Here is a 461,373-nt window from a genome sequence, read left to right on the forward strand (position 1 = left end):
TTTCGTGGAGCGCAAGTGCTGCTTTGGCTCCCAAACGCCGTTCTGAGATTAATTTTTGCAGCCGTGCTTTAGTTGATGAGACGACGGACATTTCCGACATGGAAAACACCCCATTTATCAATATCAACAAAAAAATAAGACCTATATTTGCATAAAAATCTGCCATTTAATTTGTCAAAAATGCATGAATAAAAACGATTAAAACAATGAGTGAATACCCCGGTAAGTCGGCATTACCCCAGTTTACGATACAAGGTACTTCGATCTAAACCCAGTATTCGGGCCGCCTGAATTTTATTGCCGCCGGTTACTGCTAAAACATGGCGAATATAGGCTTGCTGAATGTCCTCTGCTGTCCATCCTTGCATCATTGCCAACTCCAGAAAATTCTTATCGTTGACGGGGATTTTCGACGCTTGCGCCAAATCTTCTAACAAAAGGGTATCATGTTCGGCAAGTACGATAGCCCGTTCCAAGGTGTTGGCAAGTTCCCGGACATTACCCGGCCAATGATAGGCCCTAATCCACCGCAACACCTCCACCGAAATATTGACCGACCCTTGTTTGCCAAGACGCAGGCAAATTGTGTCGATTAATATCTTGGTTAATTCGTCAAGATCTTCCTTGCGTTCTCTTAATGGAGGCACTTCAAGGCTAATGACATTCAGTCGATGATAAAGATCGGAGCGAAACTGTTTGTCGTTGACGCGTTGCTCCAGAGGTTGATGGGTAGCGGCAATCAAGCGGACATTGACCTCGGTTTCTTTGGTGTCGCCCAGCGCACGGACTTTTCCAGTTTCCAATGCTCGCAGCAGTTTAGGCTGGATTTCTAAAGGCAGTTCGGCAATTTCATCAAGAAATAATGTCCCTGAATTGGCTTGCAAAAACAACCCTGGCCTATCTTTTCCGGCATCGGTAAAAGCCCCTTTACGAACACCGAACAATTCACTTTCCACTAAACTGTGTGGTAACGCAGCGCAATTAACGGCGATAAAAGGCCCCAGATTATGTTGACTGTTGTCATGAATCCAATGGGCCACTGCACTTTTGCCGGTGCCGCTTTCGCCGGTCAGGAGTATCGTGGAATTTACTGCTGCCGCCCGTTTTGCCAATCTTATCAAGTGCTGCATGCACGGGCTATGGGTTATAAAAACACTGGTTGCACTATTTTTATCGCCGGCAAAGTCGACTTTTACCGCTGTGCGCCGCATTTGCCGGTCTTCAAGCGCCCGGGTTATTGCAGCGTAAAGTTCTTCGATACGAAAAGGTTTGGTTAGAAAGTCGCAAGCACCTGCGCGCATACCTTGCATCGCCAAATCAATACTACCGAAGGCGGTCATTAGCAATACCAACTGTTCAGGTCGTTTATGGTGTATAGCAGCCATCAATTCCAGGCCGCGCATCCCAGGCATGATTATGTCGGATATCACCAGGTCAAAAGGCTCAATTTTGATGGCCTTCAGCGCCTCAGTACTTTCTGTAAATCCAACGACCGAATAATTAACCTGCCGTAACATATCGATTAGATAATCAACAACGCCGGGATCGTCATCGATCACTAAAAGCCGACCGCTTGCTGCTGTCATAATAATTTTCTCCACGGTAAGTCAATGGTAAATAGACTACCTTTTCCAGATTCCGATTCGGCCATGACGCTGCCGCCCATTTCAGTCACTAACGTTTTGACCACGGCTAAACCGAGACCGGTACCGCCTTGTCGGCCACGCGTAGTGAAATAGTGTTCAAATAGTCGGGATAGATGTTCCGGGGCAATTCCTGTGCCCGTATCGCTTACGGTAAGCCTTAGTGCCGGAATGGTTTGATCAGCATAGATAATCGAAGCCTGGGATAACTCGATGGTTATGGTGCCTGTGTTAACCATGGCGGCTAACGCATTGGTCAGCAAGTTTAAAACGATCTGTTGAATACTGTCCTTGTTGATCGATATTAACGGCAGCGATTCGGGGTGTGCAAAAGTCATGGTGACTCCTTGACGTCGTGCTTCAAAACCCAGCATATCAATAACTTCAGCGCTAGCCGCGATGGCATCACAGCTCATAGGTTCGGTCGAATGACGGGGCGCAAACTCCAGGAGACGCTGGACTATTCGGGTGATACGGTCAGTTTGGTCGACTAAGATGTTAGCAATGCGGCGAACCTCATCATAATCATCGTTGCACTTTGCCAGCGCTCTTGCCCTGCCGTTGACAATTTGCAAGGGTGAGCCAATTTCGTGGGCAAGTTCAGCCGATAACTGACCGATCGAAATCAATTTATCCGCGTCTTGTAATGCCCGTTGCAGTTTCCGCCTATGTTCCGTTTCGACATCCAGTCGGCGGTAAGCCGAAAACAACTCGGCAGTCATCCGGTTAAATTCTTGTGTCACTACAGCAAGTTCATCTTTACCGGATACGGGTAAAGGTTCTGGGGGGGCTGTGCTGTCTCTAAAAGCCCGCATGGCCTGACGGAGTCGTTGTAGGGGCAGAGAAATGTAGACATGGCCTAACAAAAGGCAAAGTAATGAAGTGAATAGAATGAAAGTAATTAAGGACAAAAGAATATAGGTTTTGGTTTTACTTAAGTTTTTATTCATCGTTTGCAGCGATCTCACGATAGCCACATTGCCGCGTAAGGTGCTCGAAATTTCATTAAATGGTAGTGACAGAATGAATAATTGGGGGGCATCGACTGGGTAATAAAACTGTTTCAGTTCACCCTCTTTTGCTGCCTGGTATAAGGTCTGTTCGACTTTTTTCGGCCATATCAGGCTTTCCGCATCCGAACGGATGATATTGCCATTTTGGATATAGATACGGACGTCGACAGAGGGTTTGATACGTTCTAATTGTTGCATGAGTTTTTGCACATCTTCAATCTGATGATCCCGTAAGGCGTTTTCGACTGAAACCAGCAAGCTGTTGGCTAATAAACGCGTTTCTTGTTCTACCGCATCGCGCAAATCCTGCGATTCGGAGCGAATTTGATAGGTTCCATAAATACCAAAAACCGTCAAGCTTAAGGCAAATAAGGATATTGCGAGTTTATAGATAATAGGCATAGTGAGGGATTTTGCACTTAGTTGTCGCAAAATGCAACATTGTGTCAACAGCATTATTTTTACTATTTTAAGTAAGTCTATGAAATATAGTGAAAATTATTAAATAATTATATGGCCTGTTTTTTGCTTATATTTAGTTTATAAGAATTTAACTAGCCTAAGTATTTAACATGAAAATTAGCCAAATACTGTTTATTTCAGTCTGCTTAATCACGGCATCCTGCAGCTCGAAAAAAGAGACTGATCCAGGTATCGATACACATGAAGTAGTCAATCCCATAGTAAAAGAGGCTACCTACAGTAACCAATATGTCGCCAAAATTCAGGCGGTGAAGTACGTAGAGATAAGAAGCAAAATTAAAGGTTACATTGAAAAAATTCATGTGGACGAAGGTCAGGCGGTAAAGGAAGGACAGTTGCTGTTCACGCTTAACTTTTTAGCATTAGAAAAAGAATTGCAAAAAGCCAATGCGGCTTACAAAAGCGCTGTAGCCGATTTGAAGGCGGTCGAAGTTGAATTAAGCAACGTGAAGCTGTTGGTAGCAAAAAATATTGTCTCCAAAACCGAGTTTGAGGTAACAAAAGCAAAAGTAGAGGCATTAAAAGCTGATGTTGACGAGGCTATGGCAAATAAAGAGCAGGTAGCCTTAAATCTTTCATTTTCACAAATAAAAGCACCCTACGACGGCCTTATCAACCGTATTCCGAACAAAGTGGGCAGCTTGATAGCAGAAAGCGATATGTTGACCTCTATTTCCGACAACCGAGAAGTATTTGCCTATTTCAACCTATCAGAAATCGATTACCTCAATTACCTTGCCGACGGAGATCAAGAGACGAAAGTGGTGAGTTTAAAACTCGCCAACAATGTTCTCTATGGTTACCCGGGAAAAATCGAAATGATTGAAAGTGAATTCGACCGCTCAACTGGCAATATCGCTTTCAGGGCAAGGTTTCCCAATCCAGATGCTATTTTAAAACAGGGATCAAACGGTAAGATCATTGTAAAAAAACAGCTTAAAAATGCTTTGCTTATTCCTCAAAAATCAACTTTTGAAATTCAAGACCAGCTGTATGTCTACGTCGTCAATCAAGAGAATACGCTAGAGCAAAGAAATATTATCCCCAAAATGCGGCTGCCAGATTTTTATGTCGTGGAATCCGGTTTGTCTAAAGACGAACAGATACTGTTCGAGGGTGCGGGTAATGTAAAAGAGGGTAACAAAATACATTCTGTTCATGTCGATTTGGCAAAAGCGATGTCATCAAGCAGCAAACATTAAATAGGGACTCATCTACATGACCGCTAAATTTATTCATCGCCCAGTACTGTCCATCGTGATATCGATTTTCATCACCTTGATGGGCTTGTTGTCTTTATTCCAACTCCCTGTCACCCAGTTTCCCGATATTGCCCCGCCCGAAGTCAATGTCACGACAAAGTTTATCGGTGCTAATGCCGAAGCCTGTGTAAAGGCGGTAGTAACGCCGCTTGAGCGGGCGATAAACGGCGTCCCTGGCATGGCCTATATGTCGTCTGTTTCCGGCAACGACGGCACCAGCGTTATACAGATTATTTTTAAAGCGGGAACCGACCCGGAAGTTGCCGCTGTCAACGTTCAAAACAGGGTGGCTTCGGTATTGGATGAACTGCCGGAAGAAGCTATTAAATCGGGAGTCATCGTAGAGAAAGTGCAAAACAGTATGCTTTTGTATGTCAACTTACTCAGTAAGGATTCGACCATAGACGAAAAATTTCTTTATAACTTTACCGACATCAACATCCTGAAAGAGCTGAAAAGAATCGAAGGAGTGGGTTTTGCCGACATTATGGGGGCAAGGGAGTACGCGATGCGTATTTGGTTGAAACCCGATAAATTGGTCATGTACAACATCTCGCCTTCTGAGGTCATTGAAAAATTAAAAGCGCAAAATGTAGAGGCCGCGCCGGGTAAAATTGGTGAAAGCTCAGGTAGAAAGGCGCAGACACTTCAATACATTTTAAAATATACCGGCAAGCACAATACGACAGAAGCCTATGAAAATATCGTACTAAGCAGCAAAGAGAATGGAGAGATTTTGCGGCTAAAGGATGTGGCTGAAGTTGATTTCGATTCACAGGATTATGATGTCCTGTCCAAGGAAAACGGACAGCCCTCGGCTGCCATCATGTTAAAGCAACGTCCGGGCAGCAATGCGAAAGAGGTGATTAATAACATCAAAAAGACCATGGAGGAGATCAAATCAAATTCCTTTCCTCCAGGGATGGACTACAGCTTGAGTTATGACGTTTCCGAGTTTTTGGATGCGTCTATTCATGAGGTTATTAAAACCTTGATGGAAGCATTCGTATTGGTAGCCTTAGTGGTATTTATCTTTTTACAGGATGTCCGCTCAACCATCATACCTATTATCGCGGTACCGGTATCGCTGATTGGTACCTTTTTGTTCATGCAATTAATGGGTTTTTCACTTAACCTCATCACCCTATTTGCTTTGGTACTGGCCATTGGGATTGTCGTCGATAACGCTATCGTGGTCATTGAAGCCGTTCATGCCAAAATGGGGCATTCGGGCATCAGTGCGATGAAAGCCACGGAACAAGCCATGCGTGAGATCAGCGGGGCGATTATTGCGATCACGCTGGTGATGGCGGCCGTTTTTTTACCCGTTGCCTTCATCGATGGACCGACGGGAATTTTTTACCGGCAGTTTTCCCTAACCATGGCGTGTTCTATTGTACTTTCAGGCATCACCGCGCTCACCCTGACGCCAGCCCTGTGCGCGTTGTTTCTCAAAAATAGCCATAACGCCGAACACCATAAAAAATCGGGGCTGCAAAAATTCTTTGCTGGGTTTAATCGTTGGTACGACAAGCTTTCTGACAACTACAAGAAGCTTATCGGTGCGATCGCAAACCGAAGGCTTATCACTTTTGCGATATTGGTCGGATTTTCGGCAGGTGCCGGATTGATAGGGACTTTTGTACCGTCGGGTTTTATTCCTGAAGAAGATCAGGGGACTATATACGCGAATATTACCTCACCCTCAGGCGCGACTCTGGAACGCACCGAAAAAGCGGTCGATGAAGTGCAACGGATTGCATCCACTATAGACGCCGTCAATTCGGTTTCAAGCCTGGCAGGATTCAGCCTACTCTCTGATGGTACCGGCGCTGTTTATGGCATGAATCTGATCAGCTTAAAAAATTGGAATCAAAGGGCGGCCTCTGATAAGGAAATTATCAGTGTTCTTGAAGAAAAAACCAAACACATCAAAGATGCCAGCATAGAATTTTTCACCCCGCCGCCGGTGCCGGGTTACGGCAATTCAAGTGGATTTGAAATGCGCTTGTTAGATAAAACCGGTTCGGACAATCTTGAGCAATTGCAGACAGTGGCTAATGCCTTTGTAGAGGAACTCAACAAGCGGCCCGAAATAGTCAATGCATTCACCACTTTCGATGTCAGTTTTCCGCAGTTTCTACTGCATATTGATAGCGATAAGGCCGCGCAAAAAGGGATCACTGCCGAAAATGCCATGAGTACCCTGCAAACCCTGATGGGCAGTGAATATGCGACTAACTTTATCCGTTTTGGCCAGATGTATAAAGTGATGGTGCAGGCGCTGCCCGAATATCGAGCTCAACCTGACGATCTGATGAAGTTGTCTATCAAAAATGATGCCGGGAAGATGGTTTCCTTTTCTTCTTTTCTTCGTATTGAAAAAGTCTATGGCCCTGAGCAGGTGACACGCTACAACATGTACACCTCAGCCATGGTAAACGGACAGCCTGCCTTAGGGTACAGCAGCGGACAGGCTATTGCTGCCATTAAAGATGTGGCGGCACAAAAATTACCGAAAGGTTTTGGCTACGATTGGGCAGGGTCATCCAGAGATCAGGCGCAGGCAGGGAACCAGGCAATTTATGTGTTCATGATTTGCTTGTTATTCGTTTACTTGCTCCTCGCGGCACAGTATGAAAGTTTTCTGATGCCCATGCCGGTTATCCTTTCGTTGCCCATTGGTATATTCGGCGCCTTGTTTTTACTGTGGATTATGGGCTTGGAAAATAATATCTACGCGCAATTAGCGATGATCATGCTAATAGGCATACTCGGCAAAAACGCCATTCTGATCATTGAATTTGCCACATTACAGCACCGTCTAGGAAAAACGCCGTTTGAAGCCGCTATTGAAGGCGCGGTACTGCGGTTGCGCCCTATATTAATGACCTCATTTGCCTTTATTTCCGGCCTTATTCCGTTAATGTTTGCCTCTGGTGCCGGGGAGATCGGCAACAACACCATCGGCTCGGCAGCAGCAGGGGGAATGATTTTTGGGACCATTTTCGGGGTAATTATCATCCCGGGTCTATATGTGATCTTTGCCACCCTGACAGAAAAGTATCATCGTGGCCCCAAAAAAGAAGAAACGCCATTCACTGAAACTATTTAACGCCTAATGATGACTAGAATTTATTACACCTTTAGCATTGCGTTTTTGCTGATAAGCTTCAGCGGATGCTCGCTCAATACCAACTTGTCTATTCCCGAAAAGGAAATACCGGTAAGCTTCCAAAATCAGAAAGGCAGCACCACCATTGCTAGCATCAAGTGGCGGCAATACTTTAACGATGCGCTGCTGCAAAAATTGATCGATACCGCCATCAGCAACAATATTGACTTACAAATAGCGTTGCAGCGTATTGAAATTTCGCGTTCTAGTGTGAAATTGGCAAACGGTGCGTTGTTGCCGCAAGTCAGTTTGAATGTAGGCGGCAGTGTTCGCAGGTTCGGGCTTTACACTATGGACGGTGCCGGTAACGCGACTACCGAAATCACCCCCGGTCAAAACATTCCCGTCAATTTGCCTGATATCTATTTAGGCTTACAGTCATCCTGGGAAGTTGATATTTGGGGCAAGTTGCGCAACCAGCGCAAGTCGGCCATTTCGCAATACCTGTCAAGCATCGAAGGAACCAATTTCGTCATTTCAAATCTCGTTGCCGATGTTGCGATTTTCTATAATGAATTGCTGGCATTGGATAATGAATTGGACGTTATCAGACAGACCATCCGGAAACAACAGGAGGCGCTGGAAGTCGTTAAACTGCAAAAAGAAGCCGGCCGGGCAAATGCATTAGCCGTGCAACAATTTAACGCACAACTGCTCAATACCCAGGTATTGGAAAGAAATGTATTGCAACAACTGACCGAAACCGAAAACAAAATTAACTTTCTGTTAGGGCGCTATCCGCAACCGATTGAACGGACGAAAAACGTTTTTTTCAAAGAGATTCCGCAACAAATTTCAGCGGGTGTGCCCTCGCAATTGTTGGCAAACCGCCCCGATGTCCGTGCAGCGGAATTTCAGATTGAAGCCAGCAAGTTCGATCTGAAAGCGGCGAAATCCGCATTTTTCCCGAATTTTAACATTACGGCAAGTTTTGGTTTTCAGGCATTTAATCCCGAGTTTTTATTTGTGTCGCCTGCCTCAATTGCCTATTCCGTTATGGGAACTTTAGTTGCACCGCTGATCAATAGGAATGCGTTGAAAGCACAGTTCAACACCGCAAAAGCAAACCAGTTGACCGCAATGTATAACTATCAGAAAACCATTTTGAACGCCTATGTTGAAGTGGCAAATGAACTCTCCAATATTCAGAATTTGCAACAAATTAATGCGCTAAAAAAACAACAAAGCGACGTGTTGAAACAGTCGGTCGACACCTCTAAAGAGCTTTATAAATATGCCAGGGCAAGCTACTTAGAGGTGCTTCTGGCACAACAGAGTGCGCTGCAATCTACTATCGAATTAATCCATGTGACCAAACAACAACGGATATCAACAATAAACATTTACAAAGCATTAGGCGGGGGCTGGAGATAGCCGCAGTACACACGTTGACATCCTTCCCGTTCTTTAAGTCGGGGAGGATGTCAAAAGGAAGTGTGAAAAATCCCCCCCAGTCATATAAAATACGTTATTTGTTTTAGGCTTGCTGATGCGTATCCATTCACTCCCCACTCAACTGATTAACCAGATTGCCGCTGGCGAAGTTGTCGAAAGACCCTCTTCGGTGGTGAAAGAACTGGTTGAAAATTGCTTTGATGCGGGAGCCAGCCAGGTCGTTATCGAGATAGAGCAGGGCGGCTCAAGACTGATAAAAATTAGGGATAACGGCTGCGGCATCGTCAAAGAAGATTTGCCATTAGCCTTGTCCCGCCATGCGACCAGTAAAATTTCCAGCTTAAAAGATTTGGAACAAGTGGTCAGCATGGGCTTTCGCGGTGAGGCTTTGCCCAGCATCAGCTCGGTTTCAAGGCTTACGCTGATTTCACGGATTAGCGATGACGATTGTGCCTGGCGCGTGAATGCCGACGGCACTGAGCAGGATTTCAATCCGCAACCCGATCCGCATCCGCAAGGCACCACCATTGAGGTGCGCGACCTGTTTTACAACACCCCGGCCAGACGCAAATTTTTAAAAACCGAAAAAACCGAATTTGCTCACATAGAAACCTTGATCAAACGCATGGCGCTGAGCCGTTTCGATATTGGATTTAGCCTGTCGCACAATCAAAAGGAAATCCTCACGCTAAAACCGGCGGCAACGGACAGCGAGCAACAGCAACGCATTGCCGGTATTTGCGGATCGGCTTTTATCGAAAATTCGGTAACCATCGATTTTGCAGCATCGGGGCTGCAATTGACCGGTTGGGTTGGCTTGCCGACCTTTTCCCGCAGTCAGCAGGATATGCAGTTTTTCTATGTTAACGGCAGACTGGTCAGGGATAAACTGGTTTCCCATGCCGTTAAACAAGCGTATCAGGATGTATTGTTTCACGGGCGGCATCCGGTTTTCGTGCTGTACCTGACGCTCGATCCGACGCTGGTTGATGTCAATGCCCATCCGGCAAAACTGGAAGTCCGATTCAGGGAAGGCCGTCTGGTGCACGATTTTTTGTTTTCGGCCCTGCATCGGTCATTGGCAAACCTAAGACCGGGACACGGTGCAAGCCGGCATCCGGATTCCGAATCGCCGCCGCAAACACCTTCTGTTTCGGGCGCTATAAACAATGTGGCTTGGGTTGATCCAGTCCCTGAAAGTCCTGGGCAGGACGTGCCCCGACAATCCATATTCAGCTTTGACGCTAAACCGTCATACCGTTCAAGTCCGCCGCAGCAGGCATCACTACCGTTACAGGTAGAAGAAGCCATTCAAGCCTATGCCTCGCTGTATCCTAAACCCGAGCGGATGTTACCCGCAACGCAACCGGAAGCCATGCCGCTAGGCCATGCCATCGCGCATCTGCACAATATCTACATATTGGCCGAAACCCCCAACGGCATCATCCTGGTTGATACCCATGCGGCGCACGAGCGGGTTACCTACGAGCGCCTAAAACAGCAATATCAACAGGGTACAGTGCCCAGTCAGCCCTTATTGCTGCCGATTAAAATAACCGTCAGTGCCGCCGAAGCGGATTTAGCCGATGACGAGCAGGCGTTTTTCAACACCCTGGGTTTTGAGCTTAATCGTTCCGGGCCGGAAACCATCGTGCTGCGTTCAATACCTATTTTATTGGGTAATACCGATATGGAAACCCTGATTCGCGATGTGCTGGCCGACCTGATCGAGCACGGCATGAGTCAACGGATACAGGAAAAGTCCAATGAAATCTTGTCCAAGGTAGCTTGCCATGGCTCGGTACGCGCACACCGCCGCTTGACCATCGATGAAATGAACGCCCTGCTGCGGGATATGGAACAAACCGAAAGAATAGGGCAGTGCAATCACGGCAGACCCACCTGGATAGAATTATCGACCCATGAGCTTGATAAATTCTTTTTGCGTGGGCAATAAGTTCCTATACCGTAGGGGCGATCCGGCCGGTCGCCCACATCAACCAATCCTGAATTATGAAAACTCAACCCAGTCCCCCCGTTATTTTCCTGATGGGGCCTACCGCCTCAGGAAAAACTGCGCTATCGGTACAACTCGCCCAGGCGCTTAACGGCGAAATCATCAGCGTCGATTCAGCCCTGGTATTTAAAGGCATGGATATAGGCACAGCCAAACCCACGATGGATGAACGGGGCGGCATTCCGCACCATTTGATCGACATACTCGATCCCGCAGAAGCCTATTCCACCGGCCAGTTCAGGAAACAGGCGCTGGCGCTAATGGACGACATAACCCGGCGCGGAAAAATCCCGATAGTCGTCGGCGGCACCATGTTGTATTTTAAGGTACTGAACAGCGGTCTTGCCGTATTGCCCGAAGCCGATCCAGCCATTCGGGCCAAACTCGATCAGGACTTGGCGCAACTGGGTAAAGAAGCGCTGCATCAGCGATTGGCCGGGATAGATCCGGAAGCGGCGGCAAGAATCCACCCCAACGACCCGCAACGCGTACAACGCGCGCTGGAAGTTTATGAAATCAGCGGTAAACCGTTAACGTCTTTTTTTACCGCAGCCCAGGCGCAAGACATTCCCTATCAAAAAATAAAGCTGATTATCGCCCCGCAAGACCGAGCCATATTGCACGGCATTATTGCCCTGCGGTTTAAGCAAATGTTGGCGCAGGGTTTTATCGACGAAGTCGCGGCACTGTATCAGCGAGGCGATTTAACCGACAAAATGCCGTCGATCAGAGCCGTCGGTTATCGGCAAGCCTGGTCGTATCTGCAAAGCGAATACGACCTTGACACCCTAACCGAAAAAGCCATTATTGCCACCCGACAACTGGCCAAACGCCAGTTCACCTGGTTGCGCCGCGAAACCGATGCGGCAAATTTCCAGACCGGCCAGAAAGATTTATTAACCAAAGTGTTGGCAGAAATTGATGGTCAGCTGTCGGGAAGCAGTGTGTAATTCTAAGCTGCCTGTGCGGCAGTGAACGTAAACTTCATCAGCTCCAGGCAACCATACCCTTTCTAAGCTGCCTGTGCGGCAGTGAACGGATTACAAAAATGATCGACGCACTAATCAGCTTTCTAAGCTGCCTGTGCGGCAGTGAACGCTTTAGCCTGGTACGCGGCAGCCGAGAAGAATTTCTAAGCTGCCTGTGCGGCAGTGAACGTATTCTTTTATTCCGGTCAATTATTTAACGCTTTCTAAGCTGCCTGTGCGGCAGTGAACGCATTAACGACGGCATAGCAGCATTATCGAGCTTTCTAAGCTGCCTGTGCGGCAGTGAACATTAAGACGCTGAATGAGCACAAAGCGGAAATTTTCTAAGCTGCCTGTGCGGCAGTGAACATGCTAATGAAATTATGCGCAGGGATGGAAGATTTCTAAGCTGCCTGTGCGGCAGTGAACGGCGGCACTATCGAAGTTGACCGTGCTTTAGTTTTCTAAGCTGCCTGTGCGGCAGTGAACAGCATTGAAGCCGAAGCGACACGCAAGGCACATTTCTAAGCTGCCTGTGCGGCAGTGAACTGCCGCTAATGCCGTAGATCTCGCGGTTGGACTTTCTAAGCTGCCTGTGCGGCAGTGAACGATCTCGCCCTCATATGGCAGCGTATGTGTTGTTTCTAAGCTGCCTGTGCGGCAGTGAACCGCCATCGTCGGCAACACGTTCAAATCTACCTTTTCTAAGCTGCCTGTGCGGCAGTGAACGAGGACGGGCAGAGCTGGTGGATAATACCCAATTTCTAAGCTGCCTGTGCGGCAGTGAACAATGTGGAAACCCGATCACGCAGCTATTTTGCTTTCTAAGCTGCCTGTGCGGCAGTGAACGCAAGTGCGGCGCAATTTATCACTAAAAAAACTTTCTAAGCTGCCTGTGCGGCAGTGAACGACTGCGGAAGGTGATGTGTTCGGCAGGATACTTTCTAAGCTGCCTGTGCGGCAGTGAACGGGCTGTCAATGGGTGCCGAGGAATGCGAAGATTTCTAAGCTGCCTGTGCGGCAGTGAACACGGTTTTATACTCGAAACCAGATCACATAGATTTCTAAGCTGCCTGTGCGGCAGTGAACGTTATTGGCCGTGCTGATTGTGAGGATATACATTTCTAAGCTGCCTGTGCGGCAGTGAACTATTAAAACTTGTGGCGGCTGCTCACTGTATCTTTCTAAGCTGCCTGTGCGGCAGTGAACGTACCAGCGGTTTAACTCACGCTGATGATTGATTTCTAAGCTGCCTGTGCGGCAGTGAACCTGGCAAAACTGAGCCTGATCCGTAATATTTTTTTCTAAGCTGCCTGTGCGGCAGTGAACGGTCAACTGACTATGCCACTGTTGCCAACGGATTTCTAAGCTGCCTGTGCGGCAGTGAACTCACCGAAAAAGCCTTCCCGATAGCCGGTACTTTTCTAAGCTGCCTGTGCGGCAGTGAACTGCCGAAAGTTTTGCATTGCGCGTTATAGACTTTTCTAAGCTGCCTGTGCGGCAGTGAACGGATTAAGAAGAATGACATGGAAGCGAGTTATTTTCTAAGCTGCCTGTGCGGCAGTGAACTCAGCCAACCCGCCGCCGCCGCGATAACCACCTTTCTAAGCTGCCTGTGCGGCAGTGAACTCGCCGGTTATGGACAATACCGCTGAGATATTTTTCTAAGCTGCCTGTGCGGCAGTGAACAAGTCCAGTCTATGCAGGTATAAGGCCATGCTTTTCTAAGCTGCCTGTGCGGCAGTGAACCCTGAGCTATAGTGACATACGCCGATACTACATTTCTAAGCTGCCTGTGCGGCAGTGAACTAGTCATGTTGTGGCTCTTAGTATTCTGTTAATTTCTAAGCTGCCTGTGCGGCAGTGAACTCATTGGGTAGAGAATTTGGACAAACATTGGATTTCTAAGCTGCCTGTGCGGCAGTGAACAGTCAGTATCACCACCTATTTAGTTGCCAAGCTTTCTAAGCTGCCTGTGCGGCAGTGAACGGGGCATTGATGCCGAATTTGTCAAATGTATTTTTCTAAGCTGCCTGTGCGGCAGTGAACGAAACCTACTATGACAAGTTTTTTACTGACGCTTTCTAAGCTGCCTGTGCGGCAGTGAACGCGTTTGTTGGTAATGATGGGTTTACGGCCAATTTCTAAGCTGCCTGTGCGGCAGTGAACTAAGTCAGTTTTGCCGACATATTTGTTTTCGTTTTCTAAGCTGCCTGTGCGGCAGTGAACGAAACCTGGAGCCTTTCTTTTAACTGTTCAATTTTCTAAGCTGCCTGTGCGGCAGTGAACGGAGATTGAGCGATTGAAAGTAGGCCACGACATTTCTAAGCTGCCTGTGCGGCAGTGAACACGAAGATAGTGCATTAATTTCGGCATTGAATTTTCTAAGCTGCCTGTGCGGCAGTGAACTAATGGATAGTCATTACGGATTGGATACGCCATTTCTAAGCTGCCTGTGCGGCAGTGAACTAACATTTTCCAGTGACCAGTTTTGATGATTCTTTCTAAGCTGCCTGTGCGGCAGTGAACTTTGGTGGTCGCCGTCGAATCGCGAGATTTTCTTTCTAAGCTGCCTGTGCGGCAGTGAACTTGGGGCAGATGCAACAGGATTGACTATAAATTTTCTAAGCTGCCTGTGCGGCAGTGAACTTTAACATTCGCTTCAAACAAGGCTTGACTCCTTTCTAAGCTGCCTGTGCGGCAGTGAACTTAGCCGGGGCTGTAATTGAAAAACGACAGTATTTCTAAGCTGCCTGTGCGGCAGTGAACAACAACGCAAACGGCTGCAGGTTGATATGTTTTTTCTAAGCTGCCTGTGCGGCAGTGAACTCATTGCCGGGGCCGGGAGTCAGGTCGTTGTTTTTCTAAGCTGCCTGTGCGGCAGTGAACGGAGCAGTTCGCGCAACAACTGCCCACCTAGCTTTCTAAGCTGCCTGTGCGGCAGTGAACGTAGCGAGCGGCATCGCCATGAGCGAGCAGATTTTCTAAGCTGCCTGTGCGGCAGTGAACTCTTACGGATCATGTTTGCATTCATTGCTTTGTTTCTAAGCTGCCTGTGCGGCAGTGAACATCCTCGTCGCGCTATATTTATACGGGGAATCTTTCTAAGCTGCCTGTGCGGCAGTGAACACCGACAATAAGGCGGCTAAAGTCGAAAGAAATTTCTAAGCTGCCTGTGCGGCAGTGAACTGCTTGAAATTATATTGGCACTCGTGGTGTTTTTTCTAAGCTGCCTGTGCGGCAGTGAACAATCAGGAGGTTTTATGGGTGTCTTTTTTAACTTTCTAAGCTGCCTGTGCGGCAGTGAACTAAACATGAGCAGGCATCGCAGGTGCGTGAGCTTTCTAAGCTGCCTGTGCGGCAGTGAACTGAAAAGGCTGCCTATTTAGACTCAATCAACTTTTCTAAGCTGCCTGTGCGGCAGTGAACCGCTTATGTGGGTGGGTAAATAAAATGTCTGTTTTCTAAGCTGCCTGTGCGGCAGTGAACCAGGAGCAGCGAGCGCCGCAGGAACATCAACATTTCTAAGCTGCCTGTGCGGCAGTGAACCCGCTATTCCCACTGACATTAACGCCTATATCTTTCTAAGCTGCCTGTGCGGCAGTGAACCGCCAGCAACGGTTTGTGAGCCGCCGACAATTTTTCTAAGCTGCCTGTGCGGCAGTGAACGCGCCACCAGCACCCGCAGTCGGTGTAATTGTTTTCTAAGCTGCCTGTGCGGCAGTGAACTGGCAACCCAATATAATCTCTGTCTGATGTGGTTTCTAAGCTGCCTGTGCGGCAGTGAACTACCGCTACTTTGGGTGGATAGTTCACCAACATTTCTAAGCTGCCTGTGCGGCAGTGAACAGGACGCGGATATTTTGGCCGATGTATTGATTTTTCTAAGCTGCCTGTGCGGCAGTGAACGAAACAGATTGTGCAGAGAGTTATCGCTCTCATTTCTAAGCTGCCTGTGCGGCAGTGAACAATGAATCACAATCAACGGCGGTTGTCATATCTTTCTAAGCTGCCTGTGCGGCAGTGAACGGCGCCATGATTGTTGATGCCTTTGCGGGTCATTTCTAAGCTGCCTGTGCGGCAGTGAACAGGCATCAGTATGTTCAGATAAGCCATGCTCAATTTCTAAGCTGCCTGTGCGGCAGTGAACTAGGGAAAATAAGAGGGGGTAGAGGGGGTACATTTCTAAGCTGCCTGTGCGGCAGTGAACAAACCTCACGCAAGGTGCGCGTATCCAAAAAATTTCTAAGCTGCCTGTGCGGCAGTGAACTACGCGCATTCCCGGCAGCAGCGCCTTTAGTTTTTCTAAGCTGCCTGTGCGGCAGTGAACCGTCTTTGTCAGACTGTGGCCCGGACATTTTCTTTCTAAGCTGCCTGTGCGGCAGTGAACTAGATGATCAAAAAATATTAGCTGTAATAATGTTTCTAAGCTGCCTGTGCGGCAGTGAACGCAGCAAGAGCTGCAGAACCGTCGACACACGCTTTCTAAGCTGCCTGTGCGGCAGTGAACATTGGCAACAAGGGCCCAGCTTACGCAATAACTTTCTAAGCTGCCTGTGCGGCAGTGAACGTGCGTAAACATGAATCGCTGTGCAACGTGCATTTCTAAGCTGCCTGTGCGGCAGTGAACTCGAATTCGCGCGTCACCGTTGAGTAATTTTTTTTCTAAGCTGCCTGTGCGGCAGTGAACCTTGGGCGTCGGCGAGCCGCACACCATTATCGTTTCTAAGCTGCCTGTGCGGCAGTGAACCATCAATAGATGCTCCGCCAAATTTCAATCTAGTTTCTAAGCTGCCTGTGCGGCAGTGAACATATACTTTTGTCCAAATCCAATTTCATTTCTTTTCTAAGCTGCCTGTGCGGCAGTGAACAAAAGGATGTGATGATCCCCAGTCAAAAGAACTTTCTAAGCTGCCTGTGCGGCAGTGAACTATTAAACCACGCTTTAAAATACCTGTTAGCTTTTCTAAGCTGCCTGTGCGGCAGTGAACGTTTGCATAGCTCGGCTAGTGATTGTAATGGGTTTCTAAGCTGCCTGTGCGGCAGTGAACAAAATAATTGCAGCTTACTTACGCGGCGACTTTTTCTAAGCTGCCTGTGCGGCAGTGAACTGTTTCCACATCCTATCACTGAACCTAACTGATTTCTAAGCTGCCTGTGCGGCAGTGAACGATAACGTGCAGTTGAACATGCGCTATCCAAGTTTCTAAGCTGCCTGTGCGGCAGTGAACATAGTTACGCTTCTTTTGCTCAACGTATGCATTTTCTAAGCTGCCTGTGCGGCAGTGAACTGGGCGCTGCTGCACGGAGTGCTACAGTCGGTTTTCTAAGCTGCCTGTGCGGCAGTGAACTTACGCCGGTGTACATGAAAAGCACTTTGATTTTTCTAAGCTGCCTGTGCGGCAGTGAACTTCAAATAGACCTAATGTATCCATTGCAAAAATTTCTAAGCTGCCTGTGCGGCAGTGAACTTCAGGTAATCCGCTTCTTTGCCCATCATTAATTTCTAAGCTGCCTGTGCGGCAGTGAACTCCGCAGATGCCGGCATAAAAAAAGCGTGATGTTTCTAAGCTGCCTGTGCGGCAGTGAACAGTCCTTTTTCCAGTTGATAGGTAAATACGCCTTTCTAAGCTGCCTGTGCGGCAGTGAACTGGGCCGAAGACAATATGCCGTCCAATTTCGTTTTCTAAGCTGCCTGTGCGGCAGTGAACTTTTATTAAAAAAGTCTTTGTTCCCTGATAATTTTCTAAGCTGCCTGTGCGGCAGTGAACTCAACATTCCCTTGCTTAGCATATAATCATCTTTTCTAAGCTGCCTGTGCGGCAGTGAACTTAAAATAAAACTAACCAAATCCGGTATTACATTTCTAAGCTGCCTGTGCGGCAGTGAACAGCCGCTGCTATCTGTCCAGTCATCGATGCTATTTCTAAGCTGCCTGTGCGGCAGTGAACATAAAAATCAGCTTGACGTTATTGGATGGGATTTTCTAAGCTGCCTGTGCGGCAGTGAACCTCAAGTTTAAAGCTTAAAAATTTAGTTACAACAAATACTTAGCTTAATTTTTCATGTTTTACCAAAAAAACTCAGCCGTTCTGTAACTATATGATTTAGTTATATTTTTAAAGAGCTAAAAAATAAAGGTTAAAACCAAGGAATCGTGGACGTCTTGCTTAAACCAAAAAAGTCAAATTTACCTGTTGTTGCTTCTGCTGTTTTATCTCCAAAAACTAAATATCGACGATGTTTATGCCCATTCGATACGCTTTCTAATTCAAGATAAGGATTATCAAGACCTCGGTTAAACATTTTGGCTTTATATTGCTTTATTTCTTCTGGGGATATTGTTCCTCGGTTCACTAATCGCCTCAGTTTAGCTTCGGTCATATTCGCTTGTATACGTGAGATTGTTCTATAAGTCACACCCTCTGGGATTTCTTTTATTGGTGTTAGTTCACAATACCCAACTAAGCCGCCTAACCATTCTGTATCTTGCAATTCTGATAGTTTGATTTCAGTGCCATGGACACGTAGAACATCACCGAGTAGAACTTTATATTTTGGAAAACTAACACCAATATCAGTCGATTTCAATGAAGATAACGCCTTATGAAGCTTACTATAGACCTTATTAAGCAATACATTTTCGCGCATTTCAGCATCAGGTTTAATTTTTATATCAATATAATGATCCATTAGTCCGCCTTGCTGGGTTTCGTTTCAATATCAGACACATAAGCCAAGCCTTTTTTGCCTAGATAAAAACTGGATACGCCAGCATATTCAATCATGGATTTAATTTCTTTGGCTTTGTCTCGATCTATATCAATTTCAATTTCTAACTGACCACTGGCTTTAGTCATAAAATAAGCAATTTCACCCACACCTTTTACCCGCTCTTTACGAATATAAGGATTTCCCCAAATCTTCTTTTTATCCCCTGTAGTAAAACGGTTCATAAAGTCTTTTTTAGTAAACCCGCGCTTTGATATACCGCTGATTGAGCCGCTTTTGGTTTTAGCGGTGTCAATGTTGTCAAACCTATCTTTGAGACGCTCCAACTGCAAATACAGAGAAGAGCAATAAAACATGATAGGGAAAATATCGCCTTTATTACTCAGATAATTGGCATCAGGGAAGTGTTGATTCAAAACTTGCAAAGCCTGATTAGCCATGCCTTCATTGATAATAGGCTTTTCTTTATCTAAAACTTCCAGTTTTGAAATAATACTAATTGGATCAAGTGGAATGATTTTATCGACTTTATTGTTTTCAACAATAAACTGACAAAGCTCATTAAAATCCAAGGCTAGGACGCCCCAAAATTCAGGTGAATAATCGGATAAAAAAACGGGGTCTTGGACCTTGATAATGCCGGTAAATGAATTTTGATCGGTACTGCCCGTCATGTTTCTGATATAAGTCACTTCATTATCATTAATTCTTGTTGGCTTATCTTTAAATGTAATTAGCGGTTCAAGCTTTTTAAAATAATAACTACCATGTTTTTCTTCATTTCTGGCTTGATATAGCTTTCTTTGGTCGCCAATCAAACGATTTAAAATACCCATTACAGTATCAAGAGATACTTCTCGTTTGATAAAGTTTTCGGTTTTTTGCAAACTGGTCATTGAGCCAATAAATTTACGCCCTTGTTTCGGCAAAGTTTCATTATTACTGCCATCAAGAAATGAATTACGCCAACTGGATTCGTATTCAATAGTGATTTTCATAACAACCTCTATTTTGCGTAAAAATAGGTCGCGTACTCTGATTCTGGCTGCACAGCAATAGAGCCTTCGCTGTGCTTAATCCGCATCATTTTTGGGCTATCATTGTAATCCACTACTATTTCATCTACATACATATAGGATTTGGCTTGGCGTATGGATAATTCAGCAATCATGCTGAGTGCGTATTCAATTAAGGTTTGAATCGCATCATTGTTTAATAAAATCCCCGTTTCACCTTCTTCAAAAATAGTGCCTTTACGCACATAGTTAGTGTGGAAAGTGGCTTTAGGGTTTAACTTCGGATTAAGTGACTGGATAAAAGTTTGTACAGCCGTTGCAACTTCTTCACCTTGCCCTTCTTTAATCACCATTGATGCACGGTCAAATTTTTTATCTAAGGAAATAAATTGTAATTGCTCTACACTAATTGAACCGTAGGAGATGTATTCCGTATCGCCAAAGGTGGTTTTGGAAAAAAATGAGGAGCTATCACGCTCACCTGCCTGACCAAATTGTTCAAAATTACCATTGCCTAATTGGTCAACAAAATCTTCCATTAATAAGGGACTGGTTCGTTTACATTGACTAGAGGGCACAACGTAACCACGTATTAAACCAGTGAATGATGCTAAAACCTGTTGCAGGTTTTTATCGCCCGCATAATGTAAGTCAAACGCTTGGTCTCTAAATAAGTGATGACGAATACAGTTTTGGCTTATATAGAGCGGTGTTTTTTTAAAATCAATATCTGTGGCTTCCTTCTTATATTTATAGCCTGTGCCTTCTTTTTCTTTACCTGTTAAGTTTGTATAACCGCGTAATTTTGGCAAAGTGTGATTATCAACCGTTTTGCCACCATCACCTGTTAAGGTGGTTGGCCCATTCCAATTCACTACGCCATGTCCTAATGCTTTAATTTTGAAGTCTACGCTTTTAATTCCAGTTACTTTTTCCATTATTAGGGTTCCTGTTGATACATTATTTAAAAAATCAGACATCTGAATTATGTTAGAAGTTAGATTATAGCGCTAAAAAATAAAAAAACCACTATGTTCTACATTTAATCATTCACTGTTATTTGCTATTGCGTAAAATATTGCATGACTACTGAAAAAGTAGCTTAGAAAACTATGTTCTAATTTTTTACTGCCGAACAGGCAGTGCATTCTGGTTCCCACGGTTTCCTTGGGAACCAGAATGCAAGAGCATCACTGCCATTAAGCTAAGACATGATATGGTTGTGGGGGCGACTAAAGTCGCCCCCACATTAGCCATTATTTTGTCTAATCCGCTTAATGGCCGTGACGCAGGAGCATCGGAACGACAGTTATTCTTTCGGTTTTAATCTATTTAAAGCAATAGCCCCTATGGCTTGACCATTAATGCCTTTAGCGTAATAAATGGCATACTCGTTTGCTGTATCATTGCACAGAGCTAAATCTTCATCTGTGTAACTCACATAAATAGGCGTTTCAGAATCACGCGCTTCATTCCTAATAATATTGGTCGAGTGTTTTTGCTTGATAGTTTCCCCACTTTTAACCGTCTGTATTTTATGGTCTTTTTGATACATAAAAGCCAATAAGTCATGATCACTTTTTTTATGTTCGCCAAAACTACCTTCTATATCGCGAAGCGGTAAGGTTAAAGCATCATCTGGGTCTGCTGTGTTACAAATATAGTCATTTTCAAATTCCACCTTATCAAAACTATGGATAGTACACACCGCCATTTGTACAAAGCGGGTATCTCCTCGTAAGGATTGTTTTTTAATTTTTACCTTGCCATCTTTGGGTGATTTTTTAGGTGGCATGGAGACAGGATCAAGTAATCGGTAATTGATAACCTTTACGCTCTGATTTAAGGCTTTTTTCAAATCCTCTTCAATGGCTAGTTGATGCGTGTCGTTAGCGTAAAATTGTTCATATAACTGATATATCTGAGCCAGAGTAACGGGCTGATTTTCTGTTAATTCTGCGTTTAAAAATTCTCGCCATGCTTTGGCACTTTGTAAGCTATGCAGACTATCTAAAAACTTCGCACAGGCACTGATCTGTTTGCCACCAACGGCTAAGGATTCAGGAATAGCGGTAATATATTTATTAACGTTTATATTTTTGCCAAACCGATCCAGTCGCCCGAGTCGTTGTAACCAGTTTTCTGCATGGGTAAATTCTGTGATCATTTTGTCGCAAGTGATATTAAGCGAGGCTTGTACAATCGGGCCGCTACGCAAAATATCGTATTGTTGAGTACCTTCTTTATTAAAGCTATCAACAACCGCATTAAACGTTTTTTGTTTGTCTGATTTCTTATATTTTCCATGAAATAACAGTGCATTTTCAGTGCTTTGGTTTTTAATAAAACTTAGTTGCGCGGTAGTAGCTGTATTACTGATAACAAAGGTATTTTTAGTTTGGCTTTGGCTTTGGTATAACGGATTGTTTTCATCTTTATTTTTCTCTTCGAATGTAGGGAATGAAAGTAAATATTGGCTTTGATTGAAGCTTTCAATACCCACAACATAACTCCTTTTTAAACCTAATAAATTTTCAATAAAATAGTAATTCGGTGTCGCGGAGACTAATAAGGCTTTGGCGTTATTGCCTTGTAATTTTTTGCATTCCACTAATTCGGCAAACAGCAAATTAAACGCGGGCATATTGATGTATTCGTGATATTCATCAAATACCACATGCGCATTCATATAATCCACTAAAGTATCTATTTGGCGATGGGTGATTATGGCATTGCTGATTTGATCTATGGTGGTGATGACTATATCACCTGAAAAACTCTGCCCTTCGGGTGTTTCTTCCGGATCATTGCCAAATTGGCGCATTTGTTTGAATTCACCGGTATTAATTTCTATCTTGGCATTGGGTAAATAATCAGGTGCAGCTAAATCATTAAACAAACCTTGGCAGACTTGTACGCGAGGGCAAATCCAAATGATTTTTTTAACGTTTGTTTTTACGGCCCATTCCAAGGCTATTTTAGTTTTACCGCATCCTGCCGGGCCACTGAGCACGCCAACTGAGATGTCTTCATCGGTTAATTCTGTGGCGGCTGTGGCTTGGCGTTGATTTCGTTCGTTATTGGTTGAATCTTTTGCAAACCCTGAAAGGCAGTCTTGAATAGCTCGGCTTAAACCACGCTCTTGTAGCAATTTTTCATCTAATATCGTGTCTAGCGTTTCTTCTTCAATATAGGCGTTTAATGCTTCGCTGCTTAATGCTGAAATAAGCCTGTCGGCTGTGACAAGCGCAGTTCTAGCTAGGTTGTTTTTGGCATTGCATAAGATGCTGTCTCGATAATTTTTTAAGTTATCCGATTCAAAGTAATCTTTGTATTTAGGCAGTTCTGTTTTTTTAAAGCTGTAGGCTTGCTCATCTGTCATGGCATGAATAGAGGCCGATAGTGTGGGAAGTTCTTCAGCAGAGAAATTGTTAGACAGTGTATTGATTGCGGAAATTAATGGGTTAAAGGCGTGCGTTAAATCCCTTAATTGCTCTGCTGTTAAGTTCGTTTCTAATTTGTCATGGATACTATAAAGATTATCCAAATCCTTTTTGCGAATCGGCTTGGCATGATGCCAGTAAATAGTATGCAAAATGCGATCAATATTTTCTGGGTTGATATTGCCTTTGTCTTTCACCAATTGATACAGCAATAAGGAGATTTCATTATGCCTTGGGTGTTTTTCAAACCAGCCATTGCCAGATGTTTTATCAATATGTTGACCTTCATCAGGTAATTCATCTATCAGCTTCTTCTTGGTTTTTTCCAGAATCCAGTTTTGAAAAAGTGGGTCTATTTTACCGACATCATGCAAGCAACCTGCATGAAAAACCGCAACGGCAAGCTTGTCATCATCAACCAGCCGTTTGATCAATTGATAAGCCGTATAGCCAACGGAAAATAAATGCTGATCTAACGCTTGTTTCTTGGTATTTGCATAATAATTTTCAATCTTCACGTTTATTTCATCCATTTTTAGTGCATCTATTTGATTGGTGTAATTCACTGGCACAATGCCTTGGGTGTTAAATTCATTTTTACTGCCAACCACCCATAAAAACTCACTACGGCTACGGCTTCTGATCCAATGACAAGAAACCGCTGTGTTCTTAGTCGCTGTATGGCGTAGTAGTTTTTTAACTGCTTGCAAGCCCTCTTCGGTAATCACAGTTTGCCAGGTTCTACTACCGATGCGGTTGGCAAAAGCGTCGAGTACGCGGCGAGTTCTGTTCAGGGCTTTGTGTTCGCATTGTGCGACGAAGGTGACCATCATAAATCTTTACCTTCTAAACTGGCTTGTTTTACCACTTCAAACATAAAGTCTAGTGCTTTATGTTCAGTGAAGTTTTGTAGGCATTGTTGGCGAAATTCTTGTTCGGTGGCTTGTTCTTTGGCACAGATAAAAGCCCAGGGCAGTATTAAGGTATCTTTGATTAAATCGGCGACATCAAACACTAAAGCACCTCGTCTGGTTTTGCCGTGCATCACGGCAAAACCATGCGGTATGCCTAGCACCCAAAGCGTGGTGGCAGCCAGTCCATAGGCTAAATAGTTACCGTGATTTAAAAAGGCATTAGCATCATCTATGCTGTCATGCTGACGGATAAAGTCTTTTTGTTTGGTGCGATTGGCAGCTATTTTGTAGAGAGATTTGGTAAGCTGTGCTTCGACTAATAGTAAATTAGTGACGTCAGAACAGTCTGCTATTTTTGAGGAAAACAAGTTTAGTGCTTGTTTTATATCGGGGTCTTCTGTGGTGAATCCTTCGTTTTGTAAGTCGCGATCTTTGCCCCATATTTTCTGCATATAGCCCAGCCGTTGTTGTTGAAATTGCTTGGCAACCTTGAGGCGTTTTTCTTGTTCAAACCAAAAAGACATCCAGCCTTGCACATATTCTGTTGGCCGGTATTCACTTTGTGGTGAGAGCCATTCTATTTCGTTGGCGGCTATCAATGGGGTTCCGCCGCCGCCACTAAAACCAATTAACACGCCAGCTGACGCAAGCATTCTCACAGCGGTTTGAGTAATGGATGTGCCTGTTCCTAATAAAATACAGGTGGTATTGGCAATGGGAATATTCCAGTATTGTTTTTCGTTTTGCTCTTCGGTGAGATAGAGTACGCGACCATCTTTTTGCATGACCCGGCATTTTTCCAGGTAAAAAATATTGGCTCGTTTAGAATGCAATATAGCTTTTAAATCTGACAATTGTTCCATTAACCACTTTCCTTATTGTGATTAAAAATTGATAGACACTGCTTTTTAATCTGAGTTTGAAAATCAGAAAGCCGTGGATTCAATTTTTAAGTGTGAAGTTTTCAATTTAATCTGCTCTGCCCGATTCTCGAATCAGTAACCGAATGCCCGGCGTAACATACATCTGGTAAAACAGGTGCAGGTTCTTGTCTGGATCATGCCGTTTCAGGTAAATGTGATTCATGGCTCCCACCAATTTATCCTCTTCTGCCTTACATGGCTGTAAAAAGTCTATCATGTTTGTGCCAAGGAGATGGGTTCTTATAGGCAGTGTGAATAATTACCATTATAGCCAGCTAATTGATTTAAAAAGATTTAAAAATAAATGGTGGTATTGCGAAGGTTTTGGTTTAGAAGTTCTTAATAATGGGTAATTTTCTAATTCTGACAAAGCTGTAATTTTCTTGTCATACGGCTGCTTGGAGTGGACCGTTAGTCTTCTCTACAAACTACAGTTTGGACGCTCTTTACGTATTTTCGTGTTTTTCGTGTCTTTTCTTTCGCGGGTCAATTGATTTTTCTAGGATAATAGATTTCTAAAATTGTTTATGGTGCTATGATTCGACTACAGGTTTTGTTTTAACTATTTATCACTTTCAAGAAAAACCAATGAATTTAACTCTGCAAAAAACAAATGGTTGTACTGTCCTTTTTATTAAGGAAGAAAGGATAGATGCGCATAATTCAGGTGAATTAAAGGAAACTATTTTGCGTCTGATAGAGCAGGGTGAAATTAATATTATTGTCCAGCTGGAACAAGTCCGTTTTATTGATAGCTCCGGTTTGGGCGCGTTACTGTCGGGCCATAAAAATGCAGCGGCCAAGTCGGGCAAGTTGGTTATCACTAACTTGCAGCAACAGGTATTATCGATGTTTGAGTTGACCCGCTTAAACAGGATATTTGAAATCTATGCCGATTTAAATGAAGCTTTTGATAGTGAAACATAGAGGTTATGTATGTGTAATTCGGTTATTCAGGTAGAGGTAATCATTCCGACGCAGACCAAATATCTGGATTTGATCGGAAGTATCGGTGAGCATATCGCGAAAGAATTGGATGATTACTCCGGTGACCGGGAAGCGTTGGCATATCATTTAAATCTGGTGTTAACGGAAGCGACAGTTAACGCGATCAAACATGCAAACTTTGGCAACCCGAAAGACACCGTCAGAGTATCTATTCATATCCATGAAAATGAGCTGAATATCAAGGTGTACGATCACGGTCAGGGCTTTGATCTGGAATCGGTGCCGTTACCGGATTTTGAGCATCCTCAAGAAGGCGGTATGGGTATATTTTTTATCCGTACTTTGATGGATTCGGTTACCTATACCCGGCAGGGCGATTGTAATGTGTTGGAAATTATAAAATATCTGAGTTGACTTTACTGCGCGAATAAATTCGCGCCCACGATAGATTAAATCCATTAACGACGGATGGGGTAGAACACTAAAGGTACGCGCTTTAGGCGATGCATGGAGCGGTTCGAGTGTTTTTTACTGCTGAATAGTGACAGGTGGATAAGCCATTGAGAAGACAAACCCAAAATTGGCCGATTGCCTTACAGCGTATCGCTGAAAGAGCTTTGGGCGCAGCAAGCGGCCGACAACTGTGGCAAAAATACCATGCCGCGTTTTCAGCCGAATATCAGGCGTTGGTTTCGCCGCGTTATGCACTAAAAGATATGCTGAACCTTGAGCGGATCTTAGCGTCACACGAGCAACGCATTAGCCTGCTTAATCCCTGCAAGAGAGTCGATCATTATCGGCTGCATTTTTATGGTCGACAACCCCGTTATCTGGACGAATATATTCCGGTTCTGGAAAACATGCATTTAAGGGTGGTGGATCAGGTGCAGTTTTCGGTTACGGTCGATGGCATTACCTTGTTTATCAAAAGCTTCATCATCAAGGCGGCAAAAAGCCAGTACGCTTCATTCACCCAGTTAAGAAGTCGGATGCTGGAAACCATTCAAGTGATGATGGATGGGAAGGTCGAAAACGATGCGCTGAACAAGCTGTGTGTTCTGACCGGCATGACCTGGCAGGAAATCGATGTACTCAGGGCTTACCGAAATTATTATTTACAACTGGGACACCAAACGACCCGCGCCAGCGTACATCATGCTTTGCTTAATAATCCGCCGGTTGCGCTAGGCTTGTTTAATTACTTTGAACTGCGCTTTAGGCTGAATCCTGATTGGGATGATCCGGCGATCAGGGAAGAGCAGGTTGTATTTCCGCTACGATTGCACTTGCTGGAAAGCATCGACTCGGTTTCCGATATTAATGATGACCGCATTTTGCGTACCCTGTTTAACCTGATTGATGCGACCATGCGCTGTAATTTTCATCTGCGTCGCGGTTTGGCGGACTATTTCATCGCCTTTAAAATTAACAGTCTGGGCATTATCGATATGCCCTCACCCAAGCCGCAAAATGAGATTTATGTTCATGCGGTCGATATGGAAGGCATACATTTACGTAGCGGTAAGATTTCCCGTGGCGGTATCCGTTGGTCGGATCGTCCCGATGATTTCAGAACCGAAATTCTGGGGTTGATGCAAACCCAGGTTAGTAAAAATGCGCTGATTATCCCGACCGGTGCCAAGGGCGGATTTGTTGTTAAAAAGAATGGTTCAAAGTCATCCAGTTTGGCAACGAGGGAGGCAGGCAAAAAAGCCTATCTTACCTTGATACGCGGTTTGCTGGATTTAACCGACAATTATATCGACGACAAGGTTGCCAAGCCGCACAACATTGTCAGTTACGACGATCCCGATCCCTATCTGGTGGTGGCGGCCGATAAAGGCACCGCGCAGTTTTCCGATATTGCCAATGCCATTTCGGCAGAATATCAGTTCTGGCTGGGCGATGCCTTTGCCAGCGGCGGCTCTTATGGTTATGACCATAAAGCGCTGGGTATTACGGCGCGCGGTGCTTGGGAATGTGTAAAACGCCATTTTCGGGAAATGAGCAACGCTTCCGCTGACAGATCTTACCTGCGTCCTGTAGGCAAAGCTTCCGCTCCTACTCACGCCCCTTACCTACGTCCTGTAGGCAAAGACATACAAAACGAAGCCTTTACGGTCGTCGGTATCGGCAGCATGGATGGCGATGTGTTCGGTAACGGCATGTTGTTGTCGCCGTTTATCCGGCTAAAGGCGGCTTTTAGCGGACAGCATATTTTTATCGATCCTAATCCGTCCGATAGCGAGGCTGCTTTTAATGAACGTAAGCGATTATTTGAGTTGCCGGGTTCCAGTTGGAATGATTATGAGCGTACGCTGATTTCAGCAGGCGGCGGTGTTTATCTAAGATCGGCCAAAGATATTCCGCTATCGCCTGAGTTGAAAAAATGGTTAGGCCTACGTTACAAATCGCTGGATGGCGAATCCCTGATTCGTTACTTGCTGATGGCTCCGGTGGAATTATTATGGTTGGGCGGTATCGGCACTTACGTAAAAGCCAGCAGCGAAAGACACGAAGAAGTAGGCGACCGGGCAAATGATAATGTGCGAGTGAATGCAGTCGATCTGGGCGCCAGTGTGGTCGGCGAAGGCGCTAATTTGGGCTTCACCCAAAAAGCGCGTATCGAATACAGTTTGAGGGGAGGGCGCATTAACACCGATGCGGTCGATAATTCGGCGGGCGTCGATACGTCCGATCATGAAGTGAATTTAAAAATCTTTCTGGTCGGTCTGCAAAAGAAAAACCGGATTGCTGATTATCAGCCGTTATTTATCAGTATGACCCAGGATGTTTGCCGGTTGGTGTTGGCCGATAATATAGACCAAAGTCTTTGTTTATCTTTGGAACAATTACGTTGCACAGAAGATTCGGCTGTTTATTTGCAGCTGGCCGAACGTTTGGAAGCAGCCGATTTTTTCGATAGGGCGGTTGTATGCTTTCCGCAAACTAAAGAAGTTATGTCCCGACCCGGACAAATGATAACCCGGCCCGAATTTGCCGTATTGATGGCGGCCAGCAAAATGTACCTGACCCAGTTAATACAGCAGCAATCCGCTTTATTGCAGGAAGAATGCTGTAACTGTTATTTACAGGCTTATTTTCCTGAGTTGGTTAGCAAACAGTATCCAAACTATCTGTCTGCTCACCCCTTGGCCCATGAAATTAAAGCAACCTTGATTAGCAATAAAATCATCAATCAGGCCGGTTGCGGATTTTTAAGTCTGGATGTCGATAGCGCAAATATCCTGGATCATGTCACCTGTTATCTGACCTTCGATCGGGTTTTAGACGGCGACGCATTGCGGCAGACGATTAGTGCGCTTGACAATAACATAGCCGCCGACGAGCAATACCGGCTATTGCTGCAGCTGGAAAATACGCTGGTCGGTTTTTGTCGTTGGGCCTTGATGCAGGGGAGAAAAATTCGACCGAATGAACAGATCATCGATTGCTATAGCCGTCATTTAAAAGACTATGAACAGTATTTTAACAGTGAGTACACCGGGTTTGCCGAACAACTGGCGCAATATCGGCAAGACGGCATTCCCGAGCTGCTGGCGTTACGCCTGGTGTTTATATCCAGTCTCAATGATTTTCCGCTGATTGTTTCATTATCCGCCGAAACCTCGCAGGATTTTGTCGCCACCCTGAAACTGTTCAATGAAATCACCGGTTATCTGGGCTTGGTAGCGATCAATGAACAGTTGGCAAAGATGCCGATGCACGATTACTGGGAGCGAAAAGTACGGAACGAATTGCAAGAAGAGATGAAGCGAGCCACAGGTCGTGTGCTTAAGGCCATCCTGGCAAACAACGTTGAAACTTGTACCGATTACTTCGAACAGCAAGACCAACAACAAAAAATCAACCGGTACCGGCGGATTTATCAGGAAATTAACAACCGATTGCAGGTTAACTTGTTTCCCTATATCGCCCTGACTAAGGAGCTGGAGCATTTAGTTTATGGTGATGTATAAGGCTATTCTTGAAAGTATCAATTGTAAAAACGAAGCTGGCTCCGAATGGGATTGAGCAGGAGTGCAAGCTTTGCTTGCATAACAAGCGAAGCCTGTGCTCCAGGCAACAGATAGACCCTCCTGTTTTAGCTAGATTGTCACCTTAATCATCACACAGACAGGCTCATGAGAATTTTACTGGTTTTATGGTTATGTTTACCCGGCTGGGTTAACGCGGAAATTTATCAATGGCAGAATGCGGACGGCAGCAAGCATTTTTCCGATCGCCAGGGAGGGTGGAAGTGTCGCAATCGGTCGGGAACCGATGCGACCGAGTGTCCGGTTGCCGAGGCAAAAAAACTCGATATAAAACCGGGCCATGATTTTTACCGGGTCAAAACGGTTTACGATGGCGATACCGTAGTGTTGGAGGATGGGCGCAAAATCCGCTTTTTGGGCATCAATACGCCCGAGGTTCAGCATCGGAATAAACCGGCCGATGCGGGCGGCGACGAGGCCAAGCAGTGGTTGATCGATACACTGAAAAACACCAAAGTCCGCCTCGAAATCAACGCGGAAAAAACCGATAAATACGGCAGAACCTTGGCGCATTTGTTCACCGAAACAAAGCAGCATATAAATTTGCAACTGGTCGAGGCGGGTTTGGCTGCGGTCAGTATTTATCCGCCTAATCTGCTTTATGTCAATGAGTTGGTTAAAGCTCAGGATCAGGCCGAGCTTGCCAAGCTGGGTATCTGGGGGCGGCCTGAATATGCCCCGCTACCGGTCAGCCGTCTTACCGAAGCCGGACATCCGGGCTGGACGCGTTTGCTAGGGAAGGTGGTTAATGTGCGTACGACTCGAAAGTCGGTTTATCTGGAGTTTTCCGACGCATTTGAAGCGCGTATCGAGCGCAAATGGCTGGATTTATTTCCCGATGTGAATAGCTATTTGGGAAAAACCGTCGAAGTGCGCGGCTGGCTGAGCAAAAGCAAGGGGCATTTGTCGATGCTGATTCGTCATCCGAGCGCGATTAAGACGAATACCGTATTTTAAATTTTTATTCAAGCGACCACTCCTATAAACTAACGCGCTTTACCATTAACTGAGATTTAAATGACTGCCCCACAAATTGGTTTTATTAGTTTGGGTTGCCCCAAAGCCCTGGTCGATAGCGAAAGAATATTAACCAAGCTGCGTTCAGAGGGTTACACCATTTCGCCGACTTATCAGGACGCCGATTTAGTCGTGGTGAATACCTGCGGCTTTATTGATGCGGCGGTTGAAGAATCGCTGGACAGCATCGGCGAAGCGCTGGCCCAAAACGGCAAGGTCATCGTGACCGGCTGTTTGGGCTCCAGGGAAGATGAAATCAGGGCGCGTCATCCGCAAGTGTTAAAAGTGACCGGCGCTCACGCCCTGGAAGAAGTTGTGGCTGCTGTGCATGAGCATTTGCCGCCTCCACATGATCCGTTTATCAGCCTAGTACCGCCGCAAGGCATCAAACTGACGCCCCGGCATTATGCCTATTTGAAGATTTCCGAAGGCTGCAATCATCGTTGTACCTTCTGTATTATCCCATCAATGCGCGGCGATCTGGTCAGCAGGCCGATTGATGATGTGATGCTGGAAGCCCAACGTCTGGCTAATGCCGGGGTAAAGGAATTGCTGGTGGTGTCGCAAGATACCAGCGCCTATGGCTTGGATTTAAAATATCAAAGCAAGTACTGGAAAGGTCGTTCGGTTAAAACCCGTTTTTACGATTTAGCCGAGGCGCTGGGCGACTTGGGCATCTGGGTCAGGATGCATTATGTGTACCCGTATCCGCATGTGGATGAAGTGATCCCGTTAATGGCCGAGGGCAAAATCTTGCCTTATCTGGACATACCGTTTCAACACGCCAACAGCCGTATTCTTAAATTAATGAAGCGTCCGGCAGCCAGCGAGAATAATCTGGAGCGCATTAAAGCCTGGCGCGAAATCTGTCCCGATATAACTTTGCGCAGCACCTTTATCGTTGGCTTTCCCGGCGAAACCGAGCAGGAATTCGAACAGTTGCTGGATTTTATGAGCGAAGCGCAACTGGACAGAGTCGGCTGCTTTGCTTATTCGCCGGTCAAAGGCGCGGTGGCCAATGACTTGCCCGACCCGGTTCCCGAAGACGTCAAGCAGGAACGCCTGGCGCGATTTATGGCGCATCAGGCAGAAATCAGCGCGGCGCGTTTGCAGCAACGCATAGGCCGAATCGAAACCGTACTGATCGATGAAGTGGTCGAAGAGGGCGCGGTGGCACGAAGCAAAGCCGATGCGCCGGAAATCGACGGGCAGGTGTTTATCGATGGCGCGACGCATCTGAAAGTCGGCGATTTTGTCGATGTCGAGCTGGAAGAAGCCGATGACTATGATTTGTGGGGGCGCTTGGTTTAGGGCTTGCAGGGCGTCGATAATTTAACCGGGGCAGATGCAGCGTTAATACATTGCTTGTTGCATTATATTGAGACTCATAGTTCAGTAAGATGGGTAGAGGAGTAACTGAAACCCATCTTTCGAATAATTTAAATTTCGATTTTCTTAGCCCGTTTTACGCACCCGCATGTTGATATTTATTATGCGGTTTTAAGTAAACATACACATGTCTTTTTTGCTGAGATATTTGTATATTATTGTTAAGTTGAGGATTTTTAGTAACAACGGCTTGTTTATTTAAGAATCGTTGATATAGTCACTACATGGCGGCGTAGTTAGGATGTTACTTTTTGAGTGCAGCCGCTGTTTCCATTAAACCCTTCTAATTTAAGCGAGTGAAAGAGGTTTTTTAAATGAAAAAAATATTATATGTGCTAATACTTTTACTGACATTTCCATCATTTGTTAATGCCAGTTCAGTGGCTGAGAATCCAGCAATAGCGGCCGATTCTATCGTCATCTTTGTGCCGAGCAAGGATCAATCGTTACTAATTACAGACCAAGAACTTATCATCGAAGGAAGTATCGCCAAGGTAGAGAAAGGTGTGGCGCCTAGTTTGATAATAATACCTGCTCATTCGTTTTTGATGCCACTCCAGACTGGAATACCCGAAAGGATGTACCAGACTGGAATACCCGAAAGGATGTATCTGAGGAAACTTACGGATCGGGATGCATATTCGCCTATGCAGCAATACATTCTATCTTTCAAAGAGAGGATGACATCCCCGCCAATTATCTCTGTCAGCATTGTTGATGAATTTGGTTCTGAAATTTTTAGCGCAGGTATCGGTCAGTACTTTCCTACATCGACCTATTATTTCAATGCCACCATCTCGTTTCCGGGAGCGTTTGTGGGAACGCCGTTCAAAGGCGACGTTTATTTTGGTGTTATTCCGCCAGAAAATAACCGGTCATTTACGTGGGTAACGGACGGCGGAGTGAACAGCCTAAAGGAGGGGCTCATACCTATCGCGCGTGATATCGGGATTTCGCAAAATTCCACATTCAGTCTATCCAGTACATTGGGGCAAAGTATTCAATACGCATTCAAAAATACCGAATCGGCTGGTATGTACTCGATTTTTGCACTGCTCGTGGCTTCCGGCGCTGACCCATCAGTCACGCGGAACTGGATTGGTATAAATATGGTGCCGTTAGTGATTGTGCGGAACGATGCGGTGATCCTCTGATATTACAATGCTATAGCAATAATGTTTAGCTATTGTGCCTACCCTCGAAACAGCAAAAAGTAATCAAGTAGAGTAAATATGTTGTTTATGCTCAACATTGTTACGCTGGAGCGGAAGTTCCCGTAATTGGCAAAAAATCCAAGTAGTTCACCTTAACCCAGACAAGATCTAAACAAAAAAGAGGCTTCCAAGGAGGTGATTATTCAGAGCACAAATCAAAGTAAGATTTAGCCGTCGAGGCGACAACTAGATTGACAATCTCCGATGAATGTTATAACGTAACTCTCGATTTCAGCTAAACGGTTTTTGTAATGAATACACCTGTCGAAGTAAGCGCTAATCCTCTCCATTCTTCAGGACACGATCATAAAAAATGTGTCAGCGAGGCATTAGGCACTGCAGAGCATTTGTGCGTAGTACGCGGGGTGCAATTAACGCCGATACGCCATCAAGTGCTGGAATTGATCTGGGAAAATCATAAAGCCGTTAAAGCTTACGAATTATTGGATCGGCTTAAGCCGCAGATGGATGCGGCAAAACCGGCGACGATTTATCGCGCCCTGGATTTTTTGATCGAACAGGGCCTGATTCATCGGGTCGAGAGCCTCAATGCCTTTGTCGGTTGCCGTTGTTCCGCCCATCAGCATGAGCAGTTGCTATTGATCTGCAATAACTGTCAGGAAGTAGAGGAACGCTCAGCACCGGAAGTCATGCAGGCGCTATCTCAGGAAATCAAACAGGCCGATTTCATTGTCCACAGCAAGGCCATCGAAATTCACGGGATATGCGCAAAATGCGCGCAAACCATGGCTGGAGAGCAACACTGATCCTGTTCTTTTTTAAAAGCAGTCAGGCTTACTGATTGTTATGTTATAACATTATTTACGATGCCGCTTTAATTCGGTTGGTAAATGATATTTTTCAGGAAACACGATTAAAAAACTATGAATAAAAAACTCGCTATCATTTTCTTATCGACCGGTGCCTTAGGCACTAACGCCAGTGCGGCTGACAATGATGTCCAGCAACTGGATGAGATGGTTGTTATTAGCTCGGGTATCAAGCATACCACGGCAAAATCAGCCAAACCGGTGACGGTGTTGACTGGCGAGCAGTTGCGCATGAGCGTGGGCACAACCATCGGCGATACGCTAAAGAATGAACTTGGCGTTACCAGTCAATCGTTCGGTTCCGGGGTCGGTACGCCGGTCATTCGTGGGCAAGCCGGGCCCAGGGTGCGGGTCATGCAGAATAGCCTGGGCAATAATGACGTGTCGTCATTAAGCCCGGATCATGCCAATGGGGTTGATCCGATTCTGGCCGAACGGATTGAAGTGTTGCGCGGACCCTCGACGCTGCTGTATGGCAGCGGCGCTATCGGCGGCGTGGTCAACGTGATCGACAACCGGATTCCCGAACAGGTTCCCGACAAGCTGATCGGCGGAGCCGGTGAGCAACGTTATGATTCGGCAACCAATGAAACGTCCAGCGCGCTTAAACTCGAAGGCGGGAAAAACGGTTTTGCTTATCATGTCGATGCTTTTTATCGTGATCAAGGCAATACTCATATTGGCGGAACGGCGATTGATGAAGCGGCCGTCCGCTTACATGATCCCAGCTTTAACAGCCTGCCAGTCGGTGAATTGCAAAATTCATCAGGATTGATTGATAACACCCATGCCCGTTCGCGCGGTGGCTCCGTCGGTTTATCGATGATAGGCGATGCCGGTTTAGCCGGTGCGTCGATCAACAGTCTGGAAAAAAACTACGGTATTCCGCCGGATGGCCATGGCGAAGCGCCGGTAAACGTCGATTTAACGCAAACCAAATATGATTTCAAGGGGCAACTCAATAAGCCGTTCGCTTTTGCCGAAGAAGTTCGGATGAAATTCGGTTATACCGACTATAAGCATGTGGAAATGGAGGGTGGTGTTGCCGGCACCACTTTTTTGAATGAATCGTTTGAAAGTCGCCTCGAACTTGAGCATCAACCTATCGGCGCGATGAAAGGCGTAACTGGTTTTCAATCCCTTAACAGCCAATTTGTAGGTTTAGGCGAAGAAGGTCAAATTATACCGAAATCTAACACTAATTCTTACGGCATTTTTGTCGTGGAGTCTCTCGAAAATGGCCCGGTAACCTATGAATTGGGCGGGCGTGTTGAGTGGCAAACGATTGATCCTGAGGGTTTGGCTAGCGTTTCTCATCTGCCGGTGAGCGGCTCCGCCTCAGCGTTATGGGATATTAACGACCAGCACCAGATGAGTCTGGGCTTTACCCATTCACAACGTGCGCCGCAAGTGCAGGAATTGTTTACTGATGGTTTTCATCATGCGACGCGCAGCTATGAACAAGGCAATGCCAATTTAACCACAGAAACGTCCAATAATATTGACTTGGGCTATCGCTTTAATGCGGCCTGGATGACAGCCGACATTAACCTGTTTCATAACTGGGTGGGCGATTATATTTATCAGCAGCGCTCTTCCGATCAATTATTTAATAAAGATGATGGCGTTTTTCAACGCTCCGGTATGGATTGCGATGAGTGCTTTCCTTTGCTGAACACCCAGCAGGCAGCCGCAATCTTTAAAGGCTTTGAAGCCCAAACCGTGTTTCCGCTGCTACAAAACCGTTACGGCGCGGTCGATCTGACCTTGTTCGGCGACTACACCCGAGGCACCTTTGAACAGGGCGGCAATGTTCCCCGTATGCCGCCGCTACGCTATGGCTTGCAACTAAGCCATGAGAAAAATGACTGGTCAACCAATGCGCGCTTGACCCGTGGTGAGGCGCAAACCCATGCCGGCGAAAATGAGACCAGTACGGCGTCTTATCTATTGCTCAATTTGGGTGCCCAGTACCGCTTAGCGAGCTTTGGCGATTCGGAAATGCTGCTGTTTGCAAAAGGCAAGAACATGCTGAATGAAAATATCCGCAATTCCACCTCGTATCTGCGTAATTTCGCTCCGGAACCAGGACGCAGTGCTGAGTTAGGTATTCGGGTTAGTTACTAATTACAGCGGTTTCAATTTTGATGAGTAACTATTAAAAGGCTATGTCACCATTAAGTAATAAAACAACATTGTCGCTGGGGTGCAGGCTTCGCCTGCATTGGCAAGCACCAAAAGTAGGTGCTTTAGGCGAAGCTTGCACTCCCGTCACACCATAGTTTCAATAGGCATAGTGGTTATTTTAGTAATTAACTGAATTTGAAAATGCTGTAATAGAGCAGTCACTTTGTAGAGAGCCAAGAAAAACTTGAGTATTTGTCGGGCGAATTCATGCATGGCTATTTCTGCCATGCATCTTTCGGGTAAATCAGCCGCTACACAATATTTCATGGGTAATTTTATTTCAGGCACGTTACTTGATATGAAATGTTATGTTATAACATCATAAATTGATCAATCTTCTTTAACACACAATATGCAAACCAAACAACTACCCGTCACGGTTCTGTCAGGATTTTTAGGCGCAGGCAAAACCACGCTACTCAATTACATTCTCGCCAACCGAGAGGGCTTAAAAATAGCCGTGATCGTTAATGACATGAGCGAAATCAACATTGATGCCGCGCTCGTTAAAAATGAGGTTACCCTCAATCGCGCTGAAGAAAAACTGGTGGAAATGAGCAACGGCTGCATCTGCTGCACCTTGCGTGAAGACTTGCTGATAGAAGTCGGGCAGCTAGCTAAAGAAGGGCGTTTTGATTATTTGCTGATTGAATCGACTGGTATCGCAGAGCCTATGCCGATTGCCGAAACCTTTACTTTTCGGGATGAAGATGGCCTGAGTTTGTCGGATATTTCCAGACTGGACACGATGGTGACGGTGGTCGATGCGGTTAACTTCATGCGAGATTACCTCGAAGCGCAATCATTGAAAGACATCAATGCCGAACTGGGCATTGATGATGAACGCAACATTGCCGATTTACTGGTCGAGCAAGTTGAATTCAGCAACGTGATTCTGATTTCTAAAGCCGATTTGGTGTGCATCGACGAACTGGCGAATTTAACAGCCATTCTTAAATCCTTAAATCGCGACGCTGAAATTATCCCGATGATGATGGGGCAAGTGCCTCTACAAAAAATCATCAACACCGGACGCTTCAATTTCGAACAAGCCGAGCAAGCGTCGGGTTGGCTGCAAGAAATACGCGGCAGCCATATTCCGGAAACCGAAGAGTACGGTATTTCGAGCTTTGTGTACGCCGCCCGCAAGCCGTTTCATCCTGAGCGATTTTACGATTATTTGCATCGTGAGGATTGGTATAACGGCACTTTGCTACGTTCCAAAGGCTTTTTCTGGCTGGCCTCGCGGCCCGAGTGGGTAGGTAACTGGTCCCAAGCGGGCGGCACCATGCAACATGGATGTGCTGGCCGTTGGTGGGCGTCGGTGCCGGAAGCAGAGTGGCCGGAAGAATATATCACTGACATTCGCGCTAATTGGCAAGCGCCTTTTGGCGACTGTCGTCAGGAGCTCGTCTTCATCGGCCAAAATATCGACATTGACCAAGCGCGTCAGGAATTGGATCAGTGCTTATTGAGCGATACTGAATTATCTGCCGGTGCAGAGGCATGGCAAACCTACCGGGATAATTTCCCGGCCTGGCTAGTTGATGAACACTCTTGATCACACAGTTCATGCACTGGGAGCGCTGTTGTTGATTAGCTTGGGTGTGTTATCGCTCCGGATTGAGAACAAGCGTTTAAAGCGGATTGTTTCCAATTTATTCGTTTTAGTGCTGGCCGTGTTATTAGCCGATGTATTAATACATCGGCTGCCCAATGCCATTGCCAGTTTCATTTATAGCTCACGCCATAATTTTTTATGTGCCCCAAAACTTTATTAGTTAATGAAAAGCTATGAATCTAACCTTTGAAACTTACGCTGGTGCTATCGGCGCGAGCTTTTTAGTCAGTCTTACTTCAATGAGTGGCATGTTTGCGTTCTGGATTGAGCCGGAACGGCTTAAACGCATCATTCCTTATTTAGTCGCACTGGCAGTGGGGGTATTGTTGGGCGATGCGTTTATTCACCTGATTCCCGATGCGGTCGCCAGGCAAGGCTCAATTTCCACGGTCTGTTTAACGGTATTATTAGGGATGTTGTTATTTTTTGTGCTGGAAAAACTGGTGCGTTGGCGGCATGACCATCATGTCGATGTGCTCGGCCAACAACATGATATTCGCCCGATTGCCAAGATGAATCTGATGGGTGATGCCGTGCATAATTTTGTCGATGGGATTTTGATTGGCGGCAGTTTTTTGGTCGATCCCGTACTGGGCTTTACTACGACGCTGGCAATTATTGCCCATGAAATCCCGCAAGAAATCGGCGATGTCGGTGCACTGATGTATGGCGGTTATTCACCGGAAAAAGCCGTGCTGTACAACTTTTATTGCTCGCTGACGGTGGTGGCAGGTGCTGTTTTTACCCTGTTGTTCAGCCAACTGGCGGAATCGTCGTTAGTTTTCTTGCTGCCGATAGCTGCGGGTGGCTTTATCTATATTGCCGCCACCGACATGATACCGGCGTTGCATGAACATTCCACGATAGCCAATTTGGTGGGACAAACCATTATCTTTGGCTTAGGCATTGGCTTTATGCAGTCAATTATCATGCTGGAACACACTTTACTGAGTCAATGAGGGCCGTCATGGTTGCTACCGAACAATATTTAATAACGCCAGTTTCCCGTGCTTATCATTCTAATAACTTGGCGGATTTAGCCCAGATTTATCACCCCGTCATCAATCTTTGCGTGGTAGAGCGTCAAGTTGATAATGAGTTGAAAAGCTTTGTTGCGCATTTGTTAAAACTTCCCAATCCAATCAGTTTTGTTGAAAGCATTGATTTTGCATCGTTCAATTTCTTTAGCTTGCTACCTCAAACAGGGCATTTACCGGGTTATCGCGCATTTTGCAAAGACGTGGCCAGTTTAACGGCGCTTTATTGTGATTTATTCGAACTGGAGCGGGTTGGTTTGCGTTTGCGCACCTTGGATAACGCCATGTGCCCGAGATTTCATGTTGACTCGGTGACCTGCAGGATGGTTTGCACCTACGGAGATATTGGCACCGAGTGGCTGGAAGAGGCTTATGTCGACCGGCATAAACTGGCTGGCGGGTCAGGCGGTTTAAGTGATGAACTTTCGGGTCTGATTATGGATACGAATGTCATACAAACCATACCGGCCTATGCAATTGGTTTACTTAAAGGGTCCTATTGGGAAGGCAATGAGCAACATGGCGCAGTGCATCGCTCGCCACAATTACCATCAGGCGCGTCAAGACGCTTATTGTTAACGCTCGATTTTGGCTGAGATTCACACCGTAACTTCTCATTTTACGGATTAATTTGCTTGTATTCATTGCCGAAAATAATTCTTTATAACCTCTATACTGGAGAATCCAATGTTTGATTCCAATCGCTCCACACCTGTACCCGTAACCATTTTGACCGGGTTTTTAGGCGCAGGAAAAACCACGCTGTTAAACCGTATTTTGTCCGAGGAACATGGCCAACGCATTGCCGTCATTGAAAATGAATTTGGTGAAGCAGGGATTGATAACGACCTGCTCATTCAGGGTGAAGAGCAGATCGTTGAAATGAACAACGGCTGCATTTGTTGCACGGTGCGCGGTGATCTGGTGCGCATTTTGGGCGAGCTGGCCGAAAAACGCGAAAACGGCTTGCTGCATTTTGAACGGGTCATTATTGAAACCACGGGGCTTGCAGACCCCGCGCCCGTCGCCCAAACGTTTTTTGTGGAACGGGATATTGGTGAGTATTATTTGCTCGATGCGATTATTACCGTCGTCGATGCCAAACATGCCCTTAAACAACTTGATGATAACCATGAGGCGGAAGAGCAGGTAGGCTTTGCCGATCGTTTGTTATTATCCAAAACCGATTTGATCACGCCGGAACAACTGGCCGCCTTGGAAGCGCGATTACGCACCATCAATGCCCGTGCGCCGATTGCCCATGCTCATTTTGGTGAAACCGACATCAGTGAAATTCTCGATATACGTGGCTTTAATCTCAACGCCATTCTGGAAATTGAGCCCGATTTTCTGGACGATGTCAGCCATGAACACGATGCAGGTATCACTTCTTTTGTGTATCGCACCGACCAGGCATTTGATGCGGCAAAAATCATCGGCTTTATGGATGTGATGATCAGGGATTACGGTAACGATTTATTGCGCTATAAAGGTATCGTGCATATCGCAGGCTGTGATCGTAAAGTAATTTACCAAGGCGTACACATGTTATTGGCAGACAGTATTGGCGTACCTTGGGAAGTCAATGAAATTCGCCAGTCGGTGCTGGTCTTTATCGGGCGCAACCTGCCTAAGCAAGAAATACATGATGCATTAGACAGTTGCAGGGTATCAACATGCTAACGCGCTTAACAGGCGGGCGGATTTTTGATCCCGCTCAAGGTTTGAATGGCGCGGTTCAGGATCTGTTTATACGCGGTGGTGTGATTATATCCGCGCCCGATTCAGGTGAAACGATTACCGCTGATTATAATGTCTCCGGCAAAGTCGTTATGGCGGGCGCGATTGATATTCACAGTCACATTGCCGGTGGCAACGTCAATACCGCGCGTTTGTTGTTACCTGAACAACACCGCAACTTTATGGCGCGAAAATTAGGTCATGCCTTTAGTACCGCGCGTTGGTCAACCACGGAAATCGGCTATCGCTATGCGCAGATGGGTTACACCACTGTGGTTGAACCTGCAGTATTGCCCGCCAATGCCCTGGATGCGCATTTACAAATGGCGGATATTCCGATTATTGACACAGCAGGTCTGGCAATTCTCGGTAACGATGATTTTTTACTGCGGCTAATGCGCGGCAGAGCCAGCCAAAACCAAATCAACGATTATGTAGCCTGGACCTTACATGCGACCCGTTGTCTCGGTTTAAAGGTGATTAATGCCGGTGGCGCCAATGCCTTCAAATCGAATGCACGCAGTTTTGATCTGGATGACGTGGTGCCGGATTATGGCGTCAGTTCCCGGCACATTTTGCAAACGCTGCAACGCGCAGCTTGCGAGATTCAACTGCCGCATCCGGTGCATGTGCATTGCAATAACTTGGGCATTCCCGGCAATGTCGATACCGCTATCGCCACCATGGAAGCCGCGCAAGGCTTGCCGATGCACCTGGCGCATATTCAGTTTTATGGTTATGGAGCGGAAGGCGTCCGAGGCTTTTCATCGGCGGCGGCCAAATTGATTGACGGCTTTAACAAGCATCGCAACATCACTATGGATGTCGGTCAGGTGATTTTTGGCCAGACAGTGACCATTTCCGGCGACGTGATTGCCCAGTACAGCCGCCGTCATGACGCTTCGCCCAACAAATGGGTGGTCTGGGATGCCGAATGCGAAGGCAGTGGCGGCGTTGTTCCGTACCGTTATCAGGAAAAAAGTTTTGTGAATAGCCTGCAATGGCTGATTGGCCTGGAAATTTTCTTACTGGCCGAAGACCCGTGGCGCTTGTTTTTTACTACCGATCATCCCAATGGCGGGCCGTTTACGCGCTATCCGTATTTGATCCGGTTGTTGATGGATTATGATTTTCGTCTGGAATGTATGGCCAGGCTAAATCAGGAAGCAGTGTCCATGAGCTTGTTAAAAGACTTGAAAAAAGAGTTTTCGCTCTATGAAATTGCTGTTATGACCCGCACCGCCGCCGCGCGACTATTGGGGCTGCATGATCGCGGGCATTTAATGCCCGGCGCCATTGCCGATATTGCCGTCTACAGCGAGCAAGCCGACAAGGAAGCCATGTTTACGGCGGCTGATTTGTTGTTCAAGAACGGCGAACTGGTGGTTAAACAGGGCGTTATTTGGCAACGCCGTCAGGGGACAACACAAACCATACAAGCGCAGTTTCATCCGCATATCAAACGCGACATTCAAGCCTATTACGACCGCTTTTATAATCTGAGCCTGGATAACTTCAAAGTGGAGGATGTGAGTTTCAGACAAGCCGATAGCGAGCGTTTTGTCAGCCATGATTGCGGACAAGCTTATCTTGCGCCAGGCGCGAGCTTAAAACAACCCCTATAAATAAACCATGAACCATTACAACTTGTCCTCACCCGCTAAAGCCATTGAACGCATACCCGTGTTCATAATCAGCGGGTTTCTGGGCAGCGGCAAAACCACTTTACTCAATCGTTTATTGAGCCATGCGCCCAAATCTGCGGTCATCATCAATGAATTTGGCACTACCCCGATCGATCAACAATTACTGCGCGAGCACCAAGTACCGTTATCAACTTTAGTGGGTGGTTGCTTGTGTTGTCAGGTGATAGGTTCGTTAACACCTTTACTCAAAAATCTACGCATGGCCTGGGATTCCGGCAATAGACCTTTCGAGCGTGTGATCATCGAAACCAGCGGCGTTGCCAATCCTGAACCCGTGCTGGATATTTTGTTAAGAGAACGTTGGCTAGCTAAGCGATATAGCTTGCAAGGTGTTATTACTACCGTTTCAGCGGTCATGGATGAAGCTCATTTTGGCTACTTTCCTGAAGTTCAAGCGCAAATCGCCTGGGCAGACACGGTGGTAATGACGCAAACCGATTTGGCGACAGCCGAACAAATTGAGCGCATCAGTGCGCGCCTGGATCAATTGGCCCCCGCTGCAACCCGATTGACCGCTGTGAAAGGGGCGCTTGATTCCGATGTATTGCTGAATTTTCCCCAGAAATTCAGGCGACTGCGGGATACTGAACGGCCCGATTTACCCGATCACGGTTTTAGCAGCATCACCTTGCAGCTTGAGCATCCGCTACCGTGGGAACGGTTACAAAAAGCGCTGGAATACCTGGTCTCGCACTATCCTAAACAGCTGGTCCGCTTAAAAGGCATGGTTTACACGCCGGAGCAAAACCAACCCTTACTGGTGCAGGGAGCAGCTGGAAGGCTTTATCCGGTAACGTGGCTGCCGACAAGGGTTTCTGATGATGGCATTGGGCGACTGATCATTATTACCCACGGTGAAATAAAAGGCTTAGCGGAAGATCTGATGGTGCAATTGCGCAGTGAATCAGTAGTGGAAACCAAGGCTCAGCGCTGATAGTTTTTTATCGCCTATCAAAGAACAGGCTTGACGAATGCGCGTAATCTTATAGAATACGCGGCTCGAACTGCGGAGCGGTAGTTCAGTTGGTTAGAATACCGGCCTGTCACGCCGGTGGTCACGGGTTCGAGCCCCGTTCGCTCCGCCATCTCCAGGCATGATTTCACTGCCGATAAAAAACAATCCGCCGTAAACTGCCGGCAAGTTTTTGCATCAAGCGTAACTGATTGGCCGCCTTGGTCAGATCATTTATGATTTTATCGTCAAAATTAGCGTTTTTTTGAAATCATCCCGATAGTTATGCTGTAAAATTACTGTTTTTTGATCTTAGCTTTCAGATGACCATCAGGCTACCCGTACCGCGTATCGCATTAACTCCCGGAGAACCCGCCGGCATAGGTCCCGACCTTTGTATTCAGCTTGCACAGCAGGATTTACCCTGCGAAATCATCGTTATAGCCAGTCCGAAATTATTGGCAGAGCGCGCCGCACAGTTAGGTTTGCCGCTACAGATAAAAGAGTTTGACAGCTCTTCGCCTGCTGCGGCCCAGACTGCCGGATGCTTGACGGTATTGCCGGTGGAACTGCCAGAGCCGGTTCAGTGCGGACAATTGAATCCGGCCAATAGCCGTTATGTGTTGAAAACCATCACCAAAGCGACCAGATGCTGCATGGATGCGGTTTTTGATGCGATGGTCACCGGTCCAGTCCACAAGGGTATTATCAACGATGCGGGTCTGCCTTTTAGCGGACATACCGAATTTATTGCCGACATTACCGGCGGACATCCGGTGATGATGCTGGCAACGCCGGGTTTGCGGGTGGCGTTGGTGACGACGCATCTGCCGCTGTCGGAAGTCAGTTCAGCCATTACCCATACCCGCTTACGAGCGGTTATTCGGGTGCTGGATCACGAACTGAGAACACGCTTCGGCATAGATTTTCCTAAAATACTGGTGTGCGGGCTTAATCCGCATGCCGGTGAAAACGGTCATTTGGGCAGGGAAGAAATCGACATTATCGAACCGGTACTTGATACCTTTCGCAAACAGGGCTTGAATCTGCATGGGCCGTTACCGGCTGACACGCTGTTCACCGACAAGTATCTGGCTACGGCGGATGCGGTCTTGGCGATGTATCACGATCAGGGTCTGCCGGTGCTTAAATATATCGGATTCGGGAAAGCTGTCAATATTACGCTGGGGCTACCGGTTATCCGCACTTCGGTTGACCACGGCACGGCGCTGGATCTTGCCGGCAGCGGTAAGGCCGATTTAGGCAGTCTTCAGTTTGCCTTGCAAACTGCATTAACCATGATTACGCAATAAACAAATAAAATGGCACATACTCCGCGCAAGCGCTTCGGTCAGAATTTTCTTCATGACCACAATATTATTTACAATATTATCTCCAGCATTCAGGCTATTCCTGACCAACATTGGGTCGAGATAGGGCCGGGGCAGGGTGCATTGACCGAGCCGTTACTGAACGAAAAAGTGCGGTTGGACGTAGTTGAGCTTGACCGGGATCTGGTGGTTTTGCTCAGGGAGAAGTTCAAGCACTATCCTAAGCTGAAAATTCACAGCGCCGATGCCTTAAAGTTCGATTTTTCGGCGCTGGCTGGTGAGGGGCAAAAACTGCGCATTATTGGCAATTTGCCCTATAACATTTCAACGCCGCTGATGTTCCATTTGCTGGATAACGCTTATTGCATCGAAGATATGCATTTCATGCTGCAAAAGGAAGTGGTTGACCGAATTTGCGCGGCTCCTGGCAGTAAAAAGTACGGCAGGCTTAGCGTCATGATGCAATATTTTTGCGAAACTGAGATGTTATTCGAAGTGCCTCCGGAAAGCTTCGACCCGGCCCCACAGGTAATGTCTGCTATCGTCAGATTGGTGCCGCATCTGCAACCGCCTGTTGTGGTGAATGATATGGCAAAGCTCAATCGGGTGGTCACGCAGGCGTTTTCTCAGCGGCGCAAAACCTTGCGTAATTCGCTGAAAAAACTCATTGCCGAGGAAGAAATTGTCGCCTTGGGAATAAACCCGGTATTAAGGGCCGAAAGCATTACGCTGGCCGAGTTTGCAAGCTTGAGTAATCTGTTGCAAGACTTGTAGTGAGCATCGCGTACTAGGGTTCCCAAGCTCCCGAGACTGTGAAAGTATTCATATTTAGAAAATAACCACGAAGAACACGAAGTTTTTAATACCTTGAATTAATGCTGTTGTTTTCTCCGTGTCCTTCGTGTTCTCTGTGGTAAATAATTTTTTCAGCTCGATCTGGATAATACTTTCACAGTCTCTCTAGCTTGGGAGCCAGCGCCAGTGTTTTTCTTCATATCCTTCGTGGTGAAAATTCTTTTCAAACAGAAAAGCTCTCGCCGCAACCGCAGGTGCCTTTTACATTCGGGTTGTTGAACTGGAAGGCTTCGTTAATGCCTTCCCGGCGATAATCCAACTCTATACCGTCGACAAATTCCAGGTCGTTTGCGGCTACGATGACTTTTACGGCGAAATTTTCAAACACCGCATCGCCTTCATTCAGCGTATCGGCGTAATCAATCGTATAAGCATATCCAGAGCAACCGGATTGCTTTACGCCCAGCTTTAAGCCTAAGCCTTTACCGCGTTTTTCCAGTTGTTTTTTGATTTGCCTAGCGGCACTTTCAGTTAATGAGACAGACATACAACCTCTTTATCTTGTTAAGGAGTTTACTTGTTTAATAAATTCAATGACTTCATTTTCAGTGTTGGCTTTGCCTAAACTGATGCGAATTGCGCTTTTTGCTTGGGCAGGATCAATGCCCATGGCAACCAAAACCGGACTGGCTTCTCTGATGCCGCTGGCGCAGGCTGAGCCGCTAGATACGGCAATGCCTTTTTGATCCAGCTGCATCAGCAGCATTTCACCATCGATACCGTGGATGCCTACCTGCACGGTATTGGGTAATCGTTCTGCCTGCTCTGCAAAAACTGTCAGGCCGGGCATAGCGCTTAAGCCATGTTCCAGCAGTGTCCTGAGTTTTAGCAAATGTGCCTGGCGTTCGGCAAGTTCTAATTTGGCAAGTTCTGCCGCCTTACCAAAACCGACGATAGCGGCGACATTTTCAGTCCCTGCTCTGAGTCCTTGTTCCTGTCCGCCACCTAACAAGATGGGTTTTATGGCTACAGATTTTTCAAAGACTAGCGCGCCGCAGCCTTTTGGTCCGTAGATTTTATGACTGGACAGCGACATCAAATGCGCGCCGAGCCGATTGAAATCGACCGGGATTTTTCCCAGCGCCTGCACGGCATCGGTATGAACCTTGATGCCGTGCGTTTTTAGCTGGTCGGCATAGTGTTCGATATTCTGTATTGCGCCGGTTTCGTTATTGGCCAGCATTATCGAAACCAGACTAGGTTTTAGCGAAATCACTTCGTCGATAGCATCCTGCGGAATCTGTCCGTTTGCATCAACATCAAGTAGGGTCAGCGGATGTCCCATACTTTGCAGATGCAGGGCAGGCTCAATAACTGAAGGATGTTCAGTGGCTGAAACCGCGAGTCCGGCCTGAGGAGCCAGCGTTGCCAAAGCCAGATTGTTGGCTTCGGTGCCGCCGCTGGTAAAAATAATTTGCCCCGGTTGGGCGCCAATCAGAGCTGCAAGCTGTTCACGCGCAGCATCGATAGCGCTACGACAGGCTCTGCCGTGGCGATATAAGCTGGAAGGATTTCCGTAGAATGTTTTCAGGAAAGGCAGCATAGCGTCGAAAACGCGATCATCTATCGGTGTGGTCGCGTTATGATCAAAGTAAATCATTTATATCACCAAGGATGGTGTGTATGCCGCAAGACTGTCGGGAGCAGTCGCGGCGCAAGCATTAGTCGGGATGACGATAAATTTCAATAGTGTGCTGCGCATTGTGATCCTGTCTTTTGGCGACGTCTTGAACCTGATTTTTTTCTAATAGGTCGGCTAAAGAAATATCCTCCAAATAATCTCTAATCTGTTCACCCAATCCCACCCACAGGTCATGTGTTAAACAGGTTTGCTCTTTCTGGCAGTTGGCTTCGCCACCACATTTAGTTGAATCAAGCGATTCATCGACAGCGGTGATAATCTCGGCAATATTAATATCGCTGGTTTTACGACACAGTTTGTAACCGCCGCCAGGGCCGCGGACACCTTTTACCATGCCTGCCCGGCGTAAACGGGCAAACAGTTGTTCCAGATAAGATAAGGAAATGGTTTGACGAGTCGCAATATCCGTCAATGTTACTGGCTTGATTTGACTGTGAAAAGCCAAGTCGAGCATTGCAGTGACCGCATAGCGACCTTTAGTAGTTAAGCGCACAATAGTATCCTCTATAAATACCGTTAAGATATTATTACTATACTTAACCTAGTAAATTAGTCAACTATTATGGCCTTGGCGCTCAGGAGAAAGGTACAAGGAGTAGAGACCAATATTCAAAGTTGGGCGATTCGCAATAAATGCAAACATCCTTGAACCTTGAATCTCTATTCATCCTCAATTTCGCAACCGTTCAGTTTAGGGATTGAGGACTCTTTGTATTGAATACCTGCATCATTAAGCGCTTTTTGTAGGGTTTCTATCTGCTTGTCCATCGCTTGAATATGATCCAGCATGTGATTAATCGCGTAGGCAATGGGATCGGCCACGTCAGTTGTTGCTCCGTAGGCATGAAAACCCATTTTATAGGCAATCTTGTCACGCTCGGCGGTGGCGGCTTTACTGTTAGGATCGACGATGTGAGCGGGGATTCCAACGGCGGTTGCACCCGCCGGTACCGGTTTTAAGACCACCGAGTTTGATCCGATCCGAGCGTTTTCACCAATATCAATAGGCCCTAAAACTTTTGCCCCTGCACCTATCACTACGCCATTATGCAAGGTCGGATGACGCTTGCCTTTATCCCAACTGGTTCCGCCTAAGGTGACGCCATGATACAAGGTGCAGTCGTCGCCGATAACGGCGGTTTCGCCGATCACTACGCCCATGCCGTGATCGATAAAAAAACGCCTGCCGATGATTGCGCCCGGGTGAATTTCAATTCCTGTTAGCCATCGGCCGATATGGGCAATAAACCGTGCCAGCCATCTGAATTCGGCTAGCCAGAAAAAATGACTGAGTCGATGAATTAAAATGGCATGAAATCCGGGGTAAGTCGTCATCACTTCAAAGGCCGTTTGCGCCGCCGGATCGCGGTCAAAGACGCAGGCAATGTCTTCTTTCAGTCGGTTAAACATCGTTACTCCTCTTGTGGCCTTGAGACATTCTCAAGATGCCTCTGAGTATGTCCAGTTCCTTGGTGTTCATTTGCACCCGGTTATAAATCCGGCGCAAACGCCGCATAATGGATTTTGATTTGGCCGGATGCATAAAGCCTATATCGGTTAATGCTTCAGCCATGTGAGCATAGAAAGACTCCATTTGCGTTGCTGTAGCCAAAGGGTCTTCACCTTTATCGCCGACCTGGATTTGTTCTTCGGCGGCTTGCCCGGATGTGACAAATAATTCATAACAAACAACCTGCACGGCGGCAGCAATGTTTAAAGAGCTGTATTCGCTGTTACAGGGAATGCGTAGCAAAAAGTGACACAGATCCAGTTCATGGTTTTTCAGGCCTGAATTTTCCCGGCCGAAAACAATAGCGACGTTGTTGTCAGGTTCATGCACTAACACTTTTTCAGCGCATTCTCTCGGTGACAATTCCGGCCAGCTGATGGTTCGACCTCGGGCGCTAGCGCCAATCACTAACTGGCAATCGGCAATGGCTTCTTGCAAGGTCTGGCAAACAATGGCGCCAGCCAACACATCATCTGCGCCTGAAGCCCTGGAAGTGGCGTCGGCACTGGGAAATGTCTTTGGCGAAACCAGATAAAGGTTGTGCATTTTCATGTTTTTCATGGCACGGGCAACGGCACCTATATTCCCCGGATGCGTTGTTTCGACCAGTACTATTTTTATAGTAGACAGCAAGGCGATGTCCTTAGTTAAAAAAAAGAGCCTAAGTTTAGCAAAATATTTGGTATTATATGGGATTTTCGACCATTGCCCCTTTGCAATCGTCTATGCTTATATAAATCCGCCTATGCAACCCATGTTAAATACTGCCGTCCGTGCCGCAAGAAGCGCCGGCGACTTGATCCTCCGCTCATCAGATAATATCGGTCACCTCAAGGTCGACCAAAAAGGTAAAAACGATTATGCCAGTGAGGTCGATCGTATGGCCGAACGGGAAATCATCAACATTATCAAGACGGCTTATCCCGAGCACAGCATCCTGGCAGAAGAAAGCGGCGAGCATCAGGGTAACGATTTTGTCTGGATTATCGATCCGCTGGACGGCACTACCAACTTTCTGCACGGTTTTCCGCAATACGCTGTTTCCATTGCTCTAAAGCATAAAGGCAAGATTGAAATCGGCGTCGTTTACGACCCGTTACGCGATGAGTTATTCACCGCCAAACGCGGCGGTGGGGCCATGTTAAACAGCCGTCGCCTTCGGGTGACCAATCAGAACAGTTTGAAAGGTGCATTAATCGGCACCGGCTTTCCGTTTAAAACCGATTTGCACATGGATGCTTATTTAAAAATGTTCCGTTCCATAGCCGTTGATTCGGCCGGCATTCGCCGCGCAGGTTCTGCGGCGCTGGATTTGGCCTATGTGGCTGCCGGTCGCTTGGATGGTTTTTGGGAAATAGGCCTGATGGAGTGGGATATGGCCGCAGGTCTTTTATTGATAAAGGAAGCAGGCGGTGTCATTACCGATTTTTCTTTCAATGATAAGTATCTGGAGTCAGGCAACGTGATTGCTGCTAGCCCAAAAATGCATCAGCTCATGTACCAGCTTATCGAGCCGTATGTGACTGATAATTTGAAATAGTTATGTCAAAAAGGGCGACCAGCCAGTCGCCCTACAGTTTTAAAATATCTGCAATGCCAGCATTAGCGCATCTTCGCGGCCGTTTTCCGCCGGATAATAGCCTTTTCTGATGCCGATTTCGTTGAAACCCATGTCCTCATAAAGGGCGATGGCGACGGTATTAGACGGCCTGACTTCAAGGAACATGGTTTCTGCCCGGCCTCTGGCGGTTTCGATAAGGTTTTGCAGCATTTTACGGCCTATCCCTTGCCCCTGTTCGGCAGTCGCCACACAAATATTTAACACATGCGCTTCGCCTACGCTGATCGAAAGTATGCTGTAACCCAGCACCGTATCATTCTCTTCACAGACCCAGCAGCTATAGTTAGCTTTAAAGCAATCCCTGAAAATGTCCTCTCCCCAGGGGGCGTGATAGTTGGCCCTTTCAATGGCCATGACGCCGGGTAAATCGGAGCTGCGCATTTTTCTCAAACGCATTAAATCTTTCCGGCCTACCGAATCGGGAAATATTTTGGCGTAGAATTCTCTATCGGCATCATAAATCATAAAGTCTTTTATTTTTTCTAATGTTCCCCACATGACCTACCTTTGATGGTTTCTAATTATTTGCATCGCGAATTTTAGATCTGCCCAGGCTTTACGCTTGTTCAGTAATGATCTTAATAAGTGCGCCGGGTGATAGGTTACAACAACCGGCGTATCATTTAAAGTGTGTATTTTGCCTCTTAGTTCGGCTATCGACTCATCGGTGTTTAACAAGGCCTGCGCGGCAACATGGCCTAAAGCCAGAATGATTTTCGGTTTGATGAGTGCGTGTTGTCGCAGCAAATAAGTTTTGCAGGTTTCAACTTCGATGGGCTTGGGTTCTCGGTTATCGGGAGGTCTGCACTTGACGACATTGGTTATAAAGACTTGTTCCCGGTCAAGGTCGATGGCTCTTAGCATTTCCGTCAGCAATTGACCCGCCTTGCCGACAAAAGGCAAACCCTGTCGATCTTCGTTTTTCCCGGGCGCTTCGCCGACTATCATCCAGTCGGCGTTTTTATTGCCTGAGCCAAAAACAGTTTGGGTACGAGTGTTACACAAATTACACCGCGTGCATGGAACGACTTCAGCTTGCAAGACTCCCCAGCTGTCGGTCGGTTCAGCGATAATGCTCGGCGCTAGCAGGTTATCGGCTCTGGGCACCCAGACATCAATGCCCATCGCTTCGAGGTATTGCAGGCGTGTTGCGTTATCCAAAACCTTGTTCCTTTCGCCTTAATTCAAACATCCCCTTTTTGAGGATGTCGACGTTGATCGGGGCTGTGCAGCTTATTTAAGGCATTGATGTAAGCCTTAGCAGAGGCGATAACAATGTCGGTATCAGCACCCAAACCGTTAACAATCCTGCCCGCTTTTTCAAGACGAATAGTGACTTCGCCCTGAGCATCGGTGCCGTTGCTGATACTGTTAACCGAATAAAGTTCCAGCGTGGCTTCGGACTGCACCAGTTTTTCTATGGCTTTTAAACTGGCATCTACAGCGCCGCCGCCTTCGGCATTACCGGTGACTTCTTTATTGTCGACACGTAAGGTAACGGTTGCGTTGGGTATTTCGCCGGTTTCCGAACACACTTTGAGGGCGATCAGTTTGACATGCTCATCTTCCGCCTCAAAACCGGCTTCCGAGATCAATGTTTGCAAATCTTCGTCAAAGATTTCGTGCTTTTTATCGGCCAGTTGCTTAAAGCGGGCAAAGGCCTCGTTCAACTCTTCTTCCGAGCCGAACTCAAAGCCCAGTTCGCTGATGCGGCTCTTAAACGCATTCCGGCCAGAATGCTTGCCCAGCACCATGCGGTTAGCCGTCCAGCCGACATCTTCGGCGCGCATGATTTCATAGGTCTCGCGGCTTTTTAATACGCCGTCCTGATGGATGCCCGCCTCATGGGCAAAGGCGTTGGCGCCGACGATCGCTTTGTTGGGCTGTACAGGAAAACCGGTGATTGACGATACCAGCTTTGAGCAGGTCAAAATCTCGCGGGTGTCTATGCCGGTTTGGCAGGTAAATACATCCTTACGGGTACGCACAGCCATGACCACTTCTTCCAAGGAGGCATTGCCGGCGCGCTCGCCCAAGCCGTTAATCGTGCATTCAACCTGCCGTGCGCCGTTCATGACCGCCGACAAGGAATTGGCCACCGCAAGCCCTAGATCATTGTGGCAATGCACCGAAAAAATGGCCTTATCCGAATTGGGGATGCGACGGATCAGGTTCGCAATGGTTGCGCCAAATTGCTGGGGAACGCTGTAACCTACGGTATCCGGGATATTCAGCGTCGTGGCCCCGGCATTAATAACAGCCTCAAGTATCCTACACAAAAAATCTTCATTCGAGCGTCCTGCATCTTCCGGAGAAAATTCGACATCATCGGTATATTGCCGTGCGCGTTTTACCGCTTTGACCGCATATTCGATGACCTGCTCCGGCTGCATCTGCAACTTCATTTGCATATGGATCGGCGAGGTGGCGATGAAGGTATGAATTCGTGGCCGGTTAGCGCCTTTTAGCGCTTCGCCTGCACGATCTATATCTTTGTCCAGCGCTCTGGCCAGTCCGCATACCACGCTGTCTTTTATGATATTGGCTACGGCTTGTACGGCTTCAAAATCGCCGGGACTGGCTGCAGGAAAACCGGCCTCGATCACATCAACCTTTAAACGCTCCAAGGCCTTGGCAATTCTGACTTTTTCCTCGCGAGTCATGGATGCGCCGGGGCTTTGCTCGCCATCGCGCAAGGTTGTGTCGAATATTATTAATTTGTCATTCATAAAAACTCCATCGATGGAGAGCTATCGACGGTTACGTCGATATAGGGAAATAGGGGGTATAAGTATTAAATGGAAATAGATTGATTGCCCATCAGGGCAGGTATCTTAAAGGCAGGTATAGCCACGCACGCAAGGCAGTTCCGGCAGCAAGTGTGCCGGAAAGCGGGATTTGAAATGCAGGGATTATTTGAATAAACATGGTCGTGACTATACGCCAATGGCTGTGCGGCCTCAAGCAGATTTTACGCTTTACGCTCCTGCAGCTTGCGTCTGCGCATGACCAAGGTAATCACCGGGCCTGAAATCGCATAGCCTAAAAACAACAGGAACAACATCGTTTGCGGCTGCGCCATCACAAAAGCGATACTCAGCATCACGGCAATGGCGACAATAAAAGGCACTTTGCCTTTTAAATCGATTTTTTTGAAACTGGAATAGCGGAAATTACTGACCATCAGAAGGCCGGTGCTGATGGTCAACACCAATGCAAAATATTTGAATAGTTCGATGTCGTATTTATACTCCAGGCATATCCAGATGAACCCGGCCAAAATCGCGGCGGCGGCAGGACTGGGGAGTCCCTGGAAATAATTCTTGTCGGCTGTTTGCAGCTGAGTATTAAAGCGCGCCAGTCGTAATGCACCGCCCGCCGTATGGACAAAAGCAGCAAACAGGCCCACTTTACCGAGGCTCGAAAACGCCCATAAATACATCACCAAAGCGGGTGCTGCGCCAAATGAAACCATGTCTGAAAGACTGTCGTATTGAGCGCCGAATTCGCTTTGCGTATGCGTCAACCTCGCCACTCGGCCATCCAGACCGTCCAGAATCATCGCGACAAAAATAGCGATAACAGCGGTTTCGTAGCGCCCGCCCATTGCTGAAGTAATCGCATAGAAACCGGAAAATAGGGCTCCCGTGGTAAACAAATTAGGCAGTAAATAAATTCCACGACGACGAGTTAAGCGTTTTTCTGGAAGCATATTGCAATCAATCCTTAGGTTTTAGGAAGTCAGTAAAAAACATAGCGTCAAATTATACAATGAGCCTGCAAACTGCACCTAGCTTAATCAAAATCAGATCGCCTCTGTTCTTGGTCTACGAATCATTGGAAATCTTCAAAGACAAGTGCAGGTTCAGTATCCATAAAAATTTTTTCGTTAAATTTACTGAGGCAAATGGCATTTAGAGTGACCTCTTCATACAGCCAATAATAAAAGTCGCTTTCGAAGACGCTGTGTCTGTCGGTATATTTGCATTGTACCCATTGATTATTCAATGATCCGATTACGCTAGGCATTTTATCGGCTTGAGTTCGGCCAAAATAGCCAATGACTTTATCGTCTAAATTCAGTTGAAACCGGTCGAATTGAATTTTTCGGTCGGCTAATGGTGCATATTTTAAGCGACCGCCTTGTCTATCATCGCCGTGCCGATCTATGACGCAGTGCTTATTGACAGCATAAACAGCGGGCGGAAAGGTGATGAGGTGTCGGTCTGGAATATGGGCGCGCTCCAAAACATGCGCTGCCGTTCGTTGACTTTTATCCCATTGTTTGATGATTATTTGCAAAACCAACATGGTTATTTTTCCGCGTGTGTTGATGGGGCACCAGGTTAATGGTCATTAATATTTCCTCTGAGTGCTTTAAGCCGGCCTTGTTTGGTTTTGCTGTCCAAGCGTCTCAATTTTGATCCTTTGGTAGGCTGGGTGGCTTTGCGCTTTTTGTGTATTATCGCCACACTTTGAATTAATGCCTGTAGCCGACTGAGGGCGTCTTCTTTGTTCTTTTCCTGGGTGCGATACTGCTGTGCCTTGATCACAATGACGCCTTCTTTTGAAATGCGCTGATCATTTAAAACTAATAGTTTTTCTTTGTAAAACTCGGGTAATGATGACGCATTAATATCAAAGCGTAAATGAACAGCGGTTGAAACTTTATTGACATTCTGCCCGCCAGCTCCCTGTGCATGAATCGCATGAACTTCAATCTCATGGTCCGGGATACTGACTTGGTTGGATATTTGCAACATTGATGTGATGCTCTTTTGTTAATTGGGCGGCGCTGAGCGATTATACGTTATTTGCTTTTGGACTTAGGGGATGGTTATGACCTGTGTGCTCTTGTATCGCCTCCCTTCTGATTTCGGTACTTCCGCTGTTTATGATTTACAATACGCCATAGCTTGAAACACAAACAGATAGCCGTCTTGTTCGACAAGGCGTTATTGTTGCTGAACCTCGCGTACACAGCAGCTGCATGTGATGATTAGCAGTATTTTTGAATAAGACAACCTACCATCGGAGCGATAAAGAATGACTAATCATGTTACTTTGACCCAGTTTATCATCGAACAGCAGCGCGGGTTGCCGGGGGTATCGGGAACGTTTACTTTGTTGCTTAACGATGTGGTTACCGCGTGTAAGAAAATTTCGCATTTGGTCAATCGGGGCAATCTGGTCGGCGTGCTGGGTAGCGCAGAATCCGAGAATGTACAAGGTGAGGTGCAAAAGAAACTGGACATCATTACTAATGACATTATGGTAGAGGCGCTGAACTGGACCGGCCATTTGGCAGGCATGGCATCGGAAGAAATCGATGGCATTATCCCCATTCCCTCGCAGTACCCCAAAGGCAAGTATCTGGCGTTGTTCGATCCGTTAGACGGTTCTTCAAATATTGATGTCAACCTGGCGGTAGGTACCATATTTTCTATATTGCGTTGCCGTGAAGGTGCGGAACCAACGATGGAGGATTTTTTACGCAAGGGTTCAGAGCAGGTTTGCGCCGGTTTTGTGCTTTACGGTCCGTCAACAATGATGGTTTTAACCACCGGACATGGGGTTAACGGCTTTACTCTGGATCAGGATATTGGCGAATTTATCCTGACTCATCCCACTATGACGATTCCTGCTGAGACCAGTGAATTTGCCATCAATATGTCGAACCAGCGGTTTTGGGAACCTCCGGTACAGCGTTATATCGAGGAATGTTTGCGGGGTACGGAAGGTGTGCGCGAAAAAGATTTCAATATGCGCTGGATTGCGTCTATGGTGGCTGAGGTTTACCGGATACTCACGCGTGGCGGGATTTTTATGTACCCGTATGATTTTCGCGATCCGTCAAGAGCCGGAAAACTGCGTCTGATGTACGAGGCCAATCCGATGGCATTTATTGTCGAGCAAGCGGGCGGTGCCTGCTCTACCGGACGCGAGCGTATTCTCGACATGAATCCCACAGGGCTGCATCAGCGGGTTCCGGTTATCTTGGGATCGAAAAACGAGGTCGAACGTATTGTCGGGTATCATTCGGCTAAAGGCTAAAAATCGTCTATCGTTCCACGCTACGGAGACTGTGAAAGTATTCGTATGGTCATCGTTCCCACGCTTCAGCGTTGCTAACAACGGTGCGAAAGACTAAAAAACAGCCGCCCTTGTATGATAAAATTTCGCTTCCTTAATTTCCCCTTTGAGTTTTTCCATGAACAAACCTAAAAAAGTCGCAATTCTTACCGCAGGCGGCTTGGCCCCCTGCTTAAACTCAGCCATCGGCAGCCTTATCGAGCGTTATACTGAAATCGATCCCAGCATCGAAATCATCTGTTATCGTAGCGGCTATAAAGGCCTGCTTCTGGGCGATTTTTATACGGTCACCCCGGAAATTCGTGAAAAATCCGGTCTTTTACATCGTTTTGGCGGTTCGGCGATCGGCAACAGCCGCGTCAAACTGACTAACGTTAAAGACTGCATTAAACGCGGATTAGTACAAGAAGGTCAGGATCCGCAAAAAGTGGCAGCCGACCAACTGGTTAAAGACGGCGTCGATATTCTGCACACGATCGGCGGTGACGATACCAATACCGCTGCCGCAGATCTTGCCGCTTTCCTGGCGAAAAACGACTATGGTCTTACCGTTATCGGTCTGCCTAAAACCGTCGACAATGACATATTTCCGATCAAGCAATCGCTAGGCGCATGGACGGCAGCCGAGCAGGGCGCTAGTTACTTCTGGAATGTGGTTGCCGAAAACAATGCCAATCCGCGTATGCTGATTGTCCATGAAGTGATGGGACGCAGTTGCGGCTGGCTGACTGCCGCTACCGCTGTGGAATACCGTAAACTGCTGGATCGCGCCGAATGGTTGCCTGAGCTGGGTTTGGATCGCGCCACTTATGAAGTGCATGGCGTTTTTATTCCAGAAATGACCGTCGATTTGGCTGCCGAAGCGAAGCGTCTGCGTGCGGTGATGGACAAAGTCGATTGCGTCAATATCTTCGTCTCTGAAGGCGCCGGCGTTGAGTCTATCGTCGCCGAAATGCAAGCCAAGGGACAGGAAGTGCCGCGCGATGCGTTCGGTCACGTCAAGCTTGACGCCGTTAATCCGGGTAAATGGTTCGGCGACCAGTTTGCCGAAATGATCGGTGCGGAAAAAACGCTGGTGCAAAAATCCGGTTATTTTGCCCGTGCATCTGCGGCCAATGTTGAAGACATTCGCTTGATCAAGTCTTGTGCCGATCTCGCCGTCGAGTGCGCGTTCCGTCGCGAGTCCGGCGTTATCGGCCATGATGACGATAAAGGATTTGTCCTGCGTGCGATTGAATTTCCCCGTATCAAAGGCGGCAAGCCTTTTGATTTGAATACAGGCTGGTTTAATCAAACCTTAGCTGAAATCGGTCAGGCTAAAGGTACTAAGGTAGACGTTGGGCATTAAAATAATCGCCGTATAAGCATCAGCTTGCGCTGGTTTCCAATCTGAAGACGCTGTGAAAGTATTTCCACTCCAAGTGGGGCGGTTTTGCAATTCCGTTGTTGACGATTTAATGCCAGCCTGAGCGTACACAGTAGGCATGAAACGTAAACAACGGGGGCCAATATGCCCCGTCCGGTTGTGGCGGCGACTAAAGTCGTCGCCACAACCGGCAATGCGTAACTAAAGTTATCCTTATGATCACCCTTATCCAACGCGTCACTACCGCTACAGTCACCGTCAATAATCAACAGATCGGTAAAATCGATACCGGCATTATGGCATTGGTTGCAGTAGAAAAAGAGGATACTCAAAAAGATGCGCAACGGCTGCTGGAACGTATCCTCAATTATCGTATTTTTGCCGATAGTGATGACCGGATGAATCTGAGTTTGAGGGATATTAACGGCGGTTTGTTGCTGGTTCCTCAATTCACGTTGGCGGCGGATACTCAAACGGGCAATCGACCCAGTTTTATTTCCGCTGCGCCGCCGGAAAAAGGCAAAGAGTTGTTCGACTATTTGCAACAGTTGGCAAAACAACTTTACCCAACAGTTGAATTCGGTCAGTTTGGCGCGGATATGCAGGTTTCGCTGGTCAATAACGGGCCGGTTACCTTTACCTTACGGACTCGCTAACAGTGCAGCAGCGGCTTGGGCCTATCTCATAGGCATCTTAATTCGGCTTTGGTTTACTGAAGCGGTGCGGTCTCGGTATTTGTATCGTCCCCGACGCTGTGCACAATTTCTTGCTCGGTTTTTTTGTTCATAACGATAATGGAAATTCGTCTGTTAATCGGATCCAGTGGTTCGGTGTCGGCATTGTAGGCAACGCTGGACGATAAGCCGATAACCCGTAAGATTTTTTCTTCGGCAAGTCCGCCCTGGGTTAATTCGTATCGAGCGGCATTGGCCCGATCACTGGAAAGCTCCCAATTGGTATATTTTTTTTGGTTGGGCGGGAAAGGCAGGGCATCGGTATGTCCATTAAGGCTGATTCTATTGGGTAATTCGTTAATAGCCGATGCCAGCGCCCTCAAAATTAATTTAATTTGCGGCTCGGTTTCGGCGCTGGCCAGTTTATACATGGGTCTGTTTTTGGCGTCGACAATGAGAATTCGCAAGCCTTCGGAGGTTATTTCCAGTTTAATCTGATCTTTGTACTCGGTTAATTCAGGCGTTAACTCTATTTTATGCTGAATTTTTTCCTTTAAATCTTCGAGTTTTTCCATCTCAATGGCTTCGGCTTTGTGTTCAATGTCCTCAGTCGACATTTCTTTTTCTTCCGCTGTCATGCCTTTGTCGACCTGTCCTTGATCTTGCGAGGTAATATCTGAGCCACCTGCTTGAATAATACTGGTTCGATCGCCGACATCCGCTCCTCGATTTTCTGTGGAGGACGCAAAAGGATCATGAAAGTATTCGGCAATGCCTTTACGTTCCGTTTCAGTGGTTGTGCCCAATAGCCACATCAGTAAAAAAAACGCCATCATGGCGGTAACGAAATCGGCGTAAGCCAATTTCCAGGCGCCTCCATGGTGAACATGGCCGCCTTTCTTTATTTTTTTTATGATGATCGGTTGTTGGTCTGCCATTTTTTAATTAACCTTTATTCGCTCTTAACTGTTCTTCCAATTCCATAAAACTGGGGCGCATGGCGGAAGCAATCATGGTGCGCATATATTCCGCAGTCATGGCCGGCGATACGCCTTTGGCGCAGCACAACAAGCCTTTTTGAGCGCATTTATAGACGTTACCTGCTGCTTCAGTACGTTCTGCCATCACCGCTGAAACCGGACCGATAAAGCCATAGGCCAGTAAAATGCCCAGGAATGTTCCTACCAGAGCTGCTGCGATTAATTTACCCAGCTCTGAGGGTGGAATGCCGACCGATTCCATGGTATGCACAACGCCCATTACCGCCGCGACAATGCCAAAGGCCGGTAAACCATCAGCAACATTTTGGACGGCTTTGACGGGCGCATGGGCTTCTTCATGATGGGTTTCGAGTTCCTGATCCATCAGTTCTTCCAATACGTAGACTTCAACACCGGTAACAATCAAACGAAGATTGTCGCAGATAAACTCCAATAAATGGTGGTCTTGGAGGATTTTTGGCGTAAATACTGAGCTGTTTTTCGGATCGTCGATAATGCTTTCCAGCGACAACAAGCCTTCTTTGCGTGTTTTGTTGGTGATGGCATAAAAACACAGCAGCAGTTCAAGATAATAGTCTTTATTGTATGGGGTACCTTTTAAAGTGGCAGTGGCTTGACTGATGGCTGCTTTTATAACGGGCATTGAATTGCCGCAGACAAAAGCACCGACAGCAGCGCCAATGATGATGATAAACTCAAAGGGTTGAAAAAGAACGCCTGGGTGTCCACCGCCTCCCATAAATCCGCCCATGATTGATATAGAAAGGATTAAATATCCAGCAATAACTAGCATGTGTTCTCTTTAGGTGTTTGGTTTTGTGGGGAAATAAGTATATAGGTTGGACGTAGATCCATACAGGAACATTGCCTAGGCGGTAATCGAACCCACACATTATGCGCTCTATGTTGGGTTACGCTGTCGTTAACCCAACCTACGGGCTGCATGATTATGAATAAGGGGACTCAAATTGAGTTTTTACTTTAATAATCCTGGGTGCTTATTTTAGCTTGAATTTGAATCTCAGGGGTTAATCTTTCACTGCTTTGTTTTTTTCTTGATTAGGAACTGGGTTAAATCATCAGCCGCTACATATAAACACGGAATCAAAATTAGAGTGATTACGGTGGCGAACAAGATACCGAAGCCGATAGGAATAACCATCGGTATCAATATGCGGGCTTGTCGGGAGGTTTCTAAAATCATCGGCATTAAACCGCCGAAAGTCGTTAATGTGGTTAGAACAATAGGCCTGAAACGCTGGATGGCGGCCATTTTAATGATTTCTGCGGCCAAGTGGCTGGTATGCCTTTTAAGATGGCTGGCATGATCAATTAATATGAGTGAATCGTTGATGACGATGCCTGATAGCGCCACGATACCCAATAGGCTGATAATGCTTAAGTCGTAGCCCATCAGCAAGTAGGCGCGCCCCCGCTTGATGTGGACGACTTCGCGTAGCGGTATTTCCCGTGCCGGTATCGATGCTGAGCCGGTAGTCCAGATCAGTAGGTCTTCGATATGGGTTTCTAAAATACGCTCGCCTTCCGGCAATCTGACCATAATCTTGATTTCGTTACGACCACGTTGCTGACGTAAAACTTCCTCGCCGTAAAAGGCGTTATGTACTTGCCTGGCAACATTTTGCGCGGTCAGTCCCAGGCTTTTTCCTTCCGGAAGTAGGGCAATGGGATGGACTCCTCCCACCTATCGGCATCAATGTGCCAGACTGATAAGATTATTGATCTATCAGACAATACGCGGAGGAGTCCGACATGAATATTAAACGAGTAGGTATAGATTTGGCAAAGCAGGTCGAACCGGCGTTTGCAAAACCTTACGATTCCGCTGTGCCTTGAGCACGATAGGGCGATTAGGAGCAAACGCGCGAATAGCCCATTATGGACAGAGTCATTGCGCTCAAATCAAAGGCCGGATATACGTGTGCAGTCGTACCCCAATCCAGAAGTGGTGAAATGCTTGCAAGACGGGAGGAGTCCATATACGACCAGTCGATCACCCTTGCGCAGAGGGTTGAGTTATTTAATTTTCATTCCTAGCGAGGGAAAGCCTTTTTGATGGCGCTAGGCCAGAGGGAGGCGAATACTTGACTTGCGTTTTCAATGGCGCTTTTCACGACCCAATAAGCCAAAGACCAATATTGCGGCAACTACGATGCCCGTTAATATCATATTTTGTCTGGAGGCGCCGAATATATAAGCGATGGCAGCACCCACGCCCATTCCTAGCCCGGTAAAGGCCAAACTACGCATGACTCGGCATAATGAACAATCTTGATGGTAAGATTTCATTGGTTTTTTATCTCGTCGTTGGTTTCAATCGGGTGAAGTTATTTTAAATCATCGGTGCAAATGTTCGGTAGCACCCTTATTTGACAACATGAACCCGAGTATCTTTGTTGCCCAGATTATCCAGCCAACTGATGGTGATTTTATCGCCGACGTTGCCGCCTCTTAGCATAAAAGCAAAAAAGGGGTCTTTGGAAATATTGGCGCCTATTTTGCCGTTAATAATAACGTTTTTATTCAGCTTTACCGTGAGTTCCTGAATAAAATGTGCGGGGATTAATGCATTGGTTTCGGCGTCCCGATTACGACCGTGTTCCATCGGGTGGGCTATCAGCATCCTGATTTGCGTTTTCCCGTCCTTGCGCTTAGTGCGTATTTTGATACTCGACATCTAAATGCTAGCAACCGCCCAGAGTAACGATGACTTTTTCTCCTGCACTATAAAATCCTTCGCTAGTCTCTACGATGACCAGAACCGCAGATGATTCGGCTATTTTTAGGCGGGTCGATACAAAAGGATCAAGGTCTGGCGATAATTCAAATTTGGCGGCCAAGGGTGTCGGGTTTTTTTCGACCAGTATGGCAATGCTTTCAACATCTTTTAGGGTGCTGGTTACCGTAATGGAGACGGCGGCGCCATTGACCGCTATCCTGGGAAGTTGGATGTCGATTTTATCGGATGCGATGATTTCTTGGTCTTTGAATAAACGCTTTAGGGTCTGTTGTAGGCTATGGGTCGATGGCGTATCGGGGAGCAATTTTGCCTTTGCCTCGCATAAAGATAGCAGTCCGCTGGTCGCAATAATCGAATAAGCACTTAAGGCAACAGACTTCTTGATGAATGCTCTGCGGTTGGCAGTCATGATGTATATTATTCCCGGATTTATGTAAAGTATTTAATCGCTAAATAAGGTTTGATAAGCCTTAGCCGATTGTTCCGGTTGATCGTCGAATAGTCCACCGATCACGGCTAATAAATCGGCTCCTGCGGCAAGTAACTGTTTGCCATTTTCCGGCAAAATGCCGCCTATGGCGACGATCGGAATAGTCAGCGCCAGTTTTGCTTGTCGTAGTGTTTCAATATGGGCGGGCGCGGCCAGTGGCTTTGAGTTGGACGGAAAAAATCGCCCGAAAGCCACATAAGTAGCGCCTTGTGTTTGCGCGGCCAGGGCTTGTTCGACAAAGTCATAGCAGGACACGCCGATAATAGCGGCACTGCCCAACTGCTTTTTTGCCTGGGCAATTGCGCCGTCTTCTTTGCCGAGGTGGACACCGTCAGCGCCAACCAGCGCTGCAAGTTCGATGTCATCATTGATCAGCAACGGGACGTTATATTGATGGCAGGCTTTAACCAGTTCACGGGCAAGAAATGGCGCATCAATAGGATTTTTGTCACGGTATTGCACGACGACGGCACCGCCTTTAATTGCCGCCGCTACTTCATTAATAATGGTGTCGCCGGATTTGTTTTCGGTTTGGGTGATTGCGTAAAGCCCGCGAGTAGGGAATTTCATTGCCAGCACCCTTTCTGGCGCTTTGCGTGCAAATCCGCTCCCGGCGGATTTGTCATGCATCTTCATCCATCCAGAAAAATCGATTGGGAATATGCTGGCCTTTGCCCGGTTGGTAAGCGGTATTTAATGAATTCCAGGTGTATTCCTGCGCTTCGATAACGGCTTGCAACGGCTCCAGGCCGTGTGCGATCAATGCGGCAATGCTGGAAGCCAGCGTGCAGCCGGAGCCATGATAGCTGAACGGCAATCTGTCCCAAGTATAGCTTTCCCAGCTGCGCTGGTCATGGAACAGCTGATTACTGACCGACGGCGTAGCTTCATGGCTGCCGGTAATCAGCACATAGTCGCAGCCTTTTTCCAGCAAGGCTAAGCCGCAATCATTAAGGTTGGTCAATCCGGTCAGTTTGCGAGCCTCTTCGCTGTTGGGCGTTAACACGGTAGTGCAGGGCAGTAGCAAGTCGACGAGGGTTGTTATAAGCCGGTCGTTTGACAATTCAGCGCCGCCTCCCGCCGCCAATACCGGATCCAAGATAACCGGAATATGCGGGTGCTGTTTTAATACCGCATGAATGGCGACTGCGGTTTCATGGTGGCCGATCAAGCCGATTTTAAACGCCTTAACCGTCAGGTCGTTCAGTAAGGTGTTGGCCTGACTGATAATCGCATCCGGGCTTTGTGGAATGAGTTTTTTGACATTCCGGGTGTCCTGTTCGGTTAAGGCGGTGATAACGCTGGCGGCGTGACAGCGATGGCTGACCAAAGTCTCAATATCCGCCTGAACCCCGGCGCCTCCGCTGGGGTCATGACCGGAAAATGAAAGTACAACGGGGCGGTTTACGCTCATGTCGGCTACTGAGGATAGTTGTATTGCTGCCGCGGATAGCCTTGCTGTTGCGGGTAACCTTGTTGCTGCGGATAGCCTTGCTGCTGCGGGTAACCTTGCTGTTGCGGGTAACCTTGTTGCTGCGGATAACCTTGTTGCTGAGGATAGCCTTGCTGTTGCGGATAACCTTGCTGTTGTTGTTGCTGCTGCTGCTGCTGTGGCTGTTGTTGAGTAGCACCGGCATTTGTATTGGCGACAATAGCTAACTCTACCCGGCGGTTCTGCGCCCGGTTAGCCTCATTGACATTAGGCACTTTCGGTATTCTTTCGCCCATGCCCTGTTGAGTCAGGCGTGAATAATTGACGCCGTGTTGAGCCAGATAACTTGAAACAGTGGATGCGCGTTGTTCGGACAGCTTTTGATTATAACTGTCCGAGCCGACATCATCGGTATGCCCGGTGACATTGATGGTTGAGTCAGGATATTGATTTAATACCTTGGCGACAGAATCTAAAGCGCCTTGTGCTTCCGGCGTTAAATTTGCCGAATCGAAGGCAAAAGTAACGTTGCTCGGCATGGTCAGATTAAGGGTATTTTCTGCGGTTCTTTGCACCTCGATACCGGTGCCTTGTAACGACTTTTGCAACTCTTGTTCCTGGTGATCCATATAGGCCCCTACCGCTGCGCCAACGAGGCCACCGGCTACAGCACCCAATCCGGCATTTTTCAGGTCGTTGCCACCGAACAGTGTTCCCGCACCTGCGCCGACTGCCGCGCCTAATCCGCCGCCCATAGCTGTTTTGCCGAGACTGGATTGCCCTGTATAGGGATCAGTGACGCAAGCCGTCAAAAGAACCGAACTTATACCTACTATCAATAATTTTTTTTTCATAAGAATATAACCTTGGGTTAGTTTGGGGATTTTAGTGGATTATTTTGACGGCAAAGTCAAAAGCACATTGACATCAGTCCTCTAAAGGAAAGTGTATTTCGTGAGCATTAACAAAGTTATTCTATCAGTCCTTTCATGATTGATGCGATAATTTTTCAGAAAAGCCCCTTCCTTCAGGTCGTAAGTATCTACGCAAGTTTAATAACTTATAAAACAATTAGTTAAATTCGGTTATTCATGATTTCTGGTTAACAGCTGACTGCATTGAGTGTCAAAACTTACCTCGTAAAGGTGATTATCTTTATGAAAAACCGACTATATTCCCCTAACCAACTGATTATAGATATTTAAAGTTATGTAGATACCTATGCCTTCAAGTGGGGGATATAAGGGCGCTTTTGATGCGTTGCTCACGGATTGCAATGGGCGGAGATCGTCCGATTATTGCAGTGCATGCAGCTTTTTTTGTAAGTCTAAGACATCTTGCAAGCGCGGTTCTAACTCATGCTGCAATAAATGCAATAATTGTTTATGCTGTTCAATACAAAATGGCTTTAACTCGCATATCTTATATTTCATGGCGATAGCTTTGCTAAGCTGCTGCTGTTGCATATAGATGAAATGCAATGTTTCATATCCGGCTGTTAAATAGGGATAAGTTTGAATGCCGTCAAGCGCAACCTGTTCCGCCTCGTCATATCGCTTTACAGCAATTAAATTTTTCACATGAATATAGTAATTTATAGGCTTGTACGGATCAGTATCGAGTAGTTTTTTGGTGAAATTAATTATATAGCTATAGTTGGATTTGCTTATGTTATTGCTAATTTCCTGCGCAAAACTGTGCATTCCAGTACTAATATACTCAGGATAATGCTCTTTAAAATGACAGGATATTTTATTAAAAATACTCATTGCTTTTGAATAATTCCTTTTATGAACATAGGCCAAACCAAGATAGGATAATGATAAATAGTCTGTATGGTTGTTTTTTAAAGCGTTCCTGGCATGAATGATAGTTTGATCAAAATCTTCTAAAGCGAAATAATTTTCAGCAAGATTCTGATAAACTTGCGCTCTTTCTTTGTTAGTAGAGCATTTTATTAATGCGCGTTTATTAATAATAAGAGCATCTTGTGCGCCTCTTGCATATCGAGTTATCTCGGCTAACTTAATTAAAATAGTCGCTGAATTATGTTCATAAGTATGCAAATATTGATGATAATACTGCATAGCCTGAGTCAAGTTTCCCTGTTCTTCTAGTTGAGCGATATTAGCCAAATCAAGAACTGGGGAATCGTAGCTGTGAATATCCCTGGTTATAATGATATTGCAGCCGGTTTCAAACCAAGTTCCGAATTTATCAATGACACAAAACCTTAAGACAGCCTCGGCTGATTCGTTTAGTTTATTGACATGATAAAAAGCGCTGCATTTTTGACCCGGATTTAAAGCAATATCAAGGGTTACTTTATTTTCAGCATATAAAATAGCCCTGCCTAAATTGGATAACCAATGATGTGTTATCGATAGTTGTCCCGCAGGCCATAAAATTTGACTGCAATTGGTTATCTCGACCATAAAAATAATTTTTTGGGCGCTTTGCTCATGTAATACAGCCTGAATATGACATTGTTTAGCAAGATCAGGTAGTGGCTCAACCCCCTCGTTTTCCACTATATTTTTAATCCGAGACTCAATACGTTCGGCCACAATCATTGCTGATATATAATATAATTCTGGATAATGTTGACTCTCTATGACATCCAATGTCCAACCGCCAGGATAATATTGTTTTAAAATATCGGATTGATCCAGTCGCGATAATTCGTTAATTAGACCGTTTTCATGAAAAAGTAAAAAAGCAATATTACCTGAATAGGTACAAGGTAAGCTTTGATCGACCATAATCAATAAAGGCACAGACTTTTGTTTTGCCAACAGTCGAGTGGCTATTTCAAAAGCCAATAAACCGCCTGAACAATATCCCCCTAATAAATAGGGACCCGATGGATTTAATTTAAGTATTTCACCGGCATAATAATCCGCTAATGACGAAAAATTATTTTCATTTAATTGAATGATATTGAATCCTGAAATTAAATCATAAAATGGCCTGTTTTTTATATGTGCGCCGAGATACTTTCCTCCATTAACAAAATATAATGGAATACCGGATAAATGCTCATTGTAAGGAAATATCAGCGGATGGTCAGGGTGCTGTTTTTCTTTTTTTCCGTTAGCATAAGTCAATAGACGTTTAAAATCATTATCAGCCATCCCATATTGATTTTTTTGCTGTGATTGAGCTGAGTTTGTTATGGACTGAAGATGAATGGCCTGCTCTTCGATAGTGTAACTTTGCAACAAACCATTAGCCGGAAAAGAGATGGCCAATTCTTTTTCTATGAATACGGTTAACTGGAAAAACAGAAAAGAATAACCGCCCAGATCAAAAAAATTGTCATGCCTGCCAACGGAAGGGATGCGTAGTATCTTTTTCCATATACGAGCCAACTGCCGCTCCAATTTTCCTTGGGGGGCGGTAAAGGTGTCTTCAGACGTTTGCGGCGTTTGTTCCGGTTTGGGTAATGCGTGTCGATCCAGCTTACCGTTCGGCAGTAACGGTATGCTTTCCACGATGATAAAGGCAGATGGCAGCATATAGCTCGGCAACTTCTCTTTGAGAAATTGACGCATGACAGCTGCATCCGGGGGATTATCTTGCATCTCGGGCACCAGATAGGCAGTCAACCGTTGGTCACCCGGCTGATCTTCCCTCATGATAACCGCTGCCCCGGCTATTCCGGAATACTGTAGTAACACCGCTTCAATTTCACCTAACTCGATGCGGTGACCGTGCAGCTTAATCTGCTGGTCAATACGCCCCAAAAATTCGACGGTGCCATCGGGCAGATAACGCGCCAGATCACCGGTTTTATACAAGCGCTCCTGAATGTCATTACTGAAAGGATTGGCAATAAACTTTTCAGCGCTTAATTCAGGGCGGTTAAGATAACCTCGCGCCAAGCCATCGCCACCGATATGCAACTCGCCCGCCATTCCAACGGGAAGCAGTTGCAAGTGTCTGTCCAGTATATAAAATTGGGTATTGGCAATGGGACGCCCAATAGGCGTGACGCCGGTCAAGAAAGTGTTGCCAGATAAACGCTGCGCCGATGACCAGACAGTTGTCTCGGTCGGGCCGTAGAGATTCCATAACGCTTCCGATTTCTTTCGTAAACGTAAGGCCAAATCATGGGGCAGCGCTTCGCCACCGCATAAGATTTTTAGTTGCGGATTGCCTGCCCAACCTGCCGCCAGCAATAAATGCCAAGCCGCCGGTGTGGCCTGCATCAGGGTAATCGAGTTAGTTTGCTGCAATGTTTTTGCTAAACCTGACCAACCCTCGGCAGTAAAAAGATCCTGGCTGATAATGACGGATTTTGCGCCGCAGATCAGCGGCAAATAAATTTCTAATCCGGCTATATCAAAAGACGGCGTGGTAAGACCCAGCAAAACATCTTGCCCATTTATATCAAGTAACTTGGCCATTGCCGTTAAAAAATTGACCATCGAGCGATGATTAATTTGTACGCCTTTGGGTTTTCCGGTGGAACCTGAGGTATAAATAACATACGCCAGGTTGGCAGAATGAAGTTCAATTTCCGGAACAATCGATAGGGTTTCTGGTAACTCGGCGTCCAAATAAATTCGTTGTATTCCGGCATTTAACGTCAAGGCATCGGTGACCGAAGCAAATTTTTTCTGGGTTAACAGCAACGCCGTTTTTGAATCGTCCAGCATAAAAGCCAGACGTTCCAACGGATAAGCCGGATCAAGCGGCAAATAGGCGCCGCCCGCCTTCAATATGGCCAGCAGGCCAATCACCAGGTCAATACTGCGCTCCAGACAAATCGCCACCAGAGTATCCGCTTGCACCCCCCGTGTTCGCAGGTAATGCGCCAAGCGATTGGCTTGGTCATTCAGCGCCTGATAACTCAGTTGCTGGTCTTCAAACACCAGCGCGATGGCATCCGGTGTTGTTGCCGCCTGCTGTTCAAAAAGTTGATGAATACAGCGGTGTTTCGGATAGTCGGTTTGGGTGGCATTCCATGTGACTAATAACTGCTGACGTTCAGCGGTTGTGAGTAGTGGCAATTGGGCAATGGGGGTTTCCGGGGCTTCAACAATGGCTTCCAATAAGGTCTGAAAATGACCTATCAACCGGGTAATGGTCTCGGCATTGAATAAATCGGTGCTGTATTCAATCGTCCCCGTTAAGCCATCGGGATGCTCCTTTAATGACATCAACAGATCAAACTTGGCGGTTGAATGCGGTACAGCAAGCCTGCTGACAGTCAATCCGGGCAATTGCAAGTCTTGGGTAGCGGGTTGCAAAATCAGCATGACCTGAAACAGCGGATGTCGGCTGGCATCTCGCGGCACATTCAATTCAGCCACCAGCTTTTCAAAAGGCAAATCCTGATGGCTGTAAGCGTCCGAGCAGGTTTTGCGTACCCGGCTTAATAGCGCATTAAAACCGGGCGCGCCGGATAAATCAGTTCGTAGTACCAGGGTATTGACAAAAAAACCGATCAGATTTTTAAGTTCCTGCCGGTTACGTCCGGCAATCGCCGTGCCGAGCACAATATCGTCCTGACCGCTGTAACGATGTAACAGTACTTGCAGGGCTGCCGACAAGGTGATGAACAAGGTCACGTGTTGCTGTCGGCTCAGCGTTTTCAAGCGCTGGGTCAATACGGCTGGCAAGTGAATGTCTGCTTGCGCACCCCGATAAGTCAGCTGTTTCGGGCGGGGCTTATCGGTCGGCAATTCCAATACGGCCAAACCGGTCAACTGGGATTTCCAGTAGCTGAGCTGTCTTTCCAGTACCTCGCTCTGTAGCCATTCGCGTTGCCAGACCGCGTAGTCGGCATACTGAATGGGCAGTTCAGGCAATTTAGCAGTTTGTCCTTGGCTAAAAGCCCGATAAAAACTAGCCAATTCTTGCCTGAACACGCCCATGGACCAGCCATCAGAAATACTATGATGCAGGGTGACCATCAGGATATGTTCCTGTTCGGATAATCTGAGCAACAAGGCGCGTATTAATGGGGCTTGTTTAAGATCGAACGGTTTATTGGCTTCTGTCTGGAGTCGGCGTTGGATTTCGCTAGTCCTATTTTCTTGAGGCAATTCTATCAAGGCGCAGGCAAAGGGTATTGACGCCCTGATGACCTGAACCGGTTCGCCGTTTTGTTCGACAAAACAAGTCCGCAGGCTTTCATGGCGAGCGACAATTGCCTTGAGGCTCTGTTGCAAGGCAGGAACATCCAGTTTGCCCTTCAGTTGAACGGCCCAAAAAATATTATAAAGACCGCCGATGCCGAGTAAGCGGTCTAAAAGCCAAAGTCGTTGCTGGGCATAGGAGACGGGGAAAATGTCATCATTTTCAACGGGGTCTTGTAAACAGGGAGTGTGGTTGTGTTCTTGAAGATGGCTCATGTTTTTTATGGATTAATGCTTACGGGGCAATGCTTTGATAGCAAGGCTTACCTGGCGATTTTCTTGTTTTAGCAGAGCTTCCAAGTGTGCCGACAACTCAGCAACGGTGGCGGCTTCAAACAATAGCTGCAGTGGAAAATCGACTTGAAATTGTGTATTAACCTGCGCGATAAATTGCATCGCTAACAAAGAATTCCCGCCTAAGGCTAAAAAATTGTCATCAATGCCGATACTTTCAATATTGAGTAACTCCCGCCACATAGTCAGCAACTTTTCTTGCAGCTGGGTGGCTGGTAATTCATTTTGATTGAATTTAATAGCTTGCGCGGACAATTGCGCTGCAAAGTAGGTCGCCATCTTATGCCGTTTCACCTTGCCGGTAGGGCCTTTGGGCAAATGGTCGCTGATTACAATACGATAAGGCACCTTAAATTCAGCCAATTTTTGCCGAACATAGTGCCGGAGCGCTTCGGCTTCTACTGGGTTTTTTTCAGTTAGGACAACAGCGGCAGCGACATTTTCACCTAAGGTCGCATGAGCTACCGAAAAAGTAACCGCTTCTTTAATGGCAGGATGTGCCAACAGGACTTGGTCAACCTCATAAGGCGATATTTTCTCGCCGCCGCGATTGATGATTTCTTTCATACGACCGGTAATGAATAAATAGCCGTCTTCGTCGAGATAGCCTAAATCCCCGGTACGAAAACCCTGTGCACAAAATGCATCCCGATTAGCGGCATCATTATCACTATAGGCGCCGATGACCGTTGGCCCTTGAACGGCTACTTCGCCCTCAGTCATTGAAGGCAGGCTTTGTCCAAGATCATCAATGACACTGATTTTACAAAGGCCGTAACTGATGCCCACTGAACCTTGTTTGCGAATGCCGGGAGGCATGGGGTTACTGCTAATATGTACCACTTCAGTCATACCGTAAGCTTCAATGAGATAGCCTAAATCCCCGGTACGAAAACCCTGTGCACAAAATGCATCCCGATTAGCGGCATCATTATCACTATAGGCGCCGATGACCGTTGGCCCTTGAACGGCTATTTCGCCCTCAATCATTGAAGGCAGGCTTTGTCCAAGATCATCAATGACACTGATTTTACAATGGCCGTAACTGATGCCCACCGAACCTTGTTTGCGAATGCCGGGAGGCATGGGATTACTGCTAATATGCACTACTTCAGTCATACCGTAAGCTTCAATAACGGGAACTCCCAGGATATTTTCCAGCTCATTGATTAAAGCAAGCGATAACGGCGCTGATGCTGAGCGAATGAAGCGTAATGACGGGTTGGTCTGAAAGCCCGGCGTTTTTTTAACTCGATCTAAAACAGCCAGATGTATCGTCGGTGAGGCGGAATACCAGGTCGGGTCGTAGGCTTGCAAATAAGCGACGAAAGTTTCTGCTCGAAACTCTGAAATATACACACAACAGCCGCCCACTGCCAAGGGCAACAAAACACTCGAAATTAAGCCATGTGTATGAAATAAAGGCAGTGCATTTAAGCAGCAATCCTGCTCGGTGAGTCCCATAAACTCGGCAACACTAAAGCAAGTTTGGCAAATAGCCTGTTGCAGAATAGGAACCAATTTAGCTTTAGCGGTTGAGCCTGATGTATATAACATCAAGGCAATATCGGTAGCACTGGAAAAACCAGAGTTGATAGCAGGCAATCCGGTATCGCCGCGCAATGAAAAACTACCCGCTCCTTGAGAAAACTCTGGAATAAGTTCAATAACCGGTATATTCAAACGTTGTGCAATGAAGATTCTCGTTGCAGAGTTTGAGTTAGCTAAAATAATCAGTGCGTTGGATTTAAGGTCAGATAAATAGCGTTCCAATTCTGCGTCGGTACAAATCGGGTTCAACGGCGCAAATGACGCACAGGAACTCACGGTAAGAAAAGCAACCGCAGCTTCCGGGCTATTAGGCAAAATGGAGGCAATGCGGCTTCCGGAGCCTAAACCCAATAAGTTTAATTGTTCGCGGATATGCTGGGTTAGGGTTAATAAATTCTTATAGGTTAATGGCAGACGCGCTGGCGCTATAATCGCCTCTTTATTAGGTGTACTGGTTGCCCAGTAAGAGAGTAATTGAACTAAACTTTGGGGTTCGGTAGCTGGAAACATGGATGTGTATTTTAAATGTAGGCTGAACAGAGAGGCTGATTATTGAATCACGTATCGGCTGCTTCAAATTTCATATACAAACATATTCATTTGATAATTCGCTTTCCGTTGATAGGTCTTGCAACCTGCAACTGGAATCCTGGGTGAGCAGTTTCAACCGGTTGGCACTGTTCCGTTTTAGCAAGATGGACTTGACCTGTTTATAAGGTGTCCATCGACTTATCTCTGAGTCGTGGAGTCTTGCTAAGACGTTTCGTGCGGCGTTAACATCCGCCTGCAACACCTCCCCGTTTTCTCGGCAATTGCTCCTGCATTGCTCTACCTCCTGCAATCCATGCAGTCGACGATAAAACTTTTCCCCGCTACGTTTCCGGGAAAGGGAGCCATCGCAAGAATCTATTTGTGAAGTGTATGCAGCATTGATGTAAACGACCGTAGAACCTCTACGGCGAGATACATTTTCTATTGCGTGGGCAATAACGCCTTTTGTCCAGGAGGACAATCGGCGGCTCACATTCTTACCGAATTTCTTACCGGCAATCGGTGAGGTTAAATCTTCGGTGACAATCACCGCCGCCTTGTCAATAACCTGATTGACGGCTTCATGCACTATCGTCCTAACACCCGATTGATGTTTAAGGGCTTGTCTGTGTAGTTTCTTGCGCCCCAAGTTATGCGGTGTCACCCAGGGCTTTTTCTTAGCGATATGCTTTAGCTTATTGCGGCGTTGATATTTCAGCTTTAGCCGGTCTGATTCTTTCGTTAAAACAGCGCCAAGGGTTACACCATGATGCACACCGTCTGAATCGGTCAATACCTCGGTGTAGCCTTTATCCACGCCGATTGTTTGGCTACCGCAATCGTTTGTTTTCACGTCTTCGGCAGCGTAATGAATTTCAACCTTATTGTTGCGCAAGATAATGCGCAGATTGCCTTTTGGCGCTACGGTGGTGCTTAACGGGATGGCGATGCGCTTGCCTTTAATCAGGCTGGGAATCTTGATCCAGACGTTTTTATGCAAGACAAAGACGGTGTAATCATCCGACCGGACGATGATTTGGTTATGGGTGTGGTTGTGTCCACGCTTAAAATATTTACACATCGTGCGCGACAAATAACGGTCGTCCAGATATTTATCGGATTTAAGCAATGTATACAGGCGTTTTTGTTCGTCCTTGTCTTGGGTGTGACGACGGATAGACTGTTTTACGTCAAATTTAGCAGCTTCACGACAGGCTTTAACGTCGCCTATTGCGTCGCATAAGGTTTGTTTCCAAGGCGTTGCGCCGACATTGAACTGCCTGCCTTGCTTAAGCCAGTTATCCCGAATGGTTCTGTCCCGTAAACCTATGCCATTAATGGAGCCGAAGCGCTCCCAAACCTCTGAGCGTATGGCACCCAGCCGCTCGGCTTGCTCGACCAGTGCCGCAAATTTGCCTTGATTAAGGTTATCGCTATAGGCTATCTGTGTTATCACTGACTGCGTCCTTTATGATTTTTTTATACCGGCGTAGTCCGTATAACCGACATGAAAAACCATGGATAATCGCCATTAAATCCTGCACCATTTCCGACTCGGGGGACAATGCTTCATTGTTAATGATGACCAGCTTGCAGCCGTGTTGTTCAAGATAATATTCAAACCAGTCCATGCCGAAGCGGGCTAGGCGATCTTTGTGCGCGATGACTAAGGTATGGATTGCCCTGGCCTCAACCAACGACATAAGCCTGACAAACTGTTTGCGCTTTAAGTTTAAGCCACCACCCACTTCAACCACGGTTTCGTCAATCGCAATGCCAGCGGCCACACAAAAATCGGCAACGGCCTTTTGTTGTGATAATAGGTCATCTTTTTGCCCTGGGCTGGACACACGACAATAACTGACGGCTATACGCTTATCGACTTTAACACCCAGAATGTCTGAAAGCTGGTCATGCGTATAGAACCGCCGGTTTGTGGGTGATCGGTGAGCTTTTAAAATACCTTTTCTATCCCATACTTGTAGAGTATGGGTAGATTTAGCTATCAGCTTTGCAAATTCATGTGGTCTGTATGTATTCATATGCTACATAATATAATATGTTTGAATACATTACAAATTACTTAGTAACACCTGGTTCTGGGACAAGCGATGGTGTTATCACTTCTATAACAAAAGGCTGATGAATAGTTTGAGTCTGTTTTATCCATGAGTAGCTACCAGAGGACGCTATCTTAAGCTTTAAAAAGACTTCAAATTCACTTTCAGCGATAACCAAGCAACCAGTGTGAGGTCTTGAATAAGCGCTTAAAAAGTAGAAAACAACCGTCGGGCTGACGGGGATAGTCTGTGAAGTGAGCGATGCAACAATGTCGCCAGCAGCAGAAACCAGTAGGTAATAGCGATATATGCCTGCTCCTGATTTACATCAGGAATCCCCTTCCTTCAGCTGGGGGAGGATGTCACTCTTAATCCTTATCAAATTCATAGTTAAGCTTTATTCTTTGCGATGTGCCGGTCTGCGTTTCAACATTCAGGGTTTTGGTTAGTTTGTGTTTTAACACCAATACGGCTTGTTTATTGAACAGGCCAACTTTAGCACCTACATAGAAATCCGGTGTCAGATATTGGCCTACAGTAGCCAAGGTATCCTGTAGTGTTTTTCCTTCTTTAATTTCAAACTCGTCAACGCCCAATTTATCGGCAATCCAGGATACCTGACCGGCTCCGTAGGATAATGCGGCGCTGGCAACCATATTACCTTCAGCTTTGCTCACTTGATTTAACGCCCTGCCGGTCACTAAATACGCCAGGGCTTCGGCTTCCGGCAAGTCGGGTTCTGAGTAGATACGCGTTTGCGGCGCTTCCAAGGGGCCGGTTAGGCTGAGAATGGCGGTAACGTCCTGGCTTCTTGATACGCGTATGGCTTCAACATCCAGCCAGGGTTTATCGACCGGACCGCTAAACAAGAAGCGTCCTTTACGCACGGTCAGTTCCTGCCCGTAGCGTTTATAACGGGCTTTGTCCATGTCGACGACGCCGTACATGGCGGTTTTTTCTCCGCTTTTGGCGATCTTCAGTTTTCCGGACAGCTTGGTTTCCAGGCCTTGCCCTGAGAAACTAATCTGCTTGCCCAGTTCAACTTCAATGTCGGCATCAATATTGATTGCTGTCGGTTGCTCGGCTTTTTGTTCGCCGATAATCACTTCATCAGGACTCGCTTTTACCGCATTTTCAGGAATTTCCTTTAGCTGCAACACGGCTTTGGGGATTTTCAGTTTGCCGGTCACTTTGCCTTGCCTGTCGGCAAACAGCAGCTTTAATGCCGGCGAAACGACTATTTGCGCTTCGGGCAGTTTGGCGGCGTCAAAGTCGGTCCCGTTCAGCATTATTTCTGCAGCACCACCTTGCAGGTCGGCAAAGCCGTCGAGATTGACAAAGCCTTGCCCCGATTTGGCCGAGCCGCTGAGCTGAATGCGTTCGACTGCTGCAAGCGCTTGAAGTTTTATTTCGCGAATTTCCAGACCCAGTTCAGCGATGTCTGCAGCGCCGCCGCTGAAACCGATTACCCCGTTAGCAATCGGTGTGTCGAGGCTGCCGGTCAATGCTAAATCTGCCTTAAGTTCACCTTTTATATTCGATAACTGCGGAACAAAAGGATTCAGCAGCGAAAACTCAATGATCGAAGCCGTCACTTGACCCGATAGCGTTTGGGTTCCCCCTGTGTCCAGTTGCAGACGGGCGCGCAAATAATCTTGGGCGGCCAGCGCCAAGTTAAGGTCGGCTGAAACAATCTCTCCTTTAATCTGGCCTGACAACGACGACGCACCCAAAGCAATCTTGGTACTGGTTTCCTCAGCCTTTAAGGCAACGGTCGTAGGGGGCATCGTTAATCGGTAATTGCCGATCAACAAGCCCTTTTGCTGCTGCATGTCTGCGTCGGCATTAATAAGGCCTGTTATTTTCATCTGTTCAGGCAGATAGGCTTGCATCAGGCTGGTCGGCAATTCCCTGGCTTTAATGGTAAAGCTAAAATCGCCGTTGGCCGGATAATGCCCCTGCAGGCAAATAATGGCGGCCTGTTGGGTCAGACAGGTTTTCGCCATCGTTGCATCAACGCCGACGGGGCTTTGGGCAATGCGGATAAGCATGTTGCTGCTAAGTTGCCAGCGTCCGAAATCCCTGGAATTCAAATCCAGTTTGAAAAAATCGCCCTGCCATATATCGCCCTGCAAACGGCCAGTAAGCGCAGTTGATACATCGCCATAAGAAGAACGGATGTCGGCGTTAAAGCGATGCTGGTCAACTGTGCCAAAACCGTCGATCAGCAGTTTTTCGATTTGAGTGGCGCCGGTTTTAATGGTGCCGGCAGACAGCTTCATCTTGGAAATCTTTTTGTCGTCGCTCTGATAATCGATGTTGACGGCTAACTGTTCGGCGCGGTGTTCGGCAAAGCGCAGGCGCTTGCCGGTAGCCTGAAATTTTACCGACGGGTTTTGCCATGCGCCTTGCAAATGCCCGTCACCTTGTAAACTGCCGCCTAGACCCGGCCATAACGATTCCAGCTTAGGCGCATCAATCATTAGATCGAGCACAGCTTGTTCCTGACCCAGGGTGCCGTCGACGGCAAATTTATTCGCCCCCGAAACCAGTTTAAAGGCATCGACCTTGAGTTGCCCGTCAGCCAAAAATAGCTTGCCGTTTGCGCTAACCGGGTAGCCTCTTAGCTTGCCGGTCAGTTGGCTAATGTCGGCATCCAGTTGCAATGCTTCGCCTGCCAGTTGTCCTTTAAAATGGGCATTAAAGGTCAGGCTGCCGGGCAGTTCGGGCATCAGGATCGCGGGATTGAAATCTTGACCGGCCGCTTTCAGGTCGAAAACCGTGGCGTCTTTCCACGATATATCGCCGTCGATCTTGAATGCTCCGGCCGTTGATTTGAGCTCCAGTTTTTCAATGGTCAAGGCATCGATGCTGCCTTTGCCATTAAACACCAGCCTAGCTTTGGGCAAATACGGCTGGGTTAAATCCCCGTTTAGCGTAATCCGGTAATCGCTGAGCAATCCGGTCAGCTCGAAATTGCCTTGTTCGCTGCTGACTTGCGGCGCATCGCCTGTCAGCGGCCAGTTCAGTTTTTGCCAATCGCCGCGCAAGTTTACTTTCGGTTCGCCCGACAAATCATCCAGGCGACCTGCCAAGGTTAAGGTAAATGGCGATGTTAATTGGCTATCGAAAGCCAGTTGTTGCAGGTCGCCCTTGATTGTGGTCTTTGCCTGCCACAGGCCGTTGTCTGCTGTGCTAACTTGCCAATCGGCAGTCAAATTCAAGGGAAAGCCTTTGCCCAAACCCATTTGTCCCTGCGCTGTCAGTCCAGCCGGTTCGGCATTGACGGACAGCGAAACGATGTTAAGACGACCTCGTTCGGTAAAGGCCGACAACTGCAGCTCTTCCAGATGTTGCCGATGCTCGCCTTGCTGAAAGCTCAGGTTGGTCACCAGCAGATTTTCAATGGCAATCTGCAACGGCAGAAGCAACTCGGCATTCAAGTCGAATGTTCCGGGATCTGCCTGCGTGGTCTCAGTCAGATTAATGTTGATATCATTGGCTGTCACATCAACAATTTTAACAATCCCCGAGAACAGTTGCGAAGGTTGCCAGGCAAAAGCAAGCCGGTTAATGGCAATGGTTTCGGTATTGCTTTGATAGTGCAGTCCGGTCAAGGTGATACGGTCAAGCAAGCGGCCTTCAATATTTTCAACCGAGACTTGCGTCGGCAAAACGGTTTGCAATAGCCAGCGGCTGCCGCTTGAACTGGACATCAAGCCGAGCAGGCCGGCCGGTATCATCAATACCAGCATCAGGCCGAGCAGAGCCCAGCGTTTTTTCATAGCCTTGCGCCTGCGGCAAAATGGATTTGGAATGACGAATCCGCATCATTCAAAGGTATGGCAAAATCCAGCCGGATCGGGCCGATAGGCGAATACCATCTTACCCCCAATCCCGCACCGGCTTTGATGTCGATATTGTCGGGATTGAACGCGTTGCCGCCGTCGATGAATGCCGCGAGGCCCCAGTCGTCAAGCACAGGGTGCTCGTATTCCGCGCTGACTACGCTTAAGAACTTGCCGCCTACCACGTGGCCCAGCGGGTCTTTCGCGCCCAGTTCCTTATAAGCGTAACCGCGTATGCTGTTCATGCCGCCGGCATAAAATCGGTATGATGATGGTAGCCGGTCGAACTCGTCGACCAGCATTGCGCCTTGCTCGGTTCGGCCGATAAACGTGCCGCCCCAAGGTAAGAGATGCATCCAGACGGCGGCTACGGAACCTTGCGCAAAACTGACATCGGACAGTGGGTTTTTATAACTTCCGGCCAGATTAAGCTCTAGGCGATGACCGCGCGTAGGGCGCATAGCGCTATCGGAAACGGAACGCAACCAGCTGCCGCCAGGTACCAACAAAAGCACTTGGTTGGATGTTTCGCCGATGGTGAAATCTTCGTAGACGGAGTCGATAAAAAGCGTCTGTCTCCAGCCGTTGTCGAAGATATGCTTTAACCGCGCGGAAAGTTTCGCCGATAGCGATTTAAAGGTATCGGTATCTTCTCGCTTGAAGCCTCCGCCGAAACTGAAGAAATCGCTGACTGGATTGTCGAGGGGGACGCTGTATTCGGCATCAGCTGTTGACAGTACCGGAGAGAGGTCGATATTGGCGTTAAAAAAATGGCCCTGTCGATTCACTCGACGGTTGATATAGGTAGCGCTCAACAAAGGCCCGATGTCGGTATCGAAACCCACGCCCAGGCTGTAATGGTGCTTGCTTTTGGGGTGCAGCTTAAGTGACACCGGCACCTGTTGCTGATCGATGTTTTCGGTGTCCGGACGAATGTCTATCATGTCGAAATAACCGCTTTTTGACAGCGTGTTGTGCGACTTAGCGAGTTGCTCGCCGGAATAAAAATCGCCGCTTTTGATGGAAATGAGTTTTTGCACAAAGTCCGGGTTCAAAATGTCCTGATCAACCCTGATATTGCCAAACACCATGCGTTTTCCTGCGTTAAACACCAGCTGGATATGCGCCTTGTTGCTGGCTTTGTCGATTAACAGCTGTTTTTCTGAAAAGCTGCTTTTTAAATAACCTCTTTCCAGCGCCAACGATTGAATCCGGCTTTTCATCTTTTCATAGTGATCGTGACGGAGCGGCTTTCCCTTTGCGGTCAGCAGTTGGTTGCGTAGTTTTTGGAATTCGGGGTCCTCATCGGCATCGCCGGTTATGGAGATAGTGACCTCATCAACGATGACTTGCGGACCGGGATTAATAGCAAAGTCTGCTTGCCAGCATGGGGTGCTGAAAGTCAGCGATTTTGTGATAACGGGATGGTAATAACCCAAAGCCCGTAAAGCCAGCTTTATATCTGTATCGGCTTGGTCGAACAAGTCGCGTATTTTCCATTCTGGCGAGTTGCAATTTTCTTTTACCAACGATAGTAAGAGTTCGACATTTTTTTTAGCTTCGCCGTTAAGCCCTTTAACAGAAACATCGGCAAGCACAACGGGGACCGCCAAACACAGCAAGAGCAGGAAGAGGGTAACTCTGACAGTGACAGAAATCGCTCGCATAATGAGTTCAATGATTTATTCAACAATGCCGGATAAGATAATTAAACTGCATGGTTTCAATGGGTTATGATGTTCACTTGGGGCTCTTGAGGCGACTCCTGTCAAATATCGTCGAGTTCGTTATTATGCAGCCTGCCCGTGCCGTGGGCTTGGTTTTCAGGTGTTCGTCGCCTCAGAATAGTACGGCATATTGTTTGGGCAAGATTCAACTATTGCCAGTGTAACACGGCTTCCGCTCATGTCAGCGCTATTGAGATTTTAAATATTTTATTATTTTATATTGAAAAGTGAAGAGAGTAATATAATTAAAAAGTGAGTTCTTTTAATGAATCTATATAGAAATCTATATGATTTGAAAGTCCTGATCCATGCATTGGAAAAATAATATCTATTTTGTTTTCTTTTATTTTGTCTAATGCATGGTTAAGATAATTATGTGATGGCAAGTAATTATCTTTATGTATTGATGCAATAATTTCTGTTATACAATTTTCATTATTTATTCCTGTAAATTCACCTTTTTGTATGAATAGATCGGAAGAAAATAATATTTTTTGTTCAATCCAGTAAACAACTAGGCTATCCCACTGATGAACATGCTTTGTGTATATAAACTTTAATGAACATCCTTCGAATATAGATATAATCTTGTTATCCTTTACAGGCTTTGCTCGCGCATTAAATATATCGTTTAAACCAAATGTGCAAATAGGATGCGCATATACCTTTACTTTCTGCTTCGACACGTTCAATATTTCGGGTAAGGCTCCCATTTCATCTGCTTCGAAGTGAGGAACTATGACATTGTCTATGTTTTCTGGATTCAATCCCATAGAGGCTATATTTTTTGATAATGCACCAAAATCATTCCTGAAGCCAGTTTCTATTATGGTTATTTTTTCATCTTTAGACACTACTATAAACTGGTTAAATGACAAGCCTATTTTGTCTATAAAAATAGAGTTCACATAAAGGTTTTCTAGCATCTTCACTATTTTTGATGGCATAATTATTATGGAGGGTATGTTGATTATTCATATTTTACTAGAAAAATGTCTAGTCTGTTTTTTTAAATAAACTTTAATAAGGTAGATATTTTTGTCAAATGTGAGTTATTTATTTGTGCTACTTATCATTGTCTTAGTAGCATGTTTTTCTTATGTTCAATAATTTTTTTTAAAAAGATTTCTCCTTTCTCTCCAAAGACTTCTAAATACTTTTTTACAAAAGCATTATTTGTCATTAAAAATGCAATATCAGTTATTGCCATATTTCTTATGGCTAATAAAGCAATTGGACTATCAAGGGGAAAAAAATTATCATTCCATAGCCCCTTTTCTTTACACCCTGGGTAAAACTGACCAATCATTAAGCTTTCTTCTACAAATATTGGCTTTAATTCATTTTGGATGGATTCAATTTTAGAATATTCTTCTTTATTAATATACGGGTAAACATTTATTATTACCTTGTAACTTTCTCCATTAGTCGTTTGTAGTTCTTTAAATAGCTTAATTTGACTTGCTATCTTTTTGATTTCACTTTCTTTATCCAAGCGAATAGACTTTTCTAGTGTAAAGAAAATACTATCCTTATTGATTGCTTCTTTTGTCAGCGGACAAACATTACCAGAACGTCCTAATGATGGATGAGGGTTGCATAAAAATTCAGTTATCCATTCTTTTATGCCTTTCAACTCTTCCGCACTGCTATTCTTCCATGACAGTAATGATATTGAAGGGGCTATTGGAATTGACTTTAACGGATCAATATTTTTTTCTAATGCTGATTCTGGTGAAATCATTGCTTCTCCTTATTAATAATGGGGGGCGCGCACTTCTCCGGTAAGGGAATCTACTTAAGGCTGTATAGAGGCCGGGCATTTGCATACCAAAGTTTTTTTGGCTTGTCTACGGCACGAAATAGAGCACCGTTGGTCAGCCATGTATTTCAGATGAAATACTAAATTAGAAGTTTCTCTGAAATTAATGTAAGAGCGCTCAATATCCAATAACTCCGTTGATGTTTATGAATATTCAACTGTTCTTAACTAAAATAGACCGCTGAACGACTTGTTTTGGCACTAGGAGCGTGCCAACTGTCGTTAGAATGTACAATATTTGGACCTATCCATACAATACGTGTGGTTACCTACTCCTATTTGATTGAAATAGATGTATATTATTAGCTGACATTACGCAGGAAAACTAAAAATCAATAACTTACGAAGTAAAAAAATGACTATAAGTTATTGATAGTGTGTAGTTAGTACGTAACCGCAGTAACAAGTTATGGGCGCTGTCTTATCATTTAAGTCATTCTGACTTAGCAGTCAGCACACCCGATAGCAATGGCGCTTAAATTTTTTGATAAAAAATAAAACCATTTACCATATAAATCAACAGCGATGACCCATTATTTCAGACAGTTGCGACTGACTGTGTCGGTTAAGAAATCGCTAATTAAACACTTTTCTAAAAAAATCAGCTTGTCTTCGTCTGTCTACATAGTAAGACGAAACAAGCTCTGATTCTGGGGTAATATACAAATGCACTTGTCTGATCCATCTAGCGAATTACCAGAGCTGTTTCAAAAACCGGACATGATTAAATTAATGGAACGGCAGCTGGATTACTGGAAGTTACGGCTAGCAGATGCGCCCGCGCTAGAATTGCCCACCGACAAGCCGCGCCCGACGGTACGGCCTTTCCGCAGGGAAACTCGGACATTCAGCTTATCGCCCGGCTTGGTAGAGAAATTGAAAGCCCTGAGTCGGCACGAAGGCGTGCCCTTGTTCATGCCTTTGATGTCGATTTTTCAAGTTCTTTTGCACTGCTACAGCGGCCAGGATGACATTGTGATCGGTACACCGAGCAATGGGCAGAGTCGTTTAGATAAGGAAAGTTTGAACGGATTTTTCGGCAATCCTCTGGTATTGCGTACCAATCTTTCCGGTAATCCGAGTTTCCGTGACTTGCTGACACAGGTGCGAGAAGTCGTGCTTGAGGCTTACGCCAATCAGGATATGCCGTTTGAAAAACTGGTCGAAGCGCTTGATTTGCAAGGCGACTGCAGCCGCAATCCGCTGTTTCAGGTCATGTTCATCTTCCAAAATCTTCCCGATGATACCGCGTCGTTAAACAAAATTACCCCGAATTTTCTACAGGACGATACCGGAACCCTCCCATTCGACCTTATCCTTGAACTATCGGAAACCTTGCATGGCTTGGCAGGTGAGGTGCAGTACGCGGCTGACTTGTTTGAAGCCTCTACTATAGACCGCCTGATCGGCCATTTTCAGACTCTTCTTGGCAGCATCGTCGCTCACCCGGAGGCGCATCTGTCCCAATTTTCCTTGCTGACTGAACCTGAGCGCCGACAATTACTGGTGGAGTGGAATAATACGAGCGTAGCGCTTCCCGACGCTAAATTCATTCATCAATTGTTCGAAGAACAGGTTGAGCGCACGCCTCATGCGGTGGCTATAGTTTGCAAAAATCAACAACTAACCTATGGCGAACTCAACGCCCGCGCCAACCAACTTGCTCATTATTTGCGTCATATCGGTGTTGAGCCGGAAGTGCTGGTCGGAGTCTGTCTTGAAAGATCTATTGACCAGGTGGTTGGTTGGCTCGGCATCCTTAAAGCCGGTGGCGCCTATGTGCCCTTTGATCCTTGTTACCCAAAGGAACTGCTGGCGTTTATGCTTGAAGACAGTGCTCCATTAGCGTTGCTGACTAATAGTCAGTATGAAACACTGTTCGCTGATCTAGCGAAATGCCCGCGTTTGCTTGATTTATCTGCCCAGTGTCCCGTGTGGGCAATATTTCCTGACACTAATCTTGACCCTAAAAGTGCAGGACTCAAGCCTGAAAATCTGGCTTATGTTATCTACACGTCCGGCTCCACCGGAAAGCCTAAAGGAGTCGAAATATTGCATCGAGGTTTACAAAACCTGCTTCCCTGGTATATCAGCGAGGGAACTGATCTTACTTGCGATGATGCAGTTTTGGTGGTGACATCTATGGCTTTTGATGTGACTCAAAAAGTTATTTACGGCCCATTACTTGCTGGCGCCAGACTGGTTTTAGCGAGCGAACCCTTTAATCCGCAAGTCATTGTAAATCTGGTGCTACAAGAGCGCATTAGCATGATGACCCTCACGCCGAGCGGATTTTATACGCTGATCGATGCCAGTAATAACGGAGAACTCAGCAGTCTACGGCGAGTTTTTTTGGGAGGCGAGCCGATGCAGCCATCCAAACTGTTGGAAATGCCGGAACCACGGCCCGAGTTTTTCAACAATTATGGGCCGACTGAGTGCACCATAATAGCTACGTGTTACCGTATGTCTTCTGAGCTTGAACAATATCTCAATCGACCTGTACCCATTGGAAGACCCATTCGGAACGTCCGTATTTACATCTTGGATGGCTATCGGCAACCGGTGCCCATTGGCGTCGCAGGCGAAATTTATATCGGCGGAGTGGCGGTTGGGCGTGGCTACTTAAATCGTCCGGAGTTGACAGCGGAGCGTTTTGTACACGACCCATTTGTCCCAGAAGCCGACGCTCATATGTACAAGACAGGCGACCTAGCTCGATGGTTGGCTGACGGTACCATTGAATTTCTGTTTCGCAACGACTTACAGGTAAAGATCCGGGGCTTCCGCATCGAGTTAAGCGATATTGAGGCGGCATTGCTTCAGCACCCGCAACTACGTGAAGTAGTGGTTGACGTGTACGAGACTGTTCCAGGAGACAAACGGCTTGTTGCTTATATGGTTTCCCGAGGCAGTTCCACCATCACCTCAACTGAAGTGAGGGGCTTTCTTAAGCTAAAATTGCCGGAATTCATGATACCGTCAGCCTATGTGTTTCTCAACGCCCTGCCGCTCACGCCTAATGGCAAGTTGGACCGTAAAGCCCTGCCACTACCTTTGGCGGAAGCAGTATCCAAGGCATGCGCCGCTCCACGCAATGAGATCGAACGCAAACTGATTGTTGTCTGGGAAAATTTACTGGGTGTGAAGAATATTGGCATTCACGATAATTTCTTCGAGTTGGGCGGACATTCCTTGCTGGCGGTTAAAATAGCGATTGAAATTAGCAAACAGTTCAATTTCGACATTCCCTTGGGCGCAATTTACCAATCTCCAACAGTTGAGGAGCTGGGAATAATCATATCGTCTGGTAATCAGCAACCTTCACGGTATTCTCTTGTTTCAATTCAGGCGCAAGGTTCACGGCCACCCTTATTTGCGATTCACACCATTTCTCTGCTGGACTTGCCCCGGTATCTAGGAAAGGATCAACCGCTCTATTTTCTCCGATATGGCATGGCGGCGGAAAACAGTAATCATTCTGTTCGTCTGCCGCTATTAGAAGAGCTGGCTAGCCATTATATTAACGAGCTGCAACTGATACAGCCGCATGGTCCCTACTATTTGATGGGTTTTTCCTTTGGTGGCATTATTGCCTATGAAATGGCTTGTCAATTACGTGCAAATGGATATGAAGTGAACTTTGTGGGCCTGCTAGATACACACCTGACCCATGAAAAGCAATTTTTACCCTATCATCGGAAGATGCATCGGTTGTTTAGCCAAAGTCCACGTCAATTGTTGACGATGGTCAATCATAAAATCACCGATCTGATAACATTTTATAAATATGGCAAGGATTTTTGGCCTCACATTTATACGGGAGCGCCCGATATAGTTTGTCACAATAGTTATCAACCAAAGATATATAAAGGTCGGGTGACGTTATTTCAGGGATTAGAGAGCGATAATGCAATCTCTAGCTATGCTCCTCCAGAACTGGCATGGACACAACATTTGGGCGATAGGCTAGACGTTCAACCTGTTCCCGGAGCACATTTTGATATCTGCAAAGAGCCTCACGTCAAAATTCTGGCTGAAAAATTAATCGCTTGTATGGATAAAGCCATTAACGAAAGAGGTGATCCATTATCTTGAACCGCAGAATTAATGAATCAACGGGGGCAGGTTCAATGCCGGTAAGTTAAGGGCTAACCCTTTTATTTCGCAAAAATATGGCCCGTAGATTCACGTATTTTTTTTAAAAAAGGGCCAGGATAAAACATTGGAAATGTCATTAATTTAGTCTCTATGTAGAAAAATAGTATTAACAACCCTCGTTCAAAGAAAAATGTCGCCTTTCAGAGCCTGCTTTTACACGCACGCACTCAATTTCCCTGCTCTAATGCGGTACCTACAACCTTAAAAAGTACTCAAACCAAGTAGATCTCGATCAGTTTTTTAAGCGTAAAACTGAGTTGAGGAGGCAAATCACTACCGTTTTATGATAAAAACAGGGCAGGCCGGTACTTTCAAGCCTCGTTACTTCAATAGGTTCGCAACAATAAATCGTTAGAGAATCGTGGTGAACGTGCGGGGATAGATTCAACAAGAGCCCGAATATAGGGCTGCAAACATGATTTTTGTTGGTGACATTAATAGTGAAAACTTATCTTGCAATAAACGAGGAGTCCATATAGGGGAATAGTATATAATTCCCGCAAAAAAGATCGCGGAGGATGACACCCCCGATCTGTTTTCAGGGCATGAAAATCACATCCTTTGTTGAAAAAGTTGAGCATCGCGTTACCTTCCCATCTCTTAGCAGTGTTGTCATAACAGTGCAATAATAATCGATACTTTATATGTTCCCGCTATGGAAAAAACGAGTTAAACGATGACCATTATTCAAAATTTGATACGTCACATACGCCTGCTGGAAATTGTCGGTGATTTGATACGGGTGCGGGCAGAAGGCGTGGCTTTTGGCGATATTGCCGTGGTTGAAAATATCGACGGCGAGTGTTCTCTGGCCAAAGTTGTCGATCTTGACCGGGACATTGTCAGTCTGCAGGTGTTCTCCGGCGGCAAAGGTTTGTCGACCGATGCCAAAGTTAATTTCCTCGGCCGTCCGCTGGATGTGGTCTATTCCGATAACATCCTGGGCCGGGTGTTTCGGGGCTCCGGCGAGCCTATCGACGGCGGCCCGGCACTGCCGACCGATCCGCGCATTCCCGTGGGCGGCCCTACGGTGAATCCGGTGATGCGGGTGATGCCGTCGCGGATGATCGAAACCCGGGTGCCGATGATCGATTTGTTCAATTGTCTGGTGGAAAGCCAGAAAATCCCTATTTTTTCCATTGCCGGCGAGCCGTTCAATGAGCTGCTCGCGCGCATCGGTTTTCAGGCCAATGCCGATGTCGTGGTGTTTGGCGGCATGGGTTTGATTTTCGATGACTATCATTTTTTCCGCACCGCCTTTGAGGAACACGGGGTTTTTCACCGCACCGTGATGTTTGTCAATCAGGCTTCCGATCCGCTGGTCGAACGCTTGCTGGTGCCCGATATGGCGCTGGCGGTAGCCGAAAAGATGGCGGTTGAAGACAATAAACGGGTGCTGGTGCTGCTGACCGATATGACCGCTTTTGCCGATGCGATGAAAGAGCTGGGCGTGGCGCAGGAACGCATCCCGGCGGTGCGCGGGCACATGGGCGACTTGTATACGCAACTCGCCTCGCGCTATGAGAAAGCCTGCGATTTCAAGGGCGCGGGTTCGGTGACGATCCTGAGCGTGACTACGATGCCCGGCGATGACGTGACCCATCCGGTGCCGGATAATACCGGCTATATTACCGAGGGGCAGTTCTATCTGCACGATGGTTTTATCGACCCGTTCGGTTCGCTGTCAAGGCTAAAGCAGCATGTCGTCGGCAAAGCCACGCGCGAAGATCACGGGCAGATCATGAACACCATGATCCGTTTTTATTCCGGTGCGGTGGAAGCGAAAAAGAAGCAGGCAATGGCCTTTGAATTATCGCTGTTTGATGAGAAATTGCTCAAATACGGCCATTTATTCCGCGAGCGCTTTATGGATACCCGGGTTTCGCTGCCGGTTATCGAGGCCTTGGATCTGTGCTGGTTGACGCTGGCTGAATGTTTCGAGCCCAAAGAACTGCTGATGAAGCAGAACCTGATTGATACCTATTACCCGAAAGCCGCCTTGAGCAAAGCCGAGCCGCAAGATGCTGCGGACAAGGCCGCGTAAACGGCGATGGCAAAGCTTAAACTGAGCAAGCATGCATTACATGAGCAGCAGGAAAATTTAAAGTTGTACCAGCGGCTATTGCCCTCGCTGGATTTGAAACGGCGGCAGTTGATGATGGAAGCAAAAAAGGCGCAGGACCAATATGCGGCGGCGCAGGCGGCGGTGGAAGCCCTGGAAATTCGTATCGGCGAAGAGTTGCCGATGTTAGCCGACGAGGAGTTTCGTCTGGCCGGTTTGGTGCATTTAAAAAGTTACAGCGTCATTGAACAGAATGTAGTCGGCGTGAAACTGCCGTTTTTGGATAGCATCGAATGTGCCGTTGCCGATTATTCGCGACTGGCCACGCCGCCCTGGGTCGATACCCTGGTGCAACGCTTGAAAGATGCCGTCGAGCAGCGGATACGCGCTGAAATTTCCGGTGAGCGCGTGCGTATTTTGCAAATTGCGGTGCGGCGCATCACCCAGCGGGTCAATCTGTTCGAGAAAATCTTAATCCCGACCGCCAAACAGAATATCCAGAAAATACGCGTTTTTCTGGGCGATGCCGAACGCGCCAGCGTCATCATTTCCAAGCTGGCCAAACACAAACAGCAACAACAACGCGAAGCAGAACTGGTAGCGGAGGCCGCGTTATGAGCATTGTTACCATGCACAAAGTGACGTTTATTGGTATTTCTGCCGATCGTGAGCGTTTATTGACTGATCTTCAGGACATCGGCTGTGTGCAGATTATTTCTCTGGCTTCTCATGATGCAGGGTTTACTGAGACTGCACCCTCGCCCGGCGCGCGTGAGGCGCTGCTGTTTCTGCAGGGATGTCCGCAGCGAAGACGACAGGTTATTGATAAGAAACGTTTTAATGCTGTTAATGTCCAGCGGCAGACATTGGCGGTCAGAAATCGCTTGCGTGATCTGGAAGATGAACGCGATTTTTTACTCAAGCGTATTCAGGATAGCCGTCCCTGGGGCGAGTTTGTGTTGCCGCCGTTGTCGGAAATGGACGAGCAGCGGCTTTGGTTTTACGCGGTTCCGCATAAGGAGCTGTCGAGAATTAAAGCCTCGGCTTCGGTATGGGAAGTTATCCGGCGCGATAACCGGTTCTGTTACGTTATCGTGGTGAGCAAGGATGAGCCTTTGGACATGCCGGTACCGCGCATTCATCTGGGCAGTCGATCCCTGAGTACACTCGAAACCAGGCTTGATGAGGTAGAGTACATTATAGAAGACGTGCAAGCGGAGCGGACTTATTTGACTCGCTGGCTTAATTTGTTTCGTCATGATCTTAATCAGCTTCAAGACCAAGCTGTCTGCGAGAGTGCGGCGACACAAGCCTACACTAACGATGCGGCTTTTGCCTTGCAGGGCTGGGCGCCCGAGGAAAGCTTGGCGACACTTGAAGATTATGCCCAAAAACAGGCGTTTCATTTTGCCGATGAAGCCTCGAAACCTGAAGATAATCCGCCGACGCTGATGCGCAATCCGTCCTGGCTGGCTGCGGGTGAGGATTTGGTGACTTTTTATATGACGCCGGGCTATCGAACCTGGGACCCGTCATCGGTTACGTTTGTTTCCTTTGTGATTTTTTTTGCGATGATCCTGGCCGATGCCGGTTACGCGGTCGTGCTTATGCTGGGCTTAATGGCGCTGTGGAAAAAAATGGGGCGTTCCTATTCGGGGCGTCGCTTCCGCCCGTTATTATTGTCGGTGGTGACGGCCTCGCTGGCTTTTGGCGTCATGGTGGGCAGTTATTTTGGGGTAACGCCTGACGACGCATTTTGGCTGGGCAAACTGCATGTGCTTGAGATCAGCGACACCGATCGGATGATGCTTCTTTCTGTGGTGATTGGCGTTTTTCATATCGTCCTGGCTAATGTGATGGATGCTTATCGCTGTGAACATTGGCAGGACAAACTGCCTTCAATAGGTTGGGCTGGCGTGATTTGCGGCGGCTTTATGTTGGCGATGAGCGGTTCAGCTAGCGCTGCTGGTTGGCATACACCGAGCATAGCCTTAATCGCTATTGGCGCAGTATTGATCGTGGGCTTTACCGCACCCCGCGAAAAACCGCTCGCCCGTTTTGTCCACGGCTTATTGGGGCTGACTAGGTTATCCAGTGCCTTGGGCGATGTGTTGAGCTATCTGCGCCTATTTGCACTAGGTTTGGCTTCAGGATCATTGGCGGTCGAATTTAACAATATGGCTCTCGGCGTTTACGAGGGCTATCCCGGCATTGGCTTATTTTTCGCGTTGTTAATACTGATCCTCGGACATACGGTTAATCTATTGCTCGGCATAATCAGCGGCGTTATTCATGGGTTGCGCTTAAACGTAATCGAGTTTTTCAATTGGGGACTCAAAGAAGAAGGGACCCTGTACAAACCATTTAAAAAAACTGGAGACTAAACGATGGACTCGTTAATTTTGATACTAGGATGGGTGGGGTTATATGCACCTTTAGCGTTAGGTGCGATAGGCAGTATGATTGGCTGTGTTCGTGCCGGTAGTGCCGCCTGCGGCGCTTTATTGGAAGTCGAAAGTGGCTATGGGCGCTATATCGGTGTAGCGGCGATGCCATCCTCGCAAACTATTTACGGCATTGTCGTGACCATGGCCTTGCGCCGCGAGCTGACATTGGAAAATTCTCCCGGTATTTTCGGCCTCGGCTTTTTGGCCGGACTGGCGATGTTGTTTGGCGCTATCGCTCAGGGAGATTCCTGTGCGGCCTCAATCAATGTATCAAAAAGTAAACTGGATATTTTCGGTATATCATTGGCTCCGGCTGCGTTGGTTGAGGGATTTTCCGTCTTCGCTTTTGTTTTTGCTCTGGTACTGGCAGCGGGAATTCCGAAATAACATCAACAAGAGACTATGAACATGACAGATCAAGATCATACTAAAACCGGTGCAGGCGTTCAGGATCTGGTTGACCGTATCCGAGACCAAGGTGTACTCGCTGCGAACGAGAAAGCCGAGCAAATTATAAAAGACGCCGAGGCCAAATCGGCAAAATTGCTTTTAGAGGCCAAGCGCGAAGTGGCGCAACTACGGGAAAGCACCCGTATTGAGATCGAGTCTAATCATGCCGCCGCCTTGGGAGCGCTGAAGCTGTCGGCGCGCGATACCATGCTGCAACTGGAAGCCAAAGTGTCGTCGGCATTCGAGGTTTTTGTGCAACGGCTAGTGACATCAGCCACCACCGATGAGCAATTTATTAAATCCATTGTGCTGGTGTTGGCCGGTCATGTCGAAAAAGAGCTGATCGGCGACAAGGAAGTGCAAATCCTGATTTCCGAGTCGATATTAATGGGTCAGCCCGATCAGAAACTGAACGAACTGTCCAATCAAACCATCATCGGCCTGTGCAGCGAAATGCTGCGTGAAGGCGTTGAGCTGATTCCATCCAGCGAAATCGAAGGCGGCGCCAGTGTGCGTCTGGTTAAAGAAAAGCTGGAGATAGACTTGTCCGACAAGGCTATTTCCAAGCTGCTTTACCAGCGCATTTTGCCCCGATTCAAGGCGATATTCGAAGGCAGAGAATAAGCGTCATGGCCGAGCCTTACATTACGCTGGTTTCCAGTCTTCCTTATCTGCCGCCGTTTGAGCAGGCCGAGCGCTCGCCGATTACGCGCTTGCGCTTGGAACAGCGTCTGCATAATTTGGATGCCGATGACGCCCGGCAATTGGCCGAAGCCGAAGCATTGGTTAGCTGGCGTATGTCGCTGGCCAAACCGAAAACGGATGCTGAGATGGTGTTGCGCAGTCGTGCCGCGATGCAGCACATCAGTCAACCGGCCTTGTGCGAATTCATCGAGTTCAGGATAGATCAGCAAGTGATACTGTCCGGTTTACGCCAGCGCAACGCCGGCGCCGATGCATCGGCTTTAGAACCGATTACCGCTGCTAGCCGTTGGGTGCGTTATATGACGGCGCATTGGGACGATCCGAATTTTAAGCTGGCGGCCATTTATCCGTGGATAGCCCAAGCGCACCGTTATCTCGACAGCAACAATGCCAGTGCTCTTGATAGCCTAATGATGCACGTCATCTGGCAACGGCTCGGTCGTATCACAGAAAACAACCGATTCGGCTTCGAGGCGGTCTTCGCCTTCGTTTTTAAATGGGACATCCTTCAAGCTTGGCTGGCGCGGGATGCAGCGCAGGCGAAGAGCCGATTTCAAGATTTGATTAAAGAGATAAAAAATGACAGCTGAACAACGGGTATTCAGAGCCGCCAAGATAATAGGCGTCAAGGAAAGTCTGGTGCTTATCGAGGTTGACGAAAACACGTCGATCATGAAGAACGAGCTGGGCTATATTTGTGTCGGCGACGAACGGCTTAAAGCCGAGGTTCTTCGCGTGCGGCGGCGTACTGCGGATATGCAGGTATTCGACGACACGCGCGGCGTGCGTGTCGGCGACACTGTCGAACTGACCGGAGAAATGCTTTCTGCAGTATTAGGCCCCGGATTGCTGGGACAGGTTTTTGATGGCCTGCTTAATCCGTTACATGCGTTAGCCGACAAATACGGTTTTTTTCTGCCTCGTGGCGTAACCATTCCGCCGCTCAATCTGGATAAGAAATGGGCGTTTGAACCCTGTGTCGCAGCAGGTGACCGGGTAAAGCCGGGCGGCGTTATCGGCACCGTTCCCGAGGGCGAATTCAGGCATAAAATCATGGTGCCTTTCAATCTGCCGGAAGCGGTCGAAATCACCTGGATTCGGGGCGGCAATCTGGGCGTCGAAGAAGTCGTTGCCCGTTACCGGTCCAGCAAAGGTAAGGAAAAGGAACTGACGATGTCCCAGCGCTGGCCGGTGCGCAAACCGATACCGGAAGCGCTGATCCGCCGCAGTTATGCGGAGCGCCTTTATCCTTCCGAACCGATCACCACCGCAACGCGCATTATCGACACTTTTTTTCCCATTGCCCAGGGCGGTACCGGCTGTGTTCCCGGCCCTTTCGGCGCAGGAAAAACCGTATTGCAAAGCCTTATCGCCCGTTATTCGACGGTTGACATCGTCGTTATCGTTGCCTGCGGCGAACGCGCAGGCGAAGTGGTCGAAACCATTACCGAATATCCGGAAACCAAAGATCCGCGTACCGGCGGCACGTTGATGGACAGAACCGTTATTATCTGCAACACCTCGTCAATGCCGGTCGCGGCGCGCGAAGCTTCGATTTATACCGGCATTACGCTGGGCGAGTATTTTCGGCAGATGGGCTATAACGTGCTGCTGATTGCCGATTCCACCTCGCGCTGGGCGCAGGCTATGCGCGAGACCTCGGGACGCATGGAAGAAATTCCCGGCGAAGAGGGCTTTCCCGCTTATTTGGATTCGTCGATAAAAAACGTCTACGAACGTGCCGGCGTACTCCGTTGCCCGGACGGTTCAATCGGTAGTTTGACCATGATCGGTACCGTCTCCCCAGCAGGCGGCAATTTTGAAGAACCGGTCACGCAATCGACTTTGGGTACGGTAAAAACGTTTCTCGGCTTGTCCTCCGACCGCGCTTACCGGCGATTTTATCCCGCTATCGATCCGCTTATTTCCTGGTCGCGTTATCTTGATCAATTGGGCGATTGGTTCAGCAAAAATATTGACGTGAATTGGGTTGGCAACGTCAAAGCCATGCAAGCCTTGCTTGAACAGGGCGATGGCATTTATCAGATGATGCAGGTTACCGGCGAAGAAGGTATTACCGAGGATGATTTTGTCATTTGGCAAAAATCCTTATTGCTGGACATGGTTTATCTCCAGCAGGATGCTTTCGATGAGGTTGACGCCTGCATGTCCAGGGAGCGGCAACTTGAGAGTTTTCAACTGTTGAAAGGCCTGATCGATGCCAGCTACGACTTCAAGGATAAAGATGCAGCCAGGGACTTCTTTACCGAGTTGACCAGCCTTTACAAAAATTGGAATTACAGCGCGCCGAAGTCGGTTGAATTCGACCGTTACCGCAAGAGCATTGTCGAACTGGCGGCTTTGCACGGTTACCTCGAAACAGTGGACGATTGATCGCTGCTGAGCTCGAGCCAGTTTTATCCCTTACATTCAACTCATAAGTGCAATCGATAATTAGCGGGACTGGATTTGCAACTTCCGTCCCGCACGGGACTGTTTTAAAGTGTTGTGGTGCGCATTACTGGGTATAGCAATAGCGCCGAGATCAATCAGTTTCTTGCTTATTGCTCACCCTGGGCCATTGATTATCATAGCCAATCCGGCCATTATAATAAGACCTAGAAATACAATCACGGCAGTTTTTCTCTGTTCTTCTTCGCGTTGCCGTCGGTGGTGTTTGTTTGTTTTTTTCATTAGTGCACCAATTATCCATTTTGTTCGTAAAACCCCTTCCTTCAGGTGGGGGATGTAAGAATGTTTTTGATTTTTATTTTGCATCCGTGTACGATTTTTCCCGTGCTGATAATTCAGCCTGCCGGAAGGAATATCCGGTACTGCCAGTCGAGGGGACTTTAGACTCCGCATTATGCCGAGCATCGCCCTGTTGAAGCTGGAAGCTCCTTCCTTTAGGTCGGGGTAATTCACAATTTTTATGAATTAAACCATTTTTAGTTGATTATCCAAAGCCGGACGGCGTATGTTACCGCGTCCGGCTGATTTTTCTCAGAGTTTAACGATAGTAGGCTTATCAAACGTTTGATACAGAGGCGCAACTCGGCCCGCTTGTTATAAGTAACATCAGCTGATAATGATGGTTGCTGAGTGCTCATAACGATCACCCGTAATTTCCATCGAGTCCTTTCGGGTAGGGATATTTAAGGTCTCCAGGCCTAGACTGCAGCGGCTACCTGTGGGTAAGGAGCAGTTACCATTGGCTGACGTAAGGCTCTGTGCTAATTCTTAATCCCAATACCTTTGTGCAAAAGGTAAAGGCTAAATAAGGTTAAGGTGACGATAAATCCGCCGGTAATGAGAAAGCTCAGCTGAATATCGATATCGGTCACGCCGATCAATCCGTAACGAAAGGCATTGATCATATACAAAATGGGGTTTCCCATCGAGACAGTCTGCCAAATACCGGGCAGCATATCTACTGAATAGAACACGCCGCCCAGATAGCTTAACGGGGTTAATACAAAGTTTGGAATAATCGAAATATCGTCGAAACTCTCGGCGAGTATCGCATTGATAAAACCGGCCAAAGCGAAGACGGCGGCTGTCAGTACGGCGATAGTCAGGGTAATCGCGATATTATTAATGTTAATATCGGTAAATAGCAGGGATATTAGGGCTACCACAACGCCTACCAGTAATCCGCGAACAATACCGCCGCTGACATAGCCACTCAGAATCATCCAGTTAGGTATCGGGGCAACCAGCAATTCTTCAATATTGTGCTGGAATTTGCTCGAGTAAAATGAAGATACGACGTTGGCGTAAGAGTGGCTGATGACTGACATTAAGATAATGCCGGGGACAATATAGTCCATGTAGCTGGCGCCGCTGATCGTACCGATGCGGTCGCCGATCAGCTTGCCGAAAATCAGGAAATACAGGGCGGTGGTGATGGCTGGGGGCAGCAAGGTTTGCGGCCAGATGCGGATAAAGCGGAATATCTCCTTGGTAACAATGGTTTTTAAAGCAATGCAATAGTTCATCGTTTAACGCCTGTCGGGTTTGAGTCGATCAAATCCATAAATAATTGTTCCAGCCGGTTGGTCTTGTTTTTTAAGCTGGTGACTTCGATATTTTGTGCGGTTAATTGGCTGAATAGCTTGTTAAGGCCGTGCTCTTTAGGTATGGCAACAGCAAGGGTTTTATCTGTTATCAGTTCGATGTGACAGCCTTCAATCACCGGCGCCACAGTAATGGGCCGGGCCAGATCCAGGATAAAATGTTCCACATGCAGTCTCGCCAGCAAGCTCGCCATATCGGAGTTTTCAACAATCCGTCCGTGATTGATAATGGCAATATTGCGGCACAGGCTTTCCGCTTCTTCCAGATAGTGTGTGGTTAAAATGATAGTCGTACCTTGCTGATTGACTTCCTGCATCATGTTCCACATCGAACGGCGTATTTCTATGTCGACACCTGCGGTCGGCTCATCAAGAATCAATAGCTTGGGCGCATGCACTAAAGCGCGGGCAATCATCACCCGACGTTTCATGCCGCCGGACAAACGTCTGGAAACGGTATCGCGCCTGTCCCACAAATCCATTTGTTTAAGGCAGTATTCGGTGCGTTGCAGCGCTAGTTTACGCGGCGTACCGTAATAACCGGCCTGATTGAGTAAAATGTTTTTGACGGTGTCGAATTGATTAAAATTGACTTCTTGAGGAACTAAACCGAGGCAGCTTTTGGCTTTTGCCTGTTCACGACTTAAATCATGGCCGAAGATACTGACTGAGCCGCTGCTGGCATTGACCAGTGAGCTGATAATGCCTATGACCGTTGACTTGCCTGCACCATTAGGCCCCAGCAAGGCAAAAAAATCACCGGCCTCAACCTCAAGATCGATTCCTTTTAAGGCTTCAAAGCCGTTATTATAGGTTTTTTTAAGATTACGCAGGGATAATGCATTCATGTTGAAACTAACACTTAACGGAAGCCTTTAAATAAGTTAAATTACGTATACTGAATTACGAAATAGGTTAAATTACGTATACTGAATTACGCGTCACATCCTGTGTTTGGATGACTAAAACCGTGTAATTTTATCAGATATTGACATGCATCATAGACAAAACTGGATAACTCGTGCCGAATAAACCTCCCGAAATCGTTGCTGCTGTAGACCTGGGCTCTAACAGCTTTCACATGATTGTTTGCAGTTTAACTGAGGGCAATTTACAAATACTCGATCGTCTCAAAGAAATGGTAAGGCTTGCGGCGGGTCTGGATAAAAGGAATTATCTTGATGCCGATACCCAGAAAAGAGCTTTAGACTGCGTGGAACGGTTCGGTCAAAGAATCCGTAACTTTCCGCCGGAAAGCGTGCGTATTGTCGGCACCAGCACTTTGCGGATGGCCAAAAATTCACAACAGTTTTTGGATAAGGCGGAAAAAGCGCTCAATCATCCGATCCATATCATTTCCGGCATAGAAGAAGCTCGCTTAATCTATCAGGGGGTGGCGCACAGTTTGGGCAGCAACGCCAACCTGCGCCTGGTTATGGACATCGGCGGCGGCAGCACTGAATACATCATAGGCTCTGGCGATATGCCCAGAGTAAAGGAAAGCCTGCGCATGGGTTGTGTCTTGGTCAGTAATGCTTTTTTTAAGGAGGGCAAGCTGTCCAAAAACGCATTCACCCAGGCGACTTTATTTGCCGAGCAACGTCTTGAGCCGGTGCAGATACAGTTTCAGCGCAGCAACTGGGATGAAGCCATTGGCGCGTCCGGCAGTTTACGGTCGATTGCCAAGGTTCTTGAGGCTAAAAACTGGAGCAATAATGGTATAACCCGAGAAGGCTTGGAGCTTCTGGTCGCTCATATGAATCAGTGCAATCATGTTGATGAACTGAATTTGCCGGAACTCGACCCTGAGCGTCTGCCGGTATTTCCAGGCGGTGTCGCCATTGTCTACGCTACCTTCAAAAGCTTGGGTATCGAGCAAATGACCGTTTCTGATGGCGCGCTCAGGGAAGGGCTGATTCAGGATTTACTGGGTCGGCTGTATGATCATGATATCCGCTCCGCAACCGTGCAGACTATGGCAGATCGTTATCATACCGACAAAGGTCATGCGACTCGCATTAAACAAACGACCGGCTATATATTGAGCCAATTGGGTGGCGATTTTTTTGGGTCTAATCATGAACACGTTGAGCAATTTTTGAACTGGGCAGCCGACTTGCATGAAATCGGCCATGACATCGCTCTCAGTCAATATCATAAACACAGTGCCTATGTGGTTGAAAACGGCGATTTTGCCGGTTTTTCCAGGCAGGATCAGATTTTATTGTCAACCATTGTAAAGTCGCATCGGCGTAAATTTTCACGCTCTCGTTTCAATGAATTACCATTTCCCTGGAATGTTGATGCGCCTAATTTGACCGTTATTTTACGACTGTCGGTATTGTTGCACCGCAATCGCCAAGAACATGTATTACCCGATTTTAAAATATCATTAATAAAATCAAAAATCCGCTTACAGTTCCCAGACAAGTGGCTGGATCAGGCCGCGTTAACCCGCGCCGATTTAATCCAGGAGGCTGATTATGTAAAGTCTGCCGGTTTCAAATTGGAATTTGCTTAACCGTAAGCTAATGAAAGTTTTAATACGCATTTTGATCTATTGTATTAGTGCTTTATTGCTTGTATGTGTGATGCTGGTTCTTTTTGGCGTAGGCAACAAGCCGGAACTTAAAGTGGGATGGTCGCCTACCCATGACGATTTGGTCAGGGCAAAAAAGATCCTGTATGAAGGTTTTAAAACGAAGCCCGATGAAATCGGTATCATCGAATTAAGCGAAGCCGACCTTAATCTTGCCGGCAATTATTTGTTAAACCGTTACAGTAAAAGTGCGGCTGATTTGGATTTGAAAAACGGTCAGTTGAGGTTCGTGGTTACCATAACTTTGCCCGCAAATAGCTTGGGGCAATATTTGAATATCAGTTTTAGATTAGGCAACGTTAAAGGCAATGATCTTCCGGTCATAACCAAATTTAAAGTCGGAAAGCTATTACTGCCGGCAAAATTGGCGGCTTTTGTTATCGACACCATTATTCAGTATTCATCGTTGAATGACTATTTTATTCTGGCGACTCGTCCTCTCAAGACGGTAACCATTGATGCGGAAAAGCTCTCCATTACGTACTATCCCAATAAGAATACATTGATACAGGCGCGAAACTTTTTGACGCACACTGGCGATAATTCTACGCTGAATATTTATCAGCAGAAGCTAGCCGACATTGTTGCCAAACATGATCCGGAATGGCGTTTATCACTGGCGGAGTTGTTGCGTCCATTGTTTGAACTGGCTTACCAACGCTCGACAATGGAAACCGCCATGGACGAAAACAGGGTCGTTATTTCCACGATCAATGACTATGTTAATAAACAGGAGGCAAAAAAGTTCCTTTCTTCGATTGAAGCTAAGCCCGTGACTGGAAAACAATATACGGCCTTTTTGTATAAACGTATCGATCTGGCGCAACATTTTATAGGATCGGCCGCGCTTACCGCCCTGGTAAGCAAGCAAGCCGCTCAAATTGCAGGTGAAGAAAAAGAATTAAGCGATGCGCGCATCGGCAGTGGCTTCAGTTTTATTGACTTGGCCGCCGATAAGGCAGGGATACGTTTTGGTGAAATGGCAATATCATCACCGGAAAATGCACGAAAAATGCAAAAAGCCATGTCAAAAATTACAGGTTACAGCGATTTTATGCCGGACCCCAAAGACCTACCTGAGCATATGGATGAGGTTGAATTTAAACAGCGTTTTGAGTCGGTAAACAGTCCAGTTTATCTGGAGATTTCAAAGCAGATTGATGATCGTATTTCGGCAATGCCAATTTATAATGCCGAATAAAAATAGGGGCGACCGACCGATCGCCCCTAAATTAACAGCTTAGTTAAAAGTAGAATCTAATGTGCCGGGCAAAACAGGCATTTGCTGTTTAGGGAACTCGCCGGTCAAACCATTCAAAAAGGCCACAATATCAGCAACTTCTTCTTTGGTTAAATCCTTGCCTAATTGCAGTTTTGCCATCAACGTTACCGCTTTATCCAGCGTTTTAACTGAACCATTGTGGAAATAAGGCGCAGTCAAAGCGATGTTACGCAAAGTCGGTACTTTCCACAAATGTTCGTCGGCCTGTTTTTTGCTGACTTCCGCTAAGCCTTTATCCTTGCTGAAATGATATTGCGCTTCCCAGTAACCATTAGGAATGACAGGGAACTTCTGGAACATACCGGGACCGTTAAACGCCGGGCCGCTATGACAAGTGGTACAACCCAATTCCGCCACTTTTTCCATGCCGCGAACCTGTTGTTCCGTTAACGCCGAGTTGTCGCCGGAAACATAACGGTCATAAGGACTGTTAGGCGTAATCAAGGTTCTTTCATAAGCGGCAATCGCTTTAGTTACCGCATCTTTAGTAATGGTATCCGTACCAAAAGCCCGCTCAAAAGGCATCTGATAACCTTCAATCGTTTTTAAACGGGCAACGACCTCATCCCAGTTTTTCATGCCCATTTCAATCGGATTGGTCACGGGACCTGCCGCTTGCTCTTCCAGGCTTGCCGCTCTGCCATCCCAAAATTGAACGGTATTAAACGCAGCATTCCAGACTGTCGGCGCACTACGCCCACCTGTCTGACCGTTCACACCCATAGAATTCGGTCTGTTATCTTCGCCGCCCAGCATGGTGTTATGGCAGGAAGCACAAGAAACCGTACCTGTAGAGGATAAACGAGGATCATGATAGAGCATTTGCCCCAACTCAACTTTAGCAGGCGTTGTCGCATTATCAGCCGGTTCAGGGGCTTCTTTAGGCAATACCTCCCAAGCCGACGCCACCGAAACCGAACTTGCCAACGCCAACGCTGCAACCAGCGAACGAATTTTAAACATACTATCCTCCAAAATATTAGTTATTATTAATGCGGAAAACCTACATAGCCCAGTAACCTTACTGCACATCCGACAGAATTGTAAGATATGCAGCAGATAAGGTACAACCAAATTTCCCCTGCTTGAGTTATCGGTGTGAATTTATAGGTATTTTGATGAAAAAATATCATTTTAGCGACAGGGTATTGACTGAAATAGAGGTTCCGCTTGTCAGGATTAACGATGTCAAAACGGTTTGGGGTATTATTCAAGTTCCACAGCGTAAACACAGGTAACAAAGGGGTTGAGCATGTTAATTAAAACCAAAGCAAACATCTTAAGCAGTGAAGTCACCGACCGGGCGGTTTTTGAATCTCGACGGGAGTTTATTAAAGCGGCTACTGCGTTTTCGGCGGGGTTTTTGTTGCCGAGCCTGGGACAGGCAGAAACGGGGAAATATGCCGATGTGCCCGTCGGGCCTTATTCCGCTAAGTTAGAGGTTACCGATCGTGAGGATGTTATGAGTTATACCAATTACTATGAATTCTCTACCAATAAACAGGATTCGACTGTTTTAGCCCAGGCGTTAAAAATCAAGCCGTGGAGCGTCGAGGTTGTCGGCGAGGTAGAAAAGCCTGGCGTTTACGATCTGGAAGATATTCTAAAAGACAATCCTGTAGAGGAGCGTATTTACCGATTCCGCTGCGTGGAAGCCTGGTCTATGGTGGTGCCGTGGATAGGCTTTCCATTGGGCGACATGTTGAAGCGCTTTAAGCCTACGTCAAAAGCCAAGTTTGTCGAATTTACCACGCTTTATAACCCTGAAATCATGACAGGTCAGCGTTCCGGCGTTTTGGACTGGCCTTATGTGGAAGGCTTGCGTATCGATGAAGCGATGCATCCGTTAGCGATTATGGCTACCGGCATGTATGGCGATGAGTTGCCCAAGCAGAATGGCGCGCCGTTGCGTCTTATTGTGCCGTGGAAATACGGATTCAAGAGTATCAAGGCGATCGTTAAAATACGATTTATGGAACATATGCCGGAAACCGCATGGCATAAAAGCGCACCTAATGAGAATGGTTTTTATGCCAATGTTAATCCTGAAGTATCGCATCCCAGATGGAGTCAACGCCGTGAGCGGGTTTTAGGTAGCAGTATTTTTACCCCGAAGCGTGATACGGAAAAGTTTAACGGCTATGGCGCCGAAGTTGCCGGGCTTTATTCCGGCATGGATCTAAAGCGGTATTTCTGATGTTACCGGGCAGAAAAGGCTAGGTGAGCATAAAAGTAATCATTTTTTCGCTGAGTCTGCTGCCTTTTGGCTTGCTGGTCAATGATGCAATTAACGATCGACTGGGCGCTAATCCCATAGAAACCCTGCATTTCGCCTTTGGCGATTGGGCCTTGCGATTTTTGTGCATAGGTTTGGCGCTGACGCCGATTAAAATAATAACCGGACAGAGCTGGCCAATGCGCTTTAGGCGCATGATAGGCCTGTTCGTTTTCTTTTATGCCAGCCTGCATTTGCTGATTTTTATCGTGCTTGATTTGTCGCTATCTTGGGAGGCATTTAAAGACGAGGTGCCGAAAAGCCCTTACATCCTGATGGGCTTGCTGACTTATGCGTTGCTCATTCCTCTGGCCGTAACTTCAACCAAAAACATGCAGAAAAGATTGGGGAGAAATTGGATAAAACTGCATCGTTTGATTTATATCGCAGGGTTAACAGCTCTGATACATTATTTTTGGTTGGTAAAAGCGGATTATACCGAACCGTTGATTTATGCAGTGGTGATCAGTATTTTATTGGCAATACGGATTATTGTTCATTGCCGAAAGACCCGTAAGCTTTCGCTGCGAGACCTGAGTCGAGTAGTCCTCAGTAGCGATAAAGCCGGTGCTTCCACGGAGCATAGTGTAGTGAAAATACCGGCTTTACGAAATCGCGTCCACGACTGCAGTCGCCGAAAGCATTAGCGGTCGCGTACAATTACCTGTTTGATGGGCAGGCGACAACACACCATCCATGGCGTTCATGCCCATAAAAGCTGGCACAAAAATAGCGACTCTCTGATAACCTTTTAGGTTATGTCAAAAGACGTTAACAATTCATCATGTTGAAGTTCGGTGATTTCAACGTGATCGACTCGGGCGGTTATCGGGCCTTTATGGCACCATTTAATGAATTTTTCAATAGCCAGCTTTTCCGCTTCGGCGATGATTTCAACCCGACCATCAGGGAGATTTTTGGCGCTGCCTTTTATGGCAAAATGTTTGGCCTTATTCTGGGTAAAAAGGCGGAAGTAAACGCCTTGAACTCGACCGGAAACCAGGATTTTAACTTTGCGTATCACTTTTTAATTCTCCAGCAATAATGGATTTTTGGATTGCGGGCAAAATCTTCCGGTATTGTTGCCGCGCTGATGTCTTCTACGATGAAATCAGACAATGCCTGCTTGTCGATTTTAAAGCGTCTGAAGTTGGTCGAAAAGTATAAGACACCTCCCGGCGACAGCAAGGAAATGGCGTTATTAATCAGGTGTACATGGTCGTTTTGTATGTCGAACGCTTCGTCCATCCGTTTGGAATTGGAAAAAGTCGGCGGGTCGAGGAAAATCAAATCGTAGTGTTTACTGGGAAGCTCAGCTTCAGTGGCTAGCCATTCCAGACAATCGGCCTGGATAAATTCATGCGTGCCTTCGTTAGCATTCAGCGCCATGTTCTTTTTTGCCCAGTTGATATAGGTATTGGACATGTCAACAGTGGTCGTCGATGTAGCGCCACCCATTGCCGCATGAACGGTCGCACTGCCGGTATAGGCAAACAGGTTTAAAAAGCTTTTGCCTTTGGCCTGTTGTTGAATCATCAGGCGTATAGGCCGGTGATCGAGGAACAAGCCGGTATCCAGATAATCTTCAAAATTCACCAGTAACTTGCAGCCGCCTTCTTCAATAATGTGAAAACGCCCCTGATCGTCGTGTTTTTCGTATTGATCGGTACTTTTTTGTTTGCGGCGTATTTTCAGGAACACCTGCTCGCTATTGACGCCAAGTACCCGAGGTATTTCGGCCAACAGCCCCGCCAGTCGCTGATCGGCTTTGTGCTGATCGATGCTTTTTGGCGGTTCGTATTCCTGCACATTGATCCAGGTTTGCTCGCCTACAGGGATGTAGGCAAGGGGCGTGAGCTGGGAGCGGCAAGCTTCGCCTTGATAAATATCGACGGCGACCGCGTATTCCGGCAAATCGGCATCATAAACCCGATAGCAGGTGATGTGATTTTGTTTGGCCCATTTGGACAGTTTTTTCAGGTTCTTTTTGAGCCGGTTGGCGAACATCTCGGCAGCGACGGGCTCACTTATATCCCTGTCGGTAAAGCTTACCGCTCCCAGCTCACGCCCCTTGCCTACATCCCTGTAGGCAACACTTACCGTTCCCGAAACACTGGTTTCCTTGTCGGTTCCGGTAGTCTCAGCTTGCGGAGCAGGGCGGGTCTCGGTTGCTTGAGCAATCCGTTGTTCCTGGGCTTTGCTGATCTCGGTCACTTGAGCGATACGCTCTTCCTGCGTTCTGGCCTTAGGGATGAAGAAATTGTTTTCTTCAATATCCAGACGTAATAGCTTGCATTCAAGTGCGCCATTAAACAGGGTAATCGGCTTTTGTGAGCGTATGCCTAAGCGAAAGCCCAGTTCCGGGTTGCTGATGATCATCGCGGCTTTCCAGCCGATAAAATGCGCTTTGAGTGATGCGCCGAATTTTTTGTATAACTCAGCGGTTTCCTGCTCGTCGCCCAAGCGTTCGCCATAAGGCGGATTGCAGATCAACAGCCCGGGTTTCCAGCTTTCGGCGGGTTCCGCGTCTTCAATGTCGCGGCGTTCGACATGGATTTTATGTTGCAGGCCGACATTGGCGATATGCGCTAAAGCGGTGTTGACGGTCTGGCGGTTTTGATCGAAGCCTACGATAACCGGCAGTTTTCCCATACCGATTTTTTTACGTTGTTCGGCTTCAGCACGTAATTTTTTCCAGCATTCGGCATCGTGTTTTTTCCAGCCGGTAAAGCCGAAATAGTCGCGTAACAAACCGGGCGCATAATCGGCGGCGATCATCGCGCCTTCCAACAACAGCGTTCCTGAGCCGCACATCGGATCGATTAATGAGCCCTGTTGTTTGGCGATTTGAGGCCAGCCGCTACGCAGCAGCATCGCCGCCGCTAGGTTTTCCTTCATCGGGGCTTTGATATTGACGTCCCGGTAACCGCGACGATGCAGACTTTCACCGGAAAGATCCAGGCTGAGCTGGGCGGTTTCGCCATTCAAATAAACGTTGATGCGGATACTGGGCTGTTCGGTATTGATGCTGGGGCGGATTTGAAACTTGTCTCGCATCTGGTCGACGATGGCATCCTTAACTTTTAGAGAGCCAAAGTGGGTATTGTTGATTGCTTCTGAGTTTTTCGCGCTGAACGAGACCGCAAAGCTGTCTTCAGGATTGATATGTTCAAACCAGTCGATTTTTTGTATGCCCTTATAAAGGTCTTCCTGGCTTTTTACCTCGAATGAGCTGAGCACCAGTAGGATGCGATTTGCTGTTCTTGACCACAGGCAGGCACGATACGCGGTCTCCAGATTGCCCTGAAAAGCGACCCCGGCCAGAGTGGCCTTGGTATGGGTTATGCCGAGTGCGCGGAGTTCATCGCTAAGGATGGTTTCCATCGCTTTGGGGGTTGTGGCAAATAGTTGGTAAGTGGGCATAAGAGAGTCAGGCGAAAGACGAAAGGCTAAGGACACAAGGTAATTACTTTGAATTTATATGTCCAAAGCCAGCTTTGGACTCCACACATTGGCGTTCAAGGCTGGCTTTGAATCGTTAGAACGGATGAACGGGTACTATTGAGGCTAAGTAGTTTAAAGACAATAAATGCAAAGCAACGGCTTTTTTGCCCTTCGCCTTTAGCCTGCTTTTTTATTGAATCTTGATCAGCTCAACATCAAAGATCAATGCGGCATTCGGACCGATTGCACGGCCTGCGCCTTGCTCGCCATAAGCAAGTTCTGACGGAATATAAAAGCGGTATTTTGCGCCTTCTTTCATTAATTGTACGCCCTCAGTCCATCCTGCTATTACCCGATTTAGCGGGAATGTGGCCGGTTCGCCTCGGCTGTAGGAGCTGTCAAATTCTTCACCATCAAGGGTTGTGCCTTTGTAATGCACGGTAACGTTATCAGTAGCTGAAGGTGAAGTAGCGCCTGTTCCAGGTGTTAATACCTCATATTGCAAGCCGGTTGCTGTCGTTACAATATTGGGTTTTTTAGTATTTTCTGCAAGAAAGGCGGTTCCTGCTGATTTATTTTCTTCAGGGGTGGTGGCATTGGCCATTGAAAACATAGTAAATCCTATAAGAAGAACGGTGACGATTGAAAGAACTTGAGTTTGAATTTTTCTCACGATTTTTGCCCTTTGTTTACGTAAAAAATGATAGTTTACCAAAAAAACCAGCTTTCGCTTTGTAATTCCTTTTCACAGGTACCTAATTGACGCTGAAATAATGTTGCCCGCTTGGCGACTTTGATAGCAACTTGCTGTAACCACGGTTTTTGCAAAAAACTTTTGCGATGAAAGCCGCCATGACCATCATGATAGGCGAGGTATAAATTTTTGGCATCCAGTTTCGATATGCCTAAGCGAGTGTGGCTGATGTTACAATACCAGCCGATAAAATCGCTGGCATCGGCAAAGTCATCACGATCTGCTCCCCAGCTGCCGACTTTGCTTTGATAGCCATCCCAGGTTTCATCTTTGGCTTGGGCGTAGCCATAAGCGCTACTGGCTCTGGGCAGCGGAATAAATCCCAGAAACCAAGGGCGTGGCGGTTGTGCATCGGCAACAAAGCGTGATTCCTGATGCATGATCGCCATTTGAATGTGGATAGGTACCCCCCATTTCTCAAATGAGTTTTTAGCGTCATCATACCAATCGTCTTTTTCTCTGAAAGTGGAGCATATATTGTCACTGTTTTTAGGCGGAATTGCCGTGCAGGCCGCCAAAGAGAGTAACAAGAGCGGGATTATGGACTTTTTCATGTTGAACAGAGTTAAGTAAGATTGAGATGATGTAGGCGATAAAAATAATTTCAATAGAAAAGAAAGCAAAATAACGCAGGCACTATAATTGCTCCTAATAACCTTGTACAGTGTATTTGATCAACAGCATAACACGGATAATCAGAGAGGAAAGTGAGGTGAATTTAGATGTGAATCGGCCCTATAGAAAAAACGTAATGTCGCATGGTTTGATTTACATGGGGGGAGAAGAACGGGAAATTACCATTAAAAATATTTCGTTAACCGGCGTGCTTGCAGAATTAAAGTGTGATCAGGCAAGTAGCGATGTCAAAGAGATTTTTAATATGCTGTCAGCATCGACTACGATAGATTTATATCTTCCGGAAATGCGTTTAGCGGGTGAAGCAGGAGTGGTCAGGGTCGATATGTTCGATGATTATATATTGCTTGGACTGGAATTTAAAAGTGTTGTTTATGACATAGATAATCAGCTGTACAAGAGGAAGGCCTATAGAAAAAACATGACGGCTCCAGGCAAAATTCTGTTGGATGGGAAATATCGAGAGTTTACTGCCGTCAATGTTTCGGTGGACGGATTAATGATTAGTGTTGCTGAATCCATAGCCGTCGAACCGGGACAGATAACGATATTTGAATTTGAGCAGTTGGAGTTGGAAGGTGAGATAAAAGTGATGTGGGTTGAAGGTATCGCTGCTAGCAGAACATTGCTTGGTTTAAAATATGTACACATGGAAAGAACTGCTATTAAGGGGATACCTCGTTTTGCCCGCTAACAAACTGCATAACCTCCTGCCACCAGAGAAGCGCTTGATTTAACGGCAAGCTGTTGTGGCTCGCATCCTTAAATGACCAGAGTTTCTTAGGATGATGTAGCGCCGCGAACAGCATTAAGCTGTGCTTATTGGGGATGATTTCATCTTTCTCGGCCAGTAATATCGCCGTATTTCCCGAGTAATCTTGCAGGTTTTTAATGTTGTCGAATTTGTCTTTGATTAACCATTTGGCAGGGAAAAACCAGTAATGGTGTTGGGCAATATCAGCCATGCTGTTAAACGGCGCGACCAAGACAATGCCTTTAACCGGAACCTGCCCACTCTGCACGATGCCGCAGGCCACGCCGCCGCCGAGTGATTCGCCCCACAGGAAAACAGGCCCGCCAAAATCGTTCAAGGCCTGTTGTGCGGTTTGGATGCCATCGGCAATCAACGCCTGTTCCGATGGCTCGCCGTTTCTGGCGGCATAGCCAGGATATTCGGCCAAAATCACCCGGTAACCTTGGTTTTCCAATGCATCCAGATAATAAGTCCGGTCGGTTGCCGATCCGGCATTGCCGTGAAAAACGATAACCGTACCCTTGCTGGTCATGTTGGGTGTTTTGGCGATCAGTCCCCGATAATTATCCGTTGACGGCCAGAGCTTCAGGTTGGCTTGATCCGCCCGCTGTTGTTGACCTTCAATTGAATAGGTATCGGGGAAATAGATCATTTTTCGTTGAAATAGAAAAACGATCAGCAGGAGCAGTAAGTAGGTTAGCAGAATTGAAAGCATAGGTTTAAATGTTGGCATTTTTGGTTAGCTGGGGCCTTGTGCTCGATCATCCAGCAAATATTTCCGGAGTTGCCTCTCTCCTCGCATAACATAAACGATGTAGACCTTGTCTTGATCGACGCGATATAAAATTCGGCAGGGGCCAACGATGATTTCACGATACGTTGAGCGCTCTAATTCTGGAGGCATACGGCCTGATTCTGGAAACTGCTCAAGACGGTCAACACTGGAAAATACCTGTTTAACCAAGCGGCGTGCTGCATCAGGTTTATCAAGTGCAATGTATTCGGCAATTTCATTCAAGTCTAATAAAGCCGGCTCGGCCCAGATTATTTGAGCCATTTACTCATTTTCTCTTTTGCTTCCGATTGGCTATAGGTGCGATTTTCCAAAATGGCCGTTTCCCCTTTCGCTATACCTTCAAGAAGATGTATACGACTTTGCATAAGCTCATAATCATCGACATCTATCAGGTAGGCCGACGGTTGACCATGTTCGGTTATTAAAACAGGCTCTTTAGATTCATGCAGTTCGGCAAGAATTTTGGTGGCCTGACGTTTTAGGGTGGTAACGAGTTCTATTTTCATAAGAAGTGATACTAAACTATCACTTTAGGTTTTGCAAAAACTTATCTCAGTCAGGTGGTGTATTGCCTAGCGGCGAATCCACCCTACAAGTTATCCACCTTATAGCGTTACAGCGAAAATTTATGAAATCGGTGATAAGGGTCACATAAGCTGATATTTATGTCTTATGCTTACCAGCTTTGCTTGACAACTAAAACGCTTTAATTGCTTAATGCCTCGGCGGTAGGCAATCGGGTTTACCACTAATTTCTTTTCAAATTTGAAAATCCTCACGGAGGGGACATGTTATGAACATACGTAAAAAATATTTCAAAAAGTTGTTTCTGCCAGTACTACTCGGCACTTTGGTGGCCGGGGGCGCAATCGCCTCTGGTCAGACACCGGTATACCTTGGCAACGCTGATACTTTTGCGATTCTGAGCCAAACCGGAATCACCAACGTTTATCGATCCGCTATTGTTGGGGATGTTGGGACGAGCCCCATAACCGGTGCAGCGCTCCTTCTCACCTGCGGGGAAGTGTCGGGGAATATATACACTGTCGACGCAGCTGGTCCTCTCCCCTGCTCGGTGACTAGCCCTAGCTTCCTGAGCTTGGCTGTGGGCGACATGGGATTCGCGTACGATAACGCTGCGGGACGACTTTCACCCGATTTCATTGAACTGGGCGCCGGTGAAATTGGCGGGCTAACCCTCACTCCCGGCCTCTACAAATGGTCTACGAGTCTTCTGATTAGCACGGATGTCACGCTCTCGGGGGGGCCAACCGATGTCTGGATCTTCCAGGTGGCGGGAACGCTGCAGCAGGCCAATGCTACACGGGTGACGCTGGCTGGCGGCGCCCTGGCCAAGAACATCTTTTGGCAGGTCGCTGAAGCTGTGACTCTTGGAACCAATGCACACTTTGAGGGCGTCGTCCTGGGTAAAAAAATGATCGCCGTGAGCACTGGAACATCGGTCAACGGCAGACTGTTGGCACAGACTGCGGTCACTCTTCAGATGAATGCGATTACCGAACCCGCCAATTAAGGACGCATGCCGCTCATGTGGGTTTGACATCTACCCACACCGGTAATATTAAAAGGGTTACAGATTTCGATCTGTAACCCTTTTATTTTACCCTCCGCTTCCTGCCCGTGGAATCAAGGTTCCTGTCAGGGCCGTAGGTTGGGCAGAGCACCGCGAAGCCCAATACGTCAGCCATTGAAAAGGCAATAGCTTTGATTGTTGGGCTTCATTGTGTATTCAGCCCAACCTACGAAAGGCAATGACCGGCAGCTTTTGGCCGGTTTGCTGCCTATCGCTGATAAGTCATATGCTCGGTGTCAAACTCCGGCATATTTCTGCTTATCCCGTCTCAACCAATACTCACTCGCCAATTGCTGAGCCTGTTCCTGCGTCTCAGCTTTGCCCAGCAACTTAAGCGCAATGGCAGCCGTGCCAATAATCGAGGCTTCGGCAAACTCATCTTCAAGCTTTCCCTGCCAAATTAACGCCAGTTGCTCCGGATCAAGAATTTCGGGTTTGACGTGACGGCGTGGAAATAAAGCAGGCCAGTTTTCGTCGGATAATTCGCCGTTGTGCACGCTTTGCACCAGGCATTCCATATCGGGATTGCGTTCGGTCTCGCCGCCTTCGCCTTTTAATACCGCCATATGCGGCTGGTTTAACAGGGCTGCGGCTTGTTGATGTACCGGACGGTAACCGGGATGGAAGATGCCCTGAATGCTGTGTTCCGCATTAAACGGGTTTAACAAGCGCACCAGGGTGTGTACCGGTGAACGCAAACCCAGTATTGGACGCAGCTCGATAATTTCATGCAATTTAGGGCAGAAATATTCCAGCGATAAATAACTGAAATGCTGTTGTTCAAGTTGCCGTTTGGCCTCCTTAATAGAGTTTGCGCATTGAATTCCCAAATAACCCAGCATATTTTCAGTGTACAGTCTGTCGGCCGAATGGCCGCTGGCGCCATGCATAAAAACAGTAATGCCATTTTCAGCTAGCAGCAAAGCCGATAGCAAGAACCAGGGCAAATGACGACGTTTTCCGGCATAAGACGACCAGTCCAGGTCGACTTTTACGGCATTATCGGCAATATCGAATGATTCTCTGGCGGCCAGTGCGAAACCGGCCAATTCTTCCGGAGTTTCTTCCTTGACACGCATCAGCATCAGGAATGCGCCCAGCTGAACCGGCAGCACCTGATCGGTCAGAATCATGTTCATGGCGAGATAGGCTTCATCCTGAGTTAATGGCCGTGAGCCTTTTTTGCCTTTGCCTAAGATGCGGATAATTTCTGCAAACGGATGCTCAGGGTAGGGCGTTTGCTCGTGATGAGTGAATGTCATAAGGTAAATTTAAAATAATGATCGACCAACAAGGCGATAAATACGCCGGTTAGATACATCAGTGAATAAAAAAAGGTTTGCATCGCCGTTTTATCGTCTTTTCGACGCATCATCAAAATGGCATGATAAATAAAACCAAGGCCTAATGGTACTACCGCAAACAAATAAATCAGGCCGCTCATGCCGGTCAGATAGGGCAGTAGGGTAACAATCAACAGCAACAGGGAATAAAGCAGAACATGCAGTCGGGTGTATTCTACCCCGTGGGTGACCGGCAACATCGGGATGCCGACTTTGGCGAATTCTTTGCGCTTGGCGATAGATAACGGCCAGAAATGCGGCGGTGTCCACACAAAAATAATCAAAAACAACAGCATTGCGTAAGGATGCACCTCGCCGGTCATCGCGCACCAACCCAGCAGCGGCGGCGTGGCTCCGAAAGCGCCGGCAATAACGATATTTTGCGGGGTCATCCTTTTAAGGTAGACCGTATAGATAATCGCGTAACCCAGTGCCGATAAAAAAGTCAGTAATGCGGTCAATACATTGACCATGAATATCAGCAATACCATCGAGATAACACCCAGCGTTAAGGCAAAAACGATGACATCGGTAGAGCTTAATTCGCCTTTAGGCAAAGGGCGGTGTTTATTGCGATCCATCAGCGCATCGGCGTCACGGTCAATATAATGATTAATCGCGGCGGCGGACGCTGCGGCCAGCGCAATGCCGATGCTGCTGTAAATAAACAGGCCGATAGGCGGTATTCCGGGAACGGCTAATAACATCCCCGCCATAGCCGTAAAAACGATCAGGGCAACCACTTTGGGTTTGCATAACTCAAGATAACTTTGCCAGGAAGGCCTAGGTGATTCGCTAGTCATTATGTAGTAGATTCCAACTTTTAGATTAGGGTACTGCTCCCATGGAAATTATGGGAATAGTGTTGTAGATGCTCCATTCGGTATTACCGGAGCGGCGCATAGGAAAGATGACTGTTTATTGTAATAGCATACAGTGAACTATTGATTATTGAAATAGCCCGAATTTTCCCCAGGAAAATTGAGGTTTGCACAACATCAACGGGTCATTTGCGCTCATATAATCCTCATCGGTAAATGGTATCAACCAAATGCTTAAACCAACTCGGTCTGAAAATCACAATATAAACAGCAATAAGGCTGGTTGTTGGGATAGGGCTAATGCCTATTATCGCCAAAGCAATCAATACCAGAGCTGTGATTATTCTTGTCTTCATCGATAAATCTCATCCACAAGACGTTTAAACCATAGTGGTCTGAAAATAACGGCATAAAGGCAAATAAGGCTGACAGTCGGAACCGGTCCAAGATCAGTAACCAGAATAAAAAGCAACGCCAACAATGTCAAAATTCTTATTTTCATCAAATAAACCTCTTAATTTCTAGCCTTTTTTGATCACAAAACTCAGTCTGTGGGCTATTTTCCGTATTCTATGGATACGGTGTAGAGTCGGGATTGCAGTGTTCACAAGTTCTTGCAATCATACCAGTCGTGCTCGACGATATAAAAATCAATGCGAGTAATGGGCTGATAAAAAGGCCGTATGGCGGATCGAAACCATAAGGTTGATGCCGAAATTTGGTGATGGAACGGTGGTTGGCAAGCCCGAATTCACCCGCCTATTGAAATAGGAGAAGGTTGACCATAAACAGTATGTTCATCTACAGAGCCTGTTCACTTTCCATCCGAACACTTTCCAGCAAATCAACACTATCCGAAGCCCTGTCGGTATGTGATAATAATTGACTTGATTTTGGCGATATTTCTTTCTAACCGACATAGCCGCAGGGCGTAAAGGGCACTACATAATGGATGAGAATAAAAAGAAAGCACTAGGCGCGGCACTGATGCAGATAGAAAAGCAATTCGGCAAAGGCTCGGTGATGCGCATGGGCGATGTGGCGGCTTCGCGTGACATTGATGTGGTTTCTACCGGTTCTTTAGGTTTGGATATTGCTTTGGGCTGCGGCGGTTTGCCTCGCGGTCGTGTGGTTGAAATCTATGGCCCTGAATCATCCGGTAAAACCACGTTGACGCTGCAAGTGATCGCCGAAATGCAAAAGCTCGGCGGCACGGCGGCATTTGTTGATGCTGAGCATGCTTTAGATCCCAGTTATGCCGAAAAAATCGGCGTTAATGTCGACGACTTGCTGGTTTCCCAGCCGGATACCGGCGAGCAGGCCCTGGAAATTACCGACATGCTGGTGCGTTCCGGTGCGGTTGATGTGGTCGTGATTGATTCGGTTGCGGCGTTAACGCCTAAAGCCGAGATTGAGGGCGATATGGGCGATTCCCATATGGGTTTGCAGGCGCGTTTGATGTCTCAGGCTTTGCGGAAGTTGACCGGCAATATCAAGCGTTCCAATACCCTGGTTATTTTTATTAATCAGATCAGGATGAAAATCGGTGTGATGTTCGGCAGTCCTGAAACCACCACCGGAGGTAATGCGTTGAAATTTTACGCCTCGGTGCGTCTGGATATTCGACGTATCGGTTCGATTAAAAAAGGCGATGAAATTATCGGTAATGAAACCCGGGTAAAAGTCGTTAAAAATAAAGTCGCGCCGCCTTTTAGACAGGCTGAGTTTGAGATTTTATACGGCGAAGGTATTTCCTTTTTGGGCGAAATAGTGGATCTGGGCGTAACTTACGGCTTTATCCAGAAAGCCGGTTCCTGGTACAGTTATGGTGATGAAAAAATCGGTCAGGGCAAGGATAATGTCAAAGCTTTTTTAAGAGAACATCCTGAAAAAGCCAAAGAAATTGAAGCCAAAATAAGAGCCGAGGCTTTCGCTAAGAAAGTGGCGCCTCTGATTGACTCGCCTGTGGTTGTTGACGGGGAAGAGTAATTCGTTTTGATTGAAGAACCTCATGTTGCCAAGGAAATCAAGGAGGTTTGCCTGCGGTTATTGGCGCGAAGAGAGCACAGTCAAAAGGAATTATTGGCTAAATTGGCTTTAAGAGGTTTTGACAAGGATGAGGTGTTGCCGGTTATTGACGAACTGGTCGAACAAGGTTGGCAAGACGATCTACGCTATGCTGAAAGCTATGCTAGGTTTCGTATTCTGAAGGGCTACGGACCGATTCGGGTGAGCTACGAACTTTCGCAAAACGGCATAGCGGCGCTTGATCTTGACGCCATCGTGCAAATTGAGGTCGGTGGTTGGATGGCGTTGTTGGAGCAGGTTTACCGTAAAAAATATAACCATGACATGCTGTTGGAACGCAATGAGTGGGCAAAACGCAGTCGTTTTTTGTTGCATCGCGGGTTTTCCGGCGCAATGATCGGCGCATTGTTTGATCAGTTGGACATTAGATTTCTCTAAGTTGTAGGCAGGGTTAGCGTAACCCGATTATTTTAAAAGCATTTATTTATTATGAAAAAGATGACTAGCGCCGAGTTGCGCACCGCCTTTCTGGAATTTTTCCGCGAACGAGGGCATTCTGTACAACCATCAAGTTCCCTGATTCCAGGGAATGATCCGACCTTGTTGTTCACCAATGCCGGCATGGTGCAGTTCAAGGATGTGTTTTTGGGACGTGAACACCGCGACTATAACAAGGCCGCGACCAGTCAGCGTTGCGTACGGGCGGGCGGCAAACATAACGACCTGGAAAACGTCGGCTATACCGCTAGGCATCATACGTTTTTTGAAATGCTGGGCAATTTCAGCTTCGGCGATTATTTTAAAAAAGAAGCGATCCATTATGCCTGGGATTTTTTAACCAAGGAACTGGAAATTCCGGCGGAAAAATTATGGATTACCGTTTTTGACGAAGATTCGGAAGCGGAGAAGATCTGGCTGGATGATGTCGGTATTTCGCCAGACCGATTCTCAAGAATCGGTGCCAAAGATAACTTCTGGTCGATGGGCGATGTTGGGCCTTGCGGCCCTTGCACCGAAATATTCTACGATCACGGCGCGGACATTGCCGGAGGGCCGCCGGGATCGCCGGATGAAGACGGCGACCGTTATATCGAAATCTGGAATCTGGTATTCATGCAATATGACCGTGCTGCCGACGGTTCGCTAACGCCGCTGCCGAAACCCTCGGTCGATACCGGTATGGGGTTGGAGCGCATCGCGGCGGTGTTGCAGGGGGTGCACAGCAATTACGAAATCGATTTATTTCATAAACTGTTGCAGGCAGCGGCCGAGCTGGCCGGTACTGAGGATTTGACCCAAAGTTCATTGCGGGTAATTGCCGACCACATTCGTTCTTGCGCCTTCCTGATAGCGGATGGCGTGATGCCGTCCAATGAAGGACGTGGCTATGTGGTACGCCGCATCATTCGTCGCGCCATTCGACACGGCTATCGTTTGGGTATCCGCGACGTGTTCTTTTATAAACTGGTTGCGCCGTTGGCTGAGGAAATGGGCGAGGCTTTCCCCGAGCTTAAAGCCGCACAAGCCCAAATTGAGCGGGTGCTGAAAAAAGAAGAAGAGCGTTTTGCCGAAACCCTGGAACAAGGCATGAAGATTCTGGAGGCTTGCGTCGCCAAGATGGACGGCTCGGTGATCCCCGGCGATACGGTATTCCAGCTTTACGATACTTACGGCTTTCCCGTTGACTTGACCGCCGATTTTGCCCGTGAACATCAGCTGACTGTCGATCATGCCGGGTTTGAAACGGCGATGTCGGCTCAGCGCGACCGGGCAAGGTCTGCGAGCAGTTTCGGCGCCGATTACGACCAGGATATAAAGCTTGATGTACAGACTGAATTTACCGGTTACGAACAGCTTGACGATCAGGTGCATATCATCGGCCTTTTCAAAAAAGGCCAGCCGGTAACCAGCTTGCAGGATGGCGAAGAGGGCATTGTTATTTTAGACAAAACGCCGTTCTATGCCGAGTCCGGCGGACAAATCGGCGATTGCGGCAAAATCGAAGCGGATGGCGCGATATTTGAAGTCACCGACACCCAAAAACAGGGTGGCAACCTGTTCTTGCATAAAGGTAAATTGATTTCCGGAATCCTGACTAACGGCCAGTTGTGCGATGCCCGGGTTAGCTCGGCGAACAGAAAAGCGACCGAACTTAACCATTCGGCGACTCATTTGTTGCACGCCGCATTAAGGCAGGTTTTGGGCGATCATGTCGCGCAGAAAGGCTCACTGGTTAATCCTGAACGGTTGCGATTCGACTTTTCTCATTTTGAGCCAGTGACGGCTGTCGAAATCAGCACCGTTGAGCGGATTGTCAATGAGCAGATCCGGGCAAACAATCCGGTTATCTCGGAAGTCATGGCCAAGGATGACGCGGTTAAGGCCGGTGCAATGGCATTGTTCGGCGAAAAATACGGCGATGAAGTCAGGGTTTTAAAAATCGGCGAATTCTCAACCGAGCTGTGCGGCGGCACGCATGTCGAGCGGGCAGGGGATATAGGCTGCTTTAAAATCATTAACGAAACCGGTGTGGCGTCAGGTGTCAGGCGTATCGAAGCGGTAACCGGTGGCGGTTGTTTCGATTTTATAGCCGGTCGCGACCATGCGCTTGCCAGTATTGCCGGAATGGTAAAAAGTGCGCCGGAAAAAGCGCCGGAAAAAGTCGAGCAGCTGATAGAGAAAAACCGGTTGCTGGAAAAGCAGTTGGAACGCTTGAATGCAAAGCTTGCCAGTTCTGCGGGTAACGAACTGGGCGCTCAGGCTGTCGATGTCGATGGCATCAAGGTATTGGCGGTCAAGCTCGATGGTGTCGATCCCAAATCCCTGAAAGACATGGTCGATCAGTTAAAAAATAAACTAGGCAGCGCCGCAATTGTGTTGGCAGTCGTCGAGGGCGACAAGGTCAGTTTGATTGCCGGTGTGACTAAAGACCAGATGGGGCGGGTAAAAGCCGGTGATTTGGTGAATTTCGTCGCCACTAAAGTCGGCGGAAAAGGTGGCGGTCGGCCCGATATGGCTCAGGCCGGGGGCAATGATCCGTCCTGTTTGGCTGACGCATTGGCTCAGGTTCCTGCCTGGATCCAAACGCAACTTGGCGCGTAGAAGGTTTTATTAAATGGCATTATATGTATACAAATTCGGCGGCACCTCGGTAGGTACTGTCGAGCGCATTAAAACAGTCGCCGAAAAGGTTAAAAAAGCCCACGATCTGGGCGATCAAATTGTCGTCGTGGTTTCCGCGATGAGCGGCGAAACCAATCGCCTGGTTGCAATGGCAAAAGAAATACAGCAACACCCTAATGATCGGGAAACGGACGTATTGCTGTCAACCGGGGAGCAGGTCACTGTTTCACTGTTAAGCATGGCTTTGCATGAGCAAGGTTGCGATGCCTGTTCTTATACCGGCAGTCAGGTAAAAATCCTGACCGACAGCAGTCACACCAAGGCGCGGATACGCAAGATTGATGACGCGCACATCCGGGCTGATCTTAACGAGGGCAAGGTCGTGGTTGTGGCGGGTTTTCAAGGCGTAGACGAACACGGTAATATCACCACGTTGGGGCGCGGCGGGTCGGATACCACAGCAGTGGCGCTTGCGGCAGCCTTAAAGGCCGACGAATGCCATATTTATACCGATGTCGATGGCGTTTACACGACGGATCCCAGGGTAGAGCCGAAAGCCCGCAGACTGGATAAAATCACGTTTGAAGAAATGCTGGAAATGGCAAGTTTAGGCTCAAAAGTATTGCAGATCAGATCGGTAGAATTTGCCGGAAAATATAACGTTGCGTTACGCGTATTATCATCATTTAAAGAAGGTAAGGGTACGCTCATTACCTATGAGGAATCACAAGTGGAAAGTGCTTTAATTTCAGGAATCGCATTCAATCGGGATGAGGCCAAATTAACTATCACTGGTGTACCTGATTTGCCGGGAGTTGCGTATAAAATTTTGGGGCCGATTGCCGATGCCAATATCGAAATCGATATGATCATTCAGAATATCGCCGATGATGCGACCACTGATTTTACCTTTACGATACATCGCAATGACTATCAGCGGGCGAAAGCCTTGCTGGATAAAACCAGTGCTGAGCTGGGAGCCAGAAATGTAACCGGTGACGACAAGATCGTAAAAGTGTCGGTTGTCGGTGTGGGCATGCGTTCCCACGCAGGCATTGCCAGCACCATGTTTAAGACGCTGGCAGATGAAGGCATTAATATCAGGATGATATCAACATCCGAGATTAAAATATCGGTTGTCGTCGATGAAAAATATCTAGAGCTTGCAGTCAGGGCATTACATGCTGCTTTTAAATTAGATCAAGAAATAGAATCCTAGGCTTTATTTATAATAAAAAGCTGCTATAATTGCCCGTCTTGGTTGGATACTGTTTAAGAACAGTGCGTTTTTAACATTTATAGGGAGTAGCCATGCTTATCTTGACTCGTCGGGTAGGAGAGACTTTGATGATTGGTGATGAAGTTACAGTCACTGTTCTTGGAGTCAAAGGAAATCAGGTTCGCATAGGTGTTAACGCACCCAAGGAAGTCTCTGTACATAGGGAAGAAATTTACGAAAGGATTAAAAAAGAACAGGGCGGGGCTACCGGCCTGACTGGATCTGAAGAGTAATCAGAAAAAATTTTTATGGTGCTATAAGCACTCACCGACTTGATCGATGTAAACTTGTTATTTAAGTGGAGTGTAAAGTATTTCACAAAATATATGTTGTGAAGTCATTTAGCGATTACACCTTAACATTGGTTAGGTAAAAAGAAATTATGTTAGTTTTTTTGAGAGGTTCCCTCTTAAAATTATCTCAGGGCACAGGACTGTAGCTTAAAGAGATACATCATCTATTTGGAGAGTTGGCCGAGAGGCTGAAGGCGCTCCCCTGCTAAGGGAGTATGGGTTTTATCGCCCATCGAGGGTTCGAATCCCTCACTCTCCGCCATATAGATTATTGATTTTAAAGCAAAAAATCAAGATTCAAAAAATAATATGGTGGCAATTGGCGGTTGAAAGCCGTCACTAATCGCTATATCAGTTCAAATATCGCCATTTCAATTATTTATTTCTACTCGCTAGATACCTAGCAATTCCGTTACTTCAGCGCCAGTATCTGTTTCAAAATTTATTTCACTGCAAAAATTTTTCGTCAAAACAGCGCGGGTGAGGAGGAGTGATTTTCGGGCGGGGGGACGGGCTTGCCTGGGATTTGCTACGTGGTGGTGGGTGGCGGTGCTGGAGCCGGGCGGGGAGCCCGGCTGTTGATGGGTTAGTGTAGGGTTGCGGCCAGGTCTTTGATCAGGGTGTTGAGTAGGCAGTAGATCTGGGTGGCCGTGATGGTCTGTTGATCTACTGCGGCGCTGATGCCTTGTGCTGCACCGTTCAATGCTTCGATGAGTTGTTCTTGTTCTTCTGTCATCGTCCGCTCCTATTAACTTATCTTGGCTTGTGAGCTGTCGAACAGGTCTACCTGGTCATGGTTCAGTACTATCCAGTTGTCCGGCGGAATCGGCTGGTTGACGATGTTGCAGAGTCGGCGCAGCTGGTCTTGTAGGAGCCGCCGCCTGTATGCGTTCTGAGTATTTACGATTTGTAAGGATAAGCTTTCAATCTGTTTTGATATGCTGATCTGGTCCTTGATGTCAATGGTGCCGAAGAATCCGGTTTTGCGGATCTCGGGCAGGACGGTTTCACAAACCCAGTTGGCGAAGTCTTTAGCTTTGGGTTTATTGGAGCGAAAGATCAGGTGATAAAGACCGGCTTCGTTGATGAAATAGGCGTCTTGTTCGCCGCCAGGGGTGATAAGTTTTATCACTCCTTTCCAGTTTTCCGGCATGTTTTCGAGGGTCATACTTGACCAAGATATGTCTAGTGCTGCGCAAACATCTTTGGCACAGAACCAGACCTCGCTGTGTTCGTCGGTGGCGGTACGGACATCCAGATCAGTGAACTGGAACGGATTGGCTAAGGTTTTAAAGTCAGTCATGTTACACCTCCCGAGTTAAGGCGATGGGTAACAACAGCGCTCTGATCACACGGATTGCGCGTTGATAGCGGATTTGAAACAGACGGACAGGGATTTTGTGGTGTGCTGGTGCTACGGACAGTAGCCAGGTTAAAAGCTTGTTCATGGGTGACTCCTTGACTGTGGTTAAAGCCACCGACAGGAGTTGCAAAACTCATGGCGGTGGATGATGTATCAGGTTTGCAAACCGGGTCAAGGAACCGGCAGGCCTCGCGGCCTCCCAATACACCACCCACCATGATAAATGTGAGGGCATAAAAAAAGCCATGTGCCTATCGGCGCATAGCTACAGCGCCTTGAACATTCGGATTGCAAAGTCCGTCTCTCGTTTTTTGCGAGAGCATGAGTAGATTAGATGTTAATTTTTTATTTGTCAAATGAGGATGATTTTATGAAGAAAGTAATCAAGCGGTTTATTGTTGCATTAATTGTTTCTATGGCGAGTGCCACACAAGCCGAACAACCGAAAACACCACCAGAAATAAAAGGCGGAACAGCCAAGGAATATGAAATCGTAAGTGCCGAGGATTTAAGCAACGGATACCGTAATCGCCATCGCTGGTTTATCGTATCCGATGCCGCCAAAACCTTTGAAGATAGAGCCGCTACAGTCATCAAAGCCGCTATCGATTTAAAAAAACAAACCAGGACACAAGAAGCCTTTATCGTAATGGATATTAGCAAGGAGTTCTCAGGGCATGGCGACGTTATAGCGATGGCCGATTACGTTTATGACAGCAAAGATGCACCGTGGAAAGTCCAGTCATCAGACATTATTGTAAAAAAGCCGCTCAACAAAAACCACATGCCTTTTATCCTGTTGAAAGAGGCCAAGTAGTCATGAGCCAAAACAACACCAACATCGACAGCCGCCGCCTAGCCGACCGCCAAACCGATGAACTGATCGGCATCTGCAAAGGCATCCTGTTCGACGGCATGGTGAGCTATGACGAAGCCAATAGTCTCTACCTCTGGTTTCAAGCCAACCCAAAAGCCATGCAAACCTGGCCGGGAAAAGAGCTTTTTTACACGCTCTGCCCGATGCTTAAAAACAACGCATTAAACACCGACGATGAAGAGCGTCTGTTAATCCTGCTGAGTAACATCATCGGCTTACCCTCCGTGGTTAACTCAGGAACCAATGCCAGCAGCCAATTGCCGCTAACTGATCCAGCGCCGTCCGTATTCTTTGACCGCAGAGTGTTCGTCGTCACCGGCAACCTAAAAATGGGCGCACGACGCACCGTCATTCAAGCTATTGAAGACCAGGGCGGCGAAGTCGTCTTAAAAAATATCCGGATGGATACTGATTATTTAGTCATCGGCGACATTGGCAGCAAAGCCTGGATGCATTCCACCCACGGCCGCAAGATCGAAAAGGCCGTCGAATTACGAGAACAAGGCCATGGTATTGCGATTATTTCCGAGCAGCACTTTATGGATAGCCTTATCCCGAATATCGAACAGCAAAGCGCATCGATCGAAGCCGCCAACACCCAAGTAACGCCATTCTTTACCGCCTTTATGCAGCACCTGGACGCATTTGAAGCGCTGGAGCAAAAAAACATCAAAACCGGCTTGTATGAAAACGGCGTTTATCTGCATCAATGCTTTAACAACGGAAAGCCGCAAAGCCTGCCATCGTTCAGCGTTGAACTGGATGAAGATAACGACAAACCCTGGGGCGTTTATGGCTTATCTACGCCGATGTTGTTTGATGCGCCTGAAGAGGCATTGGTTGAGTTGTTGAGGTTGGCGAATATTTAGTTCCGTCCTGCTTGATTATTGTATTAACTTGGATACAATAACCCCATGAACTACATCGTCGAACAAACCGAAGCCTTCGCCAAGTGGCATTCTGCCTTGCGTGATTTACGTGCCAAAACCGCGATTTCACGGCGCATCGACCGCGCTGAGCACGGCAATCTGGGCGATATTAAGCCGGTAGGTGGCGAGGTGTCCGAAATGCGCGTCGATGTTGGCGCCGGGTATCGTGTTTACTTTACATTGCGCGGCGGCGTGGTCGTAGTGTTGCTCGCCGGTGGCGATAAATCCACACAACAAGCCGACATTAAACGCGCTGTTGAACTTGCTAAGGAGATTTGAATCATGAGTGTAAAACTATTGCCGTTTGATATGGTCAGTCTGCTCGACAGCGACGAAGCTATCAGTGAATACCTGTCCCAAGTGCTTGATGACGGCGACAGTGACGAACTGCTCCGTGCTTTGGGTTACATCGCCAAGGCCAAGGGTATGGCGATGATTGCCAAAGAGTCTGGCCTTGGGCGAGAAAGCCTATACAAGGCGCTTTCTCCTGGATCCCAGCCACGCTTTGATACGATTTTAAAGGTGATTAAGGCGCTGGGGGTTAAGCTGCACGTCGAGCCGGTTTAGTCACAGCCAATAGTCGGGCATAACAACATGCCCGACCTGCCGTTTATCTATCCAGCCTCACCACCGCCCCCTCAAACTCCACATCCCCCATCTCACACCCCACAAACTCCCGCCCCAACTCCCTGCAGGCAATCGCCGTCGAGCCGCTGCCGACGAAGGTATCCAGCACCACATCGCCCGGCTTTGAGCTGGCCTCGATAATGTGGCGCATTAAATCAAGCGGCTTTTCGCAGGGATGTTTGCCCGGATACCATTGCACTGGTTTAAAATCCCAGACGTTGGTGTAGTGGACGTGTTTAGTCACCGCAAAGTGGCGGCGCTGTTGCTTGATAGCTTTGTATTCCGCCTTCAGTTGGTCATAGGGTTTCCTAATTACCCATAAAGAACAGCCAATGTTACAAGAATGTCTATACTGACAGTATCTACCATACGGATGGGATAACGTCATGAAAAACAAAGTTCAATTTCAAAAAGGCTATAGCCTGGGCGAGTTCATGAAAAATTATGGGAGTGAAGGGCAATGCCGAAAAGCCTTGTTTCAGTGGCGCTGGCCTCAAGGCTATGTTTGCCCTGAATGCGGTGGGCAAAGCTACTGCTCCCTGAAAACACGAGTGGTTTATCAGTGCAATCACTGCCACCATCAACATTCCCTCATTAGTGGCACCATTTTTTCTGCGACGAAACTCCCGTTAACAACTTGGTTTCTCGCGATCCACTTGACCACACAAGCAAAAACTGGCGTTTCTGCCCTTTCACTGCGCCGTCAATTAGGTGTTTCATACAATACCGCCTGGAGCATCAAACAGAAGCTGATGCAAGTAATGAAGGAGCGTGATGATAGTAAGCCGTTATCCGGCGTCATCCAACTGGATGACGTGTATTGGGGCGGCGAACATCGGGGAGGCAAGCGTGGACGGGGTTCACCCAACAAAACACCTTTTGTGGCGGCTGTGTCGGTCAACGAAAAAGGACATCCTATTGCCATGAACATGACTGTGGTCAACGGGTTCCGCTCCAAAGAAATCACTCGTTGGGCGAAGCGCCATCTTAGCACCGATAGTCACGTGGTCTCGGACGGACTGGCCTGTTTTGCCGCTGTTACCAAGGCAGGATGCCAGCATACCAGCATCGTAACCGGTGGAGGCCCTGAATGTGTCTCGCTGGAACCCTTCACTTGGGTCAATACGATGATAGGTAATGTCAAAAGGTCGATTGACGGGACTTATCACGCTATCAATCATAAACACCTTCCGCGCTATTTGGCAGAATTTTGTTATCGCTTCAATCGGCGATTTGTCCTTGAGGATATGCTGCCCCGCCTATGTTACGTTGCAGTCAGAACACCACCTATGCCTATGCGGCTACTGAAGATGGCTGAGGATTATGGGTAATCAGGTAGGGTTTTAACGCAGCGCCGAACAGTTTATCCATGGTTTGGTAATGCGGTCGGCCGGGAAAGGTAAATTGTGATCGATCAAACCAGTGGCTGGACATTTGGCAGCCGCAGGCTTGGTCTATTTGTTTGCGGGAAATGTTGGCGGCGGTTCTGGCATCGTCCAGGTAAGCGCGGATCGGTTCAAAGGCGAACGGTGTTTTCTTGCGGCTTTCGGCAAACATAATGTGTTCGGTCTGCGGAAAGTAGCGGCGTAGCGATTCTTTGTTGCAGCCGTTATGCCGACCATTGGGTTTGCGCCAGATTAAATGGTTTAGCAGGTTAAAGCGCTGGCTTACGGCAATATCCACTTGCGTCGCCAGATGCGGTCCGGCAAACAGGTATAACGATCCAGCCGGTTTTAACACGCGATGATATTCCACCAGAATGCTATCCAGCCAGGCGAAAAAGGCGTCTTTGTTTTGCCATTGATTATCCCACGCTTCGCCCTTTACCTTGTAATACGGCGGATCGGTGGCGATCAGGTCTATGCTGTTGTCGGGTAATTGCGCCAGTAGGGTTAGGCAGTCGGTGTTATGTAGGGTTACGTTGGCTTTTTGGTAGGTTCTCATGAGTGTCGCTTTTGCAATGACACTCGTGGTGTTCTGGTTTGGGGCTCTCGGCCCTCAAGAAATTTAGTGTGTTACAGCGCGGGCATTTGATCTGCAAAGTTTGATAAATGCCCATGCCTAGTTTTTTGCTGCAGGCTCCGCAGCGTATATCATTCATCATAAAATCTATATCACAATCTCATTCTGCCCCATAGCCGGGGCTTCGCCGTCGATCTTCCCGGCTCTGATATAGTATTTCCCGCCGACTGTTCCAGTCCCACGTACCCGCACCACGCCGCCATCTAATAGCGTTATCAAACTGATAACGCTATCGGTCACAGATAACGTCCCCACCAACAACGGGTCACGCGGCAGCAACTCTTTGAACATCGCCCATGTGTTCGGTGTTTCTTCGCCGATCTGGATGGTCTGTCTGACACTGCCTAGCGAGGCTGCTATCGACACGCTGTTGACGATACCTTTAACGCTTACGCCGTCCAGCGTAACGCTGACCAACTGGCCGACGCTGACCAATGGCACAATAACGCCATCCATTGGCACTGACAATGAACGCACCGACGGTTGAGTGTACTGGCCTGCAATGATTCTCTCACCCAGGGCCCTGCAACCAATGGCATCGGTCATCAACGCATTGGACGTGGTCGAGGCCAGTCTCGCGCCATCGGTGCCGTCCAGTCTGCACCACGCCAGAACGCCTCCTACCTCAGTACCATGCACATAGACGCCGTTGGCTTGATACGGTACGACCGGGCGTTGGCTTAACTCAGTGATAGCGGCTTCGGGAATGACCACATCAGGCGATAACAAGCCAAAATCCCACGGCAGCACCGGATAACGCGGCATGACGTTCAGCACTTTACTGTCGCGGCTGGGTACAATCATCGCGCCGATGTCGCCGACCAAGGTCGCCAGTGCCTGTATCGGCGTTTGGTTGTTGTAGCTGTAGGCACCGGATGGCACGAGCCAGGTCACCGCTGTCCAGTTGATTGTCCAGCCGGTCGGCAGTTGCAGCTCTGCCAGTTGTTGCACTGTCAATGCCGATGATTGCGTAGCACTAGCCGGTTGTTCGTAAGGTTGCCCCAGTAATGCCGTTAAACCGCGACCGGACAAGGAAATGCTGCGCCCCCCGAATTGTCTGCTGTGTTCGATGCGTTCTACCAACACTTTCCAGTTGTAGCCGTTGATAGTAATCACCAACTGCACCGGCTCATCGCTGCCGACTTGCTGCACCTTGACCAGATCGGATTTGTCCAGCAAGGTGCCGGAAAACTGCCAGGCGAATGAATCGGCATCTAGGCCTAAATTGACCGACTCCATCGAAATCGGGGTTAAATCGAGCAGGGTGACGGTGATGGTGTGTTGCATAATGTAAGCCGATTGGGTAGGAATTGTTATAGTGACATGGCCGGGCGGATCGGTTGGGTCTGGGTTCGGCGGGTAAACCTGAGTAGGCACCCAGGGCGATGCGTTGCCGCCTGTCCAAACCCGCTGGGCATCTTGGACGACAGAGCGGAACTCGACGCCTAATCTGGCAGCACGTTGGAAGCGCGATTCGGTTTCGCTAAGCAGCATTCCGGCGTGGTAAATGGCGAAATCGCGCAAGACCATTGCGCCTTGCCATGTTGGGGTGACTTGTTGCTGAGCGACTGGGTTTCTTACTGTCGCTGTCAGGCTATTGGCAACCGGAACAAACGATGACGACGGCGCATAGTCAGCGGTAAAGTTGTAAGCCGGTAAGGCGTTCTGACTGTAAGAGCGGTCATCGTTAATGTCAGCTTGTGAGGCAAACGTAAAAGCGTGTGACGGAACCCAAGAGGAAACAGGTTCTACTTCATGCCAATAACGCCGCAACACTGTATGCAGCGAATCTTTGCAGTCTTGAACCGGGTGCGTGGTTTCGCTGTGAGTAAAATCAAGAATATTGAACCCGGCAACAAAACCGTCAGACAATGGAATAGCTTGTTCAACCACGGCGGAAACATCCGGCCTGAGCAACTCCATTTGCTCGAGCACGACGGCGAACTGGTCAGTCAGCGGAATCGCCTGCTCGGCCACGGCAGTCACCTCAGGCATCAATAACAAGGTCTGTTCCATGACCACATCAGCCGCATGATTCAGTGGCGCGGCTTGTTGTTGGATCGATGCTGTGTAAAGCGGAGCAGGAATCGTCTGCTCATAAACAAAATTCACTGTTAACGCGGCTTGCAAGGCTTCTTGCTGGTCAGACACGACCGAACCGACGGTATAACGCGGCACATTTGAATCGTACTCGCCACTAAACGACCCCACAGCATCATCGGTAGTTGCAGAAAAAACGCCTTGATTGGTGACGATCTTGCCGGAAAACGAGCCAACCGCATCATCGGTAACGGCAGACAGCACCGCACACGGGGCGACGTAGGCAACAAATGAACCAGCGGCGTCATCGGTAACAGCCGATAAATGCCCAACAACGCCGGAACCCTCGTCAACAATCTCAGCGACAAAACTAAAGCCGCCGCCCGGCGTATAAGCCGCCTCGGCAAAGGTATAAATGTAAACAGCAGGCGCAACCGGAGTACGGTCGCCTACAGGCTCAGTGGTAACGCCTGCCATCGTAAACAAGGCAGGCGCATAAAGCACCGGCACACGCCTAACAAACGGCGGCACTTCAAACAGCGCAAAGGTATTCTCAGGCGTGTAATAATCGGCAAAATCATAAAGATTGCCCGGCGCATAAACATCACCAGAAAACGGATAATGGCTAACCGGCGTGTAATCGACGCCAAACCCGAACACATAGGACGCAGGCGCAACCGGAGTACGGTCGCCTACAGGCTCAGTGGTAACGCCTGCCATACTAAAGGCAGCAGGCGCATAAACCACGGGCGTCCTGTCGCCGACCGGCTCAGTGGTGACACCGAACAGGCTGAACGACGTTAGCGGGGCGTAATCTCCCCCGCTAAAATGCCAAATCATTTAGACCGGTACGGGGATAAGCGGCGCTTGGGTAATCGGCTGGATCAAACGTTCAACCCGTGTCCATGTTACCGTACCATCTACCACCGTACCGCCCACGGTAATCGGCCAAACCGGCTCGGACGAGGCGGTAAGGCCGCCTGCCGTGGCTTGGTAATAATACGGGGTATTGGCCGGGTTGGTCGGGTAAGCCAGTGCGTTGAGTGCTGTCGATTTCGATGCTTGCCATTGACTGCCTTGATTAGCTGCTACCGTTAAAGTAACCGGCGATGGCGTCGATAAGTCAACGCTGAACGTAGTGCCAGTAAACGTGCTGCTATTAAGAAAAGTGCCGGTATCATAATCATAAGCCGACGCTATCCAACTGCTCGCAGCTAAGCTTTCGGAAATCGTGCCGTCTATTTTCCACCCAGGCCCCACGCTCAACGCAACACCAAGAACATTACTGACAGCATCTATTTGACGCACAAAAGTGCCAGTAATAACGTCCAGCTCTACCACGCCAGGGCAACCGTCTGTACTCATAATGCAGATGTCGTTGTTGCGCCATATTACTGATTTGACCGCCGCTATGGTTAACTTCATCGGGAGAGATGACAGCGTTAATTTGGTTAAGTCGCTGACGTTATAAATAGTATAAAAAGGGGCCGATGTATGACCTATCGCCAACTTGGTGCCATCGGGACTAAACGCACAGCAGGTTGGACTAGCGGGCAGCAGCGAACTGGGGTTCGCCAGCTTGCTCCAGTCGCTGACGTTATACAGTGTAATAAACGGCGAGTTGGTATGTCCTACGGCAAGCTTGGTGCCATCTGGACTGAAATCACAACAAGCTGAATTAGAGGCTGGAAGCGTAGCTGGATTCGCTATTTTGCTCATATCCGAAGTGTTATACAGCGTAATAAACGGCGTATTTGTATGCGACACAGCTAATTTAGTACCATCTGGGCTATATGAAACGCCAAAAACAGTCCCCGTCGGGGCTGCACTGGGTGAAGATTTAGTCCAGTCCGACGTGTTGTAAACACTCAAATAAGGAGCACCTGAAAAACCTATCGCTAGTTTGGTACCATCGTAACTAAAATCACAGGCATAGCAACCCCCTGGGGGTATGAAACCTGGGTTAGCTAGTTTGCTCCAGTCGCTGACGGTATAAACATGAAAATAAGGCGCCCCGGTAAATGTCACGACAGCTTTAGTGCTGTCAGCATTAAAAGCAACAGCTGTGGCATTGTTAGTAGCAGCCACGGGCGGCGTTGACATTTTTTCGGTAATGCTATCGACGATAACAAAGAACGGCGTGGCATTAACTGCCATCAGTAGGGTATTCCTAGCCATCACATATTCCCCTCAGTAATTGAACCACTTAAAATCTGAATCACCCCGCCCGCCTGAGCCGACAGTGTATTAAACAACAACGCCTGCGCCCCGCCTGCTACGCCACAGCTCATATCGAGAACAAAGCCATCATCACCATCGACACCTCTTGCCCAGGCAATGGTGCCGGTGGCATCGGCAACCGGGTCATCGGCAATGGCGGCAAAGGTTAATACACCATTGGTTACGGTGCCACAGGGGTCTGACAGCACGCAGGTGCCGATCAGGGTTTGCGTGGTAATTGCAGCGCCGGTTGCCGGTTGGGTGCCATCGTAAAGTAAAAACTTGCCTGTTGCCGCTGTGTCCAAGGCCGTGATGATGGCTTGCGAACGCGCGGTTCTTAGTGTTGTTGCAAAGGCTAAATGTGCCATAGTGTTTCTCGTTTATGTGGTGTTAAAGGGCGACCGGCCGGTCGCCCCTACGGTTGGTCAATATCGCCGCGTAGTTCCAACGCCAGCGTGTAATCAGTGTCGGTAGCCTCACCCTGAGCGATAGCCTGGATCACCCAAACCGGCACATTGGCCGCGTAGGTGTTAAAGCGCAGCACGTTACCGGAAGCCCAACCGCCGCCCCAGCCTGCGGCGGGAATGGTGAAATACGGCTCGCCGGTGTTGGGGTTAATCGGGGCCGTCACTGTGGACGTTGAAGCGCCGGTCACAATCTGGCCGATGTTCTTGCCGATGACGTTAAAGGCAGTCGAGCTGGTGAACTGACAAATCCAGTTTTCAGCGATGCACGAGGCGTTGTTAACCACAATCGGGTACTGGGTGTTGTTGTACTGCGCCGCGACGCCGCTGCCTATCAGCGTGTCACTCCAGACATTGGTCCAGGTTTGCTGGTCGAACGGCACCGAGGTTCGGGCATAAATCGTGCCGTAGACAATGGCGTTTGATACCAGCGTATTTTCCAGCGGGAAAGCGTGGGTCAAGGGTTGCGACAGCGACAGCTGGCCGTTGATTTGCACATCCGACAGCACCGCCATGTCTTCGATACGATCAACGATGCTGATCGGTTGGCTGACGCCGTTTAAATCGCCCCAGGTAATGATGCCGGTATCCAGATCGGCGCTGTATTTATCCGAGGGCAACGCGTTACCGGCAGCGTCGCGGACAGTCAACTTTGCCAACCTAACCCGGCCTAGATCCAGAGTGCCTCCACTGGTGAAAGTGCCAACGCTGGTTTGGTCGTTGAGCACCACCACCACATCGCCCGGCGCATAAACCGGAACCCGACCGTCGGACGGCAGGCGCACAGGGTCAAGGCCGAGTATGGCTGCGGATAACGGCAGGTAAGTGTAGGCAACGGTGTTGTAGAAAATGGTGTCGGCGTAGACGAAACGAGGCTGGAAGATTAAGCCGTCTATAACGTTAGTGGGTTCATACCAATATTCTTCTTCGTTGCCTGCGGCTGTGACCCATTGCCCGAACATCAACTTGACAACGCCCGTCTCGTATTCGATAAAACCCTGAATAAAATCAGATTGAATCTCGCCGGTATTTAACGCCTCCGCTGAAATCAAACCCCCGCCGTCTGCGGGTGTCGCACGGACTTGGAACACGCCGGGTTTAATTGGTGCGGCAGGGGTGCGCATGACAGCACTGGAGACAGGCTGGAAATTCATCGTGGTGGTTAGCGATTGCAAGCCGATGGTGGTGTCTTGACCGGCTACCCAAGACGTCAGAATGCAAGTGCCCGTGCTGTAGTCAATCGTCCCGCCGTAAGTGCCTGAGCCTGTGGCGGCGTCGATGTTGTAATAAAGCTGGCCGTTACGGTCAATGTAGGTTCTACCGCTGAAAGTGAAACGCACAGAGCCAGAGACGATGGCTTCGGCATAATTTGGGGTTAGGTCGAGTTCGATGGTTGATAGGTTTAGGGTTTCGGTGACCGCCGAAGCCGCGCCGCCTTTTGAGAATGAGGCGGCAAGGTTGTCTAGCAAATTTGCTGTTGTGGGTTGGCTTGTATAACCTGTAAATACTAACATTTAAATGCCTATTGTTGTGAGCTAAGTAAGCTACGTCTGCCGTCATCTTCATAAACAGCAACTTTCTGTGTTTTTGCAACTGTCGGATCAAACGTAATAGTGCCTAAAGCATAATCAATTACGGCATTTCTAGTGTTATTTGCCAAAGTACCAGCGCCGTCATCATAGGCAAACTCACCAGCGGTAGCTGAATTGGCTCCGTTTCCGGTCAGGGATACCCATGAAACAGACCAATGCAGTTTCAGTGACCCCGGCAAAATATCCGTTTCCGTCAAATCAAAAGTCAGCAGATCACCAGCAGGATTAGACCCACTAACAGTCACCTTAACCATATCGGCTTCATTTGGCGCATTGTAATTGAACGTAAACGTAGACCCACCCAGCGGCAACGTAACAGGGCTTAACAGCAGTTCGCCTGTGCCCATATTTAACTGCCCCGTGGCATGGCCGCTGATTAATCCCGTACCGTTGCATGTTGCTGTCCTTGCCGTACCGTCATTCCAAGTAATTGCCAAGGTGGACGCGACAAAACCAGACCTGCCTAGCTGATGCTTAATCACCATCTTTTCCGGCGCAATATTGGAACGGTTGAAAAAATCAGCCGGTTTTGCCCACGCATAAATAATGTCGCTGTCGGCATCCGGTAACGCGGCTGTCGTCAAGGTCACCGAGCCGGTCACATAGTTGACCGAACCCGAGCCTATGCCCTGTTCCCCTATTAAGCCGCCGCTGGCATTGTCGCGCAGTTCATACCAGGAATTTAACGCCCGGTAACTGACTGATAGAGCGCCGGGTTGCGGCGGCGGGTTGAGATTGATCGTCCAGACATAGCCCCGGTTAGCGGCGGTGACCCGTACCGAGGTGGTGTCAGCAATGCGGATAGGGGCGGCGGCGGGTTTGAAAGTGGCTGAAATAGCCCAGCCATTTAAACTGAGCGGTGCATTAAAGCGTAGCTCGCCGGTCGCATAAACCACCGTGCCGTAAGCCACGCCGTCGCTGGTGCGGGTTATCGTGCCTGCGACATCGGTAAAGGCAATGCTGTTCATCGTCAACGACAACGAACCCGGCGTAATCGGGCTGCCCAAGTAGCGGCTAAAGATAGCGGTGGAACCGGTACCCAAACTCACCGTCACACTCGGCCCCGATTCAATCAACGGTACCGCATTACTGCCTGCAGTCACATCGACCAACGCCAATTCGGACTGGGAACTTGGTACCACTTGGGAATAAACCGAGTCCGTTTTAACGGTCAATGCACCCAATGCCGCCGGAATCGCCAGCGGCCTTGCACTGTAATACCTTGCCGCATTGGCGACTACGGTTTTATAAATGACCGTGGGCGGTAACTGCGTATCCAGCCGCGTCATTTGCAGGCCGACAAAATCAGCGGTCAGTACGTCCGATATTTCAATTTCCAGAATCCGCCGGGTAAAGGTGTTGTCGCCGTCGGCGAAAGTCTGCACCGACTCGACCAGCTTAACAATCTTGATCGTCTGCGACGCCGTCGCCGATACCAGCTCAAGAACATCGCCAATGCCGGGAATCTTCGCGTCTTCACGCTGGAAAATGGTAACAGCCCTACTCCCCACATACTGAGTAGCCCACAAAAAACCGCTGTACAGGGGTCCCCTAGCCCGGTAATTCTCCACCCGGCTTTTTGCTGATGGCCTGCGGTCAAAATAATCGCCGGTATTGAACAGGTTGACGCCGATCTTGCCATCGCCCGGCAATTTGCTGATGATGACGTGCGAGCCAAAGTAGCGGTCGGTGTTCTGGGTCTGCACAGCGGGAAACACTTTACGCATATGCACCGCACCGTAGACTCTGTCCATGGTGCTGATGTCGTCGAAGATGTTGTTGCTTTCGCCGGACAGTATCAGTTCGCCGGTAATAGCTCCGCCACCTTCAGGCGCGTCGGACATGGTGTCCGATTTGAGTAATTTGATGTCGCCTGAAAGGATGGCCATGGGTTAAACCTGCATTAATTTAAGAGTAAGCGAATACCAGTCGGTGCTGGCTGGCGTGGAATAATCGATAATCAGCGCGGCTTCAATCGGTCGCGAGTCGGCGCTAAACACCACGCTGAACACCCGCGCGTCATTCAGCGTTAAGGTCATCACGCTGGCACTGTCCAACTTGGCATAAAGTGACATCAACACACTGCGCTCAATCCACGCCGCCTGTTCGCCGCCCACTAACGTAATTGACCGGCCTTTTTGCTTAATGCCCAGCTCAACCACCAAAGCGCCGGTGAGCGTGTAGGTTTCTTTTTGCTGGCGTGGCGACCAGTCGAATTCGTCGGTCCAAATCAGGTCTTCCGGCAGCGTGATAGCGTCCAGGGTTATGCTCATACTGTCCTCGCTCCCGAATCTTTCAATACTTGCAAAATGGCACTGGCGTCGCTGGGGTTAAAGCGACCCGCCGACTGGCTGCCGGTCGGCGAGACAAACTGCACTTTCACGGTGGTAGACGATCCTTGAGCTTGTGCCTGACCGTTGCCGGATGAGGCCTTGGCGGGCAAGACCGGCTGCGGCACGGAAAAAGTTTTCGGTTCGGGCAACGTGGGCAATGCCGCCACTCTTTTCTTTGCGGCTGACGGCTCGCGCTCCACCGCAACCGCCCGGCTGTCGGCCTGATGACTGATAGTCTGCGAGGATTCCAGTGCTTGGGCGTCGGCAATAGTCAGATCTTCAATCAATCGACGGATACGCTCTTTTGTCGCTGATAACGTGGCGGCCGCGCCGTTTTTTTGATAGTCGTCGCCCGCTTCCCTGATGATGGCCATGCCGTCATCAGATCCCGATCCTACCTCGGCGTCGCTGAACGCTTTTCGCATTCTGGCGTTAAGCCCCGCTAAAACGGTCGTATCGAGTTTATTGGCCGCTCCAGATCCTATGGCATAGCCGTTGTAATGACTGCGGTCTGCCAGCATCCCAGCGCCTTGGGCAATATCGAGCAGAGCGCTGCCCAGATCGTCCAGTTGCTGCCTACGATGGGCTGTTCTTGCCGACGCCGCACCATCGCGCCTGATTTGACTGGCATCTACCGGGCCTCCGGTGGCCCGACGGATCACATCGCCGACCGGTTGTTGTCCGGCGTTGACCAGGTGCATAAACGGCATGCCCAGTTTTTTAACCGCCTCTTTACGGACGATAAATTCCCCCGATTCCAGCAATGCCTTGATCTTGTCGCCGCCGCCGAAGCCCGGCAGTTTGCCGGTTCTGGGCAAAAACCCGCCTGCAGCAAAACGCCAAGGTTCGCCGGTCGGTTGTCCGGCCGGGCCGCCGGTGGCTTGCGCTGCCGGTCCGCTGGTTTCAACGGTGTTGATATAAATGGTTTTCGTTTCCGGCGCAACCAGCCGGGCAATAATGGATTGCGCGGCGGTCAGGCTGGCGGTATCGATGCCTATTTTTAGCGCATACTCGGCATTGAGCTTGTCGGTAATGTCTTTGATGGTCGTTTGCGTGGCCTGCAACTGCTCATTGACGCCGTTATGCGCGGCTTTAGCGCGTTCGGCATTTTTTTCGTGCGCCGTTGCATTGGCTTCGAGCGTGGTTTTTTCCTGCGCCCACAAAATGTTTTCGCGGCCCTTGGCTTTGGCCAGTGCGTCGGAACCGTTACCGGCCGCGCTGGTAATTTGATCGTGCAAGCCGCGCGCATCGCCCAGTAAGGCGTTTATTTTATCCTGGTCGGCCTGTTCGCCCTTGGCTCGTTCTGTTTTTATTTTCCTGAGCTTGTCATTAAATAAGGACTCTTGCGCATCAATCTTTTCGCGCTCGCCCATGCCCATTAACTTGATGTTAAACAGCGCCTGTTCATGCGTTTGATTCAGATTTTCCAGTTGCTGTTTGGCTTGCTGGGCCAGTTGCAACTCGCTGGCATAAACGCCGGACAGGCGGTTAACCTCGCCCTGATAATAGTCGGCCAGACCGGTATAAACCGCCAGTTTATCCCGTCGCTTTTGGCTTTCTATCTCGCCGCTGCGCTGGGCGTTGGTTGCCGCCAGTGTCAATTCGGCGGCATATTCCTGGTCGATAACCGCCAGTTTTTGCTCTGCGGTGTTTTGCTGCAGCGTCACTTCGGCAGTTGACGCCGCCAGTTTCGCCGTGACCCGCAAGGTATCTTTTGCCGCTTCGCTGATGTCCATCGCGTCGATCAGCGCCAGGCGCTCGATCAAGGCCTGCTCAATCGCCGCCGTTTGCGCCTTGGCTTCGGCGCTGATGCTGTCGGACAGGGCTTTGGCCGCTGTTTGTACGCTGGCGAACGCGGTCTGCTGCTTCAGCGCTTCGGCGGCTATCAGTGCGCTTTTTTCCGCTTCGGTTTGCGCCATGCTGGCCGCGCCGTCGGCATGTGCCTGGGTGGTCTTGCCGATACTCGCGCGTACGCCGTCAAAATGGACGTCGATATTATCCAATTCTGCCGCGAAGGTCTGCCAGCTGGCCAGCGATAATGGCGTGGTCATAAAGGCACCGAACGCGACAAATTTGGCGGTCATCTGCGCGATATTGGCCCCGACCTTTTGCACCCAGTCGAACTGCAAGCCCCAGTTGCCGATGGTGGTGCCGATGTCCCAGGCTATCCAGGCGCCGAATAAGCCGTTAACCATGCCGCCCAAGCCGCCCAACGCGGCAAATGCCCGGCTCAGGCGTGTGGTACTGACGGCAGCCACGTCCTGCGCGGCCGCCAGATTTGCCGTCGCCGTACTGGCGCGGCCTTGTGCAATGCCCAAACGATTCAGTTCGGCGGTGAGCCTTGCGGTTGCCAGCGTGCGCTCGTTGGTAGTGGCAGCCAGGGCCACGCCCAGACGAGCTTCTTCAAGCATCGCCCGCTGCGCCGTCACCCCGGCTCGGGCGGCGGCGGCCTTGGCTTCGAGCAGCGCAAGGGTTTGAATCCGGTTGAGTTCGGCGGCGGCCGCATCGGCTCGGGCAGCGGCGGCCGAGGCGATCAGGCCTTGGGTATAGTTCAGCAATGCATTGACTTTGCTGGCCGCGAACATGGCCAAAGCCACCTCACCGGCCTTGATGGCCAGTGCGACAAACTGATCAAGATGGTCGGTTATAAAGCCTATACCACTAGCAATTGCATGCGTGGCATCGGATGCCCCCTTGGATTGGCCGACAAAGACTAACAGCCGATTTTCCAGCTTAGTCCATGATGCGGCAACCGTGAGCGGCATGTTGTCAGCGGCGGCTTTAATCTCATCAAAGCCGCCGACAATCGCATTGACCAACTCAGCATTGCCAACTTTGCCGTCGGCCATGGCCTTTTTAAGCGACCCCAAACCGTCATAGCCGAGATTTTTTGCCGCGACGTTGACCAACATCAGGTTGGTATCGGCCAATTGCCCAAAATCCTCCCATTGCACAGTATCTGTAGAGATAGCTTGCGTCAGCTGAGTAATAGTCGATGTTACCTCAGCGGCACTGGAACTCTGCGCCTTAAACGACAGGCCGACGGTTTCGGCCAGCTTGGCGGCTATTCCCTGACCGTTGCTAAATTTTTTTAACGCTTGGGCACCACGGGCATACAGCTGCACCGTCTCTTCCAGCGGCGTATTGGTACGCTGCGCAATATCGAATAATTTTTGATGTGTTGCCGCTAAATCGCCGGTCGAGCCAATCGCTTGCTTAATACGCCCGGTTAGGCTGGCATATTTGTTCGATAAGCCCGTCAGGCTTTCAAGGCCTTGCTTAATCGCGACAAAACTGAAGAAACCGACCATCAGCTGTTTAACGCGATCAACTTCCTGGCCAATGCCGCGCACATGGCCCCGGGCCGTATCGAGGCCGCGACTGGCATCATCCTGCAGGCGGAGGATGATGCGCATTGCTAGATTAGGATTAGCCATTTAATTATGATTTCTCGGGTGAATAGGTCAAGGCGGCGATAAAGAAAGTCCAGCCGTAGTCGAAAACGCCTGAATGCCCGCGTTCAATCAGGGCAATACAGGCGCGGTCGAAATCAGCTAAAGGGTTGGCTGCGGGTTTGGCGCTTTTTCCGGCACCATCCCCATCAGGTCTAAAAAAGCCGCGTTGACCTCCAGCAACGCGGCTTTCACTAAAGCGACCTCGCTGAACGTCAGGTCCTCCAGCGTCTCGCCGTCCGGCATGGCAATGCCGTCGCCGAGCAGCACGACCAGCTCGTCAAAGCGCTCGACCATCAGCGTCTGCATATCGACCTGATCCAGGCTTTTCGCCTGTGACAACAACTTGCGGGCGTCACGCACCCGCAACTCGCGCACGGTTACCGTGCGCAATTCATCGAGCCTAACCGATTGCTGCCGCCGCATGGCTTAGACCACGTCCAGTTCGACTTCGTAGGCTGAGGTGCCGCCCGTTGGCACATTCGCGATGCCTGCCAGCTCCATCGAGGTGAAATCATCGGCCAGGAAATCGACACCGGACGTGGGCGACAACACGCCTTCAAACACATTAACTACAGCCTTGCTCTGGTCGGCCTGATTGATGCCATCGAACAGGATGCGCACGATGATGTTGGAATTGGTACCGCCCGCCACCTTGTTGCTAGTCATTGAGGCGTAGGTGTAGTCGATCTTCAGCGACTGACCGTCAGTAATGGTACCAGTGGCCAAGACCTTGATTAATCCCAGACTGGCGTCGGTGATTTCGTAATCGGTACCGAGCGCGAAGGTGGTCACGGCGGTCGAGTCGGTGATAACGACTGCGCTGATTTTGCGCTGGGCGGTTTTTAAAATCAGCCCTTTAAAACCTGTCGCGACTTCGTCAGTGACGGCCGCGCCGGTGACCGAAACCGCCGAGGTATTGCCCAGAAACACCAGCGCCAGACTGTCTTTGTCCAAATCGTCCAGCGCGATATTGACCTCCGCCGGTTTCTTGATAAACACCGTATTCAGCGCCGAACCGTAATTGGCCCGGTCTTTTGAAATGCGTTCCTTTTTTTCCGAGTTTTCCTTGATCTCGAACTTGGTCGCGTTACCGATATATTTGAATCCCTGAAAAACCCCAGCGACTTTGCGATCTACATAAATGCGGCCTGAGCCTAAAAAACCTGCCATGTTCGTTCCTTATTCAGTTAAATGATGCCTTGGTCTGTTAGGACCTTGGCTTGGGTTTCGGTGATTTCGATTTCAGCGCCCGGTTGGTATTCAATACCGGCGTGGGTATGGGATTTTTTGAGTTTGACTTTTAATAGCTTGATAGCTTTATCCATTGTTTTTCCAGTTAAAGTGAGGTGATCAAATTTTCGGTGCTGAACGTGTCGATCCACTTCAGCTGCTTGGCTTCTTTTTTTTGTAATTTTCCGGCCACATGCTGCACCGGTTTAATACAGCCTGGCGGTTGCCACGCTATCAGCGCGTTAAATACTTCTTTCCGGTAGCTACGAATAAAATCTACTGCCGATTCGTGCAGTCGGTCTGTGCTTGCGCGGCGGATAATGATTTCCACTGCAACGGTGTTGACTGTGATTTGCCGCACACTGCCGTTTTTATTGCGGTTGTCATCAGATTCGTCACTTTCCAGATAAACAAACGCAACGGGGGAGTCGTAAAGGTCAATGGTCAATTCGTCATCGGGCAGGGTTTTAAATACCCGACCATCAAATGACGGGCATTGCGCTTGTAATTGCACCACCCACGGAGCGAGGTCTAATAACTCAATCATGACACCGCCGCTTTTTGCATCAGCAAGATAATCAGGCCGAGTGAGACTGCACCCACGCTGCCCATGGCAGCCCAAACGATTTTGCCTATCCACGCCTGATGCGCGTCGGCGATTTTGATAGCTGTGATTTGTGCCTCAAGGATTTCAATGCGCTGACCAAAGCGCCCGAAGGTGTCCTTGTTTTGCAGCTGCATGTCGCAGGTACGCTGGTCGCGTTCATCCATGCGCTGCATCACACTGGAAACGGAGGCGGTAAACCCGCATAAATTTATTTTTATATCATTGATGGATGCCTTGATTTCGTCGACGTCAGATCTGATTGTTTGAATCTCCATTTTTAAGTCCCGTCCTATCTCGTCAAGCCTATCGATTCTATGTAATTGGCTGCATGGTTCCGTCATGATTGTCTCTCCAGTGCTGCTTGTATTATGCCCAGTGCCAGCGTGGTGATCTCGGCGCGTTCGGTTTCGCTGACACCTAAAAATTGCCGTGCCGGCAATGTAATCATCCAGGATTCTTTGGGGCCGCCGCGCAATGCGCGCAAGATTACCCCGGCCTGGCCGACAGTCATGTTTTCCACCAGCCAGCGAATGGTTGGCGTCACTCCCGGCCTGCCTGCACGGCGGCGCTTAAATCCCGCCTCAATCAAGGCTTTGGCCTGCCTGCGCGTGCATTGATCGTTTTTATTGACGTTTTCCATGCTGTTTTCGCCGAAACTGCGCCGGGTAAAGGTTCGCGTGGTACCAAAATGATGTTGATCGGCAATGCCACCCTCAAAGGAGTTGCCCCAACCAACAGTTACACCATCATCACTGACATCCTTAATCACCATGCGCTGCGCCAGACGGGTCAGCATTTTGCGTTTGCGCCCGCGCGCATGTTTGGCAAACGTGGTACCGGTCAAATTAGTTTGCGTGATTGCCCGTTTCTTACTGTTTTTCCGCACTTCCGCGCCGATTTTTTTAATAATTTTGTTGCGCGTTTGCGGCGAGTCAATCGCACTCAGGCGGCGATGCAATTCATCCATGCCTTCCAGTTCGACGTTAATCATGTCAATGCGTACTTGACGCCATTGATTAACAAAGTGCCGTTAACATCAGCCACGGCGGTAATGTTTTCATTAAACCGGATGCCAAATTCCAGGTTAGCGGTTTTGTGGTCGAGCACATCAACGATGACGGTAAACGGCAGCGGCGCGGTGGAGCCGGTATCGTTTTCCATCAGCCAGCGCGAAATATGCGCAAACAGCACGTCAGTCGACACTTTGGCATGGGCATAACGCTCAATAAAAAACATCGCGGTATAGCTTTGCTCGCAGACGACCACATTAGCACCATCCGGGTAATACGCCGGAGTGATGGTCAAATCGTCAACCTCGCTGTTGAGCTGCTCCGCCGCAAACACATCCAGCGACAGCAAATAACTGTGCAAATCAGCTATTTTTTTCATGTTCACTCAACAACTCGGCAAAAAACGCCTCAGCGCCGTGGTGGTGCACGGCCTCGTAATATTTCAGCGCCCTGCGTCTGCGTAGCCACTGCAACCAGCTGCCCGCATGGTTAATCAAGATCAGCAAATTTTCAAACAGCCGCCGGTCGGCGCGCGCTTTGTCGTCCCAACTGATGCCGACGTGATAATCGTAGTCGTGGATGCTGAACGCCTCTGTGCAATCCAGGCCATACATCGTATTGGGTATCAGGCTGCTGATCCAGCGCCCGGCAGGCCCGGCACCGTTGCAGATTTGCGCCTTGATTTCCGGCAGCAGGTATTTATAGCCGCAGGTTGATTTTAAAAGGGGCACATCCTTATGCATTCAAGCGTCCTTATTCGGGTAGTTCAGCGCCGGTTGCCATCATTGCCGACAGCTCGCGTGCGCGTTGGTCGTTTTCCCTGGCCCAATCGCTGTTTAACATATCTTCTGCGGCGCGGGCGTATTCGCCGCGTTCGGCTAATGATAAAAACCGCGTCATTTGTAACAGTCCAGCCAGACCCATGTCATAGGCCATACTCAGCAGCACGGTTTGCCGGGCACGGTTGAGTTTTGACCACCAACACAGCTTGCCGGTCAGATCATGCTCCATTTGCATCATGTTCATGGTTAAGCCCCTATGAATCGAGTGCGCCATAGCGCAAATTTGCGGCAATACGCCTTGCCCAACCGCGTCCAAAATCAATCCAGCTTTTTATCGAGGCCATAAAATCAAGGCGCTCGGCCAACACTAATAGTATTTGGTCGCTTTCGATTATCAAATTTGAGGCATGCAGCGACTGAGGGCCAAAGACGCCATCGGCGGCAACGCCCAGCGCGCGCTGATAGGCTTTGACTGCGTTACTGGTGCCTGAATTAACGGCGAAATCCAGCAGCTGGTACGCCACGCCGTCATGTAATCGGTCGGCTTTTAGCGGCGCCCAAAAATCGCGCTGATAAAGAAAACAAGCGCGCTCCCAGCTAAGATTCTTAATGTCCTCGTCTGGATAGGTCATCGCACTGATGCCATACTTAGTTCCCTTTAGCTTGCCCACGCCGATGCGGCCCGATGTCCAGTTTCCCCGGTCAGTTGGGTTTTGGGTAAAGCCGCCCTCATGCGACAGTATGCGTTTGATGGCTTTTTCAAAGTTCATAGCAGGCTCGCATAAGTATTTGCGCTGCCAAACACCACAGCATCTGGCAACACCGCATCAAATAACGCCTTGATGCTAAGTTGCGATTCATCCAGAAAATATTGTTCGGTGGATTCGCTTTCTTTGGCCGCGTTTTCGGCGTTCGGTTTGCGGTTCATGCTGTTAAATTGCTGCAACAGCCCGGCTTTTGCGCGGGTATGGACGGCATTGTGGTAGTTCAATTCCAGCATGTTGACACTGTTAACCGCTTGCGGATGATGCGCAGCAACATAAGCAGCAAAGACGTTAAATCCCATCGAGACCACTGCTTCTTTGACTGGATACAGCACATCATTAACGCGCACGATGGCCATGACCAGGCCGGTCGAAATCACCGAGTCGGCATATTCGGCAGGAACCCGGTAATTGTTCAGCAGGTCGGCAATTGATAAATTAGGCCAAAAACCATCATTGGTGATAGCTGAGGCCGAGGTGAGTGTGGGGTTTCCGGTCAGACTCATGCGCCGCAAATCCCGTTGGCGGGGACTAGCGGATAAGACAGGCGGATAACCTGCAGCGCAATTTTCCGCGCTGCCGAATCGCTGACTTTATTGCAATAGGTATCGATAGCGCTGAGCAGACTGGATAATTCGCGGGCGCTCATCGTTGAAAAATCACCGAATTGATAGCCGTCATCCAGTTCCGGAGAGGTGCAGCCCAGCAGCGCGATGAACAATAGGATGATGGCTAATTTCTTCATGATTTACTCCGTAAAATTTAATGCCTGGACAAACAACCTTTGCCATATCGAACCGTCAGGCGAATGACAGCGGTGTTGTCAGCCAGGGCTTGGAGAGCCGGTTAAGACTGGGCCGACAAAGCGGCCTGATCTAGTAACTTTTGCAATTCTTCTTTCATACCTTTAACGCCTGCCTTATCCGGATTAATCGCTTCCGCTTTCAGGCATAAGGCCAGCGCCTCGGCATAATCGCCATTGCGCTTTTTGTGCTTGGCCAGCATCGAATACAGCTTGCTTAAAAACAACGGGTTCATGTCCCATTTATCCGCTTCGGCCGCAGCGATCAGCTGATCCAGATACGGACTGGCACTGTGTTCGGCTTTAAGCTCGACGTTGGCCCAGTCGTAAATAAAGTCACACAAGAACTCCGGCATCGGCCGGTTGAATCTTTCCGGCATCTTCTGCTGTTGTTTGACCAAAAACAGCGCCAGGTTCAGGCCGATTTCAATACTGCCGATGTCCAGCAACCAGATCATCACTAACACGGCAACGTCGTTGGGGTAGTTGTGCGCCTTGTCCATGTACTCATCGACAAAGCCCAGGTAGGTCGGCAGCACGGTTTGTTTAATCCGCGCCTTGCCTTCCAGTGTCGGCTCGGCTTTGATTTTGGCGAGGTCGATGGCCATTGCAGCTTGATAATCCGCTAACTGCGCATTGACGATGGTCGTCGTACTTCTGTTACCGCCTTTAGCCGCAGGATCAAAGCCGATGATTGCCGTCGCTGCCGCTATTCGCGCTAAATGCCTTCTTGCCGGGCTAGTCATGGTTATACCCAAGTTCCGGTAATGTTTTCGATGACGCAGCCTGCGCCGTAGTCCTCAACCACATAAGCATCGTTGCTGGATTCGTAGTTTTCGATTCTGTCCCGTTTGGAATTTTCGACGATGTTTCTGCGGCGGGTGCCTTCCTGAAAATAGATACTCAAGTTGCTGAGCGGCGTGACAAACATCGAATTTGCCGGAAATGACGGTACCCTGACAGCAGGTAAATTGCCGATTCTTTTTTGACTGACGATGATGTCGGTAGCCAGCGTTTCCGTAGGCGCCTGACTGACGTCAATCAACGGGAAATATTTGTCGGACAACAAGGCTCGGCCGCAAATGACGACTAAATCGGTCGAGTCCTGGTGCCAAGGCTCAAGCAGCGAATTGACCGCATCAAATACCAATGCGTCGAGATTGTAATAGTCGCGACCGGCCGCATTACCGACTCTAATCGCCCCCACATTAGCGCCCTCAGCCATGACTCTGGCCAGGGCATTGGCCCGGTATTTTTGCAACCAGCCGATGTTGACGTCCTGCAATAACGGGTTAGTGCCGTTATTACTAGTCGCCGCGCGGCTAGTGCCGTTAAAGCCGATCATCATTCGATCAAGCGCCTGGCGCTTTAAAATGGCATCGCGGATCAGGGTTTGAAAATTAGGAAATTTCGCCCACATATCCAGCTTTTGATAAGTCAGATGCGTGTCGGAGTTGGTTTGTTCGCAGCGGTAGCCGTCTGTGTCCAGTGCTGATGGGTCGCTTGTAGCTCTGTCTGTTGTGGTTGTGTTCGTGGTGCTGGCAACCGGACTGGAAACGCCTAGACCTAATTTTTCGCCCTCTTGTTCCGACACGCCGACGATGTTGATTTTTTTCAGGAATTCAGAGCTTTCCTGCATGTTCGTTTCCAGCGACTGCTGGACAGACGGGGTGGCTGTAAATTTTTTGCTGACATCGGATACGCCGTTTAACTGGCCGATTCTGGCCTGATAGGCCTCAAACTTTATTCTGGTGCTTGCTTTCATTTTTATCCCTTAAATGGTGATCGTTTTGCGGTCAATCGCTTAGCAATCGGTTTGAGTCGAATCGTCTGAACTGAAATGTTCCCCGGCATTCGTTCCGTTTTGCTCGCCGACCGCTTTTTTAAATTCGGTTTGCAGAGCGGCGAAATCTTCGGTCAGTTTTGCCAGTGCGTCGGCGCTTTTGTCTTCTGCCTTTTCGGACTTTAGTGCGGCGAACTGCTGGGTCAGCTGGTCGAACTCGGCTTTCAACGCGGCAAAATCTTCGCTCGGCTTTTCTTCCGGTTTTAAGGCGGCAAGACCTTGCTCAAGTGCGGTGAATCTAGCCTCAAAGGCTTCCTTATCTTTCTTGTCCATGGTGTCCTCGTCAGCGGGTTCGGGTTGGGTAAATTTTTCGGCGAAGCGCTGAAACCAGCCGGGCGCTTGGTCTTCGTTAAAAAGTTGGGGAGCGTGTTCGGTGAATACCGATAACAAAGCGTCTTTGTTATTGATTGAGCTAAAGCGCATTTCAGAGGTGCCAGCCGAGGCAGGGTTATCGGTTGCCGCCAATCCGGTCAGATAAACTTCGCCGGTTTTTCTAAAGTCCGGCAACAGCTCCATGCTGGTAAACAGTTTTTGCCCGGATCGATTGATGCTTTGGTAATACTCGTTCGGCGCGATGATCGCAAACAGATCGACGCCGCCTTCTGCATTTTTTTCCGTACGCAACTCTTCGACCGTGCCCATGTTGTACCAGCGCTCATGCTCAGGCCAGATCAATGCGGTAAATGTCTCCTTGTTGTAGGACAAGGCGGCTTGCTTTAATTGGGCGGGATCGATCTTGCGTCCGTCGACGGTTGCGCCGCTGCGTCCGATACGTTTCCAGCCGGTTTTCAGTTCTTTAGCCATAACACCCTAAATAATGAGTTTTTTGTTCAGTTGCGCTCAATTTTAGTGGCAATTAGCCGCGCAATCAACGGCATAAATTCCTTATAATTCCTATATTTACATTATATTACTCAAGTAAAACATTAACTTCTATTTTCCGCGTGTTTTAGTCATAAAATAGCCTCGGACTATAAAAAATGGACGAACGATGATGGCTATAAAAAAGGGACGCGCAGGTTAATGGGAGCCAAACACTATTCGGCGCAGACCAAAGCGCTGGCCGGACAGTTTTACGTCAAGGGCTGGACTATTGACGAAATCGCGGCCGAGATGTCTATCAGTGCCCGCACGCTGTACAACTGGCAAAAGGCCGACAGCTGGGACGAAAAAAAAGCGGAGAGTAGCGCTGAGCTGGTGATTGCCCAGCGTATTTGCGTGCTGGCGAATCGCGAAAACAAAACCCCGGGCGAAATAGCGGAGCTGGGTGCGCTGTGTTCGACGTTCGGCAATATGAAGATCCAGCTGGCCCAGGCGGAGGCGATCAAGAACGGGCGTTATCCATCGTCAGCGCCGGTATCTTTCGACGGCGGCGAGACCGAGCAGCCTAAAAAGCCTGCTGGACAGAAAAAAGCGCCGCGCGAGAAGAAGGCCAAAAACGACATTTCAAGCGTCAGCGAAGAAATGATTATGTCGGTACTGCACCAGCTGTTTTTTGCCTATCAATTGGTGTGGTGGGCAGCCAAGAATAATCCGCTGTTCAGGCGCAACCGGTTTATTTTGAAATCGCGGCAGATCGGGGCGACCTACTATTTTGCCTTTGAGGCTTTGGCTGATGCGATCCTGACCGGCGAGAACCAGATATTTTTATCAGCCTCACGCGACCAAGCCGAGGTGTTCAAGGCGTACATCATCGCGTTTGGCTTGGAGCATTTTGGCGTTGAGCTGAAAGGGCAGGGCGTGATTACCCTGTCAAACGGTGCCGAGTTGCGCTTTTTATCGACCAACAGCCGCACGGCTCAGTCCTACCACGGGCATTTATATGTCGACGAATGCTTCTGGATCCCCGACTTCGACAAGATGTGGAAAGTGGCCAGCGGTATGGCCGCGCACAAGAAATGGCGGCGCACGCTGTTTTCCACGCCGTCGGCGATCAGTCACCAGGCCCATCCGATGTGGTGCGGCGAGAAGTACAACCAGGGCAGGTCCGACGACAAAAAAGCCGAGTTCGATGTCAGTCATAAAACGCTGAAAGACGGCGTGCTGGGCGCTGACAAAATTTGGCGGCACATGGTCACGGTGGTGGATGCCGAGGCGCAGGGCTGCGACCTGTTTGACATCGCTGAACTGAAAGACGAGTACAGCAAAGACGATTTTGCCAATTTGTTCATGTGCATTTTTATCGATGACGCCAAGAGTGTTTTTAACCTCGGCATCATGATGACTTGCTATGCCGGTGAGGATTACACCGACTACAACGACAAAGCCGCGCGCCCGTTCGGCAACCGGCCGGTGGCTGTCGGCTACGACCCGAGCCGCACCCGCGATAATGCCAGTCTGGCTATTTTAGCCATCCCACTGCGGCCAGGCGACAAATGGCGGGTGCTGAAGACGATGGACTTTCACGGGCAAAATTTTCAGTATCAGGCCAGCCAAATCAAGGCGGTATGCGACAGCCATAACGTGCTGCACATCGGTATTGACGTGACCGGCATCGGCTACGGCCTGTTTGAATTGGTCGAGCAGTTTTACCGCCGGGTAACGCCTATCAACTACAGCAACGAGACTAAAACCGCGCTTGTCATGAAAGCCATCGACGTGATCGAGAACGGTCGCTTTGAGTACGAATCAGGCAATAAACGCATCACCCAGGCCTTTATGATGATTACCAAAACCACGACCGGCAGCGGAGTGATTACTTATTCTGCAGGCCGCAACAACGCCACCGGCCATGCCGATGTGGCGTGGAGCATTATGCACGCGATTGCCTACGAGCCTATTGCCGCACGCAAAAAAACCACTATATCTATGGGATAAAAAACTATGTTTGACCGCGCTATTGAGATGTACACCGCATTGACCACAAAGCCTGCGGCCGGAAAAACCAGTCTGTTTAGCTTTGGCGATCCAGAGCCGATTTTAGCGAACAATGCCATGGATTATCTCGGCACGTTTCTGGACGGCGGAGGCGAGTATTACCGGCCGCCGGTCAGTCTACCGGGTCTGGTCAATTTGATGGGGGCCAATGCCTACCACGGGCCGATCCTGCATTTTAAGAAAAACATGATCCTGAAATGGTTTGAGCCGTCCAAGCTGCTCAGCATAAAGGATTTGGAAATAACCGCGTTGAATCACCTGGTCACCGGCAACAGCTATTTGCAGAGACTGACCAACCGGTTCGGCAAGACCACCAAGCTGCAAAGCCTGCCTGCGATACCGATGCGCCGGGCACGGGCAAAGGATTTTTACATCAAATTGCTGGCCGACGGCAGCAAGGTCGAGTTTAAACAGGGCGAAGTGATTCATCTGCTGGAACCGGATCTTAAACAATCGATTTACGGATTGCCGGAATATTTGGGGGGCATTCAGTCGGTGCTGCTGGGCGAGGCGTCGACGCTGTTCCGGCGCAAAGTGCTGCAGAACGGCAACCACATGGGTTACATTCTGGTGACCACCGATGCCGACATCGATGACGCCGACGCCAAGACTATCGGCGAGCAGGTCAAGCTGTCGAAAGGACCGGGTAACGGCCGCTCGATGTATTTGAACATCGGCAAATCGTCGTCGCGGGAGCCGGTTAAAGTTATTCCCATAGGCGACATCGGCACCAAGGACGATTTTGAAGCGATAAAAGCTATTACCGAGCGCGAAATGCTGGCAATGCACCGGATGCAGCCGGGATTATCCGGCATTATTCCGCAAAATACCGGCGGTTTCGGCGACATGGAAAAAACCATGCGCGTGTATCACGAGCTGGAAGTTATCTCGATGCAGCAGACGTTTTTGGAGCTGAATGAGGTGATGGGGGAGGAGGTCGTTAAATTTAAAGATCCGGTTTGGACAGTTTAGGCCGAATATTAGGTGTTTTAACGTATGGAAACGCATGACAATAGGTGTTATTTGCTATAATACGCGAAACAGCTGGAGAGCCGAATGCGCGTTATATGCCCACATTGTCATAAAAAAGCCTTGATTACTTCAACCAATGAATTGACCGGAACGGTCAAGGATCTCTACTGCATTTGCACCAACGCCAAAGAATGTGGAGCCAGTTTTGTTTTTACCCTGGCTTACAAACACGACCTCAATCCGCCGCAACGCACTACGCTGCAAATTGCCGCGACCTTGATCAACCACCTGCAGCCGGAACAACGCAAACGGCTGCAGGTTGATCTTTTCGGTTAAGCCAAATGTCTCAAGCGTTTCTGACTATCGGACAGTTCGCCTACCAACAGCCCGAACAGCCTGTCGACATGAATCGCGCTTAACTCTTCGCCATCATCAATCGACGCAGCCACGCCGGATGTCGCTACCGATAACGCCCCGATAATACCCTCCAAGCGATCTATCTCACCGCGCAAGCCGCTTTGACGGATGGCATCCATTTGCTCAGTGCGCGTCATGGTTCACCTCCCGCGCGGCCACAGCGCGTAAGGCCGGTTTTTTCTCCTTGATCAACACGCACATTTGCTCCATTAAAGCGCGTTCGGTGTTGATAATCGGATCCAGCAGGTAGGTTAACTCGGATGGCTCCACGCTGTCGGCGCTTGAGCAGCCATTGAGTAGGCCGCTCAGCGCATGGAGTGCGCAAATTTGGCTATGCAATTCCTCCAGCAGATCACTAAAGTGGCGTGAGGTAGCGACATCAAGGCTCATTGCGCACCGCCTTCAGGCAAAAACAAATCCGCCTGATCGTCTTGGTGGGCGATCAACTTAATATCCGGCATTCTGGAACCGACCATATTATGCAGTTCACGCAAGTGGGTCAGCAGCGTGCGGCGCTCGAAGGCGTTTTTGCTGGTGACGATCTGGTTGGTGAGTTGGGCGATTTGCCGGACGATGGCGACATAATCCTTGGGTTGGACTTTGCCGAAAAAGCCGTGTTTGCGGATTTGCGGCAACACTTCTGAATAAACAAAGTTGGCAAACTCTTCGGCTTTGGGTTTATTGGAGCGGAAAATCATCTTGAAAACGGCGGCTTCGTTGATAAAAATGGTGTCTCTTTCGCCTTTTATGGTCGGCTGAAAGCCGACCATAACCCATGTTTCAGGCATGTTACCGAGCGTTTTTGAGCCTCCGCACCACAAAATATCCAGAGCTAGGCATACATCTTTAGCGCAAAACCAGACATCATTATGCTCATCAATGGCGGTTCTTACATCAAGGTCGGAAAATTGAAAAGGGTTAGCCAGGGTTTTTAAGTTCATGGCTTATTCTCCTTGAATAGCGGCTACGGGATGACGGTACCCGTCTTCGATACGCGCTACCTGTTCGCAGAGCCAGTCGAGCAAGCCGGGGGTCAGATGGCTATACCCGCCAGTTTCAACCATATTGCGCAGGTAAGCATAAATCCGGTTGGCTTCCAGATAGCAGAATTGCAGGCCGTTGTGCGGGCCGAAGACCTTGATGCTATCGACCATGAGGCCGGCCAGAACATAGCCGGTTGCGGAATGCGGGTTTTGCGCGGCCTCGTCGTTATTTTGGTTGAGAATGGCGGCTAACTGGCGCAGGTTAAGATAGGTGTGGTGCTGCTCATCAATGACCAGGGTCAGTGGACGACCGGCATAATGCGCGACGATATTGAATGGGAGGGTTTTTAATTGGTTGTTCATGGTATATCTCCAAGTAAATTAAAACCCGGCGACATGAGACCACACATGGCGCCGGACTGAACAGGTTGGTCTACCGGCTACTTGAAACCGGCCAGCCTTGCGGCTGCCTGCCCAGCCCGACAGAATGAAAGGAGCTGGAGCGCTGCGCATAAAAAAACCGCTTGAAGGCGGTTGTGCGCCAAGTAGTTACCGAGAGACCAATCCCGACACTGGATGAGCCAGTGCAGGATTAGGTTAACCCCCTAAAAATACTTTGTCAAGGAATGCGTGTATTACGTCAAATTTGACGTTTTGTTTCCTGAAAGATACAATTAATATATGAAATACGAACTGCAAAGCACTCAAACCTTTAACCAGTGGCTGGCCAAGCTAAAAGACCGGACCGTAAAAAACCAGTTGCTGTCCCGCTTGGCACGAGTTGAAAACGGCCATTTTGGCGACGCTAAAACCTTGTCCACCGGTTTGTTTGAGTTGCGGTGCTTTTTTGGCGGCGGCCTTCGGGTCTATTACACGATCCGCAACCAGCGGGTTGTCCTGCTCTTGGTCGGTGGCGATAAGTCCAGCCAAGGTCGGGACATCGAAAAAGCCAACGCCATTTTGAACACCTTGGAGGATTAAACCATGACCAACCTAAAACGCAGCGCGGCTGAAATTATCACCCCCTTTGATATTGCCGAGCATCTGGAAACCGAGGCGGACATCCGTGATTTTTTGCGGGAAACAGCGAGTCACGGCGATGCGTCCGATTTTATCCACGCGCTTAACACGGCCGCCCGTGCCAAGGGCATGACCGAAGTCGCCAAACAAGCCGGGGTGACACGAGCCAGCCTGTACAAGTCGCTGGCTGAGGACGGCAACCCCCGGTTTGAAACTATCGCCAAGATTGTTGAGGCGTTAGGTTGCAGGCTAGTGGTCTCTTAAACACGGCACTGTTTCAGTCCATAGGATGTGCTGAGGCACGAAGCGCATCACTCGCGAACGATGCGCTTCACGTTGTTCAGCACAGCCTACGGCGCTGCTGTAAGTAGTCGTTTCATTCATCTACTAAATCGGCTTGGTACGGATGGCCGATTTGTTCGGCAATATCTTTCATCAAGCTGTGTAACACTTTGCGGTCGCCTACGTCTTCGGTAACGCGCTTTTCTTTACTCACGGACAAGAAGTTTTTAATTTTTCCGGATTCAAATTTGGCATGGCTTGATTTAACAGCAATGCCAGTTGTTTCATAGCTATAAAGGGCTTCGGCCCATTCTTCATGTAAGGCCAGTAAATGTTCAGCGGAAGACATATTGCCTTGGCTTCTAACCTGACCGATGCTGATTCTAGCAATGTACATTTGTACCCGTCTTAAACGAATAAAAACTGTGTCTTTGGGTGCATCGTCGCTGCAAAGAATGGCGATTTTTTGGCCTTCTTCCGAACCTAGGTTCGCGGAAACGTCATTTTTGGGGCTATATTTGCATGGCGCTTGCAGAATTTTACCGTTTTCCAGCAGCAAAGTTCCATAAAAAAGCACCGCGTCATCTTCCAGTAAACCGCGTTTTTGTCCCCGCCAATCCAAGCTAATTTGATCAACTAAAGGCCGCATTGAGATGTATTGTGTATCGTGCAGGGTATACGTTAGATGGGGGCGGTTTGCAAAGTGCATTACGCCGGTAACTTTCATTTCTGGTAGGTTTGTGGTCATTGTCTTTGCTCTCTCATGAATAAAATTAAATGGTTTTTCTGTGATTTAATAGTTGTTACCCGTGCTTATCCTCATCAACGCTTAAAAACCCAAACCCGAATCGTTCTACCTTCAAGCCTCGACCTGGCCGCTTCATTGCGCAAATATTTGCGCTTGCGGCTGGTGATCAGGTGACGACGCAACTCTTTATCATCCATCACTTCTATTTTTTGCTCCCGGCAGACTTTTCCGAAATGCACCAGGTTAATGGCGATCTCGGCCTCTGGATTGTTGCTATGGTTGATCATGTTTTTATCGACCATCGGCACGCCGTCATGCATCACCTTGGACTGGCTATCCAGATAATCGAAGGTCGCCCAGAATTGCTGCACCACCGGATGCTCTTCGTTTAATGATTCCTGCCGGATTTCGGCCATGGTGATCAATGAGCGGTGAACGGCGGCAATGGTGGCATCAGATACCGGCAACACCAGCGACAAACAATCGGCAAAGGCCATGATCTTGGCGTGGTTCTCGATGATGCGTTGTAGCTTGATCTTGGGGTTGGCTTGCAGATCCTGTTTGTGCTGAGTAAATTTCTCGTTAAACCGGGTCAGGATCGCATCGGCCTTGGTGACGCTGTGCAGCATAAAGCCGGACACGTCCATGACCGGCAACATGTTCAAGCGGTCTGAGGCGTGCTTGCCCTCAATAGAATGGTGCGAACGGTCGAATTGTAAATGCACAATCCGGCTCATGATCGCTTCTGACGCGATAACCGGGATGTTCTGCACGATCATCAACGCGGCCTTAAACACCGGCTTTTTAGTGCTGTTGTCCTGCGATTTGACGCCGGTTACCCGGCCAAACTCGCCATCGTACAGGTCTTTTTGCTCGTCCCAGTTAAACGCTTTCATGTGCCGGTCTTCCGCTACTTTTTCGTTGTCGGTTTCGTTAAAGACCACCGGCAAATTCGACACTTCGGCCATCTTGCGGGTGCGGCCCGCCAACGTGGAGCTGTTCGGGTTGAATGATTCGCCCTCGCGCCCCAGCAGTTTCCATAAAAAATCCACCATGTCCGATTTACCGGAACCGGCCTCGCCGACGACCTCAAAAAATGGATAACTGCGGTGTTGCTGCCGGATCTGTTCAACGACCAGGGTGCCGAACCACCAGGACAAAGCCACCATGCCGCCGGTGCCGAATGCGGCCTGGTAATCGGGCAGAAAATCGGCAACCAGCGTGGTGTTGAGCTTTTGCTTGATGTCCACGGTGGTTTTGATTCCAGATTTTTTCAGCTGGAAGAAGGATTCTTTGTTCAGTTTTAAGATATTGCCGTTTTCGACCGCGTAATCCAAATAGACATAGGCCTTGGTGGTGCTGTCGTAGCCGACATAATCGAGGGTTTTAACGATTTTGGGGATACGCCCCATCCAGTTTTGATACATGTAATCCAGGTCCTTGGTTGAGCCGGTAAAGAGCGCCGACGGAGTTTGGTGCATGACGGCTTTTTTAAAGTCTCCAGCGCCGCCGAAAGTTTTGCCGCCGAATGGCAGTTGCACTTCGGGGGCGTTGTTGCTAAATTTCAGCCGGAAAAAATACTGGCCATCGTCGCCGGTATCGGGTTTTTGAAAATACAGAAAGTCCATTTTGAATGTCGCAATCTCCTTTATTTTCGACGCATGGGTAAAGGCTTCGCGCTCGGCTTTTAAGGCAGTCTCCGGGCTGGTTTCCAGTATTTTTGTCTTGGCTTTTTCGAACTCGTTGTCGTCGATGCTGAAGGAGTAAGTCGAGTGGGCGTAAACAAACACAAAATATTTTTTCTTGATGTTGTGCTTCCATAGCGCCAGGGCTTTTTCATAATAACTTTGCGACAGCTCGACCCGGCCGAGGTGCCGATACTCGACCATGTCTTTTTTGCTGAGCTTTTGCGTCTTGTGCAGGTCGTTCCAGTCCTGTTTGTCTTCGGTATCGCCGGACAGGGCCGCGCCGACCCGCTCGCCCAGTTCGCGCAATTTGGCGGCGTGTTTTTGCAGACACCGGCGGCCCGTCACGTCGTTATCGACCGCGATGACCCACTTGATCTGTTTGCCCAAAAACGGCTTTATCGACTCGGTCGGAAAGGTGCCGCCGGCCATGATTGATACCGCTTTAAAACCATTCAGGTTTAAGGCGATAGCGTCGAGAATGCCCTCGCACCAGTAAACTTCGTCTTTTGCGTTAATCGTTAAAGACGGCGGTTGCCACCAAAGCCCCTTGAATGCGCCCTTGAAGCTTTTGTTCCTGACTTCTTTATCGCCATCCTCTTTGGTGATGGTGACATCGTCAATCAGCCGCTCCCACATGATGGTTTTAGCCGCATCCAGATAAAAGCGCACCGACGCGGTGCCAATGTCGCCGCGCGGATGCCAGTATTTGCCCTGTTCATACCAGCCTTTTAACTGCGCCGGGTCGAAACCCCGAATCAGCGACAGGTACGCATCGGCCGTTTGGTTGGGAATTTCTACGGTTGCCGGGTATTTTTTGTTGAGGTTTTCAAACAGTTCCGGAAACAGCTCCTTGCTGGTCGCGGCATAGTTGCAATTGTTGGTGCGGTCGCATTGCACCATTCCTGGCTTTTCCACCCATGTCCATAGCGTTTTTTTGCTGCATGACGGGCACACGCCCTCGCGCAGATGGGCGCCGGTTTGCTTGAATTTAAACTCGGCGATCAATAGTTTTATGATTTGCGGGTTTAGGTCGATCCTCATGCGACTGCCTTCATCATGTTGCGGTAGGTATACAGCCGCGCGGTTTCGGTTTGCCGCGCGGTCGGGTTGGGATAATTGCCGGTCATTTGGCTAACGCCGCCGATAAACCGGTTTAGCTGTTCTTGAGTGGGTTGCGGATAGTATTGCCGCAACCAGCCTTTGTCACTCTTGGCCTGATGACACATGACCGCTCTCCGTCGCTAATAGCTCCTTAATTTTAATCGCCAAATCCCATAAGGCATCGTCATTCCAGCCGGAAATCTGGCGGATGTGCAGGATCTGGTGAAACAGGCGGAAACCCTCGGCATCCAGGTTGTTCAGCAGATACAGGCTATGGTTAAAATTTTCATCTTTCCAGTACGCGCTGATAAGCGCCTCGCCTAAAAACTCGCCCGACCAGTCTAACGCGCGGACACGGCGTAACAGGGTTTCGGGTTCCAGCCGCAGCGGGGTTAGGCCGCGCTCTTGGGTTTGACGGGCTATCATTTGCTCCAGGCGTAGCGTTGCCCGATCCTGGCGCTCTTTGATAGTGATGGGCTGGACGGGATTCATGCTGCACCTTCTTCCAATGATTCTGGTCTGTATTGTGATTGGCCGACGTGCTGTTTACCGCACACGGAGCAGATGTAAATACCGCGATTGCTGTATTTAATATGTGTTCCCGTTGATGAAATACGCATGGTTGTATTTACAACGTTTTTCTTGAATTCGTATTTATGGCGCTTGCATTGAATGTTGTTCATGACTTGCGTCCTTTTTTCTTGCTGTAACGTTTCCATTGAACCCACAATGATTCGAATACCTGTCCACCGTTCTGTATGAACTCATGAGGTTCTCGGCACAATTCTTTGCGGCAGCGAATAACGACCAGGGCTGCACTATAGAGATCATCGTCAAGTCCACAAAGGTCGGTAATATCAAAGTTAAAGGCGTCGCAATTGTAGGCATTGAGCAGCACCAGCGCGCAGGCCCGTGATCCACCGCAATCTTTAACGGCGAATTTCATCAGGCTGGCGATAGCTTCAGCATAATGATGCTGGGTTAGTTGGGGCTGCAGGTGCGTGGCGGTCATGATTGCACTTCCGTTTTATTGGCCTTTAAAAAATCGGCTTTAGCTGCCTCGAATACGCTGCCCAATATTTCAGTGACATTCTCGCCTAATGAGGCGTCGGTATGGATATAAACAGATTCGTTGTGTATGAAGAAACCGATCCCATTTAAAAAAATATTGCCCCAGTTTGTACCGATGCTTTTGTAAAATTCATCTTTGTTTGGGCGCATCTTGGGGTACTCGCTTGCCCACTGCTCAAGCAGTTTTTTATGTGACTGCTTTTCCTCTGCAGTCATCTTGGTAACTTTATTACGCGGTTGCTGTGACCGGTCATTCCTGTTCGGTTTAGTCCAGAAGCAGTTGTCTTTAGGTGGATTAAAGATCAGGCCGCCAAATTCTGCGCTACGACTATCCGAGTAAACCAATGACTTGTATGCAGATAGCAGGGTTTTAAAGGCGTTGGCGGCGTCTTTTAGGCTGTTTACCTCATCATAGTATTGGTTTATTGCAACCAATACAGCCGGGTCTTCGGTCATGAAAAAGCTCATGCTACACCTCCCGCTGTAAAGCAGGCGGTAACAGCAAAGTACGCAACACGCGCTTGTAGCGCATATACCGGATTTGGGCGATACGGACGCCTATTTTGTGATGTAACGGGGCATTGGCGACTAGCCAATTTAATAATTTATGCATGGTTCTTCTCCTCAAACTTTTTTTGTGCTGCATTGATATAGCGACCGTAATCATCGACGGTCAGCTGGAAGGTAGCGCCCAGGCGCTGTTTTAATGCCTCGATATTGGCATCGGTTTTTAGCATTTCGGCCAAGTCCGGGTTTTCGGCTTTTATGCCTGACCAGAGCAGTTGCCGTTGGCCTGCGTTAAGACTGGCCGGATCAACCATGCGCTAGTGTTTGCCGACGTTACAGAACGGCGGCACTTTACGACTGTTGTCATTACTCATCAGGACACCCTATTCATGTGGACAAATCTGACGACTGAAGCACGCGGCGTTCTTGGCGGCCGTCTGGCGTCATCTTGCGGAAAAAAGGTGTTGCAGAGTAGTAGCATCAGGATGATCTTTAACAGCGTGGGTTGATTGATCAGGCTGATTTCTATAAAGCCCAGGTTAATGGCGATGACGACGATCTCGCTGGAACCCCGCGCATTGAGTTTGATAGCAATGTTTTCTATGTGTTTTGAAATTGTCCTGGGCGATCTGAATAAACGCAGTGCTATTTCGGTGCTGTAAAGCCCTTCGCACATATAACGCAAAACCTCCGCCTCTTTTTCGGTAAACGGACCTTTATCGATAATCCTAGCTCTGATTCTGTGCATTTAAGTATTCTCGCGTATTTTCAGGTGTTGGTTGGGGGCTGATAATGTCAAAAATACCCCTCTTTTTTGAAAGACTTTAGGTTGGGTCTTTGGTGTCGGTAGCTCTTTCATAGTCATAGCGCCCAGGCCACATTTGTTCGACGCTAAAACCGGTAGCTTCGGCAATCAGTCGAGCGACTCGACGGGAAGCCGACCGCCCGGCGATTACGTTATTCACCAGGGTTTCAGAAATTTCCAGCTCATGAGCAATAACGCGCTGGGTGACGTTGTTTTTTTGCAGCGCGGCCTTGATGTCGGCCGGATGCATGTACTCAGGCTTTTTTAAAGCCTGCAACTCTCGGATTTTTTTGTTTTTCATGGTAATGTTTTTAACCTGTTAGTTAATGTTCAGGTAAGTATGGTATTCAAATGAATACCAGTCAAATAAAAAAGTATTCAAATGAAATCTTTTTCAGAGAGGTTAAAAGAAGAACGCCTGCGAATGAAGCTGACGCAGGTTGATTTTGGCGGCATTGGAGGTGTTAAAAAGGGTGCTCAATTGAAATATGAGTCGGGTGAAAGATCGCCGGATGCGCTTTATTTATCCTCAATCGCTGCCGCCGGGGCTGATGTTAATTACATCATTACCGGTCAACGTATACAGAAGGTCAGCGAAGAAAGCCCAGGCTATACATTACGCCCAGACCAAAAAGCCTTGCTCGATAACGTGGAGCATTGCTCAAAGGAGGATCAGGACTGCATTAAACGCATGGCCTTACTAGCCGCAAGGGCTATAGACCAGGATGAAACGCAACAGCAGGAGCTAAAAAAACAGGCTAACGGCGATTGAAATGACCCCGTTCGCTATATTTCAATCCAGTAATTTTTATTGAAAGGGGAAACCATGAACAGTGAGCAAATTTACGAGCAATTTAACGCAATCGAGGAGTCTATCCGGATGTTGTGCATTGATGCCGCAGCTGCGGGCTGTTTTCTGGTGCAGCAAGGACATGACGAGGCAGGCAGGAAGTTGTTGCGTACGGCTATCACAACCGGTGAGCTGAACGTCTCGTTGATCGCGGCACTGTTGGATAATTTACCAGAAAGTTTGGACGGCCTGGGTATGCATGTCGAAATCAAAAAACTTTTTAAACAGGCTCTGTAAGCCGCAACGCTTGCCGAATCCGCGCTAAAAATTATTTTTTTTCTGGGAAGGCCCTCGGAAAAGCGTGACATTTGTGACGCGTTTTAATTCCGCTTGATTTTATCTAGGCTAATCAATCGGATACATGACATTTTTAATAATGATTTTACTGTAACAAAAGTGTGACATGGCGTGACACAGGTTTTGCTTATATACGCTACAAGCAACAGCCAGCGGGGTGTGTAGCGCTTTTAATGAGGTGTGACATTTTGTGACAAAAGTGTGACGTCAAGCCGTGACAATGTCACACCAATGTTACAGTAATGTCACATTTTTAAGATACTCTTTTTTAGTTATAACCTTATGATTATATTAATATTATTATGATAATTTTTTTAATGTCACAAATGTTACACTTTTCCGAGGGGGTCTTGAAAAAAAAAAGTACCGTTCGAGTAGTTTGTTAAGAGTCGTGTTCAAGTGTCTGTAAAGCAAACCAAAAGCGGTAAATGGCAGGTCGAAGTAGATCGCAAGGGCATTCCGCGAGTACGAAAGACGTTTGATGTCAAGGAAACGGCTGAAAGGTTCGAGCGCGAGTATCTGGCCAAGTACGAGACCAAGATCCGCATTATTACCGACCGGCGCACGCTGCTAGAGTTGGTGGACATCTGGTATCGCTATCACGGCGTTAATCTGTCTGACGGTGACCGGCGACGCAAGAATGTGGAGCGCATGGCGGTCGGTATGGGTAATCCTACGGCCAGCGAGCTGACGCAGGAGATGTTTTTGACCTATCGGTACCGCAGGACGCAAAAGGATGCTGATCGGGTTACGTCCAAGACTTTTAATAATCAGCATGGCTATTTAAATGCCGTGTACCGGAAGCTGTTTAAGATGCAGGTAATCGATTATGACTGTCCTATCGCCGATGTTGAGTTTATTAAGCTGCAGGAGGGGCAAACGGGTTATTTGTCGCATGTCGAAATAGATATTTTGTTTGATCTATTGAAAAATCACCCAAGAAATGAGTCTGTCTGGTGGATAGCACAGTTGTGCATACGCACCGGCGCCAGGTGGAGCGAGGCCGAGAAGTTGACAAGGAAGCAGCTGCACAATGGCCGGGTGACGTATGTGTTTACAAAATCTAAGAAAACCAGAACCATTCAGCTGGATACGGGTTTTTATAACGAGCTAATCGCCTGGGCTAAGTATGTCCGGCCCAATGACCGGCTGTTTAAAAACAGCATCAATGTGTTTAATGTCGTGGTTCGTCAGTCTGAGCTCAGGTTTCCCAAGGGGCAGATGACCCATATCCTGCGGCACTCATTCGCCAGTTATTTCATTATGAACGGCGGCAGCATTCTATCGCTGCAAGAAATCCTCGGTCATTCTGATATTAAAATGACCATGCGGTATGCGCATCTGGCACCCGATCATTCGATTGATGCCGTCAGATTTAATCCTCTTGCCGTTGGCGGTAAAATTGGCGGTCTAACCGCCAATGTCCACCAATAACCGCCATTAGTTAAATCGATTAAATTATTAATACATTGATAAATAACATAAATATATTTAATTTAAAAATCAATTGAGTTTTCGAATCCCTCACTCTCCGCCATATAGATTTTACTTGTCTATCTACTTGATAAGTAAAGACTATTAAAGTTTTTCAAGGCTCTTTCGTCGTTTGCTACAAAATGATGATACATAATCGAGCCGACCACACCCAAATATCCGCACCTGCACTGCCTCACAATGCTATTTATTTTCGGTTGAGTGTTCGTCCCCCCATTCGTTTTCAGTCTATTCTTCACGATCGTGAACTGATTGTCGAGTTGCAAAGGCAAACTTTGAGCTCCGGTATTTGTGTGATGGAGTCCAAAGCTTGCTTTGGTAGTTGATTCCGATCAGAAATCACGATGTGTGGTGCGGGCAGTTGCATGGTGAGTGACGGGGGTAACTCGTACAAAGCCCATTAGTCACGAACGATGGGCAATAGAATCACTTCCTACACCGTTCGATCATGTTGTACAAAGCCATTCCTGCCAACATCGCTGCAACAAATATCCAGGCTTTGGACTGCCCCGCAGCTGCGCTTACCACAGCAGGACCCGGACAAAACCCGGCAATACCCCAGCCGATGCCAAAAACTAGGCTGCCTAATAGTAAGCGTTTATCCAGTTCGGTTGCAGAGGATAACTGCATGGGTGCTCCCAACAAGCTGCGTTGACGTTTTTTGGCGATAGCAAAGGCAATAGCTCCAACTAGAATGGCGCCTCCCATGACGAATGCGAGAGACGGATCCCAGGCTCCGGCTAAATCCAGAAAGCCAATGACTTTCGACGGGTCGGTCATGCCGGAGATGATGAGGCCCAGGCCAAACAACAATCCAGCGAGAAGAGCACTTATATTCAACATGATTAGAGTCCTAACAAGTGGCGAGTCAGATAGACGGTGATAAAACCTGCCGTCATGAACGTCAGCGTTGCGGCAATGGATCGAATCGATCCGCGAGAAATGCCGCAGACACCATGGCCACTGGTGCATCCTGACGCATAGCTGGTACCCAGTCCCACTAACAGACCGGCAATGATCAATTGTATGGTTCCCGCTTCGATAGTCACAACAGGCATATCGAAGGCAAGTTGATAAACAAAAGGTGCAGTTACCAAGCCGAGCACAAACATGACTCGCCAGATCTTATCTCCCTTGTTGGCCTGGATCAGGCCAGCCAAAATTCCGCTGATGCCTGCAATCCGGCCATTCAATAACACAAACATTGCAGCGGCTATGCCGATCAATAAGCCGCCCGAAAGGCTGGCAATATAGGCACTGTGGGTAAAGTCGGATAGATTCATATTTTTTCTTTAAGATGTGGGCGCTGTGGTTTATAGGATCAAAAGGGTTTAACAACTGCCAGTATAACAATACCGACCAGAAACAAAACCGGCACTTCATTCATCCAGCGATAAAAAATATGGCTGCGCCGGTTGCGGTCATATTTAAAATCCAGCAGCCACACATAACAGAAATAGTGATAAGCCAGCGTCAACATCAACAGTAATAGTTTTACATGTAGCCAACCGGCATGGGCATAAACACTCCAGTCGTAAACAATCAGCATCCAAAAGCCGAATATCAACGTTGCGACCATGCCCGGCGTCATAATGCCGAAGAACAGTTTGCGCTCCATTATTTTAAAACGTTCATTGCTGATTTCGTCACTGCTCATTGCATGGTAAACATACAGGCGTGGCAGGTAAAACAGGCCTGCAAACCAGGCGACCATAAATATAAGGTGTAACGCTTTAAACCAGAGCATGAGCTAGCCTTTGAGTAGTGATTCGATAGTTGTTTTCATTTTTGCCGAGTCAAAGAGCCCGATCTCTTTTTTAACAACCGAACCGTCCGGGCCGATCAAAAAGGTGCTGGGTGTAAACATGACGCCGCCAAAAGCCTCGGCGTGATCGGAGTTTATATCCAGCGCCACATTGTAAGGCAGTTGCCTGGCTTTGGTCATATCAATGACATGATTCGGCGGGTCGTAATACACCGCAACGGCGATCATCTCCAGACCCGAGGAATGATACCGGGTATACAGATCGATTAAGGCGGGGATTTCTTCGATACAACTGGGGCAGTCGGTCGCCCAGAAAGTCACCATAACCGGCTTGCCGCGTAAATCTTTCAGGGCGATTTTTTTACCGGTGATGGTGGTAAAAGTCACGTCAGGCGCCGATGTGATGGTCTTACTGCAGCCCACACTAAGAGTTATTGAAATGAGCGCCAGTAATAATAGGCCTGGAAGTCGGTGTTTGGCATTCATCAGTTATGCGCGCCTTGGTTTTTTGAACAGGTAATAAATGATCGCTGTCAGCGTAACCGCGACAGCGAATACAATTTTATTGCCGGTTTTGATATAGTCAATCACGCTATTACCGTAGTGGTAATAAAGCGAGAAATAGGAAATCGTGGTGATTGTACAGGCTGTTAAATCGGCGAGTGCAAATTTCAGAAAATTCATTCGCCCTAATTCGGCAGCCAGAAATAAACCGTTTCTTACGCCGAAAGGAATATCGCCCCACCAGAATCGTAATCAAGCCATATTTTTCATAGAAAAGATGGATTTTTCCGATTCTTTGAGCGGAAACCCTATTGGCGAAAAACCGGATTTCAAATAGTTTCGCGCCTAATATGCGTCCAAGCCAGTAGCAGACCAGATCGGAAAGATAAGCGCCCAGATAAACGGCGATGAAAAGCTGTACCAGATAATCGGGGTAGGTGTTGGCTAAAACCGCCGAGACGAACAGCATGGCGTCTTCGGAAATGGGGATGTTAAGTCCGGCCAGCATTAATGCGCCGAAAATAATATAGGGCGCATAAGGTATATTAGTCTGGATTAAATGGATCAGCTCTTCCATTGGTAATGTGGTAAATATTTTTTCAGCCCGATTTGGATGATATTTTCACCGTCCCGTACGTACTGCGCACCTTGCATACAGTTAATCAATCTTCCTCGGCTTTTACGATTTTTCCGGTAGCCGCATCGATCTCAACTTCCATTTTACGGCCATCGGTCATGTTAATATCAAACTCGTAAGTCGGGGTGCCGTCTGATTCGATTTCATACTCAACCTCGGTAATCGTGCCGGGATAAGTTTTCAATGCGATTTTTCGAGCCTCTGCTTCGTCAATTTTTTTCAGCGCGGCAAAAGCCGGGTGATCGGCACTGGGCAACTCCTGCTCTTTTTCGACTATTTTGCCGGTGGCTTTGTCGCATTTAAATTCCCATTGACTGCCGTCGGCAGCTTTAAGGGCGATTTCATAAACAGCCTGCCCTTTTTTCTGTTCTGATTCGATTTTGACGATTTCGCCTTTTGCATAATCGTCGACAGTCTTACGACAGGCATCTAAGGACGCATTATCCTCGGCTATTGCCGTCGCGCTGATAATCGCTATCAGGCTGCTCAGATAGAATTGATAGTATTTTATTTTCATGATTGCTATGCCTCGTTGACAAATAAATTTAAAGGGTTAGGTCGGTTGAGACCCTATTGTGAGCAAAAGTATATTACAACAGTATGACCCATACTGGGTGGCACTTAAAGCGCCATTTAAGGAAAAAATGAGTGTCCGGCGTAATGAGCAGACACTCATCGGGTACGTGGAAGTGTTAGGAATGGGTTGTGCTACGCCATGGTATTTACAGGCAAGGACAACCTAGAAACTCCACTTGATCCCACCCATCATTTGGAAGCCCTGTCCGGGGTTAATACCGTCGACGCGACTGGCTATATAGGTTTTGTTGCTCAAATTGTAGTCGTTCATATAGATTTTCCTAATTACCCATAAAGAACAGCCAATGTTACAAGAATGTCTATACTGACAGTATCTACCATACGGATGGGATAACGTCATGAAAAACAAAGTTCAATTTCAAAAAGGCTATAGCCTGGGCGAGTTCATGAAAAATTATGGGAGTGAAGGGCAATGCCGAAAAGCCTTGTTTCAGTGGCGCTGGCCTCAAGGCTATGTTTGCCCTGAATGCGGTGGGCAAAGCTACTGCTCCCTGAAAACACGGGTGGTTTATCAGTGCAATCACTGCCACCATCAACATTCCCTCATTAGTGGCACCATTTTTTCTGCGACGAAACTCCCGTTAACAACTTGGTTTCTCGCGATCCACTTGACCACACAAGCAAAAACTGGCGTTTCTGCCCTTTCACTGCGCCGTCAATTAGGTGTTTCATACAATACCGCCTGGAGCATCAAACAGAAGCTGATGCAGGTAATGAAGGAGCGTGATGATAGTAAGCCGTTATCCGGCGTCATCCAACTGGATGACGTGTATTGGGGCGGCGAACATCGGGGAGGCAAGCGTGGACGGGGTTCACCCAACAAAACACCTTTTGTGGCGGCTGTGTCGGTCAACGAAAAAGGACATCCTATTGCCATGAACATGACTGTGGTCAACGGGTTCCGCTCCAAAGAAATCACTCGTTGGGCGAAGCGCCATCTTAGCACCGACAGTCACGTGGTCTCGGACGGACTGGCCTGTTTTGCCGCTGTTACCAAGGCAGGATGCCAGCATACCAGCATCGTAACCGGTGGAGGCCCTGAATGTGTCTCGCTGGAACCCTTCACTTGGGTCAATACGATGATAGGTAATGTCAAAAGGTCGATTGACGGGACTTATCACGCTATCAATCATAAACACCTTCCGCGCTATTTGGCAGAATTTTGTTATCGCTTCAATCGGCGATTTGTCCTTGAGGATATGCTGCCCCGCCTATGTTACGTTGCAGTCAGAACACCACCTATGCCTATGCGGCTACTGAAGATGGCTGAGGATTATGGGTAATCAGGTAGATTTTTACGTCTTTGACAACCTGGTAATTGGCTGAGACATTGAACATGGTATAGCCTGGGATAATACCTTCTTGTCCAGTGCTGTCTTCTATAGGGGTATTTTCCTTATCGCCAAACTGCTGACTGACACTTTGAATACCAAAACGAATATCCAGTCCCCAAGGCGTTTCGACACCGATATTGGCGTTAATTAAATGCTCGGGAGCATAAGGAAGGCGATTGTCCTTCGCGATATCCGCGTCAGGCGCATTGCTGGAAAAATACGCATCAAGATAAGTATAGGACGTCGTTAAATAATAATTATATTGGGTGCCGAACAACTGGTCGGAATCCAAACGGAAGCCGGTTTCGACCCCTTGGTGTACGCTTTCGCCAGCATTGATGTATCGTTCTTCACCGCGCGTCGCAACATCTAACACAATTTGGTTTTCAAAATCGATTCTGAAATAAGTCATTTCGGCGTTGATACCGGGTATTGGCGAGGTTCTAATTCCGGCTTCGTAATTCAGACTTAATTCGGGTTTTACTTGGCTCAGTATATTCTTTGTAGGGTCAATAAAATCGCCGATTCTGCCTGGAGAAAAACCTCGGTGAACTCCGGAAAATAGCGTAGTGTTCTTTATGCCATTATAGGTAACGCCGATGCCTGGCAGGGCTTCCGTCCGAATTAAATTTTCCGAAGCACCGTCGATATTATTGATATTGTTCTGATAATAATGCTCGATACGAATACCCGGCGTCACGGCAAAGTCACCCAGGAAAAAACGGTTTTGGCCAAAGAATGATAAGGCTTGGCTGTTTAATGAGTTGTCTTGGTAGCGATTACGGCCGTGATTATTAAGCCCGGTGCCCTGATTCGTATCGGTAGGTCCGGCATTGCCGACATAGCGCTCCCGGTCGGCCCATTCGAAATGCCCGCGCATACCCAGTGTGGATTCGCTTTGCACGCCGAACACGTCATGTGTAAAGACCAGTTTTGGCTCGATGCCGAACACATTGTAAGTCCTGGGCCGTTGCTCGTTTCCGCAGGTTGAGGCTGCCTCGGCTGAAATCGGTGTGCTTCGGTCCGCACAGTTATTCATCGTCGAAGAGTCGTTAGCCTGACGTATGGATTCACGGAACATGTGGTTGCCGTAAATATTGGTGCTGAAATGCATGCTGTCGGACATGTCAAATTCATACAAAGCTTGACCCGAATAACGTTGCACCTGGAATTGGTCGTCGCGCAATAAATTGGTACGACGGCCTTGCCGGAACATCTCACCGGTTATGCCGGCTTCGCCCATCTTATTGTCTTCATGGGTCAAGGTGCCTTTCAGCATTAACCGGTGCCGGTCATTAAATTTAATCAGACTTTTTAGCGCCAAATCGTCGACTTCCTGATGCTGGCCGTGGCGATTGCCATCGGCTTCCTGCCGAATATAATCCAAAGAAAGTCCGACATTATCAACCGTGCCGCCTAATCTAAGATGGGTGTCGTAATAGCCGTTATTACCGCCCACTGCGGACATCGAGCCGCCGAATTTTTCAGGAATAGCCGCACTGACAAAGTTGATGGCGCCGCCGACGGTTTGCGGTCCGTACATAATTTGTCCGGAACCTTTCAAAACTTCGATATGGTCGATACGTTTCATTGAGGGAACGTAGTGATTACTGGGGTCGCCATAAGGTGCCAACTGTATTGGTGCACCGTCTTCCAATAATTGCGTGCGCGAGGATCGTCTTGGATCCAGGCCGCGTATACCTATATTAGTGCGTCGCCCCAGCACATCTTCGTCAACAATATGAATTCCGGGCACCGTGCGTAAAGCATCTTTAGTCGATAAAGGCCCTTGGCGGTCGAGCGTGGTTTTGTCAATGATAAATCCGGAGCCGGGAATGTGTTCCAATTGCGAAGGATCTTGCCCGATAATGTCCATACTGGGCAATTGCAAAGCGGGGGAGGTATCGTCGATGGTATCAGTGTTGGTCGCATGGACATCCAGTGCGGCAAAAACGGAGGCTGTTATCAGGCACAGCCGAAATGGCAGCATAAGCTTATTCGAATCATTGAGAAAATTCTCATCGCTATCGGGACGGGTTTTAGAAGGTTGCGACATCGTTTTACCTATCTTATTTTTTTAAAAAATTAAGGCAGGTATTGTAGTGGGTGCTTTTGTCGCTATCTATAGGAAAAAATCCCGAATCCACAGCACAGGCTGTCGCGGTTGCCCCAGCGAATATATTCCACTGCATAATTTATGCAGCTACCTTTGCCATGTGTGCGACACCGCACAGACTCTCAGAAGTTTTTCCGGTAAACTTTTTACCCACGAGTAGCGAAAAACCCCGCCGTTCAGGCATAGCTATCTACACAAGTTAAATTGTAGGGGCGATCCGGCAGGTCGCCCATTATCACTTAGTCTGATATGGCGCATTATCGCGTCTGAAACGTTTAGAGGGGGGGCATGCCCACGTCGCGATAAGGGCGCGTGCCAACATAGCCATGAAAATTAACTTAACTACAGCACGATGGGCGACCTGCCGGATCGCCCCTACCTTTTATCTCGCAATGGGCAAATAACTTGTGTAGATAGCTATGCTCCTTCAGGGGGATTATGTGAGTTTGACAACGATACACCGGCATCGTTATCCTTTTCGGTAACCTCCTCGTTCACGGGGCGGAACAATCCACCGACCTCTATCAGTCGGCGGTCGTCACTCGACGGATGAGGTCGGGTGTGGATTGAAATATGTAATCAAGAAACAATCATAGAGGAGTTTTATTATGCATAACATTAAAACAATCGACAAATTGCTGAAAGATGAATTAGCCACAACGGAAACTTATCAACAGGCTTTGGATACGTTTCGGGAAGATGTCGCACTGGGTGAGTCGGAGTATTTAATGCCAATTTATGAAAATCATAAGGATGCGGTTTCCAGTTTGCAGGCAGAAATCTCTCAATTGGGAGGAACTCCTTCTGAGGGTTCAGGAGTCTGGGGAAACTGGGCGGAAATAGTCCAGGGAGGCGCTAATTTGTTAGGTCAAAAAGCCATACTGACGGTTTTGCTGGAAGGAGAAAAAATTGGCGTAGAGGATTATGATGAAGCACTGCAGAATCCCGATCTGCCTTCGGCTGTTCGCTTGTTAATTGAAACGAAGCTGCTGCCTGCTCAACACGCCCATATACGCACTTTGGATCGGCTTTTGGACGTTGCATCTGCTTAGATTTTTTAATTTCATCAAATTTCTTCGTTGGTCTGAAACCTCCTCCTTCAGGGGGATTATGTGAGTTTGACAACGATGCATCGGCATCGTTATCCTTTTTGGTAACCTCCTCGTTCACGGGGCGGAACAATCTACCGACCTCTATCCGTCGGCGGTTGTCACTCGACGGATGAGGTCGGGTGTGGATTGAAACATACCGGAAATACAGTTTCTAATTGATGTCAGCGTGAACCGTAATTTGTTCACGCTGTCTCAATTGATTGCGTTACCTCACTCAAACGCTAACTTATAAACCAAGAGGTTTTAATATGATTTCAACTGTACCTGATGTGATTTTTAAAACACGTGTTCGCGACGAAAGTATCGGTGGCGACAACCCGTTTCGCTGGCAGGATGTCAGTACTGACGATATTTTTAAAGGGAAGAAAATTGTTGTTTTGGCTCTTCCCGGTGCCTATACACCTACCTGTTCAAGCCAGCATTTGCCTGGATATGACGCCAAATATCAGGAGCTTATTGATCAGGGGATTGATGAGGTTTATTGCGTGAGTGTTAATGACGCCTTTGTGATGTATCAATGGGGCAAGCATCTGGGCATTAAGCATGTAAAAATGCTGCCCGATGGAAATGGCGATTTTACCAAGGCAATGGGTATGCTGGTGAAAAAAGACAATCTTGGTTTTGGCAGTCGTTCATGGCGCTATTCAATGGTTGTCGAGGATAAAAAGATTATCAAATTATTCAGCGAACCCGGCCAAGCTGATAATTGCCCTGATGATCCATTTACGGTAAGCGATGCTGATACTCTGCTGGATTATTTAAAACATAACAAATGAGCCGACGTTGGCCCTTTAATGCTAAGAGAGACCCCCATGACGCAATATGATTATGATCTATTTATTGTGGGTGCGGGCTCTGGCGGTGTGCGTGCGGCTAATATGGCAGCGGCACAGGGTGTAAGAGTTGCCATTGCTGAAGAGCGTTATTTAGGCGGCACCTGTGTCAATGTCGGTTGCGTGCCTAAAAAACTGTTGGTCTATGCTGCCCAATTCAGCGGTGAATTCGAGTCGGCAGCAGGCTTTGGCTGGACGATGGGCAAATCAACGTTTAACTGGCCTAGCCTGATTGCAAATAAAAATCGGGAGATAGAGCGACTACACGCTGTCTATAACAATCGGCTGCAAAAATCGGGTGCTGAAATTATCATTGGCAGGGCACAAGTGCTTGATGCGCACACTGTCGCTGTTGACGGTACGGAATACAGCACCGAGCGCATGCTGATTGCAACAGGCGGCTGGCCGTCTGTTCCTGACATACCCGGCAAGCAACACATCGTCACCTCCAATCAAATGTTTTTCCTCGATCAATTGCCTAAACGCATCATTATTGTCGGTGGCGGTTACATCGCAGTGGAATTTGCCAGCATTCTTCATGGCCTTGGTGTTAAGACGACAATTTGCCATCGCGGACCTAAACTGCTTCGTGGTTTTGATGAGGATATACGTGATTTTCTGGCTGATGAACTGACCAGGAAAGGTATTGATATTCTTTTCAATACCGATATTGAAGCTATAGAAAGTACAGGGGATTGCTTCGCAGCACGGCTTATTGATGGCAGTCAAGTGAGTACAGATCTGGTGATGTATGCCACTGGCAGGACGCCGAATTCAACCGGATTCGGACTAGAGAAGCTTGGCGTTGAACTGGATGGCGACGCTGCGATTAAAGTCAACAGTGATTATCAAACCAATGTGCCGTCAATCTACGCACTGGGAGATGTGACTAACCGGGTTAATCTGACTCCGGTAGCCATTGCAGAGGGCATGGCTTTGGTCAATAAATTGTATGTCAATAAATCAAAACCGGTAGATTATGACAATATTCCTACTGCCGTTTTTTGCCAGCCCACTATTGGTACGGTAGGCCTGACCGAAGCACAGGCGCGCGAAAAATACCCGGACATCGATATTTACAAAACCAGTTTCACCTCAATGAAAAACAGCCTATCCGGTATGGATGAAAAAACCCTGATGAAAATGATCGTGGTCCGCAGCACCGACCGGGTTGTCGGCATGCACATGGTCGGGTCTGATGCTCCCGAAATTATTCAGGGCATGGCAGTTGCCATTCGAGCCGGTGCGACCAAGGCGGTCTTTGATTCTACTATCGGCATACACCCAACTGCTGCCGAAGAATTTGTTACCCTGCGCGAACCTGTGTCTTAACCCATAGTCCGCAAATTCCCTTCCTTTAGGTGCATTGCAATCTACGCTATTAGGTTAAGTGCTTGGCATTAGGTGGGCGCGAATTTATTCGCGCATTTGGCTGTCACTGCGCGAATAAATTCGCGCCCCACTGTTCAGTCATCACTGTCTTTTCAGTCTAACTTAATGGCAGTGCCATGGGAGAGCGAATAACTTGTGTAGATAGCTATGCCCTGAACGGCGGGGTTTTACGCTACTTAGTGATAAAAACAAAGACTAGATATTCATATCTTGCGATTATTTAGCTTAACTTTAACCGAATTTTGTCCAACGTAAGCGGTTAGCATTAGCAACCACTGTCACAGAAGACAGAGCCATAGCCGCACCGGCTATCATCGGGTTTAACAAAACGCCGAATAGCGGATACAACAAGCCTGCCGCGACCGGAATGCTGACGGTATTATAGAAAAATGCGCCGATCAGGTTTTGTTTGATATTGATAATCGTCGCTTTGGATAACTCAATGGCTTCAGGCACTTTCAGCAACGAGCCTTGCAAAATAACCACATCGGCGCTTTCAATAGCGACATCGGTGCCGGTGCCGATCGCAAAGCCGACATCCGCTTGCGCCAATGCCGGTGCATCATTAATACCGTCGCCGACCATGCCGACGATTTCACCCGCTTGTTGCAGTTCTTTAACCACCTCGGCTTTATCCTGAGGCAACACCTGCGCCCGCACTTCGGAAATACCTGCCTGTTTGGCAATGGCGTGAGCGGTTATTTGATTATCGCCGGTCACCATGATGATGCGTACACCCTGATCTTTTAACAGATGTACTGCGTGTGCCGAGTCCTTTTTAATCGGATCGGAAACAGAGATAATGCCCACGACTGCCAGGGATGGCGGCCGAGACTGCTCCCGGCAGTCCTCGGCATTCCCTCCATCCATGGAGGTCAGAAGTGTCGCAATCGGTAGGGAACCGATGCGACCGACTTTATTGTCCAAGGCAAGCAGCATCGGCGTTTGACCCAGAGCCGACAGTTTTTCCAATCTGTTATTGTAACGAGTGAAGCTAACGCCTTGCTGCTCCATCAATGCCTTGTTACCGAACAACACGCGCCGCCCATCAATCATCGCCATCACCCCGTGACCGGCGACGGATTCAAATTGATTAACTTTTTCCAGCGTTAACTGCTTAGCTTCTGCTGCCGCCAAAATAGCCGCCGCCAATGGATGTTCCGAACCGGATTCGATACTCGCCGCCAACTGCAGCACTTGCTCTTCGCTAATGTCGCCGACGGTTTCAATCGTCGAAACAGTCGGTTTCCCTTCGGTTACCGTGCCGGTTTTATCGAGTATCAAACAGGTTAATTTACCGGCTGTTTGCAAGGCTTCACCCTTACGAATTAAAATGCCTGATTGGGCAGCTCGGCCCACGGCTACCATCACCGAGATAGGCGTCGCCAAACCCAAGGCACAGGGACAGGCGATAACCAGAACGGTCATTGAGGTGACAAAAGCGTAACCCAATGAAGGCTCAGGCCCAAAAGCGTACCAAATCATAAAAGTCAGTACTGAGAACGCGACCACAGCCGGGACAAAAACGCTGGAAATTTTATCCGCCAGACGGGCGATTTCCGGTTTGCTGTTTTGCGCTTGACGGACACTATTAATGATCTGCGCTAATGCGGTATCGCGGCCGATGCGGGTTGCGGTAAACAAAAAACTACCGCTCTGATTCATGGTTCCGGCAACCACCTGGGCGCCCACGATTTTTTCTACCGGCAACGATTCACCGGTCAACATCGACTCATCGACCGTGGAATGTCCTTCCAGCAGCACACCGTCAACGGCAATTTTCTCGCCCGGCCTGACTCTCAAGGTTTCGGCTAACCCCACTTGCTCGATAGCGATATCAATTTCTTCGCCGTCCCTGATCACCCGCGCCGTACGCGGCTGCAAACCGATCAGTTGACGAATAGCGCTGGAGGTTTTACCTCTAGCCAGGGTTTCCAAGCCGGAGCCCAGATTAATAAACGCCAGAATCATCACCGCAGCTTCAAAATAGGCATGTTTCGCCAGGGACGGCAGGGTATCGTAATAATCGAGCACAATGCACGAATACAGCCACGCCGAACCGGTACCCAGCGCAATCAGGGTATCCATGTTAGCCTGTCCCAGCATTAACGACTTATAGGCGCCGCTGTAAAAATGCCAACCTGAATACATCATAACGCTTAAGGTGACCAGCGCAATTTCCGGCCAGACCCATGAACCGGTTGCTGAACCAATTTCCGGCAACCCGCCAAAGTGATCGGCAGCCATCAGCAGCAATCCGAGGGTTGCCGCTACCGAGGCTTTTTTCATCAACTGCCGATAGCGTTGCAACTCTTGCTCTTCCTGCTCGGAAGGATCTTCGAAACCCTCCATCACCGCCGCATCGTAACCGGCGGCTTTAACGGCCTGCATTAACAACTCAGGGTCGGCATGGCCTTTAACTGCGGCGGAATGATCGGCAAAATTGACGCTGACTTCGGTCACACCGTCAACTGCCGCTAATGCGCCTTCAACGGTGCTGACGCAGCCGGCGCAACTCATGCCTAAAATAGATAAGCGCAAATCTTCGGAAGTATTTGTACTCATTACGCTGTCTCTACGGTAAAACCCGCATCAATAATGGCGGCGCTAATAACATCCAGGCTGGTTTTTTCAGCATCGAAATCGACCTTAACTTCCTTGTCTTTGCTCGATGCCTTAACCGACAACACGCCATCAATGGCTTTCAGTTTAGTCGTCACATTGGTTTCACAACCGCCACATTTCATACCGATAACGGTTAACGATACAGATTCAGTCATTTTTATGTCCTCTTGTGCAGTGAAGTATTACCGTATCATACTCGACTGATAGTCGATAATCATGGTATAAATCCGCTTTTATTTCGGGTTTCGCGCTAAATCCGACCTAAAGATAGTTAAACTTAACACCTCCAGCAATTAAAATGGCAGACATTATCATCGGGCGGCAGCAGATTTTTGACCAGGAGCTGAATATCTACGCCTACGAACTTCTTTTTAGGGGCAATGATTTCGACCTGAATCATAAGGATGGCGCTACGCAAGCGACCAATCAGGTCATTACCGATACCATTTTAGAGCTTGGCCTTAACACCATAGTCGGACCTCACAAAGCTTTTATTAATTTTACAACGCAAAACATCCTGGATAAAACCCCTTTACGCCTTCCTAAAGATCGGATTGTTGTTGAAGTGTTGGAAAATGTTGAAATCGACATGACCATCGTCGCCAACCTAACAGAACTGTCAAATCTAGGCTATATCATTGCCCTGGATGACTTTGTCTTTTCTGATGCATGGACGCCGCTGGTGGAATTTGCCGACATTATCAAGTTGGATATTCTGGAAATGGGCGAGTCCAAAACACGAGAGCTGATCACTCGCCTCAAGTCCTACAAGGTAAAACTGCTCGCAGAAAAAGTAGAAACCTACTCCGAGTATCAATACCTGCTTGAATTAGGCTGCGATTATTTCCAGGGTTTCTTTTTCAACAAACCCAATCTGGTTTCCGGCAAGCGCATCAGCGTCAATCAAACGGCAGCCATTCAATTGTTAAACACCGTTAACAACCCCGATGTAGAATTTGAAGATCTGACCAAGATAATCTCGCTTGATGTCGGACTCAGCTATAAACTGCTGCACTATATCAATTCCGCGTTTTTCGCCCTGCCCAATAAAGTCTCATCCATTAGCCATGCCATTTCCTATTTGGGGCTGATCGAAATAAAACGCTGGATAAATATATTGACACTGGCTTCCTTATCCGAAAAACCGGAAGCGGTCATGCAAAACGCATTGATACGAGGCAGAATGTGTGAAGAACTAGCCTATCTAAGCGGCAATAAATCAGACAAATTTTTCCTGATTGGCATCTTATCCAATCTGGATAGCTTGCTGGATATACCCTTAGATGAAGCGCTCAGCCAATTGCCTTTGGCCGATGATATTGTTTCAGCCATATTGCACAAAGAAGGGCTGGGCGGTGAAGCGCTTAACTGTGTTATCAGCTATGAGCGCTGGGACATTTCATCTATATCATTTAGCAATGTTGACCAATCTATTATTGGCGATGCTTACATTAAAAGCATAAACTGGGCAAAAGACATTATGGGCACTATAAAATAATTATGTTACTAAACACCATCGCAAACCAAACTATCGCTCTTGCGGGCATTTCTCAGGCCGCTGTGCTAGTTCAACAACTGGCAACGACCGGCACCGCCGACTCGTCCGCCCTTGAAGCCAGCATAGGCAGTCTTTTTATCAGTGATGAACAGGGTGTAGCCAATGTCTACGGCGGTTTATCAGGCATTAATCTGGGGGTTTTACAGCTTAACGATCAAATGACCGGTCTTAAAATCGCCAATCCTGAACAAGCACGCTATGCCGCGTCGCTGGTTTTTCTGGAGAATCAACTAGCCAAGCAACCGGCCATGCTTAAAACCATTTTTACCGGAATTGAACGTGCCCAAGCACAATCGGAACATTTTGGCTTGCTCCATGAAAATGTACTGGCAAATCTCGGTGACATTTATCACACCACCGTCAGCACACTGCAACCGAGAATCATGGTTAATGGTGAACAGGAATACTTATCCAAGCCCGATGTCGTCAATAAAATACGCGCTTGTTTACTGGCCGGAATACGTTCGGCCATTCTTTGGAAACGATGCGGCGGCACCCGCTGGAAGTTCCTGTTTTACCGTAAGAAAATTCAAGCTGAATTACAAATCCTGCTGAAACAGCTTTAGCCTTCCGTATGACTACCCTGATTGAAGCTGAACACCTGACCCGTTATTACGGCAAACATTGTGCCGTTAACGATGTCAGTTTTACTTTAGTCAAAGGCGAAGTGCTCGGTTTTTTAGGTGCTAACGGCGCAGGCAAAACCACCACTATGCAGATGCTATGTGGCAATTTAGCACCCAGCGCCGGGCAAATCACAATCAACGGCTTCGACCTGCTCGACCAACCCAAAGCCGCCAAACGGAATCTGGGCTATTTACCCGATACGCCGCCGCTATACAAAGAGCTAAGCGTTCAGGAATTTCTGCTTTATTGCGCCAGACTGCACGGCGTAGCCAAAAGTTCTGTTACTGATGCGATCAACCGAACCAAAGAGCGTTGCGGTTTAGCCGAGGTTGCCGAGCGATTAATCGTTAATTTGTCCAAGGGCTTTCAGCAGCGCGTCGGCATTGCTCAAGCCATCTTGCACAACCCTGAAGTGATCGTGCTTGATGAACCGACGGTTGGTCTCGATCCCATACAAATCCGGGAAATACGTAGCTTAATTCGGGAGCTGGGACAAGATCATGGGGTCATCCTGTCTACCCATATACTCACCGAAGTGCAGGAATCCTGCTCCCATGTACAAATTATTCATCAGGGACAGCTGATCTTGAATGAAACTATAGCCGGACTTAACCGGCAAATGGATACCGGCACTCTGCAAATCACCACCCGGCTAGTGCCTGACATTAACAGCTTGCTAACTCTCCCCGGCATCAGTTCTATCGAAACCATGAGCGAAAACCGGATCAAAATTCATCACAGCGTAACCGCCAATCCGGCCGAACAAATTGCCGAACACATCATTACCGCCGGATGGGGATTACAGGAACTGACACCGATAAAAAGGTCGATGGAAGATATTTTTATTAGCCTAACCAAGGAACATCGCGAGTTATGAGCCTGATTTTAACCATTGCCTCCCGCGAATTCAGAACCCTGTTTTTATCGCCGATGGCCTGGACGATATTAGCTATATTACAATTTATTCTGGCATTCTTGTTTTTAACCCAGGTTGAAGCCTTTACCTCGCTCCAGCCCAAGCTGGCTTCCATCGAAGGCGCACCAGGCCTGACCGACATTATCGTGCCGCCCTTATTCGGTAACGCGGCCATTATTCTGTTACTGGTCACGCCGTTAATGACCATGCGTCTGATTTGCGAAGAACGGCGCAATAAAACCCTGTCTTTGCTGTTGTCCGCGCCGGTTTCCACTATCGACATTATCCTCGGCAAGTATGTCGGCATACTCGGACTGATGCTATTGATCATTGCCCTGATCACCCTGATGCCGTTATCTTTACTGGGCGGCGGCGAACTGGATTTGGGTAAATTGTTTGCCAATATTTTAGCCTTACTGTTGCTGGTTACTGCGTTTACCGCAATCGGCCTGTTTATGTCCTGCATCGCCGGTCATCCGACTGTTGCCGCGATGAGTACTTTCGGTGTTTTGCTGTTATTGTGGATTTTAGACTGGACATCCGGTCTGACAGATCAACGCAGCGAACTGTTTGAATACCTGTCGATTCTCAGGCATTTCCAGAACATCCAAAGCGGCCTGATCAGCTCGGTCGACGTCAGTTACTTTTTGCTGTTTATCACCACCTTTATCGCACTCAGTATCCGCAGTCTCGACAATGAGCGCTTGCAAAAATGAAAATATCGCCTCATAAACACCAGCAAATCCGCTTGAAAAATGGGCTCATTATCCTGGTTCTATTGTGCATGCTCGGCACGCTGGCCTGGATCAGCACCCGCTACAGCATTGAAACCGACATAACCGGCAATGCCGGTAATACGCTGTCTCAGGCATCGCAAAAACTGCTGGAGTCGATGCCAGGCGAAATAGTTATCACCGCCTTTATTAAAAAAGACCCCGCGCTAAGAAGTCAGATCGCACACTTGATCAACCGCTATAAACGCCATAAAGCCGAGCTAACGCTGACTTTTATCGACCCCGGCGCGCAGCCGGAAAAAATACGCGAACTGAATATAGGCGCGACCGGCGCGATTATTGTCGACTACCAAGGACGTACTGAAAAACTGAATTTTATCGACGAATCATCGCTGACCAATGCGCTGCTGCAACTGGCAAACGCCGATGAACGCTGGGTCACTTTCCTGACCGGCCACGGCGAGCGTGCGGCTGACGGCATCGCCAATTTCGATTTAGGCCAATTCAGCAAGGAATTGGATCACCGTAAAATTAAGGCTCAATCCATCAATCTGGCGACCATGCCGGACATTCCAGGCAACTCTGCGTTGCTGGTGATCACCGCCCCCGTCGTGCCGTTACTGGCAGCTGAACTGGAACTGATCAAACGCTATGTCCAGCAAGGCGGCAACCTGCTGTTGCTGACCGATCCGGGCAACCACCATTTGGACGCCTTGCAACAGCTTCTGGGTTTGCGCCAGCTTCCGGGAACTCTGGTAGACAGCAGTTCCAAGCTTTACGGCATTAACGACCCCAGCTTCGTGCTCGCCAGCGATTATAGCGTTCATCCGATCACCCAAGGCTTTCAGACCATAACCGTTTATCCGGTTACTGCCGCATTGGCAATCGGCGAAGAAACAGACTTTTACCCCATGGAGTTACTCAAAAGCGTATCGCAGTCATGGACAGAAACCGGCCCGATAGCCGGAAAAATTGTTTTCGATGCCGACGGCGACGAAAAACAAGGCCCGCTTGCCTTTGCCTATGCATTAACTCGCGACCTTGGTAAAAAAACGCAGCAGCGCATCGTGGTGGTAGGTGATGGCGATTTTCTATCCAACACTTATCTCGGCAATGTCGGCAATCTGGACATGGGCTTAAGAATGATCAACTGGCTGATTCATGATGACCGGTTTATCGACATCCCTGCCAAAGTTGCAACCGATAAAAGCCTGCAATTAAGCCAACTCAGCGTCGGCATTATCGGCTTTGGTTTTTTGATCATCATACCGGTGCTATTAATGGGGACGGGTTTCTATATCTGGCGTAAACGTAAGCAGCGTTAAGGTGTGTCTGGTTAATTTGCCATCCTCATCGCTCTGAATGGCGGGGCTTTTCGCTTAATCCGATAAAAACTCAACAGTACACGGCCAGCGTTGTGTAACATTGCGATTTATCTAAATTATACGGGTGGCGGCGAGTAGATTCTCATTTGGCTGAAAGGTTCTTGAAAGCTTCGGTGCTATACAATGGCATCTGGTAACTGTTCGTTCCCCCTCATATGGCCCTAGGGTTCGGTCGTCTTGTTCCTCTCGACGGACAGGATTTCCGCGCTCCAGGGATGAACGGTTACCAATCACTTATCCAACATCTCCTGCAAGGCCAAGGCGTTAAAAGGCGCCGTGCATCTGCAGTATTGTTGAAATAAACAGGTACCTGCTTACCCTATTTTAACCAGCGGGCAATACGATCAGCCCAATAGGCCAGTTCATCGACCAGAGTTTTGCCCTGCTAACTCGTCTTCTGGGACTTATAGTCCGCCCCGCACCCTGCAAGCCGAGCTGAATGCCTGAAAATAGCGTCGCTCTAGCCTGCCGTGTCAGACCTATTCATTCTTTTGATGCTTTCGTAGACCGCGCCCGGTTAGCTTCGCGATATAACATTCACCTGAATTTGGAGATAAACGCTTATAGGGTAGTGGAATCAGGCTGCTGTTTTTTAGGCGGGGCCGCTTTTTCCAGCTGACGGCGAAATTCGTCCAATTGCCGTATTAACTCATCACTGAAGGATTTTATTTGTTGCTCAAACAAAGGAATTTGCTGCTCCAGCTCCTTGTTAATGGTTTCGCCTATCGCCCGCAGGCTCTTAAAAACATCTCCGAAAGGCAGGATTGAAAGATTATTGAGCGTTCGCTGATAATCGACTTTCCATAGATCGTTTTCTTTTAATAAAACGGTATCAAAAGACAAATCCTTGTTGTTCTCGGGTTTTTTTAACGTCATGACCGTTGCTACCGTTGCATTGGAACCGTCGATTAAAATCACCCCGGTCTTAACTGTCGCATCTTCCAGATTTTGCTGCTTAGTCACAAGCTGTTGAGTCTCCTGGGTAGCGTATTTTCTGGCGGAGTCAAGATTGCCTGCTGCCATCGCTTCCCAAAATGCCGTAGTAACCTGTTCAGGAGTTAATACGGCCTGACAGCCGCTCAACAAGAACAATAGACTTAAAAGTCCCGCCAACCCAGACAGGCTTTTCTTGGTGTGATAACACCGGAAGCTCTTTAATAAAACGTTAGTTGTCGCCATTGGAAACTCCAGGAATTTGCAGAAAATTCAAGTAAAAGTTATGTGAAATATACGGTAGTATAACCCAACACAACACGACAAAGGGTTGTCGGATTACGGGGCTGCCCGGTATTGGTTTTCCGTAATTTTGAGCGTTCAAAGTATAGCTGTGCATCCAACCGAGGATATGTTTTATGGTCGACAGAAGACACTTTATCAAGAAGACCGCAGGCGGCCTGGCAGCGCTCGGCGGCTTGGCTTTGTTGCAACGATCGGGCCTGGCGACCGCTACGGCTGCGGAGGAAGCAACGATCATCGAGACGCTTCCCGGCAAGGAGGCGCTGATCAAAAAAACGTATCGTCCTCCCAATTACGAAACACCGATCAATTATTTCGATGCGCCCTTTACGCCCAATAACCGCTTCTTCGTGCGTTACCATAACGCCGTCATTCCCGAGGTAAAAACCGGCGAATGGCGGCTGCGCATAGGCGGCGATGCGGCTCGCACGCCGTTGGAACTCAGCCTTGAACAATTGCGCAAGGATTTCGAACAAGTCGACATCGCCGCCCTGTGTCTGTGCGCCGGCAATCGCCGGGGGGCATTTCAACCGCCTGTCCCCGGATTACAGTGGGGTTCCGGCGCAATGGGCAATGCGCTCTGGCGCGGCGTTCGCCTGAAAGATGTGCTAGCGGGGGCCGGAATCGACAAATCCGCGCTGGAAGTGAGTCTGGCCGGTGCCGATTCTGGCGTACTGCCCACCACGCCGGACTTTGTCAAAAGCCTGCCGCTGGCGAAAGCGCTGGATGAAAACACCCTGATCGCCTTCGAGATGAACGGCGAACCTTTGCCTCACTGGAACGGCTTTCCTGCCCGCCTGATCATTCCCGGCTGGACCGCCACCTATTGGATCAAGCATCTGACTGCGGTTAATGTCATATCCAAACCCTTCGACGGCTACTGGATGAAGACCGCTTACCGCATCCCCAAAGATCGCTTCCCAAGCGGACAATTCAGCTCACAGGAAACCGCAGCCGATATGCCGATCACGGAAATAGCGGTCAATTCATTGATTACCAGTCCGGCAGACGGGCAGACCTTGCTTAACGCCAAGTCCGTCGAAATCAACGGCGTAGCTTGGGATGGCGGCAATGGCATCGCACGCGTGGAGGTTTCCACGGATGGCGGCAGCAATTGGCAGCAGGCCACATTGAAGCAGGATTACGGTCGCTTTTCCTGGCGCCAATGGCACTGGGTCTTTGAACCTAGCCGTCTGGGAGCATGCCGGATTATGGCGAGAGCCACCAGCCACTCTGGCGCCAGCCAACCGCTAGCGCCGATCCCGAATCCTTCCGGTTACCACCACAACGCCGTGCAGAAAATTACCATCCAGCTGGTCTGAGGAGAACATGATGCGAACGCTGATTTTGTTGTTATGGTTTTTTGCGGCCACCGCAACGGCCGGGGAAAGCCAAATATTTCTAAAGGACAGGCCGGGCAAAAACCAAGTCGTTGCGCAGTGCGCAATGTGCCACAGCCTGGACTATGTCACCCAGCATGCCCCGATTCCGGATCGGGCAGGCTGGGAAAAAACAGTCGGCAAGATGATCAATAGTATGGGTGCGCCGATCAATGATGCCGACAAACAGATCATCATCGATTATCTGGCCCAGAATTACGGGAAATAAGGGTACACTTTTGTGTCTGCCAACTTATGTTGGGGCAGTCGTGTTGTAACATAACTTTCAATTTTTTACACTTTCAGGCGGGTCCCTACCATGATTACCCTGCGCTCGATTTGTTTACTCAGCATGCTGCTTGTTGGGCTGTTGCCGCCTTGTGCCACAGCCGCGCCAAACACGCATATTTATGTGATTGTGTCTCTGGTCGACAATGTATCGCAAGGCATCGCGCCGGTTCCTGCGAAAATCGGCAATGGCGATGATCCGCGCACCAATCTCTACTGGGGTGCGCTTTACGGCGTGAAAACCTTTTTGAGCAAAGCGGCTGGTTGGCGAAAGTTGGGCTGCGAACAAGATATTAGCGATACCATCTTGGAACGCTGCCAGTTTGCCTGGAAGGACAAGCTCACCGTTACCGCCGATGCTTATCGCGGCAGCCGGATTGACCAGGCGATGCTTGACTTTATGCAACAAGCAGCCACACCGCCTAATGCGGCAGAGCGTGAAATGGTGGTATTCATCGGCCATGACGGCTTGATGGACGAACAAAACCTGCCCATCATAGAACGCTTTCCAAAACATGCGGGGCATAATAAACAAGCCGTCGTCCTGGCTTGCATGAGCGAGGAGTTTTTCTCAGAGCATTTACAGGCCGCAGGTTCAAAGCCGGTGGTGACCACGTTCAGCTTCATGGCGCCGGAAGCCTACGTATTGGAAGCGATTGCGCGCGGTTTTGCCAACCAGGCGAGTGAAGCGGAATTGCGCAATTCTGCCGGCACCGCTTACGCCAAATACCAGCGTATCTCAGCCAAAGCGGGAAAGTCGGTTTTTATCGCAAAAAATTCAAACTAGGACTCATAGTCCGGCAAGTTCTGCGTCACTCAGATTGGGCTGGTAAAGGCCATGTTGAAGGCTGAAAAGCGGGTAGCGTTGATTTGCGCCACGGGGCTTCCAACCCCTTTAAAAACGTATTTCCAACCTTACTGATGGGGGCTTTACTTATGAACAATATCGTGAGTATTCGTTTTTTGGTTTCTTTGTTACTGCTGTGGATGAGTGCGGCCGATGTTTACAGTGATGAAAGTCAGCTAATGTCGTGCAGATCCTCCTATAGAAGGTTGAGCGATTTGAAGTTGCAGCAACCGCCGAGGCGGGTGCTGCTTGTGCCCTTATTGAGCAGGGAACCGCACACGACCGAGAGCCCAAGGTGGTCCGAGCAACCCGCCCGCACTCTGGAAGCCTTTTATCGCAACCGGTTCAATGCGGAAGTTACACAACTGCGGGATGTCTGGAGCTGGACGGATTATTACCGGCAGGCCGGACAATTGATGCAGCCATCGCTTCCTTACGACCGGGTTATTTTTATCAGTCATGGCGGTTTTGACGGGCCGGTGCTGGAAAATGTCGTATATTGGCAAGACTTTCAGATAACGGGGGGCAAAGGCGAATTGCTTCAGCTTTCCGAGGCGCAACCGGGACTTAAACATGCGCTGTCCATTATTTATGATACCGAAAAAAACCGCCTATTCAGCGACTATATGGCCTTGCGCTGGCCGGAGTTGGCGCCGATGAAATCGACCGACATCTGGCGCAGGCTTAAGGGACTGGAAAAACAGCTACAGCCGCTGGATCATGCCTGTTTTCAACAGTACTGCTCGCCGGAGCAACTGGCTACAAGCTCCGTACAGCAGCGCGGATACCGGCTCGATCTCTGCGAACTCATTTGCCGAGAATCGCTGTTCGAGCAAAAGACAGCGGTTGAAATATCCCCGGAACGGTTCTTTCATTTTACAAAATCCCTGAGCTCGCTGGTAACGGCAGACGGCCTGATTTTCTTCGGCGCCTGCAATCCAGGCAGTGCGGCTCCGGTAAAAATGCAGGAGAAGGATGAAACCGAGCTGTTAATCAATTCAACGCTTGCCGACGGGCCGCACCAGAGCTACGTGCATCTGGTTAGCGCAGCAATCGGCCGCATCACCGCCGGTCCGATAGGGCAAAGCAGCGCCGAGGACATTGTAAATCGAGTTATCCTGTTTGAGACCGGTCGTGCCCAATACAATTTATGCATCGTTGCCCCTGCGGCGAAGTGAGCATTTACGGACTCGGTGCCGAGGGCGCGTCCGTGCCGGAATAGAAATTGTCAAAGGTTGGGGAGACACCCTCCGCCCTGTAACTCACTATGTGGACATAAGCAATCAAGCCACTCCTTCCGCTGGTATAAGCTCCGTCCTCCGCCGCAGAAATACGATCTGTGTAGGTGGTGCCATCCGACATCATGATCGCTGCTCCGGTGCTCTTATCAATGATTTGGCCCCAGAGAAAGCCCCCGGATGACCAGAACTTTAGCCGGTAATCGCCGGATGGGTCAGGCGCTGGTCTCATCAAACGACCCTGGCCTTTAGTCAGAAAGACGGGAAAAGAGATTCCGCCCATGCTTTTAACAATCATCAACCTGCGTGAGGCAGGATTTCCATCTTTATCGTTCCTTAGCAGCAAGGCGTAACCCTTGGGAAGAAAAAACGGCGGGATAGGCTCCTGCATCCGCGCCAAGAGTCCAATGTCCTCCCCCCAGTTGTAGGTCCAATTCAGCAAGTCGGCCTCCACATGGAATTTCGTATGAGTCGGCTCATTCATATTGATGCTGCCGATGCGGCCAGGGCTGAGGAGACTGCCCCATGGACTCTCCATTTTATAAGCCACGCTACCCGACTCTATAGGAAACGAGAACTTTCCGGGTATCGGATTATAACGTCTCCAACCATCATCAATGCCGTCGTTGAAGTCGTCGAAGGTGGCGGCGTGTGTGGTGGAAAGGCACCCGGCTACCACCAGACAGGTAAAGAAAAATCTAATGTTCAGTTTCATGATCATGTTAATCCCCCCGATTGATTGTTTTTCTGATCTCAGTTTTTCGTGGTTATTACTATAGGGCTTTGACGTCCAGGTATGAAAAGTTGCGCTGATGTCTATCCTCATTCAATTTGTGGTCGTCTTCTTGCAGATTTTAGCTCCAATCGCTAGCCTTGATTCTTGCGTAACCATAAGCATTAAAAATAAAGGTAAGAAACATTATTTTACTTGCTTAGACTTTCATCTTTAGCCTTTGATACAAATCACCGGCTCCAGTCTGGCGACTTTCCGGGCTAATCCGGCCCGGTCGGCAATATCCGCTACCGCACCGACATCTTTATAAGCCAAAGGCGCTTCTTCGGCCACGCCGCGCATCGACGGACTGCGAATAATGATGCCTTGCGCCGCCAGTTTATCGACCAGCGATCTGCCTTGCCATTGCTTGCTGGCCTGTGTGCGGCTCATCGCCCGCCCCGCGCCATGACAGGCCGAGCTGAACGCGCGTTGTTCGCTTTCTTTGGTGCCGCACAATACGTAAGAACTGGTGCCCATCGAGCCGCCGATCAGCACCGGTTGGCCGACTTCTTTGAATACGGCCGGCAAATCGGGATGGCCGGGGCCGAAAGCGCGGGTTGCGCCTTTGCGATGTACAAACAGTGATTTTCGTTGACCGTCAATCATGTGCTGCTCAAGCTTGCAGGTGTTATGCGAGACATCGTAGAGCAGGCCGAGATGGATGTTTGGAAATAGGGTCGCGACGGCCTGCCGGGTCAGATGGGTGATAATCTGGCGATTGGCCAATGCGCAGTTGATGCCCGCCCGCATCGCGCCCAGATAGTGCTTTCCTAAGGGAGAGTTTAATGGCGCACAGGCCAGCTCACGGTCCGGCAACACGATCTGGTATTGGGCCGCCGACATGACCATTTCTTTTAAAAACTCGGTGCCGATCTGATGGCCCAAGCCTCTGGAGCCGCAATGTATGCTGATCACCACGTCATCGACTCGCAAGCCGAAAGTTTTAGCGACATTCTGGTCGAAAATCTCGGCGACCCGCTGCACTTCCAGATAATGATTGCCGGAACCCAGGGTGCCCATTTCATCTTTTTGCCGCTCTCTGGCTCTGGGAGAAACGTAGTGGGACTCAGCACCGGCCATGCAGCCGTGTTCTTCGATGCGTTCCAGATCCTGCGGTTCGCCATAGCCCTGATCGAGCGCCCATTGCGCGCCGCCTGTCAGCATGCCGTGCATGGCTTTATGATTCAAGTGTATCTTGCCTCTACTGCCGACACCGGCGGGAACCTTGCGGTATAACGCATCGGCCAGCGCCTGTTTATGCGGCTGCAGCTCGGCGATATTAAGGCCGGTAAGCAAGGTGCGCACGCCGCAGGAAATATCGAAACCGACGCCGCCAGCCGACACCACGCCGCCTTGATCGGGATCGAAAGCCGCAACGCCTCCGATAGGAAAGCCGTAACCCCAATGTGCGTCCGGCATCGCATAGGCGGCTTCAACAATACCCGGCAAGGTCGCGACATTGGTGAGCTGCTGGTAAACTTTCTGATCCATATCCTGCAGCAATTGTGCATCGGCATAAATAATCGCCGGAACGCGCATGACTCCTTTGGGTTGAATTTCCCAGCAGGTTTCGTCCCGTTGTATGAATTGACTGGTATCCATTGAATAGCTCCTCTAAACATCGACAACACATTGGGCAACCCATGTTCCATCAGCTTGCTGATAGACATGCAGCTCGGTAAAAGTAGCGCCTTTGATTTCCACGGCAGGTTGGTGTTTCTGCCGGTCGACGGCTACACCAAAGGCGGTTGCCGATAATGTGTCGTTTTTAATAAAAACCTGATAACGCTTGAACAATAATCCGTGTACAGACATTTGATAAACCAACTCGTTGATCCAGTTGACGAATAGCAGTTCAGTATCGGGCGCTTCGCAATGAATGGAAACGACTTTTGATGCGGTAACCAAGTCAGGATCGGTAACCACGGCGGTCATCGCGACGGCGGCTTGTTCGAACGCCTGCTCCAGCGTCGGCGCAATGCCGCGTATGCCGATGTCCGCTTGGTGTTCAAAATGTTCCCAGTGGGGTGTTGTCGGTTTGCTGTTCAATGGCAGGCCTCGTTCTATGAAATAGGTCAGAAAGGATTTAACAGTAAATAGATGGCAATCACCACCATAGCCAGACCGCTGATTAATTTGAGCCAGCGGCCTTCTTTTTCCTGTAGTCGCCGTTGGCTCAGCGTGATGATGCCAATGGTTAAAATAATAACGTCATCGAACATATAAGCCAGATTGTACAGTAGCAAATAACCGTAATAACTGATGCTATCCAACTGTTTCAACGTCAGGATCCGGGTGTACAGCATCGGAAAACCGGAGGTGCACATGAATTCGACAATCTGTACCAAAATGGCCAACACAAATGCCCCAATCAGCGCACCGGTAAGGTTCTTCGCCTGAAGTATTTGCCGGATTCGGGCATATATATCCGGTTTGGCGGTATCGGGAATCGACAATGACACGCCTAATCCGAAAAACCCGAAGTCCTTGAGATTAATCAGGCCGACCAGCAAGGCAATGCCCGCAATGGCGATTTCCGAAAGTCGGGATAGACCGATCAGCAAGAACAGGTTGAGCCAAGCCGCCATGAACATGAAATAAACCAGACCTTCGACAGCGACAAAGGTTCCGGCGATGGCGAACATCCGAACCCGGTCTTTCATCGATGCGAGCAACGAAATCATCAGCACCAACACCCATAGGGAACAAGGATTGAAGCCGTCCAGTAGGCCGATTGCCAGCGTGAACAGCGGTAAACCGATCTCGTCAAGCGACAATCTGCGACCGAAAAAATCGATGTATTGCTCTGTTTCACAGGACAAAGCAGCTTTCGTTTCGCAACTGCCGGAATTATCCTGAATGTTCGCTGTTGGGATTTTGGTCAGCGCGCTACGGATAAGCTGGTCGGTGCCTGCCTCTTTTGAATAACCGAAGATCAATTGTCCGCCGACCTGAAAAGCGGGAACCCTTAGGGTCTTTATACCCTGGTTTTGAGCAAGATGCTGTAATCGCTCCAGTGCGGCGGGCTCTTGAATGACGTCATGAATAATGATGCTCAACGTCGGTTGTTCGCGTTTGAGGGCCAGCAAAAACACCTCTGCGTCAGCGCAGTGTGGGCAACCCTGTTGTACGAAGACCTCAATATCGGCAGACGTATGGGCTGTTGTCGGCAAAGCGCTTGTTATCCCGGGGAATGCCATCGGACTCAAACCGAAAGCCAAGAGCCATACAAAAACCAAAAGCCATCGGGCGATACCTGTGCCAGCTATTGTTTTCAAAGGAATTCCTCCGCAGTCGATAACTATTTTGCCGAACGACTACTGTGAGCATATACTATCGATGGCTTGTGATAAATACGTATTTTAACCTATTGAAATATAATTAAATAAACTTATTATCTGGATAGTTGTTTGTTCTGAAATTCCTCACAGGAGCGTGCCATGAGAAGAATATATTTTTTAGTTCCCACTATTGAAATCACCCATAAAATCGTCGAAGAGCTCCAGGCTAAGGGCATAGAAGACCGGCATATTCATATTCTGGCGGCAAGGGACACGTCGCTTGAAGGTCTACCCGAGGCAGGGGTGACCATAAAAACGGATTTTCTTCCCGCCGTTGAGCGAGGACTCGCATTAGGCGGTTCAACGGGATTATTGGCTGGATTAGTCGGTTTGCGCTTTGCGGGATTTGCCATTGCGGGCGGGCCGCTTCTGGGAATCATTATGGCAGGCGCAACTATCGGGTCACTGATGGGCGGTTTAGCGGGAATGAATTCCGGTAATTCACGGTTAAGACAGTTTGAACAAGCCATCGAACAGGGCGAAATTCTGGTATTGGTTGATATTCCGCGCGATCAGATTGAGACTATCAGGAAATTGGTCATAAAACATTATCCTGAAGTAGAGTTTGAGGGCGTCGAACCGATTCTTCCGCCGTCCTATTAATGAACGATTACGCCTCTCAGTCCCGCGACTGAATATTTTTTGTAAGGTTTATTTGAAGCTTGGCGCCTATCCCGAGGTAAAAGATACGCCAGTTCGGCTTAAGTCAGGCGAAGCGATCCCCAAGGTCACAGTTTCGTGGCAATAACCCGCTCATGGCAATGGCGGGTTTTTCCAGCTTTGCAGGTGCGCCTTGAATGCCCGGAAGGCGACGCCGCGGTCATCGCCCAGCAGGAAGGCGTGAACGCCGCGCCGCAGCCAGTATTCTTGCTGTTCCGGCAGACGCGGTACGGCACAGAACGGCACATCGTGTTTGCGGCAGGCATCGGCGATAGTCAGGATGGCGGCCTGCACGTCCGGATGCTGAGCCTGGCCGGGTACGCCGTAAGACTGGGACAGGTCGATCGCCCCTTCCAGAACCAGGTCGATGCCCGGCACGGAGACGATCGCGTCGATGTTTTCCACGCCGACCCGGTCTTCGATCATGACCGCGACCAGCAGTTCGGCATTGGCCCGTTCGAAATAGCTCGGCAGATCCAGGCGACCGAAACCCGTGGTGCGTCCGCCGCTGATGCCGCGTTGGCCCAGCGGGTGGTAGCGGCTGGCGCTGACAGCGGCTTTTGTTTCGGCACGGCTTTGCACATGAGGGACGACGATGCCTTGCGCGCCGCTGTCCAAAGCTCGCAGAATCGCCCCGGCATCCATTCCGGGCACACGCACCAAGGCGGTAAGCCCGGCGCATTCCGCGGCCCGGATCATGTTCTCCAGGGTTTCCGGGTTGGTGTTCACGTGTTCCAGATCCAGGATGACGAAGTCGTATCCGGCGTAACCCAGCATTTCCACCAGCAACGGCGCCGGCACCGAATTCAGCAGCCCGTACACCGTCTTGCCGCTGCGCAGGGAATGCTTCAGCTTATTGGTTTGCAGCATGAACCGGCTCCTGCACTGGTAAATAAATATGCTGCGGATGCGGGTGGCGCAGGAAATCGTGATGGGAAATATGCCAGGCGTAGGCACCGGCATAAGGAAACACCAGCAGGTCGCCGACCCGCAACCGCTCCACCGGTGCGTCAGTGGCTAAAACGTCCTTGGGCGTGCAGAGCTGGCCGACCACGGTGATTTCGGTTTGCTCCACGCCGGGCCGGGAAAACGGATAGGGCCAGTGTTCTTGCGGCACTACGAAAAACGGATGGCTGTGCCCTTGAGCGTAGGGAGTGCGGAAATGGTGGGTGCCGCCGCGGCCGACCGCGAAATGGCGGCCAAAGCATTGCTTCATATCCAGCACCTGCATCACGTAATGGCCGCAGGCCGCCGTCAGGTAGCGGCCCGGTTCGAAACGGATGCGCCAATTCTGCATACTTTCGCTGTTGACCAATGCCGCCAAACCGGTACTAAATGCCTTCCAGTCGAATTGCCGGTCGGGCTCGCGGTAGTTGATACCGATGCCGCCGCCCACGTTCAGGTAGTTAATGGCTAGCCCGAATTGCTCCCGCCATTGCCGCGCCTGCCGGAAGTAACGCGCAAGCAAGGCCAGATGGGCGTCGGCGTCCAACTGGTGGGACATCAGGTGGAAGTGGAAACCGTGTAAACGGATTTCCGGGTGCCGCGCCAGCCATGCTAGGCATTCCGGCAGCTGGTCGGAATCGATACCGAACGGGGCGGCCCGGCCGCCCATGGTCAAGGTGGTGGTCGGTACGCCGTCCAGAGCCAGATTGATACGCAGCAGCACATCGGCCTGCCGGTTCATGTTTCGGGCCAGCCAGGCGAGCCGCCGCAACTCGCCCAGGCTTTCAACGTGCAGCAATTCTACGCCGAGCTCCAACGCGGAAGCCAGTTCGGTATCCAGTTTTCCGGGGCCGCCGAAAATCACCGGCGTATCGGGAAAATGGCTGCGTACCCAGGCCAGTTCGCCGCCGGATGCAACCTCGACCGCGCACATGAGGCGCAAGGGTTTGCAGAATCGGCAGGTCGGAATTCGCCTTGACCGCATAAAAGAGTTCGCAGTTGCCCGGCAGCGTAGCGGCCAAACCGGCGGCGTGCTTATCCAATGCCTCCAAGTCATAGATATAGGCACATAAAGGCTCATCGGCGCAGGCGAGATGAACGGCTTCCGCCACGCGGGCTGATGGTCGGTTCATGTCACGCATCCCCCAGGTAGGCCAACGGGCTGGGCAACGGCAGATAGCAGGCATCGCGATCGGGACGTTTGTAAAAGCGGTTGATCAGGTTGGCCTTGGCAGGGAAGGGCGCTCCGGACAGCAGGGCATTGATGCGCCGCGCCGCGTTCGGGTTGCCGTGCTGCGCCAGATAACAACGTAACCGGTGGCGGACGATACGCCACAGACGCGGCTCCAGCGAAGGGCGCAAGGCGCTCAATTGCGCTACCGCTTCGCAGAAATTGTTGACCAGCAGGCAGTAGGCGATGCGGTTCCAGCCCTGATCCTCGCTATAAAACAGCGCTTGCCGCACCTTTGCGTCGACGGCGTCGAGCGGAACGGCGTTGAATCGTCCCGCTACCAGCTTGACGCCCTCGAAATCGCGCAGCCAGACGTGGCTGGGCCAGTCGCCGGTCAAGCCGAGCAGTACGTTCTGCAAGTGCGGTTCGAACACGATGCCGTGGTCGAAAAAGCAATGCAGCACCGGGGGCAGCAGTTGTTCCACATACGCCGAGAACCAGTCTTCGGCTATCGCGTCCCACGGCGAAGCTTGTCTTCGCGCCAGCCTGTCGATGATGTCCGCCATGCGTGCCTGGCCTCGGGTATGGTTGCCGAATAATGCTCCGGCGAGCAGCGGTGTCGTTCCGGCTGTATCTGCCGGGTCCAATCCCTGGCGCAGGATCAGGCCGAAACCTTCCGCCGCCTCTCGCTCGGCCGGGGTTTCATCGTCACCCAGCCGTACCGATGCGTAGGCCGGTTCCTCCAGTATCCGCAGGGTAGGGAATTGTGCCGCCAAGCGCGGCCCGATGGCCCGCATGATACGAGTGACTTGCAGCGCCCCTTCCAGCTCGTAAATGGCATTCTTGCGCACGCAATTGGTGATGCGCACCTGCAGGGAGCACTTGTAAAAATAATGATCAACGGTAAGTCCAAGGACAAGTCCAGCAGGCGGCTGGTCCGAATTTCGCCGTCCGGGCCAAAACCCATAATGTCTTGCAATACGGTAACGCCTGAGACTTTCTCTTCGTTGTGCAAAAAGTCCATGATCTTGGTGAGCAGATGTTCGCCTTCCCGAAGATAAATCCGTACTACCGTAATAGATTGAGACCGGTAGCCCGGTAGGGGCGCATCGTGCGCCCTACCGGCCTTTAATTAATCATTACTTTGATGGATAAAACCCATTTTTCTTACCTTTTTCAATATGCTGCGAAAGCCTATTAATTTTATTCATAATGGTATAGTCAATTTCATATAACCGATTAAAAATATCTTCAATAATTTCAATGCTCAATTGAAGTTCTTGTTTAGTTGGAGTAATCAATTTATGAGCGGCTTTATCTCCAATAAATTTTAAACTTGATAATCCTTCAACAATATTTTCAGGTAAATGTTCTTGATTTTTTAATATTTTGAGCTTTCCTTCTAGTCCGAATGCCTCAGAATCAGTAATACCCTGCTTTACACAAATAGACTCTAACAAAGCTCTAATTCCAATAGCACATAACATAGATAAGTCATAATTAAATGCCTTAATTGTTTCATTGTATGATTTTTCAATATCACAAGGTCCAATTGGTGAATCTCTTAAGCCTATAAAAATCTTAGGTGTTAATAATTTCTTTTTTGGTGTTAAATTGTTTCTTGGCGGCCAAAAAATAGACTCATAAATATTCTCACCATCTTCATTGGTCATTGCTATATTTGTATTATAGTCTTCGAGTATTGCTGTATCACATCCTTTACAAACCCAAAATTTGTAAATGCTTTTTTCATAATAGACATAACGTAACTCTCCATTGTAGTTTTCTGCTTCTTCATAATCTGCACTATGCGAGCCGAAAAAGTTGTGGTTTGTAAAACCAGAACACACATTACAATAAATCTTTTTTTGTTCGATGGGAGTAATCACAATAATACAGCCTTACCTTTTTATATAACTTGAATTGCAAATTCTAACGTAGAGCTAAGCGGGCGCGGCACGGAAAGCTGAAAAATAAAACCGTAATATAACCGCGCTCCGGTTGAGCGCAATGTTAGGCCAAGGATATTGAATATGGGCAAAAGAATCAAAGATACAAGCGATGACTCAGCAGCTTGGGCAATTTATGTACCTTAGTATCGCTATTGTTGCAGTACATGTAGTTAATAATGACGCAAATAGGAACTTCCAATGCTCTTTGCAAAAATGCAATTTTGGAAATTTCAATCGCTGCGAGACAGGAGTCGAGTAGTCCCCAGAAGCGATAGAGCATGTGTTTTCACGGAGCGTTTTTTGCGTAGTGAAAATACAGGCTTTCCGAAATCGCGTCGAGTCATTGGAGAGCATGTGAGCTACCCCTTGTTGGGTAGCGAACGAGTGACCAGGACGGCTGGGGCAGCCGCAGGCATGAGCGGTCGCGTGATTTTTGCCGCTTGTTGGGCAGGGATGCCCATAAAAGCTGTCGCAAAAATAGCGACTCCCCGCCTATGGCCTTCCTCATACCCACTCTTTGTTAATCTGAAATGAAATGGTGATGCTATGTCTTTTCCAGAAATAAATTCTTTTTCTTTTAGGTTTCCGAAATATCTTGAATCAGAGTTCTGTCTGTCATGAACCTTTTCTTTTGTAATTCACGGGACAGTTTTAAATAGTGACGGATCTAATGATGAAAATTGATATGCATCAAGAGCAACCAATTGATCTCCATTATCTTCGATGTATTTGTCAAGGATGGCAATCAATAATTTCTGTTCGTCTTTTTTATAATATTCGTTGCTCATTGCTTGATACTTTATGTAGGCCTAACGTAAAGCTAAGGGGTGCGCCTTTCAAGGAAGATCAGCGAAGCCATCGAAGCTGAAAAAATAACAAACCTTCAAAACCGCTACGAAAAGGCTCGTCCCGCTTGAGCGCAATGTTAGGCATAAGGTTTTCAACGCCTACAAACCTGCGCCCATGTTTTGTCCATTTCACCAGTAGCCATATCTGTTTCAACGACCTGAATACTACCTCCAGAAACAAAGCGTTGAAACCCCATGTAGCCGCCAAAACTGTTCTTTGCATTAACTTCACCGCAAACCACGGGAGCACCGATGGCATTGGAAACAAAGGCATTGCGAAACTGAACACTTTCAGGATCTTTCAGTTTGCCCTTAATCTTTTCTTGATTGAGATCAATATAACTTGCTTCTTTTGCAGCCTGCGAAGGCTCGGAGTTTTCACCTCCACAGCCGGAAATAAAAACGGTAAATAGTATTCCGAGTATGATAAATTTCATTTGCATGATCGAAAGTTCCTTTGGCTGTTGCCTAACGTTACGGTAAGGGGCGCGCCGCCTTTGCGGGCTTGAGCGAAGCCGCCGAACCTTAATAAAAAATTGGACTTCAAAACCGCCAACGGGCGGCGCGTCCCTTTGACCGACTTGTTAGGCCGGATAATAACCATCAGAGCCAAACTACCAGCAAATAAAAATGATCGATTAGTTACGGTAACTCAATCGATTCTGCCCATATTGATTCTAATTTACTCTACTTTTTGGTATTCAATCTCATAACAAGTTTTGGACATTACTATCTCGTATATATCTGCACACAAGTCATGATATTTTATGCTGCTCAATATCTCGTTTTTTAAATCAGGCTGTGCGTTTGCCCCGATATATACACTTTTTATACATTCCTTAGGTAATTCGAATAGATAAATTGGATAGCCTGCCTCATCGTTGCCGCTACAAATTCTTGTATCCTTTTTAAAAGAGCGAAAAATTCTTACTTCTTCCTCATATGCCCAATTGATTGACTTTTCACAAAGTATCTTCTCGTAACTATCGTAGTCGCTCTGATGGGTTACGCTACGTTGTGTTGTGTAGCTAACTTTGTTAGGTGAAGTGTTTGCACCTCTGTGATCTTTTCGATAGAAGAATTCGTGTGATTCATCAAAACCAATTACAAAACCTTTGTGATTGTCAGCGTAGTGCGACCACATTAGTAAATTGCTAAATGTTTTAGAAAGCGAAAGGATTAGAATCTTCGGATTTATCATATCCACAACTTTGACCCCAATGCTAGAGGGGGACATCCTTTCTAGTATATCGATCTTTAAATTCCCAATGGTGTTTTGCAGAGTCTCATAGTTTTCTGGAGATTGTTCCTCTGGAAATTGATTTTTCCAGAGGTCTTGGGCGTCAAGCTCCATTTGCTCAATGAAGGCTTCTGTTTCTGAGTTCGTATTTATCAGTGGTAACGCTTCAAACGGGTCATTTAATGCTCTTAATTGTGTGAAACGTATTTTCAAGCTCTTTAGCACATCCAATCTTTTAGCGGGTAGATATTTATACAGCATAGTTTTTTAACTGCTTGCCTAACATTAAGTAGATACCTAAAAAGGTGTATATTAAATTTCAATCACAGGTGTATAACGCAACTCCTGCAATCCGTTAGGCAAGATACTACAAATGTTGAACTATTGATAGAAGCCCGTTTAGGCAACTCTAAAGTACACCTACAAAATCCCTTGATTCCATACGCATCGCGCACAAGCAAGTATCGTAAATAACTGCCACACAAGTTTTCCAGTCAACCGTTTTTAGTTGCCTTCATAATCAAGCTTTGGGACGTATATGAGTCAGGCCGCCTCGGGGACTACCCTGTGGCGGCGCAACACCTCCAGGTAAACGTCCGGCTCGGGTCGGATACGGTAGTTGTCGGTCTCATGCGTCCAGATGACCTTGCCGGTAATGACGACTGTCGGCAATACGGTTTCGCTGTCGTAGCCCATTATTTGCATACCCATCGGCAAGCCGTGAGCTTGCGCTATGCCTAGCGCACGGGCTGCGGCGTTGCCCTCGTCGGTGTTGAAATCGAAATCCACGCCGAACTTTTTCGCCAAATCCTCGGTATTGCTACCCAGCGCAACTGAAAAGGGTGTTGGAATTCCGGCGCGTATAAGGCGAGATCATCGGGTGAAAGACCCAGTTTCGCGCGCGCCGTGGGATATAAAGGTTGATATTTGCGGGTTGCCTGAGTGCGCAGTTGTTTCGCGCGCGCCGTGGGATATAAAGGGTGATCGAGAAACGCGGCCAGCCGCTCGTAGTGCAACTGCTGTTCTTCCCAGCGCGGGCTGAGCTGCGCATATTGGCTGCTTTGCCGCACTTCGGCAAAATATCGCTGCCGCTCTTTTGCGCACAAGATGCCGTGCTCGACGGCGGTCAGGCATTCCCGGGCATAGTCTGTGAAGTCTGCGGCCGAGGCTGGGTCCAGTCCTTGCCGGAACAGCGCGAGAATGGCGGATATGTCGTCCAGCCGATCATAGCCGCTGCTGCTTTGCCACACCAGCGGAAGGTCGTACAAAGCCCATTCCTGCATGAAGGTACAAGGCTGGACCGGAATCCACAGGCAGCCGTCGCCCAGATGCTCGACGGCGAGCCAGTGGCTGGGCCGCACCGGCGGATCAGACCATGGCGCGTCGGCCGCAGAGACAATAAGCCCCCTGCTTACCGTTTCCCGCACATCTTCCCGCAACAGCGCATCGACGACGCGCCGGCAGATATAGTCCTGCTGACTTTTGTCTGCGGCTTCGCGCTGTACGCTCATCAACGGATCTCCCACGCCAAGTCGGCGCCGGCTTGCGCCAAGGCTTGATGCACGGCATCCGCGTCTGTGCCGACGCCGGTCAGGACGCCCAGGTAATCCTTATTGGAATGCGTGATCGCTATGGTGTCACCGGCCTGGCGCAAGACGCGAAGTCCGATGTCGACGGCTCCGCCGCTACGGCTGAACGGCGTGGGAGCGCTGATGATTTGGCCGTCCGCAGAGGGCGTCAGATAACGTATCGCGGCTGCGCGCGGCGCCAACGACAAGGCGGCCAGCGGTTCGCCCAAGTGCAGCCGCAGCACGGTGTCGAACAGCGGGATGCCCAGCGTCTGCTCCAGCAGGAAGTCGCGCCGGTCGCCGATGCAGCGGTAATTGATTTCGATCAGGCGCGGTCCCTGGGCGGTCAACACGAATTCGGTATGGCAGGCACCGAAGCCGATGCCGAAACGGACGATCCGGTTCAGTACCTCCTGCTGCTTTGCCAACTCGCTGCTCCAATCGGCTTCCAGTTCGACGAAGTGCGGCGGCGCGGACAAGCGAACATGAAATCCGCCCAGGGCTTGCAAGCCTTTGCCGTCGCCCAATGTTTCCAGGGTACACAAAGGGCCTTCGAGGTATTCTTCCAATAGCATGACTTGGCCGGGCCGCGCTTGCCAAACCGATTGGCAGTGGGCGGCGAGTTCGGCGCAATCGCGCGCCAAACCGACTTCCTGGCTGGCGACGCCTTCGCGCGGTTTGACCACGCAGGGGAAGCCTACCTCGGCTGCGGCCTGCGCCAGGCTTTCCAATTCCGATGCTACGGCGTACCGTATTGTTTCGATACCTTGCTCGCTGAGGTAGCTGCGCATTTCAGCCTTGTTCTTGGCGCGGTAGGCCACCTGCCAGCTCTTGCCGGGCAGTCTGAAATAGTCGGCGACGACCGCAGTGCTGGCTTGCAGGTGATCGCTGTTGGAAAAAATCGCCGCCGGTTTCTGCCCGCGTCGGCTAATCGCCTCAATCACCGCTAACGGATTGAACACGTCGCAAGCGATGATGGCCTCCGGATAGACAGGCAGCCCGCTTTGGCTAAAGTGCTGGCGGTGCGCTTCGGCCTGATCGGTCAATAGCACCGGCGACAGGCCGAGGCGGCGCGCTGCCGGCAGAAAGCCGTCGTTGACCGATTCGGTCGAGACATGAGTCAGCAGAATCAATTCTTGGTTAGGCATGCGTTTTCCTTATAGATCCATTTGCAGGCTGAGCATCACCGCGCGTCCCGGTCCCGGCATTCGGCCTAGGCTGGTATCCACGCCGCGGAAGTAGTAGTCCTGATTGAACAGGTTGTTGCCGCCAAGGCCGACCCGCATATTGGCCTTGTCGACACGGAAATCCTTGGTGATTTGGGCGTTCCACAGCCAGTAGTCCGGTATCTTGCCTCTGTCGCCAATGGCGTTTTCCGGCACGGTGTTGGCCGCATCGGTGTATGCGGAACTCAGGTACGAGCCGTTGACGTTGAAATTGACAGTATCGATGCGGTAATTGCCTTGCAAGTTAATTTGATGATGCGAACTGAACGGCACTTCGTTATTTTTAAACGCGACTTGCGAGGTGCCGCTGAACAGGTTGTTCAACTGCTGTGTGTCCACATAGGTGTAGCCCGCCTTGAGATTGAGGCCTGCCAGGAAGGACGGGCGCCAGTCGAGTTCGGTTTCATAGCCCTGATGCTGGGCTTCGCCGAGGTTGCGGAACTTGGTGGTGCCGTTTTCCACGACGCCGACGATTTGATTGTCAAAGTCAATGCGGAAATAACTGAACGTGGCGTCGAGCTCCGATAGCGGCGACACACGCAACCCGGCTTCGTAGTTCCAGGCCTTTTCCACACCGGTATCGCCTTCCAGGGTGATTTGGGTGAATTGCACCGGCTGCAAGGATTTGTGCAGATTACCGAACAGGAATATTTTATCCGGCCATAAGTGGAAGCCTACGTCGAGGCCGGGCAGCAGTTCGTTGCTGCGATTGTCGACGACCTTGCCGGTCAGTTGGTTGTTGCTGGATTGGTCGATCCATTCCACACGCAAGCCCGGCGTGACGCTAAGCCGCTCATTCCACACGCTCAAGGTGTCGCTGGCATAGAGTGCAAAGGCATCGGTGCCGAAATGGAAGTCCTGGGCATTGGTGACCTTGCCGGTGCTCAGGCGGCGCCGGTCGACTCCCTGCTCGACGTCTTCGCTGACGTAACGTCCGCCCAAGGTGAATTTGTGGTCCAGCCAGCCGGTCTTGGCGCCTACGGTTAGGCGCGGCTCGGTGCCGTAAACGGTGAATGTGCGCGGGCTGGTTTGTTCGCCGTCGGATACCTTGGACGGATCGAGGTTACAGGAGGTCGCGGCAGCATTGAGCAGACAGCCGACGGTGAACTCCCTGTCGCTGGTGTGGGCAAAATTGGTCCAGTTGAATTCCGCGGGACTGCCGAAAAGATCGAAGTTTTGGTTGTAGACCAAATGCCCCCGCACCGTATCGCCCTGGAATTTATCGTGCGGCCGTTGCGACTGGAAACGATCCTGCGCGTAGGCTTGGGGCGACAGGCTGCCCGGCAGTTGGGTATCGGTGTTGTAATACTGCAATCCGGCCTTGATGTTGGCGTTGTCGGTGACGAACCAGTGGGCATCCAACGCCAAATTTTCCACTTCCGTGCCCGAATGGGCGCGAGACGAATCGCCAAGCAGCGTATTGGCCTGGAATTGCAGGCCTAGCCTGTCGTTCACGAAGCCGCCGGCGCGCAGGTAGCTGTCGGTAAGCACGTTGCCGGTGTCGGTGGAAATGGTCAGCGCCTCCCTGATGGTGGCGCTGAACTTATCCGGGATCGGTTTGCTGACGAAATTGATGACGCCGCCCACATTATTCGGCCCATAGCGGACAGCCGCCCCGCCGCGCACTACATCGACGCTTTCTACGGTTTGCATGGTCAGCGGAAACATCGACAAGCCCGTCTGTCCGTAAGGCGCCAGGGCGATAGGGATGCCATCGACCAGCACCAGCGTGCGGGAGCTGCGCCTGGGGTCCAATCCGCGCACGCCGATATTCGGCAGGATGCCGGTGCCGGTTTCATCCTGGGCGCGGACGCCCGGCACCAGGCGCAACGCGTCTTCCAGCGTGCGAGCGCCGGCCTGTTGCAATTCGGTGTCGGTGACCACGGAGCGACCCCCTGGATAGGTGCGAACGTTGTCCTTGGTTGGCGGTCCTAGCCAGTCTCCTTTGACCGTGATTTCTTCCAATACGGCAGTGTCTTGTTTTTGCTCTGCAGCAGCTAGCGGCAATGAAGCCAGATAGGCACTGCCGGCTAAGGTGATGGCCATGCGAGTGGTCGCGCGTTTCATGATAAGGCTCCTTGATAACCCAGTTGTTATTGTTCGTATAGAGAAGGCGTGTTTCAGCACATGGATCGCGGCGATATGACTAGCTTTCAGGATGTCATGAATCATGCAGGAAAAAGAAGTGCAAATAACTTTAAAGTTAATGAGAATGATTGTCAATTAGATTTATAAGAGGTTTATTTTATTCGCTTAGGCGGCAAAGCGGGCATATTGCTTATCAGGTCCGGGCCTGATTGTAATTTGGATGACAGTATGGGCGGAGTTTGCAAAGGTCTGTTGCTGAACGGCTGCAAGTCGAGACAGTCTGGTTTAATAGAGTCGGGCATGGATGTAGGACGGGTGGCAGAGCGATGCGGATTCGGTACCGGCATTCAGCAAGGCGTTTAATCGTTATTTTGGCATCTCGGCGCAGTCGGGAAGCAAACGAGACTGTGAAAGTATTATCCCAAACAGGTAAAAAACGATTAACCACAGAGGACACGAAGAACACGAAGAACACGAAGAACACGAAGACAATAATCCCATTAATTCAATGCATTGAAACTTCTTAGTCATTGCGTAACAACAGTTAATAATGCAGACCATTACCTCTATGTCTCTACCAATTTGGGAAAACACCATGCCGCCACGCTGTACAAAACCACCGCCAGGAAGATCAACACGGTAAAGCCGAACTGCATCGCAATCAGGGTTGCCAGGATCGCGCTGATCACCGAGGCACAACCGTTAACGCCCCAGGCCCAGGGTATCAGCGCCGGGGCGGTTTGGCTGATTTTAGCCAGGGCCATCGGAAACGGCATGCCCATAAAAAAACCCAGCGGCGCTATCAAAATTATCGAAAACAGGTAGCGCCCCCAGTTTTCCATTTTCAGCAAAAATCCGGAGATCGACTCAAAGCCCAGGCTGTAACTGATGCTAAGCAAGGCAATGGTCGCCATCGGCAGCATAAATGCCGATTTTTCAGCACTATGTGACAGCTTGGTCGAATAATAGCTGCCGACGCCTGCAGACAACAAAAAGGTACTCAGCATCACGGTGATGGCATAAAGCGGATGATGCAGAATCAGGATGAATTTCTGGATAAAGCCGATTTCGATAAACAAAAATGCCAGTCCCAGGCAGAAAAAATACGCCAGCATGCGCAGATGATTTCCTGATTCCGGTTCGATGCCCAGCTTGCTTTTCCATAGCCATAATGGCAACGCTATCAGCAACAGGCTGGCGAGTATCGCCTGCACTAAGGCCGCGATTAACAATAAATAGCCGCTTTCCAGCAAAAAGCTGCCGCCGCTGCCCAATAACGACAAGATCTCGGGCAAGGTTCGCCATTTGAAAAAATGAAACAAATAGGGCCGGTCGTCGGTTGCCGGTTCGATATTGAATTTGTAGGCATCGATAAACGCCTGGCTCTGATCGCCCAATAAAGCCACCGCCGCTTGATACAGAAAGGGTTGTTGCTGGATATTAAAGCGATTGACTTCCGACTCTGCTATGCCGGGGTAATAAACCAAATCGAAGCTGCGTTGGTTGCAGAACTGTTTTAAGCGGCTGATTTCCTCGGCGGATATGACGCCGTTTTTGACTATTAAGGTACTGGTTTGCCAGCCGCGTATCATGATTATCTGCTGGCCGGGTTGCCGGACACCTGTATTTTTAAGCGCGTTAATCACCGTAGCCAATAATTTAGGTTCATCGCGTGGCGGAACTTTAATCCAGCGGGTAATGCTGAGGTAACCGCCAGGGCTCACATGGCGCAGATATTCCTGTATGGCCTGTTCGGTATACAGGTAGTTTTCAGCCATTGAATACAGGCCTGATGTCGATGCGCCAAACGCATCCAGCAATGAAATATTGATCAGGTCATAGGTTTTACGGGTTGTTGCAAGGTAGCCGCGCGCTTCATCGATATGAAGATTTACATTCGGCTTGGAATAAAGATGACCTGCAAAGTCGGCGTATTTTATCTGCATCAGCTCGATGATCTGGGGATTCAATTCAACGGCATCGATGCGCTTAATGGCGTGATAGTTGGCCTGCAAAATATCGCTGCCGGTGCCTGCTCCGAGAATCAGGATGTCGGTCAATTGTTTGAGATGATAGGGCAGGGCGGACGTGGTTTGATCCAGATAGCCGAGCGTTTCAGGCTTGCCGTTATAGCGGGCGATTGCGCTGATATTGTCGGCGTCGGTAAACACGGCCAGCTGCTCCGGCGGTTCTGTCGTGGCATTAAGGCTCAGGCCGGGCGCATGCCGTAGCGGGGTAGTCTCGCTCTTGACTACGCTGATTAAACCCAGCGGGCTGGAATATCGGTCTATGATTTTTGTGCCCGGCACTTGCAGCAATTGATTCAGGCTCTTATACGGCGAAATCTTCAGTGTTACCCAGCCGGTCGGTGTAAAAAAAATCGTCAGCCCGATAATAACGGACGCGATGATCCCGTATTTTGACAGGTGAAAGTTATCAATCGACACCAGCAGGGTTGCGGCTATTCCCGACAGCGTCAATACGGTTAACAGCTGTTCGGGAAACACCGCAAACAGCAGCAAAATAACGCCTGCACTGCCAAGACCCGCACCAAACAGGTCGGCCGCATAGATCGAAGCTACCTGGTTCCTATAGCGGTAAAGAGACAAACCGACGACATTGGCCGCGAAAAAGAATGGCAAGGTCAGTATCAGGTAAATACCGAATAAAAACAGCAGTTGTCGGGGCGCCCACAGGATTTCTGTCGAATTAAACGGGACTTGCTGAGCCAGCAAAAAACAGGCGGGTGCAGCAAGGCTGAACAGCAGCATATTGGTCATGATCGCCGCCGGGAAATGTTGCGTTAAGCGCTCCCGGTTCAGCGCCAAAAAAACGCCGCTAATGCCATAGCCCAACAGCGCCAGGCTGATCATCATATAAGCGAAGTGATGCCACTGGATAACCGAAAACAGGCGCATCAACAAAATTTCATAGGCCAGGGCCGATGCCGAGATAATGCCGACAGCGGCCAACAGCGATAAGCGCGGCTTCATCGTTATTTGCCTGTCAATGCTTGCCGGTGAGCGGGACAAAACTGACCGGCAAAATCTGGCGAGTGGTGACTTTCCCGTCATCATCTTTAGTTATCAAAACCAGGTACTGGGTCATAAACTGAGCGCCGACCGGGATGATCATGCGTCCTCCGGGTTTAAGCTGTTTAATCAGCGGCGGCGGTATATGGCTGGCAACGGCGGTAACGACAATGGCGTCGAAAGGCGCGGCTGTTTCCCAGCCGTAATAACCGTCGCCGGTTCGGGTGTGAACCGCATCATAACCGGTTCGTTTAAGGTTTTCTGCGGCCTGTTTAGCCAGCGGTTCAATAATTTCTAGGGTGTAGACATTATCGACAAGTTCGGCGAGTATGGCCGCCTGATACCCGGAGCCGGTGCCGACTTCCAGAACCCGGTCGGTTTTTTTCAGCTTAAGCAGGTCGGTCATGATCGCGACGATATAAGGCTGGGAAATGGTCTGTCCGTAACCGATAGGGAGCGGCCTGTTTTGGTAGGCATAGGGTCGTTCGGCATCGCGGACAAATTCATGTCTCGGTACCTTGCGCAGGGCATCGAGAACCGGCTCGTCGAGCGCTTCCTGATTCAGGTAATCTCGGGTCGTCACCACTCCAGCCTTGATGATGTCGACCAAGGCATGACGCTGCTGGCGGAAACTGTCTTCGGCGATGACATGGCTGGAAAACAGCAGCAAAATAATGCCGATGACCACTAGCCAAAAAATAAGATGCTTGACTCTTTTCATGTTGACAACCTCCTGGTTTTATCGAGCAAGAATCGGCTGTTGAAATGGGAGTTTAAACCCATGAAAGTAGGTTTGTCTGTAGGTCTTTTCTACAATTGCCAGCCGGTTGGGATAGGTTTATTGTTTAACGGCGAACGCGAATGTGCCGGGTGAATTTATGCGCTAATTCCTAAGCTAATCCAGTGTGGGCGTGATTTATTCGCGCTTTTTAATGCCTATAGCGCGAATAAATCCGCGCCCACGGTTTACCCATGAGGTGATCAATGAACCCAAGCAAACAGCCTGCTTTTATCCGTTTAATTTTTTTAGCTTGCAGCATTTTTTTTACCACAGCCGCCATGGCTGAAGGAGCGCAAAATATGACCTTGATCCTCCAATCGCCTGACTTTGTCCATCTGGGAGAAATTCCCAGATCGTTTACTTGTGACGGTAATGACAGTTCGCCTGCCTTGAGTTGGGCGGGACTGCCGCAGAACACCAAAAGCCTGGTGTTAATTGTTGATGATCCCGATGCACCGGATCCTGCCAAACCCAAAATGACCTGGGTGCACTGGCTGCTTTATAATATTCCGCCGGCTATTAGCGAATTACCGCAAGCCGTTTCTGTCTCTGATTTTCCAGTAGGCACGCAACAAGGGAAAAACGATTGGAAACGAACCGGCTACGGCGGTCCTTGTCCGCCGATCGGTCGGCATCGCTACTTTCATAAGCTCTATGCACTGGATATTGAATTGCCTGATCTGCATCAGCCCAATAAGACCCAGCTGGAAACTGCGATGGCAGGGCATATAATTGGACAGACAGAACTGATTGGAACTTATCAGCGTCAGTAACTGATTAAACGTGTAGACGAAGCCACCAGCCAAACGGCGTATGACGTTATGTTTATAAGCGTGGGCATGGAATGTCCATAATGCGTAGTTTTCATGAACGCAGCCGATCTCAGTGGTCCTGCGCATCCGCTGTATACAGGTTTAGCGTGCAGCTATGGTCGGTCGTTCCGTGTTCCATTTGCAGCGTGCTGTGCTGAATGGAGAAACGCTCTTTCAGTGTTCGCGTAATGTCATCCATAAAAGTGTCGCCAGGGTAACCTTCCGGCATGACCAAATGGACGGTCAAGGCACCCTCGGTCGTGCTCATACCCCAGATGTGCAGATCGTGAATGTCAGTGATGCCGGGACATTGGCGCAGATAGGTTTCCACTTCGGTGACGTCTATATGCGCTGGGACGGCACTTAATGCCAGCCGTAACGAATCGCGTAGCAGACCCCAGGTGCTAATCATGATAACTATCACGATCAGAAAACTGATGACCGGGTCAAGCCAGTACCAGCCGGTATACATCATCGCTATACCGGCAACGACCACGCCCAGCGAAACGGCCGTATCAGCCATCATGTGCAGGTAGGCGCCGCGAATGTTCAAGTCGCCCTTGCTTCCCTTTACAAATAACCATGCGGACAGTCCGTTAATAACGATCCCGGCGGCCGCCACCAGCGTGATCGTCAATCCGGCCAACACAGGAGGCTGCGAGAAGCGATGACCGGCCTCCCAGGCAATGGCCCCACACGCGACCAGAAGGAACATGGCGTTTGCCAGTGCGGCCAGAATTGAGGTGCTGCGCAGACCATAGGTGTAGCGCTCGTTCGGTGCCTTGCGACCGAGGAGCGCCGCACCCCATGCCAGCAGTAGGCCTAGCACATCGGAGAGGTTATGTCCTGCATCGGCTATCAGCGCGGTCGAATTGGCCATGAAGCCATAGCTGAACTCAACCACAACAAAAGCCGTGTTTAAAACGATGGCAATGACAAAGGCATGACCATGATTGTTTGGATCACCGTGATGGTGATGACTGTTACTAGGCGAGTGTCCACTGTGATCATGATCGTGAGAATGCTTATGTTCGTGTTGATGTACCATTATCCTGCTTCCGTATGAAGTTCGGCGATGTGTTCCAGCATGTCAGCAAACACTCCCGAGATAGGTTGATCGGCGTCGGCATAGAACGAACACACTGGCTTTCCATGTCGACCTGCTTTGACGAGTTACGCGCGCAGATAATAAAAAAAATCGTAGTCCACGAAAAGCACAAAAAGCACGAAAAAACCGGGTACAGAAAAGCGTGTTTGATGTAATAACCAAAGCGCCTGAATGAGTAAAGGAACCTTGGCTAGCATCGTCATGCTGACATGAACGCCAGTATCCAGTCACATGAATATGAATGACTGGGTATTTACGCCGCCATATATGAATCTAGGTTTTTTCGTGCTTTTCGTGGACAGTGCGTAACATTAGTTAATCATACAAGAACCTATGTTATAGGGTCTGTCAAATATTCATAGTGATAAATCACGATGATATGTTCGCTTAATCGTCAATAAACTTAACGCTAAAAAAGCAAACACCGCCCCGCAATAAAAGGTAAATTCAGCGCCGTAACGATCCCATAACCAGCCTGCAATCAGGCTGGACAACAGCATAAACACGCCGCCGATGAAATTAAACAGACCGAATGCCGTTCCTTTCAGCTCCGGCGGCGTAGTCTCGGCAACCAGAGTCGCCAGAATGCCTTGGCTGAAACCCATATGTAATCCCCATAACGCTACGCCCAGCATAAGAACAGGAATTGATGTGGCTTGCGCCAGCGCCAGGTCGGCAAAAATCAAAAAAAACAAGCCGATTCCAAGTAAGTATTTTTTATTCATACGATCAGACAAAATGCCTGCCGGATAGGCGGATAACGCATAAACCAGACTCATCACCACCATGACCAAGGGTATCCAGGTGACCGCTAAACCCATTTGCTGGGCGCGCAAGACCAGAAAAGCTTCACTGAATCTGGCCAGGGTAAATAAGGCGCCGATAATAACGACCCACCAATATTGCACGGGAAATCGTGTTAGTACCGCCCATTTTAACGGCGAATGGAAAGGGCGCGCTATCACTCCGGAAGGCTCATCAACACCAATGACAATAAGCATGACTGCAATGACGGACGGAATCACTGCGGCCCATAGCACCAGCTTGATGTTGCCGTTGAGTAGTAGCAATAGAAGAATGGCCAGAATAGGGCCTAGAAATGCCCCTACTGTATCCATCGATTGCCGCAAACCAAAACAGGCGCCGCGTATGTTCGCCGGTGCAACATCGGCAATCAAGGCATCGCGCGGCGCTCCGCGTATGCCTTTACCGATTCTGTCGAGGAAACGCGCGATGAATACGGTGATCACTGAATCGGCCAGAGGGAACAGCGGTTTGGTTAAAGCGGCAAGTCCATAGCCGAGCAACAACAATATTTTCCGGCGGCCGAAAAAATCGCTGATTGCACCGGAAAATACTTTGACAATATTCGCAGTTGCTTCGGCAATACCCTCAATCAAGCCGACAGTCAACGCGCTGGCTCCGAGTGTTGTGACCAGAAATACCGGTAACAGGCTGTGTATGAGTTCTGAGGATAAATCCATAAACAGACTGACAAAGCCAAGTGCCCAGATGGTTCGTGGAATAGGTGTTGCCATATTTTTCAGTATGTTAGCGAGGTAATGATGATTGGGTTTCAGTCCTTTTTATCGCTTGCATTGTTATCTTTACTATCGCCCGATGCCAAGACTTTAACTTCGACAGATTTACCATCCACATCACCCTCCACATCAAAAAAGAATTCCTGCACGCTTTCAACCTCGGTTATTTTAATTTCAGGGTAACCTTTTTTAATCGCGTTTTGTGCGGCAAGTGGTAATTGCGCAAACTGCATACCCTGTTCAATTTCCATCACCAGGCCATTGGCGGCAAAAGTGATATCTTTACTGATACCGTCATTTTTACTTTCAATTTCGTATTTAGTTATTCCTTCATCCTGGATGGCTTCGACTTTGGTAATGCTGCTACGAACCTGATGCTTCAGTGCCGACGCCTGGACAGCTTCTGGAAGTTTTTCAAACGTTATCTCGCGGGTTTCCTCGGCATAAACGGCGGCAGAGAAGGTTAAAGTGACGAAAGTTGTGATTAATAGTTTTTTATACATGTTTTTTTCCTGTTGTTTAATGGGGGTTGAACTCTTTTGTCGAGTTAGCGATAGCGTAACCCGAGGTAAAAATTGTGTTTACCGTGATTTAGCGAAAGCAGACTCTCCTTTTATCGTTAAAGATATTTTGAGCAATGCCGGTAGTAAAATCAGCACCAGCGGCATCTGGACAATCAGGCCGGAAATAATGGCAATGGCCAATGGTTGCAGCATTTCAGAGCCTGCGCCGATGCCTAAAGCCAATGGCATAAGCGCAAGAATCGCGGCCACCGTAGTCATCGCAATTGGGCGCATGCGGTTATTCCCTGCGGTAATCATGCGCTGAATTCCCACTTCTGACTCAGGCAGACTTTGGTATTCGGAATAATAAAAGATACTGACCTCGGTGACGATGCCGATCACCATGGTCATACCCATCATCGCGGTGATGTTTAACTCGGTATTGGTCAGCCATAAGCCGACAAACACGGCCGCTACCGCCGACAAGGTGGTCAGCATCATCGACAGTGCCACATGAAAATATTCATACAAATACAGTAACAAAACAAAAACCAGCGCCACCGCCGCGATAAACACGATAATCAGGTCATGAAACGCAATGCGTTGTTGTTCATATAAACCGCCCAGAACATAATAAACATCATGCGGCAACATGCCGGGTTGATCGAGTGTTTTAATGACGTCGGCAACGGTAGATCCCATGTCCCGTCCGCTAATACGCGCAGTGACGGCCACCATACGTTTTAAATTATCCCGAGCGATTTGCGCCTGCCCGGTCTCCGTGCTGATTTTTGCAATCCGTTTAAGAGGCACCCAATGGCCGTCTGGCGAGCGCATACGCAGATTGTCTAATGCCCGAATTGTTGAGCGTTCGGCCCGGGGGATCCAAACGCGCAGGTTGACCATCTTGGGGCCTTCCTGCAATTGCGTGGTAATGGTACCCTTCAGATAATTATTAAGCGTCTGTGTTACGGCATCCGGACTGAGTCCTTCCAGTGCGGCTTTATCACGCAATACACGGATATTCAACGCATCTCCGGCCGGAATCACGCCATTGTTAATGTCAACGACGCCCGGTATTTTTTCCAGTTTTAGTGCGACTTTCGTCGCCAGTTCTTTTAATAACGGACCATCATTAGAATACAGTTTGACTTCGATCGGTTGCGGAACCGCTGTTAAATCGCCGATGATATCTTCCATCAGTTTGGCGAGTTCAATGCTCAGTCCCGGAACTTGCATACCAATCTGCTCTCGAACGCTGTCCATCACTTCATCCAGATTGCGCCGGGGTAATGGCTTTAAGCGCACAAAAAAGTCACCTTCATTGGCTTCAGTCAGGAAGCCTCCCAAACTGTTACCGGTGCGGCGAGAATACGTCTCCACCTCAGGTATGTTGTGCAGAATCTTTTCAACTTGTTTTAACAAGCGGTCCGTTTCCGATACCGACGTACCGGGCGCGGCCCGGTAATCGAGAATAAAACCACCTTCATCCATTGATGGCATAAATCCTGAGCCGGTCTGTTGCCAGCCAAAGAAACCGGCGGCCAGCAGCGGAAGCAGCGCGGTCAATATCAGCCAAGGCCTTGGCAACATCACTTGTAACAGGCCTTGATAGCGTTGATGAGACCAGCGGGTCAACGGGCCGTTTTCTTCCTGTTCGGTATCTTTTTGCGTCAGGGTATGAGCAGCCAGCAAGGGCACAACCAGCCAGGCTATTACAAAAGAGATAAGCAGTGCTGAAGCCATGGTGATCGACAAGGCTTTGAAAAAACTGCCGCTGACGCCGGATAAAAAGGCTAACGGCGCAAAAATGATAATCGTCGATGCTGATGAGCCTGCTAACGGCTTGCTGAATTCGTTGACGGCCAGATGAATCCGTTCCAGATAGGTCCCAGACGCTTCACGCATGCGGCGAATAATATGTTCGATCATGACAATCGAGTCATCGATAATCAACGCCACGGCGGCGGCCATGCCGCCCAGGGTCATGATATTAAAGCCAATCCCCAGTAAATGAATGATTAATACGGTCGTGGATAAAGTCATGGGTACGGTAATGGCGGCAATCAAGGTGACCTTGATATTTCGTAAAAACACCAGCAAAGTAACAATGGCTAGCCCTAAGCCAATCAACAAGGCTTCTTTGACGCTCTGGGCAGAGGCTACAATCAAATCGCTTTGGTCGTACCATTTGGCGATTTTAATACCTGCAGGGAGCTTCTGTCTGATCAGTTCCAGTTGAGATTGTGCGTTGCGGGCGATGTCAACCGTGCTACTGCCGGGTTGTTGATTAATTTGAAACAGGACGGCATCGCGACCCTCGGCGGTGATCCTTTGCCATTGCGGCGCGGTCGATTTAACCACTTGTGCGACATCTTCAAGAAAGACCAGGCCATTTTGACCACTCCGTAAAATAGTCTGCGCGATCTGTTCCGAACTCTGTAACTGGGTATTGGCGAGTATCAAATAAAGCTTATAGTTTTGCTCCAGTCGGCCTACCGCCTGGATAACATTGGCCGTCGATAAGGCGTTGGCAATATCATCCAGACTTAAACCCAAGGCGTTGATGCGTGCCGGATCGACAAGTACCTGGTATTCCGCAATTGCACCGCCCAGTATATCCACTTTTGACACGCCGGGAATGGCCGACAAGATCGGTCTGATTTGATAGAGCGCCATATCCCGAAGATCGACTAGACTATGCTTGGCGGATGACAGACTGTAACCTAGCACGGGAAATATCGTCGGATCCATGCGTCTGACGCTAAATGACAAGGTTGCAGGCAGCGTTGAACTAATTTGATTAATGGCCGACGCAACTTGCAGCGTGGCCGACACCATATCCACGCTCCAGCTAAAATTAATGGCGATATTAGCGCTGCCGCGACTGGTCGCAGAACGGACATTCAGCACTCCCGGCACGGCGCGCACCGCTTCTTCTACCGGCCAAGTTACCTGAACAGCCATGCGCTCGGCAGGCATGTCGCCGGCATCGAGATTAATAACCACTCGTGGGAAGGTCACCTGAGGAAACAAACTGACCGGCGTACTGCCAATGACAAAGAATCCGGCGATGGCGAATAGACTGAGTGCAAACAGAATAGAGCGACGGTGACAATGGCTCCATTCCGTCATGGTGAGACTCCTTTGTCGAGTTGGGTGCTCGGCGCCACGGACACCACCATACCAGGTTCCAGTTCGTAGTTGCCTAACACGACTACGTCATCCTGATCCTTTAAGCCGGCCGCAATCACTTCAACCTGTCTATCGTTTTCCAGGCCCACTTGTACTGGATGCTTAACGGCATGACCGTTTTCGACTGTAAACAGACTGTAGCCGCCATCATCGGGCAACACCGCCTGACGGGGAACCAGTAAGGTATTGACCGTGGAGATAACAATCTGACCTTCAACAAAGTCGTTGATCAGCAAGGTCTGATTTAACTCAGGCCTGACAAAGACATTGAGCAAGCGGGTGGTCGGATCGATCTGATGGGTGATAATTTCGATATGGCCTTTGACCGGTTCCGAAACAGGCGTATTGACCGGTCTAATCAATACCTGTTGGCCGACTTGCAGATGCTCGTAATCCTCCGGTTCGATCCCTAAGCGCACCATCCACTGATTCTGATCAACAAGTTGCAGCAACGGCGCACCGGCAGAAACGATTTGTCCTTGTTGCACATTAACCAGATAGATAATACCGGCGTTTTCCGCTCTGATGTGCTGTTCTTTACCTATGCCTTGGTCAAGCAGATTTTTGAGCATGACCGTAGCCTGTTCGACACGCAATCGGGAGCCTACCAAATCCTGTTTAGTCGCCAATTTCAGGCGTATGCGTTCTTGCAACAGTTGATTTTCGCGTGATGCCGCCGCCAGTTCTCTTTGCGCCTGCTCCAGTTGCAACATAGCGCTCGCGCCCGGCTTTAAGGTCAGTAACAAATCGCCTTGCCGGACAATTTGGCCCTGATTGACCCGCATTTTATCGACCTGACTGGTATAGGGCACGCTGACTGTCTTCAACTTGTCCGGTAAAGGCAAAACCACGCCATAGGCGGTAAAAGTTTCTTTGATTTCTCCTTTTTCTAGTTTGACCGTTTCAACCTGAGCAACCGGCGCCGGTTCGGAAACCGGCGTGTCAGGGCTGGTTACAGCCTGCGGCTTTGCCAACCCATAAAGCAATGCACAAGCGATAACGAAAGTCAGTAATAAAACCGTCACGACGGTTATTTTAGAATAGGATTTCATAATTTTTTTTCATTAAAATCAGTGGCTACATGATAAAGTCCGCTCGCAACCTCCAAAGCAATTCCCGCCTGCACTAACTGCAATTCCAAGTTCAGCAGGTCAATTTTTTTATCCGTCAGACTGTTCCAGGCCACATAATAATTAAATACGTCAACCTGGCCATTTTCGATACCTGACTGATAGGCGTTAACCAGATTGGCCAAATCGGGAATGGCATGACGAACGGATTGAATTTGCTTGTTTATCGATGCGATAGTGACCAGCAATTCGGCAATATCGGCTCTGGCTTGAAACAGCCGACTGGTATATTGATCGAACAGTTGTTGCCGCGTCGCCCGATCAAGCGCGATTTGACCCTGATTACGATCAAATATGGGCACTGTCATCGAGACGCCAAAGCCCATGGTATATAGGTTGCTGTTATCCCGGGCAGAATTAAAGCCGATACTGATTTGCGGAAATTGTTGCATTACGGCGATATGCAAGCGTTCTTCCTGGCTTTCATAGCCTCGTTTCAAGGCCATTAAATCCAGGCGACGGTTTTCAACGTTATGTATTAAAGCGTCATAAGCCGGAGCGTTCATAGCGGCAACGAGTTCAATATCTTGCTGCAAATTGACCACCTCATGGGGTTTGAGTCCCATGGCCCGGTTTAGTTGTTGTTGCTGCTGTTTTATTTGCAATTTAAGGGCGAGCAAACGAATATCAACCAGGTTTTTTGCGGACACAGCGGCGACCCGTTCAAGCTCTGTGACCAATCCCAATTCAGCGGCTTCTTGCAAGCGCGCACGGTTATCTTCCAGACGCTGCGCCATTTCGGAGAGTAAAGCCTGTTGCCGGGAGTAAACGATCAATTGATAAGCCGCTAATTTTGCCGCCTGAGCGATTTGCCATTCCTGCCAGGCGATTTGCAGATCAATACTCTGTTGCTGTTTCCCGGCAGCCGTTATTTTGTTCTGCCGCCAAATCAGAGCCGTCGCCTCCCAGCTCAGGCCGAGTCCAAAGGCGTTGCTCATACTCAGGTCGGTACCTCCGGAAGGCGCGGAAAAACTGTAGGATACTTGCGGGTCGGGTAATAATCCGGCCTGTAAAAGTTGCGCCTTGGCAATGCCATGTTGATCTCTTGCGACGCGTAATTCCGGATTGCGTAATACCGCCAAAATAGCTGCTTCATCCGGCGACAAACCGTCCTCCATAGTAAACTTAACCGGTTCGAGCAGAGGATGCTTTATTTTTGCCGCCTGGATAGTGAGCTGTTCACGCGATGGCGTTTGCAGTTGCTGCTGAATAGAGTCCTCTGTCAATGGGAGTGGTTGATAATGAGCACAAGCAGAAAGTACAAGCGACAATGCAATGCTAATAGCCCAGTGATAAAAGCCAATACTTTTAAAAGGATACAACTGAAAGTTATTAGCTGCTTGCAAATAGCTAGGGGTCATAAAAAGTTTCTGTCTATAAGGATCGATGATGAAATAACTTGGACGTAGTATAGTAGATCGGGTTTAGCCTTAGCATAATCCGACATTCAAATCCATATAGCTTAAGTGTATTTAAATTGAATTCTTTTTCTCCACGGCCTGATAATACAAGAGATTACCTTGCCGGAGTCTTTCCGTATCATTACCAAATGGTAATATACCTGACTTATAAAAGACGATAATATCTCTATCATGCGAATTCTTTTAATTGAAGATGATAAACAGGCGGCGGCTTATCTGGTTAAGGGCTTGACTGAAAGCGGTCACATAGTTGATCACGCCGCTGACGGAGAGAAGGGTTTAGATCTGGCTTTAAGCGAAAACTATAATGTTCTGGTGATTGATCGAATGTTACCGAAAAGGGATGGTCTCTCGCTCATTCGTATGCTGCGTGCTGATAGGAGACATACTCCGATTCTGGTATTGAGTGCATTAGCTGAAGTCGACGATCGGGTCGAGGGCTTGCGTGCGGGCGGTGACGATTATCTGGTTAAACCCTATGCCTTCGCCGAATTACTGGCAAGACTGGATGCCCTGGTGCGTCGGCGTACTGAGACTACGGCGCCAACGCATTTAAAAATAACGGATCTTGAATTAAATCTGCTCACTCACAAAGTCACCCGTGCAGGCCATCTGATTCGTTTACAACCTATGGAATTACGACTGTTGGAATGTCTGATGCGGCATGCCGGTCAAATCGTCACGCGCACCATGTTGCTGGAACAGGTATGGGATTTGCATTTCGATCCTCAAACTAATGTTGTTGATACCCAAATAAGCCGTTTACGTTCCAAAATTGATAAGGATTTTGACAAACCGCTACTTCATACTCTCCGTGGGATCGGCTATAAACTCGATGCCTACACGGATGTAGGCGAATAAATGCTTCTCGGTAATGGCTCCTGCATTACCCTACTACACGCCGTCCATGGCGTTATGTCTGATCTGCATTCAATACATCCCTGTGTTTTGGGTGTTAGCAGGATGCGTAAGCTTTGAGTTCCCGTAGATTGTTCAACACATCCGCTATGCGTATTGCTTTGCGCTATGCCGGACTTTATGCGGTGTTAATGACCCTGGGTTTGAGTATCTTGTACTGGACCAGTAGCGATTACGTTGATGAACAAATCAGCACAGGTTTGAAACAACGTATGCTTGAATTATTGCGAATTGATAAGGAAAAAGGCCGCGATAACGTCATTCATAGCCTCAACGCACAACAGACTATCGATGTTAAATACCGTCGCCATTTCTTGCTGCTGGATCCAAACTATAAAAAACTGGCCGGCGATTTGGAAGAATGGCCGCCAAACTTAAACCGTTACGGAGAAGTGGCCAATGTCTGGATTGAAGGCAAGCTCATTTCGGATCAAAGCAAAGAAGACGCTTATTGGCCTATGATCGCAACAACATTGCCCGATGGCAGCAGGCTGTTGCTGGCCCAGAGCCTGGAACAGGCAGAGGAATTACAGGAGGTTATCCTCTATACCATCGTCATGATTCTACTGGTCTCGGTGAGTTTGGCATTGACCATGGGCTGGTTTATCGGACAAACCCTGTTAGCGCGAATCGACAATATCAATACCACAGCCAAAGCGATTACCTCGGGCGACTTCTCCCGACGTGTGCCTTTAAGCAAGCGTAACGACGAGTTTGATGAACTCGCCGAACAGCTTAATCGCATGTTGATGCGCATTGAACAATTGCTGGCCGGCATGCGTCAGGTCACTGATAATATCGCCCATGACTTGCGCAAACCACTGTCACGATTACGCAGTCGACTGGAAATCACCTTGCTGGAAGCACGCGATCCGATCGAATATCGGCAAGTCCTGAGCGAAACCATTGAAGATGCCGATGACTTGATTCGTACTTTTAATGTTTTGCTAGAAATCGCGCAAACAGAGGCTGGAAGCTTTCGGGGTGAATGGCAGCCTGTCAACTTATCCACCTTGCTTGAGGGGCTAGGTGAGCTTTATCAGGAGCTGGCTGAATCACAAGGCAAGCACTTAACCATCAACGTGCAGCACGGCCTTAGCGTAATGGGTAATCGGCATCTGCTGGCTCAGGCCATCAGCAACTTGCTGGATAATGCTATTAAATATACTCACGATAACGGACAAATTACTTTAGAGGCTGGACAGCAACCAGAAGGGCTTGTCGTGCTAATTAGCGATAACGGCCTCGGTATTCCAGCCGACAAGCACTCTTTGGTCTTGGAACGGTTTTCTCGCCTGGATGCAGCCCGTAGTACCTCCGGAAGCGGCTTGGGACTCAGTCTGGTTAAAGCGGTTATGGAATTGCATGTTGCTTCTGTTGGCTTGGAGGATAATCAGCCGGGCCTCAGGGTCCGGCTTCATTTTCAATAGAGCTGGCCTACTTAAAAGCCGTTGCCGAACAATCCGGCAAAGTCGCTATGCTTACTCCACTTAAAAAACTGGCGAATCTAACTCAATGGGTAAACAATAGCCGGCAAGCTGAATTTTAACCAATTAACAGGCGAAATAGTAAATTGCAAACAAAACATATTATTTTAATTATCATCCTATCTGCCATGTCGGGGCGTTCTGTGAATGCACAAGAAATAGAAAATAAAGTCAAAAATCTGCTGTCTCAAATGACACTCGAAGAAAAAGTAGGGCAGATGACGCAGGTCGATTTTTCGGTTATCGGCGATCCTAAAGAACAAAATGCCGAGGATCAGATCAATCCTGCCAAGTTGGAGGATGCGGTGTTAAAACACCATGTCGGCTCCATCCTTAATGCGCCTTTAAACCGGCAGGTAGGCTCCATTCTTAATCCGTCTTTTACGTCGGCTAACAATGCGCAATCCGTTGAGATATGGCGAGAATTAACGCGCACCGTGCAGGATGCGGCGGCAACAACCCGGTTGAAAATTCCGGTCATTTACGGGATAGACGCGATTCATGGCGCGACTTACACGCAAAATTCGGTATTGTTTCCGCAGGCCATTAACATGGCGGCAACGTTCAATTCGGAACTGGCTTTCAAGGAAGGCGAGATTACCGCAAGGGAAGTGCGAGTTTCCGGTCTGCAATGGAATTTTTCCACGGTGATGGATATCGGTCGCCAACCGCTTTGGCCGCGCTTGTGGGAAACTTTCGGCGAAGATGTGCATTTGGCAACGGTGATGGGCACGTCTTATATTAAAGGTCATCAGGGCGATAATTTTTCTGCGGTCGATAAAGCGCCTACTTGTTTGAAGCATTATGTGGGTTACAGTTATCCGCTTAACGGCAAAGACCGGACGCCGGCCTGGATAGGCGAAAGAACGCTGCGCGAATATTTTTTGCCGACGTTTGAAGCGGGTATAAAAGCCGGATCGCCGACGGTGATGGTTAATTCGGCGGAAGTCGACGGCATTCCCGGACACGCCAACCATCATTATCTGACCACGATTTTACGCGACGAATTGGGCTTTAAAGGCTTTACCGTGTCCGACTGGGCCGACATCAAGCGTCTTTATACTCGGGATAAGATGGCCGCTAGCGAAAAAGAGGCGGTCAAAATGGCGGTGATGGCCGGTATCGACATGAGCATGGTGCCGTTCGATTTTTCTTTTTATGATTTGCTGATTGATTTGGTCAAATCAGGCGAGGTGCCGATGTCCCGTATCGATGAAGCCGTGTCCAGGATACTGACGGTCAAGTATCAGGCCGGATTATTCGAGCCTAAACCCTTACTGCCGGTGGCAGGTAATTTTGCCGCGGCGGAAGCCATAGAGACCAATCGTCAGGCGGCACGGGAGTCGATTATTCTGGCAAAAAACGACCACAACATCCTGCCGCTTAAAAAAGACGCCAATATTCTGGTGACCGGGCCTACCGCCAATTTGTTGAGTGCGATGAATGGCGGCTGGACGATTACCTGGCAGGGCGATGCCGAGGATTTATATCCTCAAGAGAAACTGACGGTCTTGGAAGCCATACAGGAAAAATCCACCGGCAAAGTGACGTATATCGGAGGCGATGCTTTTGATGCGCCCATCGATGTTCAACAGGTGGTTGAAGAAGCCAACAATCACGATGTGATTTTGCTCAGCTTAGGAGAAAAACCTTATACGGAAACCGTGGGCAATATTGAGTCGTTAAACCTCGACCAGGCGCAAGTCGAGCTTGCCAATGCCGCGATTGCAAGCGGAAAACCGGTGATTCTGCTGACCTTGGGCGGTCGTCCGCGCATTATTACCTCGATTGCAGAACGGGCTTCCGGCGTTATTTTGGGCTTCTTGCCGGGCATGGAAGGCGGCGAAGCCATTGCCGATATTTTATATGGCGACTATAACCCCAACGGCAAACTGCCTGTTTCCTATCCGCGCAACACCAATGGCATTACGCCGTATGATTACAAACCGATGGAGTCGTTTGAGGGAAATACTTATAACCCGCTGTATCCGTTTGGGCATGGTTTGAGCTATACAACCTTTGCAACCAGCGGTTTGAAGGCGGAAAAAGAAAAAATCCGCATGGGTGAAAATATCAATGTCACCGTTAAGGTCAAAAACACCGGCGCGTTGACAGGCAAGGAAACGGTATTGCTTTATATTAATGATGTGGCGGCTTCGGTAACCCGTCCCAACAAACAACTCAAAGCGTTTAAAAAAGTCGAGTTGAATCCTGGTCAAACTGAAAACGTAAGCTTTACCTTAACGCCGCATGATTTGTCGTTTATTGGCGTTGATCTTAAGCGGATTGTGGAGCCGGGAGATTTCAAGGTGATGGTTGGTAATGAAATAGTCGGTTTTACGGTGACCGAATAAAGTCATGATCAATACAACCGACACGACAAATAGTTCCGATAAAAACCCTTATCTTGGCTCACTAACCCTATTAACCTCGCTGTTTTTTATCTGGGGTTTTATAACCTGCTTGAATGATATTCTGATCCCGCATTTGAAAGCGGTGTTCACCTTAAATTACACCCAAGCCATGTTGGTTCAGTTTTGCTTTTTTACCGCCTATTTTGTCGTATCCGTTCCCAGCGGCTATTTAGTTAAAAGAATCGATTACAAAGGCGGCATCATTACCGGGTTAGCCATAGCGGGTGTGGGCTGTTTGCTGTTTTATCCGGCCGCAAGTCTGCATTCCTATCCGTTATTTTTGGCGGCGTTCTTTGTGTTGGCCTCCGGCATTACCTTGTTGCAGGTTGCCGCAAATCCGTATGTCACCATTTTAGGCAAGCCGGAAACCGCCTCCAGCCGATTGACCCTGACGCAAGCATTCAATTCGCTGGGTACGACTATTGCCCCTTATCTTGGCGCGTTATTTATCCTTGCCACTGCCGTTAAAACGGCGGATGACATTGAGCTGCTTAACGCCGACCAGTTATCGGTTTATCAAGCCGCTCAAGCGGCGGCGGTGCAAATCCCTTATTTGTTGCTGGCTGCGGCTTTGTTTTTTATGGCTGTCGTTTTTGCCCTGATCAAATTACCCAAGATTGAAGCGACCGAAACGCAGGTTTCGGGTGTTGATGATATTCATGATAGCGCCTGGAGCTACAAGCATCTGGTACTGGGAGCAATCGGCATTTTTGTTTATGTCGGCGGGGAAGTGTCCATCGGCAGTTTTCTGATTAATTTTCTGGGCGAGCCTTCCATTGCCGGATTGGCAGAACGTGATGCCGGAAAGTACGTGTCGTTTTATTGGGGCGGCGCCATGATCGGGCGATTTATCGGCGCGGCAGTCATGCAAAAAATCCAACCCGGCAAAGCGCTTACGGTTAGCGCGGTAACTGCGGCGCTGTTGGTTTTAATGACTATCTTTAGCAATGGACAGGTTGCGATGTGGACGATTCTTTCGGTCGGGCTATTTAACTCGATCATGTTTCCCACTATTTTTTCACTCGCAGTTAGCGGCTTGGGCAAACACACCGGGCAGGGGTCTGGGATCTTGTGCGCGGCAATAGTTGGCGGCGCTATTCTTCCTGTCGTGCAAGGGCTATTCGCTGACCGGATCGGCATACAGCAGGCGTTTTTTATTCCGGTACTTTGCTATGGCTACATCGCTTATTACGGCTGGCGGGGTTGCAAATACAGTGCAGTGCTGCGCTTGCCGGGCTAGGAATTGGGTGGATGGTATTAGGAGTGAGATAAAGCAGGGCACCCGAAAGTGCCCTGAAAGAAATCGCATGAAGAGTTGCTTACATAAGTTTTCTTAAATCGGCAAAATCTTTAGCCGCTTGTGCTAAATGCTCTTTTGCCGCGTTTAAATCACCTGATTTAGAGGCAAGGCGTGCTTTTTTCAAATGACCATTAGCGCGTTGACGTCTAACGTCAAGAGTATCGCTCACCTCCACTTCTTTAACTAAATCAGCAGCCGTCCTGATTAAATCCATAACTTCTTCCTGAGTAGAGCCACCTTCAATAGCCTGAGATGCTTCAGCAACTTTTGCCGATACATTATCAACAGCGACCTCAGCAGCGCCTGCTACAGCTATAGACGAAATGCCCGCAGTAGAAACGGCAATAAAAAGACTTAAGGTCATATTTTTTAAAAGTTTCATGGGTTGGAATCCTCGTGTTGTTTTATATTTATAGTTATATTTATGAATAGATAGCGAATCGCTATCTATCGGTTTTTATTCTACCATGAAATAAATATGTGATTGCATCAAGTATCATTAGCTGCACCTATGAAAAAGGCGGCAGTCTTGATATTTCAGGTTTGAATTGTTTTTAAGCGGCACAAATCAATGACACTTCAATCGACGGGGGGCGGATCTCGTAAGAAAACTTATCATTTCTTCAGGGTGAAAGTCCTTGCTTGGATTTCAAGGGCATAAGTTCACAAGGCCTAATCAGTTACCCGTATTGGGAGTTGTTGCGTTTCCTGCGAACAGGGGTGATGTTTGTCGCACAAAGCCTGTTCGTACAGTTGCTCGAACCGACTTATTCTGCCCATAGTTACTACGGAATGAGATATAAATTAGCTTAGCGTTGGCGCTGATGTGTTAATCGTAAGTAGAAAAAAGGCATCCGAAGATGCCTTTTTTAGTCTGCTTAGTCGTAGCTGTAATGCTTACGCAATTGCTTAACGACTTGCCATTGGCTGTTCAGACCTGCCGGAAAAACAACCAGGTCGCCAGGCAAAATGCGCACAGGTTCGCCGCCTTCCGGTGTTACCAAAATCTCGCCTTCCAGAATATACGCAGTTTCTGTTTCGTCAAAGTCGATCGGGAACTCGGATATTTCTTTCTCCCAAATCTCCCAACTTGCCACACCTAACTCTTTCAGACGTTCTTCACTGGGCTTATGTTCAATCGTAATTTTCGGCATGTGCTTCCTAAATGTAAAAGTAATCGGAGACTGATTTTAGCATTTTTCGGAAGAAACCAACATCATGCTTAAGCCAAGCGACTGGGTGGTAAGCGGTTAGTCCCCTTTTAGCAAAATAGGGTTAGCAGAGATTTAATTAGGCGTAGGCTGGAATAAGACATCCAAGCGCGTAGCGCGAGGTGGCGTTTCCGGCGAATCCGGGTAGTGCCTGCATAGCATCAATTCTGGAATATCATAAAAACTGCGGCAAATCACACACTGATTATGTGATTTGCCGGCTTTTATTTTTTTATAGTTCATAAGGCTTCATAAATAGCCGTAACTTTTTGATAAATAATTAACTATTGTAGATGGTTCGATTATTGCTTTTCTTTTTGTGTTTCTTGCCTGCTAATACCCGAAATTAGTTAGCCAGTAATGATTATTCAGTTATTTAACAATTAAGAAGAGAAAGAAAATATGAAACTATCTCAACGTTACGCTGTGCCTTTTTTATTGGGGTTAGTTAGCGCGTTACTATCAACACACGCTGTTGCTATGGGTGGCATGGGGGGTGGATGTATGATGGGCTGTACGACTACGCCAACGGTCATTGATCCGCCACGCGGGGCGGCATTTCAAGACCCTGTGACCATGCCCAATATTTCGACTATACCCGGTATTGTCGAAGTCAATATGGAAGCCAAAGTTGCACCGATTAACATTAACGGGGTGACGGCTAATTTAATGACCTATAACGGTACTTATCCCGCCCCGACTATTAAGGTAAAAAAAGGGGACCTATTAAAAGTTCACTTTAAAAACTCGTTGCCTTATACGGGCTTGAATATGATGGGAGATGCCCGCGATTTGACCAATCTGCATACGCACGGTTTGCATGTTTCTCCAGAAGGTAATTCTGATAATACGATGCTCAGCTTGATGTCGGGAGAGTTGTTCGATTATGAATATGACTTGTCCCTGCATCCCGGAGGCAACCTTAATTTTTATCACCCGCATCGTCACGGTAATACTGCTGAACAAATGTGGGGCGGTATGGCGGGCGCGTTAGAAGTTGCTGATGAAACACCGGCTTTAGCGGCTTATGAAACGCATATCATGATGCTGAAAGACATTAGTTTGGATGGCGCAGTCCCTGCCGCGCATACTATGGATGATTTTATGAGTGGCAAGGAAGGCAATGTCATGATGGTTAACGGCAAAGTCAATCCGGTGCTGAACATGAAACCCGGGCAGGTGCAACGCTGGAAAATCGTCAATGCCAGCAATGCACGGTTTTATAAACTGAGTTTGGGCAGCCATAACTTGCAGGTGATAGGCTCAGACGGCGGCTTGCTGAATAAGCCTTACGCGCAAAGCTCAATATTATTATCACCGGGTGAACGTGTTGATGTCATGGTCAAAGTCTCAACTACCAAAGGCTATTACAAATTGCTGTCCAATCCTTATGACCGCGGTATGAGCATGATGAGTGGTGGCGGCAGTCAACAAATTACCTTATTAACAGTCAACGTTACCGGTACGGCGGTCACTAATAGTATTCCCGGCACTATTAACGCTAGTGCGGTAAAACTGGCTGTACCCGCAGGCACGCCGACGCGGCAGATTACCCTGAGTATGGGTATGATGGGCGGCATGGAAGCTTATATTAATGGTATAGCGTTTTCGGAAACGAATGCCTATACCGCGCATTCCAGCGTGAACACCTATGAAATATGGGAAGTTTTCAATCAGAGTATGATGGATCATCCTTTCCATCAGCATGTCAATCCGGCCCAGGTGATTTCGATTAGCGGCGGCGACAGCGCCTATAAATCGCTTTATACCACCAGCCCAGCATGGAAAGACACCGTCATTGTTCCTAAAGGCGGCAGCGTTAAATTGCTCGTGCCTATTAAAGACTATACGGGAATAACCATGTTCCATTGCCATATTCTCGAACATGAAGATATTGGCATGATGGGGCTTTGGGATATTCGGTAATTTTTGATGATTTTGTAGTGGTCGATTTTTCTCGGATTTATGGAAAAACTATCCGTAATTAATTAGACCACTACAAACCGCATCAATCGAGTAACGCGAACGGTTCGTTTCTCACCACACCCTACTGTACTACCCATCCTACCTACCGTGCTGTCGATCAACTTGCCTTGCTACAGTTTTCTATTTTGTCGGTGACAGTTTGAAATAATTTGTAGGCACCTTCAATATGGCGCGATGCTTCCTCTGCAGCATTAAGAGATAAACCGTTTATTGACTTTATATTGGTGAAATTGAATATCAGTGACTTATCATCTATTGACGAGGTAAGTGAGTAGCGAATTTCAAATGGCACGGTGATGCTACTAATGATTAGGGTGAATGTTCCTTTCCCTTGCATCACAATGCTTTTTCGTTTTTTGTTTATGATTGGTAAGACACCAGTTGATGACACTTCCTGAACCATACAGGATTGAAGATCATCCACTGACTCTGGTGCAAAATTTTTTCTTATTTTTACGGATTCTAAAATAGGCCCGAGATCTGTAGTTCCAAGTGTTATATCTGGATTATTTTTTGCATAATTAGTCGGAGGGAACGGAGTTGTTGAACATCCCGTAATTATTAATGTTGCGATTAATCCTAAAATTGTTTTTTGCATATTTATCCAATAATTTAAGTTAGCGAATACGACCCGCGTGACGATTGAAGAATACCCGCATCAAAGGGGTCAGGTCTTGCATTATCACATTAAAAACAAAAAGAGCTGTACTGTATGTGATTTTGCAAGACCTGACCCCATTTGCCATGTGACCCCATTTACCATGACCCCATTTGCCATCTTCACAGACATCAGACATGACAGTTAAAAAGTTTTCTCTGTCTGAGTTCAGTTCATAAATTACTTTCTGGCGATTACCCCGTGAAGTAACGTGGTATAACGCACCGGAAAACTCAAGTCTAAGAGGTCTCGCCATCTCCGCTCTCCTGTTACTTTTCCACAAGCTTAATGGAACAAGCATCATAAATCAAAGACCTGGCCCTGCTGAGGTTCTTAGCCTGTTCTCTACTCTACCTGAGGTTTCTTCAATCTAACCTTATTCGTTAGGCACTGATAAAACCACCAACTTTTCACTCATCTTTAAATTGACGTGGATCTGGCGTATAGGCCTGCCTTGTAAATACATCACTAGCTGTAGGGCTATCAGCTAAATTAAGTTTATCAAATGCATTTTTTAGTTGTTCCTCAAGATGTTTTACTCGAAGTTCAATATGAGGGCGAACCGAGGAGAGATTCCCTTCGTATCCACCTGCTACTAAAGTTATTCCATCTGTAGGCCAATCTAATGTACTTACAAATAGTTCTTTTCGAAATTCTGGTTGCGCATGAACAGTGCCAGGTCGTAGAGTACAATACCAAGCAGTGATTGGATCAATTTTAAACCCCGTAAGCCAACTCAAGGTTCCAAGTGCAGCGCTACCTCGAGATACAACAAAATCAGCTCTTTGTGCCAGATGATCAGCAACATTTCTAAGATCTCGGAATGGCTTTAGCGCTTCCTCCAAGGTTACGACACCCGGCTTCGGTGGTGAAAAAGATATACCAGGCATTTGCAAATAGAGCATTCGAAATCGATCAATTGCATCAACCATTGCCCAAGCATCGAGAAAAGCCTGCGATGACATATCAGGTACCTCTGAAGAACTAGGAGGCTGTAAGGCAGCTCTAGTCAACGTATCTCTAAGTCGTCCATATGCTAAATCTATTATCTCTACTGCGTGTCGAATGCCATCTATAAATAGAGCTTGCTTGGGGTTTATTGCAGCCGGCACTCGCCTAAGTATTGAGTCTTCATTGAGCATAAGAATTTGTGCCTTTTATTGCCTAACGTTAAGTAGACACCTAAGCAGGTGTATATTAAATTTAAATTACCGGGATAAATCGGTATCCAGCCGTGCCGCACTAAAATTAACCAACAATCCGACCAATCAACTCCCCCAACTTAACCGTCTTCCCCGCTTTAAACTCGGCATCCCACTGCGCCTTATCCTTGCCAAACAAAACAATAATCGTAGAGCCCATATTAAACCGCCCCATTTCTTCGCCGATTTTCAATGTGGGCGCATCATCGCCATACTGCCAGCTTTGCACCGAACTGATGCTAGGCGGCGTGACCACGCCATGCCAGACGGTTTCTACGCTGGACACAAAAATTGCGCCGACCAGTATCAAGGCCATCGGGCCTGAATCGGTGTCGAATATGGCGGCGACGCGCTCATTTCTGGCGAATAGTCCGGGGACGGAATTGACGGTCGCCGGATTAACGCTGAACAAGCGGCCGGGGATATGCACCATTTCCCTTAAGGTGCCGGTCAACGGCATGTGCAGGCGGTGATAGTCTTTGGGTGACAGGTAAATGGTGGTGAATATGCCGTCATTAAACGGTTCGGCACGGGTCGCATCGCCGCCCAACAAATCGGTCGCGGTAAAGCTTTTGCCTTTGGCCTGGAAGATTTCGCCGTCGGTAATATCTCCGGCCTGGCTGACTGCGCCGTCGGCAGGGCAGGCAATGGCGTTGGTTTCGGTGCTCAGCGGTCTAACACTAGGTTTTAGTTTGCGGGTGAAAAAATCGTTAAAGCTAAGGTAGGCATTGATGTCCGGCTCCAGCGCTTCATCCATATTGACGCCGTAATGCCTGATAATCTGTTTGATAAACAGGTTTTTCCACGCCTTGTTTTCGCAGTGAGTCAATTTGCTCATTATTTGGGACAGGGCATGATGGGGCAACATGTATTGGGGCAGGGTGGTCAGGGCTTCTTTGATGTTCATGGATTATGACTGTCGGGTGTTTTGCCGCTTAAGAAATACGCAAAGGCGATGACTTCGGCGACGGCAACATAAAGTTCATTGGGGATTTCATCGCCTAACGGAATTTGAGCCAGAATTCTTGCCAGTTCCGGCTCGGTTTGCAGCGGTATTCCGTGCTCTTTGGCGATGGCGAGAATTTGATCTGCGGTAAGACCCGAGCCTTTGGCGACAACCTTGGGCGCGTTCTTGCCGTCGTATTTTAACGCGACGGCAAGATCGGTGGTGTAGTAGGTCTTAGGCATGATGATTCAACTTAGAAAAATCATTTTGTCCACGAAAAAACACGAAAGGCACGAAAAATACAATACGTTTGTGTTTTTTGTGTTTTTGGTGGATTCATTATCAAATGACTTAAGGCAGTGTAACCAGTTCCGGCGCTTGCCAATCGGGATTTCTGTGTTCTACGATGACGCTGGTGTAGATGCCGCCGCGCACGTTAAATTCGGCGCGGATACGCATAAAATTGGGCGCTATGGCTTTAACGATATCATCGAGGATTTCGTTAGTGACCGCTTCATGGAAGGCGCCTTGATCCCGGAATGCCCACATATATAATTTAAGCGCTTTCAGTTCGACGCACAGTGCCCCGGGTACGTATTCGATCTGGATAGTGGCGAAATCCGGTTGGCCTGTTTTTGGGCACAAGCAGGTGAATTCGGGTACGTCGATGCGGATGGTGTAGTCACGATTGGGGTTAGGATTGTCGAAAGTTTCCAGATCTTTGCTTGGTTGTGTAGTCATTTTTTGCTTATCTTTTATAGTTAAAGTGAGTTTTGTACCAAAATCAGGTGCATTAGGCGAAAAAATTCGATACTTGGTTAATTATCGTTAATAATAGCCGACTATTTTAATTCAACTGTCGGGATATTCATACCAGTACTATGTTTGTTTCAATCCACAGTCGATCTCATCTGTCGACTGACAGTCACTGACAGATAGAGGCCAGTGGGTTTGCTCTCCCCATGAGGTTAAGGTTGCTCGGTAGCGATCTGAAACAGGGGGTTACCAACAGGATAGCGATGCGAGTGCATGGCTGTCAAACTTAAATAATTCCCCAGAAGGGGAGGTTTCAGACCCGCAAGGACATTGATGAAACTGGAAAAAATCAAGCTTTCGGGTTTCAAATCCTTTGTTGATACCACGGTCATACCGATCAGCGGTAACCTGACCGCCATTGTCGGGCCGAATGGCTGCGGCAAGTCCAATATTATTGACGCAGTGCGCTGGGTGATGGGCGAAAGTTCGGCCAAACATTTGCGCGGCGGCAGTATGGCTGACGTGATCTTTAACGGCTCATCGGGACGGAAACCGGTCAGTACGGCTTCGGTCGAGCTGGTTTTTAACAACACCGAAGGCAAGCTGGGCGGCGAATATTCGCAATACGATACTATCGCGATCAAACGCCAGGTCAGTCGTGACGGTACCTCGGTGTTTATGCTGAACGGTTCGCGTTGCCGTCGTAAGGATATCACCGACATCTTTTTGGGTACCGGCTTAGGTTCGCGCAGTTATGCGATTATCGAGCAGGGCACCATTTCCCGCATGGTTGAAGCCAAGCCGGATGACTTAAGGGTTCATATCGAGGAAGCGGCGGGCGTATCCAAGTACAAGGAACGCCGCAGTGAAACCGAAACCCGGATGAGGCATACCCGCGAGAATCTGGAGCGGCTGGACGATTTGCGCGACGAAGTCGAAAAACAAATCAAGCATCTGCAAAAGCAAGCCGAAAAAGCCGAAAAATATACCGGTCTTAAAAAACAGGAACGCCAATTCAAGGTAGAGTTGCTGGCGATGCGTTGGAATACGTATCATCAGGCCGCAAAGCAACTGGATGAAAAATTGCAGGCGGTGGCTCACGAACATAACCGCCTGTTTGTCGCGTTGCGCGACATCGATAGCAACATCGAAGCCAAACGCGAGGCATATAAGACTCAGCTGCAGCAGACCAACAGCTCACAGGGCGATTATTACCAGATTGTCGCCGAAGTCAGCGGTCTTGAGCAGACCATCAAGCACAGCGAAAGCAGTCGCGAACAAAGCGCCGTTGAAATTAACCGCTTACGCCAGCAGGCAGACCAGTCGTTAACAGAACTCGAAGCCGATGTGCAGCAATTGGAACAGATCAAAGAGGCTCTGTTTGAAGCGGAAGAAACGCTAATTGTTGCCGAGGAAAGGCAGGAAGACGTTTTATACGGCCAGCAGGAAGTGCAGCAGCAAAAAAGTGTCTGGCAGGCGCAGTGGGAAGCGTACCGGACGACCAGTGCCAGCTATAAAGAGCAGGCCGAGGTGCAGCGGGTAAAAACCGTGCAGCTGGAAAACCAGAATCGCCAGCTGCAAATCCGTCTGGATAAGTTGCACGGCGAGCGTAGTGAGCTGGAGTCCAACGATTTGCAAAGCGAGATCGAATCGCTGGATAGCGGCATCGAAATCATTGAGACGCAGCGCGAGGAGTTGCACCAGCAGCTTGAAGACCGGCATCAGCAGATACGCGAGCTGCGGCAGCAGGTCAAGCGGTATCATGAAGCATTGCATACGCGCCGCTCGGAAATGCAAAGCGTCAAAGGCAAAATCACCTCGCTGGAATTATTGCAGCAACATGCGATGGGGAAGGATAACAAGCAGCTGAGTGCCTGGCTGGCGTCCGTGGATTTGGTCGAAAACCGGCGACTTGCCGAGTTTCTGGATGTGCAAGCAGGCTGGGATACGGCGGTTGAAACGGTGTTGGGCAGTTACCTTGAGGCGATTTGCATTGAGAGCGCCGACCAGATTATTCCGGGCTTGCAGCGTTTGACCGATGAATCGTTAATGCTGATTGAGACCCAATCTGTGGGGGCGACGCAAGGCGCCCAGCGGGCAGAATGGGCGCCTTGCGTCGCCCCCACAAACTTGCTGGATAAGGTAAAAGCGCCGTGGGATTTGAGCAATTTACTGGCCGGGATTTACTGCGTCGATGATGCCGAAACGGCGAGAGCTTTATCCGCCCAACTGCAAGCCTATGAATCGGTCATCACCCCGGACGGCACCTGGTTCGGCTCCGGCTGGATCAGAATCATCCGCGCCAAAGACAGCAAAACCGGGGTGTTGCAACGCGAAAAAGACTTGCGCCTGTTAAAGCAACGGCAACAAGAATTGCATGTCGACATTGAGACCTTTGAAGACCAGCTGGAAACCGCCGAAACCGGCTTGAAAGATGCCGAAGTCACGCGAGAGTCGATACAGCAGCAGGACAACAACTTAGGTGCTGAGCTGTCGGTCAAAAGCGCCGAATTCAGCGCGCAATCTGCCAGACTCGAGCATCAACAACGCCGACTGGATCAGGTTTGTAACGATATTGACGAGTTAAGCCGCGAGACCGCTGACAATGCCGAGACTCTCGCCGAAGCCCAGTTGTCGCTCGAACAGGCCGAGCAGAGCATGTCCGAACAGGAGCAAAAAAAACAAACTCTGGACGCGTTAAATCAGGACTTGCAATCCCGGCAACAGCGTATCGATCAAGCCGCCAATGAAGCCAGACTACAGGTTTACAGCCTCAAGTCGCAGATGGAATCGCTGCGTTCTTCCGAAACTTTAACCGGCAAACAGCTGGACCGTTTAAAGCTGCAACATCAACAATCGGTTGAACGCATCGCCGATCTGGAGCTTAATCTGCAACAAACGTTGACGCCAATGGCTGACGAAAAAAAGCAGCTGGAGCAGAAGGTTGTCGATAAGGAACGGTTGGAGAGTCGACTGAAACAACAACGCCAGCTCCAGGAAGATCTTGAAGCTCAAATAACCGGGCTATCCGAAGAGCATATCCGGACACAGCGCGCCTTGGAACAGCAAAAAGAAGCGCTGGATACGATTCGTTTTGAATTGCAGGAAAGCAAGGTACGATCACAAACCGTCAACGAGCAGCTTAACGAAATCGATGCAGATGTCGAATTGGTGTTGCAAAGCTTGCCGGAACAGGCCGAAGAACAGCGCTGGAAAACAACGGTTGACGACTTGTTGGCTCAAATCGAAAGATTAGGTACCATTAACCTGACCGCGATAGAAGAATACAAGGCGCAGTCCGAGCGGATGAATTTTCTGAATGAGCAACATGCCGATTTAATCGAGGCATTGCAGACGCTGGATCAGGCTATCAGCAAGATCGATAAAGAAAGTCGGCTGCGTTTTAAGGAAACGTTCGATAAAATAAACACCGGTTTGCAGGAAAAATTTCCTAAATTATTCGGCGGCGGTCATGCTTATCTGGAATTGACCGATCAGGATGAATTGGAAGCGGGGGTCAATATTATTGCCAGGCCTCCCGGTAAGAAAAACAGCTCCATACATTTGTTGTCCGGTGGAGAGAAAGCATTAACGGCTGTAGCCTTGGTGTTTTCGATATTCGAACTTAATCCGGCGCCGTTTTGTTTGCTGGACGAAGTCGATGCACCGCTCGATGACGCTAATGTGGGACGGTTTTCAAAAATGGTCGAAGAGATGTCGGCATCTGTGCAGTTTTTGTATATTTCCCATAACAAAGTAACTATGGAAATTGCAAAACAGCTGGCAGGTGTTACTATGAAAGAGCCGGGCGTGTCCCGGATGGTCGCAGTTGATATTGAAGAAGCAGTGAGTCTGGCGGAAATCTAATGGATAAAGAAATATTAAGAATTGTAATTATTGCAACCGGTATGGTTGTCGTTATCGGCATGTTGGCTTGGACTTTTATAAAGCATAAGCAAGCCCGGGAAGGCATGGAAGTTTACGATGACGATGAGGTCGACTATGACGATGAACTGTCGGCTGCCGAAAGCCTTGGGGAAGACGACGATGATGATATGATCCCGCTGGCCGAGGCAAATAGCAGTATCGGCGCTCATCAGACGCATGATAAATCGGAGCGATATTATTATGAAGAAGATGACGATGATGATAATGATGATAATGATGATAATGATGATAATGATGATAATGATGATAATGATGATGATGGCTACCATGACCGTCAGCAGAATAAGCCTGTAGAGCCGCCGTCACGTGCTGCCGCACCGGCGATTATTCAGTTCAGCATTATTACCAAGGCGGATGAGGATTTTAACGGCGTTGATTTGATTGAAGCTTTTGAAATGGTCGGCCTTGAATACGGCAGTTTAAAAATATTTGAACGTCTGGATGAAAACCGTTTGGTCGATTATGGCGTGGCCTGTATTGTCGAGCCGGGCACTTTTCCGGATAAAGATTTAGATCAGTTTTACTGTCCCGGTATTGTATTTTTTATGCAGCCGGAAGCATTGGATGATGCACCGGCCGTTTTTGACGACTACGTAGAAACCATTCACTTGTTGGCCGATCAATTGGATGGCGTGATTCTTGACCATAGAAGACAGCCGCTGACCGATACGACCGTTCAGGCCATTCGGCAGAGTTTGTGACTTTATGATCGTAGGTCGGGTTAGCGGTAGCGTAACCCGACTTTTACGCTCAAATTGTCGGGTTACGCTACCGCTAACCCGACCTACAACTACAACGTTATTTTCTGTCCAGATTATATAAATGTCCTCCCTTAGCAAAACCCAGTTAAAGATTCTTAAGCAAGCCGACCTGGAATCAACCCACTTATCTCCTGAGCGTATCGCTCAAATCGCAACACAGGCCAACCTCAATCAACTGACCGACGACCAGCTGCATGAGTTTTTGCAAGTGTGCAATGCCCTGTACCGTAGCGGTGAACCGTTTATTTCCGATGCGGATTATGACTTCATTTTCCTGGCAGAACTGCAAAAACGCCACCCGCAGCATCCGTATTTAGAAACCGTTGAACCGGAAGTCGGCTTTATCGGCAAGACCATCGTGTTGCCGGAACCTATGCTCTCGACGGACAAAACCTACAGCAAAAGCGGCATTGAAAAATGGCTGTCGCGACTGGAAAAAGCCGCTGACGACTGCATGGATGCAGGAGGTAGAGCAATGCAGGGAGCAATTGCCGAGGACTGTAATGTGGGTTTTTCCACCCTGATGATCCGGGCCACGCCCAAGCTGGACGGCTATGCGGCTTACGATGACGGAAAAATACTGTATACGCGCGGCGATGGCCGCAAAGGCACCGATATTAGCCGGGTTTTCGAGCGCGGCTTGAAAGTCGGCGGCAATGGCAAGCGAGGGCAAGGCGCAGGTGAAATCGTAGTCAGCCAAACTTATTTCAACAGCCATTTGGCCGATTATTTTGAAAATTCCCGGAATTTTCAGGCCAGTATCATTAAAGAAAAAGAGCTGGAGCAACACGCTTTAGACGCGATACAAAATCATGCGGCAGTTTTTTTTCCATTCTCCCAGTTACCCGCTTGGCAAGGCACGGCGGCCGAAGTGCTGACCGATTTCGACCATGTCATCGAAACAGTCTACACGTTAGTCGATTATGACGTGGACGGCGTCGTTTTCGAGCTGGTCGGCAATGACCAGTTGAAACAGTACCTAGGTGCAACGCGGCACCACCACCGCTGGCAAATCGCCTATAAAAGCAATGTCGAAACCGCCGAAGTGATCGTGCTGAAAGTCACCCCGCAAACCTCCCGTTCCGGCCGGGTCAATCCGGTTGCAGAACTGACGCCGACCAAACTTAGCGGCGCGGTGATTTCCAGGGCGACGGCTCATCATTACGGCATGGTCAAGGAGCTGGGTATAGGTAAAGGTACATTGATTGAATTAACCCGTTCAGGCTTAGTGATACCCAAAATCGAGCGGGTCATTATTCCGAAAGAACCGCAAATCCCCCAGCATTGCCCCAGTTGCGGCAGCGAATTGGTTTGGGACGGCGATTATCTTTATTGCCTGAACACCACAAAATGCCCCGCGCAGATTGAAAACACCATCGAGCATTTTTTCAGAACCCTGGCGAATGTCGACGGTTTCGGGCAAAAAACCGTAGAAAAACTGCACGCTTCCGGCATCAACTCGGTTTATGCCGTTTATCAGCTGGATCTGGCGCAATTGCAGGACATGGGTTTTGGCGACAAAACCGCGCAAAACCTGCTCGAGCAATTGCAACGCAGCAAAACCGAAGCGATCGAAGACTGGCGCTTTCTGGGTGCTTTCGGCATTTACCGAATGGGGCTGGGCAATTGCGAACGCCTGCTGCAACATCATCATCTGATCGATATTTTCAAGCTGACTATTGAAGACGTAATGAATATCGAAGGTTTTGCCGAGAAAACCAGCGCCGCCGTGGTCGAATGTCTGGCAAAAATCAAAGCCGATTTCAGGCAAATCTACGATCTGGGTTTTAATTTGATCCCAACGCCGTTAATCGCCGATGAGCCGCAAAACATCAGCCCGATTTCCGGCAAAACCATCGTCTTTACCGGCACCATGATCCACGGCAAACGCGATGACATGAGCAAGGAAGCCAAGCGCTTGGGCGCAAAAGTGGGCAGCTCGGTTACCGGAAAAACCGATTTCCTGGTTACCGGTTCCGATGTGGGTGCCGCTAAAATTACTGCCGCTACGGAAAAGGGCGTGCAGGTGATCAGCGAAGAGGAATATTTGGCGTTGTTGAAGCAGTAAGTTTTAGAGCGTCGATTCGATGGTGTCGCATTTGTTTGTGCGGCATGTCCTGTTGCTGTAAATTAGGTTTAATAAAAACAAATCATTAGATGGGTTTATGAAGAATATACGACAAATTAGATTTTTTATACGACAATCAGTGTCGTATATATTACGTTGGGCATCTTACCTAGGAGAAGCGCATGATTAACGATAGGCAGAATGGATATGTTATTAACCACGGGGCTTTGCCAGAGAAGTTTCCAACGCAAGGACACGATGCACTATTTTGGGAGAGCCTTGGTCGTGCTGTTGCGACCTTTGGGTTTCTAGAAGAGGCATTAACGAAGGCGATTTTTTCGTTTACTGCAACAAAGCCATACGAGGAGCATGAACTTCAGCAGGCTTACGCCGAATGGCTTCCTAAACTAGAACGCACGCTGAGTGATACGCTTGGTAGCTTGATTGATACGTTTGGAAAGGCCGTACGCGATTATCCAAAGGCCATTATTGGCATCGATGAACTTCTTCTTGATCTACGAAATGCTTCAAAAATTCGGAACGTCCTTTGCCACGGGTCATGGCGATTGCCTGACTCTAATGGAGCCTCAGTTCCATTTTTTGTAAATCGCCAGAATGAGGTGTTTGAAACCGCTATAGATCACCTGTATATAAACCAAGTGCAAAGGCATGCTACTGATCTGGCATGTTCGGTTATCAATACAGTTACACATATGGGATGGCAGTTTCCCGGCTCAAATGGCCCTGGGAACGTTATCTGGAAAAATGATTGAGCCGAGACGCCCAACCTTGCATTCGAGAGGGACAGGCCAGAAGCGGCCTGCCCCTCAATTTTACGTTAGACCCGGAGTATTATGAAAAAACAAATCGTACTGCTTTTGTACACTTTGGGCTTTTCTCAAGTTCATGCAGAAATTATTAAATGTAAGGATGTATCAGGTTTAGTTCAATACGCAAGCACTGAAACTCAGCAAGGACAGCAAGAAATTCAGTCACTAAAAGATAAAGGAATGGTATGCGATAACATTGACAAACGTACCCCTGAGCAAAAACTCATCGATGCCAAGGCTTATAAAGAACGGCTCAGGATTGAAAATGAGTTAGCGAGGGAACGTTATACCGACACAGTAAAAGCCACTGCGAAATTTTTAGATGATGTCGATGAAGAAAGGAAAAAGGATAAAAGGCGCTAATTGCCCTACGCATTAGGCATGCCGTAACAAGCAAGAATAACTGGGGTCAGAGCAGAATAACTGGGGTCAGAGTAAAGTTAAATGCCTAACCCAGCGCTCAACCGGAGCGCGGTTATACTACGGTTTTGTTTTTTCAGCTTTCCGAGCCGCGCCCGGTTAGCTCTACGTTATACACCACGTCCCAATATCCGGTATTTGGTGTCAGTTTCACTGGAAATCCAAACCGTCCAATGCACTTCCATCGTCGGTGCTCCGCCACGTTCCCCGCCCATAAAATCGGGTCGCCACGTCAACGGCAAAACATAGGCTGGCGGAAATTCTTTGAACAATGCAGAGCGTTTCTTTGCGTGCCAGTATTGCGACTTCAAAACCATTGCTACCGTTCCGGCCTGAGTCAGGGCGTGCCGAATAAAATCCTCGCTCACGTTGAACGGCGGGTTGGTAATGATCGCGTCGCAATCTCGGCTTTCTGTCAAAAAATCCACGCCGCCCTCGCCATAGCCTGTTTCTCTCAGGTCGCTACAAATCACATCATGCACATACATTTTTAGCACTTCAGCCATTGCGCCATCACCGCAAGCTGGTTCCCATATCCGGCAGTTATTAAAGTCCAAAAACCGCATAAGCGCGTGTGTTACGTCCGGCGGTGTTGGGTAGTAATCCAACTCCCTGCGCTTGTTGGTCGTGCTGCTATTAGCTAAATTCAGTGCTTTCATATAATCTCAAAAAAAAATGTATAACTCTTAGTTCAAGCGGAAAAGCCGCCCGAAGTTCGTTTGTTGTTAAAGTTCACCGTGTAGCGGCTTTCCGCTTAACACGGCGTTATACATCGTCATATCCAGTCATGTTTGCAACCTTAATTTTGCCAGCTTCTTCCTCATCCCATAAATATCCGGTCAATATGTCAATAATCTTGTTTGGTGATCCGGCGCACATATTAGCTAATGTGGAGACTAAGTAATTGGCTGTCCTATATTCCCGTTCTTGCGCTAATTCTTGCTCTGTTTTCATTTATAACGCCTCATTATTCGGGTGCATCCTGTCTTCGGCGCATTCTTCGCACAATGGGCCAAGTGAGCCTTGATGTTCAAATTCAGGTTCAAGATAGATGGAATCCTCTTCGCATCGTCCTGTAGGCTGATCGCAGGAAACACATAATTGCCTGGTTCCAGGATATTCTCTTGCATTAATTCGGTTATGTTCGCATTGCGTATAAACTGTCATATGTTAATCCCACGTATAACCATGCGCTCAACCGGAGCGCTCGGATGCGACGGATTCATTGCTTGTCTTCCCGGTGTCGCGCCCGGTTAGCTCTGCGTTAGGCAGTTAAAAGGAAGCATGAGTAGATATTCTATTACCATAGGCGATAAGACCTTTGGCTCAAAGTCCAAAGCGTTGGCATTTTACAAAGATATTTTAAATTCTTACGAAGTTGGCGAAACGTTAAATGACGAGGATTACACAAATGTTGTGGATCTCGTTTATATGGATTTTATTAGGGAAGAGATAAAGGCTTACGAATCAGAATGCGACGGCGAGAAAATAAACGTCATGCTTTTAGTCCAACAAATAAGGGAACAAATACAGGATTATGGATACGAAACTGGCGAACATATAAACTCTGTTAAAGTTGATTATCATCCAGAGTTTAGAAGTACAAAGTGTTTTTATTGTATGTATGGCAAAGAAAAACAGCTTTTTAGTTACCTACTTGCAATTAACGGCAGTGTATCCGACAGCCAACGCTTTTCAAGGGCTTGCCGTCACCTTGTCGCTGAACGGTTGCGTGAATTTAAAAAACAACGATTTGAAAATAGACCCGTCAAGTGTGCAATTACAAATGAAATTGTCGAGTGGGAAGAGTGCCAAATCGACCATAAGGCACCTTTAACATTTTCTGTTATCGTCAAAAGTTTCATCATCGCCCATAAAATCGATATAAGCAAAGTGGAATATATTTGTGAAGTCACAAAAGAACATTTTGCCGATCAGGAGCTTGCCGACAAATTCGATGCGTTTCATAAAGAGATGGCTGTCCTTAGAGTTCTTTCCACCAAACAAAACAATAAGCTATCAGGTGGGGCACGCATTAAACCAACCAAAAAAGATGGAACACTTACATAGTGTATAGATTGTTGGCCTAACCCTGAAAACACGGGGTCAAGTCTTGCAATCATGCATTCAGCCTAACAGGGCGCTCAACCGGAGCGCGGTTATAATGCGGTTTCATTGTTCAGCTTTCCGAGCCGCGCCCGGTTAGCTCCACGTTAGGCATACAGGAGTGTCATGATGCGCGAGACGATACCGAAAAAGACCAAAGATGCCCTACTCGACGAGTATGACCATCGCTGTGCTGTTTGTGGTGGCGACCGTCCACATCTACATCACATTGACGAAGACGCTTCGCACAACGAGCTATCAAATCTCTTGCCGCTGTGTCCAAACTGTCACCTTCGTGATCAGCACAACCCTACGCGAAAGATCGAGATTCCGAAACTGCAACTGTTCAGAAAATACAAAGATCCGGCAATCCTAAAGCCTCAGTTCCACCCGATTTACACCCGGCAACTTTTCCTTGAAACCGTTGTATCAGGCGAAGAAGATGTTGGTGAAATCCAAAGCCGAGTTGGGGAGCTTGTCGAACTTGTTCAATCATTGGAGATGGGCGAGTTCTATGGCAAGAGGCTCACCGAATTCATTGGCCCTCTAAATCGAGCGTTCACCATGTCGCTTGGTTCCAGCCCTGATCTGCGCTTCGAGGCACAACGACGTACCGCCAACCGAGACTACCGGCAAAAATTGATCGAAAATCGAGAGTCTGCGCGCGCACTTCTTATTGAGTTGCTTCGTTATCAGGTCTGGGCAAATGCCTAACCCGGCAATCGAGAGGGCGCAAAAGCGCGCAGCCCCTCACTTTTACGTTAGGTAGCAAAGACTATGAATATCTACCGCAAGCTATTTGAAATCTGGCCAATATCGACCCCGCAATCATTCACAGAGGCAGTGAGTACCCCTCCAAAAACGTCTGGTGAGTACATTACTGAAATTGCAGATGTAATAACTGTAATAACTGGTGTAATAACTGGGGTCAGGTACAAGTTATTTAAATAACTTGTACCTGACCCCAGTTATTACATATTGGCGGTTCTGCCTGATCGAAAGAAAGACACCGTTAAAGCTTTTTTGGCGGCTATTCCAGCGCCGCAAAAAGCCACTATCCAGCGGGTCTGCGTTGATATGTACGAAGGTTATAGCAACGCTGTTTATGAGGCCTTATCGGGGGTTGCGGTCATCGTTGATCGGTTTCATGTTGCCAAAAATTACCGCGGCTGCGCAGACAAGGCCAGAAAGCAGGAAATGCAGGTCCTTAAAAAGACCCTGTCCGATAAAGAGTATGCCGAACTCAAAGGCGTGATGTGGCTATTTCGGAAGCGTTGGGTGGATTTAACCGAGGAACAACAGGTGCCGCTGTTAATGTTGTTTCGTTATTCACCCATGCTTCAGCAAGTTTATATTTTCAGAGAAGTCATGACCTCTATTTTTAATAGACCCTTGACTAAAGCGCAGGCTGTAATAGAGCTGGAAGCCTGGATTAAACAGGCTCAAGAACTGGAACTGAGTTGCTTTGATTCGTTTGTGGGAACATTACGGAAGTGGATGGATGAAATCACCAATTATTTCATTCAACGGCAATCGAGTGGTTTTGTTGAGGGTCTCAATAACAAAATCAAAGTCATCAAACGGCGTTGTTATGGAATATATGACTTAGGTCGGCTATTCCAGCATATCTGGCTTGATGTTGAAGGTAGGCGGGTATTTGGCTATGCCTAACACTACACATGTAGTGGTCACCCCACGAAATCGGGAAGAGCCAAATAACTTGTACCTGACCCCAGTTATTAACGATTTGAAAATAGACCCGTCAAGTGTGCAATTACAAATGAAATTGTCGAGTGGGAAGAGTGCCAAATCGACCATAAGGCACCTTTAACATTTTCTGTTATCGTCAAAAGTTTCATCATCGCCCATAAAATCGATATAAGCAAAGTGGAATATATTTGTGAAGTCACAAAAGAACATTTTGCCGATCAGGAGCTTGCCGACAAATTCGATGCGTTTCATAAAGAGATGGCTGTCCTTAGAGTTCTTTCCACCAAACAAAACAATAAGCTATCAGGTGGGGCACGCATTAAACCAACCAAAAAAGATGGAACACTTACATAGTGTATAGATTGTTGGCCTAACCCTGAAAACACGGGGTCAAGTCTTGCAATCATGCATTCAGCCTAACAGGGCGCTCAACCGGAGCGCGGTTATAATGCGGTTTCATTGTTCAGCTTTCCGAGCCGCGCCCGGTTAGCTCCACGTTATAGCGTAGCGGGCACCATACAGGTATTGCTGGTTTTTTGTCATTCCAATCTAACGTGGCAATGATTGCATCGTGATTCTTTGTGCATTTCCAGTCAATTACCGTCTCGAATGAATCTGCTGTACCGCTTCCGCACAAGCATGGCGTGTATCTCTATCTTGCTCTTTCAGCGCTAATCGGATTGCGCTAAAGGCTGGACCGGCTTCCGGTAATTTTAGTTTTTGGCAAACTTCTTTTGCTTTTTCATCTACTGTTTTTGGCATTATTTAGTCCTCAAGTATAACTCTTAGTTCAAGTGCGACAATCCGCCATATACGAATTGTGCGGTTTCATCATTATTTTGTTGGCGGCTTGCGCCTTAACACGGCGTTATGCTTAAAAACAAATATTTACAATAGGAGATAGAAGATGGGACTATTTAGTAGTTTGTTTGGTAGCAAGAAATCTGAGAGTAATAGCAGCGCTAGTGTTGGTGTGGATGACTTGCTTAATGCATTGGATAATTACATTAATGATTACGAAGAAACAAATGGCAGAAAGCCAGAAACAATACTGTTGGATTTCAACATACACATTATGTTTGCCCAAGCGGGTGTCTATAAAACAAATAGATTTAACGGTATAAGGATAGAACCTATAGCAGGTATTGATGACGGGCTTACTTGGAAAGCGGTATAATTTTGTGTGTTTAGTTCCGTAGATACCGGGTTAGCTATAGCGTAACCCGACATTTATGGGCTTCGATGTGTCGGGTTACGTACGCTACGCTAACCCGACCTACATGGCTGCGGATAAGTTTAAACAATTAGCTGGGCTTGTTGATGAGGTTTTTCAGTTAATGCCTTCGGGCAAGCATATGGTTGGGCGAGCCTCGTAGGTCGGGTTAGCGATAGCGTAACCCGACAAAAGCATACATTTTACTGTCTATGTCGGGTTACGTTATCTCGCTACGCTCAATAAGCTAACCCGACCTACATGGCTGGGAAGACCAATTTTCTGGTTGCCGGTTCGGATGTGGGTGCAGCAAAAATCGCCGCCGCCACGGAAAAGGGTGTGCGGGTTATCAGTGAAGAGGAATATTTGGCGTTGTTGGGTAGGCCGGAATAAGACCACCCAAGCGTAGCGCGAGGTGGCGTTTCCGGATTCGCCTGTTTTCGCTGTTGCTCAAACCGGCTTATTCCGACCTACAGAACTGTGCTCGCTAAATAAAATTATTCCTGATCGTATGTATGTTGGCTTGCTCCCTACCGATGGTGGCGTAATCGAATTTACAGGATTTGGAATCGATATCAATTGATTGAGATCCGAAACGGGCTCAAACTCCGAGATGAAGCGTGGAAAAAAGAAGATGAATAAAAACCTACAACTTGCAGAAAAATATCTGTCGGTACTTTCGCAGCATGACTTAGCCAACATATACGATGGTTCGCCAGGGTATTCTGCTGTCTTTCTGCCATCGGTCAGTGAAAGCTACTTTAGTAGCAATATCCGCACTATGATTATAGGCAAAGAAACTCGCGGTTGGTATAACAATACGTGCAGCGGGAAATTAAACCAAAAGTTTGAGCTTGACGATGTTGTCACATCACAAGAAAGACATGCGAAGTTTCTCTCTGAACCTCATCCGAGGTCTAAATTCTTTCAATTTTATAGAAAAGCATGCGCAACCCTAAATGGCGAGAAAAAGTGCTCGGGCGAAAGCATTATCTGGTCAAATTTAATGTGCGTCAGCCATCACTCGAAAAGTCCCGTTAAGTCCAAATCGTTTGATGAAGTGAATACGCTTTCTAAAAAGCTTTTACTTGCACAAATCGAGGTGCTGCAACCCGAACTCATGTTATTCGTTACCGGCACATCGTATGATAAATACATCCGCGAATTCTTTCCGAACCGAGTAACAATAAAAGTAATCAAGCCGCGTAGCTTATGGCATTTTGATATTGATAGCGCTCAATGCTTTCGAACCAGTCACCCACAGTGGGGGAAGGGGGAAAAATATCGAGAGCAAGCGATGTCTTTGGCAATGGTTGAGATATAACAAACCTCCAAGCGGGACGGGGTTTGCACCCCGTCCCTAACGTTTTTACAATGTTTGATTTAAATGGCTACAGTTAACCAACGCAAAATATTTTGGACGCGGCAATATGCCCTGTTCGGCGGTGAGAAGATATTAACGTGACTGAATTATATGAAATCCTACAGCAGCAAAAGGCCAGCATTCTGGATATTGCCAAACATTACCACGCCGTCAACGTCCGCGTGTTTGGCTCGGTTATTCGCGGCGAAGAACGCGAAGACAGCGATATTGATTTATTGGTCGATTTTTTACCCGGCACAACGCTTTTGGATCAGGTCGGCCTGATTGATGCGTTATCGACCGCACTGGGTCGCAAGGTCGAGATAGTCAGCGAGCGGGCATTGAACAAGCATTTGCGTCAGCAGATTTTGCAAGAAGCTGTTCCTCTAGGAAAGATCGGTTTATCTTTACTGCTGCGGCACCGGAGCGAGTAGCCTGGATGGAGCTTGCGGAATCCAGGGCTTCGTTGCTCAGATCACCCCGTATTTCGTAAGCTACATACGGTCTACGCTTGAAATTAGCCCCAGCGCCCGGTCAATTTCCTCAAGCGTATTATAAAAATGCGGCGAAAATCGTATGCCGCCGCCGCGCAAGGCGCAAACCACGCCGTTGTCCTGCAAATATTTATATAACACCTCGTTTGCAACCGTCCGGTGTTTAAAGATAACAATGCCGGATTTCAGCCGACTTTGCTTCGCCGACAATAAAACCAACTGTCCGTTTTTATCAATGGCATCCTTTAAATAATCGGATTTTTCTAAAACCAGCGCTTCGACCGCAGCCATGCCTTTTTCCAGCAATAAAGACAAACTGGCGGAAAAAGCATGGATGCCCAGCATATTGGGGCTGCCGCATTCAAAACGACGGGCAGTGGGGTGAACTTCCCACGGTTGGTTTTCATAATTATGGATGTCTTTCATCATGTGCCAGCCGTATTGGGTCAGCTTTAGCTTGTCCCTGGCCTTGGGCGTGGTGTAAAAAACGCCCAAACCTTCAGGGCCGAACATCCACTTATGACCGTCGGCCATGACAAAATCTGCCTGATAAGCCTGCACATCAAACTGTACCGCACCCAGACTCTGGATAGCGTCAATACAAAATAAAATGCCGCGCCGCTTGCAGAATTCGCCGATTCTTTCCAAGTCCATACGCAGCCCCGAGGCAAATTGTATGGAACTGATGGTCAATAATCGCGTGTTGTCGTCTACCAGCGCAAATAAAGCATCCTCAGGTGTGTCAGCGCTGTGTAAATCAGCCTGACGAAATTCCACACCCTGATCGGCCAAGGATTCCCAAGGCAATCTGTTGGAGGGGAATTCTTCATTGCTGGACACAATGTTGTCGCCGGCCTGCCACGTTAAACCGTAGGCGACAAAGGACAGGGCTTCCGAGGTGTTTTTAACCAGCGCAATATCGTCAGCGGAGGGAGCATTTAATAAAATCTGCAATTGTGTGCGTAATTCGGCTTCCTTGTTCAGCCAGTCTGGATAAAAGTGTGAGCCGTAACGGGTGTTTTGTTCTGCAAACTTGATTACCGCCGCGCCGGTTCTTTTAGGCCAGGGTCCTACAGCGGCATGGTTAAGATAAATTAATGCGTCGGTTAGGGGGAATTCGGGGTGTTTCATAGTTTCAATCATCATGGTGGTTAGGATGACGGCAATCTAATCGCAAACGTTGGAGTTTGCAAGTTCACCCATAACCTACAAACTGTTTAGGGAGCGGTTTTAGACGACGAATCGGAAAACTGCATAATACGTGCAGTCAGCTTTTTTGCAAGTGCGTTAATGCCTCGCTGAGTCACTTTTTGATGCGTGCCTTTGAGTTCAATGGGAAAGTCTCCTGCGAGGTTTTGGGTCTTTACATTGACCAAGTGCGCCATTAAATACGAAAACAAAAAACTGGGTTTGCTATGTATGCCAACGACTATCCAGTCCGCGCCGGACTGCTTGCCCAGTTTGGCGGCAACGTCATTAAAATTGAACAGATAGCCCACACCGGCGGTTGCGGCATTCTGGTCGTTGACGCTCACTTGAACAATTTCAAAATCGCCAAGTTTGCTGATAGCCTGCTCAAGCAAGGGTTTCATGGAGGCGGTGCGGGTCAATTCCTCCGGTACATTCGGTAATGAAGTGATGTCATGTAACTCAAAGTTTAAAACGGCTATGCGGGGAGCTGCATTCACCGGATGACTAAAAGCCAGATAAACAAACAGTATTAAGCCAATAAGTTTCATGGTATTTTCCCCGTTAAAATTATTGCACCGGCACCACGCGATCATCGCTCAGGAAGCTGATGTCTGCGTATTGGCACACGCCTTCTTTATGCTGAAAAAGACTGACGGCAATCAGCCAGACTTTAACGATGTTGCCCGGCAGTGGCTCGCCTATGGCGTTGATGTAGTCCTGATAAACGTCCCGCTCTTCATTAAGCCATTCGCCTAATCCTTGCTGACCGGAACGGATCACGACATGGGTCTCGCGGTGAGTCCAGGTCGGTATCGGGCATCGATAGACCGTTTCGGGCGGCAGTTCGGCGCTCCAGTAATAGGTGATGTCCTGGCCGTTATCGAATTCGACCGCGATGCTTAAATAGTCGTGGGTGGGCAGGGTGTCTTCCCGCACTGATGAGGGCAAAACATCTATTTTCCATGACCAACGCAAACGGGTATTCGGTTTAAAGGGCAGGAAAACCGACTTTTGCAACAGGCCTGTGTCATTGTGCGTATGACAGCAGATTGCCGATTCTTTCACCGGCACTGCACGGGACTGATAAACTTCCGCAGGCCCGGTGAACCATAGATAATCCCAGCCTTCCGGCGTAATAACCGGCGAAACCAGCCGGTCGATTTCCATTGCGATCAGGTTGTTTGCGTCGCCGTATTCGGCAAGGTTTTTTAAGCCATCCAACGTATCGACCTGCCAGCGGATAAGCAGCACGGCCAGATTGCCGGTGACCATATCGTACACTTCATCAGGAGTTACCAGTTCTCCGGTTTTGCTAGACCATTCCCCCGGAAAATAGCTGGCCAGATAAAGCCGTCCCGGTTGCTCTACGGTAAAGCTATGGCTGTCACGGGTGCCACGGAATATCTCGCCGCCCTTACCGATACGAAACCACAGCTGAAAATTGGGTTCCAGGGTTATGGGCAGGTCTTTAAACCGGGTTAGCCCGGCTGTGAAAGAAGTAAAGCTATCGCCCGCTTCAATATCAAGGCCGGTATCTAGCCAGGGCTTCTGGTCGGATGGAAGATCAAAAAAGCGATGCTCGTAAATAATATCCTTAGCGATATTGCCCAGCAATTGGGTAAAGCGCGATTTAAATTCAATAATATCCATGGTGTGTCCCTTGTTGGTAAGGCTCATAAAAATCAGCTGGAAGGATTATAATCAGATAACCACACTAAAATCTTGTATGAACTGGCTATGTTAAAACTTTATCCTGCATATATGCGCTTGTTTATCTGGCGAGGTCGGTCGCTTTATTTCGGCCCGTCGGTAAAATTGGATGTGCACGCTTATGCAACGGTGGTGTTGCATGTGGGCATCTACCGGCCTTTCAGGATAAAAATTGCTAACGGTGCATGGCAAAGCTGCCGCTGTGCGATTGTGCCTGCCGATACCCCGCATGAACTTGATTTTGAAGGCGGCATCCACGGCAAGTTATTTATCGAAAGGGACAGTTCCGACTATCTGTATTTCAAGCGCCGGTTTGCTTGCCCTGAGCAATCGTCGGCATTATTTCAGGATGACGAACTGATCGATGAACTGCGCTGGATGTATGAAATGGATCCTGATAAAACTGTTATTGAAAGCTGTCTGGACGACTTGTTGCGCTGTGATGGAGAGTTGAATTTAGTGCTCGATCCGCGCATACAGACCGCTATCGACCTGATCTGCGACGAGCCGGATTGCAATTTTTCGCAAGAATATTTGGCGGATAGGGCCGATCTTTCACCGTCCCGATTTTTGCATCTGTTTAAACAGCATACCGATGTCCCATATCGGCGTTTCAGGACATGGAAGCGGCTGTTTTTAGCGTTGGAAAGTTTAAATGCCGTTGATAATATGACCATAGCCGCGCTGGATGCCGGGTTTGCCGATGCGACCCATTTCAGTCACAGCTTTCGCGATAACTTCGGCATAAATCCGGCTTATGTATTCCGGGGCATTAATCGTTTTGAGGTTTAAGCGCTCAACTTATCGGGATTATTCGGCGATAATACCCACTTAATTATAATAATAAACAACAGGAACAAAGTGTTATGTCCGCGTGGTTAGCTTCATCCATTTTATCAAAAGACAGAATTATTGCGAAACCCGGTTTTAACCGCTGGCTGGTGGCTCCGGCTGCGTTGGCGGTGCATCTGTGTATCGGTCAGGTTTACGCATTCAGTGTTTTTAATCTGCCGTTGACCAAGGTGCTGGGCGTGACTCAATCGTTGCCGGAAGACTGGAAACTGACCACATTGGGCTGGATATTCAGCCTGGCTATCGTATTTTTAGGGCTGTCGGCTGCATTCGCCGGAAAATGGCTGGAGAAAGTCGGGCCGCGTGTCACCATGTTTTGCTCGGCGCTTTGCTTTAGCGGCGGCTTTTTTATTGCGGCGGCTGGCGTAGAGCTGCATTCAATCTGGCTGCTGTATCTGGGTTACGGCGTTTTGGGCGGTATCGGTTTGGGGCTGGGCTATGTGTCGCCGGTGTCGACATTGATCAAATGGTTTCCTGACCGGCGCGGCATGGCGACCGGCTTGGCCATTATGGGTTTTGGCGGCGGCGCAATGATAGGCGCGCCGTTAAGCGTGCTGTTGATGAAGCATTTCTCGTCGGGGACCTCGGTTGGAGTTGCCGAGACTTTTATGACCATGGGCGGGATTTACCTGGTTTTTATGATGATTGGCGCTTTCAGTATTCGTTTGCCGGAAGAGGGTTGGTTACCGGTAAATTTTCAGCCGGATATGCGTAAAAGCAAGTTGATAACGGACAAGCATGTGCACGTTGAGCAGGTGCTTAAAACACCGCAGTTTTATCTGTTGTGGATGGTGTTATGCCTGAATGTGACAGCCGGAATCGGTGTGCTGGGTCAGGCTTCTGCGATGAGCCAGGAGATGTTCAAGGATCAGATTACGCCCGAAAAAGCCGCCGCGTTTGTTGGCACGCTCAGTTTCTTCAACATGGGCGGGCGGTTTTTCTGGTCTACCCTTTCCGATTATCTGGGCAGAAAAAACGTTTATTTCACCTTTTTCATGCTGGGCTGCGTACTTTATTCCATTGTGCCTTATACCGGACGAATGAATAATGTGATGCTGTTTATGGGCTGTTACGCGGTAATTATGAGCATGTACGGCGGTGGATTTTCAACCATACCGGCTTATTTGGCCGATATTTTCGGCACAAAATACGTCGGCGCTATTCATGGCCGATTGTTAACTGCCTGGGCCACGGCGGGGGTTGCAGGGCCGGTTCTGGTGAATTATCTCCGGGAAAGCCAGATTGCGCAGGGTGTGCCTAAAGCCGACGCCTATAACATGACCATGCAGATCATGGCTGGGTTATTGGTGGTGGGATTTTTTTGTAATCTGGCGATCAAGGCGGTCGATGAGAAACATCATCTCAAGCATGATGAAGTGCGTGATGAGTATGATGCACCGTAGCCGAAGAGTCTCTTGATTCTACCGGCCCCGAGAACCGCGTGTGGCTCTCTAGTTGAGAACTTCAGCAAGGCTTACCCTGTCTATGTGTTGATGGCTCAACGCTGTTGGCCATTGACATTGAGTGTAACAATATTCTGGAAATACGGTTGAATAGCGGTTATTATCAAAATATCGATTTTATTGCTGTTTGCAGAGTTCTCAGCTGCCGATAGTTTAAAATTTTTTTTAAAAATTGATCGTTATTTTTACTAGGCATCTTTCCTAAATAATCACTACGGTATTGACCTGGGGCTAAATACCACTTCCACCTGTTCCAGTGAATATACCTTAGCGCGTCAAGATTGCTACCGCAACAGCGAAGCCAAGCGCAACGGGCTAAGGATAAAAAGCGTGTTAAAGCGATTCACGCCAAGATTAAGAAGTGACGCAAGGATGCGATCCATAAATTCAGCAATAAGCTGGTTAAAGAAAACCGTTTAATCGTCGTTGGCAATGTCAGCGCGTCCGGCCTTGCAAAAACTAAAATGGCAAAATCCGTTTTAGATGCAAGCTGGGCGATGCTGAAAACACAACTTGAATATAAGTCGATAGCGACGCAAGGCGTGTTTATAGAGGTCAACGAGTCGTACACTACCCAAGCCTGTTCGTGCTGCGGCTGTATAAGCGCCAGTAGTCTGAAAGGTAGAGCAGGACTTGGAATAAGAGAATCGACTTGTGCTGAGTGTGGCACCACGCATGATAGAGATATTAATGCGGCAAAGAACATTCTAGCGCTTGGGCATAAGCGTCTAGCGGTAGGAATCCCCGTCCTTTAGGTCGGGGGAGGATGTCAAGCTACCCATTAATGAACTGAATTTTCCATACAGGGTTATATAATAATGAAAAATGCACCGTTAGATCCTTCGCAACTTTATAAGCCATGCAATGTTGAACAATTAAAATTCAGCTCCACCGAGGAACTTGAGGATATTGATATTGCCGTCGGCCAACAACGCGCTGTGGAAGCCGTCAAATTAGGCATCCGTATGCATAAAAACGGCTACAACATCTTCGCGATGGCACCCTCAGGCACCGGTAAATTGACCACGGTTCGACAGTTGGTTGAACATGAAGCCAGTCGGCAAGATATTCCTTCGGACTGGTGTTATGTCAATAATTTTAGTCAGTCGGCTAAACCTGCGGCGATTAAATTTATGCCGGGGCACGGTAAAATTTTTCAGCAGGATATGGCGCAGTTGATTGACGAGCTGAGTATCGCCATATCCGCGGCGTTTGACGGTGACGAATACCGTTCAAGAACGGGTGAACTTGAAAGTGAGTCGCGGCAACGGGAAATAAATGAACTTAGTCGCTTACGTGAAGAGGCAGCCAATGCGCATATTATTCTGACAGAAACGGCAACCGGTTACGCCTTTTCCCCTGCCGATGAAAATAACGAAATTATCAGCCCCGAGCAGTTTAATAAGTTCGATAAAGACAAGCAGCATGAAATTCAGAAAACTATTTTCGACTTGCAAGAACGCTTGGCAAAATTAATAAAAAACTTTCCTATCTGGCGTAAGGAAACAAAACGCAAACTGCAAGCGCTCAACCGCGAAGTTGCCGAGTTGGCTGTCAATCATTCTATAGACGAACTGATCGAAAAATACGCCAAACAGGAGGCAGTTCTTAGGTATCTTAATGATGTTCAAAAAGATATTATTGAGCATGTCCTGGATTTTCTTCCGCACAGCGAAAAAGTTTTTCCTTTTATGGAAATGTCGCAGGAAACTAATCCGTTTAAACGTTATAACGTTAACCTGATGGTGGATTTCAGCAACAAGAAATCGGCTCCGGTTATTTACGAAGATCATCCGAATTACAGTAATCTCGTCGGTCGTATCGATCATCAGGCTTACATGGGTTCGCTCGTCACCGATTTCACCATGATCAAACCCGGCGCACTGCATAAAGCCAATGGCGGTTACCTGATTATCGATGCCAGAAAACTGCTGTTTCAACCGTATGCCTGGGAAACGCTAAAAAGAACCCTGCAATCTGGCGAAATCCGTATTGAATCGCTGGAACGGGCGCTAAGTCTAATCAGCGCCTCATCGCTGGAACCGGAACCCATACCGCTTAATGTAAAGCTCATCCTGCTGGGTGAGCCGCTGATTTATTATTTGTTATGCCAATATGATCCGGAGTTCCACGATCTGTTTAAAATCGCAGCCGATTTTGACGAATCGGTTTCCAGAAACGATGGTAGCTCTGACTATGCCCGTTTACTGGCGACTATCGCCCGTCGAGAGAAGTTACGGCCGTTGAGCCAAAACGCAGTCGCCAGGGTTATAGAGCACAGTTCCAGAATGGCCGGTGATGCAGAAAAGCTGTTAACCCATCTGCGCAGTATTACCGACTTGCTGACGGAATCGGACTATTGGGCGGAAAATAATGGTCACGAGCATATTACCAACAGCGATGTGCAGCAGGCGATTGACCATAAAATTCACCGATTGGATAAACTCAGGGAAAAGCTGTATGAGCATATACACCGTGGTACGGTATTAGTTGACACAGAAGGTAAGGTTACCGGCCAAGTCAACGGTCTTTCGGTATTGCAGCTGGGTGAGTTTAGCTTTGGGCAACCGGCCAGAATCACCGCAACCACCCGTTTAGGTAACGGAAAAGTGGTGGATATTGAGCGTGAAACTGAATTGGGCGGTGCCATTCATTCAAAAGGCGTATTGATATTATCGAGTTTTATTGCCGCCCGGTATTCCCGGAAAACGCCATTCTCGATCTCGGCCAGTTTGGTATTTGAACAATCCTATGGGCACATTGAGGGCGACAGTGCTTCATTGGCTGAGCTTTGCGCCATTTTATCGTCGATTGCCCAAATTCCGTTACGGCAGGATCTTGCTATCACCGGCTCGGTCAATCAACTGGGGAATGTGCAGCCGATAGGCGGAGTTAATGAAAAAATTGAAGGGTTCTTCGATATTTGCGCTAAAAAAGGACTAACCGGTACTCAGGGCGTTATCATTCCCGCCACCAACATTAAACATTTAATGCTACGCTGGGATGTGGTTCATGCCGCTCAATCCGGTCAATTCAATATCTATGCGGTAAAAACCGTAGATGATGCAATTGAGTTACTGACAGGAATGGAAGCAGGGGCGGTCAACGAGCAACAAGGTACCTATCTGCCAAAATCATTTAACGGTCAAGTTGAAGCCCAGCTGTTGCAATTTACCAAGATCAAAAAGGAGTTTAGTGCTAAATCCGAAGATTAGACGGTAGTTGAGTAGGTTGAGTTGCATTTTTCCCCAACCCAACCTAACACATTGCCGCTATGAAGGTTAGCCTGAAAAGCGTTAACACAGACGTCCTGGTCCCGACGTAAGCGGCTAACCCAGCCTACTCAACGCCCGATTAATGCAGAGCTTAAGGTATTTGCTAAAGTGTCATTGCCGCGGGCTTTGACATAATCGATCACCACCGGAATAAATTGTTGCACCATCTGAGGCGACATGCCCTGCTGCTGAAAAGAGGAAACCACAGAAAGCAAATTCCCCGCCGTTCCACCTGAAGCCCCTGTTATTGAAGATAATTTTCCCGCCCAACCGCCCTGCTGCGTTTGGGCAGGTACAGCCCCCAGCATTTCTTGCATACCCGGAACCGACTGTTCCAGCTGGGAAAACGAGTCTGCCTGCATGGTTTTTTTAGCAACCTGAAACAAAGCGCCTGCGCCTCCTTGAGCCTGGGCCTCGGTTACGCCGGTGCGTTGTGTCAATAACTCGGTCAAACTGCCGGTTGGCAGTGGCTGGGCCGCATTAACAGTCTGTTGACCCGGCTGCAATGCTGGGCCTGCATTATTCGTCTGACCATTGACGTTGCTGTTGACAGCATTAAGCACATCCTTCCAATTTGCGGCATCGGCATTGTTGACCAACGCTATAGAAAAGGCCAGTGACGCACATAGCGTTAGCATTGTTTTTTGCTGCATAGTTTTCTCTTGTTGAGTTGAAGCCTGATTTGAAAGCCCGATAATATCGGATAAAACTTACAGTGTAATTAAGCCCTATGGCTCTATGCTCTGAAACCCTTTGGGTTGGAGCCGTATTCATTTTCGCTGGACTCGCTGTCTTGCACCATAAAGACAAAACAGATAATGGTGCCGATGAGCGGTATCAATCCAATGAGTAGCCACCAGCCGCTACGGCCAGTATCATGGAGTCGGCGCACTGACACGGCTATGCTTGGAATTAAGACTGCAATCGTATAAATGCCGCCTAACAGACCTACACCTGTTTCGGGGTTAAAACTGCCTGTCAGTCCGTCGATAGCGCTAAGAATCATACTGATAATGATGTTGAACAAGAAGAAGAACCAATATTCCTTCCGCCTCGCTCTTCCGTCAAAAACGGCATATTTTTTTAAAACGTCGAGATACCAGTTCATTTTTTGCTCCATTTTTGATTGCGTTTATTGAATTTGATAGGGACGCCCTGGGGGACGTACATTAAGTTCTAAAATAAATTCAGGTGGCGTCAGATAAATACGTACAACAAACAGTGATAATAAACCTAAACTCTTGCACAGCGAACCTTTAATGCCGCAATCAACGACTGATATGTTCAATATGCAAATAACTTTCCGACTGCATATCGATTAATCTCGACACCGTCCGTTCAAATTCAAACAAACCTTCGCCGTCGGTATAAAGTTCCTGAGCCGGTACTTCGGCGGTGCAGACCAGTTTTACTTTATGCTCGTATAGCGCATCGATCAAGGTGACAAAGCGCTTGGCTTCGTTGCATTTTTCTATAGTCAGTTTGGGAATATCAGCGAGTATCACGATGTCGAACAGATTGCCGATTTCCAGGTAATCGGCAGGGCCTAAGGCATGCGTGCAGAGTTCGTCAAAGGAGGTGAGGGCGACATTGCCGTGTACCGCAGACAATATCACCTTTCTGCCCAATACTTCCACAATGCCCGGTTTCAACGGGGCAAAATTGGTTAATTCATTATAACTTTGGCGTACGAATTTTGCCGCCTGTTCATCCAGCGGATAATAATAAGCCGTCTTCAGCGCGTGTAAATGACTGAGCCGGTAATCCTGCTTTGCAACCAATTTTATAACGTCGGCTTTTTGTTGCAGCAGTCGGACAAAAGGCAGAAACAATTGCCGTTGCAAACCGTCATGATACAGCTCATTGGGATGACAGTTGGAGGTGATCACGACAACAATGCCCAATTCGAACAGCCTGTTGAACAGCCGCACCAGAATCATCGCGTCGGCGATGTCGGAGACATGAAACTCGTCAAAGCAAAGCAGTAGTTCCGATTCCCTGATATGTTTTGCCAAGGCTGAAATCGCATCGGTGCTGTTTTGTTGCCGCCATTGGTGGATGAAGGCATGAACTTCCAGCATGAAGGCGTGGAAATGCACCCGACGTTTTTGGCTGATGGGGCAGGCATCAAAAAATAAATCCATCAGCATGGATTTGCCGCGACCTACGTTGCCGTAGATGTACAGGCTTTGATAGCTGGCAGGTGGGGGTAAGAATAGTTTATGCAGGGCGGATTTTTGTTGGTATTCGACAGCTGCCTTTAGATTGTCGAGCAGGGTTTGCAGGTGATGTAGGGCGGTGATTTGATTTTCTTCGTATTGAAGGTTACCTTGCGCTACCAGGGCGTTGTATTGCTGTTCGAGTAAGTCGAGTTTTACTTGGGACTGTTTTGAGACTGTTTGTCGAACGGGTTTTTTTAGCATGGTTGCTTTTTTCTGTACGGGGGTACTTGTTTCGTAGCGAAGGTAAAGATAACAACGTAACTCGTCATATCTCGTTCCCACGCGCTGGGTGGGAATGCAGTTAAGGCGCGCTGCGCCACGGGTTAGGCGCAACGGCCTGATAACGTAGCCAGTATAGGCACAGGACGCAGCGCGTCCAGCACTGCATTCCCACGCAGCGCGTGGGAACGAGAGAATCCTATACGGCCTCGGTAGCCTTTTGCCGATAACCATCCATCCGGTCGAAGTTCAAATAACGATAGGTATCCTCGGCGGTTTCGTTAATTTCGCTGGCATAGTGCATATATTCGTCAAAAGTTGGGATTTTTCCCAGAATCGAGCACACTGCCGCCAGTTCGGCGGATGACAAATACACATTAGCGCCATCGCCCAGACGGTTGGGGAAGTTCCTTGTCGATGTAGACACTACGGTAGCGTTTTCGGCGACCCGCGCCTGATTGCCCATGCATAACGAACATCCCGGCATTTCGGTACGCGCGCCGGCTTTGTTAAAAGTATCGTAATAACCTTCCTCGGTTAGTTGGCTTTGATCCATTTTGGTGGGCGGTGCAACCCACAAACGGGTCGGCAATTCACCTTGGTGCTTTTCCAGTAATTTACCGGCGGCGCGGAAATGGCCGATATTGGTCATGCACGAACCCAAAAACACTTCGTCGATTTTAGTCCCGGCCACAGCGGACAGTGTTTTTACGTCATCCGGGTCATTGGGGCAGGCCAGCAACGGCTCCTTGATTTCAGTCATATCGATTTCGATGATTTCAAAGTATTCGGCATTGGCGTCAGCTTCCAGCAATACCGGATTAGCCAGCCATGCTTCCATGCTTTTAATGCGACGCTCAATAGTGCGCACATCGCCGTAACCTTCGGCAATCATCCATTGCAGCAGGGTGACATTGGATTTTAAATACTCGCGGATCGGCGCTTCGTTCAGGCGCACCGTACAACCGCCGGCAGAACGCTCCGCCGACGCATCGGACAATTCAAAAGCCTGCTCTACCTTCAAATCCGGCAGGCCTTCGATTTCCAGGATGCGGCCGGAAAATACGTTCTTCTTGCCCTGCTTTTCAACCGTCAGCAAGCCGCGCTGTATTGCCACGTAAGGAATCGCATTGACCAAATCGCGCAGAGTAATGCCCGGCTGCATTTCGCCTTTAAACCTAACCAAAACCGATTCGGGCATATCCAGCGGCATCACGCCGGTTGCTGCGGCAAATGCGACTAGTCCTGAACCGGCGGGAAATGAAATGCCGATAGGAAAGCGGGTATGCGAATCGCCGCCGGTGCCGACAGTATCCGGCAACAGCATCCGATTTAACCAGGAATGAATAATGCCGTCGCCGGGACGTAGCGACACGCCGCCGCGGTTCATAATGAAATCCGGCAGCGTATGCTGCATGGTGACGTCAATCGGCTTGGGGTAAGCCGCCGTGTGGCAGAACGATTGCAGCACCAGGTCGGCGGAAAAACCCAGACAAGCCAAGTCTTTCAATTCGTCGCGGGTCATGGGTCCGGTGGTGTCCTGCGAACCCACAGTGGTCATGTGCGGTTCGCAATAGGTGTTGGGACGAACGCCAGCAACGCCGCAGGCCTTGCCGACCATTTTTTGCGCTAGCGTATATCCCTTGACCTCCAGGGATGGAGGGAATGCCGCAAGATTGCAGGAGCCATCGCGGCGGCCGCTGTCTTTAGCGTCGACCGGACGGCTAAAAACCGTGGATGCCGAAAGCCCCAGTGCTTTGCGTGCCTGGTCTGTTAAACCCCGGCCGATAATTAACGGAATACGCCCGCCTGCACGCACTTCGTCCAGAATGACATCGGTTTTCAGTTCGAATTTACAGATCAGTTCGCCATTGTCATGGCGTTTAACTTCGCCTGCATACGGATAAATGTCGATCACATCGCCCATCGCCATGTGGGTCACATCGCACTCAAAGGGCAGGGCGCCAGAATCTTCCATGGTGTTAAAGAAAATCGGCGCGATTTTTCCGCCGATGCAAACCCCGCCTTCGCGCTTGTTGGGAATGTAGGGGATGTCATTGCCCATGAACCATAACACCGAATTGGTCGCCGATTTGCGCGAAGAACCGGTGCCGACCACATCGCCCACATAAGCAATGGGAAAGCCTTTTTGCTTGAGTTCGGCGATTTGCTGTTCGGCGTTGCTAATGCCCTCGCGCGGCATTTTCAGCATGGCTTGTGCATGCAGCGGAATATCCGGACGCGACCAGGCATCGGGAGCCGGGGACAGGTCATCGGTATTGGTTTCGCCGGTGACTTTAAATACGGTCACCGTCAGTTTTTCAGGCACTTTGGGTTTGCTGGTGAACCATTCCGCTTCCGCCCAGGCACTCAGCACCTGCTTGGCGAACGGGTTGCCTGCATCGGCTTTTTCCTGCACGTCGTGGAAAGCATCGAATATCAGCAAGGTATGAGACAGCGCTTTGGCGGCAATCGGAGCCATTGTGGCGTTATCCAGCAAATCGATTAGCGGCGCGATGTTATAACCGCCCAGCATGGTGCCGAGTAATTCGGTAGCGCGTGCCGCATCCAGAATCGGAGAGTTGACTTCGCCTTTGGCAACAGCCGCCAGAAATCCCGCTTTAACATAAGCGGCTTCGTCAACACCGGCAGGAACGCGGTTAGCCAGCAGATCAAGTACGAATTGCTCCTCGGCAACTGCTCCATGCGTTGCTCTACCTCCTGCATCCATGCAGTCGTCTCCAGCAGGCGGTTGTTTGATCAGCTCGACCAAAGCGGCGACTTGTTCGGCATCCAGCGGTTTGGGGACGATGCCAACGGCGGCGCGTTCTGCTGCGTGTTTACGGTATTGTTCTAGCATGGGGAATTCCTGGGGAAAGGTTTAAACGGGATTAGACGGCACCTTTATCGTTCCCACGGAGACCGTGGGAACGATGTTATCTACTTTACTTCATCGCCTCAACAATTGCGTTACCCATTTCGATCGTTCCGCATGTCGATTGCGGATTTAAATCCGATGTAACACACTTGCCTTCATTAACCACTTTTTCAACTGCTGCTTTTATTTTAGCGGCGGCTTCGTGTTCGCCGATATGATCCAGCATCATCACGCCAGCCATGATAACGGCGGTAGGGTTAGCCAGATTTTTTCCGGTGATATCCGGCGCGCTGCCGTGTACGGCTTCAAACAAGGCCGCATCATCACCGATATTGGCGCCGGGAATCAAGCCCAAACCACCCACCAGACCTGCGGTCAAATCGGATAGTATGTCGCCGAACATATTGGTACAAACGATCACGTCAAACTGCGAGGGATCCATCACCATGTGCATGCAGGCGGCATCAATGATTTTCTCGTCAAACTGAATGTCGGGATAACGCGCGGCCGTTTCCCTGGCGACATCCAGAAACAGTCCCTGGGTGAATTTTAAAATATTGGCTTTATGGCAAACGGTGACTTTTTTGCGATGGTTGTCCTGTGCGTATTTAAAAGCATAGTCGATCACCCGTTGCGAACCGGTTCTGGTGACCACGGCCAGACTTTCTGCGATGTCTTTTTTAGGGGTCAGATAATGCTCAAGTCCTGCGTAGAGTCCTTCGGTATTTTCCCTGACGATCACAATATCGACATTGTCATAGCGGGTTTTTACGCCTGGCCAGTTTTTGGCGGGACGGACATTGGCATATAACTCATATTTCTGCCGTAACGCTACGTTAATGCTTCTAAACCCGGAAGCTCCGACAACGGTGGTCAGCGGGCCTTTAAATACCAGGCGGGTTTTATCTATTGATGCCATGGTTTCATCGGGCAGCGGCGTGCCGAATTGTTCAAAAGCGGCCAAACCGGCATAGGCTTCTTCCCACTGAATTTTTACGCCGGATGCGTCAATAATTTTAACGGCCTCATCCATTATCGATGGGCCGATACCATCACCTTTTATCAACGTAACTACATGCATTTATTTCTCCATAAGTTTAAAAAACAGCACTATTATAGTGCTTTAGACCGGCCGTTATCCAGTTGCAGTACTTATATGCAGGAAAAACGTATTAAAAAACAGGATGGTAAGTTGTTTAGTTCCGCCAATGATCATCCCTCTCGCTAAGTTGAGTGACTTGTTCTTCGTGGTTTTTCATCGTAGCGCTATTTTTTTTATAAATTGGGGGAGTGCTTTTGGTTTCTGTCGCCTTAACTGCAAACATGCGTGTTTCGGACAAATTAAGTTATCGACAAAATCAAGTGAAGCCTTGGTTCTGAAGATTAACTGACTTTCTGCAAGGAACTTAGCGGGGAATAAAACATGATTTTTTCGGTACAGTAAAGCGCCGATTCGATGTTCCTCATGGTTGCTGTTAGCTGGTAAACGCTTTCATAATATCATTAACTTGCTGCTTGGCTTTATACAGTACGTATAATGAGAGATCGGGAGAAAGTGGATTTTTTTTAAACTTGTTGGTCGCAGGAATAGAGGTGAGAGTGGGTAATCTAGGTGTGTTCGGCTTTCCTATTCTGCTATGAAACCGGGAAAGTACAACTATGTCGGTTAGATTCAGCTCATCACTGCTGTTTTGATACCAGTTTTCAGAATCGAGCGGTATTTTAAGAAATTCCTCAGAAAATCCCCAATCGTTTAAAACCTTATATCCTATCGGGCCTTTAACATAAGGCAAAATAAGTTCGATATCTGATTCAGAGCAATAGTCTTTAGGAAGATTGGCGGCAAAACTTAAAAAAGGTATAGCGCCTATGTCGCAGACGAGTCCTGCGAGTAGTGCTTTTTCTGGATTAACTTGTTTGGTGACAGCAGCCAAAATATAACTGAGTTTAGAAATATATATGCTTTGTTTCCAGATTTTATCGGCATATTTTATTACAAGTGGTGAGTTGTTTTTGAAAACTCGACTGAGGCTTAAGCTAATGACGAAGCTGCGAGTGGCATTTAAACCAATACGGTTTACCGCTTCAATGCAGCTTTTTACGGGGGATGCGCTGACATAAAAAGGGCTGTTGGCTAAGCCGATAAGCTTGGCTGAAATGACTGGATCAAGTTGAATGATTTTTACGATTTTGGTAATGCTGGCATCGTTCTGCATGGCGTTGCGCAATTTAACCGTAACATCCGGTAAGGAGAGTATATTAAGCTCTTCATTATTGTAATGATGAAGAAAGCTGGACATCAGATGATTTTTAGTTATCTCATTTGGAATTACCAGTGTTGAAAATGGTGATAATGGTGCATGTTTTCTGGACATTATTTTTTGCGAGACACGCAAAACACTCACATCAGTTTTAGTTATAGCTGTTTTTGTATGTATGGCACTGCTTGAGAGGGGGAATTTGGCTTCTTCAGTTCCAGATACGAGTTCAGAATTTTTTCCGTTCTCATCCGATAAAGAAATAACACCTTTTAACAAATACAGAGCTGAGTCAGTCTTATCGCCGATATGAAACAAGGTGGTTTGTTTGGGACATATTTCAGATTTAAGGTCGGATGTAAAAGCTAAAAGTTTTTCATTGTCGTAATTTCTGATTGGAAAGAGGTTTTGTACGACATCCATTGAAATATGTTCCTCAACAAGACTACATGCAGGCAATATATTTAATGGCTTATAGTGGCTTTTATTGGAGAATAATCTTTCTTTTAACTGATCAAATACGCCCTTACAAAACTCAATGACATCTGATTTTGTGCTATCGCCTTTATGTAGCAAAAAGGGATTTTCGGGTGTAGAAGGCTTAACCAAACCGCTATCACCAGTAGTAGATTGGTTAGCCGTTGCGTCTAAGGCCTTATCAATATTTGTTTTTCCTTTAGATTCGGTAACGGTTTGTTCAATATTTAAGGTTTTTTTGTGTTCCTCTGTTGAATCCGTCCCGCTATTGTATTCAACAGCAACAGGTCCATTGATAATCTCTAGCGTTCGCTGATCTTCAATCGAATCTGATATGTTGCCGGCATTCTCAGGCAATAGAGTTGCCGTTTGGCTATCATCTGTCACAGCAACAAAATCATTTGCTAGCGTTTGTTGAGTTGCTATCGCGTCTAATGTGTTCTCGGCATTTACAAGCAGCGACACTTCCGTCTGGTTATCGTATCCAACAGGAGGCGTAGAGTCAGCTTCAGTTGCTTCAATAACCCGCATGTCTTGTTGTTCTTCAATAGCTGTCTGCCCAGCAGCAGTTGCGCCAGACAGTTCACTATTTTGATTATCAAAGACTGTTACTTTGCCACAGGCCAGACATAGCCCTGATTTGGGCATGACTGTATAATTATTACAATAATAACAATGAGTTGAATATAAATCGGGTTCGGTTAAGATGGTTTCTATAACCGGCAGGCCTTGTTGTTCTTTGATAGCCGTTTGCCCAAAAGCAGTTTCACTTAATAGTTGGTCAAGCGGCACACTATTTTGATTATCCAATTCTGTTGTGTGTCCACAGTCTAGGCATAGGCCTGATTTGGGCATAACTGCGGCAGAATTACATTGGGAGCAATAAACCGATGGAGGCATATTGAATTGATTTTGGTCTTTCGGTTTGCTCTCCAGCACCACAGACAGAGTAGCTGGTCTATATTTTTGAATGGGTGAGGGTTGAATGTTTTGTCTGGAGTGCACAGAAATAACGCCTTGAATTAATGAATATTTGTAACATTTTTTACAAAGAGATAGTTGGTATGGTTTTGTCTGCCAAAACAAAAAAGGCAATCAATGAAACCATTTAACCACTTAATCCAAGAAGAAAGATACCCTATCAAAATAACGCAAAAAAACTTTACTTGGTGAAATAGCCAAACATAATTCTCAGTAGAGGGTCTGTATAGTGGCACCTCATTTAGGACAATAAAGTATGAGTCTAAGCGGGTAACCTTCCATATGCAGCGAAATGGAACTGTCTCATTATTACTTTATATTTTCGATTGAGTTTGTCTAGCTGAATTTGCCTGCAATCCTTGTTGCCTCTGCTCGCTGTACAGTAGGCTTTGTCCTGTGCGCAGTGGTGGGTGCATTTTTCTGTGTTGATCAAAAAGCGTGGAAAATTTACCGGTTTTTCCAGAAAAGAACGATAAAGAAGATCAGTAATGACCTCTATATTATTGTTTTTAAATCTAATTACGTCTTACTTGAATGGAGAAGCAGACATGGAAAGTAGAAAATTGGAAGTCCATTTGTGTAGTATGTGAGATTCTAGCTTATTAGTGTAAACTGTCAGGTGAATTATTTTTTCAATTTAAACTTTCACCATGCGTTTAAAGCTGTTTATGCTTTTTATACAGTATTTTTGTGAAATCCGATAAATAAATACAATTTTTTGACGCGCTAAATGTGTAATAACAAATTCATTATTTTATTACTAAGTGTTTTTTTTATGTTGATTGCTTCGCAGCTGCAAGCTGATACAGTGAAGCATAGATACATTTTAGAACAACAAAATAAAGTCGTCGAGGATGATTTAGCCGTAAAAAAAATTAGTTTATTTGTGAGCGAATCAGAAGCTGCGTTGAATAATAACGATCTTAAAAAAGCTAGTTATAAAATTGACGAAGCGATTTCTTTGAACACACAAAATCCTTGGTTGGCCTACCGAATGGCTAATATTTTGAATCAACTCCATAGAGAAACCGATGCGGATCGATTTATTGGTCAATTTTTGGTTAATACTAAGCTGTCTTCAGATAGCTATTTCGCTGCTGCACTTTATTTGGCTAAACAAAATAAGTTGCTTGAGGCCTTAGCTGAAATGGACAAAATTGACGCCGCCCAGCGTTCGCCTAGTCTCATTGAAAGTCAGCAAAGGATATGGTTGGATTATCAATTTGGTTTGCTGGATAACTTAATAGAACATGATAAACAACAAGCAGTCGTGCGTTTACATGCAATAGAATCTAAAGTGGGTAATAATCCCAAGCTGCTTATTAAGTTAGCAAAATATTGGTTTGAGATAAACGATCTTGAGCATTTAAGGAAAATCGTGGCTTTATTAAAGCGTGACAAAAACTGGAAATTAGATACTAAGTCAGACTACGATAAGCTCATTGCTAAACTCAATAATTCTGAAAAATCGCCCGATTTAGGAAAAACCATTGTTGTTTTGACCACATTAACTAAACAACAATTACCGTCCCCTAAATTAAAAGCGAGTCATGCAGGGCACCCTAATCAGGGTGATAAAAAAGTGATTAAAGCAAAAGTTACCAGTCGTGAGTCATTAAAAAATTCATATTTAATCAACCATGTTTTTGACAAAACAAAAAATAAAAATAAAACGACATCGAAAGATAATGTAGCTAAAAAAAATAATATTAACGGCAATAAGCATGTGTTAGACATTGCAAGCGTGATACCTTTGTTGTCTATAGGTGAAGCGCCATCAGTGTATGCGTCATTTCCATTGATGCTTGAGTATGATCAGATTAATAATAAAGTGATTGGTGCTCAGGAACGTCGTCGTAAATCAATTAATCCTGTTATGGATGAAATTGAAAGTAAAACGATCGTACAAAATAATTCGCCTGAAAAAAACATAAATATTCCACCCAATAATGCAAGTGCGGTTCCTTCATTGTCTACAGGAACAGCGCCATCAGAGCATACGCCTTTATCAAAGTATATTGCCGTTATCATTTTGTTATTAATAGGTGCCGGTATTGGATTGACAATAAAAAAGACTCGGCATCTTTTAGTAAATATTGTGGTAAAAATCATTAGAAAACCAAAAACATTAAAAACCGTCGATTATTCGTATTTTTTTGGCAATCCCAACGAAGAAATAAGGTGAAATCGTCTGGTCCCCTCCCATCGCGCTTAAAAAAGTCTTTCCTGAATCCTGATAACCCTAAAAAACCAGGCAACATTCCCTGTCTTTTATGCTTAAATTTTATTATAAAAACATAAAGTTAAGGTCACTGGCTTCAGACGAGCGGCTTTAGCTTTGCAATCTTTTTAAGGTGCTGCCTTATATTATTTTCTCTTGTTTATACACCTAGAAGTTCAGGGGGAACATAGGTGCCCGGTGGCTGTATCGTTAAGCGAAACTCAATAAAATATCAACTTGTGATGACATAAGACGCGACGTAAAGTCGACGCGTATTTGAACTTTTCGTCTGTAACCCAACCTCATGGGCTTTAGTTGATGCTTGTTTGGTTGATGTTTCTCAACGCTCTGCCATAGTTGACTTTTTTTCTCGATGAGCATTGATTGCTGCTAGCTCGGATAGAGCTCAATACTTTTCATCACAAAAGGCTCTTGTTTCATGTGGTTCATGAGGAACACACTTGTATGTCCTGCTTTGACAGGTCGCGATGTATACGTTATATTACGTATAGATAAATTTTGAATTGCGTCACATTTATTAGATATTGTTGTAGACAAATTAATAAAAATGACTGTTAAAAAATCAAGATATGCGTTGATGATTGTGTTGCTGTAATAAACAGGAATCTTAGGCTGAAGATTAAATTACAAGGTTTTACCGGTAACGTCGTCGTCTCCGCTGAATACAATTGAATTATCCTCGTGTGCATTTCTGCGCTGCCTTATTCGGGAACCCCGTGGCTTGATAATGATGTGCTTGCTATTAAGGGATATGACCCTACTTCCATCTTACTTTGAAAGCGTACAGTTATTAATAATGGAACTGCTTGCTAGTTAAGGGCTGTAAATTCTCAAAAAACCATATGATTTGTTACTCAGATGGGAGTAATCGATTAGTTGATGCTACTGTTATCGAAGTGGGTGCTGGAATAATGACAGAGTCAGCCGTAAGTTTTTAAATCAGCCATTTATTAATGGTGTTACGTAGTGTGCACACAAGACATGTTATGTCGGGAAGGAAATTATGAGTGAAAATTTGCTAGGTGATGAGCATAACGGGATAAAAAGTTTTAAATGTATCGAATGCCAATTAGTTCTCTCTGAGAGTAGTCGATTTCAGGATAAACCTGTATGTGTAACCTGCGTTGAAAAAGCCGGGTATATAGTGCCAATGGATATAGTTGCTAATAAAAAAGGAATGGCGCAGCAAGAAGAGTATAAAGACGCTGTTAAAACTAAAGCCTCTATCAGTACGCTAGAACAGAAAGCTAAGGTAGATACCACAAAAGTAGTGGATGTTATTGTTGATAAAGCTGACGATAAAAAGGAAATTGCGCAGCAAGAAGAACATAAAGATGCTGTTAAAACTAAAGCCTCTATCAGTGCGCCTGAGCAGAAGGCCGAGCTAGACATCATAAAAGCTGTGGATGTTATCGCTGATAAAGCTGACGATAAAGAAGAAATAGTGCAGAAAAAAGAGCATAAAGTTGTTGTTGAAGCTAAAGCCTCTGAAAATATACCTGAACTGAAAAATGAGGTAGGTATCGCAATAGATGCCGACACTATTGCCGTTGAAAATAACACTATAAATGAGTGCATTATGAGCATAACAATGGTTGAAGATACAGATTGGGTAACAATAGCCGCAGGTGAATTCATGATGGGTTCGCTAGATGCAGCTGAGGACGCTGATGAGCAATTACATGATGTAACGGTGTCTGGATTTAGAATGCTGAAAACGGCAGTTACTTTTGAACAGTTTGATATTTTTTGTAAGGAAACAGGAAAAGGGAAATACAGTGACTGTAAATGGGGGCGTGGAAATCGGCCGGTTATATTTGTTAGTTATTGGGATGCTGTCGACTATGCAAAGTGGTTATCTCATGCTAATGGCTGGCAGTGTCGACTTCCTACCGAAGCGGAGTGGGAATATGCCTGTAGAGCTGGAACGGAAACCCCCTTTAATACAGGCAAGACCATATCGACTGCTCAAGCCAATTATGATGGCGCTTCGCCACATCTAATGGTTTCAAAGGGCATATCACGTCATAAAACGATGCCGACAGCAACTTTTCTCGGAAATGCCTGGGGACTTTTTGAAATGCATGGCAATGTTTGTGAATGGTGTGCATCTGAATATGATCCCTATTACAACGGTTCAGAACAACTAGACGGAAGTACCGATCGCAGTAATGATGTGCCTCGGGTTTTGAGAGGTGGTAGTTGGAATAGCCGCTTAGAAACATTGCGATCAGCGGCTCGAATGCAGAGTAACCCAGAAAATAGGAGCAATGAATGGGGTTTTCGTTTAGTGCGTATTGATTGATAAGAATTAGTGCTTGGCGGCTAGTCTGAGCTTAAAATAAAATCAAAGATTCATGTTATTGGGCGTGTTTTTTCTATGTTGATGCATTGTTCTTATTGTAATTCCGACGCAGTCATGCCCAAATCCGGTTTATGTTTAGACTGTGGACAAGTTACTGAATTCGATAGTAAAAATAGCGTACAGATCAGTAAGCAGTTAAGTGAAAGAGATAGCGAAATTGTTTCCAGGCAGGCGGCTTTTGAAGAACAACAAGAAAGATTAGTTGTTGAAACGTCAGTAGATGAATCTGTTATTGCCGTTGTAGATGATGTCCAGACGGCGGTGTTGTTGCCTGAGAATGTTAGTGACACATCAGGTTCGCTTGAAGATCAACCAACCCTAGATATTAAAACGCCCGCGAATGAGTCTGCTTCAGTTGTAGACGGGACTCAGGAGGGCACCCTTCTGCTTGAAAATGCTATTAATACATCGGATTCTATTGAAGAACAACAAGAAATATTCGTTGTTCAAACGTCAGTAGATGAATCTGTTGTAGGTAATGTCCATGCGCTAGTGTCGTTGTCTGATAATGTTGGCGACACATCAGGTTCGGTTGAAAATCAACAAGCTCTAGATATTGAAATACCTGCGAATATACCTGCTGTTAAAGTTATAAGTGCTCCAAACAAAAATGAATATTCTATTCCAGAATCGTTAATAGGAATTAAAAAATTAGATCCGTGTTACGGTTCTATAGAAAAGCATGGGCTGTTTGTAATCACAGTTCCACTATTTTCTTTAGCTAAATCAATTTTAATTCAAACGATTATCCATAATCCGTATATCAAAACTGCATTGATTTCTTTTGAAGAAAGGAATGGATTATTCAATGTACCCCCTGAAATCAATAAGAAATTATTTGTTATCTATGATATGGGAAATCTGCTTTTGAATGTTGTTTGCATAAAAGACGGTAAACATTTATTTAGTGGAATTAAACAAGATATGGAAGAAAAAGCATTTGCATCTGTTGATCTTGTTTTAATTAACATTGAACAAGATATTATTATGTCCACTACTGATGCTGAATTAGCAGCCATTTTATCGTCGTGGCAGAGTTGGTTTATTCAACATAATAAAACATGCGTTTGGATTGTTCATGGGGGAATGGCGTCCGGCTTTGTAAAAAATAAGTTTTTAAACCTAAGTAATCTGTTCAATGGGTTAGCTAGTATAGAGTTTGACGCATCTGAAATTAAATATGAAGTTATATTTTGGTATTTATATTCGTCTATGCAATCTACTATTTTGTTGAATTTACAATTTGATGAAATTAATCATGAAATATCCGTGACTGAAAGTAATGAGCTGCCTCTTTAAACTCAATGCATGATTCTCTTATAACCGATGGCTTCATTTTACTTACACCTTTGTGATAAATCGTATGATTAAGAACGATAGGTCCAGTTTTCCCGTTTCCTTATTTATGACGAGGAAGCTTTACTTCGCTAAGGCAGGGATAAAAACATTAGCATGTGGAAAGTATTCTTTTGAACAGATTCAAGACCGTTTGGTTTATCTTCAGTATTGCGCCAGAGTGCCTGTCTTGAGCCTGTCGAAGTGGCTTGTACGAACCCGAGGCATTATTTTCGTCTCGGTTATTTTAAATATCATGATAGTGTCGGGCTGTGCCATAAAGCGCGATCACTACGATGTGCCGGTCGTGCTCCTTTCGACACAATACCAGCAATCTGCGTCCTTCCCCAAAGCTGGAGATGTGGCTCCCCCTGCTGAAGATGATAGGGTCCCTGCAAAATCGCCTGCAAGGACACCCACAAAGCTGCTTACAGAAGCAGATATTGATGAGTGGTGGCATCCCTTTGGTAGTGCCGAGCTTAATTCACTGGTTGACCAAGCATTAGCCAATAATACCGATTTACGTATCGCCATGCTGCGCTTAGCCCAGTCCCAGGCGCGTGCAAATCAGGCGGATGCAAATCAATACCCGGTTGTTACCGCTCCGCTTGAAGCGCACTATGACTCGCCACCCAACGGTGTCAACTCGGCCCAGATTAATTCGAACAATCAAGCCAAGCACCGCGAATATTATCAGGTCGGCTTGCGCGGTACGTGGGATGTCGATGTCTGGGGTGAACACAGATCTATGGCTGAATCGGCGGAATTTCAGCTATGGCAAGCCACTTATAAAAGTGATGATGTCCGTCGTACTTTGATTGCTAATGTCGTTTCCAAGTACATTGAATATCTCTACCTTAATGATCGCGTCCAGGTTGCGCGTGAGACGGAAATCGTGCTCCACGGCCTGCTCCAGGCTGTCAGTGAGCGCGTGAAAGTTGGCGATGCCACCATTATTGATCTGGAGCAGCAACGTTCCGCTGACTTTCAGGTACATGCGACGATTCCTGGCTGGGATTTGAAACGGAAAATCGCGGCAAACGCACTGGCTCAACTGCTAGGGATTACGCCTAGCGCACTGACGTTATCGGATAAAGGGTTGGATTCGCTTACCTTTCCGGGAGCGTTGCCTGATGTGCCGACTTCGCTGTTAGTGCGCCGACCTGATATACGCGCGGTCGAGGCCAGATTGTTGGCGGCAGATGCCGACATTGATGTGGCGCGGGCGCGATTATTCCCGCCGCTAACATTAACCTCCCAAGCCAGTGTGGGCTTGCTGACCTATGCCCAACTTTTTTTTGCGCCTTACGGCCTTATTTATAACGCAGTAGGCAGTCTGGCGACAACGATTTTCGATCATGGCAAGCGTACTCAGGATGTCGATTTTGCACGGTCGTTGCACGAAGAGTTAGTGGAAACATATTTGCATACTATTTATTCAGCGGTGCGTGAAACCGAGGATGCGATAGTTAGCACGCATTTGAATGGCGATCGGTTGGCGGCGCAGAAAGTGTCCACAGAAGCCGCATTGCGTGCTTGGTCAGCTAGTAGGGAATCCTATGATGTTGGCGGTATTGACTTTTTAACCTTGATTGATACTGAGCGAACCTACCACCGTATGCTGGATGAATACCACGATATACGACAACAGCGTTTTAATAGCTTGGTTTCGCTATATAGTGCCTTGGGCGGTGGTGTCCATCAAGGAGGGATATTGCCTGGTGACGGTGTTCGCCCTCAGGATAAATCTGCTCTAGCAGCGACGCCTATGGCTGAACCTGGCATTGACTGGACTGGAAGCAAAATCGATACCGATGATGAATTTTGGTTGGTTGAATTAGCCGGATTACATGATCGCTCAGGGGTTACTCATGCTTGGCGTGATTTGCATCAACGCTTTCCCAACCTGATGACCGACCGCACTGCGCTGCCTCGGCTGCAAGGTAAAGTGGCGAAAGAGCAGCAAGAACGCGCTACTTGGTATAGGGTGTTTATTGCCCGATTCCCAAGCCAGGAAGAAGCCGGTACTTTCTGCTGGGAACTGAATGCCAAACAGGTACGTTGCAACCTCGTGTCTTCTAAAGCTGATGAATTTAATGACTTCATGGAAGACGAATCATCCGGTTCTGTGATGCAAGCGGAGACGGACAATACATCCAAGCTCGTCCTAGCTGATCCTAAAAAATTAAGCGACAAAACGAAAGCAACATCTTCAGCGTTAAGCCCCCAAGCCCCTAATGTAGACTCTAAGAAGTCGGGGGGGGGGGTATTTTTACTGAAAGCTTGTTTTGGGAATATCGGTTTTCCTGCTTCCCTCGTTTTACGATATTGTCTTCTGCTTCGCGCGTTTGTCCTGTGTCAATCCTGTCTCAGTACCCCATTTAATTTCCCATGGTGTATTGAATAATGCCGCAGATGTTTTTTATATGGCGAAATTTGTTAGTGATAAGACATGTATGAATCAAGGGCCTATTGATAAGTTGTCAGCAACTGCATTCCTGAGTCAAGAAGTTGAGCTGTTGCCTGAACTTACTCAGCGGCAGCAGCAAATTCTGGCATTAATTAAAACCGGTAAAGTTAATAAGGAAATTGCCAATGAATTGGGGATAGGCCTGGGCACAGTGAAGCAGCATGTCGTCGCGCTGTTTAAAAAACTCCAGGTCAGCAATCGCACCATGGCCGTTTCTCAAGGCCTTAATCAGGAGCCCGTTTCTCAACCTGAAAGCGCCGAAATATCCGAAGGGATACTGGAACGTCGTCCTTGTCTTGTATTAAGCATTTATTTGTCTGACTCAGTTATGAAAGCCAGTGCTGAGCCATATTCAAGGGTTATTGTTCAAGAATTGCACAAAACTTTTTCAGCCTTAGCGGGCGCTCATGATGCCTTGTTTCTGACCAGTAAAAATTATATAGGCGATTTGATTTTCGGCATTAAGCGTGGGACTGAGCAAGATATTTTTAAGGCGTTACGTGCAGCTCGTGCTGTTTTTGACGCTCTGACGGATTATCCGAATCTTACCGAGAATTTACGCGGCGGATTAGCCGCAGGACTCGCAATTTCCAGCATGAATCGTCATGGCGGTTGGTCGGGGGAGGTTGTCGCCAGCGCGGTAATTGCCCATGCACGTGAACTTGCGAGCAACTCAGCACCCGGAGAGTTGGCGCTGAGCGCTTCGGCGGAAAAAATGCTGCAAATAACCGGCCCCAATGCTCATGGATACTCTGTTCCCCGTATCTTATTTAAGACGCTTAATAGAATGCCGTGGGGCAAAAAAAACCTGCTCCCGGAATCTCAGCTAGGAAGCAGCGAAGAACTCGGTAGCGAGCCGTTAATATTGGGACGAGACGCCGAACTTGAACGTCTGCAAACACTGTTTTCCGAGGTATTTAGAGGCAAAAAAAACCATCTCGTTTACATTGAAGGTGAAACGGGCATGGGTAAATCACTGCTATGTCGTTATGCTGCGGAATATGGCCTGAATATGAAAGGCCGAATTCATCACTTCGTTTGTCATTCTGGCGGCAAAGAGGGCAACTTGTACCTGTATCCCAACGGAGTGCCGGTAAAGCCTCAAGCCATGCTGCATTGCATCAGATCAGTTGCGGGCCGAGGTCATGATGTCATTATCGTAGACGATGCTCACCTCTTACCCGTCAATATTTTGATAAAAATGACTGAAACAGCAAGTGCCGCGAATGGAAAGTTGGTTATAGTTGCCGCACGTAAATTTTCTAAATACGCAATAACCCCCAGTGAAACTATCAGGCTGGGACATTTACCTAAAGCTGCCATTGAAAGACTGATAACCGAATCTTTTGCTCAATCGGAAAAAGACGCAATAAAAGCAGGGGGGAGGTCTGATGCGGATATTTGGCGCGCGCAGGATAGAGAGCAAACCACAGCGACAATCGTAAAGCAGGCCGCAGGTGTTCCGCTTTTTGCCATTGAATTGGCATGCCATCACCGGGATGTCAACTTACCCCTCTCCTTACAAGTCGTGATTAACGCACGCATGGACGGACTCAAGCTTGATCGTGCTTTGCTGCGTCAGGTCAGCAAGGCAACGACTCCCTTAATGGCGACAGAAATTGCCGCAGCCATGTGGGAGTCCGAAGACACTATACAAATTGCCGTTGAACAGGCTATTGCCAGTGGGGTTTTATCGCAAAACGAAGAGGGATGCATTACTTTTGCGCATCCATTATTACAACTGTTAGTTAATCAATCTGGAGTTGAATAGCTATGCGAGCACTATTATCAACTTTGCTGAATAAGGGCAAAATCAGCAAAGGTTCAATTGCTCCGCTTTTGGACATATTTCGCTCTCCTGACTTGCGACGGGTCAGTCCTTTACTAGCGGTTGCGGCCTTACTCTATAACATTCTGGGTTTGATATTGCCGATGGCAATACTGCAAATCATGGATCGCGTGGTGCTGAATCAGTCTTTAGAAACCCTGGCTCTATTGGTGGTAGGGGTCGTTGTAGGGCTGGTTATCGAGGAACTGTTACGGGAAGTTAATGGACTGGTAACCAGTTGGTTAGGCGCGCGCTTTGAGCATAATGCCAGTGTGGAGGCATTAAGCAGATTAATGCACGTTCCTATCCAGCGTCTGCAACAGGAGGAACCGGGAGTTCATATTGAGCGCGTGGCATCGGCTTCAAAGGTCGCAGAGTTTTATTCGGGGCAGGCATTGCTGGTTTTGTTAGACCTGCCTTTTGTCCTTCTTTTTCTGGGCATGATTTATGTCATCGGCGGCTGGGTAGTATTAGTACCCGTAGTATTGTTGGTAATTTTTGTTTACGTTATTTTCAGGTTCGGCAGTTGGTTGAGACAATTGGTCGATCGTAACCATGTCGCCAATGATCGTCGCCGCAATTATTTGGTGGAAGTTTTTACCGGTATCCATGCTGTAAAGAGCATGGCAATGGAGGCTCAAATGGAGCGCCGCCACGAGCGCCTTCAGGCCGGTTCCGCCGATATGAGTGAAAGCATGTCCAATAGCAGTGCCATGGCTACCGCTTTAGGTACAAGCTTTGTGCAGGTGATGACGGTCAGTATCGTTTTTGCCAGTGCAATTGCTGTGCTTTCCGGGCAGATGACGCCGGGTGGGGTGGCGGCCTGTATGATGCTTTCGGTGCGTTCATTGCAGCCCTTGCGTCGGGGTCTGACGGTTTGGATACGTTATCAGGGTTTTGTTGCGGCAAAGAAACGACTGCAAGAAGTAAACGATATGCCTTGTGATGATGATCACGATAAACCTGAGTTGCCGCAGGTTCAGGAGATCATTGAGCTCAAGCGGGTTGGGTTGGAGCGTAGACATGGCAACCCCATTCTTCAGGACATTTCCTTTAGCATTCAAGCAGGCGAATGCATCCTGATTCAAGGTGAAAGCGGAAGCGGTAAGAGCAGTCTCTTATCCATTATAGGCGGGGCGATAATGGCCGATTCCGGGGACATTCTGGTTGACGGTCGCAGCCTAACCGAGTTTTCTTCCGATAGCGTACAAAGAGAAATTGGCTTGTTACCACAAAAAGGTGCATTGATTGCCGGCACCATTTTGGAAAACATGACCATGTTCGACAAAAACCTGAATGAAGTTGCTCTGGATATAGCCCATCAATTGGGTCTGGATGAGGTGGTAGCCAGCATGAAACTCGGTTATGAGACCTCGCTCGGGGAAGGCAATGCTGAAACGCTACCGTCTGGAGTACGGCAAATAATCTCGATTGTACGCATATTGGTGCACAAACCCAGTGTCCTTCTGTTTGATGAGGCCAATCTATCGCTCGATATGGCGGGCGATAAGCGTTTGCTGAATTATATTTCCCAGCTAAAGGGTATTTGTACAATCGTGTTAATAACGCCTCGTCCTTCATGGTTTACTCTGGCGGATCGGGTGTTAAATATAGCTAACGGTCGGATTGTTGATAGAGCGGTTGACGCCCATCAGTCTGCCCAGGTCGGTGCCGGGGCAACGTATTTGGAAAGGCCTCCTCATGTGGCCGACTATGCAGATCTCATACGTCGTCAGTTTGAGGAAGAGTCCGATCTTTCAATCTGCCTACTGCCACTTTTACGTGCACTTGGCTGGCACGAAAATGAAAGGGAGTTAATGGAGGCTATGCCTCATGCAGAGAGTAATCTTGATCTTTCAGGACTTTGCTCAACCATGGAGCACTTGGGATTATTGCCTAGGAGTTTTGTTAGCAGTCTGGCTCGCATTGATCATCGACTGATGCCATGCTTGTTTGTTCCTAGGAACGGCTCAGCCAAGGTTGTTTTGGAGAGGTTGCCGGATGGACGTCTACGCTGCTTTGATGGCGGAATGGGTAGTGAAACTATTCTTGACGTAAGCACCGTAAAAAACGAAGTTTACGTGTTCAGGGCGCGTGAACGCATGGATATAGGCGCTCGCAACGAGATTAAATTTTTTGGGGATTTATTTCAAAGATTCCGCAAGCATATTTTTCTCGCATTTGGTTTTACCGTTGCAAACACTGTTTTTGCGTTGGTACCGCCCCTTTTTGTGAAATCGATTTATGATCGGGTTTTGCCCTCTGGTGATATAACCATGGCAAGTTATCTAGTGCTTGGGGTCTTTATAGCGCTGGTGTTGGATTTTCAAGTGCGTCACCTTAAGGGGCGGCTGATTGCTCATGTGGGCGGCCGTATTGACTATATTATCGGTACCAGTGTATTTCGCCGGGTTATCAGCCTCCCAACCAGTTCTACAGGGAACGTTTCAGTCGCGCGTCAGGTCGGTCGTCTTCGTAACTTTGACAGCCTGCGTAATTTTTTCATGGGTCCGCTTGCGGTCATTGCTTTCGAAATGCCCGCTAATATTATTGTGGTGATTGCGATTGGCGTTATTAATCCTTGGGCACTACTGGTCGTTTTGATTTCAGTTATTTTCTTCTTTTTACTAGCCATTGGTACTCGTAATATCAGCCATCGATCCATTGTCCGCTCATCCAGGACTGCCAGTGAGCGCACCGAGTTTCTCGACGAGGCCATTACTCAGATGAACACGATACGAAGTGCCGGTTGCCGCAACCTTTGGGTAGAACGCTACCGGGATCTGAGCGGTAAAGCGTCCATGGCTAACTTTTTAGACAATCAGGTGCATGCCCGGATTAGCGGGAGTGCACAAATACTGAGTACTTTGACCGGTTTTAGTGTGCTGGCGGTATCTGCGATTAATGCGATTAATGGAGACATTAGTCCTGGCTCAATGGTTGCTACTATTATGTTGGTTTGGCGTCTGACTGGCCCTATGCAAAACTTTTTTGTTGCAGTCATATCGATGTCTAAAATCCGCACAAGTATGCAGCAAATTGAGAATCTGATGCGCTTGCCTACAGAAGCGGATAACGGCGTAAAGCAAACTATCAGGCCAGAGTCTCAGGGTGCAATCAGTTTTACCAGAACCTCTATGCGCTATCTACATGACTCTGACCCTGCGCTGCTTGGTGTGACCTTTTCGGTAACGCCAGGACAGGTAGTGGTGATTACCGGCCCAAATGGGTCTGGAAAGTCCAGCATACTTAAGCTTCTTACCCGTACTTATTTGCCACAGGCTGGGACAGTACGGCTTGATCATATTGATATTCGCCAGCTGACTTCCGCTGATCTTCGTGCCCGAATCAGTTATATGCCCCAGCATTGCGATATATTTTACGGCACTATTATGCAAAACTTGCGCTTAGTCTATCCAGCAGCTACCGATGATGAAATTACCTGGGCTGCCGATATGGCGGGAATACTTGATGACATTACAGCCATGCCCAATGGGTTTCAGACCCGCATTTCACATAGTCAGTCCAGTCAATTGCCGATTGGTTTTCGCCAACGCATTGCTTTGGCGCGCGCTGTGCTAAAACCAGCCCCGATTGTGATATTGGACGAACCGGGCAATGGTTTGGACAATATGGGTGAAGCAGCCTTAGAGCGTTGCATAGAATGGTTGCGAGGTCGTTCCACCCTTTTGATGGTATCTCATCGCCCTGCGCATATGCGCATGGCTGATACCACTATATACATGGAGCGCGGTTCAATATCGGCTATTGGCCCGTTTGAGAGCATCAAAGAAAAGATTTTTTCGAGAGGACGCAAATGATGTTTGCAAAATTTAACAATAAAAGCGAAGCGATGACTGAAAAAAGTGCAGTACTGCTTGGAAGCCGCCAGCGCCGATTGCTTTCGGATACGGCGCATATTGAGGATGAGCTTATCCCCGGCTTTGTGCGCCCCATGCTGCAATTGGTGACTGTTGCCGTTACCCTGTTTTTTCTTTGGGCCGGTCTGACGCATATCACTGAGGTGGCACGCGCCCCCGGAGAAATTATCACTATCGGTAAACCTAAAGTCGTGCAACATCTTGATGGCGGCATGATTAAGGAAATCATGGTTGAAGAGCGTTCGTTGGTTCAGGAAGGCCAAGAGCTGTTACGATTGGATGGCTCCCAAGCTATCGCAAATTTGAATCAGTCAGAGACGCGCTTAGTGGCGTTAAGGCTGCGTGTTGAGCGACTTAATGCCTTTGCGCTGGGGCGGAAACCGAATTTTGCCTCATTGGCAAAGTCGCACGACGATCTGCTGGCTGATCAGCAGGCGCTTTACCATACTCAGGTGGTCACGCGTGATTCCACCCTTTCGGTTCTTGACCGGCAAATTGACCAGCAGCGTCGCCGCATCGCTCAACATAAAGAATTGCTCGGTTCTTCTATAAGTGATCAACATCTGACCGGAGAGCTTGCCAATATGCGTGAAAATCTGGCTTCACGTCACTTGATTACTCGAAGCGTATTGCTTGAGACGAAAAGAGCGAAGGTCACTGCGGACGGTGAAGTGGGGCGAATAAAGCAGGATATTGGCGTCGCCCAGCAGGAGCTCGCCGAGTTAGAGTTTCGTCGTGCTGATGCGCTCAATCAGTTGCGCCGCGAGGCACAAAATGAAATGGGTACCGCAACCGCAGAAATAGCTGAAGTTGAAGAAACCATGGGGAGCCTGAAAGCCAAGGTTGACCGCTTGGTGGTGCGCGCGCCTCATCGGGGTTATGTGCTTGAGCAGCAAGTTTTAACCCTAGGGCAAATTGTTCAGCCGGGTGCATTGCTGATGCAGATTGTTCCGGATGATGTTCCATTGGAAGCTGAAATTCGTATCCAACCCAAAGATATTGGTTATGTCAAAGTAAACCAAAGAGTTAATTTGCGGGTGAACAGCTATGACTACGCCCGTTTTGGTTTTGCTACCGGCGTACTGAGGCGATTTTCGGCTTCAAGCAATCTAGATGAAGTTAATAAGCCTTATTATCGAGGCTGGGTGACTCTTGATCACCCCTATGTTGGTAAAACGCCGGGGCGCAACATACTGCAATCAGGTATGGGCGTTGAGGCGGAAGTGATTACAGGAAACAAGACGCTGCTATCCTACCTTTCCAAACCCGTTATTGACGTGGTTACACGGTCTTTCCACGAACGCTAATAGTTAAAGGTTATATTCATGGGTATTATCAAAAAAATCCTGTTTCGCGGCAATATCCTGGGTAAGCCGCGCCATCGCAACTTTTTTCTCGATATGGAAGAAAACATTCATATCCACTACCGAGACCTCCGTATCGAGCTGAGTAGGGAAGAGTTTGAAGAAATATCGGGTACATTTGCCAAGCAATCGGCAGAGTTGCAGACCATCATTGAGGAAAAAAAATACCAGGATGGCAAGCTGGCTAATTCAAATCAGGATGACATTCGTATTTGGACGGAATCACGCTTGACGCATGGGGTGAAATATCATCCGCAACGGTTTTCGTTGGAGGAATGTGGCGATGGTTATCACTTTCATTATCGTAACTACAAACTCCTCATTGACAAGGATGAGTTTCGACAAATTGCACACTTATTTAGAACGATGGACATTGATGGTCCGTATGCCTCAACCTTTGATGAGGTAGTCCGGCTTCTTGATGCCAATGAAGTAGATTTTGTGCTGGATGTTGGCAATGTTCCCGATGAGGTGCTCGCCATATCTGTAGCGCATTATCATATGCCAAAAGTCCGGGATATTTTAAATTACATCAATTTCAGTACCGAAAAGGACGAACCCGGCGAAAAACGTTATTTGGGTCAGTGTCTAACTGTTATTGCGCGTCCTGATAAGCAGCGTAGCGCCATGGATTACCGGCGCCTTCGCGGCAATCAAAAGGTAGGCCGGTTGGTTGATTACCTTGCCCAATCCGGGACGGCTATTGATGTCAACGAGCTGAATCAGCTACGCTGCCAAGTATTGGATTTTTACTTTGCGGTGAATTCCGATAAGGCGAGCAATGTAGACACCGATCCACAATCGTGGCTTTATTCATCAGTGAACCGCCAAGTTGTTTTTCCGTACAAGCCATCAACCGAGTCCGGTAAGGTCAGTGCTGAGAAAATGTATCGTGCCTGGAGTGCGCTTTTAAATGGTTTTCAGTTGGGTTTTGTCAAGCCATCCAAGGAAGTACTTCCAGCGGATGAACAGGTTGCACTAAAACTTAAAATAGAGAAAGTTTTGATGCGGGAGATAGCGGCTTTCGCAGCAGTGGACAAAATTTATCTGATGGGCTCGGCGGTACGAGGGGATATGGGGCGTTACGACTCGCCTTTTGTTCACGGAAAACTTGCCAAACTGGCTTCGGATGTCGATATCCTGGTGGAAATTGACCCTGCCCGAGAGGATGATATTCCTCCTCATTGGGATTGTTACCTGCCATCGGCTTCCAATCATTGCGCTGTTTATCACATTGCCCAGATTCCTTTGACGGGCGGGGTCGAGGAGTGGCAGCAGCTTTTCCCCCATATCCAGTTTACTCATCATCTTGTGGATGCTTACGTATACTTTCCTTCTCGGGGATATAGAGAGGAAACCGATGCTTTTCTCCAGAAATTTAAAGCTCAGCTTTTTTTTGATCGTGCTCGCGACGGCATGGTTTATTATGGCGAGGAGGAAGCACGTATAGCGAAGCGATTAACTGAACTTTATGGTTTTCCGCAGGTGGCTGTGGAAAAAATGAAGGTCTCCACCGAAAATGCACTTTTTAAAGTGTTTGCGGATAAGCAAGACTTGATTCTCAAGCTTTTTAAAGTGTCAGGAAATTATAGTAGCAGTCGAATTGCCGAGCATACTATTTATGAAGAAAAACTAGTGTCTGCGATCAAAGAGCGTGGCGTTTCTACGGCCGAGATTATTCATGCGCCTGCCGGGATAGATACGGCTATTGAAGGCTTCAGTGCGTTATTGTTCGAGCGTATCCCTGGAAAAGTTGAACAACGCCCAGAATATCCTCTAGATAGAATTGGTGCAGCCTTTGCCAAGATTCATCGGGTGCAGATAGAAAAGCCGCTTGAGTTAGAGGCAAACTTTCATTTCGACGACGCCTGCATGATCTGGCTTCCTACCTTTGATAGGTACCTCAATGGAACTCAGCACTCCCCTGAAATTGCCAAGGCTTTTGCTGATCTGGCTCCTTTGGCGGCGCGATGGCATCCTGGAGAGAACCGCGATGTATTATTTTCACGGAGTCCGATTGTTCACTGCCATGGTGATGTTACCCCTAAGAACGTCATTGTGGGCGAGTTTGGCGAGCCGCGTTTCTTTGATTTTAACAACGCATTTGTCGGTCCGCGCATGGCTGATGTGGTAGATGGCGCATTTGAATTTTCGCTGGCAGAAAAATATATTCATTTAGCTGATTTTGCGCGTTTTGACAGTTTTATTGCTCATTATGCTGAACATAATCCACTGACTTTGGAAGAGACGCAGGATTTGCCCCTGTGGATTTCATTAATGGGCGTAATAAAGTTTACAAAGGAGGTACGCGTATTGCTTGAGCGGCCTCAAGAAAGCTTGCGGCGTAAACGCGCGCTGGCTATTGTTGAATTTACGCTTTCTCGTGTCGGTGAATAGCTGGATGATCCCGCGCGTTCAGGCAACTACTCAGGCTGGTAATTGCCTTCCCAGTGCAGGGAATATGAGCGCAGACCGATTGCCATATGAACAAAAAAGCTTAAGTCAACAGCATTGAGCCGACTAGGGCCGCACCGAGCGCGTCTTTTTCGCAGCTGGGATTAAATCGACGCTTAATTACCCCTTCTGGCGTGCGGCACGCCTTACGTTAAATAGTGCCATCCATGGACTCTGAATGGCAACATCCATGCAGGTATGACGGTGCAGGCTGAGGTTCCTTGCCAATCAGGTTGATCTATAACTTCTGGACGTCTTGTGGCTAGTCATTGATGTGATTAGCATAACACCATCTAAATCCGTCAACCCGTCAAGAGAATATCATGGCTGAAAATAATAAAACTGAAACATCTAGCGATGGGGCTACTACGCCGCAAGGTGAAGGCAATCAGGATACGCAGTTACTTGACGACTTGACTGTACTTTCTCGTGACGAAAGTGAGCAAGAGACGGCTCGTGGCGAAGCACTTAGTGACACATCCGGCAGTATTGACGATGGTGGCTACGAGAACCTTCAGTCAAGTATTCGTCTTAATGGCGATAGGAAAGCTGCGCAAGTTGATGAGGGCGATATCAGGAACGATAGCCTTAATATTGATCGAAGTGGTGTTGACGTTGGCGTTGAAGTGCCGCTTAACCCTAGTGATAGCGAAGGTCATCAAGACCCGGTGCCTCTCATTGATCAACCTTTACCGGCAGCGGAAATAGACTTTAATCAACAACCGCAAGGGCCATCTGATGAGCCCTCTGTGCCGTTGTTACCTGAGGTTTCTGGCATATTTAACCCTGCTACTCCTGCTGCAGTGGCTGATTCGACACTACCGACTGCCCAGAGATTGTCTGAAACACCAGCCGATACCGGATCGGTTACTGACATATTTATTCCTACTGCTTCGACCACAGACACAACCACTACGACGCCAACGACTGCGACCAGTCCAACAACCGCGACAACGGCGACGACAGCGACCAGTCCAACAACTGCGACTACCGCGACAACAGCGACGAGCCCAACGACCGCAACAACCGCAACCACAGCGACGAGCCCAACAACCGCAACGACAGCGACGAGCCCAACAACCGCGACTACCGTTACAACAGCGACCAGTCCAACAACCGCAACGACGGCGACCAGTCCAACGACGGCAACGACTGCAACCAGCCCAACTACCGCTACGACAGCGACGAGCCCAACAACCGCCACAACAGCGACAACGGTGACTAGTCCAACGACAGCAACCAGTCCAACGACTGCGACTACCGCAACGACAGCGACGAGCCCAACAACCGCGACCACCGCCACAACAGCGACGAGTCCAACAACCGCAACGACGGCGACCAGTCCAACGACGGCAACGACTGCAACCAGCCCAACAACCGCCACAACAGCGACAACGGCGACTAGTCCAACGACAGCAACCAGTCCAACGACGGCAACGACAGCGACGACAGCGACGAGCCCAACAACCGCGACTACCGTTACAACAGCGACCAGTCCAACAACCGCAACGACGGCGACCAGTCCAACGACGGCAACGACTGCAACCAGCCCAACAACCGCGACTACCGCTACGACAGCGACGAGCCCAACAACCGCGACTACCGCAACCACAGCGACTAGCCCAACCACGGCTACGACCGCAACAACAGCTACGACGACCACAACTGCGACTAGCCCAACGACAGCGACCACAGCGACTAGTCCAACCACGGCGACCACCGCAACGACGGCTACAACGGCTACAACGGCTACAACGGCAACCAGCCCAACGACAGCGACAACGGCGACTAGCCCAACCACGGCGACTACCTCAACGACGGCGACTAGCCCAACGACTGCAACCACCGCAACAACGGCTACAACGGCTACAACTACGACTAGTCCAACGACAGCAACAACCGCAACCACAGCGACCACAGCGACCACAGCGACTAGCCCAACGACAGCTACCACCGCAACAACGGCGACTAGCCCAACGACTGCAACTACTGCAACTACTGCAACGACTGCAACTACTGCAACTACTGCAACGACGGCAACCAGCCCAACGACTGCGACTACCGCAACAACGGTAACAACAGCTACGACAGCGACCACTGCAACAACGGCGACTAGCCCAACAACTGCGACTACCGCAACGACGGCTACAACGGCAACCAGCCCAACGACTGCAACTACTGCAACGACGGCAACCAGCCCAACGACTGCGACGACTGCAACAACGGCAACAACGGCAACTAGCCCAACAACTGCGACTACCGCCACAACAGCGACAACGGCGACTAGTCCAACGACAGCAACCAGTCCAACAACTGCGACTACCGCGACTACCGCGACAACAGCGACAACAGCGACAACAGCGACAACAGCGACGAGCCCAACGACAGCGACGACGGCAACCAGCCCAACGACAGCGACAACGGCGACTAGTCCAACAACCGCAACGACAGCGACCAGTCCAACGACAGCAACGACTGCGACTACCGCGACTACCGCGACAACAGCGACAACAGCGACAACAGCGACGAGCCCAACAACCGCAACGACGGCGACCAGTCCAACGACGGCAACGACTGCAACCAGCCCAACAACCGCCACAACAGCGACTAGTCCAACGACAGCAACCAGTCCAACGACGGCAACGACAGCGACGACAGCGACGAGCCCAACAACTGCGACCACAGCGACTAGTCCAACCACGGCGACCACCGCAACGACGGCTACAACGGCTACAACGGCAACCAGCCCAACGACAGCGACAACGGCGACTAGCCCAACCACGGCGACTACCTCAACGACGGCAACGACTGCAACCAGCCCAACAACCGCGACTACCGCTACGACAGCGACGAGCCCAACAACCGCCACAACAGCGACAACGGCGACGAGCCCAACCACGGCGACTACCTCAACGACGGCGACTAGCCCAACGACTGCAACCACCGCAACAACGGCTACAACTACGACTAGCCCAACGACAGCGACCACAGCGACTAGTCCAACCACGGCGACCACCGCAACGACGGCTACAACGGCTACAACGGCAACCAGCCCAGCGACAGCGACAACGGCGACTAGCCCAACCACGGCGACTACCTCAACGACAGCGACTAGCCCAACGACTGCAACCACCGCAACAACGGCAACAACGGCGACTAGCCCAACGACTTCGACTACCGCAACAACGGCTACGACAGCGACCAGCCCAACAACTGCGACCACCGCAACGACGGCTACAACGGCAACCAGCCCAACGACTGCAACGACGGCTACAACTGCTACCACGGCAACGACACCGACTAGCCCAACTTCGGATGATGATGATGACTCCGACAGCGACGCCGACGCAGACAGCGATGCGGATGCCGACAGCGACGCCGATGCGGACAGCGATGCCGATGCCGACAGTGACGCCGATGCGGATAGCGATGCGGATGCCGACGCGGATAGCGATGCCGATGCGGACAGCGATGCCGATGCCGATGCCGACAGCGACGCCGATGCCGATGCCGATGCCGACGCGGACAGTGACGCCGATGCGGATAGCGATGCCGATGCCGACAGCGACGCCGACGCGGATAGCGATGCGGATGCCGACAGCGATGCCGATGCGGACAGTGATGCCGACGCAGACAGCGACGCCGATGCAGACAGTGATGCCGATGCAGACAGCGACGCCGATGCAGACAGCGACGCCGACGCAGACAGTGACGCGGACGCAGACAGCGATGCCGACGCAGACAGCGACGCCGATGCGGATAGCGATGCGGATGCCGACAGCGATGCCGATGCGGATAGCGATGCGGATGCCGACAGCGATGCCGATGCGGATAGCGATGCGGATGCCGACAGCGATGCCGACAGCGACGCCGATGCCGATGCCGACAGCGATGCCGACGCGGACAGTGACGCTGATGCGGATAGCGATGCCGATGCCGACAGCGATGCCGACGCGGATAGCGATGCCGATGCGGACAGTGACGCTGATGCGGATAGCGATGCCGATGCAGACAGTGACGCCGATGCGGACAGCGATGCCGATGCCGACAGTGATGCCGACGCTGACAGTGATGCAGACGGTGATGCCGACAGTGACTCTTGCGGGTGCAACGAGACGCTCCCGGATGATGGTACCGAACGGATCGACACTGGCGATACGAACGACACGATTACAACTAGTGGCAACCAGATAATCAACGCTGGTGGCGGCAATAACACGATCACGGCTACTGGCGGCGACCACCGGATCGAAAGCGGCGCTGGAGACGACACGATTACGGCTAATGGCGGTGACCAGGTAATCTGCGCTGGTGACGGTAATAATACAATCACGGCTACTGACGGCGACCACCGGATCGGAACTGGTGCTGGAGACGATACGATTACGGCTAATGGCGGTGACCATATAATTTGCGCTGGTGACGGTAATAATACAATCACGGCTACTGACGGCGACCACCGGATCGAAAGTGGCGCTGGCAACGACACGATTACGGCTAATGGCGGTGACCAGATAATCAGCGCTGGTGACGGTAATAATACAATCACGGCTACTGACGGCGATCACTGGATTGAAAGCGGCGCTGGCAACGACACGATTACGGCTCATGGCGGTGACCAGATAATCAGTGCTGGTGACGGCAATAATACGATCACGGCTACTGGCGGCGACCACTGGATCGAAAGCGGCGCTGGCAACGATACGATCACCACCACGGGTGGCAACGATATAATCTTTAGTGGCGCGGGTGACGATGTGGTTAACGCTGGTGACGGCAATGACACCATTTATGGCGGTGGCGGCAATGACCAGCTCTATGGCGGTGCCGGCGATGATTTGTTTGTATTCGGCGATATTTCTGGCGATACCTATGTCGATGGTGGTGCAGGGGGCTGGGATGTCATTGACATGAGTGGTGCTGAAGGAAATTGGACTGTGCAAATAGAGGGCGGTGCTAGTTTTGAAGCGGGTGACCGTGATATATCAGGGAGTATAAATAATACCGATACTGACGATGTTATCAACTTTGACAATATTGATAGTATCGAATGGTGATTAGGTCATCGTCATCTAACCCATCGGGATCCTTTTGCGGGGGTCCCGATTTTTCTTTTTAGTGCCGCTATTTTTGCAAAAGCTTGTTTTGGGTATCCCAGACCCAAGCAAGCGGCAAAACTACGCGACAACTAATGCCTCCTGTGGACACAGCTATCCTGCCCTCCCTTACCTAGCAAAGGGTACAATATTGGTAGGCAATGACTCGACGCGATGTTTGAAAATCTGCATTTTTTACTGTGTAAATAGCGCTTCATGAAAATACATGCACTATCGCTTCAGGAGACTAAAAATCTTCGCTCCGCGTTGTTACGCTTCCACTATTTTCTGCGTTGGTGATATAAGGTATGAAGATAGTGTGAAATCCATATTATGTGTACAGGGATAGCTGTAGTGTTCTGACTGATTGTAAGGTGAAGATAAAAATGCAGATATCAGATATAAAGAAGCCAATATTGCTGACTTTGCGAGAGATAGGGCGTGTTACGGGCGGAATCTGGATGCATTTGCCTGAGGAAAAAATCGAGATTACTGGCGTTAATTTCTACCTGCCTTACGTCAGTCCGGGCGACCTTTTTGTATGCAGTGAGCAGGATGCTGTTACAAAATCAGACATTGAAAAGAGGCTTAGAGAAGCATTTTCTCGCGGGGCTGTTGCTGCTGTGATAGGCAAGGATATTATTCCCAATAATAATTATCCCCTTCTGGTGGTGGCAAATGTTCTTAAAGCGTTGCAGGATTTAGCTACTGCCACTAGCCTTCAATTCGATGGTGTTCGTATTTTAGTGACGGGTTCTCACGGTAAGACCGGCTTTAAGACGCAGCTTTACCATATTATTCGCAAACAAATAGTTACCCACGCCAGCTTGGGTAGTGCCAATAAGGAAAGGGCAGTGTGGCTTACGCTTGCAGCTATCCAGCAGGGAGCTAGTGTGGCGATTGTTGAGGCGGCGGTTCCTGCACGGAATATTGGCCAAGACCGTGGTTTTTTTATTCGCCCCGACTTCTGTGTCATTACTGGCGTTGGTCTGGAGCATATGAGTTCACACAAGACGCTGAAGAATTTAATTGAGAACAAGGCTGCGGTGGTGATGGGGTTGCGTCCAGGCGGACGATGCTTACTTAACGCTGACGATGCGCATTATGATGAGCTGTATGCCGCAGTGCGAAAGAACTCAGGATGTGACATCCTAACTTTTGGCTCGGCATCGGTGTGTCAAGGCCGTCTTCTTAACAGGGAGTTTCATAATTTCGGTTGGCGGGTACAAGCCGATATACTGGGTGAGGAAATTGAATATAATCTGCCGTTGATAGAAGATTATGCCCCTTTAGCTTCGGTTAGTGTGCTACTTATGGCTAAGTTATTGGGAGCTAATTTACAACAGTGTGTTGCTGAATATGAAGATTATCAGCATTTTGAAAGTAGCGGCAATCTTTTCAAGGTTAATTTAGGTAGTGGACATTTCTTCGTCTACAGCCAAACTAGGCGTGGCGAACTAAAGGGATTTGAGTCGATGTTTGAGATTATGTCGCGGCTTCATCCTCAGAATGGAGGTCGTAAAATTGCTGTGGTAAGTGAGTTCATTAACTTTGAAGATAATCCTGGCATTGAAGTGGATATTGAAAAAATGCGTGATCTGATGACATCGGCGGGTATCGACTTGCTCTATACGGTCAAGGAATTTAAGCAGCATGAGGCCGTGATTCCAGCTGGAGTTGATTGGTGTCAGCATGGCGAGACTTATAAAGATATTAAGGATAGTCTGCTGGGTGCTGTGCGGGAAAATGACATGATTTTTTTGCGGGGTGTACTGAAGGCAGGGCTTGGAAATCTGGTCGATGCGTTGCTTGACAAAGGATTGGGTGATATTCCTTATGAAAAAGTATACTGAATATTTTTTTTGCAGGTGATCTGCGGATTGTATATTTTTCTTAGGACAGTGTAGGTGTTTTACATGAATGATGATAACGAAAATTATGCTTGTCCAGAGCAACGAGAGCCATTTTTTGGTGTAGGAAACGCCGATATGGTTTTCCTACACATGTTGAACGAAGCGATTCGGCAGACTTGCTGTGATAACGAAACCATTGACCGGCATTTCGTCGAGACTGGTTTTCCCCAGCGCTATGAACGCCTGATCCTGGTGTTGTACGCCCCCGGCCATAAGCGCATTCTCGTTAGCCGGGCAGGGAAGGGCGAACAGGTGAAATTTTCCAGTGTCTTGCAGCGGTTACTTGCTCATTCCCGTTGCGGGCTTATGGCGTCACAGCCTTTTCGTCTGCAACTGGATTTTGTGTTGGAGCCGCCATTGCCAGTGGATTATTACGCGGTGGGAATGGAGCATACCGGCGAGCGTCATTTCGAAATAGGCATTGACGGTTTGATGGTGCGTGGAGCGGATAATAAGTTCCATATTTTTTTGCCCGGCGATGGTTATGTGCGCTCTGTTATGAGCATGAGCCAGTTGCGTGTTTATATGAGTCGTGTGCATGGCGAAGAATATTTGCGACAGACGGAGTTTAAACGTTTCCGATCAGAAAGTTTTCTGTCAGCAAAAGATACCTGGTTACGTTTGTATCGTGGTTATCCTGTGGTAGGGACAATCAGCAAAGATAAAATTCAGCATGCGCTTGAGTTGGCGATTGCGCATATCCAAACTACCCAAGAGGCCAACGGTAAGTTTCTCTATTACTATGACGCCGCAGCAGATTCCCGCCGAGATCATGAACACCCTGGCCGTGATCCGATTAAAAATCCTTTTTATAATATTTTGCGACATGGCGGCGGCGGATTGACTTGCCTGTACTATGAGAAAAATGCTGGTCGGGGTCAGACATTTGAAAATGTGCGCCGCGCCATAGATTACCTGATTACTCAAACGCGGGTGCAGGATTACGCCGGACGGGAAGGCGTCTATATCTACAGTGAGAAGAAGGCTAAGCTGGGTGGATCCGGTATTGCGCTTTACTTATTGGCGGAGTACCAGCTCGTGACCGGCGATGGTCGATACCGGGAATGGGCGGATAAAATTGCGTGGCATTTGCTCAACCAAATTACCGCTAGTGGCGAATTTATTTACTACAATATCTATCTTGATATGCCGGTAACTGAAGAGGAAAACCAAAAGTTTTTTTCTTTTTATTACCCCGGCGAAGCCGTGTGCGGTTTAGCGAAATACTTGCACTTGGTTGATGAGGAAAGTCGTGGGGTTATATTCGAAAAACTACATAAAGCACTGGAATTTCTCCTGGTCGTTCGTCCTGCAACACGCGCTAGTGAATACAGCGTGGTACCGTCCGATGCCTGGTTAATGATGGGGATTATGGAATTGTGGGACTTTGCGGACATGCGCGATTCCAAGTATGCGGATTTTGTTTTTACCGATGCGCAAAAGATGATCGATAACTTATATAAAGTCACGGATGCACCTTACCCCGATTATGCGGGGGCGTTTTATTATAAATACGGCGATTATCCCTACGCCGACGGTGCGCGCTGCGAAGGATTGCTGGGCGCTTACGAGTTGGCGATTAAAATGGGTGAACAGAAAAAAGCCCGGCAAATTTGGCGTGCGCTGCGCCTTGCTGCTTGGGCGGTGATGCACCTGGTGAATACTGAGGATGCCATTTATTTTGCCAAAAATCCCGCCATTGCTTTGGGCGGAATACGTTTTAAGTACACGCGGCATTGGTTTCGCATTGATACTATCCAACACGTTGCTTCATTTTTCGCCAAAATGCTGCCTTATTGGGATAGTGCCGAGCATTGTGGGGGCGAATTCATTCGCCCTGGGCGACTAAAGTCGCCCCTACAGCACTGGATTTACTCAGACGCAGGACGTTTAGGCGACGGCGGTTATGCCCAGGTTTATCGCTGCCGTAACGCCGCTGTTTCTACGGATGAATACGCTGTCAAAGTATTAGATGATCCCACTTATGCTAATACCTTCGAGCGGGAGGTTCGGGCGCTAAAAATATTGAGAGATTGCCCTGCTGTTCCGAATTTGATCGATTATGGGCGCAACGCTGAGAAAAAGTTGTGCATTATCACCGATTTGGTGCCAGGGGTGCGGTTGGATAAACATATACGCCGCAACGGGCCGCTTTCTTATGATTCAACGTTGGCGCTGATTGAGCAGTCCCTGATCGTGTTGGCACACTCCCATAGCAAGGGCTTGTTGCACAAGGACATTAAGGCTTCCAATGTGCTTATGGACGAAGACCGCTTCACCCTGTTGGATTGGGGAGTTGGCGAACTGGTAGGTAACGGTAGATCTGAAACTATACGCGCTAACCAAGACTTTGTTGCGCCAGAGTGTTATCACGGCGAACATGGTTTTGCCGTCGATTTTTATTCGTTAGGTTGGCTGGCGGTATATGCGCTCACCGGCCGATTGCCTTATGATTTTTTTGCGATTCGCGAGCAGGATTATCGGCTGGTTGCTCATTGTTTGCAGCGCCCCGCTTTGCCGGCGGATATACCCGCACCTCTACGCAGCTTGATTTATAACTGGATCGGTAAAAAAGCCGCAGAACGTCTGGTGGGTTATAGTCTGCCAGCTTTGCTGGCAGCCGCTCAGGGGTGTGAGCTGGACTTTTCCGCGTACATGGACTTGCGGCAAATACAACGGGAATTCAGTTATATTCATTTGGCGGCCAGACACGGTATTCCTTATGCTCAATACCAATTTGCCTTACGCTTACTCAAACAAGGGTTTACTGATGAGGCTGTTTTTTGGTTGCAAAAAGCCAGAGATGCCGGCTTTGTGTTAGCCACAGATAGGCTTTCCAGGATATTCGTCAAAAGAGGCGGGAAGGATCGAATTCGTGCCGAGGCGCTGATGCAAGAGGCTGCCTATGGCGGCAATGTCAGTGCTCAACTCAGGCTGGGAATGTCTTTTCTGCACTCCTTGGAACGCGACGTTGAGCAGGCCGGTACTTGGCTGCGGATAACGGTCTTGCCCGTGCTCAATATGAGTTGGGTAGGCTACTGCAAGATGAACTGGGCAACCCCGATGAAGCATTAATCTATTTGGCTATGGCCGCCGAACGCGGGTATCTAAAGTGAAGTTCTTAAGCAAACGCCGTGGCCTTGCGTTGCTTGCTTTCACCCTGGCGTCTTTTTATGCGGCTGCGGATTGGAAAGCGCCCCGTGAGGCGCTGGATCAGCGTTTGGTACAGGGTGAATTCCGCATTCATTACACCCTGACCGGGGAGAACGCATTTCCCTTTGATGTTTCGCCACCGCAACGCGCGCAGCAAGCGGCGGTGCAGCTAAATAGTCTGGTCGCCCAGATTGATCAGGCCAGTCATTTTTACAGCGAGTTGGGGCTGACGTCACCCTTGGGCAGTGCGCGTTATCGAGATGTGCGCTCAATTGATGTCCACATCATCAAGCTCGAAGGTAAAAAAGGTTCTACGGGTGATGCTGCCATCGTCTATCGTTATCAGTATTTTGATGGAAGCTCACCCGCTTTGACCATTGCTTTGTCCAACCAGTGGCGTCCGCCCAATTTAACACCCAATCACGAAGTTTTTCACGCCTACCAGTACGCTTACACGTTTTTCAAGAACGCCTGGTATCTGGAAGGCATGGCGCACAGTATGGAGAAGGCATTTAAGGGTGGGGAAGTGCAGACCGAGGTATTGCCCCGCGATGTTGGACAGCTAAAGCAGGTTTTGGCGCGCTCTTACGGTGCGGATCTATTTTGGAATCGTCTTATGTATTTGTGTGATGGTGCTTGTAGCGGCAGTACCCCAGCCACGGCTTGGAAGGGTGATGCTTATACGCCCCGCAGCCAGTTTTGCGGCGGTGGGCTGGTGCGTAGTACCTTGGAGCAATACCAGATGATCGACAAAGAAGCGGCGCAGGCACGCGGTATAGCTCCCAATGATTGGCCGGAGGAGGAGCAACGTTCCGAGCAAAACAACCCTTTTTTGCTGCGCGGTTTGCGCCGTGCTATCGAAAGTCAATGTCCGGTGCGCAGTAATCCCGAGCTTGAAAATTTTCATGGCTTATTGGAAGGATACTAAGCGTCATGCGTGGTCAGTGATTATTACCTAATCTGTTGCAGATACCCGTTTCGTTACATGCTTATATTTTTACGCCAAAACATAAAATTACTAAAGAGGGTTTGTTTGATGGGGGGAAGAAGATCGGTTGGATTGATCCTGCGCGCTTTCGCCGTCCTGGCGCTGATCCTGGCTTTTGCGTCCGGGGCGTTAGCTGAGGCCGCAACCATCGGCATTCGCTTTGTCGTCAGCGACGACCTTGGGCAAAGCGCAACGCAGCGCCAAGCTACCCAGGCAAAACTGGAAAGCTATGTGGAGAAACTGAACGGCTACTACCGCAACAGCGAAGTTGTATTGCAAGTCGAGATTGTGGATGTCGAATTTTCCCGGATTGAGGCAGTCGATATTATGCAGATACTGGACGACATGGCGCATGAGCAGAACGGATTTGACGCTATGTTCAAAAAAGCCGATGAATTCGGCGCTGATTATACTGTCGCAATGCCCAGTAAGCTAATGATGCAAGGCAAACCGGGTTGTGGACGTGCTTATGCGGTGCATCGGTCAGTAGAGGCGATATCATCGACGAGCAAGGCTTTCGCAGTTGTCAACTTCGTTTGTGGCGCACATACCCTAGCCCACGAGTTAGGGCACCTGATGGGGCTGAACCATGGCACGCTGGTTGATTTCTGTAATCCTGGAATGGGACATACTTCGGCCATTGCTCCCTATGCCAACGGTTACGCTGTGGGTAACTGCGATGGCAAACCGCAGTCGGGGGAGTTTGGCGACATCATGGTGGGTGGGCATATGCGGGAAATTATCGGCAATGACAAAGGCAATCTGCCTATTTTTTCCAATCCGCGCATACACGATGAGCGTTGCGGAATAAACAGAACTTGCGGCGATGTCGCCATTGGCGATGCCGCTCGTACCCTGAACGAAAATGCGCATTATTATGCGGCCCATGAAGAGCCGGATGTCCACACCCTGCACTATGGCAGCGCGGAACTGTTTGCCTGCATCAGGAAAAAATATCGGGACAAGGAGATTGCGGAACTGGAAGAGCTGGTGTGCCCCAATGCCGAGATCAGTAATGTAGCCGACCTTGAGAAGTTGAGAGCATTGCGGCATATTGACCTATCCGGTAACCGGCTTGAGGATGTCGGTCTGCTCGGGCAACTGTCGCCTGATCGCATTGAGAGAATAGATCTGAGGGGAAATGATAGGCTTTCATGTACATCTCTTCATGACCTTGTAAGAAGGTTCCCAGGCAAGGTGGTGAGTCCCATAAGATGCTCGGCTAGTCCATAAACGGGCATTAGATTGAGGGGCTTTTCCGATGTGAAAATATTATCGTTCACGGGGGGAGGAACAATCCATCGACCTCTATCCGTCGGCGGTTGTCATTCGACGGATGAGGTCGGGCGTGGATTGAAATATAGAGGTTCTCTTAAATAGCTTAAAGCGTTTACCCGGTGGTTAAATGATGCAAATCGCTGTGCTTTTGTTATGATGCAAAAAGTCCATAGAGACGTCGCCTATGCACCTACTGTTGGTGCGGTCCGACGTCGCTACCTTGCACGGCATTACTCAATATGATTTGAAGGAGTTGTTATGGCTAGTTTCACACCTAATCTACCCCCAAACGGCAGCGCTATCACTCTACAAAGCGGCAAGCTTGTGGTGCCGAATAATCCGATTATTCCTTTTATTGAAGGTGACGGTACTGGGCCGGATATTTGGCGCGCCACCGTTCGTGTTTTGGATGCGGCTGTTGCCAACGCCTATTCCGGGCAAAAAAAAATTCACTGGATGGAAGTCTATGCAGGAGAAAAAGCCCATCGATTGCTTGATACCTGGCTGCCCGATGAAACCGTTGATGCTTGCAGGAACTATTTGGTGTCGATCAAAGGCCCGTTGACTACCCCGGTAGGCGGCGGTATTAGATCGCTGAATGTGGCTTTGCGTCAATTACTGGATATGTATGTGTGTTTGCGGCCGGTAAGATGGTTTCAGGGCGTACCTTCGCCGGTAAAAAATCCCGGAGCCGTTGATATGGTTATTTTCCGGGAAAATACCGAAGACATTTACGCCGGTATCGAGTTCGAACAAGGTAGCGACGAGGTAAGGATTTTCCTGAATCTGCTCAAAGATAATTTTCCCGAGCAATACGCAAAAATCCGTTTCCCTGAATCGTCGGGCATAGGCATAAAACCGGTGTCGCAGGAAGGCACGGAACGCCTGATCCGCTCGGCTATCGATTATGCCATTAGTAATAAACGCAAGTCGCTGACTATTGTACATAAAGGCAATATCATGAAATTTACCGAAGGGGCGTTTCGTCAGTGGGCCTATCAGCTGGCCGAGCGTGAATATCCTGAACATGTCTATACCTGGGGACATTGGGAAAAAACCCGTGCCGAGTTTGGCGTAGAGGCGGCAAACAAGGTTCAGGCCGAAGCCTTGGCAAAAGGGCGGATTTTAATTAAAGACAGCATCGCGGATATTACCTTGCAGCAAGTGCTGACCCGGCCTGAAGACTTTGATGTGATCGCTACCTTGAATTTGAATGGCGATTATTTATCCGATGCCCTGGCCGCGCAAGTTGGCGGCATCGGGATTGCTCCTGGCGGCAATATCAACTATCAAACCGGCACTGCTGTTTTTGAGGCCACGCACGGCACGGCACCCAAATACGCTGATTTGGATAAGGTCAATCCAGGTTCATTAATTTTGTCCGGCGAAATGATGTTGCGTTATATGGGCTGGACAGAGGCTGCCGATGCCGTCATTAAGGCGATGGATGCCGCTATCGCCGGTAAGCGGGTGACGTATGATTTTGCCCGGTTGATGGATGGGGCGACAGAAGTCAAATGCAGTGAGTTTGCCGATGTATTGATTGAGCATTTGAACTGACACTCACTATACAAAATGATTGTAGTCATAATGCCTTAGGTAAGGCTTCGTCACCGGTAAGTGTCTCAAAGCAATGGATGGGCCAAGGAGGTATACGACGTGCCCATCTACGTTTGCTCGTCATCAGATCTGCACCATCTCTGAATCCGCATCAATAAGCAATTGAAAATAAGTTCTTTAAAATTCCACCGCTAACGGTGACCTAGCCTTAGGTAATGATACTAATAGATGGCAGTTGGGTTTTAGCCTTATTATTGCGAAAAGTTCATCAAGCGCGTCTGGAGTAGAGGTTATGGCGGGAAAAACAGCTCGAACGCAAGTTCGTTACGAAAGAAACGACATCAATGCGGTTTTTAAAAAAACGCCCGTTTTTTTTAACCAGGTGCAGCCGGTAAAAATAATTAATATCAGCAAGCAAGGTATTGCCTTCTGTAGCCATCAGGCGTTAAAAAGAAACCATCACCTTAAAATAATACTGAGTTTTATAAAGGGTGAAAGTTTTTTTCTTAATGGTCGGGTTGTGCATTCGTTTAGTCAACAAAGCAATTCCCATTGTGATGAATTTGTAGAATTGTATGCTGCGGATTTGTTAGCGCCTGTCCCGTTGCCGTTTAAATACGGCATTCATTTTGAACAAAATTATCCTCAATTTATGGATTATCTTATTGAATCGGGATGTAAAAACGGCTTTGAAGTCCAGCGCCGCGTTTATTCAAGATAAATCCGTCCCAAATAATTTTCAGAGTTTAGCTTTTACTACCTAGAAGGGACTTTAGGTCTGCAAATGGATTGTGAGTAGAAACAGGAGTAGTTGATTTGTTAGCTGTCGAACTGCCAAAGCGAGTTTCTTCGTATCTTGAATGCTCGTTATCATGGCAATAAATACACAATAACTCCCAGTTGCTACCGTCCGACGGATTGTCGTCGTGGTTATGGTTTTTATGATGCACAGTCAATTCAGTTAGGTTTTTATGGTCGAATTCACGGGTGCAGCGACCGCATACCCAAGGATATAACTTAAGCGCTTGGCCGCGATAAGATTGTTCTCTGAGTTCCTGATTGCGTCGTGCATCGGTCACGATTTGATTTGACTTATTTTTATCGGGTTGGTTTTTTTTGATGGTCATAACAATATCTGCTGTCATAGGTGAAAAATCACACGCTGAATTTGAGTGCGACTGCTTTAAATTGAGCTAAATTCTACCAGAAAATACCGTAAAGGATAGTGATCGGCTTTTGTCTGTGTGACGTTAAGCGACTGGTTTGGAAAAAACTAATAAGCAATCTCGAATTAAAGAATTTATACTTAAAAAATAATTAACAAAAGACTAAGGTGGCGTGTGGACAAACGAACATTTACCAATCGACTGGTAGTTCTCGATACTGAAACTACCGGATTAAATCCTCAGGAAGGACATAGGATTATTGAAATTGGCTGTGTGGAGCTGGTTAATCGCCGTTTAACGGGCAAGCGCTTTCATACTTATATTAACCCCGAGCGGATCATTGATGACGGCGCCATCGAGGTTCACGGTATCACTAATCAGTTTTTAGAGGATAAGCCCTCTTTTGCGGATATTGTTAAGGATTTTATTGCGTTTATTCAGGGTGCTGAGCTAGTTATTCATAATGCGCCGTTTGATGTCGGCTTTATTAATTATGAGTTTTCACGGTTGAATAATCAGGCCGGAACAGTCGCAGATTACAGTAAAGTCTTTGACACGCTGACCTATGCCAGAAAAAAACATCCGGGGCAGCGCAATAGTCTGGATGCATTATGTAAACGTTATGGTATCGATAACAGCCATCGGGATTTGCATGGCGCACTGCTGGATGCCGAAATTCTTGCCGATGTATTTTTATTGATGACTGGCGGACAGTCTTCGTTGCTGGATGAAGTACAGGGAAAGGCGGTGGATGTGACGGCGAATAGCGAGGTTAAATATTTGTTAACGGATCGTCCCGCGCTGAAAGTCATACGTTGTACTGAACAGGAATTAAACGCCCATCAACAACGCCTGGAGGCTATTGAAAAAGCCGCAGGCACTTGTCTCTGGAGCGTAGGGGCGACCGGCGGGTCGCCCACAGATTTGTAGATTAATCTTCAGCTTTCGGTTTTGCTCGTCTGGATGTTGAGCCTACCCGTTTTTTGCTTTTATCTACTTTTTTAGTATCGTCATCGTCTTTCGCTGCTTTTTTAGCGCCTTCATCCATTTTGGATATATTAAGTTGCTGGCCGACTACCCTGACTTTTTTCAATTCCTGAAACAATTCTTTCGGTATGCCGGCTGGTAACTCAACGGTGCTGTAGTCGTCTTGGATTCTAATGCGAGCAATATGGTTGCCATCAATCCCGGTTTCATTGGCTATGGCACCCACAATATTACCGGGTTTTACACCGTGATTGTGACCGACTTCAATGCGGTAGGTTTCCATTTCAATATCTGCCCCGCCACCGAACGCACGTTTTGGTTTGCGGTCTTTTTGCGGTCTGTCGGGTCTATCGGATCTTGAGGATCTGTCATCTCTGGATGGTCGATCATCACGGCTATCTTTGGGTCTTTTAGGCAGGTTTTGCATTAACAGAGGCGTGTCGCCTTGAACTAGCTTTGCCAGTGCGGCTGCTATTTCCAATGCGGTTACATTGTGCTCTTGTTGGAATTGTTCTATCAGTTGACTGAAGAAGCTAAGCTCTTCGGCTGCCAGTGTATCGGAAATGTTCTGTTTAAAGCGGGCGATACGTTTATTGTTAATGACCTCGGTTGAAGGCAAGCCCATTTCTTCAACTTTTTGTTTGGTCGCTCTTTCAATATTGGCCAGCAGATTTCTTTCTCTGGGAGCAATAAACAAAATGGCGTCACCGGTGCGTCCGGCGCGTCCCGTTCTACCGATACGGTGAACATAAGATTCGGTATCGTAAGGAACGTCATAGTTGATGACGTGAGTGATGCGGTCTACATCCAGTCCACGCGCAGCAACGTCAGTGGCTATTAAAATATCCAGTTTACCGCTTTTTAGGTTGGCAATAGCGCGTTCACGCAATGCTTGAGACATGTCGCCGTTAATTGCGGCCGCTGAATAACCACGCGCTTCCAGTTTTTCTGCCAGCTCAACTGTTGCGGTTTTGGTTCTGACAAAGATAATCATGCCGTCAAAGGTTTCTGCTTCCAGAATACGAGTCAGGGCATCCAGTTTGTGTACGCCGCTGACCATCCAATAGCGTTGGCGTATGTTTTCAGCCGATGCGGTGGTGACTTTAATAGTGACATGAACAGGTTCATTGAGATATTGCTGAGCGATTTTACGGATAACGGAAGGCATAGTCGCAGAAAATAAGGCGATTTGTCTTTGTTCCGGAATTTGCTCAAGAATCCATTCCACGTCATCAATAAAACCCATACGCAGCATTTCATCAGCTTCATCAAGAACCAGAAAGCTGAGTCCTTTCAGATTTAATGTGCCTTTGCGCATGTGATCCATAACCCGACCCGGCGTACCGACAACGACATGAGCGCCGCGTTTTAACTGACGCAACTGGGTGCTGTAGTCCTGTCCGCCGTAGATAGGCAGAACATGGAAACCTTTCAAATGCGAGGCATAACGTTGAAACGCTTCTGCCACCTGAATGGCCAGTTCGCGAGTTGGCGCCAGTACCAGTACTTGCGGGTCTTTTTGCTTGAGATCGATGCGCGACAAAATCGGTAAGGCAAATGCGGCAGTTTTGCCGGTTCCTGTTTGTGCTTGTCCCAGAACGTCTTTGCCTTGCAGTAGGAGTGGGATGGTTTGTGCTTGTATGGGTGAAGGTGTTTCATAACCGACATCATTCAGTGCCTTTAGCACCGGTTCAATCAGCGCTAAATCACGGAAAGAGGGTAATGTAGAAACATCATTGGACATGGATTTACCTGTTGTAGATATAGAATGCGCGTAAGCGCGGGGGAATGTGTTTGTATATCAGCGCATTATAACTCACTATATCAATATGTGCATAAAAATTAACGAGACAAAGAGCCGGATAATGAGAATTTGGGTTGATGCAGATGCGTGTCCTAATGTGATTAAAGATATTTTATTTCGCGCGGCGGAACGAAAGCAGTTGCCGTTGACGCTGGTTGCTAATCAGTATTTAAAAACGCCTCCATCCAAAGTTATAGATACGGTTCAGGTTGCAGGCGGTTTCGATGTGGCTGATAAGTACATTGTCAACCACTTACAGGAAAATGATCTGGTGATAACTGCTGACATTCCTCTGGCTGCTGAAGTCATAGCAAAAAATGCTCATGCTATCAATCCAAGAGGTGAGCTTTATACTAAAGAAAATATCAAAGAGCGATTAGCCATGCGTGATTTTATGGAAGAAATGCGCAGTGTTGGACAGGTATCCGGAGGTCCGCCGCCTCTTGGACAGCGAGATAAGCAGGATTTTGCCAATGTGCTGGATCGTTTTTTGGCTAAATACCGGTAAAGTTACGCATCAGGCTGAGTTTTGGTTATTTGCTTGTTATAATGTCGCCAGTTTTGTAACAGCATTAATTCTGATCGAGAAATTTCATGATTCAAGGTAGTATCGTAGCATTAGTCACACCGATGGATGAACACGGTGCGGTGGATAAAGACAGCTTAAAAAGGCTGGTGGAATTTCATATAGCAGAGGGAACGGATGCCCTTGTCGCTGTTGGAACCACAGGTGAGTCGGCGACGCTGGATGAGGATGAACACTGCGCTGTGATTCAATGTGTCGTTGACTTTGTCGGCGGCAGAATGCCGGTGATTGCCGGAACCGGCGCTAATTCGACCACTGAGGCGATTACCCTGACCCGTCTGGCTAAAGAAGCCGGAGCCGATGCCTGTCTGATCGTGACCCCCTATTATAACAAGCCTACTCAGGAAGGCTTATATCTGCATTACAAGGCGATAGCCGAGGCTGTCGACATTCCTCAGGTTTTATACAATGTGCCTGGGCGTACCGCTTGCGATATGCTGCCGGAAACTGTTGGCCGCCTGTCGCATATTAAAAATATCGTCGGTGTTAAAGAAGCGACCGCTGACTTGTCCAGAGTTAAAACAATTCGTGATTTGACTAACGATGATTTTGCCATCTATACCGGCGACGATGCGACCAGTCGAGAATTTTGTCTGCTGGGCGGCAACGGCAGTATTACGGTAACGGGAAATGTTGCTCCAAGACTGGTGCATGACATGATTAAGGCGGCGATAGCGGGCGATGGAGAAACCGCTTTAGCCATCGACAAAAAATTGGGCGCATTACATAAAATGCTGTTTATTCAGTCTAATCCGATTCCGGTTAAATGGGCGGTCGCCGAAATGGGGTTGATGGGGAAGGGTATCCGTTTACCATTAACCTGGTTGACTGAAGATTGCTTTGATGCGGTTCGCGATGCTATGCGTCAGGCTGGAATTATATCCGGCAACTGCTCCGGGGTTGTTCTGCCTCCTGCGTCCATACAGTCGAACGCGTCATGAAAACTAAAATCAGTTTAGTCTTTATCATTGCGGTTTTGGTTAATGTATCCGCCTGCACTTACATAAAAAATTTATTTCCAGACAAGGAAAAAGATTATCAGTTTACAACTGAAATTCCACCGCTGGTGTTGCCATCCGATCTGATGAATAACTCAGTTGCAAAAGTTCCCTCTGCCGCCCCGGTTGCTGAAACGAGCGTCGCCGCTGACTCGATTGATGAAGCGATCAATGTCGAACCCTCTGCTCCGCAATCTGAAACAGATCAGGATATAGACCGGAAATTAATTCAGCTTGAGTTGGTTGACGCTGATCAGGGAACCAAGCGATTACGTATCGGTGCGTCATCAATTACAGCTTGGCGTATGGTTGGCAAAGCCTTAAGCCGAAATTCTATTGAGGTGCCTAATCGCAATCAGGAAGAAAGGCTATTTCATGTCCAGTATGACCCGAACAAACAAGTAGTAGAGGATGGGTCTTTTTGGGACGAGCTTGTTTTTTTCTTCACTGGCTTTGAAACCAATGAACGAGAATATGTTCTCAAGTTGGTAGAAAACAACCAGCAGACCGACGTTATTATCATGGACAACCAGCAGCAACCGGTTGCTGATCAGGGAAGTTTACGATTGTTGACGCTCTTGCATGACGCCATTAAAGCTGATTTGGCTAAGTGATTTATCTTTAGGCGAAAGACTAAAGGCTAAGGGCTAAAAAGCCTCTAAGTGGTACGGGATTTCGCCTTTTGCCCCTTACCTTTTACCTTGAACCTTCTTTTAAAATGTTAAAAATTTCTGGAATTTCCGGCGCGAATTTATTCGCGCGATGGGAATTAAAAAAGCGCGAATAAATTCGCGCCCACGACATTTCACTATTTTCGGCTTAACTTAATGACAGTGGTTCGGCATCTGCCTTTCGCCTTTCGCCCTTTACCCTTTACCTTTTACCTTGAACCTTGAACCTTCTTTTCAAATGTTAAAAATTCCTGGAACTTCCGCGCTTTCTGACTTTCGTATTAACAAACTACTGGCTGAGCTTCAGTCCTTAGAACCTGCTATCAAAGCCGTCTCAGCACGGTTTATTCACTTTGTGGATATTGAAAATGACTTGAATGAAGACCAGGCCGGAATTTTGAAACAGTTGTTGGCTTACGGCTCCACGCAAGACAGCATCGATATTTCGGGGCAGAATTTGCTGGTGGTGCCTCGTTCAGGCACGATTTCACCCTGGTCCAGCAAGGCGACCGAGATTGCCCAGCGTTGCGGATTATCCGATGTTAATCGTATCGAGCGGGGCATCGAATACACGCTGGATGTTAACGGGCCGTTATCGGTAGCAGTGACCGCGTTATTGCATGACCGCATGACTCAAACCGTTTTAGAGGGTGACGTTGAGCCTGACGACTGCATGGATGCAGGAGGTACGACTCCACGGATGGAGGAGGTAGAGCAACGCATGGAGCAGTTGCCGAGAGCAATGCATGGAGCAATTGCCGAGTTATTTGTTCAGCATCAGCCCAAGCCGTTATTGCGTGTCGATATTATTACGCAAGGACGTGACGCGCTGGTTAGCGCTAATGCTGAACTGGGTCTGGCCTTGTCTGAGGATGAAATCGATTACCTGACCGATAGCTTTCAAACCTTGGGCAGAAATCCGACCGATGTTGAATTGATGATGTTTGCCCAGGCCAATTCTGAGCATTGCCGCCACAAGATTTTTAATGCCGATTGGACGATAGACGGCGTAGAGCAGGCGCAATCCTTGTTCAGCATGATCCGCAATACCGCACAAAAAAGCCCGGAAGGCATCTTGTCGGCTTACAGCGATAACGCTTCTGTAGCGATAGGCTCAACCGCGCAGGTTTTTATCCGTAATGCGCAAACCGGCGAATATGCCTATGTCGAAGAAGAGGCGCATTTGTTGATGAAGGTGGAAACCCATAACCATCCTACGGCCATTTCGCCTTATCCTGGGGCGGCAACCGGTTCCGGCGGCGAGATTCGCGACGAAGGTGCAACCGGGCGCGGCTCTTCGCCTAAAGCCGGGTTAACCGGATTTTCGGTATCGCATTTGAAAATCCCCGGATTTCCTCAGCCTTGGGAAGCGGATAACGGCAAGCCGGAGCGCATCGCCTCGGCGTTAACCATCATGCTGGAAGGCCCGCTAGGCGGCGCGGCGTTTAATAATGAATTCGGCAGACCCAATCTGGCCGGTTATTTCCGCAGCTTTGAGCAGTCTGTACCGGACAGTGACACTGAATTTCGGGGCTACCACAAACCCATAATGATCGCAGGCGGCATGGGCAACATCCGACCGATGCTGGTCGATAAACACCCGATCCCGGCCGGTTCGCTGATCATCATCCTGGGCGGTCCTGCGATGTTAATCGGGCTGGGCGGCAGCGCCGCTTCCTCGCAGGCTTCCGGCGAAGGTTCGGAAGATCTGGATTTTGCCTCGGTGCAACGGGAAAATCCCGAAATGGAGCGTCGTTGTCAGGAAGTCATCAACCATTGCAATTCGATGGGCCACGATACGCCGATCGTGTCGATTCATGATATTGGCGCTGGCGGTTTGTCTAACGCGGTGCCGGAAATCATCCACGACTGCGATCGCGGCGGCCGCTTTGAATTGCGCAAGGTGCATAACGCCGATAAAGGCATGTCGCCGATGCAAATCTGGTGCAATGAAGCCCAGGAACGTTATGTGGTTGCGATTAAGCCAGAGTCGCTGGCATTATTTTCCGCCTTTTGCGAACGCGAGCATTGTTTGTTTGCGGTGATCGGCGAGGCGACCGAACAAGAGCATTTATCGTTGAGCGACGAGTTGTTGGGCGACCAACCGGTCGATATTCCAATGTCGGTATTATTCGGCAAGTCGCCGAAGCTGCACCGCAATGTCGAGCATGTTCAACCCAACACCCAAGCGCTGGATGTTAGCGGCATCAAGCTGGACGAGGCGGTCAAGCGTGTTTTGTCATTCCCGGCCGTTGCCGATAAGAGCTTTTTGATTCATATCGGCGACCGTTCGGTCACCGGCTTGGTGGCGCGTGATCAAATGGTCGGTCCCTGGCAAACGCCGGTGGCCGATGTTGCGGTTACGGCTTCCGGTTTTCATGCGTTGACCGGCGAGGCGATGGCGATGGGTGAGCGCTCGCCGATTGCGGTTATCGACGCACCGGCATCCGGGCGCATGGCGATAGGCGAGGCCATTACCAATATTGCCGCCGCCAGCATCGATTCGTTGAAAAAAATCAAATTGTCGGCTAACTGGATGGCCGCCGCAGGTTACCAGGGCGAAGATGCGGCCTTATTCGATACCGTCAAAGCGGTGGGTATGGAATTGTGTCCGGCGCTGGGTATCGCGATACCTGTGGGCAAGGATTCCTTGTCGATGAAAACCGTGTGGAAAGATGACTCCGCTGACGACTGCATGGATGCAGGAGGTACGACTCCAAGGATGGAGGAGGTAGAGCAACGCATGGAGCAGTTGCCGAGAGCAATTGCCGAAAAAACCATGACTGCGCCGCTATCGCTGGTGATTACCGCGTTTGCGCCGGTTGCCGATATTAGTCTTACCTTGACCCCACAACTGCGCTGTGTGCCTGATGAAGACAGCGCCTTGATTTTGCTTGATCTGGGTGCCGGTAAAAACCGTTTGGGCGGTTCGGTGCTGGCGCAAGTCTACAACCAACTGGGTGATGATTGCCCGGATCTGGATGAGTCGAGTCGATTAAAAGCTTTTTTCGATGCGATACAAACGCTGAACGGTCAAGATAAGCTGCTGAGCTATCATGACCGTTCCGATGGCGGTTTGCTGGCAACGGTGACGGAAATGATGTTCGCCGGCAGACTGGGTGTGACCTTAACGCTCGATAGTCTGGGCGATGATGTGCTGGCGGCGCTGTTTAACGAGGAACTGGGCGCCGTATTACAGGTGCGCCAAAGCGATTGTAAGGGCATCGTGGAGCTGTTGAACCAATCCGGCTTGATTGATTGCGTTTATGTCATAGGTAAGGTTGTTGATTACGCCATGACTCAGTCCGAATATTGTGGGGGCGACTTCAGTCGCCCTGGGCGCCTTGCGTCGCCCTCACCGGATGCAGGGCAGCAATTAATTATTCACCATTTTGGAGAAGTTATTTATTCAGCAGGCCGGGCCGAACTGCAGAGCATCTGGTCTGAACTCAGCTACAAAATGCAGGCCTTGCGCGATAACCCGGAATGCGCGCTGCAACAGTTCGAACGCATCGCCGATGATGAAGATCCCGGTTTGAATGTTGCGCTGAGCTTTGATGTCAATGACGATGTAACCGCCGTTTTTGCAACTGCTGCAAGACCTAAAGTCGCTATATTACGTGAGCAGGGCGTTAACGGTCATGTAGAAATGGCGGCGGCATTCGATCGCGCCGGATTTACCAGTATCGACGTACACATGAGCGATATTGTTCATGGTCGGGTGAGCTTGGCTGATTTTGTCGGGTTGGTTGCCTGCGGTGGTTTCTCTTATGGTGACGTGCTCGGCGCCGGCGGCGGTTGGGCAAAATCGATTCTGTTCAACCCGCGCTGCCGTGATGAATTTGCCGCATTCTTTCAACGTTCCGATACTTTCGGCTTGGGCGTTTGCAACGGTTGCCAGATGATGTCGGGATTAAAAGACATTATTCCCGGCGCCGAACATTGGCCGCGCTTCATGCGCAACACCTCCGAACAATTTGAAGCGCGGGTGGCCTTGGTCGAAGTGCAAAAATCGCCATCGATACTGTTTGTCGGTATGGAAGGCTCCAGAATGCCGGTCGCTATTGCGCATGGAGAAGGGCGCGCAGAATTTTCTGTAGATCCTGCGGTTGCGTTGGAAGCCGGTGCGGTGGCTTTGTGTTATGTCGATAACTACGGCGAATTGACCACTGAATTTCCTGCCAACCCTAACGGCTCGCCGTTCGGCATTACCGGATTGACCACTACCGACGGGCGTTTTACCATTATGATGCCGCATCCCGAGCGCTGCTTCAGGACCCTGCAAAATTCATGGCACCCCGACGATTGGGATGAAGTTGGTGCGTGGATGCGCCTGTTCAGGAACGCCAGGGTTTGGGTAGGCTAGAAGTGTTTGTTTAACTGATATAGGTATTATTTACGGTTGAAATATGCAATGTATAACCAAATTCTAGCAATTTGACATCCTCCACAGCTAAAGGAGCCTGCCATTAAGTTAAGCCGAAAATAGTTAGGGTTGAATGCCGTGGGCGCGAATTTATTCGCGCCCACGCTATATTAAATCCTTAACTTTTAACTTAATAATGTCAGTGAGCTAAAGAAAGGGGATTCCTCTTGTTCAATCATTAATAAAGTTTAGAGGTCGTGGATTATGGATAGGGTCAACATGACGAAAAATAAAAATCGAAGATCTTTTTTCCGAATTTATGATGAAGTTCATCTGTTTTACAAAAAAATAGATGAAAAGCTGGTAACCGAACCGTACTCTACTTTTGACAATATTCTAAATAACTCGGTATCATCTTCTAATATTGAAATGATCTCGCAGAATTCGGAGTTGCTATCGCCCGATGAGGAAATAATCTCGCCGGATGTTATGACTCCGAATGCCCAAATTAAGGAAAATGAAATCCACGACGTCAACATCAGTGTAGGCGGCATGGCTTTTATTTGTGAGGGTGCGCTTAAAGAAGGCGACTATCTGATCATCAAAATAGTGCTGGTATCCAGCATGGCTGCCATCGTAACTTACGGCAAGGTTGTTTTTTATGAAAAAAGGCAAGCAAAAGACGACAGTCGCTACCCTTATTTTGTAGGTGTCCATTTTGTCAATATGAAGGATAAAGATCGGGAATTACTGATCAAGTATGCGGACAAAAAGCGGCTGCAGCAAAGATGGGTTAATGGATTGCTACTGGCCGTTGTCCTTGCAATTATCGTTGCACCTGATATGACATTCGGTTTATTGTTCGAACTGTTTCATTTCTTGTTCGAGCATCTCCTTGAGTTCTTTCATATTGTTTTTGAGTTTATCGAGTCCAATCTTGACAACCTCGTCGAACATTTTTTTCATACCGATTTACAGCAGACCCAGCTCATTGTTTTTTATATCCTGGTATCTTTTGTGGGCTATGGGCTTTACCGTCTGTGGCAGGTATTGCGGGTATTGCCGTCTTTTTGTCGGCATAGTAAAGAAAACCTGTTGGTAATCTGTGCGCATAAGAAAGCAAGTCTGCTTTATTATTGGTGGGAGCAGTCTTTGTTCAATAAAATTAAACTGGTCGTAATTGGCATCGCGAGCATTACTCTCTATGTTCTTTTTGGACTATAAGCTGATTAAATCAGCGTCCGAATGATGATTCGGGGTAAAGGGCTTTATGAACGATTTTCTTAAGCCGTTCATGCCGAATTCAGAGCAATGACTCGGTAGGAGCGGACCATGCCCGCGATATGTTGGCAACGATGTGAAATCTTGACTCATAGTTTTCGCGGGCATGGCCCGCTCCTACAAAGCTTAAGCTGTTAGCGTACCCCATACATTTGTTGATTGCAGAGGATTAGTCGGCCCAATATTTCATTGGGCCGATTGGATTACCATCTTCTTGGGTAGTCCTGGCCAACTCCGTTGCCGAGAAAAGAACCCGCTGCCGCACCCAGTCCGGTAGCAACAGGGTCGCCACCTCCCAGTTCATAGCCGAAAACGCTGCCGATAACCCCACCGGCTAAGCCTTGGTGGGAGCGTGGATCGTTTGAATACTGTGGTTGTTGGTAATAACGAGCCGGCGGTTGCTGATAATAGCGAACTTCAGGTTGGGAATAATAGTAATTGACCTGTGGTTGCTCATAATAGTCATCGTGGTCGCGATGATGACCATGATGTCCTCTATGATGTCCCCAGCCGTGACCACGGTGTCCCCAATCATCGTCGTCAGCATAAGATAATGGCGAAAACAGGATGACAGCGGCAGTTAATTGAATTAAAAAAAATAATTTTTTCATGATATTTTCTCTTTGATTTGTTGGGTTGTTCGGTGTTGAGTTAATAAAATCAAGTTTGCCGGTCAATTAAACAGGGTTAGCGTCTTCCAGCAACGCCATTGCCGAGATAAGAACCTGCGGCAGCGCCCAGTCCGGTAGCAATTGGGTCGCCATTACCTATTTCGTAGCCTAAAACACTACCGACAACACCTCCGGCTAAACCTTGGTGAGAGCGCGGATCTTGAGGCTGTGAATATCTAGGCTGTTGCTGATAATATCTGGCCTGTTCGGAATGATGATGGTTGTGGTGTTTTCTGCCATGACCACGACCTTCACCTCCTGACGCGTAGGATACAGATGAATATATCAGGGTAAACACAGCCAATAGAGTAAAAAAAAGTGACTTTTTCATGGTTTCTTCCTTAAATAATTAATTTAACCTGGTTATATATGGAGTCGGTACAGGCATGATGTTCAGTGATAAGCTTTGGACTCATATTATTCGCTTGAACCTTAATGGCTGCTTAACGAATTGAATTGTTTGATGGCTGGCGTTAAAGTTATGCTTAAATCATGGTCTCTTCGTTTCGTGCAACAATTAATTGCCGGAATGATTCCGCCTTACTGCTTATGGCTTATAATAGCATCCAATTTGAATCAACATTTACTCAATGGCATCTTAATAAATGGAACAGTTTATTCCCGGCCAACGCTGGATTAGTAACACCGAGTCGGAGCTCGGTTTAGGTCTTATTCTTGAGGTGGCGCACAAGCGGGTCACGGTGCTTTTTCTGGCTTGTGATGAAAAGCGTATGTATGCGCAAGATAACGCGCCGTTAACGCGCGTCCGGTTTTCGGTAGGCGACGTTATTGAGTCGATTGACGAAGATAAAGTAACCGTCACCGGTTTAACTGAGCAGGACGGCTTGATTACTTACGTGGGCAAAGACGAGGACGGGCAGGAAGTCCGGTTGGATGAGGTGGAGCTGAATCATCACATCCAATTTAACAAGCCTCAGGATCGGTTGTTTATCGGGCAAGTCGATCCTTCCGCCTGGTTTTTGTTGCGCTATGAAACCTGGCGCAGATTGCAACAGCATCAACAATCGCCGGTTAAAGGCTTGCTGGGCGGTCGTGCATCGCTGATTCCGCATCAGCTGTTTATTGCGCATGAATCGGCTAACCGGTCGGCACCAAGAATCATGCTGGCCGATGAAGTGGGCCTGGGTAAAACGATTGAAGCCGGTTTGATTTTGCACCATCGGCTGATTAACGGCTTGAGCAACCGGGTGTTGATTATCGTGCCGGAAACGCTGCTGCACCAATGGCTGGTCGAAATGCTGCGGCGTTTTAATCTGCGCTTTAGTATTTTTGACGAGGCGCGCTGTCTCGATACCTATGCCGAAGACGACATGCTCGCTGAAGCGGGTGAAGCTGACGCCGCTGCCGATAATCCGTTCTTAACCGAACAATTGATTCTATGCAGTCAGGGCTTTTTTTCCAATTATCCGCGTCGCCAGCAACAGGCCATTGCGGCGGGCTGGGATATGGTGATTGTCGACGAAGCGCACCATCTGGAATGGAGCGAACTAGCGCCCAGTACTGACTACCTGTTTGTCGAACAACTTGGATCGGTTTCCCCCAGCCTTATTTTATTGACGGCGACCCCGGAGCAATTAGGCAAGGAAAGTCATTTTGCCCGATTAAGATTGCTCGATCCCGACCGTTTTTACAGCTTTGCCGCTTTTGTCGAAGAAGAGCGCTTGTTTGAGCCGGTGGCTCATGCGGCGAAGTTGTTGCTGGCGGAGGAAGTTCTGAATGAAGCCGCGCAGCAACATTTAACCGCACTGCTGAAAGATGACAATGTCGACGGCTTGCTGAAAAACCTAATCGCCAGGGATGGTGTGCATGCCGCAAACCTGCCAGGAGCAGGTGCGGCGAACGATCCTGAACAATCGGCGGCGGCGCGAGATGCGCTGGTTAATGTGCTGCTCGATCATCATGGCACCGGACGGATTTTATTTAGAAACTCGCGGCAAACCGTGCAGGGCTTTCCAGAACGGGAACGTTACGGCTATGCCTTGACCGGGCAAGCAAATGCTGACGACCTGCAACAAGACCCGCGCTACTTATGGCTGGTGGACAAGGTCAAACAGTTAGCTGGCGATAAAGCGTTGGTGATCTGTAAACAGGCACAAACCGCGATTGACCTGGAGCAAGCTCTGAAAAACCGCGCCGGCATCGCGTCGGCGGTGTTTCATGAGGGTATGAGCATTATCGAGCGCGACCGGGCGGCGGCTTATTTTGCCGATCCGGAAAGTGCGGCGCGGCTATTGATTTGTTCTGAAATCGGCAGTGAAGGCCGGAATTTTCAGTTTGTGCATCATTTGATCCTGTTGGATTTGCCGACCAATCCCGATTTATTGCAGCAACGTATAGGCCGTCTGGATCGTATCGGCCAGAAACATGTTATCCAGATTCATGTGCCGTATCTGGAGCATACTGATAATGCGGTGTTGTACCGTTGGTACGATGAAGGCCTGAATGCGTTTGCCAGTAACAGCTCGTCGGCTCAGCGGGTTGCGGATATTTTGCATGATGAACTGGCGGCTGTTTTGGCTAGCGGTAGCCCAGCAGATATTGATAGCCTTATAGCCAAGACTCAAGCGCTCAGCACCGAACTTGAAACGCAAATGCATAATGGTCGCGATCAATTGCTGGAGTTGAATTCCTGTCGCAAGGAATTGGCCGATGAACTTATCGAGCAGATGAGTGCCTACGAGAAGGAAGGGGTGCTTTGGCCTTATATGGAAGATGTCTTTGAATGTTACGGCGTAGATACCGAGTTCCATTCACCGGATTGTTTTATTATTCGCCCTAGCGGTCATTTGCGTGTCTCGCATTTTCCCGGATTAACGGAAGACGGCATGACCATCACCACTGACCGGCAGATTGCTCTAGCGCGGGAAGATATGCAGTTCATGACCTGGGAACATCCGTTGGTAACCGCATCAATGGATATGGTGCTGTCCTCTGAGACCGGCAACGCCGCGATCAGTGTGATCAAGCATAGCGATTTTAAAGCCGGGCAGTTTTTTCTGGAGTGTTTGTTTATTGTCGAATGTAGCGCGCCTGCCGAATTACAGATTGGACGGTTTCTGCCGCCTACCCCGATTCGGGTATTGATCGATCAATACCAAAAGGATGTCAGTGCGGACATCGACCACCGTGACTTGGTTGAAGCCGGTATTAAGTTTGATAAACACCGAATTATTGCCTTTTTGAACAGTCAAAGGCCGCACATTATCAATATATTGAGCGTGGCTGAGAAAAAAGCCAAAGCCGACATGCAAGCGTTAGTCGATCAGGCAACTCAAGCGATGTTGGAATCGCTGAGCAATGAGATAAAACGTCTGGTTAGATTGAAAAAAGTGAATCCGAGCATCAGAACTGAAGAAATTGAGCAACTAAAGGATATGACCATGCTGGCGCATGAAAACATCCAGGCCGCGCAGTTAAGACTGGATGCGGTGAGGTTTGTGATTACCAGTTGATGTAAGATTTTCCACTGCAAGGGCGACGACTTTAGTCGCCCGGTGTATAAAAGGCGACTAAAGTCGCCTCCACAGGAATAATGTGTATATAAATTATGATAAATATCGGCAAAATAAATAAACTGAATGTCGTTAAACAACAAGGTGCTGATGTCTATCTTGATGACGGAACCTCGGGAAAAGTGCGGCTGGCGGACAGAAGGCTGCCCGCAAACTGTCAGGTTGGCGATAGTCTGGACGTATTTGTTTACGTGGATTCGGAGGGTCATCTGGCGGCCACCAGCAAAAAGCCCTTGGCCGAAGTGGGTGATATAGCCTGGATGAAAGTGGTGTCGCTCAATTATGTGGGGGCATTTCTGGAGTGGGGCCTGCCTAAAGATTTGCTGGTGCCTTTTAGCGAGCAATACCATGAGATGGAAGTAGGGCGGTCTTATCTGGTTAAGGTATTTCTTGACGAGCAAAACCGCATTGCAGCAACCACCAAGATTGATAAATTACTCAGCGATGAATCGGTCGATTTTGAAGTCGGCCAAAAAGTGTCGCTGATCATTGCCGATGCTTCTGATCTGGGTATTAAAGCCATTATCAACAACAGCCATTGGGGCATGTTGTATCAAAACGAGTTGTATCAGCCGGTCAAAAAAGGCCAAAAATTGGACGGTTACATTAAGCAGATACGGGAAGATCATAAGATTGACCTGAGTTTGCACCAGCCTGGATACGGTAAGGTGGTATCGCTTACCGACAGCATTATCGCCAAGCTGAAAGCCAATAACGGCGAGTTGCTGCTGAGCGATAAAAGTCCGCCGGAAGCCATTTATGCCGCGTTCGGAGTCAGTAAAAAAGTATTCAAACAGGCGATTGGTGCGTTATATAAGCAACAATTAATCACTGTTGATAAAAATGGGATTAAGCTGGTTAACCTGTAGATTGGGTTGATGCTTTTCTAACTCAACATATACCATGCCGCGGTAATGTGTTGGGTTACGAAAAGAGGTAATACAACGAAATTGAAAGCAGTATGGTTAGATTCAGAACTCATTCATCTTATTTTTTCAAGGGTAGCTGCATCTCAGGCAGCGGCATGCCGATATGGTAGCCTTGGGCATAATTGATGCCCATACTTTTAAGCGCTTCCCAAATTTCCTGATTTTCGACAAATTCGGCAACGGTGAGGATGTCGATGTCTTGGCATAATCGCGACAAGTTATGTACCAAGGCATAATCCACTTTAGAGCTCAGTATATTACGCACAAAGGCGCCATCAATTTTGACGTATTCAAAACGTAACTCACGCAAATAATGAAACGAGTTATAACCTGTACCGAAATCGTCCAGCGCAAAGGCAAAACCTTTACGACGCAGATTGGTCAAAAACCGGCGCATGTTGGCCATATCGCCAATCGCATCGCGTTCCAGCAATTCAAATACAATGCTTTCCGGGGGGAGTTCCAGTTGTTGGCAGAGCTCTTCGGCATAACCCAAAATGCCACGGCCTTGAATTTCCTGTACCGATAAATTGATAAAAACTTTCGCATTCGCTTCCGGGCGGTTGGCATCCATGGCAGCGCGTTTAGCGGCAAAAGAGTTGTTGATCATAGCGAGGTCGAGATCACGTGCCATGCCATATTTGTCAATGGTTTCGATAAACATTGCCGCCGAAGTTGTTTCTCCTGTTGGCGATTTATGTCTGGCCAGCGTTTCAAAGGCATAGAGTTCGCCGGTCTGGCAATTAACTATCGATTGATAATAGGGAATAATCCGGCCTTCTTTTAACGCCTCGCGCAGACTTTCCGCATTATCGCGGGTCTCGCGAATACTGATGCGCTCCTCCGTTGCATCAAAGGCGAAAACGCTGTCTTTACCCATGTCTTTACCCATGTCTTTAGCTTTGTACATGGCGGCGTCGACGCCCTCCAACAGTGTATCTATGGTTAGGCCATCAACCGGATAACTGCTCACACCTATGGAGACGGTTAAATGAAAGCGATTACCTTGTGCGGAGGTGATGGCTAATTCCCTCAGTGCTTTGCCTATTTTTTCGGCAACTACCCGGGCGCCTTTTGGACCGGTTTCAGTCAGGATGATGGCAAATTCGTCTCCGCCGATGCGGGCGCACAAATCGCCATTACGGGTATGTTCAAGCAGCACATTGGCGATGGAGCACAGCGCTGTATCGCCGGCGGGATGCCCATAGGAATCGTTAATGTCCTTAAAGTCGTCCAGGTCGAGCATCAGTAAGCTAAACTCATGCTGGTGACGCTCGGAACGACCTATTTCATAGTTTAAAATATCGTTAAACTGGCGGCGATTATGCAGTCCGGTAAGAGGATCATGTACGGCGTAGTATTCAAGTTCTAACAGGGTACGCGATAACACCTTGCTGGAACCGACCACCATGACCATCACTGCAAGTATCGCACGGATAACGCTGGCTTCTTGTGCGGATAAGCTGTTTTCAGCGGCGTAAGCGACCCCTAATAACCCGGCCAAATTGGTCGAGTGATCGGGTACCGGCACGCTAATCATTTTAATATCGAAATTTGGCTTGATTGCAGCACCACAATTAATATGAAATTCTTCAATATCTAGCGGCGCATCAGGGGGCAGGCCAATGCTTTCAAGCATCTGTTTGCTCAGCAAGCCTCGCGCTTGTGTTCGTGCCTCATCCGGGCAGTCGCCCAGATAATACAAATACAACGATAAGCCATGTTCTTCGGCAAAGGCGATGTAAAAAAAACTAAACGGGAAAATGGTGTAAAAATCCGCCAGAATTTCCTGTACAAATTCTTTCCATTGCGAGATGTGTTCGTGCGACAGGATAATGCGTTCCAGTACCTGGCTTTGGCGCTCCAGCAAGTCTTTTTCAATCAAAACAGAAGACAGCTCAAGTAAAGTTTGATTGAATTCGATCAGCAGGTTTTTGATGTGTCGGTCATTAGCCGTCCACTGCTCACTGCGTTGCTGGAATAGCAAGTCAAGACTCCGATCCAGTCTTGTGCAGGTATTGATGATATGCGTAATCGTTGGAATCATCGCAATCATGGCGTTGGAGTCATCGGCAGCCATAGCGGACATGGCCGTCATCAATTTACTGATAATCTCCTGATGTACATTATGATTAAGCTGGGATATATCCGTTGCAGAGCGCTGAGTGCGTGTTTGGTTTTCTAAAATCTCGGCTATCTGAGTGATAATGCTTAAGCGTAAAGCCTCCAGATGACTGGGCTCGGCAACTGCTCCATGCGTTGCTCTACCTCCTGCATCCATGCAGTCGTGCGATAACTGGCCCATGCTCAATCCTCTTCCTGAAAGTATCCGCCCGGCTGCATCAAATCAATGCCGCATTGCAGATCTTTGAGCCAGTTTAAGAAATCCTGAACTGCAGCGCCCCGATAAATTGGGCCGTGTTGCGGGGCAATCATCTTAATATCCAGGTCGGCAATGGTTTCTAACCAACAGCGTATCGCTTTGTTAGAGCACATGTAGCGACGGTGAAAACCTTTTATATAAGGGATGTGATCGATAAAATCGTCTACATAGGCGTCATTTTTATCCATGGGTAACATTGCCGCCCCGATATCGCCGGTGAACAGGATTTTAGAAATCGGATCGTATACGTTGATTTGGCCTTCGGAATGCAAAAAATGTGCGGGTACGATTTTTAGTTTAAAACCGGGAGAGGGTTCGCAGTCCATGCCTTCGTTGGGTACGCCGACAAATCGGGCCATGTCTTTTAAACCGTAATGGGGCAAAAAGCGTATCCAGATACTGGAAACATAGACCGGGGAGTGACACAGTTCCAGCCAGGTTGATAGGCCGCCGACAATATCGGGATCTTGATGCGACAAAAAAATAGCTTTAATTTGTTCCGGTCCCACATAGCGCAACATTTCCGCCAGAACCCGAGGCATCACTCCAAAACCGCCCGGATCGAGCAGTACGCCGTCATTATGATGGGTGATCAGATACTGATTGGAACGAACGCCGTCTTCTTCGCCCGGCTCACTCTCGTTGAGTAAAATAAAACGGTGATCAATGGATTCAAATAATGTGATGTTGCGCATATTCCCTAATCTTCTGCTGGTTTATGATTTTTATATTTTCCCTAGTTTACTTCAGGTTATTTAAAAAAGCATGGTTATAAGCTATTATTAATGCACCATAAGTTGTAAAAACTATATTGCCGTTATAAAAATCATGATAAGAAACCGGTAAACAGCGAATATAGCTAATGGCTGCTTATTTCTTACCACCACTCACCAAAAGCGGTAACGCGAGTATAGCCAGACACATTAACCATCCCAGTAATTGACAGTTGGTTACGGAAAAAACCAAGGCAACGCCAATTCGTTCTAGCACATCAGGATAAGCGAGGATAAAGTCGCGGCTTTCCAGGAAGGCTTGGCTTTCCCGAATAATCAGCGCCAAGCCCACGATCAGCAGTGCGTAGCCCATTATCTTATCCTGATCGGCTTTGGTATTTTGGTGTCCAGCCAATCGGTTAATCTCCAGGGTCTTTAACGAATATGAACGTTCGATCATATAGCTGATGATCATTAAGCCCAAAACCCCAATAACAGGAATATAAACCGCTGCCGTCGGAAAGCTGATATAACGCCCATTTAACGCCAGGCCGAAGGTTTTATAAACGGCAAATCCGGCAAACAGTATATAGAGCGTATATATCCAGGAGCCGAGTTTTGGATGGGGCGTTTGATTGGCAAACAGCGCATAGCTGCGCCGCAATATCAAGCCGCCTAAGAGTGCGTTTGCTCCCGCGATTAGCGCTGTCTGAAGACGCTGCCAGTCGCTATAACTGGTATACCACAGGTTCTCAGTCATGCTTGCCAGCAGTAAGGCCAGCAGTTGCGAGAATAGCAAAAAAACCGCTAGGCGCATTGATGATAACGCTTGTAATGGCTTCCAACAGCCGATAACGATGAATAGAAAAAGGATTGTCGATGCGATAACGCCGTTAAACCAACCCGGATTTTCGTAGACTTTTCCGGTCAACGGAAAAACCTCTTTACGATCGACAGAATAAAGCCCCCAGTTAGCACCGACTACACCTTCAAAGTCACTTTTCCAGGATTGGTTAAAGGCTTCGACAATGTTGTAATCGAAGCCGTTTTTAGTGGCTACTTCAATTAATTTACGGATAAATTTTGCTTCGTTTACCACGTTAGGCACTGCCCAGCCGCGTTGCCTACCTGCGCCCGGCCAGCCTGATTCGCCGATCAGTATGGGTTTGCCGGGGGCAATGGAATCGGCTTCCTGTTGAACCTGCCGGTAAATGCGCTCAATATGCTCAGGAGCCTGGTCTACGGTGATAGGTTTATCCTCCCAGTAGGGCAGAATGTGGATGGTAATAAAATCCACTTCTTTGATTAACTCCGGGTATTTCATGTACATAGACCATACATCGGCATAAGAAACCGGCTGTTTAACCGAGCGTTTGACTTCGCGTATGTATTCAATCAGCTGAACCGGCTCCAGATCGCCGCGTAACAGTACTTCGTTGCCGACGATAACCCGTTTGACCACGTCGGGGTTCGCGTTGGCGGAGCGGATGACTTCGGCGATTTCTGTTTCATTGTCGGCTTTTATGGAACCCAGCCAAGCGCCTTGAATCATCTTCAATCCGTGCTTTTGCGCTAAGGCGGGAATAACCGGCATACTGCCTTCCGCGCTGGCATAGGTGCGAATAGAGTAGGTTTTTTCACCCATTAAACGCAAGTCAGCGTCAATTTGTTCGGGTGTGGGGAATTTTTCATCCATAGGCCCCTGGCCTTCTCGAAACGGAGCGAATGATAGGCTGTTGAGTTTTCCTGACGGAACGTCCGACCCTACATCCTGAGGTAAGTTGGTAAACCAACCTAACAAGCCGTTAAGTAAAACAACCAATGCAACGAATAAAGCAATTCTCATAGTTAGGATCAGTAGATTGAAAAAATTTTGAAAGAGGGCGTTATAACATACACCGATTAGATCAGCATCATCTCACAATGGTTATCTTTTGAATATGGGCAGACTTTTTATGGCATAAACTACGCAAACGCTAAGCGTTCAGCTAAAATACGGTTTTTTTTGTTTCTGTAACCTTATGGCTAAAAACATGCGCATTGAAAGATGGAGCGGCGCAGCTCTGGAACCGTTTATTCCTGAACTCGCGCGGCTTAGAATTGAAGTGTTTCGCGACTTTCCGTATTTGTATGACGGGAACATAGATTATGAAAAAAAATATTTACAGACTTATATCGATTGTCCCGAAAGCGTCATCGTGATTGCGTTCGATGGCGATACCGTGGTCGGAGCATCGACAGCGATTCCGATGAAATATGAAACCGATGAGCTGAAAAAGCCGTTTATCGAGCAGGGTTACGATCTCGGCGAGGTTTTTTATTGCAGTGAGTCGGTGTTGAACAAGGCTTATCGCGGTCTGGGTATCGGCGTTAAATTTTTCGAACAAAGAGAGGCTCACGCCGAGGAATTGGGCGGCTTCAAGCATATTTGTTTCTGTTGTGTCGAGCGACCAGTAGATCATCCCAGGCGACCAGCCGATTATGTGCCTTTGGATCAATTTTGGAACAAACGCGGCTACGCCAAGCATCCTGAACTTAACACAATCTATAGCTGGAAAGATCTGGATGATGTTGACGAGACGCCTAAACCGATGACTTTCTGGTTGAAAAATGAACGTTAAAATTGCGACAGCTCAGTACGACATCAGTTTTCTGGAAAACTGGCAACAGTATCAAAGCAAAGTTGAACGCTGGGTGGGTGAAGCGGCGCAACAGGATGCGAAGATTTTGCTTTTTCCCGAGTATGCCAGTATGGAATTGGCCTCGTTGTTTATCGCCAAGGATGGTGTGTATGCCGTAAGCCTGCCGGGAGCAGGCTCGGCAGGCGAGGCGGTTTATTCATCGTTAAGCAAGCAGTTGGCAGCCATGCAGTCATTGCTTGAAGATTATCTGGACTTGTTTCAAATGCTGGCTAAAAAATACCAGTGCATCATCCAGTCGGGCACGTTTCCGGTAAAAACAGATTCCGGCGCCTATCGAAACCGGGCTTATTTGTTTATGCCGAACGGTCAGTTCGATTATCAGGATAAGCTGATGATGACCCGTTTTGAAAACGAGCAATGGCTGATTCAAAGCGGTGAGGAATTACGGTGTTTTGATAGCGAATACGGAAAAATCGCCATCAATGTTTGCTATGACAGTGAATTTCCGATGCTGGCAAGAAAACAGGTTGAAGCGGGAGCAAATCTGATTTTAGTGCCTAGTTGTACCGATACGCTGGCAGGTTATCATCGCGTCAAAATAGGCTGTCAGGCGCGAGCCTTGGAAAACCAGTGTTATGTCGTTCAAGCTGCGCTGGTAGGCAATGCGCCGTGGTCTGAAGCCGTCGATGTCAATATCGGTGCAGCGGCTGTTTATACGCCTGTGGATCGTGGATTTCCTGATAACGGCATTTTAGCGGCAGGCAAACTCAATGCGGTACAATGGGTTGTTGCCGAAGTATCGCTCGGTGCTTGCGCTACGGTTCGGGAGCAAGGACAAGTCTTTAACTACAAAGACTGGCCATTGCAACAGGCATTTGTTATGCGGTCCTGATTAAACCGTCGACAAAAACCACCTAACGACGACGTTGTTGACTTTACGGTTTTTATTTTAATGATTAGGATTTCCCTGTTGTTGGCTCTGGCGTCATTACCGGTATTTTTATCGGTAGAACTGTTGTTGTGGTTAGCCGTACCTGGTTTGTCGGGTGTGTTAATTACCTTGGGTTCGGGCATGCTGTTAAGCGCGTTTTCTGCACTTATCATCACCGGCTTATTGGGTGTTTATAAAATAATTGTTCATTCTATGTTAGATTATTTTTCGTATAAACAGCGGGTACAGAGACGGCTATGGTTTGTACATGCTAGGCAGGATCAGATTAATCACCTGTTTTATTTTAAAAAATTGCAAATAAAGCATATCAATGAACTGAACAGAAAACGCCTGTTAACGCTTAATAATCGCAAACATATTCGCTTGCTATCTAAAGCCATCAATCAGGATTTGCTGCCGATTAAAACAAAACTACCGGGAACAATGTATCAGCAACTGCAACAAGACCATGCCCGCTATCGAAAAAAGCAGGATATTGAGGCGTTGTTAATATTGCAGCAAAAAATCTCCTCTCTTGTTTAGCCCATGACTATGTTAAATAAGCTCATTAAGCTGTTGTATTCGGTTAAAGACGAAAATCTAAAATGGCAGCAAGCTAATCAGGGCAATCTGGCAAAACTGAAGCATGCTCGCATCCTAGCCGAGAAAGCCCTCGAAGCTGAGTTAAAAAAGAAAAGCGTACGACTGGAACACGACATCAGTCTACTGAAGACTAGGCACGATGCCGAGTTGTCGATGTTTAAAACCAAGTGCAAGCAGGATGTTAAAGACTATAAACAGTATTTGGCCTCGCTGGATCAACTGAAGTTTTCAATTCAGGCCAGTTATACAGATTTGCCGGAGGTGGTCGCCTTCACCATTCATCATCATGCGAAATATTTGCTGAATAACATGTGGGATGCGGAAGGTGTTGAACAGAAAATGCAGCACGAAATGCAGTTAATCCGGTTTATGACCACCGTACATGAAGATACTCGCTTGTATCTGGAAGGCGCGACTACCGAAAACCTGCCGCAAAGAACGCTAAAGTTGATTCAGAGATAATAAAGCCAGATTATAGGCGGTAGGACACTATTCCAGCTTTCAGCCGGTTAAATTTGCCTGCCCATGTTTGACGCCCTGCATGATCATTTCAACGGACACGGTTCCCACAAACAGTGTGGTAATGCGCCCGGCTATTTCAATATACCTTTCGATAAGGGATGCTCGATGCTGGCGAACAACGTCATGCAACGCCTTGAGGCCGAGCATTAATGCGATGGCTATGATAACTGCTGCAAGTACAGAGCACAGGCTATCAACGGACAAACCTCTTTCCAATGATGACACGGGCACTGATTGTGCCCGGCCCAATCAGTGCTGGCATGGCAATTGCGCCTGCAAGATGCTCCGACTTATCATTTAGCATCTCAATAACCGCTGGACCCTTAAACCGGAAAAAATATTTTTTCCGCGAAAATCACAAAAAACACGAAATTTTCCAAATAGATCCCAGGTTGTAGGTCGTTACTCAAAGAGTGAATGGCTATGCCAACGATATACTGATTTATTTTATTCCTAGAGATGCTACTTTTGGCTTTCGTGTCGTTTGTGGATTGACTGCGGTTTTGTTAAGCCAGTTTAGCCGTCAAGAAATCAATAATATTCGCAAACGGGATTTCCTCGTTTGCTTCAGCCGTTCTGGCCTTGTACTCAACCGTACCGGAATCCAGGCCGCGATCGCCAACCACGATGCAGTGCGGGATGCCGATCAGTTCCATGTCGGAAAACATAAACCCGGCGCGTACTTTCCGGTCATCGAATAACACATCGATTCCGGCAGCCAGTAAATCCTGATATAGCTGTTCCGAGGCTACTCTCAGACGCTCCGATTTATGCATATTCATCGGGCAGAGGGCGACCTGGAAAGGCGCAAGGTTGGCTGACCAGATGATGCCTTTAGCGTCATGATTCTGTTCGATGGCGGCGGCGACAACGCGCGAGATACCGATACCGTAACAGCCCATGGTCATGATCTGATTTTTGCCGCCTTCGTTGATCACGCCGGCTTTCATCGCCTCGCTGTACTTGGTGCCCAGCTGGAAAATATGGCCGACTTCAATGCCGCGAGCCAGCGTGATTTGACCTTTGCCGTCCGGACTGGGGTCGCCTTCAACCACCATGCGCAGGTCGGCAACGTGGTCAGGAACAGGCAAGTCGCGTTCCCAGTTGACGCCTTGATAATGCTTGCCGTCCTGGTTTGCGCCGCAAACGAAATCTGACATTAGGGTCACGCTACGGTCGGCAATGATCTTGATATTTAAGCCTATCGGGCCGATAGAGCCGGGTTTGCAGTTGCAGACGCCGCCCACTTGCTCATCGCTGGCGAATTCAAGCGGCGAGGCGATGCCGTCAATTTTTATCGCTTTAATTTCGTTAAGGTTATGGTCGCCCCTTAACAGCAGCGCAACCAGCGTGTCGTCTTCGCCTTTAACGATCAATGTCTTGAGACATTGCGTGGCAGGAATATTTAAAAAACCGCAGACTTCTTCGATGCTGTGCTGGTTGGGGGTATCGATCAGCGTCAAGGTTTCGGTAGCCGAACCGCGAGTACCGGCAGGCATCACCGCTTCGGCTTTTTCGACATTGGCCGCATAGTCGCTGTCGGTCGAGAACGCAATCGCATCTTCGCCGGAATCGGCCAGCACATGGAATTCATGCGATATAGCGCCGCCGATAGAGCCGGAATCGGCGATGACCGCGCGAAAATTTAATCCCAGATGATTGAAGATATTAGTATAAGCCTGATACATTGCTTCGTAGGTAAGCTGCAACGATTCATGATCCAAATGAAAGGAATAGGCGTCTTTCATGATGAATTCGCGCGAACGCATTACACCGAAACGCGGACGAATTTCATCGCGGAATTTGGATTGAATCTGGTAATAGGTGATCGGCAACTGCTTGTAGCTTTTGATTTCGTTGCGTGCCAGATCGGTAATGATTTCTTCGTGAGTCGGCCCCAGGCAAAAATCGCGGTCATGACGGTCTTTTAACCGTGCCAGCTCCGGGCCGTATTGTTCCCAGCGTCCGGTTTCCTGCCACAGCTCGGCGGGTTGCAGGCCGGGCATTAATACTTCCAGCGCGCCGGTTTTTTCCATTTCTTCGCGGGTGATTTTTTCAACCTTGCGCATAACCCTCAGTCCCAAGGGCAACCAAGTGTAAAGACCGGCGGCCAGTTTGCGGATCAGCCCGGCTCGGATCATCAGTTGATGGCTGGCAATTTCGGCATCGGCCGGGGTTTCTTTAACGGTATTGAGCGGGAATTGAGTAGTACGCATGTTATTTTAAGAGGCTGGACAATAAAAAACCGCTATTTTACAGATTTAATGCCGATTTAGTCATGCTGTTATCATAATCAACATAAATTATGGGGATTGCCGGGCTAATTTGTTTTAGGTCTTTGTGGTAGAGGCGCTTCCGTGGTAACGCGGGTCATTTCTTTAACAGCGCCGCGCTCCTACAAGCAATCACCCTAGATACAGAATGTTCAATTCTCCAGTTAAGCCATGAATCCGAGTAAAATGGAAAGTCATCTTGCAGGGATAGCTTGTCGGATTAATTTTTTGTCATTTACATTAAATTATAATCAATCGACTTGGACCGTTTAGCATGTTGCGTTACCGGTTGTTCGTTGATATATCAAAATAACCAAGGGTTTCCTAATGAATCTTGATATATTTTTATCGCTGTTCAGTCTTATGCTGGTATCACTGGCGGTTTTTTTGCTATCGAAAAAACTCAATTTTCCTTATACGGTATTGCTGGTTATCGCCGGTTCATTACTGGTTCCGCTGTCGCAAATAGAATTTTTTCACTTTATTAGAAGCTTTGAGTTAACGCCGGAACTGTTGTTTTTTGTGTTTTTGCCTATCCTGATTTTCGAATCGGCTTACAACATGAATATTCGCAGCGTCACCGAAAATATTTATTCGATAGGCTTGTTGGCGGTAGCGGGTTTGCTGATTTCGACGCTATTTATCGGTATTGTTGGTCATTACCTGTTCGGACTGGCAGGGTTCGCCGTGCCGATACTGGCTTTATTGCTGTTCGGCGCCATTATTTCGTCAACCGACCCGGTAGCCGTGCTGGCGTTGTTCAAAGAGTACGGTGCGCCACAACGCTTAACACTGATTTTCGAAGGCGAGAGTTTATTTAACGACGCTACCGGTTTCGCGGCATTCCTGGTGGTCTTGGACTTGATGATCCACGGTTTCACCGGCACCGATTCCATTATGTCGGCGTTGGGGTCATTTTTGATCATGTTGGTCGGGGGTTTTCTGTTTGGACTATTCATGGGATTTTTATTTTCCAAGTTAATTGAAGCGGTCAAAGGTTATGAACACCTGGAAATTACCCTGACGTTGTTGGTTGCCCATTTTACCTTTATCTTCAGCGAAGTGATTTCTGAGCATCTGGTGATCGCAGGTCAGCAAATTCGCTTGTCATCCATTATTGCCACCTTGATTGCCTCTATGGTCATTGGTAATTTCGGACGTTACAAAATGTCTCCTCCGGTTGAAGAATATATGGAGAAGTTTTGGAGCTATTTTGCCTTCGTCACTAATTCGCTGGTTTTTATTTTAATGGGATTGTTGTTCGCCGATCTGGCGATTGACATGAATGTAGCCTTGTTACCGATTTTGCTGGCGATTGCGGTGGTAGTGATCGGTCGTGCGGTTTCAATTTATCCGTTGCTGTGGTTGTTGAACAAAACCGGCAAGGAAGAGCCGATACCGCGTAATTGGATGCATTTACTGGCCTGGGGCAGTTTGCGCGGTTCGCTGGCGGTCATCATGGTGCTGTTGATTCCTGACGATTTAACTATTCCCGGCTGGAATTTTACTATCAGTGTTAAGCAGTTTGTTGCTGCGGTTACCATTGGCAGTATCTATTTTACCCTGTTGATTAAAGCGACAACGATTGGCAAAGTCATGCACATGTTAGGGATTGACGCGCTGACGCCTGAAGAAGAGGTTGGTTACCATAAAAGCAAGGCGCAAATATACGATGAATCGATGCTTAAATTAGACGAACTCTTGGAGACTAGGTATTTAAATGAGCAGCAACATCAAACTCTTCAGCAGCGCTACCAGCGGTTGCATGATGATGCCTGTCTACAGTGTAAAGATGCTATCGGCGCTTCCAGCGATCTGATTGAAAATATGTTGCGTATCTATGCGCTAGGTGTTGAAAAAGGTGCGTTGAAAGAGGTTTACCAGCGTGGCGAAATCAACGAAAAAATATACAAGAAAATTCTGAATATGCTCTCTATTCAAACCGATCGGGTAGGGCGAGGTCATAAACAGGTTAAGTCAGTTAACGAACATTTTCCTATCGACACTCTGGAACGATTTGTGTTGCTGGTCAGTCGTCTGGCTTTCTGGCAGGATCATTCTTTTAAAGCGGAAGAGTTGTATCTTTATTATCGTACCTTGAACCAGATTATCGGCAAGGCTATCGAGGCATTAGATGCAATCGCTAACTCCAGTCTAAATGACGTTTTCGACGATCGTATTGCCTGGGTAAAGTTACAGGCGCTTTATAGCGAATTGCAGGTGAATACGCGGAAAAAAATGGAGAGCCTGATAAAAAACAATACCGAATTGTTGAATCAGCTAAACCAAAAGGCTGCTGAAAAATCGTTGAATACAGTGCAACTAGAAACCTTGGTTAAATTACACAAAAACGAAATAATTACCAGCAAGCTTTTCATTATGTTGAATCATGAGCATACGGAACAAAAAAATGCTGATTAAGGATTTGTTGTTACGCATAAGTGTGATCCAAGAAAAGCACGAAAAAATGGATGGGATGTTTGATCTTTCCCCGATTTTCATTGGTCACCTCGGGGTTAGAGATTACTCTCTTAGTCGTGTGTCCGTAAAATCGGGGAAAGATCAATAAGGACATGCTTTTAGGTGAATATCGCTATATTTGATTGCATTTCGCTGGGCAATAAAAAACCCGCTAAGCCTTACGACTTGCGGGTTTTTGTAGTTCTTTGCACGGCTCTGAACCAATGTTTGGTACGAGGGCCGGTCTCTAATTGTGTTGCAATGTATTGATAATTAAATATAAATAAAAATCATGTTTTAAAGTTACTGTAAAAGTTACTGCTTCTTTTCTTTGTTGCTCTGCTTTTACTAAAAAGAACAGAACATCATTACATCTAATTTTGTTTGTTTGTTTGAGAATAAAATAACCGCAACACTTGCCTAATTTTTAGGCATAAAAAACCGCCAATATTTAGTTGATTTAAAATAGATGCAATACCTTGCCGATCAAATTAATAATTCACAAAAGACAACATGAAAATTGTTACATGGAACTGTAATGGCGCGTTAAGAAAAAAGCTCCATGAAATTGATTGTCTTGATGCGGACGTAGTCATAGTCCAAGAATGTGAAAATCCAGCGGAATCGACAGAAGCAGCCTATCTTGCATGGGCCGGTGATTATTTATGGATTGGTACTTCAAAAAGCAAAGGGATTGGTATATTTCCAAAAAAAGGAAATAGAGTTAAAGAGTTAGATTGGAATGGCGAGTTTGCTCTTTCTGAGCTAAAAAGCAAAAGTAACTCACTTCGCTGGACTACAAAAGATTTAAAGCTTTTTCTTCCCTTTGTTTTAAATGATGCTGTAACAATTCTAAGCTGCTGGACTAAGGGCAGCGAGGCTGAAGTCTTTGGCTACATGGGCCAGTTTTGGAAATATCTCCAGATTCACCGCAATGAACTTAAAAATGAAAACACGCTAATACTCGGCGATTTTAATAGTAACAAAATCTGGGATAAAGCGGATAGATGCTGGAGTCACTCGGATGTCATAGCCGAACTGAATGAAATCGGATTAGAAAGCCTATATCACCACCAGCACAAAGAAGCGCAAGGAGAAGAAACCACACCAACTTTTTTTCTTCATCGAAACACGAACAAGTCCTATCATATTGATTACGTTTTTGCTTCCAGTGATTTACTCAGAATGAGCAGATTGGAAGTTGGCGCTTCTGATAAATGGTTACATATCAGCGACCACATGCCATTATCTGTTGAAATCAGTAGCTAGCTATAAAATATTTGATCTGACAGTTTCAAAACATTCGTTTGGATTTAGCCGGGTATTGGGTTTCAGTTCGGCCATGTGCGGACATTTGATTTACATTTTATGGTGCAGTTGATCAAATTAGTGTGAAATTATTAGGCGCAAAGTAGTCATAAGATGCTATTAGGAAATAAATTTGTATGTTATCTCGTTTAGAAACAGCTAAGTTCGTAATTAATCCTAAAAATCCACGTTCGCTATTCAAGTACAGAAAATTTGACCAGAACGCACTCCAGAACCTCATTAATGATAAAGTTTGGCTGGCAGCCCCAGGGAGCTTTAACGATCCATTTGACTGCCAGATTAACATCGATAGAAAACATAGTGACGAGGAAATACAGGCATATTTAAACTTCAACTCTGAAAGTCAAGGTGATACTAAGCGGTACACGTTAGAGGAAATCCCGAAAGAGCGTGAGTTCTATGAATCTGAACTTAACAGACTTGATAACGGCGTACGAAATGCGGGGATTTTTAGCTTGTCTACTACACCTTTTGAACCACTTATGTGGGCACATTATGCTGATGAACATCGTGGATTCTGTATCGAGTATGAACGAAGTCAAGACAATGATCTTAACGCAGATAACTGTTTTAAGGTCGAATACGGCAAACCAATATTTCCTATCTTGCGCGGACTTGATTACTTTAAAGCGCCTGATGATGAGGTCATGAAGATCCTCACTTACAAGGCCAAAAGTTGGCGTTACGAGAATGAGTGGCGCTTTGTTCAAATGTGGAAAACCCCACCGGAATTGAAGGAGAGAAGCTATCGACTAAAGGCGCATATCTTATCCATATCTTTTGGCGTTCGGATGCAACGACGCGAAGCCCTGACGATAATCAAGATTTTCCGTAACGACACAAGAATTAAGTTCTATCGAATGTCAATAATCCCAGAACAGTTTGCTTTGAAGGCAATCCTATACAGATTTTCAGCGGAAGAATTTGATCTCTAAGCGTGGTATAGAAACGAAACAGTAAACCGTGCTGCTCATAAACGCGCTATTAATTCTGTTTTGGAATAAATATCTGGTATCGGGCGAACTTGGTCTTTCGCGAATGCCGCAGTTCAGCCAATTTCTGCCAGTCACGACTAACCGCTTTATGGAGAAATGTTGATTGAATTTGACCATAAAAAGCATCATGCGAAGTCTTTATAGATAGACAATATGAAAATTACCATCTATGGTACAAAAAGACAGCAATACTTACCCCTGCCCTCCCGTTTGTTGCGAATCGCTCTTAATTGAGCAAAAAACAGAAGCAAAAGAATCAACAACCATAAATAAAATCTATCAAAAATGGCATCTCAAAAAGAAAAAGAAAAACATATAAAGTCAAAACTTAATGATTTTGACGGTTGGTTTAATGAAATTAATACTATAAGAGATGATCGAGGAGCTGCAATATTAGCCGCAGCATATCTGGATGCATATCTCGAAGAAATCTTAATCGCATTCATAATCGATGACGAAAAATGCAAGGAAAAACTATTTGGTTCAGCAGGAGTAATGTCCACATTTGAAACGCGAGCACATATTGCTTATGGCCTTGGCCTTATCAGTAATAATGAAAAAGAAGATTGCGTAATAATTGCAAAAATAAGAAACAAATTCGCGCACCAACTACATAACAGATCATTTAAAGATGATGATATAAAAAGTGTATGTAATAATCTTCGAACATTAAAACGTAGCAATTCTAAAGGCAAAGAAGAAAAATTGGCGATAGGTGAGCGCGAAAAGTTCATGTTTAGCATAAGCATTATGGCTTTAGAAATTAGAGAAAGAATAAAAAACATTGAACATCGAAATAAACAACCTGAAAAAAATCGCGATCTCTAACAAAATAAGACCTCGCATAATGCGGCCTATGCAAAAAAGCTGTGTTAGTTTCGGCCTTTGAAAGTCAGGTTTTTTCAACCTGTTTGGAGGGTGTAAAAAAATCCGTGTAAACTGCTTCTAATTAAAATTAGGCATCCTGTCTGTTAATTAGCAGATATAATCCGCCGCCATCATTAAGCCGTTTATCCTTAACATCGGGCTTTTCGTTTTTTATTGTGTTGTCTGACAGTAATTTTTCAGCCATTGCAGTAACTCCGGTGCAGTAATTTTGCAGTAACTTTTTTTACTGCTTTAAAACTACTGTAAATGTTACTGCATAAACTGTTGAGTGTTACTGCATTTCATTGCATTTCGTTGGGCAATAAAAAACCCGCGAAGCCTTACGACTTGCGGGTTTTTATAGTTCTTTGCACGGCTCTGAACCAATGTTTGGTACCGAGGGCCGGAATCGAACCGGCACTGAGTCACCCCAACCGGATTTTGAATCCGGCGCGTCTACCAGTTCCGCCACCCCGGCAAAGAACGTGTATTATAGGTAACGTTTATCGAAAAAGCTATTTTTTTTTAAAGGTGTATTTGAAAGCCTAACCTGATACTATCGCCCGCTATGAAAAAAAGTGATTTTAACTACCTGTTACCCGAAACGCTAATTGCGCAAAAACCCTTGGCAGAACGCGACGCAAGTCGTCTGTTATGTATGGATCGCCATACCGGACAGATAACCGACCGGCAGTTTACCGATTTTATTGATTTGATCGATCAGCGCGATTTGCTTGTTTTTAATGATACCAAAGTGATTCCGGCCAGGTTGTTTGGCAAGAAACCAAGCGGCGGTAAAGTCGAGATTCTTATCGAGCGCATTCTGGATGACCATCGCGCTATCGCTCATGTCAGATCAAGCAAATCGGCAAAAGCCGGTACGCTGATAGAATTAGACAAAGGTTATTGCTGCGAAGTGTTGGGCAGGGCGGACGACCTGTTTCAGCTGGAATTTAAAGGCGATACCCGTTTGCTCAGTATATTGGAGCAAATCGGCCATATTCCGTTGCCGCCTTATATTACCCGTGAAGATGATCAATCCGATCTGACCCGCTATCAAACCGTTTTTGCCCGAGAGGCGGGAGCCGTTGCCGCGCCCACCGCAGGTCTGCATTTTGATCAAGTCCTAATGGACAAGCTTAAAACCAAAGGTGTACAAAGGGCTTTTGTTACCTTGCATGTCGGCAGCGGCACCTTCCAGCCGGTCAGGGTGGAGGATTTATCCGAGCATTTAATGCACAAGGAATATTTTGCCGTGTTGCCGGAAACGGTAGCCGCTGTTCAGCAAGCCAGAGCAAGGGGAGGCCGTGTTATCGCGGTCGGCACGACGGCGGTCAGGGCGCTGGAATCGGCGTCCCAAAGCGGCCAATTGGAAACCGGTTTTGGCGATACCGATTTGTTTGTCACCCCCGGTTATCAATTCAAATCGGTTGATGCGATGCTGACCAACTTCCATCTGCCCGAGTCCACCTTGCTAATGCTGGTTTCAGCATTTGCCGGTTACGCGCCTATTATGAACGCCTACAGCCATGCTATCGATGAATCTTACCGATTTTTCAGTTATGGCGATGCGATGTTTTTGGGGTAATGATGTTATAGGGAGTATGCGCTGGTTCCCAATCTTCAGCTTGGGAACCTAGAAGGCGGAGCTTTGGGTTCGCGAGACAGGAAGCAGGAGCTTCCAATACTGAATTACCAAGCGGGAGCTTGGGAACTAGCGAAGAGGACTAAGCATTAATAACGATCGAAAAAAAACCAGGCCTGATCGAATAAACTACAAAACAAGCTTACTGGCAGGCTGTTTTGCTGTGCATACGAGGCTTTTTCGGTCATTGACCTTAGATAAAGCGGGCGTGGTGTTGTCAGGAAAAAAATCCCCCGCCACCAAAATTGCATTTTTAACGGCAGGCCTGGATTTTGTTGTTGAGTGCGGTTATTTCTGGGATGCTTTGGTCATACACACTGAAGACGGCCAAGTTATTCGTTTTGGCGGTATTGCCAAAGATCAGTCGCAAAAAATCAAAAGTGAGCTGGATTCGCAAGCTCAAAGCTATATCAAACGTTATTACCAGACCCTTGTGCCTGATTTAAAACAGGCTTATTTGCAAGCCGCGTTTTTATTTAATGGTCAGCGCTATATTCGCTATCCCATTGCCCGGCAATGGCTAAAAACCCATGAGCATTTACGTGACGGCGTTTGTCGTCAGGATTTATTACGCTATTTAAACGATGAAGCGACGCTGTGGGCCGAATTCATTCGTCCATTTTTGGATAATGCTCATCACATTGGCATCATCAATGAGGCCTATATCCAAACGCAACTCTCCCGTTATCAAGGCTATTTTGATCAAGTAGAGAGCAATCCGTTAACGGATAAGCAACGTAAAGCTTGCGTGATTGATGAGCAGAATAATTTGGTTCTTGCCGGTGCAGGTACCGGCAAGACCAGCACCATGATCGGCAGGGCAGGGTATCTATTGAAATCGGGTTTGGCAACAACCGATAAAATTCTGATGCTGGCTTATGCCAATAAGGCGGCCAAAGAAATGGAACAGAGGATTCAGCAAAAATTAGCCATCAACACGCTGACCGTCAAGACTTTTCATGCTCTGGGCAAACAGATTATTACCAAAGTGGAAGGCGCGGTTCCTGCCATTAATAAGATGGCCGAAGATGGCGCGCTGAGAGCTAAATTTGTCGATGACCAAATCAAGCAATTTTTACTCGATGATCGTTATAAATCGCGACTGGTCACTTACTTTATCCGATTTACCTATCCCTATAAAAGCAAGTTCGCTTTCAAAACACTCGGCGCTTACAACCAATACATCCTAGAAAATGAGCTGCGCACTTTGCAGGGCGAATTAGTCAAGAGTTACGAAGAATGCGAAATTGCCAATTATTTATACCGGCAAGGTGTTGCTTACCGGTATGAGGCCAATTATGAGGTGAACACCGCAGGTCCCGATTATAAAGCCTATCAACCCGATTTTTATTTGCCGGAATACGCTATCTATATTGAACATTTCGCTGTGAATGAGCGCAATGAAACGCCGCCGTTCATGGATAGGGCAAGCTATCTCGAAGGCATGGCATGGAAACGTGCATTGCATGGCACGCATCAAACCCGGCTGATTGAAACCTATAGCTATCAGAAACATCAGGGTGTTTTGACTCAGGTTTTAAGAGCTCGGTTGCTGGAAGCCGGTGTTAATTTTAGACCTTTGGCGGATGATGTCTTGTTAACTCAACTGCACCAGTTGGGTGAAATATCGAAGTTCAGCGAATTAATCGCTAATGTATTGGTGCTATTTAAAGCCGCCTATCTTTCGATACCCAGCTTGGGTCATCTGGCGCAGCGACATGAGGATAAGGAACGCATGCTGGCTGCGGCTAAGCTGTTCGAGCCGGTTTATGAGGCGTATCAACAACAGTTACGCATGACCGAGACCATCGATTTTGACGACATGATCAGTACCGCCATTGCTTATGTGGAATCCGGGCAATATCAATCGGCATACCGGTATATTCTGGTCGATGAATTTCAGGATATTTCAGCAAGCCGGGCCAGACTGGTTAAGGCTTTATTGGCACAGAATTCTGACAATAGCCTGTTTTGTGTCGGTGATGATTGGCAGTCCATTTATCGCTTTGCCGGCAGCGATGTTTCGATCACCAAGGATTTTGAACAACACTTCGGTTTTACCGCGACCAATGTGCTGGACAAGACTTTCCGCTTCAATAACAAAATCGGCGAGCTTGCAGCGAGATTCGTTAACCAAAATCCGGCGCAGCTTGAAAAAACCATCCACAGTGCTCGGATGGTTAATAAATCAGCGGTTTCTCTGATTAAAACCGCTAGTGAAGCGACCGGAATCAATGCAGCATTGACGGCTATTTATCAAAAACAAGCGGGTAGTAGTGCCAGTGTGCTTATACTGGCGAGATTCAGTTTTAAAAAGCCCGATCTTTCCGATTTGAAACAACAATTTCCGTCGTTAAACATCGAGTTTATGACGGTACATGCGGCTAAAGGCAAGGAAGCGGATTATGTGATTATAGTGGGACTGGAACACGGCAAACACGGGTTCCCGTCGGAAAAATCCACGCATCCTTTGCTGGACATGCTGTTACCCAAAGCAGAAGACTTTAAACATGCAGAAGAACGCCGGTTGTTTTATGTAGCGCTGACGCGAGCGAGACATCATGTTTATTTGCTTGCCGATGGTAATAAAGCGTCCGGTTTTATTCGTGAATTAGTCGATAACAACTACGACATCCTGACCGATGAATTTACCGGCAAGGGATTTCAAAAACAGTTAGCCGACACGCCGTGTAAGTGTTGCAAAACCGGTTATCTGGTCGAGAGAAAAGGCCCGCACGGTGTTTTTTTCGGCTGTAATCAATATCCGCTGTGCAATTATACTCAGAAGACACCGTCTACAGTGCGGCGATAAATGAGAAACCATGGCGATTTCAGGCTGTGCAAGCATCACATCTTGTGATTTTGTAGAGTGACCTGAAAGCGGCAAAAATATGCAGAGAAACTGCGTTAGCAGATAGGGGGGGGTAATAGCTCGGCAATTGCTCCCTGCATTGCTCTACCTCCTCCATCCATGGAGTCGTACCTCCTGCATAACCCACAAGGATGTGGGGAAAGCTTCCGCTCCTGCTCACGCCCCTTACCTACATCCGTGTAGGCAATGCAGATTTTGCATGGAGCAAAAATCTGTCCATGCGAGTCGTAAAGCGCCTATTGTTGGTATCGCGTATTGCGCTGAATGAGAGTCTCGCCATGCGACACAATACGCTACGCTCATTTTACGGATTGTGCCTTCCGCGGTTCCCTCTTCTTTTCAGCGATGCGATGTTTTGGGCTTGGTCGAGCAGATTTAGTTGCAGCAAAGAGAGATTATTCTACGTCAATCTGTTTGCCATCTTCGATCATCCGGTTTCCTCGTTCAACCTTGGCTTTGCCTTGCTCAACCATTATTGAGCCTTGTTCCCATTCTGCATTGCCTTCTTTAATCATTTCTTTTCCACGATCAACCATTTGGCCTCCTAGTGTTGGGGTGCTTGAGCATCCTACGAGTAACGTAATAATTGTTGATATCAGTATAAGGTTAAGTTTTTTCATGGCTCTTCTGTTTGTTTATTTCGGTTAAAATATTATTGTACTGCCAATGCGTTGGCTTGCAAAAAGTAGCATAGGGTTGATATTGCTCCAACCCAGCATTTGCTGCGTAAGTTACCGAAGAGTAAATAAGCCATTTACGATATAATCAAATTTTTAGATTAATTTCGCTTTAATAGCTCATTTGAAATGGCTACACATCAAACACTAATTTTCTCCCCTAAAATTCCGCAGAAACAAGATCAATCGTTCATCTGGACCGGTTTAACCGGCTGTGGTGATTCGTTGGCATTGGCTTCTGCCATTAAAAATGAAGATTGTTTGTTTGTTATTGTGACGCCGGATAATCAGATCGCTTTGCGGCTTGAGCATGAGTTGTCGTTCTTCTTGCAGGGCGAATATCCCATTTTGCATTTCCCCGATTGGGAAACCTTGCCGTACGATGTGTTCTCTCCGCTGCCGGAAATTATCTCGGAGCGGCTGAAAACGCTGGCCTTGTTGCCGCAGGTGAAACGTGGCGCACTGGTGGTTTCGGTGACGACATTAATGCACCGATTAGCACCCCGTGAGCATGTTCTGGCTAACAGTTTTGCGGTTAAAGTCGGCGATGATTTTAATCTGGAATTGAATCGCCTCAAGCTGGAAAGCGTCGGCTATCATTGTGTTTCGCAAGTCTACCAACACGGTGAATTTGCGGTCAGGGGTTCGATAGTCGATTTGTTTCCGATGGGCAGCAAGATGCCGTATCGCATCGAATTATTCGACGAAGAAATAGAATCTATCCGTACTTTCGATGCTGAAACGCAGCGGTCATTGGAGAAAATCGATCGGATTCAGCTATTTCCGGCTCGGGAGTTTCCGTTTACCGATGAGGCTATCAAGCACTTTCGCCAGGGTTTCAGGGATGCTTTCCCTGAAACTTCACCGAAAAATCATTTCTACCTGGACGTCAGTAAAGGCATTACGCCCGGCGGCATTGAATATTATTTGCCGCTGTTTGTAGAACAAATGGCGTCATTGTTCGATTACCTGCCAAAGTCGGCGGTTGTGGTGATGTCGGATAGTTTTGACGCAAATTCACGGGCTTTTTATGCCGAAGCCGAGGACAGGTTTCAGCAACGGAAATATGATGCAGATAGGCCGTTATTGAAACCGGAACTGTTGTTTTTATCGACGGATGAGCTGGCGCAAAGAACCGGAGCATTTGCCCGAATTACTCTCGACTGCATGGATGCAGGAGGTACGACTCCATGGATGGAGGAGGTAGAGCAATGCATGGAGCAATTGCCGAGAGCAATGCAGGGAGCAATTGCCGAAAATGGCATAGTTTCGGATGCCGATAGCATTGTTTTCAACTGCCGGCCGCTGCCCAATGTAACCATCGATGCCAAGCATGAGCAACCGGCGCAGGCATTGCAACAGTTTGTCGATAGCTTTGCCGGTAAGATTTTGTTTGTTGCAGAATCGGCAGGACGCCGCGAAGCCTTAATGGAGAGATTAAGGCAGTACAAAATCAGCGTGAAACAGGTCGAAAGCTGGGATAAATTTCTCCAGTCGGAACTGTCGCCCTGCATTCTGGTTGCGCCGATGGATCATGGCTTATGGCTAGCAAATCCGGCTATCGCGATCATCACCGAAAACCTGCTATCCGGCGAGAAAGTACAGCAACGGCGCAGACGGCGTAAGTCTGCGGCGCATGAGCTGGAAAATATTGTCAATAACCTGAATGAATTGACCATAGGTTCGCCGGTGGTGCATCAGGAGCATGGCGTGGGCCGTTATTTGGGTTTGCAGACCTTGGACATTGGCGGTATCGCGTCAGAATTTTTGACCCTGGAATATGCTAATAACGACAAGCTTTATGTGCCGGTTTCGGCCTTGCATGTGATCGGTCGTTATACCGGCGTGAGCCCGGAAAATGCGCCTTTGCATAAACTGGGCGGCGACCAGTGGAATAAGGTCAAGCAAAAAGCCATTAAGCGCATCCGCGATGTCGCCGCAGAATTGCTGGAAATTCATGCCAAAAGAGCGGTCAAGCAAGGCCATGCCTTTCAGGTCGAAAATATCGAATACGCGGCTTTTGCCGACGCCTTTCCCTTTGAAGAAACGCCGGATCAGCAGACTGCGATCGAAACGATACTCGAAGACATGGCCAGCCCCCATCCTATGGACCGGGTGATTTGCGGCGATGTCGGTTTTGGTAAAACCGAGGTGTCTATGCGGGCGGCGTTTATTGCGGTGCAAAACGGCAAACAGGTGGCGATATTGGTGCCGACCACCCTGCTGGCGCAACAGCATTTTCAGAATTTTCGCGACCGCTTTGCCGACTGGCCGGTACGCGTCGAAGTGCTGTCGCGTTTTGTCAGTCCCAAACAGCAAAAAGAGATTGCCGATGAACTGGAGCAGGGCAAGGTCGATATCGTCATCGGCACGCACAAGTTATTGTCGAAAGAGATAAAATATAAAGCGCTGGGGCTGGTGGTAATTGATGAAGAGCACCGTTTTGGCGTGACCCAAAAAGAGCATTTCAAAAAGCTGCGCAATGAACTGGATATGCTGACCCTGACCGCAACGCCTATTCCGCGTACCTTGAATATGGCGATGTCGGGCTTAAGGGATATATCCATTATCGCCAGTCCGCCGCCTAATCGTCATGCGATCAAGACCTTTATCAGCGAATGGATAGATGCACAGATCAGGGAAGCCTGTTTGCGTGAAATTAAGCGCGGCGGACAGGTGTTCTTTTTGCATAACGATGTTAAATCGATGGAGAAAATGGCCGGGGATCTGGAAGCGCTGGTGCCTGAAGCGCGGATTGAAATTGCCCATGGACAAATGCCGGAGCGCCAGCTGGAGCGCATCATGCTGGATTTTTATCATCAGCGCTTTAATCTGTTGTTGTGTTCTACGATTATTGAAAGCGGTATCGACATACCGAGCGCCAATACCATTATTATCAATCGCGCCGATAAACTGGGCTTGGCGCAGTTGCATCAGTTGCGCGGCCGGGTAGGGCGCTCGCATCACCGGGCTTACGCCTATTTTGTGGTGCCGCCGCTTACCTTGATGAGCAAAGATGCCGTTAAGCGGCTGGAAGCGGTCGAGGCATCCGGCGATTTGGGCGCAGGATTTATGCTGTCGTCGCATGACATGGAAATTCGCGGCGCGGGTGAATTGTTGGGCGACGACCAAAGCGGCCAAATTCAGGAAATCGGTTTTACGCTGTATACCGAATTGCTGGAACGCGCGGTCAATGCCCTAAAATCCGGTAAACAGCCGGAACTCGATACACCCATGGACAGGGGGCCGGAAGTCGATTTGCAAACGTCGGCGCTGATTCCTGAAGACTATCTGCCGGATATTCATGGCCGTCTGGTGTTGTATAAACGCATCTCCAATACTGAAACCAAGGACGATTTGCGCGAATTGCAGGTGGAAATGATCGACCGTTTCGGCTTATTTCCAGAGCCTGTGAAAACGTTGTTCAGCGTCACCGAATTAAAGCAGCAGGCCGAAAAGCTGGGTATTAAGAAAATAGAGGCCAATGCTGGCGGCGGGCGCATTATTTTTACAGCGACGCCTAATATTAATACCGACCAGTTGATTTCCCTGATACAAACACAGGCGCAAGTTTATAAATTCGATGGTGCGGATAAGTTAAGGTTTATCAAGCTGTTTGAAACGACCGAACAGAAGCTGGAGTTTATAACTGAATTATTGGATAAATTGACCTTAAAAAAATGACGATGATTAAAATAATGGTTTACAGTCTGGCGGCGATGCTGGGACTCTTTAGCAGTCCTCTTTTAGCTGAAGGCGGTGCTTATCAAATAGAATTGATCGTATTTTCGCAGGCGATGCCCAATACCGAGGTGTTCGAGCAGACCGTGCAACCAACACAGTGGCCGTCTGATTTGACGGAGCTGTCGGCTTATAAAAAACCGGAGACTACAACGCTAGATGACAGTTATGCGGCATTGTCGAAAGACTCGGCTTACCAACCTATCTTGCATGTTGCGTGGATTCAGCCGGTTGGGGAAGGGGGGCTAAGTTCTCCTGTTCATATTCAGAGCGCCGACGGCAACCTGAATGGCTATGTCCGGATGCAGCAGGATCAGGATTTGCAAATGGTGGTTGATTTGGAACTGGGTTCTGATTTGGGTGACGACTCCGGTAACGAGGTGGTTTATCGATTAAATGAAAAGCGACCGATTAAACCCGGCGAAACCTATTATTTGGATCATCCAAAGTTTGGGGTTGTCGCAAAAATAAGCCCTTTGTAGGGTATGCCGCCCTATGCATTCCGACGCTGGAGAGACTGTGAAAGTATTCGTTTTTAGAAAAATTAAAGAATAACCACGGAGAGCACGGAGAGCACGAGGTTTTTAATGCATTGAATTAATGCTGTTATTTTCTCCGTGTCCTTCGTGTTCTCTGTGGTAAAACATTTTTTCAGTCCGATTTGGATAATACGTTCATAGTCTCTGGAGCGTGGGAATGAGGAAATAGGGGGGTGGTGAATGCAGCAGCAATTAACAAGGAACAAAAATGAAGAGAAAAGATATAGTCCCGACAAGTCAGGAACGGGTGATGCGGGAAAATGATTTCATCGTTTCCAAGACTGACCTAACGGGACGCATCACCTATGGGAACGAGATTTTTATCGAGTTTTCTGGATATGACGAGGAGGAACTTCTGGGCAGTCAGCACAATATCATTCGTCACCCTGATATGCCGAGGGCAGTGTTTAAGTTGTTGTGGGACTACATAGCAGAAGACAAGGAGATCTTTGCCTACGTCAAAAATATGTCAAAAGATGGCGGGTTTTATTGGGTGTTTACTCATGTCGCACCGATGAAAGATAAAACTAAGCAAAAAATTGGTTACAGCTCGGTGCGCAGGATGCCTAATCCCAAGGCTATTCCGATTGTGACCGATGTGTATCGTGCGATGCTGAATGCCGAACGGAATGCGGGGCCGAAGGATGCGATTGCGGCTTCAGGCGCGGTATTGAGTAGCGTATTAAAAGACAAGGGCCTTACTTACGAGGAATTGATCAATGTATTACAGTCGCTTTAAAAATAATGAAAAACTAGCATTAGCGGTTGTTGCTTTTTGCTGGCTCGGCTTGCTGGTTTCCGTTTGGATGTCGGCCCTGAACGGAGCCGAAGGGGGTGGCGGGACGATCATACCGTCTTTGTTGACCGTCGGTTCAGCCTTATCTATCGTGTGGTGGAGAAAATCAAGATCAGGCGATCAGCAATTGCTGGCTAAATTGCTTAGCGCAAGTGACGAATGGGCGCAAGGATCCGTAGACGTAAGACTTACCTATATCGGCGGAAAAGAGCGGCCGCTTCAACAGCTTGCCTGGTCGCTGAATAATTTGATGGATCAGGTGGAAGCTTCACAGGTAGATATGTATTATTCTCTGGCGTATGTCACCTATGGCGATTTTACCCGACGCAGTTATCCGGAAGGATTACATGGCGGATTTTCATCGGCGTTGAAGCAACTGAATAGTGTTGCAAAAACCTTATCTATCACCACAACGGCTATTGCTGAATTGATGAACGCGATAGCTGAGGGCGACTTTAATAAAAAAGTTGATGTTAATGTCGAAGGCGAATACAGGCTTGCTGTAGACCGCGCTATGCAAGCCATGCAGGCTATGCAAGCTATGCTGGGCGATGTGGGCAAGGTCATGGGTGGTGTGGCTTGTGGCGATATCAGTCAGCGTGTTCAAGCCGAAGGTCGCGGCGACCTCGGTAAATTGAAAGACGATATTAATCTCTCGCTCGATGCTCTAGGAAGCCTGAATGACATAGCACTTATTGCGAGTGCCTTGTCCGATGGCGATCTGACTCAAACTATCAATAAGGATTATCCCGGCACCTTTGGCGCAGTGATTTTCGGCATGAATGGCACCGTGGAAAATCTTAGGAGTCTGGTAGGGGAGATCAAGGATTCCACTAACAATATCAATACCGCAGCCAAAGAAATTGCTGCGGGTAATAATGATTTGTCGCATCGCACCGAAGAACAGGCCGCCAGTTTGGAACAGACTGCGGCCAGCATGGAAGAGCTTACTTCCACCGTGCAGATGAACGCCAAAAGCGCCGAACAGGCCAATCAGCTTGCTGTGGGGGCTACGGATATTGCAGGCAAGGGGGTCGTAGTGGTCGATCAAGTTGTAATGACGATGGAAGGCATCAATGAATCCTCGCGCAAGATTGTGGATATTATCTCGGTGATTGACAGTATTGCTTTTCAGACCAATATTCTTGCCCTCAACGCCGCAGTAGAAGCGGCGCGTGCAGGCGAACAGGGTCGGGGTTTTGCCGTGGTGGCTGGAGAAGTGCGCAATCTTGCTCAACGCGCTGCTGCTGCCGCAGGAGAAATAAAAAACCTGATTGGCGATGCGGTAGAAAAGGTTGAAGACGGCACTAAACTGGTTACCCAGGCTGGAAAAACCATGGAAGAAATTGTTAGCGCTATTCGTGGCGTCACTGTCATTATGTCCGAGATCAGAACTGCTTCCGTTGAACAAACTTCCGGTATCGAGCAGGTCAATCAGGCTATTGGACAAATGGATGAAGTCACCCAACAAAATGCTGCGTTAGTGGAGCAGGCAGCTGCTGCTGCAGAATCGCTGGAAGAGCAGGCGCAAAACTTGTCGGTTACCGTAGGGCGTTTTACTGTTGATAATGGTCCGGGTGGTTTCCATAGCTCTCCCCATGTAACGCCGACGGTCAATAAAAGTTCAGTGCCGATCAGGGCGAAACCGCAGTTACAGCCGGTTTCTGACGGTGATTGGGAGGAGTTTTAAGGAGATAGGCTGGCGTATTGTTGTATGGACAGATATTTCATCAATACACTCGTCGTCCAAGCACTTACTGATTTTAAATAGCCTTCAGGTTATAATGCTCGTCGCTTACTAAGCCTTGGTCGATTGCCTCAGGCTTTTTTCATTATTACACGTGTGTAGGTTGGCATAGCGTAAATCCGCAAATCAACGCCACATCCGTTGGGTTACGGCGCAAAAAGACACGCCTAACCCAACCTACTTACTATTAAAAATATGACACAAAAACTTTATATTCAAACCAACGGTTGCCAGATGAACGAGTATGATTCCGATAAGATGCGGGATGTGCTCAACGCTTCACATGGATTTGAATTGATTGACGATCCAAAACTAGCCGATGTCTTGCTGTTGAATACTTGCTCAATACGCGAAAAAGCGCAGGAAAAAGTATTTTCGGCTTTAGGTAAATGGCGCAGGATTAAAGACAAGCGTCCCGACGTCATTATCGGTGTTGGCGGCTGTGTCGCCAGCCAGGAAGGTGCTGCCATCCAGAAGCGGGCGCCGTTTGTGGATATCGTGTTCGGGCCGCAAACTCTGCATCGTTTGCCCCAGCTTCTTGATCAAGCACGTAGTCAGAAAAAACCCGTAGTTGATATATCATTTCCTGAAATAGAAAAATTTGATTCGCTGCCTGAACCCAGAGCCGAAGGTCCAAAAGCCTTTGTTTCGGTCATGGAAGGATGCAGTAAATATTGCACGTTCTGCGTGGTGCCTTATACCCGGGGTGAAGAAATTAGCCGTCCCTTGGATGATGTGATTGCCGAAATTACCTCATTAGCCAAACAAGGTGTGCGCGAAATCAATCTGTTAGGCCAAAATGTTAATGCCTATCGTGGTGTGATGGACGATGGCGATATCGCTGATTTTGCCTTATTGCTGCATTATGTGGCGGCGGTAAAGGGTATAGACCGGATTCGTTTTACCACCTCGCATCCGATGGAATTTACTGATGCGTTGATTGAGGCCTTTGCCGAAATCCCGCAACTGGTTGACCATCTGCATTTACCGGTACAAAGCGGCAGCGATCATATCTTAAAAATGATGAAGCGGGGCCATGCCCGTGCTGACTACATTGAAATTATTCGCAAGTTACGTGCAGTACGCCCCAATATTTATTTATCATCGGATTTTATTATTGGTTTTCCCGGTGAAACTGATGCCGAGTTTGAAGAAACCATGTCGTTCATCGAAGAAATCGGTTTCGATTTGTCCTTTAGTTTTATTTATAGTTCACGTCCCGGAACGCCTGCGGCCGAGTTGCCGGATGATGTGTCTGCGGAAGTCAAAAAACAGCGCTTGGAACGATTCCAGAATCGTATTAACGAGATGACGGCGGCCATTTCGCAGAGCATGATCGGCACCGTACAAACGGTTTTGGTTGAAGGCCAGTCTAAAAAGAATCCGCTGCAAATGCAGGGCAGAACCGAGAATAACAGAGTCGTTAACTTTATCGGGCACCCGCGTTTGGCCGGACAGTTTGTCGATGTGCTGATTGCCGAGGCTTTACCCAATTCTTTACGCGGTCGGATGGTCGACTTATCTGTCGATGCTTCTTCTTGATAAAACACGTTTGGTAACAACTGATTTATGATTTCACAGGAAATTTCTTTGGCACCTGCCGATATTGGCCGGTTATCTAATTTTTGCGGTCAATTCGATGCGCATTTGCGGCAGATTGAATCGCGTCTTCAGGTCGAGATAGCCAATCGAGGCAATCAGTTTAAGGTGACGGGATTAGATAGTTCAGTCAAGGCGGCTTGCGCCGTTATGCAGAAATTATTTGCCAGCACCCAGAAAGAACAATTAACTGCCGAACTTGTGCATTTAGCCATGCAGGATTCATCGATTGATGAATTGTTGGGTGATCCGAAAGCATCGTCCGGGCAAAACGTTAGCATTAAGACCAAATGCGGGATGATCAGGGGGCGTGGGGCTAACCAGCAAGAATATCTGCGAAAAATCATGACGCATGATATAAATTTTGGCGTGGGACCTGCCGGAACCGGAAAAACCTATCTGGCGGTTGCCTGCGCCATTGAAGCCTTGCAAAGCGAAAAAGTCAGAAAAATTATTCTGGTGCGTCCTGCGGTAGAAGCCGGTGAAAAATTGGGCTTTTTACCGGGTGATATGGCGCAAAAAGTCGATCCTTATTTACGGCCTTTGTATGATGCACTATACGATATGCTTGGTTTTGATCGGGTTGAGAAAATGATTGATAAGGGCATCATAGAAGTTGCGCCGCTGGCTTTTATGCGCGGCAGAACGCTTAATGATAGTTTTATTATTCTGGACGAGGCGCAAAATACCACCGTTGAGCAGATCAAAATGTTTCTGACCCGCGTAGGATTTGGCTCCACAGCGGTGGTGACCGGTGATGTTACCCAGATCGATTTGCCTTCGGAAAAGATGTCGGGTTTACGCCATGTGCTTGAGGTGCTGAAAAACGTTGAAGGTATCAGCTTCACCTTTTTCGATGCACGTGATGTGGTCAGGCACCCGTTGGTGCAACGTATTGTTTGTGCCTATGAAGCCTACGAAAAGACCAACAAGGCCGCGTTGTGAATGAGTTAGAAATTCAGGCTATTTTTGAATCGAAAGGCCAACCAGATCAGCAACACATCCAGCTTTGGATTGATACGGCGCTGGAAGATTACGCTCAGGACACTGAAATTGTCGTGCGTATTGTCGATGAGCAGGAAAGCGCTGAGCTCAATGAACAGTATCGCCATAAACAAGGCCCGACCAATATCCTCAGTTTTCCGGTCGACCTGCCGGAAGGTATTGAGTTGAATTTACTGGGCGATTTGGTCATCTGCGCCCCGGTGCTGGAAAAGGAAGCTCTGCAGCAAAACAAGCGCTTGGCCGATCACTGGGCGCATATTGTTGTGCATGGCGTGTTACATTTGTTAGGCTATGATCACATCGACGATAAGGAAGCCGAGCAGATGGAAAGCAAGGAAATAGCAATTTTAAACAGGTTACAAATCAGTAACCCTTATAAAGAGGTAAACGATGTATGAGTGATGAACAACCCCCAAGTAGAAACTCCCCACAGAAAAGCTGGGTTGATAAAATCAGCCAACTACTGAGTGGGGAGCCGCAAGACCTTGAGGATCTACTTGAAATTTTAAGAGAAGCACGGGAAAAACACTTGTTGGGTTCGGATGCCTTATCCATGATTGAAGGCGTTTTGCAGGTTTCTCAAATGCGGGTCAGGGATATCATGATTCCCCGTGTTCAAATGGTTGTCGTACCCAAAGAGGCTGATCTGGAAACCATATTGCCGCTGGTTAAGGAATTTGGGCATTCTCGCTATCCGGTTATTGACGGGGATAGGAGTAAAGTGGTCGGCGTATTGTTGGCCAAAGATATACTGGCTCGCATTAGCGAAAACCAAACCCTGAAAGCGCATGAAATAATGCGCCCGTTATGTGTTGTGCCGGAAAGTAAGCGCTTAAATGTGTTGCTTAAAGAATTGCGTACCAATGGTAATCACATGGCCATTGTTGTTGATGAGTACGGCCAGTCGGCAGGCCTGGTCACCATTGAAGATGTGTTAGAGCAAATCGTTGGCGAGATTGAAGACGAACATGACGATCATGAAGACGAAGGCTATATTTTTCAGCGCAACGATAATGAATATATGATTAAAGCGCTGACGCCTATGGATGAGTTTGACGAATATTTTTCCACGCATCTGGCAACCGATGAATACGATACCATCGGCGGTTTTATCGTCAGTCAGCTGGAACATATGCCCAAAAAAGGCGAGAGCCTTGTTGTGGATTCAATGAAATTCGAAGTGATTAGAGCGGATAGTCGGCGCCTACACCTGCTAAAACTGAGAATAATTGAGTAGAATTGTCCACGAAAAGATATAAGTCTAGGGGCGAAGGACTGGAGATCGATTGGATGTTGGCATGTGGTTTTTTCGCCCTTCGCTCTTCGCCCTTTGTTTTTTGACGGATTTTTAAAAGTTTTTTTCGTGTATTTCGTCGACAAAATGCCTGTCAGTGTTCTTTTAGTCTAATCGTATTTGATGTATTTAAATCGCGGGTCATCGGGTGTGCCTTCTAATGCGCCGCCTTCTTTTGCAGGCTGCCACATAACCACCGCTTCGATTTTACCGGCCAATTCGAAATCCTTGTTGGTAATGCCTTTAGCCGCATGATTCATTAGCTTGACGATCACAAAGGCATAAGAAACAGTAAGGTCCGGATGATGAAATGCTACCTCAGCCAAGTGCCCAACCGTATTAACAACCATCAAGGTCGCTTTCCAGCCGCTGGTTTTGTATTTGCGCCGAATCCAGCCGTTTTCCAGATACCAGTGCGGCAATTCCTCCTTTAATCGCTGTTCGACATCTGCATCAGAATAAGTATCTTCATGTGTGCGTTCTCTCCAACCCATAATGGCTCATCTCTTGTTTGGTTATGAAATGGTTAAGGTGCAAAGGTTAACAGAGAAAGAACATCCGATCAAGCATCTGACCCACGGTTCTTTTTTATTGGAAATTACTTTAAACATACCTTGCTATCCTAGTTCTCTTGCTCTAGATGCGTGGCTTCGCAGCCTTGTTGATAAAACATAAATGACGGGGAAAATGGAACAACATCAATTGTTAAAGTTGTTTCTTGTTGAAATACTTTAACGGCATCAGCGACGCTATTACGGAAATTGTTAAACAATTGTTTTGCGAGCTTCTCTTGTGCTTCGTCTGCGCCCAAGGCAAATGGATCTTCAGCAAGATTGGTTGCATCAATGGCTTCTTGAAAGGCCTCGGTCGAAAGGGTTTGAATTTTATTTTCGAAATCAGCGAAAATTTGCGGCCCCTTTTCACTTTTAATGCGATCTATATCGGCTTGGTCGGCATAGACAAGAAACGCACCTTTAGCGCCTTGAAACTCATTTTTACAGGCTCCGCCATCCATAATTCTGACCAGATTTAATGTTTGATTATCTTTAATCAAGGTCATTGGCGGATTTTGACCTGAACTCTGCAGTGATTCATCCGTTATTACGGATAATTTATCCTTTGTAGGTGTGGCTGGTTTGTCCTGTTTTAGCTCTTGAGTCGCACATGCTGCCAGGGCCACAAACGCCATACTGATTAAAATTTGAATGCTTGCTTTCATAAATCACGGTGTGTTGTTAAGTGAGCTTTTGATATCCTCCCCCAGCTAAAGCAAGGGGATTTTTGATTGCTCAGGAGTGAGTATGTATTGCTACTGCTCACTGCTTTCTGCTGCTGACGGCATTACTGCACCGTTCACTTCACAGACTAACCCCGTCAGTCCGACGGTTTTTACTCATTTACTCTGGCATTCAAGACTTTACTCGGGTCGCTTGGTTATCGCTGATCGTGATGTAAGGTCTTTACCCCTAGAGAAATCTTACCAATAAGGCACTTATTTTGCTAAACAAATTTAAACGAATATAGGAAGCAGTGAATCACTCGCAAATTGGGCCGCTTACATCCCCGCCCTGAACGGCGAGGTGTGGATAAATAGTGTAATCTTTAAAAAAGTTATGGGCTAAAAAATATGACTGATGAGTTAGGATACGGGCTAAGATACGAAAAAATAAAGGTATTGAACGCTTATGGTTTTTGCACACAAGAAAATTGTTAACAAGGAATATCTAAATAATTGTTCATCAAAAAAAATATATTAGTTGTATTAAAATTTTTCTTTACAAGTTTGCCATAAGTAATTAAAAAGTGAGTTTTTAATGTTAGATTAATTATAACTATGAAAGTATCTAAATCTGTATCAGATAAATCCACGTCTGAAATTGGTGTCGACAAAAACAAAGATGATCTTGATATTGAAATCTTCGATTTGGGTTTGAGCAATGAATATATAGCTCTGCCTAACGAAAGTGAGAAAGCTGCAAAGAAAATGGCGGCACGAAGAAAAATTGAACTGTATTGGGAAAAAAAACGCCTGCAAGAACAGCTTGGTGATTTATATGGTGATGACCTTGATCTTGATTTCTAGTTTAGCCATAGTTAAAGAGGGCAAGGTTGCGTTTATTTATCGCAGGATGATATTTTTTATGCTGGGAGCGGCAGGTAAATCATGCTTAACATCCGGTTTGCACGTTTTTTGGTAGTCCATCCTTAGCTTTTATAATCAGGTTTTCATAAAACTGAACAACCACCAGCTAAAGCTGGTGGGTTCGTATAATGGACTAAAGTCCGGATACGGGTCATAAGACCCGTTCATGACTCTGTCCTAAAATTATCATCTCCTTTGGGTTCAAAATGATGTTCCAGATAATTTTTTATCATTTCATCTGTCAACTCACCAGAAGTCACGCAAAAGTAACCCCGTGCCCAGAAGTGACGACCCCAATAGCGTTTTTTCAAATCAGGAAAACTCTCGAACAGCTTCATCGAACACCTGCCTTTGATTCGCCTCATAATTTCGCTCGGTGCCAAATTGGGTGGCGCAGAAACCAAAATATGGACAGGATCCTGACTGATAACGCCTTTCAGAATTTCTATTTCAAAGGCTTCACAGGTTTGCCTAATCAGTTCACGAACTTTCAAACCAACGTCACCTTTCAACACCTTATAACGATACTTTGTGACAAATACAAAATGATATTGAATTTTAAAAACAGTATGACTTCCATAACGGTAATCCATAAGGCCCCCTACTTTTCAGTTCAGAGCAATATCATACGTCAAAAAATCATAGATAAATCTGACCACCTAAAAGGCGGTGGTTTTAACCTTACTACGGACTAATAAAATGCCGTTTTATAACGTATAACGTATTTACCAAGAAACACGAGGTGCCGATATGTCGAAAGTATCTTTTCTTCTGTCGATGGTCTATGGTCTGCTAGAGTCGGGGTCTGTTGTATTAGTCTCCACCGCCAGAGAGAGGACCGAGTGAGCATCATAGCACGCTATGCTGGAGTTTAAGCCGCCGCTTGTAGGTTGCGTCATTGGCAGCGGGAACTTCACCTTCGATATGTTGAAAGCAACCAAGGAATGCGTAATCAATATTCAAACGGTGGATCTGTCGAAAAAATGACGTCAGTTTTGCCTTGTAGGTTTAAAAATAATGTCTAATTGGGTAAATTTTTCGATACCTTATTAATCGCTGCTTTTTGTTGTTCCGATAGGTAAGTTCCGCCCAAAATGACTGTCATTATCAAAAGAAAAGCTACCGAAGCTATGCGCCTGGCTTTTTTTCCCTGTTCATAGTTGTTCATGATCGACTCCTGAAGTCTTATAAAAGTTAGAATAATACAATATAGACGCAACTGATGAAAGAATCATGAAGCCCGTGGTATTTTCTGGATAAACTAGGTAAGCGGCTGTTTTTCAGTTTCTGGAATCAGGCGTCGGCATGAAAATACATCAATTCACTGCCAATCAGACGTTGTTAAGTCTTAACGGCAGCTATGAGGAACTGTCTCAGGTTGAGGTTGAATATCGTATGGACGAGTGTCGACTGAATCGGATTGAGGAGGTGCGAGACGAGTCATTGATATTTCGTTTTATTAAGGAATTCATTCATTTTTTCGCGCTGGTACTATAGCTTGCGGCGATTTGGTATTTTTCGCAAATCGTTATTGTATTTCTTTGTAAAACACCGGCGCGTAGCGTGTTCGGTGCTGGCTTGTTCGTCAACCGCATCATATTCCGAGGTATCGCTTTGGAAATCGCTCCGATCCTGGATATTGACTATACTGCCTTTCGCTTTGAGGATGTTGCTCTTGGAGGAATTGCACAAGTTTGTGGTTAACAGACTGAACAGGTAAACGTTGGCTATGTGGTTTTAATAAGGCATTGATTTTGCGCGTTTAAGCTAGCCTTAAGACTTTTTAAGTTAAGATTGGGCCAGATTTGAATAAAAAAGGCTCTACCCTATGAATAAAATCATGCTAGCAGTTCCTGTTTTTTTAATATGCAGTTATTTTCAAATAGCCGAAGCATCCGGACATCGCTCGGTTAATAATAAAGCTTCCAACCACGCTGTAACAACAGCCCATAAAGCCAAGCATCATGCCAACAATCATCGGAGCACGGTTTCCTGGTATGGCCCTAAGTTTCACGGCAAAAAAACTGCCAGCGGCCAAGCTTATAACATGTATGCGATGACCGCTGCACACCAAACGCTGCCTCTTTTGTCTTACGCCAAAGTTACCAACTTGAAAAATCATCGTAGCGTCGTTGTTCGCATCAATGATCGAGGTTCTTTTCACGGAAAAAGAGCCATGGATTTATCCTATGCCGCCGCAAAAAAACTCGGTATTTCAGGGTTAGGGTCTGTAGAAATTACACCGCTGAGCCGTAATGAAGCATTATTACCACTAAATAACGGCAGTAAAGCAAGCAAACACGGTTAATTGAAAGACCGTAAATCACATCGCTCAGTGTCTCGCATCGAACCCGCTTAAACATCAAAACAGGGCGACAAAATGTCATCCGATCAGCGTTAAATAACATCCGAAGGTTAGCCCGCAGGGTTGTTCAAAGAAAATTTCTTGATGCGTATATCAACGTAAACTCGCTAAATTATAAATTCGTTTCGCTATCTATATGATCTTTTGGGTTAAGGCCGGAAGAATCAGGGCGTACGTTTAGGATTAGGGTCGTGTAAAATGTAGTCAAATAATCGACCTATTCAGAAACAAGGGATTTTTAACAAAAGCATGTCAGAAACCAATGAAACCTTAGTGATTTATCACGCCGATTGCCTAGATGGTTTAGGCGCTGCATGGAGCGCATTTTGTAAGATGGGCTCTCAAGCCCGTTACGTTGCTGCTTCCCATGGTGATACTGTTCCCGATTTTGAGCCGGGAGCAATACTTTATATACTGGATTTTTCTTATCCGCCTCAGCTATTGGTTGATGCCGCCGCAAAAGCAGGGCGGATCATTCTGATTGATCATCATATAACCGCGATGGAACAATGCGATGACTTTTTTAAGTCACAACCGCTTCCTGAAAATCTGTCGATCAATTTCGATATGTCGAGGAGTGGTTGCGTATTAACTTGGCAGTATTTTTTCCCCGATCGGGAACCGCCTCAGATCCTGTTGCATATCGAAGACCGGGATATTTGGCATTTCAAGCTGGACGGAACCCGAGAAATAACCACGGCGCTGTTTGAGCGTATGCCTATCAACTTTGCTGAAATAGGCGCGATTGATCTCGCGGAGCTGTTGGCGGTAGGTCGCATCCAGTTGGCGCAATTTACAGGAATGGTGAATAGGCTCGCAAAATCTGCACACAGTGTTACGGTGGCGGGGCGGGTCGGACTTGCGGTTAATGCGCCGTCATTATTCTCCAGCGATCTTGGGCATGTGTTAGCCGAAAAATCAGGTACGTTTGGCATGACTTATCAATACAACGGCAGAAAACAGCAATGGCATTTCTCGCTACGCTCAATCGGTGATTACGATGTGGGGCATTTGGCATTGAGTTTTGGCGGGGGAGGGCACAAAAATGCTGCGGGTTTTGTGATGGATAACAATCCATTTTTAACTATTCAGTAGATGCTGGCTTTTTGAGCATACGGATTTTACCGGTTTAAACGGATCTTAATCCTTAGCTAACGCTATTCGGAATATAATATGCCCACTGAATTCATAGCAACCCTATAGCAGGAACCCTGATGAGCATCATTCGTCAAGACGACCTTATTCAAAGCATTGCCGATGCTTTGCAATATATTTCCTATTATCATCCGCTGGATTTTATCAAGGCTATGCATGAGGCCTATAAAAAGGAAGAGAATCCGGCTGCCAAGGACGCAATTGCGCAAATCTTAATCAATTCCCGGATGTGCGCCGAAGGCCATCGCCCGATTTGTCAGGATACCGGCATCGTTACAGTGTTTTTAAAAATCGGTATGGATGTCCGGTGGGATGCAGATCTGAGCGTCGCCGATATGATTAATGAAGGTGTTAGACGCGCTTATTTGCATCCTGATAATGTGTTGCGCGCTTCGATACTGGCTGACCCTGCAGGCAAGCGGCTCAACACTAAAGATAACACGCCGGCAGTGATGCACATGGAAGTCGTGCCCGGCGATACGCTCGATATTGACATAGCCGCTAAAGGCGGAGGTTCCGAAGCCAAGGCAAAATTTGCGATGCTCAACCCTTCGGACAGTATCGTTGACTGGGTGCTAAAAACCGTTCCTACCATGGGCGCGGGCTGGTGTCCGCCCGGCATTCTGGGCATAGGCATAGGCGGTACCGCTGAGAAAGCCATGCTTATGGCTAAGCAGGCGTGCATGGGCTCGATAGATATTCAGGAATTGATCGCACGCGGCCCTAATAATGCGTTGGAAGCATTGCGCCTAGAGCTGTATGACAAAGTCAACGCGCTGGGTATCGGCGCGCAAGGTCTGGGCGGTCTTACTACGGTGTTGGATATTAAAATCAACGATTATCCGACGCATGCAGCCAATAAACCGGTTGCTATCATTCCTAACTGCGCCGCCACCCGTCATGTGCATTTTGTGCTTGATGGCAGTGGCGCGGCCGAATTTAAACCGCCTCGCCTGGAAGATTGGCCGCAAATTACCTGGGATGCAGGCGCTACTGCCCGCAGAGTTAATCTGGATGCCGTGACCCAGCAGGACTTAGAAAGCTGGAAGCCTGGAGAAACGTTGTTGCTCAGCGGCACTATGCTGACCGGAAGAGATGCGGCACACAAACGCATGGCTGAGTTTTTTGAACGCGGCGAAGCATTGCCTGTCGACTTTACCAACAAATTTATTTACTACGTGGGGCCGGTCGATCCGGTTCGCGATGAGGTGGTCGGTCCCGCAGGACCTACGACCGCAACACGTATGGATAAATTTACCGAAGCGATGCTGGATAAAACCGGTTTGCTCGGCATGATTGGTAAAGCCGAGCGTGGGCCTGCGGGAATTGCGGCGATTAAAAAGCATAAAGCTGTTTATTTAATGGCAGTTGGCGGCGCGGCTTATCTGGTATCGAAGGCCATCCGTCAATCACGTATTGTCGCTTTTGAAGATCTCGGCATGGAAGCCATACACGAGTTTGTTGTTGAAGACATGCCGGTCATGGTTGCTGTTGATACAGCGGGTATCTCGGTGCATCAAACCGCGCCAAAGATCTGGCAAAATCGGATAGGCAAGATTCCCGTTTTGACCCAGTAGGGGCGATCCGGCAGGTCGCCCGTGATTTTGTTCCCACGCAGGAGCGGGGAAAATGACATCAAAACACAGAGCAAGAAATGGCTGCAGAAATTGCGTTGACGGGTCGTGATAAACAGGATAATCGAGCTTGAATTTATAAAAATGTACCCCCATTATATTTTTCGGTTGCCAGGATACATCAAGGGAATTCAGAAGATATACAGTTTTAGATGAAAAACAGGCTGAAAGTAGAGTATTGAATTGTGTTGATGGGTAATTGCAGTTATCTTAATCAATAGTTATTAAAATAATAAGGAGAAATCGGATGTCAAAAGGTCAAAATTTACAGGATAATTTTTTAAATGCACTTCGAAAAGAGCATACACCTGTGTCCATCTTCCTTGTTAACGGCATAAAGTTACAAGGCAAGGTGGACTCATTTGATCAGTACGTGGTTATGCTGAAAAATACCTCGAGTCAGATGGTTTATAAGCATGCCATATCTACCATTGTCCCGAGTAAAGCGGTAAAAATGCCGCATGAAAATGGACCCCATGAACAATGATTAAGCCTTTAAGTGAATGTCCTTCGCTGCAGGAAAATCTGCAAGACAGCGGTGGTCTCTGTAGGAAAAATAAACATTTTTTTATCATTACGCCTATGAGGTATTTAATTGTTTGATCGTCCCGAATCAGGTGAACGAGCTGTCCTTGTTCATCTGACACTTCGTTCCATGCATGAAGATCTTTTAGAATTAAAAGAATTGGCCAAATCCGCAGGAACCGATCCTGTCTATGTGCTAACAGGCAGTCGCAAAAAACCTGATCCAAAATATTTTGTCGGCAAAGGCAAGGTTGAAGAGCTTAAAGGGATTATCGAAGCCTATGAAGCCGACATCGTCTTGTTTAATCACCCGCTTTCACCCAGTCAGGAAAGAAATCTTGAAGGTTATTTAGGCGTTCGCGTGGTCGACAGAAATGGGCTGATTTTGGATATTTTTGCCCAGCGTGCGCAGACCTTTGAAGGCAAATTACAGGTCGAATTAGCGCAACTGCAGCATTTATCAACCCGGTTGGTTCGCGGTTGGACGCATTTGGAGCGTCAAAAAGGCGGTATCGGCCTTCGCGGACCGGGTGAAACTCAGCTGGAAACCGATCGGCGCTTATTGGGTTTGCGCATCAAGCAGATTCAACAGCGTCTGGATAAAGTCGATAAGCAAAGGCACCAGGGGCGCAGCAAACGGAAAAAAGCCGAGGTGCCGTCAGTTTCTCTAGTGGGTTACACCAATGCCGGTAAATCAACCTTGTTTAATAAACTGACCGGTGCCGACATTTACGTGGCCGATCAATTGTTTGCCACCTTGGATCCGACCTTGCGCAACTGCCAACTGCCCAATAATAGCGAGATTGTATTGGCCGACACCGTAGGTTTTATACGGCATTTGCCGCATGAGCTGGTAGCGGCGTTTAAATCCACGCTGCAGGAAGCCAGCGAAGCGGATTTATTGTTGCATGTCATCGATGCCAGCAGCGATGACCGGGCAGAAACGATTTATCAGGTCAATCAGGTACTTGAAGACATCAAGGCCAATGAAGTCAGGCAACTTGAAGTTTTCAATAAAATCGATTTATTGGATAACATCCAGCCGCGTATTGAACGGGATGATGTCGGTAATCCGGTGCGGGTATGGTTGTCCGCCGAAACTGGAGCCGGTGTAGACCTGCTTTATCAGGCATTGGCCGAAATATTTTCAAATACTAAAATCAAAAGAAAATGTTATTTGCAGCCTGATCAAGGCGAAATAAGAGCAAAATTATTTGCCTGCGCCAAAATAATCAGTGAAAAAACCGATGATTTCGGCGGCTGTGAGTTAGTCATTGAAATTGATACCAAGTATTCGGGTTTGCTGAAATCGGTTGAAGTCGAAGAGATACTTTAAAATAAAGGTATAAGGCGAAAGCTTCCGGCTTTAGCCTTATACCTCAATCCTCAATAATGGTGGACCGGGAGGGTTGAAAACGCAGTGGGCAAGCCTGCCGACTGAAATAAAGCGAAGCTGTGTTGGTTTGCGTGTTAGGATGAGTCACGCTTGGTTCCCCTATCCTAACGGTAAATCAGCATATCAGCACATCAACATAACTTTATTATCACAATTCGTAACATGGAAAGTTCGCTCAAATTTTTTAACGCTAAAACAGCTTCATTCGGTCGTCACGAAACATTTTCCCTGCGCTATGCTTGGTTAACTAAAGGCTTTCAGGCGTTTAATCACAATCATACTGTTTTTTCATCGGATGAATCCACTATAGAGTTAGGTGTTGGCAAAAACATGGTCAACGCGATCAAATATTGGTTGCGTGCCACCGCAATACTCAAAGACTCCGGTGAGGGTTTGGTTGTAAGCCCCCCCCTGGGCAAGGCTATTTTTTCCGAGAAAGACGGCTGGGATCCGTATCTTGAAGATGAAGCGACTATTTGGCTGATACACTGGCTGCTAGTGACCAATTCTGAGTTAGCCACCGCCTGGTATTGGTTTTTTAACTGTTTTCATAAGCCCGAATTTACCAGCGAGGAAGCCGCCGAAGCCTTAGCGGGTTTTGTTAGAAATAACGTGTCCGGCAAACATTCCGAAAAAACTGTCAAACAAGAAGTTGCCATGATTTTGCGCATGTACAGTCCGCCTAAATTAAACGCAAAATCCGGAATTGAAGAAGGCTTAGATGCGCCTTTAAGCTCATTAAAATTAGTCACGGCCACCGAAAATTCACACTTTTACCGTTCTCTTCCCGGCTCGCAGCCTAATCTGCCGACCAGCGTGATGAGCTACGCCATTAACGAGGTTTTCAACCAGCGCCGTATTGACATGCTGCCCATAAACGATTTGATGTACGGACAAAACCATGGGATTGCTATTGGCAACGTGTTCAGGCTGACAGAAAGCGCGTTATTGGCAAAACTGGAAAATCTAGTGACAGCCTACTCTGAAAATTTTCAAATCAACGAAACCGCCGGTATTCATCAGCTATCAAGAACAGGTAAAAACATGACATCGTCAGACTTCCTGCGCGACTATTATCAATCCGCTACATGAAGGCTGACGACATGGACAACATTCAACTGGACACGCATTTACACCCGCTCGATTAATCTTGAGCGTGATGCGGATTCTTGCGACATCCTCAAGGCGTATATTCCAACCTCCCGTGCCATTCAAACGCTGGACAGAATTGCGGAAACATTCAAGCAAAAATCCGCCCCAAGAGCTTGGTCACTGATAGGTCCTTATGGTTCGGGTAAATCTTCATTTGCAGTCTTTCTGTCACACTTATTGGAAGACCAGGAGCTTGAAACCAATTGTATTGCTGAAGATATTTTAAAACGCTATAACGCTCCGGTAGCCGATAAAATCATCGCTCATACCGACGGCAGCAATGCCTATTGCATCGTATTGTTAACTGGCAGCCCCGAATCATTAAGCAAGCGATTTATCGACGCGCTGCATCAAGCCGCTGTTCGCTATTGGGACAAAGGACGACCCCCGCTATTGTTCAAGAGCTTGATCAAGCAAGACAGCAGCCACTAACGACAAGCAACATTATTGAGTTGCTAAAAAAACTCCAACAGGCCGTTAGCAACACATCAGGCAAAGGCATACTCATCGTTATTGATGAATTGGGTAAGTTTCTTGAATACGAAGCCCGTCATCAAGGCGCCAACGATATTTTCTTATTGCAGGCGCTTGCCGAAGCCGCCTATCAAGACAGCGACGCCAACATTCTTTTAGTGGTGCTGATGCATCAGGCTTTTGAACAATATTCAAAAGGTCTAGGCGCTTACCTGAAAAACGAATGGAGCAAAGTACAAGGGCGATTTGAGAGCATTCCGTTCCTTGAATCCGCCGAACAAACCTTGCACCTTATCGCAAAGACCTTTCGTAACCGGCTGACAGCCGAGCAGCAGCGCGACGTAAATTGCCAGACAACCGACATTGTGACTGTTTTACATCAGAAAAATGCCTTGCTTCCCGGCCTGAGTGCAGAACCCGCCATAGAAATTCTAAGCCAGTGTTACCCATTACATCCGATAGCCGCGCTGATTTTGCCGACGCTGTGCCAAAAAGTTGCGCAAAACGAAAGAACCTTATTCGGCTACCTCGGCAGTCAAGAATATTTTGGTTTTAAACACAGCATTCAGCGCTTAAAACAGATTGGCGACTGGGTTTTGCCGTGGGAGATTTTTGAATACTTCATCCAAAACCAACCTTTAGCCACCACTGACCATTTCACCCGCCGACGCTGGGCCGAAGTCATGACCGCCACCGAACGGCTAGGCGATGCCGAAGAACTGGAAACACACCTGCTAAAAACCATCGGCCTGTTCAACATCATCGGCGGTCAGGCTGGCTTTAAAGCCAGTAGCGAATTATTGAAACTGTGCTTCCCGGCATCGGTTAATGTTGATCAACTACTGGGGAATCTACAAAAAAAATCCATCATCAACTACCGGAAATTCAGTTCCGAATACCGGATTTGGGAAGGCAGCGATTTTGATTTGGATATTGCCTTACAAGAAACCATGCAGCAGTTAGACCGTTTTAATTTGGCGGAAACACTGACCCGTCGTAACAAATTAGCACCGGTCGTGGCCCGAAAATATTCCATACAAAACGGCACCTTGCGCGTATTCAGCCCTTTTTATGTCGATGCCGACACTAAAAAAGAGTTTTATCAGCACAGTGATCAACCAAGAATTCTTTTTTTCTTAGCAGAAAGCCCCGACGACAGTGCCGTTTTTGACAAGCTGATAAAAGCCGACTCCAACCCCTTAAATCTTTATGTACTATGTACTATGTACTATGTACTATGTACTATGTACTATGTACTATGTACTATGTACTATGTACTATGTACTATGTACTATGTACTATGCGGAAATTGTCAATGTAGTTGTCGCCTCGACGGTTAAAACTTACGCTGCTTTTTTGGTCTGAATAATCACCTCCTTGGCCTCATCTTCTTTTGTTTCGGCCTTATCAGGATTAAGATGAACTGCTTGGATTCTTTGCCAATTCCGTGTGCTTCCGCTCCAGCGCCGTGGATGTTTAGCACAAGCAGCCCCGTAGACGATTTTACGCTTATCCAGAAGCTTTTCATCCAAGCCTTCATGACGTTGCGCTGGGGTGACAAACTGGATAGCGCTGTGGCGATGTTCGTTGTTGTACCATTCCACTAACCCCATGACCCATTGACGTGCTTCTGTGACATCGGCGAATGGCTTTAACGGATATTTAGGGCGATATTTCAAGGTCTTAAACAACGATTCTGAGTAAGGATTGTCGTTACTCACCGACGGCCGACTAAAGGAAGGCATAACACCGAGCTGCTGCAAGGTTGCCAGCATAGACGATCCCTTCATGGGACTGCCGTTATCAGAATGCAGGATAAGCTGTTTTGACTGTATGCCTTCACGATGACATAGATCGCGTAACAGTTCGCCAGCCAAGGCGCTGCTTTCTTCTTCATACACCTGCCAACCGACAATCTTTCGACTGAAAATATCAACAAATAGATAAAGATAGAAGAACTGTCCGCGGATAAGCGATGGCAGGTAGGTAATGTCCCAGCTGTAGAGCTGGTTAGGCGCTGTGGCACAGATTGCACGCGGTTTGGTACGTGTTTGAGCAGGGCGTTCGCTTCGACGGTGGGCAAGCTGATTTTCCTCTCGCAGTATGCGATAGAAGGTCGACTCAGAAGCCAGATAGCTACCTTGATCGGCTAGCCGCGGCACGATCTGACTCGGTGGCAGATGGCCGAATTCATCGGAATTGGCGACAGCCAATACTTCGGCGCGCTCGATTGCTGTCAGCTGGTGTGGCGGTTGATAGTTACGCAATGGACGTTGATCACAGCAGACAGTCCCGTTAACCTGCCAGCGTTGTAAGGTACGCTCGCTCAAACCTAGCACTTCACAGGCTTTAGCTTGGCGTACCCCCGCTGTTATCGATTCATTCAGTAAAACAATCACTTGCTTGCGCTCTTCGTGGGTAGTCATTCGACCTCTCCCCCCAAGAGCGCTCGGAACTTTTTTGCAGAACCAAGAGCGCTGCGGCTTCTGCCAGTGCCTTGTCTTTACGCAATAGTTCGCGCTCAAGGCTTTGATTTTCCACTTTCAATGCACGTAAGACTCGTGCTTCTTCACGCGGGTCTTCCGAGTCACCCTGACTACAAAAATCAGTTTTCCACTGGTCCAGTTGATGGGCAAAAACGCCTCGTTCACGGCATCCGATATTTAAGTCCTCGCCAAGTAAACTATAGCTTTGCTGCAAAGCGGCAAGACGTTCTTCTGGGCTCCAATCCTCGGGGCGTTTTGATTTCGGTTGTGCAGGTTTATTGACGTCCTGTTCGCTTTGTTTCATCCAAGCCTTCAAGGTAGTTAAATTGATGTTCAATTCGTCTGCGACGGACTGAATCGATTGTTCATTGCCACGACTGTAAACTTTTACCAATGCCTGCTCTTTGAAGCCTGCTGAATACCGTTTATATTTTTTCATTTCTAATCTCAAATTTTCTTTTTTCTTAAAATTTGAGGCGACAACTATTCTGACGCAGGGGGGGTAGAGGCAGTACGCACAACTTCTGTTGCAGGGGTTAATTAACCCCGATTTCAAATGGTTCTGTCGTAAATATTCAAAGGCCTTCATGCCATGTAAATTATTAATGACAAACAATTCGTGAGTTATTGGCTATGTGCGCAGTCGCACAGACCGATTTCAGTCATGTGTGTATATTTAAAACACGGGCAAGGGGATTTAATAGGACATGTAGTGGGCTCACTCGTTATTAACAATAAATCGAGTCATCCAGTTAAAGTCAGAAAAATAGCTAATGCCCTCAAACCTTACCTGAGTTACCGACTAAGAATATCAATTAAATTCGCTCAGACTTTCGGACTGAGCCAACCGGAGAAAAGCTATGATTAATACCGACCAAATTAAGCCTGATATGCCCGTTGTCTGCTCTCAAGATGGCCAGTTCGCCACTGTCGATCATATGGAGGGGATGGATACCATCAAGCTGAAGAAAGATAAGACCGGTCGGCACCATTACATTCCAGCAAGTTGGGTAACCTCAACCGAGGGCGGCAAAGTTAAAGTAGATCGTCCAGGAGACCAGGCGATGGAGGAGTGGTCGACAAGTCCGCCAATCTTATAGACGAATGACTTCACGCGATAATAGTGGCAAGGGAGATGGTGGCTTTTCGCTTCAGATGAGAAGTTGAGGTCTATAAACGACAGGCACAACTAAAGTGGTAACGTTCAATGTATACGGTAGAGGATCTGTGGCTTTTGTTACGGATGAAAAAGGGTACATTAAAGCACACTAAAGTTCTATGAGTGTGTATCGAACGCTTTCGGGTTACATTTGTTATATAAAACATAACGCTTTTATTAGTCCGTAGTAAGGTTAAAACCACCGCCTTTTAGGCGGTCAGATTTATCTATGATTTTTTGACGCATGATATTGCTCTGAACTGAAAAGTAAGGGGCCTTATGGATTACCGTTATGGAAGTCATACTGTTTTTAAAATTCAATATCATTTTGTATTTGTCACAAAGTATCGTTATAAGGTGTTGAAAGGTAACGTTGGTTTGAAAGTTCGTGAACTGATTAGGCAAACCTGTGAAGCCTTTGAAATAGAAATTCTGAAAGGCGTTATCAGTCAGGATCCTGTCCATATTTTGGTTTCTGCGCCACCCAATTTGGCACCGAGCGAAATTATGAGGCGAATCAAAGGCAGGTGTTCGATGAAGCTGTTCGAGAGTTTTCCTGATTTGAAAAAATGCTATTGGGGTCGTCACTTCTGGGCACGGGGTTACTTTTGCGTGACTTCTGGTGAGTTGACAGATGAAATGATAAAAAATTATCTGGAACATCATTTTGAACCCAAAGGAGATGATAATTTTAGGACAGAGTCATGAACGGGTCTTATGACCCGTATCCGGACTTTAGTCCATTATACGAACCCACCAGCTTTAGCTGGTGGGTGTTCAGTTCTCTTTTTCCAGCGAACAGAAAGGGAAATTTAAACAAGTAGTTTTAGTTAATGTGCCACCCGGCAATGGTCAACAGATAGGTTTCATTACCGTTTCGGATTTTGAAGAGCTTTCACATACTTTCATTGCCGATGATCAGGTTGCCGTATTTTTGCCATTCAGTTATGCGATAGGTGGCAACACGGTCATTATGTCACGGGAAAATGTAGTAGAAATAGATATGTCTGTTGAGGATGCTCTGCGTTTTATCGCAACAGTCGGCATTGTTGGCAATATTAATGATGAAAAAAAAGAATAGTTGAAGGGTTTGAATTTCACTAAAATGAAAAAATACGCCGAGGTCAAATACGACCTTGGCGTAAAGCTTTAATAGTTTCCGGGATTCAAATGGATACTTCAATACACACGATGCAAACGTTATTTTGTCAATTAGGTATGGCAGGCGACGAGGAACAAATTAATGCTTTTATTGAAAAGTACAGACCGTTACCCCGTAATATTGCCTTGTCCGAGGCAGCTTTCTGGAACGAAGCACAGGCTGCGTTTCTGGCTGAAGCGGTAGCAGAGGATTCGGATTGGTGCGAGCTCGTGGATGAATTAGATTGTTTGTTGAGAGAAAATTAAGCGGGTAAGTATTATTCAAGTTAAAAATTTCGATGATTCTCTATTCTTGATAACGCTTCCCTATTTACTTTGAACTTATCTCAAGCAAATTTTATTCCAACCTAACTGAGTGAAAATCATCCATGTCATCTCCCAATCCAACAATCGCTATTCTCTATGCATTTGCTGCTAATTTAGGCATCGCAACGGCGAAAACCGGTGCTGCTTTCTGGACTGGTTCAAGTTCTTTAGTAGCCGAAGCGATTCACTCGTATGCCGATTGTGGAAACCAGGTATTACTGTTTATCGGTATGAAACGATCTGAAAAAGAAGCGACCCGCAAACATCCCATGGGTTTTGGACGGGAATCTTATATCTGGTCCATGATGGTAGCTTTCATATTATTTTCCGTAGGTGGCGTGTTTTCCATTCATGAAGGATGGCAGCGATATACTCTCCCGCATACTGTTGAAAATGAGGGTGTCGCATTGCTTGTTTTGCTGATTGCGTTGAGTTTGGAATATTTTTCATTAAAAACGGCGCTGGCGGCAATCCAACAAGAGAAAGGCACGCACTCTCTGTGGCAATGGTTTAAAGAGACTCAGTCCAGCGAATTGATGGTGGTTACAGGTGAAGACCTGGCTGCCTTGACAGGACTTGGGATTGCGCTGGTAATGCTGGGTCTGACAATGATTACCGGCAATACCGCCTATGATGCAGCAGGTTCGATTTTAATCGGGGTTTTATTGATTACAGTTGCCGTCGTGGTGGGTACAGAAGTGCATTCCTTGCTGCTCGGTGAGGCGGCTGTTGATATCAGCGATAACGTACAGCACTATCTGGAGAGCCAGCCCTGTGTGTTACAGGTGCTGAATGTGTGGGCGATCAATCACGGCAATAATGTCATGGTTACCATTAAAGCCGAACTTCAACCCGATATGACAGTTATGAATGCAGTTGATGAAATCAATGCGATGGAACGGCAAATCAAGCAAACGCATACGCGGGTTAAATGGATATTCTTTGAGATTGATAACGCTGGTTAAGTTATTTACGTTTACTTGCCTGACTTTCTTGCCCCATGTTGTCCCAACAAGTAATGAATAAAGCCGCAATGATGGGACCTAATACAAATCCTGTTAATGAAAACCAGGCTAATCCACCCAGGGTTGATACCAGTACCAGGTAATCTGACATTTTACTGTCTTTGCCTATCAGCCGCGGCCGCAGAAAATTATCAAGCATACCAATGACTAAAATACCGACTGCCAAAACGATAATCGCATTTAACGTTTGACCTTGTAAAAACAGAATTAATGCAGCGGGGGCCCAAATTAGCGTGCTGCCTACCGGCAATAAAGATAAAACTATCATTAACATACCCCATAAAAAAGCAGCGGGAATGCCTACAAACCAAAATAAAAATCCTCCGATACTGCCTTGTATCACAGCGACTGTTAACCCGCCTTTAACAGTCGCTCTGGCTACGCTGGTGAAACGTTCAAATAATTCTATTTCGATCCCGTCACCTATAGGAATTAGAGAGATGAGTTTTCTTATCAATTGATGACCATCCCTCAATAGAAAAAACAGAATGTAGAAGGACAAGGCAAATTGAACGATCAGATTTAACAGGTTCTGGGTCAATGCGGGAACTTGTTGCGCTATATATTTTACTGCCTGTGCAAAGGCATTCCCTGCTGAGGCGCTTATCTCCTCAACGCTTAATGTCTCCATATGTGAAAGCTTATTAAATTTTGGTAAAAAAAGCGCGAGAATTTCTTGGAAATAGACTTGAGGATTAATTTCCCCAACTTGAATTTTTTGATAAAGGATTGTGCTTTCCTCCGTTATCATCAAGATTATGGTCAGCAAAGGGATCACAAAAACCAGAATAATCATCATCATGGTTAAAAACAAAGGTAGTATTTCCGAATTTTTAAAATTTTGGCGAATCCGCTGATACACAGGATCAAAAACTACCGCCAGAATGATGGCCCAAAAACAGGCTAATAAAAAATCCTTAATCAATAGGAAAAATGATACCGTTACTAACAATACAAGGGTCAGAAAAAGAATATAAGGGGTATTTTTTTGCATGGAAAACACTTTGAAGCAAATGAAGTATTTTGGCAGCCTATCACAACTAGGATAGGCTGCCAAAACTGTTGAAAATCAGAATGAATGCTATCAATCCGCCATTATCAATTCAGGTGTAATCATTATATTACGCCTGGAAGTAAAAGAGGTTCGACGCCCAAGTGCAATTGCACCCTTATCAAGCGAGTGTTCTGACCCTCGATTCCCGCTCCCACTGACGTGTTTTAGCTGCGGCAATGAAGTGATTCAGGTTACCGATGTCAATCACACCTGCGTCTTGTTCGATAGCGGCTGTTTTCAGTAAGGCTTCGCCGCCTTTGTCAACGCCGATCGCTTTCAGATGACCGAAGGCGTCGCGCACGAAATCGATGGCGGCGGATTCCTTGCCCAATAATGCGGCTGCTTGGTCGGACAGGATGATTGCGACCGCGTCGAACATCACCGACGGCGTACCGGCTAATTGCCCGTCGACTTTCAAAAGCGAGCCGTCGGCAAGTTTCGCTTCGCCGATTTTCGCGGCGATAATCTTTACTGTTGCGCCGGCAGCAGTGACTGCCTGCTTGACAGCGTCGATGCTTGCCGCGTCCGATCCGTCCGCAATTAGTATCCCGACCGCACGGCCCTCAAGCGTGTCCTTCATCTTGCCGATAAGTTGCAGCGCCGGGGATAGGTCTAAGTCCTGAACTGCAACAACCGCAGCGGGCGCTTGTGGCAGCTCGCTCATCCCGAGACCGGAGGCAACCCGTTGTGCAAGGTCCTCTTCGATATGGCGCAGGTGACCAACCATGGCCTCACGGATATGCGGATGCTCGACTTTCGACAGCTCAAAGACCAAAGCGGAGGCAAGATGCGCCTGTTCGAAGGCGTTTTGGCTGCGATAGAATTGTCGCGCCTGGCTGTAATGATCGGCAAAGCTCTCCGCCCGAATCCGGCCTTTTACGCCGGTCTCCCCTAACGCCGCGCTGTAAAAGCCAGCCTCCGGTTGCTCGTGTGGGGAATCCGCTGCCAGGGTATTCGGTTCGTAGGCTACGCGACCGACCGGTTGCGCCATTTGCATATGACCGTCGCGCTGATGATTGGCGAACGGACACTGCGGCGCATTGACGGGTATCTGATGAAAATTCGTCGAACCCAGACGGGATAACTGCGTGTCCTGATATGAGAACAGGCGCCCCTGCAATAATGGATCGTTCGAGAAATCGATGCCGGGCACGACATGGGACGGACAGAACGCCACCTGTTCCGTCTCCGCAAAAAAATTGTCCGGCCAGCGGTTGAGTACCATGCGCCCGATAACTTGCAACGGCACCCATTCTTCAGGTATCAATTTGGTCGGATCGAGATGATCGAACGTGAAGGCATCGGCTTCTTCTTGGGAGAAAAGCTGAACCGCCAATTCCCATTCCGGGAAATCGCCGACGCTGATCGCATCGAACATATCGCGGCGATGAAAGTCGGAATCGGCACCGGCAATCTTGACTGCTTCGTCCCAGAGGGTCGATTGCAAACCGAGTTTCGGCCGCCAGTGGAATTTCACGAATGTCGATTCGCCCGCTGCATTGATCAAACGGAATGAATGAATACCGAAGCCTTCGATCATCCGTAGCGAACGCGGCAAGGTGCGGTCGGACATGATCCACATCACCATATGCATTGCTTCCGGTGTCAGTGAAATATAGTCCCAGAAAGTGTCGTGCGCCGACGCTGCCTGAGGAAAGCCACGATCGGGTTCCATTTTGACTGCATGCACGAGGTCGGGAAATTTGATGGCATCCTGAATGAAAAAGACCGGGATATTATTGCCGACCAAATCCCAGTTGCCCTCTTTCGTGTAAAACTTGACGGCGAAGCCGCGAACATCGCGCGGTGTATCGGCCGAACCGGACCCGCCGACCACAGTTGAAATACGCGTGAACAGTGGCGTTTGTTCGCCCACTTCAGTCAACACTTTGGCGGTCGTGTATTTTTCCAGGGATCGGGTCAGTTCGAAGAAGCCATGTGCGCCCGTACCGCGTGCATGGACGATGCGTTCCGGAATTCGCTCGTGGTCGAAATGAGTGATTTTTTCGCGCAGGATGAAATCTTCCAACAGCGTCGGACCGTTCGGATTAGCTCTCAGGGAGTTCTGATTGTCGGAAATCGGCAAACCCTGATTGGTTGTTAACGCCGGCTGATCGCCGATGGCAGTCTGGTGCCACTCTCCGCCTCTGCCGACTGAAACGGTTACGTCTTCCGGCCCGGACTTTGCCGGTTTGCCCTTGACTGGTTGAACCCCTGTATTTGCTTTGGTCATCATGAATCTCCAATTGATTTTGCGCGACGGCAACGCGGATATATTGCTACCTTCTATATTCGACTTTAAAAAATCATCCTGTATTTGTCGGCGGGGGTCTGTGCGTTGCCGCACACAACAGCTTCCTGATTTTTGGATATGAAAAGAAGGTAACTTTTTAAGCTATGAAAGACTATATGCCGCCTTATTTCGGCATAGCGGGGGTCACCCGCCATACGCTGTTGCCAACGTCATCGGCGACAAGCAGTGCGCCTGCTCGGTCTACGGCCACGCCGACCGGACGGCCCAGAGCCTCACCTTGCGCACTGACAAAACCGGTGAGTATATCCTCAGGTGTCCCTGCCGGGTGTCCGTCGGCGAACGGCACAAAAATCACTTTATAACCACTACGGGGTTGACGGTTCCATGAGTCATGCTGACCGATGAAGGTCCCGCCCATAAAGCGCTTCGGCAATAAATTGCTCGTATAGAAGACAAGCCCGAGAGAGGCTGTATGGGCGCCAAGCGTATAATCCGGCGCAATTCCAGGTCAGGCCGTGGCGGCTTCACTCTCGTATCGGCATGCTGGCCGTAATAGCTGTAGGGCCATCCGTAGAAGTCGCCGTCTTTTACCGAGGTCATATAGTCGGACACCAGGTCAGTGCCGATCTCATCGCGTTCGTTGACGGTAGTCCAGCGCGCCACTCTGCGGTTGCGAAGCAAGTCCATTCGGGTTGCGCAAGCCCGAGGCAAAGATCCGCGAACGGCCGGCCTGTTGCCGGATCAACCATCCAGATGGCGGCGCGGTTGACTTCGTTTTCCATACCATTCTCGCCGACATTGCTATTCGAGCCGACCGTGACATACAGACGCGAACCATCACGGCTGGCGATCACATTTTTGGTCCAATGACGGTTGATCGGTGCTGCGGGCAAATCAAGCACCTTTACGCCGGGCTCATTGATTTGTGTTTCACCGGTGCGATAGGGAACATGCCAAAGGGTGAGTTTAGCCCCGGCAGGGAAAGGAAGACTGTTCGCGTTTCCGCGATGCCGTCGCCATTTGCGTTGCGCAACAGGATGATGCGATTAGCGCTCGGTACGCCCGCCCCCGCGTATTTCATGGTCCGCTTCATCAACCAGCCCTTAAGGCCTTTGCTATCTTCGGGCTAGGGTGGGGCATTGGTTTCGGCAACCAGTACATCGCCGTTGGGGAGAACATAGAGCCAGCGCGGGTGGTCGAGGCCAGCCTTTGGCCGGGGCTACATTGACAGTAGGTAATAGCGTGAGGTTCGGCGGTGGTAGCGTCGGATGGGGACCGACGCCCGCCTGTTCCGGCAATGTCGCGACGTCACCACAGGCGTCAAGATTCAGTATTAACAGGCAGACGAGCAGGCGAAAAATGAAACGTTGGTGCATTCGGCATCTCCGGTTGGGAGGTAAAGGGGAATTAACGGCGTAAATAATTCAATTTGATAAATGTTTGAAATCGTTCGGGCTGAGCCTGTTACCTTCTGGTCTTTGGCCAGGCTCATGCCGAATGCAGTTAGTACTTCACGGGGCCGGTCAATAATTAGGTTGTCGATTCCAGCCGGTTTGTGTTCCACCCTTTCGCTTCAATGTTAGTGCAAGCTATTGCCAAATCATTCCAAAGATTGTTGCCCCCATTGAAGTCATTTTTCAGGGTTTATTGCGATAAAACCGATTGAGCCCCTCGCGCTGTAATTCCAATGTATTCGTAGTGTCCGGCCAGTGTTTCTTATCAAATCCCGGAGCCAATGTTAAGGTGGATTTATTCAAATCGAGGACGTAATATTCTTTATTGAGTGGACAATTAAGCGCTTTCCAGGGAACAATAAAGAGCTTGTCCCCCATACCCAATACACCGCCGTAGGAAAGAACGGCATAGACTACTTTGCCACTCCAAGGATCGAGTACTAACTCCTTGATGTCGCCGAGATTATCTCCGTTGGGATTTTTTACAGGGGTACCGATGATCTTGCTGGCCCGGGTCACCTGCTGCATCGACTCGTTGGGCTCCTGGACACGTTCGGCCGACTCTCCTCGTCTCTCTTGCTTTTGTTCCTTCTGCGTTTCTTTGACCGCACAGGAAGTAACCACGAATGTCGCACTCAAAAACAGCACGGTTACACTGGGATTTAATGTTTTCATACTATTCTCCGATTCCTTAAATCGATCTCAGTAAGATTACAGATTTACTCGGTACGTTGTGACGTTCTTAAACCCAAACAAACTCTAAGCGAAACATCAGACGCGGTCGGTACGTTAACGCACATACTATCGCATACCAGTGATATGCCTCGAGCTCCCCGAATTTGTTTGGTTCTGATGAATCGAGCCGGTATAGGCAAGTTGTTATCGCAACCAGTCGGCACTCTTGGACAATGGCCGGTTTTGCATACGCGGCAGAAGAAAGATAAAGTCGGCGATATGCCGTCAATAAAGCCATACCGTCATGAGGCAGTTGCAAACTTAATCCGTAACTATTCCTACCGCACCTAAGCGGTTCTAAATAGCCTGCGCATTTAAGGATAACCCTGAATCTATGTGCGTTAACGCACCGAACACATTCGGTTTAGCGTGTATTGTTATCGTCAAGCGATGGAATACATCATTTCAGGCTTTGGTTATGACCATTTGGTCATGGCTAAATTAATTATCAGGAGACACTCATGAACAAAGATCAAGTAAAAGGCCGTGTCGAAGAAGCCAAAGGTAAAGTCAAGGAAGTCACCGGCAAGGTGCTGGACGACAAGGTTATGGAAGTAGAAGGTAATGTCCAAAAAAACGTCGGCAAGGGGCGAGCTGGCTTTGGTGATCTCAAGGAAGATATTAAGAAAAACAAATAAAACGAGCACTGCTGGACTGTGCCGCCGAGTCCATACAAATTGGCCTGCCGCAGGACAGAAACGAGATATTAACAAAAACCTATTTCACAGGAAATAAACATGAAAATTACTAACATGAAACTCACCGGTTTATGGGCTGGCATCTTTTTGACCTTAGCCTCCTTTGGTGCTTATGCCGGGGAAAGCCACATGACGGAAGCGCTCAAGCACGCAGAGGCCGCAGCTAAAGCCGACGATAGCAAGGCTATCGTAGAACATGCGGAGGCAGCGAAGACCCATGCGAAAACCGCCGATGAACATTTGGATGCCGGCATCACGAGCCTGAATGATGCTATCGATCACGGCAAACTAAAGCATACCGACTTGGCGAAGAAATCCGCCGAAGAAGCCGTAACACATTTGAAAGCCGCGCAATAACAGAACCTCGGTTTCGGTAACACAAGGAACGGCGGGTGAATAACCCGCTTTTTTTTGCCATTTTAAAATTGCACCAGCGCCGGTCGATAAAAATTGCCAAACGCACAAATTATAGACCGCGCCAAGCTCATGTTGGGGGCTGGCTGACAGGTGTGTCATGTTGAACATGCCCGGCTATCGCTTTGACCTTCGGCGGCTATCGGTTGCATTGGAAGCCGATGTCATCGGCTGGGATTGCTGTTCGGACGTTTGACCCGACAAATCCCGCTGGTAGAAGGCCTTCATTAACCAGGCTAGAGGTAAGGCCGTGTATAAGGTGTGGATCGAGGTCATGAGGTTCAGCGCAGTCCTCAAGGGTGTCGTCTCGGTAGTGCGTAGCTTACCGGCAGTGCCACGGGATTGGGTGGTTTGGCGCTGGGTAATTTCGCCAAGGATAAAACCGATGCCGCCAGCCAGCAGTAAAGTGGCCGGAGCGGTCACCTGTTGATGTATGTTTCGGACCAACGTGGCGGTGCGAACTCCGACCCTTCGTTGACGGTTCAATAACTCTCGCTCAGCCTCTCCGATTTGAGTCCTCAGAGACAGAGACTTGGGTTTGTTTCGCTTTAGAAGGTGGGCCTTAATCATGACTTCTCCCTATCCCGTCGCTCAGAAGGCGGGGTCTGAAAACTGCGAAGGGTCGCGGGAAATTGTAGATAGCGGCTCTTACGGCGTATCACGCCAAATAGTATAAGCGCGAGCAGCAAATTGAAAGCGACGGCAAGCAGTATGGCGCTACTCGTTGCCACGACGTCATGCTCGACCAGTTCCAGCACGGCGGCGGCCATGAGTCCTAGCCAGGCACCAATCAGCAACACGCCAACCATCACTCCGGCCACAATCATGTCCACCAGGCTCTTGCCCGCCCGCTGCGTTTCCAGCCCGGCAAGCCGGAAACGAGCGTGGGTTAACCCGCGCAGCTCATGCCATAGCGATTGAGCATCTTCCAGCATACCGGAGCCGCTCCCCGGATCGCCGCGCGTTTCAGTTTGAACAGGCGTTTCATCCTTTAGGGCGTCGTGCTTCATGAGGTTTGACGGTCTAACGGCCGCTCAAAACGCGGCTCAGCAGAAAGCCGGCCGTCACTGCGATACCCACTGACGTTATGGGGTTGTCGCGAACATAAACGCGGCAATCCTCCAGCAATTGCTGCTCGGCATTTTTGAGTTGCTCGCCTTTTTTACCTAGCGCTTCTGCGGCCTGATTGGTTGCGCTGGCGACCTTATCGACAGCCTCATTTGTGGAATTAGCCGCTTTGTCTATTATTTCCATGATGTTTTCCTCTCTATTTAAGCCGCAAGTCTCATTTTCGGCGTTCGGGTTCATGTTTGACGATCGGTCTAACGTCGGTTCAGCAGAAAGCCGACCGCTACTGTGTAACCCAGGGATTGTAGCGGACATAACTGAGGTATTTCTTCATCAATTGCTCCTCGGCTTTTTTCAGTGCATCGCCTTTTTCGCCAAACGCTTCCGCAGCCTGATGGGTCGTACTGGCGAACTTATCGAAAGACTCATGTGCAGAATTAGCTGCTTTGTCTGTTGTTTCCATAATAATTTCCTCTCTATTAGAGCCGCAGGTCAGTTGCGGCGTTCGGATTCATGATGTTTGACGATCGATCTAAGGTCGGCTAAACAGGCGGCTCAGCACAAAGCCGGCCGCTACCGCGATACTCACCGACGTCATGGGGTTCTCACTGATATAACTACGGCAATTTTTCATCAATTGCTGCTCGGTTTTTTTCAGTTGTTCGCCTTTTTCGCCAAGCGTTTCTGCAGCCTGGCTAGTCGCATCGGCGATCTTATCGTAAGCCGCATGCGCGGAATCGGATACTTTATCTGTAATGTCCATGGTAATTTCCTCGTCTATTTAAGTTGTATTTCATTCTGGACTGACTTCGCGCTTCCCGTGCCACCGCTTTAGTAATTATCAGCACTGGGATTCATCAAGCCGCAGGGCTGCCTAAGCAGAATGCCATGTTGGCAACACTCAACGCGATTGGGCTTTCCTGGCCTTGACCGGCTCGGCTTCGCCTCTTTCCGCCTGCAACTCGTGCTTGCGTTGGGTCAACGCTGCACCTAGAGCGGCGGTGTCGACTTTGGCTTTCTTTGCCTTGAGAAACATTTTTTCCTCTTCTTCCTTTACATGATGATCGATGCTCTCGCCGAGCACGGTAACCGTTGCGTCGTAGTGGTCGTGTGCTGGTGTCATGGCCTCTAGTTGCGCAATGAGGTTCTTGGCTCCGGCATGTTCCACATCAGCTTCGTCCATCAAATCGTCGTCCTTGATGGCGGCGCGAACCGCCGGGTAAAAGATTTCTTCCTCGGCTTGGGCATGGATAGTCAGCTCCATGCATATCTGCCGAACCACTTCTGCTTTTGCTTTATCGCTGCCATCGCCCTTGGCGAGTTTAGCAAAATCCGCAAATAGTTTTTTTACCTTCTTGTGGTCTTCAGTGAGTAACGTGATGGCGTCCTCTCCGTGCTGCATGGCGGGTTTAAGTGCGGTCTTCGTCATAACTTTGTCCTCAAAAATTCTAAAGGCCAACTTGGGGGTTCCAAGTCATGCGGCTGTTTACGGCTGCGGAATGTCGCGGGCTGCCCCCCCCCCGGACCGACTCAGAAGCTATGTCCCTAGGCGATGGTTCGTCTCGCTTGTAGCTATAGTAGGTTCGTCATTCCGCTAAGTCGGTTCGTTGCCTAACATAGCGTAGGATTTTTTTTGCGGGCTCGGAAACCCCTGCAAATCGGTGACGGCAGCAGACCCCGAATTTATGAAATGATCATCGATCGAGATTGGCCTGGTGCCATTGCAGGCATACTGCAGAGCCTACCGGGCAATAATGGACCGTTGTTCTTGAAAATGCCGGGCTCAGAGGCGTCGGTTAAAAAGCAATCCTGATTAGCAATTGGCCATAAGACAAACCCACGGCAACGCTGTACCGAAAACAGCCCACATCAATACGGACTCGAAGTTCAATAGAACAAGACGCTTTCATTGATCAATTCTGAAACAAAGTCATGGAGGAGGATCATCCATCCAGCTCGTCTGCAATCAGAACCCCGGCTTCAGCATCATTCCGGCAAGTGCGTATGATTGACGTAGATGACAAGGGCGGCATTTCAAGTCGAGTTATACCATCGGGCGCCAAGTGCTACACCCTCGTTGGGTCTCACAATGAGTCTTTAAGCTACCTTGTCATCTACACAAGTATTGGAAGGTTTACCGAAGGAAAATTGAACTAAAAAAGAAATTTGGGAAATCAAAGTAATTTTCAAAAAACCTGAGTCTGGCCAGATAAAAATAGTTTATCTCCAATGTTCGACAACGCACCGACTCTTAGACGGTTTTCCCATAAATTATACCAGCTTTCATCAGGATGTTTTTTAACAGCATGTTTGAATGTAAGCCAAAATCAATAAAAAGACATACATATACACGAATATTTTAGGAGATGTGTCATGGGTAAATATTTTATAGGCTGGCTGGTAGGCGTGCCGGTGATTGTTTTGGTCATTATTTACTTTTTGTTCAATCATTAATCAGTAAATTGTTGGTTTACCCACCTGCCGTCATTTAAAAGACTGTAAAGGTCGGTGTGCCATCTCTGGTCAGCATGGTTTTGAAATCATCAGATGTTAAAACTTAAACTGATCCTTTTGCATTTTTTATAAGGAATCCATTATGAAAGCAACAGAGAAAACCAATACAGTCGATGATACCGTTGACCTCCTTAGATCAGGAGCTCACTCGACTGTCGACAAAGTAGCCAATGCAACCACTCAGGCGGCAGAAGTGTTGGGTCAAAAAGGCGAGCAATTGAAAAAAGTGGAGCAGCAATTTTTAGAAAACTGCCGGGGTTACATTCATAAAAACCCGGTAGCTTCATTAGGTATAGCCGTCGGATCCGGTTTTCTGTTAAGCCGTCTGATGAGCAGTCGCTAGACCATCGACCTGGTTGCCGTGCGATAACAGGTTTTACCGAGCAACAGCGGATTAACGATGCCGTTTGTGGTTAGGTAAAGTGGGTGGTTATTCGTTGAATCAGAAGGATAAAGCCGATGCCATTCAATTATTTCGAAAAAGAAACACTCACTATTTAGGAGATCACTATGTCTACACGCATATTATTAGCTATGTTCACTTTGACGGGCAGTTTAATAATGATGATGGGTACTGTTCGAGCCGAACAGAATACCGCCATCTATTTGGCGGCCGACTCAGCATTGGAAAATACCGAGATCAATGTTCGCGACAAGGATAACACGACGTTAACCCCGGAAGATCAAAAGGAAACCGAAGGCGATATCAAAATCACGGCTGCCATACGGCAAGCTGTGGTTAAAAATGAGTCGCTATCAGTCAATGCGCAGAATATAAAAATCATCACCCGTAATGGCGTGGTGACTTTGCGCGGGCCTGTTGAAAGTGAAGCCGAAAACATGAAACTGCAAGACATCGCCAGGCAAACGCCTGGGGTAATGCAGGTAAATAATCAACTTGAAATTAAAGCGCCGTAAAGGCCCAGGAGAATCACATGAAAGCAGTTTTTTGTATCGCCCAAAATACCGATCAGGCAGAAATCATTGTTAATGACCTGACTAGGGCTGGTTTTTCATACAATGATATATCGGTGCTGTTTCCCGACAAATCCACCACCAAGGATTTTGCGCATGAAAAGCACACCAAAGCGCCGGAAGGGGCTGCTATCGGTGGCACAGTCGGTATGAGTACCGGCGCTGTGCTCGGCTTGCTGGCCGGGATTGGTGCTTTGGCTATTCCAGGCGTCGGTCCGTTAATCGCCGCAGGACCCATTATGGGTGCCTTGAGCGGAGCGGCAGTAGGCGCTGCCACCGGCAGTTTGGCGGGTGCTTTAATCGGGCTGGGTATTCCGGAGTATGAAGCCAAACGCTATGAAGGAAAAATCACGGGAGGCAATGCTTTGATTTCTGTCCATGCGGCTACCAGCGAAGCCGTTGATAAGGCAAAAAAAATATTCGAGCGCAACCATGCCGAGGATATTTCCTCAACTGAAGAAAAGTCAGTTTAAGCTTGATGATGCTATTGCGCCTCATCAAGAAATAATCACGTGGTAGGAGTTTTATTATCTGATGTTACGCACCGACTACGAATTATCAATAACTTATGGTCATTTTTTGCTTTGTAAGTTATTGATTTTTGGTTTGCCTGCGTAACATCAGTTATTATGCATAACATTGAAACACTCAACAAATTGCTGAAAAATGAGTTATCAGCAACGGAAACTTATCAACAGGCTATGGATAAACTCGGGGAAGATGCCGAACTAGGCGGATCGGAGTATCTAGAGCCAATTTATGAAGATCATAAAGATGCGGTTTCCAGTTTACAGGAACAAATACGTCAACTCGGGGCAACTCCCGCTGAGGGCTCAGGCGCGTGGGGAACTTGGGCGGAAATAGTCCAGGGAGGCGCTAATATGCTGGGTAAAGAAGCTGCACTAAGGTCTTTACAGGGCGGAGAAAAAAGTGGCGCAGAAGCTTATGAGGAAGCGTTGCAGGAGACTGAGCTGTCTTCAGATATTCGCTCTTTGATTGAAACAAAGCTGCTGCCTGCTCAACAAGCGCATATTCGAACTTTGGATCGGCTTTTGGGCGCGGAAACTGATTAGGTTTTCCAGCTTAGCAGGCAGTTTTTAAATGAAGTCAGCGTGAACTCAAATTGATTCGCGCTGGATTTATTTATTGTGTGACCGGATTTTAAAGAAAAGCCCAACTCACTTAATTACTATTAAAGCTGATCAGCAAGGATCGTCAGCTATACGAATCCATGTCGGTATGACGCCTACTTGAGGGGTTGCCAGTGTGACTGATATTGTAAATTGATAAGACGTTAATTGTCTTAATGTAGCGGAATAGAAAGAAATGGCGAAACACAAGTAATGAATGTATTGCTGCGATATTATGCGGCGAAGCCTTTTTGATATTTTTTCAATAGGAGTCACCTATGTCTATATTTAATGCTGAAGATTCAACAAGATCTAGCCTGGATCGCGTCCGTAGTTCCACCGCTGCCCATGTGAACGAAGAAATAGATCATCAAACGGATATAAATATTCACCGTTATAAAGGCAAAAGCAGGGCAGAAATTCTTGAGCGTATTCAAATGCTGGATAAGGAATGGGATATAGAGCGAGTGCTTGAGGTCAATGCCTCTACTTTAGCCCTATCCGGCCTGATACTTGGTTTAACCAAAAATCGAAAATGGCTATTCCTGCCCGGCATTGTTTTGCCGTTTCTTTTGCAGCATGGCTTGCAAGGATGGTGCCCTCCCTTACCCCTATTACGCTGGCTTGGTATCCGTACCCGGGGAGAAATCGACCGTGAAAAATACGCGCTTAAAGCCCGACTGGAGAAAAGCTGAGCTGAGTTGATTCTATTTAGAACAAACTTTTGTTACAACGAATACTGCTAAAAACCTACCTGATGAGCAATAATCTTTAGCCAATTTGTAACAAATACATAACTCACATTCATGTTGCCTGGATAATACCGGCACAAATCTGTCTGTAACAGATTTGCATTAACCCGAAGGGTGTCAGGAAAAATAAAATGACGTGAATCCATGCTGGTATAACATTGTCTTCGTTTAGCTGAAGCCGCTGATAGGACAGGTATCAGTAAAAATTTCTTCAAAACAAACAGTGATTACCTGGATAATCAGGCACATTGTTGATAACTGTTTTTATGTCATTACCTCCAATGTAGAGACAAAGGTTAAATACTAAAGTTTCGGAGTTTAAAAAATACAGCAAGGCATTGATAAATAAATAATAAAGTGTCCTACAAGAGTATAATTACGGTTAGTTGAAGACCCAATCAAACTCAAGTAGGACGCTTAATGAATCGTGCCACAAAAATGACAGAACTACCAGCGCTCACCGTAGATTTTCTGAACGCAAAGGGAATATTAATCGATAACGTCTTCGCCAGCCTCTGGCGAGAAACCGGCATGAAAACCCTGTTAAGCCGCGCCGGCTTTAACAAACGGTCAGGGACGCCGATGCATGAAGTCATCTATGGACTGATGCTCTGGATATGGCTGAAGAAAGAGTCCATTGGCATGTTTGCTCGGGAAGGCTTGCAGGGCGCCATGGGCAAGGATGTCTTCTATGGCACGATCAACCGGGAAGACCTGAATTGGCGAAACTTTCATGGGCAGACCGCTGCCAAGACAGTCCAGGCCTTTAAAGCGCCCGGCAAAAAAGCCTTCGTGGTCGATGACACCGTTGCGGGGCGGTTTGGCAAAAAGATGCCGGGCATATCGAGCCATTTCGACCATACCCGCGGGCGGCACATGATGGGGCAGCAAGTACTGACATTAGGCTTAAGTTGCGATGAGGGCTTTGTACCGTTGGACAGTGAATCGTTTATTAGCCCGTAGTAAGGTTAAAACCACCGCCTTTTAGGCGGTCAGATTTATCTATGATTTTTTGACGTATGATATTGCTCTGAACTGAAAAGTAGGGGGGCTTATGGATTACCGTTATGGAAGTCATACTGTTTTTAAAATTCAATATCATTTTGTATTTGTCACAAAATATCGTTATAAGGTGTTGAAAGGTGACGTTGGTTTGAAAGTTCGTGAACTGATTAGGCAAACCTGTGAAGCCTTTGAAATAGAAATTCTGAAAGGCGTTATCAGTCAGGATCCTGTCCATATTTTGGTTTCTGCGCCACCCAATTTGGCACCGAGCGAAATTATGAGGCGAATCAAAGGCAGGTGTTCGATGAAGCTGTTCGAGAGTTTTCCTGATTTGAAAAAACGCTATTGGGGTCGTCACTTCTGGGCACGGGGTTACTTTTGCGTGACTTCTGGTGAGTTGACAGATGAAATGATAAAAAATTATCTGGAACATCATTTTGAACCCAAAGGAGATGATAATTTTAGGACAGAGTCATGAACGGGTCTTATGACCCGTATCCGGGCTTTAGTCCATTATACGAACCCACCAGCTTTAGCTGGTGGTTGTTCAGTCCCCGACATTCCAGCCACTCCCTCAACTCGTTTGTGTCGTAAGCTCTGTCCGCCAAAACGGCTGAGGCATTAACGTTTTCCAGCAAGGGTATCGCTCGCTTGCATTCAGCCTCTTGCCCACCTGTCAGGATGTACTTAACCAGCATGCCCAAGGCATCACAGAGCGCGTGAACCTTGCAGCCAAAACCACCTTTGGAACGTCCCAGTGCTTCATTCTTGGCGGAGCTATTTGCCGCCCAGCCGCACAGGCATGCGCTCTAATCACCGAGCCATCCATAGAAACATCCTGTAAATCAGCCACTTCAGAAAAATGACTTAAGAGCTTCTCCCATCCCCCTGCGTCAGAATAGTTGTCGCCTCAAATTTTAAGAAAAAAGAAAATTTGAGATTAGAAATGAAAAAATATAAACGGTATTCAGCAGGCTTCAAAGAGCAGGCATTGGTAAAAGTTTACAGTCGTGGCAATGAACAATCGATTCAGTCCGTCGCAGACGAATTGAACATCAATTTAACTACCTTGAAGGCTTGGATGAAACAAAGCGAACAGGACGTCAATAAACCTGCACAACCGAAATCAAAACGCCCCGAGGATTGGAGCCCAGAAGAACGTCTTGCCGCTTTGCAGCAAAGCTATAGTTTACTTGGCGAGGACTTAAATATCGGATGCCGTGAACGAGGCGTTTTTGCCCATCAACTGGACCAGTGGAAAACTGATTTTTGTAGTCAGGGTGACTCGGAAGACCCGCGTGAAGAAGCACGAGTCTTACGTGCATTGAAAGTGGAAAATCAAAGCCTTGAGCGCGAACTATTGCGTAAAGACAAGGCACTGGCAGAAGCCGCAGCGCTCTTGGTTCTGCAAAAAAGTTCCGAGCGCTCTTGGGGGGAGAGGTCGAATGACTACCCACGAAGAGCGCAAGCAAGTGATTGTTTTACTGAATGAATCGATAACAGCGGGGGTACGCCAAGCTAAAGCCTGTGAAGTGCTAGGTTTGAGCGAGCGTACCTTACAACGCTGGCAGGTTAACGGGACTGTCTGCTGTGATCAACGTCCATTGCGTAACTATCAACCGCCACACCAGCTGACAGCAATCGAGCGCGCCGAAGTATTGGCTGTCGCCAATTCCGATGAATTCGGCCATCTGCCACCGAGTCAGATCGTGCCGCGGCTAGCCGATCAAGGTAGCTATCTGGCTTCTGAGTCGACCTTCTATCGCATACTGCGAGAGGAAAATCAGCTTGCCCACCGTCGAAGCGAACGCCCTGCTCAAACACGTACCAAACCGCGTGCAATCTGTGCCACAGCGCCTAACCAGCTCTACAGCTGGGACATTACCTACCTGCCATCGCTTATCCGCGGACAGTTCTTCTATCTTTATCTATTTGTTGATATTTTCAGTCGAAAGATTGTCGGTTGGCAGGTGTATGAAGAAGAAAGCAGCGCCTTGGCTGGCGAACTGTTACGCGATCTATGTCATCGTGAAGGCATACAGTCAAAACAGCTTATCCTGCATTCTGATAACGGCAGTCCCATGAAGGGATCGTCTATGCTGGCAACCTTGCAGCAGCTCGGTGTTATGCCTTCCTTTAGTCGGCCGTCGGTGAGTAACGACAATCCTTACTCAGAATCGTTGTTTAAGACCTTGAAATATCGCCCTAAATATCCGTTAAAGCCATTCGCCGATGTCACAGAAGCACGTCAATGGGTCATGGGGTTAGTGGAATGGTACAACAACGAACATCGCCACAGCGCTATCCGCTTTGTCACCCCAGCGCAACGTCATGAAGGTTTGGATGAAAACCTTCTGGATAACCGTAAAACCGTCTACGGGGCTGCTCGTGCTAAACATCCGCAACGCTGGAGCGGATGCACTCGGAATTGGCAAAGAATCCAAGCAGTCCACCTTAACCCTGATAAGGCCGAAACAAAAAAAGATGAGGCCAGGGAGGTGATTATTCAGACCCAAAAAGCAGCGTAAGTTTTAACCGTCGAGGCGACAACTACATTGACAATTTCCGCCCATGCGCCATTGGTGCACCAGCGTGAAAATCGCTTGAAGATGCTATTCCACTTACCCTGCGTTGGCGGCAAAATCCGCCACTGCGCTCCCGAACGTAATATCCATAAGCAGGCACTAATAAATTGTCTGCAAGTATCTGGCTGACCGATACGAATGCCTGTCAATTTCTTTAAGTTTGCCAATATACGCGCCCACTCTTCATCGCTTAAATTTATCCGGCTCATGTTACCAAAAATAACAAATTCTACCTGATTGGCGAAACGTCAACAGAACCTAGCATTGCCGAACTCAAACGTTATGAGTATTCAAAATAATTATTGCCCCCGTCTCACCTTCGGGTTTGGGTCGTAAGAATCCGATCAATTCACAGCATTGCGTCAATTCTGGAGCCAGGCTTTCATTTGCAATTAAAGTGAGCCCGCGACAATGAAATGCAAGCCGGTGCCGATAAATGCAAGCTCATTTGCAGATAATGTGAGCCGGAGTATATTTTCACTTGCAATTATTGTGAGCCAAAAACGGCGCTGATTGCGAGCCCAACCGATTTCAAAAGCGAGCCGTTACAACTATTAATCTGTTATGACTTGAGTTTGGTGTTTAATTTACCTCATAAAACTCTTTAATATCCGATAGTTGTTACATTTAAAGACTGTCAAATCACCGGATTAAACGATATAATTGTGTACAACAATCATCCTGTTAGAGAATACAGTGGATATTAAAGAATACATGAAAATGCTTGGTCAGCAGGCCAGGAAAGCAGGACTGAAAATAAGCCGTACCGAGTCTGGTCAAAAAAACCTGGCCTTGCTGAAAATTGCCGAAGCCATTGAAAATGGGCATGAATTGTTGATAGCGGAAAATCGCAAGGATTTGGATGCAGGCAAGAAAAATGGCCTGGATACGGCTTTGCTGGATAGGCTGGAATTAAAACCAGCCGGTATTCAGGCAATGGTGGAAGGTTTAAAACAGGTCGCCGCATTACCCGATCCGGTCGGTGAAATCAGTGACTTAAGCTATCGGCCTAGCGGCATACAGGTAGGCCAAATGCGTGTACCTTTGGGCGTGATTGGCATTATTTACGAATCCCGTCCCAATGTGACGGTCGATGCGGCGGCTTTGTGTCTTAAATCGGGTAATGCCTGTATTTTAAGGGGCGGCTCCGAAGCCATATATTCCAATCAGGCGATTGCCGCATGCATATCTCAAGGTCTGGAAGCGGCAGGTTTGCCGGTGGATGTCGTGCAAATCGTGGCGACCTCAGATCGCGCGGCGGTAGGCGAATTGATCACCATGAATCAATACGTCGATGTGATCGTACCACGCGGCGGCAAAAGCTTGATCGAGCGTATTTCTAAGGACGCAACGATTCCGGTAATTAAACATCTGGACGGTATTTGTCATGTTTATATCGACGATAAAGCTGACCTAGACAAAGCGGTAAAGATTGCTGTCAATGCCAAAACCCATCGCTACGGTGTTTGCAATGCAATGGAAACCTTGTTGGTTGCCGAGAGCATTGCCGCAAAAGTATTGCCGCTATTAGCTGAAAAATACAGTGGAAAAGGCGTTGAATTACGCGGCTGTCTTAAAACCTGTTCCCTGATTCCTGCGTGTATTAGAGCGACAGAAGAAGACTGGGACACCGAATATCTGGCGCCGATTTTGTCGATCAGGATTGTTGACGGCATCGATCAGGCGATGGAGCATATCAATCAGCACGGCTCAAGGCATACCGAAGCGATTGTGACCGAAGATTACACTTTGGCGCGTCGGTTTTTACGGGAAGTGGATTCCAGTTCGGTGATGGTGAATGCCTCGACCCGCTTTGCTGACGGTTTTGAATATGGCCTAGGTGCTGAAATCGGCATCAGCACCGACAAGCTGCATGCCCGTGGCCCAGTGGGTTTAAAAGGATTGACCTCGTTAAAATATATCGTGCTAGGTGACGGCCATATCAGGCAATAGATGATCGGTATCTTCGGCGGCACTTTCGATCCTGTTCACTACGGACATTTGCGGTCAGCGCTTGAAGTTAAGGACATCTTCGGGTTAACTGAAGTTCGGTTGATTCCCTGCGCTAATCCGCCGCATCGCGAGCAACCAGCCGTAACAGCGAAGATGCGCGTGCAGATGCTGGAGCTGGCCATAAAAAATCAGCCGGATCTGAAAATTGATACCAGGGAACTGGACAGATATGGTTTGCATCAAGCACCGTCGTATATGGTCGACACACTGGAGTCTTTAAGGCAGGAGTTTCTAACCGACCCCTTATTATTGTTTATCGGCACTGATGCGTTTAAATATTTAACTGGCTGGTATGAGTGGCAGCGGTTATTTGACTATGCGCATATTGTAGTAATGACCCGGCCGGGTATTGAAACACAGACACTCAATGATTTTTTAAAAGTTCGATTGACTGGAGAAATCAAGGATCTGATGCAAGTGATCTCAGGAAAACTATGCTTTTCACACGTCACCCAACTGGATATTTCGGCAACGGCTATCAGGAATATAATTGCAAGAAAACAAAATCCGGGTTTTTTATTACCCGATGCTGTCATAGAATACATCAAGCAACACCAGCTTTACGAGACACATTGATCTCATTTTTTACACTAGGAATTTGAATGCAAGCAGAAGAAATATTGAAAATTGTCCAGGAAGTTTTGGATGAACGCAAAGGGCAAAACATAACGACACTCGATGTTCGAGGCAAAACCAGTTTTACCGATTATATGGTGGTAGTGACCGGTACTTCGGATCGTCACCTGAAGTCCTTATGTGATTATGTAGCAGAGAAATTGAAGGAAAGCGGTATTAAACCGTTAGGTATTGAAGGTGATCTGGGCTCAGACTGGGTATTGCTGGATTTGGGTGACGTGATTGTTCATGCGATGAACGCTCAGGCGCGTGGATTTTATCAACTTGAAAAATTATGGTCGGTTGATGACTCTAAAGAAAGCGAGCAGCAATTAGGTTAGTTAAAAACTTCTTTACAGGTTAGGTTGCCTTCTGTTCGGCAATCTAACTTTTTTAGACTTCTAAGTTTGTCAAAAGACGGTTATCAGGAGTTTTGCAAATACTGCTGTTCAAGTAGCGTTAAATAGCATTTATCCGTGCTCGTTAAAAAGTGAATTAACGTCGCGCGCGTCTGCAGGTTTAAAGGTTTGCTGTTTTTGATTCACCCAAATATTCCTATTCCTATTCCCATTCCCATTCCAATAACCTTCTGTTTACTTTCACTCACTCACTCACTCACGGCTTCTTATTTTTCGTCAGAGCATAGCTTAAACTATTGTTTGGATTTTGGGGTCCACTATAACGACGCTTGGGGGCAGTTGTAGGCATAGCAGCCCCTTGATTTTTTAGCATTATTGGATATTTTAAACTTAAAACTTATATTATTTGATAATAGAATCTTTATAGTTACTTCTGTAAAACGTACTTCAAAAAGGGTGCCTTTAACATGGACACGAAGATCAACGACAATCTTATTCTCGTTTTTCGAGAATAGCTTTTGTGACAGCTCTTTCATATTTTCTTCGGCAAGCGCGAAGTAGGCACAATCAGTGATTGTGCCACCCAGATTATCAACCGTCTCACAAGTGGTAATCTATTGAGCTAATTTTTGTTTATTTATTAGTAATATCAGTCTTTTGTTGTGTATCGTTATCATAACCGTAAGGGCAATGACGACAACCTGAATGGCAACAATAACCACGTTTCAAGTGATATTCGGCTGTGTAAACTACCCAGCCGTCTTCACGATAAAAATCAACTTCTTCTGTCAAGTTCTTCATAGTTGGGTCGCGTATCAAACAGGGCATTGAATAGCTTAATAATTGACAAACCTGCAACCGTATAGCATAAGGCATAACCAACATAAGGCGGATAATACTGGGCTACGCGTGCAAAATATTGTGTCCATGATACATCCGTATAACGCCCAGAAAGCATATAGAAGCTGCCGTTTGAAATGGCAAAGGCCGCCGATGTTGCCAGTATCAGGAGACCAAGCTGTATTGCCAGATCGGCCGTTTTCAGAGATTTAAATATCGAACAGTAGCCGCCTGCAAACCACATAACCGCATAAGTAGGAATCAGGAAGACATAAGCAGGTGATACACACCAGCTACTGGTTCCGTTTGCGATAGCGATATAATCAATCAATCCCGCCATAATCAGCAAGAAGACAAACAAAGCTTTTTTGCGGTAAAAACCGGCAAAGAAAAAAACGGCCAACGAGGCATCGGGCAGATGTAATAAGTCGCCAAAATGATGAAAGCGTGTCAGTACCATCAGCGCAATCAGCGCAATCAGGGGAATAGGTAAATACTCGACGTGTAGCCGTTGTTTTATCTTCATGGTGTTATCTCCAAAAGTTAAGGTTAGTTGTTATAGTGGATTGAAAGAAAGAAGTTACGGTCTGCGGTATTGTAGGTATTGATGGTTTGATACTGTTTATCAAGCAGGTTATTCAGCTTTACGTTCAGCATCCAGTTTTTATTTAAATGATAGGCAGTGCGTAAATCAACGGTGACATAACCGGCAACCTTAGTTTTGTTCAGTGCATCATCAAAACGGTCGGCCTGAGCCAGTACATTAGCACCCAGATCAAATTTTCCGAATGAGCGCGATAAATCATAAGATAAGGTTTTTTCAGTCCGGCGCGGCAGTCGCGCATTAGTCTCCCTGTTTTTAGGGTTTAACAGATTCATGTTTAGTTTATTATGCCAATCCATGAATTGAACCCCGATTTCGGCTTCAATGCCGTCAATTTGTGCCTTGCCGATATTTTCTGGGCTGGATAGAAAAGTTGTCGGGTTCGTTATCGTCACGATCAAGTTATCGATATTGGTATGGTAAGCTCGCATCTCCCATTGCAGCCAATCATGTTCACCGATCAGACCCGCTTCGAAAGACGTTGATTCTTCGGCTTTCAGCGAGGGATTGCCGAATTCCGGAAAATAAAGCTGATTAAATGACGGCGCTTTAAATGCATTGCCAAAACTGGCAAATGGGCTAATGCCGTAGTTTCCATTATAACGCCAGCCGAAATTACCGGTCAGCTGGTCGCCGAATGCCTCGTTTTTATCTCCGCGTACTGATGCATTGATAAAGTGGTCGTCAAGAATACGGCCGTGCAATTCAGTAAAAATACCCACATCATAGCGGGAACCTTCGTTGAAGGCGGATGAACTGTCTACTTGATCTAGCCGGTAATCGGAGCCGATAATTAATTGATGGGTATCCGACAAGGCGATTTCATTCAGCCAACTGGTATTCCAACGGGTACTGTTAAACCGGCTGGAAAATGCTCCGCCAGGCGCAAAGTTGTCACCTTCATCGCGGCTTTGTCCGAAGCGCAGAATTGAACGCCAGTTGTCAACAATATCGATGTTACCGGTGATGCCGACAACTTGGTTAACAAATTCGGTTTTTTCTTGGGAATTGCCGTCAAATTCAGTTTTTCCCTCCGCCCGCATAAAAAATGCCTCAACTTTGGCATTGTTGTCAAAACGATGACCTAATCGGGCATTCAGAGCCGTGTTCAGGTAACCGTCCTTATCCGGCTGATTAACGCCGAAGCGTCCCGGAATAGGCTGTCGGGAATTAAAACCCTGAGAACCGAACTGCGATGAACCCAAGGTATACCAACTGTTTTTCCATTTACCGCTGACAGTGCCGGAAGCGCGGTAAGTATCATAGGAACCGCCGCCGACATCCAGGGTGACGCTGGGCTTATCCTCTAGCCCGCTTTTGCGGGTAAAAATCTGGATAACCCCACCTATTGCTTCCGAACCGTAAAGACTCGATTGAGGTCCGCGAATAATTTCCACCCGCTCGACCTGATCGATCGGAATAAATTGAAAAGGTGTGGTACCTGAGGTGACAGAGCCGACTTTAATGCCGTCAATCAGCACCAGTACGTGGTCGGAATTGGTTCCACGCATGTAAATATTGGTATCCTTCCCGTAGCCGCCGCTTTGCGCCATGTCGATTCCCGTCGTGCCACGTAACAGTTCCGGCAGGGTTTTAGCCTGTAAGTGCTCAATGTCTTTTCGGGTATAGACAGTGGCCGCAGCCGCCAGCTGATTTTTAGCCGTCTCTGTTCGGGTTGCCGTAACAACTAGATTGGGAAGATTTTGCGGAGTTTCCTGCGCATGTAACTCGGGATTAAAACCCGTGAGTAATAATGATCCGAAGATGAGTTTTTGCATGTGTCCTCTCTGCGCCGCCCGCGCATAATGGTTGATTTACACAACAGAGGACAATAGAAAACGAGAAATGACGCAAACGCGAAGCTGCACTGTCACTTTCGCAGACAGCCCTCCGCTGTACCGAATTAAACTTTCGGGCCGGTCTCCGGGCTTATAAGTGGCGTTAGCCTGAATCATCACCTTCCCATGCGTGAACACAGTGGCATCTCGATGAAACTTTTACTTATATACCGTTGCGGGGGCAGCGTCGGATTCGGTCAAAACCTTACCGACTTCCCGTTTAACCATTGGGTCTGAAAAACCCTCCGGAACCTGAAAGCAGAAATGATTATAAGGAGTAGGGAGGATAAAGCAAATTTACGAGTTGGTAGGTTAGAGTTAAACAGTTCGCCCTGAGTAGTCGTGAGCTTGTTGAATGATCGAACGGGACTGAGCAGGCAGATTTGGATATGTATGATGGTATAAAGGTTTTTTGGATTTTGTGTAATTAGCTCCAAAACTAAAATTGAATTTGACCGTTTCACCGCTACCGCAAAAATTATGGAACATCAAAATATTTGCGGCGCGATAACAACAATTTACTGAAATGAAAATAATTATCTTAACTTTTTAATAAATTGGTTGGGATAATAGAAGAGTATTACACGTTAAATTTTAAAATTTTACTTTTTAATAAAGTAATAATATCCGCCGAATTTTCCTTTTAGGGTCATGTTTTTGTCGTCTTTGTCTACTAAAGTAAATAGATCGAATCTGCTATTTCCGACAAGATAAACTTTTAACTTACCATCGTCTATTTCATAATTTACAGGCGGTTGATCATAGTATGTGCCGTCACGTGGAATATGCAAAATCGTTACTTTATCGTTTTTAAATACCCAAGTATCTTCTCTTTTGACCGAATCTTTATCGGTTATAAAATTTTTGCTGTGATCCAGTTTCCAAGTACCTTCTACTTCTTTGGTAGATTGTAGGGTGATATCAGCATAAACAGCGCTTGTAAAGACAGATAAAATTAATAGCCCAGTCGCTAGATTTGTTTTTTTCATGTTTACTTTCCTAATCTTAATTTAAATAATAGTGAATTATTTTGTTCGTATACTTTAGAGAATCCAAGTGTTTTTGTATCGCGTAACAGAATCTTGAAAACGATCCAGTCACTACGGGAACGCACTAAACTTTAAAGCGCTGTTCGATACCTCGGTATCGAAGCCCAGTATGCGCCGGAAAGAGTTGGATAAACAGCGGTTTGTTATGTGTTCCTGGAAGAGACTGTTTTTAAATGGCGTTATTTAACCCCAGAAAATTTTATGCATTGCTCTACCTTAATGCGGTACGAAGCGTGAATTTGTAAGGATGGTTACTCACTTTGTCTATTGATCGCATACATCAGGCAATTTAAAGTATCGGTCCTGGTTACCTTAAAGAATCAATACCAAAATTAGCCAGTTCATCCGCTCTGTCGTTATCTTTATCGCCTGAATGACCTTTTACCCATGTCCACTCAATATTATGTCGTTGAATGGCTGCATCCAACCTGCGCCAAAGATCTTCATTCTTAACTGGGGCTCTGGAGGCGGTTTTCCAGTCGCGTTTTTTCCAGTTGATCATCCATTCGGTAATGCCTTGCAGTACATATTTTGAGTCGGTATTGATTCGTACGGAACAAGGCTTGGTTAGGGTTTCCAATGCCTGGATTGCCGCCATCAACTCCATACGATTGTTAGTGGTATCGGGGTCGCCGCCAAAAAGTTCTTTAACAGTACCCTTATAGCTGAGTATAACTCCCCAGCCGCCCGGTCCAGGGTTGCCTTTACAGGCACCATCGGTATAAATAATGACGGAATTAGTCATGTCTATTTTTCTGTGTTGTGGGTGAATTAAGTGAGTTTACCAAGATTGAACGGGGGGTTAGCACTTTTACTGGTGTTAAGGGAATTAGATTGTAACGGCGTTTGATAGCTTTAATCGCATAGGCGGTTGATGTGAGCGAGTATCCTCGTGTTATGAATTTTCCATGAGTTGATTTTACCGTATCCAAATTAAATTCCGAGGATACGATTACTTCAAAATTTAATAATTTTAGCCAGTCTAAAATCCTTGCTCGAGAAATAAAGTGTCCTCCCCATGAATTAGCCATTTTTTTATCCCACAAATACTGGTATCTAACCCATAGACTCCAAGGATTGAAATTCAGCACAATTAATATGCCTTCAGGTTTTAAAACACGTTCTATTTCCCGCATGGTCTGAAACCTGAAGGCGTCAAACTCCAACAAGTGCGGTACTATGATCATGTCGATACAGTTACTTTGCAAGGGTAGGCTGTATGATTTTGCACGAATTTTTCTCGCTTTATCGCAGCCTAGGTTTTTGGCATCGAGTATCGTAAAACTTTTGTATAAAGAGCAGTCGATGAAGTCATTTTCCCAGCCCAAACCACCAATCTGCAAAATAGTCTGTTGACAGCTGACGGTAATAGAACGCTGTATATAGTCGGCTTCAAGCTGTTGCAGCAGCTTGCCTCTTGGAGTTTGATACCAGGCAAATAAGAAATTGCGTTTCATGTGCTAAATCTACACTATCTGATGTTGATGATTTTCAATAAAAACAAGCTATAATAATAACATTCTAATAAAAAACTTCATTCTTAAAGGCTTAGGTAATGCGCATTAACTTTAACTGGTTAGTTAGATTTTTACTACTATTGACCTTTTTAATGGCAACAGGCTGCTCTACAACCCCAAAAAGATCTTTTAACGATAAGCCGCCTGCCATCTCCGAAATGAATGACGGTTATGTGAGGCATGCTCTCCATCCGTTCGGCAAACAAAAACACACCGTACCGGTAAAATACAAGAATACGGTTTGGGAACGGTTACTATCATTATATTCGCTGCCCGATATTCAAAATGAACGGATTGATCGCGAGTTAAACTGGTACTTAAGACATCCCGCTTATCTTGCCAGAATTCAGCAACGGGCGGAACCTTATCTGCACCTTATACTTAATGAGATCGAAGCAAAAAATATTCCCGGAGAACTGGCTTTATTGCCTGTGGTTGAGAGTGCTTTTTTGCCGGAAGCTTATTCGCGCAGCGATGCATCAGGACTTTGGCAGTTTATACCGGCTACCGGTCGTTTTTTCGGCCTTCAACAAAACGATTGGTATGATGGGCGTCGTGATGTTTATGCCTCAACCAAAGCTGCAACCACTTTTCTTAAACAACTGGGCGAGACTTTTGATGGCGATTGGTATCTTGCGCTGGCTTCCTATAATTTTGGCAAAGGCAATATCAGAAAAGCTATCGAAAAAAATGAAAGTCTTAATTTGGCAACCGATTATTGGTCATTAGATATTCCCAAGGAAACGGCAGACTATGTGCCACGATTGCTGGCAATAGCCAAAATATTTGCCAATGTTGAAAAATACAATATTAATTTACAACATATTCCCAATAAACCTTATTGTGAACTTGTTGATGTTAGATCCCAGTTGGATTTAAACAAGGCCGCAGAATTGGCTAACATACCACTTAATGAATTTTTAAAATTAAATCCAGCTTTCAATCATTCAAGTACAGCGCCGCAAGGCCCGCATCACTTGTTAATTCCCGTCGCCAAAGTACAATCTTTTAAGCAAAAATTGGCGCAACTACCCTACGAAGAACGGGTCGATATGAAACGCTATCACTACGAGACGATGGCTCAAACTCGACATAATGAAACACATAATGAACTCCAGAGTGTCTCAAACCAACATAGAGTTAAATCCGGGGAAACGCTCTCATCTATTGCTAGTAGCAATAATACAACTATTCAATCAATCCGTCAGACCAACCATTTAACCAGTAATTCTATTAACTCCGGTATGCTTTTAAAGCTACCACGTTTACAAAAAACAGCTGATACCAAGCAGTACTCTGCCAAAATAGCTAAAAGTAAATCAGGCTTTACCCAAATTTATGTTGTACAAAAAGGCGACACCTTTTGGAATATAGCGCAAAAATTTTCAGTTAGTACTAACGATATAGCGGCCTGGAACAAAATAACTGTAAAAACGACACTGATTTCAGGTCAGAAATTGACTATTAAACCCGCTAATCAATATGTTCAAGCATCATCAGCAGGAATTCGTACGATTAAGTACACAGTGAAAAAAGGCGATTCACTAGCACAAATTTCTCGTAAATTTAATGTTTCTGTCGCCGATCTGCGTAAATGGAATCCGCCAGGAATAAGCAACTCTCTTATTCCTGGAAAAATACTGAAAGTAGTTATTGAAGTTTGATGGCTGCTGAATAGTACGATATTCGCTGTCAACGCATAGATATTCGTGCTGCTGCACCTTAAGTTGGCAGCCGAAATGTGTATAAGATTGTATTACAAAACGAATATTTAAACTCTATGCGACAAGCAAAGCTTGTCATTTCTAACAAGCCAAAAGTTTTTGCTAGGTCATGGATTACAGGGCAGGGTAGAGGAGTTACTTTATTTGTTTATAATCATAAATCAGTTGCACCATTGCTTTTTTATTGCTCAAGCACTGCTCTAATTTAGCGATTATCGTCGTATCGTAATGGCGACATAAAACCGATTCCGTAGGCTGCAGGGGAGCAAGCGTTTCTATCATGGTGCATAAATGGGACAGATAATGCCGTCTCAGTATCGAATCCTGAGGAAGACTACTATCGTTTTCTATCGTTTCTTTTACTTGTGGCTTTGCAGACGGCTCTATATTAACTATGGGTTGCTCTTTCAGTTCTGAAAATTCAGGTTTGCTAATGTGAGTTTCTTGTGGGTATGAGGAATATTTTTTGCGCCTTTTTAAAACAATGTTAATTGTTATTAACAAAGCAACAAGTAAGATGCGGGATTCTGTGTCGACTGTTTGGAAGAAGCCATCAAGGCCTACGGGATGCCTGAGATCTTCAATAGTGACCAGGGATCGCAATTCACCAGCGATGCTTTTACTGGCGCGCTGCTCAACAGCGGCATCACGATCAGGGGTTTGAAGTCCAGCGGTACGAAAAGTAACGCTAGCCTCTGTAATGATGCGCTTCTGTAAAAAAGCATTGTTTTGAGCACCATAATTATTTTTCTTGCTTCAAGTACGCGTAAAGAGTCGGCTTTGAAATACCCATCATTGTACAAATCTGCTTTATTGTATGCTTTTTCTCATCATACAGCTTAACGGCAAGTGCCTGCTTGTCGTTGCTGAGTGATTTTGGTCTTCCGCCTGTACGGCCTCTTGCCCTAGCTGCTTTAAGTCCTGCTTGTGTTCTTTCACGAATCAGATTGCGTTCAAATTCTGCAAGCGCTCCAAAAATATGAAAAATCAGTTTTCCAGAACTTGATGAAGTGTCCATAGCTTCATGTAAACTCTTCAATCCAATTCCCCTTGACTCCAATAGCGTCACCATCTCAATCAAGTCTTTCAATGAGCGGCTCAGTCTATCCAGTCGCCATACCACTAAAGTATCTCCAGGCCTTGCGTAGTTTATAGCTTCTTGTAATCCACGGCGTTCAGCTTTAACACCACTTATTTGATCTTCGTAGATACATTCACAACCCGCTTGGTTAAGAGCATCCTGTTGTAAATTTAAATTTTGATCATCGGTGGAAACACGCGCATAGCCAATGAGTATTTGTAGAGTCCGTAATAGTTAATATACTCATTGAAGACGATATTATCTTAACTAAGATAGTTTTACCGAGTTTATTTACCCTATAATGCACCAGCCAAGGCATTCTGTCATGGTAAATCCAGCAGTAAAGAAAACCCTCGATTTTTTGCCCCCCATTTCAAACGTAATGCCAATAGAATTCCTTACGAAAGAACAACGAAGCCATTACGGATTGTTTTCGGGTGAGCCCAATGACAATCAACTTGCCAGATATTTCCATTTGGACAATGCTGATATTTCGATAATCAACAATCGGCGTTGGGATCATAATCGGTTAGGTTTCGCGCTGCAACTGACAACAGTGCGGTTTTTGGGCACCTTCCTGACCGACCCAACTAACGTGCCGCCCGGTGTTTGTGCTTTTGTGGCACATCAAATTGGCGACATAGACAGTGGCTGCCTGTATAAATACTTGGAGCGGAAACCTACCCGTTATGCACATAGCGCTGAAATACAAGATAGATATGGCTACCATGATTTCAATGGCTTTGCTTGGCGGTTCAAGCTAAGCCGCATACTTTATGCCCGTTCGTGGATCAGCAATGAACGCCCCAGCGTCATGTTTGATTTTGCAACGGCCTGGCTGATTGATAATAAAGTCCTTCTGCCTGGCGCAACGACACTTTCGCGCTTGATCTCAGAAATTAAGAAAAGGACTAACAAGAGGTTATGGCAACGTTTGGCAGCTTTGCCCAATGATGCTCAAAAATCAAAACTGAAGGATCTTTTAAAAGTGCCAGATGGCGCCGGGTCTTCAAAATTTGACCTATTACGTCGTGGCCCAGTCAGTATCAGTGGGCCATCTCTTACCGCTGCGATTAATCGCTATGTTGAACTTCGTAACTTTGGTGTCCATACGCTCAGATTAAAGCATATTCCGCTGATTAGATTAAAAAATCTGGCCCGTTATGTAGGCATGGCCTCCATGCATAAAATTTTACGCTTGCCAGAGGAGAGGCGCATCGCAACCCTTGTTGCTTTTGTTTATGCTTTTGAAATAGCCGCGCTCGACGATGCGCTTGACGTACTTGATTTGCTGATCACCCAAGTGACCGCTGAGGCCAAAAAAAATGGGCGCAAGAAACGTTTGCGCACCATGAAAGACTTGGATAGGTCGGCACTCATTTTGGCGGAAGCCTGTGCTTTTATGTTGAATGGCGCAGGTAGTGATAATGATTTGCGCGATGCCCTTTTCACAAAAATACCCAAAGAGAATATGCTTCAATCTATTGCCACCATTAATGAATTGGCACGGGCACCGGACAACAATTATTATGACGAAATGGTCGAGCAATATGGCAGAGTTCGCCGTTTTTTGCCGCACCTGTTGGATAAAATAGACTTCAAGGCCGCTCCAGCCGGAACAACCCTGCTTGAAGCGCTCAATTATTTACGCCAATTGGATGGTAAACAGAAGCTATCCCTGAAAGATGCCCCAGTTGATATTGTTTTAAAATCTTGGCGTCGCTTAGTTTTTAATAAGGATGGTCAGGTAAACAAGCAAGCTTATACCTTGTGCGTATTGGACAGGTTACAAGATAATCTGCGGCGTCGTGACATTTATGTTGAAGCCAGCGACCGCTGGAGCGATCCCAGGGCAAAACTATTGCGAGGCGAACACTGGGAAGCCAACAAACTGCAAATTTGTCGGGCGCTTGGCCATTCGTTGACGGCCGATGAGGCTACCAAAAACCTGTCATCATCCCTCGATAATGCCTATAAACAAGCCGAAGCAAACTTTTCCACAAATGATGCCGTGCGTATTGAAACCGTCGATGACACCCCAACGCTGACCATCACTAATCTTGACCAATTGGAGGAACCGCCAAGCCTGATCCAGTTGCGCCTGCAAGTCACAAGTTTTCTGCCGCCGATCGATTTGACCGAATTGCTTTTGGAAATCCATGCGCACACCGGTTTTGCCGATACGTTCACGCATGTCAGTGAATCCAATGCGCGTGCTGACGATCTGGCCATAAGCATTTGTGCCGTGTTGATAGCCGAGGCTTGCAATATCGGCATTGAGCCCTTGATCAAACACAATATTCCTGCCTTAACGCGTCATAGGCTAAACTGGGTGAAGCAGAATTACATGCGCGCTGAAACATTGACGAGTGCCAATAGTCAGCTGGTTGATTATCACACAAGCATACCACTGGCAAAATCTTGGGGCGGGGGTGAAGTTGCATCGGCGGACGGCATGCGCTTTGTGACACCGGTCCGAACCATCAACTCAGGGCCCAATAAAAAATATTTTGGCTCGGATAGAGGGATCACTTGGTACAATTTCATATCCGACCAGTTTTCTGGCTTTCACGGGATTGTCATCCCCGGAACATTGAGAGATTCAATTTTTGTTTTGGAAGGCTTGCTGGAACAGCAAACCCGCTTGAACCCCACTGAAATCATGACGGACACTGCAGGGTCGAGCGATATGATTTTTGGGCTTTTTTGGCTGCTGGGTTATCAGTTTTCACCACGGTTGGCGGATGCAGGCGAATCTGTTTTTTGGCGTATTAATGTGAATGCCGATTATGGCGCACTGGATAAGCTCGCCAGAAGTAAGGTGAAAATGAACCGCGTTACGCAACATTGGGATGACATGTTGCGTATTGCCGGTTCGCTTAAACTGGGTACCATCCAGGCGTCAGAACTAATTCGTTCATTGCTCAAAAGCGAACGGCCTTCAAGTCTGGCCAAAGCGATTATTGAAGTGGGGCGCATCAATAAAACCATCTATCTGCTGAATTACATAGATAACAAGGAATATCGTCGTCGAATCTTAACGCAGCTTAATCGTGGCGAAGGCAGGCACGCCGTTGCCCGAGTAATTTGTCATGGTCAACGGGGTGAAATCCGCAAACGTTACCGCGAGGGCCAAGAAGATCAACTCGGCGCTTTAGGACTTGTCACCAATGCCGTTGTGCTTTGGAATACCCTATACATGGAATCGGCGTTAAACCATATGAAAGGCCAGGGTATCCACATCAATGAAGGAGATTTTCCCAGGTTGTCCCCATTGCTACATTCACACGTAAATATGTTAGGGCACTATTCCTTTGTACTCACTGATCTCATTTCAAAAGGTAAGCTAAGGCCTTTAAATAATCAAAGCTGAATCATGATAGAGGCTAGCGTTACTTTTCGTACCGTTGGACTTCAAAGCCCGATCAGCATGGATGGGCGTGGTCGCGCACTGGACAATATTTTTGTCGAGCGGCTCTGGAGAACGGTGAAATATGAAGAAGTCTATTTGAAGCAGCATGACAGTGTACAGAGCTTGCTGATGGGATTGACCGACTACTTCATGTTTTATAATGAAGAGCGGCGTCATCAATCATTGGGCTATGAAACACCCAGTGTGGTTTACCAAACAGCTAGGGGTGGCGGTGCAATGATCGTGGATAAATACGGGGCGGCAGAAATATCAGTTCCCGTATCAAAAAATTGGGACAGCGCCATTCAGCTGGAGTGTGAACAGGCCTCTATCTTAAATTAAGGCATTATTTGTCTGGACAATGGGGTCCACTATATTGAGTTGGAGATATTAAATATTAAAAGCATTTAAGTTCGATGAAAATATCATGAATTAGAGCTATGGGCAATAAGTAACAATGCTAGTCATAGCTCTGTTATTCAACAGGGATTCGCGTCAGGCTATCAGCACCGTGCAGTGCAAAACCACACAAAACAAGAACCAGAACGCCATATAAAATACTTCGCATAATGTATATTATGTTAAATTTATATTATATGCCTGAAAACATCTTCTCCCTCTCGACTTTATGTACGAGTTTTACCACGTTAATCTACTGTTTCAACCCATCGACAACGATCATTCACAATTTTGGCGGTGTTCTGGTTGCCAATGCCCTTGGCAATGAGTGCAATCACTCGATTATCGGTATCATAGCCTACGTGCGCATCAATCGGATTGGCAAGTTTACCCAGACCGAATGCGTCAAAGATGGTCGCTACGTTGATGTTAATATTAGTCACATCAACGCATAATCTTGAATCCAGATATTTTTCTACAAAACCGTGTGGAATCGCATAACTTAACAAATCGTTGGGATCACTAAAGGCAATGATGGGCGTTTTAGACAGCATGCGTTGATTATACTTTTCGCCATTCGGCTGACAATAGGCTGCTTTTTGATTACTTACATCGGGTAATTTGCGCCCTAATTGCAACATAGGCAGTTGGTTAGACATCATATAAATGGGAATTTCTTTGTTTTTTAATGCTTCAGCGAAATCGGCATCGCGTTTATCCAGAAAAGAAGCAATGCGCTGCATGCCATCGATGATTATGCGACTGCCTAAGCTATGCGAAATAAAGGCATATTGATCTATCCGCATATTTGTTGCTGTGGTGTCATCATTAAATGAACATGCCTGCTTTACATCATCAGGCAAGTCAGCCCAATTACTTTTTGTCATCCAACATAAAGATTGGCCGAATGAAACCAGTATGTCTTCCCTACTCTCTCCCAGATAGATAATCGGGTCAGGACTGGTGTCATTGGAGAACTTTTTCATCAAATCATTGACTTCGGCTCTGCGAAACGCATATTCTCCAGAATTATCATAAGCCAGAACTTCTTTTTGCTTGGCAGTTATGGCAGACCACGTTAACTCATAAAACATTAACTCTCTGCTTTTGTCTTTACTTAGCAAGCGGTTGATTCTTAAGTTGCCCAGATTTTTGCTTGAATCAAGCCGACTTGTCAGCGAGATGTTTTTATACTGCGCTGACATTACCGGTAAATCCAGTTCTTCAGCCAGTTTTTCTACAAATTGAGTTGAATATCCGGGCCAATGATTACCCACTCCATGTACCATAAGCACCTTCATCTTGCCTTGCTTATTGCCCAGAAACGGCGCAAGTCCATCGAAGGGCTTTCCCCATATGTCACAAACACGGATATCGACCGATTGTTGTTTTTCCAGAAAGGCTTCAGCCATACCTCTGCCCAGACTGGCACAGCCGCTTAGTTGGGCAGTGGTAAGCAGTAACAAAAAAGAACTAAGAATGTGCTTCATGGACAATTTATTAATCGGGCTTTGTGGCTGTCACCAGCGCGTTGACTTCAAGTCTATTGGAAAGATTAATATCTGAAAAGCCGGCGTCCTGTAGCTGAGCTAACGCTACCGATTCACGCATCACGTGATTTTCTGATTCATCGCTAAACAAATGCACTATCCAATGTTCCAGCACATCCAGTTTATTGATCTGGGTTAATACTTTGAAATAACCGCTGACTTCCTGCTGAATGGTTCGCATATGAATGGAGACATTATCTAAAGCGTAACGGTCGCCGTTAATAAATTGACCTCCGGGCTTTAAGATTCTGAAGATCTGCTGCATGACTTCCTTACGATAAGTATCGAGAAAGTTGTGCAAGGTATAGGCCGAGGCCACTATATCGACGCTGTCAGTAGCAATATTTTGTAGCGCCGTTAATGCATCATCGCCGCAAAAAACCAGCTTTCCATTTGTCGCCCATTTGTGCAAATGCTTTTTGGCTTGTTCCTGCATAACCGGCTCGTTATCAATACTAAGAATATTGAAATTATCTGACGCAGCTAACAATGATAAAGTGGTAATACCGGTGCCGCCGCCCAGTTCCACGACATTGAGATTATCGGTTGTTTGCGCCGCATATTCAGCGGCCTTATCGCCTACCAAGCAGCTCATTTTAGTTGCTAACGGGCAGATTAAATTGAGTAACTCATAATCCTGCCCGATAACGCCGGAAAATATATCATCATATTGCGTTTTGTCGATCATCATTGTTTGATTTGTTGTTTACGCTCGAAGGCGCTTAATTGTTCAGTTGTGGACTCGGTTTGAAACTTATCTTTCCACTCGCTATACGGCATACCGTAGACGATTTCTCTGGCTTGCTCGTAATCCATCGCTATGCCCTGCTCTACCGCCTCTGCCATATACCATTTCCTGATTACCCATAAAGAACAGCCAATGTTACAAGAATGTCTATACTGACAGTATCTACCATACGGATGGGATAACGTCATGAAAAACAAAGTTCAATTTCAAAAAGGCTATAGCCTGGGCGAGTTCATGAAAAATTATGGGAGTGAAGGGCAATGCCGAAAAGCCTTGTTTCAGTGGCGCTGGCCTCAAGGCTATGTTTGCCCTGAATGCGGTGGGCAAAGCTACTGCTCCCTGAAAACACGAGTGGTTTATCAGTGCAATCACTGCCACCATCAACATTCCCTCATTAGTGGCACCATTTTTTCTGCGACGAAGCTCCCGTTAACAACTTGGTTTCTCGCGATCCACTTGACCACACAAGCAAAAACTGGCGTTTCTGCCCTTTCACTGCGCCGTCAATTAGGTGTTTCATACAATACCGCCTGGAGCATCAAACAGAAGCTGATGCAAGTAATGAAGGAGCGTGATGATAGTAAGCCGTTATCCGGCGTCATCCAACTGGATGACGTGTATTGGGGCGGCGAACATCGGGGAGGCAAGCGTGGACGGGGTTCACCCAACAAAACACCTTTTGTGGCGGCTGTGTCGGTCAACGAAAAAGGACATCCTATTGCCATGAACATGACTGTGGTCAACGGGTTCCGCTCCAAAGAAATCACTCGTTGGGCGAAGCGCCATCTTAGCACCGACAGTCACGTGGTCTCGGACGGACTGGCCTTGTTACCAAGGCAGGATGCCAGCATACCAGCATCGTAACCGGTGGAGGCCCTGAATGTGTCTCGCTGGAACCCTTCACTTGGGTCAATACGATGATAGGTAATGTCAAAAGGTCGATTGACAGGACTTATCACGCTATCAATCATAAACACCTTCCGCGCTATTTGGCAGAATTTTGTTATCGCTTCAATCGGCGATTTGTCCTTGAGGATATGCTGCCCCGCCTATGTTACGTTGCAGTCAGAACACCACCTATGCCTATGCGGCTACTGAAGATGGCTGAGGATTATGGGTAATCAGGTACCATTTAGCTAGGCAGTTTCGGCAAAAATCCGCCAATATCATTAAATCGATATTTTGAACGTCGGTGTTTTGTTGCAAATGCTTGACTAAGTGTCTGAATGCAGCAGCCTCTAATCCTGTTTTCGTATTTTTATCCACATATTTTCTCCAAAAATAATGAATATTTTAACAGAAACGGTTGTTTAAGCGTGTACATTCCTCACTAAAGATTTTACAATGACCCTCAGTTAAGTTTGCTCCGCACATTATGAAAATTCATAGCTCATCATTAAATTCAACCGTAGGCCTTAACCGGAAAATTGGTGAACATAATGGTGTGCAATATAATGCCGAAAACAAATTATCTGTCGCAAAGGATGCTCCAGACAAAAAAGTTAATCAGCCTTCTACACCTGAAGAGATTAAAAAAACACTGGATAATGTTGGTTTAAGCATTGATTTGACTAGCCAGCATAATTTTATTAAATTAACCGACTTGCGAACCCAAAGAGCACTTTCTGCCTACAATCAGGAATTCAATGCACCGCTGAGAGATCAACGTGCTCAATTGATAACAGGAATAGATGCTTACGCCTGATCACCCTACCCTCAGTTACTCATGAAACAGCTTTTCGAGTTTTTCCCCATACTTTTATTTTTTATCGCGTTTAAACTTTACGATATCTATGTCGCTACCGCCGTTGTCATCATTGCAACCATTGTTCAGGTAGCTTTTGCCTGGTTTAAATACCGTAAGGTCGAGACCATGCAATGGATTACCTTGGGCTTGATTCTGGTGATGGGGGGGGCAACTCTCTACTTACAGGATGAGCAATTTATCAAATGGAAATTGTCTATTATAGAATGGTTATTCGGCGCAGCCTTTTTGGGTAGCCAGTTTATCGGCAAAAAATCCTTTATTGAAAAAATGCTGTCCGGCAGCTTAACTTTGCCAGTATTGATCTGGAAACGATTAAATACTATGTGGGGCTGCTTTTTTATTAGCGTAGGCTTTATCAACCTTTATGTGATGTACAATTACAACACTGATGATTGGGTTACCTTTAAAACATTTGGCGTACCGGCTTTGATGGTTGTTTTTATTTTGTTACAAATGGTGTTTTTATATAAGTACATCCCCGACACAGAGGACTAAAAAAGTGTTATACGCCATTATCAGTGAAGATATAGCGGATAGTCTGGAAAAAAGACTGTCAGTGCGCCCGGCGCATCTCAAACGGCTACAAGAGCTGCAAGATGCCGGACGACTGGTTTTAGCAGGTCCCCATCCTTCAATTGACAGTGACAATCCCGGTGCAGCCGGTTTTACCGGCAGTCTGGTGGTCGCCGAGTTTGAAAACCTTGCAGATGCCCAACAATGGGCGGATGTTGATCCATACAATGATGCCGGGGTTTATGCCAAGGTTATCGTTAAACCATTTAAAAAGGTCTTTCCACAATGACATCCGAGTTAATTAAAAAACTGTTAAATGAAGCTTTTAGTCCAGAGCTTCTAGAAATTATTGATAACAGTGCGGCTCATGCCGGACATGCCGGAGCGCGTAGCGGCGGCGGTCATTATCATGTCACCATTGTCGCTGACGTTTTTGAAGGCCGATCTTTAGTTCAGCGGCACCAGCTTGTTTATAACGCGCTGGGCGACATGATGAAACAACAAATTCATGCCTTAGGCATTAATGCTCTTTCACCCTCTGAAGAAACCAAAGGAAGACTATAAATGAAAAAAAAATTCATCCCCCTACTTATTGTCGGCACAGCATTACTTGCTGGTTGTAATCAAGAACAATCAACTGACACAACAAGCAGCGTTACTCCTGCTGCAACTGCCATTGATAAAGCTGATGCCATTGCAGTTATTAACGGCCAGTATATCCCCAGATCAACGCTGGAAGCACTGGAAAAAGAAATCGCAGAGCGCAGTCACGGGCAGGTTTTTCCTAAAGAAAAATTGATTGAAGAACTCGTTCAGCGTGAATTGCTGGTTCAGGATGCCGTACAAAAGCAACTGGATAAGTCACCTGAATTGGCAGCGCAGCTAGAGGCCGCTAAAAAGGCATTATTAACCCAAGCTAACCTGCAAAACTTCATCAAAGCCAATCCTGTCACTGATGCTGAAGTTAAAGCTGAATACGACAGTAAAATTGCCGCTGAAAAGGGAACCGAATTTAAAGCGCGTCATATCCTGGTTAAAACCGAAGCAGAAGCTAAAAAACTCATTACTGAACTGGGTAAAGGCGCAGATTTTGCCAAATTAGCTAACAAGAATTCATTAGATGCTAAAGAGTCGCAAAATGGCGGTGATTTAGGCTGGTTTTCTGCTGCACAAATGGTTGCTCCTTTCTCTGAAGCCGTGGCTGCACTGGAAAAAGGCAAATACACCAAAGAACCTGTTAAGACCCAATTTGGCTATCATGTCATTTTGAAAGAAGATTCTCGTCCGGTAACGCCTCCTCCATTGGAAGCAGTTAAAGAACAATTGACGCCTTTCCTGCAACGCAAAAAAGTTCAGGACATGATAGAAACATTGCGTAAACAGGCTAAAGTAGAAATATTGGTGCCGCTGACCGATGAACAACCAAAAGCTGAAGCTGCTCCTGCTGTAGAAGCCCCGACTACCACAGCAGCAGAGCCTGCTAAAGCGGTTGAAGGTGAAGAGGCCGTTCCGGCAGCAGAACCTGCCAAAGCTGATGAGCCAGCTCCCGTAGCAGTGCCGGCAGAAACAAAAAAATAAGCACCACACTGTAAGACAAAAAAGGGCGGTTTATCCGCCCTTTTTTTATGTGATTTTTTCCAGGTACTGCACTATAAACTGCACGCTACGGTTGCCTCTGAATTCATTGATGTCCAGTTTGTAAGCCGCCTTGATATGCCGTAACCCCAACCAGTTTTCCGGCTGATCCACATAAAAAGCAATCGCATCGATCAACAAATCGCCGAACGGTTTTCTCAGCACTAATTTAAGATGGCGTTGCCCGACAATACGCGCTTGAATAACATCAAAAACGCCATCAAAAACAGGTTCTGGAAACTCCTGCCCCCAAGTCCCGGCGTTTTGCAATAATTCGGCAAATTCAATAGTCATCTCTTTTTCAGTCAACTCGCCATCGGAATGGATTTTCTGCTCCAAGTCTAAAGTTAGCAGACGCTTACTGACCAAAGCATCAAAAGCCAGGGCAAAAGGCGGATAGTCGTGCATTTTCAAACTCATGCCAGCAGCCATCGCGTGCCCGCCAAATTTACTCAGTAATTTAGGGTGTAGTGCGGCAATATCACTCAATACATCACGAATATGAACGCCTGGAATTGAGCGCGCGGAGCCTTTTATCTCATCTTTTCCGGCAGGCGCAAAAGCAATAACGGGACGATGCAATTGATCTTTAATGCGCGAGGCCAAAATGCCGATAACACCTTGATGCCAGTTGGCATCAAACAAGCAAACGCCCGCAGGCAAATGGTGTTCATCAAGCTTTTTCATCTCGCTTAATAATACCATAGCCTCAGTTTTCATTTGCCCTTCGACCTCGCGCCGGTCACTGTTCAGTTCATCGAGTTGCAGCGCCATTTGTTTTGCCAACGCTGGGTCTTCGGTCAACAGGCATTGAATTCCCAGCGACATATCGTCCATACGACCTGCCGCATTAAGCCTAGGTCCCAGCGCAAAACCCAAATCGGTAGCAAAAATGGCTTCGTGTTTTCTGCCCGATACCTCGATAAGCGCATTTATCCCGGGATGCGAGCGTCCCGTGCGTATTCTCAATAAACCTTGATGAACCAGAACCCGGTTGGTTTGATCCAGAGGCACTACGTCGGCGACCGTACCTAAGGCGACATAATCAAGCAGCTGAGCAAGATTGGGTTCTTGAACCTGGTGCTGCTCGAACCAGTTTTGTTCCCTTAACCGGCTTCTTAACGCCATTAATACATAAAACATAACGCCGACACCGGCAAGTGCGCCTCCGGGAAATTCATCATCGACCAGATTGGGATTTACAATAGCGTCTGCAATAGGCAGCTCATGTCCCGGCAAATGATGATCGGTAATCAGGACTTTTATACCCAGCTCTTTGGCTACCCTAACCCCGTCTATGCTCGATATGCCGTTATCAACGGTAATAATGACATCAGGGTTTTGCAGCTTAACCAGATCGACAATTTCAGGCGTCAAGCCGTAACCGTATTCAAACCGGTTTGGCACGACGAAAGACACCTCCCCTGCCCCCAGTAATTGCAAGCCCTTGATAGCCACGGCGCAACTGGTTGCGCCATCGGCATCGAAATCGGCCACGATGCAAATCCGTTGTTGTTCATTGATGGCTGTGATCAAATGGCCCACCATCTCTTCCATGCCCGATAACAGCCATGGCGACGGAAGTTTCGCCAGCGTCCGGTCAAGTTCGGCTGTAGACGTTAAGCCCCTGGCTAAAAAGATACGTTCCAATATAGGGTGTATTTCGCCCAGGTTAGCGCGTTTTTTTGAGACCGGACGGGTAACGATGGTTTTTTTTACGCCTTGATAATACATGGGTTTTCCAAAAAAATGCGTAGACCAGAATAAGAACACCTAAGCGTAGCGCAAGGTGGCGCGTTTCCGCCTACAGAACTATTTTTGGCTTAATGTTTTGCGTACTTCACGAACAGAGCGATGTCCGTGTTTATATAGACCATTTACTTCACCATCTAAGGATGAACACCGAACGGCGTAACCATTCCGAGAACTTTACGAATCATTGTTTCTTCATCCACTTCTTCGCTAGCTTCAACAGTATTCCCACCTGTTCCGCCAGCTGATATCCGAAATGAAATATTCCCAGTTTCTCGACGTTTCATCTTTACTGGGTAAATTTCTTTGCCTGAGTTAAGGACAAAACAGAATGCGCGTGAGAAGCGATCTTGATCTTTGGGCATTATATTCTCCAGTTAGTATTAAGATACTTTGAGCTTTCCAGCATTTTTCTTGAAATTACATTCATAGCATTCTGCTTGAATGTTTAAAATATCATCCGAACCGCCGTGGTAAATCGGGGTTTTGTGACCTTTTGTCCAAGTATTTTTATAGCGGGGATCTGGCCTTAGTGCTACCTGTGCCCATTCTCGGCCACACACTGCACACGCTGGGCTTTTCGAAAGTAGAGTTTCCCATTCATGCTTTGTATGAGAACCCCCATTTTTCTTAATACGTTCGGCGCGAGCTACAGCCCTCATATTCCTGCAATCCATGCAACGATTCCAACTATTAAACCTTGAGCCTCCGCATTTGGTGCAAATCTTCATTATGAGTCCTAACGTTTAAATTATATGTTACCCCGTCCGCAGGGTTTATTGCATGATTCAAAAATAGCAACCGTATAGGAACGTTTGGAACTTCGTGTCTTCGTGGTGAAAGTCTGTTTACAAACAATCCAAAATAGCTCTCTTAACCGCATCCAGGCTGGCTTCAATGGTTACCGGATGCGCCGCCGTGCATTGCGCTATAGCCGTATCGGGATCTTTTAAGCCGTTGCCGGTTAAGGTACACACGATTTTACTGCCTTCGGGGATTTTCCCGGAAGCAATATCATGCAAGGCTCCGGCTAGAGAAGTCGCCGAGGCTGGCTCGCAAAAAATACCTTCATACTGGGACAGCATTTTTTGTGCGGCTAAAATCTGTTCATCGGTGAACTTGTCAAACCAGCCACCGGACTCTTTTTGTGCTGCCCACGCAAAATCCCAGGATTGCGGATGGCCGATGCGTATGGCTGTGGCAATGGTTTCCGGCTCATCGATCATGTGACCTGCTACGAACGGTGCGGCTCCGGCAGCCTGATAACCGCACATGACCGGACGCTTAGCGGTGACGGCTTTGTGGGTTGCCGACTCGGTTGAATACTCTTTATAGCCTTTCCAGTAGGCGGTGATATTTCCGGCATTCCCGACAGGAAGACAGTGATAATCAGGCGCGAAACCGAGATCATCGACAATTTCAAAAGCGGCAGTTTTTTGCCCGTCAATTCTGAATGGATTGATCGAGTTAACGATCGTAACTGGGGCTTGTTCGGCGACTTCTTTAACCAGCGCCATGCCTTTATCGAAGTTGCCGTTGATCTGGATGATTTCAGCGCCGTACATTAAGGTTTGCGCGAGCTTGCCCTGGGCGATTTTGCCATCGGGTATTAATACGAAAGCTTTAATGCCGGCGCGTGCCGCGTAGGCTGCGGCAGAAGCCGAGGTATTGCCGGTTGAGGCGCAGATGATGACTTGACTGCCGGCTTCTACGGCTTTGGTAACCGCCATGGTCATGCCGCGATCCTTGAATGAGCCGGTAGGGTTCAGGCCTTCAAATTTGACATAAATATCAACCGACTTGCCGATCAATCGCGGGATATTTTGCAATTGGATCAGCGGCGTATTGCCTTCGTTCAAGCTGATGATACGGGTGGTTGCGCTGACGGGCAGACGATCTCTGTAACGTTCTATTAAACCGGTGTAATGTTTGTGCGTAGACATATATTTTATTTATCCTAAAGTTTCCAGGCGGATGCGGTTGACTTTACCGGTAACGGTTTTTAATGCTTCAATCTCAGCGATAGCCGAGTTCATTTCCTTTTCAAGCGTGATCTGAGTCAGTATGATAATCGGTATCGAAGTTTCGTTGTCCAACGGTTTTTCCTGCCTAATGGCTTTAATGCTTATTTGATGATTGGCCAGAATCCGGGTTACTTCGGCCAAAACTCCCGGTTTATCTTCAGCATTAAGCCGCAGGTAATAAGATGTTCGAAATAGTTCCGATGGCAATACCGGAATATCGGCTAAGGCATTGGCCTGAAAGGCTAAATGCGGCACACGATTTTCAGGGTCGCTGGTTAAGGCTCTGACCACATCAATGACATCGGCGACTACCGAGGATGCAGTCGGTTCGGCTCCGGCTCCGGCTCCATAATAAAGCGTAGCGCCGACTGCATCGCCTTTAACCAGCACGGCATTCATCACGCCGTCTACGTTGGCGATAAGGCGACGTTCAGGGATCAGCGTCGGATGTACTCTTAATTCGATTCCTTCCGGCGTTTTGCGGGCGATGCCCAGATGTTTAATGCGGTAACCCAGTTGTTCCGCGTACTCGACATCGGCGCGGGTGATTTTGGTAATACCCTCGGTATAAACCTTGTCAAACTGTAGCGGGATGCCAAAAGCAATCGAAGCCAGAATGGTTAATTTATGGCCGGCATCTATGCCTTCCACATCAAAAGTGGGATCGGCTTCTGCATAGCCCAGGGCTTGCGCTTCGGCTAATACGTCGGCAAAATCGCGGCCTTTATCGCGCATTTCGGTCAGGATAAAATTACCCGTGCCATTGATGATGCCTGCTAACCATTCAATCTGGTTGCCGCTTAAACCTTCACGTATGGCTTTGATAATGGGAATGCCTCCGGCAACAGCAGCTTCAAAGGCGACGATGACGCCTTTTTCGCTGGCTTTGGCAAAAATCTCATTGCCATGCAAAGCAATCAGCGACTTATTGGCGGTAACGACATGCTTGCCGTTTGCTATGGCTGTTAACACCATATCTTTGACCGGTCCTGCTCCGCCAATGAGTTCAAGAATGATTTCAATTTCGGGGTCATTGATGATTTCATAAGGATCGGTCGTTAAGGCGATACCTTGCGTGTCGCAAATACGCTGCTTGTTTAAATCATTTGCCGAGGCACGGGTGATGATAATTTCACGCCCTGCTCTGCGGGCAATTTCTGCCGCATTTCGCTTCAACACATTGACCGTACCGCCACCGACAGTACCTAACCCTAATACACCTACTTTTACCGGTTTCAAATAAAACTCCAGTTAAAAAAATATTATCATTCCTACAGGAAGTATCACTGCCATTAAGTGTATAGTGTGGGCGCGAATAAATGCGCGCCCACACTATACAACCATAACTATTTTCGGCTTAACTTAATGACGGTGATACGAGTATGGGAACGATGAAAACGTAGCATTATATAACTTTGTCTTTTTTCATCATATTGCGGATACCACGAACCGCCTGACGGGTGCGGTGTTCATTCTCAATTAAACCGAACCGGACATGATCGTCGCCATGTTGGCCGAAACCAATGCCCGGAGAAACCGCCACTTTGGCCTCTGCCAGCAGTTTTTTGGAGAACTCAAGCGAGCCCATGTGCTGATATGCGTCGGGAATACGTGCCCAGACAAACATGGTCGCTTTCGGTTTTTCAACCGGCCATCCTGCTGCCACTAATCCGTCGCACAGTACGTCACGTCTTTTACGGTACATCTCGGCAATTTCAGTAACGCATTCCTGCGGACCCTCAAGAGCTGCAATCGCGGCAATTTGGATCGGCGTAAAGGTGCCGTAATCCAGATAAGATTTAATGCGTGCCAAAGCCGCAACCAGTTCTTTGTTGCCGCACATAAAGCCTACACGCCAGCCCGGCATATTGTAACTTTTCGATAACGAGAAAAACTCTACTGCGATGTCTTTTGCGCCTTCGACTTGAAGAATTGACGGCGCTTTGTAGCCGTCGAAAACAATATCCGCATAAGCGATATCCTGTACTACCCAGATGTTATGTTCTTTGGCGATGGCGACAATTTTTTCAAAAAAATCCAGTTCCACGCACTGACTGGTAGGATTTCCGGGAAAATTAAGAATCAGCATTTTCGGTTTCGGCCATGAATCGATAATGGCTTTTTCCAGTTCATCAAAGAAATCACCGCCCGGAATCATCGGTACATGTCTAAGATCGGCACCGGCAATCACTACGCCATACGGATGTATCGGGTAAGCTGGGTTGGGTACCAGCACCACATCCCCCGGTCCTAAAGTAGCCAGCGCCAAATGTGCCAAACCTTCTTTTGAACCTATGGTCACAATAGCTTCAGTTTCCGGGTCTAAATCGACATCATAGCGATTTTTATACCAAGTACAGATGGCTTTTCTTAATCGGGGTATGCCTTTGGAAACCGAATAACGATGCGTATCGGGACGCTGGACGGCTTCAATCATTTTTTGGACAATATGATCGGGCGTAGGTTGGTCGGGATTGCCCATGCCAAAATCGATAATGTCTTCTCCCTCCGCTCGAGCTTTAGCTTTCAGCTCATTGACAATGTTAAAAACGTAAGGAGGTAAACGACTTATTCTTTGAAATTGTTCCATCGACAGCTCTTGAAAAACCGGTGTTTAAGTTAAAAAATATTACCTAAGGTACTGTTATTAATAGGCTACGTCAAATGTAAACAGTACTCAGGCAGGCTCTAGTGTTTTAAAAGTAATACTTGTTCTACGCGCAGTAAGTCTTCTTGTGTATCGACTCCGGCGGCAGGTGTTTGATCTACGATTTTTACCCGAACAGCTTCGCCGTGCCATAGTATTCTCAGTTGTTCAAGCGATTCGATCGATTCGAGCATGGACGCATCCCACAGGCAGTAGCGGTTTAAAAAATCAACTGTATAAGCGTACATGCCTATATGCCTGAGATAGGGGAATTTCCCTGAGGGCTTGCCGCCTGCTAGGGTAAATGTATCCCTTTCCCATGGAATCGGTGCGCGGCTGAAATAAAGCGCGTAACCGGCTTTATTCAAAACTACTTTGACGGCATTAGGATTGAAAATTTCTTCGAGATCGCTGATTTTGGCGGCCAGCGTGGCAATACCTGCCTGTTGTTGACCGGCTAATGCCGCAGCAACATCACGGATATAGGTCGGTGGAATAAGCGGTTCATCGCCTTGCAGATTCACGATGATTTCATCACCAGCCCAGCTGCATAGTTTTGCAACCTCGGCAATTCTTTCGGTGCCGCTTTGATGATCCGGGCGGGTCATGACCGCTTTAAACCCTAAGTCACTGACGACTTGAAAAATCCGGTCATCGTCGGTGGCGACAATAACGTCATCAGCATCGGCTTCCTGTGCGCGTTCACAGACATGCGCAATCATCGGCTTGCCTGCGATGTTCAGCAACGGTTTTCCCGGCAATCGTGTCGATCCGTATCTTGCCGGGATGACGACTTTAAAACGCACACTCATTTGGCTAATGCGTCGATTTCATCGTTGGTTAACTCGCGGGCTTCATCTTCAAGCATAACCGGAATATCGTCACGGATAGGAAAAGCAATCCGGTCGGCTTTGCAGATAAGTTCCTGCTTAGACTTGTCATAAATTAACGGACTCTTGCATAAAGGACAAGCCAGAATATCAAGCAGTTTTTTATCTATCATGGTTTTCTCGTAGTTGAAGTAAGTGGCAAAACTCGCCTTTCAGGCATTTTACAGTATTTTACAGTATTTTTAAGCAGCCTGTTTCATGCGCGTGCCGGTTCATCATCAAGCATCTCAGCCGTTCATCTAACCTGAATCGACAGAAATTGTTAACTATGGTCAAATAAGATCAGCTGAAAACAGAGTTTTTCTGAGTAACTGAGGATTTCAACATGACTGCGGCGCTACCTGTGTGTTTATATTGCATGACTCAGGCTATCGCATTGCTTATTGCTGCGAACGGCGCACCGGTTCTGGTCAATAAAATACTGGGCAAGCGTTGGGCATGGCCGGTGGATAATAAATTAAAACTGCGCGACGGCCATCGCTTGTTTGGCAATACCAAAACCTGGCGCGGCTTGTGTTCAGCCATTTTAACTACAACCCTGATAGCCATTTTAAGCGGAATAGAACCTTTAACGGGGGCATTATTCGGTGCCTCGGCAATGGTTGGAGACATGCTGGCAAGCTTTATCAAACGCCGAATGGGATGCGTCGAAAGCAGCCGGACGCGAGGTCTCGACACGGTGCCTGAATCACTGTTGCCGATATGGCTGTTAAAAGAGCCACTGGCGTTAAGTCTGATCGACATCGTTTTAATTGTCGCGCTTTTTTTCCTAATTGAGGAATTGATTTCACCGGTACTTTACCGGTTGCATATTCGCAAGCGGCCTTATTAAACTAACTACTCTATGAATAAAAAAGGATTACGAGTATTAACCTACAACATCCATAAAGGCTTTAATGTCGGCAACCGGCGGTTTGTGTTGCACCAGATCCGTGATGCATTGATAGCCGCCGACGCCGATTTAATGTTTTTGCAGGAAATGCAAGGTGAGCACCGGCGCCATCAGCAAAAAATCCCCGACTGGTCGGTTTTATCCCAGCTTGAGTTTCTTGCCGAAAACACCTGGCCTTACCACGTTTACGGTAAGAATGCCGTTTACAATGCCGGCCATCACGGCAATGCAATCCTGAGCAAACATCCGTTCGAGCGCTGGGAAAACATCAATGTATCGCCCTTCCCCTGGGCCAGTCGCAGCCTGTTGCATGGCGTTATTCGACTGCCAGGGATGGTGACCGAGACTGTTCCTGACAGTCCTCGGCATTCCCCCCATCCTTGGGGGTCAGGAGTGCCGCAAGCGATAAAGAATCGATGCGACCGACTTCCGGAGAACGGTCAGGATGTGCATATTATGTGCATACATTTCGGTTTGACCGGCAAAGAGCGCCGCCTGCAAATAGGCAAATTATCGGTGCGTATCGACAGCCATGTGCCGCATGATGCGCCGCTGATTATAGCCGGTGATTTTAACGACTGGCTGGGACAGGCTGACCGACTGTTCCATGATCGTCTGGGCTTGCAAGAGATTTTTCAGGTAACTCATGGCCGTTATGCGCGAAGCTTTCCGTCTTGGTTGCCCTTTTTACCGATGGATCGCATTTATTTTCGCGGTTTAACTCCGGTATCGTGTGAACGCCTGACCCATGCGCCGTGGCATACACTGTCGGATCATACGCCATTGACGGCTACGTTTAGCTTATGAGTAGCACTCAGTCCAAACTAACCCTGCCTAACCTGCTGACCGGGTTTCGCTTTGTGGCAGCGCCGGTGTTGCTGTGGCTGGCATGGTATGATCACCCAATTGCCTTCATGGGACTGCTGGCGATTACCTTCGCTACCGACTTGCTCGATGGCGTAATCGCTCGCTTGACCGGACAAGTTTCTCAGTTTGGTGCCGCCCTCGACAGCTGGGCGGATGTCATCACTTACCTGACCGTTGCGCTAAGTTGTTGGTGGTTATGGCCTGATGTGGTCAGCAGAGAACTGCTTTATGTTGGTCTAATTATTGCCAGTTGCCTGTTACCTGCCCTAGTGGGAATTTTTAAATTCGGGCGATTTACCAGCTATCATACTTGGGGGGCGAAAATCGCCGCCGCTACTATGGGCTTGACTTTGTATATGCTTTTTCTGGGCGGCCCTACATGGCCGTTTCGCGTAGCTGCCGTGATGTGTGTCGTTGCGGCAATAGAAGAAATAATGATCACTTGGCTTTTGCCTGAACCTGAATCGAATCTACGCTCAGTCTGGGATGTGTTGAAGCGTTCAGTGCGGAATGATCGCAAAAGATAAATCTGTATTTTATTTGCTTAAAATAAGCAGTATTTAAAGATTGCTAACAAGTTTTTCGTATGGTAGTAAGAACGCTGTATACGCTGTTCCGGTGTTCTTTTTGAGACGGTAATGACCCTTGATTTTTTACGGAAATGGTCGGCTTAATTTCACGTATTGGTTTTGGCGATGAAGGCATCTAGATAAGCCATTCTCGTCTGATGCTTGATCTATAACAACAAAAGCGCCTGATGAGTAATGAAACTTATTAGCTTAAAGGAGTTAAGCTCATCTTATTCCTGTCTTACCTTGTTTATCAACAAAATAGAAACAATCTATTGCTTTTTACCTATATTGTAGGTCTATAGCCATATGCGTATAATCTTTAATCATTCGGAAGCAAGCTATATTATTTAATTTTATCGTTAGACTAATGTGCTTATCATTGGAATACATAGACTTATTTTTAGTGTGCTTCATTTCAAATATTATTTGCAAGCGTTGCTGTTTTAAGCAACATTGCCATGAGATCAAGATTTAATAGTTGATCTCTAAAAGTTTCATGTACCTCCTCGTAGTGTGAAAGTTCAGAGCTATCCAGTATCTGTACATCTTACCTCCCTTTTCCTCTGGAATCGGGAGGTTTTTTTTGCCTCCAGAGATGTGTAGGCAAGGGGCGCGAGCAGGAGCGGAAGCCTTGACTACAGGGATTGTGGGAAAGGGACAATCGCGAGAGTAGCATAGCTATGCTATGTGCCGATAAGCAAATATATGTCTATGCAGTCGTAAGGCACTTATTTTTAACAACTACAATCCCGCAAGCCAACTCTGGATTTTTTCATCAGCCTGCCAGGCTAAATCAGTAAAACCACTAATTGCACCAGCCGCATCAGGCGTTTTAGTAGGCTGTTGTAGGTGAAATTCCTGTGTACCAACCTTCTTATTATCAGAATATGCTTCCACAAAAAAACGTAATATCACTCGCGCTCGATCTGGCGCATCGAATTGCTGCTCAAAATTCCGTAGCTTAACTATTAAGGCGTAATTCTGGGTTTTGTCGCTAGAACTCAGCAACTGCTCAAACAATTCGGGCGGCGATGCAATCCAGCGATCCAATCCGTAAAAATTAACTTGCGATGGCGAGGCAAAAAGCAATCGATAACGAATACGATTATCCCAAAGCCAAGTTGGTGCATTGACAGTAATCAATGCTCTGCTTTGCTGAGGCGCGACTGACACAGGCAAACCAAAATCATGCAATGCGAGTTGTTTGACGGGAACGCTACAACCCACATTAAAAAACACTAACCAGCCGATTAACAAATACCTCATTTCGGTTCCTTATAGTCCGGTTCACCCGGCCCTGAATCTCGTTGACTCGGCCCCAACAATAATTCCTGTGGGTTATTTTCTAATATCGTGGCGACTCTTTTTACCTGTTGCGCTGTCGATTGCAATTCGGTTAGCAGTTTATTAACTTTCGGTAATGTAGATTGGGTCAAAGCATCGCCGGTATTCTTTCCGCTATCGACTAGATTACCTGCTTTTACGCTAAGGTTTTGCACTTCCCCGGTTAATTTTTGTAAATCGTTAGTCAACCCATCAATATTTGTCAGGGTTTTTCTGGCATCGGTAGTCAATGCAGGGATACCCGTCAGCGCCTTATCAACGCTCTTTTGTAACTCGGAAAGCTTGTCGGTTAATGTTTTCAAGTTACTTAATATACCGCCGATATTCTTTTCATTTTCATCATTTAATAACGAGCTAAGCCGCTGCATTAAATGATCGGCCTTATGTAACAGCTCTTCTCCCGTATCCATTAGCCTGTCTGTCAACGATGGCACCAAATGAATATGAGTCATGGGATTATCCCCCGGCGGCAATACTTCGGAAATAGCACCAGAATCTTCCAGTTGAATCTGAGTCAGGCCGGTGACGCCTTTTAAACGCAAGGTCGCGTATACCCCTTTACTCAGCACGATGTTTTTATCGACCTCAACAGGAATAAGAATGATGCCGGAATCTAAAGGATCAAACTTAACTTTAAGCACCTTTCCCACTGCTATGCCTCGGTAAAAGACCGTCGATTCAGGATTAAGGCCCGACACCGACTCTCTGGTTGAAATGATATAGAGATTACGCTCTTGATTCATGGTGCCAATCCAGAAAACAATTGCTGTCGATGCCGTGACCAAAGCAATCAAAAACAACCCGGTAATCAGTGCATGGTTTTCTCTACCCATGAGCAGTCTCCTGATACTGAAATACCCGTTCAGCGCGTCTATTGTGAAAAAATTCTGCTACAAAGGGATGCTTGCAGTTTAAAACATCGGCCAGTGTTCCAAAAGCAACCATTTTATTATCTGCCAGTACGGCAACCTTGGTACACAAATCCCTTAATATATCCAAATCGTGGGTCACCATGACTACCGTAAAATGCAGATCCTTATGCAGCTCGAATAACAGGCTGACAAAATCTTCGCTAGAAATGGGATCGAGACCGGAAGTCGGCTCATCGAGCAGCAACAATCCTGGTTCCAGCACCATAGTGCGGGCCAATGCTACCCGCTTGATCATACCTCCCGATAAAGCAGCCGGCTTTAACCAGGCGTCACTGTCAGCCAAGCCCACCATTGCCAGCTTCATAAACACGATTCGTGCAATTAATTCTTCATCATGGAAACCCAGTTCCCGCAGCGGGAAGGCAATATTATCAAAAACATTTAGAACGCTAAATAATGCGCCTTTCTGGAACAGTACGCCGCAATTGTTACGCAACCGCTGGCCATGATCTGAATGAGCATGTTTCAACGATTGCCCCATCACGAACACCTCACCCTGAGTGGGCGTTTGTAGGCCTATTATTTCGCGCAGCAAAGTGGTTTTTCCACAACCTGATGCGCCCACTAATCCCAAAATTTCTCCATGCTCCAAACAAAGATTAATATCCTGATGAACAATTTTGTCTGTGCCTTTGTCAGGATCGCCAAAGCTGGTCCAGACATGCTCCAGCTGTATTGCGTAGGAGTCACTCATGGCATACCGACATCCATAAACAAAATGGCAAATACCGCATCGACCATAATCACCACGGTAATCGCAGCGACTACCGAATTAGTGGTCTCATTACCTAAGCTTTCGGTATTCGGTTTGATCCGAAAACCAAAATGACAGGCAATAAGGGCAATCATCAATCCGAATACCGCACTTTTCAATAGACTGATAAGAACGTTAATCAGCGGTACCACATCAGGTAATTTAAGAAAAAACTGCTGATAACTAATATCCAGCGTATTTTGCGCCGAAACCATCCCGCCTATCAGCGCCATAGAACTGGTCCATACACCAATTAGCGGCAAGACTATGGTCAATGCTATCACCTTAGGCAAAATCAGGCGTAAGGAATGGGATATGCCCATCGCCGATAACGCATCGAGTTCCTCGGTTACTCGCATAATGCCGATTTGCGCGGTCATTGCCGAACCAGATCGACCAGCAACCAAAATGGCTGCCAGCAAAGGGCCTAATTCACGAATGACACTCAAGCCCAAAATATCGATGATATAAATCTCTGCCCCAAAAATCTTCAATTGAAGCGCCGATAAGTAACTGAGCACGATGCCGATCAAAAAGCCTACTAGGGCAGTGATTCCTAAAGCCCGAACCCCTGACTCATAAATCGTGATGGAAATTTCCGACCAGGGAATTTCGCCCGGATGCAGCAACAGATAACTCATATCCAAAACCAGCTGACCTAATAAAGTCACTAAGTGCAGCAATTGTTCCAAAAAGTTGGCAAACAGTTGATAGCCGTATTTAATAATCAGACTTGAACGAGGACCGACCGGTTCAGCTTCTGAAATTGTCTGGGCTTGCCAGCGCTCGAACAAACGTTGATGCTCAGGCAGCATCTTCAAAGCAACCGGCAGCTTTTTACCCCATGCTTTCCAGAGTATCAACGCGCTGGCGCTGTCGAGTACGTCGATTGAGTTCATATCCCATTGAATGTTTTCATTTGCTGCGTACGAGCTTATTTTTAGATTTAGCTCAGGTGCGGAGACTAGACTGCGAAGATTCCAACAGCCTGACAATTTGACACAATCTTGTCCGTCGTCTTGTGCAACGATCTCCAATGCAGGAGGTCTATCCTGATTTATTAAGGTGTCAGTCATAGGGATGTGCATTGTTTTTAACCTAAAAATTTAGCGATTAACTCTCCAGCCAATCAATCTCAGCATCCGAAAAACCAGCAATTTTGCGTAATTCCCGGTTAAACGGGCCTTTAGGTTTACCGCCAATATAGTATTGATCGATTAACTCGCAATATTTGGCTTCAGCCTCGAAACCGCGTTGCTGACAAACAAATTTAAACCAGTAAGAACCCCGTTCTACATGCCTTACTTCGTCGGTCAAAATGCGCGTTAAAATTGCTACACTTGCATCATCACCCAGTATCCTGAATTTTTCAATAAGCGCGGGTGTTACATCCAGTCCTCGCGCTTCCATACAGCGTGGAACCATCGCCAACCGGCCAAGCAAATCATCGGCAGTATCTTTAGCATGATCCCACAAGCCGCTATGTGCCGGTAAATCTCCATACTCAATCTCTATAGCCCGTAGATGCATCCTGATTAATTCAAAATGCTGAGCTTCTTCATCAGCAACACGTAACCAATCCTGATAAAATTGGTCGGGCATGCCACGAAAACGATATAAAATATCCCAGGCCAGATAAATGGCGACAAATTCAACATGGGCAATGGCATGAAAAAAAGCCGCGACACCTGCGGTTGTGGTTAGTTTTCGCCGGGGCATCTGACGCGGAGCCAATAACTCCGGCCGTGCGGGAAACGTTACCCTATCTATCGGCAATACCGGCCGATCCGAAGTAAACGATAATCCCCCGGAAATATGTGTATGCCAAGCCTGATGCGTCAGCGCCAACTTTTCATCGATACTAATCGGCTGAAAAAACGCCTCAGTAAATTCAAATAAATTTTTCATTTACAAGACTATGATTAAGACTTTAGATTTCACGTTGTTATTTATTTATTGCCTATTGATTTACTGGCTTTCCGACCAGCCTATTCTGCCGGTTCCGAGTTTATTTTTCCAGCAGGATAAAATCCTTCACGCCGGAGCCTATTTTATAATGGGCGTATTGGCATGGCGCAGTTTTAATCACTTGCTTAATCGACCTATTATTCTTGCTTTACTCAGCGTTATTTTTTGTAGTTTATACGGTATATCAGATGAGTGGCATCAGTCTTTTGTTGAAGGTCGTTTTTCGGACATCGCCGATTGGAGCGCCGATACCAGTGGTTCGGGGTTGGCGGTATTTTTATTGAATAGGTTGCGTTGGCAGCAAGTATCAGTTTAAACACAAGGTTCGTGTATTTTTTGAAAATGACAAGAAAAAGGTAATCATTAACTTAGCCATCCATGGCTTCTGTATTCCGATATGCTCCCTGCCTGGATGACGGCTTAACTTAATGCCAGTGCGCTAAAGCGGACAAATCCTTTTGTCTTTATACAATCAATCCACTTTAATCCAACCTTCCAGTGCGTCGATAATAGCTTTCGCTTGATCTTTACTCGAAATATTAAACTTCGATTTTTGCTTGTACTCGCCATTGAGTTTCTGATAGCGGCGAATGGTGTATTTATCCGGTCCGTATTCTTCTTTGGCACGATTCCAGTCTTGATAACGGTACATAATCGTAGCCCAGGCACCTTTAGTCAGCACTTTCTTGTCCAGTTCCTTGACTGTCTCAATGCCTCCGTCTTCGTATGTTACAGTCAATTCGTCTACAGTTTCAGCCATGTTATCTCCAGGTCATTAGTTTCTCTGTAACAGCCGCTCAAGCGAACGGATGTTCCAGGATAATTGTTTCGTCTCTATCGGGGCCGGTTGACAAGATAGTAATCTTGACGCCTATTAGCTGTTCGATTCTCTTGATATAAGCTTTGGCGTTGTCCGGCAGCGCATTGTAATCAGTTACACCGGCCGTCGTTCCCGTCCAGCCCGGCATATGTTCAATAATCGCCTGACATTCTTCATACTGATCTGCACCCAAGGGCGCAGTTTCGGTAATAATGCCGTTAAGTTTATAGGCGGTACAAATACCGACCTTTTCCAACCCGTCAAGCACATCAAGTTTAGTTAAACAAATGCCGCTCAGGCTATTCATTTTTGCGGATTTGCGCATAGCGACCGCGTCAAACCAGCCGGTGCGACGTTTGCGCCCGGTAGTGGCACCAAACTCATGGCCGACCGTACCCAAGTGATCGCCGTTCGCATCATGCAATTCGGTCGGAAAAGGGCCGTTACCTACGCGAGTCGAATAGGCTTTGGTAATACCCAGCACATAGTCGAGATCAAGCGGCCCGATGCCGGTGCCGGTAGCCGCGCCGCCAGCGGTAGTGCTCGACGAAGTCACGTAAGGAAAAGTGCCGTGATCTATATCCAATAAAGCACCTTGTGCGCCTTCAAATAACAGATTTTTGCCTTGATCTTGAAGTTGATACAGTTTCTCGCTCACATCAGTCAACATCGGCTTGATTTGTTCACCAAGACTCAGTGCTTCATCAAGAGATTTTTGATAATCGACGGCTTCAGCATGATAATAATGAGTCAGCATAAAATTGTGATAATCGACCAGTTCCTTAAACCTCTCGGTAAAAACTGTTGGGTTTAAAAAGTCTCCAGCCCGCAAACCTCTTCTTGCCGCCTTGTCTTCATACGCAGGCCCAATACCGCGACCCGTAGTACCAATGGCTTTCGTGCCACGGGCTTTTTCACGTGCCTGATCAATGGCTACATGAACCGGCAATATTAGTGTGCAAGCTTCGCTGATCAGCAAACGGTTTCTAACCGGAATACCGGCTTTTTCCAGAAACTCAATTTCTTCCAGCAAGGCATTGGGCGATAAAACTACGCCATTGCCGATCATGCATTGAACACTCTTCCTGAGTATGCCGGACGGAATAAGATGCAAAACCGTCTTTTCCCCCTGTATAACCAGTGTGTGTCCAGCATTATGACCGCCCTGAAAACGGATAACAGCTTCCGCTTGTTCCGTTAACAGATCAACTAGCTTACCTTTACCTTCGTCACCCCATTGAGTACCGATGACAACAACATTTTTTCCCATAATTATTCCGAATTACGACTGCATTGATGCAGGAGGTAGAGCAACGCATGGAGCAGTTGCCGAGGATAAGGTTCTTACGAACCAGTTTTGATGATCTTGTTCCAAGATAGCTGTGCACCTGAGTTCTTGTGCTGTTCCGGTTTGCCCCGGTAGTTGCTGAACAACTGCCAGTCCCTTGGCGCGTAAATCCCTGATTTTTTCATTTAGTGCAGCATCGTCTAAATACGGAGCATAAATCAAGGCTCGCTGTTCTTTTTGATAGGCTATTTTGCCTAATGCCGATAATACTTTCAGGTCCGCACTAAAGCCGGTCGCAGCACGTGCACGTCCAAAAATAGCACCTATATTGTCATAGCGACCGCCTCTGGCTATTTCCCTGCCTACCGACGGCACGAAAGCCGCAAAAACAATGCCGGTATGATAATGATAACCACGCAATTCAGCCAAATCGAAACTAATCGGTAATGATGGAAAACTGGCCGATAATTTTTCCGCAATAGCTTCTAAATCTGCTAAAGCCTGTTTGACTTCGCCATTAGCCGTCAATAATACGGCTCGGGCTTTGGCAATGGTTTCCTTACTGCCGTTCAATTGCGGCAGTTTCAGGAACATAGTCTTAAGCTGATCATCGATGCTGTATCCGGCCATTAGCTCCTGAAGCTCGGGTCTGGCCTTGCGCTGCAATACGTCAAACAACTCAGCTTCTTGGGCATCATTTAATCCAGCCTGCTTTGACAGCGCCCGATAGATGCCGACATGGCCTAGGTCAAGATGCACATTTTGCAATCCGGCCATCGCCAACATTTCCAGCATCAAGCGGATAACTTCTACATCGCTTTCCTTACCGGCATGGCCATAAAGCTCGGCGCCTATCTGCATCGGACTTCTGGTTTTTTCCAGCGGATCGCCCTTGGTGTGCAAAATAGTGCCTGTATAACAAAGACGGGTCGGCCATTCCGCATTAAGATTATGTGCATCGATTCTGGCAACCTGAGGCGTCATATCCGCCCTCACCCCCAGCATTTCACCACTGATCTGATCGGTCAGTTTGAAGGTTTGCAATTCCAGATCATGTCCTGAACCGGTCAACAACGAATCCAGATAATCAATGAACGGAGGAATAACTAATTCATATCCCCAGCAAGCAAACGTATCCAGTATCTTACGGCGCAAGCATTCAAGATGCTGAGCCTCTTCCGGCAAAATTTCTTCTATGCCATCGGGCAAAAGCCAAGAATCTTTTTGTTGCATGTTTTATATGTCCACTCAAACAAAACGCCCCGCATGCGGAGCGTTGGTTACGGGTTTTCTAGTAGAGGCGACCTGAATGGTTGCCTCTACTAGAATCGGGTCTTTGCTTACTTCTGCTGTTTAAAGTATTTAAAGAAGTCTGAATCAGAATCAAGTACCATCATGCTTGAACTTGAAAAAGTCTTTTTATAGGCATTCAAACTACGATAGAACGTAAAGAATTCAGTATCTTCACCATAGGCTTTAGCATAAATCTCGGCAGATTTTGCATCGCCTTCTCCGCGAAGTTTTTCTGCATCCCTGAAAGCGTTTGCCATAGTAACAACCCGTTGCCTATCAGCGTCGGCACGAATTCTTTCTGCCGCTTCCGCACCTTGCGAGCGAAACTCACGGGCAACCCTTTCACGTTCGGCTTCCATTCTGAGGTAAACAGAACTACTGACTTCGCTAGGCAAATCAATACGCATGACCTGAACATCAACAATTTCCATGCCTAAATCAGCAGCTAGCGGCTTGGCGTTTTTAATCAATATTTCACGAATAGTCTGACGATCGGTTGAAACTAATTGTTTAATATTCCGCTTACCGAATTCGCCCCGAAAAGCGTCTTTAACGATTTGATCCAGCCGCAAATTAGCTTGATCTATATCACCGGCAACAACGGTATAGAAAGTGCCTACATTACCTATACGCCATTTCACAAAAGAATCAACAATAACGTTTTTCTTTTCTGCCGTTAAAAACCGTTCAGGTTTTGCATCCATCGTTTGAATACGTTTATCAAACTTTTTTACGTTATTAATAAATGGCAATTTAAAATACAATCCAGCTTCATAATCGTTTTTTATAATCTCACCTAAACGAAATTTAATTGCCCTTTCTGTTTCACTGACAGTAAACACGCACATCATGCCGACAAACAACAATGCAGCCAGACCTATCAATATTTTATTTTGTATCATTATCGTCCCCTTGCGTCACGACCGCGAGTTGAAGTTCGCCCAACGGATTGTGTTGGCGGTTCAATCCCTGTTTGATAAGGTTTATCTGTCGCACTTGGAGGAACATTAGTTTCTTGAATCGAAGACTGATGTTGGATCATTTTATCCAATGGCAAATAAAGCATATTATTGCTACCTTTAACGTCAATCATCACCGTATTTGTTTCGCCTAATACGGATTCCATAGACTCGATATAAAGACGCTTTCTAGTCACATCTGGTGCTTTAGCATACTCGGCAAGCAATTTGGAAAAACGACTGGACTCACCTTCTGCTCGAGCAATAACCTGTTCTTTATAGCCTTCGGCTTCTTGCATCTTTCTGGCGGCAGCACCGCGCGCTTTTGGTACGACATCATTAGAGTAGGCTTCCGCCTCATTAATTAAACGTTGTTCGTCTTCACGCGCTTTAATGGCATCTTCAAATGCGTTTTGTACCTGCTCAGGCGGTTGCGCATCCTGTAGGTTAACGCTGGTAATCAGAATGCCGGACTTATAAGTATCCATAACGTCCTGTATTTCCTTTTTAATCTGAGCTACAACCTCGCTACGGCCTTCGGTCAACACAAAGTCCATGGTGCTACTGCCGACTACGCCACGTTGTGCGCTTTCGGTAACCTGTTTCAAGGTAGCTGCAGGATTGACTATATTGAAAACAAAATCTTTTGCGTCTTTAACCTGATACTGTACGGCCAAACGCACATCGACAATATTTTCATCTTTAGTTAGCATTAGCGCTTCTTTAGGTACCGAACCAACAACTTGCTCACTACCGCCACTACGATAACCTACTTCGATATACCGTTGCTGCTTAACATCAACAACCTCAACCTGTTCGATAGGCGCAGGAAAATGCCAGTTCAAACCCGACTGAGTTGTCGCTACATACTTGCCAAACCGGGTTTCAACGCCATGCGTGCCTTCATCAATAATATAAAAACCGCTTAAACCCCATATTACTGCTGCGCCTACTATGAGAAAACCCAAGCTTTTTAAAGGAGGAATACCGGATGAACTTTCCCCCCCCTCATTACCACTGCCGAAAAATCCGCTTAACTTTTCTTGCAATGAACGTATTGCTTCATCTAGATCAGGTGGGCCTTTTTGGCCGCCACGACCGCTCCAAGGGTCTTTCTTATCACCGCCAGGCTCATTCCAGGACATAACTTTTCTCCATATTGGTTACTTAAACGTTATTACAATTATCCCGTAGGATCATTTCAACTTTTAGCAAGAGGCAACATTCCTTACGGCTTACCTATTTATATTTATCATTCTATCGTAAATATTGGCAAAAGGCGAAGCCAAGCCTCTTCCAATGTAAAATGAACTTATTGACTGAAGTTGAAAGGCATAGAATATTGCCTGTTGACTAGATTCATGTGAGGTAACTGTCATGAAGAATTCACTGTTATAGGTATATAGCGATTATCTGATGAGTTCGTTTGCCCAGATTACTGTTTTAAATTCGAATAAATAGCGATATTTGAACGACAAGGTTTTATGCTTTTCCAGAATAAAGACACTAAAGGGCTAGAGCTGCTTAGCGACGTGCCGAAGCGTAATTTAGACAACTGTAAAGAAAAAACTGTACACCGAAAATAAGATTAGCCATCAACAGGTGAATTGGCTGGGCAACAGGGGGCATACCCAATCTATCGAGGCTAATGCCTGCAATAATAGCCGTGACTACCAGAGCGGCTAGCGATAAACCGATAGTTCGTAACAGGCTTTTTTTATCGACATACCGGACAATTTTCCAAGTCAGCCAAAGGTTGGTGAATAAAATAATCGAGGAGAACGATCGGTGTATATAAAAGATAAGCGGAAAGTCGTCATGCCAATATTGGCGTTCAATATAAGCATGATTATGGGCAATAAAATCTACCGCTTCCCTAACCTGAGTTCCCATAGCTACTTGCAATAGAGTCAGAATCATTGCTGCGATTAACACGGTTTTAAATTTATTTGGCAGTGCTCGAACATCAATTCTGGCGATGGCCTCCCGTTGCGAACGGGCAATGGTATAGATAAGCAAGGCGACTATAAACAAAGCCAGCAGCATGTGTAAGGTGATCATCAAGGGTTTGAGATTGCTTGCTACCACAGTCGAGCCTAACCACCCTTGAAAACCGACCAGCAAAAACACGCTGGTCGCCAAATAGAAAATGGTTTTATCGGTTTTAAGATAAATGCGTGATGACCAAGCCGTTAGCAAGATCAAAAATCCTATAGTCACACCAACCAAACGGTTGGCGTACTCGGTCCAGGTTTTTACCGGGTTAAACTGAGTGTTTTCATAGCCACGTTCGGCATAAATTTGATGATAATTGGCGGGTAATTGGGACTCGTCAGTAGGTGGCACCCATTGTCCGAAACAAGTCGGCCAGTCGGGGCAACCCATGCCTGAACCGGAAGCTCTTACGATTCCGCCGACTAAGATGACAAAATAAACGGCGAAAATGGTTAATGTGCCTAAGCGGCGAAAATGTGCGGCGGCTTGTGGATTAATCATAGTTTTAAAGGTTTTTAGGGGCAACATCTGAAATGTCTAAGATATTAAATAATAAGCATTAAAATAATGTCGTTAATAAAGTAATTTTATTTGGATTATAATTTTTCAGTTTAAGATTATAAGTACTGGTGTCAGACACTTGCAAAACAATTAGCATCTTGCAACTATTATGTCTGCTTTGCGCATACAGGACCTTACCAATGTTCTGCTCCGTGCCTGTACTGTTATCAATGATTGTTGAATTAGGTTCAGGAGCCTCTAGGCCATCATATTCGACCAGAAACATTTCCCTTTTTGCCTTACCCAGATAATGAGTCCGGGCAACAATTTCCTGACCGGTATAGCAACCCTTGTTAAAACTAATGCCTCCCAGTTTATCCAGATTAAGCATTTGCGGAATAAACTCTTCCGATGTTGCCGCAGTAAGCCAGGGAATTCTTGAAATTATATCGAGATAGCGCCATTGTGCTGAATCTTCAGGCTGAAAACCCTGCTTAAGCCGTTCAGACCAGAATGTCTGAGCATGATTGGCCATAGCAATAATCAGGTTGCGGTTCTGAAGATTGACAATGATGTTTTCCTGACGACTTGTTGTAAAATCAACAGCTTCGGCGGGATGTACTGCACCATCAGATAAACCGATTAGACACAATTCATCCGAACTGTCGGTTAAGGTTACAGCTGATCTTAACACGTACATTTGCAATCTTTTTTTGACCAATTCCAGTAATTCATGGGGCAAAATCATTAAAAAAGCATCGGCGTTTTTAATCAGCAAAAAAGTTGTAATTGCCCTGCCCTTTGGATTACATATTGCACCTAGACTGCTTTTTATATTAGTGATGTCGTTAATGTTGCAGGTGATTTGTCCCTGTAAAAATTTTGCTGCATCAATTCCTGCAACCGTCAAAATACCTAGGTGTGCAATTGGATAAATATGCTTATTGCCTTCATGTTTGGGCAATGGAAAAACAATATCGGTATCGCAATTGAATATTGCGTTTTCAGCAAGCAGGAAATTTTTCCAATTAAGATTCATCAATAAATAAAATAATGGGATGTGAAGTGAAGTGCATTTATTATATCTCTATTTTATACAAACACGGTATAGATCAAAATATTAGACAGGCTATGCTATTTATAGAGCTGATGTTACGCAGCCAGTAATTTTTGCAACTCTTCATAAGCTATCTGGTTCGCTTTGATAAACAGCTTAGTTCTTAGCGCAAAATGATTGGCCTTGTGTTTTATCTTCAGACATTCCAGCTTGAACACCGCATAGATCGACATGAAGACAGGGTTGTTCTGGGTAGTGACCGTACGGGTTGGTGACTTTGCCAACCCCGCATTGGATTTTAATGACTTGTGGAACTCCTCAACTTTCCACCGTTTTTGGTAGATCGTGGCGGCTTGTTCGCCATTGCACGCTAAATCACTGCATACCAGATTCAATAGGCCGATGCTGCCGTCTTTGTTTGTAAAGACCCGACGGACGAAAAGCACCTCATGAGGAAAACCTTTCATCCAACCGCGCACCGCCTGCTGATCCGCCAATTCCAGCTGACTGATCCGTACAAAACGGCCTTCTTTCTTGTCGTCTTCTGTTAAAGCCACCCAGCGGTTATCCTTTAGGGCGCTGATGAAGTGCTTGTCTTTTTTCAGGATGAACGCAAAGTTTTCCTTGCTGGCAAACCAACTGTCTGTCAACACAGTGCGGAACTTGATGGCATTCGCCACACTGGTCGCTATCATCTCCCGCATCAGCTCATTTTTGGTGAACTCACTGGCCCGCTTGACCTTGCGGGTCTTCACATCACTGAACTGGTAAGGCTTGCGCACCACTTCAAAGGCGACGGGAATTGAAACTTCCCCACTATAGTATAGGGCGTTCAGCAAATTGATTCCTTTGACCGAACGCCCTTTGCAGTGATCAAAGTGCCAGCACATGATTTCGTTCTCATCCGTCCAGGCCTTCTCCTGAATGGTATCGTCAAATATCAGGCAACCATCTTCCTGTTCTATCTGGCGTACTGTCGCTTTAACTTGCCCCCACAGGTCTTTGGAGGTAAATGCTTTCGATGCCAGAAAACGCGTCATCTGGTCATGGCTTATATCCCCTTCCATCATTGCCGACAATCCGGTCGCCGTCGCAAACCCGTTATTGCAGATCAGGTAGTCTGTGTATAATTCTAGTTTTATTTTTTCCATCCCGAAATAATATCAGCTGTTAATTAACAGCACGTGGATACCGGTGAAAAATTGAAATACCCAGCGAGCGGTAGGCTTTGCGGTGGTGGTTTCGAGTTGGGAGGGAAATGTGTGTTCGACTTTGCAGCATAAGCCCAAGCGCTTGATCAATTGGACGGCCAGTTGGCTGTATAACGTTTCCGGACCGTATCCAGTGTCTTTCCCAAGGCATCATCGTTGATGATGATTCGCTTCTATACCTTCACCCAGTAAGCATTCGACCGGTTTATCCTTAAAAAAATGTGGCATCAAGTATAGCGTCCGATTGACGAAGCCAAGGCCGTTTAAAATTATGGCCTTGACGCATTAAATCAAAGTGTTATTACTGAACACCCACCAGCTAAAGCTGGTGGGTTCGTATAATGGACTAAAGTCCGGATACGGGTCATAAGACCCGTTCATGACTCTGTCCTAAAATTATCATCTCCTTTGGGTTCAAAATGATGTTCCAGATAATTTTTTATCATTTCATCTGTCAACTCACCAGAAGTCACGCAAAAGTAACCCCGTGCCCAGAAGTGACGACCCCAATAGCGTTTTTTCAAATCAGGAAAACTCTCGAACAGCTTCATCGAACACCTGCCTTTGATTCGCCTCATAATTTCGCTCGGTGCCAAATTGGGTGGCGCAGAAACCAAAATATGGATAGGATCCTGACTGATAACGCCTTTCAGAATTTCTATTTCAAAGGCTTCACAGGTTTGCCTAATCAGTTCACGAACTTTCAAACCAACGTCACCTTTCAACATCTTATAACGATACTTTGTGACAAATACAAAATGATATTGAATTTTAAAAACAGTATGACTTCCATAACGGTAATCCATAAGGCCCCCTACTTTTCAGTTCAGAGCAATATCATACGTCAAAAAATCATAGATAAATCTGACCGCCTAAAAGGCGGTGGTTTTAACCTTACTATGGACTAATAAAATTGTTACTTTAGCAGTTATTCTATGCTTGTGTATTCACTTGCTTGATATTTTGAAAGATGGAATTGGTTCCTACTGTTTTTTTGGGACGTTGGTTTTAAAAGTATGTTAGCGATATTTCGGTAATAATCGATATAAGTTCAGTGAACATAGATATGGCTGACGTTCAATAGTGATATTGCGTCTCAATAAACGCGATTCTTTTGTAGCCGGTTGCTCAGGTAAAAGTGTTTTATCGGGTAATGGTTTATCGGCTGTTGTTACGTAAAAAATAGGTGTATGGGCATAACGCTGTATACGCTGTTCTTGGTGTTCTTTTTGAATGTATAAATTGACACGTTGATGAATACTTTCTGGGTAGACACGTACTAAAACAGAATCATCAATTGCATCAAAACGTCGATACTCTTCTTGAATGATACTTTCATTTGATGAACTGTATTGTGCTATACGATCCAATTGCACTTTGATTTGTTGGCGAGTGAGTTTAATTGTTTTACGGTATCGGTTCCAAAAAAAACCAGCCGATAATACGGGATAAGGTAATGCGACAAACTGACGACAGGCTTGTCTTATATTGAATCGTGGATATCCCAAGCGATACATGGCTTTTTTTGCTAAAGGACTGGCACTTGTATCGGTATCTTCAGATTTTTCGTCTTGATTATTAGCAGGGATAAATCGATTCATCTTAATCAGTTGTTGATGTAGTTCAAGTCGGCTGTTATTAACGGCTTCGATAGCTAAAAAAGTTTTCAGCGAACAAGGTGCCAGACCATTGTATTGCAAAGTCTTGCCTGGTTCTTGGTCATTTTCTTCGTAACTCCAGTTTAATATCAATTTTTTTAGCATCTCTTTTGCTGCCAACGAGTTATCTATGGATTGTATCCAAATAGGGTAAAGATAATCTTGATCTAATTGATTGACTAATTGGACATGTACGTTTTTGAATGCATTTAACAAGGTAATTAATTCAATGGTTAATTCTGTTTCTTTCGACATAAGCAAGTTTTTATTAATTATAAAAAATAAATTTCTATTATCACATAATAGCATCTTATTTAAATTACGTCGAATCATTGGAGAGCATGTAGACTATTGTTTGTTAATACGGATGCTTATAAAATAACCAAAATAACAACTCTTGCCATGTTTAAATTTAAAAATTTCTTTTTTGGTATTGGGGTCTAGGGGGCAACGGAACGTAAAATCTGGTTAAGTTGGTGTTTATCAAGTTATGACTGCTTCACGAACTCACATCTATACCTGCTATTGTTGCAAAAACCTGTTGCTATTGGTGATGCTATCGCAATACGTTTTTGCAACATCCTAACCTGAATTTTATGGCTACATTGTAACCGTTGCGCAAAGGAACGTTTTTGTAACAGCTTTAGCGGAAAAGGTGCTACGCATCTAGTATATTCCACGACCAGAGCGGAGAGCTATCTCATTGCTATTTGAGATGCTTAACCGGGTTTTACGTTTCGTTGCTCCTTAAACCCCATATTAACAGTCATCATAACTAAAAATTAATAATTAATCATAAGTAAACCCCTAGCTCTGCTGGCGGACTCACAAAGTTTGACAATTACGGGAATCATCGAGAGTCTCCTTATCTGTGAACTGCCTAAAGTTTAAAAGATAAGGAAACAAATGATGAATTCGTCAGAGAGTTTAAAACATACGAAATGGGAATGTAAGTATCACATAGTCTGGATTCCAAAATATAGGAAGAAAAGCCTGTATAAGAAATTGCGGCAATATTTAGGGGCGATGCTGAAAGATTTGGCATCGCAAAAGGAATGCAGGATTGAGGAAGGTCATTTGATGTTAGATTATGTTTATAATTTATAAAGATTCTATTATCAAATAATATAATTTTAAAGGGCTCATAAACAACAAAATCACTTGATCGCTATTGTCAGTAACTGTACAAATCGCGGTAACTGTTGGTCTTGCGAGCTGTCCCTTATGCTTTTTAACGGGGGTGAGCACCGTGAGCTTCTGGGTTTGCCGAACTTTCTCCGCATCCGAGCGTAAATAGGCTTTATCGCCATATAGTACGTTATTCGCCAACTCGGGACGAATGAGGTCGAACACCTTGCCATCGTGATCACTGGCGCCGGTGATCACCGATATACTCAGGGTTGGGCAAAGTGCCTGCTTGGACGCAGCCGACCACATGGACACGAACGCCATAATAGTAAAGTTTCTTGGTCGAGCAATAGCCGTGATCAGCCAGTTCCGGCGCCACTTTCGCTTTAAATCGATGACCTTGCTTGGCGAGCGCCACCGGAAAAGAGGCCACTAACCAGGCCTGAGGGTTGTTTTCGCTCTCTTGCTCTTGTTGAATAATAGCCAATAAGGGCGCAAACACATCGGCAACTTTATTAGTCCGTAGTAAGGTTAAAACCACCGCCTTTTAGGCGGTCAGATTTATCTATGATTTTTTGACGCATGATATTGCTCTGAACTGAAAATAGGCAAACCTGTGAAGCCTTTGAAATAGAAATTCTGAAAGGCGTTATCAGTCAGGATCCTATCCATATTTTGGTTTCTGCGCCACCCAATTTGGCACCGAGCGAAATTATGAGGCGAATCAAAGGCAGGTGTTCGATGAAGCTGTTCGAGAGTTTTCCTGATTTGAAAAAACGCTATTGGGGTTAATTAACCGTTGCGGCCTGGCAAGGCTGCATAAACTAGCGGGTGTGAATCCCGCCCAGGTAATCGCTAGCCACGAGCCTGGTATCGAGCCTTGCAGGCATATCGGTAACGATGTGCTTGATGCGTAGGCACGAAAGGAAGCGAGGCGCAAAGGTAACAGGTGAAGCTGACCCTGAAGGATAAAGTCCCGAAATAACCGCATTGGATAAGGCCGATAGTTTGGTTAAGCTAGCAGGCAACAGTTGCCATAGCGTATAGGCGAGCTATGGCAAACATCCCGGGATCTCAGTCCGTATCGAGCTTTACATTGAGTTTATGCAGTAACCAGGGATATCCAATGGTCGGCGCACAAGCGCACCTCTTGCCAAGTCTAAACAGCGAGAATAGAGGCGGAGGCTATTGGAAGTCGGAGATGCCTATAGTAGCAATGAAGTCTGGTAATTCGGATGGAGCCAAGGGGCATCGGTTTGAGATAATGGGTAATGGAGACATGACCCGACACCGAGCGGACTATGTTCATGACAACACAAATTATTCATTTCACACAGTGGGCTCGTGATAATCCACAGCGAAAATACAATTCGCTGTTAGGGATGCTGTTTGATCCCGATGGATTAAATGAGAGCTTCGAGCGCCAAGCAGCGAACAAGGCGTCCGGGGTTGATGGGATGCGCAAGGCAGACTATGGGGGCGATGGATTGCCGGAAAGGCTGAATGATTTATCAGCCAGAGTACGCCGTTTAGGGTATCGACCTAAGCCAGTGAGGCGAGTGTTTATACCAAAGTCGAATGGTGGCCGCCGCGCATTGGGAATTCCCAGCTTTGAAGATAGAATCGTACAAGATCGGACGAGTCTGATTTTGCAGGCGATCTGGGAGCCGGAGTTTCGAGAGTGTTCGTATGGATTCCGTCCAGGGCGAAATGCGCATCAAGCGCTGAAACGTTTAGCGGAAATCATTACGATAGAGCGCACACAGTGGATCGTAGAGGCAGACATCAAAGGATTCTTTGACAACGTCAGTCATGATCATTTAAGGCGTTTCTTAGCACATCGAATTTCGGATCCGAGACTGCTACGGATGATCGATCGATTCCTCAAGGCGGGGGTGCTGGAAGATGGCGTATTTAAGGCAAGTGAGCAAGGCACTCCGCAAGGCGGATTGGTTTCGCCCGTGCTTGCCAATATTTACCTGCACTATGTATTGGATATGTGGTTTGAAAAACGCTATGCGAAGACATGTCATGGTACTGCACGGTTGGTGAGGTATGCGGATGATTTTGTCGCCTGCTTTCAATGGGAAGATGATGCCAAACGATTCTTGCAAGAATTAAAGATTCGATTGGCGCAATTTGACCTTGAGGCAGAACCAAGTAAAACGGCTATTTATCGGTTTGGAAACTTGGCGCAAGCGCGTTGCAAACAGGATGGTCATCGTCGCCCACAAACCTTCAATTTCCTAGGCTTCACGCACTATGTGGGACGTAGCCGCAAAGGCAACTTTGTGGTGAGTCATAAGACACAGCGTGAGCGCATTCAGAAGAAACTTATAGAACTGAATGTTCGTCTGGCTAGTTTGAGGGTTCAGGGTGGTAAGGCTATGATGGAGGAATATGCCTATCGTCATCTTCAAGGCCACATCCAGTATTTTGGGGTCAGTGGAAACAGCAGGAGCTTGCGTCAATATCGGTATCAAGTACAACGGCTCCTGTTTAAGTGGCTGAATCGTCGAAGCCAACGCCGAAGTTTTACTTGGCAGCAGGTTGGCGAGGCTATGAATCACTATCTTCCTCGAACATGTATTGTTCACAACCTTTACCCGTCACCACGGTGGATGACTCAAGCTGGGAGCCGGATGGTGTAACGCTCCAAGTCCGGTTCTGCGAGGGCGGTAGCGCGAATCATGAAAATGAGATCGCTGCCGCTACTCTCCAAAAGAACGGTTTGTCCCAAGACCCTCCTGGAACCCTTGGTATCAGTGACTTGTAACCGGAATATCGATTTTAAATTCCACTGATATATTTTTAATAAGTTATTGAATAATATAGCTATTCACTATGTTATAGAATTCATGACCCATGAGGTTAGCAGGAGAATGTCCTGTCAAACATATCTTAGATGGCTATTTCGTTCATCCACCGATATAAAAATGCGTAATTGCATTCACTTGACCACCCAATTGCATGACTTGCACACCCTTAAGATTGGGTGTGCAAGCCCGACCGGTTTCAAACGCAAGCTGTTATAGTTACGGGTTGACGGGCAATTTCCGGCCAAGTGCGGTCATTCATCTGGCATCAAATTTAGTTCTTTGTGCGACTGGTTCCTGCCTAAAACCGGTCATTTAAATCAGCCGAACATGACAATGTTTGCCACTTTCAGAGTCAAAAAATAAGATATAAATACTTAATTAGTGACATTGATGGATTTTTACTGGCAAATTTTCAACGTGTGTTTATCTGGAAAAAGATGCCCTCCTACATAAATTGAGGGCATTATGGAGGAAAACTTTTAAATGACTCGCCTGAAACTGAGGGTTAAAGTTTAGTTATAAGGATAGTTGTCGCCGGATAGAACGCGTTGTGTTCCGCATGATAGTTCTCCCCAAGAAAAATTAACTATATTTATTCGCCATATAATAGCGATTCGAAACAAGTATAGCGAATGAATTTTTCTTGGGAAAGCATTTAAGTTTTTTTTTGGGAATATGATTGCACTGAACTCATATTCATATTGTCTATCGAAAATTTAATTCTTAAGTCTTCCAATGGCTTAATGGGACCGGCACAGGCCTCTTTTTGCCTTTAACTGCATATCGACTTTTCGGTTGTCATTTCGACAGACGAACTTACGAATAAATGTCACTTTTGCCACAACAGCGCACACTTCCCTCGCCTATATTTCAGTTTGTTGGGAGAAAAGGGTACATTTTCCAATACACTAGCGTTAAAATCCCCATCCATGGCAAAACATTGGCAGCCGACCGCCAGACCTGGGTCGCCTTTCTGGTTTTTCAGTCGCTTGCAATACCGCGCATTATTTCGGAACTTCCCGGGCTGGAATTTACCCTGCGTAGCCATCTCTATCTGTGCACATGGTTGCTTTGGCTGGTGTGCTTTGGTGTTTGGTTTTACAAATCTACTCCAATCTATTGAAAATTGAGAGTAGATTGACGTCCGGTCTGACAGACCTCAACACAAGTCTCTGCTTCTCGAATTATTGTCACCTATTTACGGATTGAATCAACATGCTGCGTTCGTGGAGCCTGAAAATAGATTTCAGCAAGACCTCAAGTCTTGCCGTTTATCTGCAAATAACGCAAAAAATCATTGCAGAAATTCAACTGGGCCGATTACCGCCTTCCACCATGATGCCGGGAAGCCGAAAACTGGCCGATAGTTTGAAGGTCAATAGAAAGACTATCGTGCAAGCCTACGATGAACTGGTGGCGCAAGGCTGGTTGTCTACTGAAAGTCGCCGGGGCACCTTTGTTTCGGCTAATTTACCCAGTTTGTTGTTACAGGCCAATTATCCATCAAGCCATGTTGCGGAAACCTCACGCACTGAAACCGTGGCTTATACACCCCCCGCTGGCATTGAAGAGCCCTCTTCATTTGAAAATGTCATTGATTTCAATGACGGTATTCCTGATACCCGGTTGATTCCGTTTGAAGTACTATCCAGAGCCTTTCGTCATGCGCTGGTGGTATCCGCAAGAGCTAATCGTTTGGGCTATGATGACCCCAAAGGTACACTGGCGCTACGTAAATCCATTGCCGCCATGCTCAATATGGAGCGAGGTTTGCATGTGGGAGTTGACCATATTTGCATGGTGCGTGGTAGTCAGATGGGCATTTTTCTGGCGGCGCGTATACTGACGCGGACCAATGATTGCATTGTCGTCGAGCATCTGACTTACCCGCCAGCACGCGAGGCGTTCAAATCTTGCGGTGCCAAAGTGTTGAGTGTGCGACAGGATGAATGCGGCATTAACGTGGAGGAGCTGGAGCAGTTATGCAAACATCAAGCGATACGTGCCGTCTATGTCACGCCGCATCATCAATTCCCTACGACCGTGATGATGACGGCAGAGCGCAGACTCAAGCTGTTGATGCTGGCAGAGCAATATGACTTTGCCATCGTTGAAGATGATTATGACCACGAGTTTCATTTTTTACACCATCCGGTATTTCCACTGGCGAGTACGGATCATGCAGAAAGAGTCATTTATGTCGGTTCATTATCCAAAGTTCTGGCACCCGGTTTGCGTATTGGCTATCTGGTTGCGTCGACCGCTTTTATAGATCGCTGTGCCGCTGAAATCATGCTGATAGATCGCCAAGGTAATTCGGTCACCGAGCTGGCGATTGCCGAGTTGATGGATACCGGGGAAATCAAGCGCCATATCCGCAGAACCTTCAAAATTTATAGCGAACGGCGAGCTACGCTGGAACAGCTGATTCATCACGAGCTGAATTCACTGGTTGATTTTGAATTACCGTCCGGTGGTTTAGCGTTTTGGCTGCGGCTCAAACAGCCCATCACTATCGACAACCTAGCCGAACGCGCCTTGGCACAAAAGGTGCGCATTCTGCCGGGCTCACTTTTTACTGACGCTAATGAAGCTACGCAAGCCATCAGACTAGGCTTTGCCAGCCTGAATAAGCTTGAATTGGCAGAAGGTATTCAACGTCTCAAACGCACTCTGAGTGCGCCATAACCATCATCTGGACCAGCTATATTTATAATTCTGGAGGTTACGACTAGACCAGTATACCTTTAGTATTAATCTTAGCATTATCACTGGGGATACCTCCGCAGGAATTTTTAAAATACGAAGAGGAAAATTTCAAGATTATGGCTGATACATTTCACATTGAAAAAACCGAGCTTATCGCCAAGGCGCATCAGCAGATGCAACAGGTACTGGCGGATAACTCATGGAGTATTCGAGAAAAACTGGCGCTCACTTGTCGCATTCTGTTCGATGCGGGACATGATTCCGGCTTGGCAGGACAAATTACCGCCAGAGCCGAGAATCCTGGCACCTATTACACGCAACAATTCGGTCTGGGTTTCGATGAAATTACGCCGTCTAACCTGGTGCTGGTGGATGAGGATTTGAATGTGATGGGTAGCTCGGGCATGGCCAATCCAGCCAATCGTTTTCATAGCTGGGTCTATCGTGCGCGCCCTGAGGTTAATTGCATCATACACACCCATCCGCTGCATATTGCTACGCTGTCTATGCTGGAAACACCGTTAGTGGTGTCGCATATGGATATGTGCCCCTTGTTTGATGATTGCGCCTTTCTGAAAGACTGGCCGGGCATACCGGTGGGTAATGAGGAAGGCGAGATCATCTCGGCCGCCCTTGGCGACAAACGTGCTTTGTTATTGTCCCATCATGGTCAATTAGTCGTGGGCACGACCGTTGAAGAGGCTTGCGTGCTCGCCATACTTTTCGAGCGCGCCGCGAAAATGCAGCTGCTTGCTTTGGCTTCCGGCGATATTAAACCCATCCCGCAAAAATTGGGCAGTGAGGCACATGACTGGATCTCCACCGAAAAACGTAACCAGATCGCATTTGCGTATTATGCACGCCGCGCATTGCGGGCCCATCCCGATTGCCTAAGTTGAATGTTTCGATAAGCAATTTAGCCAACATATATTTAATGCAGGTCATTTTTTCACTCACCACAAGGACTTAACATCATGTCAAAAAATCTGTTCAAAGGTATCATCTCTTATCCAATCACCCCTTTTCTTGCAGGAGATGGTGGGGTTGATATTAAAACGCTAGGGCAATTAATTGATCGTCTTATCCAGGACGGCTCTCATGCAATCGCTCCACTAGGCAGCACTGGCGAGAGTGCATACCTGAACGATGAGGAATGGAATGCCGTGGCGGAAGCTTCGGTAAAACAAGTCGCAAAGCGCGTACCGACAGTGGTTGGGATATCCGATCTGACGACTCAAAACGCAGTGCGCCGGGCAAAGTTTGCCGAAAAAGTGGGTGCGGACGCGGTAATGGTTTTACCTATTTCTTATTGGAAGCTGACAGAACGGGAAATTTTTCAGCATTACGCTGCTATCAGCGAGGCCATCGGCATTCCAGTGATGCTATATAACAACCCTGCTACCAGCGGTCTGGATTTGTCGCCCGAGTTAATCGTGCGCATCATCAAGGAGATTGATAACGTGACCATGGTTAAGGAAAGCTCTGGCGACATTCAACGCATGCATCGAATTTCCCAGCTTTCCAATGCAGAAATCCCATTCTATAACGGCAGTAATCCCTTGGCACTGGAAGCTTTTGCCGCAGGCGCTGTCGGCTGGTGCACGGCTGCACCCAACCTGATTCCTGCCTGGCCGCTAAGGCTGTATGAGGCGAGCCTGGCTGGTGACTTAAAGCAGGCGCGCGAAGTATTCTACAAACAGCTCCCCTTGCTGCAATTTATTCTTAAGGGTGGATTACCTACGACGATCAAAGCCGGCCTGCAATTGCGCGGATTTGACGCCGGCGTTCCGCGCAAGCCTTTGCTACCACTGGATTCTGCCGGTCAAAATGAATTGGCTGCATTGATTAAACAATTAAATGGCTAAAACTTTCGCCAAGGACATTTGTCCTTGGCGAATTTTTTGCGGATACGCTAGCTGTGGATTAACCAAAGAACCGCTTACCCAACGTGATAGCGAAAAAATCTGGTCAGGAACATAGCGTGGTGTAATGCGTAGTTATTAAGCCCTGATAGTTACCGCAGCTATCCACATATGCTTTAAAAAATTAATTAAAACAAAATAGATGGAGCTCACTGTTCCAATGACAACCCATTTAAATAGGAAATATCTATGTCTATTTCACATGTATTTGACACTTATGCAAAAACAGCTCAAGGTAGAATTATACACTTTGATGTCGTGCTGGATGAAAAAAATGCCGCCAAAGCATTGGGTTACGCTAAGACGTGGCTAGAAAGTATTGGTGCATATGACGCTGTAGTGACACAAGAAAATTGCGTATTTTGCCACAGCGCAGAAACTCCATCAGAGTTATTAAAGCAAATCGACAGTCAAGGGTATGCGATTTATAAATTAGAAGGGTGTCCGAAATGATGGCGGCATATTGACTAAAGTTACACCAGGCACTGATATTGGTAAACCGACCAACTCATTAGTCTTGATAGCATGGACAGTGGCTATTATTCTATCGCCATGGGGTGTTTACAAAACCCTGATTAACGTGAATAAGTTCTTTACCTGATTACCTTTATTTTATTATGATACAGTGCATGGGCTTTTATCATCCGCATTCATTTTGCGCCGTTTTCAATAATGGACATTCAGATAAATCACACCTGATCGACCCCGTCGCTTTACAATCTGTAGCAAGCAATAGAGCTGTGCGCGAAGGTCATTACGTTGAAAAACAACGGCATGTTCTTTCCCAGTCATTGCGAAGAACTCGGCACGCTGAAAACCATCGAAATCAGGTAAGTCGTATAGCGCGTGTTTTTCTGCTTTGATAGAGCAGTTATCCGTTTACTCTTATTCGCACGCATGGATTGACCGGAAAATCCTGGGTGCTAATCAACAAAAGGCTCTAAAGTTCCACGGGATTTATCTATGCATTCAGCTATGATAACGACAAACGTCAGTGCAATTCACGCGAACTGATGAAATAAAACAAGGCTGAGCGTGTCACATAAATAATCTTTGCCCCCGTTATCTGAACAGAATTCTATATTTCAGTGATAACCGCCACCGATTACGATGCAAATCCATCACTTGAAATCACTCAAGCGGCCACTGAGAATGAGCAAAATTAATGGACAGCTGACCTGCTATAACCGATCTAAAGGAGATGTTAAAAGCCTAACTGTCAGCCCTGAATTGCCCATGGCGCAAAGCCAAACCGGGCAATACCAGCAGATTGAGCAATGTTGAGGTTGCAAGCCCCCCCAGAATGACGATGGCCATCGGCCCTTCAATTTCCCGGCCCGGTTCTCCGCTACCGATAGCAAGCGGTAAGAGTCCAAGAACTGTTACCAAGGCGGTCATGAGGATGGGTGTGAGGCGTTCCTGAGCGCCGCGCAGGGCAGTCTCTCTGTTCCAGGTCAGACCCTCGACGGAAACCAGATGCTCGTAATGCGACAACAGCATCACCGAGTTACGCAGGGTAATACCGAACAGCGTGACGAACCCCACCAGCGAACCAATAGTCAGTTCACTGCCCGACAGGAATACAGCCAAGACTCCGCCTACCAAGGCAAAGGGCAAATTGATCATGACCAAAAGCAAGTTCCGACAGTTACCCATGACGATGGACAACAGTAGTACGATCCCGACACCGGCTATCGCCGAATGAATCATCAAATCACGCGTTGATTTGGCCTGGGCCTCTGCCGCGCCGCCGAATTCCAGATAACTGCCGGTAGGCAAGGCGACACCAGCGGCAATCCTTTGCTTGGCTTCTTTCACGAACGAGGCGATATCGCGCCCCGAAACGTTGCAGGTAACGGCTTGAACTCTTCGAGCTCCCCGGTGCATTACCACATAACGCCCCGAGTCTTCGTAAATGTCTGCCAGCTCTTTGAGCAAGACATAAACGCCATTCGGACTTCGCAGCGGCAGGTGACCGATGTCCGCGATGTTTTTTCGCAGTTGCGGATCGAGTATTACCGCGACATTGAAAATCCGGTTGCCTTCGTAGATTTGACTGACCACGTCACCCTGATAGGCTGTGCGGATTGCTTCCAACACCTGTACCGAATCGAATCCCCACCGCAACAGGCTATCCTGGCGCAGGCGAACGACCAACCGCGGCGTACCCGGCGGGGATTGTACCTGCACATCGGTTGCACCCTTAACCTGGTTCAGAACCTGAGCGATCTGCCGGGCCTGAGTATCCAGACTATCCAGATTATTGCCGACCACATTAACCACTACCGAGGCAGTATAGCCTGACAGGGTTTCCTCGACACGCTCGGCCAAAAACGTTTTCACCGAGGAATTGACGCCGGGGAACTCCGCCAACACGCGACGAATATCCACGAGCGCCTGCTCGGATGCTTCACCGGACAGTGGCTTCAGGTCGACGTCCATTTCGCTGTACTGCGTGCCCCAGGTATCGTCGGCCTTTTCCGCGCGACCAACGCGTTGAGCGACCGAGATCACTACGGGGAGTTTCTGCAATGCCTGGCTGATCTGCCGACCGAAACGCAGCGACTCCTCCAGTGAAGTTCCTGGCGCGGCCGATACGTGAACAATAAAATGACCTTCCTTCATATCAGGAAGGAATCCGGCACCCAAGAACGGCAACGAACCCAGGGCGGTCAGCATCAGCAGGGCCACGCTGCCGATGATGACCTTTGGGTAGCGGTCGACTTTCGTCAGAATCCCAACGTATCGGCGCTTGAGCCAATTCATCAGAGGCGGCTCCCGCTCGTCCAGGTCCTTTTCTCCCAGGAACAGCAAACACAAGGCAGGGGTCAAGGTCAGTGCGACCGCCAGCGAGGCCAGCACGGACAAGATGTAAGCGATGCCCAACGGGGCGAACAATCGGCCCGCCAGATCGGACATCATGAGGATCGGCGTAAATACCAGCACGACCGCGAAGGTGGCATAGACCACAGCGCTACGGACTTCGATGGAGGCTGCCAACACGACGTGAAACGGCGACTGGGGATTTGGAGCTGTGCGGTTTTCCCGAAGCCGCCGCAGAATATTCTCCACATCGATCACGGCATCATCCACGACCTCCCCTATCGCGATGGCCAAGCCGCCCAAGGTCATGGTATTGAGGCTGAATCCCAGCCATTCCAGCACAATCACCGCCGACAGCAACGACAAGGGAATCGCCGTGCAGGAAATCGCCGCCGTGCGCAGGTTAAACAGGAACAGGCTCAAGACAACCACGACCAACGCGGCGCCGATGAGTAGCGAGGATTGAACGTTGCGGGTGGCGAGCTGAATGAAGTTCGCGGGACGGAAGAGGATGCGCATCGTCACGCCCTGTTGCTTCAGGCTGGGTTCGATCTCCTGCAAAGCTTGCTCGATGCGCTCGGTCACTTTCAGGGTATTCGCTCCGTATTGCTCGGAGACGACCAACTGGACCCCGGTCTGGCCGATGATAGACGCTGCGCCGATCATCGGTTCTGGCGCTTCACGGACGCGAGCGATGTCGCCCAGCGTGACGTTAGCGCCGTTGCCATGCACGATCACCGTCTTGGCCAGTTGCTCGGCGGTAATAAACTGCCCCTCGCTTTGGAGCACCAAGCGCTGGTTGGTGCTGTCGATGAACCCCGCACCGCGAATGCCGGTGGCGCGGCTTGTTGCGGCGCGCACGTCCTCAATGGAAAGGCCATATTGAATCAGGCGATCGGGTTGTACCTGCACTTGCAGTTCTTTCACTTCGCCGCCGAAAACGGCAACCTTGGCAACACCGGGAGTCGCTAGCAATCTTGGCTTAAGGATCCAGTCGGCCAGCGTCCTAAGCTCCATCAGCGAGCGTTGCTCCGAAGTCAGTCCTATGTCCAGCACGACGCTCATCGCTGAAGTCAGTGGCGAAATGACCGGTGTCGAAACACCCAGTGGCAATTGTCCGGCCAGGGTTGCCAGCCGTTCGGCTACAACCTGGCGGTTGCGAAAAATATCGCTGTTCGACTTAAAAATGACGGTAATGGCGGACAAACCCTGAATCGAATTGGAGCTGAGACGTTCGATGCCGGCGACGCCGTTGATGGTGTTCTCGATCGGTTGCGTCACCAGCACTTCCACTTGTTCGGCACTTAAACCCTGCGCTTCGGTCTGGATGACGACCTGCGGCGGTGCAAACTCGGGGAATACGTCGTAATTTGCCTGTTCCAGAGCATAGAGTCCATATCCCAACAGCACGCACGCCAAAGCGATGACGACACCCCGAAAGCGCAATGAAAAGCGGACGATGCCCGCCAATAATCCAGTAGATTCTCCATTCACGGCTTAGTCTCCTTCTTCCATTTGGATTTGTCCCAGCAGCTCCTGGGACAGCAACAACTGCGCGCCCTTCAAGACAATGGCTTCTTCTGCTGAAAATCCTTGATTAACAAACCAGCCATCGAAACTAGGCAGGTCTGCACGCAGTTCCCGGCGGATAAATTGCCCTGAGGATGTTTCGACGTAAACCCAGGATTTCCCTTGCCACCAGACCACAGCCATTGCGGGAATGTTCACGCCCGAAATCGGATCACCCGCAGGCAAAAAAACAGGTATATTCACGCCGGCCACAAAATCGAATGATTTACGCGATACCCGATAAAGTAGGGTAATCCCCTGAAACCTGGGATCGGTGCGCGGCAATCGGGTAATCAAACTTGCTTCAATCGAAGCGCCACCGCTCGTCTGAATATGGGCTGTGTCAGGTAACGAGGCGAGGCTTTCTTCTCCCGCCGGAAGGGACACTTGCACCAATGCCTCCTCCAGGCTTGTCACACGGGTGAACATCGGCGAGCCAGTCAAAACGGCCTGCACCACAGCTTCACCCCATTGCTGCCGGGCATTGCGCTCAATGGCCAGAGAAACTTCCCGGGTCGCCTGAGCGCGGGCTTCATCGGATCGAAAGGTAGCTTCGGCGAGCTGTACGGCTCGAGCGGAGATGTTTCGATCATCGGCATGTAAACCCTTAAGCCTCAGATATTCCTGTTGTGTAGCCAACACCGTGGCTTGGGCGCTTTCCGATTGCGCCTTGGCCGCTGCATAGGTATTGCGCAGATCAACCCATTCCTGGATAGGTAACACTACACCGAACGCACGTATCATCCGCTGGTGATTGACCGCTTGCAGTGCGCCGGTAGCGATGCCGCCTTTTTGGCGGGCGATTTCTTCCAGTGTGACAACAGCGGCGCCGTCAATGACCGCAACGCTCGCCTTAGACGGCGAGACGGCCTGTTCGCGTTCACGCTCCGTTTCCGATTCCCGACATCCCTGTAAGGCGAAAATCATCAATACCCATAACGCGACTTTTCTCATTCTGATGTGCCCTCCGGGCGCGGTGGGTTACTGGGAGATGGGTGATCAAGCTCGGCGTTCAGCGGCCGTTGCAAGGCGTCTTCCACCAAGCCGAGTGCTTGGTGCGCGCGATTCCAGGCATCCAGACGCGCGAGCTGGATGCTGATAAGTTCCACATCGGCGCTGGTCAAAGCGAGCCGATCGGTCTCGCCGGCGTTGAATTGAGCAGTGACCGCACCTTGCTGTTTTTCACGTGAGGCAAGCAATGCCTCGGCGATAGTCAGTTTATTCGAAGCCATCCGAAATCCGGTGACGGATTGGTCAATGTCACCCAGCGTCTGGTTTTGCAATGCCAGGAAAGTCGCCGATGCGAGTTTGCGATTGGCTTCGGCCTGGGCGATGGGACCTTCGTTCTGGTTCAGGATGGGTAGCTTCAGCGATACGCCCAGTGACCATCTGTTTTCACCTTGATCCCATTGATGACCAGGGTTCATCTGGATATCCGGATATTGCTTGGCAATTTCCAGGTGTAATGCCGACTGGCTGGCGTCGTATTCAGCCAGCGCTTTCAGGATATCCGCCCGGTTGACCAAGGCCAGGCGTCGCAGCCGGTCGCCCCCCAGCGATTCATCCGGCGGCAATCGGGAGAAGGCGTCGAAGGAAAATGCTATTCCGTCCAATGCTTGGACCGGCAGTCCCAGGCTCGATGCCAACAGTACCTTAGCCTCAGCGTGCTCCCGTTGCGTTTCTGCCAATAGCAGCTGGGATTGTTGCAGGGCGAGATGGGCTAGCGTCACTTCCGGCTGAGAGACGGCTCCTGCGGAGAGACGATGCGCCAGCAAATCGACCAGACGAGCCTGAATGTCCGCCTGCTTTTGCAAGGCCTCCCGCTTCGTCTGTGCGACGTAAAAGGCTAGAAAAGTCACTCTGACACGGCGACGGACTTGCCAGGCCGTGTTGAGCAATTTGAAGCGAGCCGCGTCTGTTTGGTGTTTGGCCTGATCCAACCGGTAGCCGCGTTTGCCCGCGGTCTCGATCGGGACATTCAGACTCCAGCCCATAGTCCATGGCGAAACCGAGGCGAGCGCATTGGAATTGAATTGCGGGGAAAAATTCACCGTTGGATTGGGCCGCATGCCGGCGGTAATACTTCCCGCTTCGGCAAATCCCAGTTCGGCGCGGGTTACGTCCAAGTCCGGGTGATAGTAAAATGCGGTCAACATGAGACGGGTCAAATCCCAGTTTGCGGGCGGCCATGAAAAGCCCTCTTGCCTGAGATTGGCCTTAAAAAACTCACGCAAACCGGGATCGGCCAGCGTGCGAGCCTCCAGACCGGATGCCGTGACCGAAGCATTGATCGGCTTGTCAGTATACGAAACGCAGCCGCTCAGCGTGAGGAGCAACAGAAGAAAGAGAAAAAATAAAGCCGGTCGTGTTTTCATGATGGCTAATGATAGAACCATGACCCGACCAGGAACATGACGCCAAGATTACATTTTTGTCATGTTGGGTGTGGATATTGTGAGCGTGTGGGTGGGCAATGCTTTTTCGCCCACCGCTTTTATCGGCAAATGGTGGGCAAACGATAAAGCTGTTTACCCACCCTACACGACTACTGGTTGTCTTTTGGTTGTCGGATCAATCCAATGAGCGCCATTGCGCAAAAGACCGCACCCGCATAAAACGTGAACGACGCTCCGAACCGATCCCACAGCAGCCCGGCAAGCACGCTGGCAATGAGCATGGCAAAACCGCTCATCAGGTTGAAGAAGCCATAGGCTGTGCCGCGTAGATCGGTGGGCGCGGCATTGGCTACCATGGTCGCCAGCAAACCTTGTGTCATCCCCATGTGGATGCCCCAGAGTGCGACGCCAATCAGCACGACACCCCAATGATCGTTGGTGGCCAGGACCAAATCGGCCGCGATCAGAACCATGAGGCCAAGCGCCAGCAGTTTGGCATGGCTCATTTTGTCGGAAAGCTTGCCGAACGGATAAGCCGAGGCCGCATAGACCAGATTCATTGCCACCATGACCAGCGGCACCAGTGCGATGGGAATACCGCCCTGCTGTGCACGCAAAACTAAAAACGCTTCGCTGAAACGGGCCAGCGTGAAAATGGCACCGATACTCACCACCCACCAATACCTTCGGTCGAGGCGTTTCAGGTTTTCCCGACGAATCGGGTTAGAACGCCTGTTAGCTGCATGTTGCTCCGGTTCCCGCACGCCGAACAAGAGCAGTGCGACCGCCATCAATCCGGGGATTACCGCAACCCAAAATACCGCTCGGAAGTCGTTTGCCCAGAGCAGCATTAGACCGACCGCCAGCAGCGGCCCCAAAAACGCGCCCACCGTATCCAGAGACTGGCGCAGCCCGAAGGCGGCGCCTCGCAAGTGAGGCGGGGCGATGTCCGCGACCAAGGCATCGCGCGGAGCGCCGCGTATACCTTTCCCCACTCTATCCAGCAGTCTGGCCGTCAATACGATGCCGATACCGGGCGCTAAGGCGAACAACGGCTTGGTGAATGCCCCCAAAGCGTAGCCAGCCAGCGCAAGACCTTTGCGCCTGCCGAGATAGTCACTCAGCACCCCCGAGAATACTTTGACAATCAATGCCGTGGATTCGGCCACTCCTTCGATCAGGCCCACAGCGAAGGCGCTTGCCTCCAGAGTTGTGACCAGGAACAGGGGTAGCAGGCTATGAATCATCTCCGAGGAAATATCCATCAGGAGACTGACGAAACCGAGTACCCAAACGCCCGAAGGAATTTGACGCAATATGCTATGGGTGATTTTTTTGGTCATTGAACAAAGGAAAATGCAGAGTTAAAGGGAAATGCAAAGTGACAGTCGTACCTTTACCGGGTTGAGATTCGATGCTCACCGTTCCACCGTGCATCGCCATGATGGACCTGACAATAGCCAAACCCAGCCCGGTGCTGTGGGAGTCGGCAGAGCGAGCCTGATCGACACGGTAGAAGCGGTCGAACACTTTTGGGAGATGCTCTCGCGCAATACCACATCCACTATCACTGATACGGATAGCCACGCTATCTGCGCTTGGGGAAGGCACCACGACCAGCTTGATCTGCCCACCCGAAGGCGTATGGCGGATAGCGTTGGCGAGCACGTTAGTGACCGCACGCCGGAACAGGATGGGATCGGCTTCCAGGCTGGCCTCGCCCTCACATTGAGCCGTTATACACTGTTCTTCGGTCACGGCTTCATAAAAATCACGGATCGCCTCCAGTTCTTGGCGCACATCGAGCCGAGCCAATTGCAGAGAAACCTCGGCGTTGTCTGCGCGGGCCAGGAACAACAGGCTGTCGATCAAGCGGGAGAGTCTGCCGCACTCCTCCAGGCTCGATTCCAGCACATCGCGATACTCGGCCTCCGGGCGTGCACGTGCAAGCGTGACTTCGGCCTCGCCCATCAGATTATTGATTGGCGTGCGTAGCTCATGTGCCAAATCCGCAGAAAACTGGGTAAGTCGGGTAAACGAGTCTTCCAGGCGTCCGAGCATTTGATCGAAGGCTTCGGCAAGCGTCCTCAGTTCCCGTGGCCAACGAGCCGCCTTGATGCGTTCATGCAACTGATTCGCGGTAATGCGTTGAGCGGCACGGGTGATGTCCTGCAAGGGCCGCATGCCCCGGCGTGCAACTAGCGCACCGAGTATTGCCGAAAGTAATATCCCGAGTGGCAGGATCATCGCCAGTTTGCGCTGGTAATTGATGAGTAGCGCATCTTCGCGCGAGACATCCAGCGCCACCTGAATCACTCGGGATTTGCCGACATCGTTAGTCGTCTGCGCTGCCAGCAAGAGATAGGGATGACCGTCAGCCGTGTGCCACTGAAAGCTGTTCTCGGCCAAGTTGCCCTGTTTCGTCTCGGCGGCGGGCATTGGGAAAATCGTAGCGGGAACAACCTCTGCCATACCTGGCGTTTCGATCACCACAATACCCTGGGGTTCGAGAATGCGTGAAAAATAGGCGTAGTAGGGTGTGACCTTTGCTGTCACCGCCTCCCATTGAACTTCCTGTTCAAGGGAAGTTCGATTATCCCCGTGCTCTTTTAAGAGTATTTGCAGGGTATGGACTTTGTCAGCGAGAAACTGTTTGTCTTCCTCACGGAGGTTGATCACTACAGCCTCGTATAAGAACGCGGTAACCACAATCAGTAATGCTGACGCCGAGAGGGTGTAAAGCAGAGTTAATCGCCCGGCAATCGAACCGGGGTCTCGGTCGGTCTTAGCGTTCTTCAAGGACGTAGCCGACACCGCGCAGAGTGTGAATTAGTTTTTTCTCGAACGGGTCGTCCACCTTGCGACGTAACCGCCTTACCGCGACATCGACCACGTTGGTTTCGCTGTCGAAGTTCATATCCCATAACTGTTCCTCGATGAGGGTTCGGGAAATGACCTCGCCATGTCGGCGCGCGAGCAGGGAAATCAAGGAGAACTCCTTCGGAGTCAGAGCGAGCTTGCTGCCAGCGCGGGAGGCTTTAAACCGCAACAGATCGATTTCCAGATCGGCTATGCAAAGCAATTCCGGTTGTTGTGCCGGGCTACGCCGCAACAGGGAGCGCACGCGAGCCAACAGTTCCGAAAACGCGAACGGCTTGACCAGATAATCGTCCGCACCCAGTTCCAAGCCTTTGACACGGTCATTAACCGCGTCCCGAGCGGTCAGAAACAGCACCGGCATCGACTTTCCACTTTTCCGAAGTTCCTTAACCACTGTCCAGCCGTCCATGAGCGGTAGCATGACATCAACGACGACCACATCGTAATTGCCGGTCGTGGCGAGAAAAAGACCATCCTGCCCATTCTGGGCATGATCAACCACAAAGCCATTTTCGGTCAGTCCCTTTTGCAAATAGGCGGCGGTCTTGAGTTCGTCTTCGATGATGAGCAGGCGCATGATAGTCAAATTATAACGATTCAGAGTGTTTCAAAACAACGGCTTTATTTACGAAGATCATGATGCGCTGGTTTATGTTGAGTCTTATGAGGCAATTGCAAAACCCCAACGACGAGCTGAATTAACCCCGGTGAAAGGTAGGAAAGAATGGTCATTGCTGGCATGGGAGTTTTTAACGACAACATTAATGCTGCTTGAATAATTTCAAGTGGCGGGTTTGAATCGTAATCACTGGCTGGATTGGGGTGGAATATGCAGACAAGATGAACTTCACGCCGTTTGACACCTTTTTTCTGCATTACTGGTCAACGCCCAACACCCTTTTACCATATTCTCTTAATGCCCCATTGGGGGCAAGATAACGATAAAGAGTGGGCTTGGTGATACCCAGCTCTTTGCAAAGTTCGGAAATAACGGTTTCTTTTTGACCCATTGCCGATTGAGCTAATCTTACTTGGGCTTTAGTTAAGGAGAATTTTGCACCGCCTTTTCTCCCTCTTGCTCTTGCTGCCGTTAAAGCTGCTATTGTTCGCTCACTAATTAATTCACGCTCAAATTCTGCCAAGGCAGCAAAGATACCGAAAATCAACTTTCCACTGGACGTGGCGGTATCAATATTAGCACCCTGTCCGGCCAACACTTTAAAGCCGACACTTTTTTCAGATAATTCATGAACGGTAGTAACCAGATGCTTTAGATTCCGGCCCAGCCGGTCGAGTTTCCAAACTATTAAAAGATCACCCGCTCTTAATGCTTTTAGGCAGGCTAGCAAGCCTGGGCGTTCATCATTCTTACCGGATGCGTAATCACTATAAATATGGTCGGGTGTAACACCATGTTCTGTTAGTGCGTCTATTTGAGGATCAAGAACTTGAGAGCCATCCGATTTTGAGACCCTTGCATAGCCAATTAACATAATTTTACTAGTTTCATAAACGACCGTTTCTGTAACTCTTATTTTTATAGGTTTAAAGAGGATTAAACAGTAACATAATAAGTTAATCATACAAAGTATCATAAACATGATAACACTATGTGAAACTGTGGCAACGCAGAAGCCGTATTTGTTTTCATGGCGTAATAATTTAAATGCCCAGAATAAAGATTCTCAACACCACAGAAAAAAATGCCTTTGAATCACCGCCAGTGTTTAATAGTGTTGAACGCAGGCGATTCTTTACCCTGCCGCTGATGCTCAATGAGTCAATGGAGAGCTTGAAGTCGCCAACTAATAAGGTCTGTTTTCTGGTGACAGCTGGCTACTTCAAGGCACGGCATCGTTTTTTTGCCAGACAATTCCATCAAACAGATATTGCATTTGTTGCCAGGCAAATAGGTGTGCAGATTGATGACGTTGATATTAGCGTCTATAGCAAGGTCACTTATCTTCGGCACCAAGGCGTTATTTTAAATTACTATGGCTTTGCCCCCTTTGATACCGGCGCAAGGGCATTTGCCAAACATGAAGTGTTAATCATGTTGCGCGTCCAGTTCAGGCCAAAATTAATTTTATTGGACATCATACAAATATTAACGCGAAAAGAAATTTCACTGCCTAGCTATAACGTATTGGCGACTCTCATTATCGAAGCGATTAATGAACATCAGCACGGCCTAAATCAAATCATCAAGACCAGCCTAAACAAAGCCCAGCAAGGCAAGCTCGATGCCTTACTGGAAAAAGTGACAGGATCGGGCTCTGATGACAAATGGCGTTATCAAATTACGCTGCTTAAAAAAGCGTCCCAATCGACCCGACCGTTGAAAATTAAAGCCAATCTTGCTGACTTACAGAATTTGCTGGCACTTTATCTCGAATTTAAACCCGTAGTGAATCAGCTCGGCTTAAGTTATGAATGCTTGCGCTACTACGCCTATTCCGTCGTCAAAGCTCAGATTCATCAGGTTTCCCGCCGGGCAAAGCAGGAGCGCTATCTACATTTGATAGCCTTTATTGTCTACCAAACGCTGAAACTGCAAGACCTGTTAATAGATGTTCTGCTATTGGCTGTCCAATCTGCGATCAATGCCACTTATAATGAACATAAGGAGACTTGTTACCAAGAGATGGAGAGTCGGAATCAGTCCGTAACACAATTGGTTAACGGCCTTCAGAACGATTTTATAAGCACCCTGGCTACGATCAAAGCCATCATTGCTGATGCCGGATTAACCGCAGATCAAAAAGTGGTGGCAATAGAGGTGGCCATTAATCGGCCAGCAGCCAAAAAAATAGGTATCGAGCAGCGAATCAACGATTTCAAGGTTGAACTAACAACGCTTCAACAACAGAGCATCGGTTACTATGACCTACTGGAAAAACGATCTCTCAAACTACAAAGTCGTGTTGCTGATATTGTGCGGCAAGCGATTTTTGATTCAAATTGCGGCAAGCCATTGTTACTGGAAGCCATAGTGCATTACCAGAAAAAGTTTGGAAGTATCGACAAGCAGGCGCCTATTGCATTTTTAACGCCAGAGCAACGTAGTTTGATAGTCGCTCAAGACGGCAAGTTTCGTGTGTCTCTGTATAAGGCGCTGCTCTATCTTGCGGTTGCGGATGCTGTCAAATCGGGCGTTCTCAACCTGCTTCATTCAGAAAAATATCGCTCCCTGGATGATTATATGATTCCAAAAGCTGATTGGGATGAAAACCGGGATGAATACCTGCAACGAGCAGAATTAACCAACTATTCTGATTGTCAGGCAACGTTGACAGCGTTGGCACAGGCCGTTGATTTCCATTATGAGGAAACCAACGGCCACTTTATGGACGGAGACAATCCATTCCTGACGTTTCGCAGCAACGGTACATTCCATGTTTCAACACCCAAGCTTGAGGAAGTGGATAGCTTGCCATTGAGTGGCATATTTCCAGAGCGAAAATACATCTCCTTGCTTGAAGCGTTGGCAACGGTTGATAACGCCACCGGTTTCCTCGAAGAATTTGAACATTGGCAGATGAAGCACCGGCACACCAAACCAGCCAAAAAGGTTTTTTTCGCGGGAATCATGGCCTATGGCTGCGATATTGGCTACCGTAAACTGGCGCAAATTTCTAGGCAGATCAATGAAAATGAGTTGGATAACACGCTCAATTGGTATTTTTCGTTGGCTAACGTCCAAAGCGCGAATGACCGAATTTTACAATTCATGGATAAGATGGAGATACCGGATATTTACCGGAATCAAGCCGACCAGTTGCATACCTCCAGTGATGGGCAAAAATTCGGGGTATCTGTCGATTCGCTCAATGCCAACTATTCATTCAAATATTTGGGGAAAGATAAAGGTGTTAGTGTAGTGAGCTTCATCGATATGCGCCAGATGATGTGGCATTCTACTGTTATCAGTTCCGCTGAACGTGAAGCCGCCTATGTCATTGATGGTCTGATGCACAACGATGTTATAAAAAGCGATATTCATTCAACGGATACGCATGGTTATTCAGAAGTGATATTTGCCTCCACCTTCTTGCTGGGTTTCACGTTTGCACCCCGTATCAAAGGACTGGGTCGCCAGAAGCTGTATGCGTTCAGAAACCGAAAAACTACCGGACAAGACACTCAGGGCTTTCAACCTGATCGTAATATCAATGAGGAGATTGTCAGTGCCCAGTGGGACGAAATATTGCGGTTTATTGCGACAATAAGGCTAAAAATAACGACGGCTTCGCAGCTTTTTAGGCGATTGAATTCCTACTCTAAGCAGCACCCGCTTTACAAAGCACTCAAAGAATTTGGTAAGATCCCTAAAACGCTGTTTATCTTGAAATACGCAGACGACCCCGAGTTCAGGCAATCGATTGAGAAACAACTCAATAAAGTGGAGGGGTCACATAAATTGTCCAAGGCGATTTCATTGGGTAATGATCACGCATTCACTCAAGGCGAAAAAGAAGACCAGGATATTGCGGAAGGCTGTCGCCGGCTAATCAAAAATACCCTTATTTGTTGGAACTACCTTTATCTTGCCAAAGAACTCGGCAAGGATAATAACGAAGAACGTAGAAATGAACTTATTGAAGCCATCCGAAACGATTCCGTCATGCGGTGGAGCCATTTTAACCTACAGGGAGAGTATGATTTCTCAGATGAAAAAATGATTGATTCCATCGGGTTGTAAGCTCTCAAAAAACCACCTCTAAAAGCAACCAAAATTTGAGAGATCGAAAATCATCTATAGGCCTTTCTGGACAAGAGGTTAGCCAAAATCCCGTGGAACTTTAGAGCCTTTTGTTGATTAATACCCATTATCCATGACCAGTGTAATACGTTTAGCCTGCGGGTAATGGACATCAACCAGGTTACGGATCTGATGCGCCCAATCAATGGCCGTTCTTTGATCGGTCACCTCAACAACCCGTTTGCCCTGCAAGGGTTCAAAAAACATAAAAACATTACTCACGCCATTACGTTCATATTCCGTGTCATACCGAGCGACAGTACCCGGCTTTGCCGGTATTGGTGTACGCGTGTCTTTAATCTGTTGCTTGCTGCTTTCATCCATGCAAATCAGTGGCTGCGCTTCATCATAAGGTCGCTTGTAAACCTCAAGCGTATCTTCCATAGCACAAACAAACTCAGCATTTTTTTTAGCTGGAATACACCACTCTTTATTTTGCCAAGGTTTTAACTCGTTTTTTTTAAGGCTTGCCGGATAGTTTCATGCGATACACTTTCAACATAACCCAGTTCAACCATCTGTTGCCCAAGTAAACGTAATGTCCATCGACTACGTCCTTCAGGCGCATCGCCACAATTCAACGCGATCAAATGGGCTTCGTTCTCACCGTCAATAGTACGGCTTTTAACGCGAATTGATTTTGCCCGGTTTAAGGCTGATTCTAAGCCTTCTTGAACCAGTCGCTCCCGGACTCGTTCGACGGTACGCGTTGAAACACCAAAAGCTTCGCTTATTGGCCTGTCTAGCCATTTGTCTCCTAACTCGCTAATATCCGCTTTGAGCAGTATTTCTGCGTGTAGCCGTTTATGAGCTGCCACTTTTCCTGTATGAATCAAACTTCCCAAATAAGCGCGTTCATCTTCTGTTAGCCGTACTATGTATTTCTTTTTCAATTGTGTTTATAAATACCGATGCAAAGACATTACATATTGGGGCTATTATTCGACATATCAATGCTGACTGAATACTAGTACTCAGTCAGCATTGATATGTCGGTTGATAGTCCCCATATGATGATTATTTACATTACCGTGGCAATTGGCCCGCGCTAATGTCAAGGACCTGGTGAACAGCCCCATTTTTACAGACTTCTTTGCCGGGAAACTGCACGGGGAATTCCCCGTTGCGGTGCTGCCCGCCGCCGATCAGGCCTTGTTAGGCTCCGAGACGGCGACGGTATTGCTGTCGCAGCATTCCTTGGCGGCGCACCTGGTCGCCCATCCAGAAATCGGCTTAACGGATTATTTAAAGATTCAAACAATCTTGGAAGCCGGCGAGGTTTACCGTCAAGGCGAGGAGCGTCTGGTTTATCTGACGATTGGTGACATTGTTTATCGGGCGGCCTTAAAGCGCACGGCAGATGGCAAGAAGAATTACTTTTTGACGCTGTTTAAGAATCAGGAAGGCAGCAGGCCAAAGCAAACGGACAGGATCAGATAAGGGCGCCGGTCGCGGGGCTCGCGCTCCCCGCTAGACCTCATCAACCGCAGACGCGGAAGGGCTCGTAAGCGATTACGACGACCGGCATTTTCAGTATAAGCCAACCCACAGTATTTACCAATGATTAGCATCGAAATAGACAGCCGTCAGATCATCGCCGAATTAAATCGGCTGCTTGCCAGAACCGGCAACCTGTCCCCGGCACTGCGTGAAATCGGCGAGGATTTGAAAGGGTCAACCCAGCAACGCTTTGCCAGCCAAACTTCGCCAGACGGTTCGGCCTGGCTGGGCAACGCCGACACCACGATTGCGCGCAAAGGCCGCAGTCAGCCGCTAACCGATCACGGCACCCTGGGTGACACCATCGACTATCAACTGCTGGGCGGCGACGGCGTACAGATAGGCAGTCCGCAATGGAACTGGGAACTGGCAATTATCGAAAAAATACATTGTACGACTAACAGAAGAAGAGCGCACTGATCTGGAAACTTTGATTCATAAAGGAAAAGTGGCGGCCCACAAAAGGCTTCACGCTGAAATTCTGCTCAAGGCAGACATTAGCGAATTGGGCGGAAAATGGCTGGATAGTCAAATCAGTGAAGCCTTTGGCATTTCAACTCGCACAGTTGAGCGAGTCCGGGAAAGATTGGTTCAAGAAGGTTTAGAGTCAGCCTTAAATCGGGCGAAGCCGATCCGTGTTAAAAGTCGGGTTATTGATGGTGAAAAGGAAGCCCATCTGCTGGCGTTAGTTTGTGGAGACGCTCCTGAAGGGCGCAGTCGTTGGACATTGCGTTTGCTTGGACAGCGTAGGGTGGAACTGGGCCATGTGGAAAGCGTATCGCACGAAACGATCCGGCAAACACTAAAAAAATGAGCTGAAACCTTGGCAGAATAAAGAAGGGTGTATTCCGGCTAAAACCAATGCTGAATTTGTCTGCGGTATGGAAGAGGTACTGGACGTTTACAAACGCTCGTATGATCAAACTCATCCCCTGATTTGTATGGACGAAAGCAGCAAGCAACACCTTAAGGAGACACGTCAGCCGATACCCGCAAAACCAGGTACCGTTGAAAAGTACGATACCGAATATGAACGTAATGGCGTGAGTAATATGTTTATGTTCTTTGAGCCGTTAGCGGGTAAACGACATGTGCGGGTAACAGACCAAAGAACGGCTGTGGACTGGGCGCATCAAATTCGCAACCTGGCCGATGTGCGCTATCCTCGCGCTGAACGCATTACGTTGGTTATGGATAATTTGAACACCCACACGGGCGCCTCTCTTTATAAGGCATTCGAACCTGAGAAAGCGCGAAGAATTTTGGATAGATTGGAAATACACTACACACCCAAGCATGGGAGTTGGTTGAATAGGGCGGAAATAGAATTGAGCATCTTGTCTCGCCAATGTTTGGATCGGCGCATTCCAGACCAAGAAACATTAAAAAAGGAAATTGCATCATGGCAAGAAAAAAGAAATGCTACCGCTCAGCCTATGGAATGGCGATTTACTAATGAAGACGCTCGGGTAAAATTGAAAAAACTTTACCCGACATTAAAAGAATGACTGAGTACTAGTTGGGTTCCCAGGTCATCGGGTTTTTGGGTATTGTTGGTAAGGGATGCATTTTTGATTTCTGGATGCGTTCTTTCATATGTCGCTTCTTGCGCATAGGATATGGAGCATCCAAGAGTTAAGACTAAAAAGGCTAACAAAAGCATTGTGTTTCGCATGAAAGTTCTCCCCAAGAAAATATATAATTTGAATTGCTATATAATAGCGATTCGAAATTATTATAGCGACTTAGTTTTTTATAGGGAAGCTTTTTTAAAATTTTTTTCTGATTTTGTTTAAATGACATTGGTCTGAAATACTTTTCTGGCTGATGAATTAAGTCACCTATGAAATGCTGTTAGCTTAACCAAGCTTAACTATAATTTTTATTTGTTCCGGTAACACTTCGTTTATTCCCAAAAAATATCCAGGAATAACGGGGTAAGCTGGAGATGAAAAAGTGGATAGGATTAAACTAAACCCTAGCAGAATTTTTATAAATCAGGCTTAGAGGGTAAGCACTAAGCCCGGCTTTATATATTAAAATGCAGTGGATTATTGTTGTGTGATGACTTTGGCTTTGCGAGTTTCGCCCTTGCCGATAGTCAATAAATCCCAAATCAACAAGCCTAATCCTGCGGCAGTAACGACACCAAAAAATAAGCGCCAGACCATAGCACTCAGGAATGAAGGATGATTTTGCGCGGTAAAATACCCACCCCAGGTGGAGCCTTCGACTGCGCGCTCGATAAACGATTGCTCATACCCTGCTATCAACATCGCAATCGTCATCCCCAGCACACCCATATTGAGCAAACCTATTGCCCATTTCCAGCGCCAGGCATTGGCGATGCCCTCACCCATCCAAACACCGCCACGCCAGTGCTGTATGGCCAGATAAAAGAACGCGATGTTAATCGTAGCGTAAGCGCCGAAAAACGCCAGGTGACCGTGTGAGGCCGACCATTGGGTGCCGTGCGTGTACATATTGATTTGCGGCAGAGTGTGCATAAAGCCCCATACGCCGGCGCCGAAAAAATTACCGAAAGCGTGCGCAATCACCCAGGCCAGGGCCGGATGGTTGCCGTTTTTGAAGGCATGAACGCCTGAGTCATAAACGGCATGGACGACCATCGCGACCAGCGGGATAGGTTCTAACGCCGAGAAAAAACCGCCAATGGTCAGCCAATATTCCGGCGTACCGATCCAGAAATAATGATGACCTAAGCCTAAAATACCGGAACCGAACATCAGCGCAACTTCGATATACAACCAGGTTTGTACGATTTTGCGCCTGACCCCGAGCAATTTCATCAGCGACCAGGCCATGATCACGCCCACCAATACTTCCCAGGTGGCTTCCACCCACAAGTGGATCACCCACCACCACCAGTATTGCTCGTGGGTGATGTTGGTCATGTAAAACATGCCGGCCACGTATAAACCCGCCAAGGCCACCAAATCCAAGGTCAACACCCCGGCAATTCCCGACCACTTGCCCTTACTGAAAGTGGCGACGACATTGTAGAAAAAGATCAGCATCACGACCACAATGCCAATATCAGCCCAACGCGGTGCTTCAATGTATTCGCGGCCTTCATTGATAAACCACAAGCTGGAATCTTTTCCAGGCCCGATCTGTACTAACAAATACACCAACACTACTACGGTGACGGCGGCAGTCAGCACCCAAAATGCGATATTGCCCAATTTGAGGCCGATAATTTCAGTTTGGCTTTCATCTTCCAGTAACCAATAGACGGAGCCGATAAAACCGTACAGCATCCAGACGATCATGGCATTGATATGGATCATGCGGTTGACGTTAAAATCCAGAATTTCAAACAGAAATCCGGGCCAGATAAACTGGGTGGCGGCCAGCAACCCAAACAGAATCTGGGCCGCAAACAGAATAACAGCCACCGTAAAGTATTTCACCGCCAGTTGTTGTCCGTCCGTTAAATTGGTGCTATCCAATGCCACCCAGGCTTTGAATGTTCTAAAATACTCGGTTGTTTTTTCAACTAATCCTGTTGCGTTCATGCTCATTCCTCCGCATAAATGGTTTTGAAGTTATAGGGAAAGCCATTGGTATCAATACTGGACATCCACTTCAAAAAGGCAATCAGGCCTTTAGCTTCCTGTTCGGTAATCCCTAGATTAGGCATTTTGCGATTGCTGCCATAGGTGCGGGCATTGTTTTCCGGGTCCATTAAAAACTTCATCATTAAATCTTCGCGAACATCGGTGCCTATCCAACCCTTATCGAGCCAAGCCTTGGTCAAATCCGGCGCATAATACGCACCGTTACCCAATAAGGTGTGACAATTCATGCAGTTTTTGGCTTGGGAGGTTTTCTTGCCTAAATCCACCAGTTGACGGGCTTCTTCTTCGCTAAATTGCTGACCGAATAACAATTCATCTCCACTGATCACTGGCACCGACTTGTGCAGTTTTTCTTGATACTGGTAATCAATTTTTTTGTTGATCACTGAGTAAGCTGGAACGCGTTTACCACCGGCGCTGGTTTGACTTAAAGAATCCATGGTTAACACCACCAGAACCAGAAACGATCCGGCAGTCACCCAGATGGCGACTTTTTTCCAGAACGATTCCGACGCCCATAAAGGTTCATCAATCATTGTTTATCCTCCGTTGTTGGTTCGGCATGGGTTCTGACACATAAATGCCAAATACCGATAGGGGCAAAAAAATAGCCGAGCACCATCACCACGGATAGCGCCAGCCAGACACCAGAAAAATTTGCCGCGCGCGTCAATACCACCACGCTGACCAGCAGCACGGTATAAGACAAATAAGCGGCCCATTTGATTCGGGAATTGGATTTTATTTTGGACCAGGCATACAGCAGTGCGTAACTTGCGCCTGACAAAATGATTAAAGCGGCTGTAAAAAAACTGATGAAAAAATCTTTTAATGCAATAGGTTCAATCATGCTGACTCAAACAAGCCCAAGGCTTGTATTACGTTTAGGAAAGTAGCTACTGCGTGTTGGTATACGTCACTGGCTAGCGTTTTTTAGTGTTGTCCTCGAAAATATTCAAAATTGGCATGTATCTTCCAACGATTAGTTTTGTGTGATCCGTCTTTTCAATTAAGGAGACTCACTTTATCGCCAACGTGAATCTCTCCTCCAGCACCACAGGTAAGCATCGCAATTGCGAAAGTTGGTTTTTCCTGACTAAAGGCATGGGTCAGCGTTTTAAGGATCGGCAAGTCCCGTTTACCAGAATTAGGATTCGCTTGCGTAGCGAGGCATCTGCTCTTGGACATGACAACGTCGAAATTAATCTGACCTATCCGAATCTTTCGCCCTACCCAGCTTTGCTCTTCCCATGCATCCAGACCATCGATAGCGATGTTTGAGCGAAAGCGCAGCTCACTGAGATCGTTATCACCGACAGCACTACCAATAGCCGCTAAGCTTGCGCGGCTGTGTAATGTTATCTGACCTGCTTCATTGTCCTGATAACGCGGCGTAATCCCGTTCCCAACTAATCGCAACGGAAGCCGTTCCGGGTGAGAGGAAAGCGGATTATCATCTATCAGTTTGAGTACATAATTTTCGATAGCGGCAGCAATTTTCTTACGCCCAATCTCGTCCAATGCCTCATTAACCAAAACCGTTCCCTCTACACTGATGCATAGCCTAAGCGTCTTATGATCAAACCGAAGATGTAGACGTGCTAAGCCGGGTGTGTTAACCAGAGCAACAAACTCGTGCTTTTTACTCCAAGCATCATTCATCACGTTTGAATTAGCAAAGCGGAAACCGAGAACCCTGTCTTCGACGATTCGACCTTCATCGAGGACAGTTAAAACATCGCACGCCTCGGGCGTGAAGCTTTTAACAGGATAACGATATAAGGCAACGACGCGTGGCATCAGTATCTCCATCTTTTGGTATGTGCCACACAGTAATCTTAACGATAAAACCCACTGAGGGCTTACTTAGGTTAGATAAATGGCTGTCAATTTAAGCACAACATACGGATTCTAGATTCGTGGATTCTACAAAAACCATTCCTGGCGACCTCTTTGTTGCCAATAGTTTGATTTATTCAACGATGCCTATTTTCACGAAAAAAGTGTGGCTTATTCCATCAGTCTAAAAAAATCTTTAGGCGCTCCACAGATCGGGCAGGACCAGTCATTCGGTACATCGGCCCAACGGGTTCCGGGAGCTAGACCACTATCAGGGTCACCCTTTGCTTCATCATAGATATTTTCGCATTCCTTGCACTGATATTTTTTAAAATCGGACATAATGATTCTCCTAGATGGGTTAGTTAATGAAAGTAGATTAAATGGCACTGTCCAACGCAATGCAACGATACCGTAACATCGCCTTCATATTTCAAGTGCCTCGGTCACTCGCTGCCTAAGCATAGGGAGCAGCTCCTTCTCAAACCACGGATTTCGGCTAAGCCAAATATTATTTCGCGGACTTGGATGCGGAAGGAGGATTATCTTGGGCCAATGAGATTGCCAGCCTCGAACCGTCTCGGTAAGTGATGATCGTATTTTGTTCATGTGATATGTCTGCGCATACTGCCCAACAACCAGCGTAACTTCAAGATGACTGAGGTGACCGAAAAGTTGATCGTGCCATTCCTGTGCGCATTCAGGCCGTGGAGGAAGGTCACCGGATTTCCCCGTGCCGGGAAAGCAAAAGCTCATTGGCAGAATAGCTATCTGTTTCGAGTCGTAAAAGACTTCCCGCGTTACCCCCATCCACTCGCGCAAACGAGCCCCGCTAGCATCATCGAAAGGCATACCGGATTCATGAGCTTTTCTTCCTGGCGCTTGGCTTGTAATCAACACCCGAGCCTGCGGGTGTATCTGTAGAACGGGCCGAACTCCATGCGGCAGATGTGCCGCGCAAATGGTGCAATCACGTACTTCGGTTAGCAAAGATGCAAATGAAGTCACCAGAGGACGGAACAACGGAAACTTACGACCAAAGCACAGGCCACAGGTGGCCGGATGCAACACCTTATTCGGCCACAGTTGATTGTCTTCTACTTCCCCTGTCAAGTTAAGAGTGCCCATCTTCCACCTTTCCTTGTACATCGCCCCTCCAGCTAACAAAATAACGTGCTGTTTTCCTGGATCACAACCGCTTGGTTATGTTCCTCGTCCTTTGCGCCATAGACGAGCGTCACGATACCCGTGTCCAGCTCTTGCTTTAAGAGTTGGATTTGCCCGCTATTACTCTTGAGTTCAGCGAGATACCGTTCCTTGAACTCTTCCCACCTGTCTGGATTATGGCCAAACCATTTCCGGAGCTCCGTACTGGGAGCGATATCTTTGAGCCACAGATCAATGCTTGCTTTTTCCTTTGTCAAACCGCGCGGCCAGAGCCTGTCCACGAGGATACGCCGGCCGTCATGCTTGTCCGGCAGTTCGTATACCCTTTTAATCCTGAACCGATAATTTTCTGGTTGTTGCATTTATAAGTTGAATTCGCCGTTTGAGTTAAAAGGTAATCACGAGGTATCGTGCAGCATCGTGCTTGAAAAAATTGCCCGGTATAATACTAACGATTTAAACTTTAAAGATAATTGTGAGTAAAACAACTGAATCAACTACAGCTCTGACAGAGTGCGGTTCATCGGGCATTAAATAAAGCAGTTGGCCGGATGTTAATACTTGTGTTCCCCCCATTGCTGCGCACTCAATTTCCCCTGTTATGCAATGAATCACAGTGGGTCCTAATACCTTGTGATTTGGAAAATCTTTACCCGCCAGAATAACAAGGCGAACAAGTTCCATTTCATCTGTTTTCACAATGACTTTAGTTTTTTCATTTGGGACGTCTTGCGCCCAAGTTCCCAAGTCAACAATTTCACCTGGTGCTGCGTGATGTGTAGCCATGAATATTTCCTAATAAGTTTAAGTCTACCAAACACAAGTTAATAAACTAGAGACGAAAAAAGTGGTCGCTATTTCTTCAAATTGACCATTAGATTTTTCAATCCTCACAAAAATAGTAAGTTATCCATCGGACTAACGAATTTTGCAACTGATCCTTTAAATAGATTAGGTTTTATTACTTCAAAACGCCTGATAAAACTATCCACACACCGCAGCATCGCGTTGGCTGGAAAGAGCGTCAGTCCATCGGCTGTTGACACACCCCCAGCCAGCCTTTGATTGATGCGATCACTAACGGTATAGCGCCGAATAGAATACGCCCATCATCGCGGCATGGCCATGATTGGGCGTAAGTTGGGTGCCGACTTCATAGTAGCTTACGATTGGCAGGTTGATGAGGAAACCGAAGATACCTGCCCCGACGAAGTTCCAGAAGCCCACGGACATCAAGAAGTAGAACGTCCATTTATGCGGTATTGCTATGGCGTCGAGGTAAATCACTCGAAGCGCGACGTTGCGCCGGGTAAGACCCAGTTGATAAAACATCAGCGCCACCATCGTGGTTGCGAAGAATTCAAAAAAACCTTCGACCCATAAATGAATGATCCAAAAGCGCCAGGTATCGACCACGGTGAAGTTGGTCTTTGCACCGAAGAAGAGTGCCGGAATGTAGAACACAGGAATCGCCAGGGAAGCCAGCAGGAACAGCCTGACCAAAGGTTTCGCGGTTGACTCGCTCAAGGTATCTGGCTGCACCAGCTTTAATAATATTGCAAACCACACCAACAGACCGACGATAAGCAGGCACTGCCACAGCCGGCCGAGCTCCAGATATTCCCAACCCTGGTTGCCAAGCCAGAACCACCATTGACCCAGCATTTGTGATATACCCGCCCACTCGCCTAACAGGCTGCCGCCTATGACTACGACGAAAGCACCGAACAGTAGATGAATCCAGCCGACAAACCAGCGAGGTTCATCGTTGCGCAGTGAACGACCGAGAAACAAGGCCGCGGCAATATAGGCGGTAGCGATCCAAAAAACCGCCGTTTGCAGATGCCAGGTGCGCATCAGATTGCTGGGAAATAGCCGCTCCAGTTGGAAGCCGTAAAAACTGCCAGGATCCGCTCGATAGTGCGCCACCGCACCACCCACCAAAGTCTGCATAAGAAACAGTAGCGCCATCACCACGAAGAATTTCACCAGTGCAAGCTGGCCGGAACTGGCTTGACCAGGCAACAGATGAAGGTGTACATGCTGCCCGGTGCTAATCCAGCCAAGATAATCGAACTTGCCGAACATCAACAGTACGATTGCAATACCGGCTAGCAGCACGATAAGACTCAGCGCACTCCACAACAGCGCGCCGGGTATCGGCGTATTACCAACACTGGGGTCGTACGGAAAATTGTTGGTGTAGGAGTAGTTTTCACCGGGGCGGTTGGTCACCGAGGCCCACGCCGTCCATGTAACGAATGCGGTAAACTGGTACAATTCAGTCGGATCGCTGATCAGTCCACGCTTGAGCCCGCCATTACGTGCGGGATCAAGGAAGTAATCAGTCCAGTAAGTAATCTGTCGACGGTAGGCGGCACTCTCCGGCATGGTCAGATGCAGCGTTGCGCTGGCGGCGTCATAATGATTGGCTTTTAGCTCGACCGCTGTTTGTGCATACACTGCCGCCAGTTGCCCAGGTGTCAGCGCAACCAGTGGCAGTTGGTATTGCTGCTGCGCAATGACCGTGGCGGTATCCTCGCCGATACGATGCAATGCCTCGGCCGAGTAATCGGGCCCCAGATATGCCCCATGACCCCAGATACTGCCGTTGTTCATCAATCCGTACTTGAGAAAGATTGCCTGGCCTTCGCTGATGTCGTCGCCGGTAAACAGGCGAATACCTTGCGCATCAAGTACCTGTGCCGGGATCGGCGGAGCGTTGCGATAGGCCAGTGAAGTGATGACGATCAGGCCTGCAAAGCCCAGCACCATCACGATCAACACCGTGCGCAGCCACCAGGGAGACAACGCAGGGTCCTCTGAAGTTAAGGGTTGTGCGGCAACACTCATGGTGTTCTCCTTTAGTAAGCACCTAATACGATCGTCATCAATAGCCTGAAAACTCTTCCGTGCGAATGTTGTCATCGTCGACGCCCGCTTCGCTCAGTATTTGTCGCATCGAATTCACCATGGTGGGCGGGCCGTCAATGTAGTAGATGGGAAGTGTCAAATCATCAATGAATTTCAGAAGCGTGGCTTTACTGATAACCCCGGTTTCTCCATGCCACTCGCGGCTGGACTTTTCCATCTGCGTCATCGTACCGACAAAGGTATAGTTTGGATTTGCAGCGTGAGATCCCATCAAATCATCCAGAAATGCCGCATCTTCCGGCTTTCGATTGGAATAAAAGGCCAGGATTCGGTGCGAAACCTTATCGTGGATAGCTTGAAGAACAATGCTTCGCACCGGGGTAATGCCAATACCGCCTGTTAGGAAAACAGCGGTGACGCTCGCATTGTTGTGAAGCGTGAACGAGCCATGGGGAGCATTCAGTGTCACTTCCGTGCCAGGCTCCATTGTTTTTAATACCCGCTTGAACGCAGTGTCACGCATGCGTGTCGCCAGCATAAGATCGTCTTCGTAAGGAGCGCTTGCAAATGAAAATGCTCGTTTGTTGCCTTCGGTGTCTGTTTCAGCGGGGTTGATCAGGGACCAGCCAGCGAACTGACCTGCTTTATAGGTAAACCCTGCGGGTTTTTCAAAATGAAACGCCATCGTTCCATCTGCGATTTCCCGATGGCATTTCAGTTTTACTTTGTAGTTGGGCATGGCGTAATTCTCCTTATTTTTGTTGAAAATATAGCGAAGGCAACAACGTCGCGCACAGTGGCAGAACGTAAAGCCAACCGGGCGCGACCCACCAAAGCTCAAAAATGAGAAAGGGTCTTATGGCCGCGCTCCGGTTAAGCGCAATGTTCGGCATTGTGTGTATTCCGACTCCAATGATTCATTTCCCAGCTATATCCATTATTTCTTTTCCGTTAGATCACCCGCTGGAACAACTCCGTCGGAACGGCCTTTAAGATAGGCATACAGGTCGTCACTGCCGTCGACCACGACTTTGTTACCACTGAACGAATACATGATCCCACGGCCATCAATAAGGACCCGGTGGAACTGTTCTTTAGTCAGGTTTTTCAAGCTGTGAAGTAGATTCGGATTGCTCACGTTGCCTTCTCCAGTTGCTCCATGACAGCTACCGCAAGCTTCCTTTCTGTAAATATTCCAGCCGTTGAAAACAGCTTTATCGACATTGTTACCTTTGAGCGAATTAGTTGTTTGTGCGAAAACAGGTTGATTTGTGAATAATGCAATACCGCAGATCATAACGGCGACCGGTATAATTTTAAATTTGCTACGAAACATTTTGTTCATTGTTGCCTCACTTAAATCATAAGTTATGGAATACCCCAGTTTCACTCGCACACCACATCAACTTCGTAAACAGCGGCGTTCTAGCTTCACCCAATGCGACAAAAGTTCAGAGTGCTTTTGTCTATGACAAATATAGTAGGGCACCTCTCTATCTGAGAATTAGGCCATGAAAGGCTCGCCCAAATAGCTAAGGAGTGTTGCCCCCCCACTCTGATGGCTTTCAGCGAGAATAAATGAAATATTCTTAATCTGTATAATTTCATAAATTTTTACCTGATTACCCATAATCCTCAGCCATCTTCAGTAGCCGCATAGGCATAGGTGGTGTTCTGACTGCAACGTAACATAGGCGGGGCAGCATATCCTCAAGGACAAATCGCCGATTGAAGCGATAACAAAATTCTGCCAAATAGCGCGGAAGGTGTTTATGATTGATAGCGTGATAAGTCCTGTCAATCGACCTTTTGACATTACCTATCATCGTATTGACCCAAGTGAAGGGTTCCAGCGAGACACATTCAGGGCCTCCACCGGTTACGATGCTGGTATGCTGGCATCCTGCCTTGGTAACAAGGCCAGTCCGTCCGAGACCACGTGACTATCGGTGCTAAGATGGCGCTTCGCCCAACGAGTGATTTCTTTGGAGCGGAACCCGTTGACCACAGTCATGTTCATGGCAATAGGATGTCCTTTTTCGTTGACCGACACAGCCGCCACAAAAGGTGTTTTGTTGGGTGAACCCCGTCCACGCTTGCCTCCCCGATGTTCGCCGCCCCAATACACGTCATCCAGTTGGGTGACGCCGGATAACGGCTTACTATCATCACGCTCCTTCATTACTTGCATCAGCTTCTGTTTGATGCTCCAGGCGGTATTGTATGAAACACCTAATTGACGGCGCAGTGAAAGGGCAGAAACGCCAGTTTTTGCTTGTGTGGTCAAGTGGATCGCGAGAAACCAAGTTGTTAACGGGAGCTTCGTCGCAGAAAAAATGGTGCCACTAATGAGGGAATGTTGATGGTGGCAGTGATTGCACTGATAAACCACTCGTGTTTTCAGGGAGCAGTAGCTTTGCCCACCGCATTCAGGGCAAACATAGCCTTGAGGCCAGCGCCACTGAAACAAGGCTTTTCGGCATTGCCCTTCACTCCCATAATTTTTCATGAACTCGCCCAGGCTATAGCCTTTTTGAAATTGAACTTTGTTTTTCATGACGTTATCCCATCCGTATGGTAGATACTGTCAGTATAGACATTCTTGTAACATTGGCTGTTCTTTATGGGTAATCAGGAATTTTTATGAAAGTCTGTTCGGTCTTGCCATCTTCAACCCATGTTTTTTCATCCAATTATATAGATTAGATCCAGTGGTGTTATAGCGTTGTGCGATAGCTTTCTTGGTCAAACCATTCACCAACAAATTTTCGATTTCTGGTCGAAAGGCATCCAGTTTACTTTTGCCTGGCCCCTTGGGACGGCCAACCTTAATCCCTTGAGCTTTTTTGGAGCATAAACCGTCCTTAATTCTCTGCGAAATTAAGTCTCGCTCAATCTCTGTTGCCATCGAAAATGCCAGCGATATCTTGCTTTGAGAGCTTTGATTAAGTTGCCAATTCCCCTTTACTGAATACACGTAGATTCCTTTATACGTTACCAGTGATAAAATTTCCATACACTCCAGCATGCTACGACCCAAGCGCGAGAGTTCGGTCACAATAATGACATCGTTGGCTTGCAGCTCATCCAACACCCCAGCAATTTGACGTTCTTGCCATGGAATACGACAAGAGGCAAGCTCTTCAGTGAAATGTACTTTTCCAAGATCATGCTGATTGGCAAAGTGCAGAATGTCAGCCTTATTTTTTTCGAGGTTTTGATCGCGCATCGATTCCTGCAAATAAGCAACGATCTTTCGCGCTGATGGTACAGCCTGGCTTGTCATATTTAAACCTATTTTTATTATTGTACAACCCATTATTTTTAGTATAAAAATTTACCCAATTTTCTATTGTAGCGTCGGATAAAATGACAAAAAAACCTGCGATGAGCGCTAATCAGGAAGACTGACTGACATTGAACGCATCGGCATAAATATTCTTCATGGATGCACCTGCCAGAAAGGCTTTCCTCTTGGCTATCCGGACCATATCCGGATGTCCGCAGAGAAACATTCGCCAATTCTTGAGATTGGGGATCTGTTGAAAGGCCACGTCATGAGCTCGTCCTGCTGCAAAGCCATGGGGGACATCCTCACCGGAAAGACAAGGCACATAATTAAAATTCGAATATTGCTTGACCAGATCGTGCAACTCTCCGGTCAGATAGAGTCCGTTCAGGTCGCGGCTACCGTGAAACAAATGAATAGGGCCCGTATGCCCCTGACTGAGCGCGTCGCGAATGATGCCGTAGAGCGGTGCAAGCCCAGAACCTGTGCCGATTAAAATCAAGCCTTGTTCGGTATTGCCAGGCGTGTAAAAACAGTCGCCGCCAGGACCCCGAATCTCAACGGTCTCGCCAGGACGTAACTCCTCATGTATCCAGCCACTGACCCGGCCCTGCGGCAGACGGCGGACATGGAGGTGAAGGTGATCATCCTGGTGAGGCACGCTGGCGAGCGAATAACTGCGGCCAAGCGCTTGGTTTTGAAACAGGTTGATGAATTGCCCTGCCCGGTAGTCGATAGGCGCGTGGCATTCAAGCACGACATGCATAATTTCTGCATTGAGCAATCGCAGACTTTTGACGGTAGCAAGGATCACTGCCTGAATATCAGCGTCATCCGGCAGTGCGACTTCAAGATCAGCAGTAGGATGACAAACGCAAGCGAGAAAATAGTTCTGCAGCTTGAGACTATCTTTCAAGCCTTGCTGCGAAAGTTCAGGAGGCGCGCCCCCCGTCGCCCGCATCAGGCAGGTTTGACAGACCCCACTGCGGCAGGAAAAAGGAACGGGCACACCGCGATTGGTCAAACAATCCAGAACCGATTGGTTTTGCTCCAGTTCAAAGTTGTCTTTTGCATAACGAATATTAACCATGGCGGCGTACCTTTTTACAAGATGAGTAGTTATCGATCCAGCACATCGTTACGTGTGCTTTCAGCGATGGCCGCTACCTGAGCAATCAGTTCCTCTTTTACACCCAATTCGCGCAGGGTAGCACCAAGGTCTTCGATCACGGCATCGACATGGGAGTCATTCAAGCCACGCGCGACCAGATGGGCATGACCGCGACGCATATCCAAACCGCTGTAATTGTGCGGCCCACCGAAAGCCATGGTCAGGAAGGCTTTTTGTTTAGCAGCCTGCTTCTCCATGTCCACGTCTTCAAAGAAGGCACTGATGCGGTCATCGCTCAGCACTTTGCGGTAAAAAATATCAACCGCGGCATTAACAGCCGCTTCACCACCCAATTGCTCGTATAAAGATTCTTGTTGTGACATTTTTCTCTCCAAATATTAAAAAGGCGTTTAAGATACATCTTAAAGGTTCGTTTATATCAAAGGGGCCCTGATTATGCGCCCCAATAAGATGTATCTTATATGCATCTTATTGCTTGATTATAAAATCGTCAATCTCTATCTTATCTTTTTTAAGCCCTAAACTAAAAAACAAGAAAATTTTCAAGGAGTATCAACTATGCAGCTTACGCAATTCACAGATTATTCACTGCGCTTGCTGATTTATCTTGCTCGTTTACCAGAACCAAGGTTGGCGACTATTGCAGAGATCGCCGACTATCATCAAATTTCCCGCAACCATCTGGTGAAGGTGGCGAATAGCTTGGCCAATCAAGGCTTCGTTATGTCGACCCGTGGCAAGGGCGGCGGTATCCAGCTGGCCCGACCGGCCTATGCCATAGGTGTTGGCGAAGTGGTTCGACGGACCGAGCTGAACATGAATCTGGTCGAGTGCTTCGATATTCCTAGCAATCAATGCCGCCTCATCCGCAATTGTTTTCTCAAGGCTACTTTATACGAGGCGCAGCGGGCATTTATGACGGTACTAGACAAATACACCCTGGCTGATGCGGCCAGTTTAGATGCCAATGCCGATTTGTCGGCGCTGTCGGGAGATAAACTGCCATAACCTGACGCGAAATAGATTTTAGCAAGTTAATTCCGTGTTTTTAGTGTGTCTCTTTTAATAAAAAAATGTATGACATCCTGGAAAAATAAAGGCATGAGGATAAAGAGTTCGTTCATTTCTGCATCGCAATCAAATAAAAAACCAAAGAACCATGCAGGTGATGCTCGCCATAAAGCCCATCAACCATTTTGTTTTTCCGATTGTAGATAAATCTTGCCAATAAGCTAAAATCTCTTTTTTTAGCTGCGACCAACCGGTGACAAAATTCTCTTTTACTTCGCGATACCGGTGAGGCAGAGCCCACAACAGTTTGTACAGTGCGAACCCGGCGATGGACAACATCAGATAAAATACAATAATTTGCGTATCATGAAGATCCGTGTGGAAAATATGTTCAATGAGTATGTCAAGCGAGAGTTCAACAAATTCGAATGAAACATGTATCAGTTCAAGAGATAATGCCAACACCGTGTCGAACATTAAGATGACGATAACAATGACGGTCAGAATTAAACCGAAAGCGACTTTTCGATTAATGGATAAAATCATTTATAGTCCTTAAGTACAATTGATCTGCTGGGCTTGCCACGGCCTCTTTACCGCTAACAATGATTCCACAACCATCCTCGGAAAACATAAAATCGACATCATCGATAAGCGCTGGAATTTTTAGTGGTTGCCGATTCGGGTCATTTACAATTTGACTCTACTGGAGCGTTTTTTTGAATCAAATTATCCATAATAATTTTTTGAGCCGTGGCTTCCGCATCGGCGAGTTCATCAATAAAGATGTCAGTCTCATACTCCTGAGAGGAAACTGCCGCCAGCGAAGCGCCCAGCGGCTGTTCCGATTCCCTGACGTCGATTGAGGTCAGGGTGGAGAGCCCAGGGCGTATGGGGTTTTTCAGTATTTCTTCTTTCTGTAATGCAATACGCACGGGAACGCGTTCTACGATATGAATAAAATTTCCGGCTGCGTTGTCTGGAGGCAATAAAGCAAAGACACTGCCAGTACCGGGCACCAAACCTTCTACCGTGCCATGATAGAGGTGGCTCTCGCCGTAGAGATCGACGGTAATCTCCGCCGGCTGGCCGGGGCGTACCCGCACCATTTCAGTCTCCCGCAGGTTCGCTTCTACCCACAGATGCTCCAAAGGAACAATTGTCATTAGCGGATCACCGGGCTGAATCCGGTTTCCGACCTGGACCTTGCGCATGGACACATAGCCTGAAACGGGCGCATGGATTTGCTGCCGCGAATATTCAAGATAGGCGGCGATGAATTTATACTTAGCCGCTTCCACGTCCGGGTGCAGAGTTCTACTCGTACCGCCCACTTTCGCTTCTATGGACTTGAGTTCTGCCTCGGCCTCCCGCATCTCGGCTTCGAGGGCCATCATCTGATCTTCGGCATTTTGCACAACCTGGTCCGATACCGAACCATTTGGAGCCGCCTGCCGTAATCGAATCACATCGTGGCGCACCCGGGCAAGCCGGGCCGAGCGAGCAATCAATTTTTGACACATTTGCTGGTGCGTGGAAAAAACCGCTCCGATCTCGCGTACTACCTGCCCCAGTTCGCCCCTGCTCTGGCCTAAAGCGGTCTGAGCGCGATGCTCATCAAGACGAACCAGCAGATCGCCCTTGTTTACATATTGACTTTCCTCGACCAACACCTGCGTGACGATACCTGTTGCATCCGCTTCCACCGGAATAAGATTGCCTGTAACGAACGCATTATGACTTACCACCCAAAAACGGCAGTAGTGCCACCAATAACCGGCATAAGCCAAAGTGCCGACAATCAGTACCAGCATAACTAACACTAGATAGCGGTTGCGGCGAGCGCGAATAATCTTGGGATGAGTTGTCATAGGTATGTATGTCGGTAATGCCGGATTTTATTCTGGATTCAAATATCGTTAATTGAAATTGATTGATCATCTGTCAAGCTCCTTTACAACGATGGACGATGTCCACATTGCCCAAGGCTTCCCTTAAATCTACCATGGCAACCAACTGAGTAGTTTTTGCTCGGGTTTTACTTGGGTAATCTGGAGATCGTTCACGTACCCGCCGCCCAAGGCTTCCATCAAATCCACCAGGGCAACCAACTGATCAGCGTTCAAAGTCTTCAAGACATATTCCTGGTTCAGCACGGCATGCTCGTGTGTCAGCAACGCCCGGCGATCATCCAGGCCACTGCGAAAACGCATTTGAGCGAGCTCCAAGTTTTCCTGTTGCGCAGTTAGCAAGCGGCCATGCGCTTCGAGGATGGAGTGGGTCTCCCGCCAACGGCTCAGGCTATCAGCTACTTCTTGCACGGCATGTAATAAGGTTTCATTGTAAAGCTCCACTGCACCATCGTACTCCGCCCGTTGTGCCGATAATTCCCCGCGCAGACGTCCGCCCTCGAACAACGGAAGCCGCAGACCTGGAGCAATTCCGTAGGAGAAGCTGGAACCTGAGAACAGAATACTGGCCAGAGAGCTCGCGCCCTTCGTTAACCTGAGGGCATTCAAGCCGGCAAATGCAGTCAGATCAATGGTTGGCAGAAAGCTGGCTTTGGCTACCTTGACTTGTTGTGCAGCCGCCTCGGCACGGTGAAGGGCGGAGGCGAGATCCGGGCGTTGGCTGAGCAACTCCAGCGGAAGCTTCGCAGGCAAGCGTATTTTTTCCGGGCTGATCGCCGTGCCGGTGAACAGGTTTTTTGTCGAATCGGACCCGTGACCAATCAGTCGGGCCAGCAAGTTCCGCTGAATATCCAACTGATCACGTATGCCCGCTTCACGCTTATTGACCTGCTCTAATTCGATGCTAGCTTGCTTCACCTGATCGGCAGAATCCAGACCCAAGCGCAACCGGGTCTCGTCCATAGTGAGCAAGTCGCGCCGTAACTCAACCATGGCATGCGCAAGATCGAGTTGCTGCCGCAACGCCATCCCCCGTATATAGGACCGCGTAATTGCACCCGTCAACTTAAGCAGAACTTCGGCCAGTTCCGCTTTCTCGGCGGTCGCTTCGCCCAGCGCCGCTTCCACTGCGGCGCGATTTTTCCCCCAGAAATCGAATTCGTAGCGGAAGTTGAAGGGATTAATCTGGCCGAAGACGATATTCGCTCCCGCCGCCTCTTTGCGGTTGAGCACGGCAAAAACACCATTCTCTGAAATACGCGTGTTCTCGAATTCCATTTCTGCATCCAGAAACGGTAATAATCTCGCACCTTCCACGCGAACCAGGGCTTGTGCCTGACGCAAGCGCGCAGCAGCCACCTTAAGGCCAATGTTATCCTTTAGGGCGATAACCATGAGGCCGTTGAGTTCCTGGCTGCCGAATTCCCGCCACCAGCGATCATGTGGCCAATGCTCGGCAGGAACAAGCGGTACACCCTGACCCGTATCGGATAGCGTGTGCTCCATCGGTGGAGTTTTCAGGAACTCGGCAGGCTTGTCGCCTGAAGGTATCCAGGCGCAACCGGTTATCAA

General features: G+C 47.6%; 423 protein-coding genes, 3 tRNA genes, 11 pseudogenes, 1 CRISPR repeat array and 1 riboswitch (2 of these 439 only partly in view). Of the genes and pseudogenes, 194 read left to right on the top strand and 243 right to left on the bottom strand.

The annotated features are described in order from the left end of the window. From ABXJ76_RS07225 to ABXJ76_RS07235, 3 genes are all read right to left on the bottom strand, one after another. Nucleotides 1-166, bottom strand: the 5' end (the start) of a protein-coding gene (locus ABXJ76_RS07225; RefSeq protein WP_432745570.1) for a hemolysin family protein. The gene continues 1,139 nt to the left of window position 1, outside the view; only the first 166 of its 1,305 coding nucleotides appear in the window; the start codon lies at nucleotides 164-166; its stop codon lies off the left edge, out of view. 67 nt (nucleotides 167-233) lie between these two features. Beyond that, complete coding sequence (locus tag ABXJ76_RS07230) at nucleotides 234-1,586, bottom strand: sigma-54-dependent transcriptional regulator (RefSeq protein ID WP_432745572.1); 1,353 nt, start codon at nucleotides 1,584-1,586, stop codon at nucleotides 234-236. Then, nucleotides 1,583-3,058: an ATP-binding protein gene (locus tag ABXJ76_RS07235; RefSeq protein ID WP_432745574.1), complete on the bottom strand. Its 1,476-nt coding sequence runs from the start codon at nucleotides 3,056-3,058 to the stop codon at nucleotides 1,583-1,585. Before ABXJ76_RS07235 ends, ABXJ76_RS07230 begins: the two co-directional genes overlap by 4 nt. Before the next feature lie 170 nt (nucleotides 3,059-3,228). Here ABXJ76_RS07235 and ABXJ76_RS07240 point away from each other — a divergent pair, with 170 nt between their 5' ends. From ABXJ76_RS07240 to miaA, 5 genes and pseudogenes are all read left to right on the top strand, one after another. Then, nucleotides 3,229-4,341, top strand: a complete 1,113-nt coding sequence (locus tag ABXJ76_RS07240) for an efflux RND transporter periplasmic adaptor subunit (protein ID WP_432745576.1) — start codon at nucleotides 3,229-3,231, stop codon at nucleotides 4,339-4,341. Between the two features lie 16 nt (nucleotides 4,342-4,357). Then, the gene (locus ABXJ76_RS07245) at nucleotides 4,358-7,516 is read left to right on the top strand and encodes an efflux RND transporter permease subunit (protein WP_432745577.1); all 3,159 of its coding nucleotides are present in this window, start codon (nucleotides 4,358-4,360) and stop codon (nucleotides 7,514-7,516) included. Nucleotides 7,517-7,522: 6 nt separating this feature from the next. Continuing rightward, complete coding sequence (locus tag ABXJ76_RS07250; protein ID WP_432745579.1) at nucleotides 7,523-8,950, top strand: efflux transporter outer membrane subunit; 1,428 nt, start codon at nucleotides 7,523-7,525, stop codon at nucleotides 8,948-8,950. 115 nt (nucleotides 8,951-9,065) lie between these two features. Continuing rightward, nucleotides 9,066-10,928 (top strand): DNA mismatch repair endonuclease MutL, encoded by a 1,863-nt coding sequence (gene mutL / locus ABXJ76_RS07255; protein ID WP_432745581.1) that lies wholly within the window; start codon nucleotides 9,066-9,068, stop codon nucleotides 10,926-10,928. A gap of 56 nt (nucleotides 10,929-10,984) precedes the next feature. Beyond that, nucleotides 10,985-11,920, top strand: a pseudogene (miaA, locus tag ABXJ76_RS07260) (tRNA (adenosine(37)-N6)-dimethylallyltransferase MiaA); the annotation flags it as partial. A 17-nt stretch (nucleotides 11,921-11,937) separates the two neighbouring features. Further along, nucleotides 11,938-17,967: direct repeats of the CRISPR family, unit length 28 nt; unit sequence TTTCTAAGCTGCCTGTGCGGCAGTGAAC. A 130-nt stretch (nucleotides 17,968-18,097) separates the two neighbouring features. Here miaA and cas6f read toward each other — a convergent pair. The 6 genes from cas6f to ABXJ76_RS07290 form a co-directional block, all read right to left on the bottom strand. After that, nucleotides 18,098-18,649, bottom strand: coding sequence for a type I-F CRISPR-associated endoribonuclease Cas6/Csy4 (cas6f, locus tag ABXJ76_RS07265; RefSeq protein WP_432745583.1), 552 nt, complete (start codon nucleotides 18,647-18,649; stop codon nucleotides 18,098-18,100). Beyond that, nucleotides 18,649-19,686, bottom strand: coding sequence for a type I-Fv CRISPR-associated protein Cas5fv (cas5fv, locus tag ABXJ76_RS07270; RefSeq protein WP_432745585.1), 1,038 nt, complete (start codon nucleotides 19,684-19,686; stop codon nucleotides 18,649-18,651). The genes cas6f and cas5fv overlap by 1 nt, the downstream gene beginning before the upstream one ends. An 8-nt stretch (nucleotides 19,687-19,694) precedes the next feature. Continuing rightward, nucleotides 19,695-20,642, bottom strand: a complete 948-nt coding sequence (gene cas7fv / locus ABXJ76_RS07275; RefSeq protein WP_432745587.1) for a type I-Fv CRISPR-associated protein Cas7fv — start codon at nucleotides 20,640-20,642, stop codon at nucleotides 19,695-19,697. 371 nt (nucleotides 20,643-21,013) lie between these two features. Next, nucleotides 21,014-23,980, bottom strand: a complete 2,967-nt coding sequence (locus ABXJ76_RS07280; RefSeq protein WP_432745588.1) for a CRISPR-associated endonuclease Cas3'' — start codon at nucleotides 23,978-23,980, stop codon at nucleotides 21,014-21,016. Next, nucleotides 23,977-24,924 carry a type I-F CRISPR-associated endonuclease Cas1f gene (gene cas1f, locus ABXJ76_RS07285; RefSeq protein ID WP_432745590.1) on the bottom strand — a complete coding sequence of 316 codons (948 nt, stop codon included), beginning with the start codon at nucleotides 24,922-24,924 and terminating at the stop codon, nucleotides 23,977-23,979. Before cas1f ends, ABXJ76_RS07280 begins: the two co-directional genes overlap by 4 nt. Before the next feature lie 106 nt (nucleotides 24,925-25,030). Continuing rightward, nucleotides 25,031-25,201 (bottom strand): hypothetical protein, encoded by a 171-nt coding sequence (locus ABXJ76_RS07290; protein ID WP_432745592.1) that lies wholly within the window; start codon nucleotides 25,199-25,201, stop codon nucleotides 25,031-25,033. 371 nt (nucleotides 25,202-25,572) lie between these two features. Here ABXJ76_RS07290 and ABXJ76_RS07295 point away from each other — a divergent pair, with 371 nt between their 5' ends. The 8 genes from ABXJ76_RS07295 to ABXJ76_RS07330 all read left to right on the top strand — a co-directional run bounded on the left by ABXJ76_RS07295 (nucleotide 25,573) and on the right by ABXJ76_RS07330 (nucleotide 36,567). Further along, complete coding sequence (locus tag ABXJ76_RS07295) at nucleotides 25,573-25,911, top strand: STAS domain-containing protein (RefSeq protein WP_432745594.1); 339 nt, start codon at nucleotides 25,573-25,575, stop codon at nucleotides 25,909-25,911. A 9-nt stretch (nucleotides 25,912-25,920) separates the two neighbouring features. Further along, complete coding sequence (locus ABXJ76_RS07300; protein ID WP_432745596.1) at nucleotides 25,921-26,346, top strand: ATP-binding protein; 426 nt, start codon at nucleotides 25,921-25,923, stop codon at nucleotides 26,344-26,346. 146 nt (nucleotides 26,347-26,492) lie between these two features. Beyond that, nucleotides 26,493-29,912, top strand: a complete 3,420-nt coding sequence (locus tag ABXJ76_RS07305) for an NAD-glutamate dehydrogenase domain-containing protein (RefSeq protein ID WP_432745598.1) — start codon at nucleotides 26,493-26,495, stop codon at nucleotides 29,910-29,912. A 165-nt stretch (nucleotides 29,913-30,077) separates the two neighbouring features. Continuing rightward, the gene (locus ABXJ76_RS07310) at nucleotides 30,078-30,947 is read left to right on the top strand and encodes a thermonuclease family protein (RefSeq protein ID WP_432745600.1); all 870 of its coding nucleotides are present in this window, start codon (nucleotides 30,078-30,080) and stop codon (nucleotides 30,945-30,947) included. 60 nt (nucleotides 30,948-31,007) lie between these two features. Continuing rightward, entirely contained in the window at nucleotides 31,008-32,318 is a 1,311-nt protein-coding gene (gene rimO, locus ABXJ76_RS07315) for a 30S ribosomal protein S12 methylthiotransferase RimO (protein WP_432745602.1), read from the top strand. A gap of 392 nt (nucleotides 32,319-32,710) precedes the next feature. Beyond that, on the top strand, nucleotides 32,711-33,550 hold the full coding sequence (locus ABXJ76_RS07320; protein ID WP_432745604.1) for a hypothetical protein: 840 nt from the start codon (nucleotides 32,711-32,713) through the stop codon (nucleotides 33,548-33,550). 311 nt (nucleotides 33,551-33,861) lie between these two features. After that, nucleotides 33,862-34,377: a transcriptional repressor gene (locus ABXJ76_RS07325; protein WP_432745606.1), complete on the top strand. Its 516-nt coding sequence runs from the start codon at nucleotides 33,862-33,864 to the stop codon at nucleotides 34,375-34,377. A gap of 117 nt (nucleotides 34,378-34,494) precedes the next feature. Beyond that, nucleotides 34,495-36,567, top strand: coding sequence for a TonB-dependent receptor (locus ABXJ76_RS07330; RefSeq protein ID WP_432745608.1), 2,073 nt, complete (start codon nucleotides 34,495-34,497; stop codon nucleotides 36,565-36,567). A gap of 144 nt (nucleotides 36,568-36,711) precedes the next feature. Here ABXJ76_RS07330 and ABXJ76_RS07335 read toward each other — a convergent pair whose 3' ends face one another. Then, on the bottom strand, nucleotides 36,712-36,894 hold the full coding sequence (locus ABXJ76_RS07335; protein ID WP_432745610.1) for a hypothetical protein: 183 nt from the start codon (nucleotides 36,892-36,894) through the stop codon (nucleotides 36,712-36,714). Nucleotides 36,895-36,979: 85 nt separating this feature from the next. Here ABXJ76_RS07335 and zigA point away from each other — a divergent pair, with 85 nt between their 5' ends. From zigA to rsmA, 9 genes are all read left to right on the top strand, one after another. Beyond that, on the top strand, nucleotides 36,980-38,188 hold the full coding sequence (zigA, locus tag ABXJ76_RS07340) for a zinc metallochaperone GTPase ZigA (RefSeq protein ID WP_432745612.1): 1,209 nt from the start codon (nucleotides 36,980-36,982) through the stop codon (nucleotides 38,186-38,188). A gap of 233 nt (nucleotides 38,189-38,421) precedes the next feature. Next, entirely contained in the window at nucleotides 38,422-39,207 is a 786-nt protein-coding gene (locus ABXJ76_RS07345) for a ZIP family metal transporter (RefSeq protein ID WP_432745614.1), read from the top strand. An 8-nt stretch (nucleotides 39,208-39,215) separates the two neighbouring features. Next, nucleotides 39,216-39,881, top strand: a complete 666-nt coding sequence (locus ABXJ76_RS07350; protein ID WP_432745616.1) for a DUF1826 domain-containing protein — start codon at nucleotides 39,216-39,218, stop codon at nucleotides 39,879-39,881. 91 nt (nucleotides 39,882-39,972) lie between these two features. Then, entirely contained in the window at nucleotides 39,973-40,968 is a 996-nt protein-coding gene (locus tag ABXJ76_RS07355; protein ID WP_432745618.1) for a CobW family GTP-binding protein, read from the top strand. Continuing rightward, nucleotides 40,962-42,650 (top strand): formylmethanofuran dehydrogenase subunit A, encoded by a 1,689-nt coding sequence (locus tag ABXJ76_RS07360; protein ID WP_432745620.1) that lies wholly within the window; start codon nucleotides 40,962-40,964, stop codon nucleotides 42,648-42,650. The genes ABXJ76_RS07355 and ABXJ76_RS07360 overlap by 7 nt, the downstream gene beginning before the upstream one ends. Before the next feature lie 7 nt (nucleotides 42,651-42,657). After that, a complete protein-coding gene (locus tag ABXJ76_RS07365; protein ID WP_432745622.1) occupies nucleotides 42,658-43,665 on the top strand; it encodes a CobW family GTP-binding protein in 1,008 nt (335 codons plus the stop codon). A 74-nt stretch (nucleotides 43,666-43,739) separates the two neighbouring features. Next, nucleotides 43,740-43,816, top strand: a tRNA-Asp gene (locus ABXJ76_RS07370). 190 nt (nucleotides 43,817-44,006) lie between these two features. Further along, complete coding sequence (gene pdxA, locus ABXJ76_RS07375; RefSeq protein WP_432745625.1) at nucleotides 44,007-44,996, top strand: 4-hydroxythreonine-4-phosphate dehydrogenase PdxA; 990 nt, start codon at nucleotides 44,007-44,009, stop codon at nucleotides 44,994-44,996. A 9-nt stretch (nucleotides 44,997-45,005) separates the two neighbouring features. Then, nucleotides 45,006-45,788 carry a 16S rRNA (adenine(1518)-N(6)/adenine(1519)-N(6))-dimethyltransferase RsmA gene (gene rsmA / locus ABXJ76_RS07380; RefSeq protein ID WP_432745626.1) on the top strand — a complete coding sequence of 261 codons (783 nt, stop codon included), beginning with the start codon at nucleotides 45,006-45,008 and terminating at the stop codon, nucleotides 45,786-45,788. A 244-nt stretch (nucleotides 45,789-46,032) separates the two neighbouring features. Here rsmA and ABXJ76_RS07385 read toward each other — a convergent pair whose 3' ends face one another. The 5 genes from ABXJ76_RS07385 to ABXJ76_RS07405 form a co-directional block, all read right to left on the bottom strand. Next, the gene (locus tag ABXJ76_RS07385; protein WP_432745627.1) at nucleotides 46,033-46,356 is read right to left on the bottom strand and encodes a HesB/IscA family protein; all 324 of its coding nucleotides are present in this window, start codon (nucleotides 46,354-46,356) and stop codon (nucleotides 46,033-46,035) included. A 9-nt stretch (nucleotides 46,357-46,365) separates the two neighbouring features. Next, nucleotides 46,366-47,469, bottom strand: coding sequence for a cysteine desulfurase family protein (locus tag ABXJ76_RS07390; RefSeq protein WP_432745629.1), 1,104 nt, complete (start codon nucleotides 47,467-47,469; stop codon nucleotides 46,366-46,368). Between the two features lie 61 nt (nucleotides 47,470-47,530). Then, entirely contained in the window at nucleotides 47,531-48,004 is a 474-nt protein-coding gene (gene iscR / locus ABXJ76_RS07395; RefSeq protein ID WP_432745631.1) for a Fe-S cluster assembly transcriptional regulator IscR, read from the bottom strand. A gap of 167 nt (nucleotides 48,005-48,171) precedes the next feature. Next, nucleotides 48,172-48,921 carry a serine O-acetyltransferase gene (cysE, locus tag ABXJ76_RS07400; RefSeq protein WP_432745633.1) on the bottom strand — a complete coding sequence of 250 codons (750 nt, stop codon included), beginning with the start codon at nucleotides 48,919-48,921 and terminating at the stop codon, nucleotides 48,172-48,174. Further along, on the bottom strand, nucleotides 48,914-49,654 hold the full coding sequence (locus tag ABXJ76_RS07405) for an RNA methyltransferase (protein WP_432745635.1): 741 nt from the start codon (nucleotides 49,652-49,654) through the stop codon (nucleotides 48,914-48,916). The genes cysE and ABXJ76_RS07405 overlap by 8 nt, the downstream gene beginning before the upstream one ends. Before the next feature lie 112 nt (nucleotides 49,655-49,766). Here ABXJ76_RS07405 and ABXJ76_RS07410 point away from each other — a divergent pair, with 112 nt between their 5' ends. Then, nucleotides 49,767-50,561, top strand: a complete 795-nt coding sequence (locus ABXJ76_RS07410; RefSeq protein WP_432745636.1) for an inositol monophosphatase family protein — start codon at nucleotides 49,767-49,769, stop codon at nucleotides 50,559-50,561. 39 nt (nucleotides 50,562-50,600) lie between these two features. Here the strand turns inward: ABXJ76_RS07410 and rimI are convergent, their stop codons facing one another. From rimI to arfB, 6 genes are all read right to left on the bottom strand, one after another. Continuing rightward, nucleotides 50,601-51,140, bottom strand: a complete 540-nt coding sequence (gene rimI, locus ABXJ76_RS07415; protein WP_432745638.1) for a ribosomal protein S18-alanine N-acetyltransferase — start codon at nucleotides 51,138-51,140, stop codon at nucleotides 50,601-50,603. 3 nt (nucleotides 51,141-51,143) lie between these two features. Next, nucleotides 51,144-51,803: a uracil-DNA glycosylase gene (locus ABXJ76_RS07420; RefSeq protein ID WP_432745640.1), complete on the bottom strand. Its 660-nt coding sequence runs from the start codon at nucleotides 51,801-51,803 to the stop codon at nucleotides 51,144-51,146. 23 nt (nucleotides 51,804-51,826) lie between these two features. Then, the gene (locus tag ABXJ76_RS07425) at nucleotides 51,827-53,371 is read right to left on the bottom strand and encodes a 2-isopropylmalate synthase (protein WP_432745642.1); all 1,545 of its coding nucleotides are present in this window, start codon (nucleotides 53,369-53,371) and stop codon (nucleotides 51,827-51,829) included. A gap of 242 nt (nucleotides 53,372-53,613) precedes the next feature. Then, nucleotides 53,614-54,354, bottom strand: coding sequence for a CDP-diacylglycerol--serine O-phosphatidyltransferase (pssA, locus tag ABXJ76_RS07430; RefSeq protein WP_432745644.1), 741 nt, complete (start codon nucleotides 54,352-54,354; stop codon nucleotides 53,614-53,616). A 122-nt stretch (nucleotides 54,355-54,476) separates the two neighbouring features. Beyond that, the gene (locus ABXJ76_RS07435) at nucleotides 54,477-54,953 is read right to left on the bottom strand and encodes a hypothetical protein (RefSeq protein ID WP_432745646.1); all 477 of its coding nucleotides are present in this window, start codon (nucleotides 54,951-54,953) and stop codon (nucleotides 54,477-54,479) included. A gap of 35 nt (nucleotides 54,954-54,988) precedes the next feature. Beyond that, on the bottom strand, nucleotides 54,989-55,405 hold the full coding sequence (arfB, locus tag ABXJ76_RS07440; protein ID WP_432745648.1) for an alternative ribosome rescue aminoacyl-tRNA hydrolase ArfB: 417 nt from the start codon (nucleotides 55,403-55,405) through the stop codon (nucleotides 54,989-54,991). Between the two features lie 283 nt (nucleotides 55,406-55,688). Here arfB and ABXJ76_RS07445 point away from each other — a divergent pair, with 283 nt between their 5' ends. The 3 genes from ABXJ76_RS07445 (at nucleotide 55,689) to dtd (ending at nucleotide 58,757) form a co-directional block, all read left to right on the top strand. Further along, a complete protein-coding gene (locus tag ABXJ76_RS07445; RefSeq protein ID WP_432745650.1) occupies nucleotides 55,689-56,696 on the top strand; it encodes a class 1 fructose-bisphosphatase in 1,008 nt (335 codons plus the stop codon). 157 nt (nucleotides 56,697-56,853) lie between these two features. Then, nucleotides 56,854-58,083: a pyrophosphate--fructose-6-phosphate 1-phosphotransferase gene (locus ABXJ76_RS07450; protein ID WP_432745652.1), complete on the top strand. Its 1,230-nt coding sequence runs from the start codon at nucleotides 56,854-56,856 to the stop codon at nucleotides 58,081-58,083. Nucleotides 58,084-58,316: 233 nt separating this feature from the next. After that, nucleotides 58,317-58,757 (top strand): D-aminoacyl-tRNA deacylase, encoded by a 441-nt coding sequence (gene dtd, locus ABXJ76_RS07455; RefSeq protein ID WP_432745654.1) that lies wholly within the window; start codon nucleotides 58,317-58,319, stop codon nucleotides 58,755-58,757. Nucleotides 58,758-58,810: 53 nt separating this feature from the next. Here dtd and motB read toward each other — a convergent pair whose 3' ends face one another. From motB to ABXJ76_RS07540, 17 genes are all read right to left on the bottom strand, one after another. Further along, on the bottom strand, nucleotides 58,811-59,713 hold the full coding sequence (gene motB / locus ABXJ76_RS07460; protein WP_432745655.1) for a flagellar motor protein MotB: 903 nt from the start codon (nucleotides 59,711-59,713) through the stop codon (nucleotides 58,811-58,813). 7 nt (nucleotides 59,714-59,720) lie between these two features. Then, a complete protein-coding gene (gene motA / locus ABXJ76_RS07465) occupies nucleotides 59,721-60,569 on the bottom strand; it encodes a flagellar motor stator protein MotA (protein WP_432745657.1) in 849 nt (282 codons plus the stop codon). Between the two features lie 243 nt (nucleotides 60,570-60,812). After that, on the bottom strand, nucleotides 60,813-61,481 hold the full coding sequence (locus ABXJ76_RS07470) for an efflux RND transporter permease subunit (protein ID WP_432745659.1): 669 nt from the start codon (nucleotides 61,479-61,481) through the stop codon (nucleotides 60,813-60,815). Between the two features lie 413 nt (nucleotides 61,482-61,894). Beyond that, nucleotides 61,895-62,086, bottom strand: a complete 192-nt coding sequence (locus tag ABXJ76_RS07475) for a hypothetical protein (protein WP_432745661.1) — start codon at nucleotides 62,084-62,086, stop codon at nucleotides 61,895-61,897. Nucleotides 62,087-62,162: 76 nt separating this feature from the next. After that, nucleotides 62,163-62,474, bottom strand: coding sequence for a thiosulfate oxidation carrier complex protein SoxZ (gene soxZ / locus ABXJ76_RS07480; RefSeq protein WP_432745663.1), 312 nt, complete (start codon nucleotides 62,472-62,474; stop codon nucleotides 62,163-62,165). 7 nt (nucleotides 62,475-62,481) lie between these two features. Continuing rightward, the gene (locus ABXJ76_RS07485) at nucleotides 62,482-62,946 is read right to left on the bottom strand and encodes a thiosulfate oxidation carrier protein SoxY (protein WP_432745665.1); all 465 of its coding nucleotides are present in this window, start codon (nucleotides 62,944-62,946) and stop codon (nucleotides 62,482-62,484) included. Between the two features lie 33 nt (nucleotides 62,947-62,979). Beyond that, on the bottom strand, nucleotides 62,980-63,597 hold the full coding sequence (thiE, locus tag ABXJ76_RS07490; protein ID WP_432746468.1) for a thiamine phosphate synthase: 618 nt from the start codon (nucleotides 63,595-63,597) through the stop codon (nucleotides 62,980-62,982). A 52-nt stretch (nucleotides 63,598-63,649) separates the two neighbouring features. Then, nucleotides 63,650-64,441: a bifunctional hydroxymethylpyrimidine kinase/phosphomethylpyrimidine kinase gene (thiD, locus tag ABXJ76_RS07495; protein WP_432745666.1), complete on the bottom strand. Its 792-nt coding sequence runs from the start codon at nucleotides 64,439-64,441 to the stop codon at nucleotides 63,650-63,652. Nucleotides 64,442-64,446: 5 nt separating this feature from the next. Further along, nucleotides 64,447-65,313, bottom strand: a complete 867-nt coding sequence (locus ABXJ76_RS07500; protein WP_432745668.1) for an OmpA family protein — start codon at nucleotides 65,311-65,313, stop codon at nucleotides 64,447-64,449. Nucleotides 65,314-65,754: 441 nt separating this feature from the next. Continuing rightward, the gene (locus tag ABXJ76_RS07505; RefSeq protein ID WP_432745670.1) at nucleotides 65,755-70,821 is read right to left on the bottom strand and encodes an amino acid adenylation domain-containing protein; all 5,067 of its coding nucleotides are present in this window, start codon (nucleotides 70,819-70,821) and stop codon (nucleotides 65,755-65,757) included. A gap of 12 nt (nucleotides 70,822-70,833) precedes the next feature. After that, nucleotides 70,834-72,960: an AMP-binding protein gene (locus tag ABXJ76_RS07510; RefSeq protein ID WP_432745671.1), complete on the bottom strand. Its 2,127-nt coding sequence runs from the start codon at nucleotides 72,958-72,960 to the stop codon at nucleotides 70,834-70,836. Nucleotides 72,961-73,030: 70 nt separating this feature from the next. Beyond that, nucleotides 73,031-74,437, bottom strand: coding sequence for a zinc ribbon domain-containing protein (locus ABXJ76_RS07515; protein ID WP_432745673.1), 1,407 nt, complete (start codon nucleotides 74,435-74,437; stop codon nucleotides 73,031-73,033). Then, a complete protein-coding gene (locus ABXJ76_RS07520) occupies nucleotides 74,415-75,023 on the bottom strand; it encodes an IS607 family transposase (protein ID WP_432745674.1) in 609 nt (202 codons plus the stop codon). The genes ABXJ76_RS07515 and ABXJ76_RS07520 overlap by 23 nt, the downstream gene beginning before the upstream one ends. Nucleotides 75,024-75,409: 386 nt before the next feature. Beyond that, nucleotides 75,410-78,826: a translocation/assembly module TamB domain-containing protein gene (locus ABXJ76_RS07525; protein WP_432745676.1), complete on the bottom strand. Its 3,417-nt coding sequence runs from the start codon at nucleotides 78,824-78,826 to the stop codon at nucleotides 75,410-75,412. Continuing rightward, nucleotides 78,823-80,556 carry an autotransporter assembly complex protein TamA gene (locus ABXJ76_RS07530; protein WP_432745678.1) on the bottom strand — a complete coding sequence of 578 codons (1,734 nt, stop codon included), beginning with the start codon at nucleotides 80,554-80,556 and terminating at the stop codon, nucleotides 78,823-78,825. The genes ABXJ76_RS07525 and ABXJ76_RS07530 overlap by 4 nt, the downstream gene beginning before the upstream one ends. A gap of 305 nt (nucleotides 80,557-80,861) precedes the next feature. Next, nucleotides 80,862-81,563, bottom strand: a complete 702-nt coding sequence (locus ABXJ76_RS07535; RefSeq protein ID WP_432745679.1) for an MBL fold metallo-hydrolase — start codon at nucleotides 81,561-81,563, stop codon at nucleotides 80,862-80,864. A gap of 125 nt (nucleotides 81,564-81,688) precedes the next feature. Further along, nucleotides 81,689-82,360: a DUF6875 domain-containing protein gene (locus ABXJ76_RS07540; protein ID WP_432745681.1), complete on the bottom strand. Its 672-nt coding sequence runs from the start codon at nucleotides 82,358-82,360 to the stop codon at nucleotides 81,689-81,691. Between the two features lie 750 nt (nucleotides 82,361-83,110). Between ABXJ76_RS07540 and ABXJ76_RS07545 the strand changes: the two genes are divergently transcribed. The 8 genes from ABXJ76_RS07545 (at nucleotide 83,111) to ABXJ76_RS07580 (ending at nucleotide 94,657) form a co-directional block, all read left to right on the top strand. Next, on the top strand, nucleotides 83,111-86,536 hold the full coding sequence (locus ABXJ76_RS07545; protein ID WP_432745683.1) for a non-ribosomal peptide synthetase: 3,426 nt from the start codon (nucleotides 83,111-83,113) through the stop codon (nucleotides 86,534-86,536). A 739-nt stretch (nucleotides 86,537-87,275) separates the two neighbouring features. Beyond that, nucleotides 87,276-88,643 (top strand): V-type ATP synthase subunit B, encoded by a 1,368-nt coding sequence (locus ABXJ76_RS07550; protein WP_432745685.1) that lies wholly within the window; start codon nucleotides 87,276-87,278, stop codon nucleotides 88,641-88,643. Between the two features lie 6 nt (nucleotides 88,644-88,649). Then, nucleotides 88,650-89,279, top strand: coding sequence for a V-type ATP synthase subunit D (locus tag ABXJ76_RS07555; RefSeq protein ID WP_432745687.1), 630 nt, complete (start codon nucleotides 88,650-88,652; stop codon nucleotides 89,277-89,279). Then, a complete protein-coding gene (locus ABXJ76_RS07560) occupies nucleotides 89,276-91,045 on the top strand; it encodes a V-type ATP synthase subunit I (RefSeq protein ID WP_432745689.1) in 1,770 nt (589 codons plus the stop codon). Before ABXJ76_RS07555 ends, ABXJ76_RS07560 begins: the two co-directional genes overlap by 4 nt. 3 nt (nucleotides 91,046-91,048) lie before the next feature. Beyond that, nucleotides 91,049-91,495 carry an ATP synthase subunit C gene (locus tag ABXJ76_RS07565; RefSeq protein WP_432745691.1) on the top strand — a complete coding sequence of 149 codons (447 nt, stop codon included), beginning with the start codon at nucleotides 91,049-91,051 and terminating at the stop codon, nucleotides 91,493-91,495. 21 nt (nucleotides 91,496-91,516) lie between these two features. Continuing rightward, nucleotides 91,517-92,182, top strand: a complete 666-nt coding sequence (locus tag ABXJ76_RS07570) for a hypothetical protein (protein WP_432745693.1) — start codon at nucleotides 91,517-91,519, stop codon at nucleotides 92,180-92,182. Nucleotides 92,183-92,187: 5 nt separating this feature from the next. Then, complete coding sequence (locus ABXJ76_RS07575; protein ID WP_432745695.1) at nucleotides 92,188-92,853, top strand: DUF2764 family protein; 666 nt, start codon at nucleotides 92,188-92,190, stop codon at nucleotides 92,851-92,853. After that, nucleotides 92,843-94,657: a V-type ATP synthase subunit A gene (locus tag ABXJ76_RS07580; RefSeq protein WP_432745697.1), complete on the top strand. Its 1,815-nt coding sequence runs from the start codon at nucleotides 92,843-92,845 to the stop codon at nucleotides 94,655-94,657. Before ABXJ76_RS07575 ends, ABXJ76_RS07580 begins: the two co-directional genes overlap by 11 nt. Nucleotides 94,658-94,831: 174 nt before the next feature. Here the strand turns inward: ABXJ76_RS07580 and ABXJ76_RS07585 are convergent, their stop codons facing one another. From ABXJ76_RS07585 to ABXJ76_RS07595, 3 genes are all read right to left on the bottom strand, one after another. Next, nucleotides 94,832-95,188 (bottom strand): hypothetical protein, encoded by a 357-nt coding sequence (locus ABXJ76_RS07585; protein WP_432745699.1) that lies wholly within the window; start codon nucleotides 95,186-95,188, stop codon nucleotides 94,832-94,834. Nucleotides 95,189-95,496: 308 nt separating this feature from the next. After that, nucleotides 95,497-96,261 carry an ABC transporter permease gene (locus tag ABXJ76_RS07590; protein WP_432745701.1) on the bottom strand — a complete coding sequence of 255 codons (765 nt, stop codon included), beginning with the start codon at nucleotides 96,259-96,261 and terminating at the stop codon, nucleotides 95,497-95,499. Continuing rightward, nucleotides 96,258-97,187 carry an ABC transporter ATP-binding protein gene (locus tag ABXJ76_RS07595; RefSeq protein ID WP_432745702.1) on the bottom strand — a complete coding sequence of 310 codons (930 nt, stop codon included), beginning with the start codon at nucleotides 97,185-97,187 and terminating at the stop codon, nucleotides 96,258-96,260. Before ABXJ76_RS07595 ends, ABXJ76_RS07590 begins: the two co-directional genes overlap by 4 nt. A gap of 173 nt (nucleotides 97,188-97,360) precedes the next feature. On the opposite strand from ABXJ76_RS07595, the gene ppx reads away from it, so the two are divergent. After that, the gene (gene ppx / locus ABXJ76_RS07600) at nucleotides 97,361-98,860 is read left to right on the top strand and encodes an exopolyphosphatase (protein WP_432745703.1); all 1,500 of its coding nucleotides are present in this window, start codon (nucleotides 97,361-97,363) and stop codon (nucleotides 98,858-98,860) included. Nucleotides 98,861-98,870: 10 nt separating this feature from the next. After that, the gene (locus ABXJ76_RS07605; protein WP_432745704.1) at nucleotides 98,871-100,139 is read left to right on the top strand and encodes a hypothetical protein; all 1,269 of its coding nucleotides are present in this window, start codon (nucleotides 98,871-98,873) and stop codon (nucleotides 100,137-100,139) included. A gap of 39 nt (nucleotides 100,140-100,178) precedes the next feature. On the opposite strand, the gene ABXJ76_RS07610 is transcribed toward ABXJ76_RS07605, so the two are convergent. Continuing rightward, the gene (locus tag ABXJ76_RS07610) at nucleotides 100,179-101,183 is read right to left on the bottom strand and encodes a cytochrome-c peroxidase (protein ID WP_432745706.1); all 1,005 of its coding nucleotides are present in this window, start codon (nucleotides 101,181-101,183) and stop codon (nucleotides 100,179-100,181) included. A gap of 289 nt (nucleotides 101,184-101,472) precedes the next feature. On the opposite strand from ABXJ76_RS07610, the gene msrP reads away from it, so the two are divergent. Both msrP and ABXJ76_RS07620 read left to right on the top strand, forming a co-directional pair. Continuing rightward, nucleotides 101,473-102,417: a protein-methionine-sulfoxide reductase catalytic subunit MsrP gene (msrP, locus tag ABXJ76_RS07615; RefSeq protein WP_432745708.1), complete on the top strand. Its 945-nt coding sequence runs from the start codon at nucleotides 101,473-101,475 to the stop codon at nucleotides 102,415-102,417. Nucleotides 102,418-102,440: 23 nt separating this feature from the next. Beyond that, nucleotides 102,441-103,142 (top strand): sulfite oxidase heme-binding subunit YedZ, encoded by a 702-nt coding sequence (locus tag ABXJ76_RS07620; RefSeq protein ID WP_432745710.1) that lies wholly within the window; start codon nucleotides 102,441-102,443, stop codon nucleotides 103,140-103,142. A 104-nt stretch (nucleotides 103,143-103,246) separates the two neighbouring features. Here the strand turns inward: ABXJ76_RS07620 and ABXJ76_RS07625 are convergent, their stop codons facing one another. From ABXJ76_RS07625 to ABXJ76_RS07640, 4 genes are all read right to left on the bottom strand, one after another. Continuing rightward, entirely contained in the window at nucleotides 103,247-103,516 is a 270-nt protein-coding gene (locus ABXJ76_RS07625; RefSeq protein WP_432746470.1) for an acylphosphatase, read from the bottom strand. Further along, on the bottom strand, nucleotides 103,516-105,918 hold the full coding sequence (rlmKL, locus tag ABXJ76_RS07630; protein WP_432745712.1) for a bifunctional 23S rRNA (guanine(2069)-N(7))-methyltransferase RlmK/23S rRNA (guanine(2445)-N(2))-methyltransferase RlmL: 2,403 nt from the start codon (nucleotides 105,916-105,918) through the stop codon (nucleotides 103,516-103,518). The genes ABXJ76_RS07625 and rlmKL overlap by 1 nt, the downstream gene beginning before the upstream one ends. Nucleotides 105,919-106,129: 211 nt before the next feature. After that, nucleotides 106,130-106,612 (bottom strand): FKBP-type peptidyl-prolyl cis-trans isomerase, encoded by a 483-nt coding sequence (locus tag ABXJ76_RS07635; protein ID WP_432745714.1) that lies wholly within the window; start codon nucleotides 106,610-106,612, stop codon nucleotides 106,130-106,132. 35 nt (nucleotides 106,613-106,647) lie between these two features. Beyond that, nucleotides 106,648-107,247 carry a hypothetical protein gene (locus ABXJ76_RS07640; RefSeq protein ID WP_432745716.1) on the bottom strand — a complete coding sequence of 200 codons (600 nt, stop codon included), beginning with the start codon at nucleotides 107,245-107,247 and terminating at the stop codon, nucleotides 106,648-106,650. A 158-nt stretch (nucleotides 107,248-107,405) separates the two neighbouring features. On the opposite strand from ABXJ76_RS07640, the gene ABXJ76_RS07645 reads away from it, so the two are divergent. After that, nucleotides 107,406-108,023, top strand: coding sequence for a PilZ domain-containing protein (locus ABXJ76_RS07645; RefSeq protein ID WP_432745718.1), 618 nt, complete (start codon nucleotides 107,406-107,408; stop codon nucleotides 108,021-108,023). Here the strand turns inward: ABXJ76_RS07645 and ABXJ76_RS07650 are convergent. From ABXJ76_RS07650 to ABXJ76_RS07660, 3 genes are read right to left on the bottom strand one after another with little or no spacing between them, the layout of a single operon-like run. Next, nucleotides 107,995-108,816, bottom strand: a complete 822-nt coding sequence (locus ABXJ76_RS07650) for an alpha/beta hydrolase (RefSeq protein WP_432745720.1) — start codon at nucleotides 108,814-108,816, stop codon at nucleotides 107,995-107,997. The genes ABXJ76_RS07645 and ABXJ76_RS07650 overlap by 29 nt on opposite strands. A 6-nt stretch (nucleotides 108,817-108,822) precedes the next feature. Further along, nucleotides 108,823-109,140, bottom strand: a complete 318-nt coding sequence (locus ABXJ76_RS07655; RefSeq protein WP_432745722.1) for a type II toxin-antitoxin system RelE/ParE family toxin — start codon at nucleotides 109,138-109,140, stop codon at nucleotides 108,823-108,825. Then, nucleotides 109,128-109,385 (bottom strand): type II toxin-antitoxin system Phd/YefM family antitoxin, encoded by a 258-nt coding sequence (locus tag ABXJ76_RS07660; RefSeq protein ID WP_432745724.1) that lies wholly within the window; start codon nucleotides 109,383-109,385, stop codon nucleotides 109,128-109,130. Before ABXJ76_RS07660 ends, ABXJ76_RS07655 begins: the two co-directional genes overlap by 13 nt. A gap of 287 nt (nucleotides 109,386-109,672) precedes the next feature. Between ABXJ76_RS07660 and ABXJ76_RS07665 the strand changes: the two genes are divergently transcribed. Next, nucleotides 109,673-110,413: an ice-binding family protein gene (locus ABXJ76_RS07665; protein WP_432745726.1), complete on the top strand. Its 741-nt coding sequence runs from the start codon at nucleotides 109,673-109,675 to the stop codon at nucleotides 110,411-110,413. A gap of 296 nt (nucleotides 110,414-110,709) precedes the next feature. Here ABXJ76_RS07665 and ABXJ76_RS07670 read toward each other — a convergent pair whose 3' ends face one another. Together ABXJ76_RS07670 and cyoE are read right to left on the bottom strand one after the other, a co-directional pair. Next, a complete protein-coding gene (locus ABXJ76_RS07670) occupies nucleotides 110,710-111,735 on the bottom strand; it encodes a glycosyl transferase family protein (RefSeq protein WP_432745727.1) in 1,026 nt (341 codons plus the stop codon). Beyond that, the gene (gene cyoE / locus ABXJ76_RS07675; RefSeq protein WP_432746471.1) at nucleotides 111,732-112,622 is read right to left on the bottom strand and encodes a heme o synthase; all 891 of its coding nucleotides are present in this window, start codon (nucleotides 112,620-112,622) and stop codon (nucleotides 111,732-111,734) included. The genes ABXJ76_RS07670 and cyoE overlap by 4 nt, the downstream gene beginning before the upstream one ends. A 963-nt stretch (nucleotides 112,623-113,585) precedes the next feature. On the opposite strand from cyoE, the gene recA reads away from it, so the two are divergent. The 6 genes from recA to ABXJ76_RS07705 all read left to right on the top strand — a co-directional run bounded on the left by recA (nucleotide 113,586) and on the right by ABXJ76_RS07705 (nucleotide 119,622). Continuing rightward, nucleotides 113,586-114,626 carry a recombinase RecA gene (gene recA / locus ABXJ76_RS07680; protein WP_432745729.1) on the top strand — a complete coding sequence of 347 codons (1,041 nt, stop codon included), beginning with the start codon at nucleotides 113,586-113,588 and terminating at the stop codon, nucleotides 114,624-114,626. Nucleotides 114,627-114,632: 6 nt separating this feature from the next. Next, entirely contained in the window at nucleotides 114,633-115,103 is a 471-nt protein-coding gene (locus ABXJ76_RS07685) for a regulatory protein RecX (RefSeq protein ID WP_432745731.1), read from the top strand. A gap of 51 nt (nucleotides 115,104-115,154) precedes the next feature. Further along, the gene (alaS, locus tag ABXJ76_RS07690) at nucleotides 115,155-117,767 is read left to right on the top strand and encodes an alanine--tRNA ligase (protein WP_432745733.1); all 2,613 of its coding nucleotides are present in this window, start codon (nucleotides 115,155-115,157) and stop codon (nucleotides 117,765-117,767) included. Between the two features lie 13 nt (nucleotides 117,768-117,780). After that, the gene (locus tag ABXJ76_RS07695; protein ID WP_432745734.1) at nucleotides 117,781-119,007 is read left to right on the top strand and encodes an aspartate kinase; all 1,227 of its coding nucleotides are present in this window, start codon (nucleotides 117,781-117,783) and stop codon (nucleotides 119,005-119,007) included. Between the two features lie 92 nt (nucleotides 119,008-119,099). Next, nucleotides 119,100-119,300: a carbon storage regulator CsrA gene (gene csrA, locus ABXJ76_RS07700; protein WP_432745736.1), complete on the top strand. Its 201-nt coding sequence runs from the start codon at nucleotides 119,100-119,102 to the stop codon at nucleotides 119,298-119,300. Nucleotides 119,301-119,530: 230 nt separating this feature from the next. Then, a tRNA-Ser gene (locus ABXJ76_RS07705) sits at nucleotides 119,531-119,622 on the top strand. Nucleotides 119,623-119,946: 324 nt separating this feature from the next. Here the strand turns inward: ABXJ76_RS07705 and ABXJ76_RS07710 are convergent. The 3 genes from ABXJ76_RS07710 to ABXJ76_RS07720 are packed head-to-tail and all read right to left on the bottom strand — an operon-like array spanning nucleotide 119,947 to nucleotide 120,808. Continuing rightward, nucleotides 119,947-120,096 (bottom strand): hypothetical protein, encoded by a 150-nt coding sequence (locus ABXJ76_RS07710; RefSeq protein ID WP_200877373.1) that lies wholly within the window; start codon nucleotides 120,094-120,096, stop codon nucleotides 119,947-119,949. A gap of 12 nt (nucleotides 120,097-120,108) precedes the next feature. After that, nucleotides 120,109-120,663 carry a BRO-N domain-containing protein gene (locus ABXJ76_RS07715; protein WP_432745738.1) on the bottom strand — a complete coding sequence of 185 codons (555 nt, stop codon included), beginning with the start codon at nucleotides 120,661-120,663 and terminating at the stop codon, nucleotides 120,109-120,111. Nucleotide 120,664: 1 nt separating this feature from the next. Continuing rightward, nucleotides 120,665-120,808 (bottom strand): hypothetical protein, encoded by a 144-nt coding sequence (locus tag ABXJ76_RS07720; protein ID WP_432745740.1) that lies wholly within the window; start codon nucleotides 120,806-120,808, stop codon nucleotides 120,665-120,667. Between the two features lie 285 nt (nucleotides 120,809-121,093). Between ABXJ76_RS07720 and ABXJ76_RS07725 the strand changes: the two genes are divergently transcribed. Genes ABXJ76_RS07725 through ABXJ76_RS07740 form a run of 4 tightly spaced genes read left to right on the top strand, consistent with a single transcriptional unit; the run spans nucleotide 121,094 to nucleotide 123,096 of the window. Continuing rightward, the gene (locus ABXJ76_RS07725) at nucleotides 121,094-121,540 is read left to right on the top strand and encodes a hypothetical protein (RefSeq protein WP_432745742.1); all 447 of its coding nucleotides are present in this window, start codon (nucleotides 121,094-121,096) and stop codon (nucleotides 121,538-121,540) included. A gap of 2 nt (nucleotides 121,541-121,542) precedes the next feature. Next, entirely contained in the window at nucleotides 121,543-122,469 is a 927-nt protein-coding gene (locus ABXJ76_RS07730) for a BRCT domain-containing protein (protein WP_432745744.1), read from the top strand. A gap of 45 nt (nucleotides 122,470-122,514) precedes the next feature. Beyond that, on the top strand, nucleotides 122,515-122,808 hold the full coding sequence (locus ABXJ76_RS07735) for a type II toxin-antitoxin system RelE/ParE family toxin (protein ID WP_432745746.1): 294 nt from the start codon (nucleotides 122,515-122,517) through the stop codon (nucleotides 122,806-122,808). A 3-nt stretch (nucleotides 122,809-122,811) separates the two neighbouring features. Beyond that, a complete protein-coding gene (locus ABXJ76_RS07740; protein ID WP_432745748.1) occupies nucleotides 122,812-123,096 on the top strand; it encodes an addiction module antidote protein in 285 nt (94 codons plus the stop codon). Between the two features lie 43 nt (nucleotides 123,097-123,139). On the opposite strand, the gene ABXJ76_RS07745 is transcribed toward ABXJ76_RS07740, so the two are convergent. Further along, entirely contained in the window at nucleotides 123,140-123,544 is a 405-nt protein-coding gene (locus ABXJ76_RS07745; RefSeq protein ID WP_432745750.1) for a site-specific DNA-methyltransferase, read from the bottom strand. On the opposite strand from ABXJ76_RS07745, the gene ABXJ76_RS07750 reads away from it, so the two are divergent. Next, a complete protein-coding gene (locus tag ABXJ76_RS07750; protein ID WP_432740541.1) occupies nucleotides 123,543-124,487 on the top strand; it encodes an IS1595 family transposase in 945 nt (314 codons plus the stop codon). The two genes, ABXJ76_RS07745 and ABXJ76_RS07750, sit on opposite strands and share 2 nt — an antisense overlap. Here the strand turns inward: ABXJ76_RS07750 and ABXJ76_RS07755 are convergent. From ABXJ76_RS07755 to ABXJ76_RS07870, 24 genes are all read right to left on the bottom strand, one after another. Continuing rightward, entirely contained in the window at nucleotides 124,450-125,100 is a 651-nt protein-coding gene (locus tag ABXJ76_RS07755) for a DNA-methyltransferase (RefSeq protein ID WP_432745752.1), read from the bottom strand. The genes ABXJ76_RS07750 and ABXJ76_RS07755 overlap by 38 nt on opposite strands. Then, nucleotides 125,063-125,260: a Com family DNA-binding transcriptional regulator gene (locus tag ABXJ76_RS07760; RefSeq protein ID WP_432745753.1), complete on the bottom strand. Its 198-nt coding sequence runs from the start codon at nucleotides 125,258-125,260 to the stop codon at nucleotides 125,063-125,065. The genes ABXJ76_RS07755 and ABXJ76_RS07760 overlap by 38 nt, the downstream gene beginning before the upstream one ends. Nucleotides 125,261-125,265: 5 nt before the next feature. Then, complete coding sequence (locus ABXJ76_RS07765) at nucleotides 125,266-128,058, bottom strand: hypothetical protein (RefSeq protein WP_432745755.1); 2,793 nt, start codon at nucleotides 128,056-128,058, stop codon at nucleotides 125,266-125,268. Next, entirely contained in the window at nucleotides 128,059-129,396 is a 1,338-nt protein-coding gene (locus ABXJ76_RS07770; protein WP_432745757.1) for a WD40 repeat domain-containing protein, read from the bottom strand. It abuts the gene before it with no gap. Further along, nucleotides 129,396-129,806, bottom strand: coding sequence for a hypothetical protein (locus ABXJ76_RS07775; protein WP_432745758.1), 411 nt, complete (start codon nucleotides 129,804-129,806; stop codon nucleotides 129,396-129,398). The genes ABXJ76_RS07770 and ABXJ76_RS07775 overlap by 1 nt, the downstream gene beginning before the upstream one ends. A gap of 47 nt (nucleotides 129,807-129,853) precedes the next feature. Continuing rightward, a complete protein-coding gene (locus ABXJ76_RS07780; RefSeq protein WP_432745760.1) occupies nucleotides 129,854-131,416 on the bottom strand; it encodes a hypothetical protein in 1,563 nt (520 codons plus the stop codon). 8 nt (nucleotides 131,417-131,424) lie between these two features. Next, the gene (locus ABXJ76_RS07785; RefSeq protein ID WP_432745762.1) at nucleotides 131,425-133,383 is read right to left on the bottom strand and encodes a hypothetical protein; all 1,959 of its coding nucleotides are present in this window, start codon (nucleotides 133,381-133,383) and stop codon (nucleotides 131,425-131,427) included. Between the two features lie 3 nt (nucleotides 133,384-133,386). Continuing rightward, nucleotides 133,387-133,767 (bottom strand): hypothetical protein, encoded by a 381-nt coding sequence (locus ABXJ76_RS07790; protein ID WP_432745764.1) that lies wholly within the window; start codon nucleotides 133,765-133,767, stop codon nucleotides 133,387-133,389. Further along, nucleotides 133,764-137,264, bottom strand: coding sequence for a tape measure protein (locus ABXJ76_RS07795; protein ID WP_432745765.1), 3,501 nt, complete (start codon nucleotides 137,262-137,264; stop codon nucleotides 133,764-133,766). The genes ABXJ76_RS07790 and ABXJ76_RS07795 overlap by 4 nt, the downstream gene beginning before the upstream one ends. A gap of 117 nt (nucleotides 137,265-137,381) precedes the next feature. Then, a complete protein-coding gene (locus ABXJ76_RS07800; RefSeq protein ID WP_432745767.1) occupies nucleotides 137,382-137,705 on the bottom strand; it encodes a hypothetical protein in 324 nt (107 codons plus the stop codon). A gap of 3 nt (nucleotides 137,706-137,708) precedes the next feature. Continuing rightward, entirely contained in the window at nucleotides 137,709-138,452 is a 744-nt protein-coding gene (locus ABXJ76_RS07805) for a hypothetical protein (RefSeq protein WP_432745769.1), read from the bottom strand. A 17-nt stretch (nucleotides 138,453-138,469) separates the two neighbouring features. Beyond that, entirely contained in the window at nucleotides 138,470-138,607 is a 138-nt protein-coding gene (locus ABXJ76_RS07810) for a DUF7210 family protein (RefSeq protein WP_432745771.1), read from the bottom strand. Between the two features lie 11 nt (nucleotides 138,608-138,618). Beyond that, the gene (locus tag ABXJ76_RS07815; protein WP_432745773.1) at nucleotides 138,619-139,059 is read right to left on the bottom strand and encodes a phage tail terminator protein; all 441 of its coding nucleotides are present in this window, start codon (nucleotides 139,057-139,059) and stop codon (nucleotides 138,619-138,621) included. Further along, complete coding sequence (locus ABXJ76_RS07820; RefSeq protein ID WP_432745775.1) at nucleotides 139,056-139,460, bottom strand: hypothetical protein; 405 nt, start codon at nucleotides 139,458-139,460, stop codon at nucleotides 139,056-139,058. Before ABXJ76_RS07820 ends, ABXJ76_RS07815 begins: the two co-directional genes overlap by 4 nt. Next, entirely contained in the window at nucleotides 139,457-140,110 is a 654-nt protein-coding gene (locus ABXJ76_RS07825) for a hypothetical protein (RefSeq protein WP_432745776.1), read from the bottom strand. The genes ABXJ76_RS07820 and ABXJ76_RS07825 overlap by 4 nt, the downstream gene beginning before the upstream one ends. Then, a complete protein-coding gene (locus ABXJ76_RS07830; protein WP_432745778.1) occupies nucleotides 140,107-140,508 on the bottom strand; it encodes a phage tail protein in 402 nt (133 codons plus the stop codon). The genes ABXJ76_RS07825 and ABXJ76_RS07830 overlap by 4 nt, the downstream gene beginning before the upstream one ends. Then, nucleotides 140,492-140,872, bottom strand: coding sequence for a hypothetical protein (locus tag ABXJ76_RS07835; RefSeq protein WP_432745780.1), 381 nt, complete (start codon nucleotides 140,870-140,872; stop codon nucleotides 140,492-140,494). Before ABXJ76_RS07835 ends, ABXJ76_RS07830 begins: the two co-directional genes overlap by 17 nt. Nucleotides 140,873-140,882: 10 nt before the next feature. Then, a complete protein-coding gene (locus ABXJ76_RS07840; protein WP_432745782.1) occupies nucleotides 140,883-141,155 on the bottom strand; it encodes a hypothetical protein in 273 nt (90 codons plus the stop codon). A 10-nt stretch (nucleotides 141,156-141,165) separates the two neighbouring features. Next, complete coding sequence (locus ABXJ76_RS07845) at nucleotides 141,166-141,681, bottom strand: glycoside hydrolase family 108 protein (RefSeq protein WP_432745784.1); 516 nt, start codon at nucleotides 141,679-141,681, stop codon at nucleotides 141,166-141,168. Then, nucleotides 141,678-142,181: a head completion/stabilization protein gene (locus tag ABXJ76_RS07850; protein WP_432745787.1), complete on the bottom strand. Its 504-nt coding sequence runs from the start codon at nucleotides 142,179-142,181 to the stop codon at nucleotides 141,678-141,680. The genes ABXJ76_RS07845 and ABXJ76_RS07850 overlap by 4 nt, the downstream gene beginning before the upstream one ends. Continuing rightward, nucleotides 142,178-142,420 (bottom strand): hypothetical protein, encoded by a 243-nt coding sequence (locus ABXJ76_RS07855; protein ID WP_432745789.1) that lies wholly within the window; start codon nucleotides 142,418-142,420, stop codon nucleotides 142,178-142,180. Before ABXJ76_RS07855 ends, ABXJ76_RS07850 begins: the two co-directional genes overlap by 4 nt. A 101-nt stretch (nucleotides 142,421-142,521) precedes the next feature. Further along, complete coding sequence (gene gpM / locus ABXJ76_RS07860) at nucleotides 142,522-143,223, bottom strand: phage terminase small subunit (protein WP_432745791.1); 702 nt, start codon at nucleotides 143,221-143,223, stop codon at nucleotides 142,522-142,524. A gap of 2 nt (nucleotides 143,224-143,225) precedes the next feature. Next, nucleotides 143,226-144,242 carry a phage major capsid protein, P2 family gene (locus ABXJ76_RS07865; protein WP_432745793.1) on the bottom strand — a complete coding sequence of 339 codons (1,017 nt, stop codon included), beginning with the start codon at nucleotides 144,240-144,242 and terminating at the stop codon, nucleotides 143,226-143,228. A 39-nt stretch (nucleotides 144,243-144,281) separates the two neighbouring features. Further along, a complete protein-coding gene (locus ABXJ76_RS07870) occupies nucleotides 144,282-145,124 on the bottom strand; it encodes a GPO family capsid scaffolding protein (protein WP_432745795.1) in 843 nt (280 codons plus the stop codon). A gap of 219 nt (nucleotides 145,125-145,343) precedes the next feature. Between ABXJ76_RS07870 and ABXJ76_RS07875 the strand changes: the two genes are divergently transcribed. The 3 genes from ABXJ76_RS07875 to ABXJ76_RS07885 all read left to right on the top strand — a co-directional run bounded on the left by ABXJ76_RS07875 (nucleotide 145,344) and on the right by ABXJ76_RS07885 (nucleotide 148,505). Further along, the gene (locus ABXJ76_RS07875) at nucleotides 145,344-147,137 is read left to right on the top strand and encodes a terminase large subunit domain-containing protein (protein ID WP_432745797.1); all 1,794 of its coding nucleotides are present in this window, start codon (nucleotides 145,344-145,346) and stop codon (nucleotides 147,135-147,137) included. Between the two features lie 6 nt (nucleotides 147,138-147,143). Continuing rightward, entirely contained in the window at nucleotides 147,144-148,169 is a 1,026-nt protein-coding gene (locus ABXJ76_RS07880) for a phage portal protein (RefSeq protein ID WP_432745798.1), read from the top strand. Between the two features lie 84 nt (nucleotides 148,170-148,253). After that, on the top strand, nucleotides 148,254-148,505 hold the full coding sequence (locus ABXJ76_RS07885; RefSeq protein WP_432745800.1) for an ogr/Delta-like zinc finger family protein: 252 nt from the start codon (nucleotides 148,254-148,256) through the stop codon (nucleotides 148,503-148,505). Here the strand turns inward: ABXJ76_RS07885 and ABXJ76_RS07890 are convergent. From ABXJ76_RS07890 to ABXJ76_RS07905, 4 genes are read right to left on the bottom strand one after another with little or no spacing between them, the layout of a single operon-like run. Beyond that, entirely contained in the window at nucleotides 148,502-148,723 is a 222-nt protein-coding gene (locus tag ABXJ76_RS07890) for a hypothetical protein (RefSeq protein WP_432745801.1), read from the bottom strand. The genes ABXJ76_RS07885 and ABXJ76_RS07890 overlap by 4 nt on opposite strands. Continuing rightward, nucleotides 148,710-148,976: a hypothetical protein gene (locus ABXJ76_RS07895; RefSeq protein ID WP_432745803.1), complete on the bottom strand. Its 267-nt coding sequence runs from the start codon at nucleotides 148,974-148,976 to the stop codon at nucleotides 148,710-148,712. The genes ABXJ76_RS07890 and ABXJ76_RS07895 overlap by 14 nt, the downstream gene beginning before the upstream one ends. Continuing rightward, the gene (locus ABXJ76_RS07900; RefSeq protein WP_432745805.1) at nucleotides 148,973-149,527 is read right to left on the bottom strand and encodes a BRO-N domain-containing protein; all 555 of its coding nucleotides are present in this window, start codon (nucleotides 149,525-149,527) and stop codon (nucleotides 148,973-148,975) included. The genes ABXJ76_RS07895 and ABXJ76_RS07900 overlap by 4 nt, the downstream gene beginning before the upstream one ends. A gap of 3 nt (nucleotides 149,528-149,530) precedes the next feature. Then, complete coding sequence (locus ABXJ76_RS07905; protein WP_432745806.1) at nucleotides 149,531-149,932, bottom strand: hypothetical protein; 402 nt, start codon at nucleotides 149,930-149,932, stop codon at nucleotides 149,531-149,533. Between the two features lie 318 nt (nucleotides 149,933-150,250). On the opposite strand from ABXJ76_RS07905, the gene ABXJ76_RS07910 reads away from it, so the two are divergent. Together ABXJ76_RS07910 and ABXJ76_RS07915 are read left to right on the top strand one after the other, a co-directional pair. Then, nucleotides 150,251-150,550, top strand: a complete 300-nt coding sequence (locus ABXJ76_RS07910) for a type II toxin-antitoxin system RelE/ParE family toxin (protein WP_432745808.1) — start codon at nucleotides 150,251-150,253, stop codon at nucleotides 150,548-150,550. A gap of 3 nt (nucleotides 150,551-150,553) precedes the next feature. Next, on the top strand, nucleotides 150,554-150,853 hold the full coding sequence (locus tag ABXJ76_RS07915) for an addiction module antidote protein (RefSeq protein WP_432745810.1): 300 nt from the start codon (nucleotides 150,554-150,556) through the stop codon (nucleotides 150,851-150,853). Nucleotides 150,854-150,965: 112 nt separating this feature from the next. On the opposite strand, the gene ABXJ76_RS07920 is transcribed toward ABXJ76_RS07915, so the two are convergent. The 11 genes from ABXJ76_RS07920 to ABXJ76_RS07970 form a co-directional block, all read right to left on the bottom strand. Continuing rightward, nucleotides 150,966-151,619 (bottom strand): hypothetical protein, encoded by a 654-nt coding sequence (locus tag ABXJ76_RS07920; RefSeq protein ID WP_432745812.1) that lies wholly within the window; start codon nucleotides 151,617-151,619, stop codon nucleotides 150,966-150,968. A 74-nt stretch (nucleotides 151,620-151,693) separates the two neighbouring features. Then, complete coding sequence (locus ABXJ76_RS07925) at nucleotides 151,694-154,348, bottom strand: toprim domain-containing protein (protein WP_432745814.1); 2,655 nt, start codon at nucleotides 154,346-154,348, stop codon at nucleotides 151,694-151,696. Continuing rightward, nucleotides 154,345-154,533 (bottom strand): hypothetical protein, encoded by a 189-nt coding sequence (locus ABXJ76_RS07930; RefSeq protein ID WP_432745816.1) that lies wholly within the window; start codon nucleotides 154,531-154,533, stop codon nucleotides 154,345-154,347. Before ABXJ76_RS07930 ends, ABXJ76_RS07925 begins: the two co-directional genes overlap by 4 nt. After that, nucleotides 154,511-154,900, bottom strand: coding sequence for a hypothetical protein (locus ABXJ76_RS07935; RefSeq protein ID WP_432745818.1), 390 nt, complete (start codon nucleotides 154,898-154,900; stop codon nucleotides 154,511-154,513). Before ABXJ76_RS07935 ends, ABXJ76_RS07930 begins: the two co-directional genes overlap by 23 nt. After that, a complete protein-coding gene (locus ABXJ76_RS07940) occupies nucleotides 154,897-155,091 on the bottom strand; it encodes a hypothetical protein (RefSeq protein WP_432745819.1) in 195 nt (64 codons plus the stop codon). The genes ABXJ76_RS07935 and ABXJ76_RS07940 overlap by 4 nt, the downstream gene beginning before the upstream one ends. Continuing rightward, the gene (locus tag ABXJ76_RS07945) at nucleotides 155,088-155,420 is read right to left on the bottom strand and encodes a DUF7673 family protein (RefSeq protein ID WP_432745821.1); all 333 of its coding nucleotides are present in this window, start codon (nucleotides 155,418-155,420) and stop codon (nucleotides 155,088-155,090) included. Before ABXJ76_RS07945 ends, ABXJ76_RS07940 begins: the two co-directional genes overlap by 4 nt. Continuing rightward, on the bottom strand, nucleotides 155,417-155,947 hold the full coding sequence (locus ABXJ76_RS07950; protein ID WP_432745823.1) for a hypothetical protein: 531 nt from the start codon (nucleotides 155,945-155,947) through the stop codon (nucleotides 155,417-155,419). Before ABXJ76_RS07950 ends, ABXJ76_RS07945 begins: the two co-directional genes overlap by 4 nt. A 1-nt stretch (nucleotide 155,948) precedes the next feature. Beyond that, nucleotides 155,949-156,092 (bottom strand): hypothetical protein, encoded by a 144-nt coding sequence (locus tag ABXJ76_RS07955; protein WP_432745825.1) that lies wholly within the window; start codon nucleotides 156,090-156,092, stop codon nucleotides 155,949-155,951. After that, nucleotides 156,085-156,300 carry a hypothetical protein gene (locus tag ABXJ76_RS07960; RefSeq protein ID WP_432745826.1) on the bottom strand — a complete coding sequence of 72 codons (216 nt, stop codon included), beginning with the start codon at nucleotides 156,298-156,300 and terminating at the stop codon, nucleotides 156,085-156,087. Before ABXJ76_RS07960 ends, ABXJ76_RS07955 begins: the two co-directional genes overlap by 8 nt. A gap of 59 nt (nucleotides 156,301-156,359) precedes the next feature. Then, nucleotides 156,360-156,734: a response regulator transcription factor gene (locus ABXJ76_RS07965; protein WP_432745828.1), complete on the bottom strand. Its 375-nt coding sequence runs from the start codon at nucleotides 156,732-156,734 to the stop codon at nucleotides 156,360-156,362. Between the two features lie 76 nt (nucleotides 156,735-156,810). Continuing rightward, nucleotides 156,811-157,092, bottom strand: a complete 282-nt coding sequence (locus tag ABXJ76_RS07970) for a helix-turn-helix domain-containing protein (RefSeq protein ID WP_432745830.1) — start codon at nucleotides 157,090-157,092, stop codon at nucleotides 156,811-156,813. An 81-nt stretch (nucleotides 157,093-157,173) separates the two neighbouring features. On the opposite strand from ABXJ76_RS07970, the gene ABXJ76_RS07975 reads away from it, so the two are divergent. The 3 genes from ABXJ76_RS07975 (at nucleotide 157,174) to ABXJ76_RS07985 (ending at nucleotide 159,372) form a co-directional block, all read left to right on the top strand. Next, nucleotides 157,174-157,563 carry a helix-turn-helix domain-containing protein gene (locus ABXJ76_RS07975; RefSeq protein WP_432745832.1) on the top strand — a complete coding sequence of 130 codons (390 nt, stop codon included), beginning with the start codon at nucleotides 157,174-157,176 and terminating at the stop codon, nucleotides 157,561-157,563. Between the two features lie 54 nt (nucleotides 157,564-157,617). Then, nucleotides 157,618-157,878, top strand: coding sequence for a hypothetical protein (locus ABXJ76_RS07980; protein WP_432745834.1), 261 nt, complete (start codon nucleotides 157,618-157,620; stop codon nucleotides 157,876-157,878). A gap of 459 nt (nucleotides 157,879-158,337) precedes the next feature. After that, nucleotides 158,338-159,372, top strand: coding sequence for a phage integrase (locus ABXJ76_RS07985; protein WP_432745837.1), 1,035 nt, complete (start codon nucleotides 158,338-158,340; stop codon nucleotides 159,370-159,372). Nucleotides 159,373-159,858: 486 nt separating this feature from the next. Here ABXJ76_RS07985 and ABXJ76_RS07990 read toward each other — a convergent pair whose 3' ends face one another. The 6 genes from ABXJ76_RS07990 to ABXJ76_RS08015 form a co-directional block, all read right to left on the bottom strand. After that, entirely contained in the window at nucleotides 159,859-160,275 is a 417-nt protein-coding gene (locus ABXJ76_RS07990) for a DUF6691 family protein (protein WP_432745839.1), read from the bottom strand. 2 nt (nucleotides 160,276-160,277) lie between these two features. Next, the gene (locus ABXJ76_RS07995) at nucleotides 160,278-160,715 is read right to left on the bottom strand and encodes a YeeE/YedE family protein (RefSeq protein WP_432745840.1); all 438 of its coding nucleotides are present in this window, start codon (nucleotides 160,713-160,715) and stop codon (nucleotides 160,278-160,280) included. Nucleotides 160,716-160,753: 38 nt separating this feature from the next. Then, nucleotides 160,754-161,179, bottom strand: a complete 426-nt coding sequence (hemJ, locus tag ABXJ76_RS08000) for a protoporphyrinogen oxidase HemJ (RefSeq protein WP_432745842.1) — start codon at nucleotides 161,177-161,179, stop codon at nucleotides 160,754-160,756. Nucleotides 161,180-161,182: 3 nt separating this feature from the next. Next, nucleotides 161,183-161,683, bottom strand: a complete 501-nt coding sequence (locus ABXJ76_RS08005) for a peroxiredoxin family protein (RefSeq protein WP_432745844.1) — start codon at nucleotides 161,681-161,683, stop codon at nucleotides 161,183-161,185. 109 nt (nucleotides 161,684-161,792) lie between these two features. Continuing rightward, entirely contained in the window at nucleotides 161,793-162,278 is a 486-nt protein-coding gene (locus ABXJ76_RS08010; RefSeq protein ID WP_432745846.1) for a DedA family protein, read from the bottom strand. A gap of 85 nt (nucleotides 162,279-162,363) precedes the next feature. After that, nucleotides 162,364-162,855 (bottom strand): PepSY domain-containing protein, encoded by a 492-nt coding sequence (locus ABXJ76_RS08015; protein ID WP_432745848.1) that lies wholly within the window; start codon nucleotides 162,853-162,855, stop codon nucleotides 162,364-162,366. 418 nt (nucleotides 162,856-163,273) lie between these two features. Here ABXJ76_RS08015 and ABXJ76_RS08020 point away from each other — a divergent pair, with 418 nt between their 5' ends. Next, nucleotides 163,274-164,218, top strand: coding sequence for an IS1595 family transposase (locus tag ABXJ76_RS08020; RefSeq protein ID WP_432740541.1), 945 nt, complete (start codon nucleotides 163,274-163,276; stop codon nucleotides 164,216-164,218). Here the strand turns inward: ABXJ76_RS08020 and ABXJ76_RS08025 are convergent. Continuing rightward, complete coding sequence (locus tag ABXJ76_RS08025; protein ID WP_432745850.1) at nucleotides 164,181-166,325, bottom strand: TonB-dependent receptor family protein; 2,145 nt, start codon at nucleotides 166,323-166,325, stop codon at nucleotides 164,181-164,183. The genes ABXJ76_RS08020 and ABXJ76_RS08025 overlap by 38 nt on opposite strands. Before the next feature lie 668 nt (nucleotides 166,326-166,993). Between ABXJ76_RS08025 and ABXJ76_RS08030 the strand changes: the two genes are divergently transcribed. From ABXJ76_RS08030 to gorA, 3 genes are all read left to right on the top strand, one after another. Further along, nucleotides 166,994-167,437: a DUF2383 domain-containing protein gene (locus tag ABXJ76_RS08030; RefSeq protein WP_432745852.1), complete on the top strand. Its 444-nt coding sequence runs from the start codon at nucleotides 166,994-166,996 to the stop codon at nucleotides 167,435-167,437. Between the two features lie 308 nt (nucleotides 167,438-167,745). Next, nucleotides 167,746-168,273: a peroxiredoxin gene (locus ABXJ76_RS08035; protein WP_432745854.1), complete on the top strand. Its 528-nt coding sequence runs from the start codon at nucleotides 167,746-167,748 to the stop codon at nucleotides 168,271-168,273. 36 nt (nucleotides 168,274-168,309) lie between these two features. After that, nucleotides 168,310-169,662, top strand: a complete 1,353-nt coding sequence (gorA, locus tag ABXJ76_RS08040) for a glutathione-disulfide reductase (RefSeq protein ID WP_432745856.1) — start codon at nucleotides 168,310-168,312, stop codon at nucleotides 169,660-169,662. 291 nt (nucleotides 169,663-169,953) lie between these two features. Here the strand turns inward: gorA and ABXJ76_RS08045 are convergent, their stop codons facing one another. Next, nucleotides 169,954-172,287, bottom strand: a complete 2,334-nt coding sequence (locus tag ABXJ76_RS08045) for a heavy metal translocating P-type ATPase (RefSeq protein ID WP_432745858.1) — start codon at nucleotides 172,285-172,287, stop codon at nucleotides 169,954-169,956. Beyond that, on the bottom strand, nucleotides 172,287-172,502 hold the full coding sequence (locus ABXJ76_RS08050; protein WP_432745860.1) for a heavy-metal-associated domain-containing protein: 216 nt from the start codon (nucleotides 172,500-172,502) through the stop codon (nucleotides 172,287-172,289). Before ABXJ76_RS08050 ends, ABXJ76_RS08045 begins: the two co-directional genes overlap by 1 nt. 143 nt (nucleotides 172,503-172,645) lie before the next feature. Here ABXJ76_RS08050 and ABXJ76_RS08055 point away from each other — a divergent pair, with 143 nt between their 5' ends. The 5 genes from ABXJ76_RS08055 to ABXJ76_RS08075 are packed head-to-tail and all read left to right on the top strand — an operon-like array spanning nucleotide 172,646 to nucleotide 177,507. After that, complete coding sequence (locus tag ABXJ76_RS08055) at nucleotides 172,646-173,845, top strand: EAL and HDOD domain-containing protein (RefSeq protein WP_432745861.1); 1,200 nt, start codon at nucleotides 172,646-172,648, stop codon at nucleotides 173,843-173,845. 2 nt (nucleotides 173,846-173,847) lie between these two features. Beyond that, nucleotides 173,848-174,471 carry a high frequency lysogenization protein HflD gene (gene hflD / locus ABXJ76_RS08060; protein ID WP_432745863.1) on the top strand — a complete coding sequence of 208 codons (624 nt, stop codon included), beginning with the start codon at nucleotides 173,848-173,850 and terminating at the stop codon, nucleotides 174,469-174,471. An 8-nt stretch (nucleotides 174,472-174,479) separates the two neighbouring features. After that, nucleotides 174,480-175,409: an ATP-binding cassette domain-containing protein gene (locus ABXJ76_RS08065; RefSeq protein ID WP_432745865.1), complete on the top strand. Its 930-nt coding sequence runs from the start codon at nucleotides 174,480-174,482 to the stop codon at nucleotides 175,407-175,409. A 2-nt stretch (nucleotides 175,410-175,411) separates the two neighbouring features. Then, complete coding sequence (locus ABXJ76_RS08070; RefSeq protein WP_432746474.1) at nucleotides 175,412-176,164, top strand: ABC transporter permease subunit; 753 nt, start codon at nucleotides 175,412-175,414, stop codon at nucleotides 176,162-176,164. Continuing rightward, nucleotides 176,161-177,507 carry a GldG family protein gene (locus ABXJ76_RS08075; RefSeq protein ID WP_432745867.1) on the top strand — a complete coding sequence of 449 codons (1,347 nt, stop codon included), beginning with the start codon at nucleotides 176,161-176,163 and terminating at the stop codon, nucleotides 177,505-177,507. The genes ABXJ76_RS08070 and ABXJ76_RS08075 overlap by 4 nt, the downstream gene beginning before the upstream one ends. Before the next feature lie 621 nt (nucleotides 177,508-178,128). Here ABXJ76_RS08075 and ABXJ76_RS08080 read toward each other — a convergent pair. After that, complete coding sequence (locus ABXJ76_RS08080) at nucleotides 178,129-178,746, bottom strand: hypothetical protein (RefSeq protein WP_432745869.1); 618 nt, start codon at nucleotides 178,744-178,746, stop codon at nucleotides 178,129-178,131. Between the two features lie 173 nt (nucleotides 178,747-178,919). Here ABXJ76_RS08080 and ABXJ76_RS08085 point away from each other — a divergent pair, with 173 nt between their 5' ends. From ABXJ76_RS08085 to ABXJ76_RS08100, 4 genes are all read left to right on the top strand, one after another. Then, nucleotides 178,920-180,125 carry a molybdopterin-dependent oxidoreductase gene (locus ABXJ76_RS08085; RefSeq protein WP_432745871.1) on the top strand — a complete coding sequence of 402 codons (1,206 nt, stop codon included), beginning with the start codon at nucleotides 178,920-178,922 and terminating at the stop codon, nucleotides 180,123-180,125. 10 nt (nucleotides 180,126-180,135) lie between these two features. Continuing rightward, a complete protein-coding gene (locus ABXJ76_RS08090; RefSeq protein WP_432745873.1) occupies nucleotides 180,136-180,411 on the top strand; it encodes a cytochrome c in 276 nt (91 codons plus the stop codon). A 90-nt stretch (nucleotides 180,412-180,501) separates the two neighbouring features. Then, nucleotides 180,502-181,257 carry a hypothetical protein gene (locus tag ABXJ76_RS08095; RefSeq protein WP_432745875.1) on the top strand — a complete coding sequence of 252 codons (756 nt, stop codon included), beginning with the start codon at nucleotides 180,502-180,504 and terminating at the stop codon, nucleotides 181,255-181,257. Between the two features lie 149 nt (nucleotides 181,258-181,406). Then, the gene (locus ABXJ76_RS08100; RefSeq protein WP_432745877.1) at nucleotides 181,407-182,495 is read left to right on the top strand and encodes a hypothetical protein; all 1,089 of its coding nucleotides are present in this window, start codon (nucleotides 181,407-181,409) and stop codon (nucleotides 182,493-182,495) included. Nucleotides 182,496-182,499: 4 nt separating this feature from the next. On the opposite strand, the gene ABXJ76_RS08105 is transcribed toward ABXJ76_RS08100, so the two are convergent. The 4 genes from ABXJ76_RS08105 to ABXJ76_RS08120 all read right to left on the bottom strand — a co-directional run bounded on the left by ABXJ76_RS08105 (nucleotide 182,500) and on the right by ABXJ76_RS08120 (nucleotide 186,608). Then, a complete protein-coding gene (locus ABXJ76_RS08105; RefSeq protein WP_432745879.1) occupies nucleotides 182,500-183,276 on the bottom strand; it encodes a hypothetical protein in 777 nt (258 codons plus the stop codon). A 225-nt stretch (nucleotides 183,277-183,501) separates the two neighbouring features. Then, the gene (locus ABXJ76_RS08110; RefSeq protein ID WP_432745881.1) at nucleotides 183,502-184,932 is read right to left on the bottom strand and encodes an RtcB family protein; all 1,431 of its coding nucleotides are present in this window, start codon (nucleotides 184,930-184,932) and stop codon (nucleotides 183,502-183,504) included. Between the two features lie 12 nt (nucleotides 184,933-184,944). Beyond that, on the bottom strand, nucleotides 184,945-185,379 hold the full coding sequence (locus tag ABXJ76_RS08115; RefSeq protein WP_432745883.1) for an archease: 435 nt from the start codon (nucleotides 185,377-185,379) through the stop codon (nucleotides 184,945-184,947). 26 nt (nucleotides 185,380-185,405) lie between these two features. Continuing rightward, entirely contained in the window at nucleotides 185,406-186,608 is a 1,203-nt protein-coding gene (locus ABXJ76_RS08120) for an NrdH-redoxin (protein WP_432745885.1), read from the bottom strand. A gap of 162 nt (nucleotides 186,609-186,770) precedes the next feature. On the opposite strand from ABXJ76_RS08120, the gene ABXJ76_RS08125 reads away from it, so the two are divergent. Next, on the top strand, nucleotides 186,771-187,274 hold the full coding sequence (locus ABXJ76_RS08125; RefSeq protein WP_432745886.1) for a DUF1269 domain-containing protein: 504 nt from the start codon (nucleotides 186,771-186,773) through the stop codon (nucleotides 187,272-187,274). Nucleotides 187,275-187,424: 150 nt separating this feature from the next. On the opposite strand, the gene ABXJ76_RS08130 is transcribed toward ABXJ76_RS08125, so the two are convergent. The 12 genes and pseudogenes from ABXJ76_RS08130 to ABXJ76_RS08185 form a co-directional block, all read right to left on the bottom strand. Further along, entirely contained in the window at nucleotides 187,425-188,201 is a 777-nt protein-coding gene (locus tag ABXJ76_RS08130; protein ID WP_432745888.1) for an HpcH/HpaI aldolase family protein, read from the bottom strand. Then, nucleotides 188,185-189,210 (bottom strand): type III PLP-dependent enzyme, encoded by a 1,026-nt coding sequence (locus ABXJ76_RS08135; protein ID WP_432745890.1) that lies wholly within the window; start codon nucleotides 189,208-189,210, stop codon nucleotides 188,185-188,187. Before ABXJ76_RS08135 ends, ABXJ76_RS08130 begins: the two co-directional genes overlap by 17 nt. A 200-nt stretch (nucleotides 189,211-189,410) precedes the next feature. Further along, nucleotides 189,411-190,316, bottom strand: coding sequence for an IucA/IucC family C-terminal-domain containing protein (locus tag ABXJ76_RS08140; protein WP_432745892.1), 906 nt, complete (start codon nucleotides 190,314-190,316; stop codon nucleotides 189,411-189,413). Between the two features lie 65 nt (nucleotides 190,317-190,381). Next, nucleotides 190,382-190,471, bottom strand: a pseudogene (locus ABXJ76_RS08145) (DUF190 domain-containing protein); the annotation flags it as partial. Nucleotides 190,472-190,586: 115 nt separating this feature from the next. Then, nucleotides 190,587-191,336: a DUF4145 domain-containing protein gene (locus tag ABXJ76_RS08150; protein WP_432745894.1), complete on the bottom strand. Its 750-nt coding sequence runs from the start codon at nucleotides 191,334-191,336 to the stop codon at nucleotides 190,587-190,589. 701 nt (nucleotides 191,337-192,037) lie between these two features. Continuing rightward, a complete protein-coding gene (locus tag ABXJ76_RS08155) occupies nucleotides 192,038-192,187 on the bottom strand; it encodes a hypothetical protein (protein ID WP_432745896.1) in 150 nt (49 codons plus the stop codon). Nucleotides 192,188-192,339: 152 nt separating this feature from the next. After that, the gene (locus tag ABXJ76_RS08160) at nucleotides 192,340-192,690 is read right to left on the bottom strand and encodes a hypothetical protein (RefSeq protein WP_432745898.1); all 351 of its coding nucleotides are present in this window, start codon (nucleotides 192,688-192,690) and stop codon (nucleotides 192,340-192,342) included. A 239-nt stretch (nucleotides 192,691-192,929) separates the two neighbouring features. After that, a complete protein-coding gene (locus tag ABXJ76_RS08165) occupies nucleotides 192,930-193,748 on the bottom strand; it encodes a DUF2971 domain-containing protein (protein WP_432745900.1) in 819 nt (272 codons plus the stop codon). Between the two features lie 282 nt (nucleotides 193,749-194,030). Next, nucleotides 194,031-194,276, bottom strand: coding sequence for a hypothetical protein (locus ABXJ76_RS08170; protein ID WP_432745901.1), 246 nt, complete (start codon nucleotides 194,274-194,276; stop codon nucleotides 194,031-194,033). Beyond that, complete coding sequence (locus ABXJ76_RS08175) at nucleotides 194,225-194,998, bottom strand: IucA/IucC family protein (protein WP_432745903.1); 774 nt, start codon at nucleotides 194,996-194,998, stop codon at nucleotides 194,225-194,227. Before ABXJ76_RS08175 ends, ABXJ76_RS08170 begins: the two co-directional genes overlap by 52 nt. Continuing rightward, a complete protein-coding gene (locus ABXJ76_RS08180) occupies nucleotides 194,998-196,203 on the bottom strand; it encodes an ATP-grasp domain-containing protein (RefSeq protein WP_432745905.1) in 1,206 nt (401 codons plus the stop codon). Before ABXJ76_RS08180 ends, ABXJ76_RS08175 begins: the two co-directional genes overlap by 1 nt. Nucleotides 196,204-196,212: 9 nt before the next feature. Beyond that, the gene (locus ABXJ76_RS08185) at nucleotides 196,213-198,348 is read right to left on the bottom strand and encodes a TonB-dependent receptor family protein (protein ID WP_432745907.1); all 2,136 of its coding nucleotides are present in this window, start codon (nucleotides 198,346-198,348) and stop codon (nucleotides 196,213-196,215) included. 249 nt (nucleotides 198,349-198,597) lie between these two features. On the opposite strand from ABXJ76_RS08185, the gene ABXJ76_RS08190 reads away from it, so the two are divergent. After that, nucleotides 198,598-198,732 carry a hypothetical protein gene (locus ABXJ76_RS08190; RefSeq protein ID WP_432745909.1) on the top strand — a complete coding sequence of 45 codons (135 nt, stop codon included), beginning with the start codon at nucleotides 198,598-198,600 and terminating at the stop codon, nucleotides 198,730-198,732. A 203-nt stretch (nucleotides 198,733-198,935) separates the two neighbouring features. Here the strand turns inward: ABXJ76_RS08190 and ABXJ76_RS08195 are convergent, their stop codons facing one another. Both ABXJ76_RS08195 and ABXJ76_RS08200 read right to left on the bottom strand, forming a co-directional pair. Beyond that, on the bottom strand, nucleotides 198,936-201,362 hold the full coding sequence (locus ABXJ76_RS08195) for an SAM-dependent methyltransferase (RefSeq protein WP_432745911.1): 2,427 nt from the start codon (nucleotides 201,360-201,362) through the stop codon (nucleotides 198,936-198,938). A gap of 13 nt (nucleotides 201,363-201,375) precedes the next feature. Next, the gene (locus ABXJ76_RS08200) at nucleotides 201,376-202,122 is read right to left on the bottom strand and encodes a protein-L-isoaspartate(D-aspartate) O-methyltransferase (RefSeq protein WP_432745913.1); all 747 of its coding nucleotides are present in this window, start codon (nucleotides 202,120-202,122) and stop codon (nucleotides 201,376-201,378) included. 263 nt (nucleotides 202,123-202,385) lie between these two features. On the opposite strand from ABXJ76_RS08200, the gene ABXJ76_RS08205 reads away from it, so the two are divergent. Continuing rightward, nucleotides 202,386-202,955, top strand: coding sequence for a YbhB/YbcL family Raf kinase inhibitor-like protein (locus tag ABXJ76_RS08205; RefSeq protein ID WP_432745915.1), 570 nt, complete (start codon nucleotides 202,386-202,388; stop codon nucleotides 202,953-202,955). Nucleotides 202,956-203,064: 109 nt separating this feature from the next. Here ABXJ76_RS08205 and ABXJ76_RS08210 read toward each other — a convergent pair whose 3' ends face one another. The 6 genes from ABXJ76_RS08210 to ABXJ76_RS08235 all read right to left on the bottom strand — a co-directional run bounded on the left by ABXJ76_RS08210 (nucleotide 203,065) and on the right by ABXJ76_RS08235 (nucleotide 211,832). After that, on the bottom strand, nucleotides 203,065-204,042 hold the full coding sequence (locus ABXJ76_RS08210; RefSeq protein WP_432745917.1) for a cation diffusion facilitator family transporter: 978 nt from the start codon (nucleotides 204,040-204,042) through the stop codon (nucleotides 203,065-203,067). A 416-nt stretch (nucleotides 204,043-204,458) separates the two neighbouring features. Then, nucleotides 204,459-205,640 (bottom strand): MFS transporter, encoded by a 1,182-nt coding sequence (locus ABXJ76_RS08215; protein WP_432745919.1) that lies wholly within the window; start codon nucleotides 205,638-205,640, stop codon nucleotides 204,459-204,461. A gap of 38 nt (nucleotides 205,641-205,678) precedes the next feature. Further along, complete coding sequence (locus tag ABXJ76_RS08220) at nucleotides 205,679-206,146, bottom strand: PepSY-like domain-containing protein (protein WP_432745921.1); 468 nt, start codon at nucleotides 206,144-206,146, stop codon at nucleotides 205,679-205,681. A 78-nt stretch (nucleotides 206,147-206,224) separates the two neighbouring features. Next, nucleotides 206,225-209,281 carry an efflux RND transporter permease subunit gene (locus ABXJ76_RS08225; RefSeq protein ID WP_432745923.1) on the bottom strand — a complete coding sequence of 1,019 codons (3,057 nt, stop codon included), beginning with the start codon at nucleotides 209,279-209,281 and terminating at the stop codon, nucleotides 206,225-206,227. Beyond that, nucleotides 209,278-210,393 (bottom strand): efflux RND transporter periplasmic adaptor subunit, encoded by a 1,116-nt coding sequence (locus ABXJ76_RS08230; RefSeq protein ID WP_432745925.1) that lies wholly within the window; start codon nucleotides 210,391-210,393, stop codon nucleotides 209,278-209,280. The genes ABXJ76_RS08225 and ABXJ76_RS08230 overlap by 4 nt, the downstream gene beginning before the upstream one ends. Beyond that, on the bottom strand, nucleotides 210,390-211,832 hold the full coding sequence (locus ABXJ76_RS08235; protein WP_432745926.1) for a TolC family protein: 1,443 nt from the start codon (nucleotides 211,830-211,832) through the stop codon (nucleotides 210,390-210,392). Before ABXJ76_RS08235 ends, ABXJ76_RS08230 begins: the two co-directional genes overlap by 4 nt. A 231-nt stretch (nucleotides 211,833-212,063) precedes the next feature. Here ABXJ76_RS08235 and ABXJ76_RS08240 point away from each other — a divergent pair, with 231 nt between their 5' ends. The 4 genes from ABXJ76_RS08240 to fucP all read left to right on the top strand — a co-directional run bounded on the left by ABXJ76_RS08240 (nucleotide 212,064) and on the right by fucP (nucleotide 217,951). Continuing rightward, nucleotides 212,064-212,753 carry a winged helix-turn-helix domain-containing protein gene (locus ABXJ76_RS08240; protein ID WP_432745928.1) on the top strand — a complete coding sequence of 230 codons (690 nt, stop codon included), beginning with the start codon at nucleotides 212,064-212,066 and terminating at the stop codon, nucleotides 212,751-212,753. A 113-nt stretch (nucleotides 212,754-212,866) separates the two neighbouring features. Next, entirely contained in the window at nucleotides 212,867-214,240 is a 1,374-nt protein-coding gene (locus tag ABXJ76_RS08245) for an ATP-binding protein (RefSeq protein WP_432745930.1), read from the top strand. Nucleotides 214,241-214,440: 200 nt separating this feature from the next. Further along, nucleotides 214,441-216,651, top strand: a complete 2,211-nt coding sequence (locus ABXJ76_RS08250; protein ID WP_432745932.1) for a glycoside hydrolase family 3 N-terminal domain-containing protein — start codon at nucleotides 214,441-214,443, stop codon at nucleotides 216,649-216,651. 4 nt (nucleotides 216,652-216,655) lie between these two features. Continuing rightward, nucleotides 216,656-217,951 (top strand): L-fucose:H+ symporter permease, encoded by a 1,296-nt coding sequence (fucP, locus tag ABXJ76_RS08255; protein ID WP_432745934.1) that lies wholly within the window; start codon nucleotides 216,656-216,658, stop codon nucleotides 217,949-217,951. Between the two features lie 79 nt (nucleotides 217,952-218,030). Here fucP and ABXJ76_RS08260 read toward each other — a convergent pair whose 3' ends face one another. The 3 genes from ABXJ76_RS08260 to ABXJ76_RS08270 form a co-directional block, all read right to left on the bottom strand. Then, nucleotides 218,031-218,393 carry a hypothetical protein gene (locus ABXJ76_RS08260; protein ID WP_432745935.1) on the bottom strand — a complete coding sequence of 121 codons (363 nt, stop codon included), beginning with the start codon at nucleotides 218,391-218,393 and terminating at the stop codon, nucleotides 218,031-218,033. Nucleotides 218,394-218,889: 496 nt separating this feature from the next. Further along, a complete protein-coding gene (locus tag ABXJ76_RS08265; protein ID WP_432745937.1) occupies nucleotides 218,890-219,165 on the bottom strand; it encodes a cupin domain-containing protein in 276 nt (91 codons plus the stop codon). Nucleotides 219,166-219,297: 132 nt separating this feature from the next. Beyond that, complete coding sequence (locus ABXJ76_RS08270) at nucleotides 219,298-219,465, bottom strand: hypothetical protein (RefSeq protein ID WP_432745939.1); 168 nt, start codon at nucleotides 219,463-219,465, stop codon at nucleotides 219,298-219,300. 159 nt (nucleotides 219,466-219,624) lie between these two features. Here ABXJ76_RS08270 and ABXJ76_RS08275 point away from each other — a divergent pair, with 159 nt between their 5' ends. Beyond that, nucleotides 219,625-221,148 carry a multicopper oxidase family protein gene (locus ABXJ76_RS08275; protein WP_432745941.1) on the top strand — a complete coding sequence of 508 codons (1,524 nt, stop codon included), beginning with the start codon at nucleotides 219,625-219,627 and terminating at the stop codon, nucleotides 221,146-221,148. A gap of 157 nt (nucleotides 221,149-221,305) precedes the next feature. On the opposite strand, the gene ABXJ76_RS08280 is transcribed toward ABXJ76_RS08275, so the two are convergent. The 5 genes from ABXJ76_RS08280 to queF form a co-directional block, all read right to left on the bottom strand. Continuing rightward, complete coding sequence (locus tag ABXJ76_RS08280) at nucleotides 221,306-221,806, bottom strand: hypothetical protein (protein ID WP_432745943.1); 501 nt, start codon at nucleotides 221,804-221,806, stop codon at nucleotides 221,306-221,308. Between the two features lie 470 nt (nucleotides 221,807-222,276). Continuing rightward, complete coding sequence (locus ABXJ76_RS08285) at nucleotides 222,277-223,008, bottom strand: hypothetical protein (RefSeq protein WP_432745945.1); 732 nt, start codon at nucleotides 223,006-223,008, stop codon at nucleotides 222,277-222,279. A gap of 106 nt (nucleotides 223,009-223,114) precedes the next feature. Next, nucleotides 223,115-223,975, bottom strand: a complete 861-nt coding sequence (asd, locus tag ABXJ76_RS08290) for an archaetidylserine decarboxylase (RefSeq protein ID WP_432745947.1) — start codon at nucleotides 223,973-223,975, stop codon at nucleotides 223,115-223,117. Beyond that, nucleotides 223,972-224,256 (bottom strand): EscU/YscU/HrcU family type III secretion system export apparatus switch protein, encoded by a 285-nt coding sequence (locus tag ABXJ76_RS08295; RefSeq protein WP_432745949.1) that lies wholly within the window; start codon nucleotides 224,254-224,256, stop codon nucleotides 223,972-223,974. The genes asd and ABXJ76_RS08295 overlap by 4 nt, the downstream gene beginning before the upstream one ends. Before the next feature lie 109 nt (nucleotides 224,257-224,365). After that, nucleotides 224,366-224,755: a preQ(1) synthase gene (queF, locus tag ABXJ76_RS08300; RefSeq protein WP_432745951.1), complete on the bottom strand. Its 390-nt coding sequence runs from the start codon at nucleotides 224,753-224,755 to the stop codon at nucleotides 224,366-224,368. Between the two features lie 348 nt (nucleotides 224,756-225,103). Between queF and smc the strand changes: the two genes are divergently transcribed. The 5 genes from smc (at nucleotide 225,104) to ABXJ76_RS08325 (ending at nucleotide 232,740) form a co-directional block, all read left to right on the top strand. After that, the gene (smc, locus tag ABXJ76_RS08305) at nucleotides 225,104-228,637 is read left to right on the top strand and encodes a chromosome segregation protein SMC (protein ID WP_432745953.1); all 3,534 of its coding nucleotides are present in this window, start codon (nucleotides 225,104-225,106) and stop codon (nucleotides 228,635-228,637) included. Continuing rightward, on the top strand, nucleotides 228,637-229,419 hold the full coding sequence (locus ABXJ76_RS08310) for a cell division protein ZipA C-terminal FtsZ-binding domain-containing protein (protein WP_432745955.1): 783 nt from the start codon (nucleotides 228,637-228,639) through the stop codon (nucleotides 229,417-229,419). The genes smc and ABXJ76_RS08310 overlap by 1 nt, the downstream gene beginning before the upstream one ends. A 121-nt stretch (nucleotides 229,420-229,540) precedes the next feature. Further along, the gene (locus ABXJ76_RS08315; RefSeq protein ID WP_432745957.1) at nucleotides 229,541-231,547 is read left to right on the top strand and encodes a helix-hairpin-helix domain-containing protein; all 2,007 of its coding nucleotides are present in this window, start codon (nucleotides 229,541-229,543) and stop codon (nucleotides 231,545-231,547) included. A gap of 182 nt (nucleotides 231,548-231,729) precedes the next feature. Further along, the gene (locus tag ABXJ76_RS08320; protein WP_432745959.1) at nucleotides 231,730-232,320 is read left to right on the top strand and encodes a hypothetical protein; all 591 of its coding nucleotides are present in this window, start codon (nucleotides 231,730-231,732) and stop codon (nucleotides 232,318-232,320) included. Nucleotides 232,321-232,401: 81 nt separating this feature from the next. After that, nucleotides 232,402-232,740, top strand: a complete 339-nt coding sequence (locus tag ABXJ76_RS08325) for a hypothetical protein (protein WP_432745961.1) — start codon at nucleotides 232,402-232,404, stop codon at nucleotides 232,738-232,740. A 167-nt stretch (nucleotides 232,741-232,907) separates the two neighbouring features. Here the strand turns inward: ABXJ76_RS08325 and ABXJ76_RS08330 are convergent, their stop codons facing one another. From ABXJ76_RS08330 to ABXJ76_RS08340, 3 genes are all read right to left on the bottom strand, one after another. Next, nucleotides 232,908-233,456 carry a hypothetical protein gene (locus ABXJ76_RS08330; RefSeq protein WP_432745963.1) on the bottom strand — a complete coding sequence of 183 codons (549 nt, stop codon included), beginning with the start codon at nucleotides 233,454-233,456 and terminating at the stop codon, nucleotides 232,908-232,910. Nucleotides 233,457-233,562: 106 nt separating this feature from the next. Beyond that, complete coding sequence (locus ABXJ76_RS08335; protein ID WP_432745965.1) at nucleotides 233,563-233,751, bottom strand: hypothetical protein; 189 nt, start codon at nucleotides 233,749-233,751, stop codon at nucleotides 233,563-233,565. Next, entirely contained in the window at nucleotides 233,752-233,964 is a 213-nt protein-coding gene (locus tag ABXJ76_RS08340) for a hypothetical protein (RefSeq protein ID WP_432745966.1), read from the bottom strand. 117 nt (nucleotides 233,965-234,081) lie between these two features. On the opposite strand from ABXJ76_RS08340, the gene ABXJ76_RS08345 reads away from it, so the two are divergent. The 4 genes from ABXJ76_RS08345 (at nucleotide 234,082) to ABXJ76_RS08360 (ending at nucleotide 236,967) form a co-directional block, all read left to right on the top strand. Further along, nucleotides 234,082-234,867, top strand: coding sequence for a DUF3223 domain-containing protein (locus ABXJ76_RS08345; RefSeq protein ID WP_432745968.1), 786 nt, complete (start codon nucleotides 234,082-234,084; stop codon nucleotides 234,865-234,867). Nucleotides 234,868-235,029: 162 nt separating this feature from the next. Next, on the top strand, nucleotides 235,030-235,617 hold the full coding sequence (locus ABXJ76_RS08350) for an HNH endonuclease (RefSeq protein WP_432745970.1): 588 nt from the start codon (nucleotides 235,030-235,032) through the stop codon (nucleotides 235,615-235,617). 264 nt (nucleotides 235,618-235,881) lie between these two features. After that, nucleotides 235,882-236,574 carry an ISL3 family transposase gene (locus ABXJ76_RS08355; protein ID WP_432745972.1) on the top strand — a complete coding sequence of 231 codons (693 nt, stop codon included), beginning with the start codon at nucleotides 235,882-235,884 and terminating at the stop codon, nucleotides 236,572-236,574. Nucleotides 236,575-236,790: 216 nt separating this feature from the next. Next, nucleotides 236,791-236,967, top strand: coding sequence for a hypothetical protein (locus ABXJ76_RS08360; protein WP_432745973.1), 177 nt, complete (start codon nucleotides 236,791-236,793; stop codon nucleotides 236,965-236,967). A 243-nt stretch (nucleotides 236,968-237,210) separates the two neighbouring features. Here the strand turns inward: ABXJ76_RS08360 and ABXJ76_RS08365 are convergent, their stop codons facing one another. Next, nucleotides 237,211-237,375, bottom strand: a complete 165-nt coding sequence (locus tag ABXJ76_RS08365; RefSeq protein ID WP_432745975.1) for a hypothetical protein — start codon at nucleotides 237,373-237,375, stop codon at nucleotides 237,211-237,213. Nucleotides 237,376-237,520: 145 nt separating this feature from the next. Between ABXJ76_RS08365 and ABXJ76_RS08370 the strand changes: the two genes are divergently transcribed. From ABXJ76_RS08370 to ABXJ76_RS08385, 4 genes are all read left to right on the top strand, one after another. Further along, nucleotides 237,521-237,790: a hypothetical protein gene (locus tag ABXJ76_RS08370; protein ID WP_432745977.1), complete on the top strand. Its 270-nt coding sequence runs from the start codon at nucleotides 237,521-237,523 to the stop codon at nucleotides 237,788-237,790. A gap of 297 nt (nucleotides 237,791-238,087) precedes the next feature. Further along, a complete protein-coding gene (locus tag ABXJ76_RS08375; protein WP_432745979.1) occupies nucleotides 238,088-238,219 on the top strand; it encodes a hypothetical protein in 132 nt (43 codons plus the stop codon). Between the two features lie 241 nt (nucleotides 238,220-238,460). Next, nucleotides 238,461-239,150, top strand: coding sequence for a hypothetical protein (locus ABXJ76_RS08380; protein ID WP_432745981.1), 690 nt, complete (start codon nucleotides 238,461-238,463; stop codon nucleotides 239,148-239,150). 137 nt (nucleotides 239,151-239,287) lie between these two features. After that, on the top strand, nucleotides 239,288-239,623 hold the full coding sequence (locus ABXJ76_RS08385) for a nucleotidyltransferase family protein (protein ID WP_432745983.1): 336 nt from the start codon (nucleotides 239,288-239,290) through the stop codon (nucleotides 239,621-239,623). Between the two features lie 60 nt (nucleotides 239,624-239,683). Here ABXJ76_RS08385 and ABXJ76_RS08390 read toward each other — a convergent pair whose 3' ends face one another. The 3 genes from ABXJ76_RS08390 to ABXJ76_RS08400 form a co-directional block, all read right to left on the bottom strand. Further along, nucleotides 239,684-240,814: an aminotransferase class V-fold PLP-dependent enzyme gene (locus tag ABXJ76_RS08390; RefSeq protein ID WP_432745985.1), complete on the bottom strand. Its 1,131-nt coding sequence runs from the start codon at nucleotides 240,812-240,814 to the stop codon at nucleotides 239,684-239,686. Between the two features lie 86 nt (nucleotides 240,815-240,900). Further along, nucleotides 240,901-241,422, bottom strand: a complete 522-nt coding sequence (locus ABXJ76_RS08395) for a DUF2380 domain-containing protein (RefSeq protein ID WP_432745987.1) — start codon at nucleotides 241,420-241,422, stop codon at nucleotides 240,901-240,903. Between the two features lie 19 nt (nucleotides 241,423-241,441). Next, nucleotides 241,442-242,524 (bottom strand): DUF3047 domain-containing protein, encoded by a 1,083-nt coding sequence (locus ABXJ76_RS08400; RefSeq protein WP_432745989.1) that lies wholly within the window; start codon nucleotides 242,522-242,524, stop codon nucleotides 241,442-241,444. Nucleotides 242,525-242,611: 87 nt separating this feature from the next. Here ABXJ76_RS08400 and ABXJ76_RS08405 point away from each other — a divergent pair, with 87 nt between their 5' ends. The 4 genes from ABXJ76_RS08405 (at nucleotide 242,612) to ABXJ76_RS08420 (ending at nucleotide 248,114) form a co-directional block, all read left to right on the top strand. Next, nucleotides 242,612-243,376, top strand: a complete 765-nt coding sequence (locus ABXJ76_RS08405; RefSeq protein ID WP_432745991.1) for a helix-turn-helix domain-containing protein — start codon at nucleotides 242,612-242,614, stop codon at nucleotides 243,374-243,376. 74 nt (nucleotides 243,377-243,450) lie between these two features. Then, nucleotides 243,451-244,839 carry an L-lactate MFS transporter gene (locus ABXJ76_RS08410; RefSeq protein ID WP_432745993.1) on the top strand — a complete coding sequence of 463 codons (1,389 nt, stop codon included), beginning with the start codon at nucleotides 243,451-243,453 and terminating at the stop codon, nucleotides 244,837-244,839. A 479-nt stretch (nucleotides 244,840-245,318) separates the two neighbouring features. After that, on the top strand, nucleotides 245,319-245,654 hold the full coding sequence (locus ABXJ76_RS08415) for an RNA-guided endonuclease InsQ/TnpB family protein (RefSeq protein ID WP_432746476.1): 336 nt from the start codon (nucleotides 245,319-245,321) through the stop codon (nucleotides 245,652-245,654). A 63-nt stretch (nucleotides 245,655-245,717) separates the two neighbouring features. After that, on the top strand, nucleotides 245,718-248,114 hold the full coding sequence (locus ABXJ76_RS08420; protein WP_432745995.1) for a Lon protease family protein: 2,397 nt from the start codon (nucleotides 245,718-245,720) through the stop codon (nucleotides 248,112-248,114). Nucleotides 248,115-248,242: 128 nt separating this feature from the next. On the opposite strand, the gene ABXJ76_RS08425 is transcribed toward ABXJ76_RS08420, so the two are convergent. The 6 genes from ABXJ76_RS08425 to ABXJ76_RS08450 form a co-directional block, all read right to left on the bottom strand. Beyond that, nucleotides 248,243-248,827 carry a DUF2780 domain-containing protein gene (locus tag ABXJ76_RS08425; protein ID WP_432745997.1) on the bottom strand — a complete coding sequence of 195 codons (585 nt, stop codon included), beginning with the start codon at nucleotides 248,825-248,827 and terminating at the stop codon, nucleotides 248,243-248,245. Nucleotides 248,828-248,910: 83 nt separating this feature from the next. After that, nucleotides 248,911-249,282, bottom strand: coding sequence for a DUF805 domain-containing protein (locus ABXJ76_RS08430; RefSeq protein WP_432745999.1), 372 nt, complete (start codon nucleotides 249,280-249,282; stop codon nucleotides 248,911-248,913). Between the two features lie 160 nt (nucleotides 249,283-249,442). Further along, complete coding sequence (gene zapE / locus ABXJ76_RS08435) at nucleotides 249,443-250,597, bottom strand: cell division protein ZapE (protein ID WP_432746000.1); 1,155 nt, start codon at nucleotides 250,595-250,597, stop codon at nucleotides 249,443-249,445. Between the two features lie 217 nt (nucleotides 250,598-250,814). Then, a complete protein-coding gene (acnB, locus tag ABXJ76_RS08440; protein ID WP_432746002.1) occupies nucleotides 250,815-253,475 on the bottom strand; it encodes a bifunctional aconitate hydratase 2/2-methylisocitrate dehydratase in 2,661 nt (886 codons plus the stop codon). A gap of 85 nt (nucleotides 253,476-253,560) precedes the next feature. Beyond that, nucleotides 253,561-254,574 (bottom strand): isocitrate/isopropylmalate dehydrogenase family protein, encoded by a 1,014-nt coding sequence (locus ABXJ76_RS08445; RefSeq protein ID WP_432746003.1) that lies wholly within the window; start codon nucleotides 254,572-254,574, stop codon nucleotides 253,561-253,563. 394 nt (nucleotides 254,575-254,968) lie between these two features. After that, nucleotides 254,969-257,233 carry an HDOD domain-containing protein gene (locus tag ABXJ76_RS08450; RefSeq protein WP_432746005.1) on the bottom strand — a complete coding sequence of 755 codons (2,265 nt, stop codon included), beginning with the start codon at nucleotides 257,231-257,233 and terminating at the stop codon, nucleotides 254,969-254,971. Nucleotides 257,234-257,939: 706 nt separating this feature from the next. Here ABXJ76_RS08450 and ABXJ76_RS08455 point away from each other — a divergent pair. The 8 genes from ABXJ76_RS08455 to ABXJ76_RS08490 all read left to right on the top strand — a co-directional run bounded on the left by ABXJ76_RS08455 (nucleotide 257,940) and on the right by ABXJ76_RS08490 (nucleotide 275,091). Further along, nucleotides 257,940-259,394 carry a hypothetical protein gene (locus tag ABXJ76_RS08455; protein ID WP_432746007.1) on the top strand — a complete coding sequence of 485 codons (1,455 nt, stop codon included), beginning with the start codon at nucleotides 257,940-257,942 and terminating at the stop codon, nucleotides 259,392-259,394. A gap of 1,060 nt (nucleotides 259,395-260,454) precedes the next feature. Continuing rightward, nucleotides 260,455-261,756, top strand: a complete 1,302-nt coding sequence (locus ABXJ76_RS08460; protein WP_432746009.1) for an SUMF1/EgtB/PvdO family nonheme iron enzyme — start codon at nucleotides 260,455-260,457, stop codon at nucleotides 261,754-261,756. 114 nt (nucleotides 261,757-261,870) lie between these two features. After that, a complete protein-coding gene (locus tag ABXJ76_RS08465; RefSeq protein WP_432746011.1) occupies nucleotides 261,871-263,115 on the top strand; it encodes a BcsE family c-di-GMP-binding protein in 1,245 nt (414 codons plus the stop codon). A 64-nt stretch (nucleotides 263,116-263,179) separates the two neighbouring features. Beyond that, complete coding sequence (locus ABXJ76_RS08470) at nucleotides 263,180-265,558, top strand: efflux transporter outer membrane subunit (RefSeq protein WP_432746013.1); 2,379 nt, start codon at nucleotides 263,180-263,182, stop codon at nucleotides 265,556-265,558. A gap of 49 nt (nucleotides 265,559-265,607) precedes the next feature. Continuing rightward, entirely contained in the window at nucleotides 265,608-267,392 is a 1,785-nt protein-coding gene (locus ABXJ76_RS08475) for a LuxR C-terminal-related transcriptional regulator (protein WP_432746015.1), read from the top strand. Between the two features lie 2 nt (nucleotides 267,393-267,394). Further along, nucleotides 267,395-271,270 (top strand): ATP-binding cassette domain-containing protein, encoded by a 3,876-nt coding sequence (locus ABXJ76_RS08480; protein ID WP_432746017.1) that lies wholly within the window; start codon nucleotides 267,395-267,397, stop codon nucleotides 271,268-271,270. Then, the gene (locus ABXJ76_RS08485) at nucleotides 271,270-272,637 is read left to right on the top strand and encodes an HlyD family type I secretion periplasmic adaptor subunit (RefSeq protein WP_432746019.1); all 1,368 of its coding nucleotides are present in this window, start codon (nucleotides 271,270-271,272) and stop codon (nucleotides 272,635-272,637) included. Before ABXJ76_RS08480 ends, ABXJ76_RS08485 begins: the two co-directional genes overlap by 1 nt. Before the next feature lie 18 nt (nucleotides 272,638-272,655). Continuing rightward, entirely contained in the window at nucleotides 272,656-275,091 is a 2,436-nt protein-coding gene (locus ABXJ76_RS08490) for a phosphotransferase (protein WP_432746020.1), read from the top strand. Nucleotides 275,092-275,863: 772 nt separating this feature from the next. Here the strand turns inward: ABXJ76_RS08490 and ABXJ76_RS08495 are convergent. Next, nucleotides 275,864-279,259, bottom strand: a complete 3,396-nt coding sequence (locus ABXJ76_RS08495; protein WP_432746022.1) for a hypothetical protein — start codon at nucleotides 279,257-279,259, stop codon at nucleotides 275,864-275,866. 109 nt (nucleotides 279,260-279,368) lie between these two features. On the opposite strand from ABXJ76_RS08495, the gene ABXJ76_RS08500 reads away from it, so the two are divergent. The 7 genes from ABXJ76_RS08500 (at nucleotide 279,369) to ABXJ76_RS08530 (ending at nucleotide 289,857) form a co-directional block, all read left to right on the top strand. Beyond that, nucleotides 279,369-280,205, top strand: coding sequence for a calcium-binding protein (locus ABXJ76_RS08500; protein ID WP_432746478.1), 837 nt, complete (start codon nucleotides 279,369-279,371; stop codon nucleotides 280,203-280,205). Nucleotides 280,206-280,630: 425 nt separating this feature from the next. After that, a complete protein-coding gene (locus tag ABXJ76_RS08505; protein ID WP_432746024.1) occupies nucleotides 280,631-282,097 on the top strand; it encodes a Mur ligase family protein in 1,467 nt (488 codons plus the stop codon). Nucleotides 282,098-282,160: 63 nt separating this feature from the next. Further along, nucleotides 282,161-285,232: a protein kinase domain-containing protein gene (locus ABXJ76_RS08510; protein WP_432746025.1), complete on the top strand. Its 3,072-nt coding sequence runs from the start codon at nucleotides 282,161-282,163 to the stop codon at nucleotides 285,230-285,232. 37 nt (nucleotides 285,233-285,269) lie between these two features. Beyond that, entirely contained in the window at nucleotides 285,270-286,238 is a 969-nt protein-coding gene (locus ABXJ76_RS08515; protein ID WP_432746027.1) for a hypothetical protein, read from the top strand. A 108-nt stretch (nucleotides 286,239-286,346) separates the two neighbouring features. Beyond that, nucleotides 286,347-287,531 carry a zinc-dependent metalloprotease family protein gene (locus tag ABXJ76_RS08520; protein WP_432746029.1) on the top strand — a complete coding sequence of 395 codons (1,185 nt, stop codon included), beginning with the start codon at nucleotides 286,347-286,349 and terminating at the stop codon, nucleotides 287,529-287,531. Nucleotides 287,532-287,834: 303 nt separating this feature from the next. Then, nucleotides 287,835-289,136, top strand: coding sequence for an NADP-dependent isocitrate dehydrogenase (icd, locus tag ABXJ76_RS08525; protein WP_432746031.1), 1,302 nt, complete (start codon nucleotides 287,835-287,837; stop codon nucleotides 289,134-289,136). Nucleotides 289,137-289,428: 292 nt separating this feature from the next. Beyond that, the gene (locus ABXJ76_RS08530) at nucleotides 289,429-289,857 is read left to right on the top strand and encodes a hypothetical protein (protein WP_432746033.1); all 429 of its coding nucleotides are present in this window, start codon (nucleotides 289,429-289,431) and stop codon (nucleotides 289,855-289,857) included. A 25-nt stretch (nucleotides 289,858-289,882) separates the two neighbouring features. Here ABXJ76_RS08530 and ABXJ76_RS08535 read toward each other — a convergent pair whose 3' ends face one another. Next, nucleotides 289,883-290,263 carry a YajD family HNH nuclease gene (locus ABXJ76_RS08535; RefSeq protein ID WP_432746480.1) on the bottom strand — a complete coding sequence of 127 codons (381 nt, stop codon included), beginning with the start codon at nucleotides 290,261-290,263 and terminating at the stop codon, nucleotides 289,883-289,885. Between the two features lie 213 nt (nucleotides 290,264-290,476). Here ABXJ76_RS08535 and dnaQ point away from each other — a divergent pair, with 213 nt between their 5' ends. Then, nucleotides 290,477-291,232 carry a DNA polymerase III subunit epsilon gene (gene dnaQ, locus ABXJ76_RS08540; protein WP_432746035.1) on the top strand — a complete coding sequence of 252 codons (756 nt, stop codon included), beginning with the start codon at nucleotides 290,477-290,479 and terminating at the stop codon, nucleotides 291,230-291,232. Nucleotide 291,233: 1 nt separating this feature from the next. Here dnaQ and ABXJ76_RS08545 read toward each other — a convergent pair whose 3' ends face one another. Then, complete coding sequence (locus tag ABXJ76_RS08545; RefSeq protein ID WP_432746037.1) at nucleotides 291,234-293,033, bottom strand: DEAD/DEAH box helicase; 1,800 nt, start codon at nucleotides 293,031-293,033, stop codon at nucleotides 291,234-291,236. Between the two features lie 121 nt (nucleotides 293,034-293,154). Here ABXJ76_RS08545 and ABXJ76_RS08550 point away from each other — a divergent pair, with 121 nt between their 5' ends. The 5 genes from ABXJ76_RS08550 (at nucleotide 293,155) to ABXJ76_RS08570 (ending at nucleotide 300,938) form a co-directional block, all read left to right on the top strand. Continuing rightward, a complete protein-coding gene (locus ABXJ76_RS08550) occupies nucleotides 293,155-293,601 on the top strand; it encodes a YaiI/YqxD family protein (RefSeq protein ID WP_432746038.1) in 447 nt (148 codons plus the stop codon). An 86-nt stretch (nucleotides 293,602-293,687) separates the two neighbouring features. Continuing rightward, complete coding sequence (dapA, locus tag ABXJ76_RS08555) at nucleotides 293,688-294,620, top strand: 4-hydroxy-tetrahydrodipicolinate synthase (protein WP_432746040.1); 933 nt, start codon at nucleotides 293,688-293,690, stop codon at nucleotides 294,618-294,620. Further along, nucleotides 294,617-295,291 (top strand): outer membrane protein assembly factor BamC, encoded by a 675-nt coding sequence (bamC, locus tag ABXJ76_RS08560; protein WP_432746042.1) that lies wholly within the window; start codon nucleotides 294,617-294,619, stop codon nucleotides 295,289-295,291. The genes dapA and bamC overlap by 4 nt, the downstream gene beginning before the upstream one ends. 295 nt (nucleotides 295,292-295,586) lie before the next feature. Next, nucleotides 295,587-299,714: a phosphoribosylformylglycinamidine synthase gene (gene purL, locus ABXJ76_RS08565; protein WP_432746044.1), complete on the top strand. Its 4,128-nt coding sequence runs from the start codon at nucleotides 295,587-295,589 to the stop codon at nucleotides 299,712-299,714. Nucleotides 299,715-299,993: 279 nt separating this feature from the next. Further along, on the top strand, nucleotides 299,994-300,938 hold the full coding sequence (locus ABXJ76_RS08570) for a PilZ domain-containing protein (RefSeq protein WP_432746046.1): 945 nt from the start codon (nucleotides 299,994-299,996) through the stop codon (nucleotides 300,936-300,938). A 260-nt stretch (nucleotides 300,939-301,198) separates the two neighbouring features. On the opposite strand, the gene ABXJ76_RS08575 is transcribed toward ABXJ76_RS08570, so the two are convergent. Both ABXJ76_RS08575 and ABXJ76_RS08580 read right to left on the bottom strand, forming a co-directional pair. Continuing rightward, nucleotides 301,199-301,606: a hypothetical protein gene (locus ABXJ76_RS08575; RefSeq protein ID WP_432746048.1), complete on the bottom strand. Its 408-nt coding sequence runs from the start codon at nucleotides 301,604-301,606 to the stop codon at nucleotides 301,199-301,201. Between the two features lie 76 nt (nucleotides 301,607-301,682). After that, complete coding sequence (locus ABXJ76_RS08580; protein WP_432746050.1) at nucleotides 301,683-301,997, bottom strand: glycine zipper 2TM domain-containing protein; 315 nt, start codon at nucleotides 301,995-301,997, stop codon at nucleotides 301,683-301,685. 274 nt (nucleotides 301,998-302,271) lie between these two features. On the opposite strand from ABXJ76_RS08580, the gene rapA reads away from it, so the two are divergent. Both rapA and ABXJ76_RS08590 read left to right on the top strand, forming a co-directional pair. After that, on the top strand, nucleotides 302,272-305,139 hold the full coding sequence (rapA, locus tag ABXJ76_RS08585) for an RNA polymerase-associated protein RapA (protein ID WP_432746052.1): 2,868 nt from the start codon (nucleotides 302,272-302,274) through the stop codon (nucleotides 305,137-305,139). Between the two features lie 95 nt (nucleotides 305,140-305,234). Beyond that, nucleotides 305,235-306,068 (top strand): CvfB family protein, encoded by an 834-nt coding sequence (locus ABXJ76_RS08590; RefSeq protein ID WP_432746054.1) that lies wholly within the window; start codon nucleotides 305,235-305,237, stop codon nucleotides 306,066-306,068. A 118-nt stretch (nucleotides 306,069-306,186) separates the two neighbouring features. Here ABXJ76_RS08590 and ABXJ76_RS08595 read toward each other — a convergent pair whose 3' ends face one another. From ABXJ76_RS08595 to ABXJ76_RS08605, 3 genes are all read right to left on the bottom strand, one after another. Further along, nucleotides 306,187-308,433, bottom strand: a complete 2,247-nt coding sequence (locus ABXJ76_RS08595) for a putative bifunctional diguanylate cyclase/phosphodiesterase (protein WP_432746056.1) — start codon at nucleotides 308,431-308,433, stop codon at nucleotides 306,187-306,189. A gap of 2 nt (nucleotides 308,434-308,435) precedes the next feature. Further along, nucleotides 308,436-309,206: an MBL fold metallo-hydrolase gene (locus tag ABXJ76_RS08600; protein WP_432746058.1), complete on the bottom strand. Its 771-nt coding sequence runs from the start codon at nucleotides 309,204-309,206 to the stop codon at nucleotides 308,436-308,438. 175 nt (nucleotides 309,207-309,381) lie between these two features. Continuing rightward, nucleotides 309,382-311,070: an exo-beta-1,3-glucanase gene (locus ABXJ76_RS08605; RefSeq protein WP_432746060.1), complete on the bottom strand. Its 1,689-nt coding sequence runs from the start codon at nucleotides 311,068-311,070 to the stop codon at nucleotides 309,382-309,384. A 175-nt stretch (nucleotides 311,071-311,245) separates the two neighbouring features. Here ABXJ76_RS08605 and ABXJ76_RS08610 point away from each other — a divergent pair, with 175 nt between their 5' ends. The 4 genes from ABXJ76_RS08610 to ABXJ76_RS08625 are packed head-to-tail and all read left to right on the top strand — an operon-like array spanning nucleotide 311,246 to nucleotide 313,862. Next, the gene (locus ABXJ76_RS08610; RefSeq protein ID WP_432746062.1) at nucleotides 311,246-311,845 is read left to right on the top strand and encodes a GNAT family N-acetyltransferase; all 600 of its coding nucleotides are present in this window, start codon (nucleotides 311,246-311,248) and stop codon (nucleotides 311,843-311,845) included. After that, nucleotides 311,835-312,758, top strand: a complete 924-nt coding sequence (locus tag ABXJ76_RS08615; protein ID WP_432746064.1) for a carbon-nitrogen hydrolase family protein — start codon at nucleotides 311,835-311,837, stop codon at nucleotides 312,756-312,758. The genes ABXJ76_RS08610 and ABXJ76_RS08615 overlap by 11 nt, the downstream gene beginning before the upstream one ends. A gap of 60 nt (nucleotides 312,759-312,818) precedes the next feature. Continuing rightward, nucleotides 312,819-313,340, top strand: a complete 522-nt coding sequence (locus ABXJ76_RS08620; RefSeq protein ID WP_432746066.1) for a hypothetical protein — start codon at nucleotides 312,819-312,821, stop codon at nucleotides 313,338-313,340. 3 nt (nucleotides 313,341-313,343) lie between these two features. Next, nucleotides 313,344-313,862, top strand: coding sequence for a hypothetical protein (locus ABXJ76_RS08625; RefSeq protein ID WP_432746068.1), 519 nt, complete (start codon nucleotides 313,344-313,346; stop codon nucleotides 313,860-313,862). A gap of 39 nt (nucleotides 313,863-313,901) precedes the next feature. Here the strand turns inward: ABXJ76_RS08625 and ABXJ76_RS08630 are convergent, their stop codons facing one another. Next, entirely contained in the window at nucleotides 313,902-314,153 is a 252-nt protein-coding gene (locus tag ABXJ76_RS08630; RefSeq protein WP_432746070.1) for a hypothetical protein, read from the bottom strand. A gap of 275 nt (nucleotides 314,154-314,428) precedes the next feature. Continuing rightward, nucleotides 314,429-316,138 carry a proline--tRNA ligase gene (locus ABXJ76_RS08635; protein WP_432746072.1) on the bottom strand — a complete coding sequence of 570 codons (1,710 nt, stop codon included), beginning with the start codon at nucleotides 316,136-316,138 and terminating at the stop codon, nucleotides 314,429-314,431. 384 nt (nucleotides 316,139-316,522) lie between these two features. Between ABXJ76_RS08635 and ABXJ76_RS08640 the strand changes: the two genes are divergently transcribed. The 4 genes from ABXJ76_RS08640 to ABXJ76_RS08655 all read left to right on the top strand — a co-directional run bounded on the left by ABXJ76_RS08640 (nucleotide 316,523) and on the right by ABXJ76_RS08655 (nucleotide 321,807). Further along, nucleotides 316,523-318,616, top strand: coding sequence for a cation:proton antiporter (locus tag ABXJ76_RS08640; protein ID WP_432746074.1), 2,094 nt, complete (start codon nucleotides 316,523-316,525; stop codon nucleotides 318,614-318,616). Between the two features lie 552 nt (nucleotides 318,617-319,168). After that, nucleotides 319,169-319,924, top strand: coding sequence for an endonuclease/exonuclease/phosphatase family protein (locus ABXJ76_RS08645; RefSeq protein ID WP_432746076.1), 756 nt, complete (start codon nucleotides 319,169-319,171; stop codon nucleotides 319,922-319,924). Between the two features lie 176 nt (nucleotides 319,925-320,100). Continuing rightward, nucleotides 320,101-320,919, top strand: a complete 819-nt coding sequence (locus tag ABXJ76_RS08650; RefSeq protein ID WP_432746078.1) for a DUF2971 domain-containing protein — start codon at nucleotides 320,101-320,103, stop codon at nucleotides 320,917-320,919. A gap of 345 nt (nucleotides 320,920-321,264) precedes the next feature. Beyond that, a complete protein-coding gene (locus ABXJ76_RS08655; RefSeq protein ID WP_432746080.1) occupies nucleotides 321,265-321,807 on the top strand; it encodes an MltR family transcriptional regulator in 543 nt (180 codons plus the stop codon). A gap of 430 nt (nucleotides 321,808-322,237) precedes the next feature. Here ABXJ76_RS08655 and ABXJ76_RS08660 read toward each other — a convergent pair. Further along, nucleotides 322,238-322,324 (bottom strand) — tRNA-Leu (locus ABXJ76_RS08660). Nucleotides 322,325-322,414: 90 nt separating this feature from the next. On the opposite strand from ABXJ76_RS08660, the gene queA reads away from it, so the two are divergent. Beyond that, nucleotides 322,415-323,434, top strand: a complete 1,020-nt coding sequence (gene queA, locus ABXJ76_RS08665) for a tRNA preQ1(34) S-adenosylmethionine ribosyltransferase-isomerase QueA (protein ID WP_432746082.1) — start codon at nucleotides 322,415-322,417, stop codon at nucleotides 323,432-323,434. Nucleotides 323,435-323,678: 244 nt separating this feature from the next. Then, the gene (locus tag ABXJ76_RS08670; RefSeq protein ID WP_432746083.1) at nucleotides 323,679-326,303 is read left to right on the top strand and encodes a UvrD-helicase domain-containing protein; all 2,625 of its coding nucleotides are present in this window, start codon (nucleotides 323,679-323,681) and stop codon (nucleotides 326,301-326,303) included. 455 nt (nucleotides 326,304-326,758) lie between these two features. Here the strand turns inward: ABXJ76_RS08670 and ABXJ76_RS08675 are convergent, their stop codons facing one another. Further along, nucleotides 326,759-326,899 (bottom strand): hypothetical protein, encoded by a 141-nt coding sequence (locus ABXJ76_RS08675; RefSeq protein WP_432746085.1) that lies wholly within the window; start codon nucleotides 326,897-326,899, stop codon nucleotides 326,759-326,761. Between the two features lie 270 nt (nucleotides 326,900-327,169). Here ABXJ76_RS08675 and mfd point away from each other — a divergent pair, with 270 nt between their 5' ends. The 8 genes from mfd (at nucleotide 327,170) to ABXJ76_RS08715 (ending at nucleotide 337,704) form a co-directional block, all read left to right on the top strand. Further along, nucleotides 327,170-330,724 (top strand): transcription-repair coupling factor, encoded by a 3,555-nt coding sequence (gene mfd / locus ABXJ76_RS08680; protein ID WP_432746087.1) that lies wholly within the window; start codon nucleotides 327,170-327,172, stop codon nucleotides 330,722-330,724. A gap of 2 nt (nucleotides 330,725-330,726) precedes the next feature. Beyond that, nucleotides 330,727-331,263 (top strand): CsiV family protein, encoded by a 537-nt coding sequence (locus tag ABXJ76_RS08685; protein ID WP_432746089.1) that lies wholly within the window; start codon nucleotides 330,727-330,729, stop codon nucleotides 331,261-331,263. 265 nt (nucleotides 331,264-331,528) lie between these two features. Further along, nucleotides 331,529-332,059 (top strand): PAS domain-containing protein, encoded by a 531-nt coding sequence (locus ABXJ76_RS08690; RefSeq protein ID WP_432746091.1) that lies wholly within the window; start codon nucleotides 331,529-331,531, stop codon nucleotides 332,057-332,059. Then, nucleotides 332,040-333,806: a methyl-accepting chemotaxis protein gene (locus ABXJ76_RS08695; protein WP_432746093.1), complete on the top strand. Its 1,767-nt coding sequence runs from the start codon at nucleotides 332,040-332,042 to the stop codon at nucleotides 333,804-333,806. The genes ABXJ76_RS08690 and ABXJ76_RS08695 overlap by 20 nt, the downstream gene beginning before the upstream one ends. Nucleotides 333,807-334,058: 252 nt before the next feature. Then, nucleotides 334,059-335,405 carry a tRNA (N6-isopentenyl adenosine(37)-C2)-methylthiotransferase MiaB gene (miaB, locus tag ABXJ76_RS08700; RefSeq protein WP_432746095.1) on the top strand — a complete coding sequence of 449 codons (1,347 nt, stop codon included), beginning with the start codon at nucleotides 334,059-334,061 and terminating at the stop codon, nucleotides 335,403-335,405. Nucleotides 335,406-335,432: 27 nt separating this feature from the next. Beyond that, nucleotides 335,433-336,407, top strand: a complete 975-nt coding sequence (locus tag ABXJ76_RS08705) for a PhoH family protein (protein WP_432746097.1) — start codon at nucleotides 335,433-335,435, stop codon at nucleotides 336,405-336,407. After that, nucleotides 336,404-336,865, top strand: a complete 462-nt coding sequence (gene ybeY / locus ABXJ76_RS08710; protein WP_432746099.1) for an rRNA maturation RNase YbeY — start codon at nucleotides 336,404-336,406, stop codon at nucleotides 336,863-336,865. Before ABXJ76_RS08705 ends, ybeY begins: the two co-directional genes overlap by 4 nt. Continuing rightward, nucleotides 336,862-337,704, top strand: a complete 843-nt coding sequence (locus ABXJ76_RS08715; RefSeq protein ID WP_432746101.1) for an HlyC/CorC family transporter — start codon at nucleotides 336,862-336,864, stop codon at nucleotides 337,702-337,704. The genes ybeY and ABXJ76_RS08715 overlap by 4 nt, the downstream gene beginning before the upstream one ends. Nucleotides 337,705-337,871: 167 nt before the next feature. On the opposite strand, the gene ABXJ76_RS08720 is transcribed toward ABXJ76_RS08715, so the two are convergent. Next, the gene (locus ABXJ76_RS08720; protein ID WP_432746103.1) at nucleotides 337,872-338,255 is read right to left on the bottom strand and encodes a 4a-hydroxytetrahydrobiopterin dehydratase; all 384 of its coding nucleotides are present in this window, start codon (nucleotides 338,253-338,255) and stop codon (nucleotides 337,872-337,874) included. 128 nt (nucleotides 338,256-338,383) lie between these two features. After that, nucleotides 338,384-338,980: a hypothetical protein gene (locus ABXJ76_RS08725; protein ID WP_432746105.1), complete on the bottom strand. Its 597-nt coding sequence runs from the start codon at nucleotides 338,978-338,980 to the stop codon at nucleotides 338,384-338,386. 615 nt (nucleotides 338,981-339,595) lie between these two features. Between ABXJ76_RS08725 and ABXJ76_RS08730 the strand changes: the two genes are divergently transcribed. Continuing rightward, on the top strand, nucleotides 339,596-339,844 hold the full coding sequence (locus ABXJ76_RS08730) for a PA3496 family putative envelope integrity protein (RefSeq protein ID WP_432746107.1): 249 nt from the start codon (nucleotides 339,596-339,598) through the stop codon (nucleotides 339,842-339,844). 224 nt (nucleotides 339,845-340,068) lie between these two features. On the opposite strand, the gene tnpA (ABXJ76_RS08735) is transcribed toward ABXJ76_RS08730, so the two are convergent. Both tnpA (ABXJ76_RS08735) and ABXJ76_RS08740 read right to left on the bottom strand, forming a co-directional pair. Further along, complete coding sequence (tnpA, locus tag ABXJ76_RS08735) at nucleotides 340,069-340,497, bottom strand: IS200/IS605 family transposase (protein ID WP_432741254.1); 429 nt, start codon at nucleotides 340,495-340,497, stop codon at nucleotides 340,069-340,071. 428 nt (nucleotides 340,498-340,925) lie between these two features. Beyond that, nucleotides 340,926-341,072 (bottom strand): hypothetical protein, encoded by a 147-nt coding sequence (locus tag ABXJ76_RS08740; RefSeq protein ID WP_432746109.1) that lies wholly within the window; start codon nucleotides 341,070-341,072, stop codon nucleotides 340,926-340,928. Nucleotides 341,073-341,209: 137 nt separating this feature from the next. On the opposite strand from ABXJ76_RS08740, the gene ABXJ76_RS08745 reads away from it, so the two are divergent. The 9 genes from ABXJ76_RS08745 to ABXJ76_RS08785 all read left to right on the top strand — a co-directional run bounded on the left by ABXJ76_RS08745 (nucleotide 341,210) and on the right by ABXJ76_RS08785 (nucleotide 349,945). Then, nucleotides 341,210-341,401, top strand: coding sequence for a cation-transporting P-type ATPase (locus ABXJ76_RS08745; protein ID WP_432746111.1), 192 nt, complete (start codon nucleotides 341,210-341,212; stop codon nucleotides 341,399-341,401). Nucleotides 341,402-341,732: 331 nt separating this feature from the next. Beyond that, complete coding sequence (locus tag ABXJ76_RS08750) at nucleotides 341,733-342,212, top strand: septal ring lytic transglycosylase RlpA family protein (RefSeq protein ID WP_432746113.1); 480 nt, start codon at nucleotides 341,733-341,735, stop codon at nucleotides 342,210-342,212. Nucleotides 342,213-342,518: 306 nt separating this feature from the next. Continuing rightward, the gene (locus tag ABXJ76_RS08755) at nucleotides 342,519-343,364 is read left to right on the top strand and encodes a DHH family phosphoesterase (RefSeq protein ID WP_432746115.1); all 846 of its coding nucleotides are present in this window, start codon (nucleotides 342,519-342,521) and stop codon (nucleotides 343,362-343,364) included. Between the two features lie 119 nt (nucleotides 343,365-343,483). After that, nucleotides 343,484-345,001: a fumarate hydratase gene (locus ABXJ76_RS08760; protein ID WP_432746116.1), complete on the top strand. Its 1,518-nt coding sequence runs from the start codon at nucleotides 343,484-343,486 to the stop codon at nucleotides 344,999-345,001. Nucleotides 345,002-345,305: 304 nt separating this feature from the next. Then, entirely contained in the window at nucleotides 345,306-345,545 is a 240-nt protein-coding gene (hfq, locus tag ABXJ76_RS08765; RefSeq protein ID WP_432746118.1) for an RNA chaperone Hfq, read from the top strand. A gap of 108 nt (nucleotides 345,546-345,653) precedes the next feature. Next, nucleotides 345,654-346,919, top strand: coding sequence for a ribosome rescue GTPase HflX (gene hflX, locus ABXJ76_RS08770; RefSeq protein WP_432746120.1), 1,266 nt, complete (start codon nucleotides 345,654-345,656; stop codon nucleotides 346,917-346,919). A gap of 222 nt (nucleotides 346,920-347,141) precedes the next feature. Continuing rightward, a complete protein-coding gene (locus ABXJ76_RS08775; protein ID WP_432746122.1) occupies nucleotides 347,142-348,071 on the top strand; it encodes a DUF4007 family protein in 930 nt (309 codons plus the stop codon). Nucleotides 348,072-348,308: 237 nt separating this feature from the next. Further along, on the top strand, nucleotides 348,309-348,563 hold the full coding sequence (locus tag ABXJ76_RS08780) for a hypothetical protein (protein ID WP_432746124.1): 255 nt from the start codon (nucleotides 348,309-348,311) through the stop codon (nucleotides 348,561-348,563). 20 nt (nucleotides 348,564-348,583) lie between these two features. Then, entirely contained in the window at nucleotides 348,584-349,945 is a 1,362-nt protein-coding gene (locus ABXJ76_RS08785) for a hypothetical protein (RefSeq protein WP_432746125.1), read from the top strand. 3 nt (nucleotides 349,946-349,948) lie between these two features. Here the strand turns inward: ABXJ76_RS08785 and ABXJ76_RS08790 are convergent. Then, nucleotides 349,949-351,530 (bottom strand): IS3 family transposase gene (locus ABXJ76_RS08790; protein ID WP_432746128.1). Its coding sequence is split into 2 segments (ribosomal slippage): nucleotides 349,949-351,068 and nucleotides 351,067-351,530, totalling 1,584 coding nucleotides; the frame shifts between segments, so codons are not numbered across the junction. A 421-nt stretch (nucleotides 351,531-351,951) separates the two neighbouring features. Here ABXJ76_RS08790 and ABXJ76_RS08795 point away from each other — a divergent pair. The 5 genes from ABXJ76_RS08795 (at nucleotide 351,952) to ABXJ76_RS08815 (ending at nucleotide 354,682) form a co-directional block, all read left to right on the top strand. Beyond that, a complete protein-coding gene (locus ABXJ76_RS08795) occupies nucleotides 351,952-352,191 on the top strand; it encodes a DUF2171 domain-containing protein (RefSeq protein ID WP_432746130.1) in 240 nt (79 codons plus the stop codon). Between the two features lie 338 nt (nucleotides 352,192-352,529). Next, nucleotides 352,530-352,958, top strand: a complete 429-nt coding sequence (gene tnpA, locus ABXJ76_RS08800) for an IS200/IS605 family transposase (RefSeq protein ID WP_432746132.1) — start codon at nucleotides 352,530-352,532, stop codon at nucleotides 352,956-352,958. A gap of 61 nt (nucleotides 352,959-353,019) precedes the next feature. Beyond that, nucleotides 353,020-353,331: a DUF502 domain-containing protein gene (locus ABXJ76_RS08805; protein ID WP_432746134.1), complete on the top strand. Its 312-nt coding sequence runs from the start codon at nucleotides 353,020-353,022 to the stop codon at nucleotides 353,329-353,331. An 89-nt stretch (nucleotides 353,332-353,420) separates the two neighbouring features. Further along, nucleotides 353,421-353,657, top strand: a complete 237-nt coding sequence (locus tag ABXJ76_RS08810) for a DUF2789 domain-containing protein (RefSeq protein WP_432746136.1) — start codon at nucleotides 353,421-353,423, stop codon at nucleotides 353,655-353,657. Nucleotides 353,658-353,779: 122 nt separating this feature from the next. Continuing rightward, a complete protein-coding gene (locus ABXJ76_RS08815) occupies nucleotides 353,780-354,682 on the top strand; it encodes a cation diffusion facilitator family transporter (protein ID WP_432746138.1) in 903 nt (300 codons plus the stop codon). A 1-nt stretch (nucleotide 354,683) separates the two neighbouring features. Here the strand turns inward: ABXJ76_RS08815 and ABXJ76_RS08820 are convergent, their stop codons facing one another. From ABXJ76_RS08820 to ABXJ76_RS08830, 3 genes are all read right to left on the bottom strand, one after another. Further along, complete coding sequence (locus ABXJ76_RS08820) at nucleotides 354,684-355,736, bottom strand: AI-2E family transporter (RefSeq protein ID WP_432746140.1); 1,053 nt, start codon at nucleotides 355,734-355,736, stop codon at nucleotides 354,684-354,686. A gap of 178 nt (nucleotides 355,737-355,914) precedes the next feature. Then, on the bottom strand, nucleotides 355,915-358,029 hold the full coding sequence (locus ABXJ76_RS08825; protein ID WP_432746142.1) for a catalase: 2,115 nt from the start codon (nucleotides 358,027-358,029) through the stop codon (nucleotides 355,915-355,917). Between the two features lie 184 nt (nucleotides 358,030-358,213). After that, on the bottom strand, nucleotides 358,214-358,468 hold the full coding sequence (locus ABXJ76_RS08830) for a hypothetical protein (RefSeq protein WP_432746144.1): 255 nt from the start codon (nucleotides 358,466-358,468) through the stop codon (nucleotides 358,214-358,216). Nucleotides 358,469-358,742: 274 nt separating this feature from the next. Here ABXJ76_RS08830 and ABXJ76_RS08835 point away from each other — a divergent pair, with 274 nt between their 5' ends. After that, nucleotides 358,743-359,180, top strand: coding sequence for a hypothetical protein (locus tag ABXJ76_RS08835; protein WP_432746146.1), 438 nt, complete (start codon nucleotides 358,743-358,745; stop codon nucleotides 359,178-359,180). 203 nt (nucleotides 359,181-359,383) lie between these two features. Here the strand turns inward: ABXJ76_RS08835 and ABXJ76_RS08840 are convergent, their stop codons facing one another. After that, nucleotides 359,384-359,614 (bottom strand): hypothetical protein, encoded by a 231-nt coding sequence (locus ABXJ76_RS08840; protein ID WP_432746148.1) that lies wholly within the window; start codon nucleotides 359,612-359,614, stop codon nucleotides 359,384-359,386. Nucleotides 359,615-359,687: 73 nt separating this feature from the next. Beyond that, complete coding sequence (locus ABXJ76_RS08845) at nucleotides 359,688-360,179, bottom strand: PRC-barrel domain-containing protein (protein WP_432746150.1); 492 nt, start codon at nucleotides 360,177-360,179, stop codon at nucleotides 359,688-359,690. Between the two features lie 177 nt (nucleotides 360,180-360,356). Between ABXJ76_RS08845 and ABXJ76_RS08850 the strand changes: the two genes are divergently transcribed. The 3 genes from ABXJ76_RS08850 (at nucleotide 360,357) to smbP (ending at nucleotide 361,294) form a co-directional block, all read left to right on the top strand. Next, entirely contained in the window at nucleotides 360,357-360,530 is a 174-nt protein-coding gene (locus ABXJ76_RS08850; protein ID WP_432746152.1) for a hypothetical protein, read from the top strand. 170 nt (nucleotides 360,531-360,700) lie between these two features. Beyond that, nucleotides 360,701-360,877 (top strand): CsbD family protein, encoded by a 177-nt coding sequence (locus ABXJ76_RS08855; RefSeq protein WP_432746154.1) that lies wholly within the window; start codon nucleotides 360,701-360,703, stop codon nucleotides 360,875-360,877. Between the two features lie 99 nt (nucleotides 360,878-360,976). Next, entirely contained in the window at nucleotides 360,977-361,294 is a 318-nt protein-coding gene (gene smbP / locus ABXJ76_RS08860) for a small metal-binding protein SmbP (RefSeq protein WP_432746155.1), read from the top strand. A gap of 174 nt (nucleotides 361,295-361,468) precedes the next feature. Here the strand turns inward: smbP and ABXJ76_RS08865 are convergent, their stop codons facing one another. The 6 genes from ABXJ76_RS08865 to ABXJ76_RS08890 all read right to left on the bottom strand — a co-directional run bounded on the left by ABXJ76_RS08865 (nucleotide 361,469) and on the right by ABXJ76_RS08890 (nucleotide 363,848). Then, nucleotides 361,469-361,774, bottom strand: a complete 306-nt coding sequence (locus ABXJ76_RS08865; RefSeq protein ID WP_432746157.1) for a hypothetical protein — start codon at nucleotides 361,772-361,774, stop codon at nucleotides 361,469-361,471. Between the two features lie 143 nt (nucleotides 361,775-361,917). Beyond that, nucleotides 361,918-362,361: a phage holin family protein gene (locus tag ABXJ76_RS08870; RefSeq protein WP_432746159.1), complete on the bottom strand. Its 444-nt coding sequence runs from the start codon at nucleotides 362,359-362,361 to the stop codon at nucleotides 361,918-361,920. Between the two features lie 13 nt (nucleotides 362,362-362,374). Beyond that, nucleotides 362,375-362,605, bottom strand: coding sequence for a glycine zipper domain-containing protein (locus tag ABXJ76_RS08875; protein ID WP_432746161.1), 231 nt, complete (start codon nucleotides 362,603-362,605; stop codon nucleotides 362,375-362,377). Nucleotides 362,606-362,702: 97 nt separating this feature from the next. Continuing rightward, the gene (locus ABXJ76_RS08880; protein WP_432746163.1) at nucleotides 362,703-362,882 is read right to left on the bottom strand and encodes a DUF883 domain-containing protein; all 180 of its coding nucleotides are present in this window, start codon (nucleotides 362,880-362,882) and stop codon (nucleotides 362,703-362,705) included. 69 nt (nucleotides 362,883-362,951) lie between these two features. Further along, complete coding sequence (locus ABXJ76_RS08885) at nucleotides 362,952-363,182, bottom strand: DUF883 family protein (RefSeq protein ID WP_432746165.1); 231 nt, start codon at nucleotides 363,180-363,182, stop codon at nucleotides 362,952-362,954. 138 nt (nucleotides 363,183-363,320) lie between these two features. Beyond that, nucleotides 363,321-363,848 carry a hemerythrin domain-containing protein gene (locus ABXJ76_RS08890; RefSeq protein WP_432746167.1) on the bottom strand — a complete coding sequence of 176 codons (528 nt, stop codon included), beginning with the start codon at nucleotides 363,846-363,848 and terminating at the stop codon, nucleotides 363,321-363,323. A gap of 1,167 nt (nucleotides 363,849-365,015) precedes the next feature. Here ABXJ76_RS08890 and ABXJ76_RS08895 point away from each other — a divergent pair. The 7 genes from ABXJ76_RS08895 (at nucleotide 365,016) to tnpA (ABXJ76_RS08925) (ending at nucleotide 369,273) form a co-directional block, all read left to right on the top strand. Continuing rightward, nucleotides 365,016-365,276, top strand: coding sequence for a DUF883 family protein (locus ABXJ76_RS08895; RefSeq protein ID WP_432746168.1), 261 nt, complete (start codon nucleotides 365,016-365,018; stop codon nucleotides 365,274-365,276). 167 nt (nucleotides 365,277-365,443) lie between these two features. Next, the gene (locus tag ABXJ76_RS08900; protein ID WP_432746170.1) at nucleotides 365,444-365,851 is read left to right on the top strand and encodes a BON domain-containing protein; all 408 of its coding nucleotides are present in this window, start codon (nucleotides 365,444-365,446) and stop codon (nucleotides 365,849-365,851) included. A gap of 17 nt (nucleotides 365,852-365,868) precedes the next feature. After that, nucleotides 365,869-366,381 (top strand): hypothetical protein, encoded by a 513-nt coding sequence (locus ABXJ76_RS08905; RefSeq protein WP_432746172.1) that lies wholly within the window; start codon nucleotides 365,869-365,871, stop codon nucleotides 366,379-366,381. A 156-nt stretch (nucleotides 366,382-366,537) separates the two neighbouring features. After that, nucleotides 366,538-366,981 (top strand): DUF2383 domain-containing protein, encoded by a 444-nt coding sequence (locus ABXJ76_RS08910; RefSeq protein WP_432746173.1) that lies wholly within the window; start codon nucleotides 366,538-366,540, stop codon nucleotides 366,979-366,981. Between the two features lie 335 nt (nucleotides 366,982-367,316). Continuing rightward, nucleotides 367,317-367,733 carry a hypothetical protein gene (locus ABXJ76_RS08915; protein ID WP_432746175.1) on the top strand — a complete coding sequence of 139 codons (417 nt, stop codon included), beginning with the start codon at nucleotides 367,317-367,319 and terminating at the stop codon, nucleotides 367,731-367,733. Nucleotides 367,734-368,210: 477 nt separating this feature from the next. Further along, on the top strand, nucleotides 368,211-368,753 hold the full coding sequence (locus ABXJ76_RS08920; protein WP_432746176.1) for a transposase: 543 nt from the start codon (nucleotides 368,211-368,213) through the stop codon (nucleotides 368,751-368,753). Nucleotides 368,754-368,844: 91 nt separating this feature from the next. Further along, the gene (tnpA, locus tag ABXJ76_RS08925) at nucleotides 368,845-369,273 is read left to right on the top strand and encodes an IS200/IS605 family transposase (protein ID WP_432741254.1); all 429 of its coding nucleotides are present in this window, start codon (nucleotides 368,845-368,847) and stop codon (nucleotides 369,271-369,273) included. Between the two features lie 7 nt (nucleotides 369,274-369,280). Here tnpA (ABXJ76_RS08925) and ABXJ76_RS08930 read toward each other — a convergent pair whose 3' ends face one another. Then, a complete protein-coding gene (locus ABXJ76_RS08930; RefSeq protein WP_432746178.1) occupies nucleotides 369,281-369,493 on the bottom strand; it encodes a transposase in 213 nt (70 codons plus the stop codon). 248 nt (nucleotides 369,494-369,741) lie between these two features. On the opposite strand from ABXJ76_RS08930, the gene ABXJ76_RS08935 reads away from it, so the two are divergent. After that, nucleotides 369,742-371,323, top strand: a protein-coding gene (locus tag ABXJ76_RS08935; protein ID WP_432746179.1) for an IS3 family transposase whose coding sequence is annotated in 2 segments (ribosomal slippage) — nucleotides 369,742-370,205 and nucleotides 370,204-371,323 — 1,584 coding nt in all. Because the reading frame shifts where the segments join, the coding sequence is not laid out codon by codon here. On the opposite strand, the gene ABXJ76_RS08940 is transcribed toward ABXJ76_RS08935, so the two are convergent. Then, the gene (locus tag ABXJ76_RS08940; protein ID WP_432746181.1) at nucleotides 371,302-371,589 is read right to left on the bottom strand and encodes a transposase; all 288 of its coding nucleotides are present in this window, start codon (nucleotides 371,587-371,589) and stop codon (nucleotides 371,302-371,304) included. The two genes, ABXJ76_RS08935 and ABXJ76_RS08940, sit on opposite strands and share 22 nt — an antisense overlap. Before the next feature lie 505 nt (nucleotides 371,590-372,094). On the opposite strand from ABXJ76_RS08940, the gene ABXJ76_RS08945 reads away from it, so the two are divergent. From ABXJ76_RS08945 to rsfS, 3 genes are read left to right on the top strand one after another with little or no spacing between them, the layout of a single operon-like run. Next, on the top strand, nucleotides 372,095-373,333 hold the full coding sequence (locus tag ABXJ76_RS08945; protein ID WP_432746481.1) for a glutamate-5-semialdehyde dehydrogenase: 1,239 nt from the start codon (nucleotides 372,095-372,097) through the stop codon (nucleotides 373,331-373,333). After that, nucleotides 373,334-373,969 (top strand): nicotinate-nucleotide adenylyltransferase, encoded by a 636-nt coding sequence (nadD, locus tag ABXJ76_RS08950; RefSeq protein ID WP_432746183.1) that lies wholly within the window; start codon nucleotides 373,334-373,336, stop codon nucleotides 373,967-373,969. It begins immediately after the preceding gene. Nucleotides 373,970-373,995: 26 nt separating this feature from the next. Further along, nucleotides 373,996-374,349 (top strand): ribosome silencing factor, encoded by a 354-nt coding sequence (rsfS, locus tag ABXJ76_RS08955; protein WP_432746185.1) that lies wholly within the window; start codon nucleotides 373,996-373,998, stop codon nucleotides 374,347-374,349. 651 nt (nucleotides 374,350-375,000) lie between these two features. Here the strand turns inward: rsfS and ABXJ76_RS08960 are convergent. The 6 genes from ABXJ76_RS08960 to ABXJ76_RS08985 form a co-directional block, all read right to left on the bottom strand. Beyond that, the gene (locus tag ABXJ76_RS08960; protein ID WP_432746187.1) at nucleotides 375,001-375,252 is read right to left on the bottom strand and encodes a DUF5522 domain-containing protein; all 252 of its coding nucleotides are present in this window, start codon (nucleotides 375,250-375,252) and stop codon (nucleotides 375,001-375,003) included. After that, nucleotides 375,143-375,733, bottom strand: coding sequence for a hypothetical protein (locus ABXJ76_RS08965; RefSeq protein WP_432746189.1), 591 nt, complete (start codon nucleotides 375,731-375,733; stop codon nucleotides 375,143-375,145). Before ABXJ76_RS08965 ends, ABXJ76_RS08960 begins: the two co-directional genes overlap by 110 nt. 23 nt (nucleotides 375,734-375,756) lie before the next feature. After that, nucleotides 375,757-377,589 (bottom strand): TonB-dependent receptor domain-containing protein, encoded by a 1,833-nt coding sequence (locus ABXJ76_RS08970; protein ID WP_432746191.1) that lies wholly within the window; start codon nucleotides 377,587-377,589, stop codon nucleotides 375,757-375,759. 119 nt (nucleotides 377,590-377,708) lie between these two features. Further along, nucleotides 377,709-377,920, bottom strand: a riboswitch (cobalamin riboswitch). Between the two features lie 331 nt (nucleotides 377,921-378,251). Then, nucleotides 378,252-378,638 carry a hypothetical protein gene (locus ABXJ76_RS08975; protein ID WP_432746193.1) on the bottom strand — a complete coding sequence of 129 codons (387 nt, stop codon included), beginning with the start codon at nucleotides 378,636-378,638 and terminating at the stop codon, nucleotides 378,252-378,254. 367 nt (nucleotides 378,639-379,005) lie between these two features. After that, on the bottom strand, nucleotides 379,006-379,443 hold the full coding sequence (rnhA, locus tag ABXJ76_RS08980) for a ribonuclease HI (protein ID WP_432746195.1): 438 nt from the start codon (nucleotides 379,441-379,443) through the stop codon (nucleotides 379,006-379,008). After that, nucleotides 379,436-380,155: a class I SAM-dependent methyltransferase gene (locus tag ABXJ76_RS08985; RefSeq protein WP_432746197.1), complete on the bottom strand. Its 720-nt coding sequence runs from the start codon at nucleotides 380,153-380,155 to the stop codon at nucleotides 379,436-379,438. Before ABXJ76_RS08985 ends, rnhA begins: the two co-directional genes overlap by 8 nt. Nucleotides 380,156-380,253: 98 nt before the next feature. Between ABXJ76_RS08985 and ABXJ76_RS08990 the strand changes: the two genes are divergently transcribed. Both ABXJ76_RS08990 and ABXJ76_RS08995 read left to right on the top strand, forming a co-directional pair. Further along, entirely contained in the window at nucleotides 380,254-381,879 is a 1,626-nt protein-coding gene (locus ABXJ76_RS08990) for a LysM peptidoglycan-binding domain-containing protein (RefSeq protein ID WP_432746199.1), read from the top strand. Between the two features lie 576 nt (nucleotides 381,880-382,455). Further along, nucleotides 382,456-382,593 (top strand): annotated as a pseudogene (locus ABXJ76_RS08995) (DDE-type integrase/transposase/recombinase); the annotation flags it as partial. An 88-nt stretch (nucleotides 382,594-382,681) separates the two neighbouring features. On the opposite strand, the gene ABXJ76_RS09000 reads toward ABXJ76_RS08995, so the two are convergent. Next, nucleotides 382,682-383,236 carry a recombinase family protein gene (locus ABXJ76_RS09000; RefSeq protein WP_432746483.1) on the bottom strand — a complete coding sequence of 185 codons (555 nt, stop codon included), beginning with the start codon at nucleotides 383,234-383,236 and terminating at the stop codon, nucleotides 382,682-382,684. Nucleotides 383,237-383,402: 166 nt separating this feature from the next. On the opposite strand from ABXJ76_RS09000, the gene ABXJ76_RS09005 reads away from it, so the two are divergent. Further along, the gene (locus tag ABXJ76_RS09005; protein WP_432741471.1) at nucleotides 383,403-386,393 is read left to right on the top strand and encodes a Tn3 family transposase; all 2,991 of its coding nucleotides are present in this window, start codon (nucleotides 383,403-383,405) and stop codon (nucleotides 386,391-386,393) included. Between the two features lie 51 nt (nucleotides 386,394-386,444). Then, nucleotides 386,445-386,774: pseudogene (locus tag ABXJ76_RS09010) on the top strand (integrase core domain-containing protein); the annotation flags it as partial. A 305-nt stretch (nucleotides 386,775-387,079) separates the two neighbouring features. Here the strand turns inward: ABXJ76_RS09010 and ABXJ76_RS09015 are convergent. From ABXJ76_RS09015 to ABXJ76_RS09025, 3 genes are all read right to left on the bottom strand, one after another. Next, the gene (locus tag ABXJ76_RS09015) at nucleotides 387,080-388,243 is read right to left on the bottom strand and encodes a hypothetical protein (RefSeq protein WP_432746201.1); all 1,164 of its coding nucleotides are present in this window, start codon (nucleotides 388,241-388,243) and stop codon (nucleotides 387,080-387,082) included. Nucleotides 388,244-388,331: 88 nt separating this feature from the next. Then, nucleotides 388,332-389,072: a class I SAM-dependent methyltransferase gene (locus ABXJ76_RS09020; protein ID WP_432746203.1), complete on the bottom strand. Its 741-nt coding sequence runs from the start codon at nucleotides 389,070-389,072 to the stop codon at nucleotides 388,332-388,334. Continuing rightward, entirely contained in the window at nucleotides 389,069-389,227 is a 159-nt protein-coding gene (locus tag ABXJ76_RS09025) for a DUF1244 domain-containing protein (RefSeq protein WP_432746205.1), read from the bottom strand. The genes ABXJ76_RS09020 and ABXJ76_RS09025 overlap by 4 nt, the downstream gene beginning before the upstream one ends. Before the next feature lie 88 nt (nucleotides 389,228-389,315). Between ABXJ76_RS09025 and ABXJ76_RS09030 the strand changes: the two are divergent. Beyond that, nucleotides 389,316-390,250: pseudogene (locus tag ABXJ76_RS09030) on the top strand (IS1595 family transposase). A 4-nt stretch (nucleotides 390,251-390,254) separates the two neighbouring features. On the opposite strand, the pseudogene ABXJ76_RS09035 reads toward ABXJ76_RS09030, so the two are convergent. Then, a pseudogene (locus ABXJ76_RS09035) lies at nucleotides 390,255-390,395 on the bottom strand (DUF1244 domain-containing protein); the annotation flags it as partial. A 109-nt stretch (nucleotides 390,396-390,504) separates the two neighbouring features. Here ABXJ76_RS09035 and ABXJ76_RS09040 point away from each other — a divergent pair. Genes ABXJ76_RS09040 through ABXJ76_RS09060 form a run of 5 tightly spaced genes read left to right on the top strand, consistent with a single transcriptional unit; the run spans nucleotide 390,505 to nucleotide 392,988 of the window. Further along, entirely contained in the window at nucleotides 390,505-390,834 is a 330-nt protein-coding gene (locus ABXJ76_RS09040) for a hypothetical protein (protein ID WP_432746207.1), read from the top strand. A gap of 21 nt (nucleotides 390,835-390,855) precedes the next feature. Further along, nucleotides 390,856-391,392: a septation protein A gene (locus tag ABXJ76_RS09045; RefSeq protein ID WP_432746209.1), complete on the top strand. Its 537-nt coding sequence runs from the start codon at nucleotides 390,856-390,858 to the stop codon at nucleotides 391,390-391,392. A 4-nt stretch (nucleotides 391,393-391,396) separates the two neighbouring features. Then, nucleotides 391,397-391,699, top strand: coding sequence for a YciI family protein (locus tag ABXJ76_RS09050; RefSeq protein WP_432746210.1), 303 nt, complete (start codon nucleotides 391,397-391,399; stop codon nucleotides 391,697-391,699). Beyond that, a complete protein-coding gene (locus tag ABXJ76_RS09055) occupies nucleotides 391,696-391,974 on the top strand; it encodes a BolA family protein (protein ID WP_432746212.1) in 279 nt (92 codons plus the stop codon). The genes ABXJ76_RS09050 and ABXJ76_RS09055 overlap by 4 nt, the downstream gene beginning before the upstream one ends. Beyond that, nucleotides 391,975-392,988 (top strand): peptidylprolyl isomerase, encoded by a 1,014-nt coding sequence (locus ABXJ76_RS09060; protein WP_432746214.1) that lies wholly within the window; start codon nucleotides 391,975-391,977, stop codon nucleotides 392,986-392,988. Between the two features lie 45 nt (nucleotides 392,989-393,033). Here ABXJ76_RS09060 and recJ read toward each other — a convergent pair whose 3' ends face one another. The 8 genes from recJ to ABXJ76_RS09100 form a co-directional block, all read right to left on the bottom strand. Further along, a complete protein-coding gene (recJ, locus tag ABXJ76_RS09065; RefSeq protein ID WP_432746216.1) occupies nucleotides 393,034-394,779 on the bottom strand; it encodes a single-stranded-DNA-specific exonuclease RecJ in 1,746 nt (581 codons plus the stop codon). Between the two features lie 155 nt (nucleotides 394,780-394,934). Then, nucleotides 394,935-395,162 (bottom strand): hypothetical protein, encoded by a 228-nt coding sequence (locus tag ABXJ76_RS09070; RefSeq protein ID WP_432746218.1) that lies wholly within the window; start codon nucleotides 395,160-395,162, stop codon nucleotides 394,935-394,937. Nucleotides 395,163-395,180: 18 nt separating this feature from the next. Further along, nucleotides 395,181-395,528, bottom strand: coding sequence for an HNH endonuclease (locus tag ABXJ76_RS09075; RefSeq protein WP_432746220.1), 348 nt, complete (start codon nucleotides 395,526-395,528; stop codon nucleotides 395,181-395,183). A 117-nt stretch (nucleotides 395,529-395,645) separates the two neighbouring features. Next, nucleotides 395,646-396,740, bottom strand: a complete 1,095-nt coding sequence (gene thrC, locus ABXJ76_RS09080) for a threonine synthase (RefSeq protein WP_432746221.1) — start codon at nucleotides 396,738-396,740, stop codon at nucleotides 395,646-395,648. Nucleotides 396,741-396,749: 9 nt separating this feature from the next. Continuing rightward, nucleotides 396,750-398,060, bottom strand: a complete 1,311-nt coding sequence (locus ABXJ76_RS09085) for a homoserine dehydrogenase (protein WP_432746223.1) — start codon at nucleotides 398,058-398,060, stop codon at nucleotides 396,750-396,752. 166 nt (nucleotides 398,061-398,226) lie between these two features. Next, complete coding sequence (alaC, locus tag ABXJ76_RS09090; protein WP_432746224.1) at nucleotides 398,227-399,411, bottom strand: alanine transaminase; 1,185 nt, start codon at nucleotides 399,409-399,411, stop codon at nucleotides 398,227-398,229. Between the two features lie 98 nt (nucleotides 399,412-399,509). Continuing rightward, nucleotides 399,510-400,280: a 3-deoxy-manno-octulosonate cytidylyltransferase gene (gene kdsB / locus ABXJ76_RS09095; RefSeq protein ID WP_432746226.1), complete on the bottom strand. Its 771-nt coding sequence runs from the start codon at nucleotides 400,278-400,280 to the stop codon at nucleotides 399,510-399,512. Continuing rightward, a complete protein-coding gene (locus ABXJ76_RS09100; RefSeq protein WP_432746228.1) occupies nucleotides 400,277-400,471 on the bottom strand; it encodes a Trm112 family protein in 195 nt (64 codons plus the stop codon). The genes kdsB and ABXJ76_RS09100 overlap by 4 nt, the downstream gene beginning before the upstream one ends. 212 nt (nucleotides 400,472-400,683) lie before the next feature. Between ABXJ76_RS09100 and ABXJ76_RS09105 the strand changes: the two genes are divergently transcribed. Genes ABXJ76_RS09105 through ABXJ76_RS09115 form a run of 3 tightly spaced genes read left to right on the top strand, consistent with a single transcriptional unit; the run spans nucleotide 400,684 to nucleotide 402,644 of the window. Then, a complete protein-coding gene (locus ABXJ76_RS09105; RefSeq protein ID WP_432746230.1) occupies nucleotides 400,684-401,190 on the top strand; it encodes a CDP-archaeol synthase in 507 nt (168 codons plus the stop codon). Nucleotides 401,191-401,202: 12 nt separating this feature from the next. Continuing rightward, entirely contained in the window at nucleotides 401,203-402,057 is an 855-nt protein-coding gene (locus ABXJ76_RS09110; RefSeq protein ID WP_432746232.1) for an endonuclease/exonuclease/phosphatase family protein, read from the top strand. Then, on the top strand, nucleotides 402,054-402,644 hold the full coding sequence (locus ABXJ76_RS09115; protein ID WP_432746234.1) for a CDP-alcohol phosphatidyltransferase family protein: 591 nt from the start codon (nucleotides 402,054-402,056) through the stop codon (nucleotides 402,642-402,644). The genes ABXJ76_RS09110 and ABXJ76_RS09115 overlap by 4 nt, the downstream gene beginning before the upstream one ends. A 786-nt stretch (nucleotides 402,645-403,430) precedes the next feature. On the opposite strand, the gene ABXJ76_RS09120 is transcribed toward ABXJ76_RS09115, so the two are convergent. From ABXJ76_RS09120 to ABXJ76_RS09140, 5 genes are all read right to left on the bottom strand, one after another. Further along, on the bottom strand, nucleotides 403,431-403,955 hold the full coding sequence (locus tag ABXJ76_RS09120) for an ABC-type transport auxiliary lipoprotein family protein (protein WP_432746236.1): 525 nt from the start codon (nucleotides 403,953-403,955) through the stop codon (nucleotides 403,431-403,433). After that, nucleotides 403,952-404,866 (bottom strand): MlaD family protein, encoded by a 915-nt coding sequence (locus tag ABXJ76_RS09125; protein WP_432746237.1) that lies wholly within the window; start codon nucleotides 404,864-404,866, stop codon nucleotides 403,952-403,954. The genes ABXJ76_RS09120 and ABXJ76_RS09125 overlap by 4 nt, the downstream gene beginning before the upstream one ends. Next, a complete protein-coding gene (locus tag ABXJ76_RS09130; protein WP_432746239.1) occupies nucleotides 404,859-405,659 on the bottom strand; it encodes an ABC transporter ATP-binding protein in 801 nt (266 codons plus the stop codon). Before ABXJ76_RS09130 ends, ABXJ76_RS09125 begins: the two co-directional genes overlap by 8 nt. Beyond that, a complete protein-coding gene (locus tag ABXJ76_RS09135) occupies nucleotides 405,656-406,618 on the bottom strand; it encodes an MlaE family ABC transporter permease (protein ID WP_432746241.1) in 963 nt (320 codons plus the stop codon). The genes ABXJ76_RS09130 and ABXJ76_RS09135 overlap by 4 nt, the downstream gene beginning before the upstream one ends. A gap of 214 nt (nucleotides 406,619-406,832) precedes the next feature. Then, nucleotides 406,833-407,627, bottom strand: a complete 795-nt coding sequence (locus tag ABXJ76_RS09140; RefSeq protein ID WP_432746242.1) for a ferritin-like domain-containing protein — start codon at nucleotides 407,625-407,627, stop codon at nucleotides 406,833-406,835. Nucleotides 407,628-407,637: 10 nt separating this feature from the next. On the opposite strand from ABXJ76_RS09140, the gene ABXJ76_RS09145 reads away from it, so the two are divergent. Beyond that, a complete protein-coding gene (locus tag ABXJ76_RS09145) occupies nucleotides 407,638-408,003 on the top strand; it encodes a VanZ family protein (RefSeq protein WP_432746244.1) in 366 nt (121 codons plus the stop codon). Nucleotides 408,004-408,159: 156 nt separating this feature from the next. Here the strand turns inward: ABXJ76_RS09145 and ABXJ76_RS09150 are convergent, their stop codons facing one another. The 11 genes and pseudogenes from ABXJ76_RS09150 to ABXJ76_RS09200 form a co-directional block, all read right to left on the bottom strand. Continuing rightward, on the bottom strand, nucleotides 408,160-408,447 hold the full coding sequence (locus tag ABXJ76_RS09150) for a hypothetical protein (RefSeq protein WP_432746246.1): 288 nt from the start codon (nucleotides 408,445-408,447) through the stop codon (nucleotides 408,160-408,162). A gap of 37 nt (nucleotides 408,448-408,484) precedes the next feature. After that, nucleotides 408,485-409,777 (bottom strand): adenylosuccinate synthase, encoded by a 1,293-nt coding sequence (locus ABXJ76_RS09155; protein ID WP_432746247.1) that lies wholly within the window; start codon nucleotides 409,775-409,777, stop codon nucleotides 408,485-408,487. Nucleotides 409,778-409,789: 12 nt separating this feature from the next. Beyond that, nucleotides 409,790-411,028, bottom strand: coding sequence for an ATP phosphoribosyltransferase regulatory subunit (locus ABXJ76_RS09160; RefSeq protein ID WP_432746249.1), 1,239 nt, complete (start codon nucleotides 411,026-411,028; stop codon nucleotides 409,790-409,792). 107 nt (nucleotides 411,029-411,135) lie between these two features. After that, nucleotides 411,136-411,990 (bottom strand): protease modulator HflC, encoded by an 855-nt coding sequence (hflC, locus tag ABXJ76_RS09165; protein ID WP_432746251.1) that lies wholly within the window; start codon nucleotides 411,988-411,990, stop codon nucleotides 411,136-411,138. Further along, nucleotides 411,990-413,192, bottom strand: coding sequence for an FtsH protease activity modulator HflK (gene hflK, locus ABXJ76_RS09170; RefSeq protein WP_432746252.1), 1,203 nt, complete (start codon nucleotides 413,190-413,192; stop codon nucleotides 411,990-411,992). Before hflK ends, hflC begins: the two co-directional genes overlap by 1 nt. A 379-nt stretch (nucleotides 413,193-413,571) precedes the next feature. Beyond that, nucleotides 413,572-414,543: a COX15/CtaA family protein gene (locus ABXJ76_RS09175; RefSeq protein ID WP_432746254.1), complete on the bottom strand. Its 972-nt coding sequence runs from the start codon at nucleotides 414,541-414,543 to the stop codon at nucleotides 413,572-413,574. A 58-nt stretch (nucleotides 414,544-414,601) separates the two neighbouring features. Further along, nucleotides 414,602-415,582 (bottom strand): YgfZ/GcvT domain-containing protein, encoded by a 981-nt coding sequence (locus ABXJ76_RS09180; RefSeq protein ID WP_432746255.1) that lies wholly within the window; start codon nucleotides 415,580-415,582, stop codon nucleotides 414,602-414,604. A gap of 113 nt (nucleotides 415,583-415,695) precedes the next feature. After that, nucleotides 415,696-416,751, bottom strand: coding sequence for an IS701 family transposase (locus ABXJ76_RS09185; protein ID WP_432746257.1), 1,056 nt, complete (start codon nucleotides 416,749-416,751; stop codon nucleotides 415,696-415,698). A 188-nt stretch (nucleotides 416,752-416,939) separates the two neighbouring features. Continuing rightward, a pseudogene (locus ABXJ76_RS09190) lies at nucleotides 416,940-417,093 on the bottom strand (DUF4277 domain-containing protein); the annotation flags it as partial. A gap of 95 nt (nucleotides 417,094-417,188) precedes the next feature. After that, nucleotides 417,189-417,617: an IS200/IS605 family transposase gene (gene tnpA, locus ABXJ76_RS09195; protein ID WP_432746258.1), complete on the bottom strand. Its 429-nt coding sequence runs from the start codon at nucleotides 417,615-417,617 to the stop codon at nucleotides 417,189-417,191. Nucleotides 417,618-417,830: 213 nt separating this feature from the next. Further along, complete coding sequence (locus ABXJ76_RS09200; RefSeq protein WP_432746260.1) at nucleotides 417,831-418,724, bottom strand: hypothetical protein; 894 nt, start codon at nucleotides 418,722-418,724, stop codon at nucleotides 417,831-417,833. Between the two features lie 654 nt (nucleotides 418,725-419,378). On the opposite strand from ABXJ76_RS09200, the pseudogene tnpA (ABXJ76_RS09205) reads away from it, so the two are divergent. After that, nucleotides 419,379-419,567 (top strand): annotated as a pseudogene (tnpA, locus tag ABXJ76_RS09205) (IS200/IS605 family transposase); the annotation flags it as partial. Nucleotides 419,568-419,684: 117 nt separating this feature from the next. Here the strand turns inward: tnpA (ABXJ76_RS09205) and ABXJ76_RS09210 are convergent. Then, nucleotides 419,685-420,120: pseudogene (locus ABXJ76_RS09210) on the bottom strand (IS982 family transposase); the annotation flags it as partial. An 83-nt stretch (nucleotides 420,121-420,203) separates the two neighbouring features. Between ABXJ76_RS09210 and ABXJ76_RS09215 the strand changes: the two are divergent. From ABXJ76_RS09215 to ABXJ76_RS09240, 6 genes and pseudogenes are all read left to right on the top strand, one after another. Next, nucleotides 420,204-420,386: pseudogene (locus ABXJ76_RS09215) on the top strand (transposase); the annotation flags it as partial. A gap of 518 nt (nucleotides 420,387-420,904) precedes the next feature. Then, entirely contained in the window at nucleotides 420,905-422,248 is a 1,344-nt protein-coding gene (gene ltrA / locus ABXJ76_RS09220) for a group II intron reverse transcriptase/maturase (protein WP_432746262.1), read from the top strand. Between the two features lie 1,383 nt (nucleotides 422,249-423,631). After that, nucleotides 423,632-425,104 carry a PLP-dependent aminotransferase family protein gene (locus tag ABXJ76_RS09225; RefSeq protein WP_432746264.1) on the top strand — a complete coding sequence of 491 codons (1,473 nt, stop codon included), beginning with the start codon at nucleotides 423,632-423,634 and terminating at the stop codon, nucleotides 425,102-425,104. 137 nt (nucleotides 425,105-425,241) lie between these two features. Next, nucleotides 425,242-426,024, top strand: a complete 783-nt coding sequence (locus ABXJ76_RS09230) for an aldolase (protein ID WP_432746266.1) — start codon at nucleotides 425,242-425,244, stop codon at nucleotides 426,022-426,024. 75 nt (nucleotides 426,025-426,099) lie between these two features. After that, nucleotides 426,100-426,990 carry a dihydrodipicolinate synthase family protein gene (locus tag ABXJ76_RS09235; RefSeq protein WP_432746268.1) on the top strand — a complete coding sequence of 297 codons (891 nt, stop codon included), beginning with the start codon at nucleotides 426,100-426,102 and terminating at the stop codon, nucleotides 426,988-426,990. A gap of 246 nt (nucleotides 426,991-427,236) precedes the next feature. After that, complete coding sequence (locus ABXJ76_RS09240; protein WP_432746270.1) at nucleotides 427,237-427,500, top strand: DUF2024 family protein; 264 nt, start codon at nucleotides 427,237-427,239, stop codon at nucleotides 427,498-427,500. 759 nt (nucleotides 427,501-428,259) lie between these two features. Here the strand turns inward: ABXJ76_RS09240 and ABXJ76_RS09245 are convergent. The 8 genes from ABXJ76_RS09245 to ABXJ76_RS09280 all read right to left on the bottom strand — a co-directional run bounded on the left by ABXJ76_RS09245 (nucleotide 428,260) and on the right by ABXJ76_RS09280 (nucleotide 438,298). Further along, nucleotides 428,260-431,364, bottom strand: coding sequence for an efflux RND transporter permease subunit (locus tag ABXJ76_RS09245; protein ID WP_432746272.1), 3,105 nt, complete (start codon nucleotides 431,362-431,364; stop codon nucleotides 428,260-428,262). A gap of 3 nt (nucleotides 431,365-431,367) precedes the next feature. Next, complete coding sequence (locus ABXJ76_RS09250) at nucleotides 431,368-432,393, bottom strand: hypothetical protein (RefSeq protein ID WP_432746273.1); 1,026 nt, start codon at nucleotides 432,391-432,393, stop codon at nucleotides 431,368-431,370. Then, the gene (locus ABXJ76_RS09255; RefSeq protein ID WP_432746275.1) at nucleotides 432,390-433,814 is read right to left on the bottom strand and encodes a TolC family protein; all 1,425 of its coding nucleotides are present in this window, start codon (nucleotides 433,812-433,814) and stop codon (nucleotides 432,390-432,392) included. The genes ABXJ76_RS09250 and ABXJ76_RS09255 overlap by 4 nt, the downstream gene beginning before the upstream one ends. Before the next feature lie 170 nt (nucleotides 433,815-433,984). Continuing rightward, the gene (locus tag ABXJ76_RS09260; protein ID WP_432746276.1) at nucleotides 433,985-435,178 is read right to left on the bottom strand and encodes an MFS transporter; all 1,194 of its coding nucleotides are present in this window, start codon (nucleotides 435,176-435,178) and stop codon (nucleotides 433,985-433,987) included. Then, entirely contained in the window at nucleotides 435,156-436,634 is a 1,479-nt protein-coding gene (locus ABXJ76_RS09265) for a heavy metal sensor histidine kinase (protein ID WP_432746278.1), read from the bottom strand. The genes ABXJ76_RS09260 and ABXJ76_RS09265 overlap by 23 nt, the downstream gene beginning before the upstream one ends. Beyond that, nucleotides 436,621-437,292 (bottom strand): heavy metal response regulator transcription factor, encoded by a 672-nt coding sequence (locus ABXJ76_RS09270; protein WP_432746280.1) that lies wholly within the window; start codon nucleotides 437,290-437,292, stop codon nucleotides 436,621-436,623. Before ABXJ76_RS09270 ends, ABXJ76_RS09265 begins: the two co-directional genes overlap by 14 nt. Before the next feature lie 44 nt (nucleotides 437,293-437,336). Then, nucleotides 437,337-437,591 carry a hypothetical protein gene (locus ABXJ76_RS09275; RefSeq protein ID WP_432746282.1) on the bottom strand — a complete coding sequence of 85 codons (255 nt, stop codon included), beginning with the start codon at nucleotides 437,589-437,591 and terminating at the stop codon, nucleotides 437,337-437,339. Then, on the bottom strand, nucleotides 437,591-438,298 hold the full coding sequence (locus ABXJ76_RS09280) for a recombinase family protein (RefSeq protein WP_432746284.1): 708 nt from the start codon (nucleotides 438,296-438,298) through the stop codon (nucleotides 437,591-437,593). The genes ABXJ76_RS09275 and ABXJ76_RS09280 overlap by 1 nt, the downstream gene beginning before the upstream one ends. 83 nt (nucleotides 438,299-438,381) lie before the next feature. Between ABXJ76_RS09280 and ABXJ76_RS09285 the strand changes: the two genes are divergently transcribed. Next, on the top strand, nucleotides 438,382-441,417 hold the full coding sequence (locus tag ABXJ76_RS09285; RefSeq protein ID WP_432746286.1) for a Tn3 family transposase: 3,036 nt from the start codon (nucleotides 438,382-438,384) through the stop codon (nucleotides 441,415-441,417). A gap of 117 nt (nucleotides 441,418-441,534) precedes the next feature. On the opposite strand, the gene ABXJ76_RS09290 is transcribed toward ABXJ76_RS09285, so the two are convergent. Next, nucleotides 441,535-441,861 carry a transposase gene (locus ABXJ76_RS09290; protein ID WP_432746288.1) on the bottom strand — a complete coding sequence of 109 codons (327 nt, stop codon included), beginning with the start codon at nucleotides 441,859-441,861 and terminating at the stop codon, nucleotides 441,535-441,537. Between the two features lie 62 nt (nucleotides 441,862-441,923). After that, a complete protein-coding gene (locus tag ABXJ76_RS09295) occupies nucleotides 441,924-442,370 on the bottom strand; it encodes a helix-turn-helix domain-containing protein (protein WP_432746290.1) in 447 nt (148 codons plus the stop codon). A gap of 172 nt (nucleotides 442,371-442,542) precedes the next feature. Between ABXJ76_RS09295 and ABXJ76_RS09300 the strand changes: the two genes are divergently transcribed. The 3 genes from ABXJ76_RS09300 to ABXJ76_RS09310 all read left to right on the top strand — a co-directional run bounded on the left by ABXJ76_RS09300 (nucleotide 442,543) and on the right by ABXJ76_RS09310 (nucleotide 444,485). Continuing rightward, complete coding sequence (locus ABXJ76_RS09300) at nucleotides 442,543-442,917, top strand: hypothetical protein (protein WP_432746292.1); 375 nt, start codon at nucleotides 442,543-442,545, stop codon at nucleotides 442,915-442,917. Between the two features lie 120 nt (nucleotides 442,918-443,037). Then, a complete protein-coding gene (locus ABXJ76_RS09305; RefSeq protein WP_432746294.1) occupies nucleotides 443,038-443,397 on the top strand; it encodes a phage virion morphogenesis protein in 360 nt (119 codons plus the stop codon). Beyond that, nucleotides 443,366-444,485, top strand: a protein-coding gene (locus ABXJ76_RS09310; protein ID WP_432746485.1) for an IS630 family transposase whose coding sequence is annotated in 2 segments (ribosomal slippage) — nucleotides 443,366-443,784 and nucleotides 443,783-444,485 — 1,122 coding nt in all. Because the reading frame shifts where the segments join, the coding sequence is not laid out codon by codon here. Before ABXJ76_RS09305 ends, ABXJ76_RS09310 begins: the two co-directional genes overlap by 32 nt. A 543-nt stretch (nucleotides 444,486-445,028) precedes the next feature. Here ABXJ76_RS09310 and ABXJ76_RS09315 read toward each other — a convergent pair. From ABXJ76_RS09315 to ABXJ76_RS09385, 15 genes and pseudogenes are all read right to left on the bottom strand, one after another. Continuing rightward, entirely contained in the window at nucleotides 445,029-446,516 is a 1,488-nt protein-coding gene (locus ABXJ76_RS09315) for a cbb3-type cytochrome c oxidase subunit I (RefSeq protein WP_432746295.1), read from the bottom strand. 2 nt (nucleotides 446,517-446,518) lie between these two features. Further along, the gene (locus ABXJ76_RS09320; RefSeq protein WP_432746297.1) at nucleotides 446,519-447,115 is read right to left on the bottom strand and encodes a c-type cytochrome; all 597 of its coding nucleotides are present in this window, start codon (nucleotides 447,113-447,115) and stop codon (nucleotides 446,519-446,521) included. Continuing rightward, on the bottom strand, nucleotides 447,112-447,429 hold the full coding sequence (locus ABXJ76_RS09325; protein ID WP_432746299.1) for a hypothetical protein: 318 nt from the start codon (nucleotides 447,427-447,429) through the stop codon (nucleotides 447,112-447,114). The genes ABXJ76_RS09320 and ABXJ76_RS09325 overlap by 4 nt, the downstream gene beginning before the upstream one ends. A 155-nt stretch (nucleotides 447,430-447,584) precedes the next feature. Next, a complete protein-coding gene (locus ABXJ76_RS09330) occupies nucleotides 447,585-448,379 on the bottom strand; it encodes an MOSC domain-containing protein (RefSeq protein ID WP_432746301.1) in 795 nt (264 codons plus the stop codon). A 210-nt stretch (nucleotides 448,380-448,589) separates the two neighbouring features. Continuing rightward, nucleotides 448,590-448,760, bottom strand: coding sequence for a rubredoxin (locus tag ABXJ76_RS09335; RefSeq protein WP_432746304.1), 171 nt, complete (start codon nucleotides 448,758-448,760; stop codon nucleotides 448,590-448,592). Nucleotides 448,761-448,844: 84 nt separating this feature from the next. Beyond that, nucleotides 448,845-449,567, bottom strand: coding sequence for a uracil-DNA glycosylase family protein (locus tag ABXJ76_RS09340; RefSeq protein WP_432746306.1), 723 nt, complete (start codon nucleotides 449,565-449,567; stop codon nucleotides 448,845-448,847). Between the two features lie 11 nt (nucleotides 449,568-449,578). After that, entirely contained in the window at nucleotides 449,579-449,947 is a 369-nt protein-coding gene (locus ABXJ76_RS09345; RefSeq protein ID WP_432746308.1) for a DUF488 domain-containing protein, read from the bottom strand. Nucleotides 449,948-450,041: 94 nt separating this feature from the next. Continuing rightward, nucleotides 450,042-450,371 (bottom strand): AraC family ligand binding domain-containing protein, encoded by a 330-nt coding sequence (locus tag ABXJ76_RS09350; protein ID WP_432746310.1) that lies wholly within the window; start codon nucleotides 450,369-450,371, stop codon nucleotides 450,042-450,044. A gap of 291 nt (nucleotides 450,372-450,662) precedes the next feature. Then, nucleotides 450,663-452,438 (bottom strand): cbb3-type cytochrome c oxidase subunit I, encoded by a 1,776-nt coding sequence (locus ABXJ76_RS09355; protein WP_432746311.1) that lies wholly within the window; start codon nucleotides 452,436-452,438, stop codon nucleotides 450,663-450,665. Nucleotides 452,439-452,475: 37 nt separating this feature from the next. Further along, entirely contained in the window at nucleotides 452,476-453,198 is a 723-nt protein-coding gene (locus ABXJ76_RS09360) for an FAD-dependent oxidoreductase (protein WP_432746313.1), read from the bottom strand. 198 nt (nucleotides 453,199-453,396) lie between these two features. Next, entirely contained in the window at nucleotides 453,397-453,804 is a 408-nt protein-coding gene (locus ABXJ76_RS09365) for a c-type cytochrome (protein WP_432746315.1), read from the bottom strand. 277 nt (nucleotides 453,805-454,081) lie between these two features. Beyond that, nucleotides 454,082-455,016 (bottom strand): annotated as a pseudogene (locus ABXJ76_RS09370) (IS1595 family transposase). Between the two features lie 84 nt (nucleotides 455,017-455,100). Next, nucleotides 455,101-455,745: a recombinase family protein gene (locus ABXJ76_RS09375; RefSeq protein WP_432746317.1), complete on the bottom strand. Its 645-nt coding sequence runs from the start codon at nucleotides 455,743-455,745 to the stop codon at nucleotides 455,101-455,103. A 112-nt stretch (nucleotides 455,746-455,857) separates the two neighbouring features. Then, entirely contained in the window at nucleotides 455,858-456,838 is a 981-nt protein-coding gene (locus tag ABXJ76_RS09380; protein WP_432746319.1) for an FAD-binding oxidoreductase, read from the bottom strand. A 29-nt stretch (nucleotides 456,839-456,867) separates the two neighbouring features. Beyond that, nucleotides 456,868-457,242: a group I truncated hemoglobin gene (locus ABXJ76_RS09385; protein WP_340123672.1), complete on the bottom strand. Its 375-nt coding sequence runs from the start codon at nucleotides 457,240-457,242 to the stop codon at nucleotides 456,868-456,870. A 196-nt stretch (nucleotides 457,243-457,438) separates the two neighbouring features. On the opposite strand from ABXJ76_RS09385, the gene ABXJ76_RS09390 reads away from it, so the two are divergent. Beyond that, the gene (locus tag ABXJ76_RS09390) at nucleotides 457,439-457,888 is read left to right on the top strand and encodes an Rrf2 family transcriptional regulator (RefSeq protein WP_432746321.1); all 450 of its coding nucleotides are present in this window, start codon (nucleotides 457,439-457,441) and stop codon (nucleotides 457,886-457,888) included. A 129-nt stretch (nucleotides 457,889-458,017) separates the two neighbouring features. Here ABXJ76_RS09390 and ABXJ76_RS09395 read toward each other — a convergent pair whose 3' ends face one another. From ABXJ76_RS09395 to ABXJ76_RS09405, 3 genes are all read right to left on the bottom strand, one after another. Further along, nucleotides 458,018-458,437 carry a hypothetical protein gene (locus ABXJ76_RS09395; protein WP_432746323.1) on the bottom strand — a complete coding sequence of 140 codons (420 nt, stop codon included), beginning with the start codon at nucleotides 458,435-458,437 and terminating at the stop codon, nucleotides 458,018-458,020. A gap of 140 nt (nucleotides 458,438-458,577) precedes the next feature. Continuing rightward, the gene (locus tag ABXJ76_RS09400; RefSeq protein WP_432746325.1) at nucleotides 458,578-459,762 is read right to left on the bottom strand and encodes an efflux RND transporter periplasmic adaptor subunit; all 1,185 of its coding nucleotides are present in this window, start codon (nucleotides 459,760-459,762) and stop codon (nucleotides 458,578-458,580) included. A gap of 129 nt (nucleotides 459,763-459,891) precedes the next feature. Next, a protein-coding gene (locus ABXJ76_RS09405; RefSeq protein WP_432746327.1) for an efflux transporter outer membrane subunit crosses the window boundary here: on the bottom strand, nucleotides 459,892-461,373 show its 3' portion. It continues 63 nt past the right edge of the window; 1,482 of the gene's 1,545 nt are visible here — the last part of the coding sequence; its start codon lies beyond the right edge, outside the window; the stop codon is at nucleotides 459,892-459,894.

The sequence above is a fragment of the Methylobacter arcticus genome (assembly GCF_050917435.1).
GTDB classification, from domain to species: Bacteria; Pseudomonadota; Gammaproteobacteria; order Methylococcales; family Methylomonadaceae; genus Methylobacter_A; species Methylobacter_A titanis.

Excerpts from the sequence above, each read along its gene's own strand:
- ABXJ76_RS07230 (WP_432745572.1), bottom strand. The coding sequence starts at position 1,586 with ATGACAGCAGCAAGCGGTCGGCTTTTAGTGATCGATGACGATCCCGGC.
- ABXJ76_RS07235 (WP_432745574.1), bottom strand. The coding sequence starts at position 3,058 with ATGCCTATTATCTATAAACTCGCAATATCCTTATTTGCCTTAAGCTTG.
- ABXJ76_RS07240 (WP_432745576.1), top strand. The coding sequence starts at position 3,229 with ATGAAAATTAGCCAAATACTGTTTATTTCAGTCTGCTTAATCACGGCA.
- ABXJ76_RS07245 (WP_432745577.1), top strand. The coding sequence starts at position 4,358 with ATGACCGCTAAATTTATTCATCGCCCAGTACTGTCCATCGTGATATCG.
- ABXJ76_RS07250 (WP_432745579.1), top strand. The coding sequence starts at position 7,523 with ATGATGACTAGAATTTATTACACCTTTAGCATTGCGTTTTTGCTGATA.
- mutL (WP_432745581.1), top strand. The coding sequence starts at position 9,066 with ATGCGTATCCATTCACTCCCCACTCAACTGATTAACCAGATTGCCGCT.
- cas6f (WP_432745583.1), bottom strand. The coding sequence starts at position 18,649 with ATGGATCATTATATTGATATAAAAATTAAACCTGATGCTGAAATGCGC.
- cas5fv (WP_432745585.1), bottom strand. The coding sequence starts at position 19,686 with ATGAAAATCACTATTGAATACGAATCCAGTTGGCGTAATTCATTTCTT.
- cas7fv (WP_432745587.1), bottom strand. The coding sequence starts at position 20,642 with ATGGAAAAAGTAACTGGAATTAAAAGCGTAGACTTCAAAATTAAAGCA.
- ABXJ76_RS07280 (WP_432745588.1), bottom strand. The coding sequence starts at position 23,980 with ATGATGGTCACCTTCGTCGCACAATGCGAACACAAAGCCCTGAACAGA.
- cas1f (WP_432745590.1), bottom strand. The coding sequence starts at position 24,924 with ATGGAACAATTGTCAGATTTAAAAGCTATATTGCATTCTAAACGAGCC.
- ABXJ76_RS07290 (WP_432745592.1), bottom strand. The coding sequence starts at position 25,201 with ATGATAGACTTTTTACAGCCATGTAAGGCAGAAGAGGATAAATTGGTG.
- ABXJ76_RS07295 (WP_432745594.1), top strand. The coding sequence starts at position 25,573 with ATGAATTTAACTCTGCAAAAAACAAATGGTTGTACTGTCCTTTTTATT.
- ABXJ76_RS07300 (WP_432745596.1), top strand. The coding sequence starts at position 25,921 with ATGTGTAATTCGGTTATTCAGGTAGAGGTAATCATTCCGACGCAGACC.
- ABXJ76_RS07310 (WP_432745600.1), top strand. The coding sequence starts at position 30,078 with ATGAGAATTTTACTGGTTTTATGGTTATGTTTACCCGGCTGGGTTAAC.
- rimO (WP_432745602.1), top strand. The coding sequence starts at position 31,008 with ATGACTGCCCCACAAATTGGTTTTATTAGTTTGGGTTGCCCCAAAGCC.
- ABXJ76_RS07320 (WP_432745604.1), top strand. The coding sequence starts at position 32,711 with ATGAAAAAAATATTATATGTGCTAATACTTTTACTGACATTTCCATCA.
- ABXJ76_RS07325 (WP_432745606.1), top strand. The coding sequence starts at position 33,862 with ATGAATACACCTGTCGAAGTAAGCGCTAATCCTCTCCATTCTTCAGGA.
- ABXJ76_RS07330 (WP_432745608.1), top strand. The coding sequence starts at position 34,495 with ATGAATAAAAAACTCGCTATCATTTTCTTATCGACCGGTGCCTTAGGC.
- ABXJ76_RS07335 (WP_432745610.1), bottom strand. The coding sequence starts at position 36,894 with ATGAAATATTGTGTAGCGGCTGATTTACCCGAAAGATGCATGGCAGAA.
- zigA (WP_432745612.1), top strand. The coding sequence starts at position 36,980 with ATGCAAACCAAACAACTACCCGTCACGGTTCTGTCAGGATTTTTAGGC.
- ABXJ76_RS07345 (WP_432745614.1), top strand. The coding sequence starts at position 38,422 with ATGAATCTAACCTTTGAAACTTACGCTGGTGCTATCGGCGCGAGCTTT.
- ABXJ76_RS07350 (WP_432745616.1), top strand. The coding sequence starts at position 39,216 with ATGGTTGCTACCGAACAATATTTAATAACGCCAGTTTCCCGTGCTTAT.
- ABXJ76_RS07355 (WP_432745618.1), top strand. The coding sequence starts at position 39,973 with ATGTTTGATTCCAATCGCTCCACACCTGTACCCGTAACCATTTTGACC.
- ABXJ76_RS07360 (WP_432745620.1), top strand. The coding sequence starts at position 40,962 with ATGCTAACGCGCTTAACAGGCGGGCGGATTTTTGATCCCGCTCAAGGT.
- ABXJ76_RS07365 (WP_432745622.1), top strand. The coding sequence starts at position 42,658 with ATGAACCATTACAACTTGTCCTCACCCGCTAAAGCCATTGAACGCATA.
- pdxA (WP_432745625.1), top strand. The coding sequence starts at position 44,007 with ATGACCATCAGGCTACCCGTACCGCGTATCGCATTAACTCCCGGAGAA.
- rsmA (WP_432745626.1), top strand. The coding sequence starts at position 45,006 with ATGGCACATACTCCGCGCAAGCGCTTCGGTCAGAATTTTCTTCATGAC.
- ABXJ76_RS07385 (WP_432745627.1), bottom strand. The coding sequence starts at position 46,356 with ATGTCTGTCTCATTAACTGAAAGTGCCGCTAGGCAAATCAAAAAACAA.
- ABXJ76_RS07390 (WP_432745629.1), bottom strand. The coding sequence starts at position 47,469 with ATGATTTACTTTGATCATAACGCGACCACACCGATAGATGATCGCGTT.
- cysE (WP_432745633.1), bottom strand. The coding sequence starts at position 48,921 with ATGTTTAACCGACTGAAAGAAGACATTGCCTGCGTCTTTGACCGCGAT.
- ABXJ76_RS07410 (WP_432745636.1), top strand. The coding sequence starts at position 49,767 with ATGCAACCCATGTTAAATACTGCCGTCCGTGCCGCAAGAAGCGCCGGC.
- rimI (WP_432745638.1), bottom strand. The coding sequence starts at position 51,140 with ATGTGGGGAACATTAGAAAAAATAAAAGACTTTATGATTTATGATGCC.
- ABXJ76_RS07425 (WP_432745642.1), bottom strand. The coding sequence starts at position 53,371 with ATGAATGACAAATTAATAATATTCGACACAACCTTGCGCGATGGCGAG.
- pssA (WP_432745644.1), bottom strand. The coding sequence starts at position 54,354 with ATGCTTCCAGAAAAACGCTTAACTCGTCGTCGTGGAATTTATTTACTG.
- ABXJ76_RS07435 (WP_432745646.1), bottom strand. The coding sequence starts at position 54,953 with ATGTTGGTTTTGCAAATAATCATCAAACAATGGGATAAAAGTCAACGA.
- arfB (WP_432745648.1), bottom strand. The coding sequence starts at position 55,405 with ATGTTGCAAATATCCAACCAAGTCAGTATCCCGGACCATGAGATTGAA.
- ABXJ76_RS07445 (WP_432745650.1), top strand. The coding sequence starts at position 55,689 with ATGACTAATCATGTTACTTTGACCCAGTTTATCATCGAACAGCAGCGC.
- ABXJ76_RS07450 (WP_432745652.1), top strand. The coding sequence starts at position 56,854 with ATGAACAAACCTAAAAAAGTCGCAATTCTTACCGCAGGCGGCTTGGCC.
- dtd (WP_432745654.1), top strand. The coding sequence starts at position 58,317 with ATGATCACCCTTATCCAACGCGTCACTACCGCTACAGTCACCGTCAAT.
- motB (WP_432745655.1), bottom strand. The coding sequence starts at position 59,713 with ATGGCAGACCAACAACCGATCATCATAAAAAAAATAAAGAAAGGCGGC.
- motA (WP_432745657.1), bottom strand. The coding sequence starts at position 60,569 with ATGCTAGTTATTGCTGGATATTTAATCCTTTCTATATCAATCATGGGC.
- ABXJ76_RS07475 (WP_432745661.1), bottom strand. The coding sequence starts at position 62,086 with ATGAAATCTTACCATCAAGATTGTTCATTATGCCGAGTCATGCGTAGT.
- soxZ (WP_432745663.1), bottom strand. The coding sequence starts at position 62,474 with ATGTCGAGTATCAAAATACGCACTAAGCGCAAGGACGGGAAAACGCAA.
- ABXJ76_RS07485 (WP_432745665.1), bottom strand. The coding sequence starts at position 62,946 with ATGACTGCCAACCGCAGAGCATTCATCAAGAAGTCTGTTGCCTTAAGT.
- thiE (WP_432746468.1), bottom strand. The coding sequence starts at position 63,597 with ATGAAATTCCCTACTCGCGGGCTTTACGCAATCACCCAAACCGAAAAC.
- thiD (WP_432745666.1), bottom strand. The coding sequence starts at position 64,441 with ATGAGCGTAAACCGCCCCGTTGTACTTTCATTTTCCGGTCATGACCCC.
- ABXJ76_RS07500 (WP_432745668.1), bottom strand. The coding sequence starts at position 65,313 with ATGAAAAAAAAATTATTGATAGTAGGTATAAGTTCGGTTCTTTTGACG.
- ABXJ76_RS07505 (WP_432745670.1), bottom strand. The coding sequence starts at position 70,821 with ATGAGCCATCTTCAAGAACACAACCACACTCCCTGTTTACAAGACCCC.
- ABXJ76_RS07510 (WP_432745671.1), bottom strand. The coding sequence starts at position 72,960 with ATGTTTCCAGCTACCGAACCCCAAAGTTTAGTTCAATTACTCTCTTAC.
- ABXJ76_RS07520 (WP_432745674.1), bottom strand. The coding sequence starts at position 75,023 with ATGAATACATACAGACCACATGAATTTGCAAAGCTGATAGCTAAATCT.
- ABXJ76_RS07525 (WP_432745676.1), bottom strand. The coding sequence starts at position 78,826 with ATGAAAAAACGCTGGGCTCTGCTCGGCCTGATGCTGGTATTGATGATA.
- ABXJ76_RS07530 (WP_432745678.1), bottom strand. The coding sequence starts at position 80,556 with ATGCGAGCGATTTCTGTCACTGTCAGAGTTACCCTCTTCCTGCTCTTG.
- ABXJ76_RS07535 (WP_432745679.1), bottom strand. The coding sequence starts at position 81,563 with ATGCCATCAAAAATAGTGAAGATGCTAGAAAACCTTTATGTGAACTCT.
- ABXJ76_RS07540 (WP_432745681.1), bottom strand. The coding sequence starts at position 82,360 with ATGATTTCACCAGAATCAGCATTAGAAAAAAATATTGATCCGTTAAAG.
- ABXJ76_RS07550 (WP_432745685.1), top strand. The coding sequence starts at position 87,276 with ATGACCATTATTCAAAATTTGATACGTCACATACGCCTGCTGGAAATT.
- ABXJ76_RS07555 (WP_432745687.1), top strand. The coding sequence starts at position 88,650 with ATGGCAAAGCTTAAACTGAGCAAGCATGCATTACATGAGCAGCAGGAA.
- ABXJ76_RS07560 (WP_432745689.1), top strand. The coding sequence starts at position 89,276 with ATGAGCATTGTTACCATGCACAAAGTGACGTTTATTGGTATTTCTGCC.
- ABXJ76_RS07565 (WP_432745691.1), top strand. The coding sequence starts at position 91,049 with ATGGACTCGTTAATTTTGATACTAGGATGGGTGGGGTTATATGCACCT.
- ABXJ76_RS07570 (WP_432745693.1), top strand. The coding sequence starts at position 91,517 with ATGACAGATCAAGATCATACTAAAACCGGTGCAGGCGTTCAGGATCTG.
- ABXJ76_RS07575 (WP_432745695.1), top strand. The coding sequence starts at position 92,188 with ATGGCCGAGCCTTACATTACGCTGGTTTCCAGTCTTCCTTATCTGCCG.
- ABXJ76_RS07580 (WP_432745697.1), top strand. The coding sequence starts at position 92,843 with ATGACAGCTGAACAACGGGTATTCAGAGCCGCCAAGATAATAGGCGTC.
- ABXJ76_RS07590 (WP_432745701.1), bottom strand. The coding sequence starts at position 96,261 with ATGAACTATTGCATTGCTTTAAAAACCATTGTTACCAAGGAGATATTC.
- ABXJ76_RS07595 (WP_432745702.1), bottom strand. The coding sequence starts at position 97,187 with ATGAATGCATTATCCCTGCGTAATCTTAAAAAAACCTATAATAACGGC.
- ABXJ76_RS07605 (WP_432745704.1), top strand. The coding sequence starts at position 98,871 with ATGAAAGTTTTAATACGCATTTTGATCTATTGTATTAGTGCTTTATTG.
- ABXJ76_RS07610 (WP_432745706.1), bottom strand. The coding sequence starts at position 101,183 with ATGTTTAAAATTCGTTCGCTGGTTGCAGCGTTGGCGTTGGCAAGTTCG.
- msrP (WP_432745708.1), top strand. The coding sequence starts at position 101,473 with ATGTTAATTAAAACCAAAGCAAACATCTTAAGCAGTGAAGTCACCGAC.
- rlmKL (WP_432745712.1), bottom strand. The coding sequence starts at position 105,918 with ATGCCCACTTACCAACTATTTGCCACAACCCCCAAAGCGATGGAAACC.
- ABXJ76_RS07640 (WP_432745716.1), bottom strand. The coding sequence starts at position 107,247 with ATGAAAAAGTCCATAATCCCGCTCTTGTTACTCTCTTTGGCGGCCTGC.
- ABXJ76_RS07650 (WP_432745720.1), bottom strand. The coding sequence starts at position 108,816 with ATGCCAACATTTAAACCTATGCTTTCAATTCTGCTAACCTACTTACTG.
- ABXJ76_RS07655 (WP_432745722.1), bottom strand. The coding sequence starts at position 109,140 with ATGGCTCAAATAATCTGGGCCGAGCCGGCTTTATTAGACTTGAATGAA.
- ABXJ76_RS07660 (WP_432745724.1), bottom strand. The coding sequence starts at position 109,385 with ATGAAAATAGAACTCGTTACCACCCTAAAACGTCAGGCCACCAAAATT.
- ABXJ76_RS07665 (WP_432745726.1), top strand. The coding sequence starts at position 109,673 with ATGAACATACGTAAAAAATATTTCAAAAAGTTGTTTCTGCCAGTACTA.
- ABXJ76_RS07670 (WP_432745727.1), bottom strand. The coding sequence starts at position 111,735 with ATGACATTCACTCATCACGAGCAAACGCCCTACCCTGAGCATCCGTTT.
- recA (WP_432745729.1), top strand. The coding sequence starts at position 113,586 with ATGGATGAGAATAAAAAGAAAGCACTAGGCGCGGCACTGATGCAGATA.
- alaS (WP_432745733.1), top strand. The coding sequence starts at position 115,155 with ATGAAAAAGATGACTAGCGCCGAGTTGCGCACCGCCTTTCTGGAATTT.
- ABXJ76_RS07695 (WP_432745734.1), top strand. The coding sequence starts at position 117,781 with ATGGCATTATATGTATACAAATTCGGCGGCACCTCGGTAGGTACTGTC.
- csrA (WP_432745736.1), top strand. The coding sequence starts at position 119,100 with ATGCTTATCTTGACTCGTCGGGTAGGAGAGACTTTGATGATTGGTGAT.
- ABXJ76_RS07710 (WP_200877373.1), bottom strand. The coding sequence starts at position 120,096 with ATGACAGAAGAACAAGAACAACTCATCGAAGCATTGAACGGTGCAGCA.
- ABXJ76_RS07715 (WP_432745738.1), bottom strand. The coding sequence starts at position 120,663 with ATGACTGACTTTAAAACCTTAGCCAATCCGTTCCAGTTCACTGATCTG.
- ABXJ76_RS07720 (WP_432745740.1), bottom strand. The coding sequence starts at position 120,808 with ATGAACAAGCTTTTAACCTGGCTACTGTCCGTAGCACCAGCACACCAC.
- ABXJ76_RS07725 (WP_432745742.1), top strand. The coding sequence starts at position 121,094 with ATGAAGAAAGTAATCAAGCGGTTTATTGTTGCATTAATTGTTTCTATG.
- ABXJ76_RS07730 (WP_432745744.1), top strand. The coding sequence starts at position 121,543 with ATGAGCCAAAACAACACCAACATCGACAGCCGCCGCCTAGCCGACCGC.
- ABXJ76_RS07735 (WP_432745746.1), top strand. The coding sequence starts at position 122,515 with ATGAACTACATCGTCGAACAAACCGAAGCCTTCGCCAAGTGGCATTCT.
- ABXJ76_RS07740 (WP_432745748.1), top strand. The coding sequence starts at position 122,812 with ATGAGTGTAAAACTATTGCCGTTTGATATGGTCAGTCTGCTCGACAGC.
- ABXJ76_RS07750 (WP_432740541.1), top strand. The coding sequence starts at position 123,543 with ATGAAAAACAAAGTTCAATTTCAAAAAGGCTATAGCCTGGGCGAGTTC.
- ABXJ76_RS07745 (WP_432745750.1), bottom strand. The coding sequence starts at position 123,544 with ATGACGTTATCCCATCCGTATGGTAGATACTGTCAGTATAGACATTCT.
- ABXJ76_RS07755 (WP_432745752.1), bottom strand. The coding sequence starts at position 125,100 with ATGAGAACCTACCAAAAAGCCAACGTAACCCTACATAACACCGACTGC.
- ABXJ76_RS07760 (WP_432745753.1), bottom strand. The coding sequence starts at position 125,260 with ATGATGAATGATATACGCTGCGGAGCCTGCAGCAAAAAACTAGGCATG.
- ABXJ76_RS07765 (WP_432745755.1), bottom strand. The coding sequence starts at position 128,058 with ATGATTTGGCATTTTAGCGGGGGAGATTACGCCCCGCTAACGTCGTTC.
- ABXJ76_RS07770 (WP_432745757.1), bottom strand. The coding sequence starts at position 129,396 with ATGGCTAGGAATACCCTACTGATGGCAGTTAATGCCACGCCGTTCTTT.
- ABXJ76_RS07775 (WP_432745758.1), bottom strand. The coding sequence starts at position 129,806 with ATGGCACATTTAGCCTTTGCAACAACACTAAGAACCGCGCGTTCGCAA.
- ABXJ76_RS07780 (WP_432745760.1), bottom strand. The coding sequence starts at position 131,416 with ATGTTAGTATTTACAGGTTATACAAGCCAACCCACAACAGCAAATTTG.
- ABXJ76_RS07785 (WP_432745762.1), bottom strand. The coding sequence starts at position 133,383 with ATGGCCATCCTTTCAGGCGACATCAAATTACTCAAATCGGACACCATG.
- ABXJ76_RS07790 (WP_432745764.1), bottom strand. The coding sequence starts at position 133,767 with ATGAGCATAACCCTGGACGCTATCACGCTGCCGGAAGACCTGATTTGG.
- ABXJ76_RS07795 (WP_432745765.1), bottom strand. The coding sequence starts at position 137,264 with ATGGCTAATCCTAATCTAGCAATGCGCATCATCCTCCGCCTGCAGGAT.
- ABXJ76_RS07800 (WP_432745767.1), bottom strand. The coding sequence starts at position 137,705 with ATGCGGCGGCAGCAATCGGTTAGGCTCGATGAATTGCGCACGGTAACC.
- ABXJ76_RS07805 (WP_432745769.1), bottom strand. The coding sequence starts at position 138,452 with ATGGCAGGTTTTTTAGGCTCAGGCCGCATTTATGTAGATCGCAAAGTC.
- ABXJ76_RS07810 (WP_432745771.1), bottom strand. The coding sequence starts at position 138,607 with ATGGATAAAGCTATCAAGCTATTAAAAGTCAAACTCAAAAAATCCCAT.
- ABXJ76_RS07815 (WP_432745773.1), bottom strand. The coding sequence starts at position 139,059 with ATGATTGAGTTATTAGACCTCGCTCCGTGGGTGGTGCAATTACAAGCG.
- ABXJ76_RS07820 (WP_432745775.1), bottom strand. The coding sequence starts at position 139,460 with ATGACGGAACCATGCAGCCAATTACATAGAATCGATAGGCTTGACGAG.
- ABXJ76_RS07825 (WP_432745776.1), bottom strand. The coding sequence starts at position 140,110 with ATGATTAACGTCGAACTGGAAGGCATGGATGAATTGCATCGCCGCCTG.
- ABXJ76_RS07830 (WP_432745778.1), bottom strand. The coding sequence starts at position 140,508 with ATGAAAAAAATAGCTGATTTGCACAGTTATTTGCTGTCGCTGGATGTG.
- ABXJ76_RS07835 (WP_432745780.1), bottom strand. The coding sequence starts at position 140,872 with ATGCATAAGGATGTGCCCCTTTTAAAATCAACCTGCGGCTATAAATAC.
- ABXJ76_RS07840 (WP_432745782.1), bottom strand. The coding sequence starts at position 141,155 with ATGAACATGATGCAAATGGAGCATGATCTGACCGGCAAGCTGTGTTGG.
- ABXJ76_RS07845 (WP_432745784.1), bottom strand. The coding sequence starts at position 141,681 with ATGAACTTTGAAAAAGCCATCAAACGCATACTGTCGCATGAGGGCGGC.
- ABXJ76_RS07850 (WP_432745787.1), bottom strand. The coding sequence starts at position 142,181 with ATGAGTCTGACCGGAAACCCCACACTCACCTCGGCCTCAGCTATCACC.
- ABXJ76_RS07855 (WP_432745789.1), bottom strand. The coding sequence starts at position 142,420 with ATGAAGAAATTAGCCATCATCCTATTGTTCATCGCGCTGCTGGGCTGC.
- gpM (WP_432745791.1), bottom strand. The coding sequence starts at position 143,223 with ATGACTAGCCCGGCAAGAAGGCATTTAGCGCGAATAGCGGCAGCGACG.
- ABXJ76_RS07865 (WP_432745793.1), bottom strand. The coding sequence starts at position 144,242 with ATGAAAGCAAGCACCAGAATAAAGTTTGAGGCCTATCAGGCCAGAATC.
- ABXJ76_RS07870 (WP_432745795.1), bottom strand. The coding sequence starts at position 145,124 with ATGGCTAAAGAACTGAAAACCGGCTGGAAACGTATCGGACGCAGCGGC.
- ABXJ76_RS07875 (WP_432745797.1), top strand. The coding sequence starts at position 145,344 with ATGGGAGCCAAACACTATTCGGCGCAGACCAAAGCGCTGGCCGGACAG.
- ABXJ76_RS07880 (WP_432745798.1), top strand. The coding sequence starts at position 147,144 with ATGTTTGACCGCGCTATTGAGATGTACACCGCATTGACCACAAAGCCT.
- ABXJ76_RS07885 (WP_432745800.1), top strand. The coding sequence starts at position 148,254 with ATGCGCGTTATATGCCCACATTGTCATAAAAAAGCCTTGATTACTTCA.
- ABXJ76_RS07890 (WP_432745801.1), bottom strand. The coding sequence starts at position 148,723 with ATGACGCGCACTGAGCAAATGGATGCCATCCGTCAAAGCGGCTTGCGC.
- ABXJ76_RS07895 (WP_432745803.1), bottom strand. The coding sequence starts at position 148,976 with ATGAGCCTTGATGTCGCTACCTCACGCCACTTTAGTGATCTGCTGGAG.
- ABXJ76_RS07900 (WP_432745805.1), bottom strand. The coding sequence starts at position 149,527 with ATGAACTTAAAAACCCTGGCTAACCCTTTTCAATTTTCCGACCTTGAT.
- ABXJ76_RS07905 (WP_432745806.1), bottom strand. The coding sequence starts at position 149,932 with ATGAACAACCAATTAAAAACCCTCCCATTCAATATCGTCGCGCATTAT.
- ABXJ76_RS07910 (WP_432745808.1), top strand. The coding sequence starts at position 150,251 with ATGAAATACGAACTGCAAAGCACTCAAACCTTTAACCAGTGGCTGGCC.
- ABXJ76_RS07915 (WP_432745810.1), top strand. The coding sequence starts at position 150,554 with ATGACCAACCTAAAACGCAGCGCGGCTGAAATTATCACCCCCTTTGAT.
- ABXJ76_RS07920 (WP_432745812.1), bottom strand. The coding sequence starts at position 151,619 with ATGACCACAAACCTACCAGAAATGAAAGTTACCGGCGTAATGCACTTT.
- ABXJ76_RS07925 (WP_432745814.1), bottom strand. The coding sequence starts at position 154,348 with ATGAGGATCGACCTAAACCCGCAAATCATAAAACTATTGATCGCCGAG.
- ABXJ76_RS07930 (WP_432745816.1), bottom strand. The coding sequence starts at position 154,533 with ATGTGTCATCAGGCCAAGAGTGACAAAGGCTGGTTGCGGCAATACTAT.
- ABXJ76_RS07935 (WP_432745818.1), bottom strand. The coding sequence starts at position 154,900 with ATGAATCCCGTCCAGCCCATCACTATCAAAGAGCGCCAGGATCGGGCA.
- ABXJ76_RS07940 (WP_432745819.1), bottom strand. The coding sequence starts at position 155,091 with ATGAACAACATTCAATGCAAGCGCCATAAATACGAATTCAAGAAAAAC.
- ABXJ76_RS07945 (WP_432745821.1), bottom strand. The coding sequence starts at position 155,420 with ATGACCGCCACGCACCTGCAGCCCCAACTAACCCAGCATCATTATGCT.
- ABXJ76_RS07950 (WP_432745823.1), bottom strand. The coding sequence starts at position 155,947 with ATGAGCTTTTTCATGACCGAAGACCCGGCTGTATTGGTTGCAATAAAC.
- ABXJ76_RS07955 (WP_432745825.1), bottom strand. The coding sequence starts at position 156,092 with ATGCATAAATTATTAAATTGGCTAGTCGCCAATGCCCCGTTACATCAC.
- ABXJ76_RS07960 (WP_432745826.1), bottom strand. The coding sequence starts at position 156,300 with ATGGTTGATCCGGCCAGTCTTAACGCAGGCCAACGGCAACTGCTCTGG.
- ABXJ76_RS07965 (WP_432745828.1), bottom strand. The coding sequence starts at position 156,734 with ATGCACAGAATCAGAGCTAGGATTATCGATAAAGGTCCGTTTACCGAA.
- ABXJ76_RS07970 (WP_432745830.1), bottom strand. The coding sequence starts at position 157,092 with ATGAAAAACAAAAAAATCCGAGAGTTGCAGGCTTTAAAAAAGCCTGAG.
- ABXJ76_RS07975 (WP_432745832.1), top strand. The coding sequence starts at position 157,174 with ATGAAATCTTTTTCAGAGAGGTTAAAAGAAGAACGCCTGCGAATGAAG.
- ABXJ76_RS07980 (WP_432745834.1), top strand. The coding sequence starts at position 157,618 with ATGAACAGTGAGCAAATTTACGAGCAATTTAACGCAATCGAGGAGTCT.
- ABXJ76_RS07990 (WP_432745839.1), bottom strand. The coding sequence starts at position 160,275 with ATGTTGAATATAAGTGCTCTTCTCGCTGGATTGTTGTTTGGCCTGGGC.
- ABXJ76_RS07995 (WP_432745840.1), bottom strand. The coding sequence starts at position 160,715 with ATGAATCTATCCGACTTTACCCACAGTGCCTATATTGCCAGCCTTTCG.
- hemJ (WP_432745842.1), bottom strand. The coding sequence starts at position 161,179 with ATGCTCTGGTTTAAAGCGTTACACCTTATATTTATGGTCGCCTGGTTT.
- ABXJ76_RS08005 (WP_432745844.1), bottom strand. The coding sequence starts at position 161,683 with ATGAATGCCAAACACCGACTTCCAGGCCTATTATTACTGGCGCTCATT.
- ABXJ76_RS08010 (WP_432745846.1), bottom strand. The coding sequence starts at position 162,278 with ATGGAAGAGCTGATCCATTTAATCCAGACTAATATACCTTATGCGCCC.
- ABXJ76_RS08015 (WP_432745848.1), bottom strand. The coding sequence starts at position 162,855 with ATGAAAATAAAATACTATCAATTCTATCTGAGCAGCCTGATAGCGATT.
- ABXJ76_RS08020 (WP_432740541.1), top strand. The coding sequence starts at position 163,274 with ATGAAAAACAAAGTTCAATTTCAAAAAGGCTATAGCCTGGGCGAGTTC.
- ABXJ76_RS08025 (WP_432745850.1), bottom strand. The coding sequence starts at position 166,325 with ATGTCGCAACCTTCTAAAACCCGTCCCGATAGCGATGAGAATTTTCTC.
- ABXJ76_RS08030 (WP_432745852.1), top strand. The coding sequence starts at position 166,994 with ATGCATAACATTAAAACAATCGACAAATTGCTGAAAGATGAATTAGCC.
- ABXJ76_RS08035 (WP_432745854.1), top strand. The coding sequence starts at position 167,746 with ATGATTTCAACTGTACCTGATGTGATTTTTAAAACACGTGTTCGCGAC.
- gorA (WP_432745856.1), top strand. The coding sequence starts at position 168,310 with ATGACGCAATATGATTATGATCTATTTATTGTGGGTGCGGGCTCTGGC.
- ABXJ76_RS08045 (WP_432745858.1), bottom strand. The coding sequence starts at position 172,287 with ATGAGTACAAATACTTCCGAAGATTTGCGCTTATCTATTTTAGGCATG.
- ABXJ76_RS08050 (WP_432745860.1), bottom strand. The coding sequence starts at position 172,502 with ATGACTGAATCTGTATCGTTAACCGTTATCGGTATGAAATGTGGCGGT.
- ABXJ76_RS08055 (WP_432745861.1), top strand. The coding sequence starts at position 172,646 with ATGGCAGACATTATCATCGGGCGGCAGCAGATTTTTGACCAGGAGCTG.
- hflD (WP_432745863.1), top strand. The coding sequence starts at position 173,848 with ATGTTACTAAACACCATCGCAAACCAAACTATCGCTCTTGCGGGCATT.
- ABXJ76_RS08065 (WP_432745865.1), top strand. The coding sequence starts at position 174,480 with ATGACTACCCTGATTGAAGCTGAACACCTGACCCGTTATTACGGCAAA.
- ABXJ76_RS08075 (WP_432745867.1), top strand. The coding sequence starts at position 176,161 with ATGAAAATATCGCCTCATAAACACCAGCAAATCCGCTTGAAAAATGGG.
- ABXJ76_RS08080 (WP_432745869.1), bottom strand. The coding sequence starts at position 178,746 with ATGGCGACAACTAACGTTTTATTAAAGAGCTTCCGGTGTTATCACACC.
- ABXJ76_RS08085 (WP_432745871.1), top strand. The coding sequence starts at position 178,920 with ATGGTCGACAGAAGACACTTTATCAAGAAGACCGCAGGCGGCCTGGCA.
- ABXJ76_RS08090 (WP_432745873.1), top strand. The coding sequence starts at position 180,136 with ATGCGAACGCTGATTTTGTTGTTATGGTTTTTTGCGGCCACCGCAACG.
- ABXJ76_RS08095 (WP_432745875.1), top strand. The coding sequence starts at position 180,502 with ATGATTACCCTGCGCTCGATTTGTTTACTCAGCATGCTGCTTGTTGGG.
- ABXJ76_RS08100 (WP_432745877.1), top strand. The coding sequence starts at position 181,407 with ATGAACAATATCGTGAGTATTCGTTTTTTGGTTTCTTTGTTACTGCTG.
- ABXJ76_RS08105 (WP_432745879.1), bottom strand. The coding sequence starts at position 183,276 with ATGATCATGAAACTGAACATTAGATTTTTCTTTACCTGTCTGGTGGTA.
- ABXJ76_RS08110 (WP_432745881.1), bottom strand. The coding sequence starts at position 184,932 with ATGGATACCAGTCAATTCATACAACGGGACGAAACCTGCTGGGAAATT.
- ABXJ76_RS08125 (WP_432745886.1), top strand. The coding sequence starts at position 186,771 with ATGAGAAGAATATATTTTTTAGTTCCCACTATTGAAATCACCCATAAA.
- ABXJ76_RS08130 (WP_432745888.1), bottom strand. The coding sequence starts at position 188,201 with ATGCTGCAAACCAATAAGCTGAAGCATTCCCTGCGCAGCGGCAAGACG.
- ABXJ76_RS08135 (WP_432745890.1), bottom strand. The coding sequence starts at position 189,210 with ATGTGCGCGGTCGAGGTTGCATCCGGCGGCGAACTGGCCTGGGTACGC.
- ABXJ76_RS08155 (WP_432745896.1), bottom strand. The coding sequence starts at position 192,187 with ATGAGCAACGAATATTATAAAAAAGACGAACAGAAATTATTGATTGCC.
- ABXJ76_RS08160 (WP_432745898.1), bottom strand. The coding sequence starts at position 192,690 with ATGCAAATGAAATTTATCATACTCGGAATACTATTTACCGTTTTTATT.
- ABXJ76_RS08165 (WP_432745900.1), bottom strand. The coding sequence starts at position 193,748 with ATGCTGTATAAATATCTACCCGCTAAAAGATTGGATGTGCTAAAGAGC.
- ABXJ76_RS08175 (WP_432745903.1), bottom strand. The coding sequence starts at position 194,998 with ATGAGCGTACAGCGCGAAGCCGCAGACAAAAGTCAGCAGGACTATATC.
- ABXJ76_RS08180 (WP_432745905.1), bottom strand. The coding sequence starts at position 196,203 with ATGCCTAACCAAGAATTGATTCTGCTGACTCATGTCTCGACCGAATCG.
- ABXJ76_RS08185 (WP_432745907.1), bottom strand. The coding sequence starts at position 198,348 with ATGAAACGCGCGACCACTCGCATGGCCATCACCTTAGCCGGCAGTGCC.
- ABXJ76_RS08190 (WP_432745909.1), top strand. The coding sequence starts at position 198,598 with ATGGGCGGAGTTTGCAAAGGTCTGTTGCTGAACGGCTGCAAGTCGAGA.
- ABXJ76_RS08195 (WP_432745911.1), bottom strand. The coding sequence starts at position 201,362 with ATGAAGCCGCGCTTATCGCTGTTGGCCGCTGTCGGCATTATCTCGGCA.
- ABXJ76_RS08200 (WP_432745913.1), bottom strand. The coding sequence starts at position 202,122 with ATGAAAAGAGTCAAGCATCTTATTTTTTGGCTAGTGGTCATCGGCATT.
- ABXJ76_RS08205 (WP_432745915.1), top strand. The coding sequence starts at position 202,386 with ATGAACCCAAGCAAACAGCCTGCTTTTATCCGTTTAATTTTTTTAGCT.
- ABXJ76_RS08210 (WP_432745917.1), bottom strand. The coding sequence starts at position 204,042 with ATGGTACATCAACACGAACATAAGCATTCTCACGATCATGATCACAGT.
- ABXJ76_RS08215 (WP_432745919.1), bottom strand. The coding sequence starts at position 205,640 with ATGGCAACACCTATTCCACGAACCATCTGGGCACTTGGCTTTGTCAGT.
- ABXJ76_RS08220 (WP_432745921.1), bottom strand. The coding sequence starts at position 206,146 with ATGTATAAAAAACTATTAATCACAACTTTCGTCACTTTAACCTTCTCT.
- ABXJ76_RS08225 (WP_432745923.1), bottom strand. The coding sequence starts at position 209,281 with ATGACGGAATGGAGCCATTGTCACCGTCGCTCTATTCTGTTTGCACTC.
- ABXJ76_RS08230 (WP_432745925.1), bottom strand. The coding sequence starts at position 210,393 with ATGAAATCCTATTCTAAAATAACCGTCGTGACGGTTTTATTACTGACT.
- ABXJ76_RS08235 (WP_432745926.1), bottom strand. The coding sequence starts at position 211,832 with ATGACCCCTAGCTATTTGCAAGCAGCTAATAACTTTCAGTTGTATCCT.
- ABXJ76_RS08240 (WP_432745928.1), top strand. The coding sequence starts at position 212,064 with ATGCGAATTCTTTTAATTGAAGATGATAAACAGGCGGCGGCTTATCTG.
- fucP (WP_432745934.1), top strand. The coding sequence starts at position 216,656 with ATGATCAATACAACCGACACGACAAATAGTTCCGATAAAAACCCTTAT.
- ABXJ76_RS08260 (WP_432745935.1), bottom strand. The coding sequence starts at position 218,393 with ATGAAACTTTTAAAAAATATGACCTTAAGTCTTTTTATTGCCGTTTCT.
- ABXJ76_RS08265 (WP_432745937.1), bottom strand. The coding sequence starts at position 219,165 with ATGCCGAAAATTACGATTGAACATAAGCCCAGTGAAGAACGTCTGAAA.
- ABXJ76_RS08270 (WP_432745939.1), bottom strand. The coding sequence starts at position 219,465 with ATGAACTATAAAAAAATAAAAGCCGGCAAATCACATAATCAGTGTGTG.
- ABXJ76_RS08275 (WP_432745941.1), top strand. The coding sequence starts at position 219,625 with ATGAAACTATCTCAACGTTACGCTGTGCCTTTTTTATTGGGGTTAGTT.
- ABXJ76_RS08280 (WP_432745943.1), bottom strand. The coding sequence starts at position 221,806 with ATGCAAAAAACAATTTTAGGATTAATCGCAACATTAATAATTACGGGA.
- ABXJ76_RS08285 (WP_432745945.1), bottom strand. The coding sequence starts at position 223,008 with ATGCTCAATGAAGACTCAATACTTAGGCGAGTGCCGGCTGCAATAAAC.
- asd (WP_432745947.1), bottom strand. The coding sequence starts at position 223,975 with ATGAACATCAAAGAAGCCCTGACCACCCTGCCCCAATACATGTTGCCC.
- ABXJ76_RS08295 (WP_432745949.1), bottom strand. The coding sequence starts at position 224,256 with ATGCCTAAGACCTACTACACCACCGATCTTGCCGTCGCGTTAAAATAC.
- queF (WP_432745951.1), bottom strand. The coding sequence starts at position 224,755 with ATGACTACACAACCAAGCAAAGATCTGGAAACTTTCGACAATCCTAAC.
- smc (WP_432745953.1), top strand. The coding sequence starts at position 225,104 with ATGAAACTGGAAAAAATCAAGCTTTCGGGTTTCAAATCCTTTGTTGAT.
- ABXJ76_RS08310 (WP_432745955.1), top strand. The coding sequence starts at position 228,637 with ATGGATAAAGAAATATTAAGAATTGTAATTATTGCAACCGGTATGGTT.
- ABXJ76_RS08315 (WP_432745957.1), top strand. The coding sequence starts at position 229,541 with ATGTCCTCCCTTAGCAAAACCCAGTTAAAGATTCTTAAGCAAGCCGAC.
- ABXJ76_RS08320 (WP_432745959.1), top strand. The coding sequence starts at position 231,730 with ATGATTAACGATAGGCAGAATGGATATGTTATTAACCACGGGGCTTTG.
- ABXJ76_RS08325 (WP_432745961.1), top strand. The coding sequence starts at position 232,402 with ATGAAAAAACAAATCGTACTGCTTTTGTACACTTTGGGCTTTTCTCAA.
- ABXJ76_RS08330 (WP_432745963.1), bottom strand. The coding sequence starts at position 233,456 with ATGAAAGCACTGAATTTAGCTAATAGCAGCACGACCAACAAGCGCAGG.
- ABXJ76_RS08335 (WP_432745965.1), bottom strand. The coding sequence starts at position 233,751 with ATGAAAACAGAGCAAGAATTAGCGCAAGAACGGGAATATAGGACAGCC.
- ABXJ76_RS08340 (WP_432745966.1), bottom strand. The coding sequence starts at position 233,964 with ATGACAGTTTATACGCAATGCGAACATAACCGAATTAATGCAAGAGAA.
- ABXJ76_RS08345 (WP_432745968.1), top strand. The coding sequence starts at position 234,082 with ATGAGTAGATATTCTATTACCATAGGCGATAAGACCTTTGGCTCAAAG.
- ABXJ76_RS08350 (WP_432745970.1), top strand. The coding sequence starts at position 235,030 with ATGATGCGCGAGACGATACCGAAAAAGACCAAAGATGCCCTACTCGAC.
- ABXJ76_RS08365 (WP_432745975.1), bottom strand. The coding sequence starts at position 237,375 with ATGCCAAAAACAGTAGATGAAAAAGCAAAAGAAGTTTGCCAAAAACTA.
- ABXJ76_RS08370 (WP_432745977.1), top strand. The coding sequence starts at position 237,521 with ATGGGACTATTTAGTAGTTTGTTTGGTAGCAAGAAATCTGAGAGTAAT.
- ABXJ76_RS08375 (WP_432745979.1), top strand. The coding sequence starts at position 238,088 with ATGGCTGGGAAGACCAATTTTCTGGTTGCCGGTTCGGATGTGGGTGCA.
- ABXJ76_RS08380 (WP_432745981.1), top strand. The coding sequence starts at position 238,461 with ATGAATAAAAACCTACAACTTGCAGAAAAATATCTGTCGGTACTTTCG.
- ABXJ76_RS08390 (WP_432745985.1), bottom strand. The coding sequence starts at position 240,814 with ATGAAACACCCCGAATTCCCCCTAACCGACGCATTAATTTATCTTAAC.
- ABXJ76_RS08395 (WP_432745987.1), bottom strand. The coding sequence starts at position 241,422 with ATGAAACTTATTGGCTTAATACTGTTTGTTTATCTGGCTTTTAGTCAT.
- ABXJ76_RS08400 (WP_432745989.1), bottom strand. The coding sequence starts at position 242,524 with ATGGATATTATTGAATTTAAATCGCGCTTTACCCAATTGCTGGGCAAT.
- ABXJ76_RS08405 (WP_432745991.1), top strand. The coding sequence starts at position 242,612 with ATGTTAAAACTTTATCCTGCATATATGCGCTTGTTTATCTGGCGAGGT.
- ABXJ76_RS08410 (WP_432745993.1), top strand. The coding sequence starts at position 243,451 with ATGTCCGCGTGGTTAGCTTCATCCATTTTATCAAAAGACAGAATTATT.
- ABXJ76_RS08420 (WP_432745995.1), top strand. The coding sequence starts at position 245,718 with ATGAAAAATGCACCGTTAGATCCTTCGCAACTTTATAAGCCATGCAAT.
- ABXJ76_RS08425 (WP_432745997.1), bottom strand. The coding sequence starts at position 248,827 with ATGCAGCAAAAAACAATGCTAACGCTATGTGCGTCACTGGCCTTTTCT.
- ABXJ76_RS08430 (WP_432745999.1), bottom strand. The coding sequence starts at position 249,282 with ATGAACTGGTATCTCGACGTTTTAAAAAAATATGCCGTTTTTGACGGA.
- zapE (WP_432746000.1), bottom strand. The coding sequence starts at position 250,597 with ATGCTAAAAAAACCCGTTCGACAAACAGTCTCAAAACAGTCCCAAGTA.
- acnB (WP_432746002.1), bottom strand. The coding sequence starts at position 253,475 with ATGCTAGAACAATACCGTAAACACGCAGCAGAACGCGCCGCCGTTGGC.
- ABXJ76_RS08445 (WP_432746003.1), bottom strand. The coding sequence starts at position 254,574 with ATGCATGTAGTTACGTTGATAAAAGGTGATGGTATCGGCCCATCGATA.
- ABXJ76_RS08455 (WP_432746007.1), top strand. The coding sequence starts at position 257,940 with ATGTGTAATAACAAATTCATTATTTTATTACTAAGTGTTTTTTTTATG.
- ABXJ76_RS08460 (WP_432746009.1), top strand. The coding sequence starts at position 260,455 with ATGAGTGAAAATTTGCTAGGTGATGAGCATAACGGGATAAAAAGTTTT.
- ABXJ76_RS08465 (WP_432746011.1), top strand. The coding sequence starts at position 261,871 with ATGCCCAAATCCGGTTTATGTTTAGACTGTGGACAAGTTACTGAATTC.
- ABXJ76_RS08470 (WP_432746013.1), top strand. The coding sequence starts at position 263,180 with ATGATTAAGAACGATAGGTCCAGTTTTCCCGTTTCCTTATTTATGACG.
- ABXJ76_RS08475 (WP_432746015.1), top strand. The coding sequence starts at position 265,608 with ATGAATCAAGGGCCTATTGATAAGTTGTCAGCAACTGCATTCCTGAGT.
- ABXJ76_RS08480 (WP_432746017.1), top strand. The coding sequence starts at position 267,395 with ATGCGAGCACTATTATCAACTTTGCTGAATAAGGGCAAAATCAGCAAA.
- ABXJ76_RS08485 (WP_432746019.1), top strand. The coding sequence starts at position 271,270 with ATGTTTGCAAAATTTAACAATAAAAGCGAAGCGATGACTGAAAAAAGT.
- ABXJ76_RS08490 (WP_432746020.1), top strand. The coding sequence starts at position 272,656 with ATGGGTATTATCAAAAAAATCCTGTTTCGCGGCAATATCCTGGGTAAG.
- ABXJ76_RS08505 (WP_432746024.1), top strand. The coding sequence starts at position 280,631 with ATGCAGATATCAGATATAAAGAAGCCAATATTGCTGACTTTGCGAGAG.
- ABXJ76_RS08510 (WP_432746025.1), top strand. The coding sequence starts at position 282,161 with ATGAATGATGATAACGAAAATTATGCTTGTCCAGAGCAACGAGAGCCA.
- ABXJ76_RS08520 (WP_432746029.1), top strand. The coding sequence starts at position 286,347 with ATGGGGGGAAGAAGATCGGTTGGATTGATCCTGCGCGCTTTCGCCGTC.
- icd (WP_432746031.1), top strand. The coding sequence starts at position 287,835 with ATGGCTAGTTTCACACCTAATCTACCCCCAAACGGCAGCGCTATCACT.
- ABXJ76_RS08530 (WP_432746033.1), top strand. The coding sequence starts at position 289,429 with ATGGCGGGAAAAACAGCTCGAACGCAAGTTCGTTACGAAAGAAACGAC.
- ABXJ76_RS08535 (WP_432746480.1), bottom strand. The coding sequence starts at position 290,263 with ATGACCATCAAAAAAAACCAACCCGATAAAAATAAGTCAAATCAAATC.
- ABXJ76_RS08545 (WP_432746037.1), bottom strand. The coding sequence starts at position 293,033 with ATGTCCAATGATGTTTCTACATTACCCTCTTTCCGTGATTTAGCGCTG.
- ABXJ76_RS08550 (WP_432746038.1), top strand. The coding sequence starts at position 293,155 with ATGAGAATTTGGGTTGATGCAGATGCGTGTCCTAATGTGATTAAAGAT.
- dapA (WP_432746040.1), top strand. The coding sequence starts at position 293,688 with ATGATTCAAGGTAGTATCGTAGCATTAGTCACACCGATGGATGAACAC.
- bamC (WP_432746042.1), top strand. The coding sequence starts at position 294,617 with ATGAAAACTAAAATCAGTTTAGTCTTTATCATTGCGGTTTTGGTTAAT.
- purL (WP_432746044.1), top strand. The coding sequence starts at position 295,587 with ATGTTAAAAATTCCTGGAACTTCCGCGCTTTCTGACTTTCGTATTAAC.
- ABXJ76_RS08570 (WP_432746046.1), top strand. The coding sequence starts at position 299,994 with ATGACGAAAAATAAAAATCGAAGATCTTTTTTCCGAATTTATGATGAA.
- ABXJ76_RS08575 (WP_432746048.1), bottom strand. The coding sequence starts at position 301,606 with ATGAAAAAATTATTTTTTTTAATTCAATTAACTGCCGCTGTCATCCTG.
- ABXJ76_RS08580 (WP_432746050.1), bottom strand. The coding sequence starts at position 301,997 with ATGAAAAAGTCACTTTTTTTTACTCTATTGGCTGTGTTTACCCTGATA.
- rapA (WP_432746052.1), top strand. The coding sequence starts at position 302,272 with ATGGAACAGTTTATTCCCGGCCAACGCTGGATTAGTAACACCGAGTCG.
- ABXJ76_RS08590 (WP_432746054.1), top strand. The coding sequence starts at position 305,235 with ATGATAAATATCGGCAAAATAAATAAACTGAATGTCGTTAAACAACAA.
- ABXJ76_RS08595 (WP_432746056.1), bottom strand. The coding sequence starts at position 308,433 with ATGGGCCAGTTATCGCACGACTGCATGGATGCAGGAGGTAGAGCAACG.
- ABXJ76_RS08600 (WP_432746058.1), bottom strand. The coding sequence starts at position 309,206 with ATGCGCAACATCACATTATTTGAATCCATTGATCACCGTTTTATTTTA.
- ABXJ76_RS08605 (WP_432746060.1), bottom strand. The coding sequence starts at position 311,070 with ATGAGAATTGCTTTATTCGTTGCATTGGTTGTTTTACTTAACGGCTTG.
- ABXJ76_RS08610 (WP_432746062.1), top strand. The coding sequence starts at position 311,246 with ATGGCTAAAAACATGCGCATTGAAAGATGGAGCGGCGCAGCTCTGGAA.
- ABXJ76_RS08615 (WP_432746064.1), top strand. The coding sequence starts at position 311,835 with ATGAACGTTAAAATTGCGACAGCTCAGTACGACATCAGTTTTCTGGAA.
- ABXJ76_RS08620 (WP_432746066.1), top strand. The coding sequence starts at position 312,819 with ATGATTAGGATTTCCCTGTTGTTGGCTCTGGCGTCATTACCGGTATTT.
- ABXJ76_RS08625 (WP_432746068.1), top strand. The coding sequence starts at position 313,344 with ATGACTATGTTAAATAAGCTCATTAAGCTGTTGTATTCGGTTAAAGAC.
- ABXJ76_RS08635 (WP_432746072.1), bottom strand. The coding sequence starts at position 316,138 with ATGCGTACTACTCAATTCCCGCTCAATACCGTTAAAGAAACCCCGGCC.
- ABXJ76_RS08640 (WP_432746074.1), top strand. The coding sequence starts at position 316,523 with ATGAATCTTGATATATTTTTATCGCTGTTCAGTCTTATGCTGGTATCA.
- ABXJ76_RS08645 (WP_432746076.1), top strand. The coding sequence starts at position 319,169 with ATGAAAATTGTTACATGGAACTGTAATGGCGCGTTAAGAAAAAAGCTC.
- ABXJ76_RS08650 (WP_432746078.1), top strand. The coding sequence starts at position 320,101 with ATGTTATCTCGTTTAGAAACAGCTAAGTTCGTAATTAATCCTAAAAAT.
- ABXJ76_RS08655 (WP_432746080.1), top strand. The coding sequence starts at position 321,265 with ATGGCATCTCAAAAAGAAAAAGAAAAACATATAAAGTCAAAACTTAAT.
- queA (WP_432746082.1), top strand. The coding sequence starts at position 322,415 with ATGAAAAAAAGTGATTTTAACTACCTGTTACCCGAAACGCTAATTGCG.
- ABXJ76_RS08675 (WP_432746085.1), bottom strand. The coding sequence starts at position 326,899 with ATGGTTGATCGTGGAAAAGAAATGATTAAAGAAGGCAATGCAGAATGG.
- mfd (WP_432746087.1), top strand. The coding sequence starts at position 327,170 with ATGGCTACACATCAAACACTAATTTTCTCCCCTAAAATTCCGCAGAAA.
- ABXJ76_RS08685 (WP_432746089.1), top strand. The coding sequence starts at position 330,727 with ATGATTAAAATAATGGTTTACAGTCTGGCGGCGATGCTGGGACTCTTT.
- ABXJ76_RS08690 (WP_432746091.1), top strand. The coding sequence starts at position 331,529 with ATGAAGAGAAAAGATATAGTCCCGACAAGTCAGGAACGGGTGATGCGG.
- ABXJ76_RS08695 (WP_432746093.1), top strand. The coding sequence starts at position 332,040 with ATGTATTACAGTCGCTTTAAAAATAATGAAAAACTAGCATTAGCGGTT.
- miaB (WP_432746095.1), top strand. The coding sequence starts at position 334,059 with ATGACACAAAAACTTTATATTCAAACCAACGGTTGCCAGATGAACGAG.
- ABXJ76_RS08705 (WP_432746097.1), top strand. The coding sequence starts at position 335,433 with ATGATTTCACAGGAAATTTCTTTGGCACCTGCCGATATTGGCCGGTTA.
- ABXJ76_RS08715 (WP_432746101.1), top strand. The coding sequence starts at position 336,862 with ATGAGTGATGAACAACCCCCAAGTAGAAACTCCCCACAGAAAAGCTGG.
- ABXJ76_RS08720 (WP_432746103.1), bottom strand. The coding sequence starts at position 338,255 with ATGGGTTGGAGAGAACGCACACATGAAGATACTTATTCTGATGCAGAT.
- ABXJ76_RS08725 (WP_432746105.1), bottom strand. The coding sequence starts at position 338,980 with ATGAAAGCAAGCATTCAAATTTTAATCAGTATGGCGTTTGTGGCCCTG.
- ABXJ76_RS08730 (WP_432746107.1), top strand. The coding sequence starts at position 339,596 with ATGAAAGTATCTAAATCTGTATCAGATAAATCCACGTCTGAAATTGGT.
- tnpA (WP_432741254.1), bottom strand. The coding sequence starts at position 340,497 with ATGGATTACCGTTATGGAAGTCATACTGTTTTTAAAATTCAATATCAT.
- ABXJ76_RS08740 (WP_432746109.1), bottom strand. The coding sequence starts at position 341,072 with ATGAACAACTATGAACAGGGAAAAAAAGCCAGGCGCATAGCTTCGGTA.
- ABXJ76_RS08745 (WP_432746111.1), top strand. The coding sequence starts at position 341,210 with ATGAAAATACATCAATTCACTGCCAATCAGACGTTGTTAAGTCTTAAC.
- ABXJ76_RS08750 (WP_432746113.1), top strand. The coding sequence starts at position 341,733 with ATGAATAAAATCATGCTAGCAGTTCCTGTTTTTTTAATATGCAGTTAT.
- ABXJ76_RS08755 (WP_432746115.1), top strand. The coding sequence starts at position 342,519 with ATGTCAGAAACCAATGAAACCTTAGTGATTTATCACGCCGATTGCCTA.
- ABXJ76_RS08760 (WP_432746116.1), top strand. The coding sequence starts at position 343,484 with ATGAGCATCATTCGTCAAGACGACCTTATTCAAAGCATTGCCGATGCT.
- hfq (WP_432746118.1), top strand. The coding sequence starts at position 345,306 with ATGTCAAAAGGTCAAAATTTACAGGATAATTTTTTAAATGCACTTCGA.
- ABXJ76_RS08775 (WP_432746122.1), top strand. The coding sequence starts at position 347,142 with ATGGAAAGTTCGCTCAAATTTTTTAACGCTAAAACAGCTTCATTCGGT.
- ABXJ76_RS08795 (WP_432746130.1), top strand. The coding sequence starts at position 351,952 with ATGATTAATACCGACCAAATTAAGCCTGATATGCCCGTTGTCTGCTCT.
- tnpA (WP_432746132.1), top strand. The coding sequence starts at position 352,530 with ATGGATTACCGTTATGGAAGTCATACTGTTTTTAAAATTCAATATCAT.
- ABXJ76_RS08810 (WP_432746136.1), top strand. The coding sequence starts at position 353,421 with ATGGATACTTCAATACACACGATGCAAACGTTATTTTGTCAATTAGGT.
- ABXJ76_RS08815 (WP_432746138.1), top strand. The coding sequence starts at position 353,780 with ATGTCATCTCCCAATCCAACAATCGCTATTCTCTATGCATTTGCTGCT.
- ABXJ76_RS08820 (WP_432746140.1), bottom strand. The coding sequence starts at position 355,736 with ATGCAAAAAAATACCCCTTATATTCTTTTTCTGACCCTTGTATTGTTA.
- ABXJ76_RS08825 (WP_432746142.1), bottom strand. The coding sequence starts at position 358,029 with ATGACCAAAGCAAATACAGGGGTTCAACCAGTCAAGGGCAAACCGGCA.
- ABXJ76_RS08830 (WP_432746144.1), bottom strand. The coding sequence starts at position 358,468 with ATGGGCGGGACCTTCATCGGTCAGCATGACTCATGGAACCGTCAACCC.
- ABXJ76_RS08845 (WP_432746150.1), bottom strand. The coding sequence starts at position 360,179 with ATGAAAACATTAAATCCCAGTGTAACCGTGCTGTTTTTGAGTGCGACA.
- ABXJ76_RS08850 (WP_432746152.1), top strand. The coding sequence starts at position 360,357 with ATGAATCGAGCCGGTATAGGCAAGTTGTTATCGCAACCAGTCGGCACT.
- ABXJ76_RS08855 (WP_432746154.1), top strand. The coding sequence starts at position 360,701 with ATGAACAAAGATCAAGTAAAAGGCCGTGTCGAAGAAGCCAAAGGTAAA.
- smbP (WP_432746155.1), top strand. The coding sequence starts at position 360,977 with ATGAAAATTACTAACATGAAACTCACCGGTTTATGGGCTGGCATCTTT.
- ABXJ76_RS08870 (WP_432746159.1), bottom strand. The coding sequence starts at position 362,361 with ATGAAGCACGACGCCCTAAAGGATGAAACGCCTGTTCAAACTGAAACG.
- ABXJ76_RS08875 (WP_432746161.1), bottom strand. The coding sequence starts at position 362,605 with ATGGAAATAATAGACAAAGCGGCTAATTCCACAAATGAGGCTGTCGAT.
- ABXJ76_RS08880 (WP_432746163.1), bottom strand. The coding sequence starts at position 362,882 with ATGGAAACAACAGACAAAGCAGCTAATTCTGCACATGAGTCTTTCGAT.
- ABXJ76_RS08885 (WP_432746165.1), bottom strand. The coding sequence starts at position 363,182 with ATGGACATTACAGATAAAGTATCCGATTCCGCGCATGCGGCTTACGAT.
- ABXJ76_RS08890 (WP_432746167.1), bottom strand. The coding sequence starts at position 363,848 with ATGACGAAGACCGCACTTAAACCCGCCATGCAGCACGGAGAGGACGCC.
- ABXJ76_RS08895 (WP_432746168.1), top strand. The coding sequence starts at position 365,016 with ATGAAAGCAACAGAGAAAACCAATACAGTCGATGATACCGTTGACCTC.
- ABXJ76_RS08900 (WP_432746170.1), top strand. The coding sequence starts at position 365,444 with ATGTCTACACGCATATTATTAGCTATGTTCACTTTGACGGGCAGTTTA.
- ABXJ76_RS08905 (WP_432746172.1), top strand. The coding sequence starts at position 365,869 with ATGAAAGCAGTTTTTTGTATCGCCCAAAATACCGATCAGGCAGAAATC.
- ABXJ76_RS08910 (WP_432746173.1), top strand. The coding sequence starts at position 366,538 with ATGCATAACATTGAAACACTCAACAAATTGCTGAAAAATGAGTTATCA.
- ABXJ76_RS08915 (WP_432746175.1), top strand. The coding sequence starts at position 367,317 with ATGTCTATATTTAATGCTGAAGATTCAACAAGATCTAGCCTGGATCGC.
- ABXJ76_RS08920 (WP_432746176.1), top strand. The coding sequence starts at position 368,211 with ATGAATCGTGCCACAAAAATGACAGAACTACCAGCGCTCACCGTAGAT.
- tnpA (WP_432741254.1), top strand. The coding sequence starts at position 368,845 with ATGGATTACCGTTATGGAAGTCATACTGTTTTTAAAATTCAATATCAT.
- ABXJ76_RS08930 (WP_432746178.1), bottom strand. The coding sequence starts at position 369,493 with ATGCTGGTTAAGTACATCCTGACAGGTGGGCAAGAGGCTGAATGCAAG.
- ABXJ76_RS08940 (WP_432746181.1), bottom strand. The coding sequence starts at position 371,589 with ATGAGCCGGATAAATTTAAGCGATGAAGAGTGGGCGCGTATATTGGCA.
- ABXJ76_RS08945 (WP_432746481.1), top strand. The coding sequence starts at position 372,095 with ATGAAAATGCTTGGTCAGCAGGCCAGGAAAGCAGGACTGAAAATAAGC.
- nadD (WP_432746183.1), top strand. The coding sequence starts at position 373,334 with ATGATCGGTATCTTCGGCGGCACTTTCGATCCTGTTCACTACGGACAT.
- rsfS (WP_432746185.1), top strand. The coding sequence starts at position 373,996 with ATGCAAGCAGAAGAAATATTGAAAATTGTCCAGGAAGTTTTGGATGAA.
- ABXJ76_RS08960 (WP_432746187.1), bottom strand. The coding sequence starts at position 375,252 with ATGTTGGTTATGCCTTATGCTATACGGTTGCAGGTTTGTCAATTATTA.
- ABXJ76_RS08965 (WP_432746189.1), bottom strand. The coding sequence starts at position 375,733 with ATGAAGATAAAACAACGGCTACACGTCGAGTATTTACCTATTCCCCTG.
- ABXJ76_RS08970 (WP_432746191.1), bottom strand. The coding sequence starts at position 377,589 with ATGCAAAAACTCATCTTCGGATCATTATTACTCACGGGTTTTAATCCC.
- ABXJ76_RS08975 (WP_432746193.1), bottom strand. The coding sequence starts at position 378,638 with ATGAAAAAAACAAATCTAGCGACTGGGCTATTAATTTTATCTGTCTTT.
- rnhA (WP_432746195.1), bottom strand. The coding sequence starts at position 379,443 with ATGACTAATTCCGTCATTATTTATACCGATGGTGCCTGTAAAGGCAAC.
- ABXJ76_RS08985 (WP_432746197.1), bottom strand. The coding sequence starts at position 380,155 with ATGAAACGCAATTTCTTATTTGCCTGGTATCAAACTCCAAGAGGCAAG.
- ABXJ76_RS08990 (WP_432746199.1), top strand. The coding sequence starts at position 380,254 with ATGCGCATTAACTTTAACTGGTTAGTTAGATTTTTACTACTATTGACC.
- ABXJ76_RS09005 (WP_432741471.1), top strand. The coding sequence starts at position 383,403 with ATGCCAATAGAATTCCTTACGAAAGAACAACGAAGCCATTACGGATTG.
- ABXJ76_RS09015 (WP_432746201.1), bottom strand. The coding sequence starts at position 388,243 with ATGGCTGAAGCCTTTCTGGAAAAACAACAATCGGTCGATATCCGTGTT.
- ABXJ76_RS09020 (WP_432746203.1), bottom strand. The coding sequence starts at position 389,072 with ATGATGATCGACAAAACGCAATATGATGATATATTTTCCGGCGTTATC.
- ABXJ76_RS09025 (WP_432746205.1), bottom strand. The coding sequence starts at position 389,227 with ATGGCAGAGGCGGTAGAGCAGGGCATAGCGATGGATTACGAGCAAGCC.
- ABXJ76_RS09040 (WP_432746207.1), top strand. The coding sequence starts at position 390,505 with ATGAAAATTCATAGCTCATCATTAAATTCAACCGTAGGCCTTAACCGG.
- ABXJ76_RS09045 (WP_432746209.1), top strand. The coding sequence starts at position 390,856 with ATGAAACAGCTTTTCGAGTTTTTCCCCATACTTTTATTTTTTATCGCG.
- ABXJ76_RS09055 (WP_432746212.1), top strand. The coding sequence starts at position 391,696 with ATGACATCCGAGTTAATTAAAAAACTGTTAAATGAAGCTTTTAGTCCA.
- ABXJ76_RS09060 (WP_432746214.1), top strand. The coding sequence starts at position 391,975 with ATGAAAAAAAAATTCATCCCCCTACTTATTGTCGGCACAGCATTACTT.
- recJ (WP_432746216.1), bottom strand. The coding sequence starts at position 394,779 with ATGTATTATCAAGGCGTAAAAAAAACCATCGTTACCCGTCCGGTCTCA.
- ABXJ76_RS09070 (WP_432746218.1), bottom strand. The coding sequence starts at position 395,162 with ATGCCCAAAGATCAAGATCGCTTCTCACGCGCATTCTGTTTTGTCCTT.
- ABXJ76_RS09075 (WP_432746220.1), bottom strand. The coding sequence starts at position 395,528 with ATGAAGATTTGCACCAAATGCGGAGGCTCAAGGTTTAATAGTTGGAAT.
- thrC (WP_432746221.1), bottom strand. The coding sequence starts at position 396,740 with ATGTCTACGCACAAACATTACACCGGTTTAATAGAACGTTACAGAGAT.
- alaC (WP_432746224.1), bottom strand. The coding sequence starts at position 399,411 with ATGGAACAATTTCAAAGAATAAGTCGTTTACCTCCTTACGTTTTTAAC.
- kdsB (WP_432746226.1), bottom strand. The coding sequence starts at position 400,280 with ATGAGTGTGCGTTTTAAAGTCGTCATCCCGGCAAGATACGGATCGACA.
- ABXJ76_RS09100 (WP_432746228.1), bottom strand. The coding sequence starts at position 400,471 with ATGATAGATAAAAAACTGCTTGATATTCTGGCTTGTCCTTTATGCAAG.
- ABXJ76_RS09105 (WP_432746230.1), top strand. The coding sequence starts at position 400,684 with ATGACTGCGGCGCTACCTGTGTGTTTATATTGCATGACTCAGGCTATC.
- ABXJ76_RS09110 (WP_432746232.1), top strand. The coding sequence starts at position 401,203 with ATGAATAAAAAAGGATTACGAGTATTAACCTACAACATCCATAAAGGC.
- ABXJ76_RS09115 (WP_432746234.1), top strand. The coding sequence starts at position 402,054 with ATGAGTAGCACTCAGTCCAAACTAACCCTGCCTAACCTGCTGACCGGG.
- ABXJ76_RS09120 (WP_432746236.1), bottom strand. The coding sequence starts at position 403,955 with ATGAGGTATTTGTTAATCGGCTGGTTAGTGTTTTTTAATGTGGGTTGT.
- ABXJ76_RS09125 (WP_432746237.1), bottom strand. The coding sequence starts at position 404,866 with ATGGGTAGAGAAAACCATGCACTGATTACCGGGTTGTTTTTGATTGCT.
- ABXJ76_RS09130 (WP_432746239.1), bottom strand. The coding sequence starts at position 405,659 with ATGAGTGACTCCTACGCAATACAGCTGGAGCATGTCTGGACCAGCTTT.
- ABXJ76_RS09135 (WP_432746241.1), bottom strand. The coding sequence starts at position 406,618 with ATGAACTCAATCGACGTACTCGACAGCGCCAGCGCGTTGATACTCTGG.
- ABXJ76_RS09140 (WP_432746242.1), bottom strand. The coding sequence starts at position 407,627 with ATGAAAAATTTATTTGAATTTACTGAGGCGTTTTTTCAGCCGATTAGT.
- ABXJ76_RS09145 (WP_432746244.1), top strand. The coding sequence starts at position 407,638 with ATGATTAAGACTTTAGATTTCACGTTGTTATTTATTTATTGCCTATTG.
- ABXJ76_RS09150 (WP_432746246.1), bottom strand. The coding sequence starts at position 408,447 with ATGGCTGAAACTGTAGACGAATTGACTGTAACATACGAAGACGGAGGC.
- ABXJ76_RS09155 (WP_432746247.1), bottom strand. The coding sequence starts at position 409,777 with ATGGGAAAAAATGTTGTTGTCATCGGTACTCAATGGGGTGACGAAGGT.
- ABXJ76_RS09160 (WP_432746249.1), bottom strand. The coding sequence starts at position 411,028 with ATGCAACAAAAAGATTCTTGGCTTTTGCCCGATGGCATAGAAGAAATT.
- hflC (WP_432746251.1), bottom strand. The coding sequence starts at position 411,990 with ATGATACAAAATAAAATATTGATAGGTCTGGCTGCATTGTTGTTTGTC.
- hflK (WP_432746252.1), bottom strand. The coding sequence starts at position 413,192 with ATGTCCTGGAATGAGCCTGGCGGTGATAAGAAAGACCCTTGGAGCGGT.
- ABXJ76_RS09175 (WP_432746254.1), bottom strand. The coding sequence starts at position 414,543 with ATGATTAATCCACAAGCCGCCGCACATTTTCGCCGCTTAGGCACATTA.
- ABXJ76_RS09180 (WP_432746255.1), bottom strand. The coding sequence starts at position 415,582 with ATGAATCTTAATTGGAAAAATTTCCTGCTTGCTGAAAACGCAATATTC.
- ABXJ76_RS09185 (WP_432746257.1), bottom strand. The coding sequence starts at position 416,751 with ATGGAAAAAATAAAACTAGAATTATACACAGACTACCTGATCTGCAAT.
- tnpA (WP_432746258.1), bottom strand. The coding sequence starts at position 417,617 with ATGGATTACCGTTATGGAAGTCATACTGTTTTTAAAATTCAATATCAT.
- ABXJ76_RS09200 (WP_432746260.1), bottom strand. The coding sequence starts at position 418,724 with ATGTCGAAAGAAACAGAATTAACCATTGAATTAATTACCTTGTTAAAT.
- ltrA (WP_432746262.1), top strand. The coding sequence starts at position 420,905 with ATGACAACACAAATTATTCATTTCACACAGTGGGCTCGTGATAATCCA.
- ABXJ76_RS09225 (WP_432746264.1), top strand. The coding sequence starts at position 423,632 with ATGCTGCGTTCGTGGAGCCTGAAAATAGATTTCAGCAAGACCTCAAGT.
- ABXJ76_RS09230 (WP_432746266.1), top strand. The coding sequence starts at position 425,242 with ATGGCTGATACATTTCACATTGAAAAAACCGAGCTTATCGCCAAGGCG.
- ABXJ76_RS09235 (WP_432746268.1), top strand. The coding sequence starts at position 426,100 with ATGTCAAAAAATCTGTTCAAAGGTATCATCTCTTATCCAATCACCCCT.
- ABXJ76_RS09240 (WP_432746270.1), top strand. The coding sequence starts at position 427,237 with ATGTCTATTTCACATGTATTTGACACTTATGCAAAAACAGCTCAAGGT.
- ABXJ76_RS09250 (WP_432746273.1), bottom strand. The coding sequence starts at position 432,393 with ATGAGAAAAGTCGCGTTATGGGTATTGATGATTTTCGCCTTACAGGGA.
- ABXJ76_RS09255 (WP_432746275.1), bottom strand. The coding sequence starts at position 433,814 with ATGAAAACACGACCGGCTTTATTTTTTCTCTTTCTTCTGTTGCTCCTC.
- ABXJ76_RS09260 (WP_432746276.1), bottom strand. The coding sequence starts at position 435,178 with ATGACCAAAAAAATCACCCATAGCATATTGCGTCAAATTCCTTCGGGC.
- ABXJ76_RS09270 (WP_432746280.1), bottom strand. The coding sequence starts at position 437,292 with ATGCGCCTGCTCATCATCGAAGACGAACTCAAGACCGCCGCCTATTTG.
- ABXJ76_RS09275 (WP_432746282.1), bottom strand. The coding sequence starts at position 437,591 with ATGCAGAAAAAAGGTGTCAAACGGCGTGAAGTTCATCTTGTCTGCATA.
- ABXJ76_RS09280 (WP_432746284.1), bottom strand. The coding sequence starts at position 438,298 with ATGATTAACTTATTATGTTACTGTTTAATCCTCTTTAAACCTATAAAA.
- ABXJ76_RS09285 (WP_432746286.1), top strand. The coding sequence starts at position 438,382 with ATGCCCAGAATAAAGATTCTCAACACCACAGAAAAAAATGCCTTTGAA.
- ABXJ76_RS09290 (WP_432746288.1), bottom strand. The coding sequence starts at position 441,861 with ATGGAAGATACGCTTGAGGTTTACAAGCGACCTTATGATGAAGCGCAG.
- ABXJ76_RS09305 (WP_432746294.1), top strand. The coding sequence starts at position 443,038 with ATGATTAGCATCGAAATAGACAGCCGTCAGATCATCGCCGAATTAAAT.
- ABXJ76_RS09315 (WP_432746295.1), bottom strand. The coding sequence starts at position 446,516 with ATGAACGCAACAGGATTAGTTGAAAAAACAACCGAGTATTTTAGAACA.
- ABXJ76_RS09320 (WP_432746297.1), bottom strand. The coding sequence starts at position 447,115 with ATGATTGATGAACCTTTATGGGCGTCGGAATCGTTCTGGAAAAAAGTC.
- ABXJ76_RS09325 (WP_432746299.1), bottom strand. The coding sequence starts at position 447,429 with ATGATTGAACCTATTGCATTAAAAGATTTTTTCATCAGTTTTTTTACA.
- ABXJ76_RS09330 (WP_432746301.1), bottom strand. The coding sequence starts at position 448,379 with ATGCCACGCGTCGTTGCCTTATATCGTTATCCTGTTAAAAGCTTCACG.
- ABXJ76_RS09335 (WP_432746304.1), bottom strand. The coding sequence starts at position 448,760 with ATGTCCGATTTTAAAAAATATCAGTGCAAGGAATGCGAAAATATCTAT.
- ABXJ76_RS09340 (WP_432746306.1), bottom strand. The coding sequence starts at position 449,567 with ATGTACAAGGAAAGGTGGAAGATGGGCACTCTTAACTTGACAGGGGAA.
- ABXJ76_RS09345 (WP_432746308.1), bottom strand. The coding sequence starts at position 449,947 with ATGCAACAACCAGAAAATTATCGGTTCAGGATTAAAAGGGTATACGAA.
- ABXJ76_RS09350 (WP_432746310.1), bottom strand. The coding sequence starts at position 450,371 with ATGGCTACACATCACGCAGCACCAGGTGAAATTGTTGACTTGGGAACT.
- ABXJ76_RS09355 (WP_432746311.1), bottom strand. The coding sequence starts at position 452,438 with ATGAGTGTTGCCGCACAACCCTTAACTTCAGAGGACCCTGCGTTGTCT.
- ABXJ76_RS09360 (WP_432746313.1), bottom strand. The coding sequence starts at position 453,198 with ATGCCCAACTACAAAGTAAAACTGAAATGCCATCGGGAAATCGCAGAT.
- ABXJ76_RS09365 (WP_432746315.1), bottom strand. The coding sequence starts at position 453,804 with ATGAACAAAATGTTTCGTAGCAAATTTAAAATTATACCGGTCGCCGTT.
- ABXJ76_RS09375 (WP_432746317.1), bottom strand. The coding sequence starts at position 455,745 with ATGACAAGCCAGGCTGTACCATCAGCGCGAAAGATCGTTGCTTATTTG.
- ABXJ76_RS09380 (WP_432746319.1), bottom strand. The coding sequence starts at position 456,838 with ATGGTTAATATTCGTTATGCAAAAGACAACTTTGAACTGGAGCAAAAC.
- ABXJ76_RS09385 (WP_340123672.1), bottom strand. The coding sequence starts at position 457,242 with ATGTCACAACAAGAATCTTTATACGAGCAATTGGGTGGTGAAGCGGCT.
- ABXJ76_RS09390 (WP_432746321.1), top strand. The coding sequence starts at position 457,439 with ATGCAGCTTACGCAATTCACAGATTATTCACTGCGCTTGCTGATTTAT.
- ABXJ76_RS09395 (WP_432746323.1), bottom strand. The coding sequence starts at position 458,437 with ATGATTTTATCCATTAATCGAAAAGTCGCTTTCGGTTTAATTCTGACC.
- ABXJ76_RS09400 (WP_432746325.1), bottom strand. The coding sequence starts at position 459,762 with ATGACAACTCATCCCAAGATTATTCGCGCTCGCCGCAACCGCTATCTA.